Consider the following 398,704-nt stretch of genomic DNA (forward strand, 5'->3'; position numbering starts at 1 on the left):
AAGGATCCGACCTTCGGGCTGGACGCGACGTGGATCTCCACCGGCGATGCCGATGCGGCGACCGGCCAGGGCTATCTGGTGGTCGATTCGGGCACCGTGATCGCGACGCACCTGAACCATGCGCTGGGCGCCAATGCCGCCGACCTGCTGGGCGCGGACGAGGTGCAGGCACTGCTCGACGGCCTCAAGGAACGCTCGCCGCAGCTGGTCGCCGCGCTCGCGCCGCTGCCGCTGACCGCGCTGACCGCGGTGCTCAAGGGGCTGCTCAACGAAGGCATCCCGCTCAAGGAATTCCGCCGCATCGCCGCCGCCATCTCGGTCGCCGCGACGCGCACCCACGACCCGTTCGAGGTGATCGAGCTGATCCGCCCCGAACTCGGCCCGCTCATCATCGCGCGCCTCGCCGGCGTGCGCGAGCCGCTGCGCGTCATGACGCTGGAGGGTGGGCTGGAACAGCTGCTCGGCCAGGCCATGCGCAACGATCCGGCCGCCATGTCATCGAACCCGAACTGGGCCGCCGCATCGTCGACGCGCTCCAGGATGCGGCCCAGCCGCTCATCGCGGAAGCGAAGCCGTTCGCGCTGGTCGTCCAGCCCGCGATCCGCGTCGCGATCCGCAAACTCGTCCGCACCGTTCTTCCGGATACCCCCGTCATGAGCTTCTTCGAAGTGCCAGAGGACAAGCCCGTCGAGGTCGTCGCCATCATCGGCGGCCAGAACCACCAGCAGGCGCTGGCGGCATGAGCGCGGAACCGATGCGCGGCACCTTCGCCGCCGCCGCCCCCGCGCCGCTGACCTATTCGCCGCGCCCGCGCGCGCGCGACGAGAATGCGCTGGTGCGCGAGCATCTGCCGCTGGTCCGTCGCCTCGCGTGGCACGTCCATGGCTCGGTCTCGACCGCGATCGAGGTGGAGGACCTGGTCCAGGTCGGCCTCGTCGCGCTGGTCGAGGCGGTCGCCGCGTTCGAGGATCGTGGGCAGGTGACGCTGAAACAATATCTGGTCACCCGCCTGCGCGGCGCGATGATCGACGAGCTGCGCCGCCATGCCGCGATGACGCGCGGCGCGATCCGCCGGCGGCGCGAATATGCGCGCGCGGTCAACCAGCTGTCGGGCGCGCTGCGGCGCGCGCCGACCGATCGCGAGCTGGCCGAGCATATGGGCATCACGCCCGAGAAGCTGCGCACCGACTATGCCGCCGCGGAGGCGGTGAAATATGAGTCGATCGACGAGGTCTATGCCGACGACCAGCCATGGTTCGCCAGCGACACGCCCGACGCGTTCGAGCAATTGTCGGAGGCGCAGACGCGCGACCGCCTGATCGCCGCGATCGCCAGCCTGCCCGAGCGCGAGCAGATGGTGATCCAGCTGTATCACGTCGAGGAACTGAACCTCGAAGAGATCGGCGAGGTGCTGGGCGTCGGCGCGGCACGCGTCTGCCAGATCAAGGCCGCCGCGCATGCGAAGCTGAAGAAGGCGATGCAGCGCGGCTGACGCTCGCGCGTTCTCCGCGGCACAGACCGGGAGAACCATGATGACCGACCGCCGCACCGACGACGACGCGCTGGCGCCTACCGACGCCAGCGGCGAACCGCTGCGCCGCCCCGACGACCTCCCCGCCACCCCGGACGGCCTGGGCACTGGCGCGCCGGAAGAGGCGACCGACGCCACCACCGACGATCCCGACGCGGTCGACGACCTGACGGTGCAGGGCGGGGAGTAACCGCGCGGCCGGCCCATGTCGTGTGCGCCGGTCGACACGGAGCGACGGCCCCGCCCTTCTTGAGAACAAGGGAAGAAGCGGGACCCCGGCTCAAGGCCGGGGGGACGGAAGGTATCGGCGAACCCGCGCCCTCACCCACAACGGAAAAACCCCGGCGGTCCTTGCGGACCACCGGGGTTTCCCTTCGCCTCGAAGCGAGCGGGTGTTAGCCGAGCAGCTTGAGCACGCCCTGCTGCGACTGGTTGGCCTGCGCCAGCATCGCGGTCGATGCCTGGCTGAGGATCTGCGCCTTGGCGAGCGCGGTCGTCTCCGTGGAGAAGTCCGCATCCTCGATCCGGCTGCGCGCATCCGACAGGTTGGTGACGTTGGTGGTCATGTTGTTGACCGCCGATTCCAGCCGGTTCTGCACCGCGCCCAGCGAGGCACGCGCGGTGGAGACGTTGGCGATCGCGGTGTCGAACGCGTTGATGTTGTTGGTCCAGTTCGGCGATGCGGCGGTCACGTCCACGGCCGAGCCGGCGGCGACGGCGGGCGGGCCGGCCGAAGCGGCGGTCACCGCGCTGCTGATCGTCGGCGCCTGCAGCGTCAGCGTGATCGCGTCCGCACCCTCGGCACCGGCCTGGATCGACTTGGACGCCGCAGCGGTCGGGAACAGCGCGACGCCGTTGAACTGGGTGTTGGTCATCACCCCGTCGATCTGCTTGCCCAGCTGATCCATTTCGCTCTTGATGTTGGTCAGGTCGGCGCTGCTGTAGGTGCCGTTGGCGGCCTGCACGGTCAGTTCGCGCATGCGCTGCAGCATGTTGCCCACCTCGTCCAGCGCGCCTTCCGCGGTCTGCGCCATCGAGATGCCGTCGTTGGCGTTGCGGATGCCCTGCGCCATGCCGCGGATCTGCGACGTCATCGACGCCGAGATGGCGAGGCCGGCGGCATCGTCCTTCGCCGAGTTGATGCGCTTGCCCGTCGACAGGCGCTCCATCGCGGTCGACAGTGCCTTGCCGGCCGATGCCGAGGCATTGGTGGCGCGCAGCGCCGAAGTGTTCGAGGCGATAACGGTCATGATGACCTCCCAAAGAGTGCTGCGCCTTCGCCGCCGTTGCGGTCCGTCGCTGCCAGGGAAAACGGCTGGCGGCGGGGTTGTTTAAGCACTTTTTCGCGTGCCTATCCCGAAAAGCGGCGACGCCCGCCGGGTCGACCCCGGCGGGCGGGCGCGGCGCGTTACTGGAGCAGCTTGAGCACGCCCTGCTGCGACTGGTTGGCCTGCGCCAGCATGGCGGTCGATGCCTGGCTCAGGATCTGCGCCTTGGCGAGCGCTGTCGTCTCGGTCGAGAAGTCCGCATCCTCGATCCGGCTGCGCGCGTCGGTCAGGTTGGTGACGTTGGTCGTCATGTTGTTGACCGCCGATTCCAGCCGGTTCTGCACCGCACCCAGCGCCGCGCGCGAGTTGGACACATTGGCGATGGCGGTGTCGAACGCGTTGATGTTGTTGGTCCAGTTGGGCGACGCGGCGGTCACGTCGATCGCGGATACCGCGGGCGCATAGGGAACGGCGGGCGGACCGGCGCTCGCCGGCACCGCCGCCGTCACCGCAGTGGTGATCGCGGGCACCTGGAGCGACAGGGAGATCGCGTCCGCGCCCTCGGCACCGGCCTGGATCGACTTGGTCGCCGCAGCGGTCGGGAACAGCTGCACGCCGTTGAACTGGGTGTTGGTCATCACCCCGTCGACCTGCTTGGCGAGCTGGTCCATCTCGCTCTTGATGTTGGTCAGGTCGGTGCTGCTGTAGGTGCCGTTGGCGGCCTGCACCGTCAGCTCGCGCATGCGCTGCAGCATGTTGCTGACCTCGTCGAGCGCGCCTTCCGCGGTCTGCGCCATCGAAATGCCGTCGTTGGCGTTGCGGATGCCCTGCGCCATGCCGCGGATCTGCGACGTCATCGACGCCGAAATCGCGAGGCCGGCGGCGTCGTCCTTCGCCGAATTGATGCGCTTGCCGGTCGACAGGCGCTCCATCGCGGTCGACAGATCCTTGCCCGCGGCCATCGAGGCATTGGTGGCGCGCAGCGCCGAAGTGTTGGAAGCGATAACGGTCATGAAAGACCTCCCATTGGTTGCTGCGCCGCCGCCGCCCCCCAATGGCGCCGGTCCGTCGCTACCATGGTGAACGACTACTTCAGGTTAGACTTTAGCCGTAAAATGCTGGCGATGGGCGTAATTACCCGAAATGCAGGCGGCCCGGCGCGCCGGGCATGAGAAAACCCCGCCGATCGGGTGATCGGCGGGGTTCGTCGTCCCGCTGCGGCCCCGTGGTTAGCGGGGGGCATGGGGCCGCGGCGGGACGAGGAAGCGATCGAGGATCGCTTACTGGAGCAGCTTGAGCACGCCCTGCTGCGACTGGTTGGCCTGCGCCAGCATCGCGGTCGACGCCTGGCTCAGGATCTGCGCCTTGGCGAGCGCGGTCGTCTCGGTCGAGAAGTCCGCATCCTCGATCCGGCTGCGCGCGTCGGTCAGGTTGGTGACGTTGGTCGTCATGTTGTTGACCGCCGATTCCAGCCGGTTCTGCACCGCGCCCAGCGAGGCGCGCGCGGTGGAGACATTGCCGATCGCGGTGTCGAACGCGTTGATGCGGTCGGCCCAGGTGTCCGACGGCGGGCCGGCGCTCGCCGCGACGGTGACGTCGATGACCGACGCGCCCGCCGCGCTCACCACGCCGGTGATCGTCGGCGCCTGCAGCGACATGGTGATCGCGTCCGCGCCCTCGGCACCGGCCTGGATCGTCTTGCTGGCTGCCGACGACGGGAACAGCGAGATGCCGTTGAACTGAGTGTTGTCCATCACGCCGTCGATCTGTCCCGCCAGCGCGGTCATCTCGCTCTTGATGTTGGTCAGGTCGCTGCTGCTGTAGGTGCCGTTGGCGGCCTGCACGGTCAGCTCACGCATGCGCTGCAGCATGTTGGTGACCTCGTCCAGCGCGCCTTCCGCGGTCTGCGCCATCGAGATGCCGTCGTTGGCGTTGCGGACACCCTGCGCCATGCCGCGAATCTGCGACGTCATCGACGCCGAAATCGCGAGGCCGGCGGCATCGTCCTTCGCCGAATTGATGCGCTTGCCGGTCGACAGACGCTCCATCGCGGTCGACAGCGCCTTGCCGGCCGATGCCGAGGCATTGGTGGCGCGCAGCGCCGAGGTGTTGGAAGCGATAACAGTCATGGGGTTGTCTCCATCTGCCCGGCCAGACCCGCCGACCCCCTTCACCGAAGCGGATGGCCGTGCCGTCACCCCCTCAAACGGCCGATCGTTGCCGGTCTTTAGGGCAAAATCCTGCCGCGTTGCCGCCCCCTCCCCCTCTCGCATACGCGCGGGCGGGCGGGTGGCCGGGCGGTCGCGCGCGCGTTTCGCGCGCCCGGAAAAAATCTGCCGGCAGGGCGGCAATGATACCGCGCGTTAACCATTTGGGGCGCATTCCGGCCGTCGACACAAGAGGACGTACCGGACATGCGATCGATCACCCCATCGGCCACCGTGGAGCAGGCGCACCTGACGCTCGTTTCCTCGCTGCGCGCGCAGGGCTTTTCGGTTCAGCCCGCCACCGCGCGCGCCCAGCCCGGCACCACCTTCCTGGTGGCCGAGGGCGAGGCGATGGCGGCGCCGTCGCGCACCGTGATCCTGGGCGCACAGGGCCGCGAGGTCATCCCCTTCCGCGACGGCCAGCCGGCGCGAATCGCCTATGGCCATGCCGATGCCGCGGTCGGCAACGCCTTTGCCCGCGCGCTGGTCGGCGGGCCGGAGCTGCCGACCGCCGCCGATCCCGAATCGCTCGCGCTGCTGGCGCTGGCGGAGCGCGTCGCGCAGGCCGACATCACCGTCCTGATCAACGGCCCCACCGGCACCGGCAAGGAAGTGCTGGCGCGCACCATCCATCTCAATTCCGAGCGTCGCGACGGGCCGTTCGTCGCGATCAACTGCGCCGCTTTGCCCGAGACGATGCTGGAGGCGATGCTGTTCGGCCATCAGAAGGGCGCGTTCACTGGCGCCTCGTCGGGCGGCGAGGGTTTCTTCCGCGCCGCCAACGGCGGTACGCTGCTGCTGGACGAGATCGCGGAGATGCCGCTCAACCTCCAGGCGAAGCTGCTGCGCGTGTTGCAGGAGCGCGAGGTGGTGCCGATCGGCGCGACCATGCCGCAGCCGGTCGACGTCCGCGTCATCGCCTGCGCCAACCGCGACCTTCAGGCCGAGGTGGCGGCGGGCCGGTTCCGTGCCGACCTCTATTACCGCCTGTCCGTCTTCCCGCTGACCACCAAGGCGCTGGCCGAGCGGCCGCAAGACATTCCCGCGCTGGCCGCGACGATGATCCTGCGCCACGCCGGCAACCGCCCGACGATCCCCTGGCCGTCCGACGCCGCGATCGCGACGCTGGTCGCGCACGACTGGCCCGGCAACGTCCGCGAGCTGGAGAATGTGATCCAGCGCGCGCTGCTGTTCGCCGGCGGCGACACGATCGAGGCGAGCCATATCGTGTTCGACCGTCCCGCAGCCCCGCGACTGGCGCCGATGCCGGGTGCGGCGAACGAGGATGCGACGCTGGGCCAGGTCGTCCAGCTGTCCGAATTCGCCGCGATCCGCGAGACGCTGGCCGCGTGCGGCGGCAGCCGGATCGAAACCGCGCGGCGGCTGGGCATCTCGGAGCGCACGCTGCGCTACCGCCTGGCCCGCGCCCGCGAACAGGGTGACGACCTCGTCGCCGCCGCCTCCACCCGCGCGGTGTCGGCATGAGCGGGGTCGGAGGGGTCGGCGGCGTCGACCGGGTGATGGCGCTACGCGCGCAGATCCTGGAGCGCAACGCCGCGCTGTCGCGCGCCAGCGCGACGTCGGGCGCGACCGCGCCGGCGCCGGTGTCCGCCGGCACCAACGCCACCAGCTTCGCCGACACGATGCAGTCGGCGATCGCCAAGGTGAACGAGGGCCAGCAGAAGGCGTCCGCGCTGTCGGAAAGCTACGAGCGCGGCGAAACGGTCGACATCGCCAAGGTGATGCTGGCCCGCCAGGAAGCCTCGGTCGGCTTCGAGGCCACCCTGCAGGTCCGCAACAAGATCCTGTCCGCCTACAAGGACATCATGAGCATGCCGGTGTAATCGATGAGCAACGCTCTCACACCCAGCCCGCAGTCGCCCGCGCTCGCCGGGCAGCAGCCGATCCCGGTAACCTTGGTGCCGGAACGCTTCGCCAATCCGTTGCGCCAGATCCAGGGCGTGATGGCGCAGCCCGCGGTGCGCCGCGCCGGCCCGATGGCGCTGATGGTCAGCCTGATCGGCGGCGCCGCGCTCGCCTGGTCCGCGCTCGCCACCCCGCCGCAGAAGACGCTGTTCTCCGGCCTGCCCGATTCGGACAAGGCCGCGGTGACCAGCGCGCTGAGCGCCGCCAGCATCCCCAGCCACATCGACGATTCGACCGGATCGCTGACCGTCGCGGAGGAGGATTATTCCAAGGCGCGCCTGCTGCTCGCCGGACAGGGCCTGCCCAAGGCGGCGCCCGGCGGCTATGCGATCCTCGACCAGCTGCCGATGGGCGTCAGCCGCGCGGTGGAGGGCGAGCGCCTGCGCCAGGCGCGCGAGACCGAACTCGCGCGCTCGATCCAGGAGATCGACGCGGTGACCGAGGCACGCGTCCATCTCGCCATGCCCGAGGCGAGCGTGTTCGTGCGCGACAATGCCTCTCCGTCCGCCTCGGTGGTGCTCAAGCTTCAGGGTGGGCGCTCGCTGAGCGATGCGCAGGTGCAGTCGATCGTCAACCTCGTCGCCTCGTCGGTGCCGGGGATGAAGCCCGATGCGGTGACCGTCGTCGACCAGCTGGGCGGGCTGCTGACCAAGCAGGGCAACGGGCCGGATGCCGCCAATGACGCGCGCATCGATTTCCAGCGCCGCGTCGAGGAGAAGTATCGCCAGCAGGTGACGCAGTTGCTGACCCCGCTGCTGGGTGCGGGCAATTTCAGCGCCGAGGTGCAGGCCGACGTCAATCTGGACGAAACCAGCGCGACGCGCGAAAGCTACGACAAGGAAGGCCGCCTGCGCGCGGAGACCGGCAACTGGACCGGCAATATGGCGAACGGCGCCGCCGCGCCGGCGGGCATCCCGGGGGCGTTGAGCAACACGCCGCCGCCCGCGTCTCAGCTGTCGACGCCGCAGCCCGCCACCGGCGCGCCCGGCACGCCGCCGGCGCAGCCGACCGCGGGCGGCCCCGCCCCCGATCCGGCCAAACAGTCGGACGCGTTCCAGCGCGCCTATGATCTCAACAAGGAAGTGTCGGTCACGCGCGCCGCGCCGGGATCGATCAAGCGGCTGTCGGTCGCGGTGCTGCTGCGCGATCCCGACAAGGGTCGCCGCACCGCGATGGAGATCGGCCAGATCAGCGATCTGGTGAAGGGCGCGGTCGGGTTCGACCAGGCGCGCAACGACAATGTGACCGTCATCAGCCGCAAGTTCGCCGACGCCAGCGCCGATGCGGCGGCGGCAGCGGCGGGGCCGAAATGGTATGACAATGCGCTGGTGCCGATGATCGCGCGCAATGCGACCGCAGTGCTGATCGCGCTCATGGTGCTGCTGCTGGGCGTTCGCCCGCTGGCCAAGGCGCTGATGAAGAAGCGCGACGACGCCACCCCGCCCGCCACCGCCGGCGCACTGCCGATCCGCGGCGACGCGGGCGTGGGCGGCGAACAGGCGCCCGCCCGCGCACCGTCGCTGGAGGATGACGACGGCATCACCGTCGCCGGCCCGGTCGCGCTCGACCAGATCGAGACCAGCCGCAATTACGAGGAGCGGATCACCGCGGTGCGCGGCTTCACCCGCGACAATCCGGCGCGCGCCGCGCTCGCCGTGCGCGACATGATCGCCGTGGACGCGAAGCCGTGACCGCCGCACCGGGCGCGCCCGCACGCACCTTCACCGGCACCGAGCGTGCCGCGGTGCTGATGATGCTGGTCGGCGACGACGAAGCCGCCGCGATCCTCCAGAAGCTGGAGCCGGAGGAGGTCCGCAATCTGGGCTCCGCGATGTTCTCGGTCGCCGACGTCAGCGAGGAGGAGGTGGAGGCGGTGCTCGACGATTTCGTCGGGCGCGCGCGCGAGCGCACCGGCATCACCTTCGATCCCGGCCGCAAGGTCGAATCGGTCATGACCCGCGCGCTCGGCCCGGAAAAGGCGGAGAGCGTGCTGGCGCGCATCACGCCGACCGAGGCGGTGTGCGAGATCGACATGCTCGACTGGCTCGACGCGAGCGAGATCGCGGGCATCCTCGACAAGGAACATCCGCAGATCGCCGCGGTGCTGATCGCCAACCTCGATCCCGAGGTGGGCAGCAAGGTGCTGGAGCAGCTGCCCGAGGCGGTCCAGCCCGACATCCTGCACCGCATCGCGAAGCTGGGACCGATCACGCCCGAGGCGGTCGAGACGCTGCGCACGCTGATCGCGACGCGCACCGGCGGCGGCGGCGCGGGCGGTTCGTCCGCCAGCCTGCAACTGGGCGGCGCGCGCGAGGCGGCGAAGCTGCTGCAGGGCGCGCGCAAGTCGGTGGAGCAGCGCGTCATGCCCAAGCTGTTCAAGATGGATCGCGACATCGCGCGGCAGATCGAGGAGGCGATGTTCGTCTTCGAGAACCTGCTGGAGATGGACGACAAGAACCTGGGCACGCTGATCCGCAACGTCGACGGCGATACGCTGACCCGCGCGCTGAAGGGCGTGGACGAAGCGGCGCGCAACCGCATCCTGGGCTGTATGTCGGCGCGCGCCGCCGACGGCATCCGCGACGACATGGAGGCCCGCGGGCCGATGAAGCTGAGCGAAGTGCTCGACGCGCAGAAGGTGATGATCCAGATCGCGCGCAACCTGGCCAAGGACGGCACGATCCAGATGGGGGCGGGCGACGACGATTATGTCTGAGGCCTTTTCCCCCAATCCTCATCCGGGCTTCGTCATCGGGCTGCCCGCGCGCGCCGATGCCGCGGCCAGCACGCGCGTGCGCGAGCGCAGCGCGCAGGCGATCACCGGCTTCACCCCCGCGGAACTCATCCAGCGGATCGAGGAAGCGTTCGGCGACGATACCGCGACCGTCGTCGGCGCGCGGCGTCATCCCGCGCCCGCGAACGAGCCGGGCACGCCGCGCCATTTCGCGCCCGCGGATCGCGATACCAATCCGACGCAGGGCTGGGATCCGCTCGACGCGCAGGCGGAGGGGGCGACGTTCATCGACCCGCTCGAAACCGCGCGGGCCGAGGGCTATGAGGACGGCGTCGCCGCCGCCACGCTCGCCGCGCGCGCCGAGGCGGAGCGCGACCGCGCGATGCTCGACACGCTGGTGATGGAGCTGAAGGCGGGCGGCGCGATCGATCGCGGCGCGCTCGCGGAGAAGCTGCGCCATACCGTGCTGGCGCTGGTGCGACAGGTGGTGGGCGACGCGGGCGTCTCCGCCGACCTGCTCGGCACGCGCGTCGCCGCCGCGGCGGAACTGCTGGCCGATGCGAGCGAATCGGCGATGCTGCGCGTCCATCCCGACGATGTCGCGCTGCTCGACGGCAAGCTGCCCGAGACGATCTTCGCGGTCGGCGACGCCGCGGTGGCGCGCGGCAGCTTCGTGCTGGAGGCCGCCTCCACCATCGTCGAGGATGGGCCGGAGCTGTGGCTGGAACAGCTCGCCGGCGCGATCGACCGGGTGGCCGTCCCCGGATGCTGACCCGTTTCGCCGACGACGTGCTGGACGCGCTGGCGTCCGCCGACGTGCGCCCGCGCGCGCGCGTCTCCGGGCGGCTGGCCTCCTATGACGGGCTGCTGATGGAGGCGGTCGGGCTGTCGCTGCCGGTCGGCACCGTGTGCCGCATCGGCGCCGAGGGCACGCACCAGGTCGAGGCGGAGGTGATCGGCTTTCGCAACGGCCGCACGCTGATGATGAATCTGGGCGGCCCCGCCGCGCTGCTCCCCAACGCCCCCGTCCGCCCGCTGGGCGCGCCGGGCGAGGCGGAGGTGGGCGCAGCGCTGCTGGGGCGCGTCGTCGACGGCGCGGGCAACCCGATCGACGGGCTCGGCCCGATCCGCGGCGCAAGCCGTTGGCCGCTCGCCGGCCTGATCCAGTCGCCGCTCGACCGCGGGCGCGTGCTGGCGCCGATGGACGTCGGCGTGCGCGCGATCAACGGCCTGCTGTCCGTGGGTCAGGGCCAGCGCGTCGGCATCATGGCCGGATCGGGCGTCGGCAAGTCGGTGCTGCTCGGCATGATGGTGCGTGCGGCACAGGCCGACGTCGTGGTCATCGGGCTGATCGGCGAGCGCAGCCGCGAGGTCGCCGACTTTCTGGAGACGAAGGTCGCGGGCGCGGCGCGCGCGCGGTCGGTGGTGGTGGCGGTGCCCGCCAACCACTCGCCGGTGCTGCGCATCCGCGGTGCGCTGCGCGCCACCGCCATCGCGGAGAATTTCCGGGCCGAGGGCAAGAACGTCCTGCTCATCATCGATTCGCTGACCCGCGTCGCGCATGCCGGGCGTGAGATCGGGCTGGCGCTGGGCGAGCCGGCGTCGGCGCGCGGCTATCCGCCGTCGGCGATCGCGATGCTGCCCAATCTGATCGAGCGCGCCGGCTCCGACGTGCATACCGGGGGTGCGATCACCGCCATCTATACCGTGCTGGCGGACGGCGACGACGGCAACGATCCGGTTGTCGACTCGGCGCGATCGATCCTCGACGGCCATATCGTGCTCAGCCGCGCGATGGCGGAGCGCGCGGTCTATCCCGCGATCGACATCTCCAAATCGGTCAGCCGCGTGATGAACGACATCGTCGGGCAGCCGCACCAGCAGGCCGCGCGCGCGCTGCGCCGCCACCTCGCCACCTATGAGGAAAACCGCGACCTCGTCCTGATGGGCGCGTATCGCAGCGGCAGCGACCCCGCGATCGACGCCGCCATCGCCTATCATCCAGCGATCATGGAATTCGTGCGGCAGAATACGTCACAAGTCGTGACGCTGGACGATGCCGCCGCCGAGCTGATCGGCGTCTTCGGCGATGCCTGACGGCAAAAGGCTGGCGCGGCTCCACCGCGTTCGCACCCTGCAACTGGGGCTGGCGCAGGCCGACGAGGCGCGCGCGCAGGCGCAGGTCACCAGCGAACAGCAGCTGGCGCAGCGGATCGCCAGCCTGGCCGACGCGGTCGCGCCGCAGCCCAGCCTCGTCCCCGGCGCCGCGCACCTCGCCGCCGCGGCGCATTTCCGCGAGCGGCTGCACCGCTCCGCCGATGCCGCGATCGAGCGGGTCCGCACGGCCGAGATGATCGCGGATCGCCGCAGCGAGGCGACCCGCGCCGCGCGCCGCGACCAGAATGCGGTCGAGAAGCTGATCGACCGGCATCGCGCCGAGGTGATCCGCGCCGAGATGAAGGCGCTGGAGGACGCCCCCGCGCCGACCCCGCGGCGCTGATCGCGCGATCGGCACGCTTCTTGCGGATAGCTCGTCGGTACTGTCACCCACGAGGATGAGTCGGCCTTGACCACGATCGCGAGCCTGCTGCTGTCCACCGCCCCCGGTGCGGTGATGACGCCTGCCCCCGCCGCGCCCGCGACCCCGGGTGCCGCGTCGGCGGGCGACGCCGCGCTGGCGTTCCTCGACCTGATGGGCGGCGACACGCCCGTCGCGCTGGCGGTTCCCGCCACCGCCGTCGCGCCCGTCGCCCCCGCTCCGGGCATGCCGGGGCCGGTTCCCGTCGTCGCGACACCCGGTGCGTCCGCCACGACCATCGCCCCCACCGTTGCCCCCATGATGCCGATGCCGGACGGCGACCCGCGGCAGCCGGTTGCCGCCACCGGCAGCGTCTTGCCGGCCACGCCCGCGCCGGTGCCGGCCACCCCCGGCGACGCCGCGCTGGCCTGGCTCCACGATGCGACCGGGATCGTCATCCCGGAGCCGCCCGCGGCGTCGCTGTCGCCCGATGCCGCGGCGGACGTCGGTTCCGCCACTGTGCCGGCGGCCGCCGCGCCGATCATTCTACCCACGCCGCTGCGCATCGTCCCGTCGCCGCGCACCCCGGTGATGCCGCGCCCGCGTGACGAAGCGATCGAGATCGTCGCCCAACCCACCGCTGCGCCAGTGCCGGCTGCGCCCCGCACAATCCCGCGCGATCCGGCCCTCGCCACGCCGGTCCGTCAGGACGCCGCCACTACGGACACCCCGCCGCTGCTCGATGAAGAGGAGCAGGCGCCAGAGACCACCGCGACCGCACCCGCCGCCACGCCGCCGATGCCGACCGGGGTCGCCACCACGGTGATCGCGGCGGCGCCCCCAGCGGCGCCCGCCGTGACCGCGCACGCCACGCACACACCCGACCGCGCACCGCGCGTCGATGCGCCCGCCGCACCGATGCGCGCCGCCGCCGTTGCCGCGCCCGCACCGGCAGCGGGTCGGGGACCGCAGCCCGCAAGAGCGCCGGTCGCCGGCGCCGCGGTCGCGCCCGATACGGCCATCACCACACCGGACGCCGCCGTCCCCGCCCCTGTTGTCGCGCCTGCTGTCGCCTCCACAACCACTGCGCCGGTCATGCCCGACGCGCCGCGCGACGCCGCCGCACCGATCGTGACGCCCGATGCGGCGACACCGGCGGCCCGGCCGCTTCGTGCCCCGGCACCGATCGCGGCCCCGGCCAGCATCGTCGCGCCGGCCACGCCCGTGGCGCCGACCAGCCCGGCCACCGCGGCGGTCGTCCAGCGCGCCGCGCGCCCGATCGCTGCCGGCGAACCTGCGCCCCGCACCGCGCGCACCGCGCCGACGCCGGCACGCACCGCGACCGGCGCGCGTACCGCCGCGGCGCCGACTCCCGAGGCAGCAACCGCGACCGTGGCGCCGACGCCGCCGGTCGTGCTCGGCGCGGGCGATCTCGCCGCGATAGCGATGCGCCCCGCCCCCATTGCCAGCACTTCCCCGGCAGCCACGAGCACGACGATGCAGCCCGCGGCCCCCGTGACGCACGACGCGCCGGCCGCCCCGGCGGCGGCGTCGGTCATGCCCGTCGCTGCCCCGGTGACGCTCGCCGCGGCGGCGGCACCGCCGCCCGCCGCCATCGTCGATGCCGCTGCGACGCCGCAGCCGGGCGCGGGTGCCGAACCCGCGCTCACCACGCGGCGCACCGACGCACCCGCCGTCATCGATCGCACCGCGGCGCCCGTCGCGCCCGCGATCGCATCGGCCGCGCGCACCTTCGCCGATGCGATCCACCGCGCCGTCACTGGCGAGGATCGCACCGCGCCGGCGGTCGCCCCGACGGACGCCGCGCCGATCACCGCACCCGCCGCGATCGCCGCACCCGCCCCGGTCGCCGCCACGACCGCGGCCGTCGCGCAGCCGCCGCTCGACATGACGCAGCCGCGCTGGCCCGAATCGATGATCGCGCGGATCGAGCAGCTGCGCGACATGGCGGACGCCAACGACATGCGCGTCCGCGTTGTCCCCGATGCGCTGGGCGCGATCGACATCCGGCTGCATCGCAGCGGCGACACCGTCCAGGTGCAGCTGACCGCCGAGCAGCCGCAGACCGCCGCGATGCTGGCGGAGGCGCAGCCGCGCCTCGCCGACATGGCGGAGGCACGCGGGCTGAAGCTGCAACAGGCGACGCCCACGACCGCGTCGCAGGGCAGCGGCCAGAATGGGGGCCAGAACGGCACCCAGAACGGCGGCACATCCGGCAGCGGCAACCAGCAGCAGTCGACGCCCCACTATACCGGCGGCAGCTCCGCCGGCGCGGCGGGCGCGGGTGCCGACCGCCAGCAGCAATCGCAGCAGCAGCAGCAGCAACGCCCGTCGGCGCCGCTGCCGGCCGCTCGCCCATCGGCACGGCGTCGCGATGCCGCCGCCGCCGACGACACCGACCAGCGAATCGCCTGACCTGAAGGACCGAAACGATGAGTGATGCACCCGCCGCCGATGCGGCCGCCGCGCCCAAGAAGAAGGGCAAGATGAAGATGATCCTGATCGGCGTCGTCGGCGTCGTCGTCCTGCTGGGCGGCGGCGTGGGCGCCGGCCTGTACGCCGCCGGCTCCGGGCTGGTCGGCGGCGGCGGCGCGCACGTCGAGAAGGAAGACCCCAACAAGCCGCACCTCGTTCCCAAGAGCGAGCAGAAGCGCCCCGGCGAGGGTGGTGAAGGCGGCGAGGGCGGCGGCCATGGCGGCGGCGGCGAGGGCGAGGCCGCGAAGGAAGAACATGTCGGCGCCCCCACCCCGCCGGGCCGCGGCGGCGAGGAATATGCCTCCAACTATTTCGCGATGGAAAAGGAGTTCACCGCGAACCTCCAGGACTCCGTCCATTTCGTCCAGGTCGGCATCGCGGTGTCGACGCCCTATGACGACAAGGTCATCAACAACCTGAAAACCAACGATATCGCGATCCGCTCCGCGGTGCTGATGACGCTGGGCGACACGACCGAGGACCAGGTGTTCACCAGCGCCGGCAAGCAGCAGCTGCAAAAACGGCTCGTCGCATCGATCAACTCGGTTCTGCGCGAAAAGGAGGGGTTTGGCGGGATCAGTAACGTCTACTTTACCAATTTCGTTGTTCAGTGACCGGGCATGGTTAACGACCCCGCCTTCCCCGAATCAGGCGCCGACGCGATCGCGTCCGAGCGGCGCGGCCGGCTGCGTCCCGACGCGGTCGTCAGCCCCGCGTCGCTGGTCGGCGGACTGGCCGGGGGGCAGGCGGGCGACGACGCGCCCGGCACGGGCAAGCTGCATCCGTTCGGCGACCTCCACACGCTCCAGCACCTCTCCGCGCGCGCCGCGCGGGGGGTGCGCCAGACGTTCGAGGCGCTGTGGCGCACCGAGACGCGCACCTGGGCGGAACCGCTGGAGGTGCTGCGCCTCGCCGATTACCGCCTGGCGCGCGGCGACCGGCTGACCGCCTGGGTGCCGCTGCTGATGGACGACCGTCCCGCGCTGTGCGTGCTGGACGGCGCGTTCGTGTTCGAGCTGATCGACCTGTTCTTCGGCGGGATCGGCGACGTTCCCGCCACGATGCCGCAGGAATTCACCCCCGCCGCCGACATCCTGGTGTCGCGCGTCGCGCGTGCGCTGGCCCGCGCGCTCGACGTCGCGTGGGAGCCGCTGGCGCCCGCCACCTTCGTCGCGGAGCGGTGCGAGCTGGCGTCGGGCTTCACCTCGGGAATCGAGGCGGACGAGGTCGTGATCGCCACCCGCTTCGGCGTGGCGCGCGGTGCCGGGAAGCCCGCGCTGGTCGATGTCCTCTACCCTGTTTCCACGCTGAAGCCGCACAGCGTCGCGCTGACCGGCAAGGTCGTCGCGCGCCCGACCGGGATCGACGCCGAGTGGCAGACCGCGCTGACCCGCGCCGCGATGGCGGTGCGCGTCCCGGTCCGCTCGGTGCTCGCCGAACCGACGATCAAGCTGGCGCGACTGATGGACCTGAAGCCGGGCGACATCATCCCGATCAACTTCGGCAACGACGTGCCGATCGTGATCGGGGGCGCCCCGCTGGGGCTGGGCACCGTGGGCACCTCCAACGGCCGCGCCGCCATCCGCATCTCGAAGCTCGAAGGACCGATCCAATGAACGACATGACCGGCGGATTCCCCGTCGACGCCGCGGTCGCCGCGAACCTGCGGATGCTGCAGGACGTCGACGTGAAGCTGACGGTGGAGATCGGCTCCACCACGCTGTCGCTGCGCGAGCTGCTGGCGCTGGGCGAGGCGAGCGTGATCGAGCTGGATCGTCAGGCCGGCGAGCTGCTCGACGTGCTGGTCAACGGCACGCTGATCGGCCGCGGCGAGGTGGTGACGGTGGGCGACCGCTTCGGCGTGAAGCTGGTCGAGCTGGTCGCGCCCGAGAAGCGCGGCTGACGCGAAGGACCCTGCGCCATGATGTGGACCTATATCCTGAAGCTGATCGTGCTGCTGCCGCTGGTCTGCGGCCTGATGATCGGCTGCCTGTATCTCTGGCGCAAGCTGGAGGCGCGGATGCCGGGCAAGCCCGCGACGCGGATGATCGCGGTGCGCGAGACGATGATGATCTCGCCCGGCCTGCGCCTCGCGGTGCTGGATTTCGAGGGCAAGCGCCTGCTCGTCTCGGTCGGTCGCGGCGGGGTCAATCTGATCGAGAAGTCGGACGCGCGCGTGCCGACGGACATCGGCGCATGAACGTCTCCGTGACCCGGACCGGCCGCGGCCCGATGCTGATCGCGCCGCGCGGCACCCGCGCCACGCGCGGCGGCTGGTGGCGCGTGCTGCTGGCGGTGGCCGCGATCGCGATCGCGCTGATCGTCGCGCACCCCGCCTTCGCGCAGGTCGCGCCGGGCGCCCCGGCCGCACCGGCGCCGGGCGTCGGCGATGCGATCGATCGCGCGCTGGGGCAGCTGTCGAACGGCGACGCGGGAAGCGCGCCGGGACAGGGCTCGCTGTCGCTGTCGCTTCAGGTCCTCATCATCATGGGCCTGCTCACGGTGTTGCCGGGCATCGTGCTGATGATGACCAGCTTCACGCGGATCATCATCGTGCTGTCGATCCTGCGCCAGGCGATGGGGCTGCAGCAGACGCCGCCCAATCAGGTGCTGATCGGGCTGTCGCTGTTCCTCAGCTTCTTCGTGATGGCGCCCGCGATCAACCAGATCAACACCACCGCGATCCAGCCCTATGCGCAGGGCCGCATCGGCGGCACCCAGCTGATCTCCACCGCCGCCGCGCCGCTGCACACCTTCATGGAGAAGCAGACGCGGGTGAAGGACATCACGATGTTCGCGGAGATGGCGAAGTCGGGGCCGTATGCGTCCCCGCGCGACATCCCCTATTCGGTGCTGCTGCCCGCGTTCGTGACGTCGGAGCTGAAGACCGCGTTCCAGATCGGCTTCCTGATCTTCCTGCCGTTCATCGTCATCGACCTGGTGGTGGCGACGGTGCTGATGGCGCTGGGCATGGCGATGCTGAGCCCGACGATCATCTCGCTGCCGTTCAAGCTGCTGCTGTTCGTGCTGGTCGACGGCTGGGCACTGACGATGGGCAGTCTGGCGAACTCGTTTGCGACCTGACCCGACCCCATCAAGGCCCCACCCCGGCGAAGGCCGGGGTCCAGCATCGGGCCGCTCGCAACTGGACCCCGGCCATCGCCGGGGTGGACACTCCCGTGTTGATAGGTTCCGATCCATGCAACCGCTTGTCGACGCCGACTATTTCCTGACCGTCGCCAATCAGACGATGTGGGTGCTGGCGCTCGCCGCCGCGCCGATCCTGATCCCGGCGTTGCTGTCGGGGCTGATCCTGGGGATGGTGCAGGCCGCCACCTCGATCAACGAACAGACGCTCAGCTTCGTACCCAAGCTGGTGGTGGTCGCGGTGTCGATCATGGTCTTCGGCGCGATGATCCTGGGGCTGCTGAGCGACTTCACGACCGAGATCTTCGCACGCATTCCGGATCTGGTGCGGTGATAGGCTCCCTCTCCCATCGGGAGAGGGAAGGGGCCCGCTCGCCGCAGGCGAGTGGGAAGGGTGAGGTCGCGCGTTTCATCACCCTCACCCTTCCGCGGCTTCGCCGCTCCCTCCCTCTCCCATCGGGAGAGGGACGATTCTAGGTTTCGGCCTTTCGATAGAACCCCAGCTCTGGGCGCTGCTCTTCGTGATGGTGCGCGTCGGCGCGGCGCTGATCGCCGCCCCGGTGTTCGGCAACGTCTCGGTCCCGTTGCCGGTGCGCGTCGCGCTGTCGGGCGCGGTCGGCGTGCTGGTGCTGGGCACCACGCCGGTCGCGGTGCCGCCGACCGTGTTCGCGCTCGCCACCTTCGTCGCGGTCGCCGCCGAGGCGCTGGTGGGCCTCGCGATCGGCTTCATCCTGCAGATCGCGTTCGCCGCGCCGCTGATCGCGGGCGAGATCATCGGCGGGTCGATGGGGATCGGCTTCGCGAACATGATCGACCCCAATTCGGGCCGCTCCAGCCCCGCGATCGGCCAGTTCCTGTCGATCCTGCTCACCCTCCTCTTCCTGTCGCTCGACGGGCACCTCGTCCTCGTCGACATGGTGGTGAAGAGCTATATCGCGCTGCCTCCGGGCGCGGCCTGGATGAACGCCGCGCAGCTGCGCGACATCGCGCTGTTCGGCGGCTATGCCTTTACCGCCGGACTGCTGCTGGCGCTGCCGGTCGGCTTCCTGCTGCTGTGCCTCAACCTCGTCGTCGGCATGCTGTCGCGCTCGGCGCCCGCGCTCAACCTGTTCGCGGTCGGGCTGCCCGCCAGCCTGGCGGTGGGCGTCATCAGCCTCGCGATCGCCTTCCCGGCGATGGGCGACTACATGCAGGTGATCGTGCGCGAAGGCCTCGCCGCCGCACAAAGTCTGGTGCTCGGCTGATGTCGGAGGAATTCGGCGACAAGACGGAAGCCCCAACCCAGAAGCGCAAATCCGATGCGCGCGAAAAGGGCGACATCCTCAAGAGCCGCGAGTTCGCGACCGCGCTGGTTGTGCTCGCCGGCACCGCCTGGATGATCTTCTTCGGCCCCGCGCTCGTCGCCGCCTGCCGCGAGGTGATGGCGGCCAGCTTCACCTTCGGGCGCGGCGACGTGGAGGATTTCCAGCCGTGGCGCCCGCTGATCCAGGCGGGGTGGAAGCTGGGTCCGCCGGTCGGCACGCTGTTCGCGATCACCATCGCCGCCGCCGTCGCCAGCCAGGCGGGGCTGGGCAGCCTGACCTTCAACGCCTCGCTGATGGCGCCCAAGGCGGCGCGCATCAACCCGGCCTCGGGCCTCAAGCGCATCTTCGGCCTGTCGGGCTGGATCGAGCTGGCGAAATCGCTGCTCAAGGTCACATTGCTGGGCGCGATCGGCGTTTGGATGCTGTGGAAGACCGCGCATTTCAGCTTCGGGCTCGCCGCCTCCAACCTGCCGGTCGCGCTCGCCTCGCTCGGCTCGACGCTGACCGGCGTGATGCTGGCGATGGCGATGGGGCTGGTCGGAATCGCGATGCTCGACGTGCCGACGCAGATCTTCCAGCTGCTGCGCAAGCTGCGCATGACCAAGCAGGAGATCAAGGACGAGCACAAGGAAAGCGACGGCAACCCGGAGATGAAGGGGCATATGCGCGCCAAGCAGCGCGCGATGCTGTCCGGCGGCATGCGCAAGGCGCTGGCGGAGGCGCATGTCGTGCTGACCAACCCGACGCATTTCGCGGTCGCGCTGCGCTACGAGCGCGGACGCGATCAGGTGCCGGTGGTGGTCGCCAAGGGCCGCGGCGCGACCGCGCTGGCGATCCGCGAACTGGCCGCGCAGCAGGGCCTGCAGGTGCTGGAATATCCCGCGCTCGCCCGCGCCGTCTATTACACCAGCCGCGAGGGGCAGGAGGTGCGCGACGACCTTTATATGGCGATCGCGACCGTGCTGGCCTTCGTCTTCGGGCTGAACGCCGCGGCCGGGGGCAGCCAGCCGCCGATCGAGGTGCCGCCCACCGCACGGTTCGACGAACATGGCCAGAAACAGGCGTAAAGATCGCGGTCCCGCGGTCGTTTGAGAGGGTATCATGGCGACAGTCAGCAGCACCTCCAGCTCGACCACGAGCACCGCGACGACGTCGACCACGACGACCAAGACCGCCGCGCAAGTGGCGAGCGAGGCGGCGAAGTCGCTGATGGACTCGATGGATGCGGGGTCGGGCGTCGACACCGCGTCGCTGGTGTCGAAGCTGGTCGACGCGCAGTTCGCGACCCGCAAGGCGCAGCTGACGGCCAAATACGACACGCTGACCTCGCAGATTTCCGGCGCCTCGAAGCTGAAGAGCACGATCGACGATTTCACCAAGGCGCTGGAGACGCTGGTGAAGGGCGGGACGCTCGGCACCCAGCCGCTCAGCTCCAACGCGACCGCCGTCACCGCCACCACGATCCAGGGGCAGACGGTCGGCACGCTCAACACGACCGTGAAGGTCAATGCGCTCGCCACCGCGCAGACCACGACCAGCGCGAAGGTCGCATCGCCTGCCGCCAGCGCCACCTTCGGCACCGGCACGCTGACGCTGAAGCTGGGCACCGCCACCTATGCCAGCGGCGAGATGACCGCTTTCACCACCGGCAAGAATACCGATGGCAGCGACAAGTCGTTCGCGATCACGATCGATTCGTCGAACAACACGCTGTCGGGGATCGCCACCGCGATCAACGCGCAGAAGGCGGGCGTCACCGCCACCGTCGTCACCGATGCGGACGGCGGCGCCTATCTGTCGCTGCGCGGGCAGTTGGGCGAGGAGCAGGCGTTCCAGCTGAGCGCCGACAACAGCAGCAGCGCGCTGGCCGCGTTCGACGTCCGTCCGCGCGCCAATGGCGAGGCGGCACTTCCCACCACGCTCGCCAGCGCGGCGGCCAACGCCTCGATCACGGTCGACGGCGCTACCGTCGGCCGCGCCAGCAACGAGGTGAGCGACCTGGTCCCGGGGGTGAAGCTGACGCTGACCGCGCCGGGCACCACCACCATCTCCTCCTCGCGTCCCACCACCGCGCTGAGCGGCGCGGTCAAGGATTTCGTCGACACCTACAATCAGGTGCTGGCGGTGGTGAAGGAAGAGACCGATCCGATCAACGGCGAGCTGCGCGCGGATCCGGCGGCGAAGACGCTGCTACGCTCGCTGCAGTCGATCACCAGCAAGGTGCTGCTGCCCAACGCCGCGAGCGGCACCCCCGCCTCGCTGTCCGCGATCGGCGTGCGCACCAATGCCAAGACCGGCGAGCTGGAGGTGGACGACACCACGCTGACCGCCGCGCTGAAGAACACGCCCGACGCGGTCGAGCAGATGTTCGCCTATAGCGCGGTCAGCGGCACGGGCCTGTACCAGGCGATGTCCTCGATCCGGACGGCGAGCGCCAGCACCGTCTATGGCCTGGGCGCGTCGACCACGCGCTATCGCCAGGCGCAGAGCGACCTGACCAAGAAACAGGATACGATCACCGACCAGTCGGACCGCGCGACCAAGCGGCTGACGCAGCAGTTCGCGAGCATGAATTCGCGCGTGTCCGCCTACAAGGCGACGCAGGCGTTCATGCAGCAGAAGATCGACATGTGGACGAAGCAGAGCTGAACCGGGCAGAGCTGAGGATACGATAGATGGCTTACGCTTCCGCCCTGTTGCGCGACCCGGCGCGCACCTATCGCGAGATCGACCTCGCCGGCCGCACCGCCGCGGCCGACGGTCCCGCGCTGGTCCAGCTGCTATACGAGGAGCTGACGCAGGCGCTGCGCGTCGCCGCCTGGGCGACCGACCACCGCCAGTTCGCGACCCGCAGCGAGCGCGTCACCCGCGCCACCGCGATCCTGTTCGCGCTGGAGGCGAATCTGGACTTCGACAAGGGCGGCGAGGTGTCGCGCGTGCTGGCACGTTTCTACGCCGGCTGCCGCCGCCAGGTGATCGATGCGAGCCTGGGCACCAGCGGCGAACCGCTGCGCACCGTCGCCGCGGAGCTGGACGAGATCGCCGGCGCGTGGAAGCAGGCGCGCGCGGCGTAACATCCCTCGTGCTCCGGCGAAGGCCGGAGCTCTGGCAAGCGAAGGGCGTCGACGGCCAACGCTCCGGCCTGCGCCGGAGCACGAAATCTTCTTCGTCTTCCCCTTCATCATCATCCCTGCGCAGGCAGGGGCGACGATCCGCGCGCTACCCCCTGAACCAGTGCCGCCGCAGGAAATAGATCACGATCCCCGCCGCGATCGCGGCGCAGGCGCCCATGATCGCGTCGAACGCCCACGGTTCCTCGGCATAGGGCAGCCCCTTCACGTTCATCCCGTACAGCCCGGTGATGAAGGTCAGCGGCAGGAACACCATCGCCGCCACCGCGATCATCAGGCTGCGCTGGTCGAGCTGCTCCGCGCGCAGGTCGGTCAGCGCCTCGTGCATCAGCGCGGCGCGCTCGCGGATCGCCTCCACTTCCTCGGCCATGCGCGCGGCGCGATCGGCCGCGGCGGCGAGATGCGCGCGGTCGTCGTCGGCCAGCCAGTCCCCCGGCAAGGTCGCCAGCCGCTCCAGCGCGACGCGCTGCGGCGCCAGGAAGCGGCGATAGTTGATCGCCTCCGACCGCACCCGCGTCACCCCGCGACGCAGCTCGAAGATGCGATCGGCGCGCAGCCCCTGCTCGCAATCGTCCAGCCAGTCGCCCAGCTCCGCGACGACGGGATCGAGATCCTCGGTGATCGCGGTGGCGAACGCGCTGATCAGGTCGCCGGGATCGCGCACCTCGCCGCCGCGCACCGCCTCGGCCACCTTGTCGGTCGCGACCAGATGCTTGCGCGTGACCGACACGACCCGCCCCTTCGTCGCCCACAGCCGGATCGAGGCGAGCACGTCGGACGGGTCCAGCTCTTCCTCGGTGCGCCCGCGCATGTTGAGGAACGCGCCGTCCGCCATCTTCTCGCAGCGCGGGCGTGTCTCCGCCGCGGTCAGCGCGTCGACGGTATACGGCGCCAGCTTCGCCTCGTCGCGCAGCCACGCCTGCGCATGCTCGGCATTGGTGTTGAGATGGACCCAGACGAACGGCGCGCCGCACTGGAGCGCGCCCTTGACCCCCACCTCATGCGCGGTGCCGTCCGCATCGATCCGCCAGGCGAAGCCGCTCATGCCATCCCCACGTCGACGGTCAGCCCGGGGTGATCGTCCTGCGGCGGCGCGTCGCATCGCTGCCGCACCGCATCGGCGCGCGCCCGGTCCAGGATCGCGGGCGGGACGTCGGCGCGATGCGTGACGCGATCCGCCGCCGCCAGCAGCCGCGCCTGCCGCAAGGTGAGATCGTCGGGATCGCCCGACGCCGGCACGATGCGCTCGATCCGCGCCACGGTCCGGCCGCGCGCAATCGCCGCGGCGACATCGGCGCCGTCATGGTCGTCGAGCGGATCGAGCGCGCCGCCCGCCGCCAGCGCGGCCCCGATCGCGCGCCGCCGGTCGCCGCCATCGGGGTAGTGCGCGCGCACCGCACCGCGCGCGGCATAGAGCGCCTCGGCCAGCCGCCCCAGCGAGGCGGGCAGGATCGCCTCCAGCCGCTGTCGCAGCGCCGCCGCCAGTCCGGCGGAGACGCCCCCGGTGCCGATCGCGACGATCACCGGAGCGCGATCGACGATCGCGGGCAGTGTGAAGTCGCACAGGTCCGGCCGGTCGACCGCATTGACCAGCACGCCGCGCCGCCGGAGCCGCGCCACCGCGGCGTCATCGTCGGCGACGATCGCGAGGCGCGCGTCGGGATGGTGTTCGTCCACCACCACCGCCCCGGCGCGCTCCAGCAGCCGCCGCTTGGGCGCAATGGCCTGCTCCTCCCCCACCAGAATCACCGGGCGGCCCTGCAACCGCACGAACAGGGGGAGGCTGTGGAGGGTCACGCAGCGTCACCCGGGAGGCATTCGAAACCGTCGCGACCATCCCGTCCTGTTCCCCGGCGAAGGCCGGGGTCCAGCAACGATCGGTTTGCGTATTTCACGGCCCGCCCGCCACTGGACCCCGGCCTTCGCCGGGGAACAGCAGTGCAGTGGGCAGGCAAACCCGTCACAACCACTCGGGCACACGCTCCGCCGCGAGGATCGTTTCGGCGGCGATACGATCCGCGACCACGGCGTACCGATCGCCGTCGACCAGCACCTCCGGCACCAGCGCGCGGCTGTTGTAGGTCGACGCCATGGTCGCGCCATAGGCCCCGGCGGTGCGGAAGACCGCAAGGTCGCCATTGGCCACCCGATCCACCTCGCGACCCATCGCAAAGGTGTCGCCGGTCTCGCACACAGGCCCCGCGATGTTGGCGATAAAGTGCTCGCCAGTGGGTTCGACCGCCGCGAAATCGTGCCACGCGTCGTACAAGGCGGGGCGCGCGAGGTCGTTCATCGCCGCATCGACGATGACATAGGGATGCGTCACGCCGGGCTTCACCCAGATGACGGTGGTCAGCAGCACGCCCGCACCGCCCGCGATCACGCGACCCGGCTCGAACATCAGCCGCACGTCCCAGCCGCGGGTCGCGCGCGCGACCATCGCGCCATAATCCGCGAGGTCGGGGGGCACGTCGCCCGCCTTGTAGGCGATACCGACGCCGCCGCCGAGATCGACGCGCGAGATGGTGTGACCGGCACCGCGCAGCTCGTCGACCAAACGCTTGACGCGCGCATAGGCCGCCTCCAGCGGCGCCAGATCGAGCAGCTGGCTGCCGATATGGATCGCCACCCCCTGCATCGACAGCCCGGGCAGCGCGGCGAGGCGCGCGTACATCGCGGGCGCCTGATCGATCGGCACCCCGAACTTGTTCTCCTTGCGCCCGGTCGAGATCTTGGCGTGGGTGCCCGCATCGACGTCCGGATTGACACGCAGCACCGCCTTGGCGGTCATCCCGCGCGCGGCGGCGAGGCGGGCGAGGACGACGCCCTCCTCCTCCAGCTCCAGGTTGAACTGGCCGATCCCGGCCTCCAGCCCGCGCACCAGCTCGCGCTCGGTCTTGCCGACGCCGGAGAAGACGATCCCCTCCGCCGGCATCCCCGCCGCCAGCGCGCGCGCCAGCTCGCCGCCGGAGACGACGTCGGCGCCATAGCCTTCCGCCGCCAGCAGCCGCAGCACCGCGATATTGGGGTTGGCCTTGATCGCATAGGCGAGGTGGACGTCGGGCACCGCCGACAGGCCGTCGCGAAAGGCACGTGCCTGCGCGCGGAAGGCGGCGGCGGAATAGACGTAAACGGGGGTGCCGACCTCGTCGGCGATACGCGACAGCGGCACGCCCTCGCACCACAGGGCGCCGTCGCGATAGGGGAAATGGTCCATGTTACTCTCTTGGCGGTCAGCTCGGCGGCAGGTCGAACGCATCGTCCTGTCGTTCGCTCGAGCGGGTCATGACATCGCCGCTGCGCTGGGGCCGGGCCTGTACCGAAGGGGTCAGGAGCTGGCTCACGCTCGGCGTCGCAGTGGCGCCATACGGCGCTGCGGGCAATTGCTCACCCGCGGCCGGTTTGAGCGTGCCCGTCGACCCGCACCCGCCCAGCGCGAGGGCCACCAGAAGGATCGGATACCGCCTCACGCGCGCGCCGCCCGGATCGCGGCGCGGACATTGTCGGGCGCGGTGCCGCCGAAGCTCTTGCGGCTGGCGACCGAGGCGTCGACCGACAGCACGCCATAGACCGCATCGGTGATGCGCGCGTCGATCGCCTGAAGGTCCGCCAGCGTCACCGCGTCGAGCGTACACCCCAGCGCCTCCGCCCGCGCCACCGCGCGGCCGGTGATATGATGCGCCTCGCGGAACGGCACGTTCGCCTCGCGCACCAGCCAGTCGGCGAGGTCGGTCGCGGTGGCATAGCCGCTCTCCGCCAGCCCGCGCATCCGGTCGGTGCGGAAGGTGGCGCTCTCCACCATCCCCGTCATCGCCGCGATCGAGATGGCGAGCAGGTCGTGGCATTCGAACACCGGCGGCTTGTCGTCCTGCATGTCCTTCGAATAGGCGAGCGGCAGCCCCTTCATCGTCACCATCAGGCTGACGAGGCAGCCGGTGATCCGCCCCGCATGGCCGCGCACCAGCTCCGCCGCGTCGGGGTTGCGCTTCTGCGGCATGATGCTGCTGCCGGTCGACCATTGGTCGCTCAAGGAGACGAAGCCGAACGGCTGCGACGCCCACAGCACGAACTCTTCGGCGAGGCGCGACAAATGGAGCGAGCATTGCGCCGCCGCCATCAGGTAATCGAGCGCGAAGTCGCGGTCGCTGACCGAATCGAGGCTGTTGCGGGTCGGCCCGTCGAAGCCCAGCGCCACCGCGGTCGCGGCGCGATCGATCGGGAAGCCGGTGCCGGCCAGCGCGGCCGCGCCCAGCGGGCAGAGGTTGCCGCGCGCGCGATTGTCGGTGAAGCGCGACACGTCGCGCGACACCATCTCGTGATAGGCCATCAGGTGATGGCCGAGCGTCACCGGCTGCGCCGATTGCAGATGGGTGAAGCCGGGCATCACGCTGTCGGCATGTTCCTCCGCGCGTGCCAGCAATGCGTCGTCGAGCGCGGCGAGTGCGGCCAGCACCTGATCGGTCGCATCGCGCACCCACAGGCGGAAGTCGGTCGCGACCTGATCGTTGCGGCTGCGCGCGGTATGGAGCCGCCCGGCGACGGGACCGATCGCGTCGGACAGCCGCGCCTCGGTCAGCATATGGATGTCCTCCATCGCCAGATCGACCGGCACGCCGTCCGCGGCATAGCCGGCGGCGACCTGTTCCAGCCCGGCGCCGATGGTCGCGGCATCGTCGGATGCGACGATGCCCTGCGCGCCCAGCATCGCGACATGCGCGCGGCTGCCGGCGACATCCTGCGTCCACATCCGCTTGTCGAAGGGAATCGAGGCGTTTATCTCGCGCATGACCGCGGCCGGACCTTCGGCGAACCGACCGCCCCACATCTGGTTGGAACCGCTCATGACCTCACGCTCGGCGATCGTCTGTCTCCTGGCGGCCACGCTCGCGGCCACGGCGTGCGATAGGGGGTCGCCGGGCAACGGGCAAGCCGACGCGAACGTCGCCTCTTCGGAGGAGGTGACGGCGAGTGCCCCGCGCGCGGACAAGGTGGATCGGTCGCACAAGGGCGAACGGGCGCCGGACGTCGCCTTCACCACCGCGGACGGCAAGCCGGCGACGCTGGCCGGCTATGCGGGCAAGCCGCTGCTGGTGAACCTGTGGGCGACATGGTGTGCGCCATGCGTCAAGGAGATGCCGACGCTGGACGCGGCGGCCGAGGCGCTGGGCGACGAGGTCAAGGTGATCGCGGTGAGCCAGGATATGGAGCCGGCGAAGGCGACGGCCTTCTTCGCCGAGCGCAAGCTGCCGGCGCTGGCGCTGCACCTCGACCCCAAATTGGCACTGAGCACGGCCTATGCCGCCAACCTGCCGACGACGATCCTGTATGGCGCAGACGGGAAGGAGATCTGGCGGGTGACGGGGGATCTCGACTGGACGGGGGCGCAAGCGAAGGCGCTGCTGGCGGAGGCGAAGTAATCTTTCGTCACCCCGGACTTGATCCGGGGTCCCGCTTCTTCGACGGCGGATGAAAGCGGGACCCCGGGTCAAGCCCGGGGTGACGGGTCAGCGGTTGTTGCGCTCCTCGTCCCGCGCCCGCTCGATCTCCTCGCGCCGGCCCTCCCGGCGCAGGCCGTTGCCGGCCTGCTCCAGCGCAGCACCGGCGCGATCGGTCGCGCGGTCGGTGTGGCGCTCGACATCGGCGCGCAGTCGGTCGGCCGCGCCGTCGAGTCGGTCCGCGGCGCGGTCGAGCGATCGTACCGCCACGCCGTCCAGGCTGTTGGCGACGCTGTCGGTCAGGCGATCGACGCTGCCGACGACATTGGCGGTGGCGGCATCGACATCCGCGGCGATCGCATTGCCGGTGCGTTCGGCATGATCCTCGACACGGTCGCTGCATGCGGCGAGCGATGCGGCGAGCGCCAGCATCAGCGGGGTACGGCGGTTCATCGCGGCATCTCCTTGGGGCTGATGCGGATCAATGGGTCAGGCTGGGATTCGTTGCCTGTCGGCTGCGCCGATAGCGTCGCTCGTGACTGCCCCACCCCAACCCCTCCCCTGAAGGGGAGGGGCTTTTTTTGGCTCAGCGTTCCCGCGCGGCGGCGAACTTCACCTTCGGGTTGCGGTCCTGCGCATAGCCGACGTCCCACGCCGACTTCGCCAGATACACCGGATTGCCGTCGCGATCCTTCGCCATCGCCGACCGGTTGAGGTCCGCGAACGCCTTCAGGTCGGCGGGGTCCGCCGCCGACACCCAGCGTGCGGTGTCATAGGGCGCCGGCTCCAGCGCCGCGGCGACCTTGTATTCCGCATCCAGCCGCGACAGCAGCACGTCGAGCTGGAGCTGCCCCACCACGCCGATGATCCAGTTGCTGCCGATCTCGGGATAGAAGACCTGCGTCACCCCTTCCTCGGCCATGTCATCCAGCGCCTTGCGCAGCTGCTTGGTCTTGGTGGGATCCTTCAGCGCGACGCGGCGCAGGATCTCCGGCGCGAAATTGGGCAGCCCGGTGAAGCGCACGTCGGCCTTCTCCGACAGCGTATCGCCGACGCGCAGCGTGCCGTGGTTGGGGATGCCGATGATATCGCCCGGGAACGCCTCGTCCGCGACCTCGCGGTTCTGTGCGAAGAACAGGATCGGCGAGTGGACCGCGATCGGCTTGCCGTGGCCGGTCGGGGTCAGCTTCATGCCGCGCTTGAACGTGCCCGAGCACAGCCGCATGAACGCGATGCGGTCGCGATGCTGCGGGTCCATATTGGCCTGCACCTTGAAGATGAAGCCGGTGACCTCCTTCGCCTCCGGGCTGACCGGCGCCGGCTCGGCCGGCTGCGCACGCGGCGGCGGCGCGAAATCGGCCAGCGCGGCGATCAGCTCGGCGGGACCGAAGTCTTTGAGCGCGGAGCCGAAATAAACCGGGGTCAGGTCGCCGTGGCGATACGCCTCGGGATCGAACGCGGCATAGCCGGCCTGCGCCAGTTCGATCTCCTCGGCGATGTCGTCGGGCAGCGTGGGGTCGGCCTCCACTTTGCCCTGGAACAGGCGGCTGTCGCCCTCCGGCCGGGTGATGCGGTTGGTCGCGAGGTCGAGAATGCCCTCGAACGTGCCCCCCATCCCCACCGGCCACGTCATCGGGCAGACGTCGAGCGCCAGCATGTCGGCGATCTCGTCCAGCAGCTCGAACACCGGGCGGCCTTCGCGGTCGACCTTGTTGACGAAGGTGATGATGGGGACGCTGCGCAGGCGGCACACCTCGAACAGCTTGCGCGTCTGCGGCTCGATCCCCTTGGCGGCGTCGATCACCATGATCGCGGAATCGACCGCGGTCAGCGTGCGATAGGTGTCCTCGCTGAAATCCTCGTGCCCCGGCGTGTCGAGCAGGTTGAAGGTGATGCCGTCATGCTCGAACGTCATGACGCTGGACGTGACCGAAATGCCGCGCTGCTGCTCGATCTTCATCCAGTCCGAGCGCGCGCGACGGTTCTGCCCGCGCGCCTTCACCTCGCCCGCCAGATGGATCGCGCCGCCGAAATACAGCAGCTTCTCGGTCAGCGTCGTCTTGCCCGCGTCGGGGTGGGAGATGATCGCGAAGGTACGGCGGGGGGAGGTCATCGACGGTTCCGAAATGCAGGAAAGCGCGCGGATAGCAGGGCGATGCGCGCAGGAACAGGGTGCGGGCGTCACCCCCGCCGGAACGGCGTCATCGCCCCCATGAACTCCTGATCCGCCTCCACCGCGGCGCGTTCGCGCGTCAGGAAATCGGCGACCGCGCGGCGGAAACCGGCGTCGGGGATGTAATGCGCCGACCAGGTCGGCACGGGCACATAGCCGCGCGCCAGCTTGTGCTCGCCCTGCGCGCCCGCCTCCACGGTGGCCAGCCCGCGCGCGATCGCGGCGTCGATCGCCTGATAGTAACACAGTTCGAAGTGCAGGAACGGCACGTCCTGGGTGCAGCCCCAGTAACGGCCGTAGAGCGCATCCGCTCCGATCAGGTTGAGCGCGCCGGCGATCGGCACCCCGTCGCGCTCCGCCAGGATCAGCAGCACACGATCGCCCAGCGCCTCGCCCAGCAGCGGGAAGAAGGCGCGGGTCAGATATGGCCGCCCCCATTTGCGGCTGCCGGTGTCCTGATAGAAGGTCCAGAACGCGTCCCATTCGCGCGCGCCGATCTCGCCGCCGGTCACATGGCGGATCGTCAGCCCCTCGACCGCGGTGGCGCGCTCCTTGCGGATCGCCTTGCGCTTGCGGCTCGACAGCGCGGCGAGGAAATCGTCGAACGTGGCATAGCCGTCGTTCCGCCAGTGGAATTGCGTCCCCTCGCGCACCAGCCATCCCGCCGCCTCGAACGCGGGCACCTGCTCGGGCGCGACGAAGGTGGCGTGCGCGGAGGATAGCTGATGCCGGTCGGTCACCGCCTCCAGCGCTGCGATCAGCGCGGGCGCGGCGGCGGGATCGCGCAGCAGCAGCCGGGGACCGGGCACCGGCGTGAACGGCACCGCCACCTGCAACTTGGGATAATAGCTGCCGCCCGCGCGCTCCCATGCATCGGCCCAGGCATGGTCGAAGACATATTCGCCCTGGCTGTGCGTCTTGGCATAGGCGGGCGCGATCGCGATCGGCGCGCCGTCGTCGCCATCGACCACGATCGGGATCGGCTGCCACCCGCTGCGCCCGCCGACGCTGCCCGACGCCTCCAGCGCGGACAGGAAGGCATGGCCCAGGAACGGGTTGGCAGTGCCGGCGCAGGCATCCCACTGATCGGCGGGGATGGCGGCCACGCCGTCGGCGATACGCGCGGTGAGCGAGGTCATCGCCGCCCAGATAGGGGTGCGGCCCGCCCCGTCAAAGGGCCGGTGCCACCTCGATGATCGCATCCACCTCGACCGGCACGCCCAGCGGCAGCGACGCGACGCCGACCGCGGCGCGCGCATGCTTGCCGGCATCGCCGAACAGCGCGACCATCAGGTCCGACGCGCCGTTGGCGACCTTGGGATGGTCGGTGAAGTCCGCGGTCGAATTGACGAACACGCCCAGCTTCACGACGCGGGTGATCCGCTCCAGATGGCCGATATGCGCCTTCACCTGCGCGATCACCATCAGCGCGCACCGCTGCGCCGCATCCTGCCCATCTTCCAGCGAGATGCCCTCGCCCAGCCGTCCGGTGACGACCTTGCCGTCCCTGAACGGCAGCTGGCCGGAAACGTGGAGCAGCCCGCCCGCCTCGACGACGGGGACATAGGCAGCGATGGGCGCCGCGGCCTGCGGCAGTTCGAGGCCCAGGTCCCGGAGCGTGCGGTCGATGCGATCGGTCATGCGCGATGCCTGCGACACGCCGCCCGCGGGGTCAAGCCGGTACGCCCGCGGCGAAGCGCGCCAGCACCCAGTCCTGCGCCGGCCGCCAGTCGTCGATCCGCGCATGGGCCTCGGGCGCGGTGGGAACGCCGGGCGCCAGCTGCGGCTCCGACACCATGTGCAGCCGCCACACCTGCGGCGCATGCTCCGCCACCGAGGCGTGATGATGCGGCAAATCGTCGACGAAGACGGTGACCGGATCGCCATGCTCCGCCACCAGCCGCGCCACCGGATCGCCCTTGCCGCCCTGATTGCACTCGACGCGATGGTCGATCCCGAACGCCGCCAGCTGCTCGATGCGATGCGTGCGGCACTGATCCTCCAGATTGGTCAGGATCACCACGTCCGCCTGCGCCGCGATCGCCGCCAGCGCGTCGCGCGCGTGCGGCACCAGCGACTGGCGGTGCATCTGCGCCGGAAAGAACCCGCCGAGGAACCCCGACATGTCGGCGCGGGTCAGCGGTGGGCCATCGCCGCGGCGCTTCATCGCCCTGGCGAGATCCCACGACCCGATCGTGAACTCGACGTCATGCGCCTCGCCCAGCCAGTCGGCGAAGGGTTGCAGCATGTACAGCAGCACCTCGTCGCAATCGCAGATCAGCAGCGGGCGCGTCATGCCGCCCGCTCCAGCGCCGCGCGTGCCGCCACCAGCGCATCGGGCGTGGCACCGATCGCCCCGGCACAGGCGACCAGATCGGGCTCATGCCCCTCCAGAAACGCGAGGCAGGCCGCCAGCACCGCCGGCTCCCCCAGCCGTGCGCGCAGGTCCGCCGGGGTCAGCCCGGTCAGCGCCACCAGCCGCCCGGCGCGGGCCTCGTCCGCCAGCGTCCAGACCAGCGCCTGAAGGGCAACCGTTTGGGTATCGTGGGGGTTTGTATCGGTTCGGCCCATTACCTATGATGCACCTTCAATGGGGACAGTTCGCGCGTGACAAAACGAGTGCTCGTTGTCGAGGACAACGAACTCAATCTCAAGCTGTTCTGCGACCTGTTGCGGGCGCACGACTTCGCGGTCGAGCCGGTACGCGACGGGCGCGAGGCGGTGGAGCGCGCGCGCGCTTTCTCCCCCGACCTGGTGGTGATGGACATCCAGATCCCGCATGTCACCGGCTACGAGCTGATCCTGGAGATGAAGGCGGACGAGGCGCTGCGCCACATCCCGGTGATGGCGGTCACCGCCTATGCCGGGCGCGAGGACGAGGAACGGCTGCGCGCCGCGGGCGCCAATGCCTATGTGTCGAAGCCGATCACGCTGGCGCGCTTCATGGCGGCGGTGAGCGAGTTGATCTGAACACCGCCCTATCCCCGTTCGTGCTGAGGAGCCGCTGAGCTTGTCGAAGCGGCGTCTCGAAGCACATGCGCGTGCGTACCCTTCGAGACGAGGCTTCGACAAGCTCAGCCTCTCCTCAGGGCGAACGGACAGGAGGAGGGCGTTGTCACAGACACGCACGAAAGGAGCCGCCGGCATCCGCCCGCGGCTCCTTTCGTGCAGCCGATCCGGCAGCGCAGGCGGTCGAGACCGCCCGCCGCTTACTTGATCTTGGCTTCCTTGAACGCGACGTGCTTGCGCACGATCGGATCATACTTGTTGAAGCTCAGCTTCTCGGTCTTGGTACGCGGGTTCTTCTTCGTCACGTAGAAGAAGCCGGTGTCGGCGGAGCTGACGAGCTTGATCTTGACGGTGGTCGGCTTTGCCATGACCAATTCCTGATAGCGTGAAAACAAAAAAGAGCGGCGAGGGGCACCCCGCCGCAACAGACGGGGGCGATTGGCGCAAATGCCCGCGCGAGTCAAGCGCGCGTGCCGATCGAGCGGCCGGATTAAGCGGGTCGTAACCGCATCGTGCCATGTTCCGGGCAAAGGAGCGGACCATGGGTAGCGACGCACTGGCAGACATCAAGGCCGATCTGGCGAACCGGGTCGCCGCGATCGAATGGCGCGCCGGGCCGGCGCGAATCGCGGACGAGGTGGATCGCATCCGCGCCGTCGCGCACCGCCACCGCCTGATGCCCGCGGTCACCGTCGCGCATCTGCTCGAATCGGCGCTGGCGCGCGGCGAGCAGGGCGCGCTGGTCCACGGCTGGCTCGCGCTGCTGCGCGAGGCGGTGTCGAGCGAGCGGCAGGATCAGGGCGCGTGCGAGGCCTTCGCCGCTGCCTGCGCGGTGCGGTTCGCCGCCTGACGGAGGTGCCGCGATGGACGCGCTGATGGCGGCGCTGCTGCTGGGCGCGTTGACGCAGGCAGCCGACCGGACGCCATGGCTGGCGGCGATCCTGGCCGATCGCTGGCGCTCGCCGGCGATGGTCATCGCGGCCGCCGCGGTCGCGCTGGCGGCCAATTACGCGATCGGCGTGGCAGGCGGCCTTGCGGTCGCCGCATTGCTGACCCCGGAGGCGCGGCTGCTGCTGCTCGCGCTGGCGCTGGTCCTCGCCGGGGCGGGCACCGGATGGCGATCGACACGCCCGGAGGATCTCGCCGGATGGCGCATCGGGCGCCTGCCCACGGCGTTCGCGGGGCTGTTCATCATGGCCTTCGGCGACCGGATGCAGTTCGTTGCCGCTGCGCTCGCCGCGCGCAGCCCGCTGCCCTGGGCCGCGGCGATCGGCGCGACGCTGGGCGCGGTGGCGGTGGTGGCCGTGTCGGTCACACTGGGCGAACGCGCATGGCTGGCGCTGCCGCTGCGGGCGGTGCGGGTGGCGAACATGGTGCTGCTGACGGTGGCGGGGGTGGTGCTGGCGTTGCGCGCGGTGTCGCTGATCTGACGCGTCACCGATACTTTCTCTCTATCCCCTCCCCTTCAGGAGTGTCAGGTCGGTCATGCCCCCGGCATGACCTAAACGATGCGGGGCATCGTTTACCTGACACTGGGTTGGGGTGGGGCAGTCAAAGGCGGCGGTCTCTGTGAGACAACCCCCAGCCCCTCCCCTGAAGAGGAGGGGAGCATAGAAATCGCCACTCACCCTGAACGGAAAACTTCGCCGGAGCCATTCCGCGCGCGCTTCGTTGCGCCACCGACATCAAATGACGGAGCGAATCGTGGCCGACATCAACCCCGCGCTGGAAACCCCGACCGATCTGGCGCGCAACGACACCAAAACCGTCGCGGAGGCGCTGAACGGTGCGCTGGCCGATTGCTATGCGGTGTATCTCAAGACCAAGAACTTCCACTGGCACGTCTCCGGTCCGCACTTTCGCGACTATCACCTGCTGCTCGACGATCAGGCGGCGCAGATCCTGGGCGTCACCGACGCGATCGCGGAGCGGGTGCGCAAGACGGGCAACGTCACGCTGCGCTCGATCGGCGACATCTCGCGCCGCCAGTCGATCGTCGACAACGACCGCGACTTCGTCGCCGCCGCCGACATGCTGGCCGAGCTGCGCGACGACAACCTCAAGCTGGTCGAGCGCTTCCGCGAGGTGAAGGACGCTGCGGAGGAGGCCAAGGACAATGCCACCAGCGGCATCGTCGACGAATGGACCGACCAGGCCGAGGAGCGCGCCTGGTTCCTGTTCGAGGCCAGCCGCAAGGGCTGACGCGCGATCATGACGAAGGAACCGACACCATGCTGAAACTGGCCCTCATCTTCCTGGTCGCCGGGCTGCTGCTCGGCGCGCTGGGCTTCGGCGGCATCGGCGGCGCCTTCGTCGGCATCGCCAAGATCCTGTTCTTCGTCGCCGTGGCACTCTTCGTCATCTTCCTCGCGCTGGGATTGATGGCGGGCAAGGCGGCGAAGGACGCGATCGACTGACGCGCGGGCGGCTCCGCACATGCATGCCTTCGCCGCCCTGCTCGATTCGTTGATCTACACGCGCTCGCGCAACGCGAAGCTGAAGCTGATCGGCGACTATCTGCGCGCCACGCCCGATCCCGACCGCGGCTGGGCGATGGCCGCGCTGACCGGCGATCTCGACCTGCCGGGCGTCAAGCCCGCGGTGATCCGCGCGCTGATCGAGGCGCGGGTCGATCCGGTGCTGTTCCGGATGAGCCGCGATTACGTCGGCGACACCGCGGAGACGGTGGCGTTGTTGTGGCCCAGCCCCGATGTGCCGCCCGCCGATACCGCGCCGCTCACCGTCGGTGCGGTGGTCGACCGGTTGCTGCACCTGTCGCGTGCCGATGCGCCCGCCGCGCTGGCCGACATGCTCGACCGGCTGGATGCGGAGGAGCGGTTCGCGTTGCTCAAGATGGCGACCGGCGCGTTGCGCGTCGGCGTCTCCGCGCGGCTCGCGAAACAGGCGCTGGCGGATGCCTTCGGGCTGGATGTCGAGGCGGTTGAGGAGGTGTGGCACGGGCTGGAGCCGCCTTATCCGACGCTGTTCGCCTGGGCGGAGGGCACCGGCGCACAGCCGACGCCCGCCGACGTCCCCGTCTTCCGCCCGTTTATGCTCGCGCATCCGCTGGAGGATCTGCGCGTCGATCTCGCCGACTATGTCGCGGAGTGGAAATGGGACGGCATCCGCGTCCAGATCGTCCATGTGGCCGGTGAGACGCAGCTCTACAGCCGCACCGGCGATGACGTGACGCGCGCCTTCCCCGACGTCGCCGCCGCCTTCGCCACCCCCGGCGTGGTCGACGGCGAGCTGATGGTGAAGGGCGACTTTCAGGGCGGGGAGGCGGGCAGCTTCAACGCGCTGCAGCAACGGCTGGGGCGCAAAATCGTGTCGGCGAAGATGCTCGCCGAATCGCCCGCCTTCGTCCGGTTGTATGACATCCTGTTCGACGGTGCGGAGGACCTGCGCGCATTGCCGTGGAGCGAGCGTCGCGCGCGGCTGGAGGCGTTCGCGACGCGGCTCGACGCCGACCGCTTCGACCTGTCGCAGGTGATCGAGGCGGCGGATTTCACCGCGCTCGAGGGCCAGCGCGCCGGCGCGCGCGATGCCGCGATCGAGGGGATGATGCTGAAGCGGCGCGACAGCCCCTATGTCGCGGGGCGCCGCACCGGGCTGTGGTACAAATGGAAGCGCGATCCGCTGACCGCCGATTGCGTGATGATGTACGCGCAGCGCGGCAACGGCCGCCGGTCGAGCTGGTACAGCGACTATACGTTCGGCTGCTGGACGCCCGACGGCGAGCTGCTGCCGGTCGGCAAGGCGTATCAGGGCATCACCGACCAGGAGATCGCGCAGCTCGACCGCTTCGTGCGACAGCACACGCTCAACCGCTTCGGCCCGGTGCGCGAGGTGGAGAAGACGCTGGTGCTGGAGATCGCGTTCGATTCGATCCACGAATCGAAACGCCACAAGTCGGGCGTGGCGATGCGCTTCCCCCGCATCGCGCGCATCCGCACCGACAAGCCGGCGCAGGAGGCGGACACGCTGGAGGCGTTGCGGCGGCTGGTGACGTGACGCCCGCCCCGACCACATCGTCACCCCGGGCTTGACCCGGGGTCCCGCTTCTTCGGCAACGTGGGCGAGAAGCGGGACCCCGGATCAAGTCCTGGGTGACGGAACAGCAAGCCTGCCCCATACCCCGCCCATGCCCGCCTACCCCCTCGCCGCCGCGATGATGATCGCGTCCGGCTCGATCCATGCCGTCGTCAACGCGATCGTGAAGGGCGGGCGCGACAAGATGGCGGCGCGCGCCTTCACCGATGCGGCGAGTGCCGCGATCCTGCTGCCGGCCGTCTTCTTCGTCCCCGCGCCGCAGGGTGCGTGGGGCTGGCTGGCGGCGAGTGCGGTGGGACATGCGATCTATCTCTACGCGCTGATCCGCGCCTATCAGGTGGCGGACCTGACCGCGGCCTATCCGGTGCTGCGCGGCACCGCGCCGGTCGTCACCGCGGTCGCTACGATCGGCTGGCTGGGCGAACCCGCGACGGTGGCGCAGGTGGCAGGGATCGCGCTGATCGCGGGCGCGATGCTGGTGCTGGTGGTGGGGCGGCACATCGATCGCGTGGCGCTCGGCTGGTCGCTGCTCACGGGCGTGACGATCGCGATCTACACCGTCATCGACGCGCATGGCGTCCGCGCCGCACCGACGCCGGCCAGCTATATCGTCTGGCTGTTCGTGCTGATGGGGGCGGTGGTGCTGGCGATGTTCGGCGCGGCGTCGAAGGGCGCGATCTTCGCGCAGGTGCGCACCGGCTGGCGTCCCGGTGCGATCGCGGGCGCGCTGTCGATCGTCACCTACGGCCTCGCGCTCGCCGCCTTCGCGCTCGGCCCCACCGCACCGCTCGCCGCGCTGCGCGAGACGGGGATGGTCACCGCGCTGCTGATCGGGGTGCTCGCGCTGGGCGAGCGGGTGACCGGGCGGCGCGTGCTGGCGGTGCTGGGGATATTGGCGGGCGCGGGGTTGATCGTCGCGCGCTGAGCATCGCCCTCACCCTTCCCATCGCCTTTCGGCGATGGGCCCCTTCCCTCTCCCAATGGGAGAGGGAGGGAGGCGCGCAGGGGTCCCATGAAAGTATTACTTTCATGGGTGCCCCGCAGCGCCGGAAGGGTGAGGGTGAGCCGCTACGCCGCCATCGCCTGCCCCAGCCGCCGCACGTCCAGTGCGGTGACGCCCACCAGCGTCACGTCGCCCAGCCGGCGATCGCCCGTTTCCACGACGATGCCGTCGATCGTCTGGCGCAGCATCGGCCAGGTCACCTCGCGTCCGCTGACGCGCGCGCCGCGCACGCGCACCACCGCCACGCGGCGATCCGCGGTCACCGCCAGCGCCGCACGCCCGTCCTCGCCGGTGACGGCGTCGATCGCGGGGAAATCGGGCAGCGCCACGCCGATCGCATCCAGTGCCTCGTCCAGCGTGCGCATCATCCGGTCGGTGCCGCCGAATCCCAGCAGTCCCACCAGCATCATGCCTGTTGCGACACCGCGTCCATCAGCGGGCGCAGCCCGGCGATGTCATAGCCCGCGCCCGCCGCCTTCGCGGTCAGTTCGTCCTGGTCGACGCCCAGCCCCGCACCCGCCAGCGCCCACAGGTTGCACGACCGCGTGCCGGAGCGGCAATAAGCCAGCACCGGGCCGCCCGCAGCGTCCAGCGCGCCGATCATCGCCTGCACCTGCGCCAAGCTGAACCCGGCGTGCGTCACCGGGATCGCGGTATAGGCGAGCCCGGCGGCCTGTGCCGCGGCGCGGATCTCGTCCCCGCTCGGCTGGCCCGCCTCCTCGCCATCGGGGCGGTTGTTGACGATCGCGACATAGCCCGCCGCGGCGATCGCGGGAACGTCCTCGGGGCGGATCTGCGGCGCGACCGCGATGGTATCGTCGATGATGCGAAGCATGGGGGCGACCCTAGCGCGCGCGAATCGACATTACGAGTGGTCCGCGATCACTTTCAGGAACGCCGCGCCATAGGCATCCAGCTTGCGCTGCCCGATGCCCGAGATCCGCCCCAATGCGCTGGCCGAGGTCGGCCGCAGCGCCGCCATCTCGCGCAGCGCCGAATCGTGGAAGATGACATATGGGGGTACACCGGCTTCCTTCGCCAGATCGCGGCGGCAGGCGCGCAGCGCCTCGAACAGCGGATCGTCGATCGGGTTCGCGCCCGCGCCCGCTGCCCCCTTGCGCCGCCGCTCGCGTTTGGGCGGCTCGACCAGCGGCATCGTCGCCTCGCCCTTGAGCAGCGCGCGCGCGGCGGGGCCGAACTCCAGCCCGCCGTGCGGATTGGTGCGCAGCGCATCCTTCAGCAGCAGCGCGCGCCCGACCGGCTTCAGCAGCCGCAGCTCCTCGCCATCGACGATGTTCCACACCGACAATTGCTCGTGCCCGTTCATCAGGCTGCGCTCGGTCGACTGGCCGGTCAGCACCTGCTCGATATAGCCCGCGCCGAACATCTGCCCGGTGCGGAACACCGCGGACAGATATTTGCGCGCCACCTGCGTCGCGTCGATCGCGGCAGGGGGATCGAGGCAATTGTCGCAATTGCCGCAGGTTTCGGGCGGATGCTCGCCGAAATGCCGCAACAGGATCGCGCGGCGACACCCCGCGGTCTCCACCAATGCGCTGAGCGCGGTCAGCCGCTGGCGCTCGCCCGGCTGGCGCGCGGGCTCCACCTCGCCGATGCGCTGGCGCGCGCGCGCGAAATCGTCCGCGCCCCAGAACAGATGCGCCACCGCCGGGTCGCCGTCGCGTCCGGCGCGCCCGGTCTCCTGATAATAGGCCTCGATCGACTTGGGCAGCCCGGCATGCGCCACGAAACGGACGTCGGGCTTGTCGATCCCCATCCCGAACGCCACCGTGGCGCAGATCACCATATCCTCGGACGCGACGAAATCGGCCTGGTTCCTTGCGCGCACGCCGGCGTCCAGCCCGGCGTGATAGGCGCGCACCGGGCGCCCGGTGCTGCGCGCCAGCGTCTCCGCCATCTTCTCGGTCCCCGCGCGCGAGGGGACATAGACGATCCCCGGCCCCGGGGTGCGCGCGATCAGGTCCGCGATCTGGCGCGTCGTATTGTCGCGCGGGCGGATCGTGTAGCGGATGTTGGGGCGGTCGAATCCCGCGACGATCATCCCCTCGGCAGGGATGCCGAGCTGCTCCAGCACGTCGCGCCGCGTATGTTCGTCCGCGGTCGCGGTCAGCGCGAGGCGGGGAACGTCCGGAAAGGCGTCCAGCAGCGGGCGCAGCAGGCGATAGTCGGGGCGGAAATCGTGCCCCCATTCGCTGACGCAATGCGCCTCGTCGATCGCGAACAAGGCGACGCGCCCGCGCTCCAGCAGGTCGCGGAAATCGGCGGTCGAGGCACGCTCGGGCGCGATGTAGAGCAGGTCCAGCGCGCCATCCAGGAAGCGCCCGCGCGTCTCCGCCTTGTTCTCGTCCACGCTGGTCAGCGTCGCGGCGCGCAGGCCGACCGCGGTCGCCGCGCGCAGCTGGTCGTGCATCAGCGCGATCAGCGGGCTGACCACCACGCAGGTGCCGTCCAGCATCGCCGAGGGCAATTGATAGCATAGCGACTTGCCCGCGCCGGTGGGCATCACCGCCAGCGTGCGCTGCCCCGCCAGCACGCGCGTGACGACATCCTCCTGCACGCCGCGGAAGGCAGGAAAGCCGAAGATGCGATGGAGCGTGTCGACGGGGTCAGCGACCATTGCCGGTCATCTAGGACGTGCCTCGCGAGGTGGCAACGGAACGCGGGACATGTTTCGGGCGTAGAACGGCGATGATCCCCGTACCCCGCCGCAACCTGGCGCTCTTCACCTTCGGCGCGGCCGCGCTCCTGTCCGGCTGCGGGCGCGAGGAAGAGACCGACCGGACCGGCACCAACACCACCGCCCCGCACCAGACCTCGCCCGTGGCGAAGGGCGTCGACGCGCCGCCGGCCGCCGACCCGGTGGCGTCGTGAGCGTGGAGCGCGTGCGCGACAACCGCTCCGAACAGGAGTTCGTGCTGGAGGTGAGCGGCCATCGCGCGGTCGCGGCCTATCAGCTGGAGGGCGAACGGATCGTCTTCACCCATACCGTCGTCCCGCCCGAGATCGAGGGGCGCGGCGTGGGCAGCCGCCTGATCCGCGGCGCGCTGGACGCCGCGAGCGACCGCGGGCTGAAGGTGGTGCCGCAATGCCCGTTCGTGCGGGCGTATATCGACAAGCATCCGGAGACGCGCGACCTGCTGGCGTAGAAGTCACCCTCACCCTTCCGGCGCTTCGCGCCTCCCTCCCTCTCCCGCCGGGAGAGGGAAGGGGCCCGCCGGCAAAGCCGGTGGGAAGGGTGAGGGCGACGTTGGAGGTTACCCCCCGATCCGCGACCCGTCCGCGTTCAACCCCAGATCGTTGAGCAGCGGCGCCACCTCCGGATCCTTGCCGTAGAAGGCGCGGAACATCGGCGCATAATCCTCGGTATGCCCCTTCGACAGGATCATGTCGCGGAAGCGCTGGCCGTTTGCGCGGGTCAGCCCGCCGTTCTGCTCGAACCAGGAATAGGCGTTGGCATCCAGCATCTTGGTCCATTGATACGCATAATAGCCGGCCGAATAGCCATTACCCCAGATGTGGAGGAAATAGCTGGAGCGATAGCGCGGCGGGACGTCCGCCACGTCCAGCCCCGATGCCGCCAGCGCCTTCGCCTCGAACGCATCGGCATCCTGCGGCGCGCCGCCCGCGGGCAGCGAATGCCACGCCATGTCGAGCTGCGACGCGGCCAGCGCCTCGCCGAACGAATAGCCGGTGTTGAACGTCGCGGCGCGCTTGATCTTCTCAACCAGTGCCGCCGGGATCGGCTGTCCGCTGCGATAGTCGACCGCATAATGCGCCAGCACCTTGGGATCGAGCGCCCAATGTTCGTTGAACTGCGACGGGAATTCGACGAAGTCGCGCGCGGTGTTGGTGCCCGACACGCTGGGATAGGTCTGGTTCGCAAACAGCCCGTGCAGCGCATGGCCGAATTCGTGGAACATCGTCGTCACGTCGTCGAACGTGATCAGCGCGGGCTGGCCCGCCGCCGGCTTGGTGAAGTTGCCGACATTGTAGATCACCGGCTTCGTCCCCAGCAGCGCCGACTGGTTGACGAAGTTGGACATCCACGCGCCGCCGTTCTTGTTGTCGCGCTTCCAGTAATCGAAGTACATCAACCCCAGCGGACGGCCGTTCTCCTCGAACACCTCATAGACCATGACATCGGGCTGCCACACCGGCAGGTCGGTACGCTTCTTGAAGGTGATGCCGTATAGCTGGGTCGCGGCATAGAAGACGCCGTCGGTCAGCACCTTGTCGATCTGGAAATACGGCTTCAGCTCGTCCTGGTTGAGGTCGTAGCGCGCCTTGCGCAGCTTCTCCGAATAGAAATCCCAGTCCCACGGCTTGAGCGCGAAGGTGCCGCCCGCCGCCTTGACCTGCTCCTGCAACTCGGCCGCCTCGCGCTTCTGCTCGACGGCGACCGCGCTTGCGATCTGGCGCAGGAAGCCCTGCGCGGTCTGCGGCGTCTTCGCCATCTGGTCGGCCAGCTTGTAATCGGCCCAGCTGGCGAAACCGAGCAGCTTCGCCTTCTGCGCGCGCAGCGCGGCGATCTGCGACAGCGTGGTGCGCGTGTCGTTGGCATCGCCCTTCGTGGCGCGGGTCCAGCTCGCCTCGAACAAGGCCTGGCGCGTCGCGCGATCGGTCAGCTGCGCCAGCGCGGGCTGCTGCGTCGTGTTCTGGAGCGACAGGACATATTGGCCCGGCAGCCCGCGCGCGGTCGCATCGGCCGCCGCCGCCGCGATCTCCGCGTCGGACAGCCCGGCCAGCTTCGCCTTGTCGTCGACCACCAGCGCGCCCGCCTTCGCCGCGGCGAGCAGGCGCTGCTTGAAGTTCGTCTCCAGCGTCGACAGCGTGCCGTTGACCTCGCGCAGCGCCTGCTGGTCGGTCGCCGGCAGCTGCGCCCCGGCGCGCACCATCTTGTCGTAGGTGAGCGTCAGCACCATCGCCTGCTCCGGGGTCAGCCCCAGCGAAGCCTGGCGATCATGGAGCGACTTCACCCGCGCGAACAGCTTCGCATCCTGGTTGATCGCATCGCGATGCGCGGACTGGAGCGGGGCGAGCTGCGCCTCGGTCTTCTGGAGCACCGGATTGGTGTTGGCCCCGTTGACGCCCTCGAAGGCGTTGCTGGCACGCTCCAGCAACTGGCCGGAGCGCTCCAGCGCGGCGATCGTATTGTCGAACGTCGGCGCGGCGCGATCGGCGGCGATCCGCGCCACCTCGGCACGCTGCTCCGCCATCCCCGCCTTGATCGCGGGCAGATAGTCGGTGTCCTTGATCCGGTCGAACGGCGGCGCCTCATAGGGCAGCGTGCTCGCGCTGGCGAAGGGATTGCTGGCCGGCAGCGGCACCTGACGGACCTGGGCAACGGCGGTGGTGGTCATCAGCGCCACGGACAAGGTAGCGGCAAACAGCGAACGCATTGAAACTCCTCGAAAACGCGAGTGCGGCGTTGTGCACTTGCCGGGAGGATGGGGCAAGCGGGCTGTCGTATCGCTGAATATGTTCACGCGAAGACGCTAAGCCGCGAAGAAGAAGGAAGAGGGGTTCGCGCAGAGGCGCAGAGACGCGGAGATGTCCCGCACGGAGCGATCGCGCCGGGAGACAATGAGCGAGACTTGTTGCTGCCGCGGACCAGTCGCCAAGGGCACGACACCTCCGCGTCTCCGCGTCTCTGCGCGAACAAACCCTACTTCTTCGCGTCTTCGCGCGAACAACCTAAGCCGCGACCTCCTCCACCCCCGCCGCGCGTTCGGCCGCCTGCCGCGTCCACATTTCCGCGTACAGTCCACCCGCCGCCAGCAGCGCCGCATGGGTGCCGCGTTCCACCACGCGACCGGCGTCGAGCACCACGATCTGGTCCGCATGGACGATCGTCGACAGCCGGTGCGCGATCACGATCGTGGTGCGGCCGCGCTCGATCGCTTGGAGCGTCTCCATGATCTCGCCCTCGGTGCGGCTGTCGAGCGCGCTGGTCGCCTCGTCCAGGATCAGGATCGGCGGATCCTTCAGCAAGGTGCGCGCGATCGCGACGCGCTGCTTCTCGCCGCCCGACAGCTTCAGCCCGCGCTCGCCGACGCGGGTGGCATAGCCGTCCGCCTGCCGCTCGATGAACCCCGCGATCGCGGCACCGCGCGCCGCGCGTTCGATCGCATCCTGATCCGCGCCCTCGCGGCCATAAGCGATATTGTAGCCGATCGTGTCGTTGAACAGCACCGTATCCTGCGGCACGATCCCGATCGCGGCGCGCAAGCTGTCCTGCGTCACCCCCGCGATATCCTGTCCGTCGATCGTGATCCGCCCCTCGTTCACGTCGTAGAAGCGGTACATCAGTCGCGCGAGCGTCGACTTGCCCGCCCCGGACGGCCCCACCACCGCCAGCGTCGACCCCGCGGGCACGTCGAGGTCGACGCCCTTCAGGATCGGCGCGCCCGCGTCATAGCCGAAATGCACCCGCTCGAACCGCACATGGCCGTTGCGGATCGCCAGCGGCGCGGCATCGGGCGCGTCCACCACCTCCGACGGCGTGTCGATCAGGTCGAACATCGCGCCCATGTCGATCACGCCCTGCCGGATCGTGCGATAGACCATCCCCAGCAGGTCGAGCGGGCGGAACAGCTGCGACAGCAGGGTCGACACCAGCACCACATTGCCCGCGGTGAACCGCCCCTGGCTCCACCCCCAGGCGACCCAGGCCATCCCTGCGCCCAGCATCAGGTTGGTGATCGCCGCCTGCCCGATGTTGAGCCACGCCAGGCTGTTCTCGCTCTTCACCGCCGCATGGGCATAGGCGCGCATCGCCGCGTCGTAGCGCTTCGCCTCGCGTCCTTCCGCCCCGAAATACTTCACCGTCTCGAAATTCAGCAGCGAATCGACCGCATGCGCCACCGCCCCGGTGTCGAGGTCGTTCATCCGCTCGCGCAAGCTCGCCCGCCAGTCGGTGACGATGCGGGTAAACCAGATATAGACGACCACCATCACCACCGTGGCGGCGACCAGCGGCCAGCCGAACTTCACCTGGAAGATACCGAGCACCAGCGCCAGTTCCAGCACCGTCGGCGCGATGTTGAAGAGGAGGAAGTACAGCATCGTGTCGATGCTCTTGGTGCCGCGTTCCACCACCTTCGTCACCGCGCCCGTGCGCCGTTCCAGATGGAAGCGCAGCGACAGCTGGTGGAGATGTCGGAAGACGCGCGCCGCCAGCCGCCGCGTCGCCTCCTGCCCCACCCGCTCGAACACCGTGTTGCGCAGATTGTCGAACAAGGTGCTGCCGAACCGCGCCGCGGCATAGCCGACCACCAGCAGCACGATCAGCGACACCGGCGTCGCCGGCACCGTCATCCCGTCGACCGCGCCCTGCAACGCGAAGGGCGCGCCATAGACCTGCACCAGCTTCGACGCGACGACCAGCGCCATCGCGCCGACCACGCGCACCTTCATCCCCGGCGCGTCGGACGGCCACAGATCGGGGAGGAAGCGCCGCAACGTCGGCAGCAGCGGGCGTTCGGTGGTGACGGAGGTCGGGGAAAGCGGGGGCATGAACGCGCGATGTCGTGCGCGGCGGCGGCGGCGTCAACCTCGCCGCCGGCCGGACGGAACGCCCCGCGCCGGCATGCGTTTTTCGAGCAACGTTTTCACGGCCATAGGAGGTGAAGATGGAGCCCGTCTTCTTCGTGATGGCGATCATGGGATGCGCCGACGGCGCATCGGGTTGCACCCAGGCCCGTGTCGAGCCGGCGCACTACGCCACGATCCAGCAATGCCAGGCCGCGATGCCAGCGGCGCTGACGCGCCACACCGATATCGACTATCCCGTCGTGACCGCGGCGTGCCAGCGCACCGGGTTGCAGATGGCCAACCGCGGCGACGCCGTCACGCGCGCCGCGCGGTGAGGAAATAGTCGAGCGCGGTCGACGCCCCCAGCGCGAACCCGGCGGTGCCCAGCGTCAGGCCGGTGACGTCGGTCACCTCCAGCCCGGCGTCGCGCACCATCCCGCCGAGTTCGTCGGGCGTCAGAAAGCGGTGCCAGTCGTGCGTGCCGCGCGGGATCCGTCCGGTCCGTTCTGCGCCCTCCACCAGCGCGATGCGCGACAGCCATGTGCGGTTGGGCGTGCTCATCACCAGCACGCCGCCGGGCGCGACCGCCGCCGCCAGCGCCGTGACGAAGGCGCGCGGATCGGCGACATGCTCGACCACCTCCATCGAGGTGACGAGGTCGAACGCCTCGCCCACCACCGCCTCCACGCCACCGGTGCGGTAATCGATCGCCAGCCCGCCGGCCACGGCATGGTCGCGCGCGACCGCGACACTCTCCGGCGCGGCGTCGACCGCGATCACCTCCGCCCCGAGCCGCGCCAGCGGCTCCGCCAGCAGCCCCGCTCCGCACCCCATGTCGAGCGCGCGTCGCCCCGCCAGCGGGGTGAAGGAGCGATCGTCGAGATCCCAATGCCGGTCGATCGCGCCGCGCAGATAGCGCAGCCGCACCGGGTTGAGCCGGTGGAGCATCGCCGACGATCCCTTCGGATCCCACCAGTCCTGCGCCAGCCTGCCGAAGTGCGCGGCCTCTTCCGCGACGATCGAGGCATGAATGGTCTCGGTTGTTACGCTTGCGTCGGTCATGCGCGCTTCCTATCAGGGCGCCCCCTCCACCCCAAGGCGTTTGGACAGATCTGTGGCGCGCATCGTCATGAAATTCGGCGGCACCTCGATGGCCGGGATCGAGCGTATCCGCTCCGTCGCCGCCCGGGTGAAGCGCGAGGCCGACGCCGGCAATCAGGTGGCGGTGGTCGTCTCCGCGATGGCGGGCGAGACCGACCGCCTCGTCGGCTTCTGCCGCGAGGCGTCGCCGCTGTACGATCCGCGCGAATATGACGTCGTCGTCGCGGCGGGCGAGCAGATCACCAGCGGGCTGCTCGCGATCGCGCTTCAGGCGATCGGGGTCGAGGCGCGGTCGTGGCTCGGCTGGCAATTGCCGATCCACACCGACGATGCCTTTGCCAAGGCGCGCATCGGCACGATCGACACCGATACGCTGATCGCCAGCATGGCGGCAGGCGCGGTAGCGGTGATCCCCGGCTTTCAGGGGATGAACGCCGATCGCCGCATCACCACGCTGGGGCGCGGCGGGTCGGACACGTCGGCGGTGGCGGTGGCGGCGGCGCTGAAGGCGGACCGCTGCGACATCTACACCGATGTCGACGGCGTCTATACCACCGACCCCCGCATCGTGCCGCGCGCGCGCAAGCTGGTGAAGGTGACCTATGAGGAGATGCTGGAACTGGCGAGCGTGGGGGCCAAGGTGCTCCAGACGCGCTCGGTCGGGCTGGCGATGAAGGAAAAGGTCCGCGTCCAGGTGCTGTCGTCGTTCACGGGCGAGGACGCTCCGATGGCCGACACATTGCCCGGCACGATGATCGTCGGCGAAGAGGAGATTTCGGAAGTGGAACGCCAGCTCATCACCGGCATCGCGCACGACAAGAACGAGGCGAAGATCACGCTGACCGCGGTGCCCGACACGCCTGGCTCGGTCGCGGCGATCTTCGAACCGCTGGCGGCGGCGAACATCAACGTCGACATGATCATCCAGAATATCGCGCACCGCAGCAGCGGCTCCACCAGCGCGACCGACGTGACCTTCACCGTGCCCGCGGCCGACCTGCCGCGCTCGATCGAGGCGCTCAACCAGGCGCGCGAGGCGATCGGCTTCGGCGAGCTGGTCCACGACACCCGCGTCGCGAAGATCAGCGTCGTCGGCGTCGGCATGCGCAGCCATGCGGGCGTCGCCAGCACGATGTTCACCACGCTGGGCGCGCGCGGGATCAACATCCAGGCGATCTCCACCAGCGAGATCAAGGTCAGCGTGCTGATCCACGAGGACGAGACGGAGCTTGCGGTCCGCGTCCTCCACACCGCCTATGGGCTGGACGCCGAAGAGGCGGCGTAACCTTCTTGAGCCCTCTCCCCTGCGGGGAGAGGGTTTGGGTGAGGGGCCGAGGTCTCACCGAGAGCGCTTTCTCTGCGAGGCACCTTCCCCTCACCCAACCCTCTCCCCGGAAGGGAGAGGGCTAAATCCTCACTCCGCCAGCGCGGCGCTCGCGACCTGATCGTCGGGGATGCGTGTCGCCTCCGCCTGGAACCCCAGCGTGGCGCGACCGTGCGCGGTGCCGGCGATGTCGGCGACCAGATACAGCGGCCGCCGCTTCGACTCGATGTACAGCCGCCCCAAATATTCGCCGATCATCCCCAGCACGAACATCTGGATCGCCGACAGCACCACCACGACCAGCATCGTCGAGGTCCAGCCCTGCACCCGCGCGCCGCTGAAATAGCCATAGGCGATGTAGAACAGCAGCAGCACCGAACAGCCCGCCAGCATCACCGACAGATGGCTCGCCCAGCGCAGCGGCGCGGTGGAGAAGCCGGTGACCGCGTCGAGCGCGAGGCGCACCATCTTGCCCAGCGGGTAGTTGGTCTCGCCCGCGTGGCGCTCCGCGCGGTCATAGGGGAACGGCACCTGCCGGAAGCCGACCCAGGCCACCATCCCGCGGATGAAGCGCGCCTGTTCCGGCAACGACAGCAGCGCATCTAGCGCCCGCCGGGTCATCAGCCGGAAGTCCCCGGTATCGAGCGGAATCGGCGTGTCGGTGACGCGATCGAGCACGCGATAGAAAGCGGCGGCGGTCGCTTTCTTGAACAATGTCTCGCCCTCGCGCTTGCGGCGCACGGCATAGACGACGTCGGCCTGCTCGCGCGACATCGTCGCGCGCATCTCCGCCACCAGCTCGGGCGGATCCTGCAGATCGGCGTCGATGATCAGGATCTGCTCGCCCGCGCACAGGTCGAGCCCGGCGGTCAGCGCGAGCTGGTGCCCGTGGTTGCGCGACAGGTTGACCGCGACGACGCGCGGGTCGGCCGCGGCCAGCATCTGCATCACGCGCCAGCTGTCGTCGCGCGATCCGTCGTTGACCAGCACGATCTCGTGATCGTCCCCCACGACGCCGCGCGCCGCGGCGGCGACGCGCGCGTGGAGCAGCGGCAGCGTCGCTTCCTCGTTGTAGCAGGGGATGACGACCGAGAGCGCGGGACGTGGCATGGTGCCGCCGCGCTGTAACGACCTGTCGGCCCGCTGTCAGCCCGTGGTCACGACCTTTACCAACGTGCCCGCGCGCAACGGCGCATCGGGGTCCAGCCCGTTGAGCGTCATGAAGCGTTCGCGCTGGAGCGTGGGATAGGCCATCTGGCGCGCGAACGTGTCGATCGTGTCGCCCTGCTTCACGGTCAGGATGCGGAGGCGCTTGCCGGTGACCGCATTGGCCTGCGCCGGGGTCAGCACCGCGACGCTCTCCACCAGCGGCGCCAGCGCGCCCATTCCGCTGCCCGCGGGCGTCACGATCGTGAACCAGTTGGTCGCGGACGGAAAGCGATAGGCGACGATGGTCGCATCCACCGCGCGGCCATTGGCCGACGCGCGGATCGTGGAGGCGGCATAGGGCACGCCATTGGCGGTGCCGTTGCGCACCTCGCCGCCCGCATTCGCGCCCAGCTGGCGGAAGCGCGTCGCGATGAACCCGGCCAGATCGTCGGTCGCCGCCGCGGTCTTCATCTGCGCCTGCCCGCCACTGCCCGCGATCGTCACCGCCTCCGCGCCATTGGCGATCGTATAGCCCGGCGGCGCGGTGAAGCGCAGCCGCAGTCCCGGATGGCGGAACGTCTGCCCCTCGATCACGCCCTCTTTCGGATCGTCGTCGTAGCGCAGCCCGTCGAGTCGCCGCAGGAAGGCGGTGTCCTGCGCCGGCATCGTCTCCGGCTTTCCGGTCGCCTCCGCCAGCTTGGCGGCGCGGCGCACGCGGTCGAGGCTGTTGGGATGGGTGGAGGCCCAGGTCGGCAGCGCATTGGCATCGCGCCCCGCCGCGCGCGCCTGCAACGTCGTCGCGGCGTTCAGCTGCGCCAGCATGTCGGCGGCGGCATAGGGATCGTAGCCCGCGGCGGTGATATATCTCACCCCCAAGGCATCGGCGGCATATTCCTGATCGCGCCCGTATTTCAGCGTGTAGAGCCCCGCCGCCTGCTGCGCGCCCGCGCCCACCAGCTGCCCGACCGCACCGTTGCCCGCGACCGCGCCGACGATTCCCGCCAGCACGCCGCCGATCGAGGCGGTGCGGTTGCGCCCCGCGGAGTGGCGCGCGGCGACATGCCCGACCTCATGCCCCATCACCGACGCCAGCTCCGCCTCGCTGTTCATCAGCGCCAGCAGCTGACGCGTGACGTAGATATAGCCGCCGGGGATCGCGAAGGCGTTCTCCACCGGCGAGTTGAGCAAGGCGACGGTGAAGTCGCCCTGCGCGTTCGACAGGCCGGACTGGACCGCGACGCGCTTGCCGACCTGTTCGACATAGGCCGCCTGCGGCCCGTCATAGGCGCCGCCGAATTCGGCCAGCAGCTGCGGATTGGCCTTCGCCCCCTGTGCCTTGTCGGACGCGGAGATCGACTGCGCCGCGGCCGGCATGGCAAGCGTCGCGAGCGCGGTGGCGGCGAGCAGATGGCGTAACATAGGTGAGTCCTCCCGTTCCCGCGTTCAATGCGGACAGGGCCGCCCCGGTTGCATGGTCCCCGGATGCATGGCGGGGCGCCTCAGATCCGCTCCGCCGCATTGACCGCGTCGGCCGCGCGCAATGCGGCGAGCAGCCGCATCAACTGGTGCGCGTCGTGCACCTCCAGGTCGATCATGTTGGTGTGGAATTGCGCGTCGCGGTTATCCAGCCGCAGGTTGATGATGTTCGCCTTGTGCTGGCCGATGACGGTCGCCAGCATCCCCAGCGCGCCGGGTTCGTTGCGGACCTCGACCGAGATGCGCGCCACCGCACCCTCGGTCTTGTCGCCCCATTGCACGTCGATCCAGTCGGTTTCCTCGTCCGACCGTTCGGCGAGGTCCGACAGCACGCGGCAATCGATCGCATGCACCTCGATTGAGGCATCGGGGCGGCGCAGCCCGACGATGCGGTCGCCCGGCACCGGGTGACAGCATGCCGCCAGTTCATAGGCGACGCCGGGCGCCAGCCCCTGGATCGAGATCGCGCTCGATTGCGGCGGGGCATGCGCCAGATCGGCGCCGGCGGACCCGGGCATCAGCGCTTCCATCACCTGTCCGTCGGTCAGCGTGCGGCGCGCGATCGCCTGCATCAGCGCCGCCTCGTCGGGCAGCTTCAGCCGCTTGAGCGCCTCGTCCAGCGCGTTCGCCGCCAGCGTCGCGGGCAGGCGGGTGACGATATCGTCGTACAGCTTGCGCCCCAGCGCCACCGTCTGGACGCGATCCTCGTTGCGCAAATGGCGGCGGATCGCGGCCAGCGCCTTGGCGGTGATCGCCAGGTTCAGCCACGACGGCTGCGGCACCTGCGCCTTGGAGCGCAGCACCTGCACCTGATCGCCATTCTCCAGCACCGTCGACAGCGGCACGACGCGTCCGTTGACCTTCGCGCCCACCGCCTGATCGCCCAGATCGGTGTGGACCGCATAGGCGAAGTCGATCGGGGTCGCGCCCTTGGGCAGCTGGATCAGTTCGCCCTTGGGAGTGAAGGCGAAGATGCGATCCTGGTACATCGCGATCTTCGTATGCTCCAGCAGCTCCTCGGGCGTCGCCGCGGTGTCGAGGATCTCGACCAGATCGGCGATCCAGCCGTGCTGCGCATCGGGGCGCAGCCGCGTGTTGCCGGGCGTGTCGCGCCCGCTGGTGGCCGCGGACTTTTCCGCCCGGTCGGCGCGATCGGGCAGGTCGGCGGCCACCGCCTGCTTGTAGGCCCAGTGCGCCGCCAGCCCGAATTCCGCCTCGGCATGCATCTCCGGCGTGCGGATCTGGATCTCGATGCGGCGATTCTCGGCATGGATCACGCTGGTGTGGAGCGAGCGATAGCCGTTGCGCTTCGGGGTGGAGATATAATCCTTGAACCGGCCCGGCACCATCGGCCAGCGCCGGTGGATGATGCCCAGCGCGCGATAGCAATCCGCCTCGGTCGGCACGATCGCGCGGAACGCCATGATGTCGGACAATTGCTCGAAGCTGATGTGGCGCTCCTGCATCTTGCGCCAGATCGAATAGGGATGCTTCTCGCGCCCCGACACCTGCGCGTCGATCTCCCCGCGCGACAGCAGCAGCTTCAGCCCCGACCCGATCTTCGCGATGCGGTCGCCGCCCGATCCTTCCTTCAGCTGCTCCAGCCGCCGCGTGATCGATTCATACGCCTCGGGTTCGAGCTGCTGGAAGGCGAGCGTCTGCATCTCCTTCATGAACTCGTACATGCCGATCCGCTCGGCGAGCGGGGCGTAGATATCCATCGTCTCGCGCGCGATGCGGCGGCGCTTCTCCGGCTTGGGAATGTGATGAAGCGTGCGCATGTTGTGCAGCCGGTCGGCCAGCTTCACCAGCAGCACGCGGATATCGCCCGACATCGCCAGCAGGAACTTGCGCAGGTTTTCCGCCGCGCGCTCGTTCTCGGTCTGCGCCTCGATCTTGGAGAGCTTGGTCACGCCATCGACCAGCCGCGCGACATTGGCGCCGAAGATGCGCTCGATCTCCTCCGGCGTGGCGACCGTATCCTCGACCGTGTCGTGCAGGATCGCGGTGGCGATCGTCTCGTCGTCGAGGTGCAACTCGGTCAGGATGCCCGCCACCTCGATCGGGTGGCTGAAATAGGGATCGCCGCTGGCGCGCTTCTGCGTCCCGTGCGCATTGACCGAGAAGACGTAGGCGCGGTTGAGCATCGCCTCGTCGGCGTCCGGGTCGTAGTCGAGTACCCGGTCGACCAGTTCATACTGTCTCAGCACGGCCACAAGATGCTTCGATCAGGCGTTGCATTGCAACAAGCGGGACGCAAAAAATTGGCCCCCGCCGCGGGAGTTGCGGCGAGGGCCAGATGATCCCGTCAGAGGGAGCGGGAAGCTGGATGACGGCCTTAGTTCTGGGCCATCGTCGGCGCGGCGATGCCGGCCTTGGCGTTGCAGGTGTCGAGCTGCGCCGCGTCGAAGGTCTTGCCCCCGGCCGAGAACGCCGACAGCCCGCCGACGTCGCGCGCCAGCAGCTGGCACAGGATGGTGTCGCGCTCCGCGGCGCGGGCGGCGACGAACGCGCCGTCCTTCAGCTGCCACGCGGTCGAGCGGGTGATCAGGCGCGCCTTGGCCGGCTGCGCGACGGGGGTGGCGACATAATAAGCGTTGGTCGGCTGCGCCTGGACGCCCGCGGCGGCCAGCGTGGCGGCGGAAGCGACGATCGCGGTAATGACGGCACGGAACATCGGACGATTCCCTGTTAGGTTGCTGATCGCTACCTAGATGTTGCGGATGCGAGTTGCAAGAGGAAACTCGCAGTTGCGAGTAGCCGATTGAAACCTATTTCTTACAATTCGGCTCCAGCCGTGCAAATAGGTTGACGCCGATCTCCGTCGGCAGGAGACATGGTCCGTGGGAAACGTGCGTGAAGATCTGGCCGAGTGCAGCCTGCCGGCGGCGCTGGAATCGATGGGCGAACGCTGGGCGTTCCTGATCCTGCGCGCCGCGTTCAACGGCCTGCATCATTTCGAGGAATTCCAGCAGGAGCTGGGCATCGCGCGCAACATCCTGGCCAACCGGCTGGCGCGCTTCGTCGAACATGGCATCATGGAGCGCTCGTCGGTGCCGGAGGACCGGCGCAAGATCGTCTATGAGCTGACCGACAAGGGCTTCGCGCTGCTGCCGACGATGGTCGCGTTGCGGCAATGGGGCGAGCGATGGGAGACCGGCTGCCCCGCCTTCCCGATCCTGGTCGACGTGCGCGACGGCCGCCCGATCCGCGAGGTATCGGTGTTGAGCCATGACGGCCGCGTGCTGGGCAAGGGCGACCTGCACTGGGCGCTGCCCGCCGACGTCGACGCCCCGGAGGCGCGTGCCGCCGAGTGACCGTGTTGGAACAGGCCGGCGGTGCGGGACGTCGATCGCCGTCTTGAGGGGTAGAGCGGCGTCCAAAGTCATTCGACGTCCGGGGGTCGTGCAGCCGAAACCGCCTCGCCTTTGATCGATACCTACTCCCTCGCCGTCACCCCGGACTTGATCCGGGGTCCCGCTTACTGGTCGACGTCGCAGAAGAAGCGGGACCCCGGATCAAGTCCGGGGTGACGGCGGTGTGCCGACGACGGCGAACGGCCACTCACCTGTGGCGCGATGCGCTACCCCGCATCCTCCGCCAGTGCGCGCGCCAGCAGGTCGCGCACGTCGCGCAGGTCCGGTGCCGCCACGGCAACGGCGGCGCCGCGCCGCTCGGCGGCGAGCAGCTGCTGCACGCCCTTCAGCGTATAGCCGTCGTGGCGCAGCAGCCGGTCGATCCGCTCGATCAGCGCGACATCGGCGGGGCGGTAATAGCGGCGATTGCCGGCGCGCGTGACGGGGCGCAGCTGCGGGAAGCGGCTTTCCCAATAACGCAGGACATGCGCGGCGACCCCGGTCGCGCTGGCGACCTCGCCGATGGTGCGGAAGGCGGCGGCGGATTTGGCGTCCGACGCCACGCCCGTCATCCGCCGTGGTTGATGCGGTCGCGCATCATCTGGCTGGCACGGAAGGTCAGCACACGGCGCGGCGCGATCGGCACCTCGACTCCGGTCTTCGGATTGCGGCCGACGCGCTCTCCCTTGTCGCGCAGCACGAAGGTGCCGAAGCCCGAGATCTTGACGTTCTCGCCCTGGGCCAGCGCGTGGCACATCTTTTCCAGCATCTGCTCCACCAGCCGCGCCGAGTCGGCGCGCGAGAGACCCACGTTGCGGTGCAGCGATTCCGCCAGATCTGCGCGGGTGAGCGTGCCTGCGTCCGTCATAACCGTCCTCTACTCCCAAGAAACACCGGTCGCCGATGGGCCGGAACGATCGCCATGCTGATCGACATCAGACGCGAAGTACAGCGGCACCCCAGGTAAAACCACCGCCCATCGCCTCCAGCACGACGATCTGTCCTGCGACGATACGTCCGTCGCGCACCGCCTGGTCCAGCGCCAGCGGCACCGAGGCGGCGGAGGTATTGGCATGCTGGTCGACCGTCATCACCACCTTCTCCGCGGGCAGCGACAGCTTGCGCGCAGTGGCGTCCAGGATGCGGGCGTTGGCCTGATGGGGCACGACCCAGTCGACCGCATCGGTGGGCAGGCCCGCGGCGGCCAGCGCCTCCTCCATCACCGCGGCGAGGTTCACGACCGCGTGGCGGAACACCTCGCGCCCCTTCATGCGCAGCTTGCCGACGGTGCCGGTGGTCGACGGACCGCCATCGACGTAGAGCAGTTCGTTGTGGCGCCCGTCGGCGTGGAGCCGCGTCGCCAGGATGCCGCGCGCGGCGGCATCGGTCGCGTCGTCGGCGGTGTCGCGCGCCTCCAGCACGATCGCGCCCGCACCGTCGCCGAACAGGACGCAGGTGGTGCGATCCTCCCAGTCGAGGATGCGGCTGAACGTCTCCGCGCCGATCACCAGCGCGCGGCGCTGCACGCCCGAACGCAGCATCGCATCGGCGACCTGTACCGCATAGAGGAAGCCGGAGCAGACCGCGGCGACGTCGAACGCGACGCAATCGTCGACGCCCAGCATCGCCTGCACCTTGGTCGCGGTCGCGGGGAAGGTGTTGTCCGGCGTCGCGGTCGCCAGCACGATCAGGTCGATGTCCTGCGCAGCGAGGCCCGCTGCCGCCAGCGCGGCCAGCGCGGCGTCGCGCGCCAGCGTCGCGGTCGTCTCGCCCTCGCCCGCGATATGGCGGAAGCGGATGCCGGTACGCTCGACGATCCATTCGTCGGTGGTGTCGACCTGCTCCGCCAGTTCGGCGTTGGAGACGCGCCGCACCGGCAGCGCGGAGCCGGTGCCGGTCAGGACCGAACGGATCATGCCGCCGCCTTCGCTTCGAAATTGCCGAGGTCGGTGGCGATTCGCCGGGCGAGATCCGCCTTCACCATCTTGGCCGCATTGCCGATGGCGGTGGCGATGCCGAGTTCGTTGGCGCCGCCATGGCTCTTCACCACCAGCCCGTTAAGGCCCAGGAAGACCGCGCCATTGTGGTTGTTGGGATCGAGGTGATCGCGCAGCAGCTCGGTCGCGGGGCGCGAGATCAGGAAGCCCAGCTTCGACCGCACCGAGCTGCGGAAGGCGCGCTTGAGCAGGTCGGCGACGAATCGCGCGGTGCCTTCGGCGGTCTTGAGCGCGATATTGCCGGAAAAGCCGTCGCACACGATCACGTCATGCTCGCCGCGCGACAGCCGGTCGCCCTCGACGAAGCCGGTGAAGGTCATCGGCAGATGCGGCGCGGCGCGCAGCATCTGTGCGGCGTCGCGAATCTCGTCGGTGCCCTTCTGCTCCTCGCTGCCGATGTTCAGCAGCGCGACGCGCGGCGGCGCGGACAGATCCAGCGTGGTGCGCGCATAGGCCGCGCCCATCACCGCGAACTGCACCAGGTTGCGCGCATCGCATTCGGTGTTGGCGCCCAGATCGAGCACCACCACATCGTTGTCGCCCAGCGTCGGCAGCAAAGCGGCGAGCGCGGGGCGGTCGATGCCGGGCATGGTGCGCAGCGACAGCTTGGCCATCGCCATCAGTGCGCCGGTATTGCCCGCGGATACCGCGGCGCCGGCGCGCCCCTGCTTCACGCAGTCGATCGCGATGCCCATCGACGTCGTCTTCGCACGGCGGATCGCCTGGCTGGGCTTCGCATCGCCCGCGATCACGTCGGGCGCGTGGACGATCTCCGAATGCTGCGACAGATTGGGGTGATTCGCGAGACCGGCGCGAATCGCCGCCTCATCCCCCACCAGCAGGAACGTCATGTCGGGATCGCGGCGACGCGCACGCGCCACCCCGGCCAGCATGACCGCCAGCCCCTCGTCGCCGCCCATCGCATCGATGGCGATCCGGGACATGTCGGACATAGCTGGCAAACGCTCCTGAAAAGCCGGTGCTACCTGCGAATCAGGCTTCGACCGAGACGACCTCGCGGCCGTTATAATGGCCGCAGGCGGTGCACAGATTGTGCGGACGCTTCAGCTCGCCGCAGTTCGGGCATTCCTGGAACGCCTCGACCGACAGCGCGTCGTGCGCGCGGCGCATGCCACGGCGGGAGGGGGAAGTCTTTCGCTTGGGGACGGCCATCGCGGCACCTTGATCTGTCTAGTGTTCGAAACAACGATGCGCCGCTGCACGCGCCCATGCGACCCGCCGCATCGGCCGGCCGCGGCAGGCAGCCGGGCAACGGCTCGCATCGCGAAGTGACGCGCCTATAGCGAAATCGGCGTCGGTTGCAACCCGTGCACGCCGATGGCACGATGACGCGGCCGTAACGACCGGCGACGACAAAAGGGGGAGGGGCACGATGCTGTTGCCGATCACGCTGACCATCGCGGCGGCGTGCGCCGCGATCAACCTGTGGCTGGCGCTGCGCGTCGTGCCCGGCCGGGTCCGCGGCAAGGTGCTGCTGGGCGACGGCGGCAGCGAGGCGTTGCTCGCGGTACAGCGCGCGCACGCCAATTTCACCGAATATGCGCCGTTCGTGCTGATCCTGCTGGCGCTGATCGAGCTGGCGGGCGGATCGCCGACCTGGCTGTGGGTGGCGGGCGTCGCCTTCGTGCTGGCGCGCGTCGCGCACGGGCTGGGGATGACGCGCCCCGCCCCCAACCCGCTGCGTGCGGGCGGCGCGCTGCTGACCTGGGTGGTACTGGCGCTGCTCGCGGGCTGGGCGCTGGCGGTGGCCTATGGCGCGGAACGGGCGCCGCGGGCGATCGAACTGGCGCCGGTGGTGTCCGCGGGGTAATTCCCGTCACCCCGGACTTGATCCGGGGTCCCGCTTCCTTGCCAACGTCGCAGAAGAAGCGGGACCCCGGGTCAAGCCCGGGGTGACGAAACGACGGGTCAGGCCGACATCGCGTCGTCGCTGACGAACATGTTCCACTGCCGCTCGTGCGCGAAGGTGCTGGGCTTGCCGTGGCCGGGGATGAAGGCAGTGTCGCTGCCCAGCGGCCACAGCTTCGTCACGATCGATTCGAGCAATTGCTTGTGGTTGCCCTGCGGCAGGTCGGTCCGCCCGACCGAGCCCTGGAACAGCACGTCGCCGACCTGCGCAAACTTCGACGGCGCGTGGTGGAAGATCACATGCCCAGCGGTGTGCCCGGGCGTGTGATAGACGTCGAGCGTCAGCTCGCCGACCGTCACCGTATCGCCGTCGACCAGCCAGCGGTCCGGCTCGAACGGCACGCCGGTGATCCCCCATTGCCGGCCGTCGTCCGCCAGCCGCGCCAGCCAGAAGCGATCGTCCTCGTGCGGCCCCTCGACCGGCACGCCCAGCTCGTCCGCCAGCGGCTTCGCCGCGCCGGCATGGTCGATATGGCCGTGGGTCAGCAGCACTTTCTCCACCGTGATGCCGGCCTGCGCGATCGCGGCCTTGATCCGCGGCAGGTCGCCACCGGGATCGATCACCGCGCCGCGCATTGTGCGCGTGCACCAGATCAACGTGCAATTCTGTTCGATCGGCGTCACCGGCACGATCATGGCCTGCAGCGGATGGTCGGTGGTCGCGTCGGTCATGGATCGTCCTCGATGGCTGGCAAGACAGGGGCTGGCAACAGGGGCTGGCAAAACAGGGGCGTAACCAGTCGATTACCACGAACCATATTGTAGGCAACGACGCTTGCCCGCGCCGTGGCCGCACGGCATCACCGATGGTGCATGCTGACGACACCTCCCTTCGTCCTGCTCGACGATGCCCGCGCCGGTGGCGCCCCCGCACGCCTCTACATCCGGCCGCAGCGGGTCCTGACCGCGTGGCGGGTGGAGGAGGTCGCCGGGGTGCTGGATGCGGTCCGCGCGTCGCGGCTCGATGCCGCGGGCTATCTTGCCTATGAGGCCGCCGCCGCGTTCGAGCCGGCGGCCCCGACACCGGCCGACCCGGCCACCGCGCGCACCCCGCTCGCCTGGTTCGGGCTGTTCGACGGCTGGCAGGAGGTGGCGGACGTGTCCGCGCTGCTGCCCGACCCGGCGGGGGCATGGATCGGCGAGCCGGTGCCCGAGGTCGCGGCGGAGGATTATCGCGCGATGTTCGACGCGGTGCAGGCGCTGATCGCCGCGGGCGACCTGTACCAGCTGAACCTGACGCTGCGCGCGCACGCCCCGGTCGCGGGCGATCCGCTCGCGCTCTACGCGCAGCTGCGCCCGCATGCCGCCGCCGGCTGGGGCGCGATCGTGGCGACGGGGGCGCAGACGTTGCTGTCCTTCTCGCCCGAGCTGTTCGTCGCGCTGGACGGCGACCGGCTGACCTGCCGCCCGATGAAGGGCACCGCGCGCCGCCTGCCCGATGCGGTCGCCGACCGCGCCGCCGCCGAATCGCTCGCGGGCGATCCCAAGCAACGCGCCGAAAACCTGATGATCGTCGACCTGATGCGCAACGACCTGGCGCGCGTCGCGGTCCCCGGCAGCGTCGCGGTGCCCGCGCTGTTCGCGGTCGAACATTATCCCACCGTCCACCAGATGACCTCCACCGTCACCGCGACGCTGGCGCCCGGGTGCGACGCGGTCGACGTCCTCGCCGCGCTGTTCCCGTGCGGGTCGATCACGGGCGCGCCCAAGGTGCGCGCGATGCAGGCGATCGCGCAGATCGAGCGCGGCAGCCCGCGCGGCGCCTATACCGGCGCGATCGGCCGCATCGACCGCACCGGCGACGCGATGTTCAACGTCGCGATCCGCACGCTCCAGCTGACCGGCGACCCGGCTGGGGGACGCGCCACGATCGGGCTGGGCGGCGGCATCGTCGCCGATTCGCGCGCCGCGGCGGAATGGGACGAGGCGCTGGCCAAGGCCGCGTTCGTTACCCGCGGCACGCCCGCCTTCGACCTGATCGAGACGATGGCGTTCGACCCGGTCGAGGGCATCGTGCTGGTCGAGCGCCACCTGGAACGGATGAAGCGCAGCGCGCTGGCGCTGGGGTTCGCGTTCGATCGCCACGGCGCGCGCAACGAATTGCAGGCCGCGACCTTCCGCCTGCGGCATGCGTCGCGCGTGCGGCTGGTGCTGGCGCGCTCGGGCGCGGTCGCGATCGAGGTGTCGCCCGCCCCGCCGCCGGCCACGCGCCCGCTGCGCGTCGCGCTGATGCCGCTGCCGGTGCCGGCGGGCGACCTGCGGCTGCGCCACAAGACCAGCGACCGCGCCTTCTACGACACGGCGCGGCGCGCATCGGGCGCGGACGAGGTCGTCTTCGTCGATGCCGAGGGACAGGTGACCGAGGGCAGCTACACCAGCGTCTTCGTGCCGCAGGGCGCCCGCCTCGTCACCCCGCGCGGCGTCGCGGCGCTGCCCGGTGTGCTGCGCGCGGAATTGCTGGCGACCGCGCGCGCGTTGGAAGGAACGGTCGCGCCGCGCGACCTGAACGACGGATTCTTGCTGGGAAATGCGCTGCGCGGACTGATGCCGGCAGTCCTGACGGTTGCACAATGAGGGCGTCCGTCGCATAGGCGCGCGCGTTTACCCTCATCAAGGCGCCCGTCCATGAAGCCCTCCGCCGCGCTCGACCGCATCAATCCCTCCCCCACGCTGGCGATCACCACGCGCGTGATGGAGCTGAAGCGGGCCGGCGTCGACGTGATCGGGCTGGGCGCGGGCGAGCCGGACTTCGACACGCCCGACTTCGTCAAGGAAGCCGCGATCCAGGCGATCCGCGACGGCAAGACGAAATATACCAACGTCGACGGCACGCCCGAGCTGAAGGAGGCGATCGTCGCCAAGTTCCGGCGTGACAACAACCTGACCTACACACCCCAGCAGGTCAGCGTGAACGTCGGCGGCAAGCACACGCTATTCAACGCGCTGGTCGCCTCGCTGGATGCGGGCGACGAGGTGATCGTGCCCGCGCCGTACTGGGTCAGCTACCCCGACGTGGTGCAGTTCGCCGGCGCGACGCCGGTGATCGTGCCGGCGGGCGCGGAGTTCGGCTACAAGCTGACCCCGGCGATGCTGGAGGCGGCGATCACGCCGCGGACCAAATGGCTGATCCTCAACTCGCCCTCCAACCCGACGGGCGCCGCCTATACGGTCGACGAGCTGCGCGCGCTGGGCGAGGTGCTGGAGCGGCACCCGCACGTCTGGATCTTCGCCGACGATATGTACGAGCATATCGTCTATGACGACTTCCGCTTCGCGACGATCGCGGAGGTGTGCCCGTCGCTCTACGAACGCACGCTGACGGTCAACGGCTGTTCCAAGGCCTATGCGATGACCGGGTGGCGGATCGGCTTCGCGGCCGGTGCGCCGTGGCTGATCAAGGCGATGGCGAAGCTGCAATCGCAGTCGACCAGCAACCCCTGCTCGATCGCGCAGGCCGCCGCGGTCGCCGCGCTCAACGGCGACCAGTCGTTCCTGAAGGAGCGCGCCGCCGCCTTCCAGACGCGCCGCGATCTGGTGGTGCGGATGCTGAACGACGCCGCCGGGATCGACTGCCCGATGCCGGAGGGCGCCTTCTACGTCTATCCCAGCGTCGCGGGCGTGATCGGCAAAACGACGCCGGGCGGCAAGCGGATCGAAACCGATAGCGACTTCGTCGGCTATCTGCTCGACGATGCGAAGGTCGCCGCGGTGCAGGGCGTCGCCTTCGGCCTGTCGCCCGCGATGCGGATCAGCTACGCGACCTCGGAAGCGGTGCTGACCGAGGCGTGCCGCCGCATCCAGACGGCGTGCGCCGCGCTGTCATAAGGTAGCGATCCGGAAACGATCCCTTTCGGACATCGACGTTTTCCGGCGACGTGGCGGCTTCTATATCGCTGCCAGATGAACGGCGGTGCCATCACCGGTTCAGCCGACATGGATTAGGCACGTTCCTGCGATTGGCCCCGGCGGGGCGGATCGTTCGGAATCGATCACGCCACGCAGATGGCCGCCAGGAAGAAAGACGACACGATGACCCGCCTGTTCAAATCCCGCTTCGCCTGGCAGTTCGCCGGTGGGTTCCTGCTGGGGGCGATGGGGATGGTCGCGGTCCATGCCGCGCAGCCGGAGATGCCGGCGAATCCCTATGCCGCCAGCGCGGCGGTGGTGCGCTGATCGTTCGATCGATCGCCCTCACCCTTCCGGCGCGTTCCGCGCCTCCTTCCCTCTCCCGCCGGGAGAGGGAAGGGGCCCATCGGCAAAGCCGATGGGAAGGGTGAGGGCGATGCTGGAAAGCAGGTCGTGCCTCCCCATATCGGCGTCATGACCCACCGCCACCTCGCCCTCCTCCCGCTCCTGCTGTCCGCCTGCGGCCCGGCCGCGGCGGAGCGCGCCCTCCCCCTTCCCGCAGCGACGCAGGACGTCCCCGCCGCCGGTACGCGCGCCACCGCGGTGTTCGCGGGCGGGTGCTTCTGGGGGATGGAGGCGGTGTTCCGGCAGGTGAAGGGCGTCACCGGCGTCACGTCCGGCTATGCCGGCGGCACGCGCGCCACCGCCAGCTACGATGCGGTCAGCAGCGAGACGACGCGCCATGCCGAGGCGGTGCGAATCAGCTACGATCCGAGAGCGGTCAGCTATGCCACGCTGCTGCGCGTCTATTTCGCGATCGCGCACGATCCGACGCAGGTGAACCGGCAGGGTCCGGACACCGGCACCAGCTATCGCTCGGCGATCTTTCCGCAATCGCCGCAACAGCGCGCCGTCGCGGCGGCCTATATCGCACAGCTGACGCGTGCGCATGCGTTCGCCAAGCCAATCGCGACGACGCTGGAGGAGGGCGCCTTCTTCCCCGCGGAGGCCTATCATCAGGACTTCTACCGCCGGAACCCGACGCACCCCTATATCGTGCGCTGGGACAAGCCGAAGGTCGCCGCGTTCCGCGCGGGCTTCCCGCAGCTGGCGCGGTGACGCCCTCGTCGTCACCCCGGGCTTGACCCGGGGTCCCGCTTCTCACGGGCGTCGCAGAAGAAGCGGGACCCCGGCTCAAGGCCGGGGTGACGGGGAGACTATTTCTTCGCCAGCGCCTCGCCGATCAGCGCGCGCGTGTTCGCGATGCCGTATAGCCGGATGAAGCTGCCCATTCGCGGCCCCTGGCTCGACCCCAGCAGCGTCTCGTACAGCGCCTTGAACCAGTCGCGCAGTTCCGCGAACCCGCCGGTCTTGCCGATCTCATAGACGATGTTCTGGATATCCTCCGCGCTCGCCTCCTCCGGCAGCGCGGCGAGTTCGGCGTCCAGCCGCTCCAGCGCCGCCACCTCGACGCCCTCGGGCGCGCGGCGCTGCAGCGTCGGGGCGACCACGTCGCGGTGATAGGCCAGCGCGTGGCCGATCAGCCGGTCGAGTTCGGGATAGGCCGCCGGCGTGGCATCGGCGACATAGTTGGCCAGATAGGCCCATACCTGCTCGCGCGTCGCGCCCTCGCCCATCACGCCGACCAGATTGAGCAGCAGCCCGAACGTCACCGGCAGCGTGCCCTCCGGCAGCTTGCCGTCGTGGACGTGGTGGACCGGATTGCCCAGCCGCTCCTTGACCGCCTGCCCGGCGTAATTGCCGCGGAACTGCCAGTAATCGTCCACCGCGCGCGGGATCACTCCCATGTGGAGCTGCTTGGCCTTCTTCGGCTCGCGATAAATGTAGAAGGCGAGGCTCTCCTCCGGGCCATAGGTCAGCCATTGCTCGATCGACAGGCCGTTGCCCTTGGACTTGGAGATCTTCTCGCCCTTGTCGTCGAGGAACATCTCGTAATTGAAGCCCTCCGGCGGGCGCCCGCCCAGCACGCGCGCGATCTTGGACGACTGGACCACCGAATCGATCAGGTCCTTGCCCGCCATCTCGTAATCGACGCCGAGTGCGACCCAGCGCATCGCCCAGTCGACCTTCCATTGCAGCTTGCTGAGGCCGCCCAGCGCGGACTGGACGATGCGCTCGCCATCCTCGTCGACGAAGGCGATCGTGCCCGCCGCCGCATCGACCACCTCGACCGGCACCTGGAGCACGATGCCCGTCGTCGGGCTGATCGGCAGCACCGGCGAATAGGTCGCGCGCCGCTCCGCGCGCAGCGTCGGCAGCATCACATCCATCACGCCCTGCCAGTGGCGCAGCACGCCCCTGATGGCGTCGTCGAACCGGCCCGAGGTGTAATAGTCCGTCGAGGAGGCGAATTCATAGTCGAAGCCGTAGCGGTCGAGGAAGTCGCGCAGCATCGCATTGTTGTGCGCGGCGAAGCTGTCGAACTTGCCGAACGGATCGGGGATCGTCGTCAGCGGGCGGCCGAGATGCTCGCGCAGCATGTCGCCGTTGGGGACGTTGTCGGGCACCTTGCGCAAGCCGTCCATATCGTCGCTGAACGCGATCAGGCGCGTCGGCGTGTCGGACAGCGCGTGAAAGGCGTTGCGCACCATCGTCGTGCGCAGCACCTCGTTGAATGTGCCGATGTGCGGCAGGCCGGAGGGGCCGTAGCCGGTCTCGAACAGCACCGGCGCGCCGTCAGGCTTGCCGTCGGGATAGCGCTTGAGCAGCTTGCGCGCCTCCTCATAGGGCCAGGCCTTGGAGTCGAGAGCGGCGGAACGGATATCGTCGGTCATGATGCGCTGCGACGTAGCGAGGGCGGCGCGCGATGGCTATATGCGCGCGCATGTCCTGGTGGGCCGCCACGTTCCTGTTCCTCGTCACCGTCGCGCTGATGGAGGGTTTCGCCTATGTCATGCACCGCTGGGTGATGCATGGCCCCGGCTGGTTCCTGCACGAAAGCCATCACCGCCCGCGCACCGGCAACTGGGAGCTGAACGACCTGTATGCGGTGATCTTCGCGGTTCCGTCGATCGTGCTGCTGCTGGGGGGCGTGCAGCTGGGCTGGTGGCCGGGGTTCACCTGGATCGGCGCAGGCATCGCGGCCTATGGCGCGATCTATTTCGGGTTCCACGACGTGATCGTCCACCGCCGCCTGCCGACGCGCTATCTGCCCACCTCGCGCTACATGAAGCGGATCGTCCAGGCGCACCGGCTGCACCATGTGGTGGAGACGAAGGAGGGCAATGTCAGCTTCGGCTTCCTGATCGCGCCCCGCCCCGAGGAGTTGAAGGCGGAGCTGAAGCGCCGCGGGCGTGCGGGCGTGAGACAGTCGACGGGGGCCGCCGCACCGGCGTTTGCAGAAGATTAACCGTCCGGTGGCAGGGTCCGGGGCCATGGAAAAGGCGATTCCCCTGCCCACGACGTCCTCCGAAGCGGAGGAAAGCCGTCACGCGCTCCGCAAGGCCGTCACCATGCGCGCGCATCTGCGCGATCGGGGGACGACGCGGTTCGAGATCGACGTGGTCGACCTGTCGATCACCGGGTTCCGCGCGCAGACCAGCTTCACGCTGTGGCCGGGAACGACGGTGTGGCTGACCCTTCCCGGGCTGGCGGCGCTGGAGGCGGTGGTCGCATGGCGCGACAAGGTCCGCTACGGCTGTGCCTTCACGAAGCCGCTGCATCCGGCGGTGTTCGATCATATCGTGGCGCTGTCGAACCGGTAGGTTCGACGGTAGGCGCGGCCACGTCCGCGCCGGTCGCGCAGCGAACCGCGCCACCGGCCGGCGGGTCGGCCTAGCCGAACCCGTCCGACGCGGCTTTGCCGCGGCGGGCCTTACTCACCTATCATCGTCACCCCGGACTTGATCCGGGGTCCCGCTTCTTCTGCGACGGTGAAAAGAAAGCGGGACCCCGGGTCAGGCCCGGGGTGACGGAGAGCCGCGCCGCGGGCGAAGCCCGCCCTTCGACTGCCTGCCAAGGCAGGCGCTCAGGACAGGCTATGTCGCACGGGCCGTCGGCCCGCCGGCCGGGCGGATCGCTTCTTGTCGCGTTCTTGGCGCCCGGCCTCTCGCGCCCTCTGCCTTAATCGAACAGGCTGCTGACGCTCGATTCGTCTGCGATCCGCCGGATCGCTTCCGCCAGCAGCGGCGCAATGGTCAAATGCCGGATCTTCGCCGCGCCCTTGATCGCTTCCTGATTACCGATCGAATCGGTGATCACCAGCTCGTGCAGCGCCGATCCCTCGACCCGCGCCACCGCGCCGCCCGACAGCACGCCGTGTGTGACATAGGCGACGACATCCTCCGCCCCCGCTTCCTTCAGCGCCGCGGCCGCGTTGCACAACGTCCCCGCCGAATCGACGATATCGTCGATCAGGATGCAGAAGCGCCCTTCGACGTCGCCGATGATGTTCATCACCTCCGATTCGCCCGCGCGCTCGCGGCGCTTGTCGACGATCGCGAGCGGGGCGTTGTCGAGCCGCTTCGACAGCGCGCGCGCGCGCACCACGCCGCCGACGTCGGGGGAGACGACCATCAGATTCTTCTCGCCGAAGCGCGAGCGGATGTCCGCGCTCATCACCGGGGCGGCGAAGAGATTGTCGGTCGGAATGTCGAAGAAGCCCTGGATCTGCCCGGCGTGGAGATCCACCGACAGCACGCGGTCGGCGCCCGCGGTGGTGATCAGGTTGGCCACCAGCTTGGCCGAGATCGGCGTGCGCGGCCCGGGTTTGCGGTCCTGCCGCGCATAGCCGAAATAGGGCAGCACCGCGGTGATCCGCTTCGCCGAGGCGCGCTTCAGCGCGTCGACGATGATGAGCAATTCCATCAGGTTGTCGTTGACGGGGTAGCTGGTCGACTGGACCACGAACACATCCTCGCCGCGGACATTCTCCATGATCTCGACGAAGATCTCCTCGTCGGCGAACCGGCGCACCAGCGCGTCGGTCAGCGGCACCTCCAGATAGGCGGAGATCGCGCGTGCCAGCGGCAGGTTGGAATTGCCGGTCATCAGTTTCATGGAGCCACACCCTTTCGCGGCCCGCCCTTAGGGTCCAGGTCTACAACTGACAATGGTCGTGACGGAGCCGAATATGGCGCCAGGCCAGGAGCAAGGAGAGAGCGATGCTTGTGCATCGTGACCGACGCGCGACGCCGCCTGGCGCCATATTCGGCCCGCCGCCTCGCGGTCGCCCGGAGAAGCCCGCCGGACGTCGTCGCTTGCTTGCGCGTAGCTTCAGCTACGCGACTGCGCTGCACTCCTTGCCGGCGGGCTTCTCCGGGCGATCACGGCCATTGGCAGTTATAGACCTGGACCCTTGAGGGGGTGGATAGGGGAAGAGGCTGGGCGTAAAGCGGCGCGGATGACCGTGACCACGCGTTTCGCCCCCTCGCCCACCGGCGTGCTGCATGTCGGCAACATCCGTGCCGCGCTCCACAATTGGATGCAGGCGCGCCATGCTGGCGGGCGGTTCGTGCTGCGGATCGACGATACCGATGCGGAGCGCAGCGAGGAGCGCTACGTCGACGCGATCCGCGCCGATCTCGCCTGGCTGGGGCTCCACCCCGACGCGGAAGTGCGCCAGTCGGCGCGATTCGACCGCTACGAGCAGGTGTTCGAGCAGTTGCGTGCCGCAGGCCATGTCTATCCGGCCTATGAGACGGCGCAGGAACTGGACCTGAAGCGCAAGATCCTGCGCGGGCGCGGGCTGCCGCCGATCTACGATCGTGCCGCGCTGGCGCTGACCGATGCCGATCGCGCCGCGCTGGAGGCGGACGGGGTGCGCCCGCACTGGCGCTTCCGACTCGATCACGATGCACCGATGGCGTGGAACGACCTGATCCGCGGCGCGCAGGCGTTCGATCCGCGCACGCAGAGCGACCCCGTGATCCGCCGTGCGGACGGATCGTGGCTGTATCTGCTCCCCTCGGTGATCGACGATGCGGATCTGGGCATCACGCATGTCGTGCGCGGCGAGGACCATGTCACCAACACCGCGCTGCAATTGCAGATGTTCGCCGCGATGGGCGCGCCGCCCCCCGCCTTCGCGCACGAGGCGTTGCTGACCGGCGCGGAAGGAAAATTGTCGAAGCGACTCGGCAGCCTGGGGATCGACGCGCTGCGCGGCGAGGGGATCGAGCCGGCGGCGATCGTCTCGCTGCTGGCGCGGCTCGGCACCAGCCAGCCGGTGGAGCCGACGGTCGATCCGGCGCCGCTGGTTGCCGCGTTCGACTTCGCGCATTTCGGCCGCGCGCCGGCGCGGTTCGACGAGCGCGAGCTGGCGCAGGTCAACGCGCGGATCGTCCACCAGCTGTCGTTCGATGCGGTGCGCGACCGCCTGCCCGCCGGGATGGATGCGACGGCGTGGGAGGCGGTGCGCCCGAACCTCTCCACCGTCGCCGAGGCGGGCGAATGGTGGCAGGTGATCGAGGGGCCGGTCGACGCCCCCGCGTCCGGCGAGGACGCCGCCTATCTGGCGCAGGCGGCGGCGGTGGCGCGGACGATCGACTGGGCGGGCGACCCATGGCACGCGCTGACATCGGCATTGAAGGAGGCGACGGGGCGCAAGGGCAAGCCGCTGTTCCTGCCGCTGCGTCGCGCGCTGACCGGGCGCGACCATGGCCCGGACATGGCGGCGCTGCTGCCGCTCATCGGCCGCGAGCGGGCGCTGGCGCGGCTTGGACGCGAACACGGCGGTTGACCCCGTCACCCTCTTGTTCCCCGGCGAAGGCCGGGGTCCAGCTACGGACGGGTCGTGAGATGCGGAAATCGCTCCCACCTGGACCCCGGCCTTCGCCGGGGAACAAGAGCGATGCAGGAGGTGTGTTGCTACTCGCGATCACGTCCGGGATGACGGGTGGCGGGCACGTCCCTATATTCGCGCCCATGACCTTCCTGTCCCGCATGTCGCCTGTCCGCGCCTGGTCGGACCTGCGCTTCTTCCTGAGCACGCGCGAGCGCCACGAATGGTGGTTCCTGGTGGCGGCGATCGCGATCACCGCCTTCCTCATCTTCGCCTTCGCGCACGATTCCTACATGGAGAAGGAGTACAAGCCGCAGATCGTGTATGTCCAGCAATGGCGGCTGGACCGCACCGATGCGGAGATCGTCGCGCAGCAGAAGATCGATCAGGTGAAGAAGGACGCGGACGAGGCCGAAGCGCGCAAGAAGCAGGACGAGAATCGCGCCGCGTTCAAGCGACTGGACGACAAATTGACGCGGATGGGTATCTGACCCACGACCCGCGCTGGATGCGCGCGGCGCTGGCGCTGGCCGAGCGCACGCGCGGGCGGACCGCGCCCAATCCCAATGTCGGCTGCGTGATCGTCGCGGCGGACGGGCGCGTCGTCGGGCGCGGCTGGACCCAGGCCGGCGGGCGCCCCCATGCCGAGGCGATGGCGCTCGCGCAGGCGGGCACGGCGGCGCGGGGCGGCACCGCCTATGTCACGCTGGAGCCGTGCGCGCATGTCTCGCCGCGCGGTCCCGCCTGCGCCGACCTGCTGGTGGCGAGCGGCGTCGCGCGCGTGGTGGTGGCGCTGTGCGATCCCGATCCGCGCACCGATGGTCAGGGGATCGCCCGGCTGCGCGCGGCGGGCGTCGAGGTCGTCACCGAGATCGAAACGGCGGCGGCGCGGCGGTCGATGGCGGGGTTCCTCACCCGCCGCCGGCTGGGTCGTCCGCACGTCACGCTCAAGCTGGCGCTGTCGCTGGACGGCGCAGTGTCGATGGCGGACGGGCGCAGCCAGTGGATCACCGGCGCCCCCGCCCGTGCGCACGCGCATCTGGAGCGCGCGCGGCACGAGGCGATCCTGGTCGGGCGCGGAACATGGGAGGCGGATCGCCCACGGCTCGACGTGCGGCTGGCGGGGCTGGAGGAGCGGTCGCCTCTCAAAGTGATCCTTTCCAGTCACCCTCACCCTTCCGCGCCTTCGGCGCTCCCTCCCTCTCCCGCCGGGAGAGGGAAGGGGCCCGCCGCCGAAGGCGGTGGGAAGGGTGAGGGCGACCCGCTCTGGATCCAGCGCCCCGCCGACATCGCCACCCTCCCCGTCGATCACCTGCTGGTCGAGGGCGGCGCCGCCATCGCCGCCGCCTTCCTGCGCGAGGATCTCGTGGACCGCCTCCTCCTCTATCGCGCACCGATTCTGATCGGCGGCGGGCGCACGCTGGGCGACATCGGCCTCGCCGATCTGCCGGACGCGCACGCGCGCTGGGCGCTCACCGACGAGCGCCAGCTTGGCAGCGACCGCGTCGAGGGCTACGAGGCGCGCTGAGAGAGGGTTCATGTTCACCGGCATCGTCACCGACATCGGCACCATCCGCCAGATCGAGCAGCGCGGCGACCTGCGCGTCGTCATCGACACCGCTTATGATACCGAGACCGTCGACCTGGGCGCGTCGATCTCCTGCTCGGGCGTGTGCCTCACCGTCGTCGATAAGGGGCCCAACTGGTTCGCGGTCGACGTGTCCGGCGAAACCACCAGCCGCACCGCGCAGGGACAGTGGGTCGAGGGCCGCCGCCTCAACCTGGAGCGCGCGATGAAGCTGGGCGACGAGCTGGGCGGGCATATCGTCACCGGCCATGTCGACGGCATCGCCGAGGTGATCGGCGTGTGCGGGGACGGCGATTCGAAACGCATCGGCTTCCGCGTCACCCCGGACCTCGCCCCCTTTCTCGCGCCCAAGGGATCGGTGACGGTCGATGGCGTGTCGCTGACCGTCAACCATGTCCGCGATGAAGGCGCCGATGAGGGTGGGGCAACCCATTTCGCGATCAACCTGATCCCGCACACCCAGTCGGTCACCACGCTGGGCGCGCTGGAGCCGGGCGTCGCGGTGAATATCGAGATCGACGTGCTGGCGCGTTACCTGCAACGGATGGAGCATTATCGTGGTCGCTAAGCCTGCGGAACTGGCGCGTCTGCGCCACGGCTATCTCTCCAGCCCGGAAGAGATCATCGAGGAAGCGCGCAACGGCCGGATGTTCATCCTGGTCGATGACGAGGATCGCGAGAACGAGGGTGACCTCGTCATCCCGGCGCAGATGGCGACGCCGGAGAAGATCAACTTCATGGCGCGCCACGGCCGCGGCCTGATCTGCCTGGCGATGACCAAGGAGCGGATCGACACGCTCGGCCTGCCGCTGATGAGCCGCCACAACGGCACCCGGCACGAAACCGCCTTCACCGTCTCGATCGAGTCGAAGGAAGGCGTCACCACCGGCATCTCCGCCGCCGATCGCGCGCGCACCGTCGCCACCGCGATCGACATGACCAAGGGCGCGGCCGATATCGTCACCCCGGGCCACGTCTTCCCGCTGGTGGCGCGCGACGGCGGCGTGCTGGTGCGTGCGGGCCATACCGAGGCCGCAGTCGATGTCTCGCGGCTCGCCGGGCTCAACCCCTCAGGCGTGATCTGCGAGATCATGAACGAGGACGGGACGATGTCGCGGCTCGACGATCTGGTCAGCTTCGCGCAGCTCCACAGCCTCAAGATCGGGACGATCCGCGACCTGATCGCGTATCGCCGCCGCCACGACCATCTGGTCGAACTGGCGTCGGAGGCCCCGTTCACCAGCCGCTGGGGCGGCGACTGGACCGTGCGCGCCTATCGCAACAAGGCCACCGGCACCGAGCAGATCGCGCTGGTGAAGGGCCGCATCGACCCCACCCGCCCGACGCTGGTGCGGATGCACGCGCTGTCGCCCTTCGCCGACATGTTCGGCGAGGACAGCGAGCGGTCGAGCATCCTGTCGCGCTCGATGGAGATCATCGCCGAGGAAGGCGCGGGCGTCATCGTCGTCGTCAACCGCCAGCGCGAGGATGCCTTCACCACCGCGGTGCGCCGCAAGGCGGGCGAGCCGGTCAAGGTCGATATGGAGGAACTGCGCGACTATGGCGTCGGCGCGATGATCCTGGCCGAACTGGGCGTCCACGACATGGTGCTGCTCACCAACACCCACCACACGCTCGTCGGCCTCGAAGGATATGGCCTGACGATCGTGGGCGAGAGGAAGATCGACTGATGGCCAACGTCCTGATCGTGGAAGCGCGCTTCTACGACCATCTCAACGACATGCTGGTCGCGGGCGCGAAGGCGGCGATCGAGGGGGCGGGCCATACGTGCGAGGTGCTGACGGTGCCGGGCGCGCTGGAGGTGCCGGGTGCGATCGCGCTGGCATCCGACAGCGAGCGCTATGACGCGTTCGTGGCGCTCGGCGTCGTGATCCGCGGCGAGACCTATCATTTCGAAATCGTGGCGAACGAAAGCGCGCGCGGCATCATGGCGCTGACGCTCGATGGCCTCGCGATCGGCAACGGCATCCTGACGACCGAGAACGAGGCGCAGGCGATCGCGCGCGCCGACCCGGCGCAGCTCGACAAGGGCGGCGGCGCGGCGCTGGCGGCGCTGGCGATGCTGGACCTGCGCGAGCGGCTGGGGTGACGATCGGCACGCCCGCGTGATCCACACCGCGGGCGCCTTTCTGCTGCGCGACGGCGCGGTGCTGCTGGCGCGTCGCGCGCTCCACAAGCGCAGCTATGCCGGTTGCTGGGACGTGATCGGCGGCCATGTCGAACCGGGCGAGACGATCGAGCAGGCGCTGATCCGCGAGGTGGCGGAGGAGATCGGCGTGACGCCGCGGCATCACCGGCATGTCGCCTCGCTGCACGACGAGCGGCACGGCGCGACATACCACCTGTTCGTGGTGGAGGACTGGGCGCCGGTCGAGCCGGTGTTGCTCGGCGACGAGCATAGCGAGTTGCGCTGGTTTCCGATCGCCGAGGCATGCGGCTTGTCGCGACTGGCGCTGCCGGCCTATGCGGCGATCCTTCACCAACTGGGTGAGCGCCGCGGCGTCACGGCGGCGCCCGATCCTCAATAAGCGGCGGTGAAGCGGGCGCGGGGATGCGCGCCGCGTTCCAGCTCGTCCACCATCGCGATCGCATAATCGGCGAAGCTGATCCGGCTCTCTCCGGCCTCGTCGGTGACGAGGCGGTCGCCGCCGAGCCGGTAATGCCCCCGCCTCGGTCCCTCCTCGATCAGCGCGGCGGGCGAGAAGAACGTCCAGTCGATCGCCCGTTCGTCGCGCAACGCCTCCAGAAAGGCGATGCCGGCGGCGGCGATCGGCTTCCACTCGGCCGGGAAATCGGGTGAATCGAACAGGCGTTGCCCCGGCGCGACCTCCAGGCTGGCGGCACCGCCGGTCACCAGCAGGCGACCGACCCCGGCCTGGCGAAGCACCGACAGCAACGTGTCCGCGGTGACGTCGAAATGCAGCGCGCTGATCACCGCGTCACTGCCGCGGATCAAGGCGGCGAGCGCGGCGGGATCCGCGGCATCGCCCGCGACCGGCGTGACGCCGTCCGCGACGGGGATCGCCTCGGGATGGCGCGCGATCGCCTGCACCGCATGGCCCCGCGCCGCCAGTTCCCGGGTGATCTCCGACCCCGCGCGACCGCTCGCGCCCAATACTGCCACCTTCATCTGTGATCTCCGTTGGTTTCCTATGGTGACCAGGTCGGGTAGGAGGAGGGATGATGCAAGACGGCACCCCTCCGCCACCAGGTCACCCGCGCGAAACCGATGCGGCGCGCGGCGATGCCTATGCGCGCGACTGTCCGACGCGGCAGCTGCTCGACCGGGTCGGCGACAAATGGAGCGTGCTGGTCCTCCAGCTGCTGGGCGCGGCACCGCGGCGTTTCAGCGCGCTGAAGCGCGAGATCGGCGGCATCTCGCAGAAGATGCTGAGCCAGACGCTGCGCTCGCTCGAACGCGACGGCCTCGTCACCCGCCATGTCGAGCCGAGCGTGCCGGTGAAGGTCAGCTACGCGATCACGCCGCTGGGTGGCGAGCTGGTGGGCGCGCTGGCGCTGATGATCGACTGGGCCGAGCGGCGCATGACCACGGTGCTGGCGGCGCAGCGCCGCTACGACACCTCGGCGGGATGAGGATTCGCCGGCGCCCCGCCCACCCGCTCGATCAGCGCCATCGCGCCATGGGGCGCGCGCACCTTCGCGCCGTTGATGAAGAAGACGAACACGGCGCGCGGGCGCACCGGCGCAGGGTCGGCGACATAGGGCAGCCCGGCGGGCGACTCCCCCGCCGCCCAGGCGCGCGCCACGTCCGTCCAGCGGTCGAGCTCGCCCGCATCGTAACCCGTCGGCTCCTCCTCGCGCGCCTTCTCCAGCCGGGCATAGACCAGATCGCCTGACACGTCCGCCAGCGCCGGATAGTCCGCCGAATCGCCATGGACGATCGCCACCCCGGCGGCGCGGCACAGGGCAACGAACGCGGGCACCGCGAACGTTGCGTGCCGCACCTGGATCGCGTGGCGCAGCGCGACGCCGTCCTGCACGGACGGCAGCAGCGCCAGGAAGGCGGCAATGTCGTCGGCATCGAACTTCTTCGTCGCGGGCAATTGCCACAGGATCGGCCCGAGCTTGTCGCCCAGCTCGACGATCCCCTGCCCGACGAAGCGCTGCACCGACTCGCCTGCCTCCGCCAGCACCTTGCGCGACACGCAATAGCGCGACGCCTTCAGCGCGAAGACGAAGCCGTCGGGCGCGGTGTCGCGCCAGGTGGCGAAGGTCGCCGGCTTGAACGAGGAATAGAAGGTGCCGTTCACCTCGATCGCGGTGACGTGGCGGCTGGCATATTCCAGCTCGCGCTTCGCCGGCCATCTGGGCGGATAGAAGGTGCCGCGCCACGGCTCGTAGGTCCAGCCGCCGATACCGATTCGGATGGGAGGTGTCATGGGGGCATCTTAAGGTTATGCCACGCCGCGGCAAAGCTGCGTCGTCGGACGGTGCGATGCACCGCCGGCCGCGCTGTCTCGCGAAGCTGAAATAGCCTCGCTATTTCAGCGAGACAGCTGGAGCGGGCGAAGGGATTCGAACCCTCGACCCCAACCTTGGCAAGGTCGGAATCGACCACTCTAGCTGTTTTGTTGGCTCTCTAAGTTTCGGATTGAGCGAACAAAACCTGCCGCCACCGCGCACTGGCGTTTTGCCCGTTCCCCATATTTTTCAGCGTTCCCCGTGGGGAAAACGTGGGGAAGCATGAATCCAAATCGCCTGACGTAGGTTGGTTAAATAAATCACCTTATCAAGGACTTAGAATGACACATCCAGCGACCCCACGGTCGCGCGGTCGGCCGCGTCGATTTCGCGAGCTAGAGAACCTGCGCGACAATCCACCCGCCAATGCGGGCAAGCGAGCGCACTATGTGAACGGCATCGGCCTACTGCACGGTACACGCGGCATAACGGTATACCTGAAGATCAAACTTTCACACGGACGCTCGCTTGAGAAGAAGGTGGGACGGCTAGAGTCGTGGGACTGGCAGTCGCTAGAGGAACATCGCTGCCTCCTTCAAGGCAGGGCTGACAGAGGAGAATCCCTTGAGGAAAAGAAGCCTATCACCTTCGCCGAGCATTCTGACGCGTGGCTAGCGCGTAAGAAGATTAGCGCCAAGGGTTATGGTACTCTCAAGGGGCACGTTGAGACACATCTGAAGCCCAGCTTTGGTAAGAAGCTCCTCAAGGACATCACCACGGCCGATGTGAATGCGTGGATCACTCGTCAACGCGGTCGTAAGCTTGGGCCGGCGACAGTTGCACGGCAACTTTCAACGCTAAATGCGATCCTGAACGATGCGGTGAAATCAAGCGTGATCGATAAGAATCCGGGAAAGATCGCCGACAAGATAGGAGGTTGCGAGCCCCGCCAGCGCTTCTTTGATGCAAAGCAAGTGGAACGCATCCTGAAAACGGCTGATGCAATTGACAACGAATTAGCTGCGTCGGCTGATGAGATGCCTCAGGCTAAGACGGGTTGGCTTCGCGACTTCATTGTTTGGGCTCTCCATAGCGGTATGCGCCGCGGGGAAATAGCAAGCCTAGAGCTAGATGACATTGCGATCGTACCTAATGGTTCAATGGTGGTCATGATAAGGACCAGCAAAAGCGGTAAGCCGCGCGTCATCAATGCGACGAAAGGCATGCGAGCAATATATGAACGACTCAAGGAGAGGGAGCGAGAGGATGGCAGCACCAAGCTTTTCCCAGTCTCCCTTACGACAATCAAAAGGCGGTTGACGAAGTTGTGGGCGAAATGTGGTCTGGAGGATGCACGCCTTCACGACTTACGACGCACAAATGCGACGATCCTTTGTCAGAGCGGTATGGATATGAGAACGGTTGCAGGGCGCTTAGGTCACTCTGATATCAAAATGCTGATGAGTACCTATGCTGTTTACAGCGATAGTGGTAATGCAACCAATCTAACAGAAATAGCGTTTAATAATTTCTCGTAATCTTACATCTCACATCTAAAACCAATAACATATGGATTTATGAGATGACGCAATCTTCACCACTTATGTGCGACAGAGAGGTCGCCAACTTATTTTCTATGTCAACTCCTTGGGTACGAGGGCAGCGCTTTCGCAGAAGCAAGGGGTCTCCACATATTCTCAGTATTGACGCAATAAAGATTGGGCGGTCAATCCGCTACCGACGAAGCGAAGTCGAAGCTGTGCTTAATGAGCTAATCGCTAGGAACTAGAATAGTCGCTCCGCGCGGGCAAGCGGCTTATACATTCCACTGTTTATCTCCTACCCACCTCGCGTAGTCCGATAACGTTATCGGAAACGGCAAAGGCCGCCTCGGTTGCCCGAGACGGCCCTCTGTGGATTTTACGTTCCGCCACCTAGCTAGGCTAGGAATGCGATCTCGCACGGCAGCGCCGGTGAAGCTGCGATTTCGCAATATCCGACTTAGTTAGAAACGGTTTTCATATCAAGAACGGAAGCGCCCTTGTTGAAAACGGCGGAACGTATGGGATTCGAACCCATGGTGGGGCTTCACTCCCACGACCGGACCTAAACCGGCTGCCTTAAACCACTCAGCCAACGTTCCTTGTCATCTGTAATGAGGATTGCGCACCGGGAAGTCAAGGCACCTCCCTCCATCCACCACACTGCGTTGCATGGCTGAGGCAATTCATGTACTGGCTTCGTATGGACGAACAGCGATCAGCGAATCTGGCAATCGCAGAGGTACAGGACTGGCTTCGCCAACGCGCCGAAGCCGTCGAGGCGCAGGCACGCGCCGCAGCCACCATAACCAGTGTTGACCAGAAGGTGGCCGCGTTCCGCCTGCTGTTCCCCTCTTTAGCAGCTGAACTCGTCAGCCATCTTCCCAGCGATGGCACAGAGGCACCAGCTGCGGTTGGATCGGATCAACGATGGGATGCACGGAGTGGGGGCAAGGAGCCCATCACTGCCGCGGTTGTCCGACTTCTGTCTGCGGAGCGGGGCGGTAGGACGTCGAAGTGGCTACGAGGCCAACTCCTTTCCGACCCGGATTTTGTTGACCGGATCAGACGCAACGCGAACATCCTTGGCAACTCCGTAGCGCGCCTGATTGAACGGAAGCAGATTGTTAGGGTGGATAATTTGCTGTATCACCCCACCATCCTCAACGAGATACGCAGCGGTCGAGTTGAGGAGGAACAAGAGCCGAACGTTGTTGAAAAAACCTTCAGTAGCGTTATGCAGCAGGCTGTAGCAGGGATGGGAGGGTCATTCACAGCGGCTGAGGCTGTAGAGGCGGCGCGAAACAACCCTTTCACCGCGGAGAAGCTGCAGACGAACCCCTCCGCAGTTTATTCGTGGCTCAGTCGGCTAGTGCAGCGGGGTGGTCTGATTAAAGACGGAGATAATTACACGCTCCGTCAACGAGATGGGACGCTAAACGGCAATGCCGCTAGCGCCCCTGTCGCCGGAAGGGGGCCAACCCTTCCATTTGAGAACCCTGGATCGCCAACGCGCCACGGTTGAACCTTGCTGCCCTAAGGGGAGGCCGATCGGGACGGTTCAGTTCCCGAAGATTGAGAGGTCTGCATGTCCGGCCGGACCTGTGTAGCGCTTGGGTTAGCGGCCCTCGCGTTACTGATCTGGTTGTAGCATCAACCCCGCCCGGGATTTCGCGATCCCGGGCGGAAGCTGTGCTACCAGAATCTTGTGAATCTGTCTACAGGGATGCGCCATTGAACGGCTTTCCCTAGCGGCCGCGCTCGCCACCGGCAGATTGGACGAGTTCGTAACTCAAACCGAAGCGGTGGGGATCGGGCCGGCTGACCCTGTCGCTTTGAACCGCTCGATGGGGGCTGTCACGGCGCCCCGACCAGAAGGTAAAATGTTCCGTTTATCCGCTCGCGATGGTTCGCGCGGAAATTGAACTCGTCCCAGATAGCAGCGTAGAGGCGAGCGAAGCAGTCGCGGATGAGTAAGCCTGAACGTTATAGACGCCTTTTGCCACATCCCTTTTGTGGCAAGATATAGACAGTGTGTGTAATTCCTCTATATCTTCTTTTTTATTTTTACAGATCAGAGTCCACGGACGCGAAAAAAAATAGATAAGTAATATACTTGTACTATTTTTTAGCGGTCAAATTTACAGCGATTTTTAGCAGGGGTATTTAGAAAACCGCTATAACGGCCTTCCAGTCGTTTTATAGCACAAGTGGCCTGTATTGCGCTCACATCGCCCAAATCGCTCCCAGCGGCCTCCTAACGGCCAGAACAGGCAAATCGAGAAATTATCCTGCGTCCGTACTTCCCACCGGCGGTAGTGCGCCCGAAGCATCCACCGAAGGATCATACTACCCTTGCCTACGCCGAATGTCCTTGCTTGTTCAAAACTGCTGGTAGCTCTGCCTGAACGCTCCGATCGCTGAGGCCAAAGCAACTTTGGCCCTTTGCTCACTTGCGACAGCCGGAAAGTGATCTATCATCACCCCGCCCTCGCGACACTCGAGGGTGAGGCATCGAAACCTCCCAAGCAAAGCCTCCGGTTCCAGCTATGCTGTGGCCGGGTGGCATGCGCGCATGTCCAACCGGCAACGGTAAAGGCGCATGCGCCTTGCGCTTTGCCGGGGTTTCGAACACCCGGCTCCGCCGAACGCCTCTGGCCAACGACAGAGGTGCACATGCCGAAGGGTTATCAAATACGAGAGAAACTGATCGCGCGGTTGCGTGTGGCGCTGGCAAACCCAAAAGACATCACTGATCCGGTCGAACGAGAGCAAGCGGAGTTCCGTCGCGCTTTGATGATCGTCGGCGCACCTTCGGTGCTACTAATAGTTGCCGCGGCGCTCCTATCCCCCGCATCCCCTCCACCAAATACGCTTAGAGACGATGAGATCCGCTTGCGTGACAGCCTTATGACGCTTCAAGGGTATTCGCGCGAGGAGGCAACTCGCGTCGCATTACGAAGCCGAATATCTGACGAGGAGCGCCGACGCCTTCGTTTCGAACGAGAAGAGCGAGAGCGTGACGCATCCCGTTTTGTAGCGGGTGCGTGCGCCTCGCGGCCATGGATGGAGGCATGCCAGTGAGCATCAATTTGGTGGGGATACGGTGGGGAAACCACCGGATCGCTGGAGCGGGCGAAGGGATTCGAACCCTCGACCCCAACCTTGGCAAGGTTGTGCTCTACCCCTGAGCTACGCCCGCTCTGGCGCCGAAGCCGGGCTGCGTTTGCAGGGACCGGCTGGGTGAGGCGCGGCCACTAGCAGCGCACCCTGACCCCCGCAAGCCCCCATCGGTTGCGTTACACACTTTTTCTGGCACCCCCGCCCACGTTGACCCCGCTCCACCGCGACTCTACCTCACGGGGCATGACCGCCCCCACGATCCTGCTCGTCGAGGACGATCCCTCGCTCCGCATGCTCACCGCGCGCGCGCTGCAGGAGAACGGCTTTTCCGTCCGTCCCGCCTCCGCCGCGCCGGAAATGTGGCTGGCGCTCGATTCGGGACCGGTCGACCTCGTCCTGCTCGACATCATGCTGCCCGGCACCAGCGGGATCGACCTGTGCCGGTCGCTGCGGCAGAAGAGCGACGTGCCGATCATCTTCATGTCGGCACGCGCCAGCGAAACCGATCGCGTCGTCGGGCTGGAGCTGGGCGCGGACGATTATATCGCCAAGCCGTTCGGCACGCGCGAGCTGGTGGCGCGCGTCCGCGCGGTGCTGCGCCGTCCCGCGCTGGACCGGCGCGCCGGGGCGGGCGACCAGGGGATGCTGACCTTCGACGGCTGGACCGTCAATCTGCCGCGGCGGGAGCTGGCTTCGCCGACCGGGGCGATCGTCGACCTGACCGGCGCGGAATTCGACCTGCTGGTCGTGCTCGCCGACCATGCGCAGCGCGTGATCGCGCGCGAGCGGCTGATCGAGCTGAGCCGCACCCGGCTGGGCGACAGTTCCGACCGCTCGATCGACGTGCTGATCAGCCGGCTGCGCCGCAAGCTGGGCAGCGCGGGCGCGCCCGCGCCGATCGTCACCGTGCGCGGCGTCGGCTATATGCTCAACGCCCCGGTGGAGCGCGTTTGACCCGGTTCAGGCGGCCCGCGATCGGCCTGCTGGGGCAGGTCGTTGCGATCCTGCTACTGACGCTGCTGATCGAATTCGGCACCAGCACATTGCTGTACGAGCGCGCCAGCCGCTTCGCGGTGCGCGACGACGAGGCGCATCGCCTTGCCGAACATCTGGTCATCAGCCGCCGCCTGCTCGACGAGCGCGCGCCGACGCAGCGCCCGGCGATGGCGACCGAACTGACCACCGATCGCTATGCGCTGCAATGGAGCGCGGTGTTGCCCGAGCCGCCGCGCATCTCCCCCGCGCTGGACGAGATGCGGCGCCAGATCGTCGACTGGGAACCGTCGCTGAAGGGGTCCGACCTGCGCGTGCGGCTGCAATCGCCGGGGCGCAGCTCGGTGGTGGCGGGGGGCTTGCGACTGGCGGACGGCAGCTGGCTGTATTTCCGCACGCTGGAGCCGGTGGCGGACATCAACCTGGCGTTCGAGCGAATCGCGCTGGCGCTGATCCCCGCGATCGCGCTGATGGTGCTGGGCGGCGTGCTGCTGCGCCGTGCCTTCCTGCCGCTGCGCCGGCTGGCGGCAGCGGCGGAGCTGGTCGGGCGCGGTACGGCGGGAGGGGCGGTGGTGCCGGTGGAGGAGGACGGGCCGGGCGAGGTGCGCCGCGTCGTCACCGCGTTCAACCGCATGCAGGAGCGGATCCAGGCACTGATCGCGGGACGCACGCAGGCGCTGGCCGCGGTGGGGCACGACCTGCGCACGCCGCTGGCGCGGCTCCACCTGCGTACCGAGGCGCTCGACGCCGACGAGACGCGCGACGCGATCGTGCGCGATGTCGAGGAGATGGAGGCGATGATCACCTCGCTGCTCGCCTTCTTGGGCGGCGATGCCGATCCGGAGCGCGCCACCTCGGTCGATCTCGCGGTGATGTGCGCGACGCTGGCCGACGATGCGCAGGACCGCGGGCGCGACGCGACCTATGACGGGCCGGACCATTGCGAGTGGCGCGTGCGCCGCGTCGGATTCAAGCGTGCGCTGGTCAATCTGGTCGACAATGCGCTGCATTATGGCGAGCGCGTCACGATCACGCTGGTGCCCGGCGGGGAGACGCTGGCGATCCGGGTTGAGGACGACGGCCCGGGGATTCCCGACGACGAGCTGGACCATGTGCTGGAGCCATTCGTCCGCCTCGACCCCGCGCGCGGACGCGATACCGTGGGGTTCGGGCTGGGGCTGCCGATCGTCCAGCTGGCGGTGGCGATGGAGGGCGGCACGCTGACGCTGGCGAACCGGCGCGAGGGCGGGCTGCGCGCGGAGATCGTGCTGCCGCATACCGGGCGGGTGCAGCATCTGTGACCCTTACTTAACCCCTCCCCTTCAGGGGAGGGGCTTTGATCACTCGAAGCAACGAAACAACACAAACCCGCGCGGACGCAGCAATCGGCGAGTCCTACTCCCGGACGATTGATCGCAGGAGCCCGCCCGTGACCGCCGCCGCCGAACCGCTTCCTCTCGCCCCCGCCGACCGGCCGGGCGTGTCCGTGCCCCGACTCCAGTTCCTGGGGCGCGACGTCACTGCGTCGATCGTCGTCTTCCTCGTCGCGATGCCGCTGTGCATGGGGATCGCGATCGCGTCCGGCGTGCCGGCGGAGAAGGGACTGATCACCGGCATCATCGGCGGCATCATCGTCGGCGCGCTCGCCGGCTCGCCGTTGCAGGTCAGCGGCCCTGCCGCCGGCCTGGCGGTGATCGTGTACGAGCTGGTGCGCGACCAGGGGCTGAGCGCGCTCGGTCCGATCCTGATCCTGGCGGGCGCGGTACAGGTCGCGGCCGGCGTGTTCCGGCTCGGCGGCTGGTTCAAGGCGATCTCGCCTGCGGTGGTCCATGGCATGCTCGCGGGGATCGGCGTGCTGATCGTGGTGGGCCAGTTCCATGTCCTGTTCGACCATCGCCCGCTGCCCAGCGGGCTGCAGAACCTGGCCGCGGCGCCGGGCCGCCTGCTCGGCCTGTCGGCGGACCTGCGCGCGACCGAATTCGCCTTCCTGATCGCGCTCGCCACGATCGCGGCGATGCTGGGGTGGGAGAAGTTCCGCCCGGCGTCGATGAAGCTGTTGCCCGGCGCGCTGGTCGGCGTGGTCGCGGGCACGATCCTGTCGCTGCTGCTGGGGGTGGACGTCGCGCGCGTGCAGGTGCCCGATTCGATCTTCGGCGCGATCGCCCCGCCTTCGGGCAACGCCTTCACCCGCCTGCTCGACCCGTCGGTGATCGCCGCGGGCTTCGCCATCGCCTTCATCGCCTCGGCCGAGACGTTGCTGTCCGCCGCCGCGGTCGACAAGATGCACGCGGGCGTGCGCACCGATTATAACAAGGAGCTGCGCGCGCAGGGCGTCGGCAACCTGTTGTGCGGCTTCGCGGGCGCGCTGCCGATGACCGGCGTGATCGTGCGCTCCTCCGCCAACGTGCAGGCGGGCGCGGTGACGCGGCTGTCGGCGATCCTCCATGGCGTGTGGATCCTGGGCTTCGTCGCGGCGCTGCCGTTCGTGCTGACCGCGATCCCGATGGCCGCGCTGGGCGCGATCCTGGTCGTCACCGGCTTCCGCCTGGTCAGCGTCAAGCACGCCACCCACCTGTTCCGCGACTATGGCGTGCTGCCGGTCGCGATCTGGGCGGCGACGCTGATCATGGTGGTCGCGACCGACCTGCTGACCGGGGTGCTGGTCGGCATCGGCCTCACCATGCTGGAGCTGGTGCCGCACCTGCGCCGCCTGCGCCTGAAGGTGTTCGAGGCGAGCGAGGGCGACGCGCATGCCATCACGCTGGACGGCACCGCCACCTTCGTCACGCTGCCCAAGCTGTCGGAGACGCTGGACCGCGTCCCGGCGGGCACGCATGTCCGCATCGATGCCTCGCGCCTCGACGCGGTCGACCACACCAGCGCGGAGATGCTGCGCGACTGGTTCCAGCGCCGCCGCGCGGCGGGGACGCGGGTGGAGATCACCGGGGCGCGTGGCCGGATCGCCACACTTGCCGCGGGAAGCCACTAAGCAACCGTCGCGACATGTTTTGACAACATCTGGAAACAATACGGCAGCAATCGCCGAATAACCCAGTTGAGTGCGGACGAGCGGTCGCCATCCCAAGGGGATAGAGCGACCGCCGACCGGACGCAGGAGGAGCCTCTACCACAAGGGAGGTTCCATGAAGTACGCATCTCTGATCCCGGCCGCGCTGCTGGCCGTCACCGCGCTCCCCGCCACCGCGCAGGAGGAAGCGCCACCCAAGCCCGTCACCGTCTCCGGTTCGGTCGCCCTGGTGAACGACTATCGCTTCCGCGGCGTCTCGCAGTCCGATCGCAACCCGGCGATCCAGGGTGGCTTTACCGTCGCGCACGAAAGCGGCTTGTACGTCGGCACCTGGGGGTCGAACCTCGCGGGCTGGGGCACGTTCGGCGGCGCCAACATGGAGCTGGACCTGATCGCGGGCTACAAGACCCCGATCGGCGGCGGCGGCACGCTCGACGTCGGCGCCACCTGGTACATGTATCCGGGCGGCTTCGACAACACCGACTTCATCGAGCCGTATGCCAAGCTCTCGGGCACCGCCGGCCCGCTGAGCCTCACCGCCGGGGTCGCCTATGCGCCCAAGCAGGAGGCGCTGGGCGCCTGGTACGCCAACGGCACCTCGGCCGCTAACGGCGTCTATGACCGTCCCGGTGCGAAGGGCGACAATTTCTACGTCTGGGGCGACGGCGCCGTCGGCATCCCCGACACCGCGCTGACCGCGAAGGCGCATATCGGCTATTCCGCCGGCAACCGCGGCCTCGGGCCGTTCGCCACCAGCGTCGCGCCGACCGGGCGCTACGTCGACTGGATGCTGGGCGCCGACTATGCGATCCACGGCACGCCGCTGACGCTGGGGGTCGCCTATGTCGACACCAACATCTCCGACAGCGAGGCGGCGTATCTGCAGCCCAGCTTCAGCCGCGGGCAGAACGGCAGCGGGTCGATCGCGGGTGCGCGCGCGCTGTTCTCGATCACGGCGGCGTTCTGATCCGCATTGCCTGATCCATGGTGGCGGGGCGGGGGGTTTGTATCCCCCGCCCCGTTCCCACATAAGGGGCATCCATCAAGCAGGAGCGCCCCTTGGCCACTCTAGGCATGTCACCGGCGGAGAAGGAAGCCGTCCAGACCTTCCGCGCCGAGGTCGTCGAACCCTCGATGACGAAGCTCGTCATCATCGATTTCTGGGCCGAATGGTGCGGCCCGTGCAAGGCGCTGGCGCCGGTGCTGGAGAAGGTCGCCGCCGATTACGCCGACAAGGGCGTGGTGCTGGCGAAGGTCGACACCGACAAGAACCAGTTCATCGCCAACCAATTCCAGATCCGCTCGATCCCGACTGTCTATGCGATGTTCCAGGGGCAGCTGGTCGCCGATCTGACGCCGGCGCGCACCGAATCGCAGCTGCGCACGATGCTGGACCAGCTGCTGCGCCAGCTGCCGATCGCGGGCGAGGCGCAGGCGCAGGAGGCCGAGCTGGAGCCGCTGATCGCGATGGGCGAGCAGGTGCTGGCCGAGGGCGAGGCGGAGCGCGCGCTGTCGATCTTCGACCAGCTGTCCGAGATGGCGCCGGATCACCACGCCGTCCTGTCGGGCCGCATCCGCGCGCTGATCGCGGTCGGCGATCCCGATGCGGCCGAAGCGCTGATCGCCACGCTGCCGGAGGACATCGCCAGGCTGCCCGACATCGCGCGCGCGCAGTCCGCGCTCGCGCTGGCGCGGTCGGCCCCCGCGGTCGACGATCTCGCCCCGCTGGAGGCCGCGGTCGCGGCGAACCCGGAGGATTGGCAGGCGCGCTACGACCTTGCCAATGCGCGCATGGCGGCGGGCGACCGCGATGCCGCCGCCGATCATTTCCTGACGATCGTCAAGGGCGAGCGCGACTGGAACGAGGGCGCGGCGCGCCAGCAGTTGCTGAAGCTGTTCGAGGTCGTCGGGCTGGAGGATCCCTGGGTGTCGGCGCAGCGCCGCCGGCTGTCGGCGATCCTGTTCGGCTGATGCCCGGCGATACCACCCGGCTGTCGGTCTTTCCGCTTCCCGGCGCTTTGCTGTTCCCGGGGCTGCATCTGCCGCTCCATATCTTCGAGCCGCGCTACCGGGCGATGGTGTCGGACGCGATGGCGCGCGACCGCCGCATCGCGATGATCCAGCCGCGCCCCGACCTGCCCGACCGGGCCGGTCTCGACCGCGATCGGCCAGGACTGTTCGACATCGGCTGCGTCGGGCGGATCGCCGAGGTCGAGGCGCTCGACGACGGCCGCTACAATCTGATCCTCGAAGGGCTGTCGCTGTTCCGCGTGATCGAGGAACTCGACGTCACCACCGCCTTCCGCCAGGTGGAGGCGATGCTGCTCCCCTCCCCGGTCGACGAGGTGCTGGCGCTGGGCGCGCGTGCCTCGCTGGAGATGGAATCGCGCCGCTTCGCGGAGGCGCAGGGCTATGCGGTGGACTGGGACGCGGTCGGCCGGCTCGACGACATGAGCCTGGTCAACGGCATCGCGCAGATCGCCCCCTTCGATGTCGCCGCCAAGCAGGCGCTGCTGGAGGCGCCGGACATCGCGACGCGCGCCGACCTGCTGGTGCAGCTGATGCAATTCTTCGGCCGCCATGGTGGCGAGGACCGGGTGACGCTTCAGTGACGGGGACAGTGACGGGCGCAACGCGCATTGATCCGTGGCTGCTGGAGCGGCTGGTCTGCCCGCTGACCCGCACCCCGCTGCGATGGGACGAGGCCGCAGGCGAGCTGGTGTCGGACGCGGCGCGGCTGGCCTATCCGATCCGCGACGGCGTGCCGGTGTTGCTGGTGGACAGGGCGCGGTCGCTCGACGGATAGATCCTCCTCCACCAGGGGAGGATCTACCGGTCAGAACAATCCCTGCGCCCCCGTCTCCGTTTCCGCCTCCGCGCTCGGCGAGGGGTCCGGCGCCGGCATCGCGGGCAGCACCGTCACCCGGGGCGGCGCGATCGCGCCCGTGATCGCCGCCGCCTCCAGCGTGTCGAGCGACCGCCGCGCGTCGATCCAGCGCCGCGCCGCCGCGATCCAGCCGTCCGCCCCGCCCGCGCCAGGCAACCGTTGCACCTCGCCCAGCGCCGCCTCGACATTGCCCATGTCGAGCATCCGCCGCGCGCGTGCCAGCCGGTCCGACGGCAGTGGCGAGGGCGTGCCCGCGCGATGGATCACCACCAGGCTGCGCAGCTCGCTGCCGATCCCCGCCCACCAGTCGCTCTTCTGCGACAGCAAAACCGGTGCGGCGCTGTTCAGCCCCTCGCGCAGGTCCTCCAGCGTCACCGGCGCGCGTGCGGCGCGGATCACGGTGTTGACGTCGTTGGGCAGGGTGGTGCCGAACCGCTCGCGCAGCTGCGCCTCCAGATAGCCGAGCCCCGCGCCGCGATCGATCGCGCGGCGCGACGCGAACGCGGTCAGGATCGCCTCCGCACGGCCAGCGCGCGCCGCCGCCTGCGCGCTGTCGCCATCGGTGTGCGCCACCCGCGCCTCCAGATTGGCGACCTGCGCCGCCAGCGCCGCTTCGCGCAGCGCCAGCGTGTTGAGATCGCTGACCGCTGTGGCCGCGACGGGCGGCGTCGGCGTCGCGCTGGGCGACGGTGCCGGCGTCGGCGCGGCGGAGCGCACGAAGAAGCCCGGCGTGTTGCGTACCGCATAGGCCATCAGGCCCAATCCAATCAGGAAAGCGACGATCGCGATCGCCAGGACCGGGCCGATCCGCGATCGCGATGTACCACGCTGCGTGCCGGGAAAATCGGTCATCCGCCCGCTTATCCCGCGCGCGCGGTCACGGGTCAATCGCGAGCCGCACCGCCGTCGCGACCAGCGCCGCATCGTCGGGCCGCGGCGCGACCGCCACCGCCTGCCACCCCGTACCCGCTTCTGCCGCCACCGCCGCCGACAGCGCCGCGACCCGCACCGATTCGCGCGACATCGCCCCCGCCAGCGCGACGAATCGCGCCGCCGCGCGCCGCGAATGAAGCAGCACCACCGCATCGCGCGCCGCCGCCACGGCGTCCACCGTCACCGCCAGCGGATCGCTGGCATAGACCGTTACCGCCGTCACCCCCGCCACCGCGACCCGGTCGCGCCCCGCCAGATGCAGCAACCGCGGATAGCGCGCCGCCAGCGCCACCGCCTGCGCCGCATCGCCATCGCCGGTGATCGCGACGCGCAGCCCGGCCGCCCGCGCCGCCACCGCGGTCGCCTCCCCCACCGCCACCACCGGCAGATGCGACAGTCTGTGCAGACCGGCGCCGGCATGGCGCACCGCATTGGCACTGGTCAGCAGCAGCGCGTCGAACCCTGCGGCGTCCGGCACCGGCCAGTCGTGCGGCACGATCGCGAACAACGGCAGCGCGACCGCCGCGACGCCCGTGGCGCGCAACGCGGCGCAGGTGCGCGCATTTCCCGGTTCCGGCCGCAGCACCAGGGCGCGGCGCATGACGATCAACCGAACAGCGCGCGGATCGCGTCGGGCGCGCATGCCAGCAGCTCGGCGGCGAGCCGCGCGCCGACCTCGACCGCATCCTCGCCCTCCGCGCTGCCCTCGACAGCCTGCTCGCCCGCCTCGGTCAGCAATTGCGCGCGCAGCCGCAGCGCGCCGCGCTCGATCGTCGCCAGCGCCGCCACCGGCGAATGGCAATCCGCACGCAGCGCCGCCAGGAACGCACGCTCCGCCGCCACGGCGCGATGCGTGTCGCGATCGTCGATCGCCGCGACCCGCGCGCGCGCGTCGCCCTCGCTCAGCGTCTCGACACCCACCGCGCCCTGCGCCGGCGCGGGCAGCATCACGTCGAGCGGGATCGCGACACCGGTATCGTGCCGCCCCAGCCGCTCCAGTCCGGCGGCGGCGAGCAGGGTCGCATCCACCTCGCCCGCGGCCAGCTTCCCCAGCCGCGTATCGACATTGCCGCGGAACAGCGTGGTGCCGACATCGGGGCGCAGCCGCCGCACCTGCGCCGCGCGCCGCGGGCTGCTGGTGCCGATCGTCGCGCCATGCGGCAGCGCGTCGAGGCTGTCCGCCCCGATCAGCCGGTCGCGCACGTCGGCGCGCGGCAGGATCGCCGCGATCGCGATCGCATCGGGGCGCAGCGTCTCGACATCCTTCATCGAATGGACGCAGGCATCGACCTCGCCGGCGAGCAGCGCGCGGTCCAGCTCCTTGGTCCACAAGGCCTTGCCGCCGATCTCCGCCAACGCGCGATCCTGCACCCGGTCGCCGGTGGTGCGGATGACGACGATCTCCACATCGTCCCAGCCATGCGCCGCCATCAGCGCATCGCGCACCATTCCCGCCTGGGTGAGCGCGAGCGGGGAACCACGGGTACCGAGCCGGAACATAAGGGTTCCCTTGCCGGGTTGCGGTGCCGGTCGCAACTACCGCGACAAAAAGCCCCTCCCCTTCAGGGGAGGGGTTGGGGTGGGGCAGTCACGAGCGACAATCTCGGTGAAACCTCCCCCACCCCCAACCCCTCCCCTGAAGGGGAGGGGCTTTAAGAAGGGGGGCACAATCCCCTACATCCCCCCCATGCTCATCCTCGGCCTCGAATCCTCGTGCGACGAAACCGCCGCCGCGCTCGTCACCGGCGAGCGGCAGGTGCTCGCCCATCGCCTCGCCGGGCAGGAGGCGGCGCACCGTCCGTTCGGCGGCGTCGTCCCGGAAATCGCCGCGCGCGCGCATGTCGAGGCGCTGGAGCCGCTGATCGCCGCCGCGCTCGCCGACGCGAACGTCACGCTCGCGGACGTCGACGCGATCGCCGCCACCGCCGGGCCGGGGCTGATCGGCGGGGTGATGGTCGGGCTGGTCACCGGCAAGGCGCTGGCCCACGCCGCAGGCAAGCCGTTGATCGCGGTCAATCATCTGGAGGGACATGCGCTCAGCCCGCGGCTGGCCGATCCCGACCTCGCCTTCCCCTATCTGCTGCTGCTGGTGTCGGGCGGGCATTGCCAATTGCTGCTGGTCGAGGGGGTCGGCGCCTATCGCCGTCTCGCCACCACGATCGACGATGCGGTGGGCGAGGCGTTCGACAAGACCGCCAAGATCCTCGGCCTCGGCTTCCCCGGCGGTCCCGCGGTCGAGCGCGCCGCGGCGGACGGCGACCCGCGCGCCGTCCCGCTGCCGCGTCCGCTGAAGGGCTCGGCCGAGCCGCATTTCTCCTTCGCCGGGCTGAAGGCCGCGGTGGCGCGCGCCGCGCCCGATCATGCCGCGGCGGATGTCGCCGCCAGCTTTCAGGCGGCGGTGGTCGACTGCCTGCTCGACCGCACCACGCGCGCCATCGCGCAGGCCGGCGACGCCACCGCTTTGGTGGTGGCGGGCGGGGTCGCCGCCAATGGCGCGGTGCGCGCGGGGCTGCGCGACCTCGCCGAGCGGCACGGCCTGCGCTTCGTCGCGCCGCCGTCGTGGCTGTGTACCGACAATGCCGCGATGATCGCCTGGGCCGGCGCGGAGCGGTTCGCCGCGGGCTATACCGATCCGCTCGACGTCGCCGCACGCCCGCGCTGGCCGCTCGACCCGAAGGCGGAGAAGGTGCGCGGCGCGGGCGTCAAGGCATGAGTCGCGCGATCGGCGTCGTGGGCGCGGGCGCCTGGGGCACCGCGCTGGCGCAGGTCGCCGCCGCCAACGGACACGCGGTGCGGCTGTGGGCGCGCGATCCGGCGCTGGTCGCGGCGATCAATGCCACGCATCGCAACGACGGCTACCTGCCCGGCATCCCGCTCTCCCCCCATATCCGCGCCACCGGCGACCTGAACGAGCTGGCCGATACCGCCGCGACCCTGATCGTCACTCCGGCGCAGGCGATGCGCAGCGTGCTGGCGCAGCTCCCCGCCACTACGCAGCCGCTGGTCGTCTGCTGCAAGGGGATCGAGGCGCATACCCACCGGCTGATGAGCGAGGTGGCGCAGGAGCAGCACCCCGCCTCGCCGGTGCTGGTGCTGTCCGGCCCCACCTTCGCGCACGAGGTCGCGCGCGGCCTGCCCACCGCCGTGACGCTGGCGGGCGAGGAAGAGGCGACGCGCGCGCTGCTGGCGACCGCGATCGCCGCGCCGCATTTCCGCCCCTATGCCACCGGCGACGTCATCGGCGCGGAGATCGGCGGCGCGGTGAAGAACGTGCTGGCGATCGCGTGCGGCGTGGTCGACGGCGCCGGTCTGGGACAGAATGCGCGCGCCGCGCTGATCGCGCGCGGCTTCGCGGAGATGACCCGCTTCGGCCTCGCCAAGGGCGCACGCGCGGAGACGCTCGCGGGGCTGTCGGGGCTGGGGGATCTGGTGCTGACCTGCTCCTCCACCGCCTCGCGCAACTTCTCGCTGGGCGCCGGTATCGGCCGCGGCGAGGCGGCGGCGGCGCTGATGACCAACCGCCGCACCGTCGCGGAGGGTGCCTTCACCGCCCCCGTCCTGCGCGAGGTGGCGCACGCCATGGGGGTGGAGATGCCGATCACCGACGCGGTCTGCCGCCTGCTCGACGGCGCGGAAGTGCGCGAGGTGATCGACGCGCTGCTGGCGCGGCCGTTGCGGGAGGAGTGATCTTTACGTCACCCCGGGCTTGACCCCGGGGTCCCGCTTCTTCGTCACCGTCGTAAAAGCGGGACCCCGGCTCAAGGCCGGGGTGACGAGGAGTCAAAAATCGACCGCGATCCCCTTCCGCTCCCAGTCGCCGTAGCGCACCGGGTCGCGGCCCAGCGGGTCCTCGTCCGGCCGCTCGACCTTCTCCGGCACCGGCACCGGCGGGTTGGGCGACAGATAGGCGGGCGGCTTCACATGGTCGGGGCGCTGGCCCATGGGGTCCTCCGATTGAAGCGCGTGACGCAGGGCCACATATTGTCCGGCATGAACGGCTTCAAGACGACCATGTTGCTCGCCGCGCTGACCGCCCTCTTCATGGCGCTCGGCTATACGCTGGGCGGCGCCGGCGGGGCGGTGATCGCGCTGCTGGTCGCGGCGGGCATGAACCTCTTCACCTTCTGGAACGCCGACCGCATCGTGCTGTCGATGCACCACGCGCGCGAGGTCGACGACGCCAGCGCGCCCGAGTTCGTCGGGCTGGTGCGCGAGCTGGCGCGGCGCGCGAACCTGCCGATGCCGCGCGTCTATATCGTCGACGATCCCTCGCCCAACGCCTTCGCCACCGGGCGCAATCCGGCGAATGCCGCGGTCGCCGCGACCACTGGCCTTCTCGACCTGCTGACCCGCGAGGAGATCGCGGGCGTGATGGCGCACGAACTGGGGCATGTCCGCAACCGCGACACGCTGATCATGACGATGGTCGCGACGATCGCGGGCGCGGTGTCGATGCTCGCGAACGTCGGCCTGTTCTTCCGCGGCGGGGAGGGGCGCGGGCCGGGCTGGGCCGGCATCCTGGCGGTGCTGGTGGCGCCCTTCGCGGCGATGATCGTGCAGATGGCGATCAGCCGCACGCGCGAATATGGCGCCGACCGCGCCGGTGCGGAGATCAGCGGCAACCCGCGTGCGCTGGCCAGCGCGCTCGCCAAGCTGCAGCACGGCGCCAGCATCATCCCCGGTGCGACCGCGACGCGCGTTCCCGCCGCGCAGCAGCTGTACATCGTTCCCGGTCGCTCGGCCGACAGCCTGTTCTCCACCCACCCGGATACCGACAATCGCATTGCCGCGCTGGCACAGATCGCGCAGGAGATGGGGATGCCCGTGTCTTCCAGCGCCATCCCGCCTGCCGCCTCCGTTCCCGTCACGCGCCGCCGCGCCAGCGCGCTCGACCCGCTCGCCTGACGTGGCGCGTCCGCAACAGGTCAGGGGGCAGGTCAAGGGCGGCCCCGATCCGCTCGGCACGCCGGCGCGCCGTGCCGCATTGCGGCTGCTCGACGCGGTGCTGCGCCGGGGCGAAGCGCTGGAGGCTGCGCTGCCGATGGCGACCCGCGCGCTCCACGGCGGCCCCGACCGTGGCCTCGCCCATGCCATCGCCGCGGAGACGCTGCGCCGCCTGCCCGATCTCGACGCGCTGATCGACAGCGCGACGCGCCAGCGGCTGCCCGACGATGCCAAGGCGCGGTTCGCCCTGCGTATCGCGCTGGTGCAGGCGCTGTCGCTGGGTACCCCGCCGCATGCCGCGATCGCCACCGTCCTGCCGCTGGTCGACGGCGGACCACGCAAGCTGGTCCATGGCGTCTTCGGCACGCTGATCCGCGGCGAGGCGGCCTTGCCCGCGGTGCCGACGCTGCCGGCGGCGGTCGCCGAACGCTGGCGCGCCGCCTGGGGCGAGGAGATGGTCGAGGCCGCCGCACGCGCCATCGCCGCGCCGCCGCCGATCGACCTGTCGCTGCGCGACCCCGACTGGGACCCGATCGACGCGCCGTCGCTCGCGCCGGCGCATCGCCGCGTGCCGTCCGGCACCGACATCGCCGCACTGCCCGGCTATGACGAGGGCGCCTTCTGGGTGCAGGATCTCGCCGCCTCGCTGCCCGCGCGCCTGCTCGGCCATGGGGACGGCACGGCGCTCGACCTGTGCGCCGCGCCGGGTGGCAAGACGCTCCAGCTCGCCGCCGCGGGCTGGCGCGTCACCGCGGTCGATGCGTCGGAAAGTCGCGCCGCGCGACTTCGCGACAATCGCGCGCGCATGGCGCTGCCGTTCGACATCGCCATCGCCGACGTGCTCGACTGGCAGCCGGACGCCCCCGCCCCGGCGGTGCTGGTGGATGCGCCGTGCAGCGCGACCGGCATCTTCCGCCGCCATCCCGACGTGCTCCACCGCGCGCACCCCGGCGTCGTCGCCGATATGGCGCAGGTGCAGGCGCGCATCCTGTCGCGCGCCGCCGACTGGGTCGCGCCGGGCGGGACGCTGGTCTATGCCACCTGCTCGCTGGAACCGGCGGAGGGCGAGGACCAGCTCGACCGTCTCCTCGCGGCACGCGCCGATTTCACGCTCGCGCCGCCCGTCGCGGGCGAGCTGCCCCCCGGCATCCCCACCACCGACCGCGGCTGGGTCCGCACGCTGCCCGGCACGCTGGAGGAGGCGGGCGGTTGCGACGGCTTCTTCATCGCGCGCGTTCGACGCGCTTCCGCCTGACGCCGGACCACGCTAACGGAGGCGCCATCATGACCAAGCCCGTCCGCATCGCGCCGTCCATCCTCTCCGCCGATTTCGCCAAGCTGGGCGAGGAGGTGCGCGCGATCGACGCCGCCGGTGCGGACTGGATCCATGTCGACGTCATGGACGGCCATTTCGTCCCCAACATCACGATCGGCCCCGCGGTGGTGAAGGCGCTGCGTCCGCACACGACGAAGCCGTTCGACGTCCACCTGATGATCTCCCCCGTCGACGCCTATCTCGACGCCTTTGCGGAGGCGGGTGCGGACACGATCACCGTCCATCCCGAGGCGGGGCCGCACATCCACCGCACGCTCCAGCATATCAAGGGGCTGGGCAAGCGCGCGGGCGTGGTGCTGAACCCCGGCACGCCGGCCAAGATGCTCGATTACCTGATCGACATGGTCGATCTGGTGCTGGTGATGAGCGTCAATCCCGGCTTCGGCGGGCAGCATTTCATCCCCAGCCAGCTCAGGAAGATCGCCGCGATCCGCAAGCTGATCGACCAGTCGGGGCGCGACATCGACCTGGAGGTCGACGGCGGCGTCGATGTCGCCACCGCGCGCCAGTGCATCGATGCCGGGGCCGACGCACTCGTCGCGGGCACCGCTACCTTCCGCGGCGGCGCGGAGAAATACGCCGAGAACATCCGGGCGCTGCGCGGGGGATGACGGAGCCGGCCCCCGCCCCAGCGCCCGACAGCATCGATCAGGGCAAGCGGCTCATCAAGGTGGCGCCGCACGGCGCGCTGTCGCTCACCCACCGCATCGCGCATTATTTCGAGCGGCTGACGTGGCGCACTCCGCTCCACGACCGCCGGCTCGACGGGCGCCACCCGATCCGGCTGATCGCGACCCCGGTCGATCCGCTGCCGGGGAATGCGGGCGCGGGGCAGGCGCTGCTCGACGGCGTCATGGTCGGCGGCGGGGAGCGCGTCGCGCTCGACCGGCTCGATTTCGCCCGGCTCTCCGATACCTCCGCCTTCACCGATTATGCGCATGGTTTCGCCTGGCTGCGCGACCTCGACGCGGTCGGCGACCGCGCGCGCACTGTGCCGGTGGCGGAGGCGCTGACCGCGCGCTGGCTCGCCGCGCATGCCGATCGCGTGTCGGACCCGGCGTGGCGCCCGGACGTGACCGCCGAGCGACTGGTGATGTGGATCTTCCACGCCTCGCTGCTGCTGTCCTCGACCGACCTCATCTTCCGCTCGCGCCTGCTGAACGGCATCGCGCGCGCCGCCCGCCACCTCGATCGCACCGCGGACAAGGCCGCGGTCGGCACCCCGCGGCTCGCCGCCTGGGCCGCGGTGATCGTCGCCGGGCTGCTGATCCCCGCGGGCGAGACGCGGCTGACCTTCGGCGAGGCGGGGTTCCAGCGCGCGCTGTCGACCGCCTTGTCGGAGGACGGCGGCACCGTCACCCGCTCGCCTGCCGCCTTGCTGGAGGCGCTGGCGCTGATCGGCACGTTGCGCGCCGCCTATGATGCGCGGCGCCAGTCGCTGCCCGATGCGATCCAGCGCGCGATGGCGCGGATGACGCCCGCGCTGCTCGGCACCGTGATGGGCGATGGCGGGCTGTCCAGCTGGCAGGGCGGCCTCCCGCTCGGCGCCACGCATATCAACGACGTGCTGCTCGCCAGCGGTGCCTATGGCCGCCCGCTGCGCCAGTCGCGCGAATGGGGCTATCAGCGGCTGGCCGCCGGCGCCGCGATCGTCGTGATGGACGCCGCCCCGCCCCCCACCGCGGAGGTCGCCGACGGCGGCTGCGCTTCCACGCTGGCGTTCGAGTTTTCGGACGGGGCGGAGCGGCTGGTGGTCAATTGCGGCGGCGCGCGCCACGCCGGGGTCCGCGTCTCGCCCTCGCTCGCCGACGGGCTGCGCACCACCGCGGCGCACTCCACGCTGGTGATCGCCGACAGCAACTCCACCGCGATCAACCCCGACGGCACGCTGGGCCGCGGCGTCGGCGAGGTCGAACTGTCGCGGCAGGAATCGGAAGCCGGCAGCCGCATCGAGGCGAAGCACGACGGCTATGCCCGCCACCATGGCTTCCACCACCGCCGCCAGCTGCTGCTGACCAGCGACGGACGCGAGCTGCGCGGCGAGGATTCGCTGCTGCCGGTCCAGCGCAGCGGGTGGCACCGCCGCGGCGGCGGATCGGGCACGCCCTTCACCTTGCGTTTCCATCTCGGCCCAGGCGTCGAGGCGGTGGCCACCGCGGACGGGCAGGCGGCGATGCTGCGCACCCCCGGCGGCGCCTTCTGGCATTTCCGCACCAGAAACGAGACACTGGCGATCGAGGACAGCCTGTGGAGCGACCCGCTCGGCCGCCTCGTCTCGATCCGCCAGATCGTGGTGCAGGGCCATGCGCCCGCGGGCGGCGCCAGCATCGGCTGGGTCATGAAGAAGGCGCGGTAGAGCCAGCCGTCCAATGTCATCCCAGCGCAGGCTGGGATTTTCCGGTTAGGAGACGCTCCGCGCGCCCACGCAAAGACCCCAGCCTGCGCTGGGGTGACGTAACGACACGCGAAGGCTTGAGCCACCGCCCCGCACCTTCTAGGGCCGCGCGCATGACGACCATCCCGATCCAGCGCGCCCTTCTCTCCGTCTCCGACAAGACCGGCATCGTCGATCTCGCCACCGCGCTTGCCGGCAACGGCGTGGAGCTGGTCTCCACCGGCGGCACCGCCAAGGCGCTGCGCGAGGCCGGGCTGACGGTGAAGGACATCAGCGACCTCACCGGCTTCCCCGAGATGATGGACGGCCGCGTCAAGACGCTCCACCCCAAGGTCCACGGCGGCCTGCTCGCGGTGCGCGATGACGAGGCGCACGCCGCCTCGATGCAGGAACATGATATCGGCGCGATCGACCTGGTCGTCGTCAACCTCTACCCCTTCCAGCAGACCGTGGCGAAGGGTGCCGACCGCGACGAGATCGTCGAGAATATCGACATCGGCGGCCCCTCGATGGTCCGCTCCGCGGCGAAGAACCACGCCTATGTCGCGATCGTCACCGACCCTGCCGACTATCCGCTGGTGGCGAGCGGCGAGACGACGCTCGCCAACCGCAAGCGCCTCGCCGCCAAGGCGTTCGCGCTGACCGCCGAGTATGACGCCGCGATCGCCAGCTGGTTCGCCTTCGCCGATCAGGGGATGACCTTCCCCGACACGCTGCCGCTGACGCTGAAGCGCGCCGGGCCGGAGCTGCGCTATGGCGAGAACCCGCACCAGACCGCCTCCTTCTACGCCGCCACTGGCCTCGCCGCGCGCGGCATCGGGCAGGCGCGGCAGGTGCAGGGCAAGGCGCTCAGCTACAACAATTACAACGATGCCGATGCGGCGCTGGAGCTGATCGCGGAGTTCCGCGACGCCGGTCCGTCCTGCGTCATCGTCAAGCACGCCAACCCCTGCGGCGTCGCCACCGCGGCGACGCTGGCGGAAGCGTATGAAGCCGCGTTCGCGTGCGACACGGTCAGCGCGTTCGGCGGCATCATTGCGGTCAACCGCGCACTCGACCGCGCCACCGCAGAGGCGATCACCGGCATCTTCACCGAAGTAGTGGTCGCGCCCGACGCCGACGAGGAGGCGATCGCGCTGTTCGCCGCGAAGAAGAACCTGCGCCTGCTGCTGACCGGCGAACTGCCCGACCCGGCGCGTGCCGGGCTGGTGGCGAAGTCGATCGCGGGCGGCTGGCTGGTCCAGTCGCGCGACGCCGGGCGGGTGCTGCCCGCCGACCTGAAGGTCGTGACCGAGCGGCAGCCGACCGAGCAGGAACTGGCCGACTGCCTGTTCGCCTGGACGGTCGCCAAGCACGTCAAGTCGAACGCGATCGTCTATGCCAAGGACGGCAGCACCGCCGGCGTCGGCGCGGGCCAGATGAACCGGCTCGAATCGGCCCGCATCGCGGCATGGAAGGCGAAGGACGCCGCCGACAAGGCAGGCTGGTCGACCCCGCGCACGATCGGCTCCGCGGTGGCGTCCGACGCCTTCTTCCCCTTCGCCGACGGGCTGCTGGCCGCGGTCGAGGCGGGGGCGACCGCGGTGATCCAGCCCGGCGGCTCGATCCGCGACGCCGACGTGATCGCCGCGGCGAACGAGGCGGGGCTGGCGATGGTCTTCACCGGGATGCGCCACTTTCGGCATTGATCCGGGGCGTCGTCCCGTTCGTTCCCTTCCCCTGTCACCCCGGCCTTGAGCCGGGGTCCCGCTTTCTCGCCCGCGTCGCCAAAGAAGCGGGACCCCGGCTCGAGGCCGGGGTGACGCGTTGGTTGTGATGGTCCGCTCACCCCACCCACCCCGTCATGCCGGACTCTTCCGGCATCCAGGGTTCCGCACGCCACAGGCTCGTTGCTCGTTCGGCGCCATCCCGACACCGTCACCCCGGACGTGATCCGGGGTCCATCCGTCCGCGCACGCCGCCGCCGCCGGCAACATGCGCGGACCCTTGGATGCCGGGTCAAACCCCGCATGACGAAAACGCGAAAAGGCCGGCGCTCCCCACGGGAACGCCGGCCCTTCAACCGGACACGCCGATGGCCTCAGCCGTCGTAGTCGGCGCCCAGATTCTGGTTGCGCGGCGGTGCCACCGCGGTCAGGCGCAGCGCCTCGGCCGATGCCGCCAGGCTGCCGATCTCGTCGGCCTCTTCCTCGTCGTCGATCTGGACGCGCTGCAGGCTCTGCACCGCCGATTCGTGCAGGTCCTTGGGCTTGATCGTCTCTTCGGCGATCTCGCGCAGCGCCACAACCGGGTTCTTGTCGCGGTCGCGATCGATGGTCAGTTCCGCGCCCCCCGACACCTGACGCGCGCGCTGCGCGGCGAGCAGGACCAGATCGAAACGGTTGGGGATCTTGTCGACGCAATCCTCGACGGTGACGCGCGCCATCGCGTATCCTCTTGTCGGTAAGCTTAGGGAAGCATCGGTCCCTAGCGGCCGCGGCGCGATCCGTCAAGAAAAGCGCGCCCCTTGCCACGGCGTCGCGCGCACCCCATCCCCCGGCGATGAACGATGCCGCCCCCCAGCCCAGCTTCGCGGTCGACGGCAACCGGCTGACGCTGCTCGATACCGGCCCGCGCCGGCTCGACGCGCTGCTGGCGCTGATCGACGGCGCCCGAACGTCGCTGCGCATCCTCTATTACATCTATGCCGACGATGCGACCGGGCAGCGCGTCAACGCCGCGCTGATCGCGGCGGCGGGCCGCGGGGTTCAGGTCGCGCTGATCGTCGATGGCTTCGGCGCGTCGGCGGACAGCGACTTCTTCCGCCCGCTGGAGGAGGCGGGCGTGTCGCTGTGCCGCTTCTCGCCCCGCTTCGGACGCCGCTACCTGCTGCGCAACCACCAGAAGCTGGCGCTCGCCGATGCGGAAGGAGACGCGCGGATCATCATCGGCGGGTTCAATATCGAGGACGATTATTTCGGCACGCCCGCGCAGCACGCCTGGCGCGACCTGGGGCTGCTGCTGGAGGGGCCGGCGGCGGCGCGGATGGCGGGCTATTTCGATGCGCTCCACGACGGTATCCGCGACGGCGGCAAGATCCGCCGCCTCAACCGCGCGCTGGCGCGATGGAGCGAGACGCAGGGGCGGCTGCGCTGGACGATCGGCGGGCCGACGCGGCGGCTGTCGCCCTGGGCGCGCGCGATCCGCCACGACATGCACCACGCGCGCACGATCGACATGATCGCGGGCTATTTCACCCCCAGCCCGATGCTGTTGCGCCGGATCGAGAAGGCGGGCCGCCGCCGCGCCGCGGTGCGGATCGTCACTGCGTCGACGTCCGACAACAACGTCACCATCGCCGCGGCGCGCTTCACCTATGCCGGGCTGCTGCGCCGGGGCGTGCGCGTGTTCGAATATCTGCCGACGAAGCTGCATACGAAGCTGTACGTGATCGACGACACCGTCTGGATCGGCAGCGCCAATTTCGACATGCGCAGCCTGTTCATCAACCTGGAGCTGATGCTGCGCGTCGAGAATCGCGCCTTCGCACGGCACGTGCGCGGCTATGTCGATGCCGAGATCGCACGCTCGCGCGAGGTGACGCTGCCGGCGTATATCGCCGCGACCGGCTGGTGGCAGCGGGCGAAGCAGTTCGTGGCGTATCTGGTCACCGCGGTGGCCGATCCCGCGATCTCGCGCGGGCTGAACTGGGGGATCGACGAGGAGTAATCCTCTGGTGAGGGCCGCCCTCAACATCCGTTCGTGCTGAGGAGGCGCTGAGCCTGTCGAAGCGCCGTCTCGAAGCACAAGCGCATACCCTTCGAGTCGAGGCTTCGACAGGCTCAGCCTCTCCTCAGGGCGAACGGAGGTGGATGCGTGACCGTTCCTACCGCCCCCGCGTCCACAACCCCGGATCCCGCGGCACGTCCGCGATCGCCCCGCGCCGCGCCGCCTGCACCGCGGCGCGCGCGATCCACGCCAGCTTCGCCGCCTTGCCCGTCGTCACGCGATGGTCCCACGCATGGCGCCCGCGCGCCGCGACCGTGCGCGCGATGTCGCCATAGATTCCCGCCGCCGCCAGCACCGCCCAGGCGGAGCGGAACGACAGCGCCTTGGCCCCCACCCGCGCGCTCGCCTCGTGCCGCGCCGCGCGCGTCGCCAGCCGGCGGGCGAGCACCACCAGCCGGTCGCGGAACGGCGGCTTCATGTGCTGGCCGGGCGGCATGTCCATTTCCACCAGCCATTCGACCGGCAGATAGCAGCGCGCGACGCGGTCATCCTCCTCGATATCGCGCGCGATATTGGCGAGCTGGAACGCCAGCCCCAGGTCGCAGGCGCGGTCGAGCGTCGCCTCGTCCTCCGGCGGCACCCCCATCACGATCGCCATCATGCACCCGACCGCGCCCGCGACATGGTAGCAATAACGGTACAGGTCGTCCTCGCTGCGCGGCATCCAGTCGTCGGCATCGAGCTGGAACCCGTCGATCAGGTCGTGGACGTAACGCGCCGGCAGCCGCGTCTCCGCCGCCACCACGCCCAGCGCGTCGAACGCCGGATCGCCGGTTTCCTCGCCCCGCAGCGCCGCCTCGCTCATCGCGCGCACCTGCGCCACCCGCTCGCGCGCGTCGCTCACCACGACGCGATCGTGGCCGTGATCCTGCCCGTCGACCAGATCGTCGCACCGCCGGCACCACGCATAGAGCAGCCACGCCCGCTCGCGCACCGCCGGCGCAAACAGCGTCGAGGCCGCGGCGAAGCTCTTCGATCCCTTCGCGATCGATTCGCGCGCCGCCTCCACCAGTGCGGCGCGATCCATCGTCACAGGTCGCCCGCGTCCATGCGCACGATCGGCTGCGTCGGCACATGCGCGCCCATCCGGTCGAGCAGCGCGTCCAGCGTGTCGCCCACGATCAGCAGGTCGCGATGCTGCGCGCGCAGGAAGCCGACCTGCGCCATCTGCGTCCAGAAGGCGACGAGATGATCGTAATAACCGCGCGCGTTGAGCAGCCCGACGGGGTCGGCATGATAGCCCAGCTGCGCCCAGCTCAGCGCCTCCCACAATTCGTCCATCGTGCCGGTGCCCCCCGGCAGCGTGACGAAACCGTCGGACAGATCGGTGAACAGCTGCTTGCGCTGGTGCATCCCGGGCACGACGTGCAACTCGGTCAGCCCCCGGTGCGCCACCTCGGCATCGACCAGCGCCTGCGGGATCACGCCGATCACCTCGCCGCCCGCGGCCAGCGCCGAATCCGCGATCGCCCCCATCAATCCCAGCCGCCCGCCGCCATAGACCACCCCGATCCCGCGCCGCGCCAGCGTCGCCCCCACCTCGCGCGCCAGATCGAGGTAGAAGGGGTCGGCCGGCGTCGCGGAGCCGCAATAGATGGCAAGGCGTTTCATCGTCCCGGCGCTACCGGATGCACGCGCAGGCGGCAATGGAGCGCGCCGGCCATGCTTTTAATTACAAGCTGCTGCGGATCACTAGGCAGCGCCCGCCTTCGCCCCCATCATCATGAAAATCGGGGGGAATGTGTTCAGGATCATCTATGCGAGCCGGGTGTCCCGACCGCTGGCGTCGGCGGAGCTGGCGCTGCTGTGCGAGGTCGCGACCGATCGCAACCTGGCCGACGGCATCACCGGCCTGTTCCTGTTCGACGGGCTGCGCTTCCTCCAGGCGATCGAGGGCGAGCGCGAGGCGGTCGAGGCGACGATGGGGCGGATCGCGCGCGACGTGCGCCATCACGAGATCGATTATGTCCAGCGCATCCATGTGGGGGAGCGCGAATTCCCGCGCTGGTCGATGCAGATGCCGTCGGACCGCACCGGCACCACCTTCCTGGAGACGGTCAAGGCCGACGTCGCGCAGGTCCGCGACCCGTATCTGCGTGCGCAGTTCATCGGTTTCGCAAAGCTCGCGTCGCTCTGGCGGCGGCGCGGCGAGGGGTAATTCTCCACCCCCGTTCGTGCTGAGGAGGCACTGAGCCTGCCGAAGTGCCGTCTCGAAGTACATGCCCCCTTCGAGACGAGGCTTCGACAAGCTCAGCCTCTCCTCAGGGCGAACGGAGGGAGGGGCAACTCACCGCCCCGCCAGCATCAGCGCCGCGGTCGCCTTCGCACTCCCCACCACGCCGGGGATCCCCGCCCCCGGATGCGTCCCCGCGCCGGTGAAGAACAGGTTCGGGATCGCATCGTCGCGATTGTGGACGCGGAAATAGGCGCTTTGCGTCAGGATCGGCTCCAGCGAGAAGGCGCTGCCCAGATGCGCGTTCAGGTCATGCGCGAAATCGGTCGGCGCATAGCTGAACGTCGTCACGATCCGCTCGTGGATGTCGGGGATCAGCCGGCGCCCGACCTCGTCGAGGATGCGCTGCTCCAGGATCGGGCGCACCGTCTCCCAGTCGCCAGCGAACTTGCCCATGTGCGGCACCGGCGCCAGCGCATAGAAGGTCGAGCATCCCTCCGGCGCCAGCCCCGGATCGGTCACGGTCGGGTGGTGCAGATACAGCGAGAAATCCTCGCTCAGCATGCCATGTTCGTAGATGTCGTCGAGCAGCCCCTTATAGCGCGGCCCGAACAGGATCATGTGGTGCGGGATGCCCGGCCATGTCCCCTTGATCCCGAAATGGACGACGAACAGCGACGGCGAGAAGCGCTTGCGCTCCAGCGAGGCCGCGGTGCGCCGCGCCGCGCCCGATCCGGGCAGCAGGTCGCGATAGACGTGCATGATGTCGGCGTTGGCCGCCAGCATGTCGACCTCGGCACGATAGCCACCCTGCGTCTCCACCGCGGTCACGCGGTCGCCCAGCGTCTCGATCCGCGCCACCGCGTCGCCCAGCCGGATCGTGCCCCCCAGCCGCTCGAACAGCGCGACCATCCCCGCCACCAGCCGGTTGGTCCCGCCGCGCGCGAACCACACCCCGCCGTCGCGCTCCAATTTGTGGATCAGCGCATAGATCGCGCTGGTCGTCATCGGATTGCCGCCCACCAGCAGGGTGTGGAACGACAGCGCCTGGCGCAGCCGCTCGTCCGCCACGAACTTCGACACGATCGAATAGACCGATCGCCACGCCTGATATTTGGCCAGCGCCGGCGCCGCCTTCACCATCGACGCAAAGTCGAGGAAGGCGACATGCCCCAGCTTCTCATAGCCTTCGTGATAGACGCCCGCGGAATAGTCGACGAACCGCTGATAGCCCGCGACATCCGCCGGGTTCAGCTTCGCGATCTCCGAATGGAGCAAGGTGTCGTCGTTGGTATAATCGAACGTCGTTCCGTCGGGCCAATGCAGCCGGTAGAAGGGCTGGACCGGCTCCAGCGCGACGTCGTCGGCCATCCGCTGCCCGGACAGTGCCCACAATTCCTCCAGGCACGCCGGATCGGTGATGACGGTCGGCCCGGCATCGAAGGTGAAGCCGTCCTTCTCCCAGAAATAGGCGCGCCCGCCCGGCTTGTCGCGCGACTCCAGGATCGTCGTCGCCACGCCCGCCGACTGGAGCCGGATCGCGAGCGCCAGCCCGCCGAACCCGGCGCCCACCACCACCGCGCGGGTCATGCCGCGCCCCCGCCCAGCAGCGCGGACATCGCACGCCCGACCGGCACCGGCGGCCGGCCGCTCAGCACGCGCGCCTTGTCCCACAGGGTCGATTGCCCGGCGTAGAAGCGCGACACCAACGCGGGCGACAGGCGATAGAAACGTTCCAGCACGCGATAGCGCTGATCGGGGTCGGCGGCCTTGAACAGCATGAGGTCGAGCATCCGGTAGAAGCCGCGCTGCGCCCACAGGCGCGCGGCATGGTCATGGGTCAGCGCGTGCAGCGCGCTTCCGCTAAAATCGCGCTGGGCGGCGACAAGTTGCGCCAGCCGCACCGCATCGGGCAACGAATAGCCGGTGGTGGGGTGGAACAGCCCGGCGCGCGCGCCCGCCTTCGCCACCTTCTCCCCGCCGGAGCGCCAATAGGCCTGAAAGTCGCCGCCGAACACGACCGGCAGCACGCCCGCCTCCTCGCCCAGCGGATTGCCGGCGGTCCAGCCGTGCGTGCGCGCATAATCGTCGATCCGCTGCGTCAGGGTCGCGCGGTCCAGATCGGGCGTGTCGCTGTAATAGGTATCCTCGATCAGCAGCGTGTCCGCACTGAACGGCAGCAGATAGACGAAGCGATAGCCGTCGAGCTGCTCGACCGTCGCGTCCATCACCACCGGCCGCTCGACGCCATGGCCGGCGCTGACCGACAGCTCGCGCCCGACGAACTTCTGCCACCCGCATTCCAGGTGCGACAGGTCGGCGGGTCCGCGCGCGTCGATCACCCCGGTGGCATTGATGCGATCGCCGCCCGACAGGATCACCGCGGTCGGGCTGCACGCCACCACCCGCCGCCCGGTCATGACCGCACGCCGCGGCAGCGTGGCACGGACATGTGCATCGAGCCGCGCCGAGCGGATCGTGTAATAAGGATGCGCCAGCGTCCGCGCATGCGCGGGGAAGCGCACGTCGTAATCGGTCCAGGCATGCGCGATCAGCGGCGCGAGCAGCGGCCGCGCCTCCTCCGCCACGTCGCCGCCGAAGAACGACCAGAAATGGTTCCCGCCGATGACCTCGTCATGCTCGATCAACCGCACGTCCAGTTGCGGATGCCGCGCCGCCACCGCCAGCGCGATGAGCGCCCCCGACAGCCCGCCGCCGACGATCGCCAGGTCGCATTTGTGGATCGCGGGCATGGCGGCCAGCGCTAACCCATCCCGCGCGGCGGCGAAAGTGTGTGCCGCGTGACGCCTGCTCACCCATAGCGTCACCCCGGGCCTGACCGGGGGGCCATGGCGCCGCGAACGCAGCAACCTCGGCTCTCGCGGCACGATGGATGCCGGGTCGAGCCCGGCGTGACGAAGTGGATGATGCTACCCGTCCTGCCCCGTCACCCCGGACCTGTTCCGGGGTCCACCGATCCGCAAGTCCAGCGGCCGTAAGGTTTGCGGCACGGTGGATGCCGGAACCAGTCCGGCATGACGGAAAGGGAAAGCCTCCTCCACTCCGTCACCCCGGACTTGATCCGGGGTCCCGCTTCTTCACCACCCCCGCAAGAAAGGCGGGACCCCGGATCAAGTCCGGGGTGACGAGGGAATGGTGGTCCGGCCGCCCGTTTCGCGATACACCGCCCGCCGCCATGCCGATCGTCCCCATCCTGCTGTCCGCGCTGGCGATGTCGGCGATCGTCGCGGTGCGGTATCTCGCCGCCAGCGGCGGGTTCGCGCTCGCCACGCGCGCGCGGCATCGCGGCCTCTATGCCGGGCTCGATCCGCAGATCCGGCGCGAGATCGCGTGGAGCCTCGCCTCCGCCGCCATCTATGGCGCGCCCGCGGGCGTCATCGCCTGGGGCTGGCAGCACCATGGCTGGACGCGGATCTACACCGACCTGAACGCCTGGCCGCTATGGTATTGGCCGCTGTCGGTGTTCCTGTACCTCGCCGCGCACGACAGCTGGTTCTACTGGACGCATCGCTGGATGCACCGTCCGCGCGTGTTCCGCCTGGCGCATGCGGTCCACCATGCCAGCCGCCCGCCCACCGCCTGGGCGGCGATGGCGTTCCACCCGATCGAGGCGGTCACCGGGGCTGTGGCCATTCCGCTACTGGTCTTCGTGATTCCGATCCATGTCGTCGCACTCGCTCTGGTGCTGACGATCATGACGGTTATGGGGGTGACCAACCATATGGGGTGGGAGATGTTCCCGCGCTTCATGTGGGGGGGACGTGTGGGACGCTGGCTCATCACCGCCAGCCACCACCAGCGGCATCATGAGCGGTACGGGTGCAATTATGGCCTCTATTTCCGGTTCTGGGATCGACTGTGCGGCACGGACGACGGGCTCGGCGACTTCGCGCGCGGGCCGGCACGACATGGCGCGCGCGCGCCGCGTGGTGGCGGCGCTGCTGCTGGGCGTGCCGCTGATCGGCGCGACGCCGCTGGCGGCGCTGGACGTGTCGGTCGAGAACATGCGCTCGGCCAAGGGGATGATCCGCGTCTGCCTGACCGCTGATCCCGACAATTTCCCCAATTGCATCGACGATCGCGACGCGGTGAAGCGCTCGATTCCCGCGGGCCAGCACGGCCTCCATTTCGGCGCACTGCCGCGCGGCGACTATGCCGTGGCGGTGATCCATGACGAGAACGGCAACGCGAAGCTCGACACGTTCATGGGCATCCCCAAGGAAGGCTTCGGTTTCTCGCGCAATCCCCCGATCCGCTTCGGCCCGCCGCGCTTCACCGCGGCGCGGTTCCGCATCGACAGTGATGCCGAAGCGCAACAGATCCGGATGCGTTATATGCTGTGAGCGTGCGGGCCGGAGCCAATCCGGCCCACGCGGGTTGGGCGCACAGAAACAAAGGGGAACGTTTCCGTGAGCTTGATTTTCCGCGCCACCCGGGTCGGCGTGCTGCTCGGCGCGCTGGCGCTGGCCATGCCCGTCGCCGCCCAGACCGCCAATGCGCCCGCCGAGCCGATCGCCGCGCCCGATCCGACACTGACCGGCGACACCGTGACCGTCGCGATCGCCGGCGCGTGGCTGCCGGATTACGAAGGATCGAACGACTATCGCCTCGTCCCCGGCCCGGCGGCGATCGGGTCGTTCCGCAACCTGTCGTTCCAGGTGCTGGGCAACCGCGCCTCGATCGACCTGATCCCCAACCGCCCCGGCCCGACCTGGGACGTGCAGGCGGGGCCGATCGGCGTCATCAACTTCAACCGCAGCAACCTGAACGCGATCGACGACGTCCGCGTCCGCGCGCTGGGCAAGCGCGGCACCGCGATCGAGCTGGGCGGCTATGCCGGGATCGGCAAGACCGGAGTGCTGACCAGCCCCTATGACAAGCTGTCGGCCTCGGTCAGCTACCGCTACGATGTCAACGGCGTCCACAAGAGCGGCATCCTGACGCCCTCGGTCAATTATTTCACCCCGCTCAGCCTGAAGGCCGCGGTCGGGCTGTTCGCCGCGGCCGAACATGTCGAGCGCGGGTTCGCGCGCACCTATTTCGACGTCGATGCGGCGGGCGCGGCGGCGAGCGGGCTGCCCACCTACACTGCGCGCGGCGGGTGGAAGCACTGGACCATCGGCCTGGCGGGCACCTATTCGCTGACCGGCAACCTGCTGAAGGGCGTCAAGCTGATCGCGGGCGGCAGCTACAAGCGGATGCTCAACGACTTCGGCACCTCGCCGGTCACCGCGATCGCGGGTTCGCGCAGCCAGTGGCTGGGCGCGGTCGGTCTGGGATATACCTTCTGAACGGTGGCGTAGCGGCAGCGGCCGCGCTAGGGCACGTCCAGGCCGGACAGGCGGCGTTCAGCATCGCCGGTCCAGCCGGGTTCGCGTGACGACAGGAAAGGGTAGGGCATGAGCGATTCCGACCGGATGATGGAGGCGCTCGACGCCCGCGTGCGGCGCCGCGAATCGCGCCGCGCCTTCTTCACCCAGGCCGCCGGCGTGGCCGCGGGCGCGACGCTGCTGGCGGGCCATGCCGCAGCGCAGACCGCGACGCCCACGCCGACGCCGACGCCGACTGCCACCACGGCCTATACCGACATCGACATCGTCAACTTCGCGCTCAACCTCGAATATCTGGAGGCGAACTTCTATTCGTTCGCGGTCACCGGCGCGGGGCTGGCCTCGGCCGATATCAGCGGCTCGGTCGGCACCGCGGGAGCAGCGACCGGCGGGCGCGCGGTCACCTTCACCGACGCCAACCTCGCCTCCTATGCGCGCGAGATCGCGGCGGACGAACTGGCGCATGTCCGCTTCCTGCGCGGGCAGCTGACCTCCACCACCTATATCGCGCAGCCCGCGATCGACCTGTCGGTCAGCGCGACCAGCGCGTTCAGCAACGCGGCGCGCGCCGCCGGGCTGATCAGCGGATCGTCCGCGGTGTTCGATCCTTATGCGTCGGAGGAGAATTTCCTCCTCGCCGCCTTCCTGTTCGAGGATGTCGGCGTCACCGCGTACAAGGGCGCCGCCCCGCTCATCACCAGCAAGCTGTTCCTGGAGGCCGCCGCCGGCATCCTGGCGGTGGAGGCGTATCACGCCGCCACGATCCGCTCGCTGCTCTATCGTCGCGGCATCGCGGTGCCGACGCCCAATGCGATCACCCGCGCCGGCGGCATCTCCGACGCGCGCGACGCGCTGGACGGCAACCCGACCGAGGACAAGGTGCGCGGCATCGCGCCCGACGACGACCAGGGGATCGCACCGGTCACCACCAGCGACGGCGTGCGGTCCAACATCGTGCCCGCCAACGAGAATGCGATCGTGTACAGCCGCACGCCCGCGCAGGTGCTGAACATCGCCTATCTCAACAACACGACGGCGACCGCGGGCGGCTTCTTCCCCGCCGGCGTCAACGGAACGATCAAGAGCAGCGCGGCGGCGACCTGACGGCCTCACGCCGCCCGCCCCCTCACGCTCGCTTCGCAGGAATGCCGTCATGATCAAAGATTCCGTCTTCGCCGCCCTCGACCTCGCCAACCAGCGCCGTGCCGAGCGCCGCCGCTTCCTGAAGCTCGCGGGCGGGGCCGGCGCCGCGGCCGGCGGCCTCGCGCTGCTCTCGGCCTGCGGGGGCGACGATTCGCCCAGCCCCACGCCGACGCCGACCCCGACGCCCACCGCGACCAGCACCGGGGTGCCGACCGATATCGCCATCCTGCAACTGGCGCTGAACCTCGAATATCTGGAGGCGCAATTCTACTCGATCGCCGCCTTCGGTCGTTACCTGCCCAGCACCAGCACCAGCGGCACGGTCGGCACCGCGGGCGGCGTCACCGGCGGGCGCCAGCGCATCTTCGACGACCCCGTCATCGCCAGCTATGCGCGCGAGATCGCGGCGGACGAGATCGCGCACGTCGACGCGCTGCGCGCCGTCATCACCGCGGTCAGCCCGAACTTCGTCATCAACCAGCCCGCGATCAACATCGACGGCGGCGCCACCGGCGCCTTCACCGCGGCGGCGCGCGCGGCGGGCATCGTCGGCAGCACGGAAACGTTCGATCCCTACGGGTCGGACGAGAATTTCCTGCTCGCCGCCTATCTGTTCGAGGATGTCGGCGTCACCGCCTACAAGGGCGCATCGCCGCTGATCACCAGCGCGGTCTATCTGGAGGCGGCCGCGGGCATCCTGGCGGCGGAGGCCTATCATGCCGGGCTGATCCGCACCGAATTGTTCGCGCGCGGGCTGGACGCGCGCGCCAAGGCGAACAAGATCGCCACCGCGCGCGATACGCTCGATGGCAGCGGCACGCTCGATGGCGGCATCGCCACCGCGGATGCAAGCGGCGCGCTGACCGTCGCCAACATCACCCCCACCGACGGCAACGGCATCGCCTTCAGCCGGTCGACGGGGCAGGTACACAATATCGTCTATCTGCGCCGCGACGCCGGGATCGGCGGCGGCTTCTTCCCGGCGGGCACCAACAACTCGCTCGAGTCGCTGCGGACCAGCGCCGCGCCCACGGCGACGCCCACCCCGACGCCGACCGCGACCGCCACCGGCAGCTGATCGCGCTTTTCCTTTTGCACCGTCGCCGCTATGCTGCCCCTCACCCCGGGGGGCCGCTGACGCGCGGCTGAGAGGGGGGCAGCAGCCCCCGACCCGCTGAACCTGATCCGCCCCATCCCTGGTAGATGGGCACCGGCGTAGGGAGGGAGCGGCACGCCACCCGACGTCCGTCCTCTTCCGCCACGAGGAGAGACGACGCATGGCCGATATTCCCGCCCGTACCGAGATCGGCGTCACCACCGGCGCGATCCGCGGCAGCCGCAAGATCCACGTTGGCCCGCTGGGCGTCGCGATGCGCGCGATCGACCTGGAGCCGTCGTCGGGCGAGCCGCCGCTCAACGTTTACGACACCTCCGGCCCCTATACCGACCCCGACGCGCGGATCGACATCATGGCCGGCCTGCCGCAACGCCGCCGCGCCTGGATCGAGGCGCGCGGCGACGTCGAGGCCTATGACGCGCGCGAGCTGCGTCCGGAGGACAATGGCCAGCTCGGCCCCGACCGCTCCGGCGGCGTGCCGCGCTTCCCGCGCGCCATCCCGCGCCCGCTGCGCGCGAAAGCCGGCGCCAACGTCAGCCAGATGCACTATGCGCGGCGCGGCATCATCACGCCCGAGATGGAATATGTCGCCACGCGCGAGAATCTCGGCCGAGAGATGGCGCGGGAGTACGTCCGCGACGGCCAGTCGTTCGGCGCCGCCATCCCCGATTACGTCACCCCCGAGTTCGTCCGTGACGAGGTCGCGCGCGGCCGCGCGATCATCCCGTCGAACATCAACCACCCCGAATCCGAGCCGATGGCGATCGGCCGCAACTTCCTGGTCAAGATCAACGCCAATATCGGCAATTCCGCGGTCGCCAGCAACGTCGCGAACGAGGTCGACAAGCTGGTCTGGTCGATCCGCTGGGGCGCCGACACGGTCATGGACCTGTCGACCGGGCGCAACATCCACGACACGCGCGAATGGATCATCCGCAACTCGCCCGTGCCGATCGGCACCGTCCCTATCTATCAGGCGCTGGAGAAGGTCGGCGGCATCGCCGAGGAACTGACGTGGGAGATCTTCCGCGACACGCTGATCGAGCAGGCCGAGCAGGGCGTCGACTATTTTACCATCCACGCCGGCGTCCGCCTGCCCTATGTGCCGCTGACCGCGAAGCGCGTCACCGGCATCGTCAGCCGCGGCGGCTCGATCATGGCGAAATGGTGCCTCGCGCACCACAAGGAGAGCTTCCTCTACGAGCGGTTCGACGAGATCACCGAGATCATGAAGGCGTATGACATCGCCTATTCGCTCGGCGACGGCCTGCGCCCCGGCAGCATCGCCGACGCCAACGACGAGGCGCAGTTCGCCGAGCTGTACACGTTGGGCGAGCTGACCCACCGCGCCTGGGCGCAGGACGTCCAGGTCATGATCGAAGGCCCAGGCCATGTGCCGATGCACAAGATCAAGGAGAATATGGACAAGCAGCTGGAGGTGTGCGGCGAGGCGCCCTTCTACACGCTCGGGCCGCTCACCACCGACATCGCGCCGGGCTACGACCATATCACCAGCGGCATCGGCGCCGCGATGATCGGCTGGTACGGCACCGCGATGCTCTGCTACGTCACGCCCAAGGAGCACCTCGGCCTACCCGATCGCGACGACGTGAAGGTCGGCGTGGTGACCTACAAGCTCGCCGCCCATGCCGCCGACCTGGCGAAGGGCCATCCGGCCGCCAAGCTGCGCGACGACGCACTGAGCCGCGCGCGCTTCCAATTCCGCTGGCGCGACCAGTTCAACCTGTCGCTCGACCCCGACACGGCGGAGTCGTACCACGACCAGACGCTGCCCGCGGAGGGTGCCAAGACCGCGCACTTCTGCTCGATGTGTGGTCCCAAATTCTGCTCGATGAAGATCACGCAGGAAGTGCGCGACTTCGCGGCAAAGCAGAATGCGCCGGTGGAGACGTTCGTCGCGGCCCATCCTCCCCGGCACGGAGCGGCGGGTGAGATCGCCCCCGGCGATCTCAGGTCATCCCGGGGGGATGACCGACCCAACGCTGGGGACCATGCGCAGCATGGTGGAGGGGGAGCCCCGCTGGACGCCGCCTCTGCCGAGGCGGGGATGCGCGGGATGAGCGAGACGTTCCGGGAGAAGGGTGGCGAGGTTTACCTGCCGGCGGATTGAGCTGGTCCGATTTATCCGAACCAGCCCATCAAATCCGAAAGCTGAAATTACTTGGTGCTGGGATCAGCGTAAACAACGAGACGCCACCTGATTGCGTCTTGCGAAGTATGTTGATGGTGATTCTGTGGAGGGAACGGATCCCCGCGATTTGCTGCAATTTCGCGTCCGCACCCTTCGCAGTGATAGATACCAGAGTGCTGAACATAAGTGCCAGGGCTGTGAGTGAAATCATAAGCATCGCCGCTCGATTTCTGCAAAAGGTTCGCATATTTGTAGACTGCCACAGTGGCTTCCTTTCCGATCTTACCAATGCAAATTGGTTGATTGAAAAACGAAGCCGGACTACAACACATGCGCTCGGTCAAAGAGCATGAGGTGGTACGTCCGTCTCCGATCAGGGTCGCCGCTACCAACGGTGGCCCTGATTTCGTTTTGGCAAGGTACGAATACCCAACCGAAATGAGGTCATAGTCCCCGCAAAGCGGGGGAATCTGTCATACGCATACCCCCACGCCGACAGAGAGGGGGCTATCCTCGCTCAGATCGCGAGGGAACTTGGCGCTATCGAATCGCACCACTTCTTCGAATATGCTCCACAAGCGACATAACCAGCTTGTCTCATGTTTGTTCCGCCCGTTGCAACCCCTTTCTAACATACCCCCACTTACGACTGAGAGGTTGCGTATCCCCGACCAACAGAGAGGTTTAGAGGTTGAGCTACGGTCGATCCCACCGTAACCCCCTACTTCCGCAGCCACTTCGACGTCGGATCGGAGATCCGCTGCTTCCCGTCCTTCAATCCCCATGAATCACCCAGCGCCTTGCGATCGGGCACGGCATCACCGTCCAGTGTCTGCTCCAATAGCTGATGGCAGGCACGCCGCATCTGCCGCGCCGAATCCTGCTTCCACGGTTTGTCGCTGGCGGCGGTCGTCATCCCGACGAAGGGTGACGATCTACGGCTACGGCTCACGGTTACATCTCCGATCGCTGCACGGCCGCGCGCAGCCGACCCGAATACAGATGACGAAGCATGTGGTACATAGGCCGGCGCCACTTCCCCCTGTCCTACACCGTCCAACACATGCCTTCCTTCCCGGCATGACCGACTCCACCCTCCCCCCGGTGCCGAGCTTCGACGCGGCGCCGCTTCGCCCCCGCCACGATGGCTGGACCCCCGCACGCCAGCGCTCCTTTATCGAGGCGCTGGCGCAGACCGGCTGTGTCGAGCAGGCCGCGACCTACGTGGGCCTGTCGCGCGCGTCCGCCTATGCGCTACGCCGCCGCGCGGGCGCGGAGAGCTTTCGCGATGCCTGGGATGCCGCGCTCGACGTGGGCGTGGCGCAGCTGGCGGATGCGGCGCTGTCGCGCGCGCTCCACGGCGTCGCCACCCCCGTCTTCTACCAGGGCGAACAGATCGGCGAGCGCCGCCGTTTCGACGAGAAGCTCACCATGTTCCTGCTGCGCTACCGCGACCCGCGCCGCTATGGCGCATGGAACGACCGCGAGCGCCATTATTATGCCAGCGACGCCGGCACGAAGCTGACCCGCGCGCTCGCCAAGCTTCCCGCCGATTCCGGTTCCGGTGGGGACGTAGTGTAAACTATGTCAACTTCCGCGCCGTGCGACGCCCGCCATCGCCGCCCCCGGACACACCCCCGCCAGCGGACACATCTCGCATACCGGCGCGTCCCATCGGCACACCTCCTGCCCCAGCCGCTTCAGCGCGACGTGGAAGCCGAGGAAGTCGTCGCCGCGCCACGCCGGCATGGCGCCGGTCACCGCCTCGCTGGCGATGCGGTAATTGACCGAGGCACCCACCACCTCCAGCCGCTGGAGCACGCGCAGCACATGGGTATCGACGATCATCACCGGGCGCCCCAGCCGGCTGGCGTTGAGCGTCGAGGCCGCCACCTTGCGCGCCACCCCGGGCAGCCGCTCCAGCCACGCCAGCGCCTCCCCCAGCGGCCGGTGCGCGAGATGGGAGAGGTCGAAGCCGCCGTCCTCGCGCGCGATCTGCCGCAACGCCGCGACCAGATGCGTCGCCTTGGCGTCGGCGAAGGTCACCGCCGCGATCACGCGCGCCACCTCGCCCGCCCCGGCCTGCGCCAGAGCGGCGGCGGAGGGATAGCGCCGGCCGAGCGCGCGATAGGCCGACAGCGACACCGCATCGCGGGTCCGCGCGCTGATCGAGGATTTCACGAGTTGCCCGATCGCCGTCCGCCGCTGTGCCGGCAGTGCCACGGGGCCGAGCAGTTCCCGCCAGCGATCGAGATCGGGACGCGAGAAGGAGAACGACTCCTGCATCCCGTGATTTTAGAACAAATGAGGAACCTCCGTCAAACGACCGGCGGCAGCGCCCAGTCGATCGTGCCGCGCCCGTGCCGCGACAGGAAATCGTTCGCCGTGCTGAAATGCCGCGACCCGAACCAGCCGTTATGCGCCGACAAGGGCGACGGATGCGGCGCCTTCAGCACCAGATGGCGCCCGCCGCGCGCCACATCCTGCACGAACGCGGCCTTCTTCTGCGCATAGCTGCCCCACAGCAGGAAGACGACCGGCTCCTCCTTCGCCGCGACCAGCCGGACGATCGCATCGGTGAACCGCTCCCACCCGCGCTCGCGGTGCGACGCGGCGCGGCCTTCCTCCACGGTCAGCACGCTGTTGAGCAGCAGCACCCCCTGTCGCGCCCAATGTTCCAGAAAACCGTGCGCGGGCGGGGCGATGCCGCAGTCGCTCGCCAGTTCCTTGTAGATGTTGACGAGGCTGGGCGGCGGCTTCACCCCCGGGCGCACCGAGAAGCACAGCCCATGCGCCTGACCCGCGCCATGATAGGGATCCTGCCCCAGCACCACCACGCGCACCGCGGGCAGCGGGGTGAGGTTCAGCGCCGCAAACCAGTCGGCCGAGGGCGGGAAGATGCGCTTCCCCGCCGCCTTCTCCGCGCGCAGGAAGTCGCGCAACGCCGCCATGTGCGGCGCGTCGAACTCGGCGCGCAGCGGCGCCAGCCAAGTGGGATCGATCTTCGGGTCGGCCATGGTCCGCGCCATATCGACGTGCCCGGATCGCGTCCAACCCGCTCAGCGCGTGGCGCGCTTCTCGAACCCCGTCAGCGTCTCCGCGGGGGCATCGTCGCTGACCGTCACCCGTTCGACCCGCGACGCGGGGGAGCCGTCCTGCGCCCGCGCCACGATCGCGTCGACCATCTCGGACGCGCCCTGCACCACCGCCTCGACACTGCCGTCGGCGCGGTTGCGGACCCAGCCGTCGAGCCCCAGCGCCTGGGCCTGCTCGACCAGCCAGTCGCGGTAGAAGACGTTCTGTACCCGGCCCGTCACGATCAGGCGACGGCGGATCACGTCACATCCTTGCCCGATGCGCGGCCGCCGTTCTTTTCGGGATAATCCTCGGGCAATACCTGCCCCTGGTTCTTCACCGCCTGCTCGTCGCCGGCGTCGCGGGGCTTGTCGTCCTCGCCGAAATCGCCGCCGGGCTTGTTGGGCTGTTCCACCATCGTCGCTCTCCTCGTGTCCCACCTCAACGGGCGGAGGCGGCGGAGGGTTCAGCCGTCGCGCCGCCGCTCGATCAGCCAGGGGCGCGGCCGCCCGGTGGGCCTGGCCACGCCATCCAGCCGGACCGCGCGCTCGACCCGCACCGGCTTCAGCATCAGCGTGCCGTTCATGCCGCCGCCGGTGCGCTCGGCCAGGATGCGCTTGACCGTCGCCTGCCCGCCGACGACGCGCCCGAACGCGGCATAGCCGGGGTTGGCGGGGGTCCAGTCCATCGATGGCTGCGCGCCGACGGTGATGAAGAAATTGCCGTTGGCCGATCCCGGCGGGCCTTTTCGTGCCATCGAGATCGTCATGTCGAGGTGCCTGATCCCGGTCTTCCTCGTCGATTCGTGCGGGATCATGTCGAGGAAGCGGCGCGCATCGGTGCGGATGCCCGACTGGATGAAGCCATATTGCGGTGCCTTGCGGTTGCGCGCAGTGCGATAGAAGCTGACCCCGTCGAACCGCCCATCGTCGACATATTTCAGGAAATTGGCGGTGGTGACGGGCGCGTGCCGCTGATCGAGCGCGAGCACGATCGGGCCGTCGGCGGTCTCCATCCGCACCCGTACCCAGCCGGGCGTGGCCTTGTCGGCGCGCTGCGCGGCGGCCGGCGTGGTGAGCAGCAGGGCAGCGAGCGAAAGGATCAGACGGCGCATCACGCCCGGCTACCCCTCGCCACCCGCACCGGCAAGCAGGTTGATCGCGGCATGCACCCGCGCCTCCGCCTCGCGCCGCGGCAGCCCGGGGGGGATTTCGGCGCCCAGCCGGATCGTCACGACGCCGGGCTGCGGCCAGCCCGTGCGGGGCACGAACCGCCCGCTGTCGACCGCGATCGGCACCACCGGATAGTTCAGCGTCTTGTACAGCCCCGCAAATCCCGACCGGAGCGGCGGCGTAGCGCCGTGCGGCACGCGCGTTCCCTCCGGATAGACGATCACCGAGCGGCCCTGCGCGCGCGCCACCCCCGCTTCCTTCACCAGCCGGCGCAGCGCCGCGGCGGAGGCCTCGCGATCCACCGCGATCGCGCCATAGACCTTGGTGGCATAGCCCCACAGCGGGATCCGCGTCAGCTCGCGCTTCAGCACCACCGCGGGGCCGTGGAGCAGGAACGACAGCTCGATCGTCTCGTACATCGCCTCGTGCTTGGCGGCGTAGAGCACCGGGTGATCGGGCAGCGTCCCTTCGAACCGGGTGCGCACCCCCAGCAACGTCGCCGCGGCCCAGCGGTGGAAGCGCGACCAGCCATGCGCATAGGGGATCATCGCACGCTGCCCGCCGATCAGCGCCACCAGCGGCACCAGCAGCAGGATCGGCACCGATCCGGTGTAGAACACCAGCCGGAACGCCAGCGTCCGCACGATCCGCACCGCCATCATCCCTGCTGCCTCCACGGCACATGCCGCCACACCGCCTGTCCGCCGATCGCGGCGGCGCGCAGCAACAGCTTGTTGTATTCGTTGAACGCCTGCCCCAGCGTCGGGAAGCTCGGCACGCCGTCGACCGCGATCGTCACGCCGTCGTCCAGCGCGGACGCCAGCTCCAGCCGGGCGCGGCGCGCATGCCAGTCCGACGTCACCAGCCGGATCGAGCGATAGCGATGCCCCGCCAGCCACGCCGCGGTCTCCTCCGCATTGCCGCGCGTGTCGACCGCGTCCGCGCCCAGGTCGACGCAACAGGCGATGGTGCGCGCATGGCCCGCGACGCGGATCAGGTCGGCGCGCGTCACCCCGGGCGCGGTGCCGGTGACCAGCATCCGCTGCGCCCGCCCCGCCTCCAGCAGCTCCAGCCCCCGCGCGATCCGCCCCGCCGCCCCGGTCGGCACGACGATCGCATCGGTGCGCAAGCCCGGGTCTGCGGGGCCGGGCAGCAGCAGCATGAACGCGACGAAGCCGAGCGCCCATGCCAGCAGCCCCAGTGCGGCGATGCGGCGGATCACAGCGTTCGCCCCAATGCCGCGGTGACGGTATGCCGCGCCACCGCCGCCGCCAGCGCGACGAACGCGAACGGCAGCGCGACGATCGCGATCCATCCGCTTTGCCCCAGCGCGGCCCCGCCCAGCAGCTGCGATCCCGCCGCCGCCACCTGCCAGCCGAGCAAGGCGACGACGATCCATGCCGCCACCCCGCCGACCAGCGCGCCCAGCGCGGCGTCGCGGGCGATGCGGCGCTGGAACAGCCGCGCCACCTGCACATCGGTCGCGCCCAGCCCGTGCATGACCTCGATCGTGGTGCGGTGCGCGTCCAGCCCGGCGCGGGCCGCCAGCACCACCACCGCCGCGGTCGCCGCCGCCATCAGCGCGACCAGCGCGGCGGCGAGCAGCGTGAAGCTGGTCAGCAGCCGACCGACCGGCGCCATGGCGTCGTCGTGCCGGTCCAATGTCGCCCCCGGCGCGACCCGCGCCAGCAGCGTGCGCACCCGGTCGGCCGCATCGGCGCGATCGGCCAGATCGATATCGATCAGCGCGGGGATCGGCAGGTCGTCGCCGGCCGCGCCGTTGCCCAGCCACGGCCCCAGCAGCCGCACCAGTTCCGCCTGCGGCACCGCATCGGCGTGGCGCACCGCCGACGACTGGCGCAGCGCGACCAGCACGCGCGCCGCCGCCGCCTGTCGCGCGGGTGCATCCGCCGCGATCACCTGCACCGTCGCGCGTCCCGCCAGTTCGCGCCCCAGCGCGCCCGCCGCGCCCGCCGTGGCGATCGCCGCGGCCGCCGCCAGCACGGTCAGGAACAGCATGATCGCCAGCACCCAGGCCATCGCCCGCCCCTGTCGCGCGGCGTCGAGCACGCGGATCGTCGATGGCGTCATGGCGCGCCCCGATCCGGCCCCCGGTCAGCCCCACGCCCCGGCGGGAAACGCAGGCTGCCGACCGGATCGTGCAGCCGCCCGTCGACGATCCGCATCAGCTGCGCCGCCTTGATGCGGTTGAGCAACGTCAGGTCGTGCGTCGCCACCACCACCGTCGTGCCCAGCCCGTTGAGCGAGGCGAACAATTGCATCAGCCGCTCCGCCATCGCCTCGTCGACGTTGCCGGTCGGCTCGTCCGCGACTAGGATCTCGGGCCGGCCGATCACGGCGCGCGCGATCGCCACGCGCTGCTGCTCGCCGCCCGACAGCGTCGGCGGGCGCGCCTCGGCACGGTGCGTCAGCCCGACCCAGGCGAGCATCTCGCCCACCGCCTCGCGCACCTCGCTCTCCATCACCCCGGCGATGCGCAGCGGCAGCGCGACATTGTCCGCGATCGACAGATGCGGGACCAGCCGGAAGTCCTGATAGACGACGCCGATCCGCCGCCGGAACCCGGGGATACGCTGGCGCGGCAGCGTGACGACGTCGGTGCCGAACAGCCGGATCACGCCGCGGCTGGGCCGCTGTGACAGGTAGAGCAGCTTCAGCAGCGAGGTCTTTCCCGCGCCGCTGGCACCGGTCAGGAAATAGAATTCGCCCGGCGCCAGCGCAAAGGACAGGTCGCGCAGCACCTCGTCCCCCTGGCCGTAGCGCAATCCGACATTCTCGAACTGGACAATTCCCGCCACGCGGCCTCAACCTGTGTCACCGCCGACTGCCATCGCACGCGCCTTGTGCGGCTTCAAGCGCGCCGCGACCCGCTTGCCATCGGCGCGGGACAGGTGTTTAGATTCGGTTTCCGTCCAGCCGGTGCCCGCGTCCATGCTCCTCGAATGTCCCGAATGCCGCACCCGCTACCTGGTCCCCGACAGCGCGATCGGGACCACGGGGCGCACCGTGCGCTGCGCCAACTGCCGCCACAGCTGGTATCAGGACCCGCCCGAGCTGGCGCCGCAGCCGGAACCGGTCGCCGAACCGCTGGTGGCGCCGCCCGTCGCGGCGGGGGAGCCGACGCCCACCCCCGCGGTGGCGAGCGCGCCGCCGCCGGCCGAGCCGTTCGTCGCGCCGCCCGCGGGCACGCCGGGATACGATGCCTTCGCGCACCGCCCCCCGTTCCGCCCGACGCGCAACACCACGCGCATCCGCACCATCGCTTCGCTGGCGGCGGGGCTGCTGATGCTGGTGGCGGTCGGCATCATCCTGTGGACCACCGCACCGGGGCTGGCGCAGCAGGTCGGGCTGTCGATCGGGCCGGAGGAACTGCCGCTGCGCATCGTCGACAACCCGATCGAGCGGCGCAAGATGGCCAACGGGTCGGAGCTGTTCGCGGTCAGCGGGCAGATCACTAACCCCTCGCCGACGCGCCAGCGCGTGCCCGACATTCGCGCCGACCTGCGCGATGCGCAGGACAAGATCGTGTTCAGCTGGACGATCACCCCGCAGCAGCGCACGCTGGCGCCCAGCGGTGCGATCGATTTCAACTCGGCGCAGGTCGACGTGCCCGCCAGCTCGAAACGGCTCGACCTCAGCTTCGTCGGCGAGGCGAGCTGACGCGCATCTTTCGGCCCCGCTTTGGCCATTGCCAGCCCGCAGAGGCGATGCTAGGGGCGCTGCCTTGCCAACCGCCGGGCTGCGCCCCGGTGGACATCACGTGCGGTCGTGGCGGAATTGGTAGACGCGCAACGTTGAGGTCGTTGTGTCCGAAAGGACGTGGAAGTTCGAGTCTTCTCGACCGCACCATTCTATCCCGGCGGATAGGGTCCGCCGCTGAGGCGGCAGTGTACCCGATCCTCGCGATCGCGCGTTGATACCCCGCATGGCGCCCGGCCCCTCCACCCCACGCCCCCATATCAATGCGATCGGCACCGCCGTTCCCGCGCAGGACATCCATGCCGCGTTCGTCGACTGGGCGCGCGCGCGCCTGCCCGCGACGGAGGCGAAGCTGTTCGACCGGATGGCGGCACGCGCCGGCATCGCGCATCGCTGGTCGGTGCTGACCGACCCGCCGGTCGCGCCCGGCGGCTTCTATGCGACCGAGCCGCATCCCGGCACCGGCGACCGCATGGCGCGCTATGCCGCGGCGGCGCCCGAACTGGCGCTCGCCGCCATCGCCGATCTCGCCGCACGCCGGCCGGTCGACGGCATCACCCATCTGGTCGTCGCCAGCTGCACCGGCTTCGTCGCGCCCGGCATCGACCAGCGGATCGCCGCCGCGCTCGCGCTGTCGCCGGGCGTCGAGCGCACGCTGATCGGCTTCATGGGCTGCTATGCCGCGGTCGCCGCGCTGCGCACCGCGCGCCACATCGTCCGCTCCGAGCCGGCGGCGCGCGTGCTGGTGGTGACGGTGGAGCTGTCGACGCTCCACCTCCAGGCGGAGGACCGGCTGGAGCCGCTGCTCGCGATGCTTCAGTTCGGCGACGGCGCCGCCGCCGCGCTCGTCACCGCCGACGCCGACGGCCTTGCGATCGGCCGCCCGTTCGCCACCACGCTGCCCGCGTCGGAGGCGCTGATCCGCTGGGACGTCACCGACCGCGGCTTCGCGATGCACCTGTCGGGCGAGGTGCCGGGGCGGATCGCCACCGCGCTCAAGGATCCCGCGCTGGTCGCCGCGATCACCGGCGGGCGCGTGCCCGATGCCTGGGCGGTCCATGCCGGCGGCCGGTCGATCCTGGACGCGGTGGCGGGCGCGCTGGACCTGCCCGCCGATGCGCTCGACGATTCGCGCGCCGTGCTGGCGGCCAACGGCAACATGTCCTCCGCGACGCTGATGTTCGTCCTCGCCCGGCTGCTGGAGCGGCCGGCGCCCGATCACGGCATCGCACTCGCCTTCGGCCCCGGCCTCGCCGCGGAGGGGTTCGCGTTCGGCCGCTCGGCATGACGCTCGCCACCCGCGCCATCGCCGAGGAATGGATGGATGCGGACGACCTGCCCGCCGCCACCTATGCCGATGTCGTCGCCGATCTGGCGAAGGTGAACCGCGTCACGCTGGCGGCGCGGCCCACGCTCGCCTTCCTGCGCCGCACGCTGCGCCCCGGGCGGCGCTACCGGCTGCTCGACGTCGGCTATGGCGATGGCGACATGCTGCGCCGGATCGCGCGCTGGGGGATGCGCCGCGGCATCGACCTCGACCTCGTCGGAATCGACCTCAACCCGCGCAGCGAGGCGGCGGCGCGCGCGCATACGCCGCCCGGCCTCGCGATCGACTGGCGCACCGGCGATTATGCCGATCTCGCCGACGAACCCTGGGACGTCGTCATCTCCAGCCTCGTCGCGCATCATATGTCCGCAGCGCAGCTGGTCGCCTTCCTCCGCTTCATGCAGCGTCACGCCGCGGCCGGCTGGCTCGTCAACGACCTGCACCGCCATGCCTTCGCTTATCGTGGCTGGCCGTTGCTGGCGGGGCTGTTCCGCTGGCATCCGATCGTGCGCCACGACGGCCATCTATCGATCGCGCGCAGCTATCGCCCGCACGAATGGCCCGCGATCCTCGCCGAGGCCGGCATCGACGATGCCCGCATCTATCGCGCCTTTCCCTTTCGGCTATGCGTCGAGCGCCGTTGATTCCGCCATTGATTCTGGGTGGCGGCCCGGCGGGCGCCGCCGCCGCGATCGTACTGGCACGCGCCGGCACGCCCGCCACCGTGATCGAGCGGACCCGCGACACCGGCGACGCGCTGTGCGGCGGCTTTCTCAGCTGGCGCACGCTCGACGCGCTGGCCGCGCTCGGCATCGAGCGCAACCGCCTCAGCCGCGACCGGATCACCCGCCTCCGTCTCTTCGCGCAAGGCCGTTGCATCGAGTCCCCCCTTCCCGCCCCCGCGATTGCGGTGTCGCGTCGCCATCTCGACTCGCTGCTGCTCGGCCACGCCGCCGCGCTGGGGACCGGCGTCGAACGCGGGGTCGCCGCGCGCACGATCGACAGCCGCACGATCCGCACCGCCGATGGCGCCACGCTGACCCCGGAGGCGCTGTTCCTCGCCACCGGCAAGCACGATGTCCGCGGCGCCGCGCGTCCCGCCGCGGCGCGCGGCGCCGACCCCACGCTGGGGCTGCGCCAGCGGCGCGCGCCATGCGCCACGCTGGACCGGCTGGTCGGCGACGCGATCGAGCTTCACCTGTTCGACCGCGGCTATGCCGGCATCGCCCGGCAGGAGGACGGCAGCACCAACATCTGCCTCGCGGTGCATCGGTCGCGGCTGGAGGCGGCGGGCGATCCCGCGCGGCTGCTGGCCGTGCTGGCGGCGGAATCACCCGCGCTCGGCGAGCGGCTGTCCGCGGGCGACGGCGGCGCGATCGAGGCGGTCGCTAACGTCCCCTATGGCTGGCGCGCCACCCGCGGCACGCCCGGCTGCTTCCGGCTCGGCGACCAAGCCGCGGTCATCCCCTCGCTCGCCGGCGAGGGGATGGGAATCGCACTCGCCAGCGGCGCATCGGCGGCGCAGGCCTGGCTCGCCGGTCGCGACGCCGCGGCGTGGCAGCGCGGATTCGCGCGTCGCGCCGCGCGCCCGCTCGCGATCGCCGGCGCGGTCCGCGCGCTGGCCGAACGCCCGCTGCTCGCCGCGCCGCTGCTCGCGCTCGCGGCGCGCAGCGGACTGATCCACGTCATCGCGCGGGCCACCCGCATCGACCATCCTGCCCATTGAACAACCGCCATACCGGGACCAGATCGCCCTCATGGAACATCTCAACCTCTCCGAAGCCGAGTGGAAGCAGCGGCTGACCCCCGAGCAATATCATGTCCTGCGCCAGGCCGGGACGGAGCGCGCCTTTTCCGGCCGCTACAACGACAACAAGGCGGACGGCCTGTACCATTGCGCCGCCTGCGCACTGCCGTTGTTCGACAGCGCCGACAAATATGATTCCGGCTCCGGCTGGCCCAGCTTCACCCAGCCGATCACGCCGGATGCGGTGACCGACCATCGCGACACCAGCCACGGCATGACCCGCGTCGAGACGCGTTGCGCGCGCTGCGACAGCCATCTCGGCCACGTCTTCCCCGACGGCCCGCCGCCGACGGGGCTACGCTATTGCATGAACTCGGTCTCGCTCGACTTCCGCGCCCGCGCCGCGGCGTAGAACATGGTTCACGCGGAGGCGCAAAGCGGTCGCGGCTGCCGCATAGCGGCCTTGAAAGCTCCTCCGCCGACGGCGCTTTGGATAGCGCTGCCGCGCGCGCGACACCTCCGCGTCTCCGCGCCTCCGCGTGAACCAAATCCACTTCTTGTTAACCATGGCCTAAGCCTTTATCCGGCAAGGCGCACCTTATGGCCCGCGCCTCTTCCCCCAAAAGCCGATCCGCATCCCCCTCGCGCTGGCGGGGGCGGCTGTGGTTCGCCGCCAAGGCCGCGATCGTGGTCGCGGTGCTGCTGGTCGGTGCGCTGGTCACTGCGGTCTATATCGCGCGCGCGCAGCTGCCGAGCTTCGAGAGCCTGAAGTCCTCGCCCAACGGCCAGATGATCCGCGTCCATGCCGCCGACGGCTCGGTGCTGGTGTCGCTCGGGCCGAGCTATGGCGAATGGCTGCCCTATGATCGAATCCCTGCGGTGATGCGCGACGCCACCGTCGCGGTGGAGGACCGCCGCTTCCGCAGCCATCTGGGCGTCGACCCGATCGGCATCGCGCGCTCCGCGATGATCCGTGTCGAGCGTGGGCGCTGGGTGCAGGGCGGATCGACCATCACGCAGCAGCTGGCGCGCAACATCTTCCTCAACAACCAGAAGAAGTTCGGCCGCAAGTTCCGCGAATGGATCCTGGCGCTGGCGCTGGAGCGCAAGTTCAGCAAGGACCAGGTGCTGGAGCTGTACCTGAACAAGGTCTATTATGGCGGCGGCGCCTATGGCATCGATGCGGCCAGCCGCAAGTTCTTCGGCCATGGCGCGGACCGGCTGACGCTGGCGGAGGCCGCGGTCATCGCGGGGCTGGTCAAGGCGCCGTCCAATTACTCCCCCACCGCCGATGCCGATGCCGCCAAGGGCCGCGCCGGCGTGGTCCTGCAGCAGATGGTGCGCAACGACTTCATCACCCAGGGGCAGGCCGATGCCGCCGACCCGGCCGATGTCGCGCTGGCGCCGGCGCCGAAGCAGAACAGCGTCCGCTATTTCACCGATTGGGCGCTGCCGCAGCTGGACCTGCTGATCGACGAGACGGTCAAGCCGCTGGAGGTGTGGACCACGCTGGACCCGGCGATGCAGCGCGCCGCCGATGGCGCGGTGCGCGCCAATGTCCCGGGCGGCGCGCAGGGGGCATTGGTCGCGATCGACCGCGACGGCGCGGTGCGCGCGATGGTCGGCGGCACCGATTACGTCAGCTCGATCTACAATCGCGCCACCCAGGCGCAGCGCCAGCCGGGATCGGCGTTCAAGCTGTTCGTCTATCTCGCCGCGCTGGAGGCGGGTCGCACGCCCGAGGACAAGGAAATCGACGAGCCGGTCACGATCGACGGCTGGTCCCCGCGCAACGACTCGCGCCGCAACTCGGGCGAGGTGACGCTGCGTACCGCGTTTGCCTATTCGCTCAACACCGTCGCGGCGAAGCTGGGGCAGGCGGTCGGGTTCCAGACCGTCGCCGACATGGCGCACCGCTTCGGCATCACGACGCAGGTCAACATCCATCCCTCGATGGTGCTGGGGACGTCGGACGTGCGGCTGATCGACATGACGCGCGCCTTCGCCTCGGTCGCGAACAAGGGCGTCGCGATCACCCCCTTCGGCATCACCCGCGTCACCGCCGATAACGAGGTGATCTACACCCACGAGGTGGATCGCAGCCGCGTATTGGTCGCGCCCTATGTCGCGGCGCAGATGACCGACCTGCTCCAGACCGCAGTCAACACCGGCACGGGGCGCGCCGCGCAGATCGGCCGCCCGGTCGCGGGCAAGACCGGCACCACCAGCAGCAGCAAGGACGGCTGGTTCCTCGGCTTCTCCTCCGGCCTCACCACCGGCGTGTGGATGGGGCGCGACGACGCACGGCCGATTTCCGGCCTCCATGGCGGCACCGCGCCGGCAAGAGCGTTCGCGCAGTTCATGAAGGCCGCGGTCGCCAGCCGTCCGATCGAGCAGTTCGACACGCAGGTGACGCTGCCCGAGGCGCAGCTGGAGCCCGATGCCGAAAGCTATTACGGCGCGCCCGACAACATGAGCTTCGTCGATGAGGACGGACAGCCGCTGGGCGACGGATCGCGTCCGCCTGCGGCGGTCGAGGACGATACCGGCTTTGGCCAGGAGCGCCCTGTCGCCCCGACGCGCCCGCGCGACGACCTGACCCCGCCCGACACCGGGACCGAACGGCTCGACCAGGACTGGCTCGATCGCGTCACCGGGCAGCAGCAGCAGCCGCGTCGCGAGGCGCCCCGCACCCCGCCGACGCCGGCCCGTACTCAGCCGCTGCGCGACTCCGACCGCCCGAACCAGTGAAGCGCCGCGCCGTGCGCGCGTAGCCATGTGCGCTCCGCGCGGGGATCGCGTCCGAAGAGGCGCTCGACCGCGGCGTGGAAGGCGGGCGAGTGATCCATGTGGAGCCGGTGCGCGACCTCATGAGCCACCGTCGCGCGCCGTACCTCCGGCGGTGCGAGGATCAGCCTCCAGCTGTAGCGGATCGTGCCGTCATGCGCGCAACTGCCCCAGCGCCCGCGCGGATCGCCGATCGCGACGCGACTGACCGTCACGCCTGCGCGCGCGGCATAGAAGGCCGTTTCCGCCTCCAGCAGCGCCAGCGCCCGCCGCTTCAGCCACGCCGCCACGCGCCGCTCGACCATCTCCGCCGGACCGCCGATCACCAGCCGCTCGCCCGCCACCACCGGCAGCCGCGCCGCATCCGCATCGTGTACGATCAGCAGGTCCGTGCCCTCGACCGGGATCGTCGCTCCGGGCAGGAACGGTCGCGGTTGCGGCATGGCGTCACGCTGGCGCGCGATCCACGCCTGCTGCCCCCGCGCCCAGGCGACTGCCCGCTCGACCGAGGCGCGTGGCGGCAGCGTCAGCCGCGCGCGGCCGGTCAGCGGATCGAACGACAGCTTCGTGCGCCGCGCGCGGGGATGGCGCACGACGTCGAATTCGCCCGAACCCGGGGCCGTCACAGCTGGCGGTCGACCATATGATGTTCGAGGTCGCCGGCATCGTCCTCGCTGATCGTCCAGCCGCGCACCGACTCGCCCGCGCGATGCACCGCCTCGCGATCGCCGCTGACCAGATAATGCCATTCCGGCAGCGGCTCGCCATGGGCGCGCAGGCGATAGGCGCAGGTCGACGGCAGCCAGTCGATCGAATCGACGTTGCCGCTCGTCAGCCGCACGCATTCGGCGACATAGGCGCGGCGGTGGCGATAGTTGGAACATTGCCCGCTGCGCCGGTCGAGCAGCCGGCACGCGACATTGGTCGCGATCAGCTCGCCGGTTTCCTCATCCTCCAGCTTGTGCAGGCAGCATTTGCCGCAGCCGTCGCACAATGCCTCCCATTGCGCGCGGTCGAGCCGGTCGAGCGGCACGTCCTCCCAGAAGCGACCCGTCAGTGCGCCCATTTCATCACCTCGTCCGCCATGGCCTGCGGCGGTGCCTCGGGCAGCAGCGCCAGCGGCTTGCCGTCCGGATCGAACAGATAGATCTGCCGGCTATGGTCCATCATATAGCCGTCGGCGGTGCCCTTCCCGCGCGCATAATAGATGCCATAGGCCCTGGCGGTCGCCGCGATCACCTCCGCGCTGCCGGTCAGCCCGACCATGCGCGGGTGGAAGGCGGAAACGAACTGCTTCAGCACCGCGGGCGTGTCGCGCGCCGGGTCGACCGTGACGAAGATCGGCACGATCCGCTTGCCGAGTGCCGCATCCTTCGTCTCGATCAGCTTCAGCGCGGCGGCGATGTTCTGGACGTCGACCGGACAGACATCGGGGCAGAAGGTGTAGCCGAAATAGACGATGCGATAGCGGCCGGCGAAATCGCGATCGGTGACGGTGCGCCCGTCCTGATCGGTCAGCCGAAACGCGCCGCCGATCCGCGCGCCCGCGAGCGGCGGCTGCACGGGCGGCTCGGACGAGCAGGCCGCGAGCGATCCGGCCAGGAAAAGGGCCAGCGCGGTGACCCGGATGCGCATGTTCATGGTGACGGCAGATGTGATGGGTTATAGCGCGATCCGCAACCCTGCCCTCCATCCGTGTCAGAGGCTCATGTCCGCTCGCTTCTCCCCCGCCTGGCTCCTCCCGCTCGCCGCGCTCGCCACCCCGCTCGCGGCGCAGCAGCAATCGCAAAGCTACAAATTCCTGGAGGCGATACGGAAGGCGGACGGCAATGCCGTGATCGCGATCCTCGACCAGCCGGGCCAGACGATCGTCAACACCCGCGACGTCAGCAGCGGCGAGGCGGCGATCCACATCGTCGCGCGGCGCGGCGACGCCACCTATCTGCGCTATCTGCTGGCGAAGGGTGCGGACCCGAACCTGCGCGACCGCAACGGCAATACCGCGATGATGCTGGCGACCGAGGCGGGCAATGGCGAACTGGTCGGCATCCTCGCCGCCGCAAATGCCAATGCCAATCTGGGCAATGCCGGCGGCGAGACGCCGCTGATCCGCGCGGTCGAGCGCCGCGATCTCGCGCTGGTGCGCGCGGTGCTGGCGGCAGGCGGCAATCCCGACCAGACCGACAATGTCGCCGGCCTGTCCGCGCGCGACTATGCCAAACGCGACCAGCGCGCGACCGCGATCCTGAAACTGATCGAGGACACCCCGCGCAAGGCACCGCGCGCGATCTCCGGGCCGAAGCTGCGGTAACCCGTCACCCCGGGCTTGACCCGGGGTCCCGCTTCTTCTGGGACCGACGGACGAAAAGCGGGACCCCGGATCACGTCCGGGGTGACGATGATGGGAATCGCTACACCGCCATCCCCGCCTCGGGATCATGCGTCGCGATCAGCCGCCGCGCCGCGCGCCTGGCGAAGGCCAGCGTGCACCGCTTGCGGACATGCGCGGGCAGCGGGTCGGTGCGTGCCTCGCGCACGATCGCGGCATCGTAGCGGTCGGCGACGATCAACCCGGTCCGCTCCGGCAGGAACGCCGGCCCGTCGATCGGCGCGGCATCGAACCCCGCCGGCACCGCCCAGTAGAAGCGGTCGCAATGCGCCAGATAATCCTGCCACTTGGCATCGCCGAGCAGGTCGGCGCGCGACACCTTGATCTCCACGATCACCAATTGCCCGCGCGCATCCAGCGCCATCAGGTCGGCGCGGCGTCCGCCGTCCAGCGGCACCTCGGCGATCGCGGTCAGTTCGTGGCGCAGCAGCATCCGGGTGACGCCGCGCGCGACATCGGCGGCGCACAGCGCGCTGTCGCCGGTGTCGTCGCAGGAAGGAGGCGGGCTCAGCATCCCCGCTGAATAGAACATCAGGGGAACGAAGGTAAAGCCCCCGGTCCATGAGCGGGGGGGAACGCCCCCGCTCCGCCGGTCAGCGATAGAAGAGGTGGTTGCCGATCGCGGCGACGCGGATGCGCGCCGGATGGCCGGCGCGGCGGCCGTTGAAGTACAGCGCGTTGGACGCGTCGCTTTCCCACGCATCCTTCAGCGCGACCTTGGCCACCGCCACCGCGGTGCGCCAGTCGTCGTTGCTCGGCGCCGCCGGGATGCGGCCACCGCGCACGAAGGAGAATTGCCCGGGCTGGGTCACGACGCTGCACACGTCGCTGCCGAAGCGGCGCGACTGGGTACGGTTCAGGATGACCTCGGCCACCGCGAGCTGGCCGGCGAGCGGCTCGCCGCGGGCCTCGAAATAGATCGCGCCGGCGAGGCAGCGCAGGTCGTCGCCCGTGTTCGACGGGATCGACTGATCCGCCACGGCGGCGGCGAGGGTCGGATAGGCGACCTGCTCTTCTTCAGACGGCGTGCTCACGGCCTCATCGGCGGGCAGTTGCGGCGTCTGGATCATCACCGCGGGCGTCGCGGTGGGGAAGGCAGCGGTCGGAGCGGCAACGGACACGGCGGTCGCGGCGGCGACGGTCACCGGCGTGGTCGAGGGGAGCGCATTGGTGTCGGCCGCGAGTGCGGCGGAACCCTGGGCGATCAGACCGACCATCGAAAGGGTGAACGTTGCGAGCGTCGCAACGCGCGAGGTAAAGGGCATTCCACATCGATATTATGCGGTGGGCGTGCGAACGCGATCGCTGCAGAAGCGCGAGGCTTCAGGATCGGCCGGTATTCCCCCCGACTGCGTCACCGTTCGGGATCGCACCCCGCACCGGCACAACGCTTGCCTGTGATGGGAACCGCGTATCCGGCCAAGGGTTAATGGAATCAATCGTCGAGGATCGTTTCAGCGACGAACCGTTCGGCCTGCGGGACGTTCAGTTCGATCACCCACAGATCGGGATCGCGGGCGCGGCGCGCCTGCCAATAGTCCTCCATCGCGCGTTCCTCGCCCGATGTCGGCCCCGCGGGCACCAGGATATCGCGGTCGTCCAGGTCGCGCATCCGCTCCACCGCGCGCACCCGCATCCCCTCGTCCAGCAGAATCAACAACATACCCGCTTGCGCATCGCCCGACGCGCGCACCACACCCAGCCCGCCTGCATCGTTGACCCGCCGCAGCAGCGCCGCGACCGTCAGGTGAGTCGGCAATCTCACGCCGGCGAATAGCCGGGCAGCGTCGCCAACGCGATTCGCGAGCGCATGAAGGTGCCCGTGCCACGCGCCACTTCCTCGCCGTCCGCGGTCACCAGCCGCGCCTCGGCGATGAACACGCGGCGCTGCCCGCTGACCCAGCGCCCCTCCGCCACCACCGGCCCTTCCCCCATCGGGCGCGTCAGCAGCAGGCTGAACTGCGTCGTCAGCAGGAAGCGATCGGTGACCAGGCTGTTGCAGGCATAGAAAGCGGCATCGTCCAGCATCTTGAAATAGCTGGTGCCGTGCGCCGCGCCCGCGGCATGGAAATGCCGCTGGTCGACGGTGAAGTGGATCCGGGACCGCCCCGCCTCGCCGATCTCCATCCGCGATTCGAAGAAGCGGTTGATCGGCGCGGCCGCATAGAGCGACTCCAGCGCGCGATAATGGGCCTCCGCCCCTTCAGGCTGCGTCACGCGTCTCGTCCGTGGTCAGCAGCGCATAGACCGCGTCGGGCGAGCCGGCACCGCGCAGCTTGTCGACGAAGCGCCGGTCGCGGAACCGCCGCGCGACGCGCGCCAGCGCCTTCAGATGCGCCGCCCCCGCCTGCGGCGGCGACAGCATCGCCACCACGATATCGACGCCGACATCGTCGGGCGCGCCGAAATCGAGCCGCTGCGCCAGCCGGACCACCAGGATGGCGATCCGGTCCAGCCCCTCGATCCGCGCATGCGGCACCGCCACCCCGCCGCCGAACCCGGTCGACCCCGCCTTCTCCCGCGCGAGCAGCGCCTCCGCCACCGCGCGCGGGTTCAGCCCCAGCAGCGGCGCGGCCAGCCCGCCGATCTGGGTGAACAGCGTCTTCTTCGACGCCGCGGTCAGCCCGATGGCGACGCCATCGGGGACCAGAAGGTCGCTGAGATCGATCATGATCCGGTTCGGTATCCGGTTCGTCCGGGGGCGGGGCGGGGCGGTCGCATCACCCGCCGCGCTGCGGCTCGACCCAGCCGATCGTCCCGTCGCCGCGGCGATAGACCATATTATAGGCGCCGGTGCCCGCGTTCTTGAACAGCAGCGCCTGCGTGTTGCGCAGGTCGAGCATCATCACCGCATCGGACACGCTGGCATCGGGCACGTCGACCCGCGTCTCCGCGATGACCAGCGGCGAGTCGCCCGCCTCCTCCTCGTCGATCGCCTCGGCGAACAGGGTGTAGCCGGCATTGTCGTAGCCGATATTGTCGCGTTCCGCCTCCGCCGCGGCAAAGGCCGGCGCATGATCCCTCAGCCGCCGCACGTAGCGGCGCAGCTGCTTCTCGATCTTCTCCGCCGCACCGTCGAACGACAGATGCGCGTCATGCGCATCATGCCGGCCCTTCAGCACCAGCCCGCGCGTGACATGCGCGACGATGTCGCACTTGAACCCGTTGTCGTGCGGCCCCTTGCCGAAGGTCACCTCGGCCGAGATGGCGCGCGCGAAATATTTGTCGGCGATACCCTGGAGACGCTCGTCGACATGGGTCTTCAGCGCGTCGCCGATCGCCACCTGATGGCCTGAAACCCGAATCTCCATCTCTTTCTCCAGTCTGTCGCACCGGCCTCGGTTCCCCCGCCGGCGCCTGCGCGCGTCAACCGGACGCGCCCGGCCCCCACAATGGCTCCTTCACCCCTTTCACAAACGCCGCATGCGCCGCCAGTTCCGCCGGGGAAGCGGAAAAGACGCGCAGCGGACGGACCTTGACCGCGACCGGCGCGGCCGTTTCCACCACCATCGCGACCGGCGCGTCGCTGACCAGCCCCAGCCCGATCTGTCGTCCGCCGGTCAGCTCGACATAGACCTGCGCCAGCAGCTGCGCGTCGAGCAGCGCGCCGTGGAGCACCCGGTGCGACCGGTCGATGCCATAGCGGTTGCACAAGGCGTCCAGCGTATGCTTCGCGCCCGGATGGCGCGACCGCGCGATCTGCAGCGTGTCGACCATCCGCGACAGGCACACCGCCGCCTGTCCGCACCGCGCCAACTCGCCGTTGAGAAAGGAGAAGTCGAACCCGGCGTTGTGCGCGATCAGCGGCGCATCGCCGATGAAGTCGACCAGCTCGGCCACGCCCGCCGCGAACACCGGATGCTTGGCGAGGAAGGTGGCGGACAGGCCGTGGACGCGCTCCGCCTCCGCCGGCATGTCGCGCTCGGGATGGTAATAAGCGTGGAAGGTGCGCCCCGTCTCGACCCGGTTGATCAGCTCGACGCAGCCGATCTCCACCAGTCGGTCGCCGCCGGCGAAGCTGAGGCCCGTGGTTTCGGTATCGAAGACGATCTCGCGCATGGACGTAGCGTTATCCGACCTTGCCGGACGTTAGGCAAGGGCCGCGATCGTCCGCCGCACCGCCGCGCGCGTCTCGTCGAGCGAACAATCGGTCGGGATGACGTGATCGGCGCGCGCGCGCTTCTCCGCATCCGGCGTCTGGCGCGCGAGGATCGCGTCGAACTTGGCGGGCGTCATGCCGGGGCGCCGGAGCGTGCGGTCGCGCTGCACCGCCGGCGCGGCGGAGACCACGACCACGGCGTCGACATGCCGGTCGCCCCCGGTCTCGAACAGCAGCGGCACGTCGAACACGACGATGGGGGCGTCGGCATGTTCCGCCAGGAACGCGGCGCGCTCCGCCCCCACCGCGGGATGGACGATCGCCTCCAGCGCCTTCATCGCGGCATCGTCGCCCAGCACCGCCTCGGCCAGCGCGGTGCGGTTCACCCCGCCGTCCCCGGTCGTGCCGGGGAAGCGCGCCTCGATCGCGGCGACCACCTTGCCGCCCGGCCCCTGCAGGCGATGCACCGCGGCATCGGCATCGAACACCGGCACGCCTTCCTCGGCGAACATCGCCGCGACGGTCGACTTGCCCATCCCGATCGACCCGGTCAGCCCGACGCGGATCATGCCGTCAGCCTCAGCCGCAGCTCGTCGTCCTGCTCGCGCGGCGGTGCTGCGCCGAAGAACAGTTCGAACGCCAGCGCCGCCTGCCCGATCAGCATCTCCAGCCCGTCGACCGTATCGAGCCCCCGTGCCGCCGCGGCGGCGAGCAGCGGCGTCACCAGCGGCGCATAGACGATGTCATAGACCACGGCCTCCTCGGGCAGCGGCGACAGATCGAGGTCGAGCGGCGGCTGCCCGGTCATCCCCAGCGCACTGGTATTGACCAGCAGCGCCGCGGCGGGGAGGCGGGCGGTCAACGGCAGCGCATCGCCCTTCAATCCGAATTGCGCGAGCAGGGCGGCACCCTTCAGCGGCGTCCGGTTCAGGATCGTGACGCGACCCGCCCCCACCTTCGACAAGGCGAACAGGATCGCGCGCGCCGCGCCGCCGGAACCCACCACGACCACCGGCTGTCCCGCCAGATCGAGGTCCGCGATCGGCGACAGGAAGCCGGCGGCATCGGTGTTGGTGCCCACGAAGGCATCGCCATCGCCGCGGAACACGGTGTTGATCGCGCCGATCGACCCCCGGATGCCGCCGGGATCGGGTACGTGATCCAGCGCCGCCACCTTGTGCGGGACCGTGATGTTGCACCCGCGCCATGCGGCGTCGCGCTGCCGCTCCGCCAGGAACGCGCCCAAATCGTCCGGCGCGACGTGCGTGGCGCGATATTCGGCGTCGATCCCCAGCTTCTCCAGCCAGAAACCGTGGATCAGCGGCGATTTGGAGTGCGAAATGGGATCGCCGATCACCTCGGCATAGGGTTTCGTCACGCCGGCAGCACCTTTCGCGTCCGCAGATAGTCGAGCACCGGCAGCAGCGGCATTCCCAGCACGGTGAACTGGCTGCCCTCGACACGCGAGAACAGCTGCACGCCCGGCCCCTCGATGCGATAGCAGCCGACGCAACCCGCGATCGCGGGCCATTCGACGTCCAGATACGCGTCGATGAACGCGGGCGACAGCGGGCGGACGAACATCTTCGCCTTGTCGACGATGCGCCACACCGGCTGGCCATTCTCCGCGATCACCGCTGCACTGACCAGATCGTGGCGCTTGCCCGACATGCGGGTCAGGTGGTCGAACGCCTCCTCGCGGCTGGTCGGTTTGTCCAGGATCGTGCCGTCGTCCAGCACCGCCAGGCTGTCCGATCCCAGCACCAGATGCCCGGGATGCCGCGCCGACACCTTCATCGCCTTCAGCTGCGCCAGTGCGTCGGCCACGTCGCGCGGGGGTTGCCCCGCCATCGCCTCCTTCACCGCCGCCTCGTCGGCATGCGCCGTCTCGGCGGTGAACGGCACCCCGGCAGCGGACAGCATCGCGGTGCGCGACGCGCTTTGCGAGGCGAGGATCAGCATCAGTCGACCGCCCGCGCCGCGAACCCGCGGCGTTCGTTGAACAGGGCGATGATCGCCGCCGCCGTCTCCTCGATCGAGCGCCGCGTGACGTCGATCACCGGCCAGCCATTGTCGGCGAACATCCGCCGCGCGAACGCAATCTCGCGCGCGACCGCATCCTGGTTCACGTAATCGGTCTCCGGCGCCTGATTGAGCGACAGCAGGCGGTTGCGCCGCACCTGGATCAGCCGGTCCGCGCTGGTCGTCAGCCCCACCACCAGCGGGTTGCGCAACGCGAACAGCGATGGCGGCGGCGGGCTTTCGACCACAATCGGGATGTTGGCGGTCTTGAACCCGCGATTGGCGAGATAGATCGAGGTCGGTGTCTTGGACGAGCGGCTGACGCCCGCCAGCACGATGTCGGCCTCCTCCCATTCCTCCCATGCGATGCCGTCGTCATGCGCGATCGTGAACTGAATCGCATCGACGCGCTCGAAATAGGCGGCGTCCAGCACGTGCTGGCGCCCCGGGCGCGCCTTCGCCTGCTGCCCCAGCAGCATCGATAGCGCGTCGTTGACGGGATCGAGCGGCGCGACCGTCGGCAATCCCAGCGCGCGGCAGCGCGTTTCCAGCGCCGCGCGCGTCGCGGGATTCACCAGGGTGAAGATCACCAGACCGGGGTTCTGCGCGATTTCCTGCAGGATGCGGTCGAGGTGCATCTCGGTGCGCACCATCGGCCAGAAATGGCGCACCGTTTCCACGTCGTCATATTGCGCCAGCGCCGCCTTGGCGATGTTCTCCAGCGTCTCGCCGGTGGAATCGGACAGCAAATGGAGGTGCAGACGGACCATCGGCGGGTCAGCGGGACCGATCTGTGGACAACATGGGGACAGGCGCTAGCGCAACTCGCACGCCCGGCCAAGCCGCGGATCGCGGCGTGGATGGATCGCATTCCATCCACAATCCCGTCCCCAGCCGTGCGGTTCCTCCACAGCCTGTGGATAACGGGGACGGATGAATCGAATCCCGGCGTGCCCGCGGAGTCCGTGCGGTCAAGCTGTTGGCATTTCCGGGACGACCGCATAAGCCCCGCAACCAACGCGCCATCATCAACAACATCCCTCTTAAGAATCTATTTACTGATAGAAGGACGGACGCCCGATCGTGGAAAAGCCCTTGCTCAGCGTCCTGAAGGGGGAGCGACGCGACCGCCCGCCGGTGTGGCTCATGCGACAGGCGGGACGCTATCTGCCGGAGTATCGCGCACTGCGGGCGGAGAAGGGCGGCTTCCTCGCGCTCGCGACCGATCCGGTCGCCGCGGCGGAGGTGACGGTGCAGCCGATCCGCCGTTTCGGGTTCGACGGTGCGATCCTCTTCTCCGACATCCTGATGGTGCCCTGGGCATTGGGGCAGCACCTGTCGTTCGGCGCGGGCGAGGGGCCGCGGCTGGCGCCGGCGCTGGTGGATCATGCCCTCGCTGCGCTCGACGCGGTGCCGGCGCGGCTCGATCCCGTCTATGCGACGGTCGCGCGCGTGGCGGGGATGCTCGATCCCGCCACCACCTTTCTGGGGTTCGCGGGATCGCCGTGGACGGTCGCCACCTATATGGTGGCGGGGCAGGGCAGCCGCGATCAGGAGGCGACGCGCCGCTTCGCCTATGCCGATTCGATTGCGTTCGGCGCGATCGTCGATGCGATCGTGGCGATGACGATCGACTATCTCGCGGCGCAGATCGCGCATGGGGTGGAGGCGGTGCAGCTGTTCGACAGCTGGGCCGGCAGCCTGTCGCCCGACCAGTTCGACCGCTGGGTCATCGCGCCCAACCGCGCGATCGTCGACGGGGTGCGCGCGCGCTGCCCCGGCGTGCCGGTGATCGGCTTCCCCAAGGGCGCGGGCGGCAAGCTGCCCGCCTATGCCGCGGGGACCGCGGTCGATGCGATCGGGCTGGACGAGACGGTCGACCCCGCCTGGGCCGATGCGGTGCTGCCCGCGGATTTGCCGGTGCAGGGCAATCTCGATCCACTGGCGCTGCTGACCGGGGGCGCGGCGCTCGACCGCGGGATCGACCGCGTGCTCGCCGCGTTCCCGGAGCGGCCGCATGTCTTCAACCTGGGGCATGGCATCGGGCAGCACACACCGGTCGCACATGTCGAACAGCTGCTGGCACGAGTGAGGGGCGCATGATCGCTGGTTTCCTGGGCGCGACCTACGACTGGGTGAAGGCCGCGCACCTGATCTTCGTCATCTTCTGGATGGCGGGTATGTTCATGCTGCCGCGCTATCTGGTCTATCATCAGGAAGGGCTGGGCGACGCGGCCGAGGAAGCGCGCTGGACCGATCGCGAGACGAAGCTGCGCCGGATCATCCTGACGCCCGCGATGGTGATCGTGTGGGTGCTGGGCGTCGCGCTGGCGCTCAACGCCGGCTTCGCGGACGGGGTGCCGGGGCTGGGCTGGCTCCATGCCAAGATCGCGCTGGTGATCCTGTTGTCGGGCTATCACGGCTGGGCGGTGGGCTATGCGAAGAAGCTGGCGCGCGGGCGTCCCACCCTGTCGGGCAAGACGCTGCGCATGCTCAACGAGGTTCCCGCGCTGGCGGTGACGCTGATCGTCATTCTGGTGATCGTGAAGCCGTTCTGACGCGCGTCGCGGCTTGACTAAGCCGCGGCCGACTCCTACCTCGCGCCCACGACGTGGCCGTCCTGGTCGCGCCGCCTTCCTATAGCTTCGTTCGTAGCGCCTCTCCGTTCGCCGGCCGAGCATCTCCCCACACCCGATCATCTCGGACATATATCCATGCATCTGAAAGACCTGAAGAAGAAGGCGCCCGCCGAGCTGGTGCAGCTGGCAGAGGAGCTGGGCGTCGAGGGCGCGTCGACGCTGCGCAAGCAGGACCTGATGTTCGCGATCCTGAAGGTGCAGGCGGAGAATGGCGAGCAGATCATGGGCGAGGGCACGATCGAGGTGCTGCCCGACGGTTTCGGCTTCCTGCGCTCGCCGCAGGCCAATTACCTTGCCGGTCCCGACGACATCTATGTCAGCCCCAATCAGGTGCGCAAGCACGGGCTGCGCACCGGCGACACGGTCGAGGGCGAGATCCGCGGGCCGAAGGACGGCGAGCGCTATTTCGCGCTGACCAAGCTCACCAGCGTCAATTTCGAGGATCCCGAGCGGGTCCGCCATCGCGTCAACTTCGACAATCTGACCCCGCTCTATCCCGACGAGCGGCTGAAGATGGAGATCGAGGATCCGACGCTGAAGGACAAGTCGGGCCGCGTGCTCGACGTCGTCGCCCCGATCGGCAAGGGCCAGCGCTGCCTCATCGTCGCCCCGCCGCGCGTCGGCAAGACGATCATGATGCAGAATATCGCGCGTGCGATCAGCGCCAACCATCCCGAGGTGTTCCTGATCGTCCTGCTGATCGACGAGCGTCCCGAGGAAGTCACCGACATGCAGCGCACGGTGAACGGCGAGGTGGTGTCCTCCACCTTCGACGAGCCGGCGACGCGCCACGTCGCGGTGGCCGAGATGGTGATCGAGAAGGCCAAGCGGCTGGTCGAGCACAAGAAGGACGTCGTGATCCTGCTCGACAACATCACCCGTCTGGGTCGCGCCTACAACACCGTGGTGCCGTCGTCGGGCAAGGTGCTGACGGGCGGCGTCGACGCCAATGCGCTGCAACGGCCAAAGCGCTTCTTCGGCGCGGCGCGCAATATCGAGGAGGGCGGCAGCCTCACCATCATCTCGACCTCGCTGATCGATACCGGCAGCCGCATGGACGAGGTGATCTTCGAGGAGTTCAAGGGCACCGGCAACGCCGAGATCGTGCTGGACCGCAAGGTGGCGGACAAGCGCATCTTCCCGGCAATCGACGTGGGCAAGTCGGGCACCCGCAAGGAAGAGCTGCTGGTGCAGAAGGACCAGCTGTCGAAGATGTGGGTGCTGCGCCGGATCCTGATGCAGATGGGGACGGTCGACGCGGTCGAGTTCCTGCTCGGCAAGATGAAGGATTCGAAGACCAACGCCGACTTCTTCGACAGCATGAACCAATAGCCGGGTGCGGCCTGCGCCGTGCCGGCGCAGGACTCGCACCGGCTCGACCGGCGGGTGCGCGCAGACGCACCCGACCGACGACGCGGTTTCGCCGCGGCGCCTCCACGTCGTTACACCCATGGCATTCCCCGCCCGGAACGTTATGCCCGCGCGCATCATTGATGCCGATCGAACACGGGGAGTGACCAGTTGAGCCTGATCGCCATGCTTGCCGCCGCGGCATCGACCGCGGCTGCGCCCATTCAGGGGCCGGGATCGCTGGGCGATATCTGGCAGCATATCGTCGCCGACTTCTCCAACCTGTCCGATCCGGCGGCGCTGGCGGCGTTCGGTTCGGTGCTGATGATCGATCTGGTGCTGGCGGGCGACAATGCGATCGTCGTCGGCGCGCTCGCCGCCGGCCTGCCCGCCGACCAGCGCAAGAAGGTGATCCTGATCGGTATCGGCGCGGCGCTGGTGCTGCGCATCTTCTTCGCGCTGATCGTCACCTGGCTGATGGGGATCGTCGGGCTGGTCTTCGCCGGCGGATTGCTGCTGCTGTGGGTCAGCTGGAAGTTCTGGCGCGAGATCCGCCATGGCGGGCACAGCCCCGATGCCTCGGAGATGGACGGCGAGAGCGCCGCGCTGACCCCGGCGAGGAGCTTCGCCGGCGCGGCCTGGGCGGTCGCGGTGGCGGACGTGTCGATGAGCCTCGACAACGTGCTGGCGGTTGCCGGCGCGGCGCGCGAGCATCCCGGCATCCTGGTCATCGGCCTGCTGCTGTCGGTCGCGCTGATGGGACTGGCGGCGAACTTCATCGCGCGGATCATCGATCGCTATCGCTGGATCGCCTATGTCGGGCTGGCGGTGATCGTCTTCGTCGCGTTCAAGATGATCTACGAAGGCTGGGTCGGCGCGGAGAACACGCCGGGGATCATCACGCTGTTCGCCTGACCCGTCGAGCTGAACCGGCGGGGTTCAGTGCGCGTTCAACGCGGCCGTGGCATCGTGCGATGCTGACTTCTTCGGAGTGCGCATGAACCGTTTCCTTCTTCCGCTGGCCGCGGCCGGCATCGTCGCCGTGCCGGCCGCGGCGCAGGTCAATGCCGATCTCGCCGCGGTGCAGCGCCATCTGGCGAGCGTCGAGACGATGACCGCGGCGTTCAGCCAGACCGACCGCAACGGTCAGGTGCTGACCGGCACGCTGACGCTCAAGAAGCCGGGCAAGATCCGCTTCCAATATCAGAAGGGCGTGCCGCTGCTGATCGTCGGCGATGGCAAGGCGCTGACCTTCATCGACTATTCGGTGCGACAGGTGCAGCGTTGGCCGATCGGCAACTCGCCACTTGGCGTCCTGCTCGATCCGAACCGCGACCTGTCCAAATTCGCCAAGGTGGTGCCGTCGCCCAATCCGGCGGTGCTGTCGGTCGAGGCCTATGACGCCAAGCATCCGGAATATGGCCGGATCACTTTGGTGTTCCAGCGCAGCGCGTCGGCGCCGGCGGGGTTGCTGCTCAATGGCTGGGTCGCGCTCGACAGCCAGGGCAACCGCACCACGATCCGGCTCACCGGGCAGAAGTTCAACGCGCCGGTGAGCGACGGAACGTTCCGCTGGAACGACCCGCGGAGGCAGGAGCGCGCCGGCTGAACGCACGATGGCGTGTTCGTTCATCGAAGCGACAGGGAGGGTGACCTAGAAGCCGGATCGCGGTCGGGGATCGCACCGGGATTTTCCCCCTGTTGCCCGGGCATTCCCCGTCCCGCCTGCGTGACGAACGCCGGTCGGCCCTCGCTCCATGCCCCCGGAGCGGGGGCCATTCCGCGCACGGCGCAGGGTGGCTACGCCCACCCAGACGCTCCAGCGCGGCCGGCGGGCCATCGGCCCGTCCGACGACGCGGCTTCGCCGCGGCGCTCCCCTTGTCCCCCCCGGATACGCGGTCTAACGACCTTCCCCGTGAAGATCGTCTCCTGGAACATCAACTCGGTCCGCTTCCGCCTCGACATCGTCGAGCGCTTCCTGCGCGAGGTGCAGCCCGACGTGCTGTGCCTGCAGGAGACGAAGGTGATCGACACCGACTTCCCGGTCGCGGCGTTCCGGGCGCTGGGCTACGACCACGTCCTGCTCCACGGGCAACGGATGCATCATGGCGTCGCGACGATCGCGCGCATCCCGGTGGTAGAGGACGACCGGCTCGACTGGCAGGCCAATCGCGAGGCGCGGCATCTGGGCGTGCGGCTGCCCAACGGCGTGCGGGTAGAGAATGTCTATGTCCCCGCCGGCGGCGACGTCCCCGATCGCGACGTCAATCCCAAGTTCGGGCAGAAGCTGGACTTCGTCGAGCGCATGACGCGCTGGTCGGAGGCGCTGGACGTGCCGACGATCCTGACCGGCGATTTCAACATCGCGCCGCTGCCTAGCGACGTGTGGAGCCACAAGGCGCTGCTGAAGGTCGTCAGCCATACCCCGATCGAGGTCGAGGCGCTCGACCGGCTGAAGGCGTCGAACGACTGGGTCGACCTGGGGCGGCATTTCCATCCGGCACCGGCGCGGCTGCACACCTGGTGGAGCTATCGCTCGCCCGACTGGACGAAGAACGACCGCGGGCGGCGGCTGGATCATATGTGGGCGACCGGGCAGGTGGCGGCCACCGCGCGTGCGCATACCGTGTTCGAGGCGTGCCGCAGCTGGCTGACACCGTCGGACCATGTGCCGATCATGACCGAGTTCGACTGGTGACCGATGCCCGCAACGCCGCGCGTGCGATCGACGCGATGCGACGCGGCTGGCCGATCGCGATCGGCGCGGTCACGCTGCTGGCGGTGGAGACGGCGGATGCGGACCGGCTGGCGACCTTCGCCGGGGCGGGCGACTATGCGATCCTGATCTCCAGCGGACGCGCCGAGACGCTGAAGCTGACCAACCAGCGCGCGGCGGCGGACCCGGACCAGCCCGTCCTGATCGAGCGCGCGCCATGGTTCGACATGGCGATGGCGACCGCGCTCGCCGATCCGCAGCTCGACCTGACGACCCCGATGAAGGGGCCGTTCCGCACGATCGCGCCCGAGCCGGGCGATATCCTCGCGGCGGCGCTGCGGCTGGCGCGGGTGGCGGGGTTGCTGCCTGCCTTCTTCGTCGGCGGCGTGGCGACAGCGGAGGTGGTCGTGTCGATCGCGGACATCGACGCGCACGAGGATGCCGCGCGGTTGCGGCTGGCGGTGCGCGCGCGGTTGCCGGTCGCGCAGGCCGAGGATGCGGAGATCGTCGCCTTCCGCTCGCCGGAGAGCGCGGACGAGCATGTCGCGCTGCTGATCGGAACGCCGAACGGGCAGGCGCCGCTGGTGCGGCTGCACAGCGAATGCCTGACCGGCGACGTGCTGGGCAGCCTGAAGTGCGATTGCGGGCCGCAGCTCGACGCCGCCATCGCCGCGATCCGGGCGGCGGGATGGGGCATCCTGCTGTACCTGCGGCAGGAGGGACGCGGGATCGGGCTGGTCAACAAGCTGCGCGCCTATGCGCTTCAGGATCAGGGATTCGACACGGTCGACGCCAACACCCGGCTGGGCTTTGCGATCGATGCGCGCGATTTCGGCGTGGCGGCGCAGATGCTGCGGCTGCTGGGGCAGGATCGCGTGCGGTTGCTGACCAACAATCCCGCCAAGGTGGCCGGTCTGGAAGCCGCCGGGGTGACGGTCGCGGAGCGCGTGCCGCATTTCCTGCCGCCCAACCCGCACAACGAACGCTATCTGGCGACCAAGCGCGACCGGACCGGCCACCAGCTTTAAAGCAACGCGGCGACCTCGGCGAAATCGCGCGCGATCGCATCGACGCCGATCGCGCGCAGGCGGTCGGCGTGATCGGGCGCGCAATGCGATCCGGCGACCAGCCCGATGACATAGGCGCCGCTCGCCACCGCGCCGGTGGCGCCGACGGGCGAATCCTCGATGATCGCGCATTGCTCGATCGCCACGCCCAATCGGGCGGCGGCGTGGAGGTAGAGGTCGGGCGCGGGCTTGCCGCGGGTGACATGCTCGCTGCCCGAATAGAGGTGCGGTTCGAACGCGTCGGCGATGCCCAGATGCGTCAGGTGCGTGCGGATCCAGCGCACGCGGCTGGACGAGACGATCGCGCGCGGCAGGTCGCGCGGCAGCGCGCGGACGAAGGCGACCGCGCCGGCCACCTCCGCGATCCCCTCGACGAGGCAGCGTTCGTTCTCCACCTGCCGGGCGGCATGGAAGTCGTCGGGCAGGGGACGCCCGATCCAGCGCTCCACCGCGCCCAGGAAATCGAGGCCGGCCAGCCCCATGAAGTTGGCCATCGACTGGTCGGCGGTGGTCGGGTGGCCGATCGCGGTCAGATACTCGGCGATGTGCCGGTTGCCGCTATATTCGCTCTCGATCAGGACGCCGTCGAAGTCGAACAGCAGCGCGGCGAAGCGGCTCATGCGCGCGCGCCGAACAGCGCCGAGCCGACGCGGACATGCGTCGCGCCCAGCATCACCGCGGTCTCGAAATCGTCCGACATCCCCATGCTGAGCCCGGTAACGCCATGATCACGCGCAATCTTCGCCAGCAGCGCGAAATAGGGCGCGGCCTCGACAGGGGCCGGGGGGATGCACATCAGCCCCGCGACCGGCAGGTCCGCGGCGCGTGCCGTCGCGAGCAGCGCGGGCAGGTCGGCGATCGCGCACCCGCCCTTCTGCGGCTCCTCGCCGATGTTCACCTGCACGAAGCAATCGGGGCGGCGCCCGCTCGCGTCCATCGCGCGCGCGAGCGCGGTGACGAGCGAGGGGCGGTCGACCGCATGGATCGCATCCGCCAGCGCCACCGCCTCGGCCGCCTTGTTCGATTGCAGCTGGCCGATCAGGTGCAGGCGGGTGTCGGGGAACGCCTCGCGCAGCGCGGGCCATTTCGCCTGCGCCTCCTGCACGCGATTCTCGCCGAAATCGCGGTGGCCGGCGACGAGCAGCGGGCGGATCGCCTCCGCCGGATGCGTCTTCGACACCGCGATCAGCGTGATGTCGGCGGCCTCGCGCCGCGCGATCCGGGCGGTATGCGCGATACGCGCGCGGATCGCGGAGAGATGATCGGGGAGCTGGTCGTCGGAGGTCATCGCGCGCGCTATAGGAGCCGCGATGCAGCGCCGCCACCCCGTCCCGACCCGCTGGCTGATGACCGACGAGCGGATGGGGGAGGGGCTATGGCGCGCGCTGGCGCGGCTGCCGCGCGGCGGCGGCGTCGTCTTTCGCCATTATGCGACCGCCAGGGACGAGCGACGGCGGATGTTCGCGAAGGTGCGGCGCATCGCACGCACACGCGGGCTGGTGCTGGTGCGCGCGGGCGCGACGCCGATGCGCGGCGAGCAGGGGGTCCACGCCCGGCGCGGGCGGGGGCTGGTGACGTGGCCGGCGCATGACCGTGCGGAGGCGGTGCGCGGGGTGCGGGCGGGGGCAAAGGTGCTGTTCGTGTCGCCGGTGTTCGCGACGCGCTCGCATCCGGGTGCGCGAGCGCGCGGGGCGGTGCGCGCGGCGGCGATCGCGCGGGGGCTGGAGGTGACGGCGATCGCGCTCGGCGGGATGGACGAGCGGCGCTTTCGGCGGGTGCGCGGGCTGGGGTTTGCGGGGTTTGCGGCGATCGATGCGTGGGTGGAGTGACTCACGCGACGACGTCGTGTTCACGTGGAGGCGCGAAGAGGAAGCTCCTGCCGCGTCAGCGGCTATGATCCTCTGCCGTGGTGAGAAGGCCCGCTGCCGCGGGCATTCCCTCTCTGCGCCTCCGCGCCTCAGCGTGAATCATCATCATGGCGACTGATCGCGGCATTGCCGCACAAACAACACCTTGGCGTCTTCGCGTCTTCGCGAGAACGAAATCTCTAGAAGCGGAAGGCGGTGCCCACGTACACGGCCTGGCTGTCACGACGGTCGTCGTCGATGCGGGTCAGGCGATCACGCTCGCTCTTGAGACGCATGCCCGCGGTCAGATCCAGGTTGCGCGTGATCGAATAGCTGCCGCCGACGTCGAGCGAATAGCTCTGCGGCTCCGCCAGCGTATGGACGGTGCCCGGCAGCGCGCGATCGGAACTGGCGCTGAGGCGACCCGTCCACTTGTTGCCGGAATAGCTGAGCGCGACGTCCGCCGCCTCGCGACCGCCCGGCATCACGCCCAGGTCGACCTTGGCGACGTCGCCCGACACCGCGAACCGCTTCCAGCCCACCGCGACGCCCAGATTGTACGCGATCGGCGCCACACCGACGCTGGGCGCGGTGGAGGCGAAGCGCGTCGCATCGCGACCCGCGGTGGACGAGGCGCGGGCGCGCACCGCGACCGTCACCGAACGGTTGCTGTTGCGCGCCTCCGACGGGGTGAAGCGGAAGTCGGTCGAATCGAGTCCGCCGCGGGCGAACAGCGCGGCCAGCTTCGGATCGGCGGCCGAGGGGGTGAACGATCCGGCGGAACGGGGCAGAACCGGCGTCCGGCGAACCGCGCGCGCATTGGTATCGGCGGTTCCCACCGCGGGGACGGCAGCAGCCGCCGCGGCGAGCGACGCCACGACAACCCCGACAGCGATGTGGCGACGTGCGGCCACGACTCGTTCCCATCCCCTTTTGATCGGCACCCTACCCACCGATCGATACAGTGGACCTATCAGGAATCGGTTCCGAGTCCATAAGCCCGGGCGCGCTTTTCGGCGGGCTGTTGCAGTATGTCCACAGCAGGGGGTCCACAACGGGGCGTGCTTGCGGGGGGGGAGGCGCGCGGGTAGAGCGATGGCCTGCCTGATCTCCTTAAGGACGATGCCGATGTTCCGCCCCTCGCGTTTCGCGGTCGCGCTGTGCGCCGCTCTGGCCCTTTCCGCCTGCGGCAAGGGCGGCGGGCGACCGCAGGGTGACCTGGCCGCGTCGAAGGTGACGACGATCGGCGTCAACAGCTATCTGTGGCGCGCGACGCTGGACACGCTGAGCTTCATGCCGCTGCTCCAGACCGATTCCAACGGTGGCGTGGTGGTGACCGACTGGTACGTCAATCCGCAGCTGCCGAGCGAGCGGATGAAGGTGACGGTGTCGATCCTGGATCAGGACCTGCGCGCCGACGCGGTGCGCGTCGCGGCGCTGCGCGAGGTGAATCGCGGTGGCCAGTGGGTGTCCGCCCCGGTCGAGGCGGCGACGACGCAGAAGCTGGAGGATATCATCCTGACCCGTGCGCGCGACCTGCGCCGCGGCGCGATCACCGGCTGAGGCGGGGCGACGACCGACGATGGCCTCTCGCTTCAACGCGCTCAAGGCGGACGCGCACTGGCAGAAGATCTGGGACGAAGCGCGCACCTTCGCCGCCGACGACCATAGCGCCAGACCCAAGACCTATGTGCTGGAGATGTTCCCCTATCCTTCGGGGAAGATCCACATGGGACATGTGCGCAACTATACGATGGGCGACGTGCTGGCGCGGCATCGCCGGATGACCGGGCATGAGGTGCTCCACCCGATGGGGTGGGACGCGTTCGGCATGCCGGCCGAGAATGCGGCGATGGAGAAGGGCGTCCATCCCGGCGCCTGGACCCGCCAGAATATCGCGACGATGAAGGCGCAGCTGAAGCGGCTGGGCTTTGCGCTCGACTGGACGCGCGAGCTGGCGACGTGCGACGCCAGCTATTACGGGCACGAACAGGCGCTGTTCCTCGACTTCTACCGGTCGGGGCTGGTCTATCGCAAGGAGTCGGCGGTCAACTGGGATCCGGTCGACATGACCGTGCTTGCCAACGAGCAGGTGATCGACGGCCGCGGCTGGCGTTCCGGCGCTTTGGTCGAGAAGCGCAAGCTGTCGCAATGGTTCCTGAAGATCACGCAATTCGCCGACGAGCTGCTGGATGGTCTGGGTACGCTGGACCAATGGCCCGACAAGGTGCGGCTGATGCAGGAGAACTGGATCGGCAAGAGCCAGGGGCTGCAATTCCGCTTTGCGCTGTCGGATGGCGGGTCGGTCGAGGTGTTCACCACCCGCCCGGACACGATGTTCGGCGCCAGCTTCGTCGCGGTGGCGGCGGATCATCCGATCGCGCAGGCGATCGCGGCGGCGAACCCCGCGGCGGCCGCGTTCGTCGAACAATGCAAGCAGGGCGGGACGACCGCGGCCGAGCTGGAGACGCAGGAGAAGCTGGGGTTCGATACCGGCCTCACCGCGGCGCATCCGTTCGGCCAGGAAACCGGGGCGGGTGACCTGCCGGTGTTCATCGCCAATTTCGTGCTGATGGATTATGGCACCGGCGCGGTGTTCGGCGTGCCGGCGCACGACCAGCGCGATTTCGACTTCGCCACCAAATATGCGTTGCCGATCCGGCGCGTGGTGTCGGAGGGCGACAAGACCGCCCCCGATTTCGGTGAGAGCGAGGCGTGGACCGGCGCGGGGACGCTGGTGAACTCGCACTTCCTCGACGGGATGGACGTGGTCGACGCCAAGCGCGAGGTGATCCGCCGCGCCGAGGATGCCACCCAACCCGGTGGGAGCTGGGGGCATGGCACCACCGTGTGGCGGCTGCGCGACTGGGGGGTGAGCCGCCAGCGATATTGGGGCACGCCGATCCCGATCATCCATTGCGCGACGTGCGGCGAGGTGCCGGTGCCGCGCGAGCAGCTGCCCGTGGAACTGCCCGAGGATGTCACCTTCGATATCCCCGGCAATCCGCTCGACCGGCATCCGACGTGGAAGCATGTCGCCTGCCCCTCGTGCGGCGCGGCTGCGGTGCGCGATACCGACACGCTCGACACGTTCGCGGATTCGTCCTGGTATTTCATCCGCTTCGCCAGCCAACCGGAGGATCGCGCGTTCGACCGCGCGGTCGCCGAGAGCTGGCTGCCGGTCGGACAGTATATCGGCGGGGTGGAGCATGCGATCCTCCACCTGCTGTACGCCCGCTTCTGGACGCGTGCGTTGCGGCACGTCGGGCTGATCGATCTGGCCGAGCCATTCACCGGGCTGTTCACGCAGGGGATGGTGACGCACGAGACGTACAAGGCGGCGGACGGGCGCTGGCTGTCGCCCGAGGACGTGCGCGACGGCAAGGAAATCGCAAGCGGCAGCCCGGTGACGGTGGGCCGCGTCGAGAAGATGTCCAAGTCCAAGAAGAACACCGTCGATCCCGAGCCGATCGTGGATCAGTATGGGGCGGACGCGGTGCGCTGGTTCATGCTGTCCGACTCGCCGCCCGAGCGCGATCTGGAGTGGAGCGAGAACGGGATCGAGGGCGCGTGGCGTTTCGTCCAGCGGCTGTGGCGGCTGGTCGATGCGGAACTCTCGTCCGAGGCCGCGCCGGTGACGGGCGACGACATTGCGCTGCGCAAGCTGGTCCATCGCACCACCGCCGCGGTCCATGCCGCGGTGGAGGGATTGCAGTTCAACAAGGCGGTGGCGGCGCTCTATGCGCTGACCAGCGCGATCGAGAAGGCGCCGGCCTCGGCGGAGCGCCGCACGGCGGTGCGGACGCTCGTCCTGCTTTCCGCGCCGATGGTGCCGCATCTGGCGGAGGAAGCTTGGGCGCTGGCAGGGGAGGGTGGCCTGATCGCCAATGCGGCATGGCCGACGGTCGACGACGCGATGCTGATTGATGATGAGGTGACCGTGGCGATCCAAGTCAACGGCAAGCTGCGCGATACGCTGACGCTCGCCAAGGGATTGCCCAGGGAAGAGGTCGAGGCTGCGGCGCTGGCGTCGGAGAAGATCGTCCGCGCGCTCGACGGCAAGCCGCCGCGCAAGGTGATCGTGGTGCCCGATCGACTGGTGAACCTGGTCGCGTGAGGAAGCTGCTCCCCCTGCTGCTGCCGCTCGCGCTCGGTGCGTGCGGGCTGACGCCGCTCTACAGCGGCAGCACCGCCGGGCCGGTCGCGGCGACGCTGGCCGGGGTCGAGGTGGCGCCGATTCAGGGCAAGTCGGGCTGGCTGGTGGCCAATGCGCTGCGCGACCGGCTCGCGGCGGTGGGAAGCGGGCCGACCCGCTACCGGCTGACCGTGACGCTGGACGACCAGATCGTCGGGCTGGGCGTGCGCGCCGACGATGCGGTCTCGCGGGAGCGGCGGACGCTGCGCGCGCGCTATCAGCTGGTCGATGCGGTGCAGGGCACGGTGCTGGTCGACGCGACCGCGGGGTCGGACGCGGGGATCGACGTCGTCGGCTCCGAATATGCCACGATCGCGGCGGAGAGCAGCGCGCTGGAGCGGCTGTCCGATACCGTCGCGGATCAGATCGTCGCGCGCCTCGCGCTCTATGCGCGACGGACGCAGCAGCCGGCGCGATGAAGGCGACCGAGGCGCGGCTGACGGCCGCGCTCGACCGGCCGCCGGCCGATATCCGGCTGTACCTGCTCCACGGCCCGGATGAATCCACCGCCATGGCCTATGCCGCGCGGCTGGCGCGCGCGATGGGACAGGGGGCGGAGCGCATCGATCTGGATGGCGCGACGCTGCGCGGCGACCCCGCACGGCTGGCGGACGAGGCCGCCGCCATCTCGCTGTTCGGCGATGCGCGCCATATCCGCGTGACCGCGGCGGGCGAAGAGTCGCTGGATGCGGTCGAGGCGCTGCTTGCGGCGCCGAGCGCGGGCAATCCGGCGGTGATGATCGCCCCCACGGTCAAGGCGACGGGCAAGCTGGTCAAGGCGGCGCTGGAGTCGGATCGCGTGCTGGCCTTCGCCTGTTACCCCCCCAATGCGCGCGATGCCGGCGGTCTGGCGGCGGAGATGGCGCGCGCGGAGGGGCTGCGCCTCTCGCCCGCGGCGATGCAGCGAATCGTCCGCGCGGCGGATGGCGACCGCGCGGTGATGCAGCGCGAGATCGAGAAGCTGGCGCTCTACCTCGATGCCGCGCCGGACCGCCCGGCGGAGGCCGACGAGGCGGCGCTGGAGGCGATCGGCGCGGATATCGCCGAGGGTGAACTTGGCGAGGTGGTGCTGGCGGCGACCGGGGGCGAGGTTGCGGTCCTGCTGGAGTCGCTGCGGCGGATGGGGGCGGATGCCTCGCCGATCCCGATCCTGCGCGCGCTGGTGCGGCGGCTGACGATGCTGGCCGACCTGCGCATCGCGATCGACGGCGGGGAGCCGGCCGAACAGGCGATGAAGCGCCGCGGCGTCTTTTGGAAGGAACAGGCCGCGACCGCGGCGGCGGTTCGCCGGTGGAGCGTCGCCGATCTCGCCGCGGCGCAGGCGGCGGCGCGGCGTACCGAGCGCGAGGTGATCGCAGCGGGCGGGGCGGGGCGGGTGCTCGCCGACGCCTTCCTGCTGCGGCTGGCGCGTCGACGCGGACGATAGCGTCGGGCTAGATCCGCTCCCCGCTCAACCGCTGGCACACCATGTCGAGCTGTTCGAGCGTGCTGTAGTCCAGCGTGATCGACCCGCGACCGTCCGCCGAGAAGACGATGTGGACGTTGAGCCCGAGCAGATCGGCAAGCTGCCGCTCCAGCGCCTCGATATCGGCGCTGCCGGTCGCGCCTGCCTGCATCCCGCCGGACGCACTGCGACGCCGCTTGTCGTCCTCGCCGGTCGCGCCGCGCTTCACCTCCGCGGCCAGCTTCTCGGTCTGGCGGACCGACAGACCCTGTGCCACGACCTGATCCGCCAGTGCCATCGGGTCCGCCGCGCCCAGGATCGCGCGGGCATGTCCCATCGTCAGCGCACCCTCGACCACCCGCGCCTGGATTTCCGATGGAAGGTCAAGCAATCTCAACAGGTTGGCGACATGGCTGCGCGACTTGTGGACGGCTTTCGCCAGCACCTCCTGCGTGTGACCGAACTCGTCGAGCAGCCGCTGATAGGCCTGCGCCTCCTCGATCGCGTTGAGGTCCTGTCGCTGGATGTTTTCCAGCAGGGCGATCTGGAGTGTCTCGCTGTCGGTGTAGTCCCGGACGACGACTGGCACTTCGTGGAGTCGCGCGCGTTGTGCGGCACGCCAGCGACGCTCGCCGGCGACGATCTGATAATCGTGGCCGTGCGGGCGAACGATGATTGGCTGGATGATGCCCCGCTCCGCGATCGATGCCGCGAGTTCTTCCAGCGCGGCTTCGTCGAAATGCCGTCGTGGCTGTCCCGGATGCGGCGCGATCGCGCTGACCGGGATCATACGGACCGCGCCACGCGCGGGGCCATCACCGCTTGCGTCCCGCTCATCCTGTGCCACGTCGCCGAGCAGCGCGTTAAGGCCGCGCCCCAGTCCGCTGCGACCCCGCCGGAATGCTGCGTCGCTCATGCTGCTACCTCCTGACGGGGCAGGCGCTGGATGACCTCGCGCGCCAGCGCCATATATGCTTCCGATCCGCTGCATCGATGATCGTAGATCAGCGCGGGCAACCCATGGCTGGGTGCTTCGGACAGACGGACGTTGCGCGGAATGACCGTGTCGAACACGACCTTGCCAAGCACCGCGCGAACATCGGTCGACACCTGTTCGGTGAGGCGATTGCGGCGATCGTACATCGTCAGTGCCACACCCAGGATCGACAGCGACGGGTTGAACCGCGAGCGAATTCGCTCGACCGTGTTGAGCAACTGGCTGAGACCTTCCAGTGCGAAGAACTCGCACTGAAGCGGCACGAGCAACGCGTCAGCGGCGACCATGGCGTTGATCGTCAGCAATCCCAGCGAGGGAGGGCAGTCGATCAGGACGATGTCCCACCGTGCGCCTGCACCTTCGATGGCGCGATGGAGGCGATGCGTCCGTTGATCGAGTTCGACCAGCTCGATCTCAGCGCCCGACAGGTCGACCGTGGCGGGAACAACATCAAGGTGCGGAATGCCGGTCGCGACCGCCGCCTCGACGATACCGCCGCGTTCGATCAGGACGTCGTAGCTGGAACGCTGGCGTTGCCCTTGGGCGATACCCAGACCAGTCGACGCATTCCCCTGCGGATCGAGATCGATCAGCAAGACCGAATGGCCGGAGGCGGCGAGGGCGGTGGCGATGTTAATCGCGCTGGTGGTCTTGCCGACGCCGCCCTTTTGATTGGCTACCGCGATGCAGAACATCGGCGTGTCACTCCGTCAGCGATAATGATGATGGAATTGGCGTCGGTGACGCTCTGTTCCACGTGAAACACTCCCTGCCACGTGTTGCGCACCGCTGCAAGTTCCTCGCCGCCGCGCTGGCCTTTGGGGAGGATGAAGCGCGTGCGCTCGTCAGTGAGGTGATGGCACATACCGAATAACGACGACAGTTCGGCAACCGCTCGCGCGGAGATGATGCCCATCGAAGCTTCGCGCAGCGCTTCGACCTTGCTTTGGATAACATAGGTGGAAGCGGTCAAGCCGAGCGCCTCCGCTGTGTCCCGCAGAAACGCCGCCCGTCGCGCGCGGGGTTCTACAAGCCACGTCTCCTGCCTCCGGAGGATCGCAGCGACCAGACCCGGCAACCCCGGTCCACTACCGACGTCGCACCATCGCGCCGCTGCGTCATCAGCCAGCGGCACGAGTTGCGCGGAGTCAAGGATGTGACGTGCCCAGATAGCCGGCAGGGTGGAAGCGGACACAAGATTCTGTCGTGCGTTTTCTGCGATCAGCAGATCAACGTACACCTGCAAGAGATCGACCTTAGCCGTGCCAAACCGATCGGCGATCCATCCCTTGGCGTCCTCTTCCGTCATGCCAACTTCCTGCTGTGCAACCACAAAGCCGCCAATGCGGCGGGGGTAATCCCCCGGACACGGGAGGCTTCATCGAGCGTGCGGGGATTGGCTCGCGTCAGGCGCTCGATCATTTCGTTCGACAAGCCGGGTACCGACGCAATTTGATCCGGCGTAGGAAGACAGATGCCTCCGTCCCGCCGTAGTCGCATTACCTCCTCCTGCTGGCGTTGAAGATAGGGCGCGTAACGCTTGTCTTCGTCAATCTCGCGGGCAATATCGGGGTCGCACTCCGCCGGATCTATACGACCGTCTCGGAGTGCAGCGCGCTGGTCAAAGCGCCGTTCCACGTGGAACAGCCGCTGTTCAGAGAGGCAGTTCGCGTCTTTCGCAATGGCCATCAGGCGGGTTTCGGCATTGTCGGCGCGGAGGGACAGGCGAAACTCTGCCCGTGCGGTCAGCATCCGGTATGGCTCGCTAACACCTTGCAGCACAAGGTCGTCAATCATCACGCCGATATATCCGGATGCGCGATCGACCGTCACAGGTGCAATGTCGAGCGAATGCGCAGCCGCGTTGAGACCGGCGATCAAACCTTGCGCTGCGGCCTCTTCATATCCCGTGGTGCCGTTGATCTGCCCTGCGCAAAACAGCCCCGCCAATTGTGGTAAGGCCAGGCGATGATCGAGTGCCCGGGGGTCGAGATAGTCGTATTCAACCGCATAACCGGGAACCATGATCCGCGCCTTTTCCAAGCCCGGAATGGACGCGACCATCGCCTGTTGGGTCGCCGTCGACAGCGATGTCGAGATGCCATTGGGGTAGATGATGTGGTCATCCAACCCCTCCGGTTCCAGGAAGATCTGGTGACCATCCCGATCGCCAAAGCGATATACTTTGTCCTCGATCGAGGGGCAGTAGCGGGGACCTTCGCCCTCAATCGCACCGCCGAACAGAGGAGAGGATGCCAGTCCGGCGCGAATATGATCGTGTGTCGCCGTTGTCGTTCGTGTGATGGCGCATGCGAGTTGAGGAAGCCGCTCAAGAGGCTTCATGCTCGACATGAACCAGCATTCCGTATCGCTGGGTTGCGCCACCAGCCGACCCCAGTCGATCGTCCGACCATCCAGCCGCGGCGGCGTTCCCGTCTTGAGCCGGTGGAGGGGGAGGGCAAGCGCGCGAAGTTGATGGCTCAATTCGATGGCCGCGCCTTCGTCGACGCGTCCACCGGTCAGGCGTTCTTCTCCGCGAAAGATCCGGCCGCCCAGAAACGTCCCCGTTGCCAGGACGACGGCACCGCCTGGGATAGAGTGGCCGTCACGCAAGCGAACACCACCGACACGGTTACCGTGCAGGATCAACGCGGCTACCTTGCCTTCGAGGATGTCGAGCATCTCGAACTGTTCGAGTTGCCGAACGATAGACGCGCGGTAGCGGCGGCGGTCTGCCTGGATCCGTGGACCCTGAACAGCAAGCCCCTTCGACCTGTTCAGCATCCGAAAGTGAATCGCGGCCTCATCCGCCGCCCGCGCAATGAGGCCATCGAAGGCATCCACCTCCCGGACAAGATGTCCCTTGCCCAACCCGCCGATCGACGGGTTGCACGACATCACGCCGATCTTTGCACGATCCTGAGAAATCAGTGCAACACGCGCGCCGCGGCGGGCAGCGGCAGCCGCGGCTTCGGTGCCGGCGTGGCCGCCACCAACAACGATGACATCAAATTGTTTCACGTGGAACGCCTACTTTCCCAGGCAGAAGCGGCCGAACAGCGCATCCAGCATGGCCTCTGTCGCGTCCACTCCCGATAGCGCAGCAAGGTGCCGTGAGGCCACCCGGATGTGCTCCGCTTGCAGGAGAAGATCGGGGCTGGCCGTGACATCTCGAAGCTCTTCCGCCACGGCTGCGATGTGCCGGCGTTGCCGCTTACGGAACGCCATGTCCCCCGCGATGCCCATGATCTGCCGCGCGTGTTCGGCGATGCACACCCATAATGCCGCGATCGTTTCTGGGCGGTGGATCGACACTGCTATGTCAGCGCACGATGCGATCGCTGCGGGATCATCACATTTCGCTGCGATGCGAACCGACGATCGAGGGGCCGCAGATGGTTCACCCAACCACAAGACGACGTCCGCACGTTCAAGCACGTCACGTGCGCGGGAGATGCCGATCTGCTCGACGACATCGTCGGTGTGTTCGGTCAAGCCCGCGGTATCCACCAAACGATAGGGCACGCCGGCGCGCGTTACGGACGCCTCGATCAGGTCGCGGGTGGTTCCGGCGACGGGGGTGACGATCGCTGCTTCCCGATCGAGCAAGGCATTGAACAGCGACGACTTGCCCGCATTGCGCGGGCCGGCCAGGACCACCAGCATTCCATCACGCAGCCGCTCGACGCTTGGTGCGGAAAGGACCGCCTCGAGTTCCGTGGCCAGCGCATGGCTCTCCACAGCGGGATCATAGCCGGATTGCGCCGCGACGTCGTCTTCATCACCGAAGTCCAGCTCCGCCTCGATCCGCGCGGCGATCATCGCGGTGCGGTCCATCCATGTGGCGACGGCGCGGCTGACCTGACCCTCCGCCGCCGACAAGGCGATGCGTCGCTGCTCTTCCGTCTCGGCTTCCAGCAAGTCGGCAAGCCCTTCGGCCTGGATCACATCAAGCCGGCCATTCTCCAACGCACGCCGCGTGAACTCGCCAGGCAAGGCCATCCGCAGACCGGGAAACGTCGCGAGCGTCGCCTCCACCGCCGCAACGATCGCCCGTCCGCCATGCAGGTGCAACTCGACCAGATCCTCCCCCGTCGCGGTCGCCGGACCCGGAAAGAAGATCGTCAGCGCGCGATCGAGGACCGCACCCGCACCGTCCCGCAGCGTCCGCAACGACGCCATCCGTGGGGAAGGGACGGCGCCCGCCATCCGCGCCAGCGCCGCTGCCGCCTGCGGCCCGCTGATGCGCATCACCGCGATCGCCGCCGGCGGACGGCCGCTCGACAGCGCGAAGATCGTGTCCGTCACCCGTTCGACTTGCCGCCGCCTGTCGTCGCGAACAGCTGCCGCCACATGTCCATTCCCGCGTCCGTAGCCGGCGCCCAGCTCTTCAGCATCGCACCCAGGATCTCAGGCCCGATCGTGCCCTTGTCCATCGCCTCCTGCATTTTGGCGAGATAATGGTCGTGGAGCGGGGTCAGGTCGGGCAGCCCCATCATCCGCCGGACTTCCTCCGGCGTGCAGTCGGCTTCGATCGTGACCTTCATGCGCGTCGCACTCCCTTGAGCGCACCGCGGGCGCGCGTTAGCATCACCCTGTCTATGCCCGCGAACCGGGGCGTTCCGCAACGTCGGCGCGACGGCGGCATTCGGGTGCGGGACCGCCACAAGGAGAGGATGGCATGACGACCAACGTGACGATCGCGACGCTGGATGGGCAGCAAATGCCCGCTTACGAAGAGCAGCCCGATGGCGCGCCACGCGCCGCCATCGTCGTGATCCAGGAGATCTTCGGCGTGAACGTGGGCATCCGCAGCAAGTGCGACGCCCTGGCCCGGGACGGCTATCTGGCGGTCGCCCCCGATCTGTTCTGGCGGATGGAGCCGGGTATCGAACTCGATCCCGACGTGCCGGACCAGATGCAGCGCGCCTTGTCGATCATGGGGCAGTTCGACCAGGACGGCGGCATCCGCGACATCGAGGCGGCGATCCGTTACGCCCGCGCCGCGATCGATGGCGGCAAGGTGGGGGCGGTCGGCTACTGTCTGGGCGGACGGCTGGCCTATATGACCGCGGCGCGCACCGATGTGGATGCCAGCGTCGGCTATTATGCGGTCGGGGTCGATGGGTTGCTGGGCGAAAAGCATGCGATCGCGCATCCGATGTTGCTGCATATCGCCGGGGACGATGGCTTCGTCGACAAGGAGGCGCAGCGGCGGATGCACGACGGGCTCGACGATCATCCCAAGGTGACGCTGATCGATTATCCGGGCGAGGATCACGGCTTCGCGACCGAGTTCGGCAACCGCCGTTCCGACGCGGCGGCGCGGCAGGCGGACGCGCGTACTGCGGCCTTCTTCGGCGAGCATCTCGGCTAAAGCGTGATGCGATCGGCCGATCCGATGATCAGCCGATCGCCATTTCGCCCAGCGCGATCAGCCCGGTGGCGATCCATTGTGCGATAAACACCGCAAGCGCCATCGCGATCAGCATCGCTGCCACGACGGCACCATGATGTGTGGCTTGTCCAAGGGTCATGACCCATCCTCTCCATCAGAGCCGGGCCACATCTGTCCGGGTGGTCCCGGCAAGTGACTAGGATATAGCACTTTTCCGCCGGAATAGCAACGGCGTCACGTCGGGTTGCCATCCGTGTCGCGCAGCACCTCGCGGCGGCCAACGTGATCGGGGCGGCTGACGATACCGTCCTTCTCCATGCGTTCGATCAGACGTGCCGCCGAATTGTAGCCGATCCGCAACTGGCGCTGCAGCCACGAGGTCGACGCCTTCTGGCTGCCGCAGACCAACGCGATCGCGGCGCGATATTGCTGGTCCTCCGCCGAATCCTCGCCGGTCGGTGCGCCGTCCAGTGCGAAGCTCTCCTCCGGCTCCTCAGTAACCGACTGGATATAATCGGGCGTGCCCTGCGCGCGCCAATGGTCGGTCACCGCGCGCACCTCGTCATCGCTGACGAAGGGGCCGTGGACGCGGACGATGCCCTTGCCGCCGGGCATGTAGAGCATGTCGCCCTTGCCCAGCAGCTGTTCCGCGCCCTGCTCGCCCAGGATGGTGCGCGAATCGATCTTGCTGGTGACGTGGAAGCTGATCCGCGTCGGCAGATTGGCCTTGATGACGCCGGTGATGACGTCGACCGAGGGGCGCTGCGTCGCCATGATGAGGTGGATGCCCGCCGCGCGCGCCTTTTGCGCGAGGCGCTGAATCAGGAATTCCACTTCCTTGCCCGCGGTCATCATCAGGTCGGCCAGCTCGTCGACGATGACCACGATCTGCGGCAGCACGTCGTAATCGAGCTGCTCTTCCTCATAGATCGGCTGGCCGTTCTCGCCATAGCCGGTCTGGACGCGGCGCCCGAGCGGGGTGCCCTTCGCGCGTGCGGCACGCACTTTGTCGTTGAAGCTGGCGAGGCTGCGCACGCCCACCGACGACATCTGGCGATAGCGATCCTCCATCGTCTCCACCGCCCATTTCAGCGCGCGTACCGCCTTGGCCGGATCGGTGACCACGGGGGAGAGGAGGTGGGGGATGTCGTCGTACATGCTCAGCTCGAGCATCTTGGGGTCGATCATGATCATCCGGCACTGGTCCGGGGTCAGCCGGTAGAGCAGCGACAGGATCATGCCGTTCAGGCCGACCGACTTGCCCGAGCCGGTGGTGCCCGCCACCAGCAGGTGCGGCATCGGCGCGAGATCGGCGATGACGGGATCGCCCGCGATATTCTTGCCCAGGATGACGGGCAGCTGCGCGGCCTGATCCTCGAACGCCTGGCTGCCGACCAGTTCGTGGAGCGACACCATCTCGCGCCGCGCATTGGGCAGTTCGATACCGATCACGGTCCGTCCGGGGATCGTCGCGACGCGTGCGGAGATGGCGGACATGTTGCGCGCGATATCGTCGGCCAGGCTGATGACGCGCGTCGCCTTGATTCCGGGCGCGGGCTCCAGCTCGTACATCGTCACCACCGGGCCGGGGCGCACCTCGGTGATGTTGCCCTTGACGTTGAAGTCGTCGAGCACGGTTTCGAGCAGGCGCGCGTTGCGCTCCAGCGCGGCCTTGTCGATCGGGCTGGCCTGGTTGGCGGGGGAGGGGGTGAGCAGGTCGATCGACGGCAGCTGGAAGCTGTCGCGCAGGTCGAGCCGTTGCTGCGGCTTGGCGCGTGCCGCCGAGGGAGCGAGCGCGCGCTCGCCGATGACGGGGGCGGGGCGATCGTCGGGTTGCGCCACCGCGCGCGGCGCGGGCGAGCGCGCGAGCGCGACGGGAAGGTCGTCGTCCTCGTCGTCGTCGATGTAGCCGTCATCCTCGCCGTGGTCGGCCCGTGCGCGGCGCAGGCGCGGACGGGGCGCGAAGCGGGCGAAATCGATCTCCAGGCTGCGGCCCCAGACGATCGCACCGGCGATCCCCGCAATCAGCCCGAGCGCGACGATACCCCACCAGACCACCTGCGCATCGCCGACCATCGCCAGCCCGGCGCGCGCCGCGCCGACAATGCCCAGCCCGACCAGCCCGCCCCAGCCGAACGGCAGCGCGGGCACCGCGCCGGGCGCGACACACCCCAAAGCGACCGCCATCAGCGCGACGCCCAGCACGGCGAAGCGCAGCATCCGCCACCATTCGCCCGCCGGCTGGTCGCGCCACAGCCGCATCGCGACGACCGGCGCCACCGGCAGCAGCAGCGCGACCGCGGGGCCGAACAGCGTCAGCGCGACATCCGCGAACCAGGCGCCGGGCGCGCCCAGCAGATTGCCGGTCACCCCGCCCGACGCGGTGTTGAACGCCGCGTCGCCGGGGCTGTAGCTCGCGAGGCTCAGCGCCGCGGCGACGGTGCCGACCGCCAGCGCGACCGCCACCATCACCGCCCCGCTGCGCACCGCGCCCGCCTTGATCGTCTCGCGCCACAGCGGCGGCCCCGCCCGCGTCGCCATACCCCAACCCCGCAACGATGTGAGAAAAGTGCGTATATTGTCCGCGCGCGCGAGTCCGACGTCAAGATGGCGCGCGACCTGCCGCCCGTTGGCAGCGGCGCGCGCACCGCGTAGGGCAGGGGCATGACCCAGCTTACCCATGCAGACGTGCTCATCCTCGGCGGCGGGCTGGTCGGCAGCGCGTTGGCGGTGGCGCTGGACCGCCACGGCCTGTCCTCGATCGTGGTCGACCCCGCCGACCCGGCGGTGACGCTGACCGCCGGGTTCGACGGTCGCGCCAGCGCGGTCGCCAGCGCCAGCCACAAGATGCTCGACGCGATCGGCGTCGGCACGGCGCTGGCGGGGAAGGGGTGCGCGATCCGCCAGATCCGCGTCAGCGACGGGCTGGCGCCGGGCAAGCTCGACTTCATCCCGGCAGCGGAGGATGCCGCGCTCGGCACGATGTACGAGAACCGGCTGCTCCGTGCCGCGCTGTATGAGGCGGCGATGGGGGCGGAACGGGTCGACCTACGGATGCGGACGCGTGCGGTGTCGGTCGAGCGCGATGCGCAGGGCGTGCGCGCGACGCTGTCGTCGGGTGCGCAGGTCGGCGCGGACCTGCTGGTCGCGGCGGAGGGGCGGCAGTCCCCGACGCGCGAGGCGGCGGGGATCACGGTGGCGCGGTGGCAATACGATCATGCCGCGATCATCGGCGCGTTCCACCACGAACGGCCGCATGAGAACATTGCCTATGAGATTTTCTATTCCTCCGGCCCCTTCGCGCTGTTGCCGCTGCCGGACGACGACATCGGGCACCGCTCCGCGATCGTCTGGACGGTGGCGGGGGAGCATGCGGCGGGGATGCTCAAGCTGGGCGATCGCGGCTTCCTGGCGGAGGCGGAGAAGAGGATGGGGGGATTTCTGGGTGCGCTGTCGCACGCCAGCCCGCGCGCCAGCTATCCGTTGGGATTCCATCACGCCGGGCGGATCACCGACACGCGGCTGGTGCTGGTGGGCGACGCCGCGCACGGCATCCACCCGATCGCGGGGCAGGGGGTGAACCTGGGCTATCGCGACGTCGCCGCACTGGTCGAGGTGCTGGTCGAGGGGCGACGGCTGGGGCTGGACGCGGGCGATGCGCAATTGCTGGCCCGCTACCAGAACTGGCGCAGCCTCGACACGTTCATGGTCGCGGCGGCGACCGATACGTTGACGCGGCTGTTCGGGATCCCCGGCAAGGCGGCGAGCGCGGTGCGGCGGTTCGGGATCTCCGCGGTGGATCGGCTACCTCCACTCAAGGATCGCTTCATGGCGGAGGCGCGTGGGGAGAGCGGGCAGCTGCCGAAGCTGCTGATGGGGGTGATGGTCTGAGCCCCCAGTAAGCCCCTCCCCTTCAGGGGAGGGGCTTTTTACGCTGCCAGCGGGAAGCGCAGCAACCGGTCATCCAGCGCCACCAGCGCCTCGCCCGTACCGCCCATGGCGCGGACGATTTCCGGATGGGTGACGTCAAGACCCCCCGTCAGCGCGCCGAACGCCGGAAAGATCAGCTTCGTCGCGGTCGCCACGAAGCAGCGGCGCGCGACCAGCTTGCCGCGTACCCGTACACGCAGCTTGGGGTGGAAATGCCCCGACAGCTCCGGGCACGCCTCGCCGCGCTCCGCCTCGTGGCGCAGGATCAGCCCGTCGACCGCGGCTTCGTCCGCCACCGCACCGCCGCAGCGATCGACATAGGCGCGATCGTGGTTGCCCGTGATCCACGTCCAGCGCGTCGCCCCGGTCAGCGTGGTCAGCAGCGCGCGCGCCTGCGCCGGCAGGCGGTCGCAGCCGGCGACGTCATGGAAGCTGTCGCCCAGACACCAGACCTCTTCCGCCCCCGTCGCCGCGACCAGCGCCGACAGCTCCGTCAGCGTCGCGATCGAATCATAGGGCGGCAGCATCTGCCCGCCGCGCGCGAACCAGCTCGCTTTTTCGAGGTGAAGGTCCGCCACCAGCAGCGCGCGCCGCGCGGGCCAGAACAAGGCCCCCTGCGGCAGCGCACGGAATTCGTGGCCGGCGAACGACAGCATGGCGAACGGAACGGGAACCATCACCGTCGCCATGCCGCATTCGATTCGTCAGATCAATGGCCCCGGTCAATGGCTTGCCGCGGTCTGCTGCCCTCCGTCGACGCGCCCGCTCCGCTCCAGCTTGCCCCAGCCGACGATCCGCCCCCGCACCGCCGCGGCGATCGCGCGCAGCACCACGCCGTACATGATCTGGCGATAGACCAGCCGCTGCGCCACCAGCAGCAGCGCGGGATAGCGGATCCGGTGCCCGTCGAGGCGATAGGCCATCGCGCCGCACGCCACGTCGATCGCGGTGAAGGCGAGCCAGTAGAGCCCCATGGTCGATACGTCGCCCGCGGTCTGCGCCCAGCCGTGCTGCATCACGCGGACGAAGGTGCCGACGATCGACAGCAGCAATGCGAGGTCGATCAGCGGCGAGATCGCGGCGAACACGATCTGGAACAGCCACGCCTGCGGCATCCCCACCAGCGCCAGCCCCGACGGCTTGCGCCGGCGCAGCACGCCGCGGTGCTTCCACAGGCATTGCAGCGTGCCGAACGCCCAGCGGAAGCGCTGCTTGGCGAGCGCGCGGAACGTCTCGGGCGCCTCGGTCCAGGCGATCGCGGCGGGATCGTAGGTGACGCGCCACCCGGCGCGCTGGATCGCGATCGTCAGATCCTGATCCTCCGCCAGCGTATCCTCGGGGTAGCCGCCGACCGAATCGAGCGCGGCGCGGCGCCACGCCCCGACCGCGCCGGGCACCACCGTCATCGCGTCGAACCCCGCGAGCGCCCGGCGCTCCAGATTCTGCGCGGTGATATATTCGACCGCCTGCCAGCGCGTGACCAGGTTGATGCGGTTGCCGACGCGCGCATCGCCCGCCACCGCGCCGATCCGCGGATCGACGAACCAGCGCGCGAGGCGGCGGATCGTCGCCGGCTCGAACTGGGTGTCGGCGTCGAGCGCGATCACCACCTCGCCCGTCGCTTCCGTCAGCGCGCGGTTGAGCGCCGCCGCCTTGCCGCCGTTGACCAGCGTCAGCAGCATCACGCGCGGATCGTCGCCGAACGCCTCGCGCACCAGCGCGCTGGTCGCGTCCCTCGACCCGTCGTCGGCGACGATCACCTGCAACCCGGGATAGTCGCTCGACAGCACGCGCTGGATCGAGGCGACGATCACGCGCTCCTCGTTATACGCCGGGATCACCACGGAGACGGTGGGGGTGAACACCGGCGGCGCGACGCGGCGGCGGCGCGCCTGCAACCACGCCAGCCCGGTCATCATCACCGCGCGCGCGATGCCGAGCGAGATGGCGATATAGAACAGCCAGGCGATCAGCGTCGTCAGCGCGGCGAGCGCGATGAACACCGCGACGTCGGTCCGCACCGCCCACAGGTCGCGCCCCGTCACCGGCGGCATCGCCTGCGCCGGGGTCAGCCCGACCAGCTGCGACACGGGGACGAAGGTGTAACCCTCCGCGCGCAGCGTCGCGATGATCCGCGGCAGCGCGGCGACCGTCTGCGCGCGGTCGCCGCCGCCGTCGTGGAGCAGGATGACGTTGCCCGAATTGGTCGGGGTGGCGCCATGGACCTGATCCACCACCTGGCTGACGATCGCGTCGGTGCCGGGGCGCTGCCAGTCGTTGGGATCGACGTGCAGCCCGACGACGGTATAGCCCGCGCGCTGCGCGGCGAGCGCCGGCCCCAGTTCGTCCGCGGTGGTCGGCTCCGCGTCGCCGAAATAGGGCGCGCGGAACAGCGTCAGCATGCGCCCGGTATAGGCCTGCACCAGCCGCTGCGTCGCGTTCATCTCCAGCGCGGTGCCGTTCGGCCCCAGCGTCGCCATGTTGGGATGGGTGTAGCTGTGGTTGCCCAGCTCGCTGCCATCCTTGACGATGCGGTTGAGGAGCTGCGGGTGCGCCAGCGCATTCTCGCCGATGACGAAGAAGGTGGCGGGGACATGCGCCGCCTCCAGCACGTCGAGGATGCGCGGCGTCCAGGTGGCGTCGGGGCCGTCGTCGAAGGTCAGTGCCAGCAGCTTCGGATTCGCTGCCCCGGTGCGGTGGACGACATAGGGCGTGGGCAGCGCGGCATAGCGTTCGTCGCGGACGATGTTCTGCGCATCGACGCGCAGCAGGCGCTGCCCCGTGGTCGGCGTGGCGGTGATGCGCAGGATCTCGCCCGACCCCTCGACATCGGTGTTGAGCGACGAATCGATCCGGCGCAGGTCGGGCAGCCGGTGCGCGCGGAACGCGGCCAGATCGTTCCAGAAGCCCGGATCCTCGCTGCCTAGCCGCCACATCGCGACATCGCGCAGCCCCATGCTGTCGAGCGCGCGCAGCTGGTTCCAGCTGGTTGCGGCATCCATCATCCAGATGTCGTGATGCTGGCCGTTCTCGTCATAGGCGAAGGCGGCATTGCCGCTGGCCTTGTCGAAGGCGATGGCGGCGCTGCTGTCGTGCGCGGCGAGCCACGCTTCCTCGATCGACAGCGCGTCGGTGTTGTCGCCGTGCCAGTCATAGGCATAGCTGCCCAGCGCCACGATCAGCTTGCTGGCGCCGATCTGGCGGCGGGCATCCTCCACCTGCTGGACGAACCAGCTTTGCGCCGCGATCGGCCCGGCCTGTCCGCCCTCCCAATGCTGGTCATAGGCCATGAAGATCACGCGATCGGACACCTGCGCCAGCGCGGCGAGCGGCCAGCTTTCGTCCTCGGCCGGCGCGGTTACCGCCAGCTGGCTGCCCGCGGGCAGCGCGGCGTGCAGCGTGCGCAGGAAGGCGAGATAATCGCGGATCGACGATGCCGGCAGCGCCTCGAAATCCATCACCACGCCGCCCTGGTGACGTTGCGCCACCATCGTCGCCAGCTGGTGCGCGAACAGGTCGCGCTTCGCCGGGTTCGCCAGCAGCGCGGCGGCACCGGCGCCGTCCCAATCGCCCTCGGCCCGGTCGTTGTCGAAATTCTGCACCATCGGCAGTACCTTGGGCGGGTGCGGCATGGCGGCGATCATGCGGTCGAACTTGGGATCCCGTTCCACCGTCACCTTGTGCTGCGGCCCCGCCACCGCGATCGTGGCGGGCACCACCCAGTCGAGCGTGGCGACATGCCGGCGCAGCGAGGCGATGCTGGCGTCGTCCCCGGGCAGGTAGAAGCCGACGTCCAGCTCCGCGCTGTTGGTCGCCTTGGTCGTGCGATGCGGCAGCCAGCGCGCCAGCCCGCGCGGCGCATCCTGTCCATGCGCCGTGGCGGCGTGCGCCTGCGGCAGCGGCAGCGCCAGGTCGCGCGCCGGGCGCACCGCCATCAGCGTGGTGGCGAAGGCGACCGCGGCGAGCAGGACGATCCCCATCAACGCCGCCAGCACGCGGCGCGACCGGCGGCTGCGCCGGCCGGTGGGATCGAAGAAGATGGGGTCGGCCATGGTCGGTTCCAGAAAGTCGGGATCGAGGATGGTGCGCTGATACGCGCGCGTTCATGGTGCCCGGCTGGGCAGCGGCTTACCGTTTCGTCATGCGCCCAATACGCCCGAGCGATACCAGCGGCGCAAGATGGGCACGCGCGTCAGCTCGCATCCGCATCGCCGGCAGCGCGCGTGCTGGATACCGCATGCGTCGGTGACGACGCGCGCGCCGGGCATATGGCGGCCGGCGTCACAGGGTTCGTGGAGCGGAGCGGGGGCGGGCGACATGCGCGGGCTTGTGCGCGCGCACGGCTGGCGACGCGCTGTCGGGAACATGAGCGATCGGTCATCTTGCGCCCACCTGTCGAACAGGCGCGCGCGGCTATCAGCGTGGCATGGAGCCATCGCGCCTCTCCGCCGATTCCCTGGCCGCGTTCGCCGATCGCCGCGCCGGTCGTGCGCTGCGCCAGTTACGCCATGCATTGATCGTGTTCCTCGCGGTGGCGCTGGTGGGCGCACTGGTGTCGATGCGGGTGATGCGCGCGTCGCGCCTGCCCGACGCCGACGTGCTCGGCGCGACGGTCGCCGCGCCGGCCGGCGGGACGCCCGCCGCGTTGACCGTCACCTCGCTGCGCGCCGGGGGCGTCGCCGAACGCGCGGGCGTGCAGGTGGGCGACGTCATGGAGGCGATCGACGGCCACGGCGCGACCTCGCTTGCCCCGATCGAGCAAGCGGTGGCATCAGGCGACACCGTCGACCTGCGCGTCCGGCGCGGCGAACAGGCGGTGCATGTCATGCTGTGGCGCGGGACGATGCAACAAGGGGAGACGAAGCGTGTCGGCGAAGATCCTGCTGGTTGAGGACGATGACACCACCGCCGATTTCGTCGCGAAGGGTCTGACCGAGGAAGGCTATCTGGTCGATCGTGCCGCCAACGGGCGCGACGGCCTGTTCCAAGCCACCGACGGCAGCTACGATTGCATCATCCTCGACCGGATGCTGCCCGGGATGGACGGGATGGCGGTGCTGGCCGCGCTGCGCGCCTCGCAGATCGAGACGCCGGTGATCATCCTGTCCGCGCTGGGATCGCCCGAGGACCGGGTGAAGGGGCTGACCGGCGGGTCCGACGATTATCTGGTGAAGCCGTTCGCCTTCGCGGAGCTGCTGGCGCGAATCCGGCTGCTGATCCGCCGCGGCACCAGCGCGCCCGCGGTGCAGACGGTGCTGGCCTGCGGCGACCTGTCGATGGACCTGCTGGCGCGCCGCGTGACCCGCGCGGGCCGGACGATCGAGTTGCAGCCGCGCGAGTTCCGCCTGCTGGAATATATGCTGCGCCATGCCGAACAGGTGGTGACGCGCACCATGCTGCTGGAAGGCGTGTGGGACTATCACTTCGACCCCGGCACCAACGTCATCGACGTCCATCTCAGCCGGCTGCGCAAGAAGGTGGACGAAGGCTTCGCCGCGCCGCTGCTGCATACGGTGCGCGGCGCGGGCTATCGGCTGGGGGTGGAGCCCTGATCCGGCGCCGGGGGGCGGGGCGCCCGGGGCGGGGGCGCACGCCGTTCCTGCGCTCCACCACCTTCCGCTTCGCCGCTCTGGTCTTCCTGCTTCAGATCGCGGCGGCGGGCACCTTGCTGTTCGCGGTGCGCACGATGGTGCGGGGGCAGGTCTATGCCGGCGCGGCCGCCAGCGCGGAGGTGCTGCGGCAGGATTTGCTGACCGTGCGGCAGGACAGCGGCGACGCCGCGCTGGCCGATGCGGTGGCGCGGCGCGTGACGCGCAACCTGACCCCCGGCACCGTCCTGCTGCTGGCGGATGCGGCGGGCCGTCCGGTGGCGGGCAACCTGTCGGCCTGGCCGCCCAATGTCGCGCTCGATGGCCATGCCGGCGCGGTCGATCTCTACCGCGTCGGGCGTCCCCTGCCGGAGGCGATGTGGGTGCGTGCCACCGCGCTGCCCGGTGGTCGCCGCCTGCTGACCGGCAGCGTGGTGGAGGGTGAGCGGCGCGCGGTGCAGGTGCTGGAGGCGGCGATGCTGTTCGCGCTGTCGCTGGCGGTCGCCTTCGCCGCGCTGGCGTCGTGGCTGGCGGCGCGGATGATCGTGCTGCGGCTGGAAACGACGGTGGCGACGCTGGGCGCGGTGCGCGACGGCGACCTCTCGCGCCGCGTCCCCGCCGATGCGACCGGGGATGCCTTCGCCGACCTGGCGGCGTCGGTCAACGCGATGCTCGACCGCGTCGAGGCGCTGGTGGTCGAACTGAAGATCGCCACCGACGGCTTGGCGCACGACCTGAAATCCCCGCTGACCCGGCTGCGCGCGGCACTGGAGCGCGCCGCGGTCGCGGTGACCGAGCCGGCGGCGCAGGATGCGGTCGACCGCGCGCTGGCGGAGGGCGAGCGGCTGCTGGCGCTGGTGGAAACCGCGCTGCGCATCACCCGCGCGGAGGCGGGAATCGGCACCGAGAGCTTCACGCCCGTCGATCTGGGCGTCGAGCTGGAGGAGATCGCCGAAATCTACGGCCCCGTGGCGGAGGATGTCGGCCGCGCGATCCGCGTCGTGGCGGTGGCGGGCGCGGTGTTGCCGGTGCATCGCGAATTGCTGGGGCAGGCGCTGGGCAATCTGGTCGACAATGCGCTGAAATATGGCGCGGGGACGATCACGCTGGCGCTGACCGCCGCCGGCGGCGTGGTCACCGTGTCGGTGGCCGATCAGGGCGCGGGCATCGCGCCGCAGGATCGCGAGGCGGCGCTGCGGCGCTTCGGCCGGCTCGACAGCGCGCGCAGCGGGACGGGTGCGGGGCTGGGGCTGTCGCTGGTCGCGGCCGTGGCGCGGCTACACGGTGGCGGCGTGCGGCTGGGCGATGCCGCGCCGGGGCTGGTGGTGGCGATCGACCTGCCGGTGTGACGCCGTTCAGGGCCGCTCGCCGAACGCGCGGCGCTGCGCCACCGTGGCGCGATCCCACCAGCTGCGCGCCAGCAACGCCGCCACCCGCTCCCCGGCCTCGCTGCCGAAGCGGACCAGGACCGCGGGCCAGCCGCGATAATGGTCGGTTTCCCAGAAGGTGGCGGGATCGCTGTCGATCAGCCGCTCCTTCTCCTCGATGGGCAGATGGAGGACGAAGCTGCCGCCATCGGGCGCGGTCAGCGCGGCGATCGTCTTGCCGCGCATCTTGACCGCCGGCTTGCCATAAGCGGTGCCGCGCTCCGCGCCCGGCAGCGCGAGCACGGTCGCGACCACCGCGTCCCAGTCGGTCATCGGCCGCGATCAGCCGGCATAGGCCTTCACCAGATCGAACAGATAATTCCGCGCCGCATAGAGCGACGACACGCGGATCCGCTCGTTCAGACCGTGGATGCCGTTGAAGTCGGGGTCCAGGAACGTGCCCGGCGCGCCATAGACCGGAATGCCGATCGCCTCCAGGAAGATGCCGTCGGTGGCCCCCGTCGACATCGACGGCAGCATCGGCACGCCCGGAAAGTGCTTCTTCGCCACCGCTTCCATCGGGCCGATGATCTTCGGGTCCAGCGTCGGCGGCACCGCGACCGGGCGGATCGGCTGGTTGGCGGTGACGGTCACCTTCGGCCCGGCCAGCTCCTTCAGCTTCGCGAGCGTGGTGTCGACCGTCTCGCCGGGGAAGATGCGGCAATTGACGTTGGCGGTCGCGCGCTGCGGCAGCGCATTCTCGGCATGGCCCGCCTCCAGCAGCGTCGCGACGCAGGTGGTGCGCAGCGTCGAATGCAGCACCTTGTCGCGGCTGACGATCGCGTCGGCCGCCTTGTCCTCCGGATTGGCGAGCAGGCGCGTGATCGCACCGCCCAGCTCGCCGCCGCGCATCGTCGCATTGGCGGCGAAGAAGGCGCGGGTGGTGTCGGTGAACTTCACCGGGAATTCGTATCCCTGCACCGCCTTGATCGCGTCGGTCAGCTCGTAGATCGCATTCTCGGGCGTCGGTGCGGAGCTGTGCCCGCCCGGATTGGTCGCCAGCAGCGTGAAGTTCTGCGCCGCCTTCTCACCCACCTGCACGCTCAGCAGCTGGCGCTTGCCCTTGGCGTCGAGCAGCCCGCCGCCGCCCTCGTTCAGCGCGAATTCGGCGGCGATCAGATCGGGCTTGTTCTGCGCCAGCCATTGCGCGCCGTTGAACGCCCAGGTGGTCTCCTCGCCGCAGGTCAGCGCCAGCTTGATCGTGCGCTTCGGGCGATAGTTCTGCTGCTTGAAGCGGACGAAGGCATCGGCCCAGATCGCCGACATCGCCTTGTCGTCGACGGTGCCGCGCGCGTAATAATAGCCGTTCTCCTCCACCAGCGTGAACGGATCGCGCTGCCAGTCGGCGCGCTTGGCCTCGACCACGTCGAGATGGCCGAGCAGCAGCATCGGCTTCACGCTCGCATCGCTGCCCTTCAGCACCGCGACCACGCCGCCATCCTGCGGATGGTCGGGCACCGAGAAATAGGTGATGTCGGCATCGGCATAGCCCGCTGCCTTCAGCCGCGCGCCGACCTGCGCCGCGGCCTTGGTGCAGCTGCCGACGTTGGCGACGGTATTGGTTTCGACCATCTCCTTGTAGAGGTCGAAGAACGCCTTTTCATCGGCGCGCGCCTGAGCCCCGGCCGTCATCGGCACCACGGCCGCCATGGCCGCGGCGATCATCCCCAGTGTGCGCATGCGCTCTCCCTTGCCTTCTCTCGCGCGAGAACGTCGCAGCGAAAGTCGCGCGGCGCAACTGGTTAGGAGGGAATGGCGCGGATCACGTCGCGCGGCATCACCAGCCGCAGCTCGCGGTTCGCGAAGTCGATGCGGACGCGGCGGAACAGCCGCAGCGCATCCATCCCCAGCAGGATCGCAGGCTTGTCGTGCAGCCCGAAGGCGCGGAACGGCGCCGCATCGGCAAAGGCGACGGTCAGCGAACGGATCGTCGCGCTGCCCAGCGTCATCTCGCGCAGCACCGCATAATCGCCGACCAGCTGCTGCCCCAGCACGCTGGTGAAGACCGCGGGCTCGCTCTTGCGCTGCTTGCCCAGCAACCGGCGCAGCGCGGGATTGCCCAGGCTGACCGCGGTGCCGGTGTCCAGCACCACCCGCACCCGCCGCCCGGCGACGGTGGCATTGGTCACCACCAGCTGCCCGAACACGTCGCGTGCCTGGATGACGATCTCGTCCGGCCCGGCGGGGCGCGAGCGGCGGCGCTCGGTCGGGACGACGGTCATGCGCTCCGCATCGAAATCGATCGCCAGCGCATGGCCCTGCAGCGTGTCGATCCCCAGCATCCCCGGCGCGCCCAGGTTCGCCGCCTCCAGCGCGGGCGCCTCGATCTTCAGGCCGCCCAGCGTGCTGACCGACAGCGAGGGGACGATCACCGTATCGACCTCGCTGATCCCCGCCATTGCGGTCAGCCGCACGCGCCGCCCCGCGGGCAGCCCCAGCCGCCGCGCCAGCTGGCGCGAGATGACGCTGCGCTGCGCGCCGGTGTCGATGACGAAATCATAGGGGCCGGCGCCGGCGATCTGGACGGGAACGGTCATCCGCGTGTCGGCGGTGAGGAAGGACAGATCCTCGCCAGCCGGTTCGGCGGCCGCAGGCGCGGGGGCATCCTGTGCTGTCGCCGGGACAGCCGCCGCCATCAGCGCCAGCGCGATCCACCTCTCCATAGTACGGATATACGCCCGATCCGGCCGCTCCACCAGCGACGAATCAGTCGACCTGCATCGCCTCCGCCGCCAGCGCCTCCGCCTCGATCAGCAGCGCATCGTCGGCGCTGCCGGTCGCCACCTTCTCGCGCCCGATCAGCGTCAGGACGGGGACCGCCAGCGGGGTGACGCGCGGCAGGTCGACATGCACCATCGTGTCCGCGGCGCGATCGAGCAGGTCGGCGAGCCGCCCCACATCGGTCATCCGCGCGCGCGCATCCGCCCATGCCGCCTCCAGCAGGACATGCCCCGGCTCGTACTTGCGCAGCACGTCGTAGATCAGGTCGGTGGAGAAGGTGACCTGCTTGCCGGTCTTGCGCTTGCCGGGGTGCTGGCGCTCGACCAGCCCGCCGATCACCGCCACCTCGCGGAACGCGCGCTTCAGCAGATGCGAGCGTTCGACCCAGTCGACGAACTCATGCTCCAGGATATCGGCGGAGAACAAGGCGGCGGGATCCTCCACCCGCTCCAGCCCGTAGCAGGCGATGGCATAATCGTTGGCGACGAAGCCGAGCGGCTTCAGCCCCATCGTCTCCATCCGCTTCGTCACCAGCATGCCGAGCGACTGGTGCGCGTTCCACCCCTCGAAACTGTAGGCGACCATGTAATGCCGCCCCTCGCGCGGGAACGTCTCCACCAGCAACTGGTTGGGGGCGGGCAGGGTGGAGCGGCGCTGCTGGATCTCCAGCCATTCGCGCACGTCGTCGGGGAAGCGGTGCCACTCCTGCGGCTCGAACAGGAAATGGCGGACGCGATTGGCCAGGTTGGTCGACAGCGGCATCCGGCTGCCGCCATAGGTGGGGATGCGCGCCGGGCGCGTAGTGGCGCGCACCACCAGATCCTCGGTATCGATCTTCTCCACCTCCAGGCTCAGCCCGGCGAAGAAGAAGGTATCGCCATGGCTCAGCGTCGCGGCGAAACCTTCCTCCACCTTGCCCAGCGCGCGGCCGTTGCGGAAGCGGACGGTCAGCATCGTCGCCTCAACGATGATCCCGGCGTTGAGGCGGTGTTGGGCCACGAACTTCGGGTGGCTGACGCGCCACATGCCGTCGGCATCCTGCGTCAGCCGTTTGAAGCGATCGTAGGCGCGCAGCGAATAGCCGCCGTCGCGGATGAAGCCGAGGACGCGGTCGAACAGATCGTCCGTCAGCGCCGAATAGGGCAGCGCGGAGCGGATTTCGTCAAGCATCTCGCGCTGATCGAACGGCGCGGCGCAGGCGCAGGCCATGACATGCTGCGCCAGCACGTCGAGCGCGCCCATGCGGAACACGTCGGCGTCCAGCTCGCCCGCCTCCACCGCATCGAGCGCGGCGCGCGCCTCCAGATATTCGAAGCGATTGCCCGGCACGAGGATCGCCTCGCTCGCCATGTCGAGCCGGTGATTGGAGCGGCCGATGCGCTGGAGCAGCCGCGACGAACCCTTGGGCGCACCCATCTGGATCACGCAATCGACGTCGCCCCAGTCCACGCCCAGGTCGAGGCTGGCGGTCGCGACCAGCGCGCGCAGCCGCCCCGCCGCCATCGCGCCCTCCACCTTGCGGCGCGCTTCCTTCTCCAGGCTGCCGTGGTGGATGCCGATCGGCAGCTGCATCGCATTCGCCTTCCACAGGTCCTGGAAGATCAGCTCGGCGAGGCTGCGGGTGTTGCAGAAGACGATCGAGGTGCGGTGCGTCTCGATCTCCGCCATCACCTGTTCGGCGGCATAGCGGCCCGAGTGACCGGCCCAGGGCACGCGCCCCTGCGGCAGCAGGATGGCGATGTTCGGGTCGACCCCCGTATCCCCCTCCACCAGCGCGACGCGGTCGATATCGCCATCGGGTGCCAGCCACGCGCGATAGCCGTCCGGATCGGCGACGGTGGCGGACAGCGCGACCCGGCGCAGTGCGGGGGCGATCCGCTGCAACCGCGCCATGCACAGCGCCAGCAGGTCGCCGCGCTTACCGGTGGCGAAGGCATGGACCTCGTCCACCACGATCGTGCGCAGGCCGGCGAACATGGTCGCGGCGTCGGGGTAGCTGAGCAGCAGCGACAGCGATTCGGGCGTGGTGAGCAGGATGTGCGGCGGCCTGGCGCGCTGGCGCGCCTTGCGGTCCGATGGCGTATCGCCGGTACGCGTCTCGACGCGGATGGGGACCTGCATCTCGTCGATCGGGGTGACGAGGTTGCGCTGGATATCGACCGCCAGCGCCTTCAGTGGGGAAACGTAGAGCGTGTGCAGCCCGTCGCTCGGCGCCTCGATCAGTTCGGCCAGCGTCGGCAGGAACCCCGCCAGCGTCTTGCCCGCACCGGTGGCGGCGATCAGCAGCGCATGGCGCCCCGCGCGCGCCTCGTCCAGCATCGCCAGCTGATGCCGCCGCGGCTGCCATCCGCGGCGTGCGAACCAGTCGGTGAGGGCGGGGGGCAGCGCGGACAAGCCGCCTATCTAGGAAGCCACATCATCTGCGGCCAGAGTAGATGGGGTTCACGCGGAGGCGCGGAGGCGCAGAGAGGGGTGGTGCGAGAGGCAGCGGCGCAGCCGATCAAAGAGGGCTGCTTGTCTCCCGATCGCTCCGTTCCGCGTCTCTGCGCCTCCGCGTGAACCCCATCACGGCGTATGCGCGCGGTCCTCGGCGGAGGTTTCGCGATACAGGTCATGCGTCGCCTGCTCCGTGCGCGCTTCCTCTCCGCGGCTGCGGCGGTTGCGCAGGATCGCGTAAAGCAGCGCCAGTGCCAGGATGATCGGTCCGGCGATCACCACGAAGCTCCACAGGCCATCTCCGACCATCGTCTCTCTCCTGTTTTCAAGGACATATAACGATTCGTCGGCGCCATCCGATCCCCCGCCGGAACGCGTCGGGACGATCGCGGGTTGTGGCGCGATGGCGACGCTGGGCGATTGGCTGGAACCGCATCCGACCGGCATCTACGTTCGCCCCGCCGATGCCTGGGTCGATCCCAGCGTACCGCAGGCGCGCGCGCTGGTGACGCACGGCCACGCCGATCACGCGCGCGGCGGACATGGCGCGGTATGGGCGACGCCGGAGACGCTGGCGATTATGGACGCGCGCTACGGTACGCAGGCGGGCCATCCGGTCGCCTATGGCGCAACGATCGCGATGGGCGACGTATCGATCGGCTTCGTCCCGGCCGGCCATGTGCTGGGCTCGGCGCAGATCGTGCTGGATCACCGCGGCGAGCGCATCGTCGTCTCGGGCGACTACAAGCGCCGCGCCGATCCCACCTGCGCCCCGTTCGAGCCGGTGGCCTGCGACGTCTTCATCACCGAGGCGACCTTCGGGTTGCCGGTGTTCCGCCATCCGGATACCGGCGACGAGATCGACAAGCTGATCGCGCGACTCCACGCCAACCCCACGCGCTGCGTGCTGGTGGGCGCCTATGCGCTGGGCAAGGCGCAGCGCGTCATCGCGGAGCTGCGCGCGCGGGGCCATCATGCGCCGATCTACATCCATGGCGCGCTCCAGCGGTTGTGCGATCTCTACGAGGAACTGGGCGTGCGGCTGGGCGAGTTGATCCCCGCGACCGGCGTGGCCAAGGCCGACATGGCGGGGCATGTCGTGATGTGCCCGCCCTCCGCACTCAACGACCGCTGGTCGCGCCGGCTGCCCGAGCCGATCACCGCGATGGCCTCGGGCTGGATGCGGGTGCGCCAGCGCGCGCGGCAGAAGAACGTGGAACTGCCGCTGATTCTGTCCGACCATGCCGACTGGGACGAACTGACCGACACGCTGACCGAGATTTCTCCGCGCGAGGTGTGGGTGACGCACGGGCGCGAGGAGGCGCTGGTCCATTGGTGCATGACGCGCCAGATCCGCGCCCGCGCGCTGGCGCTGGCGGGGTTCGAGGACGAGGACGACTAGCCGCTACGCCGCGGCGGGCATCTCCCCCGTCAGCACCCAATGCTCCGCCTCGTCATAATCGAGGAACAGCTGCGCATTGCCGCCGGCGCGTCCGCCCAGCGCGCGGCTCAGCTGCATCCGCGCCAGCGACGATCCGATGACGAGGCCCAGCCGCTTCGACTGATAGGTGGGTTGCGCCAGCATCGCGGCGAAATGCCCGACGATCTCCTGCGACTGGATGTGCATCCCGCGCAGGTCCGACAGCGACAGATGCTCGTTCGGGCCGCAGCGCAATTCGCGGAATGCGGCCGCGCGCGCGGCGAGATAGCGTGTGAACACGTCGTCGTCGAAGAAGCCCGTGATCGTCGTGACGATCAGGTTGCGCGTCGCATCGACCCGGAAGTGGAAGGTGCCCTCCATCCCGTTACGATGCCGCAACAGGATGAACATGACATTGACGGCGGCGCCCGCAGTGCCCGATGAGCCGGCTATGTCGATGATCGAAAGGGAACAAATGATGCGTTCGGGCCTCGCCGCCGGCCTGCTGCTGGCCACGTCCTCGCTCGCGGTGGCGCAGGACAAGTCGCCCAGGCCATCGAAGACCAATGCCGAGGCACAGCGCGACGCGGTCGAGGCCGGCTATGCCAATGCCCCGATCGAGGAGCGCGAGGAACGGTCGAAGGGTAGCGTGACGGTCGCGGGCAAGCGCCTGCCGTACACCGCCACCGCCGGCACGCTGACGCTGCGCGATCTGGAGGGGAAGCCGACCGCGTCGATGTTCTACACCGCCTATACGCTGGACGGGACGAAGCCGGGGACCAAACGCCCCGTCACCTTCTTCTACAATGGCGGGCCGGGCAGCCCCAGCTTCTGGCTCCACATGGGATCGTTCGCGCCGGTGCGGCTCCAGACCGGCAATCCGGAGTTCATCCGCCCGGCGCCCTATGACGTCGCGCCCAATCCGTACACGCTGCTCGACAAGACCGACATGGTCTTCCTCGACGCGATCGGCGCGGGCTATTCGCGTCCGCTCGGCGACATGAAGCCGTCCGCTTTCTATGGCGTGGACGAGGATGCCGACGCCTTCGCCAAGGCGATCCTGCGCTACGCGACCAAGTTCGGGCGGTGGAACAGCCCGAAGTTCCTGTTCGGCGAAAGCTATGGCACGCTGCGCTCCGGCGCGCTGGCGTATCAGTTGCAGGATCGCGGCATGGCGCTCAACGGCGTCGTGCTGTTCAGCTCGATCATGAACTACGGCTATCGCCAGCCGGGGCTGGACCAGGTCTATATCAATTATCTGCCCAGCTATGCGGCGACCGCCTGGTACCACAACCGGCTGCCCAACCGCCCCGCCGATGTCGCCACCGCGGTGCAGCAGGCGCGCGAGTTCGCGACCGGCGCGTACATGTCCGCGCTGGCGAAGGGGCAGGACATTTCCGCGGCCGAGCGCGATCAGGTGGCGCAGCGGATGAGCGAGCTGACCGGGCTGTCGGCCGATTTCATCAAGCGCGCCAATCTGCGTGTCGACCTCGCCCGCTTCCAGAAGGAGCTGCTGCGCGACCAGCGCCGCGTCGTCGGGCGGTTCGATTCGCGCTACATGGGCACCGATGCGGATGCCGCGGGCGAGCGGCCGGAGACCGACGTGTCGTCCGACGCGATCAGCGGGGCGTTCATCGGCAGCTTCCAGGATTATCTGACCCACCGGCTCGGCTATGCGACCGAGATGCCGTACCGGCTGTCGGCGCGCGATGCGCCGGGCTGGACGTGGAATTGGAAGCATGACGCCCCCAACCGCGGCGGCCAGCAGAACAATCCCAACACCGCGATCGACCTCGCCGCCGCGATGCGCGCCAATCCGTATCTCCAGGTGTTGTCGATGAACGGCTGGTATGACATGGCGACGCCGTTCTTCGGCACCGAAAACGATCTGGGGCACATGATGCTGGAGCCGTCGCAGCGCCCCAACCTGCGCTTCGCTTATTACCCCGGCGGGCACATGATCTATCTCAACCCGGAGGCGCTGGTGACGATGAAGCGCGACCTGTCCGACTGGTACGACCGCGCGGTGGCGGTGGCCCGCTCGGGCACCCCGCCGGTGACGCCCAGCGTCGCGGCGAGCGAGGGGCCGGTGAGCGGGCCGAATTGATCACCTTCACGTTACCCCGGACTTGATCCGGGGTCCCGCTTCTTCTGCGACGTGGGTGAGTAAGCGCGACCCCGGGTCAAGCCCGGGGTGACGATGGGTTCAGCCCGCCAGTGCCCGCGCGCGGCGGCGCTGGACGGAGCTGCCGATCCCCATCGCCTCGCGATATTTCGCCACCGTGCGCCGCGCGATGCCGAAGCCCTTGGCGTTGAGCATCTCCACCAGCGTGTCGTCGGACAGGATCGCCGCGCCTTCGCCCGCGATCAGCGCACGGATCGCGCTCTTCACCGCCTCCGCCGACACCGCATCGCCGCCGTCCGCCGCCTGGATCGCGGAGGTGAAGAAATATTTCAGCTCGAACAGTCCGCGCGCGCAGCTGAGATATTTGTTGCTCGTCACCCGGCTGACCGTCGATTCGTGCATCTCGATCGCATCCGCGACCTGGCGCAGCGTCAGCGGGCGCAGGTGCGCGACGCCGTGGAGGAAGAACGCCTCCTGCTGCTTCACGATCTCGGTCGCGACGCGGATGATCGTGCGCTGGCGCTGGTCGAGCGCCTTCACCAGCCAATTGGCGCTCGCCAGTTTCTCCGCCAGCCACGCCTTGCCCGCCTTGTCCTGCGGACCCGACGACAATTCGTGGTAATAGCTCTTGTTGACCAGCACGCGCGGCAGCGTCGCGGCGTTCAGTTCGATCGCCCAGCCCCCCCCGGAACCGACGCGCGCGCGCGTCACGGTCAGGTCGGGGATCACCGGCGGCGGCGCTTCCCCGCCATAGCGGCAGCCGGGCTTGGGATCGTAGCCGCGCAATTCGCGGATCATGTCCGCCATATCCTCGTCGTCGCAGCGGCAGATGCGCTTGAGCCGCGGCAGGTCGCCGCGCGCGAGCAGGTCGAGGTGATCGAGCAGCGCCGCGACGCACGGATCGTAGCGGTCCGCCTCGCGCGCCTGGATCGCGAGGCATTCGGCGAGCGAGCGCGCGCCGACCCCCGTCGGCTCGAACCGCTGGATCCCTGCCAGCACCGCCTCGACCCGCGCCAGCGGCACGCCCAGCCGCTGCGCGATGTCGAGCAGGTCGGCGCGCAGATAGCCGGCCTCGTCGATCTGGTCGATCAGCGCGCGCGCGACGAACAGATCGGCGTCGTCGAACGTCGCCCCGGCCTGCGCCAGCAGCACATCGGCCAGGCTCTCGCCGGTGTCGGCAAAGGCGTCGAGATCGGGTGCCTCGCCCGACGACAGCGAGGCGGTGTTGCCGCTCGACGGCCCGGCATGGTCGCCCGGGCCGTCGTCGAACCGCTCCGCGGCGATATCGACGTCCAGCGCCTCGCCCGTCGCCTCGCCCGCCATCACCAGCTCGTCCGCCCCCGCGGGCTCGTCGCGCGCGGGCGCTTCCGCCGCCGGCGCGGCATTGCCCTCGTCCGGCGCGGCGGTGGCGTCGAGCAGCGGGTTGCGCTCGATCTCCTCCGCAATGACGCCCTCGATCTCCAGATTGGACAGCGCCAGCAGCTTGATCGCCTGCTGCAGCTGCGGCGTCATCACCAGCGACTGTGACTGGCGCAGGTCGAGGCGCGGAGCGAGACTCATCGGTGAAAATCGCGGATCGTCATGGCCGCTACAGCGTAAAGCCCTCGCCCAGGTAAAGCCGGCGCACATTTTCGTCCGCCACCAGCTCTTCCGGGCTGCCGGTGAACAGCACCTTGCCGTCGTAGATGATATACGCCCGGTCGACGATATCCAGGGTTTCCCGCACGTTATGGTCGGTGATGAGCACGCCGATGCCGCGCTCCTTCAACTGGCATACCAGGTCGCGGATGTCGGCGATGGAAATCGGGTCGATGCCCGCGAACGGCTCGTCGAGCAGCATGATCGACGGGTCCGCCGCCAGCGCGCGCGCGATCTCCGCGCGGCGCCGCTCGCCCCCCGACAGCGCCATCGCCGGCGCGTCGCGCAGCCGGGTCAGCCCGAAATCGTCGAGCAACGTCTCCAGCTTCTGCGCGCGCACCGCGGGATCCTTCTCCGCCAGTTCGAGCACGGTCAGGATGTTCTTCTCGATCGTCAGGCCACGGAAGATCGACGTCTCCTGCGGCAGGTAACCCAGCCCCAGGATCGCGCGCCGGTACATCGGCAGCCCGGTGATATCCGCGCCGTCCAGCATGATGCGCCCCGAATCGGGCTTCACCAGCCCCATCACGGAATAGAAGCACGTCGTCTTGCCCGCGCCGTTCGGCCCCAGCAGGCCGATGACCTCGCCTGGCCCCACCGAGACGGATACGTCGGTCAGCACCACGCGCTTGTCATAGCTCTTGGCGATCGACACCACCGACAGCCCGCTCGACACCGGCGCTTCGTGGATCGGCTCGACGCGATCGAGCGGGGTGGTCATCGTGTCCATCAACGTCACGCCTCGCAGAACAGGGTTATCGAATGGTGAACGATGCCCGGTTGGCAGGATTCATGCATGGCCGCCGCGGCGGAGGCAAGCTCAGTTGGCGCGACGGGGAACGGAGAAGGTGCCCGTGACGCGGCCACCCGGCGCCTGGGTCACCGTGCCGCCGCTGCCGCTGCCGGCCCCGCCCGCGACGGAGGAGCCGTCGATCACCGCGCGCCCGGTGTCGAGGTTGATCGTCAGCCGCCCGCCGTTGACGGTATTGGCGCCCTGGTCCAGCTTCACCGCGCCCAGCATCGTGATGACACGGCGGTTGAGGTCGTAGATCGCGAACTGGCTGCGCGCGGTCTGGTCCGGGCGGCGCACCGTCACCCCGCCCGACGCGTCGAGCCGCGACACCTGCGGGTTCCCGTTCAGCACCTGTCCGGTATAGCTCACCGTCATCCGCGCGGCGTTCAGCGTCATCTCCGCCTGCTTCACCGCGACATTGCCCGCCAGCACCGCGCGATTGGCGCGATCCTGCAACTCGATATGGTCCGCGCCGAAATCGATCGGGGCGTTGGTATCGTGCCGCGTCTGCGCGTCCGCGCCGGGCGCGACGAACAGGGCAGCGGCGGCGAGGAGGGGGAGGGCGGCGGTTCGCATCGCGGCTATTTCGTTGCTCGCGGATCGAACCGCAAGCGGGCATTGCCATCCAGCGTGACGGTGCGCGATTCCAGGTCCGCGCGCATCCGGTTGCCGCTGAACCGGCCCTGCCGCACGGTGCCCGCGACCGCGCCGGTCGATTGCAGCTGGCGCGACTTCAGGTCGACGACCGCGTCATGGGTGTCGAGCGTATAGCCGTTGGGGCCGTCGACGCGAATCGGCCCGTCCACCTTCACCTGCTCGCTGTCCATGTCGTACCGGCCCGACGGCGCGGTGACCGCGGCGGGGCCGTCAGACAGCCGGATCTGCGCCGCCAGGTCCTGGATCCGCACGATCGGCTCGGCGGAGCTGCGCTGCACCGCGGAGCCGGCGGTGAGCGAGAAGGGCTGCCCCTTGCCGTCGGTCCCGCGATAGCGCGCCTGTTGCAGCTTCAGGCGCTCTTTCGCCACCTCGACGCGGTTCTTGTCGAGGATGAACGAGCTGTCGCCCGCCATCGTCAGCGGCGCCATCACCAGGAAAGCGGCGAGCACCCCGATCGACACCGGCAGCACCCAGTTGGCGGTGGCGATGATGCGGTCGTGCCGGCTGCCCGGCAGCGCCCAGCGCTGCCGGTCGGAGACGGCACGGACCGCCAGATCAGACATGCGCGAAGATGTCCGTCTCCGGCCAGCCGGCGAGGTCCAGCTCGGCGCGCGCGGGCAGGAAGTCGAAACACGCCTGCGCCAGCGCGGTGCGCCCCTCGCGCGCCAGCCGGCGGTCGAGTTCGTCCTTCAACCGGTGGAGGAAGCGCACGTCCGACGCCGCATAGTCGCGCTGCGCCTCCGACAGCTCCGGCCCACCCCAGTCGGACGATTGCTGCTGCTTCGAGATGTCCTGCCCCAGCAGTTCGCGCACCAGCTCCTTCAGGCCGTGGCGATCGGTATAGGTGCGCACCAGCCGCGACGCGATCTTGGTGCAGTAGACCGGCGCCGCGACGATGCCGAGGTAATGGCGCAGCGCCGCGATATCGAAACGGCCGAAATGATACAGCTTCAGCCGCGCCGGATCGGTCAGTACCGCGCGCAGGTTGGGGGCGGCATAGTCGCTGCCCGGCGAGAAGCGCACCAGATGCTCGTCGCCCAGCCCATCGGACAGCTGGACCACGCACAGCCGGTCGCGCGGGGTGATGAGGCCCATCGTCTCGGTATCCACCGCGATCGCGGCGCCGGGGGCGAACACGTCGCCGGGCAGGTCTTCCTCATGGAAATGAACGGTCATGACCGCGCCTTAGCGCCCCCCGGCGGATCGCTCAACGCTCGCGTTGCGGCGATGGACCGTGGCCGGCGCGCGACGATTGCGGCCATATCAAGGTCGAGGACATGAAAAGATGCGCAAAACGATTCGCGATGGGGGATCGGATAGGCTATGCAGTGTATCGAGGCGCAACAGGATCTGCGTCCGGGGAGCTGCGTTCGCCGTCCTGCGCGTGGCCCTGATGAGAGTGTCGGACGGACCGGGAAGACGAACAGGGTTATGAGTTACGACAAGGGCGGCCGCGGAAACCGCGGCGGACGCGGACGCGACAAGCGCGACAGCTTCGGTGGCGGCAGTGACGATTTCGGTGGCGGCGGCGGCTTCGGCGGCGGTGGGTTCAGCTATGAGGATCGTGGCGGCTTCGGCGGCGGCGGTGGTGGCCGCGGCTTCGGCGGCGGTGGCGGCGGCTATGGTGGCGGCGGTTTCGGCGGCGGCGGCGGTGGTTTCCGTGGCGGCGGCGGTGGCGGCTTCGGCGGTGGTCGTGGCGGTGGCATGCCCCCGCAGGTCGTCGGCGAGGGGACCGGCGTGGTCAAGTTCTTCAACGCGCAAAAGGGCTTCGGCTTCGTGGTCCGCGATGACGGCGGCGAGGACGTGTTCGTCCATATCTCCGCGGTCGAGCAGGCCGGCCTGACCGGTCTGGCCGAGGGTCAGCCGCTCGGCTTCACGCTGGTCGATCGCGGCGGTCGCATCTCGGCCACCGATCTGAAGATCGAGGGCGAGCCGATGCCGGTGCAGGAGCGCGCGCCGCGCGACGCCGGCTTCGGTGGCGGTCGTGACGGCGGTGCGCCGCGTGGCGGGCCGCAGCGCCAGCTGACCGGCGAGAAGGCGACGGGCACCGTCAAGTTCTTCAACGCGATGAAGGGCTTCGGCTTCATCCAGCGCGACGATGGCCAGCCCGACGCGTTCGTCCACATCTCGGCCGTGGAGCGCGCCGGCATGCCGACGCTGAACGAGGGCGATCGCCTGAGCTTCGAGATCGAGGTCGATCGTCGTGGCAAGTACGCCGCGGTGAACCTGGAAGCGAACCAGGGCTGATCGGTTCGCCGATCCCCGGAACAGCGGCCCGCCCGGCATCAGCCGGGCGGGCCGTTTCCGTTTGGACGACCGGGGCGCGGCGATGTGCGCGGCGGTCGCAGGGTTTGAGTGTCACGAACGTCGACCACATTCGCCGTTTCGCCCACTTCGTAAGCGCGGCGACGTTCCGACACGGTCGTCCACCGAAACCCACACCTCAACCGTCACCCCGGCCTTGAGCCGGGGTCCCGCTCGTTCGGCCAGACAAGGAGCGCGATCCGGCATCATGTCGGGATCCGGCACGCGGCGCAGCCGGACCGTGCAACAGCCTCCACCGTGCTCCTGCGCAGGCAGGAGTCCAGGGTCATCGGTCGCGTCAAACGTGATTTTGCCTGACCCCGGCTCCGCCTTCGCCGGAGCACACGTGTCTGGTGCAACGTCCCGCCATCCTTGCGAACGCGCGCCTCAACGAGGCCGTCCCCCGGACGTGTCCGAGACCTTTGCCAAGGTCTCAATTCCTTTGTTCCCCGGCGAAGGCCGGGGTCCAGTCGCGACCGCTTTTCCGCATCTTACGAGCCGGCCGTTACGGGACCCCGGCGTCCGCCGGAGAACGAGCGATGAACCTACCCGACAGGCGCAGACCAAGCACGGAGCGCCGACGATCCCGGCGCTTGCAATCCGCCACACTGTCATCACGGCCGGCTTTCCGCGAACCGGCATGGCGTCCGAGGATATCGAGCCCACCGCCGCCTTCGCCCGGCCTATGACGCCCCTTCGACCGGGCGGCGGCACCCCTCATCCCAAACAACAAGCTCCCTCAACCACCGCCCCCTCCCATCGACCCACCACCACGCCCTCGCTTGCCCCCTGCTGCCGCCGCGCGTACCCCGGCGCGCATGATCCGCTGGTCGATCCTCCCGCTGCTGGCCATCGCCGGCCCGGTCGCGGCGGTGCCGCAGGCCGCTCCCGCCCCGGTCGCAGACGCGCCCGCCGAGCGTCCGCCGCTGGTCGTGCCCACGATCGTCGCGCGCTACCCGCATGACGCGCAGGCCTTTACCGAGGGGCTGTTGTGGGATCGCGACGCGCTGGTCGAAAGCGTCGGGCTGGAGGGCCGGTCGGATGTCCGACGCGTCGACCTCGCCACCGGCAGGGTCCGACGCCGCGCCGTCATTCCCGCGGCGCAGTTCGGCGAGGGGGTCGCGGCGTGGCGCGGGGAGCTGGTCAGCCTCACCTGGCATGACGGCATCGCGCACCGCTGGGACGCGCGCACGCTGAAGCCGCGCGGCACGCTGCGCTACCAGGGCGAGGGCTGGGGGCTGGCGAGCGATGCCGCCGGCTTCGTCCGGTCGGACGGCAGCGCCACGCTGACCTTCCACGATCCGGCGACGATGGCGGTGCGCCGCACGCTGCGCGTCACCATCGCCGGGCGCCCGCTGACCCAGCTCAACGAGCTGGAGGTGGTCGATGGCGCGATCCTGGCCAATGTGTGGCACCAGCCGTTCGTCGTGCGGATCGATCCCGCCAGCGGCCGGGTGACCGCGGTGATCGACCTGCGCGCGATCCTGGCGGAGACGGGGGTGCGCGACAGCGAGTCGGTCGCCAACGGCATCGCCTGGGATGCGGCGAAGCGCCGGCTGTTCGTCACCGGCAAGCGCTGGCCCATGCTGTTCGAGATCCGCCTGCCCTCCTGACGTCGCGGACAAAAAAGACCCGGTACGTTGCCGTACCGGGCCAGAGTTCGTTCGCAGGAGGAACCTGTGGGGCACCGGCGGGCAGCGCGCCCGCCGGTGCGATCTCGTCAATAATTGTAGGCGCGCTCGCCGTGCTCGTTGATGTCCAGGCCCTCGGCCTCGACCTCGGCGGACGGGCGCAGCCCCATCGTCATCTTGATGCCGGCGAACAGGATCGCGGAGACGCCGCCCGACAGCGCCAGCGTCAGCAGCACCGCCTTGATCTGCGTGAGGACCTGCGCGGCCATGTCGTACTTGCCGACGACCGACGGGAAGACCGTATAGTCGAAGATGCCCTGGCCACCCAGCGCCGGGTCCGCGACGATCCCGGTGGCGATCGCGCCCACGATCCCGCCGACGCAGTGGATGCCGAACACGTCGAGCGTGTCGTCATAGCCCAGCTTGTTCTTCACCGTGGTGACGAAGAAGAAGCACACGCCCGAAACGACGAGGCCCAGCACGATCGAGGTCATCGGCGCGGCATAGCCGGCCGCCGGGGTGATCGCGACGAGGCCGGCGACCGCCCCCGACACTCCGCCCAGCAGCGACGGCTTCTTGTGGACGATCTGCTCGATCACCGCCCAGGACACCGCGGCCGCGGCGGTGGCGACGAAGGTGTTGATGAAGGCGACGCCGGCGACGCCATTGGCCTCCAGGTTGGACCCGGCGTTGAACCCGAACCAGCCCACCCACAGCAGCGAGGCGCCGATCATTGTCATGGTCAGCGAGTGCGGCGGCATCGGCTCCGACTTGTAGCCGTTGCGCTTGCCGATGATGAGGCAGCCGACCAGACCGGCGATGCCGGCGTTGATGTGGACGACGGTGCCGCCCGCGAAGTCGAGCGCGCCCCAGCCCCACAGCAGCCCGCTGTCGGTCGGCGCGTCGGCCAGGAAGTCCGGGCCGGCCCAGTACCACACCATGTGCGCCATCGGGAAATAGACGACGGTCAGCCAGATCACGACGAACACGATCAGCGGCGTGAACTTCACCCGCTCCGCGAACGCGCCCACGATCAGCGCGGGCGTGATGCACGCGAAGGTCATCTGGAAGCAGATGAACGCATATTCGGGGATATAGACGTTGTTCGAGAAGGTGGCGGCCATGGTGGTGCCGTCGACCCCCATCAGGAACGCCTTCGACAGCCCGCCGATGAACGGATTGCCGCTGGTGAACGCCAGGCTGTAGCCCCAGCAGACCCAGACCAGGCTGGCGACCGAGACGATCATGAACACCTGCATCAGCACGCTGAGCATGTTCTTGGTCCGCACCAGCCCGCCGTAGAACAGCGCGAGGCCGGGGATCGACATCATCAGCACCAGGGCGGCGGAGACCAGCATCCAGCTGGTGTCGCCCTTGTTCATCATGCCCGCCATCGCGGCGGCGCCGGGCGCCTTGATCGGCCCCGCGGCCGCGGCCGCCTGCGCCCAGGCGGGGGCGGCGGAGAGCGCCGCGAGCGCGACCCCCGCGCCGGTGCCAGCCAGTTTCGTCAGCTTCATCATCTCACCCCCCTCAGAGTGCGGTATCGTCGGTTTCGCCGGTGCGGATGCGCACCGCCTGTCCGACGTCGAGGACGAAGATCTTGCCGTCGCCGATCGCGCCGGTGTTGGCCGCAGCCTGCACCGCCTCCACCACGCGGTCCGCCACGTCGCTGGCGCAGACGACCTCGATCTTGATCTTGGGCACCATGTTGGTGCTGTATTCGGCGCCACGGTAGATTTCGGTCTGCCCCTTCTGGCGACCGAAGCCCTTCACCTCCGACACCGTCATCCCCGCCACGCCGACGGTGGTCAGCGCCTCGCGCACCTCGTCGAGCTTGAACGGTTTGATGATGGCAATGACCAGTTTCATCGCGCCCCCTTCCGAATGACCCGGAAGGAGCCTTCGCAAAGGCCGTGCCAAATGCATTTACCCGCGGGAGAATGCGCCCCGTCCCGTCGCGGAATTCCTAACGCAAGGTAAAAATTGTGCAGCGCGGCGACACTGCCTGTTTTTCAGGCACCGGCGACGATCGCCTGTGCGATGTCGAGATCGTCCTCGTCCACCATCACGCGGACGGGGATCAGCAGCCAGCTGCCATCCGCGATCGACGCGCCGCCATCGAACGCCAGCGCGGGCACGCCGTCCGCCTCCAGCCGCGCCACCAGGATATTGGCGAGGTTGCGGTCGTACCGGCCGAGTTCGACCAGCGCCATCAGGCGACCGGCACGGTCGGGTTGCGCACCGGCAGCCCGTCGATGCTGTGCGTGCGCCGCGCATATTTGGCGAAGCGCTCCGCATCGCCATGCTTCTCATGATATTTCGACAGTGTCTCGCGCTCGCGGTCGAAGGTCATATGGGGCACGCCCCAGCCGCACGACGTCTGCACCTGATCGATCGCGACGACGAAGATCTGGCGCGTACCCGGCAGCAGCGTGAACTGCGGCGCCAGCGTCGCCCATTCCGCATCCTGCGGCAGCACCGGCCGCCCGCGGCCATAGATGCGGAAGATCAGCGCCGGATTGTCGAAGGCGCAGAACATGATCGTGATACGCCCGTCGGCGAGCAGGTGCGCGTTGGTCTCGTTCCCCGAGCCGGCAACGTCGAGATAGGCGACCGTCGCGTCGCCCAGCACGCGGAAACTGTCCATGCCCTTGGGGCTGAGGTTGATCCGCGCCCCGTCCGCCGCGGTGGCGACGAAGAACACCGGCTGCTTCGCGATGAAGGCGCGGTGGTCGGGAGTGAGGGCGGGGAAGAACTCCATCATGCGCTCCGTTGACGCGCATGGGTGATGCGCATAACATGAACGCATGAAGCACGAACCGATCACGTCCGGCAAGCGAAAGTCGGTCAATTTGTCGATTGATACCGGCATTGTCGCCGCGGCGCGTGCGGTCGGACTAAATCTTTCGCAGATCAGCGAGGACGCGATTCGCCGCGCCACCAAGGTGGAGCAAGAGCGGCGTTGGCGAGAGGAGAACGCGCCGAAGATCGAGGCGTGGAACCGTTGGTATGAAGAGAATGGTCACCCCCTGGAGCAGTACAAGGCGTGGTGAGGGCGCAATTCGACGTCTATCGCCTATCCGATCGGACTCTTGTCGTAGACGTTCAATCTCCTCTCGCCTCCGTGCATGCGACGCGCCTTGTCATCCCCTTGATCGCCATGGAGGAAGCGACGCCCGCCGTATCACGCCTGAACCCTAAGCTCAGCATTGACGGTAAGCCCGTGGTTCTGGCTACCCATTTCGTGACCACGGTCGATGCAAAAGCCCTGACCGTCCCCGTTGCCTCGCTCGCCGACGAGGAATGGGCGATCAAGGGGGCTTTGGACTTCCTCATCAACGGCTTCTGAGCCGGCCTAAGCCGCCGTGCCCCCCACCGTCAGCCCGCCGACCAGCAGCGTCGGCTGGCCCACGCCCGCGGGCACGCTCTGCCCGCCCTTGCCGCAGACGCCGATGCCTTCGTCCAGCGCGAAGTCGTTGCCGACGCCCTGCACCTTGGTCAGCACGCTGGGGCCGTCGCCGATCAGCGTCGCGCCCTTGATCGGCGCGCCGATCTTCCCGTCCTCGACCAGATAGGCCTCGGTGCAGGAGAAGACGAACTTGCCCGAGACGATATCGACCTGCCCGCCGCCGAACGACTTGGCGAAGATGCCCTTCTTCACCCGCGACAGCAACTCGGCGGGATCGTCCTGCCCGGCCTTCATGAAGGTGTTGGTCATCCGCGGCATGGGGGCGTGCGCATAGCTTTCGCGGCGGCCGTTGCCGGTCGGCTCGACCCCCATCAGCCGCGCGTTGAGCCGGTCCTGCATATAGCCCCTGAGGAAGCCGTCCTCGATCAGGATCGTCTCGCGCGTGGGCGTGCCCTCGTCGTCGATCGTCAGGCTGCCGCGCCGGTCCGCGATCGCGCCGTCGTCCACCACGGTGACGCCGCGCGCCGCGACCTGCTCGCCGATCCGGCCGGAGAAGGCCGATGTCCCCTTGCGGTTGAAATCGCCCTCCAGTCCGTGGCCGATCGCCTCGTGCAGCAGCACGCCGGGCCAGCCCGGCCCCAGCAGCACGGTCATCTCGCCAGCCGGCGCATCGACCGCGTCCAGGTTGACCAACGCCTGCGCCAGCGCCTCGTCCACGCCGCGGTTCCAGGTCGCCGGGTCGAACAGCCGGTCGTAGAGATAGCGGCCGCCGATCCCGAACGAGCCGGTTTCGCGTCGTCCGTTCGCCTCCGCGACGATCGAGATGTTGAGCCGCACCAGCGGGCGCACGTCGGTGACGACGAAGCCGTCGGGGCGCACCACCTCGACCACGCTCCACGTCCCCGACAAGCCCACCGACACCTGCGCCACGCGCGGATCGCGCGCGCGGGCGGCGGCGTCGATCGTCTGGCACAGGTTTACCTTGTCGGCGAACGGCACCAGATCGAGCGGATCGGCATCGGTATAGAGCCGCGCATTGGTGCGCAGCGGGGCCGCCGCCTTCGGCTGTGACGAGGGATCGATCAGCGCCATCGTCTCGCCCGCGCGGCGGATCGCGGCCTCCGACAGTTCGTTGGCATGCGCGAAGGCGGTCATCTCGCCCGACACGGCGCGCAGGCCGAAGCCGGCATTGGTGTCGTAGCTGGCGGTCTTCAGCCGCCCGTCGTCGAACCCGAACGCCTCCGCCTTGCGATATTGCAGGAACAGCTCGCCGTCATCGGCCTTGGCCAGCACGGCGGCGGTCAGCTGCTGCGCCGCCTCGGGGTTCAGCGTGTCGCGATAGAGGAAGGAGCGGGGATCGGTCATGCGCCTGAATATAGGCGCGGTTGTCGATCAGACCAGCGGCTTGGTAATCGCCACGTATTCGGAGAGCTGAACGCCCTTGTTGATTTCTGTGCCATACGATTTCGGCAGGCCCGCTCGTTCCGCGACGGCGCTCTTGCTCACACCGCGTAATGCCTGAGCATGACGGATGCCAAATAGATGAATGGAAGCGGCCTGACGCCCCCGCGGAGCGGCATCGTAGTCCGCACGCAGCTGCCGAGCGAGCTCGTCGACAGCGGAACCGCTCATTGTGGGCTCGCGCCCTCGGAAATGTCCGGCAGCGTGGATGGGTCGACGCCGTCGGCGGGGCCGCCGATCAGCACGAAGCGGCGATCGCAATAGCCGCAGTCGACATAGCCATGTTCGTCGATCTGGAGCCAGACGCGCGGATGCCCCAGCGCGGCGCCGCCGGGAATATCGGTCGCGCCGTCGCAGGCGACGCGGGGTTGCGAGACGCGGATGACTTCGGGCGGCGGCAGCATGGCCACGCGATTAGCAAGAGCAGCCGCACGCGACAATCCTTTCGCGAGAGGATTGGCATCATACCGACAGCGGCCTACGTCGGGCGGCATGACCGACGCCGCGATCGCCATCCACGACCTGTGCAAGACCTATCAGGGGGGCAAGCGCGCGCTCGACGGCGTGTCGTTCGACGTGCCCCGCGGCAGCATCTTCGGGTTGCTCGGCCCCAATGGCGCGGGCAAGTCGACGCTGATCAACATCCTGGCGGGGCTGGTGAACAAGACCAGCGGCAGCGCCGCGATCTGGGGCTTCGACATCGATGAGCATCCGCGGAACGCCAAGGCGTCGATCGGGATCGTCAATCAGGAGATCCTGTTCGATCCCTTCTTCACGCCGATCGAGACGCTGGAGATCCAGGCCGGCCTGTACGGCGTGCCCAAGGCGCAGCGGCGCTCGATGGAACTGCTGCGCGCGGTGCATCTGGAGGACAAGGCGAAGGCCTATGCGCGCACGCTGTCCGGCGGCATGAAGCGGCGGCTGATGGTGGCCAAGGCGATGGTGCATTCGCCGCCCGTGCTGGTGCTGGACGAGCCGACCGCGGGCGTCGATATCGAGCTGCGCCAGCAACTCTGGAGCTATGTCCGCAGCCTCAACGACGCCGGCGTCACGGTGGTGCTGACGACGCATTATCTGGAGGAGGCGGAGGAGCTGTGCGATCGCATCGCGATCATCAACCACGGCCGCGTCGTCGCCAACGAACCCACGCGCGAGCTGCTCGGCAAGGCGCAGGAGAAGGTGGTCGCGGTCACCGTCGATCGCGACGTGGAGACGCCGCCGCGCGCGATCTGCTTCGACAAGGTGGTGCTGAAGGGCACGCGCACGCTGGAGATCACCTATTCCAAGGACCGGGTGAACGCGGGCGAGGTGCTGGGTGCGGTGCAGGCGAGCGGGCTGGGCATCGTCGACGTCTCGACCAAGGAGGCGGACCTGGAGGACGTGTTCCTCAGCCTGACGCGCGGCGCGGCGAGCAGCGGGTGAGATAGTACCGAAACGGACGCGATCATTCGAACGGCGTATTGTTCTGCCGGGCCGGCGCGGCACAATCGGTGGCGGTTGCACCGGGGGGCGGAACGATGCGGACATGGTCCTTGGCGCTGATTGCGCCGTTTGTGCTGCTGACAGGGTGCAAATCGAACACCTTCACCGATCGCTCGGCGCGGCTGGAGCTGCCGCCGCCGCCCGCGTCCGCCGATGCTTCACCGCGTAAGGGTGGCGGCAAGAAGGGGGAGACGATCGACCGCGAACAGCAGATCATCGACAATTTCCGCGCGATCGATGCGACGGCGCGCCACGGCATGACGCCGCGCCAGTATCGCGACTCGATCATCTGGCGAGTCATCGCGAAGGATGATGACAGCTTCTATACCTTCGTCAGAGAGGTGCGATCCGATCGCGCGCTGATGAACATGAGCGCGGACGGAGCGGTGATCTTCCTGAACGGTCTCGCCGCGGTAACCGGGACGGCGGGTGAGAAGGCGGCGCTGGCGGTCTTGTCCGGGGGCGTGCTCGCCGGCAAGGGTTCGGTCGACCGGCAGCTGTTCAATCAGGAAACGATGACGGCGCTGCTGGCGCGCATGAAGGCCGCGCGACTGGCGGCATTGGTGCCGATCAAGCGTGGACTGACACTGTCCGCGGACGCCTATCCGCTGGAACAGGCGCTCGTCGACATGCGCGGCTATGCGGCCGCCGGCTCGCTGCTGGCGACGATCGAGGCGATCACCACGGACGCCGGCAGGACCGCCGAAAAGGCCGAGAACGAGATCGAGGTGGAAGCGCGCGGCGTCGCCTTCATCGACAGCCTCGACCAGCGCGACGCGGTCAGTAAGCGCGTCGTTGCGCTGAAGGGCAAGCAACTCACCTTCCTCGCCATCCGCATGGACGGCTCTATTGCCTCCGCCCCCGAGGTGGTGCGCCAGCGGCTCGACCGGTTCGATTCACTGAATTACCGATACACCGATCCCGATATTGCGCTCGGCTATCTGACCCGATGGCTCGCCGATGACGCCGGCGCCGGGGGAAGTGAATGGCAGGAAGCGGTAACGGCAGCGGAAAAGGTGACACCATGACCGAGACGATCGTCCTGACCTGCGCAAAAGCGGATGGATGGACCCGGGCGAAGGTGGAGCAGGAGAAGCAGGTCCAGGATCGTGTGCCGCGAAGCACCTGCGTCATCGAGGACAGCGATGATCCCGCGGGCTGGCGCTTGATGGTGACGCGCGCCTGATCCGATCGTCGTTCTTCGTCCTCGCTTCGTGCCGGTTTTGTGGCACATAGGCGCCGACATGACCGACGTCCTCATCATCGGGTCCGGCGCCGCCGGGCTGACCGCGGCGCTGAACCTCGCCGATCGTTTCAAGGTCACGGTGCTTGCGAAGGGGGCGCTCAACGACGGGTCGACTGCCTGGGCGCAGGGCGGGATCGCCGCGGTGCTGGAGCCGGGCGACACGTTCGAGAACCATGTCGAGGACACGATGATCGCCGGCGCCGGGCTCAACGACCGCGCCATCGTCGAATTCGTGGTCGAGCGCGCGCCCGCCGCGATCGAGCGGTTGCAGCAGCTGGGCGTGCCCTTCGCGCAGGAGGCGGGCGCACTCCACCTGACGCGTGAGGGCGGCCATTCGCACCGCCGCATCGTCCATGTCGCCGACGCCACCGGCTGGGCGGTGCAGGAGGCGCTGCAACGCGCGGCGGAGGCGCATCCCAACATCACCCTGGTGCCCGATCAGGTCGCAATCGACCTCGCCACCAGCCGGCACGAGGAACGCTATTCGGGCGCGGGCAACGTCTGGGGCGTCTATGCGATCGACCGCCGCACCGGCGGCGTCAACCTCCACACCGCGCGCGCCACCGTGCTGGCGACGGGCGGGGCGGGGCGCACCTATCTCTTCTCCACCGCGCCGCGCGGCGCGACCGGCGACGGCATCGCGATGGCGTGGCGCGCAGGCGCGCGCGTGTCCAACATGGAATTCATGCAATTCCACCCGACCTGCCTCTACCATCTGGAGGTCAAGAACTTCCTGATCACCGAGGCGGTGCGCGGCGAGGGCGGGCGGCTGATCAACCCCGTCACCGGCAAGCGCTTCATGCCCGAATATGACGCGCGGCTGGAGCTGGCGCCGCGCGACGTGGTGGCGCGCGCGATCGATGCCGAGATCAAGCGCTACGGCCTCGACTATGTCCATCTCGACATCAGCCACCAGCCCGCCGACTTCGTCCGCGCGCATTTCCCCAACATCCACGAGAAGCTGCTGGGGCTGGGGATCGACATGACGGTCGCGCCGATCCCGGTGGTGCCGGCGCAGCATTATACCTGCGGCGGGGTGGTGGTGGACCGCGACGGGCGCACCGATCTGCCCGGCCTGTATGCGGCGGGGGAATGTACGCAATCGGGGCTGCACGGCGCCAATCGCCTCGCCTCCAACTCGCTGCTGGAATGTTTCGTCTTCGGCGAGGCGGCGGCGCGGCACATCGCGGCCCATTGGGACGCGCTCCCCGCGGTGCCCGCGATCCGTGCGTGGGACGAAAGCCGCGTGACCGATTCCGACGAGGAAGTGGTCATCAAGCAGAACTGGACCGAGATCCGCCGCTTCATGTGGAATTACGTCGGCATCGTGCGCACCACGAAGCGGCTGGAGCGTGCCCGGCATCGCATCGACCTGCTGCGCTCCGAGATCGAGGATTATTACGGCCATTTCCGCGTCACCCCGGACCTGATCGAGTTGCGCAATCTGCTCCAGACCGCGGACCTGATCGTGCGCTCCGCGCTGCACCGCCGCGAAAGCCGCGGGCTGCATTACACGCTCGACTATCCACGGGCGGTGGATCCGCCGGTCGATACCGTGCTGGTGCCGTGACGCCTGCGCAAACCACGCCTGAATCAACATCCTGGCGATGACCGGCGAGGTCGTCACCATTCGTCGCGCGCAGGGGCGCAACCGTCGCAGCGGGCGACTCCACGGGATTGTCACCACCACGAGCGCCGCCACAGGGTCCGGCGATGCAGGGGCGGACGACATGAACACCAGGACACTCGGCCATCGCGCCGGCATCATCGCCTTTTCGCTGCTGATCGCGGGATGCGGCGCGGGGGCCGGCTCCGCACTGATCCCCGCGCCCCCGCCCGCGCCGCTCGTTTCCGTGCCCTTGCCCCCGCCGCCCGTCGCGACCCAGCCGGCGATGCCGCCGCGTGCGTTGCAGTCGCGCGTCGACGCGCTGGTGCGCGCGTTCGGCGGCAAGGCGGGCGCGGCGATCCGCTCGGTGGACGAGGGCTGGGTGGTGTCGAGCGGCGGCGACCTGTCGCTGCCGCAGCAGAGCGTCAGCAAATTGTGGGTCGCGATGACCGTCTTCTCGCAGCGCGACGCCGGGCGACTGACGCTCGACACGCCGGTGCTGGTGACGCGCGACGACCTGACGCTGTTCCACCAGCCGATCGCCTCGCTGGTGAAGGGCACCGGCTATCAGACCACGATCGGCGGGCTGCTGACACGCGCGCTGACGCAGAGCGATAACACCGCCAACGACCGGCTGCTCCAGTTCGTCGGCGGCCCCGCCGCGGTGCGCCGCTTCCTGGCGGCCAAGGACATCACCGGCATCCGCTTCGGCCCCGGTGAGCGGCTGCTCCAGAGCGGCACCGCGGGGCTGACGTGGACGCAGTCGATGAGCCTGGGGCGCGGGTTCGAGGCGGCACGCGCGCGGCTGGACCCGGCGGTGCGACAAACCGCGATGCAGCGCTATATCGACAATCCGCCCGACGGCGCCACGCCCAAGGGGATGACCGCGGCGCTGGCGCGGCTGGCGCGCGGCGAATTGCTGAGCGAGACATCGACGCGCATCCTGATCGACACGATGACCGCCTCGCGCACCGGCCATGCCCGGCTGCGCGCGGCGACACCCGCGGGATGGTCGCTGGCGCACAAGACCGGGACCGGGCAGGAACTGGGTCGCCGCAATGCGGGGTTCAACGACGTCGGCATCCTGACCGCGCCCGACGGGCGCCGCTATGCGATCGCGGTGATGATCGGCGATACCACCCGCCCGATGCGCGAGCGCCAGCAACTGATCCAGAACGTCTGCGCCGCGCTGACCGGCGCGCAGCCGCGCGGCGGCGGTGGCGCGGACGACGACGCGAATTGATCCATTGTCACCCCGGGCTTGACCCGGGGTCCCGCTTCTCTCCAGCGCCGGTGAAATAAGCGGGACCCCGGCTCAAGGCCGGGGTGACGAAGGGCGTAAGCTAACCGGTTTCGCCATCGCCCGAATCCCGGTAGGGCACCCACCATGCCGCACCTCTATCTCGTCGACGGATCGGGCTATATCTTCCGGGCCTATCACCGCTTGCCGCCGCTCACCAACAAGCATGGCGAGCCGGTGGGCGCGGTCTATGGCTATACCGCGATGCTGTGGAAGCTGGCCGACCAGCTGCACAAGGCGGACGGCCCGACGCACATGGCGGTCATCCTCGACAAATCGAGCAAGACGTTCCGCAACGATCTGTACGACCAGTACAAGGCGCACCGCCCGCCGCCGCCCGAGGATCTCGTCCCGCAATTCCCGATGATCCGCGACGCCACGCGCGCGTTCAGCCTGCCGTGCATCGAGGAGGAGGGGTTGGAGGCGGACGATATCATCGCCTGCTACACCCAGGCCGCGCTCGCGCAGGGGTGGCAGGTGACGATCGTCAGCTCCGACAAGGACCTGATGCAGCTGATGACCGATCCGTCGGTCGACATGCTCGACACGATGAACAACCGCACGCTCGGCCCCGATTACGTGGTCGAGAAGTTCGGCGTCGGGCCGGACAAATTGGGCGACGTGCTGGCGCTGATGGGCGACAGCGTCGACAACGTCCCCGGCGTTCCCGGCGTCGGGCCGAAGACCGCGGCGAAGCTGATCGGCGAACATGGCGACCTCGAATCCGTCCTCGCCGCCGCGGACGGGATGAAGAAGGGGAAGCTGCGCGACAATCTGATCGAACATGCCGAGGCGGCGCGGCTGTCCAAGGTGCTGGTGACGCTGAAATGCGACGCGCCGCTGCCGCAGCCACTCGACGAACTGGCGTTGCAGGGCATTCCCGACGCACCGCTGCGCGCCTTCCTGGAGCATCACGGCTTCCGCACCTTGCTGTCGCGGCTGGAGCAGGTCGCCGACGCGCCGCAGCCCGAGGCGGTCGGCGTGCCGGAGCAGGAGGACGAACCCTGCAACCACGACGGCTATGAGACGGTAGTGGACGAACTGGCGCTCGACCGCTGGATCACCGTCGCGCGGCATCAGGGCTTCGTCGCGATCGATACCGAGACGACGGGCAAGGATCCGATGGCGGCCGATCTGGTCGGCGTGTCGCTCGCGCTCCATCCCAACCTCGCCTGCTATATCCCGCTGGCGCACGGCGGCACCGACATGTTCGCCGAGAAGCCGGTGCAGCTGGACAAGGCGGTGGCGTTGGCCAAGCTGAAGCCGCTGCTGGAGGACGCGAGCGTCCTCAAGATCGGGCACAACCTCAAATACGACCTGATCGTGCTGGCGCGGCAGGGGGTCGACGTCGCCCCCTATGACGACACGATCGTGCTCAGCTTCGACCTCGACGCCGGGTTGCACGGCCATGGCATGGACGAACTGGCGGCGACGCATCTGTCGCACAGCTGCATCGCCTACAAGGACGTGGTCGGCACGGGGAAGAAGGCGCTCGGCTTCCACGAGGTCGATCTGAAGGCGGCGACCCGCTACGCCGCGGAGGATGCCGACGTCACGCTGCGGCTGTGGCGGCGGTTCCGCGCGCGGCTGCCGGTGGAGGGCGCGACGCGCGTCTATGAGATGGTCGACCGCGCGCTGCCCGCGGTGGTGGCGCGGATGGAGCGGCACGGGATCAAGGTCGATCGCGAGCGGCTGGCGCAGCTGTCGGAGGAATTCACCACCCAGATCGCGGCGCTGGAGGGGGTGATCCACGACCTCGCCGGCGGCCCCTTCACGATCGGCAGCCCCAAGCAACTGGGCGACGTGCTGTTCGAGCGGATGGGCCTGAAGGGCGGGCGCAAGGGCAAGAGCGGGGTCTATTCGACCGACGTCAACGAGCTGGAGCGGCTGGCCGCCGACCGCGATTCGCCCGGCGCGGCGATCGCGACGCAGGTGCTGGAATGGCGACAGCTGACCAAGCTGAAGAACACCTATACCGATGCGTTGCAGGAACAGATCAACCCCGCCACGGGGCGCGTCCATACCAGCTATTCGCTGACCGGCGCGCAGACCGGGCGGCTGTCGTCGACCGATCCCAACCTTCAGAACATCCCGATCCGCACCGAGGTGGGACGCCAGATCCGCGACGCCTTCGTCGCGGACGCCGGCAATGTCATCCTCGCGGCGGACTATTCGCAGATCGAGCTGCGCCTCGCCGCGCACATGGCCGACGTGCCGCAGCTGAAGGAGGCGTTCGCGCGCGGCGACGACATCCACGCGATGACCGCGCAGGAACTGTTCGGCACGGTCGATCGCGACACCCGCGGGCGTGCGAAGACGATCAACTTCGCCATCCTCTACGGCATCAGTCGCTGGGGGCTGGCGGGGCGGCTGGATGTCACCGCGGACGAGGCGCAGGCGATGATCGACCGCTATTTCGACCGCTTCCCGGGCATCCGCGACTATATCCACGCCACCACGCAATTCGTCCGCGAACGCGGGTTCACGACCACGCTGTTCGGCCGCAAGACGCACTTCCCGCGCATCCGCAGCAAGGTGCAGCACGAACGGCAGGGGGCGGAGCGTGCCGCGATCAACGCGCCGATCCAGGGCACGTCGGCCGACATCATCAAGCGCGCGATGGCGCGGATGGAGCCGGCGCTGGCCGAGGCCGGGCTGGGGCATGTCCGCATGCTGTTGCAGGTACACGACGAACTCGTCTTCGAACTGCCCGAGGGCGACGTCGCGGCAGCCACGCCGGTGATCGAGCGCGTGATGGCGACCGCGGCGGAGCCGGCGATCACGCTCGACGTGCCGCTCGCGGTGGAGATCGGCACCGGCAAGAGCTGGGGCGCCGCGCATTGAGCGAGAAGCGCGATATCGCGCAGCTGGCGAAGGGCGGACGGACCAACATGGCGGGGTTCATCCTGCGGCTGGCCGCGCGCATGCCGTTCCTGTTCATCGCCGGGCATATCTACGGTCCCGCGCTGGTCGGCCGCTTCGCGCTGGCGGTGGTGGTGGTGGAACTCGCCGCGTTGCTCGCCACGCTGGGGCTGAAGCGCGGGCTGGCGCAGGCGCTCGCCACCACCACGCGCCCGCACGCGCATGTCGTGTGGGACGGGATGGTCGTCGCCGGGCTGCTGTCGCTCGCCGCCAGCGCGGTGCTGTGGACCTTCCCGCAGGTGATGTACGCCAACACGCAGGTGACCGGGCTGGACCGCTACCTGCCGCTCATCATCCTCGCGGTCGCCTGGTCCGACGTCAGCCTCGCCGCGCTCGCCTATCGCCACAACGTCAAGGCGGCGGTGACCGCGCGCGCGATCGTGGAGCCGTGGACCATCTCGGGCGCGGCATGGGTGTTCAGCTTCGTCACGATCAAGGACGGGCTGGTGCTATCCTATGTCGCGTCGATGGTGGCGGCGCTGACCGCGTCGATCGTGCCGTTCGTGCGCAGCTACGGCCTGCCGCGCGGCTGGTCGCCCCGCCTGCGCGAGATCCTGTCGCTGGCGCGCGACAATGCGCCGCTGGCCGGGGCGGATGCGCTGGAATGGTCGATGCGCAACGTCGATCGCTTCATCCTGGGGCTGATGTTCGCGCCGCAGGTGGTCGGCATCTATTATATGGCGCAACAGGTCGCGACGCTGCCCGGCAAGCTGAAGACCAGCTTCGATCCCATCCTGGGGCCGGTCATCACGCGCAGCCTGGCGGAGGACGATCGCCCTGCGGTCGCCAACCAGGTGCGGCAGGTCGCGTTCTGGATCATGGCGGCGCAGGGTGGGCTCGCGCTGATGGGGGCGATCCCCGCCACCTCGGTGATGACCGTGCTGGGGCCGCAATTCGTCGCGGGCAGCGCCGCGCTCGCCTTCCTGTTGGTGGCGGAGGTGCTCGCCTCGCCCGGCGCGACCGCGGAATCGGCGCTGGTCTATATCGCGCGGCACCGCAACCTGATGATCTCCGCCGCGATGCTGGCGTTCCAGATCGGATTGAGCGTCGTGCTGGTGCTGGCGATGCGCGCGCTCGGCTGGCCGCTGGAATGGCAGACCGCGGGGCCGGCGGTGGCGCTGATGATCGCGCTGGGCGTGATGTCGGTGGTGAAGACGCGGTTGCTGCGCGGGATGCTGGCCGCGCCGGTATCGCCGCTGCGCGCGTCGCTGCTGGTCAGCCTGGTCGTCGCCGGTGGCCTCGGCTGGGCCGCGACGCACCTGCTGCCGCTGCCGGGCGGGGTGCGGCTGCTGGTCGGGCTGCCGCTGATCGCGGGCAGCTACGTCCTGCTGCTATGGAAATTCGCGCTCGGCCCCGCCGACCGCGCGCTGTTCCGCCGCGTCCCCCGTGCGGAAGAGGCGACGCTGCCCAACGAAGGCAGCCTGACGCGGTAGCCTGTCCTTCCGTCGACAGAATGACCGTCACCCCGGCTCAAGGCCGGGGTGACGGGGATGTCGATCCCTACGCCGCCATCACCCGCCGCCCGCGCCGCACCTGCGCGCTGTGGCCGACGCTGGCGGTGGCGCGGCGTTCGCGGATCGTGTCGACGAACAGCCAGTCGTTGCGCACCGCCTCCGGCGTGATCGTCATCGCCATATAGCCGCGCCGCGACGTGTCGCACCATTTCAGCTCCGGATTGGCCGCGACCAGCGCGCGCGCCACGTCGGCGGGATCGCGCCTGATCGCGCTTTCATACCCCGGCGAGGTCACCGCATGGCCCGCGAACTCCACGCCCGCGGCGCGCCCGTCCTGCGCCAGGTCGAACGCCCAGGCATTGTGGCTGTCGCCGCAGATCACGACCAGATTGGCGTCCGCCGCCTGCGCGCCCTTCAGGAAGCGCGCGCGCGCCGCGGGATAGCCGCCCCAGGAATCGAAATTGGACGGCAGCCCCGCCTTCGCCGCGGCGATCCCCGCCTGGACATAGGCGACCGCGCGCGTGTTGGCGGGATCGATCCAGCCCGCGGTCTGCGGCGGGGTCGACAGATTGCCCATGATCGTACCGAAGCCGACCACCTGCCACTTCTGTCCCTGCCGCACCGACCGCGCGAGGTCGTGTGCCAGCCACGATTCCTGCTGCGACCCCATCATCGTCACCGCCGGATCGGCCCAGACGGTGTCGCGGAAGCGGCGCAGCGCGGCGTCGCGATCGGGTCCGTTGACGATCGCGTCGATCTCGTTCTGGTGCGACCGCGCGAACAGCCGCGTCTCGGTCCGCCACAAGGTCGCCAGCGTGCCGATCTCATAGGCCTTCCACGGCTCGTCCGACACCGGCATCCATTCGCGATACGCCTGCACGCTGGCGGCGCGACGCGCGTTCCAGTCACCTTCGGTCGCCGGATCGTGGTTCTCCGCGCCGCCTTCCCACGAATCGTTGGCGCTTTCGTGATCGTCCCACTGCACGATCCACGGCACCCGCGCGTGCAGCGCCTGCAAGTCCGGATCGGCGCGATAGCTGGCGAAGCGCAGGCGATAGTCGGCGAGGTGGATCGTTTCCGCCATCGGCTGCGGCAGCCGCCCGGCGACCTGCTGCGCCGCCGCGGGATATTTGTCGGGGCTGTATTCGTAGAAATAGTCGCCGAGGTGGATCGCCAGGTCGAGATCGTCGCGCGCGGCCGCATGGCCATAGGCGTTGAAGAAGCCGAACCCCATGTTGGAGCAGGAGAAGACCGCCGCCGTGAAGTGCGGCGCGTCGCCCGCCGGCAGCGTCTTCGTCAGCCCCGTCGGGCTGCGCGTGCCGTCCGCCGCGACGAAGCGATAGTGATAGCGCTGCCCCGGGCGCAGTCCGTCGACCGTCACCTTCGCGGTCCAATCGCGCCACGGCCCCGTGATGATCGCCCCGCTGGCGACGACGCGTGCGAAATCGGCCGTCTCGCTGACCTCCGCCACCAGCCGCGCCGAGTCGCCCGATGCGGGGACGTAGCGCGTCCACAACAGCATCGTATCCTGCCCCGGCTCCCCGCTAGCGACCGAATGGGTGAAGCCGCGCGCGGTCATCACCGTCTGCGCGATGCTCATCCCGGGCAGCGCCAGCGCGCCGATGCCGAGCGTACCGGTGGCGAGCAGCGAACGGCGGGTGACGGTGGCGGTCATATGGGTATCCCCTTGTGCAGCCTCTCCCTTGCCGCATGATCGGTGACGCGGTGATGACAGGCAAGGGGGCCTCGGTGGAAGCCGTCCCGGGCACCACATGCGATCGTCACCCCGGACTTGTTCCGGGGTCCAGGGTCCCGCGCACCAATCGATCGTGGACGCGCGGAACCCTGGATGCCGGGACAAGCCCGGCATGACGGTGAAGGCGGTGCGACCGGGCACAACGCCTTGAACTCCCCGCTCCGTCATGCGCATGACACGCGTCATGAAGCGCCTCCTCGCCTCCATCCACGATGTCTCGCCCCGTTTCGAAGGCGAGGTCGACCGCCTGCTCGATCGCCTCGCGCCGCATGTCGGACAGCGGCTGGCGATGCTGGTGGTGCCCGATCACTGGAACGCAGCCCCCATCACCCCCGCCTTCACCCGCCGCCTGCGCGCCTGGGCGGATGCGGGGATCGAGATGTTCGTCCACGGCTGGTCGCACCTCGACGATTCGGCGCATCGCGGCGCGGCGGCGCTCAAGGCCAAGCACATGACCGCGGGCGAGGGCGAGTTCCTCGGGCTCGACCACACCGAGGCGTTGGCGCGGATGCGCCGCGGCAAGGCGCTGGTGGAGGAAGCGACCGGGCGCGCCGCGGCGGGGTTCATCGCACCGGCCTGGCTCTATTCGGACGACGCGCGGCGGGCGCTGGGCGACGCCGGCTTCGTGCTGGCGGAGGATCACGCGAAGGTCTGGCGCCCCGATACCGGACGGGTCGTCGCGCGCGGCCCGGTCATCACCTGGGCCAGCCGCTCGCACCCGCGCCAGCTATCGTCGCTCGCGGCGTCGGCGCTGCTGCGCCGCCTGCTCCAGCCGAGCGAGACGGTGCGCATCGCGGTCCATCCCGGCGACGTGCGCGTGCCGCAACTGCTCGACAGCATCGACCGCACCTTCGCCGCGTTCCGCCGCCACGTGCCGGCGCGCTATGCGGACCTTCTGGCGCCCCCCGCGGCGCGGGCGTCCAGCACCGACTGATAATGCGCCACCAGCCGGATCGCGTGCTCGCGGTCGCTGGTGACGGTATCCGCCGCGCGCACCGCCGCCGCGCGGACCAGCGTCTCGTCGCGCGACAGCAGCCGCACGATCGCCGCGGCGCAGTCATAGGCGTCGCTGCTGCGATAGGTCTCGGCGAACTCCGGCCGCGCCAGCGCCGCCGCGCCGCCGCGGTCGGGCACGATCAGCGGCAGCCCCGATGCCAGCGCCTCCGACGCGACCATCCCGAACGTCTCGACGCAGCAACCGTGGACGAAGGCATCGGCGCTCGCCATCACCGCGGCCAGTTGCAGCCGGTCGTACACCGGCTGGAACAGCCGCACATGCGGGCTCTGCGCGATATGGCGCTCCAGCGTGCGCGTGTCCGGCCCCAGCCCCAGCAGGACCAGCCCGACCGGCAGCTTGGTCCCTGCGCGGCGGACCGCGTCGATCACCATCGGCCATTGCTTCTCCGGATGGTGACGCCCGACCCCGATCAGCAGGTGCGCATCCTCCGGCAGCCCGCATTGCGCCAGCATCGCCGCGCGCAGGCTCGCGCTGCGATGCGAGGGCGAGAAATGCTCGCGCTCGATCCCCAGCGTCATCGTCGCATCGACGCGCAGGCCGCGCGCGGTCAGCCGCTCGGTCAGCACCGGGCCGTTGGTGACGATCGTGTCGAACCGCGCCATCCCCCGCCCCATGAAGCGGTCGTACCAGCCGAACGCGCGCTCGATCGCGCCCTCTGAGGCGATGCGGCTGAACCAGCGCTTGGGATAGGCTTCCTTGTTGTCGTTGTGGAGGAACCATGCCTTGATCGCGGGGCCTTGCCAGTCGGCGACGATCTTGGCCGGGCGCCACGGCGTGCAATTCTCCACCACGTCGGGCTTCAGCGCGTCGAGCAGGCGGTGGATCGGCTCGGCGTCCCAGAACAGCCCGTAGTTCGAATCGAACGGCATCCCCGGCGCCTTCACGAAGAAGATGCGCGCGCCGCCGGGACGCTCCTCGACGCGATCCTCGCGTCCCGGCGCGATCACGATCTGCTCGTGGCCCAGCTCGGGCATGATCGCCAGCTTGCGATCGATATAGGAGCGCACGCCCCCGCCGGTGGGGGAATACAGCTCGTTGACGTCGACGATCCGCATCGCGCGACCTCAGCTCTGCGGGCTGAACCCGCCCAGCCCGCGCAGATATTGCATCCGGATCGTGGCGGGGGTGATGCCGGGGCCGACGTCGATCAGCGCATCGGCCAGCTTGGGGCGCGACCGCCCGATCTTGCGCGCGCTGGGAAAGCCGGCGCCGTCGCTCCAGAAGTTGAACTTCGCCTTGCCGTCGCGGTCGTGCCCCGCGAACAGCGCCCAGCGGCCCGGCTGCGGCACACGGATGCAGACGGTCGCGGTGCCGCCCGCGGGCACGCCGACGCTGATGCGGCGGAACGGCCGCCCGCGCGCCGCCAGTTCGTCGTCACCCGCCAGGAAATCCTGCTCGTTGGCGGGATACAGCTCCAGCTTGAGCGATCCCCTGGTGTCCTTCAGCCCGGTCACCGTCGCGCGGATCGCCGGGCCTTGTCCGCCGTTGCAGGCGGCGGCATCCGCGCCCAGCACCTGTGCCCCGGCCGTCGGCGCGACCAGCAACGCGCCCATCATGGTCCCGGCCGCGACCACCGCCCGTGTCAGCCCTCGCCCCGCCATGTCCGTGTCCTTTCCACCGCATATTCCGCGCCCAGCAGCGCGATCACCATCACATGCATCGCCAGGATTGACGCTGCGGTGAACGCCATCAGATCCGACAACAATTGATCCTCGCCGATGAACAGGATCGCGAAACTGGCGAACACCAGGTCCTTGTTCGGCACCAGCGGCAGGCGGGAGATCAGCTGCCGTCCCGCGACCAGGAACAGCCACATCCCCACCGACACGCTGGGCACCGCATAGGCCCAGGCCAGCGCGATCGTCACATTGGCGAAGGCGATACGCAACATGTGCATCGCGAAGATGAACCACAACTGCCGCCGCGGCAGCGAGAACACGCGCGAGGAAAAGGCGAGGAAGCCCGCGGTCAGCAGCATCGCCAGCCCCGCCGACCACAGGATGATGCGCAATATGTCCGGCGCGATCAGCTGATAGCCGAGCGGCAGCGCGACGATGCCCAGCAGCAGCCCCGACAGATTGCCCGCGATCGCGGAGATGATGCTGACGTCCTTCACCGCGCCGAACGGGGCGGCCACCATCTTCAGCCGCGCGCTGGCCCAGGCGTAGAAATAGGCGTCGCCCGAATAGCCGACCAGCACGTCGTTGGCGACGCGCTTGCGGTTCAGCGCCAGGAACGCCGACGCGGGCACCGACCACAAGCGGCGGAAGATCCCGAATTCGAACAGCGGCAGTGCGAAATAGGAGAGGATGAAGAAGACATAGAAGCCCGGCGAGGTCGGCACCGCACGGCGCAGCCCCGCCAGCCCCTGGCCCAGCAGCTCGCGCGCCAGCCCGATCAGCATCGCCGCGGTCAGCGCCGCCGCCAGATATTGCGGCCAGCGCCGCCGCAGCGTCTCCACCGGCTGCAACGCGGCCAGCGACGCGAGCGCCGGCGGCAGCGGGTCGGCGGGCGGCGGTGTGGGGGAAGAGGGATCGTCGGCGCGCAATCGGTTCATCCTGCCCGGGCCGCGTCACGCAACAAGGTGGTCCGGGGTCATGCCGCGCTCCTGTAACAGCGCATCGCCCGCGATGCCACTATTGGGACAAGCCGGTTCTCGTCCCCCGGCGTGAGATACCTTCCCGTGCTCCTGCGCAGGCAGGAGCCCAGGGTTGTCGGTCCGATCAGACGTCGTTCTGCGTCAGTGCGCCTCGCATGCCGCGAAGAGTCCGTTATCCCGAAAGTGTTCGGTGCTGTTTCCCTTCGAACAAGGACTCTTCCTGCCACCCCGGCGAAGGCCGGGGTCCAGTTGGGAAACAGGGTTGGTGAGCGCCGCGCGTCGTCACAGCGAGCTTCCCGACTGGACCCCGGCCTTCGCCGGGGTGGCTTACCTGTCCGCAAGCGACACGCACCGACGTGTCCGCGACCAGTGTTCCACGCGCTCGATAGCGCGTGAGCATGCGGCAAGCTGCTACGCCGCCGGCTCGGGCGCGTTCTCGACATTCTCCGACCGCCGCTCCATCGCGGTCTTGATCAGCGCGGTCATCGGATCGGCCAGCGCCAGCCCCATGATCCCGAACAGCGCGCTCGCCAGGATCTGTGCGCCCAGCGTCAGCGCGGGCGGCAGGTCGACGGTGCGCTTGGCCACCATCGGGATCAGGACATAGCCGTCGAACCCCTGGACGATGACATAGGTCGCGATCGCCCAGATGCCGGTGTCGTAGCCGGCGGAAAAGCCGACCGCGATCATCAGCGCGCCGGAGATGAACGCGCCGATATTGGGGATGAACGCGAGCAGCCCGGTCAATATGCCCAGGATCAGCGCCATTGGCACGCCCCCCAGCATCAGCGCGATCCAGGTCAGCACCCCCTCCGCCGCCATCCCCAGCAGGCGTCCGGCGAGCAGCCGGCGCAGCGTGCGCCCCATCCGCTGCATCGTCACCGCGAATTCGACGCGGTTCGCCTCGGGCACCATCCATTGCAGCCCGCGGTCGTACAATCGCGGGTCCATCGCGACGAACAGCCCGATGACCAGGATCATGAACATCGTCGTCAGCGCGCCGAACGCGGTGCCGACCCAGGAGGTGACGCGCCCCAGCGACGACATGGCCTGCTTCATCAACCCGTTGATGTCGGAGGCACCGGGCATCAGCCCGTGCTGCGCCAGCATCCCCGCGACATGCATCGCCTGCGTCTCGACGGTGGAGCGCAGCTGCGTCGCCTGTGCCGCGATCTGCACGCCGGCGAGGTAGAAGGTGCCCGCCAGGAACGCGATCGTCAGCAGGCACACGAGCAGCAGCCGCCACCCGCGCCCGATCGGCAGCACCCTGCCCAGCAGCCGCACGCCGCCGTCGAGCAGCGCGGCGAACACCAGCCCGGCGAAGATGATGAGCAGCGGCTGCACCAGCAGCACGACCAGCGCGATCGCGCCCGCCATGCCCAGCCACACCGCGGCGCGGCGGATCTCGTTGCGGGTCGCGGGGGTCGCGCACCTCGTGCGGGCTGGCGCCGGCGACGACATGCACCCGCTCGCCATCCGCGGCGACAGGGACGGCGACGGTTTCCGTCACGGGATGCGCGCCGGGTGGAGCGAGGTGCCCGCGCGGCCGGGGCGCAGTGCACCCGGCCAGGTCAGCGGGTTCCACGTCGCCTGCCCGTCGACCGAGAAGGTGATGAACTCCGCGCGCCCGCCCAGATTCTCATACGGCACCGGCCCGCCCAGCCCGCGCTCGAACCCGCCCAGCGCGAAGCGACTGTCGGCGGAGCGATCGCGATTGTCGCCCATCAGGAAGACATGGTCGGCGGGAATCTTCACGGGGCCGTAATAATCGCCGGGGCTGTCGGGTTCCAGGTCGACCGTGTCGTAGCGGCGACCGTTGGGCAATGTCTCGGTCACGATCGGCAGGCGACAGACGATGCGCCCGCCCGCCAGCACGGTGCGCGCGCCATAATATTGCGCCGGGTCGCAGGTCGCGTTCGCGTCCACTGGCAGGTCGCGATAGTGGAGCGGGCCGCGCGCGATCGGCCGGCCGTTCAGGATCACCACGCCGCGCCGCACCGCCAGCGTGTCGCCCGGCAACCCGATGACGCGCTTGATATAGTCGCTCGACTGCCCCGGCGGGGTGACGATCACCACGTCGCCACGCTCCGGCAGGCGGCCGAACAGCCGGCCGTGGAGGAAGGGCAGCTGCACCGACCAGCTGTCGACCGGGCGGTGCAGCACCACGTCCTTCACGATCGCGACCGGATCGGGGATCGTCGGCGACACGAACGACCAGCCATAGGCGAATTTGGAGACGACCAGCCGGTCGCCCACCATCAGCCCCGGCAGCATCGATTCGCTGGGAATATAGAACGGCTTGGCGATGAAGCTGTGGAACCCCAGCACCGCCAGGATCAGCCAGAACAGCCCCTTGGCCTCGCCCCACCAGTCGAAGCGCGCGGCGGGCGGCGTCTCGGCAATGTCCTCGCCCGGCAATGCGATCTCCTCGGCCATCGGCGTCTATTCCGCTCCCCCGGTGCCGGACGGCACCTGTTCGGCTAAAACGATGCCGGCGGGCACCGCCTCGATGATGACGAACGCCTGCGCCCAGGGATGGTCGTCGGTCAACGTCAGATGGATGCGCGCCATGTGTCCGTCCGGGATCATCGCGTCGAGCCGCGCCCTCGCGCCGCCCGTCAGCGCCAGCGTCGGCGCGCCGGAGCGCGCATTGACGACGCCGATGTCCTTCATGAACACGCCCGCCTTGAACCCGGTCCCCACCGCCTTGCTGAACGCCTCTTTCGCGGCGAAGCGCTTGGCATAGGTGCCCGCGCGCGTGAACGGGCGCTTCGCCGCCCTGGCGCGCTCCACGTCGGTGAAGACGCGGTTCTCGAACCGCGCGCCGAAGCGGTCGAGCGACGCCTGAATCCGCTCGATATTGCAGAGATCGGACCCGAGCCCGACGATCATGATATCCTCCCCGGCACGGGGAGGGGGACCGCGCTGCGAAGCAGCGTGGTGGAGGGGGCGTGCGGCAGGCGGGTCGTTCGCGGCGAACCCCCTCCACCATGCTGCGCATGGTCCCCCTCCCCGTGCCGGGGAGGAATCACCGCGCCGCCTCCATCAGATCCTTCATCCGCCGCACGCTCGCCTCCAGCCCGACGAAGATCGCCTCGCCGACCAGGAAGTGCCCGATGTTCAGCTCGCGCACCTGCGGGATCGCCGCGACGGGCACGACATTGTCGAACGTCAGCCCGTGCCCGGCATGGACCTCGATCCCGTTCTTCGCCGCCAGCGCCGCGGCGTCCGACAGCCGCCGCAGCTCCGCCACCTGTGCCTCGCCCGACAATTCGGCGTAACGCCCGGTGTGCAGCTCCACCACCGGCGCGCCCAGCGACACCGCCGCGGCGATCTGGCGCGGGTCCGGCTCGATGAACAGCGAGACGCGGATGCGCGCCGCGCCCAGCTCGCGCACCATCGGCGCGAGGCGGTTGTGCTGCCCCGCGGCGTCGATCCCGCCCTCGGTGGTGCGCTCCTCGCGCTTCTCGGGCACGATGCACGCCGCATGCGGGCGGTGGCGCAGCGCGATCGCCAGCATTTCGTCGGTCGCCGCCATCTCCAGGTTCAGCGGCACCGACAAGTCGCCCGACAGCCGCTCGATATCCATGTCGGTGATGTGGCGTCGGTCCTCGCGCAGGTGCGCGGTGATCCCGTCCGCCCCCGCCTGCGCCGCCAGCAACGCCGCGCGCACCGGATCGGGCAGCGCGCCGCCGCGCGCGTTGCGCACTGTCGCGACGTGATCGATGTTGACGCCGAGGCGGAGAGGAGAGGCCATCAGGCGGCGGCCCGGCTGCCCGGCTTGATCGCCGGGATCGCGGCCAGCTCCGGCGGCACCGCATCGGCCTCATAGGTCGGCACGTCGAGCCGGATCAGCGGGAAGAAGGGGACGCCGATGTCCGCCTTGCCGAACGAGCGGTCGACCAGCGCCGCGCCCGCGATCACGCGCCCGCCGGCGGCCTCGATCGCCTTGATCGCCTCGCGGCTCGACAGTCCGGTGGTGACAACGTCCTCCATCATCAGCACTTCCTGACCCGGCTCCAGGCGAAAGCCGCGGCGCAGCTCGAACGTGCCGGTCGGGCGTTCGACGAACATCGCCTCCACCCCCAGCGCGCGTGCCATCTCATGCCCCGCGATCACGCCGCCCATCGCGGGCGAGACCACCGCGGTGATGCGCGCGCGCAGGTCGGCGGGGATTCGCGCCGCCAGCGCCCCGGTCAGCCGCGCCCCCCGGCGCGGGTCCATCAGCACGCGCGCGCATTGCAGGTAGCGCGGAGAGCGCAGGCCGGAGGAGAGGATGAAATGCCCTTCCAGCAGCGCATCGGCGTCACGGAATTCGGCAAGCACCTCGTCGTCGGTCATGGTCGGTCGGCCTCCTGCCGGGCGCCATACGTCCGCCCATGCCCTCGCGCAACGCGCGAAAGCACGACGCGGGCGCCTCGCCGGGAATGCGCGGAAAACGCCAATGTGCGCGCCCTCTTGAGGCGGGGGGGTGGTTTCAATATAGGCCGGTCAGGAGGGGCGCTCGGACGCCCGGCGTGCGGACGCGTGCGCGACGAGCAGGGGTGACGATAACACGATGCTGAAAACCGGGTTCAAGGGATGGATGCTCGCAGCGGGGCTGGCGGTTGCCGGCGTCGCGGGCACCGCCATGGCGCAGGCGCCCGCCGCTACCGCGACCGCCGCGACGTCTCCCGCCACCGCCGCCACCGCGGCGCCGACCGGGCTGCGCCCCGCCGATTCGAAGCAGGGCACCGCGGGTGGCGCGCTCCAGAAGGCCGATGCCGCTCCCGCCTCGCCGGTGCTGGCGCAGGACGGTGCGCCGCCGATGGCGCCGACCCCGCATCTGGGTCAGCCGACCGACGGCCGGATGAGCATCCAGGACCAGGTCACCAAGAATGGCCTGCGCGCGCACTGGTTCCACGACCGCATCCTGTTCCCGCTGATCACGATCATCTCGATCTTCGTCCTGATCCTGCTGGTGGTCGTCGCGATCCGCTTCCGCGCGGCGCGCAACCCGATCCCGTCGAAGACCAGTCACAACACCGCGATCGAGGTGGTGTGGACGCTGGCACCGGTGCTGATCCTGGTCGCCATCGCGGTGCCCTCGATCGGGCTGCTCCAGGCGCAGTTCAAGCCCGCGCCGGCCGGTGCGGTGACGCTGAAGGCGATCGGCAACCAGTGGTTCTGGAGCTATCAATATCCCGACAATGGCGGGATCGAGATCACCGCGAACCTGCTCAAGGAAAAGAACGAGGTTCCCGCCGGCGAGCGGTTCCGCACCGACGCCGACGGCCCGCGCCTGATGGCGACTGACAATCGCGTGGTGCTGCCGGTCGGCGTGCCGATCCGCCTCATCACCACCGCCAACGACGTGATCCACAGCTGGGCGATGCCCGCGTTCTGGATCAAGCTGGACGCGATCCCCGGCCGCCTGAACGAGACCAGCTTCACGATCGACAAGCCGGGCGTCTATTTCGGCCAGTGCTCCGAGTTGTGCGGCGCGCGCCACGCCTACATGCCGATCGCGGTCGAGGCGGTGTCCCCGGCGCAGTTCGCGGCCTGGGTCCGCGCCAAGGGCGGCACGATGCCGGCACCGGGCAAGGCGTCGGACGCGGTCATCCCGCAGCCGGGCGCCGACAATTCGGCCGCGGTGATGACGGAGGCGGCGGACGCCGGCAACATGACCGGCCCGACCGTCAACGGCACCGATACTCCCCCCACTTCCCCGCAGGGCGCGACCGGCAACCCCGGTGGCACCGGCGAAGCCGGACGCTGAGACCATGACCGATACCGCGCTCCACCCGCACGCGTTCCAGGCGCACGACGACCATCACCATGACGCGCATGCCGATCACAAGCCCGGCTTCTTCGCGCGCTGGTTCATGTCCACCAACCACAAGGACATCGGCACCCTCTATCTGATCTTCGCGATCGTCGCCGGCATCATCGGCGGTGCGATCTCGGGTCTGATGCGCGCGGAGCTGATGCACCCGGGGATCCAATATCTGCCGTCCTGGGCGGCGATGCTGCACGGCGGCACCGAACAGTCGTTCGACCAGGCGCTCCACCTGTGGAACGTGCTGGTCACCGCGCACGGGCTCATCATGGTGTTCTTCATGGTGATGCCGGCGATGATCGGCGGGTTCGGCAACTGGTTCGTGCCGATCATGATCGGCGCGCCCGACATGGCCTTCCCGCGGATGAACAACATCAGCTTCTGGCTGCTGATCCCCGCGTTCACGCTGCTGCTGGCGTCGCCCTTCTTCGGCGGCGCTGGCACCGGCTGGACCGTCTATGCCCCGCTCTCCACCTATGGTGAGCCGGGGCCGTCGGTCGACATGGCGATCCTGTCGCTCCACCTCGCGGGCGTCAGCTCGATCCTGGGCGCGATCAACTTCATCACCACCATCTTCAACATGCGCGCGCCGGGCATGACGCTGCACAAGATGCCGCTGTTCGCCTGGTCGGTGCTGGTCACCGCGTTCCTGCTGCTGCTGGCGCTGCCGGTGCTGGCGGCCGCGATCACGATGCTGCTGACCGACCGCAACTTCGGCACCACCTTCTACGATCCCGCCGGCGGCGGCGATCCGGTGCTGTACCAGCATCTGTTCTGGTTCTTCGGCCATCCCGAAGTGTACATCATGATCCTGCCGGGCTTCGGCATCATCAGCCACATCATCGCGACGTTCAGCCGCAAGCCGGTGTTCGGCTATCTCGGCATGGCCTATGCCATGGTCGCGATCGGCGTCGTCGGGTTCGTGGTGTGGGCGCACCATATGTTCACGACCGGCATGAGCGTGAACGTGAAGATGTACTTCACCGCCGCGACGATGGTGATCGCGGTGCCGACCGGCATCAAGATCTTCTCGTGGATCGCGACGATGTGGGGCGGCTCGCTGCGCTTCCCGACCCCGATGGTCTGGGCGATCGGCTTCATCTTCATGTTCACCGTCGGCGGCGTGACCGGTGTCGTCCTCGCCAACGGTGGCGTCGACGATTACATGCAGGACACCTATTACGTGGTGGCGCACTTCCACTATGTGCTGTCGCTGGGTGCGGTGTTCTCGCTGTTCGCCGGCTTCTATTACTGGTTCCCGAAGATGTCGGGGCGGATGTATTCGGAGCTGCTCGGCCAGCTGCACTTCTGGGTCTTCTTCGTCGGCGTGAACCTGCTGTTCTTCCCGATGCACTTCCTGGGGCTGCAGGGCATGCCGCGCCGCTATCCGGACTATCCGGACGGCTTCGCGCACTGGAACAACGTGGCGACGATCGGCTATATGATCATGGCCGCGGGCATGGCGATCTTCTTCGTCAACGTGATCTGGTCGCTGCTGGCGGGCAAGAAGGCGCCCGACAATCCCTGGGGCGAGGGCGCGACGACGCTGGAATGGACGCTGTCCAGCCCGCCGCCGTTCCACCAGTTCGAAACGCTGCCGAAGATCGACTGAGTCGAAGCAAGGCGGGGGAGCGAAAGCTCCCCCGCCGTTTTTCTGCCATGCAGAAAATGCGCCCGACCGGCCGGCGCGGCCCCACGGGCCGCGACCGACGACGCGGGGTTCACCCCCGCGTCGGCGCGTTGGGGAGCGCTGCTACGACCTCATCACCCGCCCCGCGTCCACGGCAGGATGTCGCGCCAAGAACCTTGTGCTCCGGCGCGGGCCGGAGCCTCGGGTGGGGCAGAGCAACGTCCGATGCGCCCGGCAACCCGACGCTCCTGCCTGCGCAGGAGCACGGCAGCGTCACGCTACCGTCACCCCGGGGCTTGACCCGGGGTCCATCGTCCCCGCACGCTCCGATGCCGATACGCGCGGCGCCCTGGATGCCGGGTCAGGCCCGGCATGACGGAGAGGGGCGAGGGCAGGTTTCGCACCCCAACCCCGTCTCCCGTTCTCGCAGGAGCACGGCAGCGCTACGTTACCGGCACCCCAGGCCTGATCCGGGGCCATCGTCCCGCGCACGCTTCGATGCCGGTACCGCGGCGCCCTGGATGCCGGGTCGAGCCCGGCATGACGGGAGAGGGGCGAGGGTCGGTTTCGCTCGCCAACGCAGCGCTCCCGCCTTCGCGGAAGCATAACCGCGCGCGCCGCCACCGTCCCATCCCGGCACGTCCCGAATCGGGCGCTGGCATCCGCGCCGCGCGCCGCCAACATCCCCGCGCATGATCCGCCGCTTGCTCCTCCTTCTCGCCCTGCTCGCCGCGCCCACGGCCGCGACCGCGCGCCAGCCGCTGCCCGACGTCCACACCGTGCTCGACGTCGGCCGTCCGCTGGGGCCGGGCGATTACGTCTGGGACGAGGATGACGTGCCGCCCGGTCCGGCGCGGATCGTCGTCGATCTCGCGAAGCGTCGCCTCTACGTCTATCGCGCCGGGGTGGAGATCGCGCGCGCCTACATCGTCATCGGCCCGCCGGAGCAGCCGACACCGACCGGGCGCTTCCCGATCCTGCAGAAGCACGCCGACCATTATTCCAGCACCTATGGCAATGCGCCGATGCCCTATATGCTGCGGTTGACCTGGGGCGGGGTGGCGATCCACGGCAGCCCGGTCGAGGAGGATTGGGTGACCCACGGCTGCATCGGCGTGCCCACCGCCTTCGCGCGCCTCCTCTACGCGCATGCGCGCGTCGGCGACGAGGTGGTGGTGACGCGCCGCTGGCTGCCCGCCGCCTACGACTGACGCGGTTGCGCGCACCGCCCGCGTCCGCCACGGTGCCGCGATGGAGCGGGTGGAGGAGGAGCGCGGCTGGCGCGTCGAGCGGGCGTGCGCGCGCGCCTGGCCGGCGCGCGAAACCCTCGACATCGCCGGCTGGCGCGTCGCGCGGTCGGGCGGCGGCACTCGCCGCATCAACTCCGCTTCGCCGTGCGACCCCGCCGCGCGGATCGATGCCGCCACGCTCGCCACGCTGGTCGCCGCCTATGATGCGCACGCGCTGCCCACGATCCTCCGCCTGCCCACGCTGCTGCGCGGCGCCGATGCGGCGCTCGACCGTCACGGATTCGCCGCGGCGGAGGGGGCGACGCATACGATCGCGCGCGACACGCTGCCCGACACCGCGCCCGCCGGCGTCCGCCTGAGCCGCCGCCCCGACGCTGGGTGGTGCGCCGCGCGGCGCGCGCTGTCGATCGCGGCGGGGGCGGGGGCCGAGGACCATGTCGCCCCGATCGCGCGCCTCGCCGCACCCGCCGTGTTCGCCGCGGTGGAGGAGGGCGGCGCGATCCGCAGCCTCGCCTTCGCCGCGGTCGATGGCGGGACCGCGATCGTCGAGGCGGTGGCGACCGACCCCGCGTGGCGCGGGCGCGGGCTGGCGCATCGCTGCGTCGCCGCGCTGCTCCACGCCACCGCCGCGCTGGGCGCGCGCGACGCCGCGTTGCAGGTCCAGCGCGACAATGTGCCCGCGCGTGCGCTCTATCGCGCGCTCGGCTTCGATCGCCACCTCTACGACTATCACTACCGCAGGAGAGCCGCATGACCGAGTTCCGCATGATCGACACCGGGCAGCTGCGGCTGCGCGTCGCGGTGGAGGGGGAGGGGCCGCTCGTCGTGCTGGTCCACGGCTTTCCCGAAAGCTGGTATTCGTGGCGGCATCAGCTGGGGCCGCTGGCGCAGGCGGGCTATACGGCCGCCGCGATCGACGTGCGCGGCTATGGCGGGTCGGACAAGCCGCACGCGGTCGAGGCCTATGATCTGGCGGCGATCACCGCCGACGTCGCGGGGGTCGCCGATGCACTCCAGCCCGGGGTGCCTGCGATCCTGCTCGGCCACGACTGGGGCGCGCCGATCGTGTGGAACAGCGCGCTCAGCCGGCCGGAGCGGTTCCGCGCGGTCGCGGCGCTGTCGGTGCCGTTCACCGGCGTGCCGCAACGCCCCTTTACCGAGGTGTTCCGCCGCGCCTTCACCGACAAGGGCAAGTTCTTCTACCAGGAATGGTTCCAGGAACCCGGCCGCGCCGAGGCGGAGGCGGAGGCCGACGTGCGCCGCTTCCTGCGCGCTTTCTATTACGCCATCTCGGGCGATGCGCCGCCGGGCACCTGGCCCGACAAGCCCGCGGGCGCGACGTTGCTGGAGGGGATGGTCGACCCGCCCGTCTTCCCCGCGTGGCTGAGCGATGCCGACCTCGATTATTACGTCGCCGAGTTCGAGGCATCCGGATTGCGCGGCCCGCTCAACCGCTATCGCAACCACGAGCGCGATTTCGACTGGGCGCAGCAGTTCAGGGACCGCCGCATCGAGCAGCCCGCGCTGTTCATCGGCGGCACGAAGGATCCCGCCACCACACTGTTCGGCGCGCTGCCCGATCCGGTCGCCGCGATGCGCCCGCATGTGCCCAAGGTGGAAGGGCATCTGCTGGAGGGATGCGGGCATTGGACGCAGCAGGAACGCCCGGAGGAGGTCAACCGCCTGCTGCTCGACTGGCTGGCGCGCCTGCCTGGTTAACAGGCTTAACCAACTCGCCGCCCGGTTTGTTTACCATCTGACAGATATAGCGATTCCCGCGACAGGCCGAAGCAGCGGCCGCGCGGGGATCGATGATGGACGCATATGGCAGCGTCGTCGCGGCAGCGGCGGCAGAGGATGGTGACTGGGCGGATATCGCCCCCGGGATCGGCGCGCCGACGCACGATGTGGTGGCGGCATCGGTGCCGGCCGCCGGCCGCCATGCCACGCTGGCCTCCGCGCTGTTCCTGGCCGCGTGCGGCGCGGAACAGGCGGGATCGTCCGCCGCGGCGGGCTCCTCCGGCCCGGTCGTCGTCGCGACGCCCACCCCCGTGGCCACCCCGCTGCCGACGCCGACTCCGGTGCCGACGCCCGTTCCCACGCCGACGCCAACCCCGCTGCCGACACCGACCCCCACTCCGTCGCCGGTATCGACACCAACCCCGGCCCCGACTCCCTCTCCCACCCCGACGCCGACCCCCACGCCGACCCCCACGCCGACTCCGGCGCCCAGCCCGTCCAACCCGGTGGAGGTCGCCCCCGCGGCGCCGCCGAGCGCGAACGAGGCCAGCCGCTTCCTGGCGCAGGCGACCTTCGGCGCGACGCGCCAGACCATCGATTCGCTCGCCACGCGCGGCTTCTCCGGATGGCTGGACGACCAGATGTCGATGCCGCGCGCCACCACCTATTGGGACTGGTTGAAGGCCGGCGGCTATGACGCGACGGGCAAGATGTACGAGCTCACCGGGTTCGACCCGCTGGTGTGGAGCCAGATCATCGCCGCCCCCGACCAGCTGCGCCAGCGCATCATGGCCGCGCTGCTCGACATCTTCGTCGTCGGCATCGATTCGCTGACCAGCACGTGGCGCGCGTTCAACATGGCGTCGTATCTGGACGTGCTCGCCGACCATGCGTTCGGCAACTACCGCACGCTGATGAGCGCGGTGACGCTGTCGCCCGCGATGGCCAATTACCTCACCTATCTCGACAACCGGAAGGCCAATCCGACCACCGGCGCGATGCCGGACGAGAATTACGCACGCGAGCTGATGCAGCTGTTCACGCTGGGCACCTATCGCCTGAACATGGACGGCACCGTGATGATCGCGAACGGCGCACCGGTCGAAACCTACAACCAGGGCGACGTGACGCAGCTGGCGCGCGTGCTGACCGGGCTGCAATATGGCGGCACCACCGACGGCACCCTGCCGGACCGCTATCGCGTGCCGCTGAAGATGACGGCCAGCATGCACGAGACGGGCACGTCGATCGTGCTGGGCAGCATGATCAACGGTGCCGCGGGCATGGCGTCGGTGGAGGGCGCGCTCGACGTGATCTTCATGCACCCCAACGTGCCGCCGTTCGTGTCGCGCGCGCTGATCCAGCGCCTCGTCACCAGCAACCCGCCGCCCGCCTATGTCGCGCGCGTCGCGGGCGTGTTCGCCGACAACGGCCGGGGCGTGCGCGGGGACATGGTGTCGGTGATCCGCGCGATCCTGCTGGATCCCTATGCGCGCGACGCGAGCGCGCTGACCAGCAGCAGCGCGGGCAAGCTGCGTGATCCGGTGCAGCGGCTGACCGGCTGGGCGCGGATGTTCAACGTCACCTCGCCCTCCAATGCCTGGGCGTTCGGCGATACCTCGTCGACGATCTGGCGGCTGGGGCAGTCGATCGGGCATGCGCCGTCGGTCTTCAACTTCTTCCGCCCCGGCTACATCCCGCCCGCGACCGCGCTGGCGACCGCCGGGCTGGTCGCGCCGGAGATGCAGATCGCCAACGAGCAGAGCGTCGTCTCCTACGTCAACTACATGTACTCGCTGATCGCCAACGGCACCGGCGACATGAAGGCGGACTATACCGCGATCAAGGCGCTGGCGGGCGATTCGGCCGCGCTGGTGGGCGAACTCAACACCGTGCTCGCCGCGGGGCAGCTCTCCGCCGACACGGTGGCGGCGATCCGCACCGCGGTCGACAGCATCTCGATGGCGCCCAGCGACGGCGCGATCAACCGGGTCGGCGTCGCGCTGCTGCTGACCATGGCCTCCCCCGATTACCTCACGTTGCGGTGACCATCATGCATATCCATCACGACGAATCGCGCCGCGCCTTCCTGCGTCGCGCGGCACTCCTGGGGCTGGCGGGGACCGCCGCGCCCTTCGCCGGCACGCTGGGCGCGATCGGCGAGGCCGCCGCCGCGACCGGATCGGGGTACAAGGCGCTGGTCTGCGTCTTCCTGAACGGCGGGTGCGACTATGCCAACACGCTCGTCCCCTACGACCAGTCCAGCTACGAGGCCTATGCCAAGGTGCGCGGCGCGATCGCGCTGGGGCGCGACACGCTGTCGCCGCTGTCCACCGACGGCCTGTCGGGCGGTCGGCAATATGCGATGGCCCCCGCACTCGCCCCGCTGGCGGAACTGTATGCACAGGGCAAGGTCGCGCCGATCCTGAACGTCGGCACGCTGGTGCAGCCGACGACGAAGGCGCAGTACAACAACAAGTCGGTGCTGCTGCCGCCCAAGCTGTTCAGCCACAACGACCAGTCGAGCTATTTCCAGGCCTCCAGCCCCGAAGGCGCGCCGAGCGGCTGGGGCGGGCGGATCGGCGATCTGATGCAGTCGGGCAACGGCGCCGCCTCGCTCACCTGCATCAACGCCAGCGGCAATGCGGTGTATCTGACCGGCCGGCAGGCGGTGCAATATGCGGTCGGCACCGGCGGCCCGATCCCGCTGCTCAGCAGCAGCAAGACGATCTACGGCTCCGCCGTCGCGGCGCAGACGCTGCGCGACCTGATGACGCGCGGCAACCCCAACATGCTCGCCAACGAACATGCCCGCGTGTCGAAGCGCGCGCTGGACACGTTCGCACAGGTGAACGCCGCGCTGGCGGGCGCGCCGGTCGGCAATTTCACGCTCTTTCCGACGGGCAACGGCCTTGCCGACCAGCTCAAGATGGTGGCGCGCATGATCGCGGTGGCGGGCGATCTGGGCGTGCGCCGCCAGGTGTTCTTCGTCTCGATGGGCGGCTTCGACGTCCACGACAATATCCTGACGACGCAACCGACGCTGCTGGGCCGCGTCGCCGCCGCGATGCGCGCGTTCCACGACACCACGGTGCAGATGGGCGTCGCGGATCAGGTGACGTCCTTCACCGCGTCCGAATTCGGCCGCACGCTCAGCAGCAACGGCGACGGCTCGGACCATGGCTGGGGCAGCATGCACTTCGCGATGGGCGGTGCGGTCAAGGGCGGCCGCTTCTACGGCACCGCGCCGACCGTGGGGGTCAATACGAACGACGACGTCGGGCAGGGGCGGCTGATCCCGACCACCTCGGTCGACCAATATGCCGCGACGCTGGCGTCGTGGTTCGGCGTCGGCACCTCGGACCTGCGCACCGTGCTGCCGAACATCGGCAATTACGACGCGTCGTCGTGGAACCTGGGGTTTGTGTGAGGGTCGCAACCGAAGACCGAACTGCTCCGTCACCCCGGCCTTGAGCCGGGGTCCCGCTTCTCTGCGACGGTGCCTGGGAAAGCGGGACCCCGGCTCAAGGCCGGGGTGACCCAAGATCGCGAAGGCTTTCCTCCCGCCCTCCAGCGGTATAGGGGAAACGGCGAGCCCGTCATGACCACCGTCGCCCCCATCCTGCCGCCCGCCGACTGGCGCGATTTCCTCGCGCTGACGAAGCCGCGCGTGATGACGCTGGTGGTGTTCACCGGGCTGTGCGGGATGCTCGCCGCCCCGGTCGCGATTCCCGCGGTGCTGGGCTTCACCGCGATCCTGTGCATCGCGCTCGGCGCCGGCGCCGCGGGCGCGCTCAACCAATGGTATGAGGCGGATATCGACGCCGCGATGAAGCGCACCGCGCAACGCCCGCTGCCCGCCGGGCGGATGGAGCGTCAGTCCGCGCTCCACTTCGGCGTCGGGCTGGGTGCCTTCTCGGTCATCCTGATGGGGCTGGCGGTCAACCTCGCCGCCGCGGCGATCCTGACCGTCTCGATCCTGTTCTACGTCCTCATCTACACCGTCTGGCTGAAGCGGCGGACGCCGCAGAATATCGTCATCGGCGGCGCCGCGGGCGCCTTCCCGCCGCTGATCGGCTGGGCCGCGGCGACGGGGCAGGTGGCGCTGCTGCCGTTCCTGCTCTTCGCCCTGGTGTTCCTGTGGACGCCGCCGCATTTCTGGGCGCTCGCGCTGTTCGTGAAGACCGATTACGCCAATGCCGGCGTGCCGATGCTGCCCGTGGTGGCGGGCGAGGCGGCGACACGGCGGCAGATCGGGCTGTACACGATCCCGATGGCCGCCGCCGCGGTGCTGCCCTGGCCGCTGGGGCTGACCGGCGCGATCTATGGCGTGGTCGCGGTGGCGATGACCGCCGCCTTCTGCGTGCTGGCCGCGCTGGTAGCCGCGGGGGCGAAGCGCGGGCAGACCCCGATGTTCTGGGAAAAGCGGCTGTTCGGCTTCTCCATCCTGTATCTCTTCGTGATCTTCGGCGCGCTGGTCGCCGATCGGTGGTTCGCATGACGCCTGATGACCAAGACCTGATCCGCCGCCGCCAGAAGGCGCGCGCCACCGTCGTGGCGCTGCTGCTGGCGGCCTTCGTGGTGCTGATCTTCTTCATCACCATCGCCAAGATCCGCCAGGGGATGGCGCACTGATGGCCGCCCCGCCGACATCGACGCGCGCCCGGACGACCCGCACCGTGGTGCTCGCGGTGCTGGGCATCTGCTTCATGACCGGGCTCGCCTTCGCCAGCGTGCCGCTCTACCGCCTGTTCTGCGAGGCGACGGGGCTGAACGGCACCACCGGCCGCGGCATCGCGGCGCCGGGCAGCGTGCATCGCAAGATCGAGATCGCGTTCGACGCCAATACCAGCCCCAGGCTGCCGTGGCGCTTCCAGCCGGAAGTGGAGCGCGAGACGGTGGAGATCGGCGCGCGCGACATGGCGTTCTTCACCGCCACCAACCGCGGCGCGCAGGCGGTCACCGGCACCGCGACGTACAACGTCACGCCGGCGATCGCGGGCAAGTATTTCACGAAGATCCAGTGCTTCTGCTTCACCCAGCAGACGCTGAAGCCCGGCGAGACGCAGCGCATGCCGGTCATCTTCTACGTCGATCCGAAGATCCTGACCGATCCCGACACGAAGGATGTCGAGACGATCACGCTCAGCTACACCTTTTACCCGGTGGATTCCGGCAAAACGTCCGGCTAAGGGCAGGACAAGAAGCGTAACGGGGAGAGCCACGCATGGCGGGCGCGAAGAACCACGAATACCACATCCTGCCACCCAGCCCGTGGCCGTTGCTCAGCTCGTTCGCCGCGCTGGTGCTGGCGTCGGGCGGCATCATGTACATGCACGAGGCGGTCGGTGGCGGCTGGGTGTTCCTGATGGGGCTCGCGGGCGTGCTCGCCTGCATGTACGGCTGGTGGCATCAGGTGCTCCGCGAGGCGCATGCCGGCGATCACACCCCGGTGGTGCAGCTCCACTTCCGCTACGGCATGATCCTGTTCATCGCCTCGGAGGTGATGTTCTTCGTCGGCTGGTTCTGGGCCTTCTTCGACTTCTCGCTGTTCCCCACTGCGATGCAGGTGGTCGACGGCCAGGTCGAGCGCGCGGCGGAAGGGGCCGCCGCGATCGCCGCGCAATGGCCGCCCAAGGGGCTGGAGGTCATCAACGCGTTCGAGCTGCCGCTGCTCAACACGCTGATCCTGCTGTGCTCGGGCACCACCGTCACCTGGGCGCACCACGCGCTGATCCACGACCAGCGCGGCGGCGAGAAGCGCGGCTTCTGGGGCCTGCTGGGCGTGGGCGACCGCGACGGCGTGCTCAAGGGGCTGTGGCTGACGGTGGTGCTGGGCCTGCTGTTCAGCTCGATCCAGGCCTATGAATACATGCACGCGCCGTTCCCGTTCAAGGGCATCAACTATGGCGCCGCCTTCTTCATGGCGACCGGGTTCCACGGCTTCCACGTGCTGGTCGGCACGATCTTCCTGATCGTCAACCTGATCCGCGCGTACAAGGGCGCCTTCACGCCCAAGCAGCATTTCGGGTTCGAGGCGGCGGCCTGGTACTGGCACTTCGTCGACGTGGTGTGGCTGTTCCTGTTCGTCACCGTCTATGTCTGGGGCGGCTGGGGCGCGCCGGTCCACGGCGGATGAGCGACGACCGGACGGCGGGGGCGACCCCGCCTCATCTGGTCGGCCTGAAGGGACTATGTCCGCGATGCGGCGCCGCGACCCTGTTCGCCGGCGCCGTTCGCTTTTCCGACACCTGCGGCGCCTGCGGGCTGCGCTTCGCCGACTTCAACGTCGGTGACGGGCCGGCGGCATTCCTGACGCTGATCTGGGGCGCGATCATCGTCGCGCTGGCGGTGACGGTGGAGCTGTCGCTGTCGCCGCCATGGTGGGTCCATGCCTTGCTGTGGATCCCGCTGACCGCCGCGGGCGTCATCTGGTCGCTGCGCGTGGCGAAGGGCTGGCTGATGGCGGCGGAATATCGCAACGCCGCGCGCGAGGGGCGTGTCGCGCCATGAAGCGCCTGCCGCTGGTCCCGACGCTGGTGGTCGGCGTCGCGATCGTCGCGATGATCGCGCTGGGCGTGTGGCAGCTGGTCGATCGCCTCCCCGCGAAAGAAGCGTATCTCGCGCAGCTGTCGGCCAATCCGGCGCGGCCGCCGATCGCCTGGCCACGCGTCCCCGACGACACGATGCTGTTCCGCCGCGCCTCCGCCTTCTGCCTGGAGCCGGTCGAGATCAGGCGCGCCGGGGCCGGGGCCGCGGGCTTCCGCCTGATCGCCACCTGCCGCACCGGTGCCGAGGGGCCGGGCGTCCGCATCCAGCTCGGCACCACGCGCGATCCGGCGGGCATGGTGACATGGACTGGCGGCGAGGTGAGCGGCTGGATCGCGCACGCCCCCGATGCGCGCCCGCTGATCGCCGGGTTGTTCGCCAAGGCAGCGCCCGACTTCCTGCTGGTCGCCGACCATCCGGTCGCCGGGCTCAGCCCCAATGCGCAGCCCGACGTGTCGTCGGTGCCCAACAACCATCTCGCTTATGGCGTGCAATGGTTCCTGTTCGCCGCCGTTGCCGCGATCATCTACGCGGTCGCCCTGCGCCGCCGCCTCACGCATCCCTCGTCACCCCGGCCTTGAGCCGGGGTCCCGCTTTTTGTTCACGCGAAGACGCGAAGACGCGAAGAAGTTGGGTTCACGCGGAGGAGTTTCGCGCGGGGCGGCTGTGCCGGGAGACAATCGACCGTTCGTTGCTGCCGCGGACTCGTTGCCATGGGCGCGACCCCTCTGCGTCTCCGCGCCTCCGCGTGAACAAAATCATCATGGCGACGCCACCGCCTGCCCCGACCGCACCCTCGTCGCGTCTTCGCGTCTTCGCGAGAATCTAAATTCCCGCCCACCAATCATAGTCGACGTTGTCCTCCCAATATCCCCCGCGCCCCTTGCCGATCCCCGCCAGCGACGCCACCGCCGTCACCCGCATCAGATATTTGGCGTGCTTGTACCCCAGCTGCCGCTCGACGCGCAGCCGCAGCGGCGCACCATGGCCGACGTCCAGAAAGCGGTCGTTCATCGCCCAGGCCAGGATCGTCTGCGGGTGGAAGGCGTCGACCAGATCGATCGACTCGTAATAAGGTGCGCCGCCATAACGATCGGCGCAGGTGAACACGACATAGCGCGCCGCATCGCGCAGCCCCGCCGCGGTCAGCACCGCGCCCAGCCGCGGCCCCTGCCACTTGCCGATCGCGCTCCATCCCTCGACGCAATCGTGCCGCGTGATCTGCGCGCGCTGCGGGAAGGCGCCCAGATCGCCCAGCGACAGCCGCAGCGGTCGCGCCACCAGCCCGTCGACCGTCAGCCGCCAGTCCGCGAATCGCCCCGCCCGCAGCGCGGCATATTCCGCCGTCCCCGGATCGCGCGTGCCGTTGGTGCGGAACCGCGGCGACATCTGGTCGGGGCGAAACTCGGGCGCCAGCGCGTCGCGGTCAAACAGCGCGCGTTGCAGCCCGCGGTGCATGTCCTCGCCCTTGAACAGGATCGTGCGCACCGCCGGCTGCCGGATCACGCGGTCGCACCCCGCCAGCATTAGCCCGGCGCCCCCGGCGATCAGCCCGCGCCGCCCGATCATTGCGGCACCTTCCCCGGCACCTGCCAGCGTCCGGTGACGATCGAGCGCAGTTCGTTCCACGGCCCCGCCAGGATCACCATCGCCAGATGCACGACCGTGAACGCCGCGATGACCGCCATCGCGATGACATGCAGCGACCGCGCCGACTGCCGCCCGCCGAACAGGTCGAGCAGCCACGGCCAGGCCGCATCCATCCCCGGCGACAGCGCCAGCCCGGTCAGGATCACCAGCGGCAGCGCACCGAACAGGATCGCGACGTAGCTCAGCTTCTGCAGGACGTTATACTCACCCGGCGCCTCTGGATCGTGGAACCGCAGTGCCCAATGCGCACGCAGATCCGCCATCAGGTGCCGTGGCGCCACATCGCGCCGCCGCACCCGCAGGTCGCGCGCGATATGCCGGTTGGCCAGCGCCACGATCAGATAGGCGAGCAGCGAGAAGGCCAGCACCAGCGCGAAGAACAGATGCCACCGCCGCGAGATCGCGAGATTGTAGCTCGCCGGGGCCGTGATCCACGCCGGAAACCGCGGCAGCGTCGCCCAGGCATGGTCGAAATTGGCGCCATATGCCCCCCAGTACAGCCGCGGATGCGCGTTGGAGATGCCCAGTCCAGACCCGATCAGCACGAAGATGCTGACCGCGTTGACCGCATGCCACAGGCGCGTGGACAGCCGGTGGCGGCGAATGACGGTTGAACCCATGGTCATCGCCTAGCAGAACGCACGACATGACCGAATGGCACTCTTACGAACCCGCCGCCGGACACGGGCTGCGCCACGATCCGCTCAACGCGATCGTCGCGCCGCGCCCGATCGGCTGGATCAGCACCGTGTCCGCGGACGGCGTGCGCAATCTCGCCCCCTACAGCTTCTTCAACCTGTTCGCCTATCGCCCCGCGATCGTCGGCTTCTGCTCCGCCGGGGAGAAGGATTCGCTCGCCAACGTGCGCGCCACCGGTGAGTTCGTGTGGAATCTCGCGACGCGCGATCTGGCGGCGGCGATGAACGCCACCTCCGCCGCGGTGGCGCCGGGCGAGGACGAGTTCGCGCTCGCCGGGCTGGCGGCGCTGCCGTCGCGCCATGTGAAGCCCGCCCGCGTCGCGGCCAGTCCCGTCCAGTTCGAATGCGTGGTGACGCAGGTACTGCGGTTGCAGGGCAGGGATGGCGCGGAGATCCCCTATTGGATGGTCTTCGGCGAGGCGGTGGCGATTCATATCGACCCGGCGATGCTGGAGGACGGCATCTACCAGACCGCCCGCGCCCGCCCGATCACCCGCGCCGGCGGCCCGGCGGATTATTTCGAGATCGGCGAGGACGCGCTGTTCCGTATGCGTCGGCCCGACTGACGCGCCCATTCCCCTCCCCTTAAGGGGAGGGGTTAGGGGTGGGGCGGTGTCTCACCGAGACCGACCTCCGAACCGGGTAGGAAGAACCAAGCCGATCGATACCGGGCACGATAGGGTGACACGATGGAGAACCGGATCGTCCTGCGCCGCGCCGAACCTCACGAGGTTGCCGCCATCCGCGACCTGACCCTGCGCGCCTATGCCAAATGGGTGCCGATCACGCCGCGCAAGCCGCGCCCGATGACCGCGGATTATGATGCCGCGATCCGCGATCACCGCTTCGACGGGCTGTACGACGATGGCGTGCTGGTCGCCCTGATCGAGACGGTCGTCGAGGGGAGCGACCTCATGATCGTCAACGTCGCGGTCGATCCGGCACATCAGGGGCGCGGCCTCGGCGTGCGGCTGATGCGGTTCGCCGAGGGGCTCGCGCGCGAGGCGGGGTGTCGCGCGACCCGCCTCTACACCAACCGCCTCATGCGCGAGAATATCGCGCTATACGAACGGCTGGGCTACGCCTTTGAGAGGGAGACGCATCACGACATGGGCACGGTGGCGGTGCACATGGTGCGCTTGCTCTGACTCACCCATAGGCCCGTGCGAAGAACACCGCGGTCGTCGCCCCGGTCACCAGCAGCGTCCACGCCCGCACCACCCCCGCGGGCAGCCGTCGCCCGACGATCGCGCCGCCCCAGCCGCCCAGCACCGCGCCCGCGATCATCGGCGCCGCCGCCTCCCACCGCACCATGCCCGTGGCGGCGAACACGATCGCCGCGGCGGCATTGGCCACCGCCAGCATCAGCGTGCGCGGCGCGAACATCGCGCGCGGGGCGATGCCGGCGAGCAACCCGTAGAGCGCGGTGGTCATCAACCCCACGCCACCGCCGAAATAGCCGCCATAGACCCCCAGCAGCGCCTGCGCGGTCAGCAACGTGCGCCGCCCGATCGTGACGCGCCGCGCCAGCCAGTCGGCGGCACGCTTCCCCGCCAGCATCACGACCAGCGCGAACGCCAGCAGCCACGGGATGATCAGGTCGAACGCGCGCGTCGGCGTCCACACCAGCAGCGCGCTGCCCGCCAGCCCGGCGACGAAGGTGATCGCGCTCAACAGCCGCCAGTCGACCCCGCCGACCGGCCCCAGTTCCTCGCGATAGCCCCAGGCACTCGCTCCCGCGCCGGGCAGCAGCGCGACGTTGGATGTGGCATTGGCGATATTGGCGGGCAGCCCGATCGCGATCAGCGCCGGCAACGTGGCGAAGGTGCCGCCGCCCGCCAGCGCGTTCATCGTGCCGCCCAGCGTCCCGGCGGCAAAGGCGAGCAGCAGGGGGGCAGGATCGATCATCGCCATCCCTTTGCGGCAAGCGCAGGACTTGTCGATAGTCCGTCACCCCGGAGTTTTCCGGTACCGATTTCCTTGAACACATATGCCTCCCCGGCGGAGGCCGGGGCCCAGTTGGGAAGGTGCCGTGACGACGCGCCACGCTCGCCAACACTTGTCCCCCAACTGGACCCCGGCTTTCGCCGGGGAGGCAGGAGGATGCATCGCTCGAAGGAGATAAGCGCCGACTTGATCCGGGGATCGCACTATCACCAGTGCGGGTGGCGTGCTGCACCCCGGAGTCAGGCCCGGGACGACGGGACTACCCCAGCGCCGCCTGCTTCTCCTCGGCGAGCCGGTCCAGCTCGGCGCGCGACTTCTTCTCCGCCGCGGTCTTCAGCTGGCCGCAGGCCGCGTCGATGTCGCGCCCGCGCGGGGTGCGCACCGGGGCGGAGATGCCGCCCTCGAAGATGATCTCGCTGAACCGCCGCACCCGCTCCGGGGTGGAGGTGTCATAGGGCGCGCCCGGCCACGGGTTGAACGGGATCAGGTTCACCTTGGCGGGCAGCTTGTACTGCTTGAGCAGCCGCACCAGCTCATGCGCCTCCGCGTCCGAATCGTTCTTGTCCTTCAGCATCACATATTCGAACGTGATGCGCCGCGCGTTGTTGGCGCCGGGATAGTCGGCGCACGCCTGCAACAGCTCCTCGATGCCGTATTTGCGGTTGAGCGGCACGATCTCGTCGCGCACCTCCTTGGTCACCGCGTGGAGCGACACCGCGAGATTGACCCCGATCTCCTCGCCCGCGCGCGCCATCATCGGCACCACGCCGGAGGTGGAGAGCGTGATCCGCCGCTTGCTGAGCGCGAGGCCGTCGCCGTCCATCACCAGCTTCAGCGCGTCGCGCACCGCGTCGAAATTGTAGAGCGGCTCGCCCATCCCCATCATCACGATGTTGGTCAGCATCCGCCCTTCGGGCTGGCTCGGCCATTCGCCCAGCGCATCGCGCGCCAGCATCACCTGGCCGACGATCTCGCCCGCGGTCAGGTTGCGCACCAGCCGCATCGTCCCGGTGTGGCAGAAGCGGCAGTTGAGCGTGCATCCCACCTGGCTCGACACGCACAAGGTGCCGCGATCGGCATCGGGGATGAACACCATCTCGTAATCCTGCGCATCGTCGCTGCGCAGCAGCCACTTGCGCGTGCCATCGGACGACACCTGTGCCTCGACCACCTGCGGGCGCCCGATCACGAACCGCTCGGTCAGCCACGGATGCTGCGCCTTGGCGATGTCGGTCATCACCGCAAAGTCGGTCGCGCCGCGGTTGTAGATCCAGTGCCAGATCTGCTTGGCGCGCAGCTTCGCCGCCTTCGCGTCCAGCCCGGCATCCGCCAGTGCCTGCCGCAACTGCTCGCGCGGCATCCCCATCAGGTCGAGGCGGCCATCGGCGCGCGGCACGGCGGCGCGCGGGACGGGCACGGGATCGATGTGCCCGGGGATGGGCATGGTGGCGGCCGGCTCTGTCAGCATACCCGCCACATAGGCCAAAACGCCGTCACTTTCCAGTGTGGCGGCGGTCCACGCCGATCGGCGCTCAAACCACCTTCCGTTCGCGCTGAGGAGAGGCTGAGCTTGTCGAAGCCTCGTCTCGAAGCACATGCCCTTCGAGATGCCGTTTCGACGTCGCTCAACGGCTCCTCAGGGTGAACGGGACGGATATCTACCGGCACCCCAGCTGCGCCGCGTCGATTGCGGTCGGGGCGCCGGCGAGCGCATAGAGGTCGCTGATCGCTGCTCCCGCCGCATCCGCCGAGGTCACCGTCATCGCGCGCCCGCCGCGCATCGCGCCGACGATCGCGCGGTCCGTGGCGGCGTCGGCGGCGCGTGCGTCGCGGCGGTCGCCCACCAGCGCGAAGCGCCGCTCGCCGATCGCCAGCGTGATCGCCGCCCCCGTGCCGCGCGCGCGCGACAGCCGCACGAACACCGCCGGCGCGCCGCTCGCGCCATAGCGCGCCGCGACGCTGGCGAAGGCGCCGCTGCGATCGGGCGCGCCGTCCGCGGCGACCGGCTGCGCGATCGCGAAGCAGCGCCGCGGCGCCGAATCGCGCAGCGCCGCCCAGCGCTCCCACACTCCCAGCGCGGTGCGCTCCCCCGCCAGCAGCAGCGCCAGCGAGAGGATCACGCCGGCGCGTGTCCCGTGCCCAGGTGGACGATCGTCTCGCGGCCCCCCTCGATCATCGTCACCGTGCCCTGCGGATGCCCCGGCAGCACCGGCGCGCCGCACGCATCCACCGGCGCCCCCGTCATCACCCCGCGCATCACCCGGCTGGAGATGCCGTGCATGATGACCAGCCGCTCGGCCGCGTCGTCGTCGGTGTCCGCCAGCCACCCCGACACGCGCGCCGCGATCCGGTCATAGGTCTCGCCATCGGGCGCGCAGGTCAGCAGCCCGCCGGGCTGTACCACCGGGCCGACCTCCGCGGTCAGCTCGGCATAATAGCGCCCGCCCCACGATCCCATGTCGATCTCGGTCAGCCGCTCGTCGGTGCGCACCTGGCGCCAGTCCAGCGCCAGATGCTCGGCGACGATCGCTAGCGTCTGGAGCGCGCGGCCCGTGGGCGAGGCCCATAACGTCAGCGCCGGCTTCACCCCCAGCGCCGCGCGCAGCGCACGCCCCATCTCGTCCGCCTGCGCGAAGCCCGCGCGCGTCAGCGGCGTGTGCGGCGCATCGCCCTGCATCCGCCGCGCGGCGTTGAAGACGGTCTCTCCGTGGCGGGCGATATAATCGCGCCCCTTGCGCATCGTGCTCATCCCCGCGGTCTTCCCCGGCTGTTGCCGAAACGCAACGGAAATTCCTGTTTATATGAGGTTCATGCAACGAGCGCCCGCGTCGCTATTTGACCGCGCACGCCCCATGAACGTCGGGGCGGGCAAATTCGGAGTGAGACATGCGTAAGCTTGCATTGGTGAGCACCGCGGCCGCGTTCGGCGCGATGCTGGCAACCCCCGCTTTGGCGCAGGACGCGCCGTTCGGCGGCGCCCGGCTGGAGGCGCTGGCGGGCTACGACAATCTGCAGGACGGCGGCGACGGCGATTCGGAAGGGCGCAGCGGCTTCACCTATGGCGGGCTGCTCGGCTACGACATCCAGCGCGGCAGCACCGTGTTCGGCGTCGAGGGCGAGGTGACCGATGCCACCACCAACACCCGCACCTATAACGCGCTCGCCGCCGGCGATCGCTTCTCGGTCGAGGCCGGGCGCGACCTGTATGTCGGCGGCCGCGTCGGCTATGCCATCTCGCCGCTGGCATTGCTCTATGCCAAGGCCGGCTACACCAACGCCCGGATCGAGAGCCGCTACACCAGCGGCACCACCGGCGCGACCGAGCTGGTCGACAAGGTGAACCTCGACGGCTTCCGCGTCGGCGCCGGGCTGGAATATAATTTCTCGCCGACCGCCTTCGTGAAGGGCGAGTATCGCTACTCGCACTATGGCAAGCTCGACGATTACGACATCGATCTCGACCGGCACCAGCTGATGGCGGGCGTCGGCATCCGCTTCTGACCCACGATCGGCTTGGGGCCGGGAGACGGGTCCGAAAGGGAACCGAAATGAAGGGTCGGGGCGCTTGCCCCGGCCCTTTATTGTTGAGTAGGAAGAATCGGCCAATTGCCCCTGGTGGATTGTGACCTGCGGGCCCGGGGAAGAGTGAGATGAAGGCGACGATCGAACGCGCGACGCTGCTGAAGGGGCTGAGCCACGTCCAGTCGGTGGTGGAGCGGCGCAACACCATCCCCATCCTGTCGAACGTGCTGCTGGAGGCGACTGCCGAGGGGCAGCTGCGGCTGATGGCGACCGACCTCGATCTCCAGATCAACGAATCGGTCGCCGCCGCGGTCGACCAGCCGGGCGCGACCACCGTATCTGCGCACACGCTGTTCGACATCGCGCGCAAGCTGCCCGAGGGCGCGCAGGTGTCGATCACCGCGGCGGAGGGGCGGATGGCGATCGTCGCGGGTCGCGCGCGCTTTTCGCTCGGCACGCTGCCGCGCGACGACTTCCCGGTCATCGCCGAGGGCGAGCTGCCGCACCAGTTCGAGCTGCCGGTCGAGACGCTCAAGCAGATCATCGACAAGACGCGCTTCGCCATCTCCACCGAGGAGACGCGCTATTATCTCAACGGCATCTTCCTCCACACCGCGGAGGGCGTGCTGAAGGCCGCGGCGACCGACGGCCACCGCCTCGCGCGCGTGACGGTCGACCAGCCGCAGGGCGCCGACGGCATGCCCGACGTGATCGTGCCGCGCAAATGCATCGCGGAGCTGCGCAAGCTGCTCGACGAGGTCGACGGCTCGGTCGGCGTGTCGCTGTCGGGGACGAAGATCCGCTTCGACCTGGGGCAGGCGATCCTGACGTCGAAGCTGATCGACGGCACCTTCCCCGACTACAGCCGCGTCATCCCCACCGCCAACGACAAGATCCTGAAGCTCGATCCCAAGAGCTTCATGCAGGGCGTCGACCGTGTTTCCACGATCGCCACGGAGAAGACGCGCGCGGTGAAGATGGCGCTTGACCGCGACAAGATCACGCTGTCGGTGACCAGCCCCGAGAACGGCACCGCGGCGGAGGAAGTGCCCGGCGACTATACCTCACTGCCGTTCGAGATCGGCTTCAACAGCCGCTACCTGCTCGACATCCTGGGGCAGATCGACACCGACCTGGTCGAGGTCCACCTCGCCGACGCCGCCGCGCCGACGCTGATCCGCGAGAACGACAAGAGCGCCGCGCTGTACGTCCTGATGCCGATGCGGGTGTAAAGGGCGTTCGTCATCCCGGCAGTGATCGGTGCTTGTCGCATTCAGACCAGTACGCCACCCCGGCGAAGGCCGGGGTCCAGTCGGGAAGGTCGCGGTGACGACGCACAGCGCTCGCCAACCCCCGTTCCCCGACTGGACCCCGGCCTTCGCCGGGGTGGCAGGAAGAATCCTTGTTCGAAGGGAATCAGCACCGACCTGTTCCGGGGTCCACCGTACTGCGTACTCACCGCCCGCATGTGCACGGAACCGTGGATGCCGGAACGAGTCCGGCATGACGCACGGCGTGGTAAAGCCGCACCCGAAACCCATGCGTCCCCGCGGCCCCGCTTCGTAAACCCGGCTACGATCCCACACCCGTCATGCCGGTCTTGAGCCGGCATCCAACGCGCCGCACCCGCTGCCGCCGAAGCACACGCGGAACCCTGGACCCCGGGTCAAGCCCGGGGTGACGAACAGGACGACGACCGCCCCACCAACACCCACATTAACCCCGATCAGCACGTTTTCCCGGAACGATCCCGGGGGTCCGGCCGTACTCCCGGCCCTATGCCAGCCCCCGCCACGCCGATGTTCCCCTGGGTCCACGACGCGCAGTCAGACCTCGAATTGCTTCTCCAGTCCCATGTCGCCGATCGCGCCTTCCCCTGTGTGGGGGCGAAGGCGGCGTTGGCGCGCGGCACGCTCCACGTGCTCGCGTGCAACCGTATCGACAGCGCGTGGGACGATGTGCGCATCCACGACGGGCTGATGCGCTTCGCCGATGCCTATCGCGAGGCGCCGGGCCTGTTCCGCAGCTTCGCGGTGGTGTTCGAGGGGCCGGACGATCTCGACGAACCGGCGTTCGAGCGCGCATTGTGGGCGCGGCTGCAATCGCTGTCGGACAAGGATGCATGGCGCGGCCAGTCCTACGATCCGCGGGTCAGCCCCGATCCCGACGATCCGCATTTCTCGCTCAGCTTCGGCGGCGAGGCGTTCTTCGTCGTCGGGCTGCATCCGCACGCCTCGCGCCCGGCACGGCGATTCGCGCGGCCGACGTTGGTCTTCAACCTGCACGACCAGTTCACGCAATTGCGCGCCGATGGCCGGTACGAGACGATGCGCGAGGCGATCATGGCGCGCGACGAGGCGGTGGCGGGATCGCGCAACCCGATGCTGGCGCGCCATGGCGAGGCGAGCGAGGCGCCGCAATATAGCGGGCGCGTGGTCGATGCCGCGTGGCGCTGCCCCTTCCATTATGCCGGGGAGAAGCCGGCGTGAGCGCGGTCCACGAGATCGCGCCGCGCAGCGGCACCGCCTTCCGCCTCGATGCCGGGCAGGCGCTGACCGTGATCGATCCGTGCGGGGTGCAGGTCGCCGACCTGCTCGCCTATAGCGCGACCGACATCGGCGAGGTGATCTCCTCGGGCCGCACGTTCGACTATGCCGAAACGATCCGGCTGACGACGGGGCACATCCTCTATTCCAACCGCTCGCGCCCGATGCTGCGGATCGAGGAGGACACGGTCGGTCGCCACGATTTCCTGCTGACGCCCTGTTCCTACGACACCTTCCACCATTTCTATCCCGACCTGCCGCCGCATCGCGGCTGCTTCGGCAATCTGGCGGAGGCGCTGGCACCTTATGGCGTGACCGGGGACATGATCCCGACCGCGTTCAACTGCTTCATGAACGTGCCCGTCGACGGCGCGTCGGGGCGGCTGGAGGTGCTGCCGCCGACCAGCGTCGCCGGCGATCATATCGTGCTGCGCGCGCACATGGATCTGGTGATCGGCCTGACCGCCTGCTCGGCGCCCGCGTCGAACGGCGGCGCGTTCAAACCGATCCATTACCGGGTGGATTAGGCCGCTATACCGTCCACCGTTCGTGCTGAGGAGGCGCTGAGCCCATCGAAGCGCCGTCTCGAAGCACAAGCGTGACGCATGTCCTTCGAGACGAGGCTTCGACAGGCTCAGCCTCTCCTCAGGACGAACGGAGGGGGGGCAGGTCGCCTACGTCAACGACCCCCGCGCCATCACCTCGCGCACCCGCTCGGTATATAGCGCCGCCAGGTCGAGGTGCAGCCGCCGGATCGGCGACCCCGCGGCGGTGCGGGCGCGTTCGCGCTCCTCCTCGCAGCGGCGGCGGAAATAGGCGGCGTCGTCGGCGTCGTGGGACATGGTCCGTCCTCCTGGATGACGCCCGCGATGATGGACCTTCGCCACATTCCCGCCACAACCTCGATCAGTTCATCCCCCGCCGTGCAGGCAGACGCGCTGCCCGTTGACGTAATCCGCATCCGCCGAGACGAAGAAGGCGACCGCCGCCGCGACATCCTCCGGCGTCGAGACGCGCCCGAACGGCGATTGCGCCGCCAGGTCGTGGATGTCCGCCACCCCCCGAGTCGCCCTGGCCAGCCGCTCGCCCATGTCGGTGACGGTCAGCCCGGGGGCGACGATATTGGTGCGGATATTGTGCTGTCGCTCTTCCTTGGCGAGCGTCCAGGCGAGCGCGTCCATCGCCGCCTTGCCCATATTGTACGGCGCACCATTGGCGGCATGGTACAGCGTCGCCACCGAGGAGATCATCACGATATCGCCGCGCGGGCGCGTCCGCATCCCCGGCAGCACCAGCTTCGCCATATAATGCGGCGCCATGGCATGGGTGCGCAGCACGCGCTCCAGCTCGCCCGGGTCGGTATCCGCCACGCCTTGCCCGCGACTCGCGATCCCGGCGTTGTTGACCAGGATGTCGACCGCGCCGACATCCGCCTCGACCGCGCGGACCAGCGCCTCGCATTCCTCGAACCGGTCGACCGACGCGGCATAGGCGCGCGCGCGCCGCCCCATGCCCTCGATCTCGGCGACCACCTCCGCCGCCGCCTCGGCATCGCGGCGATAATTGACCGCCACGTCCGCACCGTCGCGCGCCAGCCGCAGTGCGATCGCGCGCCCGATCCCGCGCCCGCCGCCCGTCACCAGCGCCACGCGCCCCGTCAGATTGCTCATGCCGGCACCTTCCTGCTGTAATCCGGGCGCCGTTTCTCGAAGAAGGCGCGCACCCCCTCGCCGAAATCGGGGCTGGTCGCGGCCAGGATCTGGTTGCGATCCTCCATCGCGATCGCCGATTCGAGGCTCGGCGCGTCCAGGCTCATCCGCAGCGCCTCCTTGGTCAGCCGAAGGCCCAGCGGCGAGGTGGTCAGCATCTGGTCGATCAGCGGCGCCGCGGCGGCTTCCATCTGGTCGTCGGGCACCACCCGGCTCACCAGCCCGCACGCCAGCGCGCGCTCGGCATGGATGAAGTCGCCGGTCAGCATCAGTTCCGCCGCCAGCGACGCGCCGACCAGCCGCGGCAGGAAATAGCTGACCCCGATATCGCACGCCGACAGCCCCAGCCGCACGAACGCCGCGTTCATCCGCACGCTCTCGCCCGCGATCCGGATATCGCTCGCCAGCGCCATCGCGAACCCGCCGCCGCACGCCGGGCCATGCACCAGGCTGACGATCGGCTGCGGCGCGTAGCGCATCCGCATCACGATTTCCGCGATCGAGCGCTGGTGCCGCAGCCGGTCGATCGTGTCCCAGTCGTGCCGGTTGCCCCCCGCCTGCAAATCGAGCCCGGCGCAGAAGGCGCGCCCGGCACCCTTCAGCACCACGATGCGCACGTCGCGGTTGGTCGCCAGATCGCCGAAATAGCGCGACAATTCCTCGACCAGCGTATCGTCGAGCGCGTTGAGCCGGTCGGGACGGTTCATCGTCACCCAATCCACCTCGCCGCGGCGCTCCACCGCCAGCGTCTGCCAGTCGCCCATGATCCTCTCCCAATTCGTTGCGATCACGCTGGCATAACTAAAGTTATCCTGCAACCGTCTTGGCCCGGCGCGCGCAGCAGGGCAGGAGAGGGTATGGAGCATGCCTTCCGCCGCCTCACCCCCGACGGCACCGCCACGCCGCACCCGCGCGCGGTCATCGAGGAGCGTGCCGTGGCGATCGAGGTCAACGGCCTAGGCTATGCGGTGATGATGGCGACCCCCGCCGATGTGGAGGATTTCGTCACCGGCTTCGCGCTGTCCGAACGCATCGTCGATGCCGCCGCGCAGATCGCCGCGGTCGACCTCCATGCCACGCCGCAGGGCATCGTCGCGCGCCTCGCCGTCCCGCCGGAACGCGCCGCCGCGCTCGCCGACCGCATCCGCCGCCGCACCGCGGACAGTTCGTGCGGGCTGTGCGGGATGGACAACCTCGACGCGGTCCACCGCGCGCTTCCCCGCGTGCCCGCCGCCACGGTCGAGCCGACCGCCATCTTCGCCGCACTGGCGCAGATGCGCGCCCACCAGCCGCTCAACGCCGCCACCGGCGCCGCGCACGCCGCGATGCTGTGCGCCGCGGACGGCACGATCCGTTGCGCGCGCGAGGATGTCGGCCGCCACAATGCCTTCGACAAGCTGATCGGCGCGATGGCGCGGCAGGGGCTCTCCTGGGACGGCGGCTTCGCGCTCCTCTCCTCGCGCTGCTCCTACGAACTGGTGGAGAAAGCCGCGCTCGCCGCCTGTCCGCTGCTCGCCACCGTGTCCGCCGCCACCGATCTCGCGCTGTCGCGCGCCGCCGCGGCGGGCCTCACCCTCGTCAGCCTCGCGCGCGACGACGCGGTGCTCTTTTCCGATCCCGTTCGTTAGGACCGCCATGACCCAGCAGCACGACGATCGCCCCGATTTCACGCCCTATGACGGCCCCGCCGGCGGCTGGGGCTCGGTCCGCTCGCTCGCCGACATCATCCCGCGCGAGAAGAACGCCGCGGTCACCTCGGCCGAGCTGCTGCGCCAGAACAAGCCCGGCGGCTTCGCCTGCGTCAGCTGCGCCTGGGCCAAGCCGCACCCGCCGCACCCCGCCGAATTCTGCGAGAATGGCGCGAAGGCGACCGCATGGGAAATCACCAGCCAGCGCGTCACGCCGGACTTCTTCCGCGCCCACACGCTCTCCGAGTTGCGCACCTGGAGCGACTATCGGCTGGAAGAAGCCGGACGGCTCACCCATCCGATGAAATACGACCGCGCCAGCGACAAATATGTCGTCGCGCCATGGGAAGAAGCGTTCGCCGCGATCGCCGCGCGATTGAAGCCGCTCAACCCCAAGTCGGTCGTCTTCTACGCCTCCGGCCGCGCCAGCCTCGAAACCTCCTATATGTGGCAGCTGATGGCGCGCCTCTACGGCAACCAGAACCTGCCCGACAGTTCCAACATGTGCCACGAATCGACCTCGGTCGGGCTGAAGGCGGCGATCGGCGTCCCCGTCGGCACCACCCGGATCGAGGATTTCGAGTCGTGCGACTGCATCCTCCACTTCGGGCAGAACGTCGCCACCAACAGCCCGCGGATGCTCCACCAGCTGCGCAGCGTCCACAGGCGCGGCGCGCAGATCATCGTCTTCAACCCGCTGCGCGAGCGCGGGCTGGAGCGGTTCACCGATCCGCAGAACCCGATCGAGATGGCGACGGGCAAGGAAACCCCGATCGCCACCCAATATCATCAGGTGAAGGCCGGCGGGGACATCGCCGCGATGACCGGCATCGCGAAATACCTGCTCGACCATGACGCGATCGATCACGACTTCATCGCCCGCCACACGCACGATTTCGCGCCCTTCGCCGACAAGGTCCGCGCGACGTCATGGGACGAGATCGAGCGCGAATCCGGCCTCACCCGCGCCGCGATCGAGCAGGCGGCGGCCGCCTATGCGCGGTCGACGGCGACGATCGCGATCTACGGCATGGGGCTGACCCAGCATGTGAAGGGCGTCGACAATGTCCGCATGCTGGTCAACCTGCTGCTGCTGCGCGGCAACATCGGCAAGCCCGGCGCCGGTCCGTGCCCGGTGCGCGGGCACAGCAACGTCCAGGGGCAGCGCACCGTCGGCATCACCGAAAAGACCGAACTCGCGCCGGTCGAGAAGCTGAAGGAAATCTACGGCTTCTCGCCGCCGACCGAAAAGGGGCTCGACACGGTCGAGACCTGCCGCGGCATCATCGACGGCACGGTGAAGGCGTTCCTGTCGCTCGGCGGCAATTTCGCGCGCGCGGTGCCGGAAACCGGACTGGTCGAGCAGGGCTGGGCGCGGCTCGACCTGTCGGTGCAGATCGCGACCAAGTTGAACCGCAGCCACCTGATCCCCGCCGCCGGCGACACCTGGCTGCTGCCCTGCCTCGGCCGGATCGAGCGCGACCTTCAGGCGACCGGGCCACAGCGCGTGACGGTGGAGGATTCGACCAGCGTCATCCACGCCTCGCTCGGCAAGGTGGAACCGGCCAGCCCGCACCTCCTCTCCGAACCCGCGATCGTCGCGGGCATCGCGACCGCCCTGCTGCCATCGAACCCGGCGGTGCCGTGGGACAAATGGGTCGATGACTATGCGCTGATCCGCGATGAGATCGCCAAGGTCTTCCCCAACTTCTTCGCGCGCTTCAACGATCGGCTGGCAGAGGAGCCGCAGGGTTTCTGGAAGGGCAACAAGGCCGCGGGGCGCGAGTTCGACACCGCCTCGGGCCGCGCCGAATTCCTGGTGCCGCAGGAGCTGAACGCCACCGGCTTCGCGCCCGCGGACGGCCGCTACCGCCTGCTGACATTGCGCTCCAACGACCAGTTCAACACCACGATCTACGGCTATTCGGACCGTTTCCGCGGCATCAACGGCACGCGTCAGGTGGTGCTGATGAACCGCGACGATATCGCGCGCGCCGGCGTGGTCGCGGGCCAGAAGGTGACGCTCGCCACCGACGCGCAGGACAATCAGGACCGCCGCGTGCGCGACCTGACGGTGGTCGAATACAATGTGCCCCCGGGCTGCATCGCCGCCTATTACCCGGAGTGCAACCCGCTGATCCCGCTGTCGCACCACGCCGACGAAAGCCACGTCCCCGCCGCGAAATCGGTGCCGGTGCGGATCGTGGCGTAACGCCCGCCCGCCGGCACCGTCACCCCGGACCTGTTCCGGGGTCCACCGATCCGCGCCCTTACCGGCCCGACGGTACGCGGCACGGTGGATGCCGGGACAAGCCCGGCATGACGGGTGCGCATCCGGTCGCCACACCCCTACCGTCACCCCGGGCTTGACCCGGGGTCCATCCCACCGCGAACGCATCGGCGTCAGCTTACGCGGCACGTTGGATGCCGGATCAAGTCCGGCATGACGGGTGCGCATTCGGCCGCCCCACCCACTTCGTCACCCCGGACGTGTTCCGGGGTCCAGGGTTCCACGCACCTGACCGATGTTGCGTGCACACCAGCCTGGATGCCGGGACAAGCCCGGCATGACGGGGCGCACCCCGCCGCCCCACCCACTTCGTCACCCCGGCCTTGAGCCGGGGTCCCGCTTCTTTCTCTCCACGGCGCCATGACAGCGACCCCCAGATCACGTCCGCCGTGACGAACACCCCCCAACACCCCACTTGACCCCGCTCCTGCCATAACAGATGTTACGCCGACCCGACGGGGCGAAAACCCCGCGAGAATCAAAGGAGAGGGACGTGAAACTAGGCCCCGACATCGCGGCGATCGTCACCGGCGGCGCCTCCGGGCTCGGCCGCGCCACCGCGGAGGCGCTGATCGCGCACGGCTGCAAGGTGGCGCTGTTCGACAAGAATGCGGAGATCGGCCCGCAGGTCGCCGCGGAGATCGGCGCGACCTATTGCGAGGTCGACGTGATGGACCAGGCCTCGGTCGATGCCGGCTTCGCCACCGCGCGCGCCGCCAACGGGCAGGAGCGCGTGCTGGTCAATTGCGCCGGCGGCGGCTTCGGCGGCCCGAACAAGACCGTGGCGCGCTCGAAGGAGGACGGCGCGATCAAGCCGTACCCGATCGAGAATTACCAGAAGACGCTGGAGCTGAACCTCGTCGGCTCGTTCCGCTGCCTCGTCGGCGCGGCGGCGGGAATGATGACGCTGCCCCCGACCGACGACGGCGACCGCGGCGCGATCGTCAACACCGCGAGCGTGGCGGGCGAGGAGGGGCAGGTCGGGCAGGTCGCCTATGCCTCCGCCAAGGCGGGCGTGATCGGCATGACGCTGGTCGTCGCGCGCGACTTGTCGAGCGAGGGCATCCGCTGCAACACGATCCTCCCCGGCATCTTCGACACGCCCTTGCTGGGCCGCGCCAAGCCGCAGGTGAAGGCGGCGCTGTCGGCGATGGTGCCCTTCCCCAAGCGGCTTGGGATGGCGGAGGAATATGCCCGCCTCGCGCTGGAGATGATCCGCAACAGCTATTTCAACGGCGAGGACGTCCGGCTGGACGGCGCCATCCGCATGCAGCCCAAATAAGGGGTCGGCCCGATGAACTTCGATTATTCCGACGATCAGAAGATGCTGAAGGACGAGGCGCGCAAGTTCCTCGACGCCAAATGCACGACGAAGGTGGTGCGCGGCGTGCTCGACGATGCGGGCCGTCATTATGACGAGGCGCTGTGGCGCGGCGTCGCGGAGCAGGGCTGGCTTGGCGCCGCGATCCCCGAGCAATATGGCGGGCTCGGGCTCGGCCATGTCGAACTGTGCGCGCTGGCGGAGGAGCTGGGCCGCGCGGTCGCGCCGATCCCGTTCGCCTCGACCGTCTATTTCGTCGCGGAGGCGCTGCTGCTGCTGGGCAGCGAGGCGCAGAAGGAGCGGTGGCTGCCGAAGATCGCGGCGGGCGAGGTGATCGGCGCCTTCGCCACGTCCGAAGGCCCCGGGCCGGTGACGAGCGGCAACATCCGCACGACCGTCGCCAACAACCGCATCACCGGGACCAAGATCCCCGTCACCGACGGCAACATCGCCAACCTGTTGATCGTGCTGGCGAAGGACGGCCTGTATCTGGTCGAGGGGCCGGTCGAATCGGAGGTGCTGACGACCCTCGACCCGACGCGGAGCGCCGCGCGCCTGACCTTCGCCAACAACGAGGCGGAGCGGCTCGGCGACGAGGACGGCCTGTCGGCGATGCAGCAGGTCTTCGACCGTGCCGCCGTCCTGCTCGCCTTCGAACAGCTCGGCGGCGCCGATCGCGCGCTGGAGATGGCCAGGGCCTATGCCCTTGACCGGCAAGCCTTCGGTCGCCCGATCGCGGGCTATCAGGCGATCAAGCACAAGCTGGCCGACATCTACGTCAAGAACGAGATCGCGCGGTCCAACGCGTATTACGGCGCCTGGGCGCTGAATGCCGGCGCGGCCGAACTGCCGCTGGCGGCGGCCACCGCGCGGGTCGCGGCGAGCGAGGCTTACTGGTTCGCCTCGAAGGAGAATATCCAGACCCACGGCGGCATCGGCTTCACCTGGGAGGCCGATCCCCAGCTCCACTACCGCCGCTCGCGCCAGCTCTCGCTGGTCGCCGGCGCCCCATCCACCTGGCGCGAGCGGCTGGTCACCCAGCTCGAACAGCGCAACGCCGCGTAACAGCACCCCCGTTCGTCCTGAGGAGGGACTGAGCCTGTCGAAGGCCCGTCTCGAAGGACGGTGGTTCGAGACGAGGCTTCGACAGGCTCAGCCTCTCCTCACCACGAACGGATAGGAGGATATGTCCATGGATTTCAACGACACCGCCGAGGAAGCCGACTATCGCACCCGCGCCCGCGACTGGCTGGACACCAACGTCGCCGAGCATAAGGCGCAGGGCCATGCCGACGACATGGCCGCCGCCCGCGCCTGGCAGGCGCGCAAGGCCGCGGCCGGCTATGCGCAGATCACCTGGCCCAAAGAATGGGGCGGCGGCGGCGGCACCCCGATCCAGTCGGTGATCTTCGGGCAGGAAGAGGCCAAGCACCCGGTTCAATACGGTTATTTCACGATCGGGCTGGGCATGTGCGTTCCCACCGTGATGGCGTTCGCGGACCAGGCGACCAAGGACCGCTTCGTCGGCCCCGCGCTGCGCGGCGAGGAAATCTGGTCGCAGCTCTTCTCCGAACCCGCCGGCGGCTCCGACGTCGCGGCGATCCGCACCCGCGCGGTCAGGGACGGCGACGACTGGGTCGTCAACGGCCAGAAGGTATGGACCTCCGGCGCGCATTATTCCGATTACGGCATCGTGCTGGTCCGCACCAACCCCGACGTGCCCAAGCACAAGGGGCTGACGATGTTCTGGCTCGACCTGCGCTCGCCCGGCGTCGAGATCCGCCCGATCCACCAGATGTCGGGCGGCTCCAACTTCAACGAGGTCTATTTCACCGACGTCCGCATCCCCGATGCACAGCGGCTGGGGGAGGTCGATGCCGGCTGGAAGGTGGCGCTGGTCACGCTGATGAACGAACGCCTCGCGGTCGGCGGCGGCGGCGGGGCGGGGCCGAAGGAGATCCTGAAGCTGGCACGCGAGATCGACGCCGCGGAGGGGCCGCTGCTCAAGGAACCCGCCTTCCGCCAGAAGCTGGCCGACTGGTGGGTCCAGTCGGAGGGGCTGCGCAACACCCGCATGCGCACCATCACCGCGCTCAGCCGCGGGCAGACGCCGGGACCCGAAAGCTCGATCGGTAAGATCATCGCCGCCAACCAGTTGCAGGATATCGGCAATTCCGCGGTCGAGGCGGAGGACCAGTTCGGCATCATCGCCGATCCCGCGCTCGCCCCGCTCAAGGGGCTGTTCCAGTCCGCGGTGATGAACGCGCCCGGCCTGCGCATCGCGGGCGGCACAGACGAGATCCTGAAGAACATCATCGCCGAACGCGTGCTGGGCCTGCCCGGCGAGATCCGCACCGACAAGGATGCGGCGTTCAAGGACCTTAAGGGCTGACCTCTCCGTCACCCCGGATCAAGTCCGGGGTGACGGGAATTACCGTCGCATTCCGATCCCGCGCGCCAGCATCGCCGCGATCGCGTCGGCGATGCCGGCGGCGTCCTCCTCGGTCGACCACACGCCATAGCGCAGCCCCAGGAAGACGTTCATCCCCATGATCGCCCAGGCGTGGACCTCCCCCACGTCGGCGATCACCTCGCCGCGCTCCGCCCCCCGGCGCAGCCGCGCGGCGATCTGCTCCGCGGTGGTCGCATAATGGCGGCGGAAGCTGTCGGGATCGACGAACTCCGACTCGTCGATGATGCGATAGATCTCCTTGTGCGCGCGCGCGAATTCCAGGAACTTCAACAGCCCCGCGCGCTCCGCCGCGATCTGGTCGGGCGCGGCGCGGATCGCCGGCGCGACATGATCGCGCACGCGCGCCGACATGTCTGCGACCAAGGCGCGAAACACCGCGTCCTTGCTGTCGAACCACGTGTAGAAGCTGCCCAGCGCCACCCCCGCGCGCCGCGTGATCCCGCTGATCGAGGCGTCGTGGAAGCCGCGCTCGCCGAATTCCGCCGCCGCCGCGTCGAGGATCGCGCGCTGCGTGCGACGGCCACGCTCGGTGCGCGGCGTCTTGTCCGCCGGCTCGTGCGGGGCGGCGTCCGGGCCAGGCTGTTCCATCACGCCACCTCTCCCCCAGCTCGAAGTTGAAAGCCGGTTCAACTTTCATTATGACGTGCCGACGATGCAGGCAAGCCGAGGGAGGCGTTGCCGCAAAAAGGGGAGGTTGGCGATGCGCTGCACGAAGTCCGTCCGTTCGATCCTGCTACTGGGCAGCGCGATCCTGTCCGTACCGGCGGCGGCGCAGGGGACACCGCCAAGCGAGGCGCCGCAGGCGCCGGACACCGCCACCGCCGCCAGCGAGGAAACCGACGCCAACATCGTCGTCACTGCGCGCCGCCGCGCGGAGAGCGTGATCGACGTGCCGATCGCGATGTCGGTCGTGTCGGGCGACCTGCTGGAGAAGCAGGGCGCGGTCGACATCACCGCGCTGCAGGACAAGACCCCCAATCTGACGCTGCAGATCGCGCGCGGCTCCAACTCCACGCTGATCGCGTTCAGTCGCGGCGTCGGGCAGCAGGATCCCTTATGGGGGTTCGAGCCGGGCGTCGGCCTGTACATCGACGACGTCTATGTCGCCCGGCCGCAGGGTGCGGTGCTCGACATCTTCGACGTCGAGCAGGTGGAGGTGCTGCGCGGGCCGCAGGGGACGCTGTATGGCCGCAACACGATCGGCGGCGCGATCAAGTACGTGACCAAGCGGCTCGGGCACGACGTCTCGGGTATGGTGCGTGGCGCCTATGGCTCGTACAATCAGTTGGACCTCGTCGGGCAGATCGCGTTGCCTGTCACCGACACGCTGTCGGTCGGTGCCGCGGTAGCGCGCTACAAGCGCGACGGGTTCGGGCGCAACCTGACCACCGGCGCGGACCAGTATGACAAGGACGTGCTGGCCGCCCGCGTCTCCGCCGAATGGTCGCCCACCGACCGCATCTTCGTCCGGCTGGCAGGCGACCGCACGCTCGACACGTCGAACCCGCGCCACGGCACTCGGCTGCAGCCCAACGGCACCGACGTGCGCTACCTGCCCACCGCCAGCGTGTACGACACGCGCGCGGGGATCGGCGACACCAATCGCGTGCTGGCGCAGGGCGCGTCGCTGACCGGCGAATTCGGCCTGTCCGATACGCTGACGTTCAAGACGATCAGCGCCTATCGCGACGGGCGCACCGACACGGTGATCGATTTCGACAACACCGCGCTGCCGACGCTGGACGTGCCTGCCTATTACGAGGACTGGCAGTTCACGCAGGAACTGCAATTGCTCTACCAGGGCGAGCGGTTGCAGGGCGTGTTCGGCCTCTACTACCTCGATGGCCGCGCCTCGGGCGCGTTCGACACGGTGCTCGGCGGGCTCAACACCACCACGCTGACCTCGGGATCGGTCAAGACCCGGAGCTATGCCGCGTTCGGGGACGTCAGCTTCGACGTGACCGACCGGCTGAAGGTGTCGGCGGGGCTGCGCTATACCAAGGACGACAAGACCGGCACCGTCTTCCGCCGCAACTATACCGGCATCCGCTCGCCGGTGTTCGGCAATGCCGCCGCGGTGCCCGGGCTGATCCGCACCGATTACACCAACAGCCGCAGCTTCGACCAGTTCACCCCGCGCATCTCGATCAGCTACGAACCGCGGCAGGATCTCAACATCTATGCCTCTTGGGGCAAGGGGTTCAAATCGGGCGGGTTCGACATGCGCGGCGACGCGGTGCTGACGCCGACCACCGTCAACGGCTATGCGCCGGAGAAGATCAGCAGCTACGAGGTCGGCATGAAGGGCGCGTTCCTCGACCGCACGCTGTTCCTGAACCTCGCCGGCTTCTATTCGCGCTACACCGATCAGCAGGTGACGATCCAGGTGCCGAGCCTGGCGGGCGGGATCGCCAGCTTCGTCGACAATGCGGGCAAGGCGGACATCTACGGTATCGAGGCGGAGGCGCGGATCGTGCCGGCGCGCTGGTTCTCGGCGCAGACGTCGTTCGGTTACACCCATGCCAAATATCTGGAGTTCTTCACCTTCATCGGTGGCGGCACGACCCCGGTCGACGTCTCCAACGCGCGCGTGTTCCAGAACACGCCGCGCTTCACCGCCGCCGCGTCGTTCACCGCCTCGGCCGACCTGGCCGGCGGCACGATCTCGATCACGCCGGAGGTGACGTTGCGCAGCGACTATACGCTGTTCGAGATTCCAACGCCCGCGCTGGACCAGGACGGCTATGCTTTGGTCAACGCATCGGCCAACTGGATTTCGGGCGACGGGCGCTATCGCGTGGCGATGAATCTGCGCAACCTGACCGACCGTCGTTACCCGCGTCGGCGGCTACAACTTCCCCGGCGCGCTCTTCGGCAATTCGATCATCGGCTATTACGGCCCGCCGCGCACCGCGACCGCGACGTTCGAGGTGCGCTTCTGACGCGACCAGCCCTGAAGCTACGCCGTCACCCCGGCCTTGAGCCGGGGTCCCGCTTCCTTCTGCAACGGTGATCAGGAAGCGGGACCCCGGGTCAAGCCCGGGGTGACGAGGAAGGGCAAAGTCGCCCACGCTAGGGACCGGCGCGGGGGTTTCCCTGGCCGCCGCCATCGGTTAACAGCGCGGCGATGATGGCGGACGGTCAGGACCAGCCCGCGCAGGGACGTTTCGAGGGCGCGGTGCACCTGTTCCCCGTGCGCGTCTATTTCGAGGACACCGATCTGTCGGCGGTCGTCTATCACGCCAACTATCTGAGATACATGGAGCGTGCTCGCTCCGACATGCTGCGCGTCGCGGGGATCGACCAGCGCGCGCACTTCGAGGCGGGCGGTGGCGCCTATGCCATCACCGATCTCGCGATCCGCTATCGCGCGCCGGCGCGGCTCGACGATGCGCTGCTGGTGACCAGCCGCGTGGTGCAGGCGCGCGCCGCCAGCGTCGTCATTCAGCAGACAGTCAGGCGGGGCGGGGAATTGCTGACCGATGCCCGCGTGACCGCGGCGCTGGTGGGCGCGGACGGTCGCCCGCGGCGCCAGCCGGCGGCCTGGGTCGATCTGTTCCGCCGACTTGTGGTCCAAGGGGAAGAAGCGTCTTGAATCCGATATTGCAGACCGACGCCGCCACGCTGTCGCCGATCGCGCTCTTTCTCCAGGCCGATTGGGTGGTGAAGGCGGTGATGCTGGGGCTGCTGGCCGCCAGCATCTGGACCTGGGCGATCATCATCGCCTCCTGGGTGAAGCTGGGCCGCACGCGCAAGACGAGCGAGGCGTTCGAGCGCGAGTTCTGGGCCGCCGACGATATCGACGCCTTCTTCCGCGCCAAGGGGCAGACCGATCTGCCGTCCGCGCGCGTGCTGGAGGCGGGGGTGACCGAGTGGCGCCGCTCCACCCACGGCAATCGCATCGATCGCGAGGGCGTGCGCGAGCGGCTGGGCACCGTGATGGCCTCCGCGGTGGCGCGCGAGGTGGATCAGCTGTCAGACCGGCTCAACGTACTCGCGACGGTCGGGTCGGTGGCGCCGTTCGTCGGGCTGTTCGGCACCGTGTGGGGTATCATGCGCAGCTTCACCTCGATCGCCAGCGCGCAGAACACCAGCCTGGCGGTGGTGGCGCCCGGCATCGCGGAGGCGCTGTTCGCGACCGCGATCGGACTGTTCGCGGCCATCCCCGCGGTGATCGCGTACAATCGCTTCAGCCACGCGATCAATCGCATCGAGGCGCGGCTGATGCGCTTCGCCGACGCGTTCCACGCCACGCTGTCGCGCCAGCTCGACGGCGAGCGCTGATGGCGATGCACCTGCCTTCCGCGCGCGGGAAAGGCCGCCGCGCGCCGATGGCCGACATCAACGTGACGCCGCTGGTCGACGTCATGCTGGTGCTGCTCATCATCTTCATGGTCACCGCGCCGCTGCTGACGCAGGGCGTGCCGGTCAACCTGCCCGACAGCCGCGCCAAGCCGCTGGATCAGGACCAGCAGCCGACCGAAATCTCGATGGACGCCGACGGCCGCATCTTCATCGCCAAGGAGGAGGTGTCCGCCGACGCGCTGTCGCAGCAGCTCGACCGGATCGTCGCGCGTGCGCCCGCCGGCCAGCCGCCACAGGTGCTGCTGCGCGCCGATCGCGGGTTGGATTACGGCCGCGTGATGCGCGTCATGGGGGCGCTCAACGCCGCCGGGCTGAATCGTGTCGCGCTGGTGACGGTGGGCGAGGAATAACGCGTTGGAGCGGGCCGAGAAGATCGGGCTGGCGGGGGCCGTCGCGGGGCATGTCGTCCTGTTCGGGTTGCTGTCGGTCGGCTTTCTGGAGACGCCCAATCCGCTCAAGCTGAAGCCGAACCCGGTCGAGGTCAGTCTGGTCAAAGACGTGGCACTGGAGGCGGCGGCACCGGCGACGACCGAGCAGCCGTCGCAGGCGATCGCTCCCGACGTCGGCGAGCCCGAAGAAGCGCCGCCCCCCACACCGGAGGAAGCACCCGCGCCCGTCCCGGCCCCCAAGCCCGCCCCGGCGCCCGAGCCGAAGCCCGCACCCGCACCTCCCAAGCCGACCCCGCCGAAACCCGCACCGGCGAAGCCAGCGCCCAAGCCTGCCCCGGCGCCCAAGCCGGCACCACAGGCCAAGCCCAAGCCCGCCACCCCGGCCGCGGAGAAGGCGCCCGCCAAGCCGGTCCCGGCCAAGCAGCAGAGCGCCTCTTCCGCCAGCAAGGCTGCGGCCAGACCGGCCGCGTCGAAGGGCAACGGCAAGTCCCAGACCGCGACCGCGACGCGTCCACGCGGCAGCCGGCTGGGGGACGACTTCCTCAAGGGGCTGACCGCGGAGCCGAGCAAGGCACGCGATAGCGATGCGCCCCCTGCCGCGGCGAAGATCGACGGCAAGGCGCTCGCCTCGATCGTCCAGGCGATCGCGCGCCAGATCCAGCCCTGCGCCGACCGTCAGGTCGATCCCGGCCCTGGTGCGAACCAGATCGTGACGACGCTCAACCTCAAGCTGAACCGCGACGGCACGCTCGCCGCCACGCCCACCGTCGTGCGACAGGCGGGGGTGGACGACGACAACCGCCGCTATGCCCGGCGCGTCGTCGACCTGGGCATCGCCGCGTTCAAGGGCTGTTCGCCGTTGAAACTGCCGGCAGAATATTATTCCACCGCAAATGGGGGGTGGAACAACATCAACTATAATTGGAAGCTGCGCTGATGCGATCCCGGTTCCTCCTTCTCGCCGCGGCGGCGGTCGCCCCCCTCGTCATTCCGCAGGCCGCGCTGGCGCAGGACGTGCCCCCGGTGACGCTGCGCCCGCCCGCGGGCGCGGCACAGCCCGCCGCGACCCCCGCCGGGCAGACGCCGCCGCCGCTGGAGGTGGATGTGACCGGCGGCATCAGCGCGCCGATGCCGATCGCGATTCCGCCGATGCCGACGCAGGCGGTGGTGCAGACCCCGGCGGGCTCGACCGACCAGCTCGGGCGGCAATTGTCGGAGATCGTCGCCAACGACCTGCGCAACTCCGGGCTGTTCACCCCGCTGGCGCCCGCGCGACTGCGCAGCATCACCTTCCCGGAGGTGACCGCACCGGCGTTCGATTACTGGGGTGGATCGGGTGCGCAGGCGCTGGTGCAGGGCTATATCCGCGCCAACGGCGACGGCACGCTGACGGTGGGCTGCTATCTCTACGACGTCTTCGCGCAGGCCGAACTGACGCGGCAGGGCTTCGTCGTGCCGCCATCGGACTGGCGCCGCGCCGCGCACAAATGCGCCGACATGGTCTATACCCGGCTGACCGGGGAGGGGCCGTATTTCGACAGCCGCGTCGTCTATGTCAGCGAGACCGGGCCGAAGGGCAACCGCATCAAGCGGCTGGCGATCATGGACCAAGACGGCGCCAACCACCGTTTCCTGACCGCGGGCTCCTCGATCGTGCTGACGCCGCGGTTCGCACCCAACCAGCAGTCGATCGTCTATATGAGCTATGTCGGGAAGGCGCCGGCGATCTACGTCTATGACATCGGATCGGGGCGGCAGCGGCTGGTGGTGCAGAATGTCGCCACCACCTTCGCGCCGCGCTTCTCGCCCGACGGACGCTTCATCCTCTTCTCCATGGCGACCGGCGGCAATACCGACCTCTATCGCGTCGCCGCGGGCGGCGGCACGCCGCAGCGGCTGACCACGGCGCCCGGCATCGATACCGGCGGCAGCTACTCGCCCGACGGGTCGAAGATCGTGTTTGAGAGCGACCGGTCGGGCGGGCAGCAATTGTACGTGATGAACGCGGACGGCTCCAACCAGCAGCGCATCAGCTTCGGCGGCGGCCGCTACGCCACGCCGGTATGGAGCCCGCGCGGCGACCTGATCGCGTTCACGAAGATCGCGGGCGCGTTCCGTATCGGCATCATGAGCCCCAGCGGGTCGGGCGAGAAATTGCTCACCAACAGCTGGCAGGACGAAGGCCCGTCGTGGAGCCCCAATGGCCGCGTCCTCACCTTCTTCCGCCAGGGGCAGGGCAATGCCGGCAAGGCCGACCTGTGGATGGTCGACCTGACCGGCGTCAACGAACGCCGCATACCGACCCCGCTCGACGGATCCGACCCGGCATGGGGACCGTTGCGGCCCTGATACGTTTCAGGGGGGCGAGAGATTCGATAATCGGTAGGGAGATAGACCGATGGCACGACTGACCACGACGATCCTGATGGCGACCGCGCTGGTCGCCACCGCGGCCTGTTCGAAGAAGCGGCCCGAAGTGCTGCCGCCCGCGCCCGGCGAGACGCCGCCGCCGCCCGCCACGACCGGGCCGGCCGATCCCAACGGCGGCATCGCGCCCGGCTCCGCGGCGGACTTCAAGCGGTCGGCGCAGAGCGACACGGTGCTGTTCGGGCTCGACATGTACGACATCGACGCCACCGCGCGGGCGATCCTCGACACGCAGGCGGAATGGCTGCAGCGTTATCCCAACGTCACGATCACGGTCGAGGGCCACGCCGACGAGCGCGGCACGCGCGAGTATAATCTGGCACTGGGCGATCGCCGCGCCAATGCGGCGAAGAACTATCTCGCCGCGCGCGGCGTCTCGCCCTCGCGGATCACGACGATCAGCTACGGCAAGGAGCGCCCTGTGGCGCTGGGGTCGGACGAGGCGAGCTGGGCACAGAACCGCCGCGCGGTGACGGTGATCGTCAACGGCGGCTAAGCCGCTGCCTTCATGAAGAGAAAGCCCCTCCCCCTTCAGGGGAGGGGTTGTGCGGTTGTACGCCGCGATCTGCGTTTCCAAACAGCAAGGACCGCCTCCTATCGCGGAAGCGGTTCTTTGGCATGCGGATCACAAATAAGGTGGATGCCCGACAAGGATTCGAACCTTGATTGACGGAGTCAGAGTCCGCTCTCTTACCATTAGAGGATCGGGCAACGAGGCGGGGCCTATGGGACGGATCGATCCGGCGGTCAAGGGGCTTTGCGCACCGCTAGGAGCCGCGGCGTCGCCAGCTTGCCCGTCTCTCGCGAAGCGTGTAGCCTGCGTGCCAAGCACCGGTCGCCCCATGCGAAATCCACGCAGGGAGCGGAACGGAAGAGACAGAAAGTTGACGGCAATGGTGGAATATCCCGCCCAATTGCCGCGCCGGCAGGATCGCACCCCTGCCCGTTCGGCCCCTCCGGCGCCGCGCCATGCGCGTGGCGCCCCGCGGCATTACGCCGCGCTCGACCTCGGCACCAACAATTGCCGCCTGCTGATCGCGCGCCCGCAGGGCGATGGCTTCGCGGTGGTGGACGCCTTTTCGCGCATCGTCCGGCTGGGTGAGGGGCTGTCGGCGACCGGCGCGCTGTCCGATGCCGCGATCGAGCGCACCATCGCTGCGCTGAAGGTGTGCGCGGACAAGCTGCGCCGCCGCAACGTCCGGCTGGCGCGCTCCGTCGCGACCGAGGCGTGCCGCCGCGCGAGCAACGGCACGCATTTCATCGCGCGCGCGCTGGAGGAAACCGGCATCCACCTCGACATCATCTCCGCCGAGGAGGAGGCGCGGCTGGCCGTGCTCGGCTGCCATGCGCTGCTGGAGCCGGGGACCGGGCCGGCGCTGGTGTTCGACATCGGCGGCGGATCGACCGAGCTGGTGCTGGTCGATGCCGATACCGCGGTGCCGCGCGTGCGCGATTGGCATTCCGCGCCCTGGGGCGTGGTGTCGCTGACCGAAAGCGCGGGCGGCGGGCGCACCGCGGAGGAGCGCGCCGCGGCCTATCGGCGGATGCGCGCGCTGGTGGCGGAGAGTTTCGCGCCCTTCGCCGCGCGGCTGCCCGCGCTGGCCGACGCGCCGCGGCTGCTGGGCACCAGCGGGACGGTGACGACGCTGGCGAGCGTGCATCTGGGGCTGGAGCGCTACGATCGCGCGCAGGTGGACGGGCTGATCGCGCCCGCCGCGGCGATGCGTGCGATCAGCCAGGAGCTGGCGGGCATGTCGCTGGCCGAGCGCGCGCAGCTGCCGTGCATCGGGCGCGAGCGGGCCGATCTGGTGGTGGCGGGCTGCGCGATCCTGGAGGGGATCCTCGACATCTGGCCCGCCGAGCGGCTGGGCGTCGCCGATCGCGGCATCCGCGAGGGCATATTGCGCCGGCTGATGGAGACGGGCGCATGAGGGGGGCGGGTGTCGGGCGCCAGCGGGTGAAGACCGCGCGCAACCGGACGGCGCAATCGACCCGCTGGCTGGAGCGCCAGCTGAACGATCCCTATGTCCGCAAGGCGAAGGCGGAGGGCTATCGCAGCCGCGCCGCCTACAAGCTGATCGAGCTGGACGAGCGGTTCGGACTGCTCAAGGGCGTGAAGCGCGTCGTCGACCTGGGGATCGCGCCGGGCGGATGGAGTCAGGTGGTGCGGCGCAAGGCGCCGGCCGCGGCGATCGTCGGCATCGACCTGCTGCCGGTCGATCCGATCGACGGCGTTACCATCTTCGAGCTGGACTTCATGGCGGACGCGGCGCCGGGCCTGTTGATGGAGGCGCTGGGCGGCGCCCCCGATCTGGTCATGTCGGACATGGCGGCCAACACCGTCGGCCATCCGCAGACCGATGCGCTGCGCACGATGGCGCTGGTCGAAACCGCGCTCGCCTTCGCGGTCGACGTGCTGCGCCCGGGCGGCAGCTTCGTCGCGAAGGTGTTCGCCGGGGGCGCCGATTCGATGCTGGTGGCGGAGATGAAGCGCAATTTCACGACCGTGAAGCACGCCAAGCCGCCGTCGAGCCGCAAGGGGTCGGTCGAATGGTTCGTCGTCGCGCAGGGGTTCAAGGGCCGCGCGCGCCGCGATGATGGGACCGACAACGGGGTAGACCAGAGGGGCTGACGCGACCGCCGCCCGCGCGCGGCAGCGTCAGTGTTCCTGTTCCTCGCGCAATCGTTCCAGCCGCTCGCGACGATCGAGGCGTTCGGCGCGCTCCAGCCGGGCGCGACGCCGCGCCATCGCGCGGATCAGCCACTTGGGCACGCCCAGTTCCTCGTCGGTGGCCTCCGGTGCGGCCACCGAATGGTCGATCTCGAACAGTACCGATGTACCGCCGGGCGCATGCCAGATCGGGGTCAGACCCCGCGTGAAGCGCGGATTGTAGGCCGGTGGGCGGACCAGCCAGACATAGTCGAACGCGTCGCGCGGGAAGCGCGCCAGCGCATAGTTGATCGGGCGCCACCATTCGCGCGCGCACTTCACCTCCGTCACGATCTGCGTCGGGTCGTGGGCATAGCCGCCCGCGTCGGTGTAGCGCGCGGTCAGCAGCTGCGCGCCCGCCATCGACCATTGGTCGTCGGTATAGGCCATCCGCCGCTCCAGCGCGATCGCGGGCAGATGCTCCAGCCGCGACATCCGCCACGCATTGGTGCAATTATGCCCGACGAAGCTGATCAGTCGCGCGCCGATCGGCACCTGCGGCAACGCGGCCAGTTCCTCGTCATAATCCTGCGCGAACATCGCATAGCTGATCGTCGTCCCGGTCAGCCGCGCGGCATAGAAGCTCAGCCCCAGCGCGGCGAGGATCGCGGCATGGCGGAAGGTGGTGCCCGGCTTCGGCCGGATCGCGATCACCGCGATCGCGATCAGGAAGGGCGCCATCCGCATATCGGCATAGGCCGAGCCGAAGACGATGCGCGGCAGCACGATATAGACCACCAGCATGAACAGCGCCGACAGCCCCAGGTGGCGCGAATAGCCGATGCGCGGATCGCGGAATCCCTTGAAGAGGACCAGATAGATGACGGCCATGCTGGCCACGTCCCACCACAGCCAGCGGTCGCGCAGCGCCATCACCACCCAGGCGATCTTGGTGCGCCAGTAGAAGAAGTCGGCGGTCTGCCCGGTGACGTCGGCGCCCGATCGCCACGCGATCATCAGCAGCATCGGCAGCGCCAGCGGGACGCAGCCCAGCCCCGCGCGGAACCAGCTTTGCAGCCAGTGCCCGCCGCGTCCCCCCAGTTGACCGTCGCGGCGCAGGTCGTGCTGGCGGATCATCTCGCTGGAGAAGGCGAGCACGCCCAGCACGCCCCAACCGAAGGTGTGGCACAGCCACAGCAGGCACGACAGCGGCACGAACACCGCCGCGCGCCAGCGCAGATTCCCGGTGCGTGCCATCCGCAGCCACAGCCCGAACAGGCAGAGCGCCAGCCCCATCGACAGCGCGAAGTTCACGAACCCGAACTGGAAGGGATAGCCATAGGCCAGCGGTAGCGCGAACAGCGCGGTGGCGGGAATGCGGCCATGCACCTCGCGCGCGATCCACAGCAGCCCGGCGACCGTCAGCATCGGGATGGTCAGCACGATCAGCTTGACCGCAGGCTCCAGCCCGATCAGCGGCGCGAGCGGCTCGATCAGCAGGTCGACGCCCAGATTGCCGATCAGCGACCATTCGAACCGATACCAGTCGTGCAGCCACGGAAAGGTGTCGCGATCGAGCTGGACGCGGTAGCGCCCCATATGTCCGGGCAAGTCGACTATCGGCGGGATCGCGGGCCACAGCAGCGGGATCGCCGCCGCGAGCACGGCCGCGAGCACGAACCATCGCGTCTGCCACCAGTGGAGCCGGTCTTCCCCCTGCATCCCGGCGCCTTACCGGCGCGCAGGCGCCTCCCGCAAGGGGGCAGCGTCCGCGGGACGGATGACGCGCCATGCCAATACCGGCCCGGGCAGGGGGATCGGCGCCAGCCAGGCGACGCGCTCGCCGCGTTCCAGCCGCGACCACAAGCCCTGCGGGGCGGCGACGCGATACAGCTGCATCTCGTTCATGCCGGGGCAGGCGGCGAGATAGTCGGCGCCGCTGGCCAGTACGATAGCGCGCGCGCGATCGGGGGGCGCCATGAAGGCGGTCATCACCCGGTTCATCGCCGCGGCGCCGCGATGATAACCGCCGGCGACCGCGGCGTGCGGCGTCGCGACCAGCAGCGCGGGCGTGACGTCGATCGGTGCGAACACGGTCCCGCGCGGCAGCGCCGACAGGACGGCCATGTCGGTCGACCAGCGGCAGGGGTGGCGACGGTGCTCCATCCCCTGCTCGACGACCGGATCAACGGTCGGCACCGCCAGCAGCGCCATGGCGGCGACCTGTCCCGGCGAGGCGAGCAGCAGCGCGCCCAGCGTCGCGGCAATGCGCGGCAACGTGGTGGGGATCGCGCGGGCGCGGGCGAGCAGGCGATGGAGCAGCACCGCGGCGCCCGGCACCGCCAGCGCATTGGCGGTCGCTCCCGCGCGATTGACCATGATCGCCACGCCCAGCGCCGCCGCCTGTACCGCCAGCAGCAGCAGCCACGACGACCGCCGGCCGGCGGTGGCGTCGCGCAGCGCCAGCAGCGTGCCGGCGATGCCGGCGAGCGGCAGTCCGATCGTGGTCGCCGCCCACCACGGGCTCTGCTCCCACAAAGGGCGCCCTTCCAGCACCATCAGATACCAGAAACGATAGACGAGCGGGGGCAGCGTCGCGAACGGACCCATCAGGCAGACCGGCGCCAGCCATGCCAGCAGCGCGGCCGCACCGGCCCCGGCTAGCGCGAGCGCGCCGAGCCGCGCGACGACCCCGAATCGCGCGACCACGATGGCCAGCGTCACGCCGCCCGCGGCCGTCACCAGCGCGGCGAGCCAGACCGGTGCGATCGCGTCGCACGCCGGCGTCCAGAACCCCGGCCCGCGCGTGGCGAGATGGAGCAGCACCGCCGCGCCGGCGAGCGACCAGCCGAGCGCCAGCGCGAACCCGCGCGATACCGGGGCGAGTGCCCAGCGCAGCATCGCCACGCCAGCGATGGCGGCGGCGATCGGCATGCCTTCCAGCGACACGGTCAGCAGCAGCGCCAGCGCGACGCCGATCGCCGCGCCGCTGCGCCACGTCGGCCGCGCCACCAACGCCCGCACCGCGGCAAGCGCCAGCACGATCTGCCACCCGTGGTGATCGATTCTCAGCGGCCGCACCTGCGCCAGCAACGGGCTGGAGAGCGCGACGAGCAGCACGGCATAGGGCACTGTCGCCGCACCCGCGACGCGGCGCACGATCGCGGCGAGCAGCGCCATGATCGCCAGCAGCGTCAGCAGCGGCACGGCAACCGCGGTAAGCTGTTCCGCGAGTGCCGCCCCCAACAGCGGGCGCAGCAGCAGGATACCGGCGGCGAGCGGCAGATCGACCAGCCGTGACCAGTGCATCGGGAAGTCGCCGCGGTTCAACCGATGCTGCGCGACGTCGAACCAGCCCTGCCCCGCCAGCCAGTCGCGCACCTGCACCATCCGCATCGCATCGTCCGCATCGGGATAGCGCATGAAGCGGATCGCGTCGGCGCTGGTGGCGAGCAGGATCGCCACCGCCAGCAGCCAGCCGGCGAGGATGGTGAGACGATAGGAGGGCGAGGTGGGTGGGGTGGTCATCAGCCTGTTCGTCACCCCGCCCTTGAGCCGGGGTCCCGCTCCTTCTTCGAGGGTGGGCAGAAAGCGGGACCCCGGAACAAGTCCGGGGTGACGGTGTGCATGGGGCGCCGTTACGCCGCCTTCAGCCGCCCCGGCACCTGGCGCAGGCTGGCGAGCGCGGCGGCTTCGCCTTCCTGGCCGCTTTCGTGATATTCGGCGTCCTCGTTGACCGCCCAGACGTCGTACACCCGCGCGCCGGCCTGGATGTTGCGGACGGTCAGCATCGCCGTCATCATCGCATGATCCTGGTTGTTGTAGCGGTGCATCCCGTTGCGCCCGACGCAGTGGAGCGTGGGATAGCGATCCTCGATCTCGCGACGCAGCATGTCGACGTTCTGCGCATAATCCTCGTCATAGACGGGATAGGCCTTCTCCTGTCGCACGACCACGCCGCCTTCGACCTGCGTCGGGTCGCACAGCCCCAGCGCGGCCATCTCCGCGGTCGCCAGCGCGACCAGCTCGTCGTCGCTCGACGCCCACAGCCCGTCGCCCTCGAAGCAGAAATATTCGAGGCCAACGCACGCGATCGCGGGGTCGGGCACCATCTCTGGCGACCAGCTGCGGAAATTCTGGATGCGGCCGACCTGCACCTTGGGATCGTGGATGTAAATCCAATTGTCCGGGAACAGGTCGGGCGAACGAATCATCAGCGCGACGGTCAGGAAGTCGCGATATTTCAGGTTCGCCGCCTCGGGCAGCGTCGCGGGCAGCGGGTGGAGCCGGCTCGCCAGCTCGCGCATCGGTGCCGAGGAGATGACATGCGCGGCGTTGACCGTGACGGGCGTGTCGCCGTGCGTCGCGGCGACGGTCCAGCGCTGCGTCGCGTTGTTGAACGTCAGCTGGCGCAACGCATGCCCCATCAGCACGCGCCCGCCACGTTCCACGATACGGTCGCGCGCGGCATCCCACATCATGCCCGGGCCGAGACGGGGATAGCGGAAGCTCTCCAGCAGCGTCTTGGCCTGCATCCCGTCGTTGGGGCGCTTGTTGAGGCCGAGCGAGCGCTTCAGCCCGTCGATCACCGCACCCCATAGCGACAGGCCCTTGATGCGCTGCGCCGCCCAGTCCGCGCTCATCTCGTCGCACGGCATGCCCCACACCTTCTCGGTATAGGTCTTGAAGAAGATCGAATACAGCTTCCGGCCGAAGGCATTGACGGTCCAGTCTTCGAAGCTGCGGATGTCGCGCTTCGGGAACAGCTTCGCCTTGGCGAAGCTCGCCATGCACAAGGTCGAGCGGACGATGCCGAGGTTGCCCAGCGCCTCGAACGCGCGCAGCGGGTAGCTGTAGAAGCGGCCCTCGTAATAGATGCGGCTCATCCGCGGACGCTCGATGAAGTCGTCGGGCAGGATCTCGTTCCAGAGGTCGACCACCTCCTTCGAGCGCGAGAAGAAGCGATGCCCGCCGATGTCGAAGCGAAAGCCATTGTGCTCGACGGTGCGGCTGATGCCGCCGACGTAGCGCGTGTCCTTCTCGATGATGGCGACCGAATAGCCTGCCTTGGTCAGCAGGTAGCCGGCGGTGAGCCCCGCAGGACCGGCACCCACGATCGCGACGTCCACCGCCATGCTGCCGTCATTCGCCATCGTTCTGCCTCTCTCGCGCGATGCCGCGCACCGTGACGAACGGGCAATGAAGGAAGGTGGTTGAGCAAAGGTTAACGCCGGGGTTAACGCATGACGTGGCGGGCAGGGGTTAACGCCGCGGGCGGACCCGTTCTATAGCCGGAGGCATGCGGACCCTGCTCACCCGGTTGTTGGCGTTCCTCGCCGCGCTCTCGCTCGCGGCGCCCGCAATGGCACAGGGCAATGCGACGTTCGATCTCGCCGGTCCGGTGCTGACGATGAAGGTGACCCGGGGCAAGGTGTCGCTGCCGATCGCGCAGGTGCCGGGGCTGCGTATCGGCGATCGCGTGACGCTGGGCGCGGACCTGCCCGACGACCAGTCGGCGCACTATCTGCTGGTGCTCGCCTTCCTGCGCGGGGCGACCAACCCGCCGCCGAAAAACTGGTTCTTCAAGGCGGAGACGTGGAACCGCAAGAAGGCGACGCTGGACGTCGCGGTGCCGGAAGGCGCGGAGCAGGCGATCGCCTTCCTCGCGCCAGATACGGGGGGCGGATACAACGCGCTGGTCAATGCGGTGCGCGGGCGTCCGGGTGTGTTCGTGCGCGCGTCGCAGGACCTGTTCCAGGCTTCGCTCGACCGCGCGCGGCTGGAGGCGTTCGTCGCGGGGATCGCGCGCGTCGAGGAAGCTGCGCCCGATCGACTGGGGCCGGTTTCCACCGCGCTGGCGCAGACGCTGGCGATCCGGCTCAACGCGGACTGTCTGTCGCGGCCGCGCGCGTTGCAGGCGGCCTGCCTGACGCAGAATCGCGACGGCATGGTGCTTCAGACCGGGCGCGGCACCTCGCTGGCGGAGATGCTGGGCGGCACGCCGACCCAGCTGGCCTATTCGCTGGCGGCGACGAAGGAGGGCGGGGCCGGATTCTACAGCCCCTATATCTCGCTGGCGCGCGACTTCGCGCGGCTGTTCGGCGTGTTCCGCAGTGCCGACTACCAATATGCCCCGGCGCTGGCGGTGGGCGCAGGCGAGACGCTGCGGCTCCAGCTCAACAACCCGCCGTCGTTCCAGAATCCGAAGTCGGTGCTGGTGGCGCCGTTGCCGCCGATCAATGCCGGGCCGCCGCCGGCGTTGCGCGCGACGATGAAGGATGCGGTGTGCCTCATGCGCCCCGGCTTGGCGCTCGCGCTCGATGATGCGCCTCTGGTCTTCGCGACCGATTATGCGCGCGACCTGTCGCTGCGGCTGGTGCTGGCGGACGGGCGCACGCTGGACCTGCCGCTGCGCGCGGATGCGGAGCGCGGCGGGCTGGTGCTGACCGGCGACGTCACCGCGATCGGCACCGCCGCGATCGGCGAGGCGGTGCTGACCGGGCGTTGGGGGTTCGACACCTTCTCCGGCCCGCGCTTCCCGTTGCAGAACGGCGCCCCCGCGGCGTGGACGCCCCGGCCCGACAATGCGGTGGTGGTCGGGCGCGATACCCCGCTGACGCTGCAAGGCGGGGCGGCGGCCTGCGTCGAGCAGGTGAGCCTGCGCGATCGTGCGGGGACGACCAAGGCGGTCGAGTGGAAGCCGGACGGCACCGACGCGATCGTCGCCACGCTGCCGCTGGCGCGCACGCGACCCGGCGACCTGACGCTGCTGGTGGCGCATTACGGTGCCGCCGCGCCGGCGCAGATCACGCTCAAGGGCCAGACCGAGGCGAGCCGGCTGGAGGGCTTCACGCTCTACACCGGCGACAGCGAGGGGCGGCTGATCGGGGCGCGGCTGGACCAGGTCGAGCGGCTGGAGGTGGCGGGGCTGACGTTTACGCCCGGCGCGCTGACGCGTGATGCGGGCGGCGGGGACCGGCTGGTGCTGACCACCACCGGCGCGACGGCGACGATCCCGACCGGCGGCAGCGATGCGCGCGTCGTGCTGCACGACGGTCGGGTCACGACGGTGCGCGCGACGATCACCGCGCCGCGTCCGCGCGTCGAGCTGGTCAGCCGCAACGTGGAGACCTCGCCGGTCGCGGGGCATGTGGCGTTGGCCCTGCCCGACAATGCGCTGTCGCCCGACGCGCGGCTGACCTTCTCGGTCCGCGCGGTGAATACGCGGTTGAGCGCGGGCGACGCGATCGAGGTCGCGACCGCGGACGATGCCGCGACCGCGAAGCTGACGGTGGCGTCAGGCGCGCTCCAACTGATCGGCGGCGATGTCGCGGTGGGGACGCTGGTGCCGAAGGACGCGCTGGGTGCGGCGGCGGTGGGACCGATCAAGATGCGACTCGTACAAGGCGACCTCGCCGGCGAGTGGCAACCGCTGGCGCGCGTGGTGCGGTTGCCGGAGGTGACCGGGCTTTCCTGCGCCGCGACCGGCGGATGCACGCTGTCGGGCGAGCGGCTGTTCCTGATCGCCGCGGTCGCGGCGGAGGAGACGTTCGCAAAGCCGGAAATTGTGCCGATGGGGTTCGTCGACACGACGCTGGAGGTGCCGCGACCGGCCGCGGGTGTCCTGTTCCTGAAGCTGCACGACGCACCCGACGACGTGGTGAAAGTGACCATGCCGGCGAAGAAGAAGGGGCGCTGATCAAGACTAGCCCCTCCCCTGACGGGGAGGGGCTTGAATCAGGCGGAGAGCGTCACCGACATCGTCACCCGCTTCTCCCCGCCCGGCGCGATCTCGAACACCCCCGGCTTGTCGCGAAACTCGCTGGTGTAGCCCTGCGGATCGGCGATGCCGTGCCACGGCTCGACGCAGACGAACGCCGCGCCGGGCTTCGTCCAGATCCCCAGCATCGGCGTATCGGGAAAGGCGATGTCGAGCTGCGGCCCGTCGCCGGCGCCATAACGGACTGCGTCCGAATGCACCGGATTCCACACCAGCGCATCATGCGCGAACAGCTCGTCCGCCAGATACAGCACGCGCCCGTCGAGCGGCGAGGGCGCCTCGTGCGTCGCGATCGTGCCGTCCTGCGCGATCGCCTTGAGCGCGCCGGGTTCGTCGCGGTCGAAGGTGATGCGATGGTCGGCGCGCGCGCGCCCATAGGGCAGCGGCCAGGCGAAGGCGGGGTGGAAGCCGAAACTGGCGGGCAGCGACACGTCCGCGGCCGGGTTGGCGATCGTCACCTCGATCGCCAGCGTCGCATCGCGCAGCGTGAACGCCACCTCCAGCCGGAACGCGAAGGGGTAGGCGGCGCGCGTTTCGGGATTGTCGGTCAGCACAAAGACCGCGCGCGTGTCGCTCTCCCGGGTCACCGCAAAGTCGCTGCGGCGCGCGAAGCCGTGCTTGCGCATCGCATATTCGCGCCCGTCGATGCGGATCGTCTCTCCGGATGGCGCGCCGACGACCGGAAACAGGATCGGCGCACGCCCGGTCCAGAAGCGCGGATCCGCATCCGTCATCAACTCGCGCCCATCGGCGTCGGTCAGCGACGACAGCTGTGCGCCATGCGGGTCGATCGCGGCGGACAGCGCGCCGTTGCCGATGCGGATCCAGTCGTCAGCCACGCAGGCTCGCTCCCTGCTTCGCGGCGGCGGCGACCACCTTGTCGCTGATCGCCTTGAGGTCGGCATCGGTGAAGCTCTTCTCGCCCGGCTGGAGCACGATCTCCACCGCAACCGACTTGTGCCCCTCGGCGACGGTCGCGCCGGTGAACACGTCGAACACGCGCGCCCGCACGATCGCGGCCTTGTCCGCCCCCTTGACCGCGCGGGTCAGCGCCTCGGCGGTCACCGCGTCCGGCACCAGGAAGGCGAAATCGCGGCGCACCGGCTGGAGCGCGGGCGGGGCGTAGGCGGCGCGCATGAACCCCGCACCCCGCTTCGCCGGGATCGCGTCGAGGTACAGTTCGACCGCGGCGACCGCGCCCGACAGGTCGAACGCCTTGAGGATCGCGGGATGGACGGTGCCGAACGCAGCGAGCACCGTCTTCGGCCCCAGCCGCAGCGTGCCCGAGCGGCCGGGGTGGAAGGCCGCGCCCGCCTCGCCCATCACCTGCAAATTCTCGACCGGTGCGCCCGCGGCGGCGAGCAGCGCGAGCGCCTCCGCCTTGGCGTCGAAGGCGTCGAACGGCGTCGCCTTGCCCGTCTGCCAGCCGCGTGGGCGTCGGTCGCCCGCCAGCACCACGCCCAGCGTCGCGCGCTCCTTCGGCTGCCCATCGTCGTCGAGGTAGCGGCGCCCGATCTCGAACAGGCGCACGCCGTCCGCGCCCTGGCGCAGGTTGCGTTCGGCCGCCGACAGCAGCCCCGGCAGCAGCGAGGGGCGCATGACCTTCAGCAGCTCGCTGATCGGGTTGGCGACTCGCCACGCGGCGCCTCCGAAGGCGGTGGCCTGCTCCTCGGGGATGAAGCTCCACGTCACCGCCTCGTCCAGCCCGCGCGCCGCCGCGGCGCGACGGACGCGGCGCTCGATGCGCTGTTCGGGGGTGGCGGTGGGGATTGCGACGCCGGCGGGGCGCGGCAGCGGCACGGAGGGCACCTTGTCCAGCCCCTCGATGCGGATCACTTCCTCGACCAGATCGGCCGGGCCATCGATATCGCGGCGCCACGTCGGCGCGGTCACCTGCCAGTCCTTGCCGACCACGAAGCCGAGCGATTCGAGGATCGCGCTCTGCCGCTCCGGCACGATCGCGAGGCCGCCCAGCGTCTCGCTGCGCGCGGGGGCGTAGGCATAGGCGCGCGGCGCCAGCGGCGGCTGGCCGCTGCGCGTCACGCCGCTCGCGGTGCCGCCGCACAGGTCGAGCACCAGCCGGGTGGCGATCGCGAGCCCGTCGTCGAGAAAGGCGGGGTCCACCCCGCGCTCGAACCGCTGGCGCGCGTCGCTGGTCAGCGCCAGCTTCTGTCCGGTGCGGGCGATCGTGTCGGGATCGAAGAAGGCGCATTCGATGACGACGTCGGTGGTCGTGTCCGACACGCCCGATTCCTCGCCGCCCATGATCCCGCCGATGTCATGGACCTTCGCGGCATCGGCGATGACCGTCATCGTCGCGTCGAGCGTATAGGTGCGGCCGTTGAGCGCCAGCACCTGCTCGCCCGCCACGGCCTTGCGGGCGACCAGTCCGCCGGAGAGCCTGGCGGCGTCATAGACGTGGAGTGGGCGCCCGAGGTCGATCGAGACGTAGTTGGTGATGTCGACCAGGGCGCTGATCGGCTTCTGCCCGATCGCGCGCAGCCGCTTCGCCATCCATTCCGGCGCGGCGCCGTTGGTGAGACCACGGACGCACTGTGCGTAGAAGGCCGGGCAGCCGACGGGATCGTCGGTGCGCACGTCCGGGCCGGGGCCGTCGCCCGCGACCGCCTCGACCGACAGCGGCTTGAGCGTGCCCAGCCCCGCGGCGGCGAGATCGCGCGCGATGCCGCGCACGCCCATGCAATCCTGTCGGTTGGGGGTGATCGAGATGTCGATCACCGGATCGGACAGCCCGGCATAGTCCGCGAAGGCGGTGCCGACCGGCGCATCGACGGGCAGTTCGATGATGCCGTCGTGATCGGCACCCAATTCCAGCTCGCGGGTCGAGCACATCATGCCGTTCGACTCGACCCCGCGGATCGCCGCGACCTTCAGCACCATGCCGTTGGCGGGCACTTCCGCACCGGGCCGGCCGAACACGCCGACGAGGCCGGCGCGCGCATTGGGCGCGCCGCACACCACCTGGAGCGGGCCGTCACCCGCATCGACCGACAGCACCTGCAATTTGTCCGCCTGCGGGTGGCGCTCCGCGGTCAGCACGCGCGCGATGGTGAAGCCGGTCAGCTTCGCGGAAGGGTCCTCGACGCCCTCGACCTCCAGCCCGATGCGGGTAAGCGCATCGACGATCGCGTCGAGCGACGCGTCGGTGTCGAGATGGTCCTTGAGCCAGGAGAGGGTGAGTTTCATGATGTCCACTCGTCACCCCAGCGAAGGCTGGGGTCTTTCAGTAACGGGAGACCCCAGCCTTCGCCGGGGCGACGTGACTTAGGCCGCCGTACCGACGCCGCCCGACAGCGTCGGCACGTCGAGCGCGGCGAAGCCGTAATGCTTCAGCCAGCGCACATCGGCCTCGAACACCGGGCGCAGATCGTCGATGCCATATTTCAGCATCGCCAGCCGGTCGATCCCGCACCCGAACGCGAAACCCTGCCACTCGTCCGGGTCGAGGCCACAGGCGGCGATGACGCGCGGGTGGACCATGCCGCTGCCCAGCACCTCCATCCAGCCCTCGGCGCCGCCGATGACGCGCTTGCCCTTCTCGATCGAGAAGCCGACGTCGACCTCCGCCGAGGGTTCGGTGAACGGGAAATAGCTGGGGCGCAATCGAAGGACCACGTCGTCACGCTCGAAGAAGGCGCGCAGGAACGTCTCCAGCGTCCATTTGAGATGGCTGAGCGTGATACCCTTGTCGATCACCAGCCCCTCGACCTGATGGAACATCGGCGTGTGGGTCGCGTCCCAGTCGGAACGATAGACACGGCCGGGCGCGATGATGCGGATCGGCGCGCCGGCGCCGTTCTGGCGCTTGGCGACCTCCACCATCGTGCGGATCTGCACCGGCGAGGTGTGGGTGCGCAGGACCATCGGCGGTTCGTCCGAACCCTCCGCCTGCGCGATGTAAAAGGTATCCTGCATCGCCCGCGCCGGATGCGTCTCGGGGATGTTGAGCGCGCCGAAATTGTGCCAGTCGTCCTCGATCTCCGGCCCCGTCGCGACCGCGAAGCCCAGGTCGGCGAAGATCTCGGCCAATTCGTCCATCACCTGGCTGACCGGGTGGACGGTGCCCGGTGCGACCATGTCGACCGGCAGCGTCATGTCGAGCGCCTCGCTGGCGAGCTGCGCATCGAGCGCCGCCTGTTCCAGCACCGCCTTGCGCGCGGCGATGGCGCTGGTGACGGCCTCGCGCAGCCCGTGGATCGCGGGACCGCGCGCCTGCCGCTCCTCGGGCGAGAGCGCGCCCATCGTCTTGAGCAGCTGCGTGACGCGCCCCTGCTTGCCCAGCGCCTCCACGCGCACCGTGTCGAGCGCATCGAGCGAGGCGCTCGCGTCGATCGCGGCGAGGAGGTGGGTCTTGAGGTCGTCGGTGTCGGTCATGCGTCGTTTCCGTTCGTCGTCGCAGGCGTGAGGCCGAGGTCGATCGCGAGGTCGAGCCATGAGGGGTTCGATTCCTCGATCAGCCGGAGCTTCCAGTCCCGGTTCCACTTCTTCAGCTGCTTCTCGCGCGTGATCGCAGCCTCCATCGTGTCCGCCATCTCGAACCAGACCAGTCGCACCGCCCCGTAGCGGCTGGCGAACCCCTCGATCAATCCTTCGCGATGCTGGACGAGGCGGTTCAGGAGGTTGGAGGTGACACCGACGTAGAGCGTTCCCGCGCGACCGCTGGCGAGGATATAAACGTAGGGGTGCCGGGGCATCGGTTACCTCCTCTTTGCCGTCATCCCCGCGTAGGCGGGGATCCATTCGCGCAGGTTCTCGCAAGAGTCGCCGACCCCAGCGTCAATGGATTCCCGCCTTCGCGGGAATGACGGCTCGGAACGAAAAGGGGCGCCGGTGTTGCCACCGGCGCCCCGCTTCTCGTCCTCGCGTCAGGTCGCCTCAGGCGGCCTGCGGGAGGGCCGCCTTCGCCTGCGCGATGATGGCGCTAAACGCTTCACCCTCGTGCATCGCGATGTCGGCCAGGACCTTGCGGTCCAGTTCGACGCCGGCGAGCTTCAGCCCGTGCATGAACTGGCTGTAGCTCAGCCCCTCGGCGCGGACGCCGGCGTTGATGCGCTGGATCCACAGGCCGCGGAAGGTGCGCTTCTTCACCTTGCGGTCGCGATAGGCGTACTGGCCGGCCTTCTCGACCGCCTGACGGGCGACGCGGATCGTGTTCTTGCGACGACCGCGATAGCCCTTGGCCTGTTCCAGGATGTTCTTGTGCTTGGCGCGAGTGGTTACGCCCCGCTTGACGCGTGCCATATGCTAGTCCTTCCCGCTTACTTGAGGCCGTAGGGTGCCCAGGCCTTCACCGTCGCGGTGTCGGCCTTCGACAGCACCGTGGTGCCGCGGTTCTGGCGGATGTACTTGCCGTTATGGCTGATCAGGCGGTGGCGCTTGCCGGCGACGCCGTGCTTCAGCAGGCCGGTTGCGGTGAGCTTGAAGCGCTTCTTCACGCCGCTCTTGGTCTTGAGCTTGGGCATTTTGGTCCTTTCGTCTGGTGCGACGTGACTGGAACGGCCGCGGCAGCCCTGGATGGCCGGGCCGTTCGTCAAGCGCCATGTCGCTCATGGAAGCGCGCGCCCTAACCGCGGCGACGCCGAAATGCAACTGCGGAACCTGTCCCGGCGCCGGCGATTGTGCCGGGATGGCAACGAGTCCGCCTCCGGACGCATCCGCAGCGACGCCCCGACACCGCGGCTGGCGGATCGCGCGCAACGTCGCGCTGGGCGTGCTTGCCACGATCGTCGCGGTCTGGCTGGTGCTCTACATCACCAAGGGGCGGTTCCTGAAGCGGCCGTTCGAGTCGATTGCCGCGCGGCTGACGCAGCGGCAGGTGAGCGTCGGCGGCGATTTCCAGCTGTATTTCGCGCCGTGGCGAATCAAATTCTATGCCGAGCGACTGCGCATCGCCAATCCGGCATGGGCGACGCAGCCGTATCTGTTCGCGGCCGATCGCATCGATTCGCGGATCGCGCCGCTGTCGCTGCTGTGGGGCAAGCGCCGCTTCCACTCGCTGGACCTGACCAACGGCGCGGTCGACCTGGAATGGGATGCAGGCCACCGCCACAACAGCTGGACCTTCGGCGAGCCGCAGAAGGGCGGCAAGCCGCTCGACCTGCCGCGAATCGATCGCGCGACGGTGGCGGGCACGACGGTGCGCTATCGTGATCCGCGGATGCGGCTGCTCGCCGACCTCAGGATCGACACGATCCGCTCGACCGGCGCGCGGATCGGCGATGCGGTGGGGGTGAACGGCGGCGGGCAGCTGCGCGACACACCGTTCACGGTCGCGGCACGGCTTCTATCCCCCGATGCGACCGTGGCGCGGGGCCGGAACGAACTGGTGCTGCGCGCGCGGGCCGCGGGCAATGTCATCGATGTCGCGGGCACGCTGCCGAGCATCGCCGCGATCGAGAACGTGCCGCTGGCGGTGCGCGCGCGGGGACGCAACATGGCGGACCTGCTGGGCGTCATCGGCGTCGCGATCCCCAACACGCGCGCCTATCGCCTGCGCGCGCAGCTGGTGCAGAGCGGGCAGGAGTATCGCTTCACCCGCATGGCGGGCACGTTCGGCGACAGCGATGTCGCGGGCCGGCTGACGGTCACCAACGGCGAGCGACTGCATCTCGATTCGCGGCTGGAGACGAAGCGGCTCGACATCGTCGATGCCGCCCCCTTCATCGGCTACAATCCCGATATCGTCGCGACCAGCGGTGCGGTGGCCGCAGCGGCGGCGACGGGGGCCGCGCCGCAGCGGATCCTGCCCGATGCCGCGCTGCCGGTCGCGACGATGCAGCGGTTCGACGCCGACCTGACGTGGCGGATCGGGGCGCTGCAATCGCGTCGCCTGCCGATCAGCGACATCGACCTGACGCTGGCGCTGGATCGCGGGCGGCTGGCGCTGTCGCCGCTGACCTTCGCGATGGCGCGCGGCAATGTCGCGGCGGATGCGGTGTTCGACACGCGCCAGCGGCCGAGCGCGGTGCGTTACGACATCCGACTCGCCCCGACGCCGATGGGGCGGTTGCTGGCGGGTTATGGCGTGGCGGAGGCGGGGACGTCGGGCACGATCCGCGGCCGCATCCAGCTGTCGGGGCGCGGCGACACGATCCACGATTCGCTGGCGACGTCGAACGGGCGGATCGCGTTCGTGATGCCCGCGGGCACGCTGTGGACGCGCAACGTCGAGCTGTCGGAGCTGGATATCGGCACCTTCGTCCAGAAGATGTTCGAGAACGAGCTGAAGGAGCCGGTCACGATCAACTGCGGGCTGGTGGCCTTCACCGTCCGCGGCGGCGTCGCGGCGACCGACCCGATCCTGATCGACACGACCAAGAACGTGATCCTGGGCCGCGGTGGCTTCAGCTTCCGCACCGAGGCGGTGGATCTGGCGATCCGCGCCGATTCGAAGCGGTTCAGCCTGTTCTCGGGCCAGTCGCCGGTCGGGATCGCGGGTAGCTTCGCCGATCCCGGGCTGCGCGTGATCTCGCCGCAACTGCTCGCACGCGCGGGCGCCGGGCTGGGGCTGGCGGTGGTGGCGACGCCGGTGGCGGGGCTGCTCGCCTTCATCGACCCGGGCGATGCCAAGGCGGCGCAATGCGGCCCGGTGCTGGGCGCCCGGACCGCCGCGGCGCAACGCACCGACAAGGGTGAGCCGCGCAAGGATGTGGGCGACGGGAGGACGGTGGAGACGGCACCGAAACGCAAGAAGTTCCTGGGGATTTTTTGAAACGTCAAGCCCCTCCTCTTTAGAGGAGGGGTTGGGGTGGAGCGATGTCTCACCGAGACTGCGGCCTTTGACTGCCCCACCCCAACCCCTCCCTGAAGGGGAGGGGCATTTTAGTGTGTATGCCCCTGATGTAGCGCCTCAAGCACGTCGTCCGTCCGGGCCGGATCGCCGATCGCCAGCACGTGGCCTTCGCTTTCGGCGGTCAGCGGATCGCCGTTCCAGTCGCACATCCGCCCTCCGGCGCCCTCCACGATCGGCGCCAGCGCGGCGAAATCGTAGAGCTTGAGCCCCGATTCGCACACCACGTCGAGGTGCCCGCTCGCCAGCAGCCCGTAATTGTAGCAATCGCCGCCATAGACCGGCCCCTGCCGCGGCGATCCGCCGCTCGCCGCCGCGATCAGCGCCATGTAATGTGGCACGTCGCCCTCGCCGAACAGATGCGGGCTGGTGGTGGCGACAATCGCCCCCTCCAGCGCGGCGCAGGCGCGGGTGTGCGCAGGCGCGCCGTTGAACTCGGTGGCATGGCCCGCGACCCCGATCCAGCGTTCGCGCTGCACCGGCTGGTCGATGATGCCCAACACCGGCCAGCCGTCCTCCACCAGCGCGATCAGCGTGCCGAAGATCGCGCGCCCCACGGTGAAGCTGTGCGTGCCGTCGATGGGGTCGAGGATCCAGCGGCGCCCGGTCACGCCGTCCTTGATGCCATGTTCCTCGCCGACGATGCCGTCGCCCGATCGTTCCGCGTCGAGGATGCGGCGCATCGCCTCCTCCGCCTCGCGATCGGCGCGGGTGACGGGCGAGCGATCCTCTTTCAGCTCCAGCCCCGCGGGCCGGCGGAAATAGGGGCGGATGACCGCGCCGGCCGCATCGGCGAGGCGGTGGGCGAGGGCGATGTCGGCGGGGCGGACGGGCATCGCTATCGCCTATCGCGCGGGCCGCGCGCGCGCTAGGGTGCGGACATCCTTTAGGAGAACGATGCCATGCGCCTGCTGCCCCTCGCCGCGCTCGCCCTCTCGATCGCGGCGCCCGCCGCGGCCACGCTCGCCCCCGGCACGGTGGCGCCCGCGTTCAGCACGCGCGGCGCGATCGCGGGCAAGGTGGTGGCGATCGACCTGAAGCAGCAGCTGAAGCGCGGCCCGGTGGTGCTGTATTTCTTCCCCGCCGCCTTCACCTCGGGCTGCAATGCGGAGGCGCGCGCCTTTGCGGAGAAGGTCGACGCGTTCAAGGCCGCGGGCGCGACCGTGATCGGCATGTCGGCGGACAATGTGGCGGACCTGCAGCGCTTTTCCAGCAGCGAATGCGCGGGCAAGTTCGCGGTGGCGAGCGCCGGGCCGAAGGTGATCGCGGGTTATGACGTGGCGCTGGGCCGCGAGGTGAAGGGCCGCGCCGTGACCAGCCGCACCAGCTATGTCATCGGGCGCGACGGGCGCGTCGCTTTCGTCCATTCCGACATGAATCCGGCCGAACATGTCGCGCTGACGCTGGCCGCGGTACAGAAGTTGACGCCGCATTGACTCGTTTCGTGCGTCTCCGCCCCGGCGCGCACATCATCATTTCTTAGCGAATCCGCTGATACCCCCCGCATCGTGAAGGACGCCGAAAGCGTCCGATCCGGAGGACAGGTGTGGCGAGCAAGGCGATCGACATCCGGCAGGCGACGACGGGCGATCGGCTGTTCGCGCAGATCGGCGCGTTCCTGTCCGCGCACCGGCTCAGCCCCGATCCGGCGCATTATGCCTTCGCGCACGATGTCCTGAAGAATGCCGGCGGGCTGACCGCGCGACGGGTGGCGGAGATCACCGACGGCGGTGTGCGGCTGACCGCGCAGGATATCGAGCGGCTGGGCGGCCAGGCGGTGGCCGGCGCACCGGTCGCGGATGCCGAGGCGGAACCGATGGTGGCGGATGCCGCCACGCACGAGGCGATGATCGAGCGCGTGCTGATGCAGATCGACGGCTTCGGCGATACGATGCGCAATGCGCGCGCCGAGGCGAACGATTTCGGCCGCGACCTGGAGCGCAGCGCGGCGCAGATGCGCGAGGCGGGGCCGTCGGCGAGCGCGGAAGAGATCGGCCGGCTGACCGACGAGATGATCGAGCGCGTCCATCGCGCCGAGGAGAAGCTGGACGTCGCGCGACGCGAGACCGAGGAACTGCGCACCGCGCTGGACGAGGCGCGCGGATCCGCGCGCACCGATCCGCTGACCGATCTGCCCAATCGTCGCGCCTTCGACGAGACGTTCGCCGCGCTGCCGCGGACCGTGCCGATCGTGGTGTCGATCTGCGACATCGATCATTTCAAGCGCGTCAACGACAGCTTCGGCCATGCGGTGGGCGATCGCGTCATCCGTGCGGTGGCGAAGACGCTGGCGGACCAGTGCGATTGCATGGTCGCGCGCTACGGTGGCGAGGAATTCGCTTTGCTGTTCAAGGATGTCGGGCTGGACGAGGCCGCGCGCCGGCTGGAGAAGGCGCGCCGCGACATGACCAGCCGCCGGCTGCGCGTGCGTGAAACCGGCGAGGCGATCGGCACCATCTCCTTCTCCGCCGGCGTGGCGGAGGGGCAGCCGGGCGAAGGGCGTGCCGCGCTGATGGGGCGCGCCGATGCGGCGCTGTATCGCGCCAAGGATCAGGGACGCGCCCGCACGATCATGGCGCCATAGGTTGGCGCGACGCGCCGCGCGCTGGTGGCGGTTTTCACCAGATATTGTGGCGGCGTTTGTCTAAACACCAGTAAAAACGTGCTTTTCCTATTTGGCACGCGTCCTGCAATTCCCTGGGTATCGACCGGATCGCCGGTCATCATCGCCAGGGAGATACCGCATGACGCTTCGTTTCACCGCCCTCAGCCACTCGATCCTCACCGCCGTCGCCGCACTGGCGGTCGCCGCCACGATGGTGGCCGCCGCGGTTCCCGTGACGCCGATCGCGTGATCGAAAGGATCATCGAGATGACCTTCAAGCCTGATCTGTATCGCGCGGTCATGCTGGGCGTGTCCGGCTTCGCCACCACCGCCTTGCTGCTCTATGTCGACGCCGTGAGTGCCGTGATCGTCTGATCGCGGCACCGGCAGACGCGGTCGGACGTTGACCGCGGCATGACGCTCGACCGTTTCGTCGCCGCGCAGGCGACCACCTACGACAGCGCGCTCGCCGAGCTGACCGCCGGCCGCAAGCGCAGCCACTGGATGTGGTTCGTCTTTCCGCAACTCGCCGGGCTGGGGCACAGTGCGACTGCGCGCCATTATGCGATCCACGACCTGGCGGAGGCGCGTGCCTATCTCGCGCACCCGCTGCTGGGGCCGCGATACCGGGCGACCGCCGCGGCGCTGCTGCCGCACCGCGCCGCGCCGCCCGAAACGATCATGGGCGCGATCGACGCGATGAAGCTGCGCTCGTCGCTGACCCTGTTCGCACGCGCCGGTGCCGGTGGCGCGGTGGACGAGGCGCTGGCGGCGTTCTTCCCGTCGCCGGATGCGGCGACGCTGCGGCTGCTGGACGCGGACTGAGGTTTACGGACGGCCGTTGGTCACCAGCGCGGTGCCGTCCGCACCGATCGCCACCAGCCATTCGCCGCCATTGTCGCAGGTCGCGATCCACGCGGGCTTGCCCTGTATCGGATCGGTTGCGACGGAGCGGACCACGCCCTGGCAGTCGCGATTGGCGTCGCGGATCGCGCGGAACAGGGTGGCGTTGCGCTCGCCCTCGTTCAGCGTCTGGATGCGCGCGATCGCATTGCCCGGCGCCTCCTGTGCGGCGGCGTCGTTCTGCGCGGTGGCGCCGCCACCGCCGCACGCCGCCAGCGGAAGGATGGCAGCAAGCGCGAGGAGCGCGCGGTGCGGCATGGCAATTCCCGACATGGCTGGACCCCTTTCCCTTCGTGGATGCCGTCGTCAACGGCCCCGGGCAAGGGTTGTTTCGCCGTCGACCACTATGCCGCGGCGCACGCGCGGGATAGGACGGGGGCGGGGCCGGCGATGCGCCGGCGGGTGGAGCGAACATGCGGATACGCGATCGCGCGGGCGCGCGTCTGGCCGGAGCCTTGGTGATCGCGGGGCTGCTCGCCTCGTGCGGCGGCGATGCGGGGGGCGGTAATGGCAGCACCGCCAGCGGCAGCACCGCTGTGTCTCCCACCCCGACGCCCAGTCCGACGCCGACCACCGCGGCCGGTTGTACGCTGCGCGCGCGCCAGGACTGGCTGCTGGCGCAGGTGAACGAATGGTATCTCTTCCCGGAGACGCTGCCGACCGCGCTCGACCCCTCGCCCTATTCGGATCTGGAAGGGTATCTCGATGCGCTGACCGCGACCGCGCGGGCGCAGCGCAAGGATCGCTATTTCAGCTACGTCACCTCGGTCGCGGAGGAGAATGCCTATTATGCCTCGGGCAGCACCGGCGGGTTCGGCTTTCGCCTGACGTTCGATGGCGCCAACCGGCTGCTGGTGACGGAGGCGTTCGAGGGCGGACCGGCGCTGAACGCGGGGATCGACCGCGGCGCGGAGATCGTCGCCGTGGGCGACAGCGCCGCCAATATGCGCACGATCGCCAGCTATGTCGCCGCGGGCAACGACACCGCCTTCTACGCCGCGATCGACCCCGGCACCTCCAATGCGACGCGCGTGTTCCGCATCAGCAGCGGCGGCACGACCCGCGACGTGACGCTGCGCACCGCGGACTTCACCCTGTCGCCGGTGTCGTCGCGCTATGGCACGAAAGTGATCGACGACGGTGGGCGACCGGTGGGCTATGTCAACCTGCGCACCTTCATCGGCACCGCCGACGACCAGCTGCGCAGCGCTTTCGCCACGTTCAAGGCGCGCGGCATCACCGACGTGATCGTCGACCTGCGCTACAATGGCGGGGGGCTGGTATCGACCGCGGGGGTCTTCACCGACCTGCTGGGGGGCGCCCGCGCCATCGCCGACGTGCAGAGCTACACCACGTTCCGCGCGAGCAAGTCGGGCGAGAACGAAACGCGCTTCTTCCAGCGCGAGGCGCAGGCGATCGCGCCGACGCGTGTCGCCTTCATCGGCACCGGCGGTACCGCGTCCGCCAGCGAATATGTCATCAACGCGATGATCCCGTACCTGCACGGCAATGCCGCGCTGATCGGCAGCAACACCTATGGCAAGCCGGTCGGGCAGATCGCGCTCGACAACCCCGCCTGCCCGGACGACCGGCTGCGCCTGATCGCGTTTGCGCTGCGCAATGCGGCGCAGCAGGGGGAATATTACGACGGCCTCGCGACCAAGATCGAGGCGAGCTGCCAGGCGACCGACGACCTGACGCATGCGCTGGGCGATCCGGCGGAGGCATCGACCCGCGCTGCGCTCGATTTCCTGGCGGGGCGCAGCTGTTCGCGGATCGGCGCCAGCGCCGCACTGTCGCGCACCGCGCTGGCGACGCCGGCGCGGCGGCTGGTCACCCCCGACCGGCCGACCACCGCGCAGCGCGAGACGCCGGGGCTGTTCTGATCGACGATGGCGACGAACCGCTGCCCTGCCTGTGCGACGCCGCTGCCCGCGGGCGCGCGTTTCTGCCCCGGTTGCGGCGCGCCCGTGGTGGCCGCGGCGACTGCCCCACAGGAGCGTGCGCCGCGCAACGTTCCTTGGCTGGCGATGCTCGCGGCGGCGGCATTGGTGATCCTGGCGGTCGTGTTCGTGATGCAGCGTGACGGCGCGCGCTCGATCGCGACCGTGGCGCCGCCCGCGCCCGCCGCGACGCGAGTGGTGCGCCGCCCGCCGGAGCCGGTTCCCGTCCCCGTCGCGCCCGCTCCGGTCGTGAGCCCGCTGCCCGAGCCGCCGCGCGACCAGCCGCTGCCCGCCCGTGCGATCGATGCCGCGCTCGCGCGGCAGGGCGGCGGCCACGACATGCGGCTCGACGGCCCGCTGACGGTGCGCGGAATCGTGGTCGGCGGCGATGGAGAGGGCACGATCGCGCTGGAGGGGCGCGACGCCGACACGCCGGTGCTGGCGCAGCTGCCCGAGGACCAAAGCGAGGCGATCGACCTGCTGGAACCCGGCGCCGCGGTGCGGCTGACCTGTCGTGCGGCGCGGATGATCGGGGGGACGACGGTGCTGGAGTCGTGCCGGTTATAGGGGGCTGCGATTTTCGGGCTGTCGCGCGGACACGCGATCTGCTGTCATCACGCGCATGATCGTCCTGCTCCTCGCCCAAGCCGCCGCGGCCGCCGCCCCCGCTGCCGCCCCCCCCGCTGCCGCCCCCGTCCCCGCCCGGATCGAGCGCCTGCTGGAGCGCACGCCGGTGATCGACGGGCACAACGACCTGCCGTGGGAGATCCGCCAGAATTACGAGGCGAAGGTGGAGACGCTGGACCTGCGGCAGGATTCGTCGCGCTGGTCCTATCCGCTGCAGACCGACATCGCGCGGCTACGGCGCGGGCATGTCGGCGGGCAGTTCTGGTCGGTCTATATCCCCGCGAGCGTCACCGGGCCGCGCGCGGTGGAGATGACGCTGGAGGAGATCGACATCGTCCAGCGCATGGCCGCGGCCTATCCCGACACGTTCGCGCTGGCGACCACGGCGGCGGAGGTGCGCCGCGTGCAGAAGGCGGGGCGGATCGCCTCGCTGATCGGGGTCGAGGGCGGGCATCAGATCGACAAAAGGCTGTCGGTGCTGCGCCAGTACAAGGCGCTGGGCGTCGGCTATATGACGCTGACGCACGGCAAGAGCCTGGAATGGGCCGACAGCAGCACCGATGCGCCGCGCGCGGGCGGGCTGAATGCGTTCGGGCGGCAGGTGGTGGCGGAGATGAACCGCATCGGGATGATCGTCGACGTCAGCCATGTCGCGGATTCGACGATGGCGGCGGTGCTGGACGTGTCGAAGGCGCCGGTGATGGCGTCGCATTCCTCGGCGCGGGCGATCGCCGACGCGCCGCGCAACATCCCCGATGCGCTGCTGAAGCGGATCGGCGACGCGGGCGGAGTGGTGATGGTGAACTTCTATCCCAGCTTCGTCTCCGCCGCATGGCGCGCCTGGGACGGCGAACGCACCGCTTTCGCGAAGAGCCGCGGGCTGGCGGGCGACCTGTATGGGCCGAATGCGCCGGTGCCGTTGGTGAAATGGGATGCCGGACATCCCGAACCAGCGGTGACGGTGAGCGATGTCGCGGACCATATCGAGCATGTCGCGCGGGTCGCGGGGCGTGGCGCGGTGGGTCTGGGGGGCGATTTCGACGGGATCAGCGGCACCGGGCCGGTCGGACTGAAGGGTGTCGACGGCTATCCGCGCATCTTCGCCGAGCTGGCGCGGCGCGGATGGAGCGATGCCGACCTGTCCGGGCTGGCGCAGGGCAATATCCTGCGCGTGATGGAACGGGTGGAGGCGGTGGCGGCGGCCTCCGCCGGCACCCCGCCGGTGGACGCGACCGCGCCGGATTGACGGTCAGTGGCGGGCTCGCCCCGCCCACCACAGCACCAGCGCGCCCGCCGCGCCCGACAGCAGCGACCCCGTCAGCACGCCCAGCTTTACCGCCGTCGCGAGCGTCGGCGCGTCGGGAAAGGCGAGCGCGCCGATGAACAGGCTCATGGTGAAGCCGATCCCCGCGAGCAGCGACAGGCCGTAGAGTTGCGCGGTGCGGATGCCCGCGGGCGCGCGCGCAATGCCCAGCCATGCCGCAGCGCAAATCCCGCCGAAGATGCCGATCTGCTTGCCCAGAAACAGCCCCGCCGCGATACCCAGCACCAGCGGATGCGCCAGCGCCGCGGGCGTCACGCCGCGCAGGTCGACGCCTGCGTTGACGAAGGCGAACAGCGGCACGATCGCAAAGGCCGACCAGGGATGAAGCGCATGTTCCAGCCGCGCGAGCGGCCCCCGCGCGCCCTCGCCGATCGGGATCGTCATCGCCAGCACCACCCCCGCCACCGTGGCATGCACGCCCGATCGCAGGACGCACCACCACAGCAGCGCGCCGATCAGCAGATACGGCGACAGCGCGCGCGTCCCGCGCCGGTTGAGCCAGACCAGCGCCGCGGCCAGGCCCGCGGCGGCGGCGAGCGCGGGCATATGCAGCGCATCGGTATAGGCCAGCGCGATGATCGCGACGGCGCCCAGATCGTCGACGATGGCGATCGTGGCCAGCAGCAGCTTCAGTGATGCGGGCACGCGCGGTCCGAGCAGCGCCATAACGCCGAGCGCGAAGGCGATGTCGGTCGCTGCCGGGATCGCCCAGCCCGCGGTCAGGTCCGGGTGGGTGCCGGCGATCGCCAGAAAGACCGCTGCGGGCGCGGCCATCCCGCATGCCGCGGCGACGAAGGGCAGCCGCCGCCGCTCCCAGCTGGCCAGCTCTCCCGCCACCAGCTCGCGCTTGATCTCCAGCCCCACGAGCAGGAAGAACAGCGCCATCAGCGCGTCATTGACCCACAGATGGACGGTCATGGGGCCATGGTCGGGCGCCAGCACGGGGCCGGTCGCGGCATGGACCAGCGCGTCATAGGCGGCGGCGGTGGCGGGCAGGTTGGCCGCGAGCAACGCCAGCGCCGCCGCGCCGATCAGCACCACGCCCCCCGCCGCCTCCCCCGACAGGAACGCGCGCAGTCCGGTGGCGGGGCGGGGAGAGGGGGTGGTCATGCGACGGCGTTAGCGGGGTGGGCGGGGGCGGTCGATGGGGCGTCGTCTGCACACGCACCGCCACCCGGGACGTGTTCGAGAGCTTCGCGAACGTTCAAATCTCTTCTGTTCCCCGGCGGAGGCCGGGGTCCAGTCGCGAGCGGTTCCAGCATCTTACGAGCCGACCGATGCTGGACCCCGGCCTTCGCCGGGGAACAAGGGGTGTTCCGCCGAGGACTCCACTTGTTGCGGGGGCCCCGGGGTTCCTCGCACCCAACGTCGGTGAGGCGCGCGGAACCCTGGATGCTTGAACAGGTCCGGCATGACGGCGTGGTTTCCGGATCGGGACGGCTCAGGCCGCCGCGGTCTCCACCTGGTCGAGCGACGGATAGTCGATATACCCCTCCGGCCCCGGCACGTAGAAGGTCTTCGGATTGGGGACGTTGAGTGGCGCGTCGCTGCGGAAGCGCTCCACCAGATCGGGGTTGGCGATGTACAGCCGGCCCCAGGCGATCGCATCGGCCACGCCCGAATCGAGGTCTGCCTGCCCGGCTTCCTTCGAATAATCCTGGTTGAGCACCAGCGGGCCGGTGAACACCTCGCGGATCTTCGGGCTCAGCTTCGGCACGTTGCTGGCGCCGAAGGTGCCGTCGGGCGACTGTTCGCGCAGCTCCAGGAAGCCGATGCCAAGGTCGTTCAGCACCTTCGCGGCGGGAACGAACACCGCCTCCGGATTGCTGTCGTCGGCGCCCTGCGTCTCGCCATTGGGAGACAGGCGGATCGAGGTGCGGCCGGCGCCCACCTCGGCCACCACGCGCTCCATCACCTCGCGCATCAGGCGGATGCGATTCTCCGGCGTGCCGCCGTAATCGTCGTCGCGCAGGTTGGTGTTGTCGCGCAGGAACTGGTCGATCAGATAGCCATTGGCGCCGTGCACCTGCACGCCGTCGAACCCGGCCTCGATCGCGTGGCGCGATGCCTGCGCATAATCGTCCAGCGTCTGGCGGATCTCGTCCAGCGTCGCGGCCCGCGGCGTGTCATAGGGGTTCTTGTCGGGATCGTGGTACGGCGCGCGCTGCGTGGACGAGGACAGCGACTGCAGCCCGGTCACGTCGGGACGCGCCAGACGGCCCATGTGCCACAGCTGCGCGATGATGCGCCCGCCGGCCTTGTGCACCGCCTCGGTCACCGGCTTCCACGCCTCGACCTGCTCGCGCGTCCACAGCCCCGGCGCCTTGGGCCAGCCGAGCCCCTGTCGGCTGATCCCGGTCGCCTCGGAGATGATCAGGCCCGCGCTGGCGCGCTGGCGGTAATATTCGATCATCATCTCGGTGGGGACATGGTCCGTCGTCGCGCGGGTGCGCGTCAGCGGCGCCATAAGGATGCGGTTGGGGGCGTCGATCGCCCCCAACGTGATCGGATCGAACAGGCTGGGCATGATGCTCCTTTCGGCAATGAATAGCTGACGCGGCCAAAGCTAAGTCGTTACAGGGCACCATGCATCAGGTCGGTACGCGAAGAAAACCTATCATGGCGCAAAGCCATCGGAATCAAGGCGTCACGAACGGCAACGGGCGCGCGTTCGCGGCGCTGGTGGTCGCCAACATGGCGCTGGCGTTCGGGCCGATGTTCGTGCGGCTGGCGGATGCCGGGCCGGTCGCGGCCGGTTTCTGGCGGATGACGCTGGCGCTGCCGCTGGTCGCGTCGATGGCGTGGATGACGCGGGCGGAGGGCGAACGGACGCTGCGGCGGTTGCCGCCCCGGCTGGCGTGGCTGCTCGCGGCGGCGGGGGTCGCCTTCGCCGCGGATCTGGCGAGCTGGCACGTCGGGATCGTGCGCACCACGCTCGCCAATGCCACGCTGTTCGGCAATGCCTCGGCCTTCATCTTCCCGATCTGGGGGTTCGTCGTCGTGCGGGCGTGGCCGTCGCGCGGGCAGGCGGTGGCGCTGCTGCTCGCTGCCGCGGGCGCCGCGCTGCTGATGGGGCGGTCGTATCAGCTCGACCCCGCGCATCTGGCCGGCGACCTGCTGTGCGTGCTCGCGGGCGTGCTCTACACGATCTACTTCGTGCTGATGGCCGATGTGCGCGCGACGATGGCACCCCTGCCGGCGCTGGCATGGTCCTCCGTCGCCGCGCTGCCGCCGCTGCTCGTCTTCGCGCTGTTGCTGGGGGAGCGGGTGATGCCGGGTGACTGGACCCCGCTGGTCGGGCTGGCGTTGTGCAGCCAGGTGATCGGGCAGGGCTGCATGACCTATGCGCTGGGCCGGCTGCCGCCGCTGGCGATCGGGCTGGCGCTGCTGGTGCAGCCGGTGGTGTCGGCGGTGGTCGGGCAGGTGCTGTTCGGCGAGGTGCTGGGCGCGCCCGACCTGATCGGGGTGGCAATGGTGGCCGCCGCGCTGGTGCTGGTGCGGCGCGACGCCGGACCTGCTACAGCGCCGCGACCGGCCGCCGACGCGGTGCGGGAGGAGGTGCGATGACGCAGGATTGGACGCTCGACGAGGTACGCGACCGGCTGGCCCCCGCGATCGCCGCCAATGCCGCGTTCGACGGCTGGGGCGATGCGGCGCGCGACCTGGCGGCGGAGACGATGGCGGTCGACGCGGACGTGGCGCGGGTCGCCTTCGCGCAAGGCGCGGTGGCGATGATCGACGCCTGGTTCGCGCACGTCGATGCGGCGATGGTGGCGGCGGTGCCGGACGAGGCGCTGGCGGCGATGAAGGTGCGCGCGCGGATCACGGCGTTGGTCGAGGCGCGGCTCGCGGTGCTGGCGCCGGAGCGCGAATCGCTGCGCCGCGCGCTGGCGGTGCTGGCGCTGCCCGCCAATGTCGCGCGCGCGGCGAAGCTGGGGTGGCGCAGCGTCGACCGCATCTGGCGCGTCGCGGGCGACACCGCGACCGATTACAACCATTATACCAAGCGCGCGATGCTGCTGGCGGTCTATGGCGCGACGATCGCGGTGTTCCTCGACGACGAGAGCGAGGGGCAGGCGGACACGCGCGCGTTCCTGGCGCGGCGGATCGACGGTATCATGCGGTTCGAAAAGGCGAAAGCGGGGATGGCGCGGCGTGCGCAACGCCGCCCGAGCCTCAGCCGCTTCGTGGGGCGGTTGCGCTATCCGGTGGTGTGACTTTGTTCCCCGGCCTCGCCGGGGAGCGGCAGGGTATCGACGAAGACGTTTATTGATAATCAATCGCACTGGCCATATAGCGGGCGCGTGACCGGCCATTCTCCCCTCGCTCCGCTCGCTGCCAGCAACGATGCGGCATCCGATTCGCGCTGGAGCCTGGAGACGCTGCCGCGGCATGCGCCCGCGATCGTGGCCGCGATCGACTGGTCGCGGCTGGCGGTGCCGGAGGCGCGGCGGCTGCGCGAACTGGGATTCGGCGAGGGCGTCGCGGTGGAGGTGCTGCACCGTTCGCGCTTCGGCGGCGGGCCGATCGCCTGCCGGATCGGGCGGATGACGGTGGCGCTGCGCCGCGCGGTCGCCGCGTCGATCCAGGTCGGGCACGATCCACACGGCGGCGAAGCCTATGGCGGCGAGTTGCTGGCCGCGGAATGACGGCCGCCCGCTGATGGAACTCCCCCCGCTGGTGGCGATGGTCGGCAATCCCAATGCCGGCAAGAGTGCGCTGTTCAACGCGCTAACGGGCGCACGCCAGAAGGTGGGCAACTACCCCGGCGTCACCGTCGAGCGCCATGCCGGCCGCCTCGCGCTGGACGACGGCCGCCCGATCGAGCTGGTCGACCTGCCCGGCGCGTACAGCCTCGACCCCTCCTCGCCCGACGAGCGGGTGACGCGCGACGTCGTCACCGGATCGCAGGCGGGCGAGCGGCTGCCCGACGCGCTGCTGGTGGTGGTGGACGCTGCCAATCTCGACAATCACCTGCGCTTCGCGATGCAGCTGATCGCGCTGCGGCTGCCGGTGGTGATCGCGCTCAACATGGTCGACCTCGCGGAGCGCGATGGCCTCGTCCTCGACCCGGACGTGCTGGAGCGCGAGCTGGGCGTGCCGGTGGTGGCGACGGTCGCGGTGCGTCGCCGCGGGATCGACACGCTGCGCGCACGGCTGACCGACGCGATCGGCGCCGCGCGGCATCGGACCGCAGGGCCGCTGGCGGTGCCGCAGGACGATATCGTCGCGTTGCAGCGGCGTGCGCGCACCCTGTCGCGCGCGGCGACGGTCAGCGAGACGCCGGTGCGGCGCTGGAACAACGCGCTCGACGCGGTCGCGCTGCACCCCGTGTTGGGGCCGATCGTGCTCGTCGCGCTGCTGTTCGTGATGTTCCAGGCGGTGTTCAGCTGGTCGGAGGCGCCGATCAGCTGGATCGAGGACAGGTTCGCGGCCTTCGACGCCGCGGTGAAGGCGGCGCTGCCCGACGGTTTCCTGCGCTCGCTGCTGACCGACGGCGTCATCGCCGGCGTGGGCGCGGTGATCGTCTTCCTGCCGCAGATCCTGATCCTGTTCCTGTTCATCCTGGTGCTGGAGGCGTCCGGATACATGGTGCGCGCCGCGTTCCTGATGGACCGGATGATGAGCCATGTCGGGCTGTCGGGGCGCGCATTCATCCCGCTCCTGTCCAGCTTCGCTTGCGCGGTGCCGGGCATCATGGCGACGCGGACGATCGACGATGAGAAGGACCGGCTGACCACGATCCTGATCGCGCCACTGATGACCTGCTCGGCGCGGCTGCCGGTCTATACGATCATCATCGGCGCGTTCATTCCGGCGCGGCAGGTGGTGCCGTTCGTGGGCTTGCAGGGGCTGGTGCTGCTGGGGCTATACCTGATGGGGATCGTCGGCGCCTTCTTCGCCGCGCTGCTGCTGCGGCGCACAGTGACGAAGGGCGAATCGTCGGGCTTCATGATGGAGATGCCGCGCTACCAATGGCCGCGCGCGCGCGACGTCGCGATCGGGCTGTGGAGCCGTGCGTGGATCTTCCTGAAGCGCGCCGGTACCACGATCGCGCTGACGACGATCGTGCTGTGGGCGCTGCTGAGCTTCCCGCAGGCCCCCGCGGGGCAGAAGCAGGTCGAATATTCGGTCGCCGGCCGTATCGCCAGCGGGCTGGAGGTCGTGGTGCGGCCGATCGGGTTCAACCACGATATCGCGCTGGCACTGATCCCCGCGATGGCCGCGCGCGAGGTGGCGGTGGCGGCGATCGGCACCGCTTATGCGATCGACGATACCGAGGATGCGGCGGGCGAGCAGACGCTGGTGCAGCGGCTGCAATCGCGCTGGTCGCTGCCCACCGCGCTCGCCTTCCTGATGTGGTTCGTCTTCGCACCGCAATGCATCTCCACGATCGCGGTGACGCGGCGCGAGACGAACGGATGGAAATGGCCGATGTTCATGCTCGGCTACCTTTTCGCCATCGCTTATGTCATGGCGGGGCTGACATACTGGCTGGCGGTGTTCGCCGGCCTCTAAGAGGTTCGCATGGCAGGCAGCGTCAACAAGGTCATTCTCGTCGGCAATCTCGGGCGCGATCCCGAATCGCGCTCGTTCCAGAACGGCGGCAAGGTGGTGAACCTGCGCATCGCCACGTCGGAGAGCTGGAAGGACCGCAACACCGGCGAGCGCAAGGAAAAGACCGAATGGCATTCGGTCGCGATCTTCAACGAAGGCCTCGCCAATGTCGCGGAGCGATTCCTGCGCAAAGGCAGCAAGGTCTATGTCGAGGGCCAGTTGCAGACCCGCAAGTGGCAGGACCAGAACGGGCAGGACCGCTATTCGACCGAGGTCGTGCTGCAGGGGTTCAATTCCGTCCTGACGATGCTCGACGGGCCGCAGGGCGGCTCCGGTGGTGGTGGTGGCGGCGGCGGCGGCCGTGACGATTGGGGCGGCGGCGGCGACGACTTCGGCGGCGGTTCGCGTGGCGGCGGCGGCAGCCGTGGCGGCGGTGCATCGTCGGGCGGCGCGTCGCGTGGCGGCAGCGGCGGGTTCGGCGGCGGTTACGCCGACGATCTCGATGACGACGTGCCGTTCTAAGTGACGCAACCCCTCCCGCCGTCGGCGTGTAGCGAGGAACAGCGCGTCGCGGCGCTCGCCTCGCACGATATCGGCGCGCTCTACAATTCGGACGCGCTGCGGCAGATCACCGATTTCGCCGCCGCACTGTGCGACGTGCCGACTGCATTGGTCAGCATGGTCGAGACCGATCGCCAGCTGTTCCTGGCGCGCACCGGCATGGCGGCGACGGAGACGCCGCGCGAACAATCCTTCTGCGCGCATGCGATGTGGGAAAAGGGGATCATGGTGGTGCCCGACGCCACCCGCGATCCGCGCTTCGCCGACAATCCGCTGGTCACCGGGGAGCTGAACCTGCGCTTTTACGCCGGTGCGCCGCTGGTGTCGGACGAGGGCTATCCGCTCGGCTCGCTCTGCGTGCTCGACACCCGGCCGCGGCCCGAGGGGCTGACCGCGTTCCAGCGGCAGGGGCTGGAGGTGCTGGCCGCCAACGTGCTCGCCCGGCTGCGCGACCGGCGCGAGGGGGCGGCGCGACGCGAGTCGGAGCGCGAGGCGCGGCAGGCGGCGACCGACAGCGATCTGCGCTTCCGCACGCTGGCCGATACGATGCCGCAGATGGTGTGGTCGACGCTGCCCGACGGCTATCACGATTATTACAACGCGCGCTGGTACGAATTCACCGGCGCGCCGGCGGGCACGACCGATGGCGAGGGGTGGAACGGGATGTTCCACGCCGAGGATCAGGAGCGCGCCTGGACGGTGTGGCGCCATTCGCTGGCGTCGGGCGATCCGTATCAGATCGAATATCGGCTGCGGCACCATGACGGCACCTATCGCTGGGTGCTGGGGCGTGCGCTGCCGATCCGCGACGATCGCGGGCAGATCACGCGCTGGTTTGGCACCTGCACCGACATTCACGAGCAGAAGCTGGCGCTGGAGGAGCGCGAGGTCATCAGCCAGGAGCTGAGCCATCGCATCAAGAACATCTTCTCGGTGATCGCGGGGTTGATCCAGTTCGCCGCGCGCGCGCATCCCGAGGCGGCGGGTGTCGCCACCGATCTGCGCCAGCGTATCACCGCGCTGGGCCGCGCGCACGATTTCGTCCGTCCGCACAGCCCCCATTCGCGCCCGCATCTGGCGCAGGACAGCCTGCAAGGCCTGCTGGAGGAGCTGTTCGCGCCCTATCAGGCGGTGCCGGGGGAGCGGATCGCGGTGACGGGCGGCGATGTGACGATCGACGATCGCGCGGCGACCCCGCTGGCGCTGCTGTTCCACGAGCTGGCGACCAACGCGAGCAAATATGGCGCGCTGTCGGTCGCGGGCGGGCGGGTGACGCTGGCGATCGATCGCGATGCGGACGAGGTGCTGCTGCGCTGGAGCGAGGCGGGCGGGCCGGATGTGGTCGCCCCCGCCGACATCACCGGGTTCGGCACGCAATTGGTGGAGTTGAGCGCGGTGCGCCAACTGGGCGGCTCGGTCGAGCGGACATGGCATCCGCAGGGGCTGGAGGTCGCGATGCGGATTCCCGCCCCGGCATTCAGCCGGACGTCGTCCACCTGACGAAATCGACATTGTCGGCCGTTACGCCGCCGGGATGGCTGGCGGTTTCGGCGGCGGCGAGGATCGCCTGATCGTTGAACGGTTTGCGGATATAGCCCAGCGCCCCGGCGGGGTCCGCGATCTGACTGGGATTGGCGGTGACGAAGACGACGTTGACGCCGTGTTCGCGGTGGATTCGCTGCGCGATCGCCGGCCCGGTCGCGCCGTCACGCAGGTTGACGTCGACGAAGGCGAAGGTGCAGCCGGGTGCGACGCGCATCGCGGTATCGGCGTCGGCAGCGATCCCGGCGACCGCATAACCGGCGTCCGTCAGGATCCGCTCCAGGTCGAGCGCGACGAAGATTTCGTCCTCTACGATCAATGCGGTCTTCGACATTCCTGCCTTCCTATCGAGCCCGCTTAACCGAAATCAAGCCGAAGGGTTCCGTGTCAGCAGGAACACGGCGTGCTCCGCGAGGAAGTTGGCGGCGGTTTCGCTGGTGCTTTTGTCGCCCGACAGAAACCACGCGCCCTCCACCGTGATCGCGCGTTCGCGCAGGTGCGCGCGGAAATCGTCGATGGTCAGGTGATGGATGTTGGGGGTGTCGTACCAGCGTTCGGGCAACAGCCGCGTCACCGGCATCCGTCCGCCCCACAAGAGCGACAGCCGGACGCGCCAGTGCGCGAAATTGGGAAAGCTGACGAAGGCGCGCCGCCCGATCCGCAGCAGATCGTCCAGCACGCGATCGGGCGCGCGCGCGGTCTGCAGCGTCTGGCTGAGAATCGCATAATCGAAGCTCTGGTCGGGATAGCCCGCCAGATCGGTATCGGCATCGCCCTGGATGACGGGCAGCCCGCGCGCCATCGCCAGCGCGACATTGGTGGCGTCCAGCTCCAGCCCGCGCGCGTCGACGCCGCGGCTGTCGCGCAACGCCGCCATCAGGTCGCCGTCGCCGCAACCGACATCGAGCACGCGCGCGCCGGCGCGGACGTGGCGCGCGATGATCGCCAGATCGGGGCGCAGGTTCATGCTGCCGCCCGCAGGAAGCCGGCGACCAGCCGCTCCAGCTCGGGCGATTCGAGCAGGAAGGCGTCATGGCCATAGGGGCTGGACAGTTCGACGAAGCTGGCCGGCGCGCCCGCGGCGTTGAGCGCCTGGACGATGCTGCGCGACTCGGGCGTCGGATAGAGCCAGTCGGTGTCGAAGCTGACCAGGCAGAAGCGCGTGCCGGTGCCGCGGAAGGCGTGTGCCAGCAGCCCGCCATGCTCCTCGGCGAGATCGAAATAGTCCATCGCGCGGGTGATGTAGAGATAGCTGTTGGCGTCGAACCGGTCGGTGAAGGCCAGCCCTTGATGCCGCAGATAGCTTTCCACCTGGAAGTCGGCGTCGAAGCCGAAGCTCTTCTGCTCACGCGCCTGAAGGCGGCGGCCGAACTTCTCGGTCAACCCTGCCTCGGACAGATAGGTGATGTGCGCGGCCATGCGCGCCACCGCGAGGCCCGCGGCGGGCGGCTCGCCGCCGTAATAATCGCCGCCGCGCCAGTGCGGATCGGCCATCACCGCCTGTCGACCGACCTCGTGGAAGGCGATGTTCTGCGCGGTGTGGCGCGCGGTGGAGGCGATGACGACCGCGGCGGCGACACGATCGGGATAGGTCGCGGCCCAGCTGAGCGCCTGCATCCCGCCCATCGATCCGCCCACCACCGCGGCGAGCCGCGCGACGCCGAGATGGTCGAGCAGCATCGCCTGCGCGCGCACCATGTCGCGGATGGTGATGACGGGGAAGGTCATGCCATACTCCCGCCCCGTCGCGGGATCGATGCTGGCCGGGCCGGAGGAGCCCATACAGCTGCCCAGCACGTTGGCGCACACGACGAAGAAGCGGTCGGTATCGATCGGGCGGCCCGGGCCGACCATGCGCGTCCACCAGCCCGGCTTGCCGGTGCGCGGATTGGGGCCGGCGACATGCTGGTCCATGGTCAGTGCGTGGCACAGCAGCAGCGCGTTGCCGCCGTCGGGCGCCAGCGTGCCATAGGTTTCGTAGGCGATCTCGACCGGGGTCAGCAGCGCACCGCTGTCGAGCCGCAGCGGCCCCGGCAGGGTCACGCGCCGCGCGAGGCCGAAGCGCTGGTCGAGGGCGGGAGAGGCGGTGGTCAGCATCGGTAGCGACCGGCCTTACTCCGGCGTGGGCGGGTAAGTCGAGAAGCCTGCGTGCGTTGCCACGCTGGCCTGTGGCTCCTAGAGCGCAGGGCCATGACCGACGCTGCTCTCGCGCCCGCCCCGAAGCCCTGGATCATGGGGATCGCCCCCTATGTCCCCGGTCGTGCCACCGCGGACAACGGCCGCCCCGTCGTGAAGCTGTCGTCGAACGAGAATCCGTTCGGCACCTCGCCGGCCGCGCGCGCCGCCTATCGCAGCGCCGCCGACGAGCTGGAGCGCTATCCCGATGCCGCCGCGGTCGAGCTGCGCGCGGCGCTGTCGGCGCATTACGGGGTGGAGGCGGACCGCATCGTCTATGGCACCGGATCGGACGAGGTGCTGCACCTCGCCGCGGGCACGTTTGCCGGGCCGGGGGACGAGATCGTCTTCGTCCGCTACGGTTTCGCGGTGTACGAGATCGCGGCGCGGCGTGTCGGCGCGGTGCCGGTGATCGCGGCGGACGCGGATTACGCGACCGATGTCGATGCGATCCTCGCGGCGGTGACGGAGCGGACCAGGGTCGTCTTCGTCGCCAATCCCAACAATCCGACCGGCACCTATACCCCACGCGGGGAGATCGCACGGCTGCACGCCGCATTGCCGCGCGACGTGCTGCTGGTGATCGACCAGGCCTATACCGAATATCTGGACGCGGACGACGACGACGGCGCGCTGGCGCTGGCGCGCACCCAGCCCAACGTGCTGGTGACGCGGACCTTCTCCAAGATCTTCGGGCTGGCGGCGGAGCGGGTCGGCTGGGGCTATGGCGCGCCTGCGCTGATCGATGCGATGCACCGCATTCGCGCGCCGTTCGCGTTCGGGATCGGCGCACAACGCGCCGCGATCGCGGCGCTGGGCGATGCGGCGTTCGTCGAGGAAAGCCGCGACCACAACCGGACGTGGCGCGCGTGGTTTGGCGAGCAGGTCGCCGCGATGGGCAATGCCGGGCTGCGCGCGTTACCCAGCAAGGCCAACTTCGTGCTGGTGCTGTTCGAGGGCAGGCTGAGCGCGGAAACCGCCTATCACGCGCTGATGGCGGCGGGCTATGCCACGCGCTGGCTGCCGGGGCAGGGGCTGGCGCACGGCCTGCGCATCACGATCGGCAGCGAGGCGGACATGCGCGCGGTGGTGGACGTGCTGCGCGCCGAGGTGGAGAAGGCGGGCTGATGCTGCCGTTCGCCAGGGTCGCGATCATCGGGCTGGGGCTGCTCGGCTCCTCGATCGCGCGCGCGGTCCGCCAGTCGATGCCGACCGTGCGGCTGACCGGGCATGACGCCAGCGCCGCGGTGCGTGAGGTGGCGCAGCGGATCGACCTGGTCGACGATGTCGCGGACACGCCGGGCGCGGCGGTGATCGATGCCGACCTCGTCATCCTCTGCGTCCCCGTCGGCGCGATGGAGGCGGTGGCGCGTGACATCGCCGACGATCTGCCCGCCGACGCGATCGTCAGCGACGTCGGCAGCTGCAAGGCATCGGTAGCGCGCGCGCTGTCGGCGGTCCTGCCGCCGGCGCGGGTGGTGCCGGCGCATCCGGTCGCCGGGACCGAGAAGAGCGGCCCCGAGGCGGGCTTCGCCACGCTGTTCCGCGGGCGCTGGTGCATCGTCACCCCGCTGGCGGACAGCGACCCGGTGGCGGTGGAGCGCGTCGCCACGTTCTGGCGCGGGCTGGGCGCGGATGTCGAGCAGATGACGCCCGACCACCACGATCTGGTGCTGGCGGTGACCAGCCACCTGCCGCACCTGATCGCCTATACGATCGTCGGCACCGCGGACGATCTGGAGCAGGTGACCCAGTCGGAGGTCATCAAATTCTCCGCCGGGGGTTTCCGCGACTTCACGCGCATCGCGGCGTCGGACCCGACGATGTGGCGCGACGTGTTCCTGTCGAACAAGGATGCGGTGCTGGAGATGCTCCAGCGGTTCAGCGAGGATCTGAGCCAGCTACAGCGCGCAATCCGCTGGGGCGACGGCGACGCGCTGTTCGACCGCTTCGCGAAGACGCGGATGATCCGGCGGTCGATCGTCGATCAGGGACAGGATGACGCGGCGGCGGATTTCGGACGCCGGCACGACTGAGGGGGTGTCCCTCGCATCGGTACCGACGTCATGCCCGTCTTCGCGGGAATGACGACGAAAGGTGGATACACGTCACCCCGGACTTGATCCGGAGTCCCGCTTTCTCGCCAATATTGCAGAAGAAGCGGGACCCCGGGTCAAGCCCGGGGTGACGGAGTGCATTACAGCTTCGACGTCAGTTCCGGCACGACCTTGAACAGGTCGCCGACCAGGCCGATGTCCGCGACCTGGAAGATCGGCGCGTCCTCATCCTTGTTGATGGCGATGATGGTCTTGGAGTCTTTCATCCCCGCCAGATGCTGGATCGCGCCCGATATGCCGACCGCGATATAGACCTCCGGCGCGACAATCTTGCCGGTCTGGCCAACCTGATAATCGTTGGGGACGAAGCCCGCGTCGACCGCGGCGCGGCTCGCGCCGACGCCCGCGCCCAGCTTGTCCGCCAGCGGCTCGATCACCTCGGTGAACTTCTCGCCCGAGCCGAGCGCGCGCCCACCCGAGACGATAATCTTCGCGCTGGTCAGTTCGGGGCGCGTCAGCTCGGCGATCTCCTGCCCCTCGAACGTGGCGAGGCCGGTGTCGCCAGTCGCGGCGACCGCCTCGACCGTGCCCGACCCACCCTCGGCAGCGGCCTTCTCGAACGCGGTGCCGCGCACGGTAATGACCTTCTTGGCGTCCGAGGTCTGGACGGTGGCGATCGCATTGCCGGCGTAGATCGGGCGCGTGAACGTGTCCTCGCTCTCGACCGACAGGATGTCGCTGATCTGCATCACGTCCAGCAGGGCGGCGACGCGCGGCGCCAGCGCCTTGCCGGTGGTGGTGGCGGGCACGACGAAGGCGTCGTGGTCGCCCATCAGCTGCTGCACCAAAGGCGCAACGTTCTCGGCGAGCTGGTGCGCATAGGCGGCGTCGTCCGCGACATGCACCTTGCCCGCGCCGGCGATCTTCGCCGAGGCCTGTGCCACGCCATCGACGCCTTGGCCCACGACCAGCAGATGTACCTCGCCCAGCTTCGCCGCGGCGGTCACCGCGGAGAGCGTGGCGTCCTTGACGGTCGAGCCGTCGTGCTCGACCCAAACCAGAGTCTTCATGGCTTCCAATCCTTTCGCGCCCTCCACCGTTCGTGCTGAGGAGGCATTGAGCCTGTCGAAATGCCGTCTCGAAGCACATGTCCTTCGAGACGAGGCTTCGACAAGCTCAGCCTCTCCTCAGGACGAACGGGGCGGGGCAATATCCATCCGAGTTACTTCGCGATGCCCATCGACTTGAGCTTGTTCACCAGCTCGTCGACGTCGGCGACCTTCACGCCCGCGGTGCGCTTCGCCGGCTCGGCGACCTTCACCACCTTCAGGCGCGGGGTCACGTCAACGCCGTAATCGCCGGCCGTCTTGGTCGCGAGCGGCTTCGACTTCGCCTTCATGATGTTGGGCAGCGAGGCGTAGCGCGGCTCGTTGAGGCGCAGGTCGGTGGTGACGATCGCGGGCAGCTTGTACGTGTCCGTCTCCAGCCCGCCGTCGACCTCGCGGGTCACCTTGGCGCTGTCGCTCGACAGTTCGACCTTCGACGCGGCGGTGGCCTGGCCCCAGCCAAGCAGCCCGGCGAGCATCTGCCCGGTCTGGTTGTTGTCGTCGTCGATCGCCTGCTTGCCCAGGATCACGAGCGAGGGCTGTTCCTCCTCGACGATCTTCGCCAGGATCTTGGCGACGCCCAGCGGCTCCACCTTCTCTTCCGCGGTGACGAGGATCGCGCGATCGGCGCCCATCGCCAGCGCGGTGCGCAGCGTTTCCTGCGCCTTGGCCTCGCCGATCGAGACGGCGACGATCTCGGTGACCGTTCCCTTCTCCTTCAGCCGGATCGCTTCCTCGACCGCGATCTCGTCGAAGGGGTTCATGCTCATCTTCACGTTGGCGAGGTCGACGCCCGACCCGTCCGCCTTCACGCGGGGCTTCACGTTGTAATCAAGCACGCGCTTGACCGGAACCAGCACCTTCATTGCGCTACTCTCCTCATTCCTCGCGGCTGCTACCTGACGTTTACGTCAACATCAAGTAGCCCGCGGTTCAACCTGCCTGCGATGGGATAAATCCCCACCGCGCGATGATGTCCATGCCGGACGCATGAGGGGGCGGGAACGGTCTCCCGTTCCCGCCCCCCACAGTGCGTCAGGCGCCTCGCGGCGTCGCGTGGCGCGATCCGATCACGCCGCCTTCTGCACCTCGGCGACGATCTTCTTCGCCGCATCGCCCAGATCGTTGGCGGGAACGATCGCGAGGCCGGAGCCGGCGAGGATTTCCTTGCCCTTGTCGACGTTGGTGCCCTCCAGACGGACGACCAGCGGCACCGACAGGTTCACTTCCTTGGCCGCGGCGACGATGCCCTCGGCGATGATGTCGCACTTCATGATGCCGCCGAAGATGTTGACCAGGATGCCCTTCACGTTCGGATCGGCGAGGATGATCTTGAACGCCGCGGTCACCTTCTCCTTGTTGGCACCACCGCCGACGTCGAGGAAGTTGGCCGGGAACATGCCGTTCAGCTTGATGATGTCCATCGTCGCCATGGCGAGGCCGGCGCCGTTGACCATGCAGCCGATGTCGCCGTCCAGCTTGATATAGGCCAGGTCGTACTTCGACGCTTCCAGCTCGGCGGGATCCTCCTCGGTTTCGTCGCGCAGTTCCATCAGGTCCTTGTGGCGGAACAGCGCATTGCCGTCGAAGCCGACCTTGGCGTCGAGCACCATCAGCTTGTCGTCTTCCGTGACGGCGAGCGGGTTGATCTCGATCTGCGCGGCATCGGTGCCCAGGAACGCGTCATAGACCTTGCCGGCGAGGCTCTGCGCCTGCTTGGCGAGGTCGCCGGTCAGGCCCAGCGCGTTGGCAACGGCGCGGCCGTGGTGCGGCTGGAACCCGGTGGCCGGGTCGACCGCGAAGGTGTGGATCTTCTCGGGCGTGTCGTGCGCGACCGTCTCGATGTCCATCCCGCCTTCCGTCGAGACGACGAAGGCGACGCGCCCCGTCGCGCGGTCGACCAGCAGCGCGAGGTAGAACTCCTTGGCGATATCGACGCCATCGGTCACGTACAGGCGGTTGACCTGCTTGCCCGCGTCGCCGGTCTGGATCGTCACCAGCGTGTTGCCCAGCATCTCGGTCGCGGCGTGGCGGACCTCGTCCTCGGTCTTGGCGAGGCGGACGCCGCCCTTGCTGCCCTCGGCCAGTTCCTTGAACTTGCCCTTGCCGCGGCCGCCGGCATGGATCTGCGCCTTGACGACGTAGAGCGGTCCGGGCAGCTTCTTCGACACCTCGACCGCCTCGTCCACGCTCATCGCGGCATAGCCGGCAGGCACGGGGACACCGAATTTCGCGAGCAGTTCCTTGGCCTGATATTCATGGATGTTCATGGCCGATCCTCCCGGAGATTGAGTCAGTCGAGTCTTGAGCGTGGCTAAAGCACACGGCTTGATGCAAATCCACTGTCTTTTCCGCAGTTGCGAAGCGGTAGCGATAGGGTGTGCGGCTGTCGGCAGGTCGTCACCCCGGACTTGATCCGGGGTCCCGCTTTCATGGCAACGGCGCAGGAGAAGCGGGACCCCGGGTCAAGCCCGGGGTGACGTGAAGGAAGGGTCCCATTGATAGTTGCCAATCTGTTCCTACACGTGCACGCCGATCCCGTGACCCCGATCCCGCCCTTCTCCTATCCCGCGCTCCACGCCAGCCATTCGGGCATCTGGGTGGCGCAGAACGGCGAGGTGCGGGCGCTGTCGCGCGGCGAGGCGATCCGGCTGGCCGCGGACACGCCCGTCGTGCTGCTCAACGCGCCTTTGGTGGGACAGCGGCTGGGCTATGCCGATCTGTCGGGGCTGGACCTGCTGGAGCTGTTCGCCTTCCTCCACCCCGCGCGCTTCATGGTGCCCACGCCCAAGGGGGTGGCGCAGGCGACCGGGCTTGCGGTGACCGAGCGCGACGAGGAGATCGCCCCGTTCCTGCTCGCCGCCGCGGAGCGGCTGTTGGCGGGCGTCGCGGGCGACTGGCCGGAGCGCGAAGGCGCATGGACCGCGGCGCAGTCGCTGACGCGCGCGCGCTGGGCCTGGGCGCCGGTGGTGGCGCCGCGGCTGGCGAAGCCGGCGCAGAACGAGCGCTGGCTGTTCTCGCGACTGCCCGAATGGGAGGAGGTCGCGCCCCGTCCCGCGCCGCGCACGGTGACGCTGGCGGAGGAAGCGGTGCTGGGCCGGCTCGACGCCCTGACCGGCGCGGGAGCCGAAGCCCGCGGCGGGCAGCGCGCCTATGCCGCTGCCGCCGCCGCCGCGTTCGGCCCGCGCGTGGCGCGCGACACGCCGCAACTGGTGCTGGCAGAGGCGGGCACCGGGATCGGCAAGACATTGGGTTATCTGGCGCCCGCCTCGCTATGGGCCGAGCAGGCCGGCGGCGCGGTGTGGATCAGTACCTATACCAAGGCGCTGCAACGTCAGCTGGGGCATGAGACGGTGCGGCTCCATCCCGATCGCGCGACGCGCAAGGCGCGTGTGGTGACGCGCAAGGGGCGCGAGAATTACCTGTGCCTGCTCAACCTGGAGGATGCGTTGCAGGGCGGATTCGCCGGGCGGGCCGCGATCCTGGCGCAACTGGTGGCGCGCTGGGCGGCCTATACCGACGACGGCGACATGGTCGGCGGCGACCTGCCGGGCTGGCTGACGACCTTGTTCCGCCGCAACGGCTCCGCCGCGCTGACCGACCGGCGCGGCGAATGCGTCTATGCCGGCTGCCCGCATTACCGCAAATGCTTCATCGAGCGTGCGGCGCGCGCCTCGGCGGAGGCGGATCTGGTGATCGCCAACCATGCGCTGGTGATGGTCAATGCCGCGCGCGGGCGTGAATTGTCGACGCGGCCGACGCGCTATGTCTTCGACGAGGGGCATCATGTGTTCGATGCCGCCGACGCCATGTTCGCCACCGCGCTGACGGGTGCGGAGACGATCGAACTGCGGCGCTGGATCGTCGGGCCGGAGGGGAATTCACGCGGGCGGCGGCGGGGCCTTCAGGCGCGGCTGTCCGACGTCGGCAGCTATGACGAACAGGGCGGGCGCGCGATGTCCGATATCGTCGCCGCGGCCGGCGCGCTGGCGTCCGATGGCTGGCTGGCGCGCGTCGCGGAAGGCGCACCGTTCGGTGCGATCGAAACGCTGCTCGGCGCGGTGCGTGGCCTGTCCTATGCCCGCGCGGAGGCGGCGGGGGCGGACGCGGGATACGGGCTGGAGACCGAGCTGGCGGAACCATCGCCCGCGCTGATCGAGGCAGCGGCACCCGCGGCGCATGCGCTGGATGCGCTGGTGCGGCCGATGGTGGCGCTGGGCAAACGGCTGGAGGCGGTGCTGGCGGAGGCGCCCGACTGGATGGACGGCCCAGCGCGCGCGCGGATCGAGGGCGCGATCGCCTCGCTCGGCTGGCGCGCGGAGACGGTGGCGGCGTGGCTGGCGCTGCTGGCGCGCGTCGGCGGGCCGGCAGATCCGCGCTTCGTCGACTGGCTGGCGGTCGATCGCGTCGAGGGGCGCGAGTTCGATATCGGCATCCATCGTCGCTGGCTCGATCCCACGATTCCCTTCGTCGAGACGGTGCTGAAGCCGGCGCATGGCGCGCTGGTCACCTCCGCCACGCTGACCGCGGGGGGCGGGTGGGAGACCGCGGAGGCGCGGATCGGCGCGCCGCACCTGCCGCGCGCGCCGGCGCGGTTCGAGGCCGCCAGCCCGTTCGACTATGCGACCCATGCCGAGGTGGTGATCGTCACCGATGTGAAGCGCGGCGACGTGCCCGCGCTCGCCAATGCCTATGCGCGGCTGGTGGAGGCGAGTGCTGGCGGCGCGCTGGGACTGTTCACCGCGATCCGGCGGCTGCGCGCGGTGCATGCGCGCGTCGCCGACCGGCTGGCGCGCGCCGGGCTGCCGCTCCACGCGCAGCATGTCGATCCGGTCGATACCGGCACATTGGTCGATATCTTCCGCGACGATCCCCATGCCAGCCTGTTCGGCACCGATGCGCTGCGCGACGGGATGGACGTGCCGGGCCATTCGTTGCGGCTGGTGGTGATGGAGGGGGTGCCCTGGCCCAAGCCGACCGTGCTGCATGCGGCACGGCGGCTGGCCGCACCGGAGGGTGGTACGGCCTATGACGACCGCATCGTGCGCGCGCGGCTGGCGCAGGCGTTCGGGCGGCTGATCCGGCGCGGGGACGATTCGGGGATGTTCGTGCTGCTGTCCGCGGCCATGCCGTCGCGATTGCTGGATGCCTTCCCGCCGGGCGTGCCGGTGGCGCGCGTGCCGCTGGACGAGGCGGTGGCGCGGGTGCGGCAGCGGCTTTCCCCACAGTCACTTTCTTCTGCCGTCCCGATCGGGCATGAGGCGGCGCTCGCCCCGGATTAAAGAGGATCGGTGCCCGTGAAGACGCTGACGCTGCTGCGCCATGCCAAATCGGGCTGGGACGATCCCGTCGCGCGCGATTTCGACCGTCCGCTCAACCCCAAGGGGCGTCGCGCCGCCGCGGCGATGGGGCGCCACCTGCGCGCGCTGGGGCTGGTGTTCGACCGTGTCGTGGCCTCGCCCGCGGTGCGCGTGCAGGAGACGCTGGACGATGTCGCCACCGGGTTCGGCGAGCTCGCTCCCGAATGGGACAAGAGGTTGTATCTCGCCTCCGCCGCCAGCCTGCTCGACGTGGTGCGCGAGACGCCGGCCGGGGTCGCCTCGCTGCTGCTGGTCGGGCACAATCCGGGGCTGGAGGATCTGGTGCTGATGCTGGTGCCGGACGAACCCGGCGGCCTGCGCGATACGGTGGAGGAGAAATATCCCACCGCGACGCTGGCGGAGATGACGTTCGCGGTCGACGACTGGGCGCAGGTGGCGGCGGGCGGGGCGACGCTGACGCGGTTCGTCCGCCCGCGCGACGTGGATGCGACGCTGGGGCCGGACGAGGCGTGACGATCCGCATCCGCGCCGCGACGGCGGCGGATGCCGGGGCGATCGCCGCGATGATCCTGCCGGTGTTCCGCGCCGGCGAAACCTATGCGATCGACCGCGACATCGGCGAGGCGGCTGCGATCGCCTTTTGGTTGGGCGACGACCGGGCCACCTTCGTCGCGCACGACGCGGACGACACGCCGCTGGGCAGCTATTACCTGCGCGCCAACCAGGCGGGCGGCGGGCGGCATGTCGCCAACGCCGGCTATGTCGTCGCGGATGCCGCGCGCGGGCGTGGCGTGGCCCGTGCGATGGCGGCGCATTCGTTCGACGAGGCGCGGGCGCGGGGCTTCGCCGCGATGCAGTTCAACTTCGTCGTCGCCAGCAACACGCGCGCGGTCGCCTTGTGGCAGGCGCTGGGGTTCGCGATCGTCGGCCGCGTGCCCGGCGCATTCCGCCATCCCGCGCTGGGCGCGGTCGACGCGCTGGTGATGCACCGCCTGCTTTGACAGCCGCGCGCCCAGCCGCCACGCTGCGCCCCGAGACGAACGAAGGGAGCAGGATGGCGCAGGAAGACAAGGGCGCTCACGAACTGTCGCGCACGCTGGGGCTGATCCGGGTGATCGAGATGAACCCGGAGGGACGCGCGCGGATCGCCTATGCGGCGGGATCGCATATGTGCCACTCCGGCGGGGTGGTGCAGGGCGGGTTCGTCACCGGCTGGATCGATGCGGCGATGGCGCATGCGGCGATCGCGATGGGGGGCGCGGACGTGGTGCCGATGTCGCTGGAGCTGAAGGTCAGCTTCTTCGCGCCGGCGCGGCCCGGGACGGTGATCGCGGAGGCCTGGGTCGAGCGGCGCGGCAAGCGCACCTGCTTCTTCGAGGGACGATTGCTCGACGAAGGCGGCACGGTGCTGGCCAAGGCCTCGTCGACGCTGATGCTGGCGGAGCGGGCGCGGGTGGAGAGCGCGTCGAAGGCGGCGATGGGCGCGTAATGTGGTGCGTCGCCGGGATGACGGCTGCTATCGGCGGGTGCCGCACGTCACCGTCGCCGGCCCCAGCTTGCGCACCGCGCAGGGTGCGCGTCCCGAAACGGTCACCACGACCTCGCCGATCGCGTTGACGCGGGCGTCGTCGCGCGCGGCGGCGGCGATGGCGACCTTGTCGAGCGCCTGCACGTCGAGGCGATCGGCCATCAGCGCGGCGGCGTCGATCGTGCCGCTGCCGTTGGCGATCAGCCGCGTGTCGCCGCTGCGCCCCGCCAGCGTCATCGTGCCGTCGCCTGCCAGCGTCGCGACCAGCGCGGTCGCGGCGATGTTCTGGACCGTCAGGGTGCCGCCGCCGGTGACCGACACCGCCACCCGCTCGCCCTTCATCCCCGCGACCGTGACCGGCGCGGCGGCGTAGAGCGCCGCGCCCTCCAGCCGCGGGGTACGGACCGTGACGACGATATGCGTCGTATCGGGAGCGGCCAGCCGCCCGCCGGGTCGGCGGATCACCAGCGTGCCCGCGCTGGCGCTGATGTCCAGCGCGGCGAGCGCGCGGGCATCGTCGCCGTGCGCGGTGACGCCGTTCCCGCCGCTGGTGACGACCCGTACCGTCACCGGCGCCTCGACGCGGAGGCGCTCGACGCTGCCGATGCTCCACGTTCGGTCGGCCGCCTGCGCGGACGCGGGCAGCAGGAGCAGGACGAGTGCGGCGCGCCTCAGTTGCCGCACCGCACCGTGCCGGAGCCCATCTTCGTCACCGAACAGCGCGCCGCGCCGCCCAGGTCGACGTCGCCTGACCCCATCGAGGTGACCTTGGCCTGGCCGCGGATCGTTGCGGTGACGTCGCCCGACCCGACGACGTTCACCTCCGCGCCCGACGCCACCAGCTGGCGTGCGGACAGGTTGCCCGATCCCGCGACATTGACGCGCAGCGTGCGCGCCTCGCCCGCGGCGGTGACGTCGCCCGACCCCGCGATCGACATCTCGACGCGGTCGACGCGCAGCGACGGCAGCGCGAGATTGCCCGATCCCGCGACCGAGGCATCGAACCCGCTGCCGGCGACGCGGTCGACGCTCATGTCGCCCGATCCGCTGACCGATGCGGCGGCGATCCGCGGCAGGGTGACGAAGACGCGCACATTTCCCTTGGCATAGACGCCGTTCTCGCGCCCGACCTTGAGCGTGCGGCCGTCGCGCGTGATCTTCAGCCGGTCGAGGATCGCGGGCGTCCCCTCCGCGCGCACCGCGAAGGCGGGGCCGACGCGGACGGTGACATTGTCGCTGCCGCGCAGCTCGACACGGTCGAAGCCGGTGGCGGCGAAGGTGCGGGTGGTGCCGCTGCCCTGCGGCGCGACGACGGTGCCGTCGTCATCGCCGAAGTTGGCGATGTTGCCACAGGCGGCCAGCGGGAGCAGCATGGCCATCACGATCGTTCGCATCGGCATCCTCCTGATATGTGTATTGCTATACTAATACACATGAGGCCGCCCCGCAAACGAAAAGGGCGGCCCCGCGGGACCGCCCCTCGAACGCGAGCAGGGCGCGCGGCGTCAGGCCGGCACCTTCTCCTTGTTGTAGATCGCCGCGGCCTTGCGCAGGATCTCCAGGATCTTCTCCTGCGCGGCCGGCTCGTCGATCTGCTCCATCGCAGCCAGCTCGCGCGCCAGGCGGCTGCATGCGCCCTCGAAGATCTGACGCTCGGAATAGCTCTGCTCGGGCTGGTCGTCGGCACGGAACAGGTCGCGGACCACCTCCGCGATCGACACCAGGTCGCCGGAGTTGATCTTCGCCTCATATTCCTGCGCGCGGCGCGACCACATGGTGCGCTTCACCTTGGGCTTGCCCTTCAGCGTCTCCATCGCCTCGCGCATCGTCTTGTCGGACGACAGCTTGCGCATCCCCACCGATTCGGCCTTGTTGGTCGGCACGCGCAGCGTCATGCGCTCCTTTTCGAAGCGCAGCACGTACAGCTCCAGCTGCATGCCCGCGATTTCCTGTTTCTGCAGCTCGATGACACGGCCGACACCGTGCTTGGGATAGACGACATAATCACCGACATCGAAATGCAGAGCCTTGGCAGCCATGGTTGGCCTTTCCGCTGTTGTGGCCCCGTGCTCGCGTGCGATCCGCGATATGGGGGGTCGCGGGCAGGAGTTGGGACGGGGCAGGTAGGTTGGACGTCTCCACCGGGCGCAGGTACGAAGCGCCCGTGCCGGACCGATATAGCATCCGCGACACAATATTTCCAGCGTAATTAGGGCAGCAGCGCTGTCGGGCGGGAACCTTTTCCCGGAATGATGCCAGACGCCGGATGTTGCCGGATGCTGGCGCAAGGCGTGGTGAATGGTCGTCCATAGGCCGGTGGAAGAAAAGGAGAGAAGAAGCGAGACCCCGGATCAAGTCCGGGGTGACGAGGCGGTGGATGAGGCCGGGGTCACGCGTCGTGCCGGCGCATCCAGCTGCGCAGCGTCGCGATCGTCTCGTCGGGGCGGTCGGTGAAGGTGCCGTGCGCCGCGCCGGGGATCACCGCCAGTTCGGCACCGGGCACGCGGGCGGCGAAGCGCAACGTGGTGAGCGGGCGCGCCTCGTCATACTGGCCGACCATGAAGAGCGTGCGGGCGCCGTCCAGCCGCGCCAGCAGCGGCTCGCCATCGTAAGCGCGCAACGTGCCGGTCGAGACGAACTCGCTCCTGCCCCACATCGTCTCGTACAGCCGGGCATTGAACCCGCGGCCATTGGCGCGCGCATAGGCGCGCAGCGACGGCGGATCGGGCTCGCGCCCGTTGAAGCGGCGGTAGAATTCGGTCGTCCCCGCCTCGCAGGTCGCGGCGTTAGCGGGGGCGGGCACGTCGCAGGTGGCGAGCGCGGCTTGCGTTTCCGCGGGCAGCTCGCGCCGCAGCGCATCGGCGTCGGCGATCCAGCTGCGCGTCGAGATCAGCGGGCTGGCCAGAATCGCGCTGGCCATCGCGGGCGAACGGCGCGCGGCATATTCCAGCGCGATCGTGCCACCCCAGCTGTGTCCGCACACATGCCAGCGCGCGACGTCCAGCCCGCGGCGCACCGCCTCCAGTTCGTCGACGAAGCGCGCCACGCGCCAGTTGGCGGGATCGCCCGGATGGTCGGAGCGCCCGCTGTCGAGCTGGTCGTAAAGGATCACCGCGCGCTCGTCCGCCAGCGCCAGCGCGTCGAGATAGCTGGCGTGCGTCCCGCCCGGGCCGCCATGCGCGATCACCAGCGGCGGGCGGGGGCCGGCGAGGTCGCCGTTGACGCGGACATAGACGCGCCCGCCCGGCACCGGCAGCATCGCCTCGCGCATCGGCGCGGGATAGGTCGCGTCGCGCGCCCATGCCGGCAGCGGCCACAGCGCCGCGGCCCCGGCCCCCAAGCCCGCAAGGCGCAGCAGGTCGCGGCGGGCGAGCCGCATCGCGCGATCAGTCGCCCGCGCCGGGTTCCGCGGAGAAATATTTGTCGTACTTGCCTTCCTCGCCCTTGTGCTCATCGGCATCGGCGGGGGTCTGATCGGCCTTGCGCGTCACATTGGGCCATTGCGCGGAGAAGGTGTTGTTCAGCTCCAGCCACTGCTCCAGCCCGCTTTCGGTATCGGGCAGGATCGCTTCCGCGGGGCATTCCGGCTCGCACACGCCGCAATCGATGCACTCGGACGGGTTGATGACGAGCATGTTCTCGCCCTCGTAGAAGCAGTCGACCGGACACACCTCGACGCAATCCATGTACTTGCAGCGGATGCAGGCATCGGTGACGACATAGGTCATGGGCGCGGATTCCTTTGCGTTCTCGCCCCTGCTTTTGCGCCGCCTGACGCCCGCGTCAACGTTCCGCTGCCTGCTGCGAGACGTTTGCAGTCTCACCGAGCAGCAGTTCCTCGTAGCAGCCCTGCGCCTCCGGCGCGGGGCCGCGGCGGTGCGGCAGCGCGGCGACGCGCAGCACGCGGACGTGCCCGTGATGCGCGAAGGTCAGGATATTGCCGACGCGTACCGGGGCGTGCGCGCGGTCGATCGCGCGGCCGTCGATGCGCAGATGCCCGTCGCTTGCCATGGCTTGCGCGATGCTGCGCGTCTTCGCGATGCGGACGTACCACAGGAACAGGTCGAGCCGCATCGTCCCCGCACTCATCCGCGGCCCCATTGCGCCAGCGCGGCGAAGGCATTGTCGGGGGCGGGCGCGACGCGGCGCGCGCGCGGGCGCCCCTGCCAGACGTAGCGCGCGGCGCCCTCCACCGGGGCGGCGGCGCGGAAGCCCAGTTCGGCCATCAGCCGCGCGATGGTGGCGGGCTGAAGCCCGATCGACACCGCCAGCGTCGCATCGGGGGCGAAGGGGGTCTTGCCCGCCTTCTCGCGCGCGTCGTGCGCGGCGCGCGCGATGCGTTCGACCAGATCGATCCGCACCGCCTGCGCGCCGAGCGCGCGATAGCCGAGCACCGGGATCGCCCCCGGCGCGCCGCGCGGCAGCGTGACCGCACCGGGCGGGGGCAGCGCGTCGCCCGCCGGCGTGCCGGCGGCGGCGAGCAGCGCGCGGCGCCACGCCTGCGCCCCCGGCTTGAGCAACCGCGGGTCGAACAGGTCGAGCGCGCCCAGCGTGACGCCATGGCGACGCAGCCAGCGGCGGTTGTCGGGGGTGAGCGCCTCGATCGCTTCGCGCAGCGACAGGCGGGCGGCGAACCCCGCGCCCGCCTCCATCGCGCCGGCCACGCTGCGCAGCGCCGGGCCGGCGTCCTTCGCGCGCGCCGCCTCCGCCAGCGCGGCGACCGACGGCAGCGCGCGCGCGATCGCCGCGTCGAGCCACGCGCGCAGCCGCGTCGCCACCTCGCCGCGCACCGCCGGATCGAGGCAGTCGAGCGCGCTGTCGAGCGCCACCTGCGGCCGCGCCAGCGACGCGCCGCGCGCCAGCCGCGCGACGATCAGCCCGTCGGCGGCGATCTCCCCCTCCGCGGTCAGCGCGAAGGCGGCATCGTCGCTCGCCACCAGCGCGCGGGCGCGGCGGCGGCGCTCGCCCGCCAGCCGTTTCTCCGCGGTGGCCAGCAGCAGGCGCTTGTCCGCGGCGCGCGCATCGGGGGCGACGACGAAGCGGAACCCCTCCAGCCGGCCGATCGCATGGGTGTCGATCGTCACCTCGCCCTGCGCGTCGATCTCGACCGGCAGTTCGCCGACCCCACCGCCGATCTTCTTCGCCAGCGCCGTGGTGCGCTTGTCGACGAAGCGCTGCGTCAGGCTGGCGTGGAGCGCGTCGGAAAGTCGCTCCTCGATCGCCAGCGCGCGCGCGGCCCAGGCCTGTGGGTCGGCGAGCCAGTCGGGGCGCTGCGCGATATAGGCCCAGCTGCGGATCGCGGCGATGCGCCCGGCGATCGTCTCGACATCGCCCTCGGTGCGGTCGAGCCGCGCCACCTCGTCGGCGAACCATTGGTGCGGGATGTAGCCCTGCGCCAGATAGCCGAAGATGCGCCCGACGAAGCGCGCATGCGGATCGATGCCCAGCTTGGCGAAATCGGGGATGCCGCACGCCGCCCACAGCCGCGCGACCTTGCCGCGTGCGCTGGCGCGGACCGCGGGGTCCTCGACCAGTCGCTTCAGCACCTTGAGGTCGATCGCCTCGGGCGCGGCGCGCAGCCGTTCGTGGTCGGGACGGCGCGTCAGGCTGGCGATCAGCGCGTCGACGCTCGACAGGTCCGGCTCGCCGTCGCGCCAGTAGAGCCAGTCGAGCCGCGGGAAGCGATGCGCCTCGATCGCGGCGATCTCCTCCGGGTCGAACGCGTCCGGCCCCTCCGCGACCAGCCCGCCGAAGGTGCCGTCGCGCTGGTGGCGCCCGGCGCGCCCGGCGATCTGCGCCATCTCCGCCACGGTCAGGCGGCGGCGGCGCTGGCCGTCGAACTTGGACAGGCCCGCGAAGGCGACATGGCCGACGTCGAGGTTCAGCCCCATGCCGATCGCATCGGTGGCGACGAGGTAATCGACCTCCCCGGCCTGGAACATCGCCACCTGCGCGTTGCGGGTGCGGGGGGACAGCGCGCCCATTACCACCGCCGCGCCGCCGCGCAGCCGGCGCAGCATCTCCGCAGTGGCGTACACTTCCTCCGCGGAGAAGGCGACGATCGCGGAGCGGCGCGGCAGGCGCGAGAGCTTCTTCGCACCGGCATAGGACAGGGTGGAGAAGCGCGGTCGCTCGACGATCTCCACGTCCGGGATCAGCGCGCGCAGCACCGGGCGCAGCGCCTCGGACCCCAGGATCATCGTCTCCTCGCGACCGCGCGCGCGCAGCAGGCGATCGGTGAAGACATGGCCGCGCTCCGCATCCGCGCCCAGCTGCGCCTCGTCCAGCGCGACGAAGGCGACGTCGCGCTGGAGCGGCATGCTTTCGGCGGTACACAGGAACCAGCGCGCGTCGGGGGGGACGATCCGCTCCTCGCCGGTGATCAGCGCGACGCGCTCGCGCCCCTTGATCGCGACGACGCGATCATAGACCTCGCGCGCCAGCAGGCGCAGCGGGAAGCCGATCATGCCGCTGGAATGCGCGCACATCCGTTCGATCGCGAGATGCGTCTTGCCGGTGTTGGTCGGCCCCAATACCGCGGTTACGCGGGGTCGATCGATACGCGTCATGGTGCACGGTACATCGGGTCTGTGCGCGCCGGATGCAATCGGGATCGGCGTACCCTCCGTTTCGGCGCAGGACACGAACGCTTCGGCGCAGCGGCAAACGTCAACCGCCGGGGTTAATTTGACTTTAGCGACTCGGGTCCACAACGATCCCGACCTCAAGCGCCGGGGGGTATTTCGGCGTTCATGCTGACGAAGGGCTGACGCGGGCGTGTTCTTGCGCGAGCAACAGGGGCTGGAGCTGGCCGGGGCGGCGGGAGCCCGCGCGTTCGGGCGCGAGCTGGTGCCGCTGGCCGATCGCAGCCTGTACGACCGGCTGCGCATCGCCGCGGCGACCACCGACTGGACCCCCGACCTGGGGCAGCGCATCGGCTCGCGCGACTGGTGGCGGGGGCTCGCCACCTGCACCGCGCTGGCGGGTGCGGCATGGATGCTGTCGCCGGGGTTTCGGCCGATCACCGGCTATACCGCGCCGGTCGCGATCGGCGCCGCGTTCGAGGAGACGCGGACGCAATCGATCGCGCCGCTGGGGCTGGGCGCCACCACCGGGCGGCGGATGGCGGCGGGCGCGCTGGTGCGCCCGCTGGCCGAGACGCCGGAGCGCCCGCAGGTCGAGCTGACCGCGGCGCTGGCGGATGGCGATACGTTGCGCAACGCGCTCCAGCGCGCCGGGGTCGGCGGGGGCGAGGCGGGGCGCGTCGCCGATCTGGTCGCGGGTGCGGTGAAGCTCGACGATCTGCGCCCCGGCACGATCCTGTCGCTGACATTGGGGCGGCGCCCGACGAAGTTCCAGCCGCGCCCGCTGGAGGCGCTGGCGTTCCGCGCCGCGTTCGACCTCAACCTGTCGGTCAACCGCACGCTGGACGGCGGGCTGGCGCTGGACCGTCATCCGATCGCGATCGACCGTACCCCGCTGCGCGTGCGCGGGATCGTCGGGCCGAGCCTGTACCGCTCCGCGCGCGCCGCGGGCGTCCCGGCGCGGGTGGTGGAAGCCTATATCAAGGCGCTGGCGGGCAGCATGTCGATCGGCGACGTCGCGGCATCGGACACGTTCGACCTGGTCGCCGATCAGGCGCGCGCCGCCACCGGCGAGGTCGAGGTCGGGCAGCTGCAATATGCCGGGCTGGAGCATAACGGCCGCCGCCTCCAGCTGGTGCGCTGGGGCGAGAACGGTTCCGGCACCTTCATGGACGCCAACGGCCAGTTTGAGCGTCGCGGTGCGATGGGGATGCCGGTCGCGGGGCACGTCACCTCCACCTTCGGGATGCGGATGCACCCGCTGCTCGGCTTCATGCGGATGCACAAGGGGATGGACATCGGCGCCCGCTATGGCGCGCCGATCATGGCCGCGGTCGACGGCGTGGTGCAGTTCGCGGGCCGCTCCGGCGGCTATGGCAATTTCGTCAAGCTGGCGCATGCCGGCGGGCTGGCGACCGGATACGGCCATATGAGCCGGATCGCGGTGTCCGCGGGCGCGCGGGTCAGGCGGGGACAGGTGATCGGCTATGTCGGGTCGACCGGCATCTCCACGGGGCCGCACCTGCACTGGGAAGTGTGGAAGAACGGCCGCCCGGTGAACCCGCGCTCGATCTCGATGGCGAGCATCCAGACGCTGCCGGCCGACACGCTGCGCGCGATGAAGGCGAAGATCGCGCGACTGCTGGAGACGGCGGCGCGGTAGTGTTCTCTAGCCCCTCCCCTTCAGGGGAGGGGTTGGGGGTGGGGGAGGTCTCACCGAGACCGGCGTTCGTGGCCTTTGACTGCCCCACCCCAACCCCTCCCCTGAAGGGGAGGGGCTTTAGAAGGTCACCGCCCCTGTGCGCGCCAGCGCTGGATCGTGCGGGCGATGATGTCTTCCTCGCCGCCGGTTTCGCGCCACAGCGACGAGAAGATCGGGTCGGCCGATGCCGGGCGCTTGCCCTCTTCCAGCGCGTCGAACGCGACGCGGATCGGGATCGCGACGCCCTCGCCGCAGACGATGCACTCGCGGTTGCGCAGCGCGGGCAGTGTGTCGAGGAAGCCGCGCGCACCCTCCGGCATCGCGGCGCGCACGAACGACTGGTCGCGATCGTTGTTGAGGCGCATCGCCAGGATCGTGCCGCATTGCGACAGCACGCCCTCCGCCAGATCCGACGGGCGCTGCGTGATAAGGCCCAGCGACACGCCGTACTTGCGCCCTTCCTTGGCGATACGGCTCAGGATGCGCGCGACCGCGGTCGGCGCCTCGCGGTCGGACGGGATGTAGCGGTGCGCCTCCTCGCAGACGAGCAGGATCGGGCGCTGCGGCTCGTTGCGCGACCAGATCGCGAAATCGAACACCATCCGGCTGAGCATCGCCACGACGACGGAGGTGATCTCGCTCGGCACGCCCGACACGTCGATGATCGAGATCGGACGGCCGTCGCCGGGCAGGCGGAACACGCGGCTGACGAACGACGCCATCGTGTCCGCGACCAGCATGCCGGAGAACATGAAGCCGTAGCGCGGGTCGCCCTTCACCTCGTCGATCTTGTTCTTCAGCCGCAGATAGGGCGCGGTGTCGCCCGCGCGGTCCATCTTGCCCATTTCCTGCTGGATGATCTGCGTCAGGTCGCTGAGCAGATAGGGCACCGGCGCGTCGACGGTCAGCTTGGGGATTTCCTGCCCCAGCCGGTTCTTGGCGCGCGCGGCGAGCAGGCATTTGGCGAGGATGTCGGCATCCACCTGCCGGTCCGGGCCGGTGGCGGTCAGGAACACCTCGGCATGTTCCTCGAAATTCATCAGCCAGTACGGCATTTGCAGGTTCGACACGTCGTACAGCGCGCCGATGTCGCCGAACGCGGCGCCATATTCGCCATGCGGGTCGATCATCACGACATGCCCCTGCGGCGCCAGCGCGCAGATGCGGTGCAGGATCAGCGCGGCGGCGGTCGACTTGCCGGTGCCGGTCGACCCCAGCAGCGCGAAATGCTTGCCCAGCAGCGCGTCGATCAGCAGCGATCCGCGCACGTCGCGCGTGGGATGGACGTGGCCGATCTCGATCGCGGGGCGGTCGGGGGCGGCATGGACCTGCTTCAGGTCGGCGCCGGTCACCGGAAACACCTCGTCGCCGGGCATCGGGTAGCGGGTGACGCCGCGGCGGAAGTTGTAGAGCCGTGCGGTCAGCCGCTCCTCGTCCGCCTCCCCCAGGAAGTCGATCGAGGCGACGACCTGGTCGCCCGTCGTGCTGGAGAGCCGCAGCGTGCGGATGCTGGCGAGCAGCCAGCTGGTGCCGACGCGCACCTTCACCTGCCCGCCGACCTGCCCGGTGGCGGCGACGATCGGGTCGGGGTGCGTCGTCAGCGCGGCGAGCGCGGTCGCGTCCAGCACCACCTCGCTCTGCGCGCCCGCGATCTCGCGGACGTAGCCGACGGGGTCGATCGCGAGCGGATCATGCGCGCCGGTGTTGAATGCGGAAGCCGCCGGAATGTCGTTCATGCGTGCCCCGCGCCATCTTCTATGCTGCGGGACGTAAAGGGAAAAAATGAAGAAAGCGTGCAGCGCGTCAGCCGCGTGCGGCCCAGCGCCCCGCCGCCCAGCCGAGCAGCACCGACAAGGCCACCGCGCTCAGCCCGTAGAGGATGGCATGGCGATCCGCCGCCTGCGCCACGAAGCGTTCGAACCCGGACTTGCGGATATCGATGTCGCGCACCGCCGCGGCCAGCACGCGGCCGTCGCGGATCAGGAAGGTCTCCGCGGTGAAGCGCCCGACCGGCACGCGCGCGGGGATCGCGACGCGCGCACGATACAGGACGCCGCCCGCGATCTCGACCGCGCCCGGCGCCTCGTAGAACAGGCCGGCGCGGGTGCGCTGCTCCACCAAGCCGCGGGTGAAGCGGTCCTGCACCGGCGCGGGTGCGGCGGAGGCGGGGGAGAGTTGCAGGCTGTCGAGCCCCAGTTCGTAGATGGCGCGGGTGCGCGCATCGACCAGCGCCGGCAACGGGCGCGACGAGGCGACGGCGTAGAAGCTGGGCGCGGAGCGATAGCGCAACTGTCCGGCGTTGACCCAGATGCCGGCCACCTTCTCCTTCTCGCGGATCACGATCGACTGGGTGGGGCCTTTCACGACGATGACGACGTCGGTCGGCGCCGCGCCGCGCGGCATGCGCCCGCCGGGATAGAGGATCGCGCCGAACAGCAGCAGCTCCGCGCCGGTGAAGCTGTACGCGATCTCGATATTGCGCTGCGAGACGTCGGGGACCAGCACCGGCTTCGCCTGCGCGGTCAGCAGCGGCGCGGCGAGCAGGAGCGCGACCCGTTTCACGACAGCTCGACCGAATAGATTTCGTCGGGACGCCAGCCGAGCCCGAGCGCGATGCGACCCGCCACCAGCAGCACCATGATCGCGAGCGCGAGGCGCAGGTATTCGGGCTTCGCCTTCGCCGCGAAGCGCGCGCCCACCTGCGCGCCGACGACCGAGCCGACCAGCAGCAGCGCGGCGAGCACGATATCGACCGCCTTGGTGGTGGTGGCGTGGACCATCGTCGCGGCGGCGGTGACGAACAGGATCTGGAACAGGCTGGTCCCCACCACCACCGCGGTCGACATGCCCAGCAAATAGATCATCGCGGGCACCAGCACGAAGCCGCCGCCGATGCCGAGCAGGATCGTCAGGATACCAGTCGCGAATCCCAGCAGCAGCGGCGCGAGGGGCGAGATGTACAGCCCCGAAGCGTAGAAGCGCATCCGGAACGGCAGCGAGGCGACCAGCGGATGATGCCGCCGGCGGCGTGCCGGCGCCGCGCGGCGCCCGCGCGAGACGAGGATCGCGACCACCGCCTCGCGCAGCATCAGCGTGCCGATCGTGCCCAGCAGCAGGACATAGGTGATCGCGATGACGGTATCGATCTGCCCCCATTGCTGGAGCAGGCGGAACAGCCACGCGCCGAACAGCGACCCCAGCACGCCGCCGACGACCAGCACCGTGCCCATCCGCGTGTCCACCCCGCCGCGGCGGAAATGCGCGAACACGCCCGATACGCTGGCGCCGGTCACCTGCGTCGCGGCCGAGGCGGCGGCGACGGTGGGGGGGATGCCATAGACGATCAGCAGCGGCGTGGTCAGGAACCCGCCGCCGACGCCGAACATGCCCGACAGCAACCCGACGCCCGCGCCCAGCGCGATCATCACCAGCGCGTTCACCGACAGGTTCGCGATCGGCAGGTAGAGGTCCATGACGCGGTCGTCGCTACCCGGTTCGGCGCGCGCGCGCCATTCAGAAGTCGGTGCCGAGCGACAGCGCCGGGCCGGATGCCGGGCGTGCATCGCCCGCGATGCGCTGTCGCCAGTCGAGCGTCACGCGCAGGCGGCGTGCGCCTGCGGGGAGCGTCAGCGCGGCGGTGGGGCCGATGTCGGCTCGCGCGGCACCACGCTGTGCCGCCCCCCACGCGCCCATGCCGACATCGAGGGCGGGCATGATCGGGCGCGCCACCCGGACGGCGCCGTCGGCATAGGGTTCCACGCCGTCGCGCGCGATCGCGCCGGCCTGCGCATAGCCGTCGAGACGGAAGCCGGCGGCGAGCGGGCGGTCGTCGACGCCGCCCGAGACGCCCAGCGCGGTGCCGCCGCGACTCCCCGCGATGCCGAGGCGGCGTTCGAGCGCGAGGCGCACCGGCAGCGTGCGCGGCTGCCATTCGATGCCGACCGCGGCCTCCTGCTGGCGCACCGCCAGCGCGCTTGACATGCGCACCGCCAGCGCGATGCGGCGGTCGATGTCGAGCGTATAGGCGAGGCGCGCGCCGATCTGGCTGCCGCCCAGCTGCGGAGTGGCGACGCCCGCGCGCTGGCGCCCGTCGCGCACGATGCCCCAGGCGCTGCCCGACCAGCGCGACGGACCGGCGGGCGGCGCGGCGGGGACGCCGTAGCGCACCATCCCCAGCAGCGCGAAGGTGTGGCGATCCGTCGTGGCGGCGGCAGCGGGGGCGGGGGCGGGATCGCCGGTCGCCGGTGGCGGCGGATCGGGCGAGCGGGTCGCCTGCCGTACCGTCGGGGCGGCGGCGGGTGGCGACGGCCGCCGCCATGTCACGGGCGGCGGCACGGCGATCGGAACCGCGAGCGGCGACCCGGGGGTGGCCGGCGCCGCGGCGGTGATCGGCGGCGGGATGATCGCCCGCATCGCGTCGGGCAGGAGCGGCGCGGCGACCGGCCACAGCCACCACACGCGCGTCGCGATCCAGCCGCCCAGCACCAGCCCCATGAAGCGGAGCGGACGGCCGGTGCGGGCCGCGGTCACGCCTCGCCCGGCAGCACGTCGGGAAAGCGATGCCCGGTCTTGTCCCAGCGCGGTGGTGCCCCCGCGCAGCGTCGCGACGTAGCGCACCAATGCGCGGCGTGCGGCCAGCATCGCGATGATGTTGCCGACCAGCGCGCGCGGGAGCGACCACAGCCCCTCGCGCCAGCCATGTTCGCGCGCGGTGCCCCGCGCGCGCACCGCCAGCCGCCACGCGAGCAGCGCGGCATTCGCCATCAGCAGCAGCCGCATCGCCGCCGGGATCGCGGGTGCGGCGCCGCCGAGCAGCGCATGTGCCGCCAGCGAGACGCCGAACCCGACCAGCGCGACATAGGCGGCGAGCAGCGCCAGCACCGCCAGCGGTCCGCGGCGGTCGCGCATCCGCATCCACACCTCCGCCGCGCGCCAGCGTCCGCCCCAGCCGGTCCGGTCCCAGCCGGCGAGCGCGATCCCGGTCACCCAGCGCGCCTTCTGCCGCACCGCGGCGTCGACCGTCTCGGGGAAATAGGCGCGGGTCGCCACCAGCGCGCCGTCATGGTCGCGCCAGCGCGCGAACCGTGCGGGCAGCCCCATCGCGCCGACGCGAAGCCCCAGTTCGTAATCCTCGGTCAGGCTCTGCGCGTCGAACGGCGCATCGGCCTCCCCGGCGAGCCGGTCGAGCGCGTCGCGGCGGATCGCGCAGCCGACACCCGCCAGCGGCAGCGCCGCGCCCAGCGCGGCACGCACCACCAGGTGGCGCCCGTGCGACTCCGCGAATTCGTCGGCATAGGTGCCCGACACCAGCCGGCGTCGCGCGTCGATCAGCGGCACGACCGGCAATTGCACCAAAGCGGCCTCGCGCAGATGGTGGTCGAACACGCGCAGCTCGGCCGGGTGGACCACATCCTCCGCATCGTGCAGCACGACCGCGGCGGTGTGCCGGGCATCCGCGGCGTCGGCGCGGCGCAGCGCATGCCACAGGGTGTTGAGGCAATCCGCCTTGGTGGTCGGGCCGTCGGCATCGCCGACGACCAGCCGGACCCGCGCATCGCCCGCCGCGACGTCCGCGACCGCGGCGATCGTGGCGGGATCATTGGGATAGCAGCCGACGTACAGGCGATAATCGGGATGGTCGTAGCGGCGCAGCGCCGCGGCCAGCATCGCACCGATCACGCGATGCTCGTCCCAGGCGGGCACGAACACGGCGAGGCGCAGCGGGGGCGCGGCGGGCAAGGCCGCGAGCGGCAGCGGCGGGCGATGACGGAGGCGCCAGATGACGTCGAGCGCGAGGTCGTCCACCCCGCCGATCAGGATCGCGATCGCGGCGAACAGCGTCACCTCCGCTCGCGCCGCATCGAGCAGGACCAGCCCATCGGCGGTCGCTGCCGCGAAAACGTCCCCCCACGCCCACATGGATCAGTATCCTGCGGAAGCTGTGGCGCATCTGCAACGCTTTTCCACCGACGCGCCACGATCGGTCGCCGGGAGGTGTGATCGACGAACCATCTGGCCGGCGAAGCGTTGGCGCGCCGGTCCCTTTCCCCCTTTCGGGACCGAGTGCCGACCCCAAGCCGGTACTGGCCGCGTCGCGCGTTGTTGCGACGCGGCCGAACCGTCTCTGGGGTTGGTCAGATCGGGTCAGAAGCCGTGGCGTGCATCCCAGCCGTCGCGCTGATAGCCGTCGCGATCGTCGTAACGCCCGTCATAGCCCCGCCCCTCATAGCCCCGGTCGTCGCGCCAATCGCGCCCCCAGCGACCGTCGCGGCCGCCGCGTCCGTAGATCACCTGGCGATAGGCGGCGCGGGCCTGGTGCAGCTCGGCCTGCTGGCGGCGGATGTCCCACACATTGCCGCGTTCGCGCGCACGTTGCAGATCGCGCTCCTCGCGCATGATATCCTGGCGATAGCGCCACAGGTCGCCGCGCGATTGCGCGGACGCGCCGCTCGCGACCAGGGAAGCGGGGATCAGCGTGGCGGCGATCAGCGCCGCGGTCATCAGCTTACGCATCACTACAAGCCTTTCGTTCGACCGGGGCGGCACCGGGGATCGGTGCCACCATGGCGAACGGTCTAGGCCCGGCGCGCTGAACGCCGCGGGAATGGCGTCGTCAGCGAAACGACAGGTTCGTCAGGGCTGGCCGCTGCGATTGCCGCCGGCGCCGCCACCCGCCGCACCGGGTGCCCCCACGGTGCCGATATTGCCGAACAGGTCCTGGAAGAAGCCGCGATGGCGCCCCAGCGTCGGCGTCGTCTTGCCCCAGGGATCGATGTTGGCGACCTGTTCGATCCCCGACTTGCGCACCGCGGTGACGTTGCCGGCCTGGTCGAAGCTGATCTGGAGCGTCAATTGCTCCTTCGGCTTGGGCGGATTGAACGCGTAATTGCGGCTGTCGCGCGCGATATAATACCAGTCGCCCTGGTTGAACTGGCTGGCGAAGCTGGGCGTGCCGAGCGTGGCGAGCACCGACTGGCGGTTGTCGACGCCGGGCTGCACCGAATTCACCAGATCGGCATCGACGATATAACCCTGGTGCGAGCGCAGCGGGGTGCATCCGGCGGCCAGGACGCCGGCCAGAAGCGAGAAAGCGAGAAGGGGGCGCATCGATACTCCGCGTGACACCAGCGTTGGGGGCCGTCGCCGCAACGCGTGCGTGGACTTTGCGGCCGTGCGCCTCAATATGCTGCCCGACCGCGCGAGACAAGCGCGCGGCGACGCGAGGGAACGAACGCTTTGGGTTGGTTGAAAGGAAAGTTGGCCGGCGTGTTCGGCGCGCGCGACCGCACCGCCGCGCTGCCGCTGTACGATGCGGTGATCGCGCGCGCGCGCGCGCCGCACTGGTATCTGGACGGGCAGGTGCCCGATACGCTGGACGGGCGGTTCGACATGGTCGCCGCCGTGCTGGCGATGGTGGTGCTGCGGCTGGAGCGGGACGAGGGCGGCGCGCCGGTGATCGCGCAGCTGACCGAGCGGTTCGTCGACGACATGGACGCGCAGGTGCGCCAGATCGGCTTCGGCGACATGGTGGTGGGCAAGCATGTCGGCCGCATGATGGGGATGCTGGGCGGACGGCTGGGCGCCTATCGCGAGGGGCTGGACGACGGCACGCTGGATGCGGCGCTGGTGCGCAACGTCTATCGCGGGCAGGCGCCGGCGAGCGATGCGGTGGCGCATGTGCGCGACTCGCTGACGCAATGGCGCGCCGCGCTGGAGGCGGTGCCGCTCGACGCGATCACGCGCGGGGAATTGCCGTGAGCGCGCCCGAATTCTCGCGCGTCGAGCGGCTCGACACGATCGGCGGCGAGGAGCGCATGGTCGCGATCGCCGCGACGGCGGAGGAGCGCGCGGCGCTGGCGCAGCGATTCGCGCTGGTCGCGGTCGAACGGCTGGAGGCGGAGGTCGCGATCCGCCGCACCGGTGCGGGAATCGCGGCGAAGGGTGTCGTGCGCGCGGAGGTGGTGCAGGCCTGCGGCGTCACCGGCGACCCGCTGCCCGAGAGGGTGGAGGAGGCGATCGACCTGCTGTTCGTCGAACCCGCCGAGGCGGAGGACGAGGTGGAGCTGGACGAAGGCGCGCTCGACACGATCGAGATCGACATGGGAAAGGGGGGCGGCGGGATCGACCTGGGCGAGGCGGCGGCGGAGACGATGGCGCTGGCGCTCGATCCCTTCCCGCGCAGCCCGCGCGCGGCCGCGGTGCTGAAGGAAGCGGGCGTGCTGAGCGAGGAGGAGGCCGGGCCGTTCGGCGCGCTGGCGGGACTGAAGGCGAAGCTGGAGGGGAAATAACCCCATCGTCGCCCCGGCGCAGGCCGGGGCCTTGTGGTGGTGGATCGGGGCAGGAGCCGCGGAAGATCCCAGCCTTCGCTGGGATGACGTGGTCGGGGCGACGGATCAGATCAGCGCCAGTTCGCTCAGCCGCCCGACCAGCGCGGGCGGCATCGCGGCGAGGCCGTCGGCCGCCTCCCCGCCCAGATCGACCGGGGCCTCGACGCCTTCCAGATAGCGCCAGCCCTGGTGCGCGCGCTTCGGCCGGGCCTGTACCAGCCGCAGCGCGGGGTCGATGTGGATCGCGATGCGTCCCCCCTCGGCGTCGCCGAACGACAGGATCGGCGAGCGCGCGACCAGCTGGTGCTTGATGATCCAGAAGAGCGAGCCGGCTCCGGCGATCTCCTCGTGCCGTTTGGGGAGGTAGCGGGTCGTCAGGAACACCGGTCCCGCCTCCGCGCGTGCCGCCAGTCGCTCGGCGAGCAGGTCGACGCTGGCGGCGCCGAAGGCGACCTTGGTGAGATGGAGCGGCATTACGCGCGATGTGGGGGAGGGGGTGCGGGGGTGCAAGGCGCGATAGCTCCCCTCCCTTCGAGGGAGGGGTCGGGGGTGGGTGGCGTGACCGTGATACGGTCGAGCTTCACGCCAACCCTTCCGTACCATCAGGACGCCACCCACCCCCAGCCCCTCCCTTGAAAGGGAGGGGAGCAAGCAGGGCGTTACCCTCCCAGACCCCACAGGGTTGCGAGGCCCAGGAACGACAGGAACCCCATCACGTCCGTCGCGGTCGTCACGAACACCGCGGATGACACCGCGGGATCGACGTTCGCCTTGTCCAGCGCCACCGGCACGACCACGCCGACCAGCCCGGCGACGACCGAGTTGATCATCATCGCCAGCGCGAACACGATCGACAGCCCGCCATTGCCCAGCAGCACATAGCTGCCGATCGCGCCCACCGCGCCCAGCGCGATGCCGTTGCAGATCGCGACGCGGAACTCGCGGAACAGCATCCGGACGGTGTTGGAACTGGTCAGCTGGTTGGTGGCGATCGCGCGGACCATCACCGCCAGCGTCTGCGTCCCCGCATTGCCGCCCAGCGCGGAGACGATCGGCATCAGCGCGGCGAGCAGCGCGAAGCGCGCGATCTCGCCCTGGAACAGTCCGACGACCGAGGCCGACAGGATCGTCGCGCCCAGATTGACCACCAGCCAAGCGACGCGGGTGCGCACCGTCACCGCGATCGGCTCGTTGATGTCGCCGTCGCCCGCGCCCGCGAGGCGCAGCGTGTCCTCGCCCGCCTCTTCCTGGATAATGTGGACGACGTCGTCGACGGTGATCATGCCGACCAGCCGCCCCGACGCATCCGTCACCGCGGCGGAGATCAGCGCATATTTCTGGAAGCGCAGCGCCACCTCTTCCTGGTCCATGTCGACCGGGATCAGCGTCTGCTCGCGCTTCATGACGTCGCCGATCGGAATGCCGCGCGGGGTGCGCAGGATCCACGACAAGGCGCAGGTGCCGATCGGGCGGTGCCCCGGATCGACGACGAAGATCTCCCAGAAGTCGGTGGTCAGCTCGTCATGCCCGCGCAGATAGTCGAGCACGTCGCCGACGGTCCAATGTTCCGGCACCGCGACCAGGTCGCGCTGCATCAGGCGGCCGGCGGATTCCTCCGGATAGGACAGCGCTTCCTCGATCGCGGCGCGATCGTCCGGCTCCATCGCGCGCAGGACCTCGCGCTGGTCCTCCGGCTCCATGTCCTCGATGATCGCGACCGCGTCGTCGGTATCGAGTTCGCTGGCGATGTCCGCGACCTGGCGCGCGTCGAGCGCGTCGATCAGGTCCTCGCGGACGTAATCGTTCATCTCCGCGAACACGTCCGCGTCGACCAGGTCCGCGATCGCGGCGGCCAGATCCTTGCGGCGCTCCTCCGGCGTCAGCTCGAACAGGTCGGCGATATCGGCGGGGTGGAGCGGCTCGACCAGCGCGCGCGCGGCCTCCGCATCGCCCTCCTCGACCGCGTCGAGCACCGCGGAGACGAACTCCGGCTTCAGCCGGTCGTCCTCGTCCAGCCGGGTGTCCTCCGCCACGGGAAGCTCGGTGTCGCTCATGGGCCGCCTCCCTGTTGCCGCGTGCTTGTAGCTGCAGGGGCGGCCCTAGCGCGGCCTCTGGCGATTTGCCAGCGGGCGCCCGCATCACTACCTGCGCGGCATCTGTCCCGAAAGGATTCCCATGGCCGATACCTATTCCACGCTGACGATGACGCTCGACGACGGCGACGTCACGATCAAGCTGCGCCCCGACCTGGCGCCGAACCATGTGCAGCGCATCGCCGAGCTGGCGAACGAAGGCTTCTATGACGGCGTGCCGTTCCACCGCGTGATCCCCGGCTTCATGGCGCAGGGCGGCGACGGCGGGAACCACAATGGCACCGGCGGCTCGTCCAAGCCGAACCTGAAGCAGGAATTCAACAAGGAGCCGCACGTGCGCGGCGTGTGCTCGATGGCGCGCACGATGGATCCCAACAGCGCGAACTCGCAATTCTTCATCTGCTTCGACGACGCGCGCTTCCTCGACGGGCAATATACCGTGTGGGGCGAGGTGACCGAGGGCATGGAGCTGATCGACGCGCTGCCCAAGGGCGAGCCGCCCGCGAACCCGGGCAAGATCGTGAGCATGAAGGCGGAATAAGCCGCCCTCCGTCACCCCGGCCTTGAGCCGGGGTCCCGCTTCTTCTGCGACGCTGGAGACAAGCGGGACCCCGGATCACGTCCGGGGTGACGGGGTTCTCACGCCTCGCGCAGCGTCGCGATCAGCCAGTCGCGGAACAGCCGTACCGGCTTCGTCTGCAACGCGCGCGGGCGACAGGCGAACCAGTAGCTGTACGGGCTGGTCACATCGATATCGAACAGCTTGACCAGACGCGGATCGTTGGCGTCGTGGAAATGGCTTTCGTGCATGAACGCCACGCCCAGCCCCTGCGCCGCCGCCTCCAGCATCAGCGCGCCCGAATCGAAATAGTCGATCGCGGCGGGCTCGATCCCGCCCAGCCCGGCGGCATGACGCCACGCCACGAACGTGTCGATCATCTCGCGGTGGAGCAGCACCGTATGGTCGGCGAGCTGTTCCGGGCGGACCAGCGGATCGTCGCCCTCCACCAGCCGGCGTGCCGCGATCGGATAGACCATGTTGCGGTCCAGCCGCTCCGCATACAGCGTGGGATCGATATCGCGCGCCAGCACGATGACCGCGTCCAGCCCCTCGCCCAGCCGGCCGATCGCATTGGCGGCGGTGTCGATGTCGAGGTGCAGCTCGGGATGCGCGGCGCGCAGGTCCGCCAGCCGCGGGAACAGCCGCTGCGAGGCATAGAGCGGCAGCACGCCCAGCCGCAGCCGCAGCACGTCGGTGCCGCTGGTCATCGATTCGATCGCGTCGGACAGCCCGTCGAGCGCCGGTGCGATCGCCGACAGCAGCCGCTCGCCATCGGCATTGGGAACCATCGCCTGATGACGACGGTCGAACAGCGGGCGCGCCAGGAAGCGCTCCAGCGTCTGAATGCGGCGGCTGAGCGCGGGCGCGGACAGCGCCAGCTCCTGCGCCGCCGCCTTGATCGAACCCAGCCGTGCGACCGCGACGAAAGCCTCGATGGCGGTCAGGGGCGGCAGGCGGCGCATCGGACTCCGTGCAAGATCGTTGTGCGGTGCATCATGCAACTCGGTTTCCGCAGGGCAAGCCCCGTGTGCCCACACCTGCAATATTTGCAACTGTAGCGAATAATTTCGCAATTGCAAAGCATGATGCTGCACTGCACATAGAGCGTGCCTTTCAGGCATCCTCTCCTATAAAACTTTCATGGGCCGGTCGTTCGCGATCGGCCTTTTTTTCGTGCGCCCGGCCGGTGGCGGGTGCATTCGGGAACCGGCGCCCTATCTTCCGCGCTCGTTGACGAACGACGGGTCGATGGAAGGAAGCGGCATGGCCGACGCCGAGGACAGGGCAGCGGACGAAAAGGCGATCAGGCTACAGGTCGCGAATGCGCGCCCGGAGGATAGCGGGCGCGGCGTCGCGCATCTGCCGCGCTCGATCATGGCGCAGCTGGGCATCACCGACGGCGATGTGGTGGAGATCGTCGGCAAGAAGACGACGCCGGCGCGCGCGGTCGGCCCCTATGCCGAGGACGAGGGGCTGGAGCTGCTGCGCATCGACGGGTTGCAGCGCGCCAATGCCGGCGTCGGCTCGGGCGATTTCGTCGCGGTGCGCAAGGTGGAAAGCAAGGCGGCGACGCGCGTCGTCTTCGCCCCCGCGCAGCAGAACCTGCGGTTGCAGGGATCGACCAACGCGCTGAAGCGCACCTTCTTCGGCCGGCCGCTGTGCGCGGGCGATGTGGTCGCGACCGCGGGGCACCAGCGGGTGCAGAACATGCCGCCCGGAATGGAGCGGTTCGTCAATGCGCCGGCCTATGCGTTGCAGGAAATCCGCCTGACCGTCGTCTCCGCCGCGCCCAAGGGCGTGGTGCATATCGACGAGAACACCGAGATCGAGCTGCGTCCCGAATATACCGAGCCGGAGGCGACGCGGCGCGCCGACGTCACCTATGACGACATCGGCGGCATGGCCGGGACGATCGACCAGCTGCGCGAGATGGTCGAGCTGCCGCTGCGCTACCCCGAGCTGTTCCAGCGGCTGGGCGTCGATCCGCCCAAGGGGGTGCTGCTCCACGGCCCGCCCGGCACCGGCAAGACGCGGCTGGCGCGCGCGGTCGCGAACGAGAGCGATGCGCAATTCTTCCTGATCAACGGGCCGGAGATCATGGGATCGGCCTATGGCGAGTCGGAACAGCGGCTGCGCCAGGTGTTCGAGGAAGCGACCAAGAACGCCCCCTCGATCGTCTTCATCGACGAGATCGATTCGATCGCGCCCAAGCGCGGGCAGGTGTCGGGCGAGGCGGAGAAGCGCGTCGTCGCGCAGCTGCTGACGTTGATGGACGGGCTGGAGGCGCGCGCCAATCTGGTGGTGATCGCGGCGACCAACCGGCCGGAGGCGATCGACGAGGCGCTGCGGCGGCCCGGCCGGTTCGACCGCGAGATCATCGTCGGCGTGCCCGACGAGCGCGGGCGGCGCGAGATCCTGGGCATCCACACCCGCGGCATGCCGCTGGGCGACAAGGTCGATCTGGGCGAGCTGGCACGCACCACCTTCGGCTTCGTCGGTGCGGACCTCGCCGCGCTGACGCGCGAGGCGGCGATCGAGACGGTGCGCCGCATGATGCCGCGGCTGAATCTGGAGGATCGCACGATCCCGCCCGAGGTGCTCGACACGCTGGCGGTGACGCGCGAGGATTTCATGGAGGCGCTCAAGCGCGTCCAGCCGAGCGCGATGCGCGAGGTGATGGTGCAGGCGCCGACGACGAAATGGAGCGACGTCGGCGGGCTGGACGATGCGCAGATGCGGCTGAAGGAAGGCGTCGAGCTGCCGCTGAAGGATCCCGACGCGTTCCGGCGGCTGGGCATTCGCCCGGCCAAGGGGTTCCTGCTGTACGGCCCGCCCGGCACCGGCAAGACGCTGCTGGCGAAGGCGGTCGCGCGCGAGGCGGAGGCGAATTTCATCGCCACCAAGTCGAGCGACCTGCTGAGCAAATGGTATGGCGAGAGCGAGCAGCAGATCGCGCGGCTGTTCCAGCGCGCGCGGCAGGTGGCGCCGTGCGTGATCTTCATCGACGAACTCGATTCGCTGGTGCCCGCGCGCGGCGGCGGGCTGGGCGAGCCGCAGGTGACCGAGCGGGTGGTGAACACCATCCTGGCCGAGATGGACGGGCTGGAGGAACTCCAGTCTGTCGTCGTGATCGGCGCGACCAACCGCCCCAATCTGGTCGACCCCGCGCTGTTGCGGCCGGGGCGGTTCGACGAGCTGATCTATGTCGGCGTGCCCAGCGCGGACGGGCGGCGGCGTATTCTGGCGATCCAGACGCAGAAGATGCCGCTGGCCGACGACGTCGACCTCGACGCGATCGCGGCGCGGACCGAGCGCTTCACGGGTGCCGATCTGGAGGATGTGGTGCGGCGTGCAGGTCTGGTCGCGTTGCGCGAATCGCTCGACACGCGACAGGTGACGCAGGTGCATTTCGAGCGCGCGCTGGAGGAAAGCCGCGCCAGCGTCACGCCGGAGGTGGAGCGCGATTATCAGCAGATGGCGGCGAAGCTGAAGCAGGAGGCGAATGCGATCCAGCCGCTGGGCTTCATCATGCCGGGGCAGCTGACGCCGAGAGGGCCGAAGGGGAGCGATTGACCGCCGTCACCCCGGGCTTGACCCGGGGTCCCGCTTTCTCGCCGGGTAGAGAGGAAGAAGCGGGATCCCGGGTCAAGCCCGGGATGACGGGCTACACCACCGGATCGTCGAAGCTCACCACCTCCGGCGGCGCCGGATCGCGCAGCGCGAACCAGCACCAGACGAACAGGATCACGCAGGCCGCGCCCGCCACGACATAGGGCAGCGCATGGGTGATCTGGTACAATCCCACGCCGATCGACGGGCCGAGCACGAAGCTGGCGCCGTTGATGCTGGTGACCTTGCCCGCGACCGACCCCTGCGATTCCGGCCCGACCGCGAGGCTGGAGCCGGCGGTGAAGCCGGGGCGGGTGAAGCCGAACCCCAGGCTGGCGAGCGCATAGGCGGTGGCGATGCCGTACAGCGACGGCGCCAGCCCGGTCAGCGCGGTGCCGAAGGCGGCGAGCACCAGTCCCGTCAGCACCAGCGCGCGCGGCCGCAGGTTGAGCAGCGGGATCAGCCCCCATTGCGCCAGCAGCGACGCGCCCGCGCCCATCATCAGCACCAGCCCGGTCGATTCCAGCGCATGCGCGGGCGGCAGGTTCATGCGGTCGATCACCAGAAAGCCGATCGCCTGGCTGGTCATCGCCTGCGCATGCCCCATCACCAGCCCGGCCATCATCCAGGTGCGGATGCGCAGGTCGAAATAGCCGACCTGCGTCCCCTTGGGCGCGATGGCGGCGCGCACGCTGGCGCCGCTGGGTTGGCCGCCGATCGAGGGATAGGCGTTGGCCGCGCCATGCGCCTCCGCGCCCAGCCCGCGATCGTCGGGCAGGCGGGTGCGCACCAGCAGGAACATGACCGCGCCGAAGGCGGCGAAGACGAACGCCGGCCCGGCGAGCCCGACGTGCAGCGTGCCGATCTGCCCCAGGATCAGATAGGGCGCGATCGCCGGCCCCATGATCGTCCCCAGCCCGAAGGCGGAGGCGAGCAGCGTGAGCGCGCGCGTCCTCTCCTCGCGCGTGGTGTTGCCCGCGACCAGCGCCTGCACCGCGGGCGGCGCGGCGGAGCCGAACGTGCCGTAGATCAGCCGCCCCAGGATGAAGAGCAGGAAGGCGGTCGTCCCGCCGATCATCGCGTTGATGCCCATCATCAGGAACACGCCGCACAGCAGCAGGCTGAGACAGAAGCCGCCCATGCCGAGCAGGATCATCACGCGCCGCCCGTGCCGGTCGGAGCGGTTGGCCCAGAAGGGTGCTGCGACCACCCACAGCAGCGCGGACACGGAAAAGGCCGCGGCGACCGCGGAATCCTTGACGCCCAGCGACCGGCCCAGCGCGGGCAGCACCGATTGCAGCGCGGTATTGCCCGCCGCGCTCGTCAGCATGACCAGGAACATCAGGACGAAGGTGGAATCGAAGCCGCGGCGCATCCTTGTCTTCGTCTCCCCTGTTGCTCGCGCGTCCTTTTGGTACGGCGCCCGACAGCGATTAGGCGCTTGGGAGCGGGGCGCAACCCCGCTAAGGCAACCGTGTCGCCGGAAAGGCGTTCGTCATCGCGATGACACGGCCGTGTCATCGTCCAGGGGATTGGAGTCGTATCTTTCCACATGCCTAGTTCGACCAACGCCATGCGGCGCGGCCGCAGCAGAGCCTCCGGCGTGCCCGGCCCCTGGCAGATGTTCTTCCAAGGTTTCCTGAAGCATCCGGTGATGGTCGGGTCGATCATCCCGTCGTCCGACCGGCTGATCGCGAAGATGCTGGGGCCGGTCGACTGGGCGAACACGAAGCTGTTCGTGGAATACGGCCCCGGCGTCGGCACCTTCTGTCGCCCGATCCTGGAGAAGATGGCGCCCGACGCGACGCTGATCGCGATCGACACCAATGCGGACTTCATCCGCTACCTCAACCACACCATCACCGACAGCCGCTTCGTCGCGGTCCATGGCTCGGCGGCGGATGTCGAGCGGATCGTCGCCGAACACGGGCACGATGCCGCCGACTATGTGCTGTCGGGATTGCCGTTCTCCACGCTGCCCGATGGCGTCGGCCCGGCGATCGCCGCCGCGACGCAGCGCGTGATCCGCCCCGGCGGCGCCTTTCTGGTCTATCAGTTCAGCCCCAAGGTGCGCGACTTCATCGCACCGCATTTTCCGCGCATCGACCATGACATGGAATGGTGGAACGTGCCGCCCGCGCAGCTTTACTGGGGCTGGAAGGAATAGGAACGAGACCATCGTCCGTTCGTCTCGAATAGTCGTCGAGCTTGTCGAGGCGGCGTATCGAGAGATGGGGCCGCCGGTCCATGACTCTCGATACGGGATCTCGGCAGGCTCGATTCCTACGCGAGACGAACGGGGATTGTTGACGGTTGGGGCGCCATGCCCCGGACACGCCCCTCGGCATAATCCTGCGACATTTGCGCCGTAGCGCGGCGCTCCGTTTCCCCACGGAGTTGCCGATGCGCCTTTCCCTCCTCCTGCTCGCCGGTGTCGCGGCCGTCCCGGTCCATGCGCAGACCGCGGCGCCCGCCAGACAGGCGCCCGCGCCGGCGCCCGCATCGGACGAGGACGAGGAGGAGGGCGGCCCCGACATCGTCGTCACCGGATCGCGATCGCAACCGGGCGCGGTGATCGGGGACATCACCCCCGAACAGCAATTGTCGCCCGCCGACATCCGCAGCTACGGCGTCGGCTCGGTCAGCGAACTGCTCAACGAACTGGCGCCGCAGACCGCGTCGGGGCGCGGCGCGGGCGGGGCGCCGGTGGTGCTGCTCAACGGACGGCGCATCTCCGGCTTTCAGGAGATCCGCAACCTGCCTACCGAGGCGATCGCGCGGGTCGATATCCTGCCCGAGGAAGTGGCGCTGAAATACGGCTATCGTGCCGACCAGCGCGTGGTGAACTTCGTCCTGCGCCGCCGTTTCCGCGCGGTGACCGCGGAGGCGGAGGACCGCATCGCGACCGAGGGCGGGCGCCACCAGCCGCAGGGCGAGCTGGACCTGCTGCGCATCCGCAACAACGGCCGCGTCAACCTGCACCTGGAATACAGCCGCGCCGATGCGCTGACCGAGGACGAGCGCAATATCGTCCAGCCGGCGAGCAACGCGGCGGTGGCCGGCAATGTCGTCGCCGCGCGCGGCACTACGCTGGGCGGCGGGCTGGGGCAGGTCGCGGGCGTGCCCGCGAGCGCGGCGACCCGCGCGCCGGCGTTGGGCGATTTCCTCGCCACGCCCCATGCCACCGATGCGGGCGCCTATCGCACCCTGCTCCCGGAGCAACGCACCTTCTCCGCCAACGGCACCTATGCCACCACCATCTTCGGCGATGTCGCCGCCAGCCTGAACGCGACGGTGGACCGGACCACGACGCTCGCGCTGCGCGGGCTGCCGTCGGTCGCGCTGGCGCTGCCGGCGGGCAATCCCTTCTCGCCCTTTGCGGACGGCGTCACGGTCGCGCGCGCGTTCGACGATCAGGGCGCGTTGACGCAGCGCGTCGGCACGACCGACCTGCACCTGGGGGCGACGCTGAACGGCGACAAGGGCCGCTGGCGCTGGTCGGTGACCGGCACCGTCGATCGCGACAGCAGCGATACGGTGACGCAGGCGGGGCTGGACACCACCGCCTTCGCCGCGCGGCTGGCGGCGAACGATCCGACCGCCAACCCCTATGGCCCGCTCGCGCTGGCGCGGCTGCCGGACAATATGGCGCGCTCCGTCGCGACATCGGCGGGGGTGGATACTCTGGTCAGCGGGCCGTTGTTCGCGCTGCCCGCCGGCGACGCCAGCACCAGCCTGCGCATCGGCGCCTCCACCAGCGACTTCACCAGCCGCACGGTGCGTGGCGGGGTGCTGACGCCGGGCGACATCGGGCGCGACGTCGCCAATGCGCAATGGAACCTCGACCTGCCGATCGCCAGCCGCAGCGCGGACGTGCTGCCGTTTCTGGGCAAGCTGTCGCTCAACGGCAATGCCGCGGTCGACCGCCTGTCGGACTTCGGCACGCTGTGGACGCTGGGCTATGGCCTCAACTGGGCGCCGCTCGACGGCGTGCGGTTGCTCGCCTCGGTCACCGATCAGGACGAGGCGCCGACCGCACAGCAGCTGGGCAATCCGCAGGTGACGACGCCCGGCGTGCGCGTGTTCGACTATGTCCAGGGCACGACCGCGACCGTGACGACGGTGACCGGCGGCAACGCGCGATTGATCGCGGACAACCGCCACGCGCTGAAACTGGGGCTGGAGATCAAGCCGTGGAGCGCGCGCGATATCAACGTTCGTGCCGATTACACGCGCCAGTCGACCGACGATCCGATCGCCGCCTTCCCCAGCGCGACCGCGGCGATCGAGCGTGCTTTTCCCGACCGCTTCACGCGCGATCCGGTGACCAACGACCTGCTGCGGATCGATTCGCGCCCGATCAACTTCGCGCGGAGCGAGCGATCGCAGCTGCGCTACGGCATCAACATGTCGTTCCGGCTAAAGTCGAAGATTCAGAAGGAGCTGGAGGCGTTCCGTGCCGGCACCGGGCCGAACCCGTTCGCGGGGCTGCGCCCGCCCGGCGGCGCCCGCCCACGCGATGGCGCGGGCGGCGGTGGCGGGCGCGGGGGCGGCGGGTTCGGTCGCTTCGGCGGCGGCGGACGCGGGGGGCAGGCCGGCGGACGCGTGCAGTTCGCGCTATACCACACCTGGCATCTGACCGAGCGGGTGACGGTGGCGGACGGCGGCCCGGTGCTGGACCTGTTGCGCGGCGATGCGATCGGTAGCGCGGGCGGGCAGCCGCGCCACGAGCTGGAGGGGCAGGCGGGCTATGTCAACAACGGGCTGGGCGCGCGGCTGTCGGTCAATTTCCAGAGCGCGACGCGGGTCGCCGGCGGCACCGCGGCGGCGCCGCAGACGCTGGACTTCGGCAGCCTGGCGACCGCCAACCTGCGGCTGTTCGCCGATCTGGGCGGCGATATCGACCGGGTGCGCGCGCATCCGTGGATGCGCGGGATGCGCGTGACGCTGCAACTCGACAATATGTTCAACACGCGCCAGCGGGTGACCGATGCCGCGGGCGCGGTGCCGATCGGGTTCCAGCCGGGCTATCTCGACCCGATCGGGCGGACGGTGCGGGTGTCGGTGCGCAAGCTGTTCTTCTGACGTTGAGGGGGATTACAGTCCCACCCGCTGTGCCAGCCACGCGGCGGCGGCCTCGGGCGTCTGCTTGTCGCGGTCGCGATCGACGCGGTAATTGGCCTCGCGCATCGCGGTCACCGGGATGCGGCCGATCAGCGGGCGCAGCGCCTCGCGGAAGCGCGCGTCGTCGCGACGCGCCGGCGCGACCAGCAGGATCGCGTCATAGCCCGGGATCGCCCCCTTCGGATCGCGCAGCACGGTCAGCCCGTCGGCGGCGATGCGCCCGTCCGAGGAGAAGGCGCTGATGACATCGGCGCGCCCGCTCGCCAGCGCGCGGTACATGAAGGTCGGGCTGTACGGCGTGGCGGAGGCGAAGCGCAGCGGATAGGCGCGCCGGATCGCCGCCCATTCGGGGCGATCGAGGAATTCCAGGTCGGCGCCCAGTGCCAGCGTGGGGGCGGCGGGGACCAGATCGGCGAGCGTCGCGATCCCCTTCGCGCGCGCGTCGCGCCCGCGCATCGCGAAGGCATAGGCATTCTCGAACCCCAGCGACCCCAATAAAGTGACGCCGCGCGACTTTTGCGCCCAATCGGCGATCGCGCGCACCTGCGCCGCGCGCGGGATCACGTCGCGCCGCGCCATCGCGCCGGTCCAGATCGTGCCGGCATAATCGACATAGACGTCGATACTGCCCCCCGCGACCGCGCCGAACGCGACCGCGGAGCCGAGCCCGTCGCGATAGCTGACGGTATAGCCCGCGCGTTCCAGCCGCGCGCCGATCAGCCGGGCGAGGATATATTGCTCCGAGAAGTTCTTGGCACCGACCACGACGGTGCGGTCGTGGCCGTCGCCGCGCGGCCATAGCGGCGCGCTGGCGGCGATCGCGGCGATCAGCAGGACCGCGCCGACGCCCCAGACCCACGGCCAGCGCCGCCGCCCCGCCGCCCGCTCGGCCAGTCCCAGCAGCGCATCGACCGCCAGCGCCAGCGCGGCGGCGGCGACGCAGCCCGCGATCACCAGCGTCCACGCTTGTGTCTGCAATCCGGCGAAGATCAGGTCGCCCAGGCTCGGCTGTCCCACCGTGGTCGACAGCGTCGCCGCGCCGATCGTCCACACCGCCGCGGTGCGCACGCCGGCCATGACGACCGGCAGCACCAGCGGCGCCTCCACCCGCCACAATTTCTGCGTGCGTGTCATGCCGATGCCGTCCGCCGCCTCCAGCACCGCCGGGTCCAGCCCGGTCAGCCCGGTGACGAGATTGCGCACGATCGGCAGCAGCGCATAGAGCGTCAGCGCCAGCAGCGCGGGCAGGAAGCCGAGCGCGGGGATGCCGCCGCCCACCAGCCCCGACAGCCACAGCAGCACGGGATAGAAGAGCGCGAGCAGCGCGAGGCTGGGGATCGTCTGCACCAGGCTGGCGAACCCCAGCACCACGCCCGCCAGCCGCGGCGCGCGCGCGGCGCGAATGCCGAGCGGCAAGGCGATGGCGAGGGCGAGGAGCAGCGCCGCCATCGCCAGCAGGAGGTGCTGCGCCGCCAGTTGCGGCACGCGCGCGAACGCCTCGGTCATCGGGCGAGGTCCGCCAGCCGGCGCGCCTGATCGCGCGGCACCGCCACCAAGGCGTCCGCCGCCGCGCCGCCCTCGCCCGCCAGCATCGCGGCGGGCGTGGCATCGGCGACGATGCGGCCGCGCTCCATCACCAGCACGCGATCGGCGGTCAGCAGCGCCTCCGCCATGTCGTGCGTGACCATGATCGTGGTCAGCGACAGATCGTCGTGGAGCCGCCGGACCGCCGCAGCCAGCGCCTCGCGCGTGACGGGATCGAGCGCGCCGAACGGCTCGTCCATCAGCAACAGTCCCGGCCCCGCCACCAGCGCGCGCGCGACGCCGACGCGCTGGCGCTGCCCGCCCGACAGGTCCGCAGGCATCCGCGTCGCCAGCGCGGCGGGCAGCTCGACCAGTTCCAGCATCGCCGCGACGCGCTCCGGATCGCGCCGCCCGACCAGCGTCAGCGGCATCGCGACATTGTCGGCGACGGTCAAATGCGGGAACAGCCCGACGTTCTGGAAGACATAGCCGATCCGGCGGCGCAGCAGGGGCGCCGGCTCCGTCGCGACGTCGGCGCCGTCCAGCGCGACGCGGCCGGCGCTGGGCCATACCAGCCGGTTAACCGTCTTCAGCAGCGTCGACTTGCCCGATCCCGAGGTGCCGACCAGCGCGACGAAACTGCCCGCCGCGATCTCCAGCGATACCGCATCGACCGCGACCGTGCCATCGTCGTACCGCTTGGTGACGCCGTCGAACGCGACGGCCGGACCGGTCGATTGTGCTGGCATCGCCCGCGACGATGCGCGAGGAACGCCGTGGAGACAAGCGGATAAGGAGCGGGTGCGATGAAGGCGATCCTGGTGACGGGGGGCGGATCGGGAATCGGCCGGGCGGTCGCGCGGCTGTTCGCCGACAAGGGCTGGCGCGTCGGGCTGGCCGATATCAGCGAGGCGGGACTGCGCGAAACCGCGGCGATGCTGTCGGCGGAACGCACCTCGACGCATGTCATGGACGTGCGCGACGCGTCGGAATGGGAGCATGTGCTGGCCGAGTTCGCCGCGCTGACGGACGGGCGCGTCGACGTGGTGTTCAACAATGCCGGGATAGCGGCGGGCGGCCCCTTCGGCGACATGGCGATCGAGGCGCTCGACCGGGTGATCGACGTCAATTTCCGCGGCATGGCCTATGGCGCGCGGCTGTCCTACCCGTATCTGAAGGCGACGCCCGGCGCGTGCCTGCTCAATACCGCGTCTGCCTCCGCGATCTATGGCACCGCCGGACTGGCGGCCTATTCGGCGACCAAGTTCGCGGTGCGCGGGCTGACCGAGGCGCTGGATGCCGAATGGGCGGCGGACGGCATCCGCGTGCGCTCGCTGATGCCCGGGTTCATCGATACCAACCTGCTGTCGGTCGGCGTCGCGGGGACGAACCGCACCGCGCGCGAGGCGGTGGTGGATTCGGGGCTGGAGTTCACGCCGGTGGAAACCGTCGCGCAGGCGGCGTGGGACGCGGTGCACGGCGATCGCGTCCACACGCCGGTGGGCAAGACCGCACGCCAGCTGACCTTCGCCACGCGCTGGCTGCCCGGGCGACTGCGCGCGACGATGACGAAACGGTCGCTGGGGCGGTAATCTACGCTCCGTTCGCCCTGAGGAGGGGCTGAGCCTGTCGAAGACCCGTCTCGAAGGGCATGCGTTGCGCTTGTGCTTCGAGACGGCCTCTCGACGTCGCTCGATGCCTCCTCAGCACGAACGGAGAGGCGGGTTCATCGAATGGGCGGTTGCGGGCCTTACCCGCCCAATATCCCGTCGATCGCGGTTGCCAGTTCGATGTCGCGCTCCGACAGGCCGCCGGCGTCGTGGGTGGTGAGCAGGATCTCCACCCGGTTCCACACATTGCTCCATTCCGGGTGGTGGTCGGCGCGCTCGGCGAGCAGCGCGACCTGGGTCATGAAGCCGAACGCCTCGGCGAAATCGGTGAAGACGATGGTGCGCGTGATCGCGTCGCGCGCATCGTCGTAATCCCAGTCGGGCAGGCCATCGAGCGCGTCGGCGCGTTCCGCCTCGCTCAGTTGCTGGATCGTCTCGGCCATTGCTTGGCACTCCTTGCCGCGGTCGTCGCGCCAGCGGTATGGCGGCGGGGATGGACCGGCAAGACCCCATGGGCATGGCGCCCGACGCCGATGCGTTCGAGGCGGTGGCGCGCGCCACGATCGCGCGACTGCCCGACGCCTTTCGCGCGCATCTGGGCGACGTGGTGCTGCTGGTCGAGGAGGAGGCGGATGCGGCCACGCTCGCCGACCTGGGGCTGGAGCATCCGCTGGAGTTGACCGGCCTCTATCACGGCCGCCCGATCGGCGAGAAATCCGCCTTCGACAGCGGCGCGATGCCCGATCGCATCCATCTGTATCGCCAGGCCATACTGGCCGAATGGTGCGAGACCGGCGTGCGGCTGGACGATTTGATCGCGCATGTGACGGTGCATGAGATCGGGCATCATTTCGGCCTGTCCGACGACGACATGCACGCGCTGGAAGCGGCGGTGGGCGATTGAGCGGCGGGTTGCGCGTTGCGGGGCTGGCGCTGGCGCGCGGCGGACGCGTGCTGTGCGAGGGGTTGGCCTTCGCGGTCGAGCGCGGTGGCGCGGTGCGGGTGACGGGGCCGAACGGCGTCGGCAAGTCGAGCCTGTTGCGCGCGCTCGCCGGGCTGGCGCGCGTGGATGGCACGATCGAGCGGCCGGGCGCGGTGGCGTTGCTGGCGGAAGTCGCCGCGCTGGATGGCGAGCGGCGGTTGCGCGAGGCGCTGACCTTCTGGGCGCGGCTGGACGCGGGTGGTGCGCCGGAACTGCGGGTCGATGCGGCGCTCGCGGCGGTGGAACTGGACGACCTCGCGGACGTGCCGGTGCGGTTGCTGTCGACCGGGCAGCGGCGGCGCGCGGCGCTGGCGCGCGTGGTGGCATCGGGAGCGCCGCTATGGCTGCTCGACGAACCCGCCAACGGGCTCGATGCGGCGGCGGTGACCCGGCTGGAGCAATTGATCGCGGGACATCGCGCGACCGGGGGCGTGGTGGTGGCCGCGACGCACCAGCCGTTCGCGCTGCCGGATGCGGTGGAGGTGCGGCTGTGATCGCGCTCGTCTGGCGTGACGTGCGGCGCGGCTATGCCGCGGGCGGGGCGACGCTGGTGGTGGCGTTCTTCCTGCTGGTGGCGATCCTGTTCCCGTTCGCGATCGGGCCGGATGCGGCATTGCTGGCGCGGGTCGGCGGCGGGGTGATCTGGGCGGCGGCGCTGCTCGCGGCGCTGCTGCCGGTCGAGCGGCTGGTGCAGCCCGATCTGGAGGCGGGGGTGATCGACCAGCTGGTCGCGCGCGGCATCGCGCCGGTGGCGATCGCGGCGGCGCGGACGCTGGGGCATTGGCTGGCGTTCGCGCCGCCGCTGATGCTGGCGGCGGTGGTGGCGGCGGGATTGCTCGACCTGCCGGGCGAGCGGCTGCTGCTGGTGGAGGCGGGGCTGTTGCTCGGCACGCCGGGGCTGGCGGCGCTGGCGGTGGCGACGGGGGCGCTGGTGGCGGGATTGCGCGGCGCGGGCGCGATCGCCGGGCTGGTGATGCTGCCGCTGGCGGTGCCGCTGCTGATCTTCGGCGCGGGCGCGCTGGCCGGCGGCGTCGGCGGGCTGAAGCTGCTGGCGGCGGTCAGCCTGTTGCTGAGCGTCGGTGGGCCGATCGTGGCGGGCGCGGCGCTGCGAATGGCGATGGAGTAGCGCTCCCGTGTTCCGGCGAACGCCGGAACCCAGGGTCCCGCAGAACAACGCTTGCTGGTGGTCATCACCCTGGGCTCCTGCCTGCGCAGGAGCACGACGGGATTGCGGCGTGCCCAGCGGCTGTGCTTCGAGCCGGCCTCTTGGCTTCGCTCAATGCCTCCTCAGCACGAACGGAGGTATGCGAACGGGGCAAGAGCGGCGATTATCCGCCGTGCTTAACCCTCGACGTCACGCCTTCTCCAGCGTGCATTGCAGCGGGTGCTGGTTGGCGCGGGCGAAGTCCATCACCTGCGTCACCTTGGTCTCGGCGACCTCGTAGCTGAACACGCCGCACACCCCCACGCCGCGCTGGTGGACGTGGAGCATGACGCGGGTCGCTTCCTCGGTGCTCATGCGGAAGAAACGCTGGAGGCACAGGACGACGAATTCCATCGGCGTATAGTCGTCGTTGAGCATCAGCACGCGATACGGCGTCGGCTTCTTCGTGCGGGTGCGCGTGCGGGTGGCGACGCCCAGTCCGGTGCCGTTGCCGTCGGCGCCATCGGTATCGTCGTTCTGGCCCGCGGCCATGGGGGGGATCAGCTGCTGCATCGACACGCGGCAAAATATGGCATTCGCGCGGGGCAGGGCAACCCCATTCGGCGAAAAGGGACGACGCGAAAAGGGCGGCCGCATCGCTGCGGCCGCCCTGTGCCGGCACGATGCCCGCCCCGAGGCAGGCTCGTGCGCGTCGCGATCAGGCCGCGGCCTTGATCTTGTCGGTCGCGATCGCGAGGCGGTTCTGCAGCGGCGCGGCGATCTCGCCCGCCAGCTTCAGCGATGCCTCGGTCGAGCGCGACGCCTCCGCGACGACCGCGTCGAACGCGCTGCGCAGATAATCGGCCTGCAACTGCATCAATTCGGTCGGCGACTTGACCGACGCCATCGCGCGGACCGTCTCCGCGGTGCTCTCGTAGCGGGCACGGGCGAAGGCGGCGCCGTCCTTGCCGAACGTTTCGATGCCCTTGGCAGCGATGCGTGCCGACTCGACCACCGCCTCGATATTGCCCTTGCCGAACTCGGCCATGTCCTCGGCGACCTTCTTGCCCTTCTCCATCGTGGAGCGGGTCTGCTCATTGGCCTGCGCGAACATCGCGCGCGCCTGATCCTGCGCCTTGCCGGCAAAATTGTCGGCGATGTTGGTCACGGTCTCGTTCATGGTCTCGTCCTTCGCTGCGAGGGGGGGCGTGTCGATGTCCGGCATGGACGCGACAGGCGGTGCCACCGGGGTGTCGATCGCCGGGGGGATCATCGGGGGCACGGGCATGATGGGCTGCTCCACCACCGCAACGGGCGGCGGGGCAGGCATGACGACGCTCGGCGCGACCGGCTTCGTCACGGCAACGCGCGGCGCGCGTGCCGCCTTCGCCTTGCCGTTGCCCGCCGGACGCGGGGCGATGGGCTTGCGATCGTCCGCCATGCATCGTCTCCTTTTTGCTGCGGTGCAACATAACCGCGAAAGGTGACGATTTCAAGTCGATACTGCGGTGCAGCAAAAATGGCCGGCGTGTCGTTGGAACGGGCTATGCGGTCAGCGCGTGCGGACGTAGCTGCCCGGTGCGGCCTCGATCGCGGGCAGGTCGCCCTTGCCGGGGATGCGCGCGCCCTTGGCCTTCACCTCGTCGGGCGCGCGCTCCCGCAGCCAGCCGATCCAGTCGGGCCACCAGCTGCCCGCGGTCTCGGTCGCCCCCTCGACGAAGGCGTCGAGCGTTTCCGCCGCCGCCTCGTTGGTCCAGTAGCGATATTTCCTCGCCGCCGGCGGGTTGACCACGCCCGCGATATGCCCCGACGCCGCCAGCAGGAAGCGCACCGGCCCGCGGAAGTGACGCGTCAGCTCCCACACGCTGTCGGCGGGCGCGATATGATCCTCGCGCCCCGCCTGCACATAGCTGGGCGTGGCGACGCGGGTGAGGTCGAGCGGGGTGCCGAGCGCGCTCAGCGCGCCGGGCCGGACCAGCAGATTGTCGCGGTACAGGTCGCGCAGGTACGACTGGTGCCATTTGGCGGGCAGGTTGGTGGTGTCGCCATTCCAGTGGAGCAGGTCGAACGGGACATAATCCTTGCCCAGCAGATAGTTGTTGGTGACATAGTTCCAGATCAGGTCGCGCCCGCGCAGCAGGTTGAACGTCGCCGCCATGTACCGCCCGTCGAGATAGCCCTCGGGGCTCAGCTGCGCGATCATCTGAAGCTGGTCGTCGTCGACGAAGTTCATCAGCTCGCCCGCGCGCGCGAAATCCACCTGCGCGGTGAAGAAGGTGGCGCTGGCGACCTTCCCGGCCTCGTCGCGCGCCGCCAGCAGCGCCAGCGTCGCGGCGAGCGTGGTGCCCGCGACGCAATAGCCGATCGCGTGGACCGCGGGGACGTCCAGCAGCGCTCGGATCGTGTCGATCGCGTCGACCTGCGCGGCGATATAATCGTCCCAGGTGACGTCGGCCATCGCGGCATCGGCCGATTTCCACGACACCATGAAGACGGTGACGCCCTGTTCCACCGCCCAGCGGATGAAGCTCTTCTCCGGCGTCAGGTCGAGGATGTAGAAGCGGTTGATCCATGGCGGGAAGATGACCAGCGGGGCCTTCAGCACCTTCTCGGTCGTGGGCGCATATTGGATCAGCTCGTACAGCGGCGTGCGCTTCACCACCTGTCCCGGGGTGGTGGCCAGGTTGCGTCCCAGCGCGAAGGCATCGGGATCGGTATGCGTCAGCTGTCCCTTGCCCATGTCGGTGAGCATGTTCTGGAGACCCGCGATCAGGTTTTCGCCGCGCGTCGCGATCGTCTTCTCGATCACCTCGGGGTTGGTCAGCGCGAAATTGGACGGACTCATCGCATCGACGAAGCCGCGCGTGGCGAAGCGCAGCTGCTCGCGCTGCTTCCCGTCCAGCCCCTCGACCGCATCGACCCCGCGCAGCAGATGATCGGCGATCAGCGCGTAGCTCTGGCGGATCCAGTCGAACATCGGGTTGGTGCGCCACGCATCGGCGGCGAAGCGGCGATCCTTCTCGGGCGCCTTGTCCGCGGCGGCCTCGCCCGGCTGGACGAAGCGCTGCCACAGCCCGACATAGTCGCTCCAGAAATCGCGCACCTGCGTCGCCACCGCCTCGCCCGAGGCGATCGGCAGCCCGGCCTCCAGCATCAGCTGCTGCGCGCGGCCGACCATCCAGGTCCAATGCTGCATCTCGGCCAGATCGGGGAGGCGGAACTCGGGCGCTTGCTGGGTCACGGGGCTTCCTCTCCACGCCACGATAGCCGCGGGCGTTCGATGCGGCTATAGCGTGCCGGAGAAGAGGAGTGTCCCTTGTCCGACGAATTCTACCGCATGAAGCGCCTGCCGCCGTATGTCATCGCCGAGGTGAATGCGATGCGGGCCGCGGCGCGGGCGGGGGGCGAGGACATCATCGACCTGGGGATGGGCAATCCCGACCTGCCGCCGCCCGAGCATGTCATCGAGAAATTGATCGAGGTGACGCGCAAGCCCGACGCGCACGGCTATTCGCAGTCGAAGGGGATTCCGGGGCTGCGGCGCGCGCAGGCGAACTATTACGGCCGCCGCTTCGGGGTCGACCTCGATCCCGAGAGTGAGGTGGTGGTGACGATGGGGTCGAAGGAGGGACTGGCCAGCCTCGCCACCGCGATCACCGCGCCGGGCGACGTGGTACTGGCGCCCAACCCCAGCTATCCGATCCATACCTTCGGCTTCATCATCGCGGGCGCGACGATCCGCGCGGTGCCGACGACGCCCGACGAGCATTATTTCGAGAGCCTCGACCGCGCGATGGCCTTCACCGTGCCGCGCCCCAGCGTGCTGGTGGTCAATTATCCGTCGAATCCGACCGCCGAAGCCGTCGACCTCGCCTTTTACGAGCGGCTGGTGGCGTGGGCGCGCGAGAACAAGGTGTGGGTCATCTCCGACCTCGCTTATTCGGAGCTGTATTTCGACGGCAATCCGACCCCCTCGATCCTGCAGGTGAAGGGCGCGAAGGACGTCGCGGTCGAGTTCACCTCGCTCAGCAAGACCTATTCGATGGCCGGGTGGCGGATCGGCTTCGCGGTGGGCAACAAGACGCTGATCGCGGCGATGACGCGGGTGAAGTCCTACCTCGACTATGGCGCCTTCACCCCGATTCAGGCGGCGGCGTGTGCGGCGCTCAACGGGCCGCAGGACATCGTCGAGAAGAACCGGCAACTCTATCACAAGCGCCGTGACGTCATGGTGGAGAGCTTCGGACGTGCCGGATGGGACATTCCGTCGCCGCGCGCGTCGATGTTCGCCTGGGCACCGCTGCCGCCGGCGCTCCAGCATCTTGGGTCGCTGGAATTCTCCAAGCAGTTGCTGAGCCATGCCAAGGTCGCGGTCGCGCCGGGCGTCGGCTATGGCGAGAATGGCGAGGGGTTCGTGCGGATCGCGATGGTGGAGAACGAACAGCGGCTGCGCCAGGCGGCGCGCAACGTGAAGCGCTATCTGCAGAGCATGGGCGTCAACACGCCGGGGAAAGCGGCGGGCTGAACCGACGCCGATCGTGCTCCTGCGCAGGCAGGAGCCCAGGGTTGTCGGTCGCATCGGACGTTGTTCTACCTGGCCCTGGGCTCCGGCGTGCGCCGGAGCACGGCAGCGTTGACCAGCCCGTCATGCGCGGCCATCTGGCGCGCATGACACGCCCCGGCTTCGCTTTCTCCACCCGCTTCAAGGTCCGCTATGCCGAGATCGACGGCCAGAAGGTCGTCTTCAACTCGCGCTATCTGGAATATGCCGATGTCGCGGTGACCGAATTCTGGGAATGGAGCGGGATCGGTGACGCGCTGGGCGCGCTGTGGCACGAAACCGAGTTCCATGTGCGCCGTGCGGAGGTCGATTATCTCGCGCCGTTCGTGCTGGGGGACGAGGTGGAGGTGTTCGTCCGCGTCGACCGCGTCGGCAATTCGAGCGTGACGAAGCGGTTCGAGCTGGTGAAGGCGGGCACGGACACGCTGTGCGCGGCGATCCAGATGGTGAGCGTCAACGTCCATTTGCCGACCGGGCGCCCGGTGCCGATCCCGGACGCGATTCGGGCGCATATCGAGGGGTTACCGCGGGGGTGAGGCGGGCCTTTGGGGGGCGTGAACTTACCCTCCCCGTCATGCCGGACTTGTTCCGGCATCCAGGGTTTCGCGCGCTTGACCATCGTTGGGTGTGCGGAACCCTGGACCCCGGAACAAGTCCGGGGTGACGGATCGTTTTGGGTGAGGGCCGGAAGCTATCGCGTCACCCCGGGCTTGACCCGGGGTCCCGCTTTCTACCCGCCGTTGCAGAAGAAGCGGGACCCCGGCTCAAGGCCGGGGTGACGAGTGTGTGCGACGGCCGTTACCGGTCCCGCCGACCCAGCAGGCGCAGGCGCAGCGCGTTGAGCTTGATGAAGCCCGCCGCGTCGCGCTGGTCATAGGCGCCCTGATCGTCCTCGAACGTCACCACCTTCTCCGAATAGAGCGAGTGCGGCGACTTGCGGCCGGTGACGATCACGTTGCCCTTGTACAGCTTCAGCCGCACCGTGCCGGTCACCTTCGCCTGCGAATGGTCGACCGCGGCCTGAAGCATCTCGCGCTCGGGCGAGAACCAGAAGCCGTTATAGACCAGCTCGGCATAGCGCGGCGCCAGCTCGTCCTTCAGGTGCGCGGCACCGCGGTCGAGCGTGATCTGCTCGATCCCGCGATGCGCCAGCGCGTAGATCGTGCCGCCCGGCGTCTCGTACATGCCGCGGCTCTTCATGCCGACGAAGCGATTCTCGACCAGATCGAGCCGGCCGATGCCATGCTTGCGGCCCAGCTCGTTCAGCTTCGCCAGCAGCGAGGCGGGCGACAGCGCCTCGCCATTGACCGCGACACCGTCGCCGCGCTCGAAATCGATCGTGATCGTCTCGGGCTGGTCGGGGGCGTCCTCCGGGTTGACGGTGCGCGAATAGACATAGTCGGGCACCTCGTCCCACGGATCCTCCAGCACCTTGCCCTCGGACGAGGTGTGCAGCAGGTTCGCGTCGGTGGAGAAAGGCGCCTCGCCGCGCTTGTCCTTGCTGACCGGGATTTGGTGCGCCTCGGCGAATTCGATCAGCTTCGTGCGGCTGGTCAGGTCCCATTCGCGCCACGGCGCGATCACCTTGATGTCCGGATTCAGCGCGTAATAGCCCAGTTCGAAGCGGACCTGGTCGTTGCCCTTGCCGGTGGCGCCATGGCTGACCGCGTCGGCGCCGACCTGGCGCGCGATCTCGATCTGGCGCTTGGCGATCAGCGGGCGCGCGATGCTGGTGCCGAGCAGGTACAGCCCCTCGTACAGCGCATTGGCGCGCATCATCGGGAAGACGTAGTCGCGGACGAATTCCTCGCGCAGGTCGTCGATGAAGATATGCTCGGGCTTGATCCCCATCAGCTCGGCCTTGGCGCGCGCCGGCTCCAGCTCCTCGCCCTGGCCCAGGTCGGCGGTGAAGGTGACGACCTCGCAGCCATATTCAGTCTGGAGCCACTTCAGGATCACGCTGGTGTCGAGCCCCCCGGAATAGGCGAGGACGACGCGGTTGATCTTGTCGGTCATGGCAGGGCGTTCCTTTCGGGCGCGCCGCTAGGCGATTGCGTCGGTCAGGGCAACCATCTTGCCGTGCCCCCACATCTGCCGCATGACGCGATGTAACAAGGTAACAGAGGATACCAGGGGATATGAGGAAACTGACCGCGCTGTCGCTCGCCACCGTGCTGAGCGCGACGCCTGCGCTGGCGGATGAGGGAATGTGGACGTTCGACGCCTTTCCCACGGCGCGGATGAAGGCGGCCTATGGCTGGGCGCCGGATCAGGCGTGGCTGAACCGCGTGCAGGCCGCGGCGGTGCGGCTGACCGGCGGCTGCTCCGCCTCGTTCGTCAGCGGCGAGGGGCTGATCCTCACCAACCATCATTGTGTCGCGCAATGCGCCGCCGATCTGTCGTCGAAGGACAAGGACTATCTCGAGTCCGGCTTTATCGCGGCGGACCGCGCGCGCGAGATGAAATGCCCGGGACAGCAGGCGGAGGTGGTCACCAGCATCACCGACGTGACGCCGCGCGTGACGCGGGCGATCGGCACGCTGGCGGGGCAGGCGCTGACCAAGGCACGCGACGCCGCGATCGCGGGGATCGAGGCGGAGAATTGCACCGACAAGGCGACGACGCGCTGCCAGGTGGTGACGCTGTACGGCGGTGGTCAGTACAAGCTCTATACCTACCGGAAATATTCCGACGTCCGGCTGGTGTGGGCGCCGGAGTTCGCCGCGGCCTTCTTCGGCGGCGATCCCGACAATTTCAACTTCCCGCGCTACAATCTCGATGCGTCGTTCCTGCGCGCTTATGAGAATGGCAAGCCCGCCGCCACGCCGCAGCATCTGACGTGGAACCCGCGCGCGCCGATCGCCGACGAGGCGACCTTCGTCGTCGGCAATCCCGGCCGCACCCAGCGGCTGCTGACGCAGGACCAGCTGGAGATCCAGCGCGAGCTGTCGCTGCCGCTGACGATCACCTTGCTGTCCGAATATCGCGGGCGCCTGATCGCGGCGGGCGAGCAGGGTGCGGAGCGCAAGCGCGAGGCGGCGGATACGCTGTTCGGGATCGAGAACAGCTACAAGGTCTATTGGGGTCAGGCGCGCGCGCTCGACGACAATGCGTTCGCCGCGCGGCTGGCGAAGAACGAGGCGGAGCTGAAGGCGAAGGCCGGCAGGAAGGCCGGCGATCCGTGGGCGGATATCGCCAGGGCCGATGCCGATTACCGCAACATGTTCCTCGATTATTACTTCCTGGAGCAGCGCGCGGGCTGGGGATCGCAGCTCTATGCCTATGCCCGCACGCTGGTGCGCGCCGCGGCGGAGCGCGAGAAGCCCAATGCGGAGCGCCTGCCCGCCTATACCGATTCGCAGCTGCCGCTGCTGGAGAAGCAGGTCACCGACGCGGTGCCGACCTATCCGTGGCTGGAAAAGACCGCGCTGTCGTTCTGGCTGTCGAAGACGCGCGAATATCTGACCGCGGACAATGCACAGGTTAAGGCGCTGCTGGGCCGCGAGGCGCCGGAGACGCTGGCCGACCGGCTGGTCGAGGGCACCACGCTGGCCGATCCGGCGGTGCGGGCGAAGCTGTTCGAGGGCGGAATGGCGGCGATCCGCGCGTCGAAGGACCCGATGATCCAGTTCGCACTGAAGAACGATCCGGCGGCGCGTGCCTTGCGCACCGCCTATTCGGAGAAGGTCGACGCGCCGGTCACCGCGGCACAGGCGAAGCTCGCGCAGGCGCGCTTCGCGGCCTATGGCGCGGCCAATTACCCGGACGCGACCTTCACGCTGCGCATCAGCTACGGCAAGGTCGCAGGCTGGATGGAGCGCGGGCAGCAGGTGCCGTACCGCACCACCGTCGCCGGGCTGTACGACCGCGCCACCGGGCAGGATCCGTTCGTGCTGGCCAAGGCCTATGCGGCGAAGCGCAGCGCGCTGGACCTCGCCACCACGTTCGATTTCGTGACCACCAACGACATCATCGGCGGCAATTCGGGCTCCCCGGTGATCGCGAAGGATGGGTCGGTGATCGGCGCGGCCTTCGACGGCAACATCCACTCGCTGGGCGGCAATTTCGGCTACGATCCGGCGCTCAACCGCACGGTCGTGGTGTCGACCGCGGCGGTGCAGCAGGCGCTGGAGACGGTGTATCCGGCGCCCGCGCTGGTGCGCGAGCTGGCGGCGCGCTGATGCGGCCCGTTCAGCGCGGGTAAAAGCGGCGAGGGCGAGAGCGTCGCGCATGAAGACGCTCTTGCCTCTCGCCGCCGCCGCGCTCGCGGTCGTCGCCACCCCCGCGCTCGCGCAGGAGACGCGCGCCACCGCCACGCAGAAGCTGGACGCCGAGTTCGCCGCGTCGGACACCAACAAGGACGGCTTCCTCTCGCCCGCCGAGATCGAGGCGCGGATGCGCAAGATGAAGCTGGGCGGCGGCAGGGCGCTGGACGCGACGCACGCCAAGCGCGTCGCCGCGCTGTTCCTGGCGCGCGCCGATACCAACAAGGACGGCAAGGTGAGCCAGGCCGAGTCGGCCGCGCTGATGGGGCAGGTGTTCTCCGCCTACGACCTCAACCGCGACGGCAAGGTGGATGCGAGCGAGCTGGCCAAGGCGCGTGCGGCGGGCGCGGCGGCGAAGTAGCTTTTGTGTTCCGGCGAACGCGGAACCCAGAGTCACACGGAGCAACGGTCGTTGGCGCTCGTGACCCTGGGCTCCTGCGTTCGCAGGAGCGCGATCATTCCCGCAACCCCCGTTCCGCCTCCACCATATAGTCCCGCGTCAGCGGCAGGGTCATGCGGTCGCGGCTGAACTGGAGCTGGTAATTGACCAGTGTCCCGTTGGTGAAGCTGACGATCGCGCCCGCGAGGTAGAAGGTCCACATGCGATAGAAGCGTTCGTCGTACAGCGCGACGATCGCTGCCTTCTGCGCCACGGTGCGGTCGTACCAGGCGCGCAGCGTATAGGCGTAATGCATCCGCAGCACCTCCACGTCGGTGACGAACCAGCGGATGAAATCGTTGGCCTCCAGCATCTCCGAGAGCGACGGGATATAGCCGCCGGGGAAGATATACTTGTCGGTGAACTTGTCGGTGAAGTTCGGCCCGTCGGCGCGCCCGATCGTGTGGAGCAGCATCACGCCCTGCGGGGTCAGCAGGTCGCGGCATTTGGACAGATAGGTGCGGAAGTTCTTGGTGCCGACATGTTCGAACATGCCGACCGAGACGATGCGGTCGAACTGCCCGTCGAGGTGGCGATAGTCGATCAGCTCGAACCGCACCTTGTCGGCGACGCCCGCCTCCTGCGCGCGGCGGCGCGCGACCTTCAGCTGTTCGTCGGACAGCGTGATGCCCAGCACCTCGGCGCCGGTCTTCGCATGGATGTACAGCGCCATCCCGCCCCAGCCGCAGCCGATGTCGAGCACGCGCATCCCCGGCTCGATCGCCAGCTTGGCGACGATATGCGCCTTCTTGTCGGCCTGCGCCTGTTCCAGCGTGTTGCCCGCGTCGGTGTAGTAAGCGCAGCTGTACTGCTTGTCGGCGTCGAGGAAGAGGTCGTACAATCGGTCCGACAAATCGTAGTGATGCTTCACGTTGCGGCGCGAGGCGATCGCCTGGTTGCGGGTCAGCGCGTGGCGCACCTTTCCGCGCAACGTGCGCCAGCGATTGGCGGCGAGATTGTTGACGCCATTCTCCCAGCGCGAATTGCTGGTCGCCAGCATCAGCAGGTCGAGGATGTCGCCGCGCTCGATCGTCAGCCGCCCGTCCATGAACGCTTCCGCGACGCCCAGCGACGGATCGGCGACGATCGCGCGATAGACCGACGTGTCGTGGATGGTGAAGGCGACCGGCGCCAGCGCGGCGTCGGGGCTGCCGAAGCTGGCGGTGCTGCCGTCGGGCTTGGTGAGGGTCAGTTCGCCGCGCTTGATCGCGCGACGCAGGAAATGATCGATCAGGGCCATGAGGTTGCCTGCTAAACCCTGTGCATGGTGCGTCGCAACCGTTGCATGGGGACAGCGGAGGACGTAGGCGCTCGCTTCCATGCGCTACTTCAGCACCCGTGGCTCCGCCCCCTCGCTCGATTTCGCCGGCGCGACGCTCGCCGGGCTCGCTTCCGATGGCGGATTGTACGTGCCGGAGCGCTGGCCGACGCTGACGCGGGACCAGATCGCGGCGCTCGCCGGCCTGTCCTATGTCGATACCGCGGTGGCAGTGATGGCGCCGTTCGTCGACGGATCGCTGACGCGCGAGGAACTGCGCGAATTGTGCGAGGCCGCCTATGGCCGGTTCAGCCATGATGCGATCACGCCGCTGGTGCAGGTCGACCACGACCAGTGGCTGCTGGAGCTGTTCCACGGCCCGACGCTGGCGTTCAAGGATGTCGCGCTGCAATTGCTGGGGCATCTGTTCGAACGCTTCCTGCGCGGCACCGACACGCACCTGACGATCGTCGGCGCGACCAGCGGCGATACCGGGTCGGCGGCGATCGATGCGGTGGCGGGGCGCCAGGGGATCGACATCTTCATGCTGCATCCCGAGGGGCGGGTAAGCGACGTGCAGCGCCGCCAGATGACGACGGTGGGCGCCCCCAACGTCCATAACATCGCGATCAAGGGCGATTTCGACACCGCGCAGGCGCTGGTGAAGGCGATGTTCAACGACCCCGCCTTCTCGTCGCGGTTCCGGCTGTCGGCGGTCAATTCGATCAACTGGGCGCGGCTGATGGCGCAGGTGGTCTATTACTTCTACGCCGCGGTGCGGCTGGGGGCGCCTGACCGGGCGGTCGCGTTCAGCGTGCCGACGGGGAATTTCGGCGACGTCTTCGCGGGCTATGTCGCGTCGCGCATGGGGCTGTCGGTCGCGAAGCTGGTGGTGGCGACCAACGTCAACGACATCCTCGCGCGCGCGCTGACCACGGGCGATTATTCCAGCCGGCAGGTGGTGCCCACCCCGACGCCGTCGATGGACATCCAGGTGTCGAGCAATTTCGAGCGCCTGCTGTTCGACCTGGGCGGGCGCGACGGCGCGGCGCTGGGCGAGCAGATGCGCGGGTTCGAAGGGTCGCGCGCGATGCGGCTGACCAATGCGCAGCGCGAGGGCGCGGCGACGCTGTTCGTCGGCGAGCGCGTCGATGTCGACGGCATGGCGCTGGCGATGCGCGGCGCGTGGGAACGGGCGGGGCAGGTGATCGACCCGCACACCGCGATCGCGCTGGCCGCGGCACGCCGCCATGCGACCGACGCGGCGCCGATGGTGACGCTGGCGACCGCGCATCCGGCCAAGTTCGGCGATGCGGTGGAGCGCGCCACCGGCGTGCGGCCGCCGCTGCCCGCGCGGGTCGGCGACCTGTTCGAGCGCGAGGAGCGGTTCGTGACGCTCGACGCCACCTATGAGGCGGTGTCGGGGCATGTCGCGCGCCATGCGGTGCCGCGCGGCTGATGCAGCTCGTCACGCTGACCGGCGAGCCCTGGGCCGATTACGGGCTGGTCGATTCGGGTGATGGCCGCAAGCTGGAGCGCTACGGCCGGTTCCGCTTCATCCGCCCCGAGCCGCAGGCGCTGTGGGCGCCCGCGCAGGCCGACTGGCAGGCGCACGGCGAGTTCGTGCCGGGCAGCGACGAGGATGGCGGCGGGCAGTGGCAGTTCCGCCAGCCGGTACCGCGCGAGGGCTGGCCGCTGAAGTGGAACGAGGTGCGCTTCACCGCGCAGACCACGCCGTTCCGCCATCTGGGCTTCTTCCCCGACATGGCGCCGGTGTGGGGGTGGATGCGTGAGCGGCTGGCGGGGAAGGAGGCGCCCGAGTGCCTCAACCTGTTCGGCTATACCGGGATCGGCACGCTGGCGCTGTCCGCGACCGGCGCGCGGATGGTGCATGTCGATGCGTCGAAGAAGTCGGTCGAGGCGGCGCGCGGCAACGCCGCATTGTCGGGGCTGGCCGACGCGCCGGTGCGCTGGCTGATCGACGATGCGGCGAAGTTCGTCGCGCGCGAGGTGCGGCGTGGGCGGCGCTATGACGGCATCCTGCTCGACCCGCCCAAATACGGCCGCGGACCGGACGGCGAGGTATGGCGGCTGGAGGAGCATCTGCCCGGGCTGATCGCGGATTGCCGGCGGTTGCTGGACGCGGAGTCGCGCTATCTGTTCCTGACCGTCTATGCGGTGCGCATGTCGGCGCTGGCGATCGGCGAGATGCTGCGCCAGGCGTTCGCGGACCTGCCGGGCACGGTCGAGGCGGGCGAGCTGGCGGTGCGCGAGGAAGCGCGCGGGCTGGCGCTGCCGACCGCGATCTGGGCGCGGTGGAGCCGGTAGGGCATCGAACGAAAGCGCGGACCAGCCTGCAACGTCATGCCGGACTTGTTCCGGCATCCAGGGTTCCACACACCAAATCGCAGTGACGCGCGCGGAACCCTGGACCCCGGGACAAGCCCGGGGTGACGGTTGCTGGTTGGCGGCTGTTGCCCTCACTTCGACCCGCTCCTAACCTCCCGATCGGGCGGGATGATTCGGGAGCGGCCATGACGCACGACACGGAATCCCTGCGCGACCGCGCGATCCGCCTGTACGACGATTTCACGCACGAGCATCGCGACCGCCGCACGCTGCTGCGCCAGATGACCGCGCTCGCCGGATCGACGGTGGCGGCGGAGGCGCTGATCGCGGGAATTGCCGCCTCGCCCGCGGCGGCGGCGATCGTCGCGCCGGACGACACGAGGCTGCGCACCCGCAAGGAGCGCTTCGCCGCGGCGCCGGGCCTGCCGCTGACCGGCTATTTCGCATCCCCCGCACGCGCCGGGCGGCGCCCGGCGGTGATCGTGGTGCATGAAAATCGCGGACTGACCCCGCATATCGAGGATGTCGCGCGGCGGCTGGCGCTCGCCGGGTTCGATGTCGTCGCACCCGATTTCCTCACGCCGCAGGGCGGGACACCGAGCGACGAGGACAAGGCGCGCGAACTGATCGCCACGGCGGATTACGACGCCGTCATCGCCGCCGCGGTGGCGACGATCGGCCATATGGCGACGGGCGGGCGCAAGGTCGGCATCGTCGGCTTCTGCTGGGGCGGCGCGCTGGTCGATCGCGTCGCGCTGGCGGCGGGATCGCGGCTGGGCGCGGGGGTGAGCTATTACGGCCCGGCCCCCGCACCGGCGGAGGCGGCGAAGGTCCAGGCGCCGCTGCTGTTGCATTACGCCGGCAAGGACGCACGCGTGGCGCAGACCGCCGAGCCATGGGTCGCCGCGCTGAAGGCGGCGGGCAAGCCGGTCGAGGCGTTCACCTATCCCGGCGTCGACCACGCGTTCAACAACGACACCTCGCCGCAACGCTATGACAAGACGGCGGCGGATCTCGCCTGGGGGCGCACGGTCGCGTTCCTGCATCGCCATCTGGACGCCTGAGGAGACGCGGCATGACGCTGACCTTTTTCACCAACCCGATGTCGCGCGGGCGGATCGCGCGCTGGATGCTGGAGGAAGTGGGCGAGCCGTATGAGACGGTGCTGGTCGACTGGCAGGACAAGCCCGAGGCATTGCGCGCCGCCAATCCGATGGGGAAGGTGCCGACGATCGTCCACGACGGCGCGGTGGTGAGCGAGGCGGCGGCGATCTGCGCCTATCTGGCCGATGCCTTCCCGCAGGCGGGGCTGGCGCCGAAAGGGGCGGAGCGCGCGCCTTATTATCGCTGGCTGTTCTTCACCGCGGGGCCGCTGGAGGCGGCGATGATGGACAAGGCGCTGGGCGTCGCCATCCCCCCGGATCGCGAGGCGATGGTGGGCTATGCCAATTTCCAGCGCGCGGTGGATGCGTTCGAGGATGCGGTGTCGGCGCATGATTATGTCACCGGCGACCGCTTCACCGCGGCGGACGTCTATGTCGGCAGCGCGGTCGGCTGGTTCACGCAATTTGGGATGCTGGAGAAGCGCGATGCGTTCATGCGCTATCTCGCGCGGCTGGAGGATCGCCCCGCCTGGGTGCGGGCGCGCGCGATCGACGATGCGCTGATGCCCGCGAAGGCATAGGGCCGGCGTCGCCGCCGGCCCCGGTTCGTCAGCGGCAGCGCACCTCGCCCTTGTCGACCGACTGGCCGACCGCCGCGCCCGCGGCGCCGCCGATCAGCGCGCCGAGCAGGCCCGATCCGCCCGGCGCGATCGCCGCGCCCAGCGCACCGCCGGCGATGCCGCCGACGATCAGGCCCGTGGTGCCGTCCGGGCGGCGGCAATAATAGCGGCCGTCCTGCCCGTAATAGACGCGGTCGTTGCGGCTCAGCCGGCGCTCGCGATAGGTCGGCGCGTCGCGATAGTAACGGTCGGCATAATAACCGCCATAGGCCGGGTCGGCGCGATCATAGTCATAGGCGCCCCAGCCATTATAGCCGGTGCGCGGACCGTAACCGTCGCCATAGGTCGAGCAGCCAGCGACCATCACCGCGGCGCCGATCGCCGCAAGAGCCAGTTTCATCGCATCCCTCCTCTTCAGATGAGGGCGCAATGTTTCGCAGCCATGATGGTTGCACGCCGGCCCTTTTCAGGGCCGGCGGCAGGATCGTCAGCGATAGTGACGGCGGTCGTGCTTGTCGAAGCGGACGCGCGCGCTCAGCGTGTCGAAACGGCGGTCGAGGTCGCGGCGCTCCCACTGCTGCAACCCGCCGGTGCGGCGATAGCGGCCCTCCAGCGTCGCGATCTGGCGTGCCTCGGCGCGCAGCCGCATGGCCTCGCCGCGGGTCAGCGCGCCGGAGCGGATGCCCTGATCGATGCGGCGGTCGAGCTGCGCCTGGCGCGCGTTGATCGGCTGCCACGCCTGCGCACTGGCGGCGGCGGGGGCGGTGACGGCGACCAGCCCGAGGGCGGCGACGATCGTGTGAAGACGGTTCATGGTCGTTCTCCCGTTTGGCGACCGCGAGAAGCGGCCCGTGACAGGAGAGATAGAACGCATTCGTCGCGGATCGTTCGCAGCGCGGGCGCGAAAGTGTAACCGAGTGTCGCGGTGGCGACGTGTTCGTTCAGCTTTGCAGCGCCTTGGACATGCGGAAATTGTGGATCGCGACGCCGTTCAGCACCATGTCGTTGCGGGAATCGACGCGGAAACCGTGGCGTTCGAACAGCGGGAGGGCGGAGTCGCTGGCCTCGACGTAGAGGCGGGGGAGGGCGGCCTCGCGCGCGGCGGCCTCGATCGCGCCATATAGCGCGTGGCCGACGCCCGTGCCGATGCGATCGGGGCGGCAGAAGAGGTGGTCGATGTGCCCGTCAGGCTCCAGATCGCCGTAGCCGAGCAGGGTGCCGTCATCGTCCTCGGCGAGCAGGAACACGCGATCCGCGGCCTTGGCGACGAACCGTGCGGGATCGGGGCGCGCGGGGCTCCATGCCGCGACCTGCTCCGCGGTGTAATGGCGCAATCCGCCTTGCCGCACCGATGCGTGGAACAGGTCCGCGATGGCGTCCGCATCGTCGGGACGGAAGCGGCGGATGCGCATCGTCAGTTCGCCGCCGCGATCGCGAGCAGGGCGCGGTCGACCGCGGCGGTGGCCGACGCGTCGCCGGGCATGTCGTTGGCGAGCGCGGAGAAGGTCAGCACGCGGCCCGAGGCGGCGATGAGATAGCCCGACAGCGCGTTGGCGGCGTTGAGCGTGCCGGTCTTCGCGAACAGCCTGTTCGCGAGCGGCGTACCGGCGAAGCGCTTCGCCAGCGTGCCGTCCACGCCGCCGACGGGGAAGGTATCGCGCCACGCCGCGCCCCAGGGCTGGCGCGCGCCCCAGCGCAGCAGCGCCACCGCCGCGCGCGGCGAGATGCGGTTGTAGGTCGACATGCCCGAGCCGTCGGCGAAGTCGTAGCCACTGCGCGGGGCGCCGGCGCGGTCGAGCAAAGCGGTGACGACCGCCTGTCCGTCCGCGACCGATCCGCTGCCCGCGGCCTGCGCGACGCGACGCAGCAGCAGGTCGGCGTGGAGGTTCTGGCTGACCTTGTTGGTGGTGTGCAGGTCCGCGGCGAGCGGCGGCGGCGTCAGGCGCGCGAGCGGGTCGGCGAGCGGCGGGCGCGCCACCGGCGTGCTGCCGCGCGTCGCCGGATCGTCGGCCGGGGTGAGCGGGCGGTGGCGCACCCGCACGCTGCCGGTGACGCGGACGCCCGCGGCGCGGAGCAATTGCGCGAACCGCCACGCGGCGCGGTGTGCGGGATCGTCGATCCCCACCGTCAGCGTCACGGGCGCGTGCCCGGCCGGGATCGTGCCGGTGATCGCGAGCAGGTCGCTGCCGGGCAGGCGGGCATAGCCCAGCCGCGGTTCGCCGCCCATGGTGGTCGTCACGCGCTGATCGAGGCGATAATAGCCATCGCCCGCGGCCGTGCCGGTGCCGTCGACGGTCACCGTCGCGACATTGTCGTCCAGCGTCAGCGCGGAGATCGCGGTGCCGTAGCGGCCGGGGATGTTGTTCCAGCTCATCCCCGCGGGCCAGCGCTCGTCGGGAAAGGCGGTGTCGTCGCCGATCACGTCGCGTACCGCGCGGGTCTTCGCCGCGACCGCACGGGCGAGGTCGGCGAGGCAGTCGCTGGTGCAGTCCGCCGCGCTCGACAGTCGCGCGTCGCCATGGCCCGCCAGCACCACATCGCGTCCCTCCACGCGCACCGTCGCGCCGCCCGCGGCATCGGGCGCGGTGGTGTCTAGCGTGGCGAAGGCGGCGGCAGTGGTAAACAGCTTGGTGTTCGACGCCGGCACGAAGCGTTCGTCGGCGCGGATCGCGGCCAGCTCGCGCCCGTCCGGGTCGACCACCAGCAACCCGATGCGCGTCCCCGCCGGCGCGCTGGCGAGCGCCTGTTCGACCGTCTCCGCGGTGACGGGGGTGGCGACCAGCAACAGCAGCGGCAGCAGGAGATGGCGCATCAGCGTCCCTCGATGACGTCGCCGACCACCGCCAGAAATTCCGCGGCGAGCGCGCTGGGGGGACGGTCGAGCAGATGGATGGCGTGGACGTCGAACGTCAGCGGGGGCTTGAGCGAGCGCATCGCCAGCCCCTCGCCACCGCTGCCCGCCAGCGTCGCATCGGCGGTGAAATTGTCGACCACGGTGACGCCGACGCCCGCGCGCACCAAGGCGGCGGCGATGTAGAAGGTGCGCGCGGAGGCAACCTCGTCCAGCTCCAGCCCCAGCCGCTCCAGCTCGTCGGTGAACAGCCGCCCGATCGGGCCGGAGGCGGCGAGCGTGATGAAGGGATGGCCCGCGAGCCGGGACAATTCCATCCGCGGCGGCATGTCGGGCAGATCGGCCTCGCGATAGAGCACGACCAGCTCGCCCTCGCCGAGCCACGTCTGCCCCAGTGGGGCGCCGCGCGGCACCTCGTTGGCGATCGCGATGTCGGCCTCGCGCTCGTAGAGTTTGCGCAGCAGGTCGTCGTGGTGGACGGTCTGGAGGTCGAAGCGGACCTCGGGGCGCTTGGTCAGGAAGCGTGCCACCGCCTGCGGGATGACGCCCAGGCCGAGGCTGGGGAGCGCGGAGATGCGCAGCGTCGCCCCCGCGCCCGCGCGCAGGTTGCGCCCCGCCTCGCGCAGCGCGCGGACGCGGTCCTGTATCTCCGCCACGCCGGAGAACAGCGCGTGCGCGTCTTCCGTGGGGACGAGTCGTCCGCCGGTACGCTGGAACAGCTCGAACCCCAGCAAGGTTTCGGCATGGCGCAGCGTCTTCGATACCGAGGGCTGCGACACGTTGAGCGCGCGCGCGGCGGCGCTGACCGAGCCGTTGACATAGACGGCGTGGAATATCTCGATGTGGCGCAGGTTCATGGCCATGATCGTAGCGTGGCGGCGGCTATTCGACCACTCGCCCGCGGAAGCGCGCCTCGTCGAGCGCGCCCTCGTTGCGCGCCACCAGGGTCGCGACCGTCAGGTTGGCGGAGGCGGACGGCACGGTGCGGGTCATGTCGAGCAGGCGGTCGAACGGCAGGACGAGGCCGACGACCAGCGCGGTCTGTTCCGCGCCCACCCCGACCGCGGACAGCATCGCGGCGAGCATGAACAGCGAGGCGGACGGCACCGGCGCGGTGCCGAAGGCGGCGAGCGCGCCGGTCATCAGCATCACGCCCAGCATCCATGCGTCCGGCACGATGCCCAGCGCCTGCAACGCGAACTGGCCGAGCAAGCCGACATACATCGCGGTCCCGTCCTTCCCGATCGACGCGCCCAGCGGCAGGACGGTGGAGGCGACCGGGCGCGCGATGCCCAGATTGTCCTGCGCCACGCGCAGCGCGACCGGCAGCGTCGCGGAGGAGGAGGCGGTCGAGAAGGCCACGACCAGCGCATCGACGATGCCGCGGAAGAAGCGCGCGACGGGCAGACGCGCGACGAGGCGCAGCAGCCCCGCGTGGACGACCAGCATCTGCACCAGCGAGGCCGCGACGACGCACAGCGCCAGCCAGCCGACATTGACGAACACTGCCGCGCCGCCGGACGCGACCGCATTGGCGATGAGCGCGGCGACCCCGAACGGCGTCACCTCCATCACGATGCGCACGATCTGGAGCAGGACGGCGGCGAGGCCTTGCAGCAGATTGACCACCGGCTTGCCCGCCTCGCCCGCGACCACGCTGCCGACGCCGAGCAGGATCGCGGTGAAGATGATCGCCAGCATGTCGCCGCGCGCCAGCGCATCGACGATGTTGGCGGGGACAATGTTGAGCAATTGCTCCGCGGGCGGGACCGGCGGGCCGAGGACATGCGGCGCGACGCCGGTCAGCCGGATGCCCTCGCCCGGGCGGACCAGCAGCCCCGCGGCCATGCCGATGGCGACGGAGACGAGCGTGGTGAACGCGAACAGCCCCACCGTGCGCCCGCCGATCGGGCCGAGGCGGCGCGGATCGCCGAGTGCGGCGATCCCGGCGGCGATGGTGACGAGGACGACCGGCACCACCAGCATCTTGATGAGCCGGACGAAGAGGTCGCCGACCAGTTTGATCGCGGCGGCCCCCTCCGGCCACAGTGCGCCGAGCAGGATGCCGACGACCAGCCCGCCGACGACGCGCTGCCACAGCGGGATCGCGAACCAGCGGCTCATCTCGCTCCCGTCACCCCGGCCTTGAGCCGGGGTCCCGCTTTTTCAACGAGCGGTGGGAAGGAAGCGGGACCCCGGGTCAAGCCCGGGGTGACGGTTGGGTGGTAATGTATCTCTTCGTCATGCCGGGCTTGTCCCGGCATCCAGGGTTCCACGCGCCTCACCGATGCTGGGCGTGCGAAACCCTGGACCCCGGAACAAGTCCGGGGTGACGGTGCGGGTGGGGTCGAGGTTTCGAACCTCACGCCCCACCCCAGAAACCCGGCGCGGGCGGGTGGAGGATGCCGGTGCGATCCGTCACCCCGCCGTCGCGGTCCTGCGCCAGCCACAGCGGACCGTCGAGATCGACGAACGCCGCGCGCCCCGCCAGCAGCAGCGCGGGCGCGATGCCCAGCGACGAACACACCATGCACCCCACCATCAGCCCGAACCCCCTGGCCACCGCGTCGTCGGCCAGCGCCAGCGCCTCGGTCAGGCCGCCGGTCTTGTCCAGCTTCACGTTCACATGGCTGTAGCGCCCGCGCAATGCGGCGAGGTCGGCGCGGGTGTGGAGCGATTCGTCGGCGCAGATCGCGATGTCCGACGCGATCTCCGCCAGCGCGCCGTCCTCGCCCGCGGGCAGCGGCTGCTCCAGCAGGTCGACGCGCTGGTCGCGCAGGAACGGGGCGAGGCCGGTGACCTCCGCGATGGTCCAGCTTTCGTTGGGATCGACGATCAGCCGCGGCGCCGGCGCCGCGCCGCGCACCGCGGCGATCTGCGCCACGGCATCCTCGCGGTTGACCTTGATCTTCAGCAGCGGGACCGGGGCGTGGCGCGCCGCGGCGGCGGCCATCGCATCGGGCGTGTCGATCGCGATCGTGATCGCGGAGGCGAGCGGCGCGGCGGGCGCGATGCCGGCCAGCGTCGCGACGTCGGTGCCGGCGATGCGCGCTTCCAGATCCCACAGCGCAGTGTCGACCGCGTTGCGCGCGGCCCCTGCCGGCATCGCCGCGGCGATCTCGGCCCGCGAAGCGCCGCCGTCCACCAGCGGGGCGACGGCGGCGATCTGCGCCAGTGCGCCGTCGATCGTCTCGCCGTAGCGCGGATAGGGCACGCCCTCGCCACGGCCGACATGCGCGCCGTCGCGGATCCTCACCGTCACCACATCCGCCGCGGTCTTCACCCCGCGCGAGATGCGGAACGGCGCGTTCAGCGCGAAACGGTCATGGGTCGAGGAGAGGTGGCGCAGCACGTCAGGGTCCAATCGACGATGGCATCCGCACCGAAGCGGTACGGATCGGTGCAGGGCAGGCCGAGCGCGTCGGCGGTGTCGGCGCACAGCCGGTGCGCGGCGGCCTCGTCCAGCTTGACGGTATTGAGCGCGACGCCGACCGCCTGCACGTCCGGGCTGGTGAGGCGCGCGACCTGAAGGTTGGCGGCGAGGCATTCCGCCAGATCGGGCAGCTGGTAGTGCGGCAGCCCGCGCATGTGGCCACGCGACGGATCGTGGCACAGCACGATCGCGCGCGGCTGCGCACCGTGGAGCAGCCCCGTGGAGACACCCGCGAAACTGGGGTGGAACAGCGATCCCTGCCCCTCGATCAGGTCCCAGCCGTTGTCGCTGCGCGCCGGGGTCAGCACCTCGATCGCGCCGGAGATGAAGTCGGCGACCACCGCGTCGAGCGGCACGCCGTCGCCGGCGATCAGGATGCCGGTCTGTCCGGTGGCGCGGAAGTCGGCGGCCACGCCGCGCGCGCGGAAGGCGTCGCGCAGGGTGAGCGTGGCGTACATCTTGCCGACCGAACAATCGGTGCCGACGGTGAGCAGGCGATTGCCCGCGCGCGGTTTGCCGTTGCCGACCGGCAGGTGCGCGGGCGGATCGCGGACGTCGAAGAGCTGGACGCCGGCCTCTTGCGCCGCGGCGACCAGCCGCGGTTCGTCGCGCAGCCGCTGGTGCAGCCCGGAGGCGACGTTCATGCCCGTCGCAATCGCGGTCAGCGCGTCGGCGATCAGATCCTCGCCCAGCGTGCCGCCGGCATTGGCGATCCCCAGCACCAGCGTCCGCGCACCCGCGGCGCGGCCCGCGGCGGCGTCCCGTCGCGGCAGGTCGAGCGTCAGCGGACAATCGTCGTGCCGCCACTCGCCGACGCAATCCTCGCGGCGGAAGGCGGCGAGCCCGCGCGACGTCTTGATGCCGATCTCGTCGTCGGAATGGCCGAGATAGAGGAGGTAAGGACCGGGGATCATCGCGTGCTCATGTGGAGGAGGATGGACGAAGCCTAGGGGCGGGGCCGGGCGGCGCGCCAGTGGTGCTGTCGATGCCGGGTATAAAGCGGGATTATGGGGGTTTCCCCCGTCGCCCTCACCCTTCCGCGGCTTCGCCGCTCCCTCCCTCTCCCGGCGGGAGAGGGAAGGGGCCCATCGGCGCAGCCGATGGGAAGGGTGAGGGTGACGGTTACGAACACCCCTTCGGAGTCGCGCGCAGCAGCACCCGTCCCGGCATCGCCCCGGTGGCGGCGCCGTCGCGCAGCGCCATCCTGCCGTTGACGAACAGCGCGTTCACCCCGGCGCTCGCGACGCGCGGATGGACATAGTCGGCGCGCGGGGCATAGCGGGCGGGGTCGAACACCACGACATCGGCGAAATAGCCGGGGCGCAGATAGCCGCGCTGCTGGATGCGATACATGTCCGCGGTCGCGCCGGTGGAGCGGCGGATGAAGTCGGCGAGGGTGATGACCTTTCGCTCGACCACATAGCTGCGGTATTTCTTCGGAAAGGTCGCCCATTGCCGCGGATGGCCGTCCGATCCGTCGGAGCTGGTGACCACCCATGGCTGTTTCATGATGAGGTCGACGTCGCGGTCGGCCATGTTGAAGCTGGCGATGCCGCTGCCCGCGGGATCGGTGCCGGCCGCGTTGGGCACGCGCAGGATGCGGATCGCGGCATCGACGGGGGAGAGGTTCCACGCGGTCGCCATCTGACCCAGCGTGCGGCCGGTCCATGGCTGTCGCTCGGCGGTCAGCAGGATCGATTCCTTGCCGCCGCGCCGCCGCAGATTCTCCGCCATCTCCGCCTTGATCTTCGCCAGCGTCGCGGCGTCGTCGAAGCGCGCGATCATCTTCGCATAGCCGCCGTCTAGCGCCCAGCGCGGCACCAGCGCGGCGTCGACGCTGCTGCCCGATGCCAGCCACGGATATTGGTCCGCGGTCACCTCCTGCCCGGCGCGGCGCGCGGCCTCGATCGTGGCGATCAGCCGCGGCGCCATGCCCTGAACGTCGACGCCCAGCGCCTTGAGATGCGCGATATGCACCGGCATCCCCGCCTCGCGCCCGATGCGGATCGCCTCCTGCGTCGAGGCGATCAGGCCGATCGTGTAATTGGATTCGTCGCGCTGATGGCTGTCGTACATCCCGCCGCGCGCCGCCGCCTCGCGCGCGACCGCGATCACCTCCCCGGTCCTCGCATAGCTCTGGGGGGCGTAGAACAGCCCGGTGGAGAAGCCGGTCGCGCCCTGGCACATCGCGCCCGCGACCAGCGCCTGTTCCTGCGCCAGCTCGGCCGCGGTGGGTGCGCGGTCGTCGCGCCCCAGCACGCGCGTGCGCACCGCGCCGAAGCCGACGAAGGGCACGACGTTGGTGCCGATGCCGCCCGCCGCCAGCGTCTTCGCATCGGCGGCGACATCCGGCGTGCCATAGCCGTCGACCCCGGTGACGATCGTGGCCACGCCTTGCGCCAGCCACGGCAGGTTGACGTGCTGCCGCGCATCGGCGGCGCGGATATAGGTGTCGGGATGGGTATGCGCGTCGATGAAGCCGGGTGCGACGATGCGGCCTTTCGCGTCGATCACCGTCCGCGCGGGCGTGCGGCGCGTCGGGCCGACATAGACGATGCGATCGCCCGCGATCTCCACGTCGCCCGTGATTGGCGCGGTCGCGGCGCCGGTATAGACGGTGCCGCCGCGGATCACGATGTCGACGGGCTTCCCCGCCTGCGCGACCGCGGAACCGGCGATGAGGGCAGCGATAGCGAACAGCGGTTTCATGCGCTTTTCCCGGGCGAGAGGGTGGTGACGGAGCGGACGTGCGCGTCGACCGCGGCGCGCGTGAACAGCATCGGGTGCATCGTGCCCGCGATCCAGGGATCGTACTGGTCGCGATAATGCGGGCTGGCAGGGTCAGCGGACTGGCCGGGGAGGTTGAGCACCAGCGAATTGTCCCACCCGCCGACGTCGATCACCTGAAGGTAGCTGGCCCCGCCGCCGGTGCGCCAGCCGGGACCGCTGCCCAGCCAGCGTGCCATCACGGTATAGCCGTCGCCGCCCGATCCCTGCCCCTCGATCGGGGGGAAGGCGGCGGCGATGGCAGGGATGCGCGACAGCGGGTGGCTGATGCGAACCTGATGCAGCGTGCCCCAGCGCCATGCCGCCGGGTCGCTGCCGAGCACGCGCTGCGCCTCCTGCCACCCCGCGGCGAGCGCGGCATCGACCAGCGCGGGCCGCTTCTTCGCCTCGGCCAGCAGCACCGAGGGCGCGATCTCCGTCACCAGCTCCTGCGCGCGCGCCGGGACGATCGCGGCCAGCATCCGCCGCCCCAGGTCGCGCCACACGATCTCGAACAGCGCGGCCGCCGCGCTGTCGCGGTCGATGCGCACGTTCCATCCCGCCAGCATCACCGCCGCCGCGCGCGCCGCGTCGGAGGGGCGGTCGGGCAACAGCGCGACGAACTGCATCGCCGGCGCGGAGAAGGTGTCGTGCTGGAGCGCGACGCTGTCGGCGAGCGTGTGCTTCGGCTGTGCGGCGAGCACGTCGGCGATCCGCTCATAGCGGTACGGATCGCGGAAGGAGTAAGCGGGCACGCGATCCGCCGGCCAGCCGGGGGGCAGATTGTTCTGGTTGGCGGAGGCGAACCAGCCCTGCGCGGGATTGTACGCGCTGGGCAGGCGGCGGAAGTCGATATGGCCGGTCCAGTCGTAGCGCCCGTCGCCCGGCACCGGCAGCAGCCCGTCGCCCTTCTTGCGGGTTGGCTGGAAGCCGATCACCTGCCAGCCGTGGTTGCCCGCGACATCGGCATAATGGAAGTTGGTGGGCGAGGGGTGGAGGCGGAACGCGTCCTTCAGCGACGCCCAGTCCTTCGCCAGGTTGATCGCGATCATCGCGAAGGCGCCGCTGCCGCCCGGCTGCATCCCGATCGACGCCAGCACGGTGGCGCGGCGACGCGCGGGGTCGTGGCTGACCACCGGGCCTTGCACCGCATGGCGCAGCGTCGCCGCGGCGGGTGCGGCATCCTTGACCGGGATCGCGACGTCGACGCGGTCGAACCGCTTCCACCCGCCGTCGTGGCGATAGCGTTCCGGATCGTCGGGGTGCAGCTCCAGCACGAACAGGTCGGACTGGTCGATGTGGAAGTTGGTGCGCCCGAACGCGAAGCGGTCGGTATGCCCCTGCATGATCCCCGGCAGGCCGGGCGCGCCGCCGCCGATCACGTCCAGCCCCGGCGCGGTCAGATGCGCGACATGGCGCGGCGCGAAGCCGCCGATGCCCAGATGCGGATCGTTGGCGAGGATCGCGCGGCCGGTCGCGGAGCGGTGCGGCGCGATCGTCCAGGCATTGCTGCCGGCATTGGCGCGTTCGAGCGGGGTGTCGGGATCGCCCGGCTCGCGCGTCGGCGTCTGCGGGCCGAAGGGCAGGCCGCCCAGCCGCAGCACGCCCAGGTCCGCCTCGCTCACCGCCTTGACGTCCAGCCCCGCGGGCACGGTCATGCGGTGCGCCGGGCGCAGCGGGGCGACGATCGCGTCGAGGTCGAGCAGGCCGAGCGCGGCGAGCTGTGCGCGGCGCACCTCGTCGTCGGCATTGCCCTCCGCCCCGCCGCGCGCCAGCACGAAGTCGCGCACGTCCCAGGTCAGCGGGCGGACGTTCAGGATCGCATATTCGGCGGGCAGCAGCGCCGGATCCGCCGTCACCTCCGCGATGCGCGCGTTGATGCCGGCGCAATAGGCGCGCGCGCAGGCCAGCACGTCGGCGGGGATCCGCGCCAGTTCCGCCGCCAGGTCGCCGCGATAGTGGAACAGCCGCGCCGCCGCGTCGTAGCGCGCGAAGTCGGCGCCATAGGCCTCCGCCATCCGCCCGAGATCGCGGCGGTGCGACAGGTCGATCTGGAACAGCCGGTCGCGCGCGACGACATAGCCTTGGCCGAAATAGGCATCGGGGATCGAGGCGGCGCGGATGTGCGGCACGCCCCAGTCGTCGTCGGCGATCTCGACCGGTGCGGACAGACCGGCGACGGTGGCGGTACGGACATGGGCGGTGGGGGCGGGCGCGGTGGGGGCGGGGGCGCGCTGCGGCTTGGCACGGCAGGCGGGCGCCAGCGCGACGATCGCGGCCGAGCCGAGCAGGAAGGAGCGGCGATCGAACATCGGACACGAACCCCGGTGATGGCGGTGTGGCCCCACGCTAACGATCACGCCGCCGCGCCGTCCATACCGCAGGCCGGCGGCGGGCATAAGGCGCGGCTATGGCCGACGGGCCACAGGTCGTCCGTATAATCCCGGTCTATGGTCTGGCGAAGCGTTGGAAGCGCGCATCCGCTTGACGCTTCCCGCGCGCGACCGGCACCTTCGCCCATCGATATCCGTCAGCGATCCGGCAACCAACGACCGGGTCCACGGGCATCGCGTCGCGCGGGAGGCGTCGCGGAAGGCCGCGCCCCGGCGGTGCGGTCAGCGAGCCATTAGGGGGCTAGAATGACGATTGAGAGGCAGTTCGACCGCCGCAAGGCTTTCCTGACCGGCTTCACCAGCCTGGCGGCGCTGGCGGTGGCGCTTCCCGCGGCGGCGCAGGCGGTGGAGGACACGCCGACCCGCAACGCCGCCACCGCGCAGGCGAGCGAACCCGCGCCGGAGAGCGGGGAAACCGGTCCCGACGTCGTCGTCACCGGCACCCGCATCGTGCGCAGCGGGTTCGAGGCGCCGACGCCGCTCAACGTGATCTCGCAGGCGGAGATCCAGAACAGTTCGCCCACCAACAACCTGGCCGATTTCGTCAACCAGATCCCCTCGGTCGCGGGCAGCACGCGGCCTGCCAACTCGCGCCTCGCGATCAGTTCGGGCCTCGCCGGGATCAACGCGCTGAACCTGCGCGCGCTGGGCGAGATCCGCACGCTGGTGCTGCTCGACGGGCGGCGCACGGTCGGATCGAGCGTGACCGGGCTGGTCGACATCAACACCTTCCCGCAGGCGCTGGTGAAGAGCGTCGAGATCGTCACCGGCGGTGCGTCGGCCGCATACGGCTCGGACGCGGTCGCGGGCGTCGTCAACTTCGTGCTCGACAAGAAGTATCAGGGCATCAAGATGTCCGCCGACAGCGGCATCACCAGCCGCGGCGACGGGTTCAACTATTCGTTCAGCGTGGCCGGCGGGACATCGTTCGGCAGCGAGGGGCGCGGACATGTCCTGCTGAGCGCGGAGCTGGCGCATCGCGACGGCATTTTCCAGGTCGATCGCGACTGGAATGCGCGCGGGCGCGTGCGCATCACCAACCCCAATTACACCAACACCAACGGCCAGGCGCAATATCTGATCCGCCAGCCGGTGGGGGCGGCCAACGCCACGCCGGGGGGCATCATCCTCAATTCCGCCGGGGGTGTCGCCAACCGTCTGCGCGGCATCTATTTCGGGCAGGGGAGCGCGGCGAGCCGGTTCCAATATGGTTCGCTGAACTTCCCGGCACTGGGCGGTACGACCGCGCCGGCGCTGACGCAGGGCGGCGACTGGCAGCTGAACGACCAGGGCCGCAACATCGGGCTGGATGCCGACGACGATCGTCGCGGCGTGTTCGGCCGCGTCAGCTACGACGTGGCGGACGGCATCTCGCTGTTCGCGGAGGCGTCGTACAACTGGCAGCGCACGCTGTTCAACGCGGGGCCGCAGCTGACCACCTCGACCACGCTGAGCAGCGCCAACCCCTATCTGCAAAGCGCGCTGGCCAATGCGGTGTCGGCGGGCCTCATCACCGCGGCGGAGCGCGCGGCGGTCACGTCGGTCACGATCGGGTCGACGTCGGTCGACCTGCCCTATCGCAAGAACAACAGCACGCGTGACGTGCAGCGCTACGCGATCGGCGCGGAGGGCGATTTCCAGGCGTTCGGCAACAAGGCGATCTGGAACATCTACGGTCAATATGGCGAGACCAACGCGCACGAGCAATTGCGCGACATCATGAACACCACGCGCATGGCGAATGCGACCGATGCGGTGGCGGCGCCTGCGGGCAACGCGCTGGGCGTTCCGACGGGTACGGTCGTGTGCCGTTCGTCGCTGACCGCGCCGGGCAACGGCTGCGTGCCGCTCAACCGCCTCGGCATCGGCGTCGCCAGCCAGGGTGCGATCGACTATGTGCTGGGCGATCCGTATCGCGACCAGAAGCTGAAGCAGACGGTGGCCGGGGCCAATCTGTCGCTGACGCCATTCGCGACCTGGGCCGGTGACGTCAGCATCGCGGTGGGCGCGGAATATCGCAAGGAGCAGGTGTCGGGTGTCGTCCCGACCGAGTTCCAGAGCGGCTGGTCGGTCGGCAACTTCCTGCCCACGTTCGGCAGCTACAACGTCAAGGAAGCCTATCTGGAGACCGTCGTGCCGCTGGGCGCGGGCGTCGAGTTCAACGGTGCGGTGCGCGGCACCGATTATTCCACCTCGGGCTATGTCACGACGTGGAAGGTCGGCACCACCTGGCGCCCGATCGAGGACATCCGCTTCCGCGTGACGCGGTCGCGCGATATCCGGGCGCCCAACCTCAACGAGCTGTTCCAGTCGGGCACCTCGCGCACCAACACGCTGACCGATCCGGCGACGGGTCGCACCAACGTGACCTTCCGCGAAACGACGACGGGCAATCCCAACCTGCGCCCGGAAAAGGCGGATTCGACCAGCGTCGGCGTGGTGCTCCAGCCGCGCTTCATTCCGGGCTTCTCCTTCTCGGCGGACGGCTTCCTCATCAAGCTGAAGGATGCGATCGGGCAGTATTTCGCGCAGGATATCATCAACCGCTGCTTCGAGGGGCGGACCGAGTTCTGCGCCGCTTATGGCGCCGATCCGACCGGCGATCGCGAATTGTTCTTCCGCGCCAGCCCGTTCAACTTCGCGCGCCAGACGGTGCGCGGCATCGACTTCGACGCGACCTACAAGGTGCCGCTCGACGACATGTTCGGCAACGTTCCGGGCGATCTGACGCTGCGCGGCCTGGCGACGCGCTACATCGACAACATCACCGATGCCGGCGTGCCGAACGTGATCCCGGTCGACATCGTCGGCCAGCTGGGCGGGTCGAGCCTGCCGAAGTGGATCTATCGCTTCAACGCCACCTACGACACCGACAGCTTCTCGCTGACCGGCACCGCGCGCGGCGTGAGCGGCGGGACATATGGCAACAATTACGTGGTCTGCGACGGCAATTGCCCGGTCGGGCGCCCCACCGCGATCGTCTCGCAATTCCCGACGATCGACAACAACGACATCGGCGGCGCGCTGTATGTCGATCTGAACCTGACCGCGAAGATCGACGCCGGCACCGGCGCCAAGGCAGAGCTGTTCTTCAACGTCACCAACCTGTTCGATCGCGATCCGATCCTGTTGCCGGAGACCGGATTGGCGGCGAACAGCACCTATTCCGACCTGCTGGGCCGGTCGTTCCGGATCGGCATCCGGATGCAGACGCGCTGACGAACAGATCGGCTGCGGGCGGGGCGCGTTCCCGCCTGCGGTCGATCGCGCCTGTGGTCAGGCGCTTGCGGACAGCATGTTCGCCTCGGCCAGGCGGCCGCGGAACGTTTCCACCTGGCTCTTGAGCATCGCCAGCTCCTCCAGCGTCATGCCCGACCGTGCGATCAGTTCCTCGCCCAGGCACGCGCAGCGGTCGCGCATGTCGCGACCCCGTGCCGTCAGCCGCACCTGCACCTGACGCTCGTCGGCCGGGTTGCGCATCCGGTCCACCATTCCCGCCGCCTCCAGCCGCTTCACCAGCGGGGTGATGGTGCTCGATTCCAGCGTCAGCCGCTGCGCGATCGCGCCGATCGTGCGCCCGTCCTCCTCCCACAAGGCGTGGAGCACCAGATATTGCGGATAGGTGAGCCCCAGCGCGTCGAGCATCGGCTTGTACGCCCGCCCCACCGCCATGCTCGCCGCATACATCGAAAAGCAGAGCTGGTCGTCGAGCGGTAGCATGCTGCCCAAGGGTGGGTCTCCATAGGGTGGGGAACGTGCGCGATATCGCCTCGAACCTCGCTCTTTACAAGCGCGGAACCATTGCCTAGATAATCATTATCGCAGTATGCAATATGATTGAGAGGATGCCGATATGTCCGTTGACGTAAAGTACCGCACCCGCGCCACCGCCACCGGCGGGCGAGAGGGGCATGCCCGCAGCGAGGACGGCGCGCTCGACGTCACCCTGTCGACGCCGCGCGAGCTGGGCGGCGCCGGCGGCGCGGGGACCAATCCGGAGCAGATGTTCGCCGCGGGCTATTCCGCCTGCTTCATCGGTGCGCTGAAGGTCGCGGGCCAGCAGCTGAAGGTGAAGGTGCCCGACGATGCGACCGTGTCCGCGAGCATCGGCATCGGGCCGCGCACCGGTGGTGGCTTCGGGCTGACGGCGGCGCTGACGGTCGACCTGCCGGGCATCGATCCGCAGGTGGCGGAGCAGCTGGTCGCCGCCGCGCATGACATCTGCCCCTATTCGAATGCGACGCGGGGCAATATCGACGTCGGCCTGACGCTCGCCTGATCGGGGAGCGGCGCGAAGGAGATGTCATGACCCGTACCCCCGGCACCGAAGGCTTCGTGCTGAACCAGACGATGCTGCGCGTGCGCGATCCGCACGCGTCGCTGGCCTTCTACCGGGACGTGCTGGGGATGGCGCTGCTCCAGCGGCTCGACTTCGCGGAGATGAAATTCTCGCTCTACTTCCTCGCCTATCTGAACGACGGCGAGGTGGTGCCGGAGGATCCGGTCGAGCGCGCGCGCTTCATCTTCGCGCGCGAGACGACGCTGGAACTGACCCACAATTGGGGGACGGAGGATGATGCCGGGTTCGCCGGCTATCACGACGGGAACCGGGAGCCGCGCGGCTTCGGGCATCTGGGCATTTCCGTGCCCGACGTCGCGGCGGCCTGCGCGCGGTTCGAGGAAATTGGCGTGCCGTTCAGGAAGCGGCCGCAGGACGGCGCGATGAAGGAGATCGCGTTCATCACCGATCCCGACGGCTATTGGATCGAGATCCTGTCGCCTGCCGGGATGACGTCGGCGCTACAGAAGTAGCCGCGTTCCCACGATCAGCAGGACCAGCGCCAGCGCGGGCGTGACATAGCGTTCCGGCAGATAATCGGTCAGCCGTGCGCCCAGCAGCACGCCGGGGATCGAGCCGAGCAGCAGCGCGCCCAGCAGGCGCAGGTCGATATTGCCGATCAGCGCATGGCCGATGCCGCCGATCAGCGCGACCGGCACGGCATGGACGATGTCGGTCCCCACCAGCCGCTTGGCGGTGAGCCGCAGCGGATAGAGCAGCAACAGCAACGTGGCGCCGAGCGCGCCCGCGCCGACCGACGTCAGCGTGATGAGCGTGCCGAGCAGCGCGCCCGCCGCAACCGTCAGCGCCGGCTGCCAGCGCAGAAACGCCTGCGTCCGCGCGCCGTCCGCCCGGGCGAAGCGCGCGGCGAGCGCACGACGGAACGGCGTCGCCAGCCCCGACAGTACCAGCGCGATGCCGAGCGTGGTGACGATCAGGCCGTTCTTCTCCGCCTGCTGGCCATGATCCCACAGCCACCACAGGGTGAGCGCGACCGCGGGCAGGCTGCCCCAGCACAGCCGCTTGACGATCTGCCAGTCGGTATTGTCCTGGCGATGGTGCATCGCGCCGCCGGCCACCTTCGTGATCGCGGCGAACCACAGATCGGTGCCGACCGCGGTGGCGGGCGCGATGCCGAACAGCAGGATCAGCAGCGGCGACATCAGCGATCCGCCGCCAACGCCGGTCAGTCCGACGATGGCACCGACCAGAAATCCCGCCAGCGTGCTCAGCCAGTCCACTCTCGTCCCCCGCGGTTTGGCGCGCTGTGTGCGTTCGGCGCGCGCGGGGCAATGGCAGAAAAGCTTGGGGCGCGCGCAGATGGGGTGGGGGGCAGGAAGAAGCGGGACCCCGGGTCAAGCCCGGGGTGACGACCGGGGAGTGCGCGCCTCCCGTCACCCCGGCCTTGAGCCGGGGTCCCGCTTCTTCCTACGCCGCGCGGGCCAACAGCGCTTCCCACGCCGACAGCTTCGGCTGGTCGGGCCACAGCCCGCGCGTGTCATAGACCAGCTTGTCCGCGCGCTCGTCGAGTGGGACCGAGCGGAACAGGTCATGGTCGACCAGCACGACCAAAGCGTCGCAGGTGGCGAGCGCGGTATCCAGGTCGATCAGCGCCGCGCCGGTGCCGGCGAACGCCGCCGGCAGCGTGTCGATATGCGGCTCCACCAGCGCGATCCGCTCGCCGAAGCGACGCGCCAGCGCGGCGGCGATCTCCACCGCGGGGCTTTCGCGCAGGTCGTCGATATTGGGCTTGAACGCCAGGCCCAGGCAGGCGACGCGCGTGTCGGGCAGTCGCTCGATCAGTCGCAGCGCACGGCCGATGACGTGATCGGTCTTGGCATCGTTGACCTCGCGCGCGGTGCGGATCAGCCGACTGTTGACCGGATCACCCGCGACCAGGAACCACGGATCGACCGCGATGCAATGCCCGCCCACGCCCGGGCCGGGCTGAAGGATCGACACGCGCGGGTGGCGGTTGGCGAGGCGGATCACCTCCCACACGTCGATCGCCATCCCCTCCGCGATCAGCGACAGTTCGTTGGCGAAGGCGATGTTGACGTCGCGGTAGCTGTTCTCGACCAGCTTCACCATCTCCGCCGCGCGCGCCGCGGTGGTGAGGCACGCCCCGCGCACGAAGCGGCGATAGAAGGCCATCGCGCGGCGGGCGCAGCGCGGGGTGATGCCGCCGATGACGCGGTCGTTGTCGATCAGCTCGATCAGGATGCGCCCGGGCAGCACGCGTTCCGGGCAATAGGCGATGAACAGGTCGGCCGCGCCGCTGCACCGGCCGGGAATGGAGAGGTCGGGGCGTAGCGCGGCGATCGTCGCCGCGACCTGTTCCGTTGTCCCCACCGGCGAGGTGGATTCGAGGATGACGAGATCGCCCTTCTTCAGCACCGGCGCGATCGTGCGCGCGGCGGCGAGGACGTGGCGGACGTCGGGGCGGTGGTCGGCGTCGAACGGGGTGGGGACCGCGATGATGAACGTGTCCGCCGGCTCCGGCGCGGTGGCGGCGCGCAGCAATCCCCGTGCCGTCACCCCCTGTACCAGCCCGTGGAGATCGACCTCCTCGATATGGACGCGTCCCTCGGCGACGGTGGCGACGACATGGTCGTTCACGTCGACGCCCAGCGTCGGGATGCCCGCGCGCGCGATCACCGCGGCGGTGGGCAGGCCGATATAGCCCAGCCCCATGACGACGGCGCCGAGCGTCGGGCCAGAGTCTGAAGGGGCGGCTTCAGTGGCGGTGGGCATCCTCGACGATCCTCGCGATCCGTTGCGCCGCCTGTCCGTCGCCATAGGGATTGTGCGCCCGGGCCATCGCGGCATGCGCGTCGTCATCGTCGAGAAGAGCGAAGATATGGTTGACGATGCGATCGGGGTCGGTGCCGACCAGCGCCGCGGTGCCGGCCGCGACGCCCTCCGGCCGCTCGGTGGTGTCGCGCATCACCAGCACCGGCGTGCCGAGACTGGGCGCCTCCTCCTGTACGCCGCCCGAATCGGTCAGCATGACGTCGGCCATCGCCATCAGCCGGACGAAATGCGGATAGTCGAGGGGGGCGATCAGCGCGACGTGGGGATGATCCGCGAGCGGTGCCATCGCGTCGCGGACCTGCGGATTGGGGTGGACCGGGAAGATCACCGCGGTGTCGGCGCGATCGGCGACGCGCGCGATCGCGGCGGCGACCTGGCGCAGGCCATCGCCCCAATTCTCGCGCCGGTGGCTGGTGACCGCGACGATCCGCTTGCCCGCGAAGCGCGCGGCCAGCGGATCGAGCCCGGCGGCGAGCGCCGGCTCGCGCGTCAGCCGGTCGCGCATCGCGAGCAGCGCGTCGATCACGGTATTGCCGGTGACGTGGATCGCCGCGGCGGCGACGTTCTCCGCGCGCAGCGCCGCGGCGGCCTGTGGCGTGGGGGCGAAATGCAGGTCGGCGATGGCGCCGGTGACGCGGCGGTTGCCCTCCTCCGGCCAGGGCGAGAGCAGGTCGCCGCTGCGCAACCCCGCCTCGACATGCGCGACGGGGATGCGGCGGAAATAGGCCGCCATCGTCGCCGCCATCGTCGTCAGCGTGTCGCCATGGACCAGGATGCGGTCGGGCCGCTCGGCATCCAGCGTCGCGCCGAACCCGGTCAGGATGCGCGCGGCGAGCGCATCGAGCGATTGCCCCGCCTGCATCAGGTCGAGGTCGATGTCGGGAACGATGCCGAAGATGTCGAGCACCTGGTCCAGCATCGCGCGATGCTGCGCCGTCACCGCGACGCGCACGTCCATCGTCCCGCGCGCGCGCAACGCGGCGACGACAGGGGCCATCTTGATGGCCTCCGGGCGGGTGCCGAACACGGTCATGATGCGGGGCAGTCGGCTCACGCGGACGGTCCTGTCATGAAGGCGTTGCGATCGGGTGTATGGTGCGCCGCGGAACCCGCCTATGCTCCCGCGGATTGGGCGGGCGAGCGAGGAGAAGACGATGCGGCTGGTGATGATCGGGTTGGGCCGGATGGGCGGCAACATGGCGCGCCGCCTGATGCAGGCCGGGCACGAGATCGTCGCCTATGACCGCGATGCCGATGCGGTGGCGAAACTGGTCGAGGCGGGCGCCACCGCGGCGACCGGCGTCGACGATGCGCGCGGCAAGGCGGGTGCGCCGGCGATCTGGTGGATCATGCTGCCGCACGGCGCGGTCACCGACGGCATGATCGAGGAGATCGCGAAGGACGCGGCGCCGGGCGAGGTGGTGATCGACGGCGGCAACAGCTTCTACAAGGACGATATCCGCCATGCGAAGATGCTGGAGGAGCGTCAGGTCCATTACGTCGACGTCGGCACGTCGGGCGGCGTATGGGGGCTGGAGCGCGGCTATTGCATGATGATCGGCGGGCCGACGGACGTGGTGCGCGATCTCGACCCGATCTTCGCCGCGCTGGCGCCGGGGGCGGGCACGATCCCGCGCACCCCGGGGCGCGACGGCAATGGCGCGGTCGATACGCGCGCGGAGAACGGCTATATCCACGCCGGTCCGGCGGGCGCGGGTCATTTCGTGAAGATGATCCACAACGGCATCGAATACGGGCTGATGCAGGCCTATGCCGAGGGATTCGATGTGCTGAAGGGCAAGGCGTCGGAGCATCTGCCGGAGGATGAGCGCTACGACCTCAACCTCGCCGACATCGCCGAGGTGTGGCGGCGCGGGCAGCGTCATTTCCTCCTGGCTGCTGGATCTCACCGCGCAGGCGCTGGCGAAGAACGGGATGCTGGAGCAGTTCAGCGGACGCGTCGCCGATTCCGGCGAGGGCCAGTGGACGATCGAGGCGGCGATGGAGGAAGCGGTGCCGGTCAACGTGCTGACCACCGCGCTGTTCGCGCGCTATCGCAGCCGGGTGGAGCATACGTTCGGCGAGAAGGCGCTGTCGGCGATGCGCTTCGGCTTCGGCGGGCATGTCGAGATGCCGCAATAATGCCGATCCGGTTGCTGGTGTCGGACATCGACGGCACGCTGGTCGACAAGGCGAAGGAACTGACCCCCGCGACGATCGCCGCGGTGGCGCGGTTGCGCGCGGAGGGTATCGGCTTTACCGTCATCAGCGCGCGGCCGATGTCGGGGCTGCGCCCGCTGCTGGCGCCGCTGGGGCTGGAGGGGGAGGTCGCCGCGTTCAACGGCGGGCTGATCGCGCGCGTCGACGGCACGGTGTCGTACCATGCCATGATCGAGGAAGGCGCGGCGCGCGAGGCGATGCGGCTGGCTAAGGGCGCGACGGTCGACACCTGGGTGTTCGCCGACGATCGTTGGTACGCTACCGATCCCGATGGCGCGCATACGCAGAGCGAGCGGCGCGCGTCGGCGCAGGAACCGGTGGTGTGTGACGACATGCAGGCGCTGCTCGACCATGCGGACAAGATCACCTTCGTCAGCGACGACGAGGCCGCGCTGCGGTCGCTGTACGAGACGGTGCATGCCGCGATCGGCGAGCGCGCGACGGTGGCGCAGTCGCAGACCTATTATCTCGACATCACCGCCACCACCGCCAACAAGGGCGACGGCATCGCCGCGCTGGCCCGGACGCTGGGGGTCAATCTCGCCGATACCGCGGCGATCGGCGACCAGGCCAACGACCTGCCGATGCTGCGCCGCGCCGGCCTCGCGATCGCGATGGGCAACGCGCCCGACACGGTGAAGGCGGCGGCGGGGCACACGACTCGCACCAATGAAGAAGATGGCGTAGCGCACGCCATCGACACCTTTATCCTGTCCCACGGAGATCCTGCATGAAGAAGCTCGTCGCCTTCGACCTCGATGGCACGCTGGCGCTGAGCAAGCAGCCGCTGAAGGACGACATGGGCGAGACGCTGGCGGATCTGCTGGGCGTGGCGGACGTGGCGGTGATCTCCGGCGGCGACTGGCCGCAGTTCGACAAGCAGGTGGCGAGCCGGCTGCCCGCGCGGGCGGATCGTGCGCGGCTGTGGCTGATGCCGACCACGGGGACGAAGCTGTACACCTGGCAGGACGGCCGGTGGACCACGGTCTATGCCGAATTGTTCGACGACGCGGAGAAGAAGAAGATCATCGCCGCGTTCGGCGAATCGCTGGAGGCGACCGGCTTCGTGCCCGAAAAAACCTGGGGCGAGCGGATCGAGGATCGTGGCAGCCAGATCACCTTTTCCGCGCTGGGGCAGGAAGCGCCGATCGAGGCCAAGGAGCATTGGGACCCCGATTTCGCCAAGCGCAAGGTGATCCAGGCGGACCTGAAGAAGCGGCTGCCGGGCCTCGCCATCAACATGGGTGGCGCGACCTCGATCGACATCACGCGCGAGGGCGTCGACAAGGGCTATGGCCTGCGCAAGCTGGCGGCGGAAAGCGGGTTCGGGCTCGACGAGATGCTGTTCATCGGCGACGCGATCTTCCCCGGCGGCAACGATTATCCCGCGCACGAGGCGGGGGTGGATTGCGTGCGCGTGCGCGATCCGCAGGAAACGATCAGCGTCGTCACCGCCATCGTCGCCTGCCAGAAATAGGCGCGGCGCTTGGATATTCCCGACCTGTGGGCGCGATTCATCCAGTGGATCGGCGACGGCACCGGACTGCCCGACACGATCCTGCACATCCATGCGGGCATGGCGGTGCTGCTGGTCGCGCGCGTGGTGACCCGGCGGTCGCTGGGGACGTTCGTGCCGCTGTCGGTAGTGGTCGCGGCGGAGGCGGCGAACGAGATCCTCGACCGGCTGCACTGGGGCAGCTGGCGCTGGTCGGACACGATCGGCGACGTGGTGAATACGTTGTTCTGGCCGACGGTGATCTGTCTGGCGGTCAGGATGCGGCCGATGGTGGCGAAGGACGTGCGGCGGCGGTGACCTTAAAGCCCCTCCTCTTTAGAAGAGGGGCTGAAGTAGGCCACGCGCTTCCGCAACAGCGCGTCGGGCATCTCCGCCCGGATATACGCCAGCAATCCCTCGCGCACGTCGCAGCGCAGGTCGAACGCGGTCGAGGCGTCCTTCGCGGTCATCAGCCCGCGGACCTCGATCGATCCGTCGGGCTTGGTATCGGTCACCTGAAGGTTCCAGAAGCGCCCGTCCCAGCGTGGGTTGGCGGTGACGATCCGGCCCAGCCGCTCGCGCAGCCGGGGGATGTCGGCGGCGGGGTCGAGATACCAGAACACGCTGCCCAGCAGCGCGCTCGACTGCCGCGTCCAGTTCTGGAAGCTCTGCTCCAGGAACTTGGAGACGGGGACGACCAGTCGCCGCTCGTCCCAGATCTTCACCACGACATAGGTCAGCCGGATCTCCTCGATCCGCCCCCATTCGCCGTCGATGATGACGACGTCGTCGATCCGGATCGGCTCGGTGAAGATCATCTGGAACCCGGCGATCAGGTTCTTCAGCGCGGGCTGCGCCGCCGCGCCCACGGCCAGGCCCGCCAGCCCCGCCGACGCGACCAGCGTCACGCCCAGCGTCCGCACGCTGGGGATCGTCATCAGCATCGCGCACACGGTGACCAGCAGGATGATCGAGATGATGATGCGCTGGAACAGACCCAGCCGCGTGCGCCGCCGCCGCGCGCGCAGATTGTCCGCCACACTGATGTCGGCATGGCGGATCATCACGTCGATGACGGTGCCGACCGCGACGATCGCGCCCCAGCCGAGCAGCCCCGGCACGATCAGCGCCGCCGCGCGCGCCCACAGGGTCGCGGCGGGGCGCGACAGCGCCAGCGCGGGCTGCACCGCCGCCAGCGCCACCACGATCATCAGCCAGCGCAGCAGCTTGCGGATCCGCTCGACGAACACCGCGCCCGTGCCCTCGGGACGCGCGCGCGTCGCGCGCCGCGCCAGCCAGATCAGGATGCGGTGCAGCACCAGCGCCGCGGCCACCGCCGCCGCGACATAGACGATCCCCGCCATCCATTCCGGCACGTCGCGCAACCACGCCTGCGCAGGCTTCCACCACCCCGCCATCGGCTCTCCATGCGTTATCCCGAACCGGGGCAACGTGGCGCGCGGCGGCGCGTTCCCCTTCGCGGCACGGCACGTCCCCATTGGCAGCCCCCCTCCGTTTGCGGTAGAGGGCGAACAAAAGGGGGGTAGCATTTGTCGACCACCATCGCCTGGATACCGCCGCTGGTCGCCCTGGTGCTGGGCTATCTGCTCGGCTCGATCCCGTTCGGGGTGATCCTGACGCGCCTCGCCGGCGCGGGCGACCTGCGCCAGATCGGATCGGGCAATATCGGCGCCACCAACGTGCTGCGCACCGGGCGCAAGGGGCTGGCCGCGGCCACGCTGCTGCTCGATCTGGCCAAGGGGCTGGTCGCGGTGCTGCTGATCGGCCACCTGCTGCCCGGGATGGCGCCGGTCGCCGCGGGGGCGGCCTTCGTCGGCCATTGCTATCCGCTGTGGCTGCGCTTTCGCGGCGGCAAGGGCGTGGCGACGATGATGGGGGTCGTGTCGGGGCTGTTCTGGCCGCTCGGGCTGGTCTTCGCCATCCTGTGGCTGGGGCTGCTGGCGGTGGCGCGCATCTCGTCGCTGGCGGGGATCACCGCCGCGGTCGGTACCCCGGTCGCCGCGGCGGTGCTGGGGCGGTTCGATCTGGTGCCGCTGCTGATGGCGCTGGCGGGGATCGTGCTGTGGAAGCATCGCGCCAATATCGCGCGGCTGGTCGACGGGACGGAGCCGCGCGTCGGTGGCGACAAGACGACCGACGCCGTCGGTGGATGACGCCATTGCGCGGCTGCGGCTGATCCGCACGCCGTCCATCGGCCCGGTCAGCTATCGCCAGCTCGTCCGCCGCTTCGGCTCCGCCGCCGCTGCGATCGACGCGCTGCCCGATCTCGCCCGCGCCGGCGGCGGCGTGCCCCCCGTGGTCCCGCCGCCCGCGCACGCGGAGCGCGAACAGGCCATGCTGGCGCGGGTCGGCGCGCGCCACCTGTTCCTCGACGACGCGGATTACCCGCCGCTGCTGGCGCGGGCGGACAATGCCCCCGTCATCCTCACGCTGCGCGGCGATATCGCGCTGGCGACGCGCACCCCGGTGGCGATGGTCGGCGCGCGCAACGCGTCCGCCGCCGCCTGCCGCTTCGCGCGCCAGATGGCGCAGGCGCTGGCAGAGCGCGGCGCGACCGTCGTCTCCGGGCTCGCCCGCGGGATCGATACGGCCGCGCATCACGGCGCGCTGCCCGCCACGATCGCGGTGATCGCGGGCGGCATCGACACGCTCTACCCGCCCGAGAATGACGAACTGCAAGAGCGAATCGCGCACGAGGGGCTGCTGATCGCGGAGATGCCGCCCGGGACGCAGGCGCGCGCGCGCCACTTCCCGCACCGCAACCGCATCATCGCCGCGCTGTCGCTGGGCACCGTCGTGGTGGAGGCCGCGCCGCGCTCCGGCTCTCTCATCACCGCGCGGCTGGCGGGGGAGGCGGGGCGCGAGGTGATGGCGGTGCCCGGCCACCCCTCCGACCCGCGCGCGCAGGGCTGCAACGCGCTGATCCGCGACGGTGCGACGCTGGTGCAGGATGCCGACGACGTGTGGGAACAGGTCCGCCCGATCGACGCGCGCGCGCTCCACTCCGGGGCGGTGCGCAGCCCCGCCGCCGGCTGGGGAGCGCCGCCACCGGAGGACGCCACCGACGCCGAACGCCGCACGATCGAGCGCCTGCTCGGCCCCGTGCCCGTCGCGGTCGACGAACTGGTGCGCCAGTCCGCGCTCGCCCCCGCGGTGGTGCAGATGATCTTGCTGGAACTGGAACTCGCCGCCCGGCTGGAGCGGCATGCCGGAGGGAGGGTGAGCCTGTGCTGAACGACGGACACGCACCACGCTGGGTGGCGCGCTGGTTCAGGGGCGCCGCGATCTATGGCGCGATCGCGCTGACGCTCAGCCTGCTGTCGCCCGCGATCCCCGCACCGGGGCGGCTGCCGCAACTGGGCTTCACCTTCACCGCGCTCGCCTTCCAGGCGGTGTTCTGGGTCATCGGCGGTGCGCCGGTCCGCTACCGCCCGCTGATGCTGGCGGGCGTGGCGGAGAAGCTCGCCTTCGGCGTCCCCGCGCTCTGGCTGACCGCACAAGGCACCGCCGACCCCGCCGCTGCGATCTTCGGCACCGTCGACCTGGTGCTGGGCGCCGGCTTCCTCCTCGCCTGGCGCGCGACGCCGCGGCGGTAGATGGGTTCACGCGAAGCCGCGAAGACGCGAAGATGATCCGTGCGCGGCAGCGCATCTCCCTTCATCAGGGCGATGAAAACAGGCCGCCCCCGCGGCATATGCGACATCGTTGCGTCTTCGCGTCTTCGCGCGAACCTTTTTTCGGCAGCCACGATATGTGTTCGCGCAGAGACGCGGAGGCGCAGAGATGGCCCGTGCGCGGCAGCGAATCTTTCCGACCGACGCCTGTTGGTGGAGGGCCGCTATCGCGGCGTGCGCGACACCTCCGCGTCTCCGCGCCTCTGCGTGAACCATCCTTCTTCTCGACATGCCGGGCGCTCCGCACCCTTGACGCCCCCCGCCTCCTCACCCAACCCTCGCGCGTATACGTGAGGCTTCCCATTTAAGGCACCATGCAGCTCGTCATCGTCGAATCGCCCGCCAAGGCGAAAACCATCGAAAAGTACCTCGGCCCCGATTATCGCGTCCTCGCGAGCTACGGCCATATCCGCGACCTGCCGCCGCGCGACGGGTCGGTGAACCCCGATGAGGGGTTCGCGATGGAATGGGAGAATTACGCCGACAAGACCAAGCAGCTGAAGGCGATCGCGGATGCCGCGAAGACCGCCGACCGCCTGATCCTCGCCACCGACCCCGATCGCGAGGGCGAGGCGATTTCCTGGCACGTCCAGGAGGTGCTCGCCAAGCGCAAGGCGCTGCCTAGGGACGTCCAGCGCGTCACCTTCAACGCCATCACCAAACCCGCGGTGACGCAGGCGATGGCCAATCCGCGCGAGCTGGATACCGACCTGATCGACGCCTATCGCGCGCGCCGCGCGCTCGATTATTTGGTCGGCTTCACGCTCTCGCCGGTGCTGTGGCGCAAGCTGCCCGGTGCGAAGTCCGCGGGCCGCGTCCAGTCGGTAGCACTTCGCCTGATCGTCGATCGCGAGCGCGAGATCGAGGCGTTCCGCGCGCAGGAATATTGGTCCGTCACCGCGGCGATGGAGCAGGACGGCACCCCCTTCACCGCGCGGCTGGTGCAATGGGACGGCAAGAAGCTCGACCGCCTGTCGATCGGCAACGAAGGCGACGCGCTGAAGGCGAAGGCGGCGGTCGAGGGTGGGCGCTTCTCCGTCCAGTCGGTCGAGACGCGCCCCGCCACGCGCAACCCGCCGCCGCCCTTCACCACCTCGACGCTCCAGCAGGAGGCGGCGCGCAAGCTCGGCTTCTCCGCCGATCACACGATGCGGATCGCGCAGCAGCTCTACGAGGATGGCGCGATCACCTATATGCGGACCGACGGCGTGCAGATGGACGGCAGCGCCATCTCCGCCGCGCGTGCCGCCATCGCGGATCGCTATGACGGCGGCTACGTCCCCGATAAGCCGCGCCATTACCAGACCAAGGCGAAGAACGCGCAGGAAGCGCACGAGGCGATCCGCCCGACCGACTTCACCAAGGACCGCGTCGGCTCGGGCGACCACGCCCGCCTCTACGATCTGGTGTGGAAGCGCGCGCTGGCGTCGCAGATGGCATCGGCGCGGATGGAGCGCACCACCGTCGACATGGCCGACGGCACCGGGCGCCACGTCCTGCGCGCGACGGGGCAGGTCGTCCTCTTCCCCGGCTATCTTGCCTTGTACGAGGAAGGGCAGGACGATTCGCAGGACGAGGATGCGAAGCGCCTGCCGCGGCTGCGCGAGGGCGATGCGCCGGCGAAGAAGGAGGTGCTGGCCGAACAGCATTTCACCCAGCCGCCGCCGCGTTTTTCCGAGGCGTCGCTGGTCAAGCGCATGGAGGAACTCGGCATCGGCCGCCCCTCCACCTATGCCTCGATCATCAAGACGCTCAAGGACCGCGCCTATGTCCGCGTCGAGAAGAACCGCTTCTTCGCGGAGGAGAGCGGCCGGCTGGTGACCGCGTTCCTGGAGCGTTTCTTCGAGAAATATGTCGGCTACGACTTCACCGCCGAGCTGGAGGAGGAGCTGGACGACGTATCCGGCGGCCGGGCGCAGTGGCAGGCGGTGCTCGACGCCTTCTGGCGCGATTTCAAGCCGCGCACGTCGGAGGTGATGGAGCAGAAGCCGAGCGAGGTGACCGCCGCGCTCGACCAGTTCCTCGCGCCCTATCTCTTCCCGGAGAAGGCGGATGGCGGCGATCCGCGGCTGTGCCCGGCGTGCGGCGCGGGGCAGCTTGCGCTGCGCGGTGGCCGCTTCGGCGCGTTCATCGCGTGCAGCAACTATCCGGAGTGCAAGTTCACCCGCCGCTTCGCGCAGGGCGGCGAGGGGGCGGGCGAGGACACCGGCCCGGAACAGCTCGGGCACGATCCGGAGACGGGGCTGCCGGTCGAGCGCAAGTCGGGGCGGTTCGGCCCGTATATCCAGCTCGGCGAGGGCAAGGAGGCGAAGCGCGCCTCGATCCCCAAGGACATCGGCGAGCTTGATCTCGACCTTGCGCTACGTTTGCTGCACCTTCCACGCACCATCGGGCAACATCCGGAGACGGGTCTCCCCATCGTGGCGGCGATCGGCCGCTATGGGCCGTACCTCCTGCACGACGGCAAATATGCGCGACTTTCGTCAACATCGGAGGTGTTCGAGACCGGCATGAACGCCGCCGTGGTCAAGCTGGCCGAGGCCGCCGCCGGCGGCGGCCGCCCCGCCCGCGGTGCCGCCCGCGCGCCGCTCAAGGTGCTGGGCGCGCACCCCCGGACGGAGGCGGAGATCAAGCTGATGGAGGGCCGCTACGGCCCCTATGTCACCGACGGCACCATCAACGCGACGCTCCCCAAGACGATCGCCCCCGACCAGCTGACGCTGGAGGAAGCCGCCCAGCTGATCGACGACCGCGCCGCGGCGGCGCCCGCCAAGGGCAAGAAGAAAGCGCCGGCGAAAAAGGCCGCCGCGAAGAAGCCCGCGGCGAAGAAGGCGGCGCCGAAGAAAAAGGCTGCGGCGTCAAAGGACTGATCCCCTGCTGTCCCTTTCCGTTCGTGCTGAGGAGGCATTGAGCCTGTCGAAATGCCGTCTCGAAGCACAAGCGTGACGCTTGCGCCCTTCGAGACGAGGCTTCGACAGGCTCAGCCTCTCCTCAGGGCGAACGGACAGGGCTTACCGAACAAAAGTTACGCTACCCCCTAGCGACACGAAACGAAACACGACACAGCGGCGCCTATTCTGTATGTAGAAGAGCGAGGGGATGATGACGGACGCCAATGCGATCGCGGCCCGGGTGGAGCGCTTCGTGCGCGACATCGTGGCACCGTATGAGAAGGATCCACGGCAGGGCGCGCACGGCCCGTCGGACGCGCTGGTCGCCGAATTGCGCGGGCTGGCGCGCGAGGCCGGCGTGCTCACCCCGCACATCCTGTCGGACGGCACCCACCTCCACCACACCGAGGTCGCCGTGGTGCTCCGCGCCGCCGGCCTCTCCCCGCTCGGCCCGGTCGCGGTCAACGTCGCCGCGCCCGACGAGGGCAATATGTACCTGCTCGGCCAGCGCGCCAGCGCGGAGCAGAAGGCGCGCTTTCTCGACCCGATGGTGAAGGGCGAGGCACGCTCCGCCTTCTTCATGACCGAGCCGGCCGCGGACGGCGGCGCCGGCTCCGATCCGTCGATGATGCAGACCACCGCGGTGAAGGACGGCAACCATTGGGTCGTCAACGGCCGCAAGGCGTTCATCACCGGCGCGGAAGGCGCGCAGGTCGGCATCGTCATGGCCAAGGCCGATGAAGGCGCGACCATGTTCCTGGTCGACCTGCCCGATCCCGCGATCCGCATCGAGCGCGTGCTCGACACGATCGACAGTTCGATGCCCGGCGGCCATGCCGTCGTCGCGATCGAGAACCTGCGCATCCCCGCCGACCAGATGCTGGGCAACCCCGGCGAAGGCTTCCAGCTGGCGCAGGTCCGCCTCGCGCCCGCACGCCTCACCCACTGCATGCGCTGGCTGGGCGCGTGCGTCCGCGCCAACGAGATCGCGACCGATTACGCCAATCGTCGCCATGCCTTCGGCAAGCCGCTGGTCGACCACGAGGGCGTCGGCTTCATGCTGGCGGAGAACCTGATCGACCTGAAGCAGGCCGAGCTGATGATCGACTGGTGCGCCGGCGTGCTCGACGAGGGGCATCTGGGCACCGCGGAGAGCAGCATGGCGAAGGTCGCGGTCAGCGAGGCGCTGATGCGCATCGCCGATCGCTGCGTCCAGGTGATGGGCGGCACCGGCGTCACCGGCGATACCATCGTGGAGCAGGTGTTCCGCGAGATCCGCGCCTTCCGCATTTACGACGGCCCGACCGAGGTCCACAAATGGAGCCTCGCAAAGAAGATCAAGCGCGACTGGAAAAGCGCGCAAGCCCATTGAGGAGAGCCGATGTCTGAACTGTTCGGTCTGATGCAGGACGTGCCGCTGACGGTAGATCGCATCCTCGATCATGCAGGCACATGGCATGGCGCGCGCGAGATCGTCTCGCGCGATGTCGATGGTACGGTGGAACGCACCGACTATGCCGGGCTGCATCGCACCGCCAAACAGGTATCGGCCGCGCTCGCTGCCGCGGGCATCGGGCGCGGCGACCGGGTGGCGACGATGGCGTGGAACGGCGCACGCCACCTCGCCGCCTGGTATGGCGCGACCAACATGGGCGCGGTGCTCCACACGCTCAACCCGCGGCTGTTCCCGGAGCAGATCGCCTATATCGCGAAACATGCCGGCGACCGTATCCTGCTGGTCGATCCGGCCTGTGCGCCGCTGGTCGGGCCGCTGCTCAATGAAGCGCCTTCGATCGAGCAGGTGATCTTCCTGTGCAGCGCGGCGCAGCTACCCGTCACCGATTATCCCGCGGTCGCGTTCGACGACTGGATCGCGCCGCACGCGCCCGACTTTGTTTGGGGCGGGTTCGACGAGCGGCTGGCCTGCGGGCTGTGCTACACCTCGGGCACCACGGGCAATCCCAAGGGCGTGCTCTACTCGCACCGCTCCAATTACCTGCACACGCTGATGACGTTGCAGAAGGATACGCTGGGCCTGTCGCAGCGCGATTCGATCCTGCTGGTGGTGCCGATGTACCATGCCAATGCCTGGGGCGTGGTCTATTCCGCGCCTGCGGTCGGCGCGAAGATGGTGCTGCCGGGGCAGAAGATGGACGGCCAGTCGATCTTCGACCAGATCGAGCAGGAGGGCGTCACTTTCTCCGCCGCGGTGCCGACCGTGTGGCAGGGGCTGCTCCAGCATTTGCGCGCCACGGGGCAGACATTCTCCACGCTGGAGCGCGTCGTCATCGGCGGCTCCGCCCCGCCCGAGGCGCTGATCCGCGCCTTTCAGGATGATTACAAGGTCGAGGTGATCCAGGGCTGGGGCATGACCGAGACGTCGCCGCTGGCCACGCTGTCGACGCCCACCGCGGAGGTGTTGGCGCAGCCCTATGACGAACAGGTCCGCCGCAAGGGGATGCAGGGCCGCCTCGTCTGCGGGCTGGAGCTGAAGCTGACCGACGACGACGGCAACCGCCTGCCGCACGACGGCAAGACCGCCGGGCGGCTGAAGATCAAGGGGCCGACGATCACCAACGGCTATTTCGGCGGTGAGGGCGGCGACGTGCTGGACGAGGAGGGCTTCTTCGACACCGGCGACGTCTCCACCATCGACGCGTCGGGCTATATGCAGATCACCGACCGCGCGAAGGACATCGTGAAGTCGGGCGGCGAGTGGATCAGCTCGATCGAGATCGAGAATATCGCGGTCGGCCATCCCGACGTCGCGATCGCCGCGGTGATCGGCGTCCATCACCCGAAATGGGACGAGCGCCCGATCCTGCTGGTCCAGCCCGCGCCCGGCGCCACCCCGTCGCGCGACGAGCTGCTGGCGTTCCTGGACGGCAAGATCGCCAAATGGTGGATGCCCGACGACGTGGTGGTGGTAGAGGCGATCCCGCTCGGCGCGACCGGCAAGATCGACAAGAAGCTGCTCCGCCAGCAGATGGCGGAATATCGGCTGCCCGAACTGGCGGCGTAGTCGGTCATCCCACCCACACCGTCACCCCGGACGTGTTCCGGGGTCCAGACCAACATCGGTCGGTGCGCGGGGCGGAACCCCTTGCCCGGTTAAGCCACCCGGCTTACTCTCTCTCCGACTCTCGAAAACGGGAGCGCTTACGAGAGGATAGCCGATGTCGCGCGCCGACCCGATCGAAACGGTCCCTTTCCGCCCGCTGCCGCAGAAGGCGCCCGACGTGGAGGTGGAGCGGCGCGACGATGGCTGCATCCTGATTCGCCAGCGCCACGCGCTCGCCCCCACCGCGCGATCGATCGCGCATCTGTTCGCGGAGCGCGCCGCCGACCATCCCGACCGCCCCTTCATCCTCCAGCGCGAACCCGGCCACGGCCCGTGGCGTGGCCTGACCTATGGCGAGACGCTGCGCGCCGCGGAGGGGATCGCGCAATGGCTGCTCGATCGCGGCATGGGTGCCGACGATGCGGTGCTGGTGATCTCCGGGAACTCGGTCGAGCATGCGCTGGTGACGCTCGGCTGCTACACCGCCAGGGTTCCGGTCACCCCGATCAGCCAAGCATACAGCCTGATCTCGACCGATCATGCCAAGCTGCGCCATGCCTTCGACACGGTGCGCCCGCGCATCGTCTTCGCGCAGGATGCTGCTATCTTCGCGCGCGCGTTCGACACATTGCGCGCGCTTGACCCGCAGCTGACCTTCGTCACCGTCGACGGCGGCGCGGGCACGACGCCGCTGGCCGCGCTGACCACGACCGCGCCCGGCCCCGCGGTCGCCGCCGCACGCGACGCGCTGACCCACGCCAGCGTCGCCAAATACCTCTTCACCTCCGGATCGACCGGGCTGCCCAAAGGCGTGCCGCAGACGCACGGCATGATGGTGCATGTCGTCGCGGGGCAGGAGGGGCTGCGCGACGACGATCCCGGCGAGCGCGCGGTGCCGCAGTCGCTGGAATGGATGCCGTGGAGCCATATCTCCGCGGGCAATATCGCGTTCAACGGCAATATCGCCGCCGGCGGCACGCTGTACCTCGACGAGGGCAAGCCGGTGCCCGGGCTGTTCGAGACCACGATCCGCAACCTGTACGAGGTGTCGCCGATGGTGTTCGGCTCCGCCCCGATCGCGTTCGCGATGCTGGCCGAGGCGATGGAGCGCGACACGGTGCTGCGCGCCTCCTTCTTCCGCAACCTGACCTATCTCGGCTATGGCGGCGCCACGCTGTCGGACGATGTCGCGCGCCGGATCCAGACGCTGGCGGTGGCGGAAACCGGACGGCGCATCCCGCTGACCACGATGTACGGCGCGACCGAGACGCAGGGCGTCACCGTCGTCCACTGGACGACCGAGCGCGTCGGGCTGATCGGGCTGCCGCTGCCGGGCACCACGCTGAAGCTGGTGCCGGCCGGGGGCAAGATGGAGGTGCGGGTGAAGGGGCCGACCGTCACCACCGGCTATCACCGCGACGCGGAGAAGACCGCCGCCGCCTTCGACGAGGAGGGGTTCTACCGGCTGGGCGATGCGGCGCGCTTCGTCGATCCGGCCGATCCGGCACAGGGGCTGATCTTCGACGGCCGCGTGACCGAGGATTTCAAGCTCGATTCGGGTACCTGGGTGTCGGTCGGCACGCTACGCCCCGACCTGCTTGCGGCCTGCTCGCCCTATCTGCAGGATGCGGTGATCGCGGGGCAGGACAAGCCGTTCGTCGCGGTGCTCGCCTGGCCGTCGGCCGCCGCGTTGCAGACGCTGGCCGAGGCGGCGCCGGGCAGCGATCCCTTCCCGACGCTGGAGGGGCTGGTGGCGGAAAAGCTGGGCGCGCACAATGCGGCGGCGGGCGGCAGCTCGCGCCGTGTCGGGCGGTTCGTGCTGCTGCGCGACCCGCCGTCGATCGACGCGGGCGAGATCACCGACAAGGGCTATGTCAACCAGCGCGCGGCTTTGGCGGCGCGGCACGAACTGGTCGCGGCGCTCTATGCCGAGCCGCCGGGCGCTGGGGTGGTCGACCTGCGAGGGTAAGGCCGGCGCCGGCGTTGCCGGGACGCCACGCGCCCTCTAAGCCCGCGGCGATGGACGATGCGCGGCCGATCCTGTTCTTCGATTCCGGTGTCGGCGGACTGTCCGTGGTGGCGCCGACGCGTGACCTGCTGCCGTCCGCGCCGATCGTCTATGCCGCGGATTCGGCGGGCTTCCCCTATGGCACGCGCAGCGAGGCGGAAATCGCGGCACGCATTCCTGCGTTGCTTGGGCGGCTGGTGGAGCGCTATCGCCCGCGGCTGGCGGTGATCGCGTGCAACACCGCGTCGACGATCGCGCTGCCCGCGGTGCGCGCCGCGCTGGACGTGCCGGTGGTCGGAACGGTGCCCGCAATCAAGCCCGCCGCGGCGATGAGCGCGACGCGCGTGATCGGCGTGCTCGGTACCGAGGCGACGGTGCGGCAACCCTATGTCGACGATCTGGCAGCGCGGTTCGCGGGTGATTGCACCGTCCTGCGCCACGGATCGGCGCGGCTGGTGGAGCTGGCGGAGGCGGCGCTGGGGGGAGAGGCGCCCTCGCCGGAGGACGTGGCGATCGAGTTGCGCGGGCTGTTCGGACAGCCGGGCGGCGAGCGGATCGACGTGATCGTCAACGCCTGCACGCATTTCCCGCTGCTGGAGGCGGGCATGGCCGCGGTGGCGCCCGGCGTGCGCTTCATCGACGGCGGGCCGGGGATCGCACGGCGGATCGCTTCGCTGACTGAGGGGCAGGACTGGCCCGAATCGCCGCCGCCGGCGCGGCTGGTCTTCACGCGGCTGGACGATCGCGAGCGGCGGATCGCCCGGACGCTGGCGGCCCGGGGCTTCGCCGTGGCGGAGGCGCTGTAGGGCAATGGGGTAGGGGGTGGGACAATTTGTCCAACCCGTTCGATCACGGAAAGCGCGCATCTGCGCTGGAAATCGCAACCTTTGCCCGGTAATGCGGCACGATGATAAGCGAGGGCAGAGAGGCGCGCGCGGTGGATTATTCCCGCGTGTTCACGCAGGCGATCGACCGGCTTCATGCCGAGGGCCGCTATCGCGTCTTCATCGACATCCTGCGCAACAAGGGCATGTTCCCCAATGCGCGCTGCTTCGCCGGGCACAACGGGCCGAAGCCGATCACCGTATGGTGCTCCAACGATTACCTCGCGATGGGGCAGCACCCCAAGGTGATCGCGGCGATGGAGGAGGCGCTGCACGATGTCGGCGCCGGCTCCGGCGGCACGCGCAACATCGGCGGCAACACGCATTACCACGTCGACCTGGAACATGAGCTGGCCGACCTGCACGGCAAGGAAGCCGCGCTGCTGTTCACCTCGGGCTATGTCTCCAACGAGGCGACGCTGTCGACGCTGGCCAAGGTGCTGCCGGGCTGCATCATCTATTCCGACGAGCTGAACCACGCCTCGATGATCGCAGGCATCCGCAACGCCGGGTGCGAGAAGCGCGTGTTCCGCCACAATGACGTCGCGCATCTGGAGGAACTCCTGGCCGCGGACGATCCCGCGCTGCCGAAGCTGATCGCGTTCGAGAGCGTCTATTCGATGGAGGGCGACGTTGCCCCGATCGCGGCGCTGTGCGACCTCGCCGACAAGTATAACGCGCTGACCTATCTGGACGAGGTCCATGCGGTCGGCATGTACGGCCCGCGTGGCGGCGGCATCTCGGAGCGCGACGGTGTCGCCCACCGGCTGACGATCATCGAGGGCACGCTGGGCAAGGCGTTCGGGGTGATGGGGGGCTATATCGCCGCCGATCGCACGATCGTGGACGTGATCCGCAGCTATGCGCCCGGCTTCATCTTCACCACCAGCCTGTCGCCGGTGCTGGTCGCGGGCGTGCTGGCGAGCGTGCGCCATCTGAAGCAGTCGAGCGTTGAGCGCGACGGACAGCAGGCCGCCGCCGCCACGCTGAAGGCGATGATGCGCGACGCCGGTCTGCCGGTGATGATCGGCGAGACGCATATCGTGCCGGTGATGGTCGGCGATCCGGTCAAGGCCAAGAAGATCAGCGACATCCTGCTCGCCGAATATGGCGTGTACGTGCAGCCGATCAATTATCCCACTGTCCCGCGCGGCACCGAGCGGCTGCGCTTCACCCCCGGCCCCGCGCATGACGAGGCGATGATGCGCGACCTGACCGCCGCGCTGGTGGAGATCTGGGACCGGCTGGAGCTGCGGCTGGCGGCGTAGCGCACGCTCAGTCCAGCGCCGCATCCCGCTGCGTCAGCAAGGGCGGCAGATAGGGTGTCGGCGCGTCCTTCGGCAGGGTCGCCAGTTCCGCCGCGATCGCGGCGGCGCGCGCCTTGGACGACGGGTGAGTGCGGCTGCGGAAGAGGCCGCCGTCCACCTTGCCCCCCTGGTCGTGCCAGAAGGTGATCGCGATCCGCGGGTCCCAGCCGGCATTGCGCAGCAGGTAGGCGCCCATCAGGTCCGCCTCCGTCTCGGTCCGGCGGAACAGCCGCCCGTTGCGACCGAACTCGGACAGCAGGCCCCATGTCACCCCCGCCGCCTCAAGCCGTGCGCGATGCGCGAGCACGACATGGCCCAGTTCGTGCGCGACGACGACCGCGACCTGATCGTCGTCGAACAGCTGGAACAGGCGCCCGCCGACCTGCACGACATGCCCGTCCGATGATGCGCCGATCTTGTTGCCGGCGAGCACCTCGAACTCGACGCGACAGCCGGGGACGGGCTGCACCGTCACCACGCTGGTCGTCGCGCCGCGGCGGATGGTCAGCGGCAGCGCCGCGTCGAGCGGGCGGGCCGCGATCATCGCCTGCGCCGCGTTGCGCGTGGCGCTGGTGATCGCGCCGCTGGTGGCGGGGGCGGGCACCGGCTGTGCCGCGACGGCGAGCAGGCCGTCATTCTCCTTCACGCCGGCCCGGTCGGCAGGGGTGCCGGGAACGACCAGCTCGACCATCACCGGCGCGGGCGGCGCGGCGCCGAACGCGCCGGCGGGATATTGGTCGACGGCGTGGAGCGTGGCCCCCGTCACCGGCTGGCGCTCGCGGCACAGCGCGGCGTTCGCGGTGGTGAGTCGCCACGCGATGCGGGCGAGGCGGGTATCGGCCTCCAGCAGCGTGGGCTCGGCGGCGGCGGGGGCCACGAGGGCGACCGCCAGCAAGGCGAGGAGGAAGGCGCGCATGGCCGGCATTATCGGCGATCCGGACGGGCGCCGCAACGTGGACCGCATGTGTGTCCGGCGCAGAGCGAGGCTGCTGTAAAAGGCCCCGGTTCCCCGGCGGAGGCCGGGCTCCAGTTGGGAGCGGTTTCAGCATCTCACGAGCCGATCGATCCTGGACCCCGGCCTGCGCCGGGGAACAAGGTTCCGCCGCGCACGCATACCATCGCGCTTGAACTTCCCCCGTCATCAGCGATTGTCTCACCCGATGACGCCGCTCGCCCGTATCCCCGCTCCGCCGCCCGCCCTGGTGCGGATGCGGCGCGTGGCGGGTGCGTTGCTGGTGGTGATGGCGGGGGCGTTCCTCCTGGCGCGCGCGCTGGAGCCGCGGCACCCCGGCTGGGGTTTCGTGCGTGCCTTTGCCGAGGCGGCGATGGTGGGCGGGCTGGCGGACTGGTTCGCGGTGACCGCGCTGTTCCGCCGCCCGTTGCACCTGCCGATCCCGCACACCGCGATCATCCCCAACAACAAGGACCGGATCGGCGATCAGCTCGCCGCCTTCCTGCGCGACTATTTCCTGATCCCCGCGGTGGTGGCGCGGCGGATGGGGCGGATCGACATTGCGGGCGCGGCGGGGCGCTGGCTGGCGGACCCGCAGGGGCTGGGCGGCGGGCGGCTGGCACGCGGCCTGTCGCGGCTGGCGCAGGAGGTGCTGCAGGCGCTCGACCAAGAGCGGCTGGGCGGCATGGTGCGCGCGATGATGGTGACGCGGGTGCGCGAGACCGAATTGTCGCCGATGCTGGGCCGCGCGCTGGCCGCGGCGCTGGCGGAGGACCGTCACCTGCCGGTGATCGACCATGCGGTGCGCTGGGCGCGCGACGCGCTGGCATCGAACGAGCATCTGGTACGCGCGATGGTGCACGAGCGCGCGGGCTCGATCCTGCGCTGGACCGGGCTGGACGAGACGCTGGCGACCAAGATCATCGATGGGCTGGACCGTATGGTCGCGGAGATGGCGGAGAACCGTGACCATCCGCTGCGCCACAAGCTGGAGGATGGGCTGCGTACACTGGCCGAGGGGTTGCAGCACGACGCGGCGATGCGCGAGCGGGTCGAACGGCTGAAGATCGAGCTGCTGGAAAACCCGGCGATGCAGGATTGGATCAACGGCCTTTGGGAGCAGGCGCGCGCCGCGATGCTGCGCACCGCACGCGATCCGGAGGCGCTGCTGCGCGGGCGTCTGGGCGAGGCGGTGCGCCAGCTGGGCGCGACCTTGCAGGACGACCCGCGGCTGGGGCGGACGATCAACCGCTTCGTCCGGCGCGCGGCGGTGGGCGCGGCGGCGGATTATGGTGATGCGATCGTGCGGCTGGTGTCGGAAACGGTGCGCGGCTGGGATGCGGAGACGGTGACGCACCGGCTGGAACATGCGGTGGGCAAGGACCTGCAGTTCATCCGCATCAACGGAACGTTGGTCGGCGGACTGGTCGGGGGTGGCGATCCACACGGTGGACGTGATGCTGTGAGGGGGTGTCGTGGGTCTGATCACCCCGCCTTCGTCATTCCCGCGCAGGCGGCGATGACGAAGGTGGCGACGGTACGCTGGCGGAACGAATCCCCGCATCGCGCGCTTGTCGCCGCATGACGTTTGCCGCATGGATCGACGGATGAGCGCGGCGGCGGATTTCTCGGCGGATTCGGGTGATGGCGGGGCGCAGGTGCTGCGCTTCACCGGAGATTTGTCGCTGGCCCGGCTGGGCGATCTTCCCTCGCGGCTGGAGCGCTACGACGGCGCGGTCGCGAGCGTCGACCTGTCGCAGGTGGAGCGGATCGACACGATCGGCGCCTGGGTGGTCCATCGCTTCGCGCGCGAGCGCAAGGCGGAGGTGACGGGGCTCAGCGGCGACGCGCAATATCTGCTCGATCAGGTCGTCGCCGCCGATCAGCCGGTACAGATGCGCCCGCCGTCGCGTTCCTCGTTCCGGCGCGTGCTGGGGGAGATCGGCGATGCCACCGCGCATTCGGCACGGACCGCGCTCGGGCTGCTCGACTTCATGGGCGCGACGCTGATCGCGTTCGGCGCGGTCATCCGCCATCCCAAGCGCTTTCGCTTCAACGCCACGGTGCAGCGGTTCGAGGTGGTCGGCGTCTCCGCGCTGGGCATCATCGGGTTGATGAGCTTCCTGATCGGGATCGTCATCGCGCAGCAGGGCGCGGTGCAGCTGCGCCAATTCGGCGCGGAGGCGTTCACGATCAACTTGGTCGGGCGCATCACGCTGCGCGAACTGGGCGTGCTGATGACCGCGATCATGGTCGCGGGGCGTTCCGGCTCCGCCTTCGCGGCGCAGCTGGGCACGATGCAGCTGACCGAGGAGATCGATGCGATGCGCACCATCGGCGTCTCGCCGATGGAGGCGCTGGTGCTGCCGCGCACGATCGCGGCGATCGTGCTGATGCCGCTGCTGGGCTTCTATTCTTCCGTGATCGCGATCATCGGCGGCGGGCTATTGTGCTGGTTCGCGCTCGACATCCCCCCGGTGGCCTATGTCGCGCGCATTCGCGAGGTGGTGCCGATCACCGACCTGTTCGTCGGCCTGATCAAGGCGCCCGTCTTCGGCGCGATCATCGCCATCGCGGGCTGTTTCCAGGGGATGCAGGTGAAGGGCGACGCCGAGCAGGTGGGCCTCAAGACCACGTCGGCGGTGGTGCAGGCGATCTTCATGGTGATCGTGGTCGACGCCTTCTTCGCGGTCTTCTTCGAACAAATCGGCTGGATCTGATGGCCGGCGGGCGCGACGACGAGGCGATCATCCGCGTGCGGGGGCTGCGCAACAGCTTCGGCGAGCAGGTGATCCACGACGATCTCGACCTCGACGTGCGGCGTGGCGAGATCCTGGGCGTGGTGGGCGGGTCGGGCACCGGCAAGTCGGTGCTGATGCGCTCGATCATCGGGCTGCAATCGCCCGACCGCGGCGAGGTGGAGGTGTTCGGTGAGCCCACGCTGGGCCGGACCGAGACCGAGACGGTCGACATCCGCAAGCGCTGGGGCGTGCTGTTCCAGGGGGGCGCGCTGTTCTCCACGTTGACGGTGGCGGAAAACGTGCAGGTGCCGTTGCGCGAATTCTATCCCGGGCTGGACCTGTCGCTGCTGGACGAAATCGCGTCGTACAAGGTGGTAATGACCGGGTTACCCGCAGATGCGGGGCCGAAATTCCCGGCGGAACTGTCCGGCGGCATGAAGAAGCGCGCCGGCCTCGCGCGTGCGCTGGCGCTCGATCCGGAACTGCTGTTCCTCGACGAGCCGACCGCGGGACTCGACCCGATCGGCGCGGCGGCGTTCGACGAGCTGACCGCCTCGCTCCAGAAGACGCTGGGGCTGACGGTGTTCCTCATCACCCACGATCTCGACACGCTTTACGCCATCTGCGACCGCGTCGCGGTGCTGGCGGACAAGCGCGTGATCGCGGTGGGGACGATCCCGGAATTGCTGGCGATGGACCATCCGTGGATCCAGGAATATTTCAACGGCCCGCGCGGGCGCGCCGCGGTCGCGTCGCAGAAGGATGCCGGCGTGCACCATGACGACGCGCCGACCGAAACAGTGCGGGCAACGGGGACAGACTGATGGAAACGCGATCGAACCATGTCCTGGTCGGTGCCGTCGTGCTGATCCTGCTCGCGATGGTCGCGATCTTCACGGTGTGGATCGCGCGCGTGTCGGGCGGGGCGGAGCGCGAATACGACATCTTCTTCCGCCAGTCGGTCGACGGGCTGGCCAAGGGATCGTCGGTCACCTTCTCCGGCGTGCCCTCCGGCCAGGTGAAGACGATCGCCTTATGGAAGCCCGATCCGCAGTTCGTGCGCGTGCGCATCAGCGTCAACGACGACACCCCGATCCTGCGCGGCACCACCGCGACGATCCAGGGCAGCTTCACCGGCACCAGCACCGTCAGCCTCGACGGCGCGATCAAGGGCCAGGCGCCGATCGCATGTCCGGAGCAGAATGCGCAGAACGTCTGCCCGCTGGGTGTGCCGGTGATCCCGACCAAGACCGGCGGGATCGGCGCGATCCTCAATTCCGCGCCGCAGCTGCTGGAGCGGCTGTCGACGCTGACCGAACGGCTCACCGGGATGCTCAGCGACCGCAACCAGGCGTCGATCGCGGGCATCCTCGACAATACCAATCGCCTGACCGACGCCCTGGCCGATCGCGGCCCGGAAATCGCCGCCACGCTGGCGCAGACCCGCGTCGCGATCGCGCAGGCCGGGACCGCGGCGGAACAGATCGGGCAGCTGGCGGAGACGACCAACGGCGTACTGGCGCAGGACGTCAAGCCGACGCTCGCCAATCTGAACGAGACGATCAAGTCGGCACGCGAAAGTACCGACACGCTCAACGCCGCGATCGGCGATGCGCGACCGGGGCTGACCACCTTCTCGAAGCAGACCATCCCGCAGATCAACCAGCTGGTCCGCGATCTGCGCGTCACCGCCGCCTCGCTGTCCGCCATCTCGGAACGCGTCGAACAGGGCGGTGCCGGTTCGCTGATCGGCCAGCAGAAGCTGCCGGAATATAAGGGGAAATGACCGTGCGTCGGATGATCGCCAGCGGCTCGCGCCACCTTCTCGTCATCGCCGCGGCGCTGCCGCTCGCCGGCTGCCTCAGCTTCGGGGGCAAGCCGCCCAAGCAGTTGCTGACGCTCGCGGCCGCGTCGCAGCCGCAGCCCGGCGTCGAGCAGACGTCGAGCGCGGCGAGCGCGATCGTCGTGCAGGTGCCTGCCGTGCCGCAGTCGATCGCCAACACGCGCGTGCCGGTGCAGTCGAGCGACACCACGATCGCCTATGTGAAGGACGCGCAATGGGCCGAGCCGCCGGCGCGGCTGTTCGCGCGGTTGCTGGCGGACACGGCGACCGCGCGCGCCAAGATGGTCGTTCTGTCCCCGGCGCAGTCGTTCGGTGCTCCCAGCGCCGACCTGGCGGGCGAGCTGCGCAGTTTCGGGCTGGACGCGACCCGGCGCGAGGCGGTGGTGATCTACGACGCCGCGCTGACGCGCGCCGGTCGCACCGAGGTGGAGAAGCGTCGCTTCGAGGCGCGCGTCCCGGTGGCGGCGATCGACGCGCTGTCGGCAGGCGCGGCGCTCAGCCAGGGCGCCAACGATGTCGCGGTACAGGTGGCGGACTGGCTGCGCGCCGGCCGCTGACCCCGCTTGCGTCCCGCCGCCCGCTCCACTAGGGCGAGCGTCCCGGGTATGCGGAGCGGTGGCCGAGTGGTCGAAGGCGCTCGCCTGGAAAGTGAGTATACGGCAAAACCGTATCGAGGGTTCGAATCCCTCCCGCTCCGCCAACCGGCCTTCCGTGGCCGTCCCCATACGTCCACAATCCCTTGATTTCTGCGGGTTTCCTAGGCGATATGGTGCCTCGGGATGGTCGCACACGTTCACAGGCGTTCACCCGATGCCATGGCACATCGCATGGCATCAGACTGCGGAAACATGGTATCGGGGAAAAGACGGTGCTGAACGACGCCAAGATCAAGGGTGCGAAGGGCAAGGACAAGGCCTATCGCCTCGGCGATTCCGGCCAGCTCTATCTGCAGGTCACGCCCACAGGCGGGAAGCACTGGCGGATGAATTACACCTACGGCCGCAACTCGGCCGGCAAGCCGGCGCAGAAGACGCTGGCCTTCGGGTCCTATCCCGCCGTCACCCTGCTTGATGCGCGGGGCCAGCGCGATGCCGCCAAGGCGCTGCTGCGCGAGGGCAAGGATCCAGCGGTCGAGAAGCGCGTCGTCAGCAAGACGCGCGAGGCGGCGAATCAGAACACGTTCGAGGTCGTCGCCGGCCGGTGGTTCGAACTCAACAGCGGCTGGTCGATCGAGAAGCTCGACGCCTACCGCGATGCGCACGGAGGCAAGTGGTCGCACCGGACCGCATCGAACTGGCGGACGTCCGATGCCCCGTGGTCCGACGTGCACAGCGCCGACGTGATCACCAGCCTCGAGCGTGACATCTTCCCCCACATCGGCGATCTGCCGATCGCGACCATCAAGGCTCCGAAGCTGCTGGAGGTCCTGCAGAAGGTCGAGAAGCGCGGCGCCATCGAGACGGCGCATCGGCTCCGCCAGCGCTGCTCCGCGGTCTTCGTCTACGGCATCGGCGCCGGCCTGTGCGAAGCGGACCCCGCCGCAGGACTGGGCGCGACGCTCAAGGACGTTCCGAAATCGAAGAAGCAGCCCTCGATAGTCGACGGCATCCGCGACCAGGACGCGCGCATTGCGGCCGTCCGCAAGATGCTGACCGAATGCGAGGCGGAGCGGTGCCGCGCCACCACCAAGCTGGCGCTGCGCTTCATCGCGTTGACGGCGGTGCGGCCCAACGAGGTGCACGGCGCGCGGTGGGACGAGATGGAAGGTCTCGACGGCGACGAGCCGACCTGGACGATCCCAGCCGAGCGCATGAAGGGCGACAAGGACCGGAAGAGCGAGGACGAAGGCGAGCACATCGTGCCGCTCTCCCGCCAGGCCGTCGACGTCCTGAACGCCGTGCGGAAGCTGACCGGGCGCCTCCAGCTGATCCTCCCCGGCGAGCGTCACCTTCACAAGCCGATGTCGGACAACACGCTGCGCGCGCTGCTGATCCGCGCCGGCTACTACCAGCGGCACGTCCCGCACGGCTTCCGGGCGGCGTTCTCGACGATCATGAACGAGCGCGCGGACCGGGAATGGCGCGAGAGTGGCCACAAGGGCGCATCGCCTGATCGTGCCATCATCGACCTGATGCTCGCCCACGTTCCCGGCAACAAGGTCGAGAGTGCCTACAACCGAGCAGCGTATCTGCCGCGGCGGCGCGAGCTGGCGCAGGAATATGCCGACATCATCCTCGACGGCTTCTGTCCGGCGGCGGATCATCTGGGCGGACCGATCCGCTACGCGGCGACGGGGCCGGGCCGCCCATGAAGAAGCTCGATCCGGTCGAGGCCCTAGCGGCGATGAAGGCGAAGTTCGACGAGGCCGATCTGGGCGTCGCGTTCCGATCCGCCCACGGGATGAGCCAGGAGGACTGGATAGCGCAGCAGATCGCAGGCGGCGCGACGCCGGGCTCGGCGACCAATACCGCTCGCAAGATGGCAAACGCGGCGTTGGTTGGCCGTCGGCTGCGCGAGCAGCAGCATCAGATGAGCCTGGGACGCGCCTACTCCACCGCAGGTGAGCGCAATAAGATCGATCGAGGCGAATAGCCCTCAACCCGTGGGACCGCGCCACTGCTGCCCATGTCGCGCGAAGTTCGCCTCAATCTCCGCCACCCGGCGGCGCTGCGCCGTCGTCGCGGCGGCCATGACGCGATTGAACGCCGCGGGCTTCATTGTGCGCAGCTGTGCGTAGTCGCTGTCGCGCCGCATGCGAACCTTCCAGTCAGTGGGCCGATATTCGATCCCGGCGGTCCCGAGGCGCCAGAACAGCATGGCCACCTGCTTCGGCGTGAACGCCCCCTTGTCGTCCACGAACTCGAGGAACGAGCGTGCTTCGAAGGTGCGGTCCTTCTGTTCGAGCTTAAGCAGCGCGGTCATTACCCGTCGCTTGCGGGCGTCCTCGACCAGACCCCGTCGATGCTTGTCGACGAGCCGCCCCGTGTCAGCGGCGTCGATCCGACGCCCCTGCTCGTCGATCCCACCGATGTCGAACCGCTTGATGCATTCGGAGCCGACGAGGAGAGAGGCGGCCGTCTCGCGGTTTTCAATTTCAAAGTGATACCGCAGATCCTCTTGCCCGCAGAGTTCACACGTCCCGTCTGTCGCTTCGAGGTCGAAGAACCTGCCGGTGTATGCCCACTCGTTCAGCGCTGCGGCCAACGTCCGCGATTTGCTGTGCGGCATGATCGCCGCTGCCGCGCGTTCAGCCCAGCCGCTCACGGCTATGCTTCCTCGACTGCGTATCGCGTCTCGTCGATTCGCTCGCGATAGTCCTGGGTTAATGCCTCGCCGATACCAGCGAGGCGGCGGTCATGCGGGCGCACCAAGCGGGCGCTCAGGTTGAAATTGGGATACGTCCCAGCGATGCGCGGATGCATTGTCGCGGCGACGTTGACGTCAGTTTCGCTGATGTAGCGTCCCGCCCACTTTTCGATGATGTGCTTCAGTGGAAGATACTTCCGCGGTGCGGATGCGATCGTCTTCTGAGCATCCAGCCACTCGTAAGCCAGCCTAATACAATCATTATGCTCGTGGTGCGGCTGATCAGTATACTTGGTTCGCGTCTTGGCAGCGTCGATCTGCTCATCGGTCAACATGATTCGCTTCTCCCTGCCCGACATGGTCGCGCAGCGTCGTAGATCTCGCAAGGGAGGCAGCGCCCAGCATCTATGACGTCCGGGCCTGACGCTGATCCGCGCGCCATTCCATCACCTCCCGGCGGCTCCACCGGCTGGCATGTCCGCCCGGCTTGTAGCGCTGGGGGAACCGCCTTGCGCGCTCGAGCCGGTAGATCATGGTCTTTCCGATCCCGGCGAGCCGCTTGACCTCCTCGAGGGAGATCAGGTCGTCGTCGGGCTGGCTTTCGGTGGTGTCGGTGGTCACGGCGGTCCTCGTCGTCTTCGGCTGGCGGTCGGTGGTGGCGGCGGTGGCGATCATGGCGGCGGCTGGCCGATCTCGATCTCGTCGATCGAGAGGCTGGCGGTGGTGTCGTGCAGGAGGTCGAGCAGTTCACGATCCCCGTCCTCGCCGACCTTCTCGTTGAGGCTGCGGGGGCCGAATGCGCTGGCCCACTGCGAGAAGGCTCGACCGACGTAGGCGTCGCAGTGGTCCTTGATGCTTTCCAGCGTCAGGTCGCCCTGCATGACGGCGAGGCAGAGTTCGGAGATCACCTCTTCCCGCACGGACCTGTCGATGCCCCGGGGGACCAGCGCGTTCACCTTGGCCACCAGATCGCGGCCGCTCTGCGCACCTTCGCTCGGCCGTTTGCGGCGGCGGAGATCAGACAGCCGCCTACTCTTCTGCTCAGGCGTGAAGTCGGAGAGCACCCGCAGGATCGCATGCTCCGAGATGTCGAGCCCGGCCCGGATATGGACCACGTTGACGCCGTCGAGCAGCATCCGGTGCACGGCGCGGTAGAGGGACGGCTCCATAGGAGCGGCGCCGCGCCGGCGCTCGCCGGTCTCGTAGGTCTCGATGCAGAGACTGACGTGCCCGAGGCGTCGGCCGCAACCGCAGGCGACTCCGTTGGCGAACAGATCCTCCCACACCGGCGTCGCGTATCGGCTCACGGTCTGCGGGCTGAAGCCAGTCCGCCGACTGATCTCGTTGCAGGACATGCGGCCGCGCACCAGCCGCTCGATCCGCCTGACATCTTGGCGGGACAGCGCGAAGGCGGCGTTCGCGATGCAGCCGCCGGAGTGCCCGTTCGGCTGGCCGCACCGGCACAGGCCGAGGTTCACATCCTTGCGCTTGAGCCTGCGCAGGTGCGACCAAACCGAGTGGACGTGGAGATCGACGATCGGCGCTATCTCGACGGCTGAATAGCCCGCTCTGTAGCGGCGCTTGATCTCCTCGTGCGCGTCCCCGTTGCAGGGCCCGCCATGCCCTCGCGGAGCGCCGCACGGGCAGGTGTCGGGCAGCTTGTCGGCTGCGGCGAGCTCTAGGCCGATCAGCCGCACGTTCTTGGCGGGGACGCCGGTTTCCTTCCAGATCGTCTTCGCGCCCTTGCCTTTTCGGAGGCCGGTCTCGACCACCCTCCGCAGCTCCGGTGACAGGTCGCGCACCGCCTGGTCCGCATGTTGACCCTTGTGTCCGCGCACCTTCCCGCAAGGGCAGTGCGTCGGCATCTCGCCGGCGTCGTCGAGCAGCTTCCGAACGACCTGGACGGAGCGGAGCGGAACATTGAGCGTCAGCACTACATGGCGGTCCGCCCAGCCGGCGCGGAGCATGTCGGCGATCGCGGCGCGCTCGGCTGCCCGCAGGCGGCGCGCGCGCTTTCCCTTGGCCGCCCGACCGGGGATGTCGGCGCGAGTGAGGTCGATCGTGTCGACCTTCTTCGACAGGTTGCGCCGATACATCGACACCGCCGACGCGTTGACGCCCAGCCGGACCTGGATGTCGCCGGTCGCGCGCCCCTCCCTAATCATGGAGCGCAGCTGCTCCTGCCCCTCCGGCGTCAGCCAGCCGCGATCGTCGCGTGGCGCCGGCGTGAAGCCGCGGCGCTCGCACATCGCGATCAGGACGAGGTTCGAGATCGTCGTGTCGGGGAAGCCGAGCCGACGGCCGATCTTCGCGAACCCCCATCCAGCTTCGTGCAGCCGGACAGCCTCGTCCAGCATGGCGCCTTCCAATCGTGGTGCTGTCGCTAGGCCGCAGGCCGGCGGCGCGAGCCCGAGCTGCGCGACCTTTCGGTCGAGATCATGCCACGAACGGTGCGGCTGGCTCTGCCGAGCCGCTTCGATGCCGGCGCGCGCATAATCGTGACGGAGGGCGTCCTCGTCGGCTGGCGTCCAGACGGGGGTCTTCGGACGGGGCATCAGCCGAGCGACCCCGTAGCCACGCCGCCCAGAGTGTAGGCGGGATCGGGACGGCGCAGGTCGAGCTTGGCGACGACGGTGGCGCCGCGACGAAGCCGGTCCATCTGCTCGGCAAGCGCAGGATCCTGGCCGTCGCGCTCGGCGATCGCACGCACCGTGCGTCGGCGCGCCTCCGCCTCGTTGCCGTCCACCTCGCGCAGGATCGAGCGGTAGAGGATGAGGTTGACGCGACCCACCGGCAGCCACGCCGCGCGGACGTTCGCCACCCGGCCCTTGCCGCGGCCCAGCCGCTTCGCGGCCGGCAGCTGCTCGCCCCTGGCCTGCAGCTCGGCGCGCAGGTCGTCCCGGACACGGTAGGCGGTGCAGGTGCCGACGTTCGCCATCAGCGCCGCCCTGCTGACCGGCACGCCCTCCATGATCAGGCCGCGCAGCTTCGCGACGGACGACGCGGGGACCGAGGCGACGTGGCCGGTCACGGTCACGCGCTTGCCGGTGGCGTCGCATCCGGGCAGGCACTCGCCCTTTCTGCGAAGCCGCTTCACCATCCTGCCGCGGATGCGCTGCACGTGGGTCTTCGACACCCCGACCTGGTCCGCCACCTTGGGGCCGCCGAGGCCGGTCATCAGCAGCCGCTCGACCTCGCGCACTTTGTCGCGCGGGATCCGCGCGCCGCTGTAGGCCTCGCCGCCGCCGGCCGGGGGCAACGGGGCCTTGCCGCGCGCCTTCAGGTCGGCGGCGTAGCGGCGGCGCTGCTCGGCGATCGTCGAGGCGGACAGCCCCAGCCGCAGCTGGATGTCCACCGCCTTCAGGCCCTTGCGCAGCAGCAGCCGCAGGCGCTCCAGGCCGCTGGCCGTCATGCGACCGTGCTCGTCGCGCTCGGCTGGCGTGAACCCCTTCCGCGGACAGAGCGCGATCAGGACGGCGTTGCATGCCGAGGACTCGGCGACGCCGAAGTGCGCGCCGATCCGGGCGAACGACCAGCCGTCCTCCTCGCGCAGGCGGATCGCCTCCTCGAGCCGGTCGCCCTGCAGCTTGGGTTCGGGGGCCTTTCCGATCACCGGGGAGCGCAGCGCGAGCTTGTGCGCCTTCACCTGGATCGCGTGCCACGACCGGTCAGGCAGCGCGTCGCACGCGCCGGGTAGCCCTTCGCGCGGGTAGACGTCCTGCAGGATCTCGACCTCGGACTTGGCCCAGGCGGGCGCTTTCGGCCGGCCCACGGCTACTTCCTGAACCCGAACGTGCGCGCGTCGACGCCGGCGGCGTCCACGGCTTCGATCAGGCGATCGAGCTCGTCGTCGCTGAACGTGCGCAGCGTGCTGGAGAAGACGACCGGGCGCAGCAGCGCGTCGGTCAGGTGGCGGTCGAGGTCACGCTCGGCGAGCATTGCCTTCGCGGTGCCGCGTCCGCCTGTGGCGATCGTGTCCTCGACCGAGAGGACGCGATCCACCATCGTGACGATCGAATTGTCGGGCCAGAACTTGAGCGCGGCGACCGTCAGGAGCGTTCGGTCGGCGGGGCTGAGCGCATCGCCGCCGCCGAGCGTGTGCACGGACAGGACGAGCGCGTCGAACAGGCCCGCATCCCAGGCGGCGCGGGTGCCGCGCGGGCTGGTGATGATGATTGCAGGCATCTTTTCCTCCATCGTGGTTTGACCACGACGGGCGTTCGAAGCCTTCCAGGGCAGGACGGGCGCAAGCATCACGGATGACCCCGCCTGGTGATCGCCGTCCAGCGACCGCACACCCAGTCGCGGTGCACCCTCGGGCAGTGGGACGCGCCATGCGCGTCCTTGCTCATCGGCAGGTGCAGCCGCTGCGGCGGGCTTTCGGTGCAGACGCCGACCGCGTCGGCGTCCGCCTCCGAGGTGGGGAGCGTGCGCGGCTGGTCGAGGTCGCGGCGATCGACCGGCGGCTGGTCGGCACGCCCCGACGAGTACGGGCGCAAGTGCAGGCACGTGGCGCAGGTCGCCTCGAAGAACCGCGGGCGGCCGAAGCGCGCGCGTTCGGCGGCAGCCTGGGCGTTGCGGATCTCGCCGTAGAGTTCGAAGGCTGCCTCGTCGTCCCAGCAGTAAGGGTCGTCGGGATCGGTCTTGCCCTTACCCATCGCGACAACGGCCTTGTAGAGAGCCGTCGCCATGGCATCGGCGGCGTAGCGCTCCTGTGCGTTGAGCGGGGTCGGTGGAGTCGCCACAATCAGCCCTCCGCCCGAATCAGGCCGCGCGAGGCGACCTCCGCCAGCAGGGTCCCGTCCGGCACCTTAGACAGGTCGACGGCAGGCAGCACCAACCGGACGGCGCGCGTCTGGTTCGGCTCGCGCCGGATCAGCTGCTGGCGCTCCAGGCTCTCCAGCAGCCGGTGCGCGCCCGACCTGGACGCGACGCCCACGGCGCTGGCCATCTCGGCCAGCGTCGGTGCCACGCCGTCGTGATCGGCGAGATACTGCTCGATGAAGCGCAGAAGCTGGCGCTCGAGGTGCGTCATGCCGGCTCTCCCGCCGGCAGGTCGACCACCTTCGCGGCGGCGCACATGACGCGGGCGGTCATCATCCCCGCCATCTGGGCGAGATCGGTGGCCCACGCCTCGAAGTCGGTGACCGTATCCAAGAAGTGGACGGCGGCGTCCTCGCCCTCGGCGACCTGCCCCTCGATGAACTGGATGGTCTTGGCCTTGTCCATCGCGCCCAGCAGGACGCATTGCTGAATCCCGCGAACTTTCCCGGGCAACTGGTCACGAAGCATCGCGGCGGCCTCGCCCGCGGTGAACAGCGCGCCGAACTCCTGCTCGGCGAGGATCGTCGTCTCGCTCATGGGTCAGTCCTCCAGCTCGGCGGTGCGGGTGCGACGGCGGTTCCAGGCCAGCATGGTGTGGCTCTTGAACATCGGGCCGATCGCCTCGTGGTCGACGTCGGCCACCTCGGCGGCCATGAAGTCGAACAGCGTCTCCATGCCGACCAGAAGCGCCTCGCGCTCATCCTCGGGCCGGACGTCGCTGCTCTCCAGCACGTCGGCGACGGCCCAGATGTGATATTGCAGGATGAGGGCGTCGGCCCAGCACAGCGGCACCTGGTAGAGCATCGCCACGCGCAGGGCGTCGGTTTCAGCGCCGATCTTCTTGCGGGCGTCCTCGTACCGGAACTTCAGCGTCTCGCTGTCGGGGTCTCCATCGACGAGCTCGTTCTCGGCCGCCTCGACCTTCGCGTCCGCCTTCCAGGCGGCCTCGTAGCGGTCGTGCATCGCGCCGAGCGGCGTGATCGGCAGCGTGGCGGGTGCGGGGCCGGCCACGATCAGGCCGCCTTCTTCATGCGGCGATAGGCGTCCTCGACCTGTCCCCACATCCAGTCCGGATGTCGATCCCAGATGGCGCTGGTCTCGTCGGCTGCGTGGCGCAGGCGGGCGAGATACGACAGGTCGTCTTCGACCTGGCGCTGGCGCACCTTGATCAGGCCGTTGAACTCGATGCGGCTCAGCGTCCGCGTCGACTTGATCACGCCCTCCTCGCCGCCGAGGACGTGCGCGGGCCGCAGGTCGAACAACGACTGCTGGCCGGTTGCGAAGGCGTTGATCGCGGCGTCGCGCACCTTGACCGCGTGCTGCTTGATGCGGCGTGCGAGATCCTGGCGAACGATGGTTTCGACCGCGAGCGGATCAGCCATGACCTGCGGCAGCGCTGCCTCGACAGCGGCGTCCCGATCGAGGACGCCGCCCTTCTGGTGCTCGGCCGTCACGTCGGCGACGATGTTGGCAATGCTCATCACAGCTTCTCCAGCATGGTGGCGAGGGCGCGCTGGCGGGCGGCCTCGGCCTCGGGGAACAGGGTCGCGAAGGCCGCCATCCAGGCGGCTGCGCGGGGGACGATCTCGTCGGGGACGCCGCGGCCGACGTGCTGCGACCAGATCGCCGCGAAGTCGGCTGGCGCCGGCGCTTCGGCGATCGCCTGGACGGCCTGCATCACAACATCGCGGCGCTGGGCGGCGTCGAAGTCGAACGCGATCGGCTCGTCCTCGACGGCCGGCTCGGGATCCACGTCGTTCGCGGCGGGCGGCGGCGACGCTTCACCCTCGTCCAGTCCCGACGTGAGCGTGAGGATCAGGGTGTCGCCCTCGATCTTCCAGTTCGGCTCGATCGCGGTGATGTCGCTGTACTCGCCGCGCGCCTCCGCCAGCGCGTGCTCCCGCGCCTCGGCGATGCCGATCTCGGCGACGACCGCGGCGGTCTGAACGTCGGCACCCGCGCGCAGTTCGCCCAGCAGCGTCCGCAGCTGGACGCTGCCCTTAACCGGCGCGGGTGCGGGCGGCGGCGCGGCGGCCCGCTCCCGGTTGATCCCGGCGACATCCATCTCGAACGTCTTGCCTCCGCGCGACACCGTGCGCTTCTGCGGCTCAGCGACAGATGGCGGCGGGCGCAGCCGACCGACCATGCCGGGGTCCACGTGCGCGATCCGGGCGAGCTCGCGGTCCGACTTCTTCGACCACTCCTCGTCGCTGACCAAGGTCAGCACCGCCTGGCGCTTGTCCGCGTTCGTGCGGCGGTAGCCATGGCTCGCGTTCGCGCCGATCGCGTCGAGCAGCGCGTCCCGCCGGGTCCCGGGGCGCACCTCGGTGTCGATCGCGATCTGCTGGATCAGGTCGGCGGCCATCACGCGGTGGAAGCCATCGGAGAGCCAGTAGTGCGTGCCATCGTAGCGTGCGCGGACTGGGGGGAACTTGTCCCCGCGGCCCATCGCCTCGGCGTAGTCCTTCGCGACGTCTATGCTGACCTGCGCGCGGATCTGCGTGCCGCCGTCGCGACGGAGCAGCGACACCGCGACGCGGGTGACTTCGGGGGCGCTCATGCCCACGCCTCCAGCACGAGCCACCCGTTGTCGGTGCGGCGACCCAGCATCCGGACTGCTCGCTTAATCTGCCGGTCAGCACGCAGTCGGCGGCGCACATCGAAATAGACGCGTCCCGCGCGCACCACTTCCTCGACCTCGTCAGCCGTGCCGTGGATGAAGGCTCGCGGCATCCCGCCACCCTCGGTCAGCTCGCCTTCCGGCGTGATGAGGATGCGACCGCCCGTCCGCACGAAGTCGCGCACCGCGCGCGTGGTCGCGGCGGCATCGGTGCGGCGCTCGTCCCAGAAGAGGTGTTCGCGCTGAAGGACGTGCATCAGCACGTCACGGCGACCGTCCTGCTTCTCGAGGTCGTCGAAGAGGTAGAAGGCCCAGCGGCTGCGATGGCGCACCTGCGGATCGCACGGGAGGCCGAACGTCAGATCGCGCTCGCCATCGCGGGCATAGTGCAGAAGGACCGAGCCGCCGATCTCGCGCAGATGCTCGCGCCACCGCTGCACGTAGCCCACATCGTCCTGGTCGTCGGTGAACGGCTGGAGGTCGGCGAGCATGTCGTCGATCGGCGCGACGTGCCGCATGTCGGGCCCGTCCTCGGGCATGCGCTGACCCGGCGCCGGGATAGGCTCGTCGGCGGTCGCGACGTGCGTCGGCAAATCGGCCTCGACCATCGGCGACGGCGCCGAGAGCGCAAGTGCGGCGCTCATGCCGCGCGCGCCCACGTGCCGCGCGCGGTGCGGACAAGGCCCAGCTCCTCCGCCTGGTGCTCCTGATAGGCGACCAAGCCGTTGACCGGACCGAGCGACTGATCGGCCCCATAGACCGGGCGCATCGCGAGAATGGTGCTCGCGTCATCGCACGGATGCTCCCCGTCGATGTCGAGCGGGTCACCGGCGGGATCGTCGTCCTCAAGATCGCAGTCACCAGCGCGCGCGTCGAGCAGGTCGATGGCGGTGGCGGCGATCGCCTTCAGGTCGGCGGTGTGGAGCGTGGACAGCAGCGCGCCGATGTCGATCGGCGGGGCCGCGGGATGCGATTGTAGAGCCATCGGACAACCTCCTGCGCGTTCAGCAGGATCGGCCCGGCGGCGTGTTCGGCCGCTGTATCAGTCGTCGCGAGGCGCGCCGGCTAGACCCTGCCGTTCACCGCCTTCCCGCCAAGGGGTCTAGCAGCGAACGACACAAAGCATAGCCATATGGCCTTAACCATGGAAGCGAAAAGCTAGCCTAATGGTCTAGTTCTGTTTCAGAGAGCTGAAACCTGCCACACCACGCGGCCTATAACCGTGAAGGGCTGCTGCCCGAGCAGGATCGGCTGGTGTTCTGGGTTGGTAGAGACGGGCTCCAGGCGGAGAGGCTCAGTCCGGAAGCGCTTGAAGGTGGATTCGCCGTCACCGTTCAGCACGGCGTAGATTTTCCCGTCCCGCAGCTCGACGTCGTCCGGATCGACGACGATCAGCGCATCGGGGCCGACGAGCATGTTCATGCTGTCGCCGTCCGGCGTCAGGGCGAAGGCGTTCTCGCCTGCGCCTGGGACCGGCACAGCCCCATCAGGATCTTGGATCGCCTCACGCCAGCTGCCGGCGGCGATCCTGCCAAGCATAGGCACCATTCGCATGGGAGGCTGCTGGAGCGAGGCGCTCTCCCCGTTGATGATCTCGATCGGCGCCACGCCCAGCGCGCGAGACAGGCTCGCGAGCATGTCCATAGAGAGGCCCCGCTCGGCCCGCTCGAGCTTGGCAATCGTGGTGAAGTGCACGCCGACCCTCGCGGCCAGCTGCTCCTGCGTCATCCCGCGCGCCTTGCGCAGGTCCCTCACGTTGTTCTTAACCCGATGCGCTCGCGCCACCGTCGATCTCCGCACTGTACATCCCGTCTTAGCCAAACGGCTAAGGAGGTGCCATACGGAAAGGAGGTTAATGGTCTTGCCCAATTTAGCCATATGGCCTAGAACGGGACGCATGACGCTAGCCCAATACCTTCAGGACAACGGCATTTCGTTCTCCGAGTTCGCGCGCCGCATCGGCACGCCACACGGCCGCACAGTCGAGCGCTACGTCAAGGGGACGCGTGTGCCGACCGGGCGCATGATGGCAAAGATCGACAAGGCCACCGACGGGGCGGTGACGGCGAGCAGCTTCTTCGAGCCGACGCTCGAGGTAGCCGTCGCGGGATCGTAGGTCATGGGCGGCAAGCCGAGGGGGGCTCGGCGCGGGGGCAGCCGCCTCGATGACGCGCAGTTCCGGCGCGCGGTCGAAGAGGCGCGCAACAGCTTCAACATCTCGGACGTGGTCGGCCGGCGCACGACGCTCAAGCGGTCGGGCACCGAGCATTACGGCCTGTGCGTCTTCCATAACGAGCGATCTGGATCGCTGTGGTGAACGACGCCGACGGCCTGTATCACTGCTTCGGCTGTGGTGCGTCCGGCGACATCATCCGCTTCGTCATGGAGACGGAAGGATGCTCGTTCTTTGAGGCGCTGGAGTGGCTAGGCGCGTCCGATCTTCCCGTCGTGCTGGAGGAGGAGCGCGTCAAGCGCGCCGCCGAGAACGCGGCCGCGCGTGCCGCGGCGATCGGCGAGGCGGTCGAGATCTGGGAACGCGCGCGCGACTGGCGCGGCACGGCGGCGGAGACATACGCACGGGTGCGCGGCATCGCCATGCCGCTGCCGCCGTCGATCCGTTTCGCAATGACGCCCAGGTGGCGCGATCGCGAGACGGGCGAGGTCGGTCCGGACATGCCCGCCATGGTCGGCGCGATCACCAAGGGCGACGAGCTGGTCGCGGTCCAGTGCATCTTCCTGCGGGACGGCGGCCGGGCGAAGGCGAACGGCAAGCGCCCCAAGCTGTCGCGCGGTCGAATCCTCGGCGGCGCGCTGCGGCTGGACCATGGTCGGCCGCCGTCGTCCGAGGTGATCATCACCGAGGGCCCCGAGGACGCGCTCAGCCTCGCGCAGGAACTGCCGGACAAGCGCGTGTGGGCGTGCCTCGGCACGGCCATGATGCCCGCGGTCGAGTTCCCGCCCGAGATCAAGCGGGTCATCATCGCGGGGCAGAACGATGATGCCGGGCGGCTGGCCGTCCGCACCGCGGCGGCGGCACTCGTCGACCGGGGCTATGACGTCGGCACGATGTGGCCGGCCGACGGCTTCAAGGACTGGAACGACCAGCTGCGGAACATCCGCGCATGACGGCAGCGTTCAGCCGCCAGTATCAGGAGGCCGACCGCATCCCCGGTCAGCCCATCCCCATCAAGCCGCCAGTCGCCGCACCAGGCGCGTTCCCGATCGATGCCCTGACGCCCCGCCTGCTCGCCGCTGCGCGCGCGATCGCATCGCGCGTCCAGACGCCCGAGGCCACGGCCGCCAATTCGGTACTCGCCGCCGCCGCGCTGGCCGTTCAGCCCTACGTCGACGTCGAACTGCCGACCGGCGAGGTGGTGCCGACATCCATCTTCATGGTGACGGTGATGGGATCGGGCGACCGCAAGTCGTCGTCCGACAAGCTGGCTCTTCGCGCGATCCGCGAGCGGGAGAAGGAGTTGCGCGACGCCTACGCGGTCCAGCAGTCGTCGTTCCTCGCCGACCAGTCCGCCTATGCCGCCGCGAAGAAGAAGGCGATGAGCGGCAGCAAGGACCGCGAGCAGATCCGCCAGGCCATCGAGGCGTGCGGTCGCGAGCCGTTCGCACCCGCGCAGCCGTTGCTGACGACCGACGATCCCACGGTGCAGGGGCTGCAGAAGCTGTTCGGCGAGGCCATGCCTTCGCTCGGCCTGTTCTCCGACGAAGGCGGCATGGTCCTCGGCGGCCATTCCATGACGGAAGAGAACCGCAGCGCCACCGGCGGCGCGCTGTCGAAGCTGTGGGATGGCGCCCCGATCAAGCGCGTCCGCGCATCGGAGGTGGTGACGTTCCTCGCCGGTCGGCGGCTGTCCCTCCACCTCATGCTGCAGCCCCGGATCGCGCGGAAGCTGTTCGGCGATGCCGATCTGAAGGATCAGGGCCTGCTGTCGCGCATCCTGATCTGCCAGCCGTCATCCTTGAAGGGCTCGCGCACATGGCGCGATCCCGACCCCAACGACGGCGAGCTGATCGATCAGTTCTCCCAGCGCATCTACCGGCTGCTCAGTTCGCCGTGGCCGATGGACCCGGACAGTCGCGAGCTGTCGCCCCGGCTGGTGCCGTTCAGCGCCGCGGCCAAGGACATGTACGTCCATTGGTATAACGCGATCGAGGCCGAGCAGCGGCCCGGCGGGATGTTCGAGGAGATCAGCGGCTTCGCATCTAAGCTGCCCGAGCACTCGGCGCGGCTGGCCGGCGTCATGGCCTATTTCGAGGATCGCAACGTGCAGGAGATCAGCGCCCAGGCGCTGGCTGCCGCGATCAAGCTCTCGAAGTTCTACGTAGAGGAGTTTCTGCGGCTGATCGGGCTTGGCACCTCCGATCAGGACAGCGAGAACGCCGACGCAATCATCACGTGGATCCGGAAGACAGAGCATCGGATCGTCGGCAAGCGCTGGCTCAGCCGCAACGTGTTCCCTCGCGAGCTTCGGCCCGCGCCCGTCCTCACCCGCGCGATCGACCTGCTGATCGAGCACGGCCACCTCGTTCCAATCAAGGGCGGTGCCGAGATGGTCATCGACGGCACCCCGAACTTCTACCGCGACGCTTACACCGTCGTGCCGGACGACGACGCATGACCGGCTTCAACTTCGACCCCGATCGGTTCGTCGGGCGCGAGCCGGCGACGCCGCCGGCGGCGGCCGAACCGGCCCCGGTTCATGCCGATGCGATCCGCGGGACCGTCCCCGGCCTTCGCGAGCGCGACTACCGCGACCTGCCGCGCGACTGGGCGGCCGGACTGCGCCGCATGAACACGATGGACATGCCGCGTGGCGCACGGCGCGAACGGTGGGCCGAGCTGGTCCTCGATGCGCACCGGTTCGCCTGGGGTTTCTACGACACCGCACTCGAGCGCGGCTGGTCGCTGGAGACGCTGTTCGGGTTCAACCCGTCCGAGCCCTTTCAGGACGAGGCCGGGCTCATCTTCCAGATCCGTGGCGAGCGCGTGATCGCCCTCATCAAGGACGATCGGGACAGGTCCATCGCCGCGATCGGCAAGGGGGTCGAGCAGGGCTACAGGTATTTCTACCAGCGCCCAGTCGCCAACGCGCAGCTGATCTGGACCGCGAGGTCGATCGGATGACGGCCCCACTGTCGCACGGTGTCGCACGGTGTCGCACAAACGTTTCAGGATGGGGGGGACGCTCCCCCTGGGCGACGAAGTGGCGCACTCTGTCGCCAAAAGTCGCACCGATCCCGACCGTTGCCCGAAAACGACGGAATACCGCGGGTTTCAACCCGATCGGAGAACGACTGTCGCACCGGAGTGCGACGGCAGTGCGACGCTTGGGGGTGCATCTGGCCGACCGATTGGCCGTGTTCCCCATCCGTTCAGCGATCGGGGCATAAAAATACCCGCCTGGCAGGTGCTGCGGCGGGTGCTGGGGGGCGGGGTGAGGGGTAAGCGCCGTAGGCGCGTATACCCCTCCCCACCCGCACCGTCAACCAGCTTGGGGTTCGGAGATCAAATCCACATGTCACAGGTGAAACGATGATGGCGGTATTTGCCGTCGAGCCGCCGCTCGGCACCCGCATTCTGCTCGACGACCAGGTGTACGACCTCGTCGCAGCCGAGCCCTACACCCGGAAGACCGACGGTCAGCCCTC

Annotated in this window: 400 protein-coding genes, 5 tRNA genes and 4 pseudogenes (1 of these 409 running past the window's edge); 214 read left to right on the forward strand and 195 right to left on the reverse strand. The window is 69.5% G+C overall.

What is annotated here, in order from left to right:
* From flhA to PGN14_RS01500, 3 genes and pseudogenes are all read left to right on the forward strand, one after another.
* Positions 1-743, forward strand: a pseudogene (gene flhA / locus PGN14_RS01490) (flagellar biosynthesis protein FlhA) (it extends 1,320 nt beyond the left edge of the window).
* A complete protein-coding gene (locus tag PGN14_RS01495; RefSeq protein ID WP_335297643.1) occupies positions 740-1,492 on the forward strand; it encodes a sigma-70 family RNA polymerase sigma factor in 753 nt (250 codons plus the stop codon). Before flhA ends, PGN14_RS01495 begins: the two are co-directional and overlap by 4 nt.
* Positions 1,493-1,529: 37 nt before the next feature.
* Complete coding sequence (locus PGN14_RS01500; RefSeq protein WP_335297644.1) at positions 1,530-1,721, forward strand: hypothetical protein; 192 nt, start codon at positions 1,530-1,532, stop codon at positions 1,719-1,721.
* Positions 1,722-1,926: 205 nt separating this feature from the next.
* Here PGN14_RS01500 and PGN14_RS01505 read toward each other — a convergent pair whose 3' ends face one another.
* The 3 genes from PGN14_RS01505 to PGN14_RS01515 form a co-directional block, all read right to left on the reverse strand.
* Entirely contained in the window at positions 1,927-2,781 is an 855-nt protein-coding gene (locus tag PGN14_RS01505; protein WP_335297645.1) for a flagellin N-terminal helical domain-containing protein, read from the reverse strand.
* Positions 2,782-2,939: 158 nt separating this feature from the next.
* Positions 2,940-3,812: a flagellin N-terminal helical domain-containing protein gene (locus PGN14_RS01510; RefSeq protein WP_335297646.1), complete on the reverse strand. Its 873-nt coding sequence runs from the start codon at positions 3,810-3,812 to the stop codon at positions 2,940-2,942.
* Between the two features lie 267 nt (positions 3,813-4,079).
* Positions 4,080-4,928, reverse strand: coding sequence for a flagellin N-terminal helical domain-containing protein (locus PGN14_RS01515; RefSeq protein WP_335297647.1), 849 nt, complete (start codon positions 4,926-4,928; stop codon positions 4,080-4,082).
* Positions 4,929-5,213: 285 nt separating this feature from the next.
* On the opposite strand from PGN14_RS01515, the gene PGN14_RS01520 reads away from it, so the two are divergent.
* The 18 genes from PGN14_RS01520 to PGN14_RS01605 all read left to right on the forward strand — a co-directional run bounded on the left by PGN14_RS01520 (position 5,214) and on the right by PGN14_RS01605 (position 22,205).
* The gene (locus PGN14_RS01520) at positions 5,214-6,491 is read left to right on the forward strand and encodes a sigma-54 interaction domain-containing protein (protein ID WP_335297648.1); all 1,278 of its coding nucleotides are present in this window, start codon (positions 5,214-5,216) and stop codon (positions 6,489-6,491) included.
* Positions 6,488-6,850, forward strand: a complete 363-nt coding sequence (fliE, locus tag PGN14_RS01525; protein WP_335297649.1) for a flagellar hook-basal body complex protein FliE — start codon at positions 6,488-6,490, stop codon at positions 6,848-6,850. Before PGN14_RS01520 ends, fliE begins: the two co-directional genes overlap by 4 nt.
* Positions 6,851-6,853: 3 nt before the next feature.
* On the forward strand, positions 6,854-8,623 hold the full coding sequence (fliF, locus tag PGN14_RS01530) for a flagellar basal-body MS-ring/collar protein FliF (protein WP_335297650.1): 1,770 nt from the start codon (positions 6,854-6,856) through the stop codon (positions 8,621-8,623).
* On the forward strand, positions 8,620-9,648 hold the full coding sequence (gene fliG, locus PGN14_RS01535) for a flagellar motor switch protein FliG (RefSeq protein ID WP_335297651.1): 1,029 nt from the start codon (positions 8,620-8,622) through the stop codon (positions 9,646-9,648). The genes fliF and fliG overlap by 4 nt, the downstream gene beginning before the upstream one ends.
* Positions 9,641-10,438 carry a FliH/SctL family protein gene (locus tag PGN14_RS01540; protein WP_335297652.1) on the forward strand — a complete coding sequence of 266 codons (798 nt, stop codon included), beginning with the start codon at positions 9,641-9,643 and terminating at the stop codon, positions 10,436-10,438. Before fliG ends, PGN14_RS01540 begins: the two co-directional genes overlap by 8 nt.
* Positions 10,432-11,763, forward strand: a complete 1,332-nt coding sequence (locus PGN14_RS01545) for a FliI/YscN family ATPase (protein WP_335297653.1) — start codon at positions 10,432-10,434, stop codon at positions 11,761-11,763. Before PGN14_RS01540 ends, PGN14_RS01545 begins: the two co-directional genes overlap by 7 nt.
* Positions 11,756-12,166 carry a hypothetical protein gene (locus PGN14_RS01550; protein WP_335297654.1) on the forward strand — a complete coding sequence of 137 codons (411 nt, stop codon included), beginning with the start codon at positions 11,756-11,758 and terminating at the stop codon, positions 12,164-12,166. Before PGN14_RS01545 ends, PGN14_RS01550 begins: the two co-directional genes overlap by 8 nt.
* Positions 12,167-12,232: 66 nt before the next feature.
* Positions 12,233-14,620, forward strand: a complete 2,388-nt coding sequence (locus PGN14_RS01555; RefSeq protein WP_335297655.1) for a flagellar hook-length control protein FliK — start codon at positions 12,233-12,235, stop codon at positions 14,618-14,620.
* A gap of 17 nt (positions 14,621-14,637) precedes the next feature.
* Positions 14,638-15,294, forward strand: a complete 657-nt coding sequence (locus PGN14_RS01560) for a flagellar basal body-associated FliL family protein (RefSeq protein ID WP_335297656.1) — start codon at positions 14,638-14,640, stop codon at positions 15,292-15,294.
* A gap of 6 nt (positions 15,295-15,300) precedes the next feature.
* A complete protein-coding gene (locus tag PGN14_RS01565; protein ID WP_335297657.1) occupies positions 15,301-16,296 on the forward strand; it encodes a flagellar motor switch protein FliM in 996 nt (331 codons plus the stop codon).
* On the forward strand, positions 16,293-16,583 hold the full coding sequence (fliN, locus tag PGN14_RS01570) for a flagellar motor switch protein FliN (protein WP_335297658.1): 291 nt from the start codon (positions 16,293-16,295) through the stop codon (positions 16,581-16,583). The genes PGN14_RS01565 and fliN overlap by 4 nt, the downstream gene beginning before the upstream one ends.
* An 18-nt stretch (positions 16,584-16,601) precedes the next feature.
* Positions 16,602-16,880, forward strand: coding sequence for a flagellar biosynthetic protein FliO (locus tag PGN14_RS01575; protein WP_335297659.1), 279 nt, complete (start codon positions 16,602-16,604; stop codon positions 16,878-16,880).
* Complete coding sequence (gene fliP, locus PGN14_RS01580; protein ID WP_335297660.1) at positions 16,877-17,764, forward strand: flagellar type III secretion system pore protein FliP; 888 nt, start codon at positions 16,877-16,879, stop codon at positions 17,762-17,764. Before PGN14_RS01575 ends, fliP begins: the two co-directional genes overlap by 4 nt.
* 115 nt (positions 17,765-17,879) lie before the next feature.
* Entirely contained in the window at positions 17,880-18,161 is a 282-nt protein-coding gene (locus PGN14_RS01585; RefSeq protein WP_335297661.1) for a flagellar biosynthetic protein FliQ, read from the forward strand.
* A 136-nt stretch (positions 18,162-18,297) separates the two neighbouring features.
* The gene (gene fliR, locus PGN14_RS01590) at positions 18,298-19,071 is read left to right on the forward strand and encodes a flagellar biosynthetic protein FliR (RefSeq protein WP_335298022.1); all 774 of its coding nucleotides are present in this window, start codon (positions 18,298-18,300) and stop codon (positions 19,069-19,071) included.
* On the forward strand, positions 19,071-20,198 hold the full coding sequence (locus tag PGN14_RS01595) for an EscU/YscU/HrcU family type III secretion system export apparatus switch protein (RefSeq protein ID WP_335297662.1): 1,128 nt from the start codon (positions 19,071-19,073) through the stop codon (positions 20,196-20,198). The genes fliR and PGN14_RS01595 overlap by 1 nt, the downstream gene beginning before the upstream one ends.
* A 34-nt stretch (positions 20,199-20,232) precedes the next feature.
* Positions 20,233-21,780 (forward strand): flagellar filament capping protein FliD, encoded by a 1,548-nt coding sequence (gene fliD, locus PGN14_RS01600; protein ID WP_335297663.1) that lies wholly within the window; start codon positions 20,233-20,235, stop codon positions 21,778-21,780.
* Positions 21,781-21,806: 26 nt separating this feature from the next.
* Positions 21,807-22,205 (forward strand): flagellar export chaperone FliS, encoded by a 399-nt coding sequence (locus PGN14_RS01605; protein WP_335297664.1) that lies wholly within the window; start codon positions 21,807-21,809, stop codon positions 22,203-22,205.
* Positions 22,206-22,350: 145 nt separating this feature from the next.
* On the opposite strand, the gene PGN14_RS01610 is transcribed toward PGN14_RS01605, so the two are convergent.
* From PGN14_RS01610 to argH, 4 genes are all read right to left on the reverse strand, one after another.
* Positions 22,351-23,307 carry a CorA family divalent cation transporter gene (locus tag PGN14_RS01610; protein WP_335297665.1) on the reverse strand — a complete coding sequence of 319 codons (957 nt, stop codon included), beginning with the start codon at positions 23,305-23,307 and terminating at the stop codon, positions 22,351-22,353.
* On the reverse strand, positions 23,304-24,059 hold the full coding sequence (locus tag PGN14_RS01615; protein ID WP_335297666.1) for a precorrin-2 dehydrogenase/sirohydrochlorin ferrochelatase family protein: 756 nt from the start codon (positions 24,057-24,059) through the stop codon (positions 23,304-23,306). The genes PGN14_RS01610 and PGN14_RS01615 overlap by 4 nt, the downstream gene beginning before the upstream one ends.
* A gap of 163 nt (positions 24,060-24,222) precedes the next feature.
* Positions 24,223-25,479: a diaminopimelate decarboxylase gene (gene lysA, locus PGN14_RS01620; protein ID WP_335297667.1), complete on the reverse strand. Its 1,257-nt coding sequence runs from the start codon at positions 25,477-25,479 to the stop codon at positions 24,223-24,225.
* A 249-nt stretch (positions 25,480-25,728) separates the two neighbouring features.
* Positions 25,729-27,087, reverse strand: coding sequence for an argininosuccinate lyase (gene argH, locus PGN14_RS01625; protein WP_335298023.1), 1,359 nt, complete (start codon positions 27,085-27,087; stop codon positions 25,729-25,731).
* Positions 27,088-27,103: 16 nt separating this feature from the next.
* Here argH and PGN14_RS01630 point away from each other — a divergent pair, with 16 nt between their 5' ends.
* The gene (locus PGN14_RS01630) at positions 27,104-27,679 is read left to right on the forward strand and encodes a TlpA family protein disulfide reductase (RefSeq protein ID WP_335297668.1); all 576 of its coding nucleotides are present in this window, start codon (positions 27,104-27,106) and stop codon (positions 27,677-27,679) included.
* Positions 27,680-27,766: 87 nt separating this feature from the next.
* Here PGN14_RS01630 and PGN14_RS01635 read toward each other — a convergent pair whose 3' ends face one another.
* The 6 genes from PGN14_RS01635 to PGN14_RS01660 all read right to left on the reverse strand — a co-directional run bounded on the left by PGN14_RS01635 (position 27,767) and on the right by PGN14_RS01660 (position 32,441).
* Positions 27,767-28,150, reverse strand: coding sequence for a hypothetical protein (locus tag PGN14_RS01635; protein WP_335297669.1), 384 nt, complete (start codon positions 28,148-28,150; stop codon positions 27,767-27,769).
* A 133-nt stretch (positions 28,151-28,283) separates the two neighbouring features.
* The gene (locus PGN14_RS01640) at positions 28,284-29,810 is read right to left on the reverse strand and encodes a peptide chain release factor 3 (protein ID WP_335297670.1); all 1,527 of its coding nucleotides are present in this window, start codon (positions 29,808-29,810) and stop codon (positions 28,284-28,286) included.
* A 68-nt stretch (positions 29,811-29,878) separates the two neighbouring features.
* Entirely contained in the window at positions 29,879-31,009 is a 1,131-nt protein-coding gene (locus PGN14_RS01645) for a GNAT family N-acetyltransferase (RefSeq protein WP_335297671.1), read from the reverse strand.
* A 31-nt stretch (positions 31,010-31,040) separates the two neighbouring features.
* Positions 31,041-31,511: a RidA family protein gene (locus PGN14_RS01650; protein WP_335297672.1), complete on the reverse strand. Its 471-nt coding sequence runs from the start codon at positions 31,509-31,511 to the stop codon at positions 31,041-31,043.
* Between the two features lie 31 nt (positions 31,512-31,542).
* The gene (locus PGN14_RS01655; RefSeq protein ID WP_335297673.1) at positions 31,543-32,166 is read right to left on the reverse strand and encodes an HAD family hydrolase; all 624 of its coding nucleotides are present in this window, start codon (positions 32,164-32,166) and stop codon (positions 31,543-31,545) included.
* Entirely contained in the window at positions 32,163-32,441 is a 279-nt protein-coding gene (locus PGN14_RS01660) for a DUF3572 family protein (protein ID WP_335297674.1), read from the reverse strand. Before PGN14_RS01660 ends, PGN14_RS01655 begins: the two co-directional genes overlap by 4 nt.
* 36 nt (positions 32,442-32,477) lie before the next feature.
* Here PGN14_RS01660 and PGN14_RS01665 point away from each other — a divergent pair, with 36 nt between their 5' ends.
* A complete protein-coding gene (locus PGN14_RS01665; protein WP_335297675.1) occupies positions 32,478-32,840 on the forward strand; it encodes a response regulator in 363 nt (120 codons plus the stop codon).
* 239 nt (positions 32,841-33,079) lie between these two features.
* Here PGN14_RS01665 and rpmG read toward each other — a convergent pair whose 3' ends face one another.
* A complete protein-coding gene (gene rpmG, locus PGN14_RS01670; RefSeq protein WP_219754961.1) occupies positions 33,080-33,247 on the reverse strand; it encodes a 50S ribosomal protein L33 in 168 nt (55 codons plus the stop codon).
* Positions 33,248-33,420: 173 nt separating this feature from the next.
* On the opposite strand from rpmG, the gene PGN14_RS01675 reads away from it, so the two are divergent.
* From PGN14_RS01675 to PGN14_RS01700, 6 genes are all read left to right on the forward strand, one after another.
* A complete protein-coding gene (locus tag PGN14_RS01675; protein WP_335297676.1) occupies positions 33,421-33,729 on the forward strand; it encodes a hypothetical protein in 309 nt (102 codons plus the stop codon).
* 13 nt (positions 33,730-33,742) lie between these two features.
* Positions 33,743-34,309, forward strand: a complete 567-nt coding sequence (locus PGN14_RS01680) for a TMEM165/GDT1 family protein (RefSeq protein ID WP_335297677.1) — start codon at positions 33,743-33,745, stop codon at positions 34,307-34,309.
* A gap of 259 nt (positions 34,310-34,568) precedes the next feature.
* A complete protein-coding gene (locus PGN14_RS01685) occupies positions 34,569-35,081 on the forward strand; it encodes a Dps family protein (RefSeq protein ID WP_335297678.1) in 513 nt (170 codons plus the stop codon).
* 29 nt (positions 35,082-35,110) lie between these two features.
* Positions 35,111-35,296 carry a DUF1328 family protein gene (locus tag PGN14_RS01690; RefSeq protein WP_335297679.1) on the forward strand — a complete coding sequence of 62 codons (186 nt, stop codon included), beginning with the start codon at positions 35,111-35,113 and terminating at the stop codon, positions 35,294-35,296.
* Between the two features lie 19 nt (positions 35,297-35,315).
* Complete coding sequence (locus tag PGN14_RS01695) at positions 35,316-36,893, forward strand: cisplatin damage response ATP-dependent DNA ligase (RefSeq protein ID WP_335297680.1); 1,578 nt, start codon at positions 35,316-35,318, stop codon at positions 36,891-36,893.
* A 130-nt stretch (positions 36,894-37,023) separates the two neighbouring features.
* On the forward strand, positions 37,024-37,857 hold the full coding sequence (locus PGN14_RS01700) for a DMT family transporter (RefSeq protein ID WP_335297681.1): 834 nt from the start codon (positions 37,024-37,026) through the stop codon (positions 37,855-37,857).
* 143 nt (positions 37,858-38,000) lie between these two features.
* Here the strand turns inward: PGN14_RS01700 and PGN14_RS01705 are convergent, their stop codons facing one another.
* The 3 genes from PGN14_RS01705 to recQ are packed head-to-tail and all read right to left on the reverse strand — an operon-like array spanning position 38,001 to position 40,573.
* Positions 38,001-38,345, reverse strand: coding sequence for a hypothetical protein (locus tag PGN14_RS01705; protein ID WP_335297682.1), 345 nt, complete (start codon positions 38,343-38,345; stop codon positions 38,001-38,003).
* Positions 38,342-38,770 carry a TIGR01244 family sulfur transferase gene (locus PGN14_RS01710; protein WP_335297683.1) on the reverse strand — a complete coding sequence of 143 codons (429 nt, stop codon included), beginning with the start codon at positions 38,768-38,770 and terminating at the stop codon, positions 38,342-38,344. The genes PGN14_RS01705 and PGN14_RS01710 overlap by 4 nt, the downstream gene beginning before the upstream one ends.
* A gap of 30 nt (positions 38,771-38,800) precedes the next feature.
* Positions 38,801-40,573 (reverse strand): DNA helicase RecQ, encoded by a 1,773-nt coding sequence (recQ, locus tag PGN14_RS01715; RefSeq protein WP_335297684.1) that lies wholly within the window; start codon positions 40,571-40,573, stop codon positions 38,801-38,803.
* A gap of 71 nt (positions 40,574-40,644) precedes the next feature.
* Between recQ and PGN14_RS01720 the strand changes: the two genes are divergently transcribed.
* Both PGN14_RS01720 and PGN14_RS01725 read left to right on the forward strand, forming a co-directional pair.
* On the forward strand, positions 40,645-40,827 hold the full coding sequence (locus PGN14_RS01720; RefSeq protein WP_335297685.1) for a hypothetical protein: 183 nt from the start codon (positions 40,645-40,647) through the stop codon (positions 40,825-40,827).
* 11 nt (positions 40,828-40,838) lie between these two features.
* The gene (locus PGN14_RS01725; RefSeq protein WP_335297686.1) at positions 40,839-41,102 is read left to right on the forward strand and encodes a GNAT family N-acetyltransferase; all 264 of its coding nucleotides are present in this window, start codon (positions 40,839-40,841) and stop codon (positions 41,100-41,102) included.
* A gap of 108 nt (positions 41,103-41,210) precedes the next feature.
* Here PGN14_RS01725 and PGN14_RS01730 read toward each other — a convergent pair whose 3' ends face one another.
* Complete coding sequence (locus PGN14_RS01730; RefSeq protein WP_335297687.1) at positions 41,211-43,355, reverse strand: M3 family metallopeptidase; 2,145 nt, start codon at positions 43,353-43,355, stop codon at positions 41,211-41,213.
* A 295-nt stretch (positions 43,356-43,650) separates the two neighbouring features.
* The gene (locus PGN14_RS01735; RefSeq protein ID WP_335297688.1) at positions 43,651-45,471 is read right to left on the reverse strand and encodes an ABCB family ABC transporter ATP-binding protein/permease; all 1,821 of its coding nucleotides are present in this window, start codon (positions 45,469-45,471) and stop codon (positions 43,651-43,653) included.
* A 116-nt stretch (positions 45,472-45,587) separates the two neighbouring features.
* Between PGN14_RS01735 and PGN14_RS01740 the strand changes: the two genes are divergently transcribed.
* Positions 45,588-45,824: a hypothetical protein gene (locus PGN14_RS01740; RefSeq protein ID WP_335297689.1), complete on the forward strand. Its 237-nt coding sequence runs from the start codon at positions 45,588-45,590 to the stop codon at positions 45,822-45,824.
* Here the strand turns inward: PGN14_RS01740 and ubiG are convergent.
* A complete protein-coding gene (ubiG, locus tag PGN14_RS01745; RefSeq protein WP_335297690.1) occupies positions 45,805-46,551 on the reverse strand; it encodes a bifunctional 2-polyprenyl-6-hydroxyphenol methylase/3-demethylubiquinol 3-O-methyltransferase UbiG in 747 nt (248 codons plus the stop codon). The genes PGN14_RS01740 and ubiG overlap by 20 nt on opposite strands.
* A gap of 52 nt (positions 46,552-46,603) precedes the next feature.
* On the opposite strand from ubiG, the gene PGN14_RS01750 reads away from it, so the two are divergent.
* Positions 46,604-47,875 carry an aspartate kinase gene (locus PGN14_RS01750; RefSeq protein WP_335297691.1) on the forward strand — a complete coding sequence of 424 codons (1,272 nt, stop codon included), beginning with the start codon at positions 46,604-46,606 and terminating at the stop codon, positions 47,873-47,875.
* Between the two features lie 129 nt (positions 47,876-48,004).
* Here PGN14_RS01750 and PGN14_RS01755 read toward each other — a convergent pair whose 3' ends face one another.
* The 4 genes from PGN14_RS01755 to PGN14_RS01770 all read right to left on the reverse strand — a co-directional run bounded on the left by PGN14_RS01755 (position 48,005) and on the right by PGN14_RS01770 (position 53,216).
* On the reverse strand, positions 48,005-49,024 hold the full coding sequence (locus PGN14_RS01755) for a glycosyltransferase family 2 protein (protein ID WP_335297692.1): 1,020 nt from the start codon (positions 49,022-49,024) through the stop codon (positions 48,005-48,007).
* A 36-nt stretch (positions 49,025-49,060) separates the two neighbouring features.
* Positions 49,061-50,482 (reverse strand): M48 family metalloprotease, encoded by a 1,422-nt coding sequence (locus PGN14_RS01760; RefSeq protein ID WP_335297693.1) that lies wholly within the window; start codon positions 50,480-50,482, stop codon positions 49,061-49,063.
* An 80-nt stretch (positions 50,483-50,562) separates the two neighbouring features.
* Complete coding sequence (locus PGN14_RS01765) at positions 50,563-52,749, reverse strand: RelA/SpoT family protein (RefSeq protein ID WP_335297694.1); 2,187 nt, start codon at positions 52,747-52,749, stop codon at positions 50,563-50,565.
* A 128-nt stretch (positions 52,750-52,877) separates the two neighbouring features.
* The gene (locus tag PGN14_RS01770; RefSeq protein WP_335297695.1) at positions 52,878-53,216 is read right to left on the reverse strand and encodes a CC_3452 family protein; all 339 of its coding nucleotides are present in this window, start codon (positions 53,214-53,216) and stop codon (positions 52,878-52,880) included.
* 223 nt (positions 53,217-53,439) lie between these two features.
* Here PGN14_RS01770 and PGN14_RS01775 point away from each other — a divergent pair, with 223 nt between their 5' ends.
* A complete protein-coding gene (locus PGN14_RS01775; RefSeq protein ID WP_335298024.1) occupies positions 53,440-53,856 on the forward strand; it encodes a winged helix-turn-helix transcriptional regulator in 417 nt (138 codons plus the stop codon).
* 266 nt (positions 53,857-54,122) lie between these two features.
* Here PGN14_RS01775 and PGN14_RS01780 read toward each other — a convergent pair whose 3' ends face one another.
* From PGN14_RS01780 to rpmF, 5 genes are all read right to left on the reverse strand, one after another.
* Positions 54,123-54,467: a MerR family transcriptional regulator gene (locus PGN14_RS01780; RefSeq protein ID WP_335297696.1), complete on the reverse strand. Its 345-nt coding sequence runs from the start codon at positions 54,465-54,467 to the stop codon at positions 54,123-54,125.
* Entirely contained in the window at positions 54,464-54,763 is a 300-nt protein-coding gene (locus PGN14_RS01785; protein WP_335297697.1) for an integration host factor subunit alpha, read from the reverse strand. The genes PGN14_RS01780 and PGN14_RS01785 overlap by 4 nt, the downstream gene beginning before the upstream one ends.
* Before the next feature lie 67 nt (positions 54,764-54,830).
* Positions 54,831-55,811 (reverse strand): beta-ketoacyl-ACP synthase III, encoded by a 981-nt coding sequence (locus PGN14_RS01790; protein WP_335297698.1) that lies wholly within the window; start codon positions 55,809-55,811, stop codon positions 54,831-54,833.
* Positions 55,808-56,845, reverse strand: a complete 1,038-nt coding sequence (plsX, locus tag PGN14_RS01795; RefSeq protein WP_335297699.1) for a phosphate acyltransferase PlsX — start codon at positions 56,843-56,845, stop codon at positions 55,808-55,810. The genes PGN14_RS01790 and plsX overlap by 4 nt, the downstream gene beginning before the upstream one ends.
* 40 nt (positions 56,846-56,885) lie before the next feature.
* Positions 56,886-57,065, reverse strand: coding sequence for a 50S ribosomal protein L32 (gene rpmF / locus PGN14_RS01800; protein WP_335297700.1), 180 nt, complete (start codon positions 57,063-57,065; stop codon positions 56,886-56,888).
* 220 nt (positions 57,066-57,285) lie between these two features.
* Between rpmF and PGN14_RS01805 the strand changes: the two genes are divergently transcribed.
* Complete coding sequence (locus PGN14_RS01805; RefSeq protein WP_335297701.1) at positions 57,286-57,723, forward strand: MAPEG family protein; 438 nt, start codon at positions 57,286-57,288, stop codon at positions 57,721-57,723.
* A 98-nt stretch (positions 57,724-57,821) separates the two neighbouring features.
* Here the strand turns inward: PGN14_RS01805 and PGN14_RS01810 are convergent, their stop codons facing one another.
* Positions 57,822-58,493 carry an MBL fold metallo-hydrolase gene (locus tag PGN14_RS01810; RefSeq protein WP_335297702.1) on the reverse strand — a complete coding sequence of 224 codons (672 nt, stop codon included), beginning with the start codon at positions 58,491-58,493 and terminating at the stop codon, positions 57,822-57,824.
* A 141-nt stretch (positions 58,494-58,634) separates the two neighbouring features.
* Here PGN14_RS01810 and pabB point away from each other — a divergent pair, with 141 nt between their 5' ends.
* The 4 genes from pabB to msrA all read left to right on the forward strand — a co-directional run bounded on the left by pabB (position 58,635) and on the right by msrA (position 62,786).
* Positions 58,635-60,395: an aminodeoxychorismate synthase component I gene (gene pabB / locus PGN14_RS01815; protein ID WP_335297703.1), complete on the forward strand. Its 1,761-nt coding sequence runs from the start codon at positions 58,635-58,637 to the stop codon at positions 60,393-60,395.
* Positions 60,396-60,446: 51 nt separating this feature from the next.
* Positions 60,447-61,646 carry a pyridoxal phosphate-dependent aminotransferase gene (locus PGN14_RS01820; RefSeq protein ID WP_335297704.1) on the forward strand — a complete coding sequence of 400 codons (1,200 nt, stop codon included), beginning with the start codon at positions 60,447-60,449 and terminating at the stop codon, positions 61,644-61,646.
* 204 nt (positions 61,647-61,850) lie between these two features.
* Complete coding sequence (locus PGN14_RS01825; RefSeq protein WP_335297705.1) at positions 61,851-61,994, forward strand: hypothetical protein; 144 nt, start codon at positions 61,851-61,853, stop codon at positions 61,992-61,994.
* Between the two features lie 147 nt (positions 61,995-62,141).
* On the forward strand, positions 62,142-62,786 hold the full coding sequence (gene msrA / locus PGN14_RS01830; RefSeq protein ID WP_335297706.1) for a peptide-methionine (S)-S-oxide reductase MsrA: 645 nt from the start codon (positions 62,142-62,144) through the stop codon (positions 62,784-62,786).
* Positions 62,787-62,884: 98 nt separating this feature from the next.
* Here msrA and PGN14_RS01835 read toward each other — a convergent pair whose 3' ends face one another.
* A complete protein-coding gene (locus PGN14_RS01835; RefSeq protein ID WP_335297707.1) occupies positions 62,885-64,462 on the reverse strand; it encodes a lysine--tRNA ligase in 1,578 nt (525 codons plus the stop codon).
* A 50-nt stretch (positions 64,463-64,512) separates the two neighbouring features.
* On the opposite strand from PGN14_RS01835, the gene PGN14_RS01840 reads away from it, so the two are divergent.
* Both PGN14_RS01840 and PGN14_RS01845 read left to right on the forward strand, forming a co-directional pair.
* A complete protein-coding gene (locus PGN14_RS01840) occupies positions 64,513-65,037 on the forward strand; it encodes a sterol desaturase family protein (protein ID WP_335297708.1) in 525 nt (174 codons plus the stop codon).
* 103 nt (positions 65,038-65,140) lie between these two features.
* Complete coding sequence (locus PGN14_RS01845) at positions 65,141-65,392, forward strand: pilus assembly protein PilZ (protein WP_335297709.1); 252 nt, start codon at positions 65,141-65,143, stop codon at positions 65,390-65,392.
* Positions 65,393-65,750: 358 nt separating this feature from the next.
* On the opposite strand, the gene PGN14_RS01850 is transcribed toward PGN14_RS01845, so the two are convergent.
* Positions 65,751-66,686 (reverse strand): ribose-phosphate pyrophosphokinase, encoded by a 936-nt coding sequence (locus PGN14_RS01850; protein WP_335297710.1) that lies wholly within the window; start codon positions 66,684-66,686, stop codon positions 65,751-65,753.
* Between the two features lie 343 nt (positions 66,687-67,029).
* On the opposite strand from PGN14_RS01850, the gene PGN14_RS01855 reads away from it, so the two are divergent.
* The 7 genes from PGN14_RS01855 (at position 67,030) to PGN14_RS01885 (ending at position 72,546) form a co-directional block, all read left to right on the forward strand.
* Positions 67,030-68,367: a glutamate--tRNA ligase gene (locus tag PGN14_RS01855; protein WP_335297711.1), complete on the forward strand. Its 1,338-nt coding sequence runs from the start codon at positions 67,030-67,032 to the stop codon at positions 68,365-68,367.
* A gap of 185 nt (positions 68,368-68,552) precedes the next feature.
* Positions 68,553-68,900 carry a hypothetical protein gene (locus PGN14_RS01860; RefSeq protein ID WP_335297712.1) on the forward strand — a complete coding sequence of 116 codons (348 nt, stop codon included), beginning with the start codon at positions 68,553-68,555 and terminating at the stop codon, positions 68,898-68,900.
* Positions 68,901-68,917: 17 nt separating this feature from the next.
* On the forward strand, positions 68,918-69,937 hold the full coding sequence (gene ribD / locus PGN14_RS01865) for a bifunctional diaminohydroxyphosphoribosylaminopyrimidine deaminase/5-amino-6-(5-phosphoribosylamino)uracil reductase RibD (protein ID WP_335297713.1): 1,020 nt from the start codon (positions 68,918-68,920) through the stop codon (positions 69,935-69,937).
* A gap of 10 nt (positions 69,938-69,947) precedes the next feature.
* Positions 69,948-70,565 (forward strand): riboflavin synthase, encoded by a 618-nt coding sequence (locus PGN14_RS01870; protein ID WP_335297714.1) that lies wholly within the window; start codon positions 69,948-69,950, stop codon positions 70,563-70,565.
* The gene (gene ribB, locus PGN14_RS01875; protein ID WP_335297715.1) at positions 70,555-71,688 is read left to right on the forward strand and encodes a 3,4-dihydroxy-2-butanone-4-phosphate synthase; all 1,134 of its coding nucleotides are present in this window, start codon (positions 70,555-70,557) and stop codon (positions 71,686-71,688) included. The genes PGN14_RS01870 and ribB overlap by 11 nt, the downstream gene beginning before the upstream one ends.
* Positions 71,688-72,107, forward strand: a complete 420-nt coding sequence (gene ribH / locus PGN14_RS01880) for a 6,7-dimethyl-8-ribityllumazine synthase (RefSeq protein ID WP_335297716.1) — start codon at positions 71,688-71,690, stop codon at positions 72,105-72,107. Before ribB ends, ribH begins: the two co-directional genes overlap by 1 nt.
* Before the next feature lie 16 nt (positions 72,108-72,123).
* Complete coding sequence (locus tag PGN14_RS01885) at positions 72,124-72,546, forward strand: NUDIX domain-containing protein (protein ID WP_335297717.1); 423 nt, start codon at positions 72,124-72,126, stop codon at positions 72,544-72,546.
* Here PGN14_RS01885 and PGN14_RS01890 read toward each other — a convergent pair.
* Positions 72,540-73,148: an NAD(P)-dependent oxidoreductase gene (locus tag PGN14_RS01890; RefSeq protein WP_335297718.1), complete on the reverse strand. Its 609-nt coding sequence runs from the start codon at positions 73,146-73,148 to the stop codon at positions 72,540-72,542. The two genes, PGN14_RS01885 and PGN14_RS01890, sit on opposite strands and share 7 nt — an antisense overlap.
* Before the next feature lie 53 nt (positions 73,149-73,201).
* On the opposite strand from PGN14_RS01890, the gene PGN14_RS01895 reads away from it, so the two are divergent.
* Positions 73,202-73,612, forward strand: a complete 411-nt coding sequence (locus PGN14_RS01895) for a winged helix-turn-helix transcriptional regulator (protein ID WP_335298025.1) — start codon at positions 73,202-73,204, stop codon at positions 73,610-73,612.
* On the opposite strand, the gene PGN14_RS01900 is transcribed toward PGN14_RS01895, so the two are convergent.
* The gene (locus PGN14_RS01900) at positions 73,591-74,418 is read right to left on the reverse strand and encodes a DUF72 domain-containing protein (RefSeq protein WP_335297719.1); all 828 of its coding nucleotides are present in this window, start codon (positions 74,416-74,418) and stop codon (positions 73,591-73,593) included. The genes PGN14_RS01895 and PGN14_RS01900 overlap by 22 nt on opposite strands.
* Positions 74,419-74,781: 363 nt before the next feature.
* Here PGN14_RS01900 and PGN14_RS01905 point away from each other — a divergent pair, with 363 nt between their 5' ends.
* A complete protein-coding gene (locus PGN14_RS01905; protein ID WP_335297720.1) occupies positions 74,782-75,978 on the forward strand; it encodes a tyrosine-type recombinase/integrase in 1,197 nt (398 codons plus the stop codon).
* Between the two features lie 516 nt (positions 75,979-76,494).
* Here PGN14_RS01905 and PGN14_RS01910 read toward each other — a convergent pair.
* Positions 76,495-76,583: transfer RNA gene (locus PGN14_RS01910), tRNA-Leu, on the reverse strand.
* 86 nt (positions 76,584-76,669) lie between these two features.
* Here PGN14_RS01910 and PGN14_RS01915 point away from each other — a divergent pair.
* Positions 76,670-77,506: a hypothetical protein gene (locus tag PGN14_RS01915; RefSeq protein ID WP_335297721.1), complete on the forward strand. Its 837-nt coding sequence runs from the start codon at positions 76,670-76,672 to the stop codon at positions 77,504-77,506.
* Between the two features lie 1,602 nt (positions 77,507-79,108).
* Here PGN14_RS01915 and PGN14_RS01920 read toward each other — a convergent pair.
* Positions 79,109-79,183: transfer RNA gene (locus PGN14_RS01920), tRNA-Gly, on the reverse strand.
* Between the two features lie 164 nt (positions 79,184-79,347).
* On the opposite strand from PGN14_RS01920, the gene PGN14_RS01925 reads away from it, so the two are divergent.
* The 7 genes from PGN14_RS01925 to PGN14_RS01955 all read left to right on the forward strand — a co-directional run bounded on the left by PGN14_RS01925 (position 79,348) and on the right by PGN14_RS01955 (position 85,931).
* Positions 79,348-80,058 (forward strand): response regulator transcription factor, encoded by a 711-nt coding sequence (locus PGN14_RS01925; RefSeq protein ID WP_335297722.1) that lies wholly within the window; start codon positions 79,348-79,350, stop codon positions 80,056-80,058.
* On the forward strand, positions 80,055-81,398 hold the full coding sequence (locus PGN14_RS01930) for an ATP-binding protein (protein ID WP_335297723.1): 1,344 nt from the start codon (positions 80,055-80,057) through the stop codon (positions 81,396-81,398). Before PGN14_RS01925 ends, PGN14_RS01930 begins: the two co-directional genes overlap by 4 nt.
* A gap of 179 nt (positions 81,399-81,577) precedes the next feature.
* Positions 81,578-83,086 carry a SulP family inorganic anion transporter gene (locus tag PGN14_RS01935; protein ID WP_335298026.1) on the forward strand — a complete coding sequence of 503 codons (1,509 nt, stop codon included), beginning with the start codon at positions 81,578-81,580 and terminating at the stop codon, positions 83,084-83,086.
* Positions 83,087-83,240: 154 nt separating this feature from the next.
* The gene (locus PGN14_RS01940; RefSeq protein WP_335297724.1) at positions 83,241-84,092 is read left to right on the forward strand and encodes a TorF family putative porin; all 852 of its coding nucleotides are present in this window, start codon (positions 83,241-83,243) and stop codon (positions 84,090-84,092) included.
* A gap of 107 nt (positions 84,093-84,199) precedes the next feature.
* Positions 84,200-85,096, forward strand: a complete 897-nt coding sequence (locus tag PGN14_RS01945) for a tetratricopeptide repeat protein (RefSeq protein WP_335298027.1) — start codon at positions 84,200-84,202, stop codon at positions 85,094-85,096.
* A complete protein-coding gene (locus PGN14_RS01950; RefSeq protein WP_335297725.1) occupies positions 85,096-85,737 on the forward strand; it encodes an LON peptidase substrate-binding domain-containing protein in 642 nt (213 codons plus the stop codon). The genes PGN14_RS01945 and PGN14_RS01950 overlap by 1 nt, the downstream gene beginning before the upstream one ends.
* A gap of 8 nt (positions 85,738-85,745) precedes the next feature.
* Positions 85,746-85,931, forward strand: coding sequence for a Trm112 family protein (locus PGN14_RS01955; RefSeq protein WP_335297726.1), 186 nt, complete (start codon positions 85,746-85,748; stop codon positions 85,929-85,931).
* A 30-nt stretch (positions 85,932-85,961) separates the two neighbouring features.
* Here PGN14_RS01955 and PGN14_RS01960 read toward each other — a convergent pair whose 3' ends face one another.
* Genes PGN14_RS01960 through hemC form a run of 3 tightly spaced genes read right to left on the reverse strand, consistent with a single transcriptional unit; the run spans position 85,962 to position 88,445 of the window.
* Entirely contained in the window at positions 85,962-86,864 is a 903-nt protein-coding gene (locus PGN14_RS01960) for a hypothetical protein (RefSeq protein ID WP_335297727.1), read from the reverse strand.
* Positions 86,865-86,889: 25 nt separating this feature from the next.
* Positions 86,890-87,546, reverse strand: coding sequence for a uroporphyrinogen-III synthase (locus PGN14_RS01965; protein ID WP_335297728.1), 657 nt, complete (start codon positions 87,544-87,546; stop codon positions 86,890-86,892).
* 5 nt (positions 87,547-87,551) lie between these two features.
* The gene (hemC, locus tag PGN14_RS01970) at positions 87,552-88,445 is read right to left on the reverse strand and encodes a hydroxymethylbilane synthase (RefSeq protein ID WP_335297729.1); all 894 of its coding nucleotides are present in this window, start codon (positions 88,443-88,445) and stop codon (positions 87,552-87,554) included.
* 187 nt (positions 88,446-88,632) lie between these two features.
* Between hemC and tsaD the strand changes: the two genes are divergently transcribed.
* Together tsaD and PGN14_RS01980 are read left to right on the forward strand one after the other, a co-directional pair.
* On the forward strand, positions 88,633-89,658 hold the full coding sequence (gene tsaD, locus PGN14_RS01975) for a tRNA (adenosine(37)-N6)-threonylcarbamoyltransferase complex transferase subunit TsaD (protein ID WP_335297730.1): 1,026 nt from the start codon (positions 88,633-88,635) through the stop codon (positions 89,656-89,658).
* Positions 89,655-90,632, forward strand: a complete 978-nt coding sequence (locus PGN14_RS01980; RefSeq protein WP_335297731.1) for an NAD(P)H-dependent glycerol-3-phosphate dehydrogenase — start codon at positions 89,655-89,657, stop codon at positions 90,630-90,632. Before tsaD ends, PGN14_RS01980 begins: the two co-directional genes overlap by 4 nt.
* 93 nt (positions 90,633-90,725) lie before the next feature.
* Here PGN14_RS01980 and PGN14_RS01985 read toward each other — a convergent pair whose 3' ends face one another.
* Positions 90,726-90,887 carry a DUF1674 domain-containing protein gene (locus tag PGN14_RS01985; RefSeq protein ID WP_335297732.1) on the reverse strand — a complete coding sequence of 54 codons (162 nt, stop codon included), beginning with the start codon at positions 90,885-90,887 and terminating at the stop codon, positions 90,726-90,728.
* A 48-nt stretch (positions 90,888-90,935) separates the two neighbouring features.
* Here PGN14_RS01985 and PGN14_RS01990 point away from each other — a divergent pair, with 48 nt between their 5' ends.
* The 5 genes from PGN14_RS01990 to purH all read left to right on the forward strand — a co-directional run bounded on the left by PGN14_RS01990 (position 90,936) and on the right by purH (position 97,308).
* Complete coding sequence (locus tag PGN14_RS01990) at positions 90,936-91,850, forward strand: M48 family metalloprotease (protein ID WP_335298028.1); 915 nt, start codon at positions 90,936-90,938, stop codon at positions 91,848-91,850.
* A gap of 1 nt (position 91,851) precedes the next feature.
* Positions 91,852-93,144: an RsmB/NOP family class I SAM-dependent RNA methyltransferase gene (locus PGN14_RS01995; protein ID WP_335297733.1), complete on the forward strand. Its 1,293-nt coding sequence runs from the start codon at positions 91,852-91,854 to the stop codon at positions 93,142-93,144.
* 29 nt (positions 93,145-93,173) lie between these two features.
* The gene (rpe, locus tag PGN14_RS02000) at positions 93,174-93,836 is read left to right on the forward strand and encodes a ribulose-phosphate 3-epimerase (protein WP_335297734.1); all 663 of its coding nucleotides are present in this window, start codon (positions 93,174-93,176) and stop codon (positions 93,834-93,836) included.
* Positions 93,833-95,581 carry a heparinase II/III family protein gene (locus PGN14_RS02005; RefSeq protein WP_335297735.1) on the forward strand — a complete coding sequence of 583 codons (1,749 nt, stop codon included), beginning with the start codon at positions 93,833-93,835 and terminating at the stop codon, positions 95,579-95,581. Before rpe ends, PGN14_RS02005 begins: the two co-directional genes overlap by 4 nt.
* A gap of 152 nt (positions 95,582-95,733) precedes the next feature.
* A complete protein-coding gene (gene purH, locus PGN14_RS02010; RefSeq protein ID WP_335297736.1) occupies positions 95,734-97,308 on the forward strand; it encodes a bifunctional phosphoribosylaminoimidazolecarboxamide formyltransferase/IMP cyclohydrolase in 1,575 nt (524 codons plus the stop codon).
* A gap of 392 nt (positions 97,309-97,700) precedes the next feature.
* Here purH and rpoZ read toward each other — a convergent pair whose 3' ends face one another.
* Entirely contained in the window at positions 97,701-98,045 is a 345-nt protein-coding gene (rpoZ, locus tag PGN14_RS02015) for a DNA-directed RNA polymerase subunit omega (protein ID WP_335297737.1), read from the reverse strand.
* 116 nt (positions 98,046-98,161) lie between these two features.
* On the opposite strand from rpoZ, the gene PGN14_RS02020 reads away from it, so the two are divergent.
* Positions 98,162-99,328 (forward strand): phospholipase D-like domain-containing protein, encoded by a 1,167-nt coding sequence (locus PGN14_RS02020; RefSeq protein ID WP_335297738.1) that lies wholly within the window; start codon positions 98,162-98,164, stop codon positions 99,326-99,328.
* Positions 99,329-99,485: 157 nt separating this feature from the next.
* Here PGN14_RS02020 and PGN14_RS02025 read toward each other — a convergent pair whose 3' ends face one another.
* Complete coding sequence (locus PGN14_RS02025; RefSeq protein ID WP_335298029.1) at positions 99,486-100,415, reverse strand: phytoene/squalene synthase family protein; 930 nt, start codon at positions 100,413-100,415, stop codon at positions 99,486-99,488.
* 2 nt (positions 100,416-100,417) lie between these two features.
* Complete coding sequence (locus tag PGN14_RS02030; protein ID WP_335297739.1) at positions 100,418-100,999, reverse strand: TIGR00730 family Rossman fold protein; 582 nt, start codon at positions 100,997-100,999, stop codon at positions 100,418-100,420.
* Between the two features lie 112 nt (positions 101,000-101,111).
* Here PGN14_RS02030 and PGN14_RS02035 point away from each other — a divergent pair, with 112 nt between their 5' ends.
* Positions 101,112-101,546 (forward strand): BLUF domain-containing protein, encoded by a 435-nt coding sequence (locus PGN14_RS02035; protein WP_335297740.1) that lies wholly within the window; start codon positions 101,112-101,114, stop codon positions 101,544-101,546.
* A 129-nt stretch (positions 101,547-101,675) separates the two neighbouring features.
* Here the strand turns inward: PGN14_RS02035 and PGN14_RS02040 are convergent, their stop codons facing one another.
* Together PGN14_RS02040 and crtY are read right to left on the reverse strand one after the other, a co-directional pair.
* A complete protein-coding gene (locus PGN14_RS02040) occupies positions 101,676-103,151 on the reverse strand; it encodes a phytoene desaturase (RefSeq protein WP_335297741.1) in 1,476 nt (491 codons plus the stop codon).
* A complete protein-coding gene (gene crtY, locus PGN14_RS02045) occupies positions 103,148-104,314 on the reverse strand; it encodes a lycopene beta-cyclase CrtY (protein WP_335297742.1) in 1,167 nt (388 codons plus the stop codon). The genes PGN14_RS02040 and crtY overlap by 4 nt, the downstream gene beginning before the upstream one ends.
* Positions 104,315-104,757: 443 nt before the next feature.
* Here crtY and PGN14_RS02050 point away from each other — a divergent pair, with 443 nt between their 5' ends.
* The 6 genes from PGN14_RS02050 to thiC all read left to right on the forward strand — a co-directional run bounded on the left by PGN14_RS02050 (position 104,758) and on the right by thiC (position 111,303).
* Complete coding sequence (locus PGN14_RS02050; protein ID WP_335298030.1) at positions 104,758-105,630, forward strand: sterol desaturase family protein; 873 nt, start codon at positions 104,758-104,760, stop codon at positions 105,628-105,630.
* Complete coding sequence (locus PGN14_RS02055) at positions 105,539-105,925, forward strand: DUF2141 domain-containing protein (RefSeq protein ID WP_335298031.1); 387 nt, start codon at positions 105,539-105,541, stop codon at positions 105,923-105,925. Before PGN14_RS02050 ends, PGN14_RS02055 begins: the two co-directional genes overlap by 92 nt.
* Before the next feature lie 126 nt (positions 105,926-106,051).
* Positions 106,052-106,873: a MipA/OmpV family protein gene (locus PGN14_RS02060; protein ID WP_443019442.1), complete on the forward strand. Its 822-nt coding sequence runs from the start codon at positions 106,052-106,054 to the stop codon at positions 106,871-106,873.
* A 108-nt stretch (positions 106,874-106,981) separates the two neighbouring features.
* Positions 106,982-108,016, forward strand: a complete 1,035-nt coding sequence (locus PGN14_RS02065) for a ferritin-like domain-containing protein (protein WP_335297744.1) — start codon at positions 106,982-106,984, stop codon at positions 108,014-108,016.
* A 49-nt stretch (positions 108,017-108,065) separates the two neighbouring features.
* The gene (locus PGN14_RS02070; RefSeq protein WP_335297745.1) at positions 108,066-109,133 is read left to right on the forward strand and encodes a ferritin-like domain-containing protein; all 1,068 of its coding nucleotides are present in this window, start codon (positions 108,066-108,068) and stop codon (positions 109,131-109,133) included.
* 199 nt (positions 109,134-109,332) lie between these two features.
* Positions 109,333-111,303, forward strand: a complete 1,971-nt coding sequence (gene thiC / locus PGN14_RS02075; protein WP_335297746.1) for a phosphomethylpyrimidine synthase ThiC — start codon at positions 109,333-109,335, stop codon at positions 111,301-111,303.
* A 742-nt stretch (positions 111,304-112,045) separates the two neighbouring features.
* On the opposite strand, the gene PGN14_RS02080 is transcribed toward thiC, so the two are convergent.
* On the reverse strand, positions 112,046-112,240 hold the full coding sequence (locus PGN14_RS02080) for a hypothetical protein (protein ID WP_335297747.1): 195 nt from the start codon (positions 112,238-112,240) through the stop codon (positions 112,046-112,048).
* 164 nt (positions 112,241-112,404) lie between these two features.
* On the opposite strand from PGN14_RS02080, the gene PGN14_RS02085 reads away from it, so the two are divergent.
* A complete protein-coding gene (locus PGN14_RS02085) occupies positions 112,405-112,905 on the forward strand; it encodes a hypothetical protein (RefSeq protein WP_335297748.1) in 501 nt (166 codons plus the stop codon).
* Positions 112,906-112,911: 6 nt separating this feature from the next.
* On the opposite strand, the gene PGN14_RS02090 is transcribed toward PGN14_RS02085, so the two are convergent.
* From PGN14_RS02090 to ftsE, 9 genes are read right to left on the reverse strand one after another with little or no spacing between them, the layout of a single operon-like run.
* Positions 112,912-113,610, reverse strand: coding sequence for an endonuclease III domain-containing protein (locus tag PGN14_RS02090; protein WP_335297749.1), 699 nt, complete (start codon positions 113,608-113,610; stop codon positions 112,912-112,914).
* Positions 113,611-113,642: 32 nt separating this feature from the next.
* On the reverse strand, positions 113,643-114,341 hold the full coding sequence (gene ung / locus PGN14_RS02095; RefSeq protein WP_335297750.1) for a uracil-DNA glycosylase: 699 nt from the start codon (positions 114,339-114,341) through the stop codon (positions 113,643-113,645).
* A 42-nt stretch (positions 114,342-114,383) separates the two neighbouring features.
* Complete coding sequence (locus PGN14_RS02100; RefSeq protein ID WP_335297751.1) at positions 114,384-114,662, reverse strand: acylphosphatase; 279 nt, start codon at positions 114,660-114,662, stop codon at positions 114,384-114,386.
* Entirely contained in the window at positions 114,659-114,817 is a 159-nt protein-coding gene (locus PGN14_RS02105) for a hypothetical protein (RefSeq protein WP_335297752.1), read from the reverse strand. The genes PGN14_RS02100 and PGN14_RS02105 overlap by 4 nt, the downstream gene beginning before the upstream one ends.
* Before the next feature lie 48 nt (positions 114,818-114,865).
* The gene (locus PGN14_RS02110) at positions 114,866-115,513 is read right to left on the reverse strand and encodes a peptidylprolyl isomerase (protein WP_335298032.1); all 648 of its coding nucleotides are present in this window, start codon (positions 115,511-115,513) and stop codon (positions 114,866-114,868) included.
* A gap of 9 nt (positions 115,514-115,522) precedes the next feature.
* Positions 115,523-116,233, reverse strand: a complete 711-nt coding sequence (locus tag PGN14_RS02115; RefSeq protein ID WP_335297753.1) for a lysophospholipid acyltransferase family protein — start codon at positions 116,231-116,233, stop codon at positions 115,523-115,525.
* Positions 116,230-116,793, reverse strand: coding sequence for a YdcF family protein (locus PGN14_RS02120; protein WP_335297754.1), 564 nt, complete (start codon positions 116,791-116,793; stop codon positions 116,230-116,232). Before PGN14_RS02120 ends, PGN14_RS02115 begins: the two co-directional genes overlap by 4 nt.
* A complete protein-coding gene (locus PGN14_RS02125; RefSeq protein WP_335297755.1) occupies positions 116,790-117,662 on the reverse strand; it encodes a permease in 873 nt (290 codons plus the stop codon). The genes PGN14_RS02120 and PGN14_RS02125 overlap by 4 nt, the downstream gene beginning before the upstream one ends.
* Positions 117,659-118,390, reverse strand: coding sequence for a cell division ATP-binding protein FtsE (gene ftsE, locus PGN14_RS02130; RefSeq protein WP_335297756.1), 732 nt, complete (start codon positions 118,388-118,390; stop codon positions 117,659-117,661). The genes PGN14_RS02125 and ftsE overlap by 4 nt, the downstream gene beginning before the upstream one ends.
* A gap of 133 nt (positions 118,391-118,523) precedes the next feature.
* Here ftsE and PGN14_RS02135 point away from each other — a divergent pair, with 133 nt between their 5' ends.
* The 7 genes from PGN14_RS02135 to PGN14_RS02165 all read left to right on the forward strand — a co-directional run bounded on the left by PGN14_RS02135 (position 118,524) and on the right by PGN14_RS02165 (position 125,116).
* A complete protein-coding gene (locus PGN14_RS02135) occupies positions 118,524-119,252 on the forward strand; it encodes a zinc-ribbon domain-containing protein (protein WP_335297757.1) in 729 nt (242 codons plus the stop codon).
* Positions 119,253-119,354: 102 nt separating this feature from the next.
* Positions 119,355-119,441, forward strand: a tRNA-Leu gene (locus PGN14_RS02140).
* A 76-nt stretch (positions 119,442-119,517) separates the two neighbouring features.
* Positions 119,518-120,579 carry a type III polyketide synthase gene (locus PGN14_RS02145; RefSeq protein WP_335297758.1) on the forward strand — a complete coding sequence of 354 codons (1,062 nt, stop codon included), beginning with the start codon at positions 119,518-119,520 and terminating at the stop codon, positions 120,577-120,579.
* The gene (locus tag PGN14_RS02150) at positions 120,576-121,262 is read left to right on the forward strand and encodes a methyltransferase domain-containing protein (RefSeq protein WP_335297759.1); all 687 of its coding nucleotides are present in this window, start codon (positions 120,576-120,578) and stop codon (positions 121,260-121,262) included. Before PGN14_RS02145 ends, PGN14_RS02150 begins: the two co-directional genes overlap by 4 nt.
* A complete protein-coding gene (locus PGN14_RS02155) occupies positions 121,259-122,344 on the forward strand; it encodes an NAD(P)/FAD-dependent oxidoreductase (protein ID WP_335297760.1) in 1,086 nt (361 codons plus the stop codon). Before PGN14_RS02150 ends, PGN14_RS02155 begins: the two co-directional genes overlap by 4 nt.
* A 31-nt stretch (positions 122,345-122,375) precedes the next feature.
* The gene (gene msrB, locus PGN14_RS02160) at positions 122,376-122,777 is read left to right on the forward strand and encodes a peptide-methionine (R)-S-oxide reductase MsrB (protein ID WP_335297761.1); all 402 of its coding nucleotides are present in this window, start codon (positions 122,376-122,378) and stop codon (positions 122,775-122,777) included.
* 188 nt (positions 122,778-122,965) lie between these two features.
* Positions 122,966-125,116, forward strand: coding sequence for a transglycosylase domain-containing protein (locus PGN14_RS02165; protein WP_335297762.1), 2,151 nt, complete (start codon positions 122,966-122,968; stop codon positions 125,114-125,116).
* On the opposite strand, the gene PGN14_RS02170 is transcribed toward PGN14_RS02165, so the two are convergent.
* The 3 genes from PGN14_RS02170 to PGN14_RS02180 are packed head-to-tail and all read right to left on the reverse strand — an operon-like array spanning position 125,080 to position 126,793.
* Positions 125,080-125,778, reverse strand: a complete 699-nt coding sequence (locus tag PGN14_RS02170; RefSeq protein ID WP_335297763.1) for a M48 family metallopeptidase — start codon at positions 125,776-125,778, stop codon at positions 125,080-125,082. The genes PGN14_RS02165 and PGN14_RS02170 overlap by 37 nt on opposite strands.
* Positions 125,775-126,218 (reverse strand): YcgN family cysteine cluster protein, encoded by a 444-nt coding sequence (locus tag PGN14_RS02175; RefSeq protein WP_335297764.1) that lies wholly within the window; start codon positions 126,216-126,218, stop codon positions 125,775-125,777. Before PGN14_RS02175 ends, PGN14_RS02170 begins: the two co-directional genes overlap by 4 nt.
* Positions 126,206-126,793, reverse strand: coding sequence for an SCO family protein (locus tag PGN14_RS02180; RefSeq protein WP_335297765.1), 588 nt, complete (start codon positions 126,791-126,793; stop codon positions 126,206-126,208). The genes PGN14_RS02175 and PGN14_RS02180 overlap by 13 nt, the downstream gene beginning before the upstream one ends.
* A 67-nt stretch (positions 126,794-126,860) precedes the next feature.
* Here PGN14_RS02180 and PGN14_RS02185 point away from each other — a divergent pair, with 67 nt between their 5' ends.
* The gene (locus tag PGN14_RS02185) at positions 126,861-127,463 is read left to right on the forward strand and encodes an ankyrin repeat domain-containing protein (RefSeq protein WP_335297766.1); all 603 of its coding nucleotides are present in this window, start codon (positions 126,861-126,863) and stop codon (positions 127,461-127,463) included.
* Positions 127,464-127,563: 100 nt separating this feature from the next.
* On the opposite strand, the gene PGN14_RS02190 is transcribed toward PGN14_RS02185, so the two are convergent.
* The 11 genes from PGN14_RS02190 to PGN14_RS02240 all read right to left on the reverse strand — a co-directional run bounded on the left by PGN14_RS02190 (position 127,564) and on the right by PGN14_RS02240 (position 134,432).
* Positions 127,564-128,055 carry an MmcB family DNA repair protein gene (locus PGN14_RS02190; RefSeq protein ID WP_335298033.1) on the reverse strand — a complete coding sequence of 164 codons (492 nt, stop codon included), beginning with the start codon at positions 128,053-128,055 and terminating at the stop codon, positions 127,564-127,566.
* A 79-nt stretch (positions 128,056-128,134) separates the two neighbouring features.
* On the reverse strand, positions 128,135-128,758 hold the full coding sequence (locus PGN14_RS02195; protein WP_335297767.1) for a cell wall hydrolase: 624 nt from the start codon (positions 128,756-128,758) through the stop codon (positions 128,135-128,137).
* 218 nt (positions 128,759-128,976) lie between these two features.
* Positions 128,977-129,306, reverse strand: coding sequence for a DUF1491 family protein (locus PGN14_RS02200; RefSeq protein WP_335297768.1), 330 nt, complete (start codon positions 129,304-129,306; stop codon positions 128,977-128,979).
* Positions 129,303-129,758: a PaaI family thioesterase gene (locus PGN14_RS02205; protein ID WP_335297769.1), complete on the reverse strand. Its 456-nt coding sequence runs from the start codon at positions 129,756-129,758 to the stop codon at positions 129,303-129,305. Before PGN14_RS02205 ends, PGN14_RS02200 begins: the two co-directional genes overlap by 4 nt.
* Positions 129,745-130,212: a PTS sugar transporter subunit IIA gene (locus tag PGN14_RS02210; RefSeq protein WP_335297770.1), complete on the reverse strand. Its 468-nt coding sequence runs from the start codon at positions 130,210-130,212 to the stop codon at positions 129,745-129,747. The genes PGN14_RS02205 and PGN14_RS02210 overlap by 14 nt, the downstream gene beginning before the upstream one ends.
* A gap of 49 nt (positions 130,213-130,261) precedes the next feature.
* The gene (gene hpf / locus PGN14_RS02215; protein WP_335297771.1) at positions 130,262-130,852 is read right to left on the reverse strand and encodes a ribosome hibernation-promoting factor, HPF/YfiA family; all 591 of its coding nucleotides are present in this window, start codon (positions 130,850-130,852) and stop codon (positions 130,262-130,264) included.
* A 55-nt stretch (positions 130,853-130,907) separates the two neighbouring features.
* Complete coding sequence (gene dnaQ, locus PGN14_RS02220; protein WP_335297772.1) at positions 130,908-131,600, reverse strand: DNA polymerase III subunit epsilon; 693 nt, start codon at positions 131,598-131,600, stop codon at positions 130,908-130,910.
* A gap of 30 nt (positions 131,601-131,630) precedes the next feature.
* Positions 131,631-132,209 (reverse strand): dephospho-CoA kinase, encoded by a 579-nt coding sequence (coaE, locus tag PGN14_RS02225; RefSeq protein ID WP_335297773.1) that lies wholly within the window; start codon positions 132,207-132,209, stop codon positions 131,631-131,633.
* Positions 132,206-133,018, reverse strand: a complete 813-nt coding sequence (locus PGN14_RS02230) for a shikimate dehydrogenase family protein (RefSeq protein WP_335297774.1) — start codon at positions 133,016-133,018, stop codon at positions 132,206-132,208. Before PGN14_RS02230 ends, coaE begins: the two co-directional genes overlap by 4 nt.
* Positions 133,015-133,602: a Maf family protein gene (locus PGN14_RS02235; protein WP_335297775.1), complete on the reverse strand. Its 588-nt coding sequence runs from the start codon at positions 133,600-133,602 to the stop codon at positions 133,015-133,017. The genes PGN14_RS02230 and PGN14_RS02235 overlap by 4 nt, the downstream gene beginning before the upstream one ends.
* A complete protein-coding gene (locus PGN14_RS02240; RefSeq protein ID WP_335297776.1) occupies positions 133,602-134,432 on the reverse strand; it encodes a pyruvate, water dikinase regulatory protein in 831 nt (276 codons plus the stop codon). Before PGN14_RS02240 ends, PGN14_RS02235 begins: the two co-directional genes overlap by 1 nt.
* A 313-nt stretch (positions 134,433-134,745) precedes the next feature.
* Between PGN14_RS02240 and hemE the strand changes: the two genes are divergently transcribed.
* From hemE to ribA, 7 genes are all read left to right on the forward strand, one after another.
* Positions 134,746-135,765, forward strand: a complete 1,020-nt coding sequence (gene hemE, locus PGN14_RS02245; RefSeq protein ID WP_335297777.1) for a uroporphyrinogen decarboxylase — start codon at positions 134,746-134,748, stop codon at positions 135,763-135,765.
* On the forward strand, positions 135,762-136,220 hold the full coding sequence (locus tag PGN14_RS02250) for a CopD family protein (RefSeq protein WP_335297778.1): 459 nt from the start codon (positions 135,762-135,764) through the stop codon (positions 136,218-136,220). Before hemE ends, PGN14_RS02250 begins: the two co-directional genes overlap by 4 nt.
* A 156-nt stretch (positions 136,221-136,376) precedes the next feature.
* Positions 136,377-137,633 carry a transcription termination factor Rho gene (gene rho, locus PGN14_RS02255; RefSeq protein ID WP_335297779.1) on the forward strand — a complete coding sequence of 419 codons (1,257 nt, stop codon included), beginning with the start codon at positions 136,377-136,379 and terminating at the stop codon, positions 137,631-137,633.
* 204 nt (positions 137,634-137,837) lie between these two features.
* The gene (locus tag PGN14_RS02260; protein WP_335298034.1) at positions 137,838-138,566 is read left to right on the forward strand and encodes a TerC family protein; all 729 of its coding nucleotides are present in this window, start codon (positions 137,838-137,840) and stop codon (positions 138,564-138,566) included.
* Between the two features lie 82 nt (positions 138,567-138,648).
* A complete protein-coding gene (locus PGN14_RS02265; protein ID WP_335297780.1) occupies positions 138,649-139,260 on the forward strand; it encodes a LolA family protein in 612 nt (203 codons plus the stop codon).
* A gap of 307 nt (positions 139,261-139,567) precedes the next feature.
* Positions 139,568-140,350, forward strand: a complete 783-nt coding sequence (locus PGN14_RS02270) for an exodeoxyribonuclease III (RefSeq protein WP_335297781.1) — start codon at positions 139,568-139,570, stop codon at positions 140,348-140,350.
* Between the two features lie 35 nt (positions 140,351-140,385).
* Positions 140,386-141,396 carry a GTP cyclohydrolase II gene (gene ribA / locus PGN14_RS02275; protein WP_335298035.1) on the forward strand — a complete coding sequence of 337 codons (1,011 nt, stop codon included), beginning with the start codon at positions 140,386-140,388 and terminating at the stop codon, positions 141,394-141,396.
* On the opposite strand, the gene PGN14_RS02280 is transcribed toward ribA, so the two are convergent.
* Positions 141,393-142,055 (reverse strand): HAD family hydrolase, encoded by a 663-nt coding sequence (locus PGN14_RS02280; protein WP_335297782.1) that lies wholly within the window; start codon positions 142,053-142,055, stop codon positions 141,393-141,395. The two genes, ribA and PGN14_RS02280, sit on opposite strands and share 4 nt — an antisense overlap.
* Positions 142,052-142,723 (reverse strand): YggS family pyridoxal phosphate-dependent enzyme, encoded by a 672-nt coding sequence (locus PGN14_RS02285; RefSeq protein ID WP_335297783.1) that lies wholly within the window; start codon positions 142,721-142,723, stop codon positions 142,052-142,054. The genes PGN14_RS02280 and PGN14_RS02285 overlap by 4 nt, the downstream gene beginning before the upstream one ends.
* A 22-nt stretch (positions 142,724-142,745) precedes the next feature.
* Here PGN14_RS02285 and PGN14_RS02290 point away from each other — a divergent pair, with 22 nt between their 5' ends.
* Entirely contained in the window at positions 142,746-143,264 is a 519-nt protein-coding gene (locus tag PGN14_RS02290) for a thiamine phosphate synthase (RefSeq protein WP_335297784.1), read from the forward strand.
* 218 nt (positions 143,265-143,482) lie between these two features.
* On the opposite strand, the gene PGN14_RS02295 is transcribed toward PGN14_RS02290, so the two are convergent.
* A complete protein-coding gene (locus PGN14_RS02295; protein WP_335297785.1) occupies positions 143,483-144,160 on the reverse strand; it encodes a hypothetical protein in 678 nt (225 codons plus the stop codon).
* Positions 144,161-144,410: 250 nt separating this feature from the next.
* Between PGN14_RS02295 and PGN14_RS02300 the strand changes: the two genes are divergently transcribed.
* The 4 genes from PGN14_RS02300 to holA are packed head-to-tail and all read left to right on the forward strand — an operon-like array spanning position 144,411 to position 148,903.
* Positions 144,411-144,845: a DUF3576 domain-containing protein gene (locus PGN14_RS02300; protein WP_335297786.1), complete on the forward strand. Its 435-nt coding sequence runs from the start codon at positions 144,411-144,413 to the stop codon at positions 144,843-144,845.
* Positions 144,846-144,864: 19 nt separating this feature from the next.
* Positions 144,865-147,399 (forward strand): leucine--tRNA ligase, encoded by a 2,535-nt coding sequence (gene leuS, locus PGN14_RS02305; protein WP_335297787.1) that lies wholly within the window; start codon positions 144,865-144,867, stop codon positions 147,397-147,399.
* Positions 147,396-147,896 (forward strand): LPS assembly lipoprotein LptE, encoded by a 501-nt coding sequence (gene lptE / locus PGN14_RS02310; RefSeq protein WP_335297788.1) that lies wholly within the window; start codon positions 147,396-147,398, stop codon positions 147,894-147,896. Before leuS ends, lptE begins: the two co-directional genes overlap by 4 nt.
* Entirely contained in the window at positions 147,893-148,903 is a 1,011-nt protein-coding gene (gene holA / locus PGN14_RS02315) for a DNA polymerase III subunit delta (protein ID WP_335297789.1), read from the forward strand. Before lptE ends, holA begins: the two co-directional genes overlap by 4 nt.
* Before the next feature lie 7 nt (positions 148,904-148,910).
* On the opposite strand, the gene PGN14_RS02320 is transcribed toward holA, so the two are convergent.
* From PGN14_RS02320 to PGN14_RS02345, 6 genes are read right to left on the reverse strand one after another with little or no spacing between them, the layout of a single operon-like run.
* The gene (locus PGN14_RS02320) at positions 148,911-149,837 is read right to left on the reverse strand and encodes a ParB/RepB/Spo0J family partition protein (protein WP_335297790.1); all 927 of its coding nucleotides are present in this window, start codon (positions 149,835-149,837) and stop codon (positions 148,911-148,913) included.
* Complete coding sequence (locus PGN14_RS02325; RefSeq protein ID WP_335297791.1) at positions 149,834-150,613, reverse strand: ParA family protein; 780 nt, start codon at positions 150,611-150,613, stop codon at positions 149,834-149,836. Before PGN14_RS02325 ends, PGN14_RS02320 begins: the two co-directional genes overlap by 4 nt.
* A complete protein-coding gene (gene rsmG, locus PGN14_RS02330; RefSeq protein ID WP_335297792.1) occupies positions 150,595-151,227 on the reverse strand; it encodes a 16S rRNA (guanine(527)-N(7))-methyltransferase RsmG in 633 nt (210 codons plus the stop codon). Before rsmG ends, PGN14_RS02325 begins: the two co-directional genes overlap by 19 nt.
* Complete coding sequence (mnmG, locus tag PGN14_RS02335) at positions 151,224-152,939, reverse strand: tRNA uridine-5-carboxymethylaminomethyl(34) synthesis enzyme MnmG (RefSeq protein ID WP_335297793.1); 1,716 nt, start codon at positions 152,937-152,939, stop codon at positions 151,224-151,226. The genes rsmG and mnmG overlap by 4 nt, the downstream gene beginning before the upstream one ends.
* A gap of 9 nt (positions 152,940-152,948) precedes the next feature.
* The gene (mnmE, locus tag PGN14_RS02340) at positions 152,949-154,226 is read right to left on the reverse strand and encodes a tRNA uridine-5-carboxymethylaminomethyl(34) synthesis GTPase MnmE (RefSeq protein ID WP_335297794.1); all 1,278 of its coding nucleotides are present in this window, start codon (positions 154,224-154,226) and stop codon (positions 152,949-152,951) included.
* Complete coding sequence (locus PGN14_RS02345; protein WP_335297795.1) at positions 154,223-154,465, reverse strand: DUF6489 family protein; 243 nt, start codon at positions 154,463-154,465, stop codon at positions 154,223-154,225. Before PGN14_RS02345 ends, mnmE begins: the two co-directional genes overlap by 4 nt.
* Before the next feature lie 134 nt (positions 154,466-154,599).
* Between PGN14_RS02345 and PGN14_RS02350 the strand changes: the two genes are divergently transcribed.
* The gene (locus PGN14_RS02350; protein WP_335297796.1) at positions 154,600-155,295 is read left to right on the forward strand and encodes a dienelactone hydrolase family protein; all 696 of its coding nucleotides are present in this window, start codon (positions 154,600-154,602) and stop codon (positions 155,293-155,295) included.
* Between the two features lie 255 nt (positions 155,296-155,550).
* On the opposite strand, the gene PGN14_RS02355 is transcribed toward PGN14_RS02350, so the two are convergent.
* Positions 155,551-157,857 carry an FtsK/SpoIIIE family DNA translocase gene (locus PGN14_RS02355; RefSeq protein WP_335297797.1) on the reverse strand — a complete coding sequence of 769 codons (2,307 nt, stop codon included), beginning with the start codon at positions 157,855-157,857 and terminating at the stop codon, positions 155,551-155,553.
* A gap of 123 nt (positions 157,858-157,980) precedes the next feature.
* On the opposite strand from PGN14_RS02355, the gene PGN14_RS02360 reads away from it, so the two are divergent.
* Positions 157,981-159,207, forward strand: a complete 1,227-nt coding sequence (locus PGN14_RS02360; protein ID WP_335297798.1) for a UbiH/UbiF/VisC/COQ6 family ubiquinone biosynthesis hydroxylase — start codon at positions 157,981-157,983, stop codon at positions 159,205-159,207.
* 38 nt (positions 159,208-159,245) lie between these two features.
* Here the strand turns inward: PGN14_RS02360 and pdeM are convergent, their stop codons facing one another.
* A complete protein-coding gene (gene pdeM, locus PGN14_RS02365) occupies positions 159,246-159,935 on the reverse strand; it encodes a ligase-associated DNA damage response endonuclease PdeM (RefSeq protein WP_443019433.1) in 690 nt (229 codons plus the stop codon).
* A 33-nt stretch (positions 159,936-159,968) separates the two neighbouring features.
* Positions 159,969-163,298: a glycosyltransferase gene (locus PGN14_RS02370; protein WP_335297799.1), complete on the reverse strand. Its 3,330-nt coding sequence runs from the start codon at positions 163,296-163,298 to the stop codon at positions 159,969-159,971.
* 374 nt (positions 163,299-163,672) lie between these two features.
* Here PGN14_RS02370 and PGN14_RS02375 point away from each other — a divergent pair, with 374 nt between their 5' ends.
* From PGN14_RS02375 to PGN14_RS02385, 3 genes are all read left to right on the forward strand, one after another.
* Entirely contained in the window at positions 163,673-164,137 is a 465-nt protein-coding gene (locus tag PGN14_RS02375; RefSeq protein ID WP_335297800.1) for a PDZ domain-containing protein, read from the forward strand.
* Positions 164,112-164,798 carry a response regulator transcription factor gene (locus tag PGN14_RS02380; RefSeq protein ID WP_335297801.1) on the forward strand — a complete coding sequence of 229 codons (687 nt, stop codon included), beginning with the start codon at positions 164,112-164,114 and terminating at the stop codon, positions 164,796-164,798. The genes PGN14_RS02375 and PGN14_RS02380 overlap by 26 nt, the downstream gene beginning before the upstream one ends.
* Before the next feature lie 113 nt (positions 164,799-164,911).
* Positions 164,912-166,183: a sensor histidine kinase gene (locus PGN14_RS02385; RefSeq protein WP_335297802.1), complete on the forward strand. Its 1,272-nt coding sequence runs from the start codon at positions 164,912-164,914 to the stop codon at positions 166,181-166,183.
* 6 nt (positions 166,184-166,189) lie between these two features.
* On the opposite strand, the gene PGN14_RS02390 is transcribed toward PGN14_RS02385, so the two are convergent.
* The 5 genes from PGN14_RS02390 to PGN14_RS02410 form a co-directional block, all read right to left on the reverse strand.
* Positions 166,190-166,534 carry an MmcQ/YjbR family DNA-binding protein gene (locus PGN14_RS02390; protein WP_335297803.1) on the reverse strand — a complete coding sequence of 115 codons (345 nt, stop codon included), beginning with the start codon at positions 166,532-166,534 and terminating at the stop codon, positions 166,190-166,192.
* A 9-nt stretch (positions 166,535-166,543) separates the two neighbouring features.
* Entirely contained in the window at positions 166,544-167,941 is a 1,398-nt protein-coding gene (locus tag PGN14_RS02395; protein WP_335297804.1) for a M20/M25/M40 family metallo-hydrolase, read from the reverse strand.
* A 62-nt stretch (positions 167,942-168,003) separates the two neighbouring features.
* Positions 168,004-168,924: a retroviral-like aspartic protease family protein gene (locus PGN14_RS02400; protein WP_335297805.1), complete on the reverse strand. Its 921-nt coding sequence runs from the start codon at positions 168,922-168,924 to the stop codon at positions 168,004-168,006.
* 43 nt (positions 168,925-168,967) lie between these two features.
* Positions 168,968-171,376, reverse strand: a complete 2,409-nt coding sequence (locus PGN14_RS02405) for a ligase-associated DNA damage response DEXH box helicase (RefSeq protein WP_335297806.1) — start codon at positions 171,374-171,376, stop codon at positions 168,968-168,970.
* Between the two features lie 171 nt (positions 171,377-171,547).
* A complete protein-coding gene (locus tag PGN14_RS02410) occupies positions 171,548-171,727 on the reverse strand; it encodes a hypothetical protein (protein ID WP_335297807.1) in 180 nt (59 codons plus the stop codon).
* 94 nt (positions 171,728-171,821) lie between these two features.
* Between PGN14_RS02410 and PGN14_RS02415 the strand changes: the two genes are divergently transcribed.
* A complete protein-coding gene (locus PGN14_RS02415; RefSeq protein ID WP_335297808.1) occupies positions 171,822-172,820 on the forward strand; it encodes a ligase-associated DNA damage response exonuclease in 999 nt (332 codons plus the stop codon).
* A 3-nt stretch (positions 172,821-172,823) separates the two neighbouring features.
* Here PGN14_RS02415 and PGN14_RS02420 read toward each other — a convergent pair whose 3' ends face one another.
* Positions 172,824-173,249, reverse strand: a complete 426-nt coding sequence (locus PGN14_RS02420) for a hypothetical protein (RefSeq protein WP_335297809.1) — start codon at positions 173,247-173,249, stop codon at positions 172,824-172,826.
* Between the two features lie 64 nt (positions 173,250-173,313).
* Here PGN14_RS02420 and PGN14_RS02425 point away from each other — a divergent pair, with 64 nt between their 5' ends.
* Complete coding sequence (locus PGN14_RS02425; protein ID WP_335297810.1) at positions 173,314-174,945, forward strand: S10 family peptidase; 1,632 nt, start codon at positions 173,314-173,316, stop codon at positions 174,943-174,945.
* Between the two features lie 99 nt (positions 174,946-175,044).
* On the opposite strand, the gene rpoN is transcribed toward PGN14_RS02425, so the two are convergent.
* The 5 genes from rpoN to PGN14_RS02450 all read right to left on the reverse strand — a co-directional run bounded on the left by rpoN (position 175,045) and on the right by PGN14_RS02450 (position 179,227).
* The gene (rpoN, locus tag PGN14_RS02430) at positions 175,045-176,523 is read right to left on the reverse strand and encodes an RNA polymerase factor sigma-54 (protein ID WP_335297811.1); all 1,479 of its coding nucleotides are present in this window, start codon (positions 176,521-176,523) and stop codon (positions 175,045-175,047) included.
* A 28-nt stretch (positions 176,524-176,551) separates the two neighbouring features.
* The gene (gene lptB, locus PGN14_RS02435) at positions 176,552-177,322 is read right to left on the reverse strand and encodes an LPS export ABC transporter ATP-binding protein (protein WP_335298037.1); all 771 of its coding nucleotides are present in this window, start codon (positions 177,320-177,322) and stop codon (positions 176,552-176,554) included.
* A gap of 99 nt (positions 177,323-177,421) precedes the next feature.
* The gene (locus PGN14_RS02440; RefSeq protein ID WP_335297812.1) at positions 177,422-177,970 is read right to left on the reverse strand and encodes an LptA/OstA family protein; all 549 of its coding nucleotides are present in this window, start codon (positions 177,968-177,970) and stop codon (positions 177,422-177,424) included.
* Positions 177,971-177,975: 5 nt separating this feature from the next.
* Positions 177,976-178,614, reverse strand: a complete 639-nt coding sequence (gene lptC / locus PGN14_RS02445; RefSeq protein ID WP_335297813.1) for an LPS export ABC transporter periplasmic protein LptC — start codon at positions 178,612-178,614, stop codon at positions 177,976-177,978.
* Positions 178,607-179,227 (reverse strand): ribonuclease D, encoded by a 621-nt coding sequence (locus PGN14_RS02450; RefSeq protein WP_335297814.1) that lies wholly within the window; start codon positions 179,225-179,227, stop codon positions 178,607-178,609. The genes lptC and PGN14_RS02450 overlap by 8 nt, the downstream gene beginning before the upstream one ends.
* Positions 179,228-179,482: 255 nt before the next feature.
* Between PGN14_RS02450 and PGN14_RS02455 the strand changes: the two genes are divergently transcribed.
* Positions 179,483-180,298 carry a cold-shock protein gene (locus tag PGN14_RS02455; protein WP_335297815.1) on the forward strand — a complete coding sequence of 272 codons (816 nt, stop codon included), beginning with the start codon at positions 179,483-179,485 and terminating at the stop codon, positions 180,296-180,298.
* Positions 180,299-181,173: 875 nt separating this feature from the next.
* On the forward strand, positions 181,174-181,968 hold the full coding sequence (locus PGN14_RS02460; protein WP_335297816.1) for a glutaminyl-peptide cyclotransferase: 795 nt from the start codon (positions 181,174-181,176) through the stop codon (positions 181,966-181,968).
* Between the two features lie 107 nt (positions 181,969-182,075).
* On the opposite strand, the gene PGN14_RS02465 is transcribed toward PGN14_RS02460, so the two are convergent.
* The 4 genes from PGN14_RS02465 to PGN14_RS02480 all read right to left on the reverse strand — a co-directional run bounded on the left by PGN14_RS02465 (position 182,076) and on the right by PGN14_RS02480 (position 184,750).
* Complete coding sequence (locus PGN14_RS02465) at positions 182,076-183,506, reverse strand: ammonium transporter (RefSeq protein WP_335297817.1); 1,431 nt, start codon at positions 183,504-183,506, stop codon at positions 182,076-182,078.
* Between the two features lie 10 nt (positions 183,507-183,516).
* A complete protein-coding gene (locus tag PGN14_RS02470) occupies positions 183,517-183,855 on the reverse strand; it encodes a P-II family nitrogen regulator (protein WP_335297818.1) in 339 nt (112 codons plus the stop codon).
* 143 nt (positions 183,856-183,998) lie between these two features.
* Positions 183,999-184,199, reverse strand: coding sequence for a putative signal transducing protein (locus PGN14_RS02475; protein ID WP_335297819.1), 201 nt, complete (start codon positions 184,197-184,199; stop codon positions 183,999-184,001).
* Entirely contained in the window at positions 184,199-184,750 is a 552-nt protein-coding gene (locus tag PGN14_RS02480) for a pyridoxamine 5'-phosphate oxidase family protein (RefSeq protein WP_335297820.1), read from the reverse strand. Before PGN14_RS02480 ends, PGN14_RS02475 begins: the two co-directional genes overlap by 1 nt.
* 43 nt (positions 184,751-184,793) lie before the next feature.
* Between PGN14_RS02480 and PGN14_RS02485 the strand changes: the two genes are divergently transcribed.
* A complete protein-coding gene (locus PGN14_RS02485; RefSeq protein ID WP_335297821.1) occupies positions 184,794-185,039 on the forward strand; it encodes a type II toxin-antitoxin system CcdA family antitoxin in 246 nt (81 codons plus the stop codon).
* Positions 185,036-185,335: a CcdB family protein gene (locus PGN14_RS02490; protein ID WP_335297822.1), complete on the forward strand. Its 300-nt coding sequence runs from the start codon at positions 185,036-185,038 to the stop codon at positions 185,333-185,335. Before PGN14_RS02485 ends, PGN14_RS02490 begins: the two co-directional genes overlap by 4 nt.
* 6 nt (positions 185,336-185,341) lie before the next feature.
* Here the strand turns inward: PGN14_RS02490 and tldD are convergent, their stop codons facing one another.
* From tldD to PGN14_RS02505, 3 genes are read right to left on the reverse strand one after another with little or no spacing between them, the layout of a single operon-like run.
* On the reverse strand, positions 185,342-186,760 hold the full coding sequence (gene tldD, locus PGN14_RS02495; RefSeq protein WP_335297823.1) for a metalloprotease TldD: 1,419 nt from the start codon (positions 186,758-186,760) through the stop codon (positions 185,342-185,344).
* A 27-nt stretch (positions 186,761-186,787) separates the two neighbouring features.
* Positions 186,788-187,027, reverse strand: coding sequence for an HTH-like domain-containing protein (locus PGN14_RS02500; RefSeq protein WP_335297824.1), 240 nt, complete (start codon positions 187,025-187,027; stop codon positions 186,788-186,790).
* A complete protein-coding gene (locus PGN14_RS02505; protein WP_335298038.1) occupies positions 187,024-187,260 on the reverse strand; it encodes a zinc-finger domain-containing protein in 237 nt (78 codons plus the stop codon). The genes PGN14_RS02500 and PGN14_RS02505 overlap by 4 nt, the downstream gene beginning before the upstream one ends.
* Before the next feature lie 88 nt (positions 187,261-187,348).
* Between PGN14_RS02505 and PGN14_RS02510 the strand changes: the two genes are divergently transcribed.
* Positions 187,349-188,278, forward strand: coding sequence for an ABC transporter ATP-binding protein (locus tag PGN14_RS02510; RefSeq protein WP_335297825.1), 930 nt, complete (start codon positions 187,349-187,351; stop codon positions 188,276-188,278).
* Positions 188,279-188,300: 22 nt separating this feature from the next.
* Here the strand turns inward: PGN14_RS02510 and PGN14_RS02515 are convergent, their stop codons facing one another.
* A complete protein-coding gene (locus tag PGN14_RS02515) occupies positions 188,301-188,627 on the reverse strand; it encodes a hypothetical protein (RefSeq protein WP_335297826.1) in 327 nt (108 codons plus the stop codon).
* Between PGN14_RS02515 and PGN14_RS02520 the strand changes: the two genes are divergently transcribed.
* The 6 genes from PGN14_RS02520 to PGN14_RS02545 all read left to right on the forward strand — a co-directional run bounded on the left by PGN14_RS02520 (position 188,596) and on the right by PGN14_RS02545 (position 196,845).
* Positions 188,596-189,366: a hypothetical protein gene (locus PGN14_RS02520; protein ID WP_335297827.1), complete on the forward strand. Its 771-nt coding sequence runs from the start codon at positions 188,596-188,598 to the stop codon at positions 189,364-189,366. The genes PGN14_RS02515 and PGN14_RS02520 overlap by 32 nt on opposite strands.
* The gene (locus PGN14_RS02525; RefSeq protein WP_335297828.1) at positions 189,363-189,524 is read left to right on the forward strand and encodes a hypothetical protein; all 162 of its coding nucleotides are present in this window, start codon (positions 189,363-189,365) and stop codon (positions 189,522-189,524) included. Before PGN14_RS02520 ends, PGN14_RS02525 begins: the two co-directional genes overlap by 4 nt.
* 58 nt (positions 189,525-189,582) lie before the next feature.
* Positions 189,583-191,154 carry an L-aspartate oxidase gene (gene nadB, locus PGN14_RS02530; RefSeq protein WP_335297829.1) on the forward strand — a complete coding sequence of 524 codons (1,572 nt, stop codon included), beginning with the start codon at positions 189,583-189,585 and terminating at the stop codon, positions 191,152-191,154.
* 160 nt (positions 191,155-191,314) lie between these two features.
* The gene (locus tag PGN14_RS02535) at positions 191,315-192,433 is read left to right on the forward strand and encodes a serine hydrolase (protein ID WP_335297830.1); all 1,119 of its coding nucleotides are present in this window, start codon (positions 191,315-191,317) and stop codon (positions 192,431-192,433) included.
* Between the two features lie 144 nt (positions 192,434-192,577).
* Positions 192,578-195,334 carry a DNA polymerase I gene (gene polA / locus PGN14_RS02540; RefSeq protein WP_335297831.1) on the forward strand — a complete coding sequence of 919 codons (2,757 nt, stop codon included), beginning with the start codon at positions 192,578-192,580 and terminating at the stop codon, positions 195,332-195,334.
* Between the two features lie 47 nt (positions 195,335-195,381).
* The gene (locus PGN14_RS02545; protein ID WP_443019443.1) at positions 195,382-196,845 is read left to right on the forward strand and encodes a lipopolysaccharide biosynthesis protein; all 1,464 of its coding nucleotides are present in this window, start codon (positions 195,382-195,384) and stop codon (positions 196,843-196,845) included.
* A gap of 67 nt (positions 196,846-196,912) precedes the next feature.
* On the opposite strand, the gene PGN14_RS02550 is transcribed toward PGN14_RS02545, so the two are convergent.
* Positions 196,913-198,541, reverse strand: a complete 1,629-nt coding sequence (locus PGN14_RS02550) for an alkaline phosphatase D family protein (RefSeq protein WP_335297833.1) — start codon at positions 198,539-198,541, stop codon at positions 196,913-196,915.
* Positions 198,542-198,806: 265 nt separating this feature from the next.
* On the opposite strand from PGN14_RS02550, the gene PGN14_RS02555 reads away from it, so the two are divergent.
* Positions 198,807-199,556, forward strand: coding sequence for a polysaccharide deacetylase family protein (locus tag PGN14_RS02555; RefSeq protein WP_335297834.1), 750 nt, complete (start codon positions 198,807-198,809; stop codon positions 199,554-199,556).
* On the opposite strand, the gene PGN14_RS02560 is transcribed toward PGN14_RS02555, so the two are convergent.
* From PGN14_RS02560 to pyrE, 8 genes are all read right to left on the reverse strand, one after another.
* The gene (locus PGN14_RS02560) at positions 199,505-200,695 is read right to left on the reverse strand and encodes a glycosyltransferase (protein ID WP_335297835.1); all 1,191 of its coding nucleotides are present in this window, start codon (positions 200,693-200,695) and stop codon (positions 199,505-199,507) included. The two genes, PGN14_RS02555 and PGN14_RS02560, sit on opposite strands and share 52 nt — an antisense overlap.
* 9 nt (positions 200,696-200,704) lie before the next feature.
* On the reverse strand, positions 200,705-201,241 hold the full coding sequence (locus PGN14_RS02565) for a DUF2141 domain-containing protein (protein ID WP_335297836.1): 537 nt from the start codon (positions 201,239-201,241) through the stop codon (positions 200,705-200,707).
* A complete protein-coding gene (locus PGN14_RS02570; protein ID WP_335297837.1) occupies positions 201,223-202,197 on the reverse strand; it encodes a hypothetical protein in 975 nt (324 codons plus the stop codon). The genes PGN14_RS02565 and PGN14_RS02570 overlap by 19 nt, the downstream gene beginning before the upstream one ends.
* Positions 202,198-202,650: 453 nt before the next feature.
* Positions 202,651-203,700: an AI-2E family transporter gene (locus tag PGN14_RS02575; RefSeq protein ID WP_335297838.1), complete on the reverse strand. Its 1,050-nt coding sequence runs from the start codon at positions 203,698-203,700 to the stop codon at positions 202,651-202,653.
* 45 nt (positions 203,701-203,745) lie between these two features.
* On the reverse strand, positions 203,746-204,675 hold the full coding sequence (gene lepB, locus PGN14_RS02580) for a signal peptidase I (protein WP_335297839.1): 930 nt from the start codon (positions 204,673-204,675) through the stop codon (positions 203,746-203,748).
* A gap of 6 nt (positions 204,676-204,681) precedes the next feature.
* Positions 204,682-205,131, reverse strand: a complete 450-nt coding sequence (acpS, locus tag PGN14_RS02585) for a holo-ACP synthase (RefSeq protein ID WP_335297840.1) — start codon at positions 205,129-205,131, stop codon at positions 204,682-204,684.
* Positions 205,132-205,267: 136 nt separating this feature from the next.
* The gene (locus PGN14_RS02590; protein ID WP_335297841.1) at positions 205,268-205,996 is read right to left on the reverse strand and encodes a pyridoxine 5'-phosphate synthase; all 729 of its coding nucleotides are present in this window, start codon (positions 205,994-205,996) and stop codon (positions 205,268-205,270) included.
* A complete protein-coding gene (gene pyrE / locus PGN14_RS02595) occupies positions 205,996-206,580 on the reverse strand; it encodes an orotate phosphoribosyltransferase (RefSeq protein WP_335297842.1) in 585 nt (194 codons plus the stop codon). Before pyrE ends, PGN14_RS02590 begins: the two co-directional genes overlap by 1 nt.
* A gap of 217 nt (positions 206,581-206,797) precedes the next feature.
* Between pyrE and coxB the strand changes: the two genes are divergently transcribed.
* From coxB to PGN14_RS02660, 13 genes are all read left to right on the forward strand, one after another.
* Complete coding sequence (gene coxB / locus PGN14_RS02600; protein WP_335297843.1) at positions 206,798-207,997, forward strand: cytochrome c oxidase subunit II; 1,200 nt, start codon at positions 206,798-206,800, stop codon at positions 207,995-207,997.
* 4 nt (positions 207,998-208,001) lie between these two features.
* Positions 208,002-209,669: a cytochrome c oxidase subunit I gene (gene ctaD, locus PGN14_RS02605; RefSeq protein ID WP_335297844.1), complete on the forward strand. Its 1,668-nt coding sequence runs from the start codon at positions 208,002-208,004 to the stop codon at positions 209,667-209,669.
* Between the two features lie 710 nt (positions 209,670-210,379).
* Positions 210,380-210,898: a L,D-transpeptidase family protein gene (locus tag PGN14_RS02610; protein ID WP_335297845.1), complete on the forward strand. Its 519-nt coding sequence runs from the start codon at positions 210,380-210,382 to the stop codon at positions 210,896-210,898.
* A gap of 40 nt (positions 210,899-210,938) precedes the next feature.
* A complete protein-coding gene (locus tag PGN14_RS02615) occupies positions 210,939-211,691 on the forward strand; it encodes a GNAT family N-acetyltransferase (protein WP_335297846.1) in 753 nt (250 codons plus the stop codon).
* On the forward strand, positions 211,688-212,656 hold the full coding sequence (locus PGN14_RS02620; RefSeq protein WP_335297847.1) for an alpha/beta fold hydrolase: 969 nt from the start codon (positions 211,688-211,690) through the stop codon (positions 212,654-212,656). The genes PGN14_RS02615 and PGN14_RS02620 overlap by 4 nt, the downstream gene beginning before the upstream one ends.
* Positions 212,657-212,748: 92 nt before the next feature.
* Positions 212,749-214,725, forward strand: a complete 1,977-nt coding sequence (locus PGN14_RS02625) for a DUF1800 domain-containing protein (protein ID WP_335297848.1) — start codon at positions 212,749-212,751, stop codon at positions 214,723-214,725.
* 5 nt (positions 214,726-214,730) lie between these two features.
* Positions 214,731-216,107 (forward strand): DUF1501 domain-containing protein, encoded by a 1,377-nt coding sequence (locus PGN14_RS02630; protein WP_335297849.1) that lies wholly within the window; start codon positions 214,731-214,733, stop codon positions 216,105-216,107.
* A 171-nt stretch (positions 216,108-216,278) separates the two neighbouring features.
* Complete coding sequence (locus tag PGN14_RS02635) at positions 216,279-217,178, forward strand: heme o synthase (protein ID WP_335297850.1); 900 nt, start codon at positions 216,279-216,281, stop codon at positions 217,176-217,178.
* A complete protein-coding gene (locus tag PGN14_RS02640; protein WP_335297851.1) occupies positions 217,175-217,312 on the forward strand; it encodes a hypothetical protein in 138 nt (45 codons plus the stop codon). Before PGN14_RS02635 ends, PGN14_RS02640 begins: the two co-directional genes overlap by 4 nt.
* The gene (locus tag PGN14_RS02645; RefSeq protein WP_335297852.1) at positions 217,312-217,869 is read left to right on the forward strand and encodes a cytochrome c oxidase assembly protein; all 558 of its coding nucleotides are present in this window, start codon (positions 217,312-217,314) and stop codon (positions 217,867-217,869) included. Before PGN14_RS02640 ends, PGN14_RS02645 begins: the two co-directional genes overlap by 1 nt.
* 35 nt (positions 217,870-217,904) lie before the next feature.
* On the forward strand, positions 217,905-218,816 hold the full coding sequence (locus PGN14_RS02650; protein ID WP_335297853.1) for a cytochrome c oxidase subunit 3: 912 nt from the start codon (positions 217,905-217,907) through the stop codon (positions 218,814-218,816).
* On the forward strand, positions 218,813-219,190 hold the full coding sequence (locus PGN14_RS02655) for a DUF983 domain-containing protein (protein ID WP_335297854.1): 378 nt from the start codon (positions 218,813-218,815) through the stop codon (positions 219,188-219,190). The genes PGN14_RS02650 and PGN14_RS02655 overlap by 4 nt, the downstream gene beginning before the upstream one ends.
* The gene (locus PGN14_RS02660; protein ID WP_335297855.1) at positions 219,187-219,807 is read left to right on the forward strand and encodes an SURF1 family protein; all 621 of its coding nucleotides are present in this window, start codon (positions 219,187-219,189) and stop codon (positions 219,805-219,807) included. Before PGN14_RS02655 ends, PGN14_RS02660 begins: the two co-directional genes overlap by 4 nt.
* Before the next feature lie 244 nt (positions 219,808-220,051).
* Here the strand turns inward: PGN14_RS02660 and PGN14_RS02665 are convergent, their stop codons facing one another.
* Complete coding sequence (locus PGN14_RS02665) at positions 220,052-220,795, reverse strand: molybdopterin-dependent oxidoreductase (RefSeq protein ID WP_335297856.1); 744 nt, start codon at positions 220,793-220,795, stop codon at positions 220,052-220,054.
* Positions 220,792-221,496, reverse strand: a complete 705-nt coding sequence (locus tag PGN14_RS02670; protein ID WP_335297857.1) for a cytochrome b/b6 domain-containing protein — start codon at positions 221,494-221,496, stop codon at positions 220,792-220,794. The genes PGN14_RS02665 and PGN14_RS02670 overlap by 4 nt, the downstream gene beginning before the upstream one ends.
* Before the next feature lie 26 nt (positions 221,497-221,522).
* Between PGN14_RS02670 and PGN14_RS02675 the strand changes: the two genes are divergently transcribed.
* Together PGN14_RS02675 and PGN14_RS02680 are read left to right on the forward strand one after the other, a co-directional pair.
* On the forward strand, positions 221,523-222,140 hold the full coding sequence (locus PGN14_RS02675; RefSeq protein ID WP_335297858.1) for a flavin reductase family protein: 618 nt from the start codon (positions 221,523-221,525) through the stop codon (positions 222,138-222,140).
* Between the two features lie 123 nt (positions 222,141-222,263).
* Positions 222,264-222,722: a GNAT family N-acetyltransferase gene (locus PGN14_RS02680; RefSeq protein WP_335297859.1), complete on the forward strand. Its 459-nt coding sequence runs from the start codon at positions 222,264-222,266 to the stop codon at positions 222,720-222,722.
* Between the two features lies 1 nt (position 222,723).
* Here PGN14_RS02680 and PGN14_RS02685 read toward each other — a convergent pair whose 3' ends face one another.
* From PGN14_RS02685 to PGN14_RS02700, 4 genes are all read right to left on the reverse strand, one after another.
* Positions 222,724-223,482 (reverse strand): sulfite exporter TauE/SafE family protein, encoded by a 759-nt coding sequence (locus PGN14_RS02685; RefSeq protein WP_335297860.1) that lies wholly within the window; start codon positions 223,480-223,482, stop codon positions 222,724-222,726.
* A gap of 298 nt (positions 223,483-223,780) precedes the next feature.
* Complete coding sequence (rlmN, locus tag PGN14_RS02690; RefSeq protein WP_335298039.1) at positions 223,781-224,965, reverse strand: 23S rRNA (adenine(2503)-C(2))-methyltransferase RlmN; 1,185 nt, start codon at positions 224,963-224,965, stop codon at positions 223,781-223,783.
* Positions 224,966-225,179: 214 nt separating this feature from the next.
* The gene (locus tag PGN14_RS02695) at positions 225,180-225,641 is read right to left on the reverse strand and encodes a hypothetical protein (RefSeq protein ID WP_335297861.1); all 462 of its coding nucleotides are present in this window, start codon (positions 225,639-225,641) and stop codon (positions 225,180-225,182) included.
* A complete protein-coding gene (locus tag PGN14_RS02700; RefSeq protein ID WP_335297862.1) occupies positions 225,638-226,270 on the reverse strand; it encodes a histidine phosphatase family protein in 633 nt (210 codons plus the stop codon). Before PGN14_RS02700 ends, PGN14_RS02695 begins: the two co-directional genes overlap by 4 nt.
* A gap of 155 nt (positions 226,271-226,425) precedes the next feature.
* Here PGN14_RS02700 and PGN14_RS02705 point away from each other — a divergent pair, with 155 nt between their 5' ends.
* The 4 genes from PGN14_RS02705 (at position 226,426) to PGN14_RS02720 (ending at position 230,116) form a co-directional block, all read left to right on the forward strand.
* Positions 226,426-227,022: an outer membrane protein gene (locus PGN14_RS02705; RefSeq protein WP_335297863.1), complete on the forward strand. Its 597-nt coding sequence runs from the start codon at positions 226,426-226,428 to the stop codon at positions 227,020-227,022.
* Positions 227,023-227,171: 149 nt separating this feature from the next.
* Positions 227,172-228,275: a DNA polymerase III subunit beta gene (dnaN, locus tag PGN14_RS02710; protein WP_335297864.1), complete on the forward strand. Its 1,104-nt coding sequence runs from the start codon at positions 227,172-227,174 to the stop codon at positions 228,273-228,275.
* A 567-nt stretch (positions 228,276-228,842) separates the two neighbouring features.
* Positions 228,843-229,532 (forward strand): guanitoxin biosynthesis heme-dependent pre-guanitoxin N-hydroxylase GntA, encoded by a 690-nt coding sequence (gene gntA / locus PGN14_RS02715; protein WP_335297865.1) that lies wholly within the window; start codon positions 228,843-228,845, stop codon positions 229,530-229,532.
* Entirely contained in the window at positions 229,529-230,116 is a 588-nt protein-coding gene (locus tag PGN14_RS02720; protein WP_335297866.1) for an urea carboxylase-associated family protein, read from the forward strand. Before gntA ends, PGN14_RS02720 begins: the two co-directional genes overlap by 4 nt.
* Positions 230,117-230,263: 147 nt before the next feature.
* Here the strand turns inward: PGN14_RS02720 and PGN14_RS02725 are convergent, their stop codons facing one another.
* From PGN14_RS02725 to PGN14_RS02735, 3 genes are all read right to left on the reverse strand, one after another.
* Entirely contained in the window at positions 230,264-230,431 is a 168-nt protein-coding gene (locus tag PGN14_RS02725; protein ID WP_335297867.1) for a hypothetical protein, read from the reverse strand.
* Positions 230,432-230,500: 69 nt separating this feature from the next.
* On the reverse strand, positions 230,501-231,259 hold the full coding sequence (locus tag PGN14_RS02730) for an SDR family NAD(P)-dependent oxidoreductase (protein ID WP_335297868.1): 759 nt from the start codon (positions 231,257-231,259) through the stop codon (positions 230,501-230,503).
* Positions 231,256-232,062 (reverse strand): enoyl-CoA hydratase/isomerase family protein, encoded by an 807-nt coding sequence (locus PGN14_RS02735; protein WP_335297869.1) that lies wholly within the window; start codon positions 232,060-232,062, stop codon positions 231,256-231,258. Before PGN14_RS02735 ends, PGN14_RS02730 begins: the two co-directional genes overlap by 4 nt.
* Before the next feature lie 93 nt (positions 232,063-232,155).
* Between PGN14_RS02735 and fdhD the strand changes: the two genes are divergently transcribed.
* The 5 genes from fdhD (at position 232,156) to PGN14_RS02760 (ending at position 238,989) form a co-directional block, all read left to right on the forward strand.
* Positions 232,156-232,926 (forward strand): formate dehydrogenase accessory sulfurtransferase FdhD, encoded by a 771-nt coding sequence (fdhD, locus tag PGN14_RS02740; protein ID WP_335297870.1) that lies wholly within the window; start codon positions 232,156-232,158, stop codon positions 232,924-232,926.
* A gap of 7 nt (positions 232,927-232,933) precedes the next feature.
* Positions 232,934-235,198, forward strand: a complete 2,265-nt coding sequence (locus PGN14_RS02745) for an FdhF/YdeP family oxidoreductase (RefSeq protein WP_335297871.1) — start codon at positions 232,934-232,936, stop codon at positions 235,196-235,198.
* Between the two features lie 571 nt (positions 235,199-235,769).
* Positions 235,770-236,558, forward strand: coding sequence for an SDR family NAD(P)-dependent oxidoreductase (locus PGN14_RS02750; protein WP_335297872.1), 789 nt, complete (start codon positions 235,770-235,772; stop codon positions 236,556-236,558).
* Between the two features lie 12 nt (positions 236,559-236,570).
* On the forward strand, positions 236,571-237,662 hold the full coding sequence (locus tag PGN14_RS02755) for an acyl-CoA dehydrogenase family protein (RefSeq protein ID WP_335297873.1): 1,092 nt from the start codon (positions 236,571-236,573) through the stop codon (positions 237,660-237,662).
* A 127-nt stretch (positions 237,663-237,789) separates the two neighbouring features.
* The gene (locus tag PGN14_RS02760; RefSeq protein WP_335297874.1) at positions 237,790-238,989 is read left to right on the forward strand and encodes an acyl-CoA dehydrogenase family protein; all 1,200 of its coding nucleotides are present in this window, start codon (positions 237,790-237,792) and stop codon (positions 238,987-238,989) included.
* A 39-nt stretch (positions 238,990-239,028) separates the two neighbouring features.
* On the opposite strand, the gene PGN14_RS02765 is transcribed toward PGN14_RS02760, so the two are convergent.
* Complete coding sequence (locus tag PGN14_RS02765; protein ID WP_335298040.1) at positions 239,029-239,658, reverse strand: TetR/AcrR family transcriptional regulator; 630 nt, start codon at positions 239,656-239,658, stop codon at positions 239,029-239,031.
* A 112-nt stretch (positions 239,659-239,770) separates the two neighbouring features.
* Between PGN14_RS02765 and PGN14_RS02770 the strand changes: the two genes are divergently transcribed.
* The 7 genes from PGN14_RS02770 (at position 239,771) to pal (ending at position 246,747) form a co-directional block, all read left to right on the forward strand.
* Positions 239,771-242,083: a TonB-dependent receptor gene (locus PGN14_RS02770; protein WP_335297875.1), complete on the forward strand. Its 2,313-nt coding sequence runs from the start codon at positions 239,771-239,773 to the stop codon at positions 242,081-242,083.
* Between the two features lie 114 nt (positions 242,084-242,197).
* The gene (gene ybgC, locus PGN14_RS02775) at positions 242,198-242,665 is read left to right on the forward strand and encodes a tol-pal system-associated acyl-CoA thioesterase (RefSeq protein WP_443019436.1); all 468 of its coding nucleotides are present in this window, start codon (positions 242,198-242,200) and stop codon (positions 242,663-242,665) included.
* Positions 242,662-243,354, forward strand: coding sequence for a protein TolQ (gene tolQ / locus PGN14_RS02780; RefSeq protein ID WP_335297876.1), 693 nt, complete (start codon positions 242,662-242,664; stop codon positions 243,352-243,354). The genes ybgC and tolQ overlap by 4 nt, the downstream gene beginning before the upstream one ends.
* Complete coding sequence (gene tolR, locus PGN14_RS02785; RefSeq protein WP_335297877.1) at positions 243,354-243,785, forward strand: protein TolR; 432 nt, start codon at positions 243,354-243,356, stop codon at positions 243,783-243,785. Before tolQ ends, tolR begins: the two co-directional genes overlap by 1 nt.
* 4 nt (positions 243,786-243,789) lie before the next feature.
* Positions 243,790-244,761, forward strand: a complete 972-nt coding sequence (locus PGN14_RS02790) for a cell envelope biogenesis protein TolA (protein ID WP_335297878.1) — start codon at positions 243,790-243,792, stop codon at positions 244,759-244,761.
* Entirely contained in the window at positions 244,761-246,173 is a 1,413-nt protein-coding gene (gene tolB / locus PGN14_RS02795) for a Tol-Pal system beta propeller repeat protein TolB (protein WP_443019437.1), read from the forward strand. The genes PGN14_RS02790 and tolB overlap by 1 nt, the downstream gene beginning before the upstream one ends.
* A gap of 49 nt (positions 246,174-246,222) precedes the next feature.
* A complete protein-coding gene (pal, locus tag PGN14_RS02800; RefSeq protein ID WP_335297879.1) occupies positions 246,223-246,747 on the forward strand; it encodes a peptidoglycan-associated lipoprotein Pal in 525 nt (174 codons plus the stop codon).
* Between the two features lie 141 nt (positions 246,748-246,888).
* On the opposite strand, the gene PGN14_RS02805 is transcribed toward pal, so the two are convergent.
* Positions 246,889-246,962 (reverse strand) — tRNA-Gln (locus tag PGN14_RS02805).
* A gap of 182 nt (positions 246,963-247,144) precedes the next feature.
* On the opposite strand from PGN14_RS02805, the gene PGN14_RS02810 reads away from it, so the two are divergent.
* Both PGN14_RS02810 and PGN14_RS02815 read left to right on the forward strand, forming a co-directional pair.
* The gene (locus PGN14_RS02810) at positions 247,145-248,182 is read left to right on the forward strand and encodes a Ppx/GppA phosphatase family protein (protein WP_335298043.1); all 1,038 of its coding nucleotides are present in this window, start codon (positions 247,145-247,147) and stop codon (positions 248,180-248,182) included.
* Positions 248,179-248,883 (forward strand): RlmE family RNA methyltransferase, encoded by a 705-nt coding sequence (locus tag PGN14_RS02815; RefSeq protein ID WP_335297880.1) that lies wholly within the window; start codon positions 248,179-248,181, stop codon positions 248,881-248,883. The genes PGN14_RS02810 and PGN14_RS02815 overlap by 4 nt, the downstream gene beginning before the upstream one ends.
* Before the next feature lie 27 nt (positions 248,884-248,910).
* Here the strand turns inward: PGN14_RS02815 and PGN14_RS02820 are convergent, their stop codons facing one another.
* From PGN14_RS02820 to PGN14_RS02830, 3 genes are all read right to left on the reverse strand, one after another.
* A complete protein-coding gene (locus tag PGN14_RS02820; protein WP_335297881.1) occupies positions 248,911-250,623 on the reverse strand; it encodes a hypothetical protein in 1,713 nt (570 codons plus the stop codon).
* A gap of 9 nt (positions 250,624-250,632) precedes the next feature.
* Positions 250,633-252,429 (reverse strand): hypothetical protein, encoded by a 1,797-nt coding sequence (locus tag PGN14_RS02825; protein WP_335297882.1) that lies wholly within the window; start codon positions 252,427-252,429, stop codon positions 250,633-250,635.
* A 110-nt stretch (positions 252,430-252,539) separates the two neighbouring features.
* Positions 252,540-254,054, reverse strand: a complete 1,515-nt coding sequence (locus PGN14_RS02830; protein WP_335297883.1) for an NAD(P)/FAD-dependent oxidoreductase — start codon at positions 254,052-254,054, stop codon at positions 252,540-252,542.
* A 146-nt stretch (positions 254,055-254,200) separates the two neighbouring features.
* Between PGN14_RS02830 and PGN14_RS02835 the strand changes: the two genes are divergently transcribed.
* On the forward strand, positions 254,201-256,600 hold the full coding sequence (locus PGN14_RS02835) for a hypothetical protein (protein WP_335297884.1): 2,400 nt from the start codon (positions 254,201-254,203) through the stop codon (positions 256,598-256,600).
* Between the two features lie 38 nt (positions 256,601-256,638).
* On the opposite strand, the gene PGN14_RS02840 is transcribed toward PGN14_RS02835, so the two are convergent.
* The 6 genes from PGN14_RS02840 to rpmI all read right to left on the reverse strand — a co-directional run bounded on the left by PGN14_RS02840 (position 256,639) and on the right by rpmI (position 262,164).
* A complete protein-coding gene (locus tag PGN14_RS02840) occupies positions 256,639-257,520 on the reverse strand; it encodes an aldose 1-epimerase family protein (protein WP_335297885.1) in 882 nt (293 codons plus the stop codon).
* Complete coding sequence (pheT, locus tag PGN14_RS02845) at positions 257,513-259,888, reverse strand: phenylalanine--tRNA ligase subunit beta (protein ID WP_335297886.1); 2,376 nt, start codon at positions 259,886-259,888, stop codon at positions 257,513-257,515. Before pheT ends, PGN14_RS02840 begins: the two co-directional genes overlap by 8 nt.
* A gap of 78 nt (positions 259,889-259,966) precedes the next feature.
* Positions 259,967-261,076, reverse strand: coding sequence for a phenylalanine--tRNA ligase subunit alpha (pheS, locus tag PGN14_RS02850; RefSeq protein WP_335297887.1), 1,110 nt, complete (start codon positions 261,074-261,076; stop codon positions 259,967-259,969).
* Positions 261,073-261,396 (reverse strand): GIY-YIG nuclease family protein, encoded by a 324-nt coding sequence (locus PGN14_RS02855; protein WP_335297888.1) that lies wholly within the window; start codon positions 261,394-261,396, stop codon positions 261,073-261,075. Before PGN14_RS02855 ends, pheS begins: the two co-directional genes overlap by 4 nt.
* 181 nt (positions 261,397-261,577) lie before the next feature.
* Positions 261,578-261,943, reverse strand: a complete 366-nt coding sequence (gene rplT / locus PGN14_RS02860) for a 50S ribosomal protein L20 (protein ID WP_301044835.1) — start codon at positions 261,941-261,943, stop codon at positions 261,578-261,580.
* Between the two features lie 17 nt (positions 261,944-261,960).
* Complete coding sequence (gene rpmI, locus PGN14_RS02865) at positions 261,961-262,164, reverse strand: 50S ribosomal protein L35 (protein ID WP_335297889.1); 204 nt, start codon at positions 262,162-262,164, stop codon at positions 261,961-261,963.
* A gap of 164 nt (positions 262,165-262,328) precedes the next feature.
* On the opposite strand from rpmI, the gene PGN14_RS02870 reads away from it, so the two are divergent.
* Positions 262,329-264,413: an AsmA family protein gene (locus tag PGN14_RS02870; protein ID WP_335297890.1), complete on the forward strand. Its 2,085-nt coding sequence runs from the start codon at positions 262,329-262,331 to the stop codon at positions 264,411-264,413.
* 110 nt (positions 264,414-264,523) lie between these two features.
* Here the strand turns inward: PGN14_RS02870 and PGN14_RS02875 are convergent, their stop codons facing one another.
* Positions 264,524-265,327: an inositol monophosphatase family protein gene (locus PGN14_RS02875; protein ID WP_335297891.1), complete on the reverse strand. Its 804-nt coding sequence runs from the start codon at positions 265,325-265,327 to the stop codon at positions 264,524-264,526.
* 66 nt (positions 265,328-265,393) lie between these two features.
* Here PGN14_RS02875 and PGN14_RS02880 point away from each other — a divergent pair, with 66 nt between their 5' ends.
* The 3 genes from PGN14_RS02880 to PGN14_RS02890 all read left to right on the forward strand — a co-directional run bounded on the left by PGN14_RS02880 (position 265,394) and on the right by PGN14_RS02890 (position 267,921).
* A complete protein-coding gene (locus tag PGN14_RS02880; RefSeq protein ID WP_335297892.1) occupies positions 265,394-265,927 on the forward strand; it encodes a peroxiredoxin in 534 nt (177 codons plus the stop codon).
* A 110-nt stretch (positions 265,928-266,037) separates the two neighbouring features.
* Entirely contained in the window at positions 266,038-267,075 is a 1,038-nt protein-coding gene (locus tag PGN14_RS02885) for a GGDEF domain-containing protein (protein ID WP_335297893.1), read from the forward strand.
* Between the two features lie 435 nt (positions 267,076-267,510).
* Complete coding sequence (locus PGN14_RS02890; protein ID WP_335297894.1) at positions 267,511-267,921, forward strand: DUF1810 domain-containing protein; 411 nt, start codon at positions 267,511-267,513, stop codon at positions 267,919-267,921.
* A 3-nt stretch (positions 267,922-267,924) separates the two neighbouring features.
* Here PGN14_RS02890 and PGN14_RS02895 read toward each other — a convergent pair whose 3' ends face one another.
* Complete coding sequence (locus tag PGN14_RS02895) at positions 267,925-268,272, reverse strand: hypothetical protein (protein ID WP_335297895.1); 348 nt, start codon at positions 268,270-268,272, stop codon at positions 267,925-267,927.
* 140 nt (positions 268,273-268,412) lie between these two features.
* Here PGN14_RS02895 and PGN14_RS02900 point away from each other — a divergent pair, with 140 nt between their 5' ends.
* The 3 genes from PGN14_RS02900 to PGN14_RS02910 are packed head-to-tail and all read left to right on the forward strand — an operon-like array spanning position 268,413 to position 271,815.
* Positions 268,413-269,885: a S41 family peptidase gene (locus PGN14_RS02900; protein ID WP_335297896.1), complete on the forward strand. Its 1,473-nt coding sequence runs from the start codon at positions 268,413-268,415 to the stop codon at positions 269,883-269,885.
* Positions 269,886-269,891: 6 nt separating this feature from the next.
* Positions 269,892-270,509, forward strand: coding sequence for a zinc ribbon domain-containing protein (locus tag PGN14_RS02905; protein WP_335297897.1), 618 nt, complete (start codon positions 269,892-269,894; stop codon positions 270,507-270,509).
* 55 nt (positions 270,510-270,564) lie between these two features.
* Positions 270,565-271,815: a dipeptidase gene (locus PGN14_RS02910; RefSeq protein WP_335297898.1), complete on the forward strand. Its 1,251-nt coding sequence runs from the start codon at positions 270,565-270,567 to the stop codon at positions 271,813-271,815.
* 3 nt (positions 271,816-271,818) lie between these two features.
* On the opposite strand, the gene nhaA is transcribed toward PGN14_RS02910, so the two are convergent.
* Together nhaA and PGN14_RS02920 are read right to left on the reverse strand one after the other, a co-directional pair.
* Positions 271,819-273,003: a Na+/H+ antiporter NhaA gene (nhaA, locus tag PGN14_RS02915; RefSeq protein ID WP_335297899.1), complete on the reverse strand. Its 1,185-nt coding sequence runs from the start codon at positions 273,001-273,003 to the stop codon at positions 271,819-271,821.
* Positions 273,004-273,334: 331 nt separating this feature from the next.
* Positions 273,335-274,420 (reverse strand): alkene reductase, encoded by a 1,086-nt coding sequence (locus PGN14_RS02920; protein WP_335297900.1) that lies wholly within the window; start codon positions 274,418-274,420, stop codon positions 273,335-273,337.
* Between the two features lie 92 nt (positions 274,421-274,512).
* Here PGN14_RS02920 and PGN14_RS02925 point away from each other — a divergent pair, with 92 nt between their 5' ends.
* The 6 genes from PGN14_RS02925 (at position 274,513) to PGN14_RS02950 (ending at position 280,512) form a co-directional block, all read left to right on the forward strand.
* Complete coding sequence (locus tag PGN14_RS02925; RefSeq protein WP_335297901.1) at positions 274,513-275,460, forward strand: DMT family transporter; 948 nt, start codon at positions 274,513-274,515, stop codon at positions 275,458-275,460.
* Positions 275,457-276,110, forward strand: coding sequence for a COQ9 family protein (locus PGN14_RS02930; protein WP_335297902.1), 654 nt, complete (start codon positions 275,457-275,459; stop codon positions 276,108-276,110). Before PGN14_RS02925 ends, PGN14_RS02930 begins: the two co-directional genes overlap by 4 nt.
* A gap of 156 nt (positions 276,111-276,266) precedes the next feature.
* Complete coding sequence (locus tag PGN14_RS02935) at positions 276,267-276,542, forward strand: FeoA family protein (RefSeq protein WP_335298044.1); 276 nt, start codon at positions 276,267-276,269, stop codon at positions 276,540-276,542.
* A 13-nt stretch (positions 276,543-276,555) separates the two neighbouring features.
* Positions 276,556-278,412 (forward strand): ferrous iron transporter B, encoded by a 1,857-nt coding sequence (feoB, locus tag PGN14_RS02940; protein WP_335297903.1) that lies wholly within the window; start codon positions 276,556-276,558, stop codon positions 278,410-278,412.
* A 9-nt stretch (positions 278,413-278,421) separates the two neighbouring features.
* Positions 278,422-278,973, forward strand: a complete 552-nt coding sequence (gene ssb / locus PGN14_RS02945) for a single-stranded DNA-binding protein (protein ID WP_335297904.1) — start codon at positions 278,422-278,424, stop codon at positions 278,971-278,973.
* Positions 278,974-280,512 (forward strand): PAS domain-containing protein, encoded by a 1,539-nt coding sequence (locus tag PGN14_RS02950; protein ID WP_335297905.1) that lies wholly within the window; start codon positions 278,974-278,976, stop codon positions 280,510-280,512.
* Here PGN14_RS02950 and PGN14_RS02955 read toward each other — a convergent pair.
* Genes PGN14_RS02955 through metX form a run of 3 tightly spaced genes read right to left on the reverse strand, consistent with a single transcriptional unit; the run spans position 280,490 to position 282,651 of the window.
* Positions 280,490-280,888 carry a response regulator gene (locus tag PGN14_RS02955; RefSeq protein ID WP_335297906.1) on the reverse strand — a complete coding sequence of 133 codons (399 nt, stop codon included), beginning with the start codon at positions 280,886-280,888 and terminating at the stop codon, positions 280,490-280,492. The two genes, PGN14_RS02950 and PGN14_RS02955, sit on opposite strands and share 23 nt — an antisense overlap.
* Positions 280,889-280,921: 33 nt before the next feature.
* Positions 280,922-281,521, reverse strand: a complete 600-nt coding sequence (gene metW, locus PGN14_RS02960; RefSeq protein ID WP_335297907.1) for a methionine biosynthesis protein MetW — start codon at positions 281,519-281,521, stop codon at positions 280,922-280,924.
* Entirely contained in the window at positions 281,518-282,651 is a 1,134-nt protein-coding gene (metX, locus tag PGN14_RS02965) for a homoserine O-acetyltransferase MetX (RefSeq protein ID WP_335297908.1), read from the reverse strand. Before metX ends, metW begins: the two co-directional genes overlap by 4 nt.
* Positions 282,652-282,744: 93 nt before the next feature.
* Between metX and hisC the strand changes: the two genes are divergently transcribed.
* Positions 282,745-283,857: a histidinol-phosphate transaminase gene (gene hisC, locus PGN14_RS02970; RefSeq protein WP_335297909.1), complete on the forward strand. Its 1,113-nt coding sequence runs from the start codon at positions 282,745-282,747 to the stop codon at positions 283,855-283,857.
* Positions 283,857-284,765: a prephenate/arogenate dehydrogenase family protein gene (locus PGN14_RS02975; protein ID WP_335297910.1), complete on the forward strand. Its 909-nt coding sequence runs from the start codon at positions 283,857-283,859 to the stop codon at positions 284,763-284,765. The genes hisC and PGN14_RS02975 overlap by 1 nt, the downstream gene beginning before the upstream one ends.
* 161 nt (positions 284,766-284,926) lie before the next feature.
* On the opposite strand, the gene PGN14_RS02980 is transcribed toward PGN14_RS02975, so the two are convergent.
* The 3 genes from PGN14_RS02980 to sucC all read right to left on the reverse strand — a co-directional run bounded on the left by PGN14_RS02980 (position 284,927) and on the right by sucC (position 288,162).
* The gene (locus PGN14_RS02980) at positions 284,927-285,856 is read right to left on the reverse strand and encodes an electron transfer flavoprotein subunit alpha/FixB family protein (protein WP_335297911.1); all 930 of its coding nucleotides are present in this window, start codon (positions 285,854-285,856) and stop codon (positions 284,927-284,929) included.
* 152 nt (positions 285,857-286,008) lie between these two features.
* Entirely contained in the window at positions 286,009-286,758 is a 750-nt protein-coding gene (locus tag PGN14_RS02985; RefSeq protein ID WP_335297912.1) for an electron transfer flavoprotein subunit beta/FixA family protein, read from the reverse strand.
* Positions 286,759-286,962: 204 nt separating this feature from the next.
* A complete protein-coding gene (sucC, locus tag PGN14_RS02990; RefSeq protein ID WP_335297913.1) occupies positions 286,963-288,162 on the reverse strand; it encodes an ADP-forming succinate--CoA ligase subunit beta in 1,200 nt (399 codons plus the stop codon).
* Positions 288,163-288,441: 279 nt separating this feature from the next.
* Here sucC and PGN14_RS02995 point away from each other — a divergent pair, with 279 nt between their 5' ends.
* The 4 genes from PGN14_RS02995 to PGN14_RS03010 are packed head-to-tail and all read left to right on the forward strand — an operon-like array spanning position 288,442 to position 292,702.
* Positions 288,442-291,174 carry an ATP-dependent DNA helicase gene (locus PGN14_RS02995; protein ID WP_335298045.1) on the forward strand — a complete coding sequence of 911 codons (2,733 nt, stop codon included), beginning with the start codon at positions 288,442-288,444 and terminating at the stop codon, positions 291,172-291,174.
* Between the two features lie 15 nt (positions 291,175-291,189).
* Complete coding sequence (locus PGN14_RS03000) at positions 291,190-291,726, forward strand: SixA phosphatase family protein (RefSeq protein WP_335297914.1); 537 nt, start codon at positions 291,190-291,192, stop codon at positions 291,724-291,726.
* Positions 291,727-291,728: 2 nt separating this feature from the next.
* Positions 291,729-292,214: a GNAT family N-acetyltransferase gene (locus PGN14_RS03005; protein WP_443019444.1), complete on the forward strand. Its 486-nt coding sequence runs from the start codon at positions 291,729-291,731 to the stop codon at positions 292,212-292,214.
* A gap of 53 nt (positions 292,215-292,267) precedes the next feature.
* Entirely contained in the window at positions 292,268-292,702 is a 435-nt protein-coding gene (locus PGN14_RS03010; RefSeq protein WP_335297915.1) for a PaaI family thioesterase, read from the forward strand.
* A gap of 27 nt (positions 292,703-292,729) precedes the next feature.
* On the opposite strand, the gene PGN14_RS03015 is transcribed toward PGN14_RS03010, so the two are convergent.
* The 7 genes from PGN14_RS03015 to PGN14_RS03045 form a co-directional block, all read right to left on the reverse strand.
* Positions 292,730-293,425: a GIN domain-containing protein gene (locus PGN14_RS03015; RefSeq protein ID WP_335297916.1), complete on the reverse strand. Its 696-nt coding sequence runs from the start codon at positions 293,423-293,425 to the stop codon at positions 292,730-292,732.
* The gene (locus PGN14_RS03020) at positions 293,413-294,135 is read right to left on the reverse strand and encodes a head GIN domain-containing protein (protein WP_335297917.1); all 723 of its coding nucleotides are present in this window, start codon (positions 294,133-294,135) and stop codon (positions 293,413-293,415) included. The genes PGN14_RS03015 and PGN14_RS03020 overlap by 13 nt, the downstream gene beginning before the upstream one ends.
* Before the next feature lie 111 nt (positions 294,136-294,246).
* Positions 294,247-294,780: a CarD family transcriptional regulator gene (locus PGN14_RS03025; protein ID WP_335297918.1), complete on the reverse strand. Its 534-nt coding sequence runs from the start codon at positions 294,778-294,780 to the stop codon at positions 294,247-294,249.
* A 350-nt stretch (positions 294,781-295,130) separates the two neighbouring features.
* A complete protein-coding gene (locus PGN14_RS03030) occupies positions 295,131-296,120 on the reverse strand; it encodes a proline iminopeptidase-family hydrolase (RefSeq protein WP_335297919.1) in 990 nt (329 codons plus the stop codon).
* Positions 296,121-296,127: 7 nt separating this feature from the next.
* A complete protein-coding gene (gene fdxA / locus PGN14_RS03035; protein ID WP_066484860.1) occupies positions 296,128-296,469 on the reverse strand; it encodes a ferredoxin FdxA in 342 nt (113 codons plus the stop codon).
* A 55-nt stretch (positions 296,470-296,524) separates the two neighbouring features.
* The gene (locus PGN14_RS03040; RefSeq protein WP_335297920.1) at positions 296,525-296,830 is read right to left on the reverse strand and encodes an RNA-binding S4 domain-containing protein; all 306 of its coding nucleotides are present in this window, start codon (positions 296,828-296,830) and stop codon (positions 296,525-296,527) included.
* Entirely contained in the window at positions 296,827-299,310 is a 2,484-nt protein-coding gene (locus tag PGN14_RS03045; protein ID WP_335297921.1) for a DEAD/DEAH box helicase, read from the reverse strand. Before PGN14_RS03045 ends, PGN14_RS03040 begins: the two co-directional genes overlap by 4 nt.
* Positions 299,311-299,518: 208 nt before the next feature.
* Here PGN14_RS03045 and PGN14_RS03050 point away from each other — a divergent pair, with 208 nt between their 5' ends.
* Positions 299,519-300,988 carry a M23 family metallopeptidase gene (locus tag PGN14_RS03050; RefSeq protein ID WP_335297922.1) on the forward strand — a complete coding sequence of 490 codons (1,470 nt, stop codon included), beginning with the start codon at positions 299,519-299,521 and terminating at the stop codon, positions 300,986-300,988.
* 125 nt (positions 300,989-301,113) lie between these two features.
* On the opposite strand, the gene PGN14_RS03055 is transcribed toward PGN14_RS03050, so the two are convergent.
* The 6 genes from PGN14_RS03055 to PGN14_RS03080 form a co-directional block, all read right to left on the reverse strand.
* On the reverse strand, positions 301,114-302,763 hold the full coding sequence (locus PGN14_RS03055; protein WP_335297923.1) for an ATP-binding protein: 1,650 nt from the start codon (positions 302,761-302,763) through the stop codon (positions 301,114-301,116).
* Positions 302,764-302,830: 67 nt separating this feature from the next.
* Positions 302,831-303,589 carry a TIGR02186 family protein gene (locus PGN14_RS03060; protein ID WP_335297924.1) on the reverse strand — a complete coding sequence of 253 codons (759 nt, stop codon included), beginning with the start codon at positions 303,587-303,589 and terminating at the stop codon, positions 302,831-302,833.
* A complete protein-coding gene (locus PGN14_RS03065; protein WP_335297925.1) occupies positions 303,586-304,500 on the reverse strand; it encodes a sulfite exporter TauE/SafE family protein in 915 nt (304 codons plus the stop codon). Before PGN14_RS03065 ends, PGN14_RS03060 begins: the two co-directional genes overlap by 4 nt.
* A 40-nt stretch (positions 304,501-304,540) precedes the next feature.
* Positions 304,541-306,946 (reverse strand): glycosyl transferase family protein, encoded by a 2,406-nt coding sequence (locus tag PGN14_RS03070; protein WP_335297926.1) that lies wholly within the window; start codon positions 306,944-306,946, stop codon positions 304,541-304,543.
* A gap of 225 nt (positions 306,947-307,171) precedes the next feature.
* A complete protein-coding gene (locus PGN14_RS03075; RefSeq protein WP_335297927.1) occupies positions 307,172-307,540 on the reverse strand; it encodes a hypothetical protein in 369 nt (122 codons plus the stop codon).
* A gap of 120 nt (positions 307,541-307,660) precedes the next feature.
* A complete protein-coding gene (locus tag PGN14_RS03080) occupies positions 307,661-308,134 on the reverse strand; it encodes an outer membrane protein assembly factor BamE (RefSeq protein WP_335297928.1) in 474 nt (157 codons plus the stop codon).
* A gap of 159 nt (positions 308,135-308,293) precedes the next feature.
* Here PGN14_RS03080 and PGN14_RS03085 point away from each other — a divergent pair, with 159 nt between their 5' ends.
* Positions 308,294-308,785 carry a ubiquinol-cytochrome C chaperone family protein gene (locus PGN14_RS03085; RefSeq protein ID WP_335298047.1) on the forward strand — a complete coding sequence of 164 codons (492 nt, stop codon included), beginning with the start codon at positions 308,294-308,296 and terminating at the stop codon, positions 308,783-308,785.
* Complete coding sequence (locus PGN14_RS03090; RefSeq protein WP_335297929.1) at positions 308,782-309,315, forward strand: YceD family protein; 534 nt, start codon at positions 308,782-308,784, stop codon at positions 309,313-309,315. The genes PGN14_RS03085 and PGN14_RS03090 overlap by 4 nt, the downstream gene beginning before the upstream one ends.
* Before the next feature lie 105 nt (positions 309,316-309,420).
* Here the strand turns inward: PGN14_RS03090 and PGN14_RS03095 are convergent, their stop codons facing one another.
* Complete coding sequence (locus PGN14_RS03095) at positions 309,421-309,828, reverse strand: DUF1489 domain-containing protein (RefSeq protein WP_335297930.1); 408 nt, start codon at positions 309,826-309,828, stop codon at positions 309,421-309,423.
* A gap of 185 nt (positions 309,829-310,013) precedes the next feature.
* Complete coding sequence (mgtE, locus tag PGN14_RS03100; RefSeq protein ID WP_335297931.1) at positions 310,014-311,408, reverse strand: magnesium transporter; 1,395 nt, start codon at positions 311,406-311,408, stop codon at positions 310,014-310,016.
* 121 nt (positions 311,409-311,529) lie between these two features.
* Between mgtE and PGN14_RS03105 the strand changes: the two genes are divergently transcribed.
* Entirely contained in the window at positions 311,530-311,988 is a 459-nt protein-coding gene (locus PGN14_RS03105; protein WP_335297932.1) for a peptidylprolyl isomerase, read from the forward strand.
* A gap of 98 nt (positions 311,989-312,086) precedes the next feature.
* Here the strand turns inward: PGN14_RS03105 and PGN14_RS03110 are convergent, their stop codons facing one another.
* Entirely contained in the window at positions 312,087-312,971 is an 885-nt protein-coding gene (locus tag PGN14_RS03110) for a LysR substrate-binding domain-containing protein (RefSeq protein WP_335297933.1), read from the reverse strand.
* A gap of 301 nt (positions 312,972-313,272) precedes the next feature.
* On the opposite strand from PGN14_RS03110, the gene PGN14_RS03115 reads away from it, so the two are divergent.
* Positions 313,273-315,582: a CDC48 family AAA ATPase gene (locus tag PGN14_RS03115; protein WP_335297934.1), complete on the forward strand. Its 2,310-nt coding sequence runs from the start codon at positions 313,273-313,275 to the stop codon at positions 315,580-315,582.
* 91 nt (positions 315,583-315,673) lie between these two features.
* On the opposite strand, the gene PGN14_RS03120 is transcribed toward PGN14_RS03115, so the two are convergent.
* Positions 315,674-316,993 (reverse strand): MFS transporter, encoded by a 1,320-nt coding sequence (locus PGN14_RS03120; protein ID WP_335297935.1) that lies wholly within the window; start codon positions 316,991-316,993, stop codon positions 315,674-315,676.
* Between the two features lie 177 nt (positions 316,994-317,170).
* Here PGN14_RS03120 and PGN14_RS03125 point away from each other — a divergent pair, with 177 nt between their 5' ends.
* Complete coding sequence (locus PGN14_RS03125) at positions 317,171-317,785, forward strand: class I SAM-dependent methyltransferase (RefSeq protein WP_335297936.1); 615 nt, start codon at positions 317,171-317,173, stop codon at positions 317,783-317,785.
* 236 nt (positions 317,786-318,021) lie between these two features.
* On the forward strand, positions 318,022-320,703 hold the full coding sequence (locus tag PGN14_RS03130) for a TonB-dependent receptor (RefSeq protein ID WP_335297937.1): 2,682 nt from the start codon (positions 318,022-318,024) through the stop codon (positions 320,701-320,703).
* 12 nt (positions 320,704-320,715) lie between these two features.
* Here the strand turns inward: PGN14_RS03130 and PGN14_RS03135 are convergent, their stop codons facing one another.
* Entirely contained in the window at positions 320,716-322,248 is a 1,533-nt protein-coding gene (locus tag PGN14_RS03135) for an ABC transporter permease/substrate-binding protein (RefSeq protein WP_335297938.1), read from the reverse strand.
* Positions 322,245-323,015: an ATP-binding cassette domain-containing protein gene (locus PGN14_RS03140; RefSeq protein WP_335297939.1), complete on the reverse strand. Its 771-nt coding sequence runs from the start codon at positions 323,013-323,015 to the stop codon at positions 322,245-322,247. The genes PGN14_RS03135 and PGN14_RS03140 overlap by 4 nt, the downstream gene beginning before the upstream one ends.
* 57 nt (positions 323,016-323,072) lie before the next feature.
* On the opposite strand from PGN14_RS03140, the gene PGN14_RS03145 reads away from it, so the two are divergent.
* Positions 323,073-323,858 (forward strand): SDR family oxidoreductase, encoded by a 786-nt coding sequence (locus tag PGN14_RS03145; protein WP_335297940.1) that lies wholly within the window; start codon positions 323,073-323,075, stop codon positions 323,856-323,858.
* 158 nt (positions 323,859-324,016) lie between these two features.
* Here the strand turns inward: PGN14_RS03145 and PGN14_RS03150 are convergent, their stop codons facing one another.
* On the reverse strand, positions 324,017-324,319 hold the full coding sequence (locus PGN14_RS03150; protein ID WP_335297941.1) for a 4a-hydroxytetrahydrobiopterin dehydratase: 303 nt from the start codon (positions 324,317-324,319) through the stop codon (positions 324,017-324,019).
* A 38-nt stretch (positions 324,320-324,357) separates the two neighbouring features.
* Between PGN14_RS03150 and PGN14_RS03155 the strand changes: the two genes are divergently transcribed.
* Genes PGN14_RS03155 through PGN14_RS03165 form a run of 3 tightly spaced genes read left to right on the forward strand, consistent with a single transcriptional unit; the run spans position 324,358 to position 325,984 of the window.
* Positions 324,358-324,780, forward strand: coding sequence for a metallopeptidase family protein (locus PGN14_RS03155; RefSeq protein WP_443019438.1), 423 nt, complete (start codon positions 324,358-324,360; stop codon positions 324,778-324,780).
* Positions 324,777-325,352, forward strand: a complete 576-nt coding sequence (gene ccmA / locus PGN14_RS03160) for a heme ABC exporter ATP-binding protein CcmA (RefSeq protein ID WP_335297943.1) — start codon at positions 324,777-324,779, stop codon at positions 325,350-325,352. The genes PGN14_RS03155 and ccmA overlap by 4 nt, the downstream gene beginning before the upstream one ends.
* Positions 325,349-325,984 carry a heme exporter protein CcmB gene (locus tag PGN14_RS03165; RefSeq protein ID WP_335297944.1) on the forward strand — a complete coding sequence of 212 codons (636 nt, stop codon included), beginning with the start codon at positions 325,349-325,351 and terminating at the stop codon, positions 325,982-325,984. Before ccmA ends, PGN14_RS03165 begins: the two co-directional genes overlap by 4 nt.
* Before the next feature lie 228 nt (positions 325,985-326,212).
* Here the strand turns inward: PGN14_RS03165 and clpS are convergent, their stop codons facing one another.
* The 3 genes from clpS to PGN14_RS03180 form a co-directional block, all read right to left on the reverse strand.
* The gene (gene clpS / locus PGN14_RS03170) at positions 326,213-326,554 is read right to left on the reverse strand and encodes an ATP-dependent Clp protease adapter ClpS (protein ID WP_335298048.1); all 342 of its coding nucleotides are present in this window, start codon (positions 326,552-326,554) and stop codon (positions 326,213-326,215) included.
* A 166-nt stretch (positions 326,555-326,720) separates the two neighbouring features.
* Complete coding sequence (phaP, locus tag PGN14_RS03175) at positions 326,721-327,443, reverse strand: phasin family protein (RefSeq protein WP_335297945.1); 723 nt, start codon at positions 327,441-327,443, stop codon at positions 326,721-326,723.
* 111 nt (positions 327,444-327,554) lie between these two features.
* The gene (locus tag PGN14_RS03180) at positions 327,555-329,198 is read right to left on the reverse strand and encodes a PHA/PHB synthase family protein (protein ID WP_335298049.1); all 1,644 of its coding nucleotides are present in this window, start codon (positions 329,196-329,198) and stop codon (positions 327,555-327,557) included.
* 120 nt (positions 329,199-329,318) lie between these two features.
* Here PGN14_RS03180 and PGN14_RS03185 point away from each other — a divergent pair, with 120 nt between their 5' ends.
* The gene (locus tag PGN14_RS03185; protein WP_335297946.1) at positions 329,319-330,527 is read left to right on the forward strand and encodes an LL-diaminopimelate aminotransferase; all 1,209 of its coding nucleotides are present in this window, start codon (positions 329,319-329,321) and stop codon (positions 330,525-330,527) included.
* 143 nt (positions 330,528-330,670) lie between these two features.
* Positions 330,671-331,099: an acyl-CoA thioesterase gene (locus tag PGN14_RS03190; RefSeq protein ID WP_335298050.1), complete on the forward strand. Its 429-nt coding sequence runs from the start codon at positions 330,671-330,673 to the stop codon at positions 331,097-331,099.
* 262 nt (positions 331,100-331,361) lie between these two features.
* On the opposite strand, the gene PGN14_RS03195 is transcribed toward PGN14_RS03190, so the two are convergent.
* Positions 331,362-332,579 carry an argininosuccinate synthase gene (locus PGN14_RS03195; RefSeq protein WP_335297947.1) on the reverse strand — a complete coding sequence of 406 codons (1,218 nt, stop codon included), beginning with the start codon at positions 332,577-332,579 and terminating at the stop codon, positions 331,362-331,364.
* Between the two features lie 122 nt (positions 332,580-332,701).
* Between PGN14_RS03195 and PGN14_RS03200 the strand changes: the two genes are divergently transcribed.
* Both PGN14_RS03200 and PGN14_RS03205 read left to right on the forward strand, forming a co-directional pair.
* Positions 332,702-334,744, forward strand: coding sequence for a S46 family peptidase (locus tag PGN14_RS03200; RefSeq protein ID WP_335297948.1), 2,043 nt, complete (start codon positions 332,702-332,704; stop codon positions 334,742-334,744).
* A 49-nt stretch (positions 334,745-334,793) separates the two neighbouring features.
* The gene (locus PGN14_RS03205; protein WP_335297949.1) at positions 334,794-335,189 is read left to right on the forward strand and encodes an EF-hand domain-containing protein; all 396 of its coding nucleotides are present in this window, start codon (positions 334,794-334,796) and stop codon (positions 335,187-335,189) included.
* Between the two features lie 94 nt (positions 335,190-335,283).
* On the opposite strand, the gene PGN14_RS03210 is transcribed toward PGN14_RS03205, so the two are convergent.
* Complete coding sequence (locus PGN14_RS03210; RefSeq protein WP_335297950.1) at positions 335,284-336,507, reverse strand: cyclopropane-fatty-acyl-phospholipid synthase family protein; 1,224 nt, start codon at positions 336,505-336,507, stop codon at positions 335,284-335,286.
* 79 nt (positions 336,508-336,586) lie between these two features.
* Between PGN14_RS03210 and thrC the strand changes: the two genes are divergently transcribed.
* From thrC to PGN14_RS03230, 4 genes are all read left to right on the forward strand, one after another.
* Positions 336,587-337,984, forward strand: coding sequence for a threonine synthase (gene thrC, locus PGN14_RS03215; RefSeq protein WP_335297951.1), 1,398 nt, complete (start codon positions 336,587-336,589; stop codon positions 337,982-337,984).
* A complete protein-coding gene (locus PGN14_RS03220; protein WP_335297952.1) occupies positions 337,984-338,853 on the forward strand; it encodes a class I SAM-dependent methyltransferase in 870 nt (289 codons plus the stop codon). Before thrC ends, PGN14_RS03220 begins: the two co-directional genes overlap by 1 nt.
* Positions 338,854-339,059: 206 nt before the next feature.
* Entirely contained in the window at positions 339,060-339,938 is an 879-nt protein-coding gene (locus tag PGN14_RS03225) for a dienelactone hydrolase family protein (RefSeq protein ID WP_335297953.1), read from the forward strand.
* An 11-nt stretch (positions 339,939-339,949) separates the two neighbouring features.
* Entirely contained in the window at positions 339,950-340,558 is a 609-nt protein-coding gene (locus tag PGN14_RS03230; RefSeq protein WP_335297954.1) for a glutathione S-transferase family protein, read from the forward strand.
* Between the two features lie 28 nt (positions 340,559-340,586).
* Here the strand turns inward: PGN14_RS03230 and PGN14_RS03235 are convergent, their stop codons facing one another.
* From PGN14_RS03235 to PGN14_RS03280, 10 genes are all read right to left on the reverse strand, one after another.
* Entirely contained in the window at positions 340,587-340,997 is a 411-nt protein-coding gene (locus PGN14_RS03235) for a hypothetical protein (protein ID WP_335297955.1), read from the reverse strand.
* Positions 340,998-341,084: 87 nt separating this feature from the next.
* On the reverse strand, positions 341,085-341,411 hold the full coding sequence (locus tag PGN14_RS03240; RefSeq protein ID WP_335297956.1) for a hypothetical protein: 327 nt from the start codon (positions 341,409-341,411) through the stop codon (positions 341,085-341,087).
* Positions 341,412-341,538: 127 nt separating this feature from the next.
* Positions 341,539-342,009, reverse strand: coding sequence for a GNAT family N-acetyltransferase (locus tag PGN14_RS03245; protein WP_335297957.1), 471 nt, complete (start codon positions 342,007-342,009; stop codon positions 341,539-341,541).
* Between the two features lie 2 nt (positions 342,010-342,011).
* Complete coding sequence (gene dacB, locus PGN14_RS03250) at positions 342,012-343,409, reverse strand: D-alanyl-D-alanine carboxypeptidase/D-alanyl-D-alanine endopeptidase (RefSeq protein WP_335297958.1); 1,398 nt, start codon at positions 343,407-343,409, stop codon at positions 342,012-342,014.
* Complete coding sequence (locus tag PGN14_RS03255; protein WP_335298051.1) at positions 343,409-344,305, reverse strand: LysR family transcriptional regulator; 897 nt, start codon at positions 344,303-344,305, stop codon at positions 343,409-343,411. Before PGN14_RS03255 ends, dacB begins: the two co-directional genes overlap by 1 nt.
* 25 nt (positions 344,306-344,330) lie before the next feature.
* Positions 344,331-345,572 (reverse strand): dicarboxylate/amino acid:cation symporter, encoded by a 1,242-nt coding sequence (locus PGN14_RS03260; protein WP_335297959.1) that lies wholly within the window; start codon positions 345,570-345,572, stop codon positions 344,331-344,333.
* A gap of 238 nt (positions 345,573-345,810) precedes the next feature.
* Positions 345,811-346,800 (reverse strand): N-acetyl-D-Glu racemase DgcA, encoded by a 990-nt coding sequence (gene dgcA / locus PGN14_RS03265; protein WP_335297960.1) that lies wholly within the window; start codon positions 346,798-346,800, stop codon positions 345,811-345,813.
* Positions 346,758-347,795, reverse strand: a complete 1,038-nt coding sequence (gene dgcN, locus PGN14_RS03270) for an N-acetyltransferase DgcN (RefSeq protein WP_335297961.1) — start codon at positions 347,793-347,795, stop codon at positions 346,758-346,760. The genes dgcA and dgcN overlap by 43 nt, the downstream gene beginning before the upstream one ends.
* Positions 347,796-348,003: 208 nt before the next feature.
* Entirely contained in the window at positions 348,004-349,590 is a 1,587-nt protein-coding gene (locus tag PGN14_RS03275) for an N-acyl-D-amino-acid deacylase family protein (protein ID WP_335297962.1), read from the reverse strand.
* Positions 349,587-351,959, reverse strand: a complete 2,373-nt coding sequence (locus PGN14_RS03280) for a penicillin acylase family protein (RefSeq protein ID WP_335297963.1) — start codon at positions 351,957-351,959, stop codon at positions 349,587-349,589. The genes PGN14_RS03275 and PGN14_RS03280 overlap by 4 nt, the downstream gene beginning before the upstream one ends.
* A gap of 327 nt (positions 351,960-352,286) precedes the next feature.
* On the opposite strand from PGN14_RS03280, the gene PGN14_RS03285 reads away from it, so the two are divergent.
* Entirely contained in the window at positions 352,287-355,259 is a 2,973-nt protein-coding gene (locus tag PGN14_RS03285) for a TonB-dependent receptor plug domain-containing protein (RefSeq protein WP_335297964.1), read from the forward strand.
* A gap of 57 nt (positions 355,260-355,316) precedes the next feature.
* Here PGN14_RS03285 and PGN14_RS03290 read toward each other — a convergent pair whose 3' ends face one another.
* Positions 355,317-355,769 (reverse strand): MarR family winged helix-turn-helix transcriptional regulator, encoded by a 453-nt coding sequence (locus PGN14_RS03290; RefSeq protein WP_335297965.1) that lies wholly within the window; start codon positions 355,767-355,769, stop codon positions 355,317-355,319.
* A 124-nt stretch (positions 355,770-355,893) separates the two neighbouring features.
* Here PGN14_RS03290 and PGN14_RS03295 point away from each other — a divergent pair, with 124 nt between their 5' ends.
* Both PGN14_RS03295 and gloA read left to right on the forward strand, forming a co-directional pair.
* On the forward strand, positions 355,894-356,319 hold the full coding sequence (locus tag PGN14_RS03295) for an organic hydroperoxide resistance protein (RefSeq protein WP_335297966.1): 426 nt from the start codon (positions 355,894-355,896) through the stop codon (positions 356,317-356,319).
* Between the two features lie 26 nt (positions 356,320-356,345).
* Complete coding sequence (gloA, locus tag PGN14_RS03300) at positions 356,346-356,852, forward strand: lactoylglutathione lyase (RefSeq protein WP_335297967.1); 507 nt, start codon at positions 356,346-356,348, stop codon at positions 356,850-356,852.
* Here the strand turns inward: gloA and PGN14_RS03305 are convergent.
* The 3 genes from PGN14_RS03305 to wecB form a co-directional block, all read right to left on the reverse strand.
* The gene (locus PGN14_RS03305) at positions 356,841-357,620 is read right to left on the reverse strand and encodes a sulfite exporter TauE/SafE family protein (protein ID WP_335297968.1); all 780 of its coding nucleotides are present in this window, start codon (positions 357,618-357,620) and stop codon (positions 356,841-356,843) included. The genes gloA and PGN14_RS03305 overlap by 12 nt on opposite strands.
* 187 nt (positions 357,621-357,807) lie before the next feature.
* Complete coding sequence (gene wecC / locus PGN14_RS03310; RefSeq protein ID WP_335297969.1) at positions 357,808-359,133, reverse strand: UDP-N-acetyl-D-mannosamine dehydrogenase; 1,326 nt, start codon at positions 359,131-359,133, stop codon at positions 357,808-357,810.
* On the reverse strand, positions 359,117-360,226 hold the full coding sequence (gene wecB / locus PGN14_RS03315; RefSeq protein ID WP_335298052.1) for a non-hydrolyzing UDP-N-acetylglucosamine 2-epimerase: 1,110 nt from the start codon (positions 360,224-360,226) through the stop codon (positions 359,117-359,119). The genes wecC and wecB overlap by 17 nt, the downstream gene beginning before the upstream one ends.
* Positions 360,227-360,347: 121 nt before the next feature.
* Here wecB and gnd point away from each other — a divergent pair.
* The 4 genes and pseudogenes from gnd to PGN14_RS03335 all read left to right on the forward strand — a co-directional run bounded on the left by gnd (position 360,348) and on the right by PGN14_RS03335 (position 363,226).
* Positions 360,348-361,335: pseudogene (gene gnd / locus PGN14_RS03320) on the forward strand (phosphogluconate dehydrogenase (NAD(+)-dependent, decarboxylating)).
* Positions 361,336-361,352: 17 nt separating this feature from the next.
* Positions 361,353-362,147, forward strand: a pseudogene (locus PGN14_RS03325) (Cof-type HAD-IIB family hydrolase); the annotation flags it as partial.
* Positions 362,144-362,890 carry an HAD-IIB family hydrolase gene (locus tag PGN14_RS03330; RefSeq protein WP_335297971.1) on the forward strand — a complete coding sequence of 249 codons (747 nt, stop codon included), beginning with the start codon at positions 362,144-362,146 and terminating at the stop codon, positions 362,888-362,890. The pseudogene PGN14_RS03325 and the gene PGN14_RS03330, both read left to right, overlap by 4 nt.
* A 9-nt stretch (positions 362,891-362,899) precedes the next feature.
* Positions 362,900-363,226: a hypothetical protein gene (locus tag PGN14_RS03335; protein ID WP_335297972.1), complete on the forward strand. Its 327-nt coding sequence runs from the start codon at positions 362,900-362,902 to the stop codon at positions 363,224-363,226.
* Between the two features lie 2 nt (positions 363,227-363,228).
* On the opposite strand, the gene PGN14_RS03340 is transcribed toward PGN14_RS03335, so the two are convergent.
* Positions 363,229-364,326 carry a mechanosensitive ion channel family protein gene (locus PGN14_RS03340; protein ID WP_335297973.1) on the reverse strand — a complete coding sequence of 366 codons (1,098 nt, stop codon included), beginning with the start codon at positions 364,324-364,326 and terminating at the stop codon, positions 363,229-363,231.
* A gap of 132 nt (positions 364,327-364,458) precedes the next feature.
* Here PGN14_RS03340 and plsY point away from each other — a divergent pair, with 132 nt between their 5' ends.
* The 9 genes from plsY to hemA all read left to right on the forward strand — a co-directional run bounded on the left by plsY (position 364,459) and on the right by hemA (position 376,715).
* The gene (gene plsY, locus PGN14_RS03345; RefSeq protein ID WP_335297974.1) at positions 364,459-365,082 is read left to right on the forward strand and encodes a glycerol-3-phosphate 1-O-acyltransferase PlsY; all 624 of its coding nucleotides are present in this window, start codon (positions 364,459-364,461) and stop codon (positions 365,080-365,082) included.
* Entirely contained in the window at positions 365,075-366,163 is a 1,089-nt protein-coding gene (dprA, locus tag PGN14_RS03350) for a DNA-processing protein DprA (RefSeq protein WP_335297975.1), read from the forward strand. Before plsY ends, dprA begins: the two co-directional genes overlap by 8 nt.
* On the forward strand, positions 366,157-366,525 hold the full coding sequence (locus PGN14_RS03355) for a hypothetical protein (RefSeq protein WP_335297976.1): 369 nt from the start codon (positions 366,157-366,159) through the stop codon (positions 366,523-366,525). The genes dprA and PGN14_RS03355 overlap by 7 nt, the downstream gene beginning before the upstream one ends.
* Before the next feature lie 392 nt (positions 366,526-366,917).
* Positions 366,918-369,473: a type I DNA topoisomerase gene (gene topA / locus PGN14_RS03360; protein ID WP_335297977.1), complete on the forward strand. Its 2,556-nt coding sequence runs from the start codon at positions 366,918-366,920 to the stop codon at positions 369,471-369,473.
* Positions 369,474-369,702: 229 nt separating this feature from the next.
* On the forward strand, positions 369,703-370,866 hold the full coding sequence (locus PGN14_RS03365) for an acyl-CoA dehydrogenase family protein (RefSeq protein ID WP_335297978.1): 1,164 nt from the start codon (positions 369,703-369,705) through the stop codon (positions 370,864-370,866).
* Between the two features lie 9 nt (positions 370,867-370,875).
* Complete coding sequence (locus tag PGN14_RS03370) at positions 370,876-372,516, forward strand: long-chain-fatty-acid--CoA ligase (RefSeq protein ID WP_335297979.1); 1,641 nt, start codon at positions 370,876-370,878, stop codon at positions 372,514-372,516.
* 154 nt (positions 372,517-372,670) lie between these two features.
* Complete coding sequence (locus PGN14_RS03375) at positions 372,671-374,524, forward strand: AMP-binding protein (protein WP_335297980.1); 1,854 nt, start codon at positions 372,671-372,673, stop codon at positions 374,522-374,524.
* 50 nt (positions 374,525-374,574) lie between these two features.
* Positions 374,575-375,369 (forward strand): glutamate racemase, encoded by a 795-nt coding sequence (gene murI, locus PGN14_RS03380; RefSeq protein ID WP_335297981.1) that lies wholly within the window; start codon positions 374,575-374,577, stop codon positions 375,367-375,369.
* A 101-nt stretch (positions 375,370-375,470) separates the two neighbouring features.
* Positions 375,471-376,715: a 5-aminolevulinate synthase gene (hemA, locus tag PGN14_RS03385; protein ID WP_335297982.1), complete on the forward strand. Its 1,245-nt coding sequence runs from the start codon at positions 375,471-375,473 to the stop codon at positions 376,713-376,715.
* Positions 376,716-376,722: 7 nt separating this feature from the next.
* On the opposite strand, the gene PGN14_RS03390 is transcribed toward hemA, so the two are convergent.
* The gene (locus tag PGN14_RS03390) at positions 376,723-377,670 is read right to left on the reverse strand and encodes a M48 family metallopeptidase (protein WP_335297983.1); all 948 of its coding nucleotides are present in this window, start codon (positions 377,668-377,670) and stop codon (positions 376,723-376,725) included.
* A gap of 292 nt (positions 377,671-377,962) precedes the next feature.
* Between PGN14_RS03390 and PGN14_RS03395 the strand changes: the two are divergent.
* The 8 genes and pseudogenes from PGN14_RS03395 (at position 377,963) to PGN14_RS03430 (ending at position 384,882) form a co-directional block, all read left to right on the forward strand.
* Positions 377,963-379,172, forward strand: a pseudogene (locus PGN14_RS03395) (DUF445 domain-containing protein).
* 141 nt (positions 379,173-379,313) lie between these two features.
* A complete protein-coding gene (locus tag PGN14_RS03400; RefSeq protein WP_335298053.1) occupies positions 379,314-380,426 on the forward strand; it encodes an ABC transporter permease in 1,113 nt (370 codons plus the stop codon).
* Positions 380,426-381,271 carry an ABC transporter ATP-binding protein gene (locus tag PGN14_RS03405; RefSeq protein WP_335297984.1) on the forward strand — a complete coding sequence of 282 codons (846 nt, stop codon included), beginning with the start codon at positions 380,426-380,428 and terminating at the stop codon, positions 381,269-381,271. The genes PGN14_RS03400 and PGN14_RS03405 overlap by 1 nt, the downstream gene beginning before the upstream one ends.
* A complete protein-coding gene (locus PGN14_RS03410; RefSeq protein ID WP_335297985.1) occupies positions 381,271-382,233 on the forward strand; it encodes an MlaD family protein in 963 nt (320 codons plus the stop codon). Before PGN14_RS03405 ends, PGN14_RS03410 begins: the two co-directional genes overlap by 1 nt.
* Complete coding sequence (locus tag PGN14_RS03415; protein WP_335297986.1) at positions 382,230-382,847, forward strand: ABC-type transport auxiliary lipoprotein family protein; 618 nt, start codon at positions 382,230-382,232, stop codon at positions 382,845-382,847. Before PGN14_RS03410 ends, PGN14_RS03415 begins: the two co-directional genes overlap by 4 nt.
* Before the next feature lie 52 nt (positions 382,848-382,899).
* Positions 382,900-382,990, forward strand: a tRNA-Ser gene (locus PGN14_RS03420).
* A gap of 168 nt (positions 382,991-383,158) precedes the next feature.
* Positions 383,159-384,601, forward strand: a complete 1,443-nt coding sequence (locus PGN14_RS03425; protein ID WP_335297987.1) for a tyrosine-type recombinase/integrase — start codon at positions 383,159-383,161, stop codon at positions 384,599-384,601.
* A complete protein-coding gene (locus PGN14_RS03430) occupies positions 384,598-384,882 on the forward strand; it encodes a hypothetical protein (RefSeq protein ID WP_335297988.1) in 285 nt (94 codons plus the stop codon). Before PGN14_RS03425 ends, PGN14_RS03430 begins: the two co-directional genes overlap by 4 nt.
* Before the next feature lie 3 nt (positions 384,883-384,885).
* On the opposite strand, the gene PGN14_RS03435 is transcribed toward PGN14_RS03430, so the two are convergent.
* The 15 genes from PGN14_RS03435 to PGN14_RS03505 all read right to left on the reverse strand — a co-directional run bounded on the left by PGN14_RS03435 (position 384,886) and on the right by PGN14_RS03505 (position 394,939).
* A complete protein-coding gene (locus PGN14_RS03435; RefSeq protein WP_335297989.1) occupies positions 384,886-385,554 on the reverse strand; it encodes a hypothetical protein in 669 nt (222 codons plus the stop codon).
* Between the two features lie 2 nt (positions 385,555-385,556).
* Positions 385,557-385,931 carry a hypothetical protein gene (locus tag PGN14_RS03440; protein WP_335297990.1) on the reverse strand — a complete coding sequence of 125 codons (375 nt, stop codon included), beginning with the start codon at positions 385,929-385,931 and terminating at the stop codon, positions 385,557-385,559.
* Positions 385,932-386,001: 70 nt separating this feature from the next.
* Positions 386,002-386,271, reverse strand: coding sequence for a helix-turn-helix transcriptional regulator (locus PGN14_RS03445; RefSeq protein ID WP_335297991.1), 270 nt, complete (start codon positions 386,269-386,271; stop codon positions 386,002-386,004).
* Positions 386,268-388,151, reverse strand: a complete 1,884-nt coding sequence (locus tag PGN14_RS03450) for a hypothetical protein (RefSeq protein WP_335297992.1) — start codon at positions 388,149-388,151, stop codon at positions 386,268-386,270. The genes PGN14_RS03445 and PGN14_RS03450 overlap by 4 nt, the downstream gene beginning before the upstream one ends.
* A complete protein-coding gene (locus tag PGN14_RS03455) occupies positions 388,151-389,368 on the reverse strand; it encodes a hypothetical protein (RefSeq protein WP_335297993.1) in 1,218 nt (405 codons plus the stop codon). Before PGN14_RS03455 ends, PGN14_RS03450 begins: the two co-directional genes overlap by 1 nt.
* Positions 389,369-389,370: 2 nt before the next feature.
* Entirely contained in the window at positions 389,371-389,892 is a 522-nt protein-coding gene (locus PGN14_RS03460; RefSeq protein WP_335297994.1) for a hypothetical protein, read from the reverse strand.
* Positions 389,850-390,341: a hypothetical protein gene (locus PGN14_RS03465; RefSeq protein WP_335297995.1), complete on the reverse strand. Its 492-nt coding sequence runs from the start codon at positions 390,339-390,341 to the stop codon at positions 389,850-389,852. The genes PGN14_RS03460 and PGN14_RS03465 overlap by 43 nt, the downstream gene beginning before the upstream one ends.
* 2 nt (positions 390,342-390,343) lie before the next feature.
* Complete coding sequence (locus PGN14_RS03470; protein ID WP_335297996.1) at positions 390,344-390,631, reverse strand: LexA family protein; 288 nt, start codon at positions 390,629-390,631, stop codon at positions 390,344-390,346.
* Positions 390,628-390,957, reverse strand: coding sequence for a hypothetical protein (locus tag PGN14_RS03475; protein ID WP_335297997.1), 330 nt, complete (start codon positions 390,955-390,957; stop codon positions 390,628-390,630). The genes PGN14_RS03470 and PGN14_RS03475 overlap by 4 nt, the downstream gene beginning before the upstream one ends.
* Positions 390,958-390,960: 3 nt before the next feature.
* Complete coding sequence (locus tag PGN14_RS03480; RefSeq protein WP_335297998.1) at positions 390,961-391,431, reverse strand: hypothetical protein; 471 nt, start codon at positions 391,429-391,431, stop codon at positions 390,961-390,963.
* Positions 391,432-391,433: 2 nt separating this feature from the next.
* A complete protein-coding gene (locus PGN14_RS03485; RefSeq protein ID WP_335297999.1) occupies positions 391,434-391,901 on the reverse strand; it encodes a hypothetical protein in 468 nt (155 codons plus the stop codon).
* A complete protein-coding gene (locus tag PGN14_RS03490) occupies positions 391,901-392,980 on the reverse strand; it encodes a hypothetical protein (RefSeq protein ID WP_335298000.1) in 1,080 nt (359 codons plus the stop codon). The genes PGN14_RS03485 and PGN14_RS03490 overlap by 1 nt, the downstream gene beginning before the upstream one ends.
* The gene (locus PGN14_RS03495) at positions 392,977-393,684 is read right to left on the reverse strand and encodes a hypothetical protein (protein WP_335298001.1); all 708 of its coding nucleotides are present in this window, start codon (positions 393,682-393,684) and stop codon (positions 392,977-392,979) included. The genes PGN14_RS03490 and PGN14_RS03495 overlap by 4 nt, the downstream gene beginning before the upstream one ends.
* Positions 393,681-394,025 carry a hypothetical protein gene (locus PGN14_RS03500; RefSeq protein WP_335298002.1) on the reverse strand — a complete coding sequence of 115 codons (345 nt, stop codon included), beginning with the start codon at positions 394,023-394,025 and terminating at the stop codon, positions 393,681-393,683. The genes PGN14_RS03495 and PGN14_RS03500 overlap by 4 nt, the downstream gene beginning before the upstream one ends.
* Positions 394,026-394,222: 197 nt before the next feature.
* Entirely contained in the window at positions 394,223-394,939 is a 717-nt protein-coding gene (locus PGN14_RS03505; RefSeq protein ID WP_335298003.1) for a LexA family protein, read from the reverse strand.
* On the opposite strand from PGN14_RS03505, the gene PGN14_RS03510 reads away from it, so the two are divergent.
* The 5 genes from PGN14_RS03510 to PGN14_RS03530 are packed head-to-tail and all read left to right on the forward strand — an operon-like array spanning position 394,938 to position 398,180.
* Complete coding sequence (locus PGN14_RS03510; RefSeq protein WP_335298004.1) at positions 394,938-395,156, forward strand: helix-turn-helix domain-containing protein; 219 nt, start codon at positions 394,938-394,940, stop codon at positions 395,154-395,156. The two genes, PGN14_RS03505 and PGN14_RS03510, sit on opposite strands and share 2 nt — an antisense overlap.
* A gap of 3 nt (positions 395,157-395,159) precedes the next feature.
* Positions 395,160-395,357: a CHC2 zinc finger domain-containing protein gene (locus tag PGN14_RS03515; RefSeq protein WP_335298005.1), complete on the forward strand. Its 198-nt coding sequence runs from the start codon at positions 395,160-395,162 to the stop codon at positions 395,355-395,357.
* Entirely contained in the window at positions 395,354-396,166 is an 813-nt protein-coding gene (locus tag PGN14_RS03520; RefSeq protein WP_335298006.1) for a DUF7146 domain-containing protein, read from the forward strand. The genes PGN14_RS03515 and PGN14_RS03520 overlap by 4 nt, the downstream gene beginning before the upstream one ends.
* The gene (locus PGN14_RS03525) at positions 396,163-397,674 is read left to right on the forward strand and encodes a YfjI family protein (RefSeq protein ID WP_335298007.1); all 1,512 of its coding nucleotides are present in this window, start codon (positions 396,163-396,165) and stop codon (positions 397,672-397,674) included. Before PGN14_RS03520 ends, PGN14_RS03525 begins: the two co-directional genes overlap by 4 nt.
* Positions 397,671-398,180: a hypothetical protein gene (locus tag PGN14_RS03530; RefSeq protein ID WP_335298008.1), complete on the forward strand. Its 510-nt coding sequence runs from the start codon at positions 397,671-397,673 to the stop codon at positions 398,178-398,180. The genes PGN14_RS03525 and PGN14_RS03530 overlap by 4 nt, the downstream gene beginning before the upstream one ends.
* Positions 398,181-398,704 lie beyond the last annotated feature (524 nt).

The sequence above is a fragment of the Sphingomonas adhaesiva genome (assembly GCF_036946305.1).
Classification (GTDB): domain Bacteria; phylum Pseudomonadota; class Alphaproteobacteria; order Sphingomonadales; family Sphingomonadaceae; genus Sphingomonas; species Sphingomonas adhaesiva_B.

What these genes read in the sequence shown, in the direction of transcription:
- rpmI (WP_335297889.1), bottom strand. Translation starts at nt 262,164, where the DNA reads ATGCCCAAGCTCAAGACCAAGAGCGGCGTGAAGAAGCGCTTCAAGCTC.
- PGN14_RS03370 (WP_335297979.1), top strand. Translation starts at nt 370,876, where the DNA reads ATGTCTGAACTGTTCGGTCTGATGCAGGACGTGCCGCTGACGGTAGAT.
- PGN14_RS02360 (WP_335297798.1), top strand. Translation starts at nt 157,981, where the DNA reads ATGACCCAGCTTACCCATGCAGACGTGCTCATCCTCGGCGGCGGGCTG.
- PGN14_RS03145 (WP_335297940.1), top strand. Translation starts at nt 323,073, where the DNA reads ATGAAGGCGATCCTGGTGACGGGGGGCGGATCGGGAATCGGCCGGGCG.
- PGN14_RS03285 (WP_335297964.1), top strand. Translation starts at nt 352,287, where the DNA reads ATGACGATTGAGAGGCAGTTCGACCGCCGCAAGGCTTTCCTGACCGGC.
- PGN14_RS03125 (WP_335297936.1), top strand. Translation starts at nt 317,171, where the DNA reads ATGCCTAGTTCGACCAACGCCATGCGGCGCGGCCGCAGCAGAGCCTCC.
- PGN14_RS01860 (WP_335297712.1), top strand. Translation starts at nt 68,553, where the DNA reads ATGACCTTCCTGTCCCGCATGTCGCCTGTCCGCGCCTGGTCGGACCTG.
- PGN14_RS02235 (WP_335297775.1), bottom strand. Translation starts at nt 133,602, where the DNA reads ATGCTGATCCTCGCCTCGCAAAGCGCGTCGCGCACCGCGATGCTGTCC.
- PGN14_RS03235 (WP_335297955.1), bottom strand. Translation starts at nt 340,997, where the DNA reads ATGAAACTGGCTCTTGCGGCGATCGGCGCCGCGGTGATGGTCGCTGGC.
- PGN14_RS02730 (WP_335297868.1), bottom strand. Translation starts at nt 231,259, where the DNA reads ATGAGCAATCTGACGGGGCGCGTGGCGCTGGTGACGGGCGGCGGGCGC.
- PGN14_RS02210 (WP_335297770.1), bottom strand. Translation starts at nt 130,212, where the DNA reads ATGATCGATCTCAGCGACCTTCTGGTCCCCGATGGCGTCGCCATCGGG.
- PGN14_RS02420 (WP_335297809.1), bottom strand. Translation starts at nt 173,249, where the DNA reads ATGTTCATCCTGTTGCGGCATCGTAACGGGATGGAGGGCACCTTCCAC.
- lysA (WP_335297667.1), bottom strand. Translation starts at nt 25,479, where the DNA reads ATGGACCATTTCCCCTATCGCGACGGCGCCCTGTGGTGCGAGGGCGTG.
- PGN14_RS02035 (WP_335297740.1), top strand. Translation starts at nt 101,112, where the DNA reads ATGAAAATCGGGGGGAATGTGTTCAGGATCATCTATGCGAGCCGGGTG.
- PGN14_RS03375 (WP_335297980.1), top strand. Translation starts at nt 372,671, where the DNA reads ATGTCGCGCGCCGACCCGATCGAAACGGTCCCTTTCCGCCCGCTGCCG.
- PGN14_RS02735 (WP_335297869.1), bottom strand. Translation starts at nt 232,062, where the DNA reads ATGGGCGACTGGCAGACGCTGGCGGTGGAGCGCCGCGGCGAGGTGGAT.
- PGN14_RS01985 (WP_335297732.1), bottom strand. Translation starts at nt 90,887, where the DNA reads ATGGGCCAGCGCCCCGACCATGTGAAGCCGCCCGCCTATCTGTCGCCC.
- PGN14_RS03365 (WP_335297978.1), top strand. Translation starts at nt 369,703, where the DNA reads ATGATGACGGACGCCAATGCGATCGCGGCCCGGGTGGAGCGCTTCGTG.
- PGN14_RS01780 (WP_335297696.1), bottom strand. Translation starts at nt 54,467, where the DNA reads ATGACGGGCGTGGCGTCGGACGCCAAATCCGCCGCCGCCTTCCGCACC.
- PGN14_RS02875 (WP_335297891.1), bottom strand. Translation starts at nt 265,327, where the DNA reads ATGCCCGTCCGCCCCGCCGACATCGCCCTCGCCCACCGCCTCGCCGAT.
- rpmG (WP_219754961.1), bottom strand. Translation starts at nt 33,247, where the DNA reads ATGGCAAAGCCGACCACCGTCAAGATCAAGCTCGTCAGCTCCGCCGAC.
- PGN14_RS02510 (WP_335297825.1), top strand. Translation starts at nt 187,349, where the DNA reads ATGACCGACGCCGCGATCGCCATCCACGACCTGTGCAAGACCTATCAG.
- phaP (WP_335297945.1), bottom strand. Translation starts at nt 327,443, where the DNA reads ATGGCGGACGATCGCAAGCCCATCGCCCCGCGTCCGGCGGGCAACGGC.
- PGN14_RS02855 (WP_335297888.1), bottom strand. Translation starts at nt 261,396, where the DNA reads ATGCCCCGGCACCCCTACGTTTATATCCTCGCCAGCGGTCGCGCGGGA.
- PGN14_RS02265 (WP_335297780.1), top strand. Translation starts at nt 138,649, where the DNA reads ATGAACCGTTTCCTTCTTCCGCTGGCCGCGGCCGGCATCGTCGCCGTG.
- PGN14_RS03330 (WP_335297971.1), top strand. Translation starts at nt 362,144, where the DNA reads ATGAAGAAGCTCGTCGCCTTCGACCTCGATGGCACGCTGGCGCTGAGC.
- thiC (WP_335297746.1), top strand. Translation starts at nt 109,333, where the DNA reads ATGGCCGATATTCCCGCCCGTACCGAGATCGGCGTCACCACCGGCGCG.
- PGN14_RS01755 (WP_335297692.1), bottom strand. Translation starts at nt 49,024, where the DNA reads ATGCCACGTCCCGCGCTCTCGGTCGTCATCCCCTGCTACAACGAGGAA.
- PGN14_RS03030 (WP_335297919.1), bottom strand. Translation starts at nt 296,120, where the DNA reads ATGCGGCTCGCCCGCCGCGACCTGCTGCGCCTTGCGGGCTTGGGGGCC.
- clpS (WP_335298048.1), bottom strand. Translation starts at nt 326,554, where the DNA reads ATGGCCGCGGGCCAGAACGACGATACCGATGGCGCCGACGGCAACGGC.
- PGN14_RS01735 (WP_335297688.1), bottom strand. Translation starts at nt 45,471, where the DNA reads ATGCCCCCGCTTTCCCCGACCTCCGTCACCACCGAACGCCCGCTGCTG.
- PGN14_RS03415 (WP_335297986.1), top strand. Translation starts at nt 382,230, where the DNA reads ATGACCGTGCGTCGGATGATCGCCAGCGGCTCGCGCCACCTTCTCGTC.
- tolB (WP_443019437.1), top strand. Translation starts at nt 244,761, where the DNA reads ATGCGATCCCGGTTCCTCCTTCTCGCCGCGGCGGCGGTCGCCCCCCTC.
- PGN14_RS02195 (WP_335297767.1), bottom strand. Translation starts at nt 128,758, where the DNA reads ATGGTCGGTCTGATCGCCCAGGGTTCCGCCGCACTCGCGGCCGACACC.
- PGN14_RS01805 (WP_335297701.1), top strand. Translation starts at nt 57,286, where the DNA reads ATGCTGTTGCCGATCACGCTGACCATCGCGGCGGCGTGCGCCGCGATC.
- dgcN (WP_335297961.1), bottom strand. Translation starts at nt 347,795, where the DNA reads ATGATCCCCGGTCCTTACCTCCTCTATCTCGGCCATTCCGACGACGAG.
- nadB (WP_335297829.1), top strand. Translation starts at nt 189,583, where the DNA reads ATGACCGACGTCCTCATCATCGGGTCCGGCGCCGCCGGGCTGACCGCG.
- wecC (WP_335297969.1), bottom strand. Translation starts at nt 359,133, where the DNA reads ATGCCCACCGCCACTGAAGCCGCCCCTTCAGACTCTGGCCCGACGCTC.
- PGN14_RS02350 (WP_335297796.1), top strand. Translation starts at nt 154,600, where the DNA reads ATGACGACCAACGTGACGATCGCGACGCTGGATGGGCAGCAAATGCCC.
- PGN14_RS03490 (WP_335298000.1), bottom strand. Translation starts at nt 392,980, where the DNA reads ATGAGCGCCCCCGAAGTCACCCGCGTCGCGGTGTCGCTGCTCCGTCGC.
- PGN14_RS03515 (WP_335298005.1), top strand. Translation starts at nt 395,160, where the DNA reads ATGGGCGGCAAGCCGAGGGGGGCTCGGCGCGGGGGCAGCCGCCTCGAT.
- tsaD (WP_335297730.1), top strand. Translation starts at nt 88,633, where the DNA reads ATGCTCATCCTCGGCCTCGAATCCTCGTGCGACGAAACCGCCGCCGCG.
- PGN14_RS02650 (WP_335297853.1), top strand. Translation starts at nt 217,905, where the DNA reads ATGGCGGGCGCGAAGAACCACGAATACCACATCCTGCCACCCAGCCCG.
- ctaD (WP_335297844.1), top strand. Translation starts at nt 208,002, where the DNA reads ATGACCGATACCGCGCTCCACCCGCACGCGTTCCAGGCGCACGACGAC.
- PGN14_RS02810 (WP_335298043.1), top strand. Translation starts at nt 247,145, where the DNA reads ATGGTGGAATATCCCGCCCAATTGCCGCGCCGGCAGGATCGCACCCCT.
- PGN14_RS02975 (WP_335297910.1), top strand. Translation starts at nt 283,857, where the DNA reads ATGCTGCCGTTCGCCAGGGTCGCGATCATCGGGCTGGGGCTGCTCGGC.
- sucC (WP_335297913.1), bottom strand. Translation starts at nt 288,162, where the DNA reads ATGAACATCCATGAATATCAGGCCAAGGAACTGCTCGCGAAATTCGGT.
- PGN14_RS01870 (WP_335297714.1), top strand. Translation starts at nt 69,948, where the DNA reads ATGTTCACCGGCATCGTCACCGACATCGGCACCATCCGCCAGATCGAG.
- PGN14_RS03150 (WP_335297941.1), bottom strand. Translation starts at nt 324,319, where the DNA reads ATGGCCGAGACGATCCAGCAACTGAGCGAGGCGGAACGCGCCGACGCG.
- PGN14_RS03240 (WP_335297956.1), bottom strand. Translation starts at nt 341,411, where the DNA reads ATGAACCGTCTTCACACGATCGTCGCCGCCCTCGGGCTGGTCGCCGTC.
- PGN14_RS02905 (WP_335297897.1), top strand. Translation starts at nt 269,892, where the DNA reads ATGGCGACGAACCGCTGCCCTGCCTGTGCGACGCCGCTGCCCGCGGGC.
- PGN14_RS02745 (WP_335297871.1), top strand. Translation starts at nt 232,934, where the DNA reads ATGACCCAGCAGCACGACGATCGCCCCGATTTCACGCCCTATGACGGC.
- PGN14_RS01900 (WP_335297719.1), bottom strand. Translation starts at nt 74,418, where the DNA reads ATGACACCTCCCATCCGAATCGGTATCGGCGGCTGGACCTACGAGCCG.
- PGN14_RS01905 (WP_335297720.1), top strand. Translation starts at nt 74,782, where the DNA reads ATGACACATCCAGCGACCCCACGGTCGCGCGGTCGGCCGCGTCGATTT.
- polA (WP_335297831.1), top strand. Translation starts at nt 192,578, where the DNA reads ATGCCGCACCTCTATCTCGTCGACGGATCGGGCTATATCTTCCGGGCC.
- PGN14_RS03430 (WP_335297988.1), top strand. Translation starts at nt 384,598, where the DNA reads ATGAAGAAGCTCGATCCGGTCGAGGCCCTAGCGGCGATGAAGGCGAAG.
- PGN14_RS02925 (WP_335297901.1), top strand. Translation starts at nt 274,513, where the DNA reads ATGGCGCAAAGCCATCGGAATCAAGGCGTCACGAACGGCAACGGGCGC.
- PGN14_RS02980 (WP_335297911.1), bottom strand. Translation starts at nt 285,856, where the DNA reads ATGAAGACTCTGGTTTGGGTCGAGCACGACGGCTCGACCGTCAAGGAC.
- PGN14_RS03260 (WP_335297959.1), bottom strand. Translation starts at nt 345,572, where the DNA reads ATGAGCCGCTGGTTCGCGATCCCGCTGTGGCAGCGCGTCGTCGGCGGG.
- PGN14_RS03075 (WP_335297927.1), bottom strand. Translation starts at nt 307,540, where the DNA reads ATGCGTAAGCTGATGACCGCGGCGCTGATCGCCGCCACGCTGATCCCC.
- PGN14_RS02325 (WP_335297791.1), bottom strand. Translation starts at nt 150,613, where the DNA reads ATGTTCTGCATCGCGGTAGCCAATCAAAAGGGCGGCGTCGGCAAGACC.
- PGN14_RS01705 (WP_335297682.1), bottom strand. Translation starts at nt 38,345, where the DNA reads ATGATGCTGGTGGGACTGCTGGGATTCGGCGGCACCGACCGGATGATG.
- PGN14_RS03040 (WP_335297920.1), bottom strand. Translation starts at nt 296,830, where the DNA reads ATGAGTGCGGGGACGATGCGGCTCGACCTGTTCCTGTGGTACGTCCGC.
- PGN14_RS02765 (WP_335298040.1), bottom strand. Translation starts at nt 239,658, where the DNA reads ATGGAACAGCCTGGCCCGGACGCCGCCCCGCACGAGCCGGCGGACAAG.
- PGN14_RS02815 (WP_335297880.1), top strand. Translation starts at nt 248,179, where the DNA reads ATGAGGGGGGCGGGTGTCGGGCGCCAGCGGGTGAAGACCGCGCGCAAC.
- PGN14_RS01890 (WP_335297718.1), bottom strand. Translation starts at nt 73,148, where the DNA reads ATGAAGGTGGCAGTATTGGGCGCGAGCGGTCGCGCGGGGTCGGAGATC.
- PGN14_RS01655 (WP_335297673.1), bottom strand. Translation starts at nt 32,166, where the DNA reads ATGACGCGCCCGCTGCTGATCTGCGATTGCGACGAGGTGCTGCTGTAC.
- PGN14_RS01850 (WP_335297710.1), bottom strand. Translation starts at nt 66,686, where the DNA reads ATGAAACTGATGACCGGCAATTCCAACCTGCCGCTGGCACGCGCGATC.
- PGN14_RS03055 (WP_335297923.1), bottom strand. Translation starts at nt 302,763, where the DNA reads ATGAACGACATTCCGGCGGCTTCCGCATTCAACACCGGCGCGCATGAT.
- PGN14_RS02415 (WP_335297808.1), top strand. Translation starts at nt 171,822, where the DNA reads ATGGCGACGCTGGGCGATTGGCTGGAACCGCATCCGACCGGCATCTAC.
- PGN14_RS03115 (WP_335297934.1), top strand. Translation starts at nt 313,273, where the DNA reads ATGGCCGACGCCGAGGACAGGGCAGCGGACGAAAAGGCGATCAGGCTA.
- PGN14_RS03070 (WP_335297926.1), bottom strand. Translation starts at nt 306,946, where the DNA reads ATGTGGGCGTGGGGGGACGTTTTCGCGGCAGCGACCGCCGATGGGCTG.
- PGN14_RS01740 (WP_335297689.1), top strand. Translation starts at nt 45,588, where the DNA reads ATGGAGCCCGTCTTCTTCGTGATGGCGATCATGGGATGCGCCGACGGC.
- PGN14_RS03225 (WP_335297953.1), top strand. Translation starts at nt 339,060, where the DNA reads ATGACGCACGACACGGAATCCCTGCGCGACCGCGCGATCCGCCTGTAC.
- thrC (WP_335297951.1), top strand. Translation starts at nt 336,587, where the DNA reads ATGCGCTACTTCAGCACCCGTGGCTCCGCCCCCTCGCTCGATTTCGCC.
- fliF (WP_335297650.1), top strand. Translation starts at nt 6,854, where the DNA reads ATGAGCAACGCTCTCACACCCAGCCCGCAGTCGCCCGCGCTCGCCGGG.
- PGN14_RS02175 (WP_335297764.1), bottom strand. Translation starts at nt 126,218, where the DNA reads ATGGGCGCACTGACGGGTCGCTTCTGGGAGGACGTGCCGCTCGACCGG.
- ribD (WP_335297713.1), top strand. Translation starts at nt 68,918, where the DNA reads ATGCGCGCGGCGCTGGCGCTGGCCGAGCGCACGCGCGGGCGGACCGCG.
- acpS (WP_335297840.1), bottom strand. Translation starts at nt 205,131, where the DNA reads ATGATCGTCGGGCTCGGGTCCGATCTCTGCAATATCGAGCGGATTCAG.
- PGN14_RS03295 (WP_335297966.1), top strand. Translation starts at nt 355,894, where the DNA reads ATGTCCGTTGACGTAAAGTACCGCACCCGCGCCACCGCCACCGGCGGG.
- mgtE (WP_335297931.1), bottom strand. Translation starts at nt 311,408, where the DNA reads ATGAGCGACACCGAGCTTCCCGTGGCGGAGGACACCCGGCTGGACGAG.
- PGN14_RS02105 (WP_335297752.1), bottom strand. Translation starts at nt 114,817, where the DNA reads ATGGTGGAACAGCCCAACAAGCCCGGCGGCGATTTCGGCGAGGACGAC.
- PGN14_RS03505 (WP_335298003.1), bottom strand. Translation starts at nt 394,939, where the DNA reads ATGCGTCCCGTTCTAGGCCATATGGCTAAATTGGGCAAGACCATTAAC.
- dacB (WP_335297958.1), bottom strand. Translation starts at nt 343,409, where the DNA reads ATGCGCCATCTCCTGCTGCCGCTGCTGTTGCTGGTCGCCACCCCCGTC.
- PGN14_RS02665 (WP_335297856.1), bottom strand. Translation starts at nt 220,795, where the DNA reads ATGATCGGGCGGCGCGGGCTGATCGCCGGGGGCGCCGGGCTAATGCTG.
- PGN14_RS01980 (WP_335297731.1), top strand. Translation starts at nt 89,655, where the DNA reads ATGAGTCGCGCGATCGGCGTCGTGGGCGCGGGCGCCTGGGGCACCGCG.
- PGN14_RS02825 (WP_335297882.1), bottom strand. Translation starts at nt 252,429, where the DNA reads ATGACCACCCCACCCACCTCGCCCTCCTATCGTCTCACCATCCTCGCC.
- ribH (WP_335297716.1), top strand. Translation starts at nt 71,688, where the DNA reads ATGGCCAACGTCCTGATCGTGGAAGCGCGCTTCTACGACCATCTCAAC.
- PGN14_RS02535 (WP_335297830.1), top strand. Translation starts at nt 191,315, where the DNA reads ATGAACACCAGGACACTCGGCCATCGCGCCGGCATCATCGCCTTTTCG.
- PGN14_RS03485 (WP_335297999.1), bottom strand. Translation starts at nt 391,901, where the DNA reads ATGAGCATTGCCAACATCGTCGCCGACGTGACGGCCGAGCACCAGAAG.
- PGN14_RS03095 (WP_335297930.1), bottom strand. Translation starts at nt 309,828, where the DNA reads ATGCCGCTCCATCTCACCAAGGTCGCCTTCGGCGCCGCCAGCGTCGAC.
- rpoN (WP_335297811.1), bottom strand. Translation starts at nt 176,523, where the DNA reads ATGAGTCTCGCTCCGCGCCTCGACCTGCGCCAGTCACAGTCGCTGGTG.
- PGN14_RS03470 (WP_335297996.1), bottom strand. Translation starts at nt 390,631, where the DNA reads ATGACGCACCTCGAGCGCCAGCTTCTGCGCTTCATCGAGCAGTATCTC.
- PGN14_RS03280 (WP_335297963.1), bottom strand. Translation starts at nt 351,959, where the DNA reads ATGTTCGATCGCCGCTCCTTCCTGCTCGGCTCGGCCGCGATCGTCGCG.
- PGN14_RS03190 (WP_335298050.1), top strand. Translation starts at nt 330,671, where the DNA reads ATGACACGCCCCGGCTTCGCTTTCTCCACCCGCTTCAAGGTCCGCTAT.
- PGN14_RS02185 (WP_335297766.1), top strand. Translation starts at nt 126,861, where the DNA reads ATGTCCGCTCGCTTCTCCCCCGCCTGGCTCCTCCCGCTCGCCGCGCTC.
- PGN14_RS02520 (WP_335297827.1), top strand. Translation starts at nt 188,596, where the DNA reads ATGACGCCGCGCCAGTATCGCGACTCGATCATCTGGCGAGTCATCGCG.
- PGN14_RS02240 (WP_335297776.1), bottom strand. Translation starts at nt 134,432, where the DNA reads ATGGTCCGTCTGCACCTCCATTTGCTGTCCGATTCCACCGGCGAGACG.
- PGN14_RS03065 (WP_335297925.1), bottom strand. Translation starts at nt 304,500, where the DNA reads ATGGACCTCTACCTGCCGATCGCGAACCTGTCGGTGAACGCGCTGGTG.
- PGN14_RS01495 (WP_335297643.1), top strand. Translation starts at nt 740, where the DNA reads ATGAGCGCGGAACCGATGCGCGGCACCTTCGCCGCCGCCGCCCCCGCG.
- PGN14_RS02920 (WP_335297900.1), bottom strand. Translation starts at nt 274,420, where the DNA reads ATGCCCAGCCTGTTCGATCCGATCACGTTGGGGGCGATCGACGCCCCC.
- metW (WP_335297907.1), bottom strand. Translation starts at nt 281,521, where the DNA reads ATGAACCTGCGCCCCGATCTGGCGATCATCGCGCGCCACGTCCGCGCC.
- PGN14_RS03525 (WP_335298007.1), top strand. Translation starts at nt 396,163, where the DNA reads ATGACGGCAGCGTTCAGCCGCCAGTATCAGGAGGCCGACCGCATCCCC.
- PGN14_RS02465 (WP_335297817.1), bottom strand. Translation starts at nt 183,506, where the DNA reads ATGATGAAGCTGACGAAACTGGCTGGCACCGGCGCGGGGGTCGCGCTC.
- PGN14_RS03080 (WP_335297928.1), bottom strand. Translation starts at nt 308,134, where the DNA reads ATGCGCCCCCTTCTCGCTTTCTCGCTTCTGGCCGGCGTCCTGGCCGCC.
- fdxA (WP_066484860.1), bottom strand. Translation starts at nt 296,469, where the DNA reads ATGACCTATGTCGTCACCGATGCCTGCATCCGCTGCAAGTACATGGAT.
- PGN14_RS03475 (WP_335297997.1), bottom strand. Translation starts at nt 390,957, where the DNA reads ATGAGCGAGACGACGATCCTCGCCGAGCAGGAGTTCGGCGCGCTGTTC.
- PGN14_RS03275 (WP_335297962.1), bottom strand. Translation starts at nt 349,590, where the DNA reads ATGAAACCGCTGTTCGCTATCGCTGCCCTCATCGCCGGTTCCGCGGTC.
- PGN14_RS02590 (WP_335297841.1), bottom strand. Translation starts at nt 205,996, where the DNA reads ATGGCCTCTCCTCTCCGCCTCGGCGTCAACATCGATCACGTCGCGACA.
- PGN14_RS01940 (WP_335297724.1), top strand. Translation starts at nt 83,241, where the DNA reads ATGAAGTACGCATCTCTGATCCCGGCCGCGCTGCTGGCCGTCACCGCG.
- PGN14_RS03195 (WP_335297947.1), bottom strand. Translation starts at nt 332,579, where the DNA reads ATGACCGACAAGATCAACCGCGTCGTCCTCGCCTATTCCGGGGGGCTC.
- PGN14_RS01660 (WP_335297674.1), bottom strand. Translation starts at nt 32,441, where the DNA reads ATGGGCCGAACCGATACAAACCCCCACGATACCCAAACGGTTGCCCTT.
- tolR (WP_335297877.1), top strand. Translation starts at nt 243,354, where the DNA reads ATGGCGATGCACCTGCCTTCCGCGCGCGGGAAAGGCCGCCGCGCGCCG.
- hemC (WP_335297729.1), bottom strand. Translation starts at nt 88,445, where the DNA reads ATGTTCCGGCTCGGTACCCGTGGTTCCCCGCTCGCGCTCACCCAGGCG.
- PGN14_RS01810 (WP_335297702.1), bottom strand. Translation starts at nt 58,493, where the DNA reads ATGACCGACGCGACCACCGACCATCCGCTGCAGGCCATGATCGTGCCG.
- PGN14_RS03130 (WP_335297937.1), top strand. Translation starts at nt 318,022, where the DNA reads ATGCGCCTTTCCCTCCTCCTGCTCGCCGGTGTCGCGGCCGTCCCGGTC.
- PGN14_RS02550 (WP_335297833.1), bottom strand. Translation starts at nt 198,541, where the DNA reads ATGACCGCCACCGTCACCCGCCGTTCGCTGCTCGCCACCGGTACGCTC.
- PGN14_RS01960 (WP_335297727.1), bottom strand. Translation starts at nt 86,864, where the DNA reads ATGACCGATTTTCCCGGCACGCAGCGTGGTACATCGCGATCGCGGATC.
- PGN14_RS03180 (WP_335298049.1), bottom strand. Translation starts at nt 329,198, where the DNA reads ATGCAGCATTGGACCTGGATGGTCGGCCGCGCGCAGCAGCTGATGCTG.
- PGN14_RS01840 (WP_335297708.1), top strand. Translation starts at nt 64,513, where the DNA reads ATGTCCTGGTGGGCCGCCACGTTCCTGTTCCTCGTCACCGTCGCGCTG.
- PGN14_RS03140 (WP_335297939.1), bottom strand. Translation starts at nt 323,015, where the DNA reads ATGCCAGCACAATCGACCGGTCCGGCCGTCGCGTTCGACGGCGTCACC.
- PGN14_RS01845 (WP_335297709.1), top strand. Translation starts at nt 65,141, where the DNA reads ATGCGCGCGCATCTGCGCGATCGGGGGACGACGCGGTTCGAGATCGAC.
- PGN14_RS02870 (WP_335297890.1), top strand. Translation starts at nt 262,329, where the DNA reads ATGGCAACGAGTCCGCCTCCGGACGCATCCGCAGCGACGCCCCGACAC.
- pal (WP_335297879.1), top strand. Translation starts at nt 246,223, where the DNA reads ATGGCACGACTGACCACGACGATCCTGATGGCGACCGCGCTGGTCGCC.
- rpmF (WP_335297700.1), bottom strand. Translation starts at nt 57,065, where the DNA reads ATGGCCGTCCCCAAGCGAAAGACTTCCCCCTCCCGCCGTGGCATGCGC.
- PGN14_RS02475 (WP_335297819.1), bottom strand. Translation starts at nt 184,199, where the DNA reads ATGGCGCTGGTCGAACTCGGCCGGTACGACCGCAACCTCGCCAATATC.
- fliP (WP_335297660.1), top strand. Translation starts at nt 16,877, where the DNA reads ATGAACGTCTCCGTGACCCGGACCGGCCGCGGCCCGATGCTGATCGCG.
- PGN14_RS02090 (WP_335297749.1), bottom strand. Translation starts at nt 113,610, where the DNA reads ATGCAGGAGTCGTTCTCCTTCTCGCGTCCCGATCTCGATCGCTGGCGG.
- metX (WP_335297908.1), bottom strand. Translation starts at nt 282,651, where the DNA reads ATGCTGACCACCGCCTCTCCCGCCCTCGACCAGCGCTTCGGCCTCGCG.
- pyrE (WP_335297842.1), bottom strand. Translation starts at nt 206,580, where the DNA reads ATGACCGACGACGAGGTGCTTGCCGAATTCCGTGACGCCGATGCGCTG.
- PGN14_RS03230 (WP_335297954.1), top strand. Translation starts at nt 339,950, where the DNA reads ATGACGCTGACCTTTTTCACCAACCCGATGTCGCGCGGGCGGATCGCG.
- lptC (WP_335297813.1), bottom strand. Translation starts at nt 178,614, where the DNA reads ATGTCTGATCTGGCGGTCCGTGCCGTCTCCGACCGGCAGCGCTGGGCG.
- tldD (WP_335297823.1), bottom strand. Translation starts at nt 186,760, where the DNA reads ATGACCGATCCCCGCTCCTTCCTCTATCGCGACACGCTGAACCCCGAG.
- PGN14_RS02985 (WP_335297912.1), bottom strand. Translation starts at nt 286,758, where the DNA reads ATGAAGGTGCTGGTTCCGGTCAAGCGCGTGCTTGATTACAACGTGAAG.
- PGN14_RS02020 (WP_335297738.1), top strand. Translation starts at nt 98,162, where the DNA reads ATGAACGATGCCGCCCCCCAGCCCAGCTTCGCGGTCGACGGCAACCGG.
- ribA (WP_335298035.1), top strand. Translation starts at nt 140,386, where the DNA reads ATGCGACGCGGCTGGCCGATCGCGATCGGCGCGGTCACGCTGCTGGCG.
- PGN14_RS01605 (WP_335297664.1), top strand. Translation starts at nt 21,807, where the DNA reads ATGGCTTACGCTTCCGCCCTGTTGCGCGACCCGGCGCGCACCTATCGC.
- feoB (WP_335297903.1), top strand. Translation starts at nt 276,556, where the DNA reads ATGGAACTCCCCCCGCTGGTGGCGATGGTCGGCAATCCCAATGCCGGC.
- dnaN (WP_335297864.1), top strand. Translation starts at nt 227,172, where the DNA reads ATGAAGGCGACGATCGAACGCGCGACGCTGCTGAAGGGGCTGAGCCAC.
- PGN14_RS02700 (WP_335297862.1), bottom strand. Translation starts at nt 226,270, where the DNA reads ATGAGCACGATGCGCAAGGGGCGCGATTATATCGCCCGCCACGGAGAG.
- PGN14_RS02150 (WP_335297759.1), top strand. Translation starts at nt 120,576, where the DNA reads ATGACGCTCGCCACCCGCGCCATCGCCGAGGAATGGATGGATGCGGAC.
- PGN14_RS01505 (WP_335297645.1), bottom strand. Translation starts at nt 2,781, where the DNA reads ATGACCGTTATCGCCTCGAACACTTCGGCGCTGCGCGCCACCAATGCC.
- plsX (WP_335297699.1), bottom strand. Translation starts at nt 56,845, where the DNA reads ATGTCCGACATGTCCCGGATCGCCATCGATGCGATGGGCGGCGACGAG.
- PGN14_RS01680 (WP_335297677.1), top strand. Translation starts at nt 33,743, where the DNA reads ATGGACGCGCTGATGGCGGCGCTGCTGCTGGGCGCGTTGACGCAGGCA.
- PGN14_RS01785 (WP_335297697.1), bottom strand. Translation starts at nt 54,763, where the DNA reads ATGACGGACGCAGGCACGCTCACCCGCGCAGATCTGGCGGAATCGCTG.
- PGN14_RS01700 (WP_335297681.1), top strand. Translation starts at nt 37,024, where the DNA reads ATGCCCGCCTACCCCCTCGCCGCCGCGATGATGATCGCGTCCGGCTCG.
- fdhD (WP_335297870.1), top strand. Translation starts at nt 232,156, where the DNA reads ATGGAGCATGCCTTCCGCCGCCTCACCCCCGACGGCACCGCCACGCCG.
- PGN14_RS02880 (WP_335297892.1), top strand. Translation starts at nt 265,394, where the DNA reads ATGCGCCTGCTGCCCCTCGCCGCGCTCGCCCTCTCGATCGCGGCGCCC.
- PGN14_RS02505 (WP_335298038.1), bottom strand. Translation starts at nt 187,260, where the DNA reads ATGCTGCCGCCGCCCGAAGTCATCCGCGTCTCGCAACCCCGCGTCGCC.
- PGN14_RS02570 (WP_335297837.1), bottom strand. Translation starts at nt 202,197, where the DNA reads ATGAACCGATTGCGCGCCGACGATCCCTCTTCCCCCACACCGCCGCCC.
- PGN14_RS02610 (WP_335297845.1), top strand. Translation starts at nt 210,380, where the DNA reads ATGATCCGCCGCTTGCTCCTCCTTCTCGCCCTGCTCGCCGCGCCCACG.
- PGN14_RS02625 (WP_335297848.1), top strand. Translation starts at nt 212,749, where the DNA reads ATGATGGACGCATATGGCAGCGTCGTCGCGGCAGCGGCGGCAGAGGAT.
- PGN14_RS01720 (WP_335297685.1), top strand. Translation starts at nt 40,645, where the DNA reads ATGATCCCCGTACCCCGCCGCAACCTGGCGCTCTTCACCTTCGGCGCG.
- PGN14_RS01645 (WP_335297671.1), bottom strand. Translation starts at nt 31,009, where the DNA reads ATGACCTCGCTCACCGCGCGTATCGCCGACGGCGTGGCCGCCATCCCC.
- PGN14_RS03500 (WP_335298002.1), bottom strand. Translation starts at nt 394,025, where the DNA reads ATGGCTCTACAATCGCATCCCGCGGCCCCGCCGATCGACATCGGCGCG.
- PGN14_RS02930 (WP_335297902.1), top strand. Translation starts at nt 275,457, where the DNA reads ATGACGCAGGATTGGACGCTCGACGAGGTACGCGACCGGCTGGCCCCC.
- PGN14_RS01500 (WP_335297644.1), top strand. Translation starts at nt 1,530, where the DNA reads ATGATGACCGACCGCCGCACCGACGACGACGCGCTGGCGCCTACCGAC.
- PGN14_RS02545 (WP_443019443.1), top strand. Translation starts at nt 195,382, where the DNA reads ATGGCGGGGTTCATCCTGCGGCTGGCCGCGCGCATGCCGTTCCTGTTC.
- lepB (WP_335297839.1), bottom strand. Translation starts at nt 204,675, where the DNA reads ATGGCCGAGGAGATCGCATTGCCGGGCGAGGACATTGCCGAGACGCCG.
- hpf (WP_335297771.1), bottom strand. Translation starts at nt 130,852, where the DNA reads ATGGAGATTCGGGTTTCAGGCCATCAGGTGGCGATCGGCGACGCGCTG.
- PGN14_RS01585 (WP_335297661.1), top strand. Translation starts at nt 17,880, where the DNA reads ATGCAACCGCTTGTCGACGCCGACTATTTCCTGACCGTCGCCAATCAG.
- PGN14_RS02760 (WP_335297874.1), top strand. Translation starts at nt 237,790, where the DNA reads ATGGATTTCAACGACACCGCCGAGGAAGCCGACTATCGCACCCGCGCC.
- PGN14_RS01540 (WP_335297652.1), top strand. Translation starts at nt 9,641, where the DNA reads ATGTCTGAGGCCTTTTCCCCCAATCCTCATCCGGGCTTCGTCATCGGG.
- PGN14_RS02135 (WP_335297757.1), top strand. Translation starts at nt 118,524, where the DNA reads ATGCTCCTCGAATGTCCCGAATGCCGCACCCGCTACCTGGTCCCCGAC.
- lptB (WP_335298037.1), bottom strand. Translation starts at nt 177,322, where the DNA reads ATGACCACCCCGCTCGATCGCGTCGAGCCGATCCACGAAGCGCCGGTG.
- PGN14_RS02500 (WP_335297824.1), bottom strand. Translation starts at nt 187,027, where the DNA reads ATGAGCGGTTCCGCTGTCGACGAGCTCGCTCGGCAGCTGCGTGCGGAC.
- PGN14_RS02615 (WP_335297846.1), top strand. Translation starts at nt 210,939, where the DNA reads ATGGAGCGGGTGGAGGAGGAGCGCGGCTGGCGCGTCGAGCGGGCGTGC.
- PGN14_RS02320 (WP_335297790.1), bottom strand. Translation starts at nt 149,837, where the DNA reads ATGAGCGACGCAGCATTCCGGCGGGGTCGCAGCGGACTGGGGCGCGGC.
- PGN14_RS01915 (WP_335297721.1), top strand. Translation starts at nt 76,670, where the DNA reads ATGTACTGGCTTCGTATGGACGAACAGCGATCAGCGAATCTGGCAATC.
- PGN14_RS02565 (WP_335297836.1), bottom strand. Translation starts at nt 201,241, where the DNA reads ATGGCGGGGCGAGGGCTGACACGGGCGGTGGTCGCGGCCGGGACCATG.
- PGN14_RS01690 (WP_335297679.1), top strand. Translation starts at nt 35,111, where the DNA reads ATGCTGAAACTGGCCCTCATCTTCCTGGTCGCCGGGCTGCTGCTCGGC.
- leuS (WP_335297787.1), top strand. Translation starts at nt 144,865, where the DNA reads ATGGCCTCTCGCTTCAACGCGCTCAAGGCGGACGCGCACTGGCAGAAG.
- PGN14_RS03510 (WP_335298004.1), top strand. Translation starts at nt 394,938, where the DNA reads ATGACGCTAGCCCAATACCTTCAGGACAACGGCATTTCGTTCTCCGAG.
- PGN14_RS01635 (WP_335297669.1), bottom strand. Translation starts at nt 28,150, where the DNA reads ATGAACCGCCGTACCCCGCTGATGCTGGCGCTCGCCGCATCGCTCGCC.
- PGN14_RS03010 (WP_335297915.1), top strand. Translation starts at nt 292,268, where the DNA reads ATGGCGCAGGAAGACAAGGGCGCTCACGAACTGTCGCGCACGCTGGGG.
- PGN14_RS02440 (WP_335297812.1), bottom strand. Translation starts at nt 177,970, where the DNA reads ATGCGAACCGCCGCCCTCCCCCTCCTCGCCGCCGCTGCCCTGTTCGTC.
- PGN14_RS02375 (WP_335297800.1), top strand. Translation starts at nt 163,673, where the DNA reads ATGGAGCCATCGCGCCTCTCCGCCGATTCCCTGGCCGCGTTCGCCGAT.
- coaE (WP_335297773.1), bottom strand. Translation starts at nt 132,209, where the DNA reads ATGATCCGCGTCGGGCTGACCGGGTCGATCGGGATGGGCAAGTCGACC.
- PGN14_RS02390 (WP_335297803.1), bottom strand. Translation starts at nt 166,534, where the DNA reads ATGACCGACTGGGACGCGGTGGTCGCGACCGTGCTCGCGCTGCCGGGC.
- PGN14_RS01610 (WP_335297665.1), bottom strand. Translation starts at nt 23,307, where the DNA reads ATGAGCGGCTTCGCCTGGCGGATCGATGCGGACGGCACCGCGCATGAG.
- PGN14_RS02660 (WP_335297855.1), top strand. Translation starts at nt 219,187, where the DNA reads ATGAAGCGCCTGCCGCTGGTCCCGACGCTGGTGGTCGGCGTCGCGATC.
- PGN14_RS02460 (WP_335297816.1), top strand. Translation starts at nt 181,174, where the DNA reads ATGATCCGCTGGTCGATCCTCCCGCTGCTGGCCATCGCCGGCCCGGTC.
- PGN14_RS02620 (WP_335297847.1), top strand. Translation starts at nt 211,688, where the DNA reads ATGACCGAGTTCCGCATGATCGACACCGGGCAGCTGCGGCTGCGCGTC.
- crtY (WP_335297742.1), bottom strand. Translation starts at nt 104,314, where the DNA reads ATGCCCGCGATCCACAAATGCGACCTGGCGATCGTCGGCGGCGGGCTG.
- PGN14_RS02300 (WP_335297786.1), top strand. Translation starts at nt 144,411, where the DNA reads ATGTTCCGCCCCTCGCGTTTCGCGGTCGCGCTGTGCGCCGCTCTGGCC.
- pheT (WP_335297886.1), bottom strand. Translation starts at nt 259,888, where the DNA reads ATGAAACTCACCCTCTCCTGGCTCAAGGACCATCTCGACACCGACGCG.
- PGN14_RS01945 (WP_335298027.1), top strand. Translation starts at nt 84,200, where the DNA reads ATGTCACCGGCGGAGAAGGAAGCCGTCCAGACCTTCCGCGCCGAGGTC.
- coxB (WP_335297843.1), top strand. Translation starts at nt 206,798, where the DNA reads ATGCTGAAAACCGGGTTCAAGGGATGGATGCTCGCAGCGGGGCTGGCG.
- PGN14_RS02680 (WP_335297859.1), top strand. Translation starts at nt 222,264, where the DNA reads ATGGAGAACCGGATCGTCCTGCGCCGCGCCGAACCTCACGAGGTTGCC.
- hisC (WP_335297909.1), top strand. Translation starts at nt 282,745, where the DNA reads ATGACCGACGCTGCTCTCGCGCCCGCCCCGAAGCCCTGGATCATGGGG.
- PGN14_RS02080 (WP_335297747.1), bottom strand. Translation starts at nt 112,240, where the DNA reads ATGACGACCGCCGCCAGCGACAAACCGTGGAAGCAGGATTCGGCGCGG.
- PGN14_RS01550 (WP_335297654.1), top strand. Translation starts at nt 11,756, where the DNA reads ATGCCTGACGGCAAAAGGCTGGCGCGGCTCCACCGCGTTCGCACCCTG.
- PGN14_RS01595 (WP_335297662.1), top strand. Translation starts at nt 19,071, where the DNA reads ATGTCGGAGGAATTCGGCGACAAGACGGAAGCCCCAACCCAGAAGCGC.
- PGN14_RS02895 (WP_335297895.1), bottom strand. Translation starts at nt 268,272, where the DNA reads ATGTCGGGAATTGCCATGCCGCACCGCGCGCTCCTCGCGCTTGCTGCC.
- PGN14_RS02910 (WP_335297898.1), top strand. Translation starts at nt 270,565, where the DNA reads ATGATCGTCCTGCTCCTCGCCCAAGCCGCCGCGGCCGCCGCCCCCGCT.
- PGN14_RS03110 (WP_335297933.1), bottom strand. Translation starts at nt 312,971, where the DNA reads ATGCGCCGCCTGCCGCCCCTGACCGCCATCGAGGCTTTCGTCGCGGTC.
- PGN14_RS01855 (WP_335297711.1), top strand. Translation starts at nt 67,030, where the DNA reads ATGACCGTGACCACGCGTTTCGCCCCCTCGCCCACCGGCGTGCTGCAT.
- PGN14_RS02455 (WP_335297815.1), top strand. Translation starts at nt 179,483, where the DNA reads ATGAGTTACGACAAGGGCGGCCGCGGAAACCGCGGCGGACGCGGACGC.
- PGN14_RS02645 (WP_335297852.1), top strand. Translation starts at nt 217,312, where the DNA reads ATGGCCGCCCCGCCGACATCGACGCGCGCCCGGACGACCCGCACCGTG.
- PGN14_RS02400 (WP_335297805.1), bottom strand. Translation starts at nt 168,924, where the DNA reads ATGGAGAGGTGGATCGCGCTGGCGCTGATGGCGGCGGCTGTCCCGGCG.
- PGN14_RS03045 (WP_335297921.1), bottom strand. Translation starts at nt 299,310, where the DNA reads ATGACGCGTATCGATCGACCCCGCGTAACCGCGGTATTGGGGCCGACC.
- fliD (WP_335297663.1), top strand. Translation starts at nt 20,233, where the DNA reads ATGGCGACAGTCAGCAGCACCTCCAGCTCGACCACGAGCACCGCGACG.
- PGN14_RS02685 (WP_335297860.1), bottom strand. Translation starts at nt 223,482, where the DNA reads ATGATCGATCCTGCCCCCCTGCTGCTCGCCTTTGCCGCCGGGACGCTG.
- PGN14_RS02515 (WP_335297826.1), bottom strand. Translation starts at nt 188,627, where the DNA reads ATGATCGAGTCGCGATACTGGCGCGGCGTCATGCCGTGGCGCGCCGTC.
- fliE (WP_335297649.1), top strand. Translation starts at nt 6,488, where the DNA reads ATGAGCGGGGTCGGAGGGGTCGGCGGCGTCGACCGGGTGATGGCGCTA.
- PGN14_RS01835 (WP_335297707.1), bottom strand. Translation starts at nt 64,462, where the DNA reads ATGACCGACGATATCCGTTCCGCCGCTCTCGACTCCAAGGCCTGGCCC.
- pabB (WP_335297703.1), top strand. Translation starts at nt 58,635, where the DNA reads ATGCTGACGACACCTCCCTTCGTCCTGCTCGACGATGCCCGCGCCGGT.
- PGN14_RS02470 (WP_335297818.1), bottom strand. Translation starts at nt 183,855, where the DNA reads ATGAAACTGGTCATTGCCATCATCAAACCGTTCAAGCTCGACGAGGTG.
- PGN14_RS01775 (WP_335298024.1), top strand. Translation starts at nt 53,440, where the DNA reads ATGGGCGAACGCTGGGCGTTCCTGATCCTGCGCGCCGCGTTCAACGGC.
- murI (WP_335297981.1), top strand. Translation starts at nt 374,575, where the DNA reads ATGGACGATGCGCGGCCGATCCTGTTCTTCGATTCCGGTGTCGGCGGA.
- PGN14_RS03405 (WP_335297984.1), top strand. Translation starts at nt 380,426, where the DNA reads ATGGCCGGCGGGCGCGACGACGAGGCGATCATCCGCGTGCGGGGGCTG.
- PGN14_RS01950 (WP_335297725.1), top strand. Translation starts at nt 85,096, where the DNA reads ATGCCCGGCGATACCACCCGGCTGTCGGTCTTTCCGCTTCCCGGCGCT.
- pdeM (WP_443019433.1), bottom strand. Translation starts at nt 159,935, where the DNA reads ATGGCGACGGTGATGGTTCCCGTTCCGTTCGCCATGCTGTCGTTCGCC.
- PGN14_RS03445 (WP_335297991.1), bottom strand. Translation starts at nt 386,271, where the DNA reads ATGATCGCCACCGCCGCCACCACCGACCGCCAGCCGAAGACGACGAGG.
- PGN14_RS03025 (WP_335297918.1), bottom strand. Translation starts at nt 294,780, where the DNA reads ATGGCTGCCAAGGCTCTGCATTTCGATGTCGGTGATTATGTCGTCTAT.
- PGN14_RS01685 (WP_335297678.1), top strand. Translation starts at nt 34,569, where the DNA reads ATGACGGAGCGAATCGTGGCCGACATCAACCCCGCGCTGGAAACCCCG.
- ybgC (WP_443019436.1), top strand. Translation starts at nt 242,198, where the DNA reads ATGATGGCGGACGGTCAGGACCAGCCCGCGCAGGGACGTTTCGAGGGC.
- PGN14_RS03120 (WP_335297935.1), bottom strand. Translation starts at nt 316,993, where the DNA reads ATGCGCCGCGGCTTCGATTCCACCTTCGTCCTGATGTTCCTGGTCATG.
- PGN14_RS01730 (WP_335297687.1), bottom strand. Translation starts at nt 43,355, where the DNA reads ATGCGTTCGCTGTTTGCCGCTACCTTGTCCGTGGCGCTGATGACCACC.
- PGN14_RS02065 (WP_335297744.1), top strand. Translation starts at nt 106,982, where the DNA reads ATGAGCGATTCCGACCGGATGATGGAGGCGCTCGACGCCCGCGTGCGG.
- PGN14_RS03155 (WP_443019438.1), top strand. Translation starts at nt 324,358, where the DNA reads ATGGCGGCGGGGATGGACCGGCAAGACCCCATGGGCATGGCGCCCGAC.
- PGN14_RS02655 (WP_335297854.1), top strand. Translation starts at nt 218,813, where the DNA reads ATGAGCGACGACCGGACGGCGGGGGCGACCCCGCCTCATCTGGTCGGC.
- holA (WP_335297789.1), top strand. Translation starts at nt 147,893, where the DNA reads ATGAAGGCGACCGAGGCGCGGCTGACGGCCGCGCTCGACCGGCCGCCG.
- PGN14_RS01575 (WP_335297659.1), top strand. Translation starts at nt 16,602, where the DNA reads ATGATGTGGACCTATATCCTGAAGCTGATCGTGCTGCTGCCGCTGGTC.
- PGN14_RS03450 (WP_335297992.1), bottom strand. Translation starts at nt 388,151, where the DNA reads ATGCCCCGTCCGAAGACCCCCGTCTGGACGCCAGCCGACGAGGACGCC.
- PGN14_RS02835 (WP_335297884.1), top strand. Translation starts at nt 254,201, where the DNA reads ATGCGGACCCTGCTCACCCGGTTGTTGGCGTTCCTCGCCGCGCTCTCG.
- hemA (WP_335297982.1), top strand. Translation starts at nt 375,471, where the DNA reads ATGATAAGCGAGGGCAGAGAGGCGCGCGCGGTGGATTATTCCCGCGTG.
- PGN14_RS02395 (WP_335297804.1), bottom strand. Translation starts at nt 167,941, where the DNA reads ATGCGCACACTGGGGATGATCGCCGCGGCCATGGCGGCCGTGGTGCCG.
- PGN14_RS01640 (WP_335297670.1), bottom strand. Translation starts at nt 29,810, where the DNA reads ATGACCTCCCCCCGCCGTACCTTCGCGATCATCTCCCACCCCGACGCG.
- ubiG (WP_335297690.1), bottom strand. Translation starts at nt 46,551, where the DNA reads ATGACCGACGCAAGCGTAACAACCGAGACCATTCATGCCTCGATCGTC.
- PGN14_RS02480 (WP_335297820.1), bottom strand. Translation starts at nt 184,750, where the DNA reads ATGATGGAGTTCTTCCCCGCCCTCACTCCCGACCACCGCGCCTTCATC.
- PGN14_RS01760 (WP_335297693.1), bottom strand. Translation starts at nt 50,482, where the DNA reads ATGTTACGCCATCTGCTCGCCGCCACCGCGCTCGCGACGCTTGCCATG.
- PGN14_RS02040 (WP_335297741.1), bottom strand. Translation starts at nt 103,151, where the DNA reads ATGACCCGCGCGGTGGTGGTGGGCGCCGGGTTCGGCGGGCTGGCGCTC.
- argH (WP_335298023.1), bottom strand. Translation starts at nt 27,087, where the DNA reads ATGTGGGGCGGTCGGTTCGCCGAAGGTCCGGCCGCGGTCATGCGCGAG.
- PGN14_RS02025 (WP_335298029.1), bottom strand. Translation starts at nt 100,415, where the DNA reads ATGGATCGCGCCGCACTGGTGGAGGCGGCGCGCGAATCGATCGCGAAG.
- PGN14_RS02575 (WP_335297838.1), bottom strand. Translation starts at nt 203,700, where the DNA reads ATGTCGTCGCCGGCGCCAGCCCGCACGAGGTGCGCGACCCCCGCGACC.
- pheS (WP_335297887.1), bottom strand. Translation starts at nt 261,076, where the DNA reads ATGACCGACACCGACGACCTCAAGACCCACCTCCTCGCCGCGATCGAC.
- PGN14_RS03440 (WP_335297990.1), bottom strand. Translation starts at nt 385,931, where the DNA reads ATGTTGACCGATGAGCAGATCGACGCTGCCAAGACGCGAACCAAGTAT.
- PGN14_RS02485 (WP_335297821.1), top strand. Translation starts at nt 184,794, where the DNA reads ATGAAGCACGAACCGATCACGTCCGGCAAGCGAAAGTCGGTCAATTTG.
- PGN14_RS02355 (WP_335297797.1), bottom strand. Translation starts at nt 157,857, where the DNA reads ATGGCGACGCGGGCGGGGCCGCCGCTGTGGCGCGAGACGATCAAGGCG.
- PGN14_RS01710 (WP_335297683.1), bottom strand. Translation starts at nt 38,770, where the DNA reads ATGCTTCGCATCATCGACGATACCATCGCGGTCGCGCCGCAGATCCGC.
- PGN14_RS03245 (WP_335297957.1), bottom strand. Translation starts at nt 342,009, where the DNA reads ATGCGCATCCGCCGCTTCCGTCCCGACGATGCGGACGCCATCGCGGAC.
- PGN14_RS03200 (WP_335297948.1), top strand. Translation starts at nt 332,702, where the DNA reads ATGAGGAAACTGACCGCGCTGTCGCTCGCCACCGTGCTGAGCGCGACG.
- PGN14_RS02085 (WP_335297748.1), top strand. Translation starts at nt 112,405, where the DNA reads ATGACCGACTCCACCCTCCCCCCGGTGCCGAGCTTCGACGCGGCGCCG.
- PGN14_RS03255 (WP_335298051.1), bottom strand. Translation starts at nt 344,305, where the DNA reads ATGAACCTGCGCCACATCGAGATATTCCACGCCGTCTATGTCAACGGC.
- PGN14_RS01510 (WP_335297646.1), bottom strand. Translation starts at nt 3,812, where the DNA reads ATGACCGTTATCGCTTCCAACACTTCGGCGCTGCGCGCCACCAATGCC.
- PGN14_RS03495 (WP_335298001.1), bottom strand. Translation starts at nt 393,684, where the DNA reads ATGAGCGCCGCACTTGCGCTCTCGGCGCCGTCGCCGATGGTCGAGGCC.
- PGN14_RS02410 (WP_335297807.1), bottom strand. Translation starts at nt 171,727, where the DNA reads ATGGTCGGAGATGGCCTGTGGAGCTTCGTGGTGATCGCCGGACCGATC.
- PGN14_RS02260 (WP_335298034.1), top strand. Translation starts at nt 137,838, where the DNA reads ATGCTTGCCGCCGCGGCATCGACCGCGGCTGCGCCCATTCAGGGGCCG.
- PGN14_RS02070 (WP_335297745.1), top strand. Translation starts at nt 108,066, where the DNA reads ATGATCAAAGATTCCGTCTTCGCCGCCCTCGACCTCGCCAACCAGCGC.
- PGN14_RS03020 (WP_335297917.1), bottom strand. Translation starts at nt 294,135, where the DNA reads ATGCGAACGATCGTGATGGCCATGCTGCTCCCGCTGGCCGCCTGTGGC.
- PGN14_RS02290 (WP_335297784.1), top strand. Translation starts at nt 142,746, where the DNA reads ATGCAGCGCCGCCACCCCGTCCCGACCCGCTGGCTGATGACCGACGAG.
- rho (WP_335297779.1), top strand. Translation starts at nt 136,377, where the DNA reads ATGCATCTGAAAGACCTGAAGAAGAAGGCGCCCGCCGAGCTGGTGCAG.
- PGN14_RS02900 (WP_335297896.1), top strand. Translation starts at nt 268,413, where the DNA reads ATGCGGATACGCGATCGCGCGGGCGCGCGTCTGGCCGGAGCCTTGGTG.
- rplT (WP_301044835.1), bottom strand. Translation starts at nt 261,943, where the DNA reads ATGGCACGCGTCAAGCGGGGCGTAACCACTCGCGCCAAGCACAAGAAC.
- wecB (WP_335298052.1), bottom strand. Translation starts at nt 360,226, where the DNA reads ATGACCGTGTTCGGCACCCGCCCGGAGGCCATCAAGATGGCCCCTGTC.
- gntA (WP_335297865.1), top strand. Translation starts at nt 228,843, where the DNA reads ATGTTCCCCTGGGTCCACGACGCGCAGTCAGACCTCGAATTGCTTCTC.
- PGN14_RS03530 (WP_335298008.1), top strand. Translation starts at nt 397,671, where the DNA reads ATGACCGGCTTCAACTTCGACCCCGATCGGTTCGTCGGGCGCGAGCCG.
- PGN14_RS01965 (WP_335297728.1), bottom strand. Translation starts at nt 87,546, where the DNA reads ATGCGCCGCGCCCTGGTGCTGCGGCCGGAACCGGGAAATGCGCGCACC.
- PGN14_RS03390 (WP_335297983.1), bottom strand. Translation starts at nt 377,670, where the DNA reads ATGCGCGCCTTCCTCCTCGCCTTGCTGGCGGTCGCCCTCGTGGCCCCC.
- dnaQ (WP_335297772.1), bottom strand. Translation starts at nt 131,600, where the DNA reads ATGCGCGAGATCGTCTTCGATACCGAAACCACGGGCCTCAGCTTCGCC.
- PGN14_RS01545 (WP_335297653.1), top strand. Translation starts at nt 10,432, where the DNA reads ATGCTGACCCGTTTCGCCGACGACGTGCTGGACGCGCTGGCGTCCGCC.
- nhaA (WP_335297899.1), bottom strand. Translation starts at nt 273,003, where the DNA reads ATGACCACCCCCTCTCCCCGCCCCGCCACCGGACTGCGCGCGTTCCTG.
- PGN14_RS02555 (WP_335297834.1), top strand. Translation starts at nt 198,807, where the DNA reads ATGAAGCGCCTCCTCGCCTCCATCCACGATGTCTCGCCCCGTTTCGAA.
- ung (WP_335297750.1), bottom strand. Translation starts at nt 114,341, where the DNA reads ATGGCCGACCCGAAGATCGATCCCACTTGGCTGGCGCCGCTGCGCGCC.
- rpoZ (WP_335297737.1), bottom strand. Translation starts at nt 98,045, where the DNA reads ATGGCGCGCGTCACCGTCGAGGATTGCGTCGACAAGATCCCCAACCGT.
- PGN14_RS02030 (WP_335297739.1), bottom strand. Translation starts at nt 100,999, where the DNA reads ATGAAACGCCTTGCCATCTATTGCGGCTCCGCGACGCCGGCCGACCCC.
- ssb (WP_335297904.1), top strand. Translation starts at nt 278,422, where the DNA reads ATGGCAGGCAGCGTCAACAAGGTCATTCTCGTCGGCAATCTCGGGCGC.
- recQ (WP_335297684.1), bottom strand. Translation starts at nt 40,573, where the DNA reads ATGGTCGCTGACCCCGTCGACACGCTCCATCGCATCTTCGGCTTTCCT.
- PGN14_RS01825 (WP_335297705.1), top strand. Translation starts at nt 61,851, where the DNA reads ATGACCCGCCTGTTCAAATCCCGCTTCGCCTGGCAGTTCGCCGGTGGG.
- PGN14_RS02060 (WP_443019442.1), top strand. Translation starts at nt 106,052, where the DNA reads ATGCCCGTCGCCGCCCAGACCGCCAATGCGCCCGCCGAGCCGATCGCC.
- PGN14_RS03220 (WP_335297952.1), top strand. Translation starts at nt 337,984, where the DNA reads ATGCAGCTCGTCACGCTGACCGGCGAGCCCTGGGCCGATTACGGGCTG.
- PGN14_RS02830 (WP_335297883.1), bottom strand. Translation starts at nt 254,054, where the DNA reads ATGGCGAATGACGGCAGCATGGCGGTGGACGTCGCGATCGTGGGTGCC.
- PGN14_RS01895 (WP_335298025.1), top strand. Translation starts at nt 73,202, where the DNA reads ATGCAAGACGGCACCCCTCCGCCACCAGGTCACCCGCGCGAAACCGAT.
- PGN14_RS02285 (WP_335297783.1), bottom strand. Translation starts at nt 142,723, where the DNA reads ATGACCTCCGACGACCAGCTCCCCGATCATCTCTCCGCGATCCGCGCG.
- PGN14_RS01695 (WP_335297680.1), top strand. Translation starts at nt 35,316, where the DNA reads ATGCATGCCTTCGCCGCCCTGCTCGATTCGTTGATCTACACGCGCTCG.
- fliN (WP_335297658.1), top strand. Translation starts at nt 16,293, where the DNA reads ATGAACGACATGACCGGCGGATTCCCCGTCGACGCCGCGGTCGCCGCG.
- PGN14_RS02190 (WP_335298033.1), bottom strand. Translation starts at nt 128,055, where the DNA reads ATGCTGAGCCCGCCTCCTTCCTGCGACGACACCGGCGACAGCGCGCTG.
- PGN14_RS02955 (WP_335297906.1), bottom strand. Translation starts at nt 280,888, where the DNA reads ATGTCGAAGACCGCATTGATCGTAGAGGACGAAATCTTCGTCGCGCTC.
- rpe (WP_335297734.1), top strand. Translation starts at nt 93,174, where the DNA reads ATGACCAAGCCCGTCCGCATCGCGCCGTCCATCCTCTCCGCCGATTTC.
- PGN14_RS03135 (WP_335297938.1), bottom strand. Translation starts at nt 322,248, where the DNA reads ATGACCGAGGCGTTCGCGCGCGTGCCGCAACTGGCGGCGCAGCACCTC.
- PGN14_RS01565 (WP_335297657.1), top strand. Translation starts at nt 15,301, where the DNA reads ATGGTTAACGACCCCGCCTTCCCCGAATCAGGCGCCGACGCGATCGCG.
- rlmN (WP_335298039.1), bottom strand. Translation starts at nt 224,965, where the DNA reads ATGCCCATCCCCGGGCACATCGATCCCGTGCCCGTCCCGCGCGCCGCC.
- PGN14_RS01630 (WP_335297668.1), top strand. Translation starts at nt 27,104, where the DNA reads ATGACCTCACGCTCGGCGATCGTCTGTCTCCTGGCGGCCACGCTCGCG.
- PGN14_RS01925 (WP_335297722.1), top strand. Translation starts at nt 79,348, where the DNA reads ATGACCGCCCCCACGATCCTGCTCGTCGAGGACGATCCCTCGCTCCGC.
- PGN14_RS02165 (WP_335297762.1), top strand. Translation starts at nt 122,966, where the DNA reads ATGGCCCGCGCCTCTTCCCCCAAAAGCCGATCCGCATCCCCCTCGCGC.
- PGN14_RS02180 (WP_335297765.1), bottom strand. Translation starts at nt 126,793, where the DNA reads ATGAACATGCGCATCCGGGTCACCGCGCTGGCCCTTTTCCTGGCCGGA.
- PGN14_RS02115 (WP_335297753.1), bottom strand. Translation starts at nt 116,233, where the DNA reads ATGATGGCGGTGCGGATCGTGCGGACGCTGGCGTTCCGGCTGGTGTTC.
- PGN14_RS03340 (WP_335297973.1), bottom strand. Translation starts at nt 364,326, where the DNA reads ATGGCGGGGTGGTGGAAGCCTGCGCAGGCGTGGTTGCGCGACGTGCCG.
- PGN14_RS01770 (WP_335297695.1), bottom strand. Translation starts at nt 53,216, where the DNA reads ATGTTCCGTGCCGTCATTACCGCGATCGTCGCTTCCGCCGCCACGCTG.
- PGN14_RS01820 (WP_335297704.1), top strand. Translation starts at nt 60,447, where the DNA reads ATGAAGCCCTCCGCCGCGCTCGACCGCATCAATCCCTCCCCCACGCTG.
- PGN14_RS02145 (WP_335297758.1), top strand. Translation starts at nt 119,518, where the DNA reads ATGGCGCCCGGCCCCTCCACCCCACGCCCCCATATCAATGCGATCGGC.
- PGN14_RS01650 (WP_335297672.1), bottom strand. Translation starts at nt 31,511, where the DNA reads ATGACCGATCGCATCGACCGCACGCTCCGGGACCTGGGCCTCGAACTG.
- PGN14_RS02670 (WP_335297857.1), bottom strand. Translation starts at nt 221,496, where the DNA reads ATGGGTTCAACCGTCATTCGCCGCCACCGGCTGTCCACGCGCCTGTGG.
- PGN14_RS01560 (WP_335297656.1), top strand. Translation starts at nt 14,638, where the DNA reads ATGAGTGATGCACCCGCCGCCGATGCGGCCGCCGCGCCCAAGAAGAAG.
- PGN14_RS02890 (WP_335297894.1), top strand. Translation starts at nt 267,511, where the DNA reads ATGACGCTCGACCGTTTCGTCGCCGCGCAGGCGACCACCTACGACAGC.
- PGN14_RS03205 (WP_335297949.1), top strand. Translation starts at nt 334,794, where the DNA reads ATGAAGACGCTCTTGCCTCTCGCCGCCGCCGCGCTCGCGGTCGTCGCC.
- PGN14_RS02675 (WP_335297858.1), top strand. Translation starts at nt 221,523, where the DNA reads ATGACCGAATGGCACTCTTACGAACCCGCCGCCGGACACGGGCTGCGC.
- PGN14_RS03210 (WP_335297950.1), bottom strand. Translation starts at nt 336,507, where the DNA reads ATGGCCCTGATCGATCATTTCCTGCGTCGCGCGATCAAGCGCGGCGAA.
- PGN14_RS02725 (WP_335297867.1), bottom strand. Translation starts at nt 230,431, where the DNA reads ATGTCCCACGACGCCGACGACGCCGCCTATTTCCGCCGCCGCTGCGAG.
- PGN14_RS02370 (WP_335297799.1), bottom strand. Translation starts at nt 163,298, where the DNA reads ATGGCCGACCCCATCTTCTTCGATCCCACCGGCCGGCGCAGCCGCCGG.
- PGN14_RS02250 (WP_335297778.1), top strand. Translation starts at nt 135,762, where the DNA reads ATGATCGCTGGTTTCCTGGGCGCGACCTACGACTGGGTGAAGGCCGCG.
- PGN14_RS02050 (WP_335298030.1), top strand. Translation starts at nt 104,758, where the DNA reads ATGCCGATCGTCCCCATCCTGCTGTCCGCGCTGGCGATGTCGGCGATC.
- PGN14_RS02640 (WP_335297851.1), top strand. Translation starts at nt 217,175, where the DNA reads ATGACGCCTGATGACCAAGACCTGATCCGCCGCCGCCAGAAGGCGCGC.
- PGN14_RS03410 (WP_335297985.1), top strand. Translation starts at nt 381,271, where the DNA reads ATGGAAACGCGATCGAACCATGTCCTGGTCGGTGCCGTCGTGCTGATC.
- PGN14_RS02450 (WP_335297814.1), bottom strand. Translation starts at nt 179,227, where the DNA reads ATGACCGTTCATTTCCATGAGGAAGACCTGCCCGGCGACGTGTTCGCC.
- PGN14_RS01990 (WP_335298028.1), top strand. Translation starts at nt 90,936, where the DNA reads ATGAACGGCTTCAAGACGACCATGTTGCTCGCCGCGCTGACCGCCCTC.
- gloA (WP_335297967.1), top strand. Translation starts at nt 356,346, where the DNA reads ATGACCCGTACCCCCGGCACCGAAGGCTTCGTGCTGAACCAGACGATG.
- PGN14_RS02525 (WP_335297828.1), top strand. Translation starts at nt 189,363, where the DNA reads ATGACCGAGACGATCGTCCTGACCTGCGCAAAAGCGGATGGATGGACC.
- PGN14_RS02125 (WP_335297755.1), bottom strand. Translation starts at nt 117,662, where the DNA reads ATGACGCCATCGACGATCCGCGTGCTCGACGCCGCGCGACAGGGGCGG.
- PGN14_RS01790 (WP_335297698.1), bottom strand. Translation starts at nt 55,811, where the DNA reads ATGATCCGTTCGGTCCTGACCGGCACCGGCTCCGCGCTGCCGGTGCGG.
- PGN14_RS02635 (WP_335297850.1), top strand. Translation starts at nt 216,279, where the DNA reads ATGACCACCGTCGCCCCCATCCTGCCGCCCGCCGACTGGCGCGATTTC.
- PGN14_RS02110 (WP_335298032.1), bottom strand. Translation starts at nt 115,513, where the DNA reads ATGCGCCGTCTGATCCTTTCGCTCGCTGCCCTGCTGCTCACCACGCCG.
- PGN14_RS02770 (WP_335297875.1), top strand. Translation starts at nt 239,771, where the DNA reads ATGCGCTGCACGAAGTCCGTCCGTTCGATCCTGCTACTGGGCAGCGCG.
- PGN14_RS02630 (WP_335297849.1), top strand. Translation starts at nt 214,731, where the DNA reads ATGCATATCCATCACGACGAATCGCGCCGCGCCTTCCTGCGTCGCGCG.
- PGN14_RS02755 (WP_335297873.1), top strand. Translation starts at nt 236,571, where the DNA reads ATGAACTTCGATTATTCCGACGATCAGAAGATGCTGAAGGACGAGGCG.
- rsmG (WP_335297792.1), bottom strand. Translation starts at nt 151,227, where the DNA reads ATGACGGAAGAGGACGCCAAGGGATGGATCGCCGATCGGTTTGGCACG.
- PGN14_RS03400 (WP_335298053.1), top strand. Translation starts at nt 379,314, where the DNA reads ATGAGCGCGGCGGCGGATTTCTCGGCGGATTCGGGTGATGGCGGGGCG.
- PGN14_RS02820 (WP_335297881.1), bottom strand. Translation starts at nt 250,623, where the DNA reads ATGCAGGGGGAAGACCGGCTCCACTGGTGGCAGACGCGATGGTTCGTG.
- PGN14_RS01515 (WP_335297647.1), bottom strand. Translation starts at nt 4,928, where the DNA reads ATGACTGTTATCGCTTCCAACACCTCGGCGCTGCGCGCCACCAATGCC.
- PGN14_RS02280 (WP_335297782.1), bottom strand. Translation starts at nt 142,055, where the DNA reads ATGAGCCGCTTCGCCGCGCTGCTGTTCGACTTCGACGGCGTCCTGATC.
- PGN14_RS01520 (WP_335297648.1), top strand. Translation starts at nt 5,214, where the DNA reads ATGCGATCGATCACCCCATCGGCCACCGTGGAGCAGGCGCACCTGACG.
- msrB (WP_335297761.1), top strand. Translation starts at nt 122,376, where the DNA reads ATGGAACATCTCAACCTCTCCGAAGCCGAGTGGAAGCAGCGGCTGACC.
- PGN14_RS03105 (WP_335297932.1), top strand. Translation starts at nt 311,530, where the DNA reads ATGGCCGATACCTATTCCACGCTGACGATGACGCTCGACGACGGCGAC.
- msrA (WP_335297706.1), top strand. Translation starts at nt 62,142, where the DNA reads ATGACCCACCGCCACCTCGCCCTCCTCCCGCTCCTGCTGTCCGCCTGC.
- topA (WP_335297977.1), top strand. Translation starts at nt 366,918, where the DNA reads ATGCAGCTCGTCATCGTCGAATCGCCCGCCAAGGCGAAAACCATCGAA.
- PGN14_RS02005 (WP_335297735.1), top strand. Translation starts at nt 93,833, where the DNA reads ATGACGGAGCCGGCCCCCGCCCCAGCGCCCGACAGCATCGATCAGGGC.
- PGN14_RS02345 (WP_335297795.1), bottom strand. Translation starts at nt 154,465, where the DNA reads ATGAAGGTCACGATCGAAGCCGACTGCACGCCGGAGGAAGTCCGGCGG.
- purH (WP_335297736.1), top strand. Translation starts at nt 95,734, where the DNA reads ATGACGACCATCCCGATCCAGCGCGCCCTTCTCTCCGTCTCCGACAAG.
- PGN14_RS02425 (WP_335297810.1), top strand. Translation starts at nt 173,314, where the DNA reads ATGATGCGTTCGGGCCTCGCCGCCGGCCTGCTGCTGGCCACGTCCTCG.
- PGN14_RS01675 (WP_335297676.1), top strand. Translation starts at nt 33,421, where the DNA reads ATGGGTAGCGACGCACTGGCAGACATCAAGGCCGATCTGGCGAACCGG.
- PGN14_RS02560 (WP_335297835.1), bottom strand. Translation starts at nt 200,695, where the DNA reads ATGCGGATCGTCGACGTCAACGAGCTGTATTCCCCCACCGGCGGGGGC.